Source organism: Agarivorans sp. QJM3NY_25 (assembly GCF_050870875.2).
Lineage (GTDB): Bacteria > Pseudomonadota > Gammaproteobacteria > Enterobacterales > Celerinatantimonadaceae > Agarivorans.
In genome coordinates this window covers 602,501-1,063,873 of the sequence record NZ_CP194041.2, presented here as the reverse complement: position 1 = coordinate 1,063,873, position 461,373 = coordinate 602,501, and the positions used below count along the sequence as shown (strand labels likewise).

The following is a 461,373-nucleotide window of genomic DNA, read 5'->3' as shown; positions in this document are numbered from 1 at the left end:
CACCCCATCATCAATATTCTCATCATAATAACCAAAGCCCGAATCAATCGATGCTAATAAGAAGTACCAGCCTAGCTCCGCAGGATTAGCCCCACCCGCGTAATTGTTCGCAGGATCTCCTTTCAGCGGAAACGACATCATCCAGGGATTCAATTGATTACCAGGGTAGGTCACTTGATGGTCACGTTCGGTACTTGGGCTCCAATAATTAGGGTTATTATCCAACCAAATTTGCTCAGCGGTCTTGGCATAGTTCTCCGCGGCTTGAAGCAACGCAAAATTACGTTCTAAATAATGATATCCCAATTCGAGTGAGACCATATGCTCACGCGTGGCGACAAAGTCGGTGCCATTGGCGGTATTAAAGTCCGCCATTTGCCCCTTCCAAACCCCCATTGGAATATGCCAATGATACCAAGTTGGATCTGCGGAAGAGTCTCGAGTATCAATCCACGAGCCATCTTGAACATGTACCACATCCTCGGCAGGGATCGGGTGCGCGGCCAAATATTCCTCTACCCCCATACCTCGAACCGTAGTATCCGCATAAGTCACATTCCCCGAATTCGCCCAAGTGTTTCCATCACCAGCACAGCCAGAAGAATTATCACCATCGTGCGCAATGGTAAAGAACTGAGTCCGCCCTAAGCTTGCCGCATCATCAACAAATGGTTTAATGACATCAGCGGTCACTTTACACTGATATCCTTCTTCCCAAGAGCTCGCCTGTTCAACCGGAATACCGGCAACTTTGTATTGCTCACCGCTTTCAGGATCGACATACTGCACCCAATGAGGGATCGAGGCGAAGGGAAATTTATTAATGGTGTTTTGCTGTTCATTAAACATGTGCAACTCGGTCCACGCCCCGATATTACTTTCATTTTGTAAGTCAGCTCGATTCGGTGGAGAAATTAAAGTATCGACCCCCGGATCATTTAAATAGGGATAATCACGTAGGGTTCGGGAATAATGCACATTACCCAATACCGACCATTCAATCCCCAGTTTATTTAACACTGGGATGATCCGCTCGGAAAAGCCGAGCTCAGTCGGGAAGAAACCTTTCGATGACTTAAAGGCGTCACCTAGAAAGTAATCTTGCGCTAAAGTTACATTTTGATAAATCAAATCTTTTAGAAAGTACTCATTACCCACTAAAGGCCCCATTGTATGGTGACCAGAGAAGTGAATGGTATCTAATGCATTAAAACCGCCTGAGGTTTTAGTATTCGCTTGAACCTCTCGCCAATGCGCTCCCCAACCTAGGTTATATCCGTCTAAATTAGCCAACTCGGCAAAACTTTGTACGTTATTGATCACCGCGGCCGACATGGTGACATGAGTTTGGCTCTGTGGATGATTGCCATGATTAGACTTCGCGGTATCCATTGGCCAACTCAGGTAGGCGCCTGTTTTAGCATGATGCTGATAATACGAGACCAAATCATCATGAGGCATCGGCGCCCCGGAGCTTGGAATAAAAAAACTATAATTTGCTGGTGGGTTTTGTTTTAAGTTAATCACTTGACCGTCGTAGGTATAGCGAACCGCCTCCCCGACCGCAAGATTATCGTATTCACTGACATCGTAATAAGGCCAGAAATTGGGCATGTGATTATGGTAAATATGAGTTGCAGCGATTTCTGCATGCGCAGAGACCGACGCAGCCACCATCGTGATGGCGAACATCTTTTTCATGATTTGCTTCCTTTCCCGCACCATAGCCATAGGCATAGCTATTCGATACGCTTTACTTGCTGATTAAAATGCAGAAGCCAAACATGGGTTTGTAGGCCGTTAAGCCGATTATATTTAATTGCCCTATAACGGTTGGATCCTGCGTATTTGATGCCTAAGGCATCACTTGTGAAGTAGAAGTTGAGATGGACTCTACTCCACAAGGCTTCTGTACTTCAGCTCAAAAGCGAACAGGCGAAGTGATTTAGCCATTACGCAGAGTTATCAGAAACATTCAGTATGCTAGTCGCCTTGACGCCAACACTTATTATATAAACCGGAATTCGCTTTGAGATGTAAGCGAACCTTCGACGTTACTTTATAGTTTTAGCAACACTAGCGGGTATACCTTCAATTAAGAAGCAACGAAGTCGATAAACTCGTCAAACATCAAATAAACACAAACAACTTAGTGATAAATTTGATATTTATCACGAAAGCTATCATTTATATTTGAGGAATGGTAAAGATTGCTTTTTGAGAAGAGGATTATCTTGTAAAACCTAAATTTTAACCGCCGAGGCTCTGTATTACATCCAGACTATGTTGATGTTTTTCATCGGCAAACAGCTGCGAAAAATCGGTATTACATAAGCGCCTCACCGAAGGATGTTGAATCATCCGTTCGGCAAATAACAGATGATATTCTTCTTTGAGATCATCGGTAACGCCTAGTAAACGGGTATTAGGATTGGCCAACATATCTTCAGTGTAAATTGCAGGAGCAATAAAAATACCATCGGTATATTCGCCAAATGCTTTCATTAACGCGGCATCATCAAATTCAGCCAATACCGATACCTTTAAACCCAACTGCTCAAACCAAGCCCATAATTTACGACCCAAAGCACTTCGGCGACCAGGCAATAACAAGCTACGCTGCTCTAAACAGGCTGGAAAAGGCAACAAAGGTAAGGGTTCGTTGGCGAAAAAAGCAATACTGCTTTCGCCTAATTTTTTACTGAGTACCCCCTCTTGCTTCGCATGATCTAAGCCGCAGTCGGATAAAATCACATCCAACTTATGTTCAGCGAGTTGCGACAGCAGTAATTCGTGAGTCGATTCCACGCAACGTAAACGAATATCACCATCAGGCGGCACCGTAGATAATAAGATCCGACTCGCCAAACGCTTAGATAATGCATCGGCCACTCCGACTTCAAATAACAACTTTTCTTGTTGTGAATAATTCACAATATCCAGCATTTCGTAGCTTAAACTAAACATTCGGTCAGCATATTTATAAACCAACTGACCTAGCTCGGTCCGAGTGATTTTCGGACCGCGCCGAGTGAATAATTCCCCAGCAAGACGTTGCTCAAGTTGTTTAATTTGGCCGGTAACGGTTTGTGGTGTAATAAATAAGGCTTCTGCGGCGGCCGTCACCGACCCTCGTTTGCAGGTCATCCAAAAATAGTAAAGGTGGTTATAGTTTAAATGCGACATGTATGACCTAAAAGCAATCCCCTCTCAGGGGATTGCGTTGATAATTTTAAATGACCTTTCCCCTTGCTAAATGGAGGAATTTTCCCATGATTGACCCAGCCTAGTTTGCGCAGAGTTGCGCAAACTTTTAGCTTCTTTACGAGTCGAGCCATGTAATAAGCCATAGCCAATCAATGCAGCAAGTACCGACCCACACAATATAGCTAAACGGGATAAAGCTATCAATTCACTTTGCCCGTTAAAGGCAAGTGAGGAAATGAATATTGACATGGTAAAGCCAATTCCACATAACACAGCTGTCGCAAATAACTGTTGATTATTCGCACCAGCGGGCAACTTTGCAAAACCAGCCCTGATGGCTAAACGACAACAAACGTATATGCCTAAAGGTTTACCCACCAACAAGCCCAGAATAATCCCTAAAGCAAGTGGGCTTTGAAAACTCGCCAAGCTAATGCCAGTGAGAGGGACACCTGCGTTGGCAAAAGCAAAGATAGGCACAATAATAAAACTCGAAGCTGGATGTAGGGCATGCTCAAGTGTCTTTAGCGGTGAACCACCGGTTTTCGCTTTCAAGGGGATCATAAAGCCAACAATGACCCCAGCTAAGGTCGCATGAACCCCAGATTTTAATACCGCCACCCAAAGCACAGCGCCGAGCAGTAAATAAGCGCTTAAGCCTCCGTAACCTCGACGATTCAACAATAACAAACCAGCACTTGCCGCTAACGCCCAAAGCGCCGGAATAATCGCCAATTCACTGGTATAAAATAGTGCGATGACTACAATCACGCCAAGATCATCACTGATCGCCAGAGCCAAGAGGAATACTTTTAGGCTCGCTGGAACACGTTTACCTAATAAAGCCATGACCCCTAGGGCAAAAGCAATATCGGTTGCTGCAGGGATCGCCCAACCTTTCGCCAACTCCGGATCAGTGCCATTAAATATTAAATAAATCGCCGCTGGCACCAGCATGCCACCAACCGCAGCAACCACTGGCAACAATGCTTGTTCTTTCGAAGAAAGCGCTCCTTCGATGAGTTCGCGTTTAACTTCTAAACCGATGACTAAGAAAAAAATCGCCATCAAGCCATCATTAATCCACAACAGCAAAGGTTTATTGATATCTAATTCAGCGATCCTCAGCTGCAAAGGAGTCTCGAGAAAAGAGAAATAGACAGGAGATAACCAAGCGGTATTGGCCATCACTAAAGCCAATACCGCAGCCACCATCAACAAAATACCACCAGCAGCTTCTAATCTTAAAAAACGATCAATAAATTGTTTCATAACAGCCCACTAAAAAAAGAATGGTTATTTTACCCAGCGAGCAAGTAATTGATATTCACTTCTAATGAGCCTAAGCATCGGTATTTCCGATAATAAAGAAGATAGACTGTAGTTTATACAGCAATGTTCAGCATAAAGATCTATTTTGACTGTAGATGACGAGTGAGATTTAGCTGAGCACTAGATCCGAAAGAGAAGGAAAATTAAATGCAGGAAGAGAAAAGAACTTAAAATGGCTCATAACGCTCAAATAGGTGCGAGATGGCAGGCTAAAGACTTAAAGGAGACTTGCAAAAATAGCGGCGGCCAAACTTAAGGCCGCCCCCATATAACAACCAATAGCAGTCGCTGATTACACCGAAAATGGGTAGGCGATAGGGTCATGATACTGATAGCCACTGACCTCAAAATCATCAAGAGTGACCCAAGTTTCCAAATCTTCCAATGTTTTGATCTTCGGATTAATATGCAACTTTGGAGCCGCAAAGGGCTCCCGCTTCAGTTGCACCTCTTTCATCAACGCCAGTTGGTCTTCATAAATGTGAGCGTTAACAATCTTATGGTAAGCCTTACCAGGTTTGTGACCGGTAATCTGCGCCATCAAAGCCAAGAAAGTAAAGACTTGAATTTGATTGAAATTTTGTCCTAAAGGCACATCACAAGAGCGCTGACTAGAAGTTAAGTAAAGACTATCTCCAAGCAAGGAAAAGGTATGAGTATGCATACAAGGACGCAAACAACCAAGATGAAACTCCCCTGGGTTGTAAAACGATAAGATCTCACCGCGATCATCAATCCCCTGGCTTAAGTCATCCACAATCTTACGCAGTTGATCAACCGTTCCACCATCGGGTTTAAGCCAAGAACGGCCCTGAACACCATATACTCGCCCCATATCATTTTCGCCTTTGCGAGCAGGGTTGTTTAACCATGCCCGATTTTCATTGGCATTGGCTAACCAAGTCGGCGTACCTAAGGCTTTAAACTCGGCGGCATCATTCAGACCCCGAATATAGCCGAGCAATTCAGCAATGGCCGCCTTCCAATAGCTCTTACGAGTGGTCACCAGGGGAAATTCATTATTTGCTACGTCATATTCGAGATCAGCATTAATCACCGTCAAACAACGCTTACCGGTGCGCTCATTTTCAACCCAAGTTCCCTGTTCAACAATCCGTTGACATAAGTCTAAATACTGTTTCATGCTTTGCTCTCATTAGAGTGACGTCGATAGGCCCAAGTGATAAATAATGCGCCAACAATCACCATCGGTAGAGATAACAATTGTCCCATGCTCATCCCAAAACTGAGTAAACCGAGCTGACTGTCGGGCTCACGGAAAAACTCTATAGTGAAACGAAAACAGCCATAAGTGATTAGAAATGCTCCAGAAATAGCCCCCATGGGTGGCTTACGTTTTGCGTAAATCAATAAGATGAGCAGTAGTGCAATCCCTTCAAGAGCAAACTCGTATAGTTGCGAGGGATGACGAGCGACTAATCCGCCCGAGGGAAATATCATGCCCCAAGGCATATCAGTTGGTCGTCCCCATAACTCGCCATTTAAAAAATTGCCGATCCGCCCAGTCGCTAAGCCAAACGGGATCAAAGGCGCGATAAAATCGGAGACGGTAAAGAAATGACGTTTGGTATGTCGCGCAAACCAAAACATCGCGGTAATCACGCCGAGTAAACCGCCGTGGAAAGACATTCCACCTTCCCAGATTTTAAATAGATAAAGTGGGTTGTCTAAAAATAGTGGTAACTGATAAAACATCACGTAACCAACCCGTCCGCCAAGAATCACTCCGAGAAAACCATAAAATAACAAATCACTAACTTCGGCGCGAGTCCAGCCGCTGCCAGCTTTATCAGCCATGCGATTACCTAACCACATCGCAAACATAAATCCAAGTAAGTACATTAAGCCGTACCAACGCACGTCTAATGGGCCAATACTAATAGCAATCGGATCAATCTTAGGAAACACCAAAGGAGTAGACACAATAAGTAGCTCTATTTAACGAATATAAAGAAAGGGCATTTTGCAGTGAATCACAAGATGAAACAAGCGTATCAAGCAAGCTTATCCATTAATGTTTACTTACACGAACAAACTGCGATAACTGTTGCTTATCTAAGTAGTCATAAAGTATCTGGTAAATTGCCGACCCCGTTTGACTCGCCAATACCTTTTCTTGTAACTGAGCAAAATCGGCCTGCTTCACATGACGAACAATGTATTTAATTTTAGCCAGATTAAAACTACTCATACTTAAACGACTATACCCCAGAACCAGCACCAATAAAGCGCCCACAGGGTCCCCTGCCAGTTCACCACAAAAACTCACTGGAACATCATACAAATTGGCTTGTTCAATTATGTGCTTCAGCGCTCTCACGACCGCCGGATGAAAGGTATCAAACAATTCAGCGACTCGAGTATTATTACGATCCACCGCTAATAAATACTGGGTTAGGTCATTGCTGCCCACCGACCAAAAATCAACGCGCTGCGCTAACTCTGGCAACAAAAACAACACCGAAGGGACTTCCAACATCACCCCATATTTCGGCGGTTCTGGCGGTTCCTCTAAACTAAGTTCTTCAACCACTTCTGCCCAGGCTTGTTCCAGCAAACGAGAAGACTCATCGACTTCGTTCAAACTACTGATCATGGGTAACATGATCGACAAATTACCGCATTCGATGGCAGCTCGAAACATCGCTCTCGCTTGCACCAAGAAAATTTCAGGGTGATCTAACGTCAGTCGGATACCACGCCATCCCAAAAATGGGTTTTCTTCAACAATAGGGAAATAAGGTAACTGTTTATCGCCCCCCACATCGAGGGTACGCATACAAACATTCTTACCTTGATAACTGCTTAAGATATCGCGATAACGAACAAATTGCTCTTCTTCAGAAGGAAAACGATCTTGCATCAAAAATGGCACTTCTGTGCGATATAAACCGACGCCATCGGCACCCGCATTAATTGCAATATCGCTGTCAGCACTCAAACCTGCGTTAATTAATAACTCAATGGCTAAACCATCTTGAGTGACTGCTGGTTTATCCAATTTCTGCTGAACCAGACTATTAAGCTGATCTTCTTGGGCAAGAAGCTTATTGTACTCGTCTTTTAAGAGTTGGTCTGGCTCTACAAATAATTCCGCCGAATAACCATCTAGCAATAATTCACAGTCTTGCAACTTATTCACATCGAAACTCAAACCCATTAAGGCTGGCACCCCCAAGGCTCGAGCCAGAATAGCAGCATGAGAATTCGCCGCACCGCGTTGCGACACGACGCCAGCGAGTAAATGCCGAGGCACCTGAGCAAACATTGTCGCGGTCACCTCTTCAGCAACCACAATCACGGGTTCCGAGGGTAACAAGCCAGCACTAGGTCCCATTTGCAAAGCGTGTAATAAACGTAAACCAACGTCTTTAACGTCAATTGCCCGCTCCTTCAAATAAGGGTCGTTCATCTCGGCAAATAAATTAACATAGTGTTCAACGACCAAACGCAAAGCTGATTCGACATAATAACCTTGGGTTATTTTTGCACGAATATCTCCGGCCAAGCTAGCGTCAGCCAACATCTGTTGATAAAAATCAAAAATTGACGCGACGTCTTTTGGTAACTGCTCAGACAATTTAATCGCCAGACTATGAAACTCATCCCGAGCAATATCTAAGGCACCATTAAAACGTTGTAACTCAATATCAACATCTTCACACTGCTCAATCCGTTGCTGTTCAAGCGCCCCGGTTGAACGGTTTAACCAAGCTTTAGCAATCGCAATACCACTCGAACTGGAACCAGCCTTAATCGCCTCGGCCCATTTCTTTTTCTTAGAGGGCGCATTAAGCACCGCGTGTAGATCGGAATTCGCGAGGACTCCCGCTAAATGAGTCGCCAAAGTCACCAAGAATGACTCTTCACTCTGATCAAAGCTTCGCGCCTCTGATTGCTGGACGACTAATACGCCCAGTACCTTACGCTGATGGGTAATCGGCGTGCCTAAGAAAGAAAAGAAGCCTTCTTCCGCAGTTTCAGGAAGATATTTAAAATGCGGATTAAGCCGAGCATCGGCCAAGTTGATCGGCTCTTCGCGTAAGGCCACCTGACCAACCACGCCTTCGCCAAGGGGCATTGCCGCCTTACCAATAGCGCTGGCGGCTAGGCCTTCTGTCGCTCGCAGAACTAAGCGTTTTTGTTGATGATCCATGACATATACCGAACAACAATCGGTTTGCATCGTATAACGGATCTTCGTAACTAAAATAGCCAAAGCACTGTCGAGAGTATCGGCATTGCTTACCTGTTCAACAATGGCACGTAACTCTGCTAACACTTCTTAAGCTCCTTTACGTTTCTTAAAACGTCGCCGTTTATCTTTATTTGGTACCTTATCTGGACGGTGATAAGGCATTGCCGAAATCACAAACTCTTTGAGAGCACGACGATATACTTCTCGTTTAAATGATACGACTTGCCGAACCGGGTACCAAAAACTCACCCAGCGCCAATCATCGAACTCTGGGTGTCCACAACAATCAAATTTAATACTAGATTCTTGACCCACTAGACGCAGTAAAAACCACTTTTGTTTTTGTCCGATACAAACTGGCGGACTATCCCAACGAATTAAGCGCTTCGGTAATTTATAACGCAGCCAATGTTTGGTTGTTGCCAAAATTTTTACATCTTGCGGCAGCAAGCCTACTTCTTCATGCAACTCACGATACATCGCTTGTTCAGCCGATTCCCCTTCATCAACGCCACCTTGGGGAAACTGCCATGAATGTTGACCATATCTACGTGCCCACAATACCTGACCACGCTGATTACAAATAACGATGCCGACGTTGGGGCGATAACCATCCCCATCAATCACTGAAACAACCTTCAGCTAAAAACTATAGATAAGTGATTCTTTCACAGATCGTCAAGCTCGGCAAATACGCTTATCACAAAGGAACAAAATTGTAATAACACCCGCTTAAGCAAAGTTATTCGATTTATCTGTGAGAAAAACTGTGTATAACTTGGGATAAAGCCCAAAACTAACATTTTCAAACAATAAAAGTCTAAAAAATAACATACATAAAAATACAAAATAACATTAAAAATCAATATCTTAATTTTGAATAGGAAATAATTTTTCAAGTTTATCTAGATTCGCACTGTTCATAACTTTAATTGTTTAAAAAAACAACACATCTCCATAAAACGGGTTTATTCTCATCAGATCGCCTTAATTATAGACATTCTGAGTTAAATAGAGTCTTTCTGTGCATAAAATACTAGTTAATAACAATTAACAATAGTTATCCATAGATAATGTGGATAAGGTTGTTTGTAAGTCTAAATTAGCTATGAATAACGTTTAACTATCCACCAACCGATTCAAAGAGAAAAAATAAAGCCACCAATAATCAATAAGTTACACTATAATTATGGCTGTTGGATAAGCTGCTGCATTTACTGCGCAGCTTCTATACAATAGCCTTTTACCCACAGTTAACGAAGCCATGATCAGCAAACCAAATAGTGAAGCCGAACTCTACGCTCGCGCCCAATCCTTAGCCGGACTGAGTCTTGGTGAATTAGCATTACGTGAAGGCTTTAGCATTCCCGCTAACTTTAAACGTCAAAAAGGCTGGGGGGGTCAACTGATTGAATGGTGCCTAGGGGCAAGCGCTGGCAGCAAGCCGATTCAAGACTTTCCCGAACTAGGCATCGAATTAAAAACGATCCCAATTGATGCACAAGGTAAACCTCTGGAAAGTACTTATGTATGTATTACGCCGCTCACTAATGTGGCAGGGCTGACTTGGCATCATAGCAATGTCTACAATAAGCTTTCGCGAGTATTGTGGATCCCCATATTGGCAGAACGAAGCATCCCTATCCCGCAACGGATTGTCGCAAACCCAATTTTGTGGAGCCCTTCAGCGGAGCAAAACCAGCAACTCCAAGCTGATTGGGAAGAGCAAATGGAGATGATTAGCTTTGGCCAAATTGAACAAATAACGGCACGCCAAGGACAGGTACTACAATTACGTCCTAAGGCCGCAAATAACAAGGCAAGAACTGCCGCCATAGGACCCAATGGCAGCCTAATTCAAGTACTTCCTCGAGGTTATTACCTTAAAACTGTGTTTACTCAAGAGATCCTTCGACAATACTTTCAACTTTAAAAAAACCAATCTACTATTGACCAAGCTCTCACTTTTTTGAAAGAATCACTATTGGTCACAATGTATACGGATTTATTTTATCTCTCGGAGGAGAATAGCATGCCCTTAAAAAAGCAATATCTAAAGTCAAAACCTGAAGTAAAGGTCACCTTTGAAATTGAAAAGGAAGCCACCCAAGACGCCGCGCAGATCTATTTAATTGCCGAATTTAATGAGTGGCAGCCGATAGAGCTAACCAAACTCAAAAATGGCAAATTTAAAGTCGTGGTCAATGTTCCCACGGACCAACAAGCAAGCTATCAGTTTAAATATAAACTGTGCTTAGCTGATGGGACCGAAACCTATGACAACGATTGGCTCGCAGATAGCTATCAGAACAGTGGTGTTGGTGGTGACAACTCAGTCTTAGAAATCGCCTAGACTCGCGCACAAAAAAGCCCGCATACGCGGGCTTTTTTCTCGAAGAAGTAGACTTACTTCGTCGCCAACTTTTCTTTAATACGGGCTTTCTTACCAGAAAGTTCACGTAAGTAGTAAAGTTTAGCACGACGAACGTCACCACGACGCTTAACAGTAATACTCTCAACTAGCGGGCTATGAGTTTGGAATGCACGCTCAACGCCTTCACCGTTTGAAATTTTACGAACAGTAAATGCTGAGTGTAAACCACGGTTACGCTTAGCAATTACTACGCCTTCAAACGCCTGTAGACGCTCACGATTACCTTCTTTTACCTTTACCTGTACAACTACTGTGTCACCAGGAGCGAACGCAGGTACGTCTTGCTTCAATTGCTCTTCTTCGAGCTGTTTAATAATATTGCTCATTACTATTTCCTAGAATTAACTGAATCTTTATTTATTATCCAAGGGCGTTTGCTCTTGGATGAACTCAGCAAGAATCTTCTCTTGCTTGTCAGTCAGAGCTAGATTCTCCAATAACTCCGGTCGCCTCAAATAGGTTCGCCCAAGTGCTTGTTTGTAGCGCCATTCTTCAATTTTTTTATGGTTTCCACTGAGCAGTACCGGAGGTACCGCCTGCCCATCCAAAACTTCTGGACGAGTATAATGTGGACAATCCAACAATCCATCAGAGAATGAATCCTGCTCAGCTGAAGCTTTATCCCCCAAAACTCCCGGAATTAACCGCGAGACGGCGTCTATCATATTCATTGCTGGCAGCTCACCACCACTTAACACATAATCACCAATCGACCATTCTTCATCAACTTCGGCTTGAATTAAGCGTTCATCAATGCCTTCATAGCGACCCGCAACTATAATCAGCTTTTGCTGTTGAGCTAACTCCATTACTCCATCTTGCTTCAAGGTACGCCCTTGCGGTGACATATAGATCACCTTAACCCCATCACCAGCAGCCTGTTTAGCAGCATGAATCGCATCCCGTAAGGGCTGTACCATCATTAACATACCAGGGCCACCGCCGTAAGGCCGGTCGTCCACCGTACGATGACGATCATGAGTGAAATCACGCGGATTCCAACACTCAATCTTAACTAAGCCACGTTTTACCGCACGCCCAGTCACACCGTACTCGCTTATAGCATGAAACATTTCCGGAAATAGACTCACTATTCCCACCCACAACTGTGGTGTCTGCTCAGCCATAAAGGAACCTAAAAACTAGGATCCCAATCAACAGTAATAGTTTGAGACTCGCGATCGATGTTATCAATTATCTGAGACTCTACGAACGGGATTAACCGTTCCTTTTTGCCAAAGGCATCTTTTAAATTGGCTTTCACAACCAAGACATCATTCGAACCTGTTTCCATTAAATCGGTCACATGTCCTAAGTCATAGCCACTGCGATTCACCACTTTCATGTCCATCAGGTCACGCCAGTAATATTCATCATCAGATAGCTCCGGTAGAACCTCCGGCGAAGCCGCAATATCCATCCCGGTTAAACTCTGAGCTTGTTCTCTCACATCAAAGCCCGCAAGCTTCACGATGAAAGATTTACTGTGTCGCCGCCATTCTGTCACTTCAATCGAAGTATACTCACCAGAACGACCTATCAACCAAGGTTGATAGTTAAAAACAGCTTCCGCATCTTCAGTGAACGAGTTAACTTTAAGCCACCCTTTAATACCGTAAACGGCACCTAAGCGACCTATCACGATGGGCTGTTCTTTATTGCTCATCTTAACTCCACTAAAAAAGACTGAATTATGCTGCTTTTGAATCTTTGATTAGCTTAGCTACACGGTTAGAAACCGCAGCGCCTTGGCCAACCCAGTGATCAATGCGGTCTTGTTCTAAGCGAATACGCTCTTCTTGACCACGAGCAATCGGATTGAAAAAACCTAATTTTTCAATGAAACGACCGTCACGTGAATTACGGCTATCAGTAACAACTACTTGATAGAATGGACGCTTTTTTGCGCCGCCACGTTGCAAACGAATGGTAACCATATCGTCCTCATACTAGTTAAAAAATTTAAGGTCCCTAAATGGGAGTCCCGCTAATTGAAGCCGCGGAATTGTACTCCTTTTTGGGTTAATTGCAAGTTATAAGGCCAGCTTAAACGGAGTTAAATCAGCAATGGATGCAGGTTTAAAGGCTTCGTTAAGAATCGCAGATTTTCTGGTGAAGTCGAAGCCCCTCAGCCATCAACTGAATCGCCTTGTTCTGTAAAACATTTTTGACAATATGAGTCACTTAGCCCAGCATAAGTCGCCTGTTAAGTTGTAAGGTGCGCAGAGAATGAAATACCAATGGATCCTATTTGACGCTGATGAAACGCTATTCAACTTTGATGCCTTTGCGGGGCTCAGACTGATGTTCTCGCGCTATGGGGTTAACTTTAATGAGCAAGACTATCAACACTATCAAACCGTTAATTTACCGCTTTGGGTCGACTATCAGGCCGGAAAAATATCCGCTCGCGAACTCCAGCAGCAGCGCTTTAGCCAATGGGCGGCCAAGTTAGGACTTCATCCACAACAACTAAATAGTGCCTTTTTAAATGCCATGGCCGACATTTGCAGCTTATTACCGGGAGCCAAAGAACTTCTAGATGCTTTATCGGGCAAAGTCAAAATGGGGATCATCACCAACGGGTTCACCGCCTTACAAACGATCCGTTTAGAACGCACTGGTTTAAAAAGCTATTTTTTCCCACTGGTTATTTCCGAACAAGTCGGTATCGCTAAACCGCATGTTGATATTTTTAATCATGCCTTTAAGCACATGAAGCATCCTGCAAAAGACTCTATTTTAATGGTGGGGGACAATCTGCACTCGGATATTCAAGGCGGGATTAACGCAGGTATTGATACTTGTTGGTTGAACCGACATGGTCATGCTAAACCTGAAGGGATTGCGCCTAAGCACGAAGTGAATTCACTTAAAGAACTGCAACACCTACTGATGACTGCTTAAGTAAGTTGCAAGTCAAAATGTTAAAAGGAGCATCGCCCTTCAGCTGATGCCCCTTTCTGTTATATGAACCTTTACCCTTTTTAGGCCGCTCCACTTTGCTTTTAAACAGTGGACTGGTGACTAAAGCTTTAAGCGCATTATCATTGATCTGGCCTCGGCCATGCGCATGGGCAAGCTGCTTAGCCCGTTTGTTTTTGTGACTCATGTTCACCTCATTAGTTAGTGTTACAACACCGCCCTTGGCGACGAAGTGAGCAATTATATAGCAAGTCTCATCAATTAGTACAACAATGTAATCATGTCATTCATCACCGAAGGATCGCTCAACTTGAATCCCTACTTTCCCCAAAATGTCCATAAACACTATCACGCCCACGTGTATTTCGATGCTACGAGCCTCGAATTTGCGACACAGCTATGCCAACAGGCCGCGCAAAAATGCGCGATTAAAATGGGGAGAGTGCATCAAACCTTAGTTGGCCCTCACCCACATTGGAGTTGCCAGCTTAGTTTCTCAGAACAACATTTTGAACAGCTCATTCCTTGGTTAGAAGCACAACGCCAAGACTTAAACATTTTGGTGCATGCCCAAACCGGTAATAACTTACGCGATCATACCGAGTACGCCTATTGGCTAGGAACTCCCCAATCTTTAAATTTATCGATGTTTAAAAAAGGTAGCGATGGTGAAGATGACGACAGTTAAGCAAGCCAAACCTTGACTGACACGCGATAAAGCATACTGAGTTACCGAAACGCGATGGTTTCGCCCATGTCGATTTGCGACATCAAAAAAAGCCGCTCTGTTATTTCACAGAGCGGCTTTTAAGCACAAGCTAAAACTCAAGTTAAAGAATTACTGACGCTCTAAAACAAACATCTGATTTTCAGCACCCGCCTTACAAGTATATTGGATGATATTAGCACCATCAGCCGCTGACTTAGACGCCACATCTAAACACAACTCACTATTTCGGTTAATGATTCTCCATTTACCTGAACCTGCAGCTTGGAAGCGGAACTGTTGATTCGCACCACCCCAGTAATCATAGAGTTGTACATTGGCTGCTGCACTGGTTGAAGAAGAAGCCACTTCTACCCCTTTCGTTGAAGCATTCACTGGCGAAATACGATGCCAAATACCATCCACGTTAGAGATAACAAACTTCTGGCAATCGTTAGCTAACCAACTAAATTGCTGCACATTCGTCCCATTACTGCTACCACAGTTGGCAACATCAAGCGCTTTCGCACTATGCAATGGTGAAATTTTGTAGGTGCCATTCACGGTACCATTCACCACCGAGCTTCCGCCATCGGAACCCCCACTGGTATAGCCATTATAAACTTCAAACTCGGCGATTTGCGGGCTTGCGCTCGCAGCCTGAATCACAAAGCTCAGCTTGTTCAAGTTGACGTCAGAGAAAGTAATCACATCTGGCACCGTACCGCCATTTGCCAAAGTTTCACCCGTATCATAGTTCACTAATGCCCAAGAACTAATCCGCCCCTCGGTGCCTGAAGATGGAACAATTCTTACGGCGTTGATAGTGGTATTTAGATTTTTAACGTTAATGGTACCGGTTGAGCCTGAAGGGGCCCAATAGGTAGCGGTGTCACCATCAATCACATTACCGTAACTGGTACCACTGGCTTTAGAACTACCATCTGCGGCAGCGTTTAAGGCAAGATTCTCACCATCACCAGGAACCGTAGGATCGGTCGGATCGGTTGGGTCAGTTGGATCGGTTGGGTCAGTCGGATCCGTCGGTGAACAGCTCCCGTCAGACACAGCCAGGCCTTTATTTGCCCCGGCAGCCGCTAACACCAAGGCAGGAACACAACTTGCGTCATCCATCGAGTAACTATACGGAATACTAATAGAAGTGGTTGAAACAGGGTTCGGTCCAGCGGGGTGTAACTTATCATCGTCAGACGACCAACTCACGTTGTCCCATATATTGCCACTCACCTGCCAATAACCCATATCATTGGTATAGAAAGTCCCTAAAGGATCGCTAGAATCTTTCACATAGTTATTTTCAGCACGAATTTGGCCGCCAATTCGAGGATTCATTCCCGAAGAGATTAAACCATCATAGTAATTGTTGTAAGAGTGAGCCGTTGCGTGTCTAAGCAAGGGAGTGCGAGAGTTAATATTTTGGTAATAGTTGTGATGAAAGGTCACTGGACCATTGGTGTCATCACTATCGCTAGAGCCAACCAAACCACCCCGTCCAGAATTGCGTAATATACTGTAAGATAGCGTGACATACTTGGTGGTGGCTTTCATATCAAATAAGGCATCATAGCCGTCACTTTCTCCGCCGCTGGCCTCTAATGTGACGTGATCCACCCAGACGTTATATACATTACTCTCCATACCAATGGCATCCCCACCATTAGAGGTTGGTGAGCCTGATTTTTTAACATTCCGAACGTGAACATTTTGAATAATAATGTTTGATGCCGCTCGTAGATGAATACCGAGCTCATCAAATAAAGCGCCACTACCGACCCCAATAATACTAATATTACTGACTTCTTTTAGTTCAATTTTATCTGCTGCTGTATTACAACTATCGCCAGATACTTGACTGGTATTACCGTGATTAATAGTGCCCTCAACTCTAATAATAATAGGCGTATCACTAGAGGATCGATTACATAAGGCTTCGTGAATTTGGGTACCGGTACTGGCATAAACAACCGCACCACCTTGTCCCCCAGTCGTTCCACCATTTTGAGTAGCAAAACCGCCGTTGGCTAAAGCCCCCGCTGTATACAAAGACACAGCAATCGCTGTCGCCTTCAATGTAAATAAAGAATATTTCTTCGCTTGCATTATCATCTCAAATCCTATTCAAATTCATGTAAAGGAATGACAAATCTGCATATACATCATGCTACAACTTGATAATATCATTTCTTATGATCTTATTTTAATGAACACACCCAACAGATTTAAAGCCATTATAAAAATACATAAAAAACAATTTAAAACTTATATATTTAGGATTAAATACAACCTCCCACAAGAACTAAAAACCTATCACCCACAAAAAAACACAAAACAAAATAGCGGATCTAAAAAAACAAACCGTTATTTCGATAATCAATAGTTGTATAAAGTGAGTAAGAAATCAACAGAGTAATTTGGGAATGTTGAGCTATTTCACACTAATGATTTTATAAAACATTCCTAAACAAAAAGTAACGAGCAACTCAAGGATAAAACAGGTGCCTATAAATTAATCATTAAGAGAAAAAGGTCTAAATGATTTACATCACATAATAAAAAAACAATCCTCCCCCAATTAATATAACCACAATAAAACCCCCAACATACTGATATATAATGAAATATATGAACCACTTAATTCATCAAGAAGATTCGCAATCAATGATTGACCTTGAATTTAATCATCGGTTTTTTAGGGGCCACTTTTAAACTCATCTGAAAAACGTTTAAATTTAGAAGGCGAAATAAAAGTCACAAGACTTTAAACAACAAACAAAAAACGTAAAAAAACAAAAGCAAAAACAAAAAATAAAACAAGGATAAATTAAATTTAGTCTATCAAATCAGATAAATAGCTTAGTCTTTAGTAAAGGCAGACGCAGTTCTCTTTCAGAAAATAAATAACGCCCATAAAATTTCAACATAGCAGAAGAAGCCCTTAGATTAGAATGAATAGCTGAATCGCTCCCCCCAAAGCAGATGATTAATTGGTGACAAAATGCCGTAGATGGTTTTTTAGATGAGCATATAAAATTTAAATGTACACACCTAGCATTAGGAAGTAATAACTCGTTAACCAGCAATCGAGAAGCATCCCAGCAAAGTGACAATTAGGCTTAATGAGATGCCCATATCAGGCCACTTAACTGGATAATTTATAGCCTAAACTGCTCCACTGCTCGTAAAGTTTTGAACAAAACGGATCACTAGTGGGTAAGTTAACCTCGCTGAGAGAAGTAGCTTTAATTACCAATGGGCACTAGCCTTTCAGTTAATCAGGCGCAAGTCTAAGCCTGCACCTAGAGCATCACAACGAGGACCCCAAAATGTCGAAAGATCCCCGACATATCGATAAACGCTTACCTTTGGTGATGGTCTTATTTATTGGTGTATTTTGTTACTACACCTGGTCACCTGATAGCCCGTTTCAAACCTCTCAGCTCCCCCGCTTAGAACAGGCCCTGAGCCAGACTTTTCAAGGGCTGAGTCGTGGCAATATTCGCCTACTAGCGAGTCGGAAAACATCCCCCAGCCACTACAACTTGAAGGCCATCACCACCGATGGTTCCGCTCTTGAATTACAAATCTTGGCGAACCTCCCCCAGCCACCAGCCATCGGTTCTCTCTGGCGAGTCAGCGGCAAACTCCAATGGCAAGGTGACATCGCTATTCTCGACACCCTCGTCGCTAAAGGAAGTATGACAAAACGCCACTGAGCCTCAATAAGAAGCGCCAATACCAACTGAATCGCTAACGATACCAAGCCTAAATAATAAAACAGGCTGGTAACAAAAAATCTCCAATAAACTGCGCCAACGCAAGGTTAATCGCGAGCTATGTCTGAATAATAAAATCAGCTGATGATGAAAAGGACAAAGTGATGAGTGAAACAAACTGGAAGTGGCTATTGTACATCAGTATTGGGCTTGGCTTAACGCTAGTATTGTTAGGCGTCGCGCTGGCTATGTTTACCAGCATCAGTGTTGACAGGGGCGTTCAAGGGGTACAAATTATCGCCGGGATCATCGGTGCAGGCTTATTACTAATGGTGCCCAGTAAGATCCTACTCACCCTCATGTTAATGAAAGACAAACCGAAGCGGAACCCCCACACTAAGTTATGACAGGGATCATCAGGCTTGGCTATTTACAACTGCTGTTCTATCCATTGTGACAGCGCTTGCGCGGGCAAAGCCCCGGCTTGCTGAGCCAGTAATTTACCACCTTTAAAACAAATTAAGGTCGGGATAGAGCGGATCTGATAACGCTGCGCCAAGACTGGCAATATTTCAGTGTTCACTTTCAAAAACTGAGCTCGATGCGCAAACTGCTGAGCCGCTTGCTGATAGGCCGGAGCCATACTCTTACATGGGCCACACCAAGGCGCCCAAAAGTCGACAAGCACCGGTAAGTCTCCCTTTAAATGACGAGCCAAAGCGGCTTCATCGACCTCAATGGCTTTCCCCGCAAATAAGTCCTGAGAACATTTACCACACTTCGCTTGCTCGGACATACGTGCTTGAGGAACACGATTACCCGCTTGACAGCTGGGACAAATAACTATTAACGCTGCACTCATTGTTTTCCTCTTTCTTTCATTTCAAGGCTTTCTAAACAGAGCCTATAGCGCTTGTAAATGCTCGACCAGCAACTGCAAACTACGTCGCCCACGAAATTCATTTACATCCAGTTTATAAACTAATTGCACCTGCTTCAACGCAGCATTTGGCCACACACTACGATCCACATTAAAAGCTATCGCATCAATTTCCTGTGACATTCCAGGTAATTTCACACTCATCTTCAAGTGCTTTTCCCCTACAACCCGCTGGCTGCATAGTTCGAAATGGCCATCAAATAGCGGTTCTGGGAAACCTTGTCCCCAAGGCCCAGCTTCGCGAAGCATCTCGGCAAACGACAATACCTGATATTCAGCTGGCAATTCACCATCACTCCATAGAGTATGGGTTAAACAATCCTCATCAACAAAATCGCTAGAGGTTTGCTCCAAGCAAGCTTTAAATTCGGCCAAGCGAGTCTGAGGTAAAGATAAACCAGCCGCCATTGCATGGCCGCCAAATTTACTAATCAAGCCCGGATTCTGAGTGTCAATTCGCTCCAATAAGTCACGTAAATGAACCCCTGCGACTGAGCGCCCCGAGCCTTTTACTTCGCCCTTGTCACCATCGGCAAAAGCAAATACCGGACGGTAATACTGCTCTTTAATTCGTGATGCGACTAAACCAACCACTCCTTGATGCCAGTCAGCCTGATATAAACACAGCGCCTTGGGTAAGCTCTCACTATCTAAACACAGTTGATTAACAATCACTTGTGCCTCTTGCTGCATACTTTGTTCAATGTCTTTGCGCTCACTATTAAGACTATCCATTTCACTCGCTAATTGCCGAGCATGGTGAATATCATCACTCAACAAACAATGAATACCCAAACTCATGTCGTCTAAGCGGCCCACAGCATTTAAACGCGGACCAATCGCAAAACCGAGATCGCTAGCCACCATGTTGCTCTTGTTACGCCCCGAGACTTCAATTAAGGCTTGGATCCCTGGCCTACACACTCCGGCACGGATCCGCTGTAAACCTTGATGCACCAAAATGCGATTATTGCTGTCTAGCGGCACCACATCCGCCACCGTGCCCAAGGCAACCAAGTCGAGTAAATTCGCAATATTAGGTTCTGCGATCGCTTGTTGAGTAAATAAATCAAGTTCACGCATCTTACTGCGTAAAGCCATCAACAAATAAAATGCCACCCCAACACCCGCTAAGTTTTTACTGGGAAAGGCGCACGCCGACAAATTGGGATTCACAATGGCCGCAGCCTTTGGCAAATGTTCGCCGGGTAGATGATGATCGGTGATTAAGACCGGGATCCCCAAAGCTTGCGCCTTATCCACCCCCGCGATACTTGAAATACCGTTGTCTACGGTAATGATCAGCTGCGCACCTTTAGCCGCCGCAAGCTCGACGATTTCAGGGCTTAAACCATAGCCATATTCAAAGCGATTAGGCACAATGAAATCCAGTGATTGAAAGCCAAACAACGGTAAGCCAGCCATAAGTAAGGCAGTACTAGTGGCTCCATCGGCATCAAAATCACCCACCACCAAAATTTTACGGCCATTGGCTAAGTGATCAATCAATAGCTTGACCGCTTCATTCATGCCGTTTAAGCCCTTAAACGGCAACAAGGCCTGAGCCCGGCGCTCCACATCGGCGGTGCTGCGCACCCCACGACGTAAATAAATCTGCTTCAGTAATTCAGGCCATTCGGCAGGTAAAGCCTGGTTATCTAGCTGCTCTCGACGACGTAATAACACGTAATTTTGTACTCTACATAGGGGGCAAAATAGGACTCATAAAAAAGGCTCCTAAGGAGCCTACAATACTTAGCTACGTTGTAATAATTCCAGCAGGGCTGCTGGCGGACGATAACCAGGTAGCATTCTGCCATCTTGCAATACCATCGCTGGTGTCCCACGAACACCAAAAGCCTCACCTAAGTGATATTGCTCAATCACATCTTCCTTACAGGAAACCTGCGCAATCGCCCCCCCTTGTTTAGCCGAGCTTAAGGCTGCAGCTTTGTCATCGGCACACCATACATTTTGCATAGTATGGTAAGCAGGTGACTGTAAACCACCCCGCGGGAAGGCTAAGTAACGTACCGTAATGCCTAAATCGGTATAACCCGGTAACTGCTCAATCTTATTGGTATCGGGATTTTTCTCTTGATAAGTGTATAACTCACTATGCAACTTACGACAATAACCACAGCTGGTATCAGTAAATACGGTAATCACATATTTTTCATCTTTAGCCTTAAAGGTGATCATATCATCTTCAAAATTGGCTAACTGCTTAAGTCGTACCGCAGACATACTTTGGTCAGTTAAATTGACTCGATTCACCAAATCAAACAAGCTGCCTTGCAACAAGTAGTTGCCATCTTGACTCACATAAAAAATCCCCTGACTACTGACGACTTCGTAAATTCCCGCCAAGGGGGTTTCGGCAATAGAGTCAATATTAACCCCAAGACGAGCAGCGATCAGTTGCTGGATTTTAGTCAAATCTAACTGAGCCGATACACGACTAGGCGCTTTGCTTTGCTCGCCACCACTTATTTCAGTACTGCTATTGCTCCAAGCTTGACTAACACTCAAACCAAGTAAGCTTAGCGACAATACCAGGGCCTTTGATAACTTCATTAGATCTTCTCCGAATTAGAACTTGTAGTAGCAGACCGAGTAAACTCTGCAAAACTTACCGTCTCTATTGAATAAATGCAAACTTGTTGCTCACGCTCGCGGGTGATGCTGATCATAGACCGAACGTAAACGCTCGTTAGCCACATGCGTATAAATTTGCGTGGTGGATAGGTCACTGTGCCCTAACAACATTTGAACCACCCTTAGGTCTGCACCATGGTTCAGCAAGTGAGTGGCAAAGGCATGACGCAGGGTATGTGGCGATAAACCCTCGGATATGCCAGCTAAGCCTGCGTAACGTTTAATCCGGTGCCAAAAGGTTTGCCGCGTCATCTGACAGCCTCGCGCACTAGGGAACAATACATCACTCTCAGTTTTAAGTAATAAGGGCCGTGATTGCCGTAAATAACCTTCTAAACAGTCCACCGCTTGCTCACCTAAGGGAACCAAACGCTCCTTACCGCCTTTGCCAACGACTCTCACCAAACCTTGGCGCAAGCTTACTTGCTCCATTTGCAGACCAACCAATTCAGTCACTCGTAAACCGGTGGCATACAACACTTCCAGCATGGCTAAATCTCGATGCTGGATCGGATCATCAAGCTGTGGCTGAGCCAACAAAAGGTCCACCTCGGCCTCACTGAGTGTTCCTGGCAGATGCTTAGCCAACTTTGGCTGTACCAATAGTGCGGTGGGATCATCCTCGCGTAGCTGCTGCTGTAACAAAAAACGATAAAAACGGCGCAAGGTTGACAATTGCCGAGCCGCAGAGCTAGCTTTTTGCCCTTGCTCATACCGTGCACTAATAAATGCTTGTAAATCTAAAGCCGAGGCTCGCTCTAGAAACAGGCCTTGCTTGGTCAAAAATAACGCCAGTTGCTGGAGGTCGTTACGATAAGAAAGCAGCGTATTATCAGCTAAATTATATTCAAACCATAGCTGCTCAATAAATCGGTCTAGATAAACCGTCGAACTATCAGGAATATTTTTACTTGGCATATTGCTTCACTGTGATTGCTAATCTGCAAATGAGTATATTGGTGTTGCTGAAAGCTTTTGCTACACTGCCCGCGCTGCAAACCAACGCGAAAGGACGTTTACCCATGCGTATTGGCCTCTTTTATGGCTCATCTACTTGTTATACCGAAATGGCCGCCGAAAAAATTCAAGCTGAATTTGGCGAAGACCAAGTGGATCTATTTAATGTGAAAGACTGTGATATTCAGAAAATGAGCGATTATTCGGTACTTATTCTGGGTATTTCTACTTGGGATTATGGCGAATTACAGGAAGATTGGGAAGCCGTCTGGGACAATCTTGAAACACTCGACCTGAAAAATAAAACCATCGCTCTGTTTGGCTTAGGTGATCAAGTGGGTTACTGCGAATGGTTTTTAGATGCCATGGGCATGTTGTTTGAACAACTAGCCCCTTCTGGCGCGAACTTTATCGGCTTTTGGCCAAACCAAGGCTATGAGTTCGAGGTCTCTAAAGCGCTCACAGAAGATGGAGAGTTTTTCTATGGTTTAGCTTTAGATGACGAAAATCAATATGATCTCAGCGACCAGCGCATTGCCAGCTGGTGCCAGCAATTAAGCCAAGAACTGCAACAATTAGGCATTGCTTAACCAGGCCTTACTGCACTCACATCGAGCACCGTCATGTAGGGCTAAGCAAAACTTATGAGGCTGTTGCTGCCACTTGTGATTTACTTGGCCCGATCAACAATATACTGAGGGCCAGCCATTAAATTAATGGTGGATAAGCGAGCGCTTTGGTTTGTTTAAAGAGCTGTGCGAACCGTCCTTCATTTAGTGAAATCATGTCCTCTATTGGTGCTAAAAAATACAGTTTTTACAATTCACATACATCTGGTTCAGCAGGCAGCGGTGAAGCTCCTCCTACGATTTTCCCATTATGTTCAATAAACCAGTACCCGGCTTTTTTGGAGCAGGTTGAACTGGCTACACAGGACTGGGTTGACGGGTTCAACAACAGACGGCTGCTGAGTTCGATTGGTGATATACCGCCAGCAGAGTACGAAGAAAACTACTATCGACAGTTGCCCGATGCTCGGGCAGCATAACTCAATAAACCTGCCTGCGAATTTGTCGGGGCGATTCACCTTGAGAACAGTCGCAAGCTTTGGTCCGTAAAAAGCATATTACAGATTGACTAAAGAAAGGAACATCGGCTGATTCGTTAGTTGTTTTCTAAGCGCTTTTGGTAAAAGTTTTGTCTACACCTTTCACTAAATAATCGGTATAGCGCCCTATGTCTACAAACCCAAATGACTCGTAAAATGTGGTGCCTAGAATATATAAGTATCGATGATAATATTTGGAATATCGCTGCGCTTAGCTTCGCTCTCAACTTGAGCCAATAGCAGACTAACGATGCGGTGATTTCTCAAAGTAGCAGACAACTAAAGAAACCTGATTTGAATGGAGGTGACACAATAACACCCGTTAAACCAGCAATCACTTCACTCGAGTTATCTCTAATAAATAGGGCAAATGATTGTTCTTCGAATTTTAGGATATGTTTCTGACTAAACTCACCCAAACCTTATAGATACTGACAAAGCAAAGTCAATTTCCAAGACTATCTCCGTACTTTGGTAGACCGCTAAGCAACTATTTTAATATCGTTTGAGTAACATGCATTGCAGCGGCTTGCATGGTTGCCACACAAGCACAAAGCATGACGAACGCTTGAAATTACAACCAAACTTCGGGTATCGGCCACAATCATAGTGGCCTGTTACACCAAACAGCTGTATTAGGCCGTTTCCGCAAGCCGTTCCTTTTGAGGCCCGACCAACAGGCTCACAATCACTGCTGCGAGCGTAGGCAGTAGCCATGCAAATCCTTGGCTAAATCCAGGTAGAATATTAAATGCGTCCATATTCACCCCTGTCGCTTTAATGGCGTCGAGAAGCCCAAACAATGCCGCGACCCCAACCATCAATCTCGCCGTCATTTTGGGACGCTTAAACCAAGTCACCAGCATGTTGAAAGCAATTAAAGCAACCGCCACCGGATAGATCCCAATCAAGATGGGGATCGATACCAGCAATAACTGATTGAGTCCAATATTGGCGACCAAGGCACAACAAGCCACACTCATAATTGCAATATATTTATAAGAGATCTTGGTATTATCACTCAGGTAAGTCGCGAAAGAAGACACCCCACCAATAGCCGTAGTAAAACATGCAAGACTCACCACGGCAGCCAACAACCATTGGCCTTGAGGACCAAATAATACTTTCACGTAGGCAACAATAATTTCACCGCCGTTGTTCGCACCCGGCGCCACTCCCGTCGCGGTAGCCCCTAAGTAAAACAACACCACATAAAACAGAGAGAGCCCTAAAGCAGCAATCAAGCTGGCTTTCACCAAATAGCCAAATTGCTGACGTTGATCAGTCACACCTTTGTTATTTAATGCATCGACCATCAATACCCCAAACATCAAAGCGGCAAGCGCATCCATGGTGTTATAACCATCGATAAAACCTTGACCAAATGGCATTTCGGCAAAGCCCTGCTGGGCTGGCGCTATTTCGGCAAAAGGGTGGCTAAATAGCGTAACGCCAATCACTGCAATACAAATAACCAACAGCGGAGTAATCACTTTACCAACCGAGTCAATTAACCCACCACGACGCAAAATAAAAAATAATGCAGCAATAAAATAAAACAAAGAATAAGCCATCAGCGTTAGCTGGCTAGCATTTTCAACCAGGGGGACAAAACCAAGTTCATAGGCAACCAAACAGGTACGGGGGATCCCGAACATGGGAACCAAGACTAAATAAATCGAGAGCGCGATTAAATTAGCAATTTGACTTGGCAAGTAGCGACCCAACTGCACAATTCCACCACCTGCCTTGGCTATCGCTAACAAACCTAACAAGGGAAGCCCTACAGCTGTCACTAAGAAGCCCAACATCGATAACAGCAAATTATCTCCCGCTAACATGCCGGCCATCGGCGGAAAAATTAAGTTTCCGGCCCCTAAAAAGAAAGCAAAAAGCATTAAGCCTAAACTCATCGTGTTCCATGAGCCAAGTGCTTTGGACATGTGTATCCCCCGTGTTAATCACTGCATCCTCAATTAACCGCGGAGTATATATTACGCAAATAAAACATAAAAGCAGTGAATCAAGCTGAATTAGTGAACTTTGATCTCTGGCAATAACCAAAAACTCTACATGTTTAGGTAGAAATCTCTACAAAGCGATACATATTGTGGACTATAATTTTTATCTTCTTGATAGATAAGAATTTGTTCACTATGAGCCAGAATATGAGCCTGTTTCGACAATAATAACAACATTCGGATCGGTGCCTTATGCGGCAATGAACGAACCATTGCCTTACGCTCAACCAACCAGCCTTTGGTTGCCGCACAAGTCAACCAGCGTGGTGCCTCGGTACAAGGCAAAATTAAGCCAACTCGAGTTTGCACATCAGACAATGACTGGAGCGCGCTAAAAAACTGCTCTGCGCTCAAGTCGCCATCATGCCGAGCTTGCTGACGTTTATGCTCAAACACCTGTCCAGCGGGGAAATAAGGCGGGTTCGATACAATTAACGAATAGGGCTGCGCACAACTAAACTGTTGCATACTCTGATGAAAAACTTGAATCGCTTCTGGCCAAGGACTATGGGCAACATTTTGTCGAGTCTGCTGGCAAGCAGCTGCGTCAATGTCGATAGCATCAATCTGAACATTGCCCAGCATACGTTGCGCCAACATCAAACTGATTAAGCCAGTGCCACATCCTACATCGAGCAGTCGACACTCCGCTGGCAGAGTTAGCCATGCCGCGAGTAAAATCCCATCGGTTCCCACCTTCATCGCGCAGCGATCATGAGCCACATGAAACTGCTTAAAAGTGAAACCCGAACATTGATTATGATTGATCACTTCTTGCTTGCCTTAGTTTGGCGCTATACTATGCCGCGAATGTAAATGACCCGCGCTTTTGGTTCAAGTCGATGGCGCCTCACAAACTGGTAGATTTTCCAATGACCTTTGAAGACCTCGACCTCGACCCACAAATTTTACACGCGGTTGAAGATATGGGCTTAACTAAAGCCACCACAATCCAACAACAAACCATCCCAGCGATGCTAGACGGTCGAGATGTATTAGCCAGTGCCCCCACTGGCACCGGAAAAACCTTGGCATTTTTGCTGCCGGCAATTCAGCATCTGCTGGATTATCCGCGCCGTAAAGCAGGTCCCGGTCGAGTGTTAATTTTAACTCCGACCCGAGAACTCGCAATGCAGGTGGCCGAGCAAGCTCGCCAAGCAACCGCGCATACCAGACTAAGCATCATGGATATTACCGGCGGGGTCAAATATGACGTCCACGCCGAACAGCTCAAGGGCAACATTGATATTGTGATAGCGACTCCTGGCCGTTTAATGGAATACATCACCTACAAAGTATTTGATTGCCAAGCCATTGAAGTCTTGATCCTCGATGAAGCTGATCGCATGTTAGACATGGGTTTCATTAATGACATGGAGACCATCAGCGACGCCACCAGTGAACGTAGCCAAACCGCTTTATTTTCCGCCACCTTAGAAGGTGCCGGGCTGCTACGTTTTGCTGAAAAAGTAATGAGCAATCCTCAGCAGATCGAAGTTGAGCCACCACGCAGAGAACGAGCCAAGATCCAACAGATTGTTCATTTTTGTGATGATGCTGAACACAAATACCAACTATTGCGCCACTACCTATTAAATGAAGACATCGAACGTAGCGTGGTATTTGTAAAAACCCGAGAACGTTTATACGCCTTAGCCGAGCGCCTACAAAGTGATGATATTAAAGCTTCCTATTTACGTGGTGAAATGGCACAAGATAAACGTAATCAAGCAATGCAAGCCTTTCGTGATGGCGAAGTGAAATTCCTGATTGCCACCGATGTTGCAGCACGCGGACTTGATGTCCCTGAAATTAGTCATGTATTTAACTACGACTTGCCACACACCCCAGATGTTTATGTGCACCGAATAGGACGTACAGCGCGTGCAGGCCGCAAAGGGATAGCGATCAACTTAGTCGAGGCGCATGACATGAGCGCCTTAGCCAAGGCCGAACGCTACACCGAAGAGCCGATTAAGCGTCGAGTGATCGAAGGTCTACGCCCCACTCATAAAATATCTGCGGCCCCGGCGAAAAAGAAAAAACCAAAAACCGTTGTCGATAAAAAATTGGCGAAAAAACGCGCTAAAGGGCGCGCAAAAAAACTAGCCAAAAAAGCCAAGTAACCCACGACAACAAAAAAGCCACGCAATGCGTGGCTTTTCATTGTCTCTTCGTTGCTTGTTACTTAGTGATAAACCCGAACTTCAACTCGGCGATTGTCTGCGCGACCAGCTTCAGTTGCATTACTGGCAACTGGTGCCGCAGCCCCTTTACCTTTCTCGATAGTCGTACTGGCGCTTACCCCTGAGGCTCGCAATGCATCGGCAACGTTATTTGCTCGGCGTTGACTCAAAGCCATATTGTAATCGGCATTACCGACACTGTCGGTGTAACCCACGGCATCAATCGTCAGATCGTTAGCCATAATTGTATCGGCGATACAATCCACTTTAGCTTGCTCTGCTTGGCTATACTTATCTTTATTGAAACCAAAAAGAACGTGTTTGAAGCCCATCACTTTATCGCCATCAACCATCACATATTGTTCACAGCCTTCTGGGATCAACACTGCAGCAGCCGCGACCACCGCAACTTGCTCTACAACCACAGCTTCTTCTACAACTGCTTGTTCAACGACGGCCTCTTCAACCGCAGCACAACCGCGTTCATCAACCACAGTACCGGCGGGGGTATCTGGACATTCATCTTGACTATTAATGACACCATCACCATCTTGATCTGGATTGGCGCAGAACATCGCCCCAGTAATAACGCCACCGACAGCGCCAGCACCACCACCAATCAAGGCACCAAGACCGCCACCAATGGCCGGGCAAATAATCCCAGCATCTCCTTTAGGTGCATTCGAACAACCTGACAATGTTGCAATACCCAGCAATGCCATGACCACTACAATCTTATTTTTCATACTATCTCCATATGGACTTTTTCGACTTCTCTGTCGACAACCTTGAGCAAAAATAAGTTAGCTATTACCAAAAACTGCTCTTCATGGCAGTTATATTCAATATTGGCAGGGCTTTTCCAAGATAACAAGTGAATCAATAAAAACGCCGAAACTCTCGCGATACATAAGCCCTAAGTTTAAAGCAAATTAAGCGTGATCACGTAAGAACGTTAAATGGTTAGCATCGGAACTCGCTTCATCAAAATAGTAACCATCAGCATTAAAAGCACAGAGTTGCTCGAGATTATTAGGCTTTTGTTCCAGCAGATAACGGGCCATTAAACCTCGCGCTTTTTTAGCATAAAAACTAATGATCTTGTACTGACCATTTTTCTGATCTTTAAATACAGGGGTCACCACTCGAGCATTCAGTGATTTGAGTTTTACCGCTTTGAAATACTCGTTGGAGGCTAAGTTTAGCAAAACATTATCTGCTTGCTGTTCCAAGGCTAAATTTAACTGTTCAGTAATTAGCTCTCCCCAGAACTGGTATAAGTTACTACCACGCTCATTCGCCAACTTAATCCCCATTTCCAAACGGTAGGCCATCATCAGATCGAGGGGGCGGAGGCAACCATATAGGCCAGATAAGATCCGCAGATGCTGCTGCGCATGATCAAGTTGCGACGCATCTAAACGATAAGCATCTAAACCAGTATAAACATCACCTTTAAAGGCAAAAATTGCCTGCCGAGCGAGGTCTTCCGGTAAATCAGCGGACCACTCGGCAAAGCGTGCCGCATTTAACCCCGCCAACTTATCACTAATTTTCATTAGACTAGCAATCTCCGCAGGACTCAATTGCCGAGCCACCTCAATCAACTTTGCGCTATGCGCTAACATCGCTGGGCGGGTGGCTTTAGTGCAAGGTACTGCTGAACTAAAATCTAAGGTTTTAGCTGGTGAAATAACCGCTAACATAATGCTCCTTTGTCCTAATAATCGACGGTCACACCGTCTAACATTCCGCTGTCTAAGTTATTAGATTTATCACTGCCTTGCAATTTAATCATCAACCTTAAATCATTTGGCGAATCGGCATGCGCAATCGCTTCGGCGTAACCAATTACGCCACTTTCATAGAGATCAAACAGGCTCTGATCGAAGGTCAGCATGCCCTGCTCTCGCGACCGATTCATGAGGTCTTTCAGTTTATGCATATCACCCTTGCGAATAATGTCGGCAGCTAGCGGCGTATTTAACAAGATTTCAAATACGCCACGGCGGCTACTCCCGTCTTTCACCGGAACCAGCTGCTGCGCGACAATCGCTCGCAGGTTAAAAGAAAGATCAAAACACAATTGCCGATGCCGCTCTTCTGGTACTAAATGCATGATTCTATCCAGAGCTTGGTTGGCGTTGTTGGCATGTAAGGTCGCCATACACAGATGACCGGTTTCGGAGAATTGCAGCGCAAATTCCATGGTTTCACGGGTTCGAATTTCACCGATTAAAATAACATCCGGCGCCTGACGCAAAGAGTTCTTCAAGGCCTCTTCAAAAGAAGGGGTATCGATCCCCACTTCACGCTGATTAACAATGCAGCCAGCGTGTTTGTGCATAAATTCCACCGGATCTTCAATGGTTAAAATATGTCCACTTGAATGATGATTGCGGTAATCAATCATACTGGCTTGGGTGGTCGACTTACCCGCACCAGTTGCCCCTACAAATAAGATTAAGCCTCGTTTTGACAAGCCAACTTCCTTCAGAATTGGAGGCAATTGTAGCTGTTCGAAACTGGGGATTTCAGTTTCAATCCGGCGGATCACCATGCTCGGCTGTTCACGCTGGAAAAATGCGCTCACCCGATAACGCCCCAAACCTTGACGAGCAATCGCAAAGTTAGCTTCGAGCTCCTGCAGAAATGCCTGCAGCTGCGACTCACTCCGAATGCTGGACAACATTGCCATTACCTGTTCAGGCTTCACTGGTTGTTCACTGAGCGGCTGTAAACGCCCACTAATCTTGGCGCTAGGAGGAACGCCTACCGATATATATAAATCGGAGGCCTTGCGCTCCGACATCTCTCGCAATAATTGATCAAGTAACATCGAAGCTCCTAAAAGTTATTGGGATCAGCCGCTTTCGCTTTCGCATCGTTATAAGCCACCAAACCTTGATTGACTAATTCTTTTAAATTTTGATCAAGAGTTTGCATTCCATGGGCCATACCGGTTTGGATCACCGAATACATCTGTGCCACCTTGTCTTCACGGATCAAGTTCCGAATCGCTGGAATACCAACCATAATCTCGTGGGCAGCCACTCGCCCACCGCCAAGTTTTTTCAGTAGGGTTTGCGCAATGACCGCCCTTAAAGATTCTGATAACATCGAGCGAACCATGTCTTTTTCTGCTGCAGGGAAGACATCAATCACCCGGTCAATGGTTTTCGCCGCCGAGGTGGTATGCAGCGTACCAAACACCAAATGCCCAGTTTCAGCGGCAGTCAGCGCTAAGCGAATGGTTTCTAAATCCCTTAATTCACCGACTAAAATAATGTCTGGATCTTCACGTAGGGCTGAACGTAAGGCATTAGTGAAACTATGGGTATCTCGATGTACTTCACGTTGGTTAATCAAACAATTTTTATTTTTATGGACAAATTCAATGGGGTCTTCAATGGTTAAAATGTGTTCATGACGCTGCTCATTAATATAATCAATCATCGCCGCCAAGGTGGTTGATTTACCTGAGCCAGTGGGGCCAGTCACCAGCACTAATCCACGCGGGTGTTCAGAAATTTGTCTAAAAATTGCGGGGGCAGCCAGCTGGTCTAAAGTCAGCACCTCTGAGGGAATCGTCCGAAATACCGCCGCCGAGCCTCTACTCTGTTGAAATGCATTCACCCTGAAGCGCGCAATACCGGGAACTTCAAAGGAAAAATCGATTTCCAAGTTTTCCTCATATTCTTTACGCTGCTTATCATTCATGATGTCATAAATTAGACTATGTACCTGTTTATGCTCTAAGGCGGGCAAATTAATCTTTCTGACTTCCCCATCCACTCGAATCATTGGTGGTAATTCCGCAGATAGGTGTAGATCAGACGCGTTATGTTTTACACTAAAGGCTAGTAATTCAGTAACATCCATTTATTCATTTCCCCGATGTTGAGACTATGAGCAGTATTACCCAAGCACTTCAATTTGTTAACCAAGAAATTCAGCAAGCGTTAGCTCAAGCACATCGCCCGCAAAATAGTGTAGCTTTGCTGGCGGTCAGTAAAACCAAACCGCTGAGCGACATTGCTGCAGCCTACCAAGCTGGACAACGCTTATTTGGTGAAAACTATGTCCAAGAAGGCGTCGATAAAATCGTTCAAAGTCGACAACAAACTTGGCTAAAAGATCCGATAGAGTGGCACTTTATTGGCCCCTTACAATCAAATAAGACTCGCTTGGTTGCAGAACACTTCGACTGGATGCAAACCCTAGCGCGAGACAAAATAGCCGAGCGCCTGAATGCACAACGTCCCAACAAAATGGCACCGCTTCAAGTGTGCTTACAAGTTAATATTAGTCAAGAATCGGCAAAATCGGGACTAAGCCTCACGCAAGTGGATGAGTTGGCAGCTTATGTTGCCAGCTTACCCAATTTGACTTTACGAGGCTTAATGGCCATTCCGCAGAAACTCGATAATGATCAGCGACTAGACCAACAATTTAAAGCAATGGCTGAAAAGTTTTCTCAACTACAGCAGCAATATGCTAGTGTCGATACCCTTTCCATGGGCATGAGTGGCGACATGCAAGATGCGATTAACCATGGCAGTACCATGGTACGTATAGGCAGTGCTATATTTGGCCAGCGTGGCTAAACAACAAGGAACAACAACATGACAGTTCGAATTGCGTTTATCGGTGGCGGCAACATGGCCAGTAGTTTAATTGGCGGCCTGATCGCTAATGGCACCGACGCAAGTAATATCACCGCCAGTGACCCAAACCTTGAACAACAGCAGAAGCTGCAACAAGAGTTTGCGATACCAGTGACCGACAATAATGCACAAGCCACCGCCCAAAGTGATGTAATTGTTTTAGCGGTAAAACCACAGCTCATGGCCGTCGTTTGTGAAGATCTGGCCAAACAAAGCGGCGATTTATCCAACAAACTATTTATCTCCATCGCGGCGGGTATCAGTATCGCACGTTTAAAAAACCTACTCGGTGAAAAAACCGCCATTGTAAGAACCATGCCGAATACACCAGCCTTAGTGGGCCGAGGCATGACTGGACTGTATGCTCCTAGCGATGTAAGCGCCCAACAAAGCGCAGCAGCAGAGCAACTGATGCAAGCGGTTGGAGAGACTTGCTGGGTACAACAAGAAGATCAAATTAACCACATTATTGCCGCAGCTGGTAGTGCACCTGCTTATTTTTTCTTGTTCATGGAAGCCATGCAACAACATGCCGAACACTTAGGTTTTAGTCCTGAGCAGGCGCGCCAATTGGTGCAACAATCGGCTTTAGGTAGCGCTGAACTGGTCGCGGCTAATCCAGACCTTGATTTAACGACCCTTCGGGCCAATGTTACATCTAAGGGAGGCACGACTGCCGAAGCCATTCGCGTGTTTGAAGAACAGCAATTACCGCGTATCGTCGGTCAAGCCATGGACGCCGCCATTGCGCGTGGGCGTGAAATGGAAAGTTTGTTTTAATTAATCAGAGGATCTTATGCAAGCGTTTAGTTATTTAATTGAAGTTGTATTCAACCTCTACCTGATGGTGGTATTGCTGCGAGTTTGGCTACAAATGGCTCGTGCTGATTTTTATAACCCATTGAGTCAGTTTATTGTTAAAGCCACCAACCCTATCGTGGTCCCCATCCGTCGAATTATTCCCGGATTTGCTGGTGTTGATTGGGCAGCAGTATTATTGGCAGTATTTGTTGCCGCAGTGAAATGGGCTCTTTTAATGCAAATGTCTGGCGGGATTAGCTGGCCGCAACTGCCACTAATTGCGCTACTCAATACTCTGAAAGAAGCCGGCTATATGATCTTTTGGGTGCTGCTACTCCGCGCGATTTTAAGTTGGGTAAGCCAAGGTCGTAGCCCGGTAGAATATGTACTAGGGCAACTCACAGAACCGATGCTCTCGCCCATTCGCCGGATTATTCCAGCAATCGGCGGACTCGATCTCTCGGTCTTAGTCTTGTTTGTTGCCTTGAACTTTTTAAACTTATTGATTAGTGGTTGGATCCCGCTTTGGAGCCTGCTGTAAATGCCAGCAGTGTCGATGGAAGGCGTAAACCTGCGTTTGCAGGTTTACGTGCAACCCAAAGCGAGTCGCGATGCCATCGTCGGTCTACATGGCGAAGAACTAAAAATCGCCATTACGGCCCCCCCTATCGATGGTAAAGCCAACCAGCACCTGAGTAAATTTATTGCCAAGCAATGCAAGGTGGCGAAGTCGCAAGTAAGCATTATTCGCGGTGATTTGGGCCGACACAAAACCATTGAAGTAACATCGCCACAAATTATTCCTGAAATAATTGCCAACTTAATGTAAGCAATGACCCACATTTTATTTCTATACTAAAACCAAAGTTTTTTAAAAGGTTAGCATCATGCGTAAGTATCTATTGTTTAGCTTTGTCAGTAGCCTGCTACTGTTTGCCTTTCCCAGCCAGGCTGAACAAAAAGTCTTGTTAGGTGACTATGAAGTCCACTATATGGCCCTAAACTCCACTTTTATTCCCGCCGAAGTCGCCAAGGTGTACCAACTGGAACGTAGTCGCTACAAAGGCTTAATTAACATCACAGTGTTAGATGCAAAAGCAAAAGGGAAGCCAGCTCTAGCGGTCAAAATATCGGGAACCGCGCAAAACTTAATTGGCAATCAAAATCAATTAGAATTCCAAGAAGTTCGTGAAGGCGATTCAATCTACTACCTTGCGCAACTGCGTTTTAGCAACGAGGAAACCTTTCGCTTTGAGATCTTGATTGGTGAAGGCCCTAAACAGCAGCGGCTTAAATTCAATCATAAATTTTATGTAGAATAAGCCAATATCGATCAAGCAGGCGATTAGGGCTTTTGGCAAGCAAGCCCTTCGATTACACTTAGGCTCACATCGACACAGACAAAGGTTTCCCATGCAAAAAGTTGTCTTGGCCACCGGTAACCCCGGTAAAGTTGCCGAACTTTCCGAGTTACTCAAACCCTTACAAAAACAAATTGTGGCGCAAAGTGAATTTGCCATTGTGGACGCCGAAGAAACCGGCACCACCTTTGTAGAAAATGCCATTATTAAAGCCCGCCATGCGGCAAAAATCACCGGTTTACCCGCTATTGCCGATGACTCTGGTTTAGCAGTGGATTATCTTAATGGTGCGCCGGGACTATATTCTTCACGTTATGCTGGCAGCAACGCCAGTGATCACGACAACGTACTAAAATTACTCGCAGCACTAAAAGACGTGCCCGAGTCGCAACGCGGTGCAGAGTTTCACTGCGTATTGGTGTATTTACGCCATGCCGATGACCCAGCCCCGCTGATTTGTCATGGTAAATGGCGCGGCCAAATCACCGAGCAGATCCACGGTGAAGGCGGCTTCGGTTATGATCCGGTATTTTGGGTTGCCGAACACCAGTCCACCTCCGCCCAGCTCAGCAAGGCAGAGAAAAACGCCTTAAGTCACCGAGGCCAAGCCCTTAGAGAATTATTAGCACAGCTTAATCATTGCGTATGTTAAGTCTTGCGCCGCCATTAAGTCTGTATGTTCACATCCCTTGGTGTGTTCAAAAATGCCCCTATTGTGACTTCAACTCCCATGGCTTAAAGCAAGACTTACCAGAAGCGGCATACATCAGTGCGCTTCTGGCTGACCTTGAACAAGACTTAGCACGTTTCCCCACACTACAAGGGCGCCCCTTACACAGTATCTTTATTGGTGGCGGCACACCAAGCCTGCTGTCTGCCGAAGCGATTGCGCGCTTGCTGCAGGGAATCAAGCAACATTTGCAGCTTGAGCCCGACACCGAAGTCACCATGGAGGCCAACCCGGGCACCGCCGAAGCAGACCGCTTTAAAGGCTACTTTCAAGCGGGCGTGAATCGTTTGTCGATTGGCGTACAAAGCTTTCAACAAAGCCATTTAAGCAAACTGGGACGGATCCACAGCGGCGAAGAGGCGCTGCGGGCCTTCGAATATGCGCAGCAAGCTGGCTTTAAACGGATCAACCTCGATTTAATGCATGGCCTGCCTAAGCAAAGCCTTGAGCAAGCGATGCAAGATCTACAGCAAGCCTTTGCGCTTGGCCCCAGCCACCTGTCCTGGTATCAACTCACCATTGAAGCCAATACCGCCTTTGCATCACGACCGCCCGCCTTACCCAACGAAGATCTGTTGTGGGATATTTTCGAGCAGGGACAGCAGCAATTAGCTCAGGCTGGCTATGCACAATACGAAGTGTCGGCCTATTGCCGCGATGGAGATCGCTCACAACACAACCTCAACTACTGGCGCTTTGGCGATTACTTAGGTATTGGTTGCGGAGCGCACGGCAAAATCACTGATTTGCAGACTCAGCATTTATTCAGAACCGAGAAGCTAAAACACCCGAAAGGCTACTTAGATCCGCAGCGGGAATTTCTCTATAAACAATGGCCAGTGGCAAACCAAGATTTAGCCTTTGAGTACTTCTTAAATCGGCTGCGCCTGTTTGAAGCCATCCCGAAAAGCGAGTTTGTGAACTTAACAGGCTTAAGTTTAAGCGCGTTGGAAAACGCACTCGACAGTGCCAAGCAACAAACCTTGCTGGAAGAAAATGCCACCAGCTGGCAGGTCACAAAAAAAGGCCGTTTATTTCTAAACGACCTACTGAATTGCTTTACCGATTAAATTAGGCTTTAGGCTTCGCGAGCGAAGATCAAATCCCACACCCCGTGGCCTAAACGATGGCCGCGGTTTTCAAACTTGGTTAAGGGACGCCAATCCGGACGCGGTACATAATCGTTAGTTTCAGAAGTATTGCGATAGCCTGGCGCCGCCTGCATCACTTCTAACATATGCTCGGCGTAATGCTGCCAGTCGGTCGCCATATGAAATACACCGCCAATTTTGAGTTTATTACGCAGCAATTCAACAAATTCTGGCTGAACAATGCGCCGTTTGTGATGACGTGATTTATGCCAAGGGTCGGGAAAGAACAGTTGCACCGTATCGAGGCTGTTGTCTGGAATACTATCGTTTAAAACTTCTACTGCATCGTGTTCAAAGACCCGCAGATTGTCGATCTGCGCATCCACTGCATCGGCCAAACAAGCACCCACCCCAGGGCGATGCACTTCAATGCCAATAAAATTAGTCTCAGGCGCATGCTTCGCCATCTCTACCAAAGAGGCGCCCATACCAAAACCAATTTCGAGTACAGTTTTCGCATCGCGACCAAATACCTGCGCCAGCGAATAGTTTGCGGCCTGATGATCCAGACCCAAGGTTGGCCAAAACTCGGTGAGCGCATTTTCCTGGCGCTTGGTTAAACGACCTTCTCGTTTTACAAAGCTACGAATTTTACGAAGTCGTTTGTCTTCGGCTTGCTCTTGAGGGGCCTCAGGAGCCGGGTTTTGATCTTGCTCACTCATGATAATTCCAGACTAAGAAATTGCAGGGACGTTCTAAATGTAGAACAGGGCTGGCATTATCCAAAGTTCTGGCCTTTGTGCAAGCTTTGCCCATTGAAAAACTCAAGTCGACTGAATTTTGAAAAGGCTAAATCAAGGCACCCAGTGGCATTTATCTAAGGAAGATAAAAGTATACTCAGCTCAGATTTATACCAGTGGCGTGAAAATTTCTAACTAACTGTGTCAAACGCTGGGGATCAATCGCCTTGCAAATTTGCCCCGCGGGTTGTTTAAAGGTTGGTACGTCTTCAGCAGCAACCATCGCATTAATCACCGACTCTTCGATTGCTTCGACACTGGCCAGATAAAAATCATCAAAAACCTCATCGTTTAAACAATGCATGGTGCGCATGGGCCCGGATAATTGCGGCATTTCTTGTTGATTTGCGGTGCTAAAGGCAAGAAAAATATCCCCCGAATTGTTTCCTCCCGGAGAACCATTGCGACCAATGCCAATCGCCGCCCGCTTCGCCATCCGCTTCAGCTGATGCGGTAACATCGGTGCATCGGTTGCCAAAATCACGATAATTGAGCCCTGCTCATGGTTGCTATGGATCCGATCTTCGGTCATCACTTTACCTAATGGCGCACCGAGTACATTAAACCAAGGACGAATGCCATGATTTGCCTGCACTAAAGCGGCTACCGTGTAAGTCTGCCCATCCACTTCGACCAAACGCGACGATGTTCCGGTGCCGCCTTTGAAATCATAGGCAATCATTCCGGTTCCCCCACCAACATTTCCTTCGGCAATTTTTCCAGCCGCGGCATTATTCAAAGCAGCCAGCGCATCCTGTTCGGTAATATGCAGCGCATTAATATCATTCAAAATACCATCAAAGGTTTCGGCGACAACCGGCATTGCCCATAGGTGATGCCCCTGCCACACCGCTTGATACTGCTGAATCATCCACTTCACCGCCGCATGGTGAGTCATCCCCACACCATGCGAATTGGTAATCATAATCGGACCCGTGAAGTAACCTCCATCTTGGATCCAGTGAGTCCCGGTCATTTCACCATTCCCGTTTAAGGCATACATGCCTGCCCATACAGGCCTTGGAGTATGACTTCGCCCATGTGGCAAGATAGCCGTAACCCCGGTGCATGCCGGAGAGAGGGGCTGTTCGTTTCTGATGGTTTGATAACCAACTAAAACGCCTGCAACATCGGTAATCGCATTGTTGGGGCCAGTACGTCCAGGAAAGGGAAGACCTAACTCTCTTGCTCGTCGTTTAGACATCATATTGCCCATACTCTCCTTAATCACTTGAGTTCTTAGATTTGAAATAAATACCGATCGAGGCGATGGCAACAGAAAACAACAGCATCAAAGTAGCAATGGCGTTAATTTCGGGTTTAATTCCGCGACGGATCATACCTAAGATAAATACCGGTAAAGTCGTGGAGTCCACCCCACTAATAAAATAAGTAATCACCAAATCGTCCATCGAAATAATGAAACTAAGCATGGCACCACCAATAACACCCGGTAAGATGAGAGGTAAGGTGATACGGCGAAAAGTTTGCCATTCATTTGCCCCCAGATCGGCAGAGGCCGACTCTATCTTCGGATCCATGCCAGCTAAGCGAGCGCTTACGACCACAAACACATAGCTGCTCAAGAAGGTGCAATGGCCAATAATAATCGTCGTATTACCCAGCGTGAAACCGGCACCAACGAAGAAAATCAGCAACGCAATGCCTAATACAATGTCAGGCATCACCATCGGAACAAATAACAGTAATCGGTAAAAGCCTTGTAATTTAAAACGAAAACGTGAAATGGCGATGGCTGCGCTAGTCCCCAATAGGGTCGCGATCAATGTGGCGCTACAAGCCACTTGTAAACTATTTTTCAGGGCATTCAATAATTGTGCGGTTGAATTCACATAGCTATTTGAATCCGCTAAGTGGGTCTGCGCGCCAAAAATACTGCGATACCAATCAAAGGTAAAGCCGTCCCAAATCATGATATTAATCGGATTTGAGTTAAATGAATAAATCACAATAAGCAGCACGGGGGCATACAAAAATACAAAGAAGAACGTACTATATACAGATAATAAACGGCCTAATGCAGTTTGCTTCTTCATCATCAGTTCCTAAGGTTGCTGTACTTTTTTGGCGGAGACAAACAAATAAAACGACAGAATGGCCAGCATCAAGAAGATAATCACCATCGACAAGGTCGCGCCAAAGGGCCAATTGCGAGCATATAAAAACTGTTGCTCCACCATGTTGCCAATCATCATCACCTTGGCGCCGCCCAATAAGTCAGGCACCACAAAATTACCGAGACTAGGAATAAAGACCAAGATAGAACCTGCGACAATCCCGGGAATGGTCATCGGAAGGACCACTCGTCTAAAGGTGGTAAATGGGGTCGCGCCTAAATCTTGGGATGCTTGCAACAAGCTCATGTCTAGTTTTTCAACACTGGAATAAATCGGTAAAAACATAAATGGAATAAAAATATACACCATGCCAATGATGACCGCGGTGCCTGAAAACATCAGATTTAAGGGCTCAGTAATAATGCCCGCCGCCTGTAAGAACTGATTGGCAAAACCGGAATTACGCAAAATCAGTACCCAGGCATATAACCTAACCACCATACTTGCAAAAAATGGCAAAGTAATAAGGAAGATAAAGAACGACTTCTGTTTTGCCGTTAAAGTAGCGACCCAAAAAGCAACGGGATAACAAATCACCAGGGTGCAAATCACCGTGGCACTCGCGAGCCCAATCGAACGTAATAAGATCTCAAGGTAAACCGAGTCAAACTCTTCATAAACACCATCGGCCCAGCCAAAAACCCGACCGTAATTCCAATGATAAAAATTCCACTCCACGCCCCCATACAGGCCCGGTTCCAAGAAGCTATAGAGCAACATAATACCGAGTGGGATCAGAAAAAATATCCCAAGAAACAAAGTCGTTGGAGCCAGCAAACCAGCTAACATCAGCCGCTGGCGTGCTCGAATAAACACACTCATGGCTTACTCCCAACGGCTGATTCAGGAATGGTATGCACTGCCTTGGGCTGATAATAAAGCACAACTTGATCACCTTGTGCCAAAGGAGTGGCATGTTGGCGCACTAAGGCCGATAACTGAAAGCCATTCGACAAGTGCCCATGCAATTGATAATCGCTGCCAATAAATACCACTTGATCAAGGGTCATGCTTAAACTCGCAAGCTGTTGCGAATCAAGAGGTGGCGTTAGCGACATTTGCTCGGGACGAAGCAATAAGGTCATCGGTTGGCCTAACGATGCCTCACCGTCTGTACTGTGGATTCGCAAGCCACCACAATCAATTTGAATGCCCTGCTGGTCTTGCTCGACGACTTTTCCAGTAAAGATATTACTTTCACTAATGAAGCTCGCCACAAAGTTATTTTTCGGGCGATGGTATATCTCATCTGGCGTACCAACCTGCTGAACCTTGCCACCGTTCAACACCACAATACGGTCAGACATGGTCAAGGCCTCTTCTTGGTCATGGGTGACAAAAATAAAGCAGATCCCTAATTCTGTTTGTAGATTTTTTAATTCAATTTGCATTTTTAAACGCAAGTTTTTATCTAAGGCTGACAAGGGTTCATCTAACAACAGTAACTTAGGACGGTTAATGATGGCTCGAGCTAAGGCGACTCGCTGCTGCTGGCCACCAGACAGTTGTACTGGATTACGTTTTTCGATCCCAGCTAAACCCACCATCTCCAAGGCCTCTGCCACACGTCGGTTACGCTCGGTTTTTGCCACCTTTGCGACATCCAGACCATAACCCACATTGTCTCCCACCGACAGATGAGGAAATAAAGCATAGGACTGAAACACGGTATTCACCGGCCGCTTGTGCGCAGGCTTGCCAATAATCGATTGACCATCCAGCAGAATATCGCCACTGTCGATCTCTTCGAAACCAGCCACTATTTTCAACAAGGTCGTTTTCCCACACCCAGAAGGACCAAGCAAGGTGATAAATTCACTCTGGGCAATAGACAAATCCACTGAATCCAAAGCATGTATCACTCCCCCTTCGGGCGTAATGAACTGACGATGAGCGCGACGAATTCGGACATATTCAGGGACTGGTACCGCAGTAGACATAAACAACCTCAAAAAATAAGAAAAGCGGGCAAGCCCGCATGCTGCAAACGATTAAGAAGAAGTACGGATTTTGGTCCAAGCTCTGTCATACAACTTAATGCCTTTACCTAATTCCTTAAACATTTGTAGTTTGGCTCTCACCGAAGCCGGTGGGTTAATACTCGGATTATTACGTAAATAGTCAGGCAACAATTCAATCGCATCTTTGTTCATCGTGCCGTTGGTTTGCTGCTTGGCATTTAAGGCGGCAATTTCAGGCTGGGTAAAAAATTCTAAGAATTTTTGGGCGTTCGCTTTATTCGGAGCACTTTTAAGCACACACATATTCTCTTGGTATTTGGTCGCACCTTCCTCGGGGATCACATACGCCAGCTCATCAGGATTCTCAAATACATATAACATTGCTCCGACATACCATTGAGCAGCAGCAATATCACCGGATTGCACCATCGGAATGCTGTCATAAGTAAAGGCTGAAATATTACCTTTTTGTTGAATGATATAGTCTTGCGCTACTTTTAAATCATCTCGGTCAGTACTGTTGACACTTTTACCATGAGTGATCAAACCTACACTAATAACTTCGCGCATCTCATCCAACATGGCGATATTTTTACCTTGCTTGGGTAACGCGAAGAAATCATCCCAAGAATTCAGCTCTGGAACCAACTCCTTGTTATAGAGGATCCCCACGGTACCCCAAGCGTAAGGCAAGCAGTATTCTCCTTTGGGGTCAGATTCTGCGGTAAGAAAAGCGCTATCGATATGCTTAAAACCCGAGTACTGATTAATATGAGTTTTTTCAAGTAAATGAAGCTGCGCCATAATGTCTTGCATGTGTACCGAAGGAAACACAATATCGTAGCCCGTCGCACCGGCCTGTAATTTAGCGAGCAACTCTTCATTAGAAGAATAAGTGTCTAACTTCACTTTAATTCCAGTCGATTCAGTAAAGCGGCTGAGCACCTCTGGGTTGATATATTCTCCCCAGTTGTAAAGGTTTAAGGTCTCTTCTGCCGACGCAACTTGGGAATAGCTAAAAGCAGAGCATGCGAGACTTGTCGCAAGCAAAGCCGTTTTCAGCATATGACCTCTTTTTCTAGAAATTGAACAGTTCATGAGCTCACCTTTGTTGATTGAAAAACAGTTAATTTGTTTATAAAAACACCACCCCTTCATTCTATGGTTAGGCATGATTATTTCAATATCAATATATGTTAGATTCGTAACATATTATTTTAATTTAAAAATCAATAGGTTATAAAAACCACTCTCTAGCAAGCACTGTTCAACTGTATATTTATGCACTAACTTGGATATATCGGCCTTGGTTTCGCACAGAGATGATGCAATAAATTGTTAATGACACAGGAGACAATATTTTGAAAAATACTTTTTCTTCAAAACCCGAGTTTATCGCCAACAACACCGCTCAAAAAATACAAGCTTTAATCCCTAAAGCCACCAAGTCAGAAGCGAGAGTTGCACAATTCATTCTATTAAACCTAGACCGAATCAGTTACGAGACTGGGGCTTCCATCGCCGAGAAAGCAGCCGTGAGCCAAATTACCGTGAGTCGTTTTCTAAAGCGGGCTGGCTATCAAGGGATCGCATCCCTCAAAGAAGCCTTGCAAAAAGAAGTGATCCCGATACAAGAAAGTGACAACCAACGCCTACCCGTTGACTCTTTTTACCGAGAAAATTTCAAACATGAGCTGCAAGCAATGATGCGTTTATATGAGCAATTTGAAACCGAACATTGGCAAAGCCTAGTTGCTTGCGTGAGTGCTGCCAGCAAAGTTTATGTTTCCGGGTTTCAATCTATACGCGGCGCAGCGGAAGATTTTAGTCGTCGCTTATCTTTGGCTCGCGACTCGGTGCAATACCTTTCACCTCACGATAGTATGCTGGCAGAATGGCTCGCAGAGGTGCCGCACTCCCAACAAGGCTACCATGCTTTAGTGATTTTAGATGTGGTGCCTTACGCAGCAGAAAGTCGCAAACTCTGTGAAGAAGCTCAAAGAGAAGGGATCCAAATTGTCATCATCACTGATGAGTTTTGCCATTGGGCAGTTGAATATGGAGCCCATATTATTTATTCAAAATCTAAATCTGGGTTATTTTTAGAATCCACTTGGGGAATAGTGCTCACCACCAATATGCTGGTAGATGCGGTTGCTAAGCGCTCCCCCAATAGTGAACAGCGGATCAAACGCTGGCAGGAAATCGCCAAACGTTTAGATTTTTTTTAGCCGATTGAGTGTGCGCTTGAGCACGACCTCACCCTAGAGCCCCATTAACGGCCTTCCTCAGAGCAACACAAACAACTGTTGCTGAAGATGCGGCCCGACTGGCTTAAACACAAACCTAAGACTCATCGGAGCATCAAGCACATCATATCTCTAATCTCATCCCGCGAGAGTCGGAGCTGTCCAGGCGCAAGCACTTCCACAATTTGGACAAACCTTCCGCTGACGAGCATAGACGAACAAGACAATGCTCGCAGCGAGGTCTGAATTCTAAGATATCCACTCCTTTCATTTTCGAACACGCGCTCTTAATTAAACAAAGCGCTGGTCGGAACGCTTATTAACAATCTCTTGCTCACTAGCTTGCAGCCAACCCGAGCGGCTCTGTGCTACCGCATCAAACTTGGCAATATAGGGTTTAATATCCAATAAGGGCGTGCCATCGAGGATATCGATACCCTGTACATAGATCCGATTGCCCACCACCTGACTCACCTCAAGCACCGACATACCAATGTGATTAGGTCGTAGCGGTGAGCGAGTAGAAAACACCCCGCGGGGCTGAGTATCCATGAAAGGCGTCACCCGCAACTCGGTGCGAATGGCTTTGTGAAAGTGATAAATCAGGTAAATATGCGAGAATCCTTCCAGATCGGCCAGCCCCTCGGCATATTGCGGGTCTAACACGATCTCACCTTTAACCTCACTCGCCCCCTTGGGTTGGATCGGCATATCTTCTAAACACTGGTAGGGAGAATGGATCACCCCGATGGATTGGATCTGCGGCATCAGCTGACTTCCTTTTATTCGCTAATAACTTGATAAACAATAACCATACGCTCAAGCAAGCACTTGTTCCAGCACGCCCGCCAATTGAAGCGAGGCGACATTGGCCCCGCTCTGAAAGCGATCGCTCAAGAACCCTCAGCCCCGTTTATATTAATTGCTCCTCGACCAGCAAATGCCCCCGTTGAACAAAGCCGGGATTGAAGGCTCATTTTCTCAAGCCAACAATCAATCCTGCTAAACATCAGTCACGAATAGCCTAAGCGCTTACTATCGACCGCCATTCAAGCATCCGCAAGACTGGACCAGCACATTATTTTTTGGTTTCAAGCATAAGAAAATTAAAGTATTTTTGTGCATTTATGCAGGCTGGTGTTGTAAGATTTGTCGTTCGCATATCCCATCCTGAGTGGCGCTTGATGGGCTTTGTTGCCAGCGATATGAAACAACCAGACTTGTGGCGTTAACTTTTTTGGAGGAAGGATGGACCGTCTATTAATTTCGGCAGCCAGTTTATACCAACGACTCGCTGATGATGATCTGAGGATTATCGATGTCAGCATGAAATCCGTGGTTGGGAAAGAAGCTATCGTTTATGAGACATTATCAGTCATTCCCAACAGTTACTATGTGGATTTGTCTAACGAGCTAGTCGACCATTCAAGTCCGCAGATCCACGCATTTCCATCATCCACGCAAGTATCGAAGCTGATGGAGAGTCTTGGGATCACCGCCAACACCACCATCGTAGTATATGATAACCAAGGGATCTACTCGTCGCCAAGGGCATGGTGGATCCTCAAGTCTTTTGGCCTCGCGAAGGTCTATATACTAGACGGTGGTCTCCCTGAATGGCTGAAACAAAACTACCCAAGCGCCACGGAATACCGCACGAAGGCTCACTCAGGAAGCTATCCCCCATTAAATTTTTCGACTGATGCTCTGGTTTTCAAGCAACAAGTCCTTGCTAATCTTACTCGCCAAGACTTTAGTGTGATTGATGTTCGCGCTTCTGGGCGATTTACTGGTACAGCGCAAGAACCAAGACCAGGCGTTCGAAGCGGACATATTCCCAAGTCGCTCAATCTGCCTTTCGAGCAAACCCTTGATGAGCATAAGTACAAAAGTTCAAGCGAGCTACAAGCCTTGTTCTCTGCAGTAATACAAGATGCTTCAAAGCCACTGGTGTTCTCTTGTGGCTCCGGCATTACCGCTTGTATTGGCTTAGTTGCAGCCTTATTAGCGAACTACACGCAGGTGGCACTTTATGATGGCTCTTGGTCTGAATGGGGAAGTGATCATGCTCTGCCGATAGAGCCAAGCCAACCGTAGCGCCTGTGAATAAGCAAACAAGCTGGAGCGGCGCGACTATTTTGGCTTAGTTTTTCAATCTTGGCGAAGGTCTTCAATGATTAAAAAACGTTCAAGAAAGGTCTTGGCGTTCATCGGTAATCCCTCAGGCAACGAACAGTAAGATCACCATTGCGCCTCAAATGGCTGAGCAGCAATGCTGCAAAGTTGGTGACGCATAAGTATGGCCAAACATACCGCGAGTTCGATTAACAGCTCATAGATATATAAAAGGGGGCCTATCGATGCCCCCTTTCAGCGCGATATCCGCATAAACAGCACAATGCTTCGCTCAACGCAGCTTACTTATATTTAAAACGATTCACCTGTTGTACCATTTGAACGCTCACCTCAAGCAAGTCTTCGGTGGCTTGTTGTAACTGCTTACTGTCCTGACTCAACGACGCCGTACCTTGGCTCAACGATTCCACATCCTTGGTGACCGCATTGGTCACATTGGCTTGCTCCTCACTGGCGCTGGCTATCATGTTCACCATGTCATTCACCGAACTCATTTCTTGCTTAATCTGAACCAAAGACTCACCCGTGCCCTGCGCCGACTTGATGGTTTCGCTCACCATCACCTTGCCCGCTCGCGTGGCTTGATAAGAAGTTTCGGCCTGAGTTTGCAGATTACCGATAATTTGTTCAATTTCAGTGGTTGATTGGTGGGTTTTTCTGGCAAGCGCCCTTACTTCATCGGCCACCACGGCAAAACCACGTCCCAACTCCCCTGCCCGTGCGGCCTCAATGGCCGCATTCAAGGCCAAGAGGTTGGTTTGTTCGGCAATGCCTTTAATCACATCTAATACACTACCAATATTATCACTCACTTGTTTCAGGTTACTTACATCTTCAGCAGTCTTATCTAAGTTATCAACCAGCGCTGTTACCTGAGCAATATTATCATCAATGGCCCGATGTCCTTCGATGGAAAGTTGATACGCCTGCTGCGTTTTACTGGCAGTATTTGCGGCATTCCCGGCAATGTCTTTGGTGGCAATTCCCAGTTGCTGAAGATTGCCCAAAGAGGTGCTGGTGAGCTCAGTCTGCTCGATGGTATTGGCGGTGCTTTTATCATTAATCATCCGCACATTTTCGGATACCAGCTCTAAGTGACTGGCTGCATCCGCCATATCCTGCACAATGTGTTGCACGGTTTGAATAAAACTATTAAAACTGCGACTTAGCTGGCCAATTTCATCATCACTCTGGAGTGGGATCCGGGCGGTTAAATCGCCATCACCTTCGGCAATTCCGGCCAGCATGATATTTACATCCGCTAAGGGACGGATCACTAACTGACGCAGCGATACGATCATTAATATTAGAATTAGAGCCGCCATGACAACGATGGTGAGAATCTCTTGATGTAATTTCTGGATTAAGGCGGAGTCCATGACTTGACGCGTCACTGCAACTTCAATTTGACCGGTGGCTTTGCCGTCCCACGCCATCGGTATGATTAAATTATCATCAACACTGGCTTGACGAGTCACACTTTTCGCCATCAACTTACCACGTTGATCGCTGACTTTAATGCCGACAATCATTGAATCATCACTGAAAGAATTAATAATCGCTTGAATGACATCCAAGTCATAAACAAATATCGGTTCATTTAGAATAATACTCATTTGTTTGCTTAGGGCTTGTTTTTGATGCTCGTATTGCTGAGTCAGGCTGGCATTGCTATTCCAGTACAACACGCCCACAACCAGCAGGCCCACAATCAGGATAGTCGCAACAAGTAAACTAGAGAGTTTAGCGGTAATAGTTTTCATAAATTAATTTCCAACAACGGGGTCAAACCAAAACTCTTGGGGGATGGCTCGCACTTTTTCAGTTAAGTAAGGGTTGTCTAAATCAAAGATACGGCGTTGCGCCAACTGACCTTGCTGCAAAGCATTTTTCACGTCTGGGTGATTGAGAAATAAGGCCTGATAGCTGCCGTCTTCAAACATCTGCTGTAAAATGCCGTATAAGTGCTCCGCTAAATGCTGATTGTCTTTTTTTACAAAGAACAACAGTGGCATTTTATAACGCAGCATCACATAGGGATCGACAGTTAAATTATACTGAGCTTCCCGTTGCAGCTCTCCCCAAGGTTCAAAAATTCCCCGAGGAAAATAATCACAGCGTTCCGCTTCGACCATCGCAAAGATATTCGGATAACCCAAACTTTTGGCCACCTTCACCCCATTTGCTTCCAAAATGGCGGTGTCGGCCCATAGCTTACCCTGGCACGGAATATACTCCCGCATCTCATCCCAACTGTTAACCTGACTAAAGCGCTGGCGATTTTGCTGTTTAATAATCCCTAGGCGCATCCCGATGATGCCGCGGAAAATAGGGAAATAAATCGCAGTTAATTCCTGCTCTCGCTCAGCAGAGGTGGCCGTCCATATTAAATCTAATCCCCCATCATTCAGATCGGCCACTGCCTTGGTAATGACGACATCGCCGACAGCCCCGTAAGGGTAGGCAACGCTGTCGTAAAGCTCACTCCGCTTGACGATTTCTTGAGCCAATACCGCAGGAAAGATATTGCCCGCTGATGTATCGGGAATTCTCAGTGGTTTTGCAAAGCTCGCCAGAGAGATAAAACAAAGGAAATAGATTGTTTTCAGCATAGAACCTCAATACGTTTATTTTAATTACCCACCGTAAAACAAAGGGTTTAAGACCCGAAGAAAAACTTGCCCGAACCAGGCCACGATATTATTTCACTGAATATGAAACAAGATAAAAAAGATATTAATTATAATTTTTGTGACCCTGAATTTAATAAATAATACCTATATTCAAGAATACAAAAAAGAACATTATTTCATTATCAAGTAAAGAGACACATTAAGATAAAAACATGTTAAATATAGATAAATAGTTGAGATGAATTCAAAACTTGCGCTTTAAGTTATTACTCTTAAACCAAAACATTTTAAACTAGAATTTAAATCAACCCTAAATAAAAACCAAAACCATTAATATAAATAAAGATTGAATTTGTATTGATTATCGCTTTGATGAGTATGAATATTAATAAACAAGCCCCGCCTTCAAGAACGCATCAGCGAACAAAAAAGAATGACCAGCAATAGATAGCAAAGACAGCCACATTCTCCATTAGCGAACTTTAGGCGGGTGGCACTAAATAATGGCCCTTAGTCTGAATCAGGGCGGGATCGCACTTTGTTAACAGATATGATCTAATACCTCTAAACCCTAAGCTACATAGTTATTTTGAACATAATTGAACATTTATCAGTCGTCGAGGATACTCGATCTGACATCAATCAAAAGCATGACCTTATTGACGTAATTTTCCTTGTTATCAGTGCTATCGCATCAGGATGTGAAGGCTGGCAAGACATTGAATATTATGGAGAAGAGAAGTTGGGCTGGCTGAGGAAATATAGACCATTTGAACACGGGATCCCAAGACGACACACGATAGCACGCATTTTGCGTTCTGTTGTCGCGGAGTCTTTGCTTGAGGCATTAGCTCTGTGGATTAACGAGCAGCGAACGAGTCAAAACAGAGCCATCATCGCATTTGACGGAAAAGTACTGCGTGGTTCGTACCGAAATAACAAGAAAACAGCATTACAATTGGTTACAGCCTATGATACTGAACGTGGTCTCGTTCTGAGTCAGAAACCGACAGCGAACAAGAACGGCGAGATTAGCGTTGTGCGCCAAATGCTTGATGTTATTAACGTAAAAGGCAGTGTTGTCACCGTTGATGCTCTACATTGTCAGCGCGATACACTAGAGAAAATCGCAGAAAAGAAGGCTCATGTTGTCGTTCAAGTAAAAAACAACCAACCAAAGTTGAGAGCGGCTGTTGTTGAGCAGTTTCAAGCCGTCTTTGATGCTGGTAAAGAGAAGGTCGTCACTGAAATTAAAGAAAAACACCATGGTCGTAGCGAAGAGCGATACGTCTTTCAACTAAAGGCCAAGTTGCCCGAAGAGTTAGCAAAGAAATGGCCAACGGTAAGAAGCATCATAGCAGTGGAACGTCACCGCGTGATAAATGGGACAGGCACTGTAGATACCTCGTATTACATAAGCTCAATGTCACCGAATCACAAATTGTTAGGCCACTATATTCGTCAGCATTGGCGAATTGAAAACAGCCAGCATTACGTATTAGATGTTGTTTTTAAAGAGGATAACTCTCGCATTACTTTAGACGGAGCGGTGGAAAACATAGCTCTATTTAGACGTTTTGTGATGAACATGCTCAAACAATGCGATTGTGGAGCGCCAAGTCACAAAGTGAAGTTGAAGAAAGCGGGATGGAGCGACGATTATCGGGCACGAGTCTTCTTTGGGTTATAAATCCATCAAAGTATGCTCCCGCCCTGTAGTCTGAATGGGGAAGTGATCATGCTCAGCCAAGAGAGCCAAGCCAACCGTATCGCCTGTGAATAAGCAAACAAGTCACTGGAGCGGTGGGATTATTTTGGCTTAGTTAAGCTCGCGTGCCATATAGTGGATATACCTCTCTGTTTTGCAGATCCGAAATCCTTTACGCTGGTATAAAGCAAGCGCCGGATTCGTCTCAAACACACACAACCTCAGCAATCGGACATCAGCTTTTCTAGCAAGCTCAATTGCATAACTGAGCGCTTGAGAGCCCAAACCTTGCCCCTGCCAAGTCGGCTCAATTTGAAGATCTCGAATATAATAAGCAAGCTCATCGTGGCTGATACGAAGCATACCTACAGGACATCGATTTACAGCAATCTCATAATTTTCAAACTCATGCCAATTTATATCGAAGGCTGCCTGATCCCAGAGGATCCCAAGTTGCTGGTAATAAGCTTGCATATTTTGACGAGTCAAACGCTCGGCAAAATCCTTGTTTTTAGCTACTTGAAATAAGGGTTTCATTTTAAACTTCCTAGACGCTCGGTGAGGGGGGAATGTCGTAAACGCACATTTCTGAGATGCCTCGCTTTAACGTGCCCCATCGATGAACGGTGACTTGTCACTCATTGATTGCTGATTGGCTCACCATCAGACAAACTCAAAATCCCCTGAAGATCTAAGCGAAAAACGCTGATTTCTTCAAGTTTGTGGGCACCTATATTTTTATAAAACTTTATCGCGGCATCATTTGTTTTTAAGGCCCACCATTCGAAACGAGCACACTGATTCTCGATGGCTAAATGTGACAAGTAAACCAGAACCTGTTTGCCAAATCCTTGACCTTGATAAGCGGGTTCAATATATAAATCATCCAAATGTAAACCGCGCTGTCCTGTCGTTGTCGAGAATGTATAGTAATACACTGCAAATCCACAGGGTTTATTGTTAACATAAAAAATAATGGCCTCAGCATTAGACGTTGAACTCAATAGATTATTTTCCAGGTCCTCTTGAGTCACCGTGACTTCGAAGGGAAACCCTTCGGCGATAGCCAAGGCCTTTATAAAATGAAGTATCAGTTCAGCATTTTCTTTTTTAGCAATTTTAATTTCCAATATGCAGTTTCCCCGTTAATCGCCTATCATGCCTCGTGCTTATGAACCGATGTTATTTGATCTAATTCATTTCACCAAACAAAAATCCTAAGTTCGGCTGTTACAGTGCAACTTAAAAGCTACAAACCTAAGAGCCCATAGCATCGCTCTAATACCTTTAGTCGACAAAGCATCACTCAGCATACGTGAGAGAGCACAACCTCAGAAACACTTGGAGAGATCTGGCGTTAGAAAGTTTAAACGAGTGCAATGAGCCGAGAGTATGTCACCGCTTTCAAGGTCTTCGATTCTGCTCAGCCCCAGCGAGTATTTTTAAAATCTTCGAGCAGTAGCCTTATAAATAAAAGGGTTGTTTGTTCGATAAAAGCGGGAGAAAATAGTATTTCATTTCCAATTTGCATCCATAAACGAAAAATGAAACTAGATAGTAAAGACAAGTTAATCCTCAATCTATTGCAACGGGATGTGAGCATTCCCTTAAATGAGATCGCCGAACGGGTCGGTTTATCCGCAACGCCTTGCTGGCGACGGGTACAAAAATTGGAAAATGCCGGTTTTATTCGCCATAAGGTGGCACTGCTCGACCGCCAAAAATTAAACCTTGGGGTCACGGTGTTTGTCAGTGTTCGCACCGCCCAACACGACCCTCAATGGCTGGCACTCTTTAAACAGGCCATCGAGGATATTCCAGAGATTATCGAGGCCCATCGAATGAGTGGCAGCGTCGATTATTTACTGCAAGTGGTGGTACCCAGCATCGATGATTACGATCAAGTGTATAAAAAGCTCATCGAGCGGCTGGCTTTTACCGACGTCAGTTCGGCTTTTTCCATGGAAGTGATGAAAAGTACCACCGCTCTACCGACCCACTATATGAGCTAACAGGTTTTCGCGAACATAAAACTTGGGGCTTCAATCAAGCCCGAGGCACTTTGCTCCTTAATCCTTCAGACTCCAAGCTAGCGACTGAGAAACAATGGCAATGAATAATCCCCCGCTGAATTCAGATGACTTTCAACAACGATTAATCGCTTGGCAAAAGCAGCACGGCCGTCATGATTTACCTTGGCAGCAAGATCCAAGCCCCTATCGGGTGCTGGTCTCGGAAATTATGCTGCAGCAAACCCAGGTGAAAACGGTGATCCCTTATTTTGAGCGCTGGATGCAAAGTTTCCCCAATGTGCAGACCTTAGCCGCAGCCACTGAAGATCAAGTAATGAGCCATTGGCAAGGATTGGGCTACTATTCTCGCGCTCGTAACCTGCGCAAAGCCGCCATTTATATTCAAAGCGAATGCCAGGGGAAATTCCCAGAAGATGTGAACACCTTGCAACAGATCCCCGGTGTGGGTCGTTACACCGCTGGAGCCATTGCTTCCTTTGCTTATAATCGTTACGGTCCAATTGTCGATGGCAACGTAAAACGCCTATTCTGCCGCCTATTTGGAATAGAGGGCGTCCCCGGCACCAGCAAAGTTGACCGGCAACTGTGGCAGCTTGCCGAAACTTACACCCCTCAACAACACAATCGCGCCTTTGCTCAAGGCCTGCTGGACATGGGGGCAACCCGCTGTAAACCCAAAAAACCACTTTGTGAAGACTGTGCCTTTATCGATTGCTGCGCAGCATTTCTAAGCCAACGAGTCGAACAGCTACCCACCGCAAAACCGAAAAAGGTGATCCCCACCAAACCCGGTCATTTTTTATGGGTAGAAGAGCAGGGAAAGATTTTGCTAGAGCGGCGCGGTGAAGGGGGGATTTGGGGGGCGCTGTGGTGCCTACCGCAGGTCCATCTCGACCCAGTGTTGATCGGCGCTGAATTAAAAGGAAACTTTAAACACACCTTTACCCACTATAAATTAGAGGCGCAGGTTTGGTCCGTTGATCAAATAAATGAACCACATCTGGAACAACATTGGGTCTCATTAAGTGAACTCGAAGCGCGCGGCTTACCCACCCCAATCAAAAAATTCATCTTAAAAAATATGTAAATAGAGTCAAAGCATCAAGCCTCAAAATGCCAGTACATTTCACTAAGTGCTGGTATTTTGGGCGCTTCATTCAAGCTAACTTCAATGCTTAGTGGTCGGCCTGTGATTCAGTGGCTTACCCTTTAATAGAGAACAATATTTAGCAAGCCGCCACCAATGGCTCCGCCCAATTATCTTGACTCATGACGAAATCGATATATGATTCGTATACGTTTCACAGGCGAATCATATAAAATGGGTATTGTTAAAATTTCCGAAGAACTCCATCAAGAAATCCGAAAAGCCAGTTCTGTCATGTCACGCTCGATCAATTCACAAGCTGAATTCTGGATCCGCATTGGGATGCTAGCCGAGCTTCATCCGCAACGCTCATTCAATCAAATCGTCTCAGAACTACTCAAATCAGCAGAGGTCTCTGTCGCCAAAGTCGCCATACAAGAAGCGCATACCGATGAATAATGGCGTAAAGATTAAATCGGCAAGTGAAATTGAATTAATGCGCCATGCCGGGCACCTACTGACACAGGTCTTTCAGATGTTAGACCGCTACCTTAAACCCGGCCTCTCTACCCTAGAAATAAATGACAAAGTAGAACATTTTATTGTCAATGATCTCAATGCTCGGCCAGCGAGCAAAGGCCAATATGGTTATCAATATGTTTTAAACTCTTCAATCAATGAAGTGGTATGTCATGGGGTTCCAACGCCTAGTCAGCGATTAAAAAGGACCGACATCATTAACTTAGATATTACCTTAGAGAAAAATGGTTTTATTGCAGACTCAAGCAAGATGTATCTCATGCCAGAAGCGTCACCAGCAGCTAAAAAGCTGGCCCAAGCCACCTATGAGGCAATGTGGGCTGGAATTAAACAAGTGAAGCCAGGCGCTAAACTTGGCGATATTGGCCATGCGATTCAACAATATGCGGAACGCCGTGGCTATAGTATCGTGAAAGAATACTGTGGCCACGGGATAGGGCAAGCAATGCACGAAGCACCACAAGTGCTGCATTACGGTACGCCAAACCGAGGCCTTGAGCTAAAAGAGGGCATGATTTTCACCATCGAACCGATGGTCAATCAAGGTACCGCAAAAGTTAAAACCAAAAAAGATGGCTGGACCGTCGTCACCCGTGACAAAAAACTTTCTGCACAATCGGAACACACCATCTTAGTCACCCCTGTAGGCTATGAGGTGCTCACGCTGCGGGAAGAGGAACGATAAGAGTCGTGGTGAAATCAGCGCTAAATGAGCCCCAGTAAACCTTAGATGCATAAAGTGGGTCAGTCTGCGCCATTCGTAAACTGACCCTCTAGAACTAAAACCGCACGACACAACATCACCGCTAATGATGCACCAAACCGTCACTACCCGCATCGGCCGAGCACAGTGAAAAGTAACTCATCTTTAATTTCTTCAGTGACAAAAGCATCAAATTAAAGCTAAGCTGAATTTCAGTCTAATAGTAGCCAAGCGGCTGTTTTAATTAAATTAAAACACTAACAAAAATGATCCATGATTTTATCTAGCCACGCCATTGTTCAACTGTTAACCAGCAAGCCACTCATGATAAGCCTGTGGCTCATGCTGTGCTCATTGCCCCTCACCGCAAAAACACGAAGCGCCCACAGCACAGAGAGCTACTTTTCACTGGCAGGTGGCAGTGGTATCACCTACCTAGAGGATGACGTGACCGACGAGCAAAAAAAACAGCACTTCCGTTCCTTTGATATTCGCTTCGCCCAGCACTTTGCTCAAAGTTGGCGAGTCGATTTCGTTCATGCCAACGAAGGCCACGCCTATAATCACCACCGAGATGGTTTTTCAACTCATGTCAGCTACATCTACGTTCCAACAGATAGCTTCCGCTTCGAGATCGGTGCAGGCCCTTACATGTCCTTTAATACCACCGTTGATCACTCAGGCCTTGAACTAAACGAAAAACGACTCGGTGCAATGAGCACCCTTAGCGTTATCTATCCACTTTCCTATTTAAGCCAAAGCGCCCAACTTCGTTTGCAACTTAATAGTTACTTGGTGCCAAATCGCCCGCATAGCAATTCCTTGCTGATTGGTTTGGGCTTTGATATAGATAACGCAAATCACCAAAGCAGACCAGCCTCTTCCGCGTGGCTCAACGATTTGTCGATATCTCTGGTTAACACCAAAATTAACCATGGCGGACCAACCACCACCATTGGTTACAGTATCGATATGGCAAAACACTTTAATCATCATCTTGCCTTATCCTTGGCTTATATCAATGAAGGCGGTAACAACGGGGCCAGCAGTCGACGCGGCTTTACCAGTCAGCTTTGGAAAATAGTCCCGCTCGGGAGTCATTTCGAAGGGCGAATTGGGGCGGGCGGCTACCTCGCGCAAGACAAAATAGAACACCGCAGCGCTTACGACTTGAAAGGCATAATTAGCTTTGGCGTGAACTACTTCCCTGCTTGGCATTTTTTTGATTCGGGCTACTTTGGTCTCAGCCTTAGCCGGGTGATGGATTATCAAGGCCACCAAGACGACGCAGATTTATTACGCCTAAGTATCGGCAAGCGCTTTTAGCTCAAACAATACTTAAACGCTGAAGCGAAATTCAAATCCCCTAAACCGCATAAAAATAGACAGGAAAAAACCGCCCTCTAATTACTCTGAGCAATGCATTGATTCAGTCACGCCTATTGGGTCAGTCGCAATAACAGCAACCCAGCTTAAGAGAAAATCTGCGTGAATGCTTGTAGCCCTTAAGCACTCGTTGATGATGGGGCTTTTGCTTGATTCTTCACCGCTTTCACCCAAGGTGATAACGATTCATGAAACTTATGGCTGAGTCAGCAATCAGCAGGAAGAATGAGAAGCAGCAGCGATTAACCGACCTTTTTTGTGCTAAATCGTTTTTGCCCCAAAGTGAGTTACCCCCTCCTTGGAACACCACTGTCACACGAGGCTCTTGCCATAGCAAAACTAATGGTTTTGAATCTCGACTTTACTAGTTGTTAACGAGAAAATTTTGAATTAGTTGAGCTTCCAAGGTTTGCGCACTTTTTAACTGTGTATTTGCGGCTCTTCACCGTTCTTGGTGGAAAGTCATATCAAGCCCTCCAAAGTGAAATAAAATAGCTCGCTTAAAGCGTTCTTTATTTCTAAAACCCATCGAACGTATTTTTAGGCGCTGAATGTTTCCATTTATCGCTTCCGCTAAGCCATTTGATACCTTATAACGCATCGCATTGATGATGCCCTTTAAGTGCGTTTTCACGGTTTCTGCTGCTGTCATCATCGGCCTGATTTGACTGACCTTTATGAGTGCCAACCAATCATTCCAAGCCGCTTTGGCGTTAGCTGCATCGCCATACCAAATGGCTCTTGCTTGCTCTTTGAATATCCAGCTCAAGCCAGTATTTTGCATCATTTTGGCCAGCGCATTCACTCTTTCTCTCAATGTCCCATGTAGGTGGCTGTTTCGTTTTAACCATCCATACCGTGTTTGGTGGCACTCTCTTTTTAAATGCTGGGGCAACGCCATGAGTTCGCTTTTTCTCACTTCATTCACCGCTTTAGTGAGCGCCTTTGCGATATGAAAATGGTCTATGGCTATCATTTGCTTAGCCCGCTCACCGAAGTAGTCATATGCTGCGTTTATATATGCTCTGCTCATGTCCATCGATATGGAACGTGTAACCATTGTTGACTCAGGGGGCAATGCCTTAAAGCAAGCTGATAAGCTCAGGCCTGTTCGACCGTCTTCAACCGATATCACCTGACCATCACGATTGGATAATACCGTGACATAGTCATGGCCTTTCTTAAATGCCGTTTCATCGACCAACAGGTCTTGGTAGTTGATGGTGGTTCTGGCTGTCAGACCGCGTTGAACGGCTCGTGCCATAATACGGTCGATGGCTCCCCAGCTAAGCCGATAGGTTTTACTCACCGCGTATAAGGAACTGACTTTAAGCATCTCTATAACGCGAGCCTCAAACAGCTCTGTGTAGCGACTGTTACTTGTCGCCCAAGGCACTTGAAGTGTTTGCACTCCATGCTCTGGGCAATCAGCTCGAGGGACTTCAGCCTCAATACGTGTTTCAAACTGACAGGTATCTAAATGTCGCCAAACCCGCCGCCGAGTATCGTGTCGACGAACAGCCTTACCGCAAGAGGGGCAAGCCGTTAATGAAGCTCGGTCATAGTCAACGCGTACGGTGATGGTTTGGGTTGACTCATTGAGTTCAACAGATGAAACAGCCCAAGGATGAGTTAATCCAAGAATGGATTGATAAAGCGTCGTGTCTTGCATGGTCGCGAGGTATTCATGAACGTTTACTTATTATCTCGCTCATTAATGTTTGTTGAAAGTGTTTCCACTACATTCGGTGAAGAGCCGTATTTGCACAGTGTTTCTGGTTTTGTTTGCGTCATTTGTCAAAGCAATCAATGAAAGAAATGGATCGACGATTGATTGATGCCGAGTAAAAAACTATGGTAGACAATGGGTTAATATCAAATCACTAATTGATGAGCGAATGTGATGAAGGTCATGTTTTTTGTGATAGGCCGCGCGCTCATTGAACGGGATAGGCCGCACGTGCGACCTACTTAGCGTTATGTTTCTAGGAGTAATTCATGAGCTATCCTGAGTGGGATGAATCAGTAAGTGATAAAAAAATAATTGAAGAATTCTATGAACAACTAGTCATTCGATACCCACAATTAAAAGAAGATGTCGAAGACAATGAAGGTTTGTTGCATATTGATATGGGGTACCTTCAAAGATTAGCTGAAGGTCTTTGCAAAGACAGAAAACTTGACGAAGCAAAAAGTTGCTTTAATTGGGTAAATTCATTATTTTGCCGAAGCAAGAATGAACTGCTAAATGCAATAAATGTTTCATTCCTAGAATACTTCGAGTATTACCCAGGGCGGGAGCATACTTTTATGGATTTATAACCCAAAGAAGACTCGTGCCCGATAATCGTCGCTCCATCCCGCTTTCTTCAACTTCACTTTGTGACTTGGCGCTCCACAATCGCATTGTTTGAGCATGTTCATCACAAAACGTCTAAATAGAGCTATGTTTTCCACCGCTCCGTCTAAAGTAATGCGAGAGTTATCCTCTTTAAAAACAACATCTAATACGTAATGCTGGCTGTTTTCAATTCGCCAATGCTGACGAATATAGTGGCCTAACAATTTGTGATTCGGTGACATTGAGCTTATGTAATACGAGGTATCTACAGTGCCTTTCCCATTTATCACGCGGTGGCGTTCCACTGCTATGATGCTTCTTACCGTTGGCCATTTCTTTGCTAACTCTTCGGGCAACTTGGCCTTTAGTTGAAAGACGTATCGCTCTTCGCTACGACCATGGTGTTTTTCTTTAATTTCAGTGACGACCTTCTCTTTACCAGCATCAAAGACGGCTTGAAACTGCTCAACAACAGCCGCTCTCAACTTTGGTTGGTTGTTTTTTACTTGAACGACAACATGAGCCTTCTTTTCTGCGATTTTCTCTAGTGTATCGCGCTGACAATGTAGAGCATCAACGGTGACAACACTGCCTTTTACGTTAATAACATCAAGCATTTGGCGCACAACGCTAATCTCGCCGTTCTTGTTCGCTGTCGGTTTCTGACTCAGAACGAGACCTCGTTCAGTATCATAGGCTGTAACCAATTGTAATGCTGTTTTCTTGTTATTTCGGTACGAGCCACGCAGTACTTTTCCGTCAAATGCGATGATGGCTCTGTTTTGACTCGTTCGCTGCTCGTTAATCCACAGAGCTAATGCCTCAAGCAAAGACTCCGCGACAACAGAACGCAAAATGCGTGCTATCGTGTGTCGTCGTGGGATCCCGTGTTCAAATGGTCTATATTTCCTCAGCCAACCCAACTTCTCTTCTCCATAATATTCAATGTCTTGCCAGCCTTCACATCCTGATGCGATAGCACTGATAACAAGGAAAATCACGTCAATAAGGTCATGCTTTTGATTGATGTCAGATCGAGTATCCTCGACGACTGATAAATGTTCAATTATGTTCAAAATAACTATGTATCTTAGGGTTTAGAGGTATTAGATCATATCTGTTAACAAAGTGCGATCCCGCCCTGGAGTATTACCATAGCCTGTCAGATAAAGAGTTTGAAAAAATAATGCCAGAAGAGTTGTTTCGTGGTTATCAAGAAATGATGGCATATATGGATAAAATGGCAAAAAAAATTAATGAACGTAACAAAGAAACATAATCGGGTAGCCGGAGGTATCTAACCTCCAGCCCCCACAACACCCTGCATGCGGCTCCGCACAGGGCGTTTCCTGAAAACGGTTAAAATACAACGGCCGATTAGCTCCTTTGCATTCCAATGATGGCTTCTGTTTTTGCGCCATGACTCCTCAGTCCGGTCGGATACGGAGACAATGAGCTGCACAGGCTCCTCATTGATTTTCAGGTTCAGGCCTTCACCGTGTCCCAACCATTACGATGGGCGTTGGGCTACTATGCCGTCTGCTGACTTCTACTTAATCACCAATTGAGTTGCCCCAACTAGCGCTATCGTTGTTCATCGAGTTTGCTCACTTAAGTTGATGAGGCTTAAGTGCCGGGCCTGTTGAACTAGCGGCCAAGCTAGTGAGTTAAACGATCGCCTGTTAAGCAGATCTCCCCACTCTTTGTTTATAAGAAGTAGAACATGCACTTTCTCTTTCTCTGCACTGCTGCATCATTTACGGTGGCCGTTAGATCACATGGCTTCGTTGTCTTGTGCCAACTCGCCTCCAGCCTACGCCTCATATGATGTTTTTGTTCATCAGCTCGCAGATTTGCGTCCGGCTTCCTTCAGACATTCCCTCACGGTAACGCCCTTGCCATTCGCTAGTAGTTAGCGTTTAATAATCAAAGTGTTATTAAACGGTGACCTTCCTACAGAGGACTTTCACCTCATTAGTTCATGCCCATGCTGGGCGTACACAAGCTAATCAACTGGACGTATTGCGGTTGTCATCATTTTTGCAAAAGAAAAGGCGCAAAAATAATACCAACCTACACGCCAGTTATTAGGGCGTTAGCAGTCCATGGAGTCAGAATGCTCGATAAGTTAAATTGCGTAATATCTGAGTTTGTCGAACCTTTGATTTTGAAATATCAGTGGACGTTAGATAATGAAATAGCTTCAGGAATGGGCGCAATAAAAGAATACGTAGGTAAAGAAATTTATATTCGCGTTGTTAATGATCGTGGCTTGCTGGATATTGAAATTGGGTCAAAGCACGATAAAGAACGACTTAGATGCGTATCATTTTTTAAAGACTGGAAAACCCCACCTTGGCGGGGGCAATCAAATTTATCTGTAGGTCAGCAGTGTGCATTTCTAAATGAAAATTGGTCTCAATTGAATGAACTACTTAATGAGAAAAATGCCAATCAAACGATCAAGGCTGTTGATGAGTATCTTCAATCAAGGTAGCGCATCTACTGCTAATCGGGTAGCCGGAGGTATCTAGCCTCCAGCCCCCACAACACCCTGCATGCGGCTCCGCACAGGGCGTTTCACTTAGAATGGTGAAGCTTAATCCATCCATCTCGAAGCGCAAATAGACCTTGGGATGCTAAATAAGCATTCGATAATGCTTGTTGGATCCCCGGTGTTTTCGAGCTTCTCCATGGGCCTTTACTGGTTATGCCACAGGCTACCGCGGCTTGAACATGTACTCCTCTACGCATCAGATTTCTTACTTTGGTTCTCGGTTTTCGCCACTGTCGCCAGTAGGCCATTCGCACTCTGCGCCTTATCCAGTGATCTAGATCTACGCACAGTTGATAGCAATTCGCGATCCCAAAGTAGTTTATCCATCCTCGCAAGTATTGGCTTACTTTAAATAGCTGATAGCCCATCGACACGCCCCAGTTACGGTTTGTTAGACGCCTAATTTGTTGTTTAAAACGGTGTAACGTTTTGGCGTGAATTTGCAGCCGTCCCGCTTTAAAGGTAAACCCTAAGAACTTACTCTTCGCCGTTTTAACCACCTGACTTTTGGCTGTATTAACCACAAGTTTTAAGCGCCGTTGCAAGAAGCTACTAATGCTCGTAAGCACTCGTTCACCCGCACGCTGACTTCTCAGCAAAATGGTAAAATCATCGGCGTAACGAGCAAACTTGTGCCCTCGCTTTTCCAGCTCTTTGTCCAATGGATCGAGCATGATATTGGCCAGCAAGGGCGATAATGGTCCCCCTTGCGGTACACCTTCTCGACTTTCCTGATAGCACTGGTTATGGATAAAACCCGCTCTCAGGTATTTTCCAATCAGTGTAAGTAGCCGTTTATCTTGAACTCGATTTCCCAGCTGACTCATGAGCAGATCATGGTTAACTCGGTCAAAGAATTTAGATAAGTCCACATCAACCGCAAAACGTCGGCCTTGCTTGATGATGCCTTGAACTTGCTTCACCGCTTGCTGCCCATTCTTGTTTGGCCTAAATCCAAAGCTGTTCGCTGAGAAACTAGGGTCAAAAATGGGCGTAAGCACTTGAGCTATGGCCTGTTGAATAACACGGTCTAGCACCGTTGGGATCCCCAGTTGGCGTTTACCGCCATCGGGTTTGTCAATCTCCACACGGCGAACCGGTTTAGGCTGATACTGGCCATTACGCAGCGCAGCAGCAACCTGCTTCCAGTGTAGTTTTGCCCAAGAAGGAAATGCATCAATGGACATGTTATCCACTCCAGCAGCCCCTTTATTGGCTCGAACACCTTGCCACGCGAGCTGAATATTCTGCCGCGTTAGCATATGTTCGAATAGATGTTGGCTAAAGGTTGGCTGCGAGTTATTACGCTGAATCGCATCTACGCCGGACGGCGAATGGGTGTTCAAGTTTAACAAGGCTCCTCCTTTATTCTAAGTGTTCAGGCCTTCACCGTGTCCCAACCATTACGATGGGCGTTGGGCTACTATGCCGTCTGCTGACTTCTGCTTAATCACCGTTTGAGTTACCCCAAATAGCGCTATCGTTGTTCATCGTATTTGCTCACTTAAGTTGATGAGAATTAAGTGCCAGGCCTGTTGAACTAGCGGCCAAGCTAGTGAGTTAAACGATCGCTTGTTAAGCAGATCTCCCCACTCTTTGTTTATAAAAAGTAGAACATGCACTTTCTCTTTCTCTGCACTGCTGCATCATTTACGGTGGCCGTTAGATCACATGGCTTCGTTGTCTTGTGCCAACTCGCCTCCAGCCTACGCCTCATATGATGTTCTTGTTCATCAGCTCGCCCTCTCTTTAGATAAAAAGGCGTCCGGCTTCCTTCAGACATTCCCTCGCGGCAATGCCCTTGCCATTCGCTAGTAGTTAGCGTTTAATAATCAGAATGTTATTAAACGGTGACCTTCCTACAGAGGACTTTCACCTCATTAGTTCATGCCCATGCTGGGCGTACACAATCGCAGTCTGCCGGAGCGCCTTTCCGCTCCTTCGTCGCTACAAGGCGCCCGCAGCTGCGGGCGTTAACCCATAGAAATTTTTATCCGAAACAGACGCTTTAGAGTTAAGGCTTTAACTCGGAAATGTCCAGAAGCGTGTTATAGCGAAACACGTTTTTGCTCCATAGTTTGCAAGAAGACCTTATCTTATGGATAAGTTTAGGAGCATCAATATGATTAAGATTGTTACATAAGGAGCTTTACTCTTAGCCTTCAAGCTAAGCTCGTTTAGCTCTTCTAGTTATATCAGTAGCTCTCTTTTTGTCGCGTAAACCCCTAGCAAACAAACGCATTTTACATCGTAATAAGCTCAATTTGACTTCACTTTTAAAAAGCTATTGACCAAATCACGTTAATCGATATTATGGGCGTCTAGACATCTGAATGTCTTTTGTTATTTAAATGGGATTATCATGAAAAGCTACAAAAAAATCACAACATCGCTGTTGGCATTAACACTCGTATTCGGCGTAACAGGATGTGGGCAAAAAGACGAATCGCTTATCAAAATTGGCGCAACAGTTGGCCCACATGCACAAGTTGTTGAAGCGGTCGCCAAACAAGCAGCAAAACAAGGGATCAACATTCAAGTAGTTGAGTTCTCAGACTATATCACCCCTAACGCCGCGCTAAGCGATGGAAGCATCGACCTTAATAGCTATCAACATCAGCCGTTTCTCGATAACTTTAACGACAGTCACAATAGTCACTTAGTCTCTATTGGTCGTTCCATTTTGATGCGTATGGGCGTTTACTCTAACAAGTACACAACGCTTGACGCAATCCCAGAGCATGCTCGAATTGCGATTCCAAACGATCCAACCAATGGCGGCCGTGGGCTATTACTACTCGAAGATGCAGGGTTGATTTCGCTAAAAGAAAACCTTGGCTTCAGTGCTTCGTTGCAAGATATTATCAGCAATCCAAAAAGTATTCGATTTGTCGAAGTCGATGCCGCTCAACTGCCACGCACACTTGACGATGTAGATGCTGCGGTAATTACCATGAACTACGTGATGTCTGCAGGACTAGATCCTAAGAAACAAGGTATTTACTTGGAGCCAAAAGACGCGCCTTTAGCCGTGATGGTTGTGGCCGCGCGAGATGAAGACAAAAACAAGGAAGTATTTCAAAAGATTATCTCGATTTATCACTCTCAAGAGATAAAGGACTTCTTAAACACCACCTTCAAAGGCACCATAGAAGCGGCAAATTAAAGCAAACCGCTGAGCTTAGATTTGGTGTTGCCAGTAGATTCATCGGCAACGCCAAAATTGATTCGTTTTTCGGCTCTTCTCCGTTTACATAAGTTTAATTTGTGGATAGAAATAGACTCCTCTTCTGGAATGGATGTTTGCCAAAACTTTAACTTCAAGCATTCTGTATCTCGAACTTCGCAAGCTCTCGGTCTTAGAAGACCAATTGATACATTACCAGCCTCCATACGAGCATTTATCAGCCTATGCTTTGCCTAACTACAAATACCGATGCCAAATCAAACCGAGCATGAGTCGCCGCGGAAATGGTTAGGATACTGCACTGATGGAGTATTTATTTAGAAGTTTGAAAACAGAATCGATACCAGAGCTAGGCTACCGAGCATTTTTAGAAGCCAAGCACGCAATAAAGGATTATATCGTAGGATATTTCAGCCTAGTCAGGCCACATCAGCACAACAAGATGTTGCCACCGGATCAGGCGGAAAAGTTGTACTGGAAAAACTATAAAACCGTGGCCAGTTTTACTTGAGCACTACAGTGCGATACCTTGCGCGAACTGAAGACGCTTATGTTGTGGGAGTAACAGATGCTTTTAGGCCTGAACCATATCACGCTCGCGGTGAGCGATTTAGAACAATCACTAAAGTTCTATATTGAAGTGCTCGGCTTCAAAGGACATGTAAAATGGAATGATGGCGCTTACCTTTCCCTTGGAGATCTATGGTTTTGTCTTTCATCGGATAAGCCATGCCCGAAAGATGATTACACACATCTTGCCTTTGATATCTCTTCATCAGACTTTGAGCCTTTTTGTAAACGCTTAGCATGCCATGCGGTAACACAATGGAAAGTAAACAAGAGTGAAGGCCAATCACGCTACATCCTTGACCCTGATGGGCACAAATTAGAAATTCATGTGGGCAATTTATCCAGTCGTCTTGAAGCCATCAAATCAAAACCCTATGCTGGATTAGTTTGGCTCTCAACCTAAGATGGCCCAAGCACCGTCAATCCATGCGCTGCTGCGCTGAGATGCTATTCCATCGACGGAGCACCCAAAGCAAGTCCAGCCGTTTAAAGCTCTAGTGCTTGACTGCTCACCACTTTTGCTCGTCCGGTTTGTTTCGCCTGATAAAGCGCGCGATCTGCCGCATCAATCATCTGCTGAGCGTTTAGGCTGGCATCGCTGAGGGTGGTGAAGCCAATAGACACCGAGTATTGAATCGCTCCCTGCTCGTTTGCAAAGGGCGTGCTGCGAATCGTTTCACAGATCCGCTGACAGATAGAATCGGCATCATCCTGACCAGTATTGGGAAGTAACACGACAAACTCTTCTCCACCGACCCGCGCAAAATAATCTTGCTTACGCAGCGATTGATGACAGACTTTCGCAAAGTGTTGTAAGACCTGATCACCAACGCTGTGCCCATGGCGGTCATTCACTTGCTTAAAGTGGTCGATATCGAGTACCGCCAAGGAAAAATTTTGTTGCCGCTGCGCATTATCGTACATCAAGATCTGCAACTGCGACTCCATTTTACGACGATTCATCAGCCCGGTGAGCGGATCGGTCGTCGCTTGTAAAAGTAATTGTTGTTCTTGCTGTTTTCGCTCGGAAATATCCCAACAAATACCAGCGATAGAACTATCATGTAGCGTGCTATCGGTCGATAAATTGGCGGAGATGTCTATCCAACAGTAGCTGCCATCATTCTTCATAATCTTTAGATCACAACGTAAGGTACGCCCTTGTGATCTAAAATACTCGCGTGCATCTTTCAGAAACTGCTTACGGTAAGCGGGGTGGATCCGCTTCATCCATTCCCGCGGGGTAAAATGTTGATTACGCACAACCTCGGAGCTGCTACTTAAGACCTCAGAGCTACACCATAAATAGCCACGCCGACGATCAAACTCCCAGCTACTACAAGCCATATTCTGTTTTAAGATATCCAGCTGATGTTTCTTGGCTCTAAAATTATCCCGAACCACCGCACTAGAGATAAAATAACTGGCGGTTTTAAGCAAGGTGATTTCGTTTAGAGACCAGTCGTATTCGCGCTCACAATCATCTAAACCCAAGGTTCCCCACCAGCGATTTTCAACAATGATCGGAATGGTTAACATCGATAAGACTTGCTGACTTTCGAGGTGACTTTTCAACCAAGACTCAGGCAGTAATTTAGGAAGCACCTGTTGATACTCACCCCGTTTGCGGCTTTCAACTAGCTCTGAATACTCCGGCTCTTTTAACATCGATTTAAAATAATTAAACCGAGACTGCTTAATTTGCACATACTTTTCGGCAGCAGCCCATTCAAAAACATAATCTTGCAGAATGTAATCATCTTGTAAGTCAAGCGTTTGAAATATCCATACCCGACTCACAGAAGTCACCTTTCCCAACTCTTCCAAGAGAACATTGACCTTATCGAGCCAACCTTGCCCGGTAATTAAATCTTCGGCACTATTAAGAATAGCGGCAAGGATTTCATTACTCAGGCTGGTCGATTTATGACTCAAAGCCTGACCTAAGCTGCCCGTTTTAATCGCCATCTAGATGAAATATCTCCGCGTTTCAATCATAAAGCCATTATGAGACTCCCCCCTAAAAAGTATAGGTTTTTCTATAGCTGAGTCATTTGTGTCAAAACTATGCAAGCGACTCAAAGTAAATGCCACTATCGTTCAATCATCAATAGCGGTTTTGCGCCAGCACCTGCACACTAGTCATGGCAGCCAGACGGCAACTTTGGTATAACATGCAGCAAGCACCAAAGCTTGGCGCAAACGCGATCACAAAAACGCCTCAGGGCCGCTTAAGCCGCCATGTAGCAAACAATAAGGGATAATTATGGCCAGAACTGTATTTTGCCAACGTTTAAAAAAACAAGCCGAAGGTTTAGATTTTCAATTGATCCCCGGTGAAGTTGGCAAACGAGTCTTCGACAACATCAGCAAAGAAGCCTGGACCCAGTGGCAGAAAAAGCAAACCATGCTGATCAACGAGAAAAAGTTAAATTTAATGAATCTGGATGATCGTGAGTTATTACAAGCAGAAATGGTGAAATACCTCTTTGAAGATGGCGAAGTAGATATCGAAGGCTACACGCCTCCCAGCGCATAAACGCAATTCATCAACGCACTAAGCCATGAAGTTATCAGGAAAAATCGAGAACCTGATAGCTTCATGCTTGATATCAACCTTGATTCTGCCTATCAGATTTAAGCCATCGTAGGTGCTTGCTCAACGCGATAAAACTTAAGTTTGGCGGATGATTAAACTCGGCGCCAATCGATTCATACTGCAAATCCTCTGATCACCATCCCACATTCGTTGCAATAACAGTAACACTTGCGCCACCATTTGCTCCACTGGCTGAGCAACCGTACTCAGTTGATACCCTTGCCATGCGGCTTGTGGAACATCATCACAGCCGATCACTTTAAGTTGTTTAGGTATGGTCAAGTCAGCATGCTCTCGACAACAATCCATTAAACCCATCGCTAAAGCATCTGAGGCACAAAAAACGCCCGCTAATTGCCGTAACGATGTAAGCTCGCGCGCCGCTAAGGCATAACCGGCGGCATAAGCATAACGTCCAGCTTCGAGCAATAACGGTGCTGGGATGCCATGTTCCGTTAAGGCTTCTTTAAAACCTTGATAACGCTCGAGCGATGCTTGCCCATCGGCACGCCCCGCGACAAAACCAAGCTCGGTTAAACCCTGCGACACAAAATGCTGGGCCGCTAAGCGACCCGCGGTTAAATTGTCGGTCTGAACCGAAGGGATCAAGCCCCGCTCGTCAGCACGACCTAAAGTCACCAAGGGCAGTGACAGCTTAAGACACTGGTTAAAACTAGTCGCAGGTAACGAGCCCATCACCGCGATCACACCATCAACCTGATAACCCGATAGGCGAAGAATCGCCGCATCCATATCTTCAGCCTGCTTCACATTTAACAACATCGGTTGCTTACCACTTTGCTGTAATGCGGTTGATAGTTGTTCAAACAAATACGACTGATAAGGGTTCGAAAAATCACTAATCAGGATCGCCACCAAGTTCGAGCGCTGACGCGATACAGGGGTACTGAGGGTGCGCGCAAAAAAATTAGGCTGATAACTAAGTTCTTTAGCGGCTGCTAAAATCTTCGCCCGCTTTTTCGGATGAACACTGGCCCCCGCCGTGAAGGCACGAGAAACAGCGGAGCGAGATACGCCAACATGTGCTGCAACATCCGCAGCGGTTACTTTTTTATTCATATTCAGGCCGCTCTCGGTCTGGATGAATGATGTCTTCATGGTTTAGCCAAGTCGCGAGGGGTGAGCCTTTGGGCCAAGCCCACACAGGGCCAGTCATCTGCTTGCTTAAATAGGGCGCGATTTCAAGCCCTGCTAACTCACAAATAAACTGAGCTGCCATCACATCCCAAATGTTCACCTGTCCCATATAACAAGCATCTAACTCACCACAAGCGACTTGAGTGAGCGTCCACGCTGCTGAGCCGCTGACTCGCACCTGATGCCCCTGCGCGATCACTTGTTGGCTATGCCGCAGATAACGCTCCGGGATCCCTGCCTGGTAATTAAGATTTAAACCAATCACCAACTGCTGCTGAGCTACCGCCCGACTCTGCAAAGGCAGCAGCTGGCTCGCTTTACGCTCAAAAGCCCCCTGCCCTCGCACAGCATAAAACATCCGCTGATGCACCGGCGCATAAATAATCCCAAGCACCGGCCCTTGCTGATCAACCAAGGCAATACTCACCACAAAATCAGCCTGACCATATAAAAAATTAGTGGTGCCATCAATCGGATCGACCACCCAGCAAGGCAAGCAAAACTCGCCACCACTCTCTTCACCGAGTATATGCTGCTCGGGAAAGGCAGTCTGCAAGGCTTCTCGAATATGCTGTTCCACCAATTGGTCGGCTTGTGAAACCCAATCATGATGTCCCTTACTGCTAATAATTAGTGCATCACGTTGGGCAAACCATTGCAGCGCAATCGCTCCCGCCTGTTCGGCGATGGATAAAGCGACCTTTAATTGATGGTCGAATTGTTCAGGCAACATCTATAACTCCAGATTTTTCGCTCACCAACTGTTGTCCCTCTTCGGCGAGGTCTAGGTGCGCAATATGACGCACCAAGGCCGACAACTGAGGTCGATATTGGGGGTCGATATGATACAAACGCCATTGGCTACCCGGCTTATGAGTAAGCTTTTGAATATCCAGCCAACACCCATGACTGGGGTGAGGACTGAGTGTTTCGCACTCAAGGAATACCCAATCACTCTGCGCAGCCAACTGCTGCCCCTTGTGAGACAAGCTACCATCGCCCGAATAAAACAAACGATGCCCCCACGAAGTTCGCAGCTGCAAGCTCAGGTTGGCAACCGCGTGGCGGGTCACAGACGTTTCAATTTGCCATGGACCAATCGCCAACAGCGATTCGCTATTTTGCCGTTCAATCACAAATTCGAGCGAAGGTTCTGGCCAATGGGAGAATGCCAACAATGGCTCCAGCACTGGCCATTGTTCCGCTTGGGCAATCAACAGCAATGGCCGCTTGCGTTTTTTAGCATCCATCCAATTTAATAAGCAGCTCAAGCCTAAACAGTGATCCGGATGAGTATGGGTAATATAAATCGCATCAATGGCATCAGGATCCATGTTTCGATGAAAAATCGCCGCCGGTACTGTTGGCCCACAGTCAAGCAACAGTCGAAAATCATTTTCTTCAAGCAATAGGCTAGCACTGGTTCGCTCACCGTCGTAGGCATTGCCGATACCCAAGACTTCCAATTGAAAACTATGCGGCATCGAAGGCTCCAACCGCTTGAGCGTCATTCAAGCCTGCAATTCGTTGCCCATCACTCGCGAAGCAATGCAGCACCGAATTCGCAAAGTTAAGTGGTAAATAGTCAGCTAAGCGATAATAACAATCACTTTCCACCAAAAATGGCTGACCGTTCAATTGGCCATGGTATAAGCGTGAATGCCCTAGGGGCTCGATCAGCTCGATCTGCATTTCACAGTCTGGGGCAAGCGCGTCTATCAACACCTGATTGGGTCGGAGCCCCAAGCTTGTCACCGAAGCAGACAGCGCGGTGTGAGGACTAATCCTTTGAAAATCGTCTCGTTGGATAAAGTTCATCATCGGCGACCCAATAAAAGTCGCAACAAACTTATTTGCGGGCTGATGATATAAAGTCTCCGGCGAGCCGACTTGCTCTATTCTCCCCTGATTAAGCACCACAATTTTATCCGCCAGCGTCATCGCTTCCACCTGATCATGAGTGACATAAATCATGGTCGACTGTAAGCTTTGATGGAGCTGTTTAAGATGGATCCGCATTTCACTCCGCAATTTCGCATCTAAATTGGATAGCGGTTCATCAAATAGAAACAGCTGCGGATCGCGAACGATGGCTCGGCCAATGGCGACCCGCTGGCGCTGCCCACCAGAGAGTTCTCCCGGTAAGCGATCGAGCAATGACGTCAGCTGCAATTTGTCGGCGGTGTCACTCACCCGCAGGGCGATACTGGCCTTATCCATTCCGGCCATTTTCAGCGGAAAAGCCATGTTTTTTGCTACCGACAGGTGCGGGTACAAAGCGTAAGACTGAAATACCATGGCGACTTTGCGATCGGCGGGATGCACCCCATTCAGACTTCGTCCGTTGAGGCTAATTTGCCCGTCAGTGATTGACTCCAAACCAGCGATCATCCTTAGTAAAGTCGACTTACCGCAACCCGAAGGTCCTACAAATACCACAAACTCGCCCTCATCAACCGTGAGATTGATATTGGGCAGCACCGTGTTATCGCCATAGGCCTTATTCACTTGATGTAACTCTAGTTTTTTCATGTTGTGCCTCCTATTTCAAGCCCATTGAAAAGCCACGCAATAAATAACGCTGCATATAGCTGGCTAAGGCCAGCATCGGTAACGAAGAAACAATTCCCACAGCCATCAGCGGCCCCCATGCGGTGCCGTCCTCGGTCATAAAATTGGCAATAAACAAAGGGAGCGTGAACTTGTCTGGGGTATGAATGAACAACAAGGAAAACAAGAATTCATTCCAACCTAAAATCATGGCAAATATCGCGGTTGCCACCAGACCCGGCGCACACAGCGGAAACACAATATAAGCAAGGCGTTTGAGCAAACGGGCACCGTCCATCGCGCCTGCCTCTTCAATTTCTATGGGAATATCGCGCACAAAGCCAAGCAACATCCAAATACAAAATGGCAAGGTATATACCTGATAAGCCAATACCAGCCCCAATTTGCTATTTAGCAGGCCTATCTGGTTCATCAAAGAATACAGCGGGATCGCCACCACAATCGGCGGCATCATCTTGATCACCAAAACCGCGAACAAAAACAACTTATCCAAGCTGGCAGGAAAACGATAACGCACCAGTGCATATGCGGCCGCAAAAGCCACCACCAGCGATATCACCGTGGCCGACACCGAAATCAATAAAGTATTGGCCACCAAACGCGGTAAATCCCCCTGCCAAAGCGCCGCGAAGGCCGCAAAACTCGGCTGCCTTGGCAAAATGCTGGCACTGGCGCGCAGGATCTCACCGGGTGGCTTCAACGCCGTGCCAAACATCCACAAAACCGGCATGATAAACAGCAATACGATGAACCAAACCAGCACGCCATGAAACTTTGTATTCATCACTTGCCTCCTTGCATGACTTTTCGGGCATAAAGCAAAGTCATCACTAAGGAGATGCTCAACATCACCAGCGCCGAGGCACTGGCCATCCCTAAATCAAAGAAACGAAAACCATACTTATAAACAAACATCGACAGGGTTTCGGTGGCATTGCCCGGTCCGCCGCCAGTCATCACATAAACTTTGTCGAACAATTTGAAGGTATCGATGGAGCGCAGCAAAAATGCCAGCATCAGCTGTTTTTGGATCAGCGGCAAGGTAATGTAAAACAACGAACGCCAACCTTTCGCGCCATCCACCCGCGCAGCCTCACCAATATCCTTGGGGATCGACTGTAGGCCCGCCAAAATGATCAAAAATGCCATCGGCGTCCATTGCCAGGTATCCACCAGCGCAATTGAGTACAGGGCAAGATCCGGATTGAACAACCACTCTTGAGGCGCAAGCCCAATCATCACCAGCAAATGGTTAAGTAAACCATAATCATAGTGATACCAAGAACGCCAAATGGATGAGCAAACTAAAGTCGATAACATCATCGGATAGATAATCAGTGGTAAAGCAAAGCGGCGGCCCGGAAACTGTCGATGAAATAATAAGGCTAAAAACAAGCCCAATAGCACCTGAGAAATCGAGGCCACCAGTGTAAAAACAAAGGTATTTTTAATCGCCCCAATAAAGAAAAAGTCGTCAAATAATTCAGCAAAATTTGCCAAACCCACAAAGCGGAAGCTGCCGCTGTGCGGATCGGCATGACCAAAGGCGTTCAGCAGCACCGAAGCCAGCGGATAAATGGTTAACAAGCCCAAAATAATACAGCCTGGCAATAGCAACAGAGCTAATTGCTTACGATTTTCAAATAACATACACCCGATCCAACAAGGCCTTGCCAGCACAGCTTACAAGGCCTGTATCCAACAAAATTAACCTTTAATCATTCGCTCAATGCGACGTTGCGCCTGCTTTAAGGCTTGTTCGGCCGACATTTGCCCCATCATCGCCATTTGCAAGAAATCACCGAGTACACTCTCTACTTCTGCCCAGTTTTGAATGCGTGGGCGTGCTTTACCGGTTTTCAGCGCGGCGGCTTGTTGTGGGTACCAACGATATTTAGCAACCACATCTTTATCGAAATATGCGCTGGTGCGGGTAGGCGGGATCCCGTAGTGAAGCGCCAAATCTTTCTGAATATCAGCGCTGGTGGCATACCTCAGGAAGGCTTCGGCTTGTGACTTATGCTTGGCATCGGCAGGAATCGCCAATTGCCAAATCCCCAACATCGGCGAAGGCTGACCCACCTCTGCAGGCGGTGCCATAATTTCCATCTCGCCCACCACATTCGACACGCTTGCATTGTCCAGATTTGGCACCCAGGCAGGCCACACTTCAATAGCCATGGAGACGCTGCCTTTTTGTAAAGCATCACGAACTTCATCGGCGTTATACACTTCAACACCACGCGGCGCGTATTGCTTCATGGCAAGGAAGGTTTCTAAGGCCTGTTTGGCTTGCGGCGAGTCTAAGCTTGCCTTGCCTGATGAATCGACCACATTGGCACCATAGCCCCAAAGGATCGGTAAAAAACCGGTCACAATCGGATTGCCTTTCACACCTCGGAAAACCAAGCCTTTCACGTCTGCGCTTTGACTAATCGTCTTCGCCGCCGCCAATACCTCTGACCAAGATTGAGGCTGACTCAAATGATTTTTCTCAAACAACGCACGGTTCCAGGCAAACATGGCAACATTCCCCACCATGGGTAAGGCATAGACCGAGCCCTTGGCATCTGGATAACGGCCAATATTGAACGGTGCCTGAACAAAATCCGGATCGGCGACGGCATCGGATAGCGGACTTAGCCACTGGTTTGCAAAAAACTCCGGCGCCCAGGTGTCATCCATTAGAATCACATCATAGTGACCGGTTTTTTCACGCATCGACAGCACCACACTTTCGTACAAGCCCTTACTGGGACGCTTGACCAGAGTAATGTTGGTGTCTGGGTGGGCTTTCTCATACTGGTCCACCACATACTGCATGGCGTCTCCATAACTACTATCACGAGCTGCAATCACCAGCTCATCAGCATTTACAGCCAGCGAAGCGAGCATCAGGGTGCTGGCCATTAGTGTCCGTTGGAACATTGGATTCTCCTTGTCTTGATTAATTCTAGCGATCGATGTTTTGCACTCGCGTGCAATTTCGAATTCAAGACTAGGCTGGAAAAGTGTCAGTTATATGACCGAAACATGAAGTTTATTGGGACGCTAAAGGCAAACCGAAATACTGAAGCTCATCACAGCCCATCAGCAGATGATTTAGCACAAGTGAAGCCTCGCACAGCTTGTTTATTCAGGCGAGGCTCGCCGATCAGGAGTCGACATGGACATAGGCTGAACTCAAAAAAGTAACAATCTCTAGAGTTTTCAAAAGCATCAGCGCAAGTAATTCACGATAAAGGATTGATATGACCTGCTAGGCCAGTAACAAGTAAATCTCATAGCATGAGTTGTAAATCATCAAATCAGCGAGAGTCCATCTCGGTTATTTTCAGCGTCAGCAATTGTTTTTGCCACTGCGCTTTATCAACACCTTCCAACCAGATGGTGTCACTGTTGCGAGTTTGTCCCTTACGCAAATAACTCTCGGGCAGTCTAAAGATGGCTTGCCAAACCTTTAGCTCTTGCTTACTCAGCAAATCACCCGAATCTGCAAATAGGCTCACTGCTAGTGCAACCTGCACATAATTTTTACTGCCGGTATTTACCAATTCAAAGTTTAAACCCAGGCGATCCTGAGCATCCCACTGGCTACTCAGCAAACTCACCTTCACCCCATTTTTAGCCGTAGACTTCAATAGATCGGCCTGAGCGATGGCCGCCGAACTCAAACTTACCGAGGGAGCAGAAAGCTCCGTAGCCGACCCAGCGGCTGGCTTTTCGACAGCTTCTTCAGTCGCTAAAGCAGCACTCTTTGTCGCTTGGCCACTCACCTCACTAGCAGACTTTACAAACACATACTCCCAAGTGAAATCGTCGTTGAGTTGCACTCGTGCGCCATTTTCGAGAACAAGGGTGGCGACTTTTTCCGGCTGAAGCTGGTCTGCCAAACTGGGTATCACCCAAAACAAACAACAAATTGCGCTATAAACAGAGAATTTTTTAAACATAGATAGCTACCAGTCACATAAGATGGCTCTAGCATAAACAAGCCGTCGTGAAATTAATACTGTTGTAAGTCCGCCAAAACCGTAAATAGCGGCAATATTGCCGACTGCATGACACCTCATTTGCTTAAAATAAATTTAATCGAGTCACAAAACAGTAGCTAGCAGAAAAAGCATCAGGAAAATACGCTGCCAAGTGTTCAAATAAATCAAACTTAACTGAGTCAAAGCAGAGCCGAGCTATATCACTGCAAGCGCTTGAAACTTAGGCTTGAAAGTAATAAATTGAAGATGAAATCACGCACATTTCAAGCGTCCTTACTCATCACCAACCGCACCCGCAAAGGAGCAAGATGTTTATTGTTTCACTGAACTACATCTGCGATTTAGCAGACGTAGAAACACACTTAGATGCCCATATCCAATATTTAGATCGCCACTACGCCGCCGGAGTATTTCTGGCGTCTGGTCGCAAAGTACCGCGCACCGGTGGAGTGATCCTCGCGCAAGCCGATAGCCGCACCGCCCTAGATGCGATCTTGGCCGAGGACCCTTTCAAGATCCATCAACTAGCTGAATATGAGGTGACTGAATTTATTCCAACAAAAACCTCGCCAGCCTTGGAGTTTTTGGCAAGCTAAACTGACTCTGTCGCCTTACTACAAAACATTGTTACGGCGAATCAAAGGCGAGAGTCCTCAAGCTGTCACTCTACCAAAGCTGATAAGCGCAATTTGTCTTAAACGAGATTGCGCTGCTTTGGCGCTGACAAAGTTGCCGCTAAAACATAAAAAACTGCCAAAACAAGCAATCATAGTCAGTCTCGCCAAAGGCTCCGCTTTTGTTGGTAGACAAGTGCTTACTCTTTGATTATTTTAGCGAAATAAGCACTTGCTATCACTCTCGCCTTGGCATTTAATGCAAGCATATCCTCGTGAATTTGCACATTTCTCAGCAACACTCAAGTTGAGCGAAGGTGATGATTCAATGCTTAAAAGTCATCCTGTTATTTAGGAATAATCGAATGGATCTACATCTCTGGCTGATGTTCTGTCTGGCCTATTTGATCACCACCCTGTCGCCGGGACCCAATGTATTATTAGTGCTAAAAAACAGCATTCAACGGGGGTGGCAATCGGCCTTCATCACCATTCTCGGGAATTTAAGCTGCCAAGCGATCATCGTTTATTTAGTTGCCATTGGTATTGGACAACTGATCCAAGCCCTTCCTTTTTGGTTTATGGTCATGAAGCTGCTGGGCGGTATTTACTTAATATATCTCGGGATCAAAAGCCTCAGATCCCTTAACGTTTCAAGCCATACCAGCCCAAGCCCCAAGCCACAGAGTCAACGCTCTCTCTGGGCCTTGTTTATCGAAGCCTTTAGTGTGTCCGCCAGTAACCCGAAAACCTTAATTTTTCTATCGGCCTTCCTCCCACAATTTCTGAATACCGAACAAGCCACCGAAGGGCAGTTTTATCTGATGTTTATCAGCATTTGTTGCATTGTGACCAGTGTTCACCTGAGCTACGCATACGCCATCGGCTATTTAGGCAAGCGCTTTTCTTTCCAGAACTTTGAGCGACGGGTGGCTAAAGTAACCGGCGGATTGCTGATCACCATGGGCGGCGGTATGTTGTTGAGTCAGCGCGCTTAATCAGCGCTGTCAACTCAGCACCACCGAAGAGCACAATATAGGAGAAACAATATGGATTATTGGCTATTTTTATTACTCTGTTTGGCGGCTACCTTTTCACCCGGTCCCGCAGTATTGTTGGTGGTAAAAAACGCCGCCAACTATGGTGTGAATTATTCCCTCAGTGGGATCCTGGGCAATATCACCGCGATGCTCTGCTTGGCCAGCTTATCGGCGGCGGGCCTCGGCGCAATTATCTTAGCATCCACGTTGATGTTCACGGCGATCAAAGTCGTCGGCGGGATCTACCTTATTTATCTTGGCTTAAAGTCTTGGCTTGCCAGCCGAACCCTGAGTTTAAGCAACGATGCTCCCCCCCAACTTGATACAATCAGTCGCAAAAAGCTATTTCGCGAAGCCTATATTGTTGGCGTGAGTAATCCAAAAGCCATTGCATTTTATACTGCCTTGTTTCCGCAATTCATCCACCACGATCAAGCAATGCCAGAGCAATTTTTGTTGCTTGGCGGCACCTTTGCCCTATGCTCATTCAGCGCGCTGTTGGTCTATGCACTCACCAGCAAACAGCTCAGCCCTTATTTACGAAAACAAAATGTGAGTCGTCTATTTCATCGAATCACTGGCGGGGTATTTGTCGGCTTTGGTTTATCACTGTTACTTAGCCCCCACAAAAGCTAACTACGCAAATAACCAACGAACAGAACGCCAATTCAAGGAACCATCGATGAACATTAAAGAATTTTCTCAACGCAGTGGTTTATCGGCGCATACGCTGCGCTATTACGAGAAGATAGGCTTACTCAAGGGCATTCAGCGCAATGCCAGCGGCCATCGCAACTACCGTTCGCAAGATTTGGAGTGGGCTAACTTCATCATTCGTTTAAAAGAAACCGCGATGCCACTGTGCGACATTTTGCAATATGCCCGACTACGCGAACAAGGCCCAAGCACCCATGCCAACCGCCAAGCCCTGCTCGAACAACATCAAGCCAAGCTGAGCACGCATATTCAATCCCAACAACAACACCTCGCGGCATTGGAGCAAAAAATAAATTGGTATCATCGCCAAGTAGCGCTTGACTTAGAGTGAACTCGAAGTTGTACAGTGTGGTTTCTCAATACAGAAACGGAGCTTGCCCATGGACAACACCAGATACCAAATCGGCCTGGAACAACTGAGTAAAATTGATGGCGAAGCCGGCCATCAAGTGATCGAAAGCCTGAAAGACATCTGCCCCGATTTAGCCAGATATACCATCGAGTATCCCTTTGGCGACATTTACAGCCGACCGGGGCTCGATTTGAAATCACGAGAAATTGCCACCGTTGCGGCTCTCACCGCCATGGGCAACTGCCAACCCCAGCTCAAGGTACACTTACAAGCGGCGCTCAATGTCGGTTGCAGCGAAGCAGAGCTTAAAGAGGTGATCTTACAAATGTCGGTTTATGCTGGCTTTCCAGCAGCATTAAATGGGATGTTTGCCTTAAAAGAAATATTACAAGCCGCAGATTAAGGCTTAAGCCCCCCGCCTCAATGACGCTCGACCCGAAGCGTTCCGCCAATAACCCTCCCTTTGAGCAATAGACCGAAAGGGAGCTGCGGCACTCACCGTGCCGCGCCCTTTGCTCTCGAAGCGAGCGAACGACCCCAGCCCTCGAAATTTCAATCACAAGCCAAACGTTAGGGATTCGGGATGAGCATAAGCGAAAACATGAATAATCGATAGGCAGTGACATGATTTGCCATATCAGCATCGGTTGCGCCATCGCCAAATAAACTAATGGTAATGAGTTTTGGACTGATACCAATCTAACTCATTATCGGTTGATTGTTACTCGTCTAAATCACCGCGAACTGCGTGATGTATCTTCTCATGAGAGCCACGAGTCATGAGAGCCACGAGTGACTGCACTTGATACCTCGCTATCGGCACTTGCTCATATCATGAATCAGCTTGGTATGAATTTAGGGTTCCAAAAGAGCCTAGCGCCGTTGGGTGGGATCGGGGTTGGATCCACCGGGATGTTATCACCGGAACCATCACCGCCTTTACCAGCATCGACGCTAATTTTTATAGCCACAACCTTGTTTGCCCTCTCCTTCCCCAGGGTAGGGCTTTGGCTGCTGTTTGGCCGCATGCTAAAAAAGTGCTCAGGCAAAACAAAGACCGACAATAATTTAACCATGCAATGGCCGGATGGCTCTGTACATCGGTGGATCCGGCATGCCTGAAGATTACTCAACAAATGCGAGCCCTAACTTAGGGCTCGCCGGTGCCACCTATTAACGATTTTCTAAACGGCTGTAATCGAAGATCCCGCCACTAATTGGCTCGGCCTGCAAATAGGCTTGATGCAATCTATCGCTATAGGGCCAAAACTCTGAGCTAGTTCGGCGAACCCCAAAACGCTTCATCAATTGCTGGTAAGCCAACTCGTTATTCACATGCAGCAGCTGCTGTTGCAATTGCTTTAATTCGCTTTCTTGTACTTGCCAAAAAGCAGCGGGGTAGGCCCCCACAAGGCCAGGCAACAAAGTCAGCGTATCATTATCTGGCAAACGATATTTATCTTCCAAGAACAAGCTAGAGATGTTGGCATGGGCGTTATTTCGGAGCAGCGTAAAATACTGGCTCTGTGAACTTTCTGGCTGATCCACCTGAATAAACACCACTTGCGGTAACCATTTGACCGCTCCCCCCTTCCAGGCGGCCAGCTGGGAAGCAAAATCATTCACCGCTCGCGAATAATGGATCGGATCAATTTGGTACTTCGAACTCTGTACCGCAGCAAGCTTGGTTGATAACTTATTGTACAACTGCTGCTTATAGGGCAAATCTTGGTTATAGTGAACCGAGCTTTTAAAGAAAGCTTCTTGCGGGCGCGACTCAACAAACTTAATAATTTCTTTGTCAGCATCAACATACCAACGACGTAACTCATCATAACGCGCTTGCGCTGGTAACAAAGAAGCAAAGTTAAACTCACCTTCCATACGTAAGAAATCCATATATAAACGAGTCACCAATTGATGCCCCAAGTTACCATAGGGATCGTAGCCTGCCACCAATAAATAATGGATCCGTTCAAACAGGGAATAATCGAGGATCCAAGCCGTTTTAGGTGGCTTACCCACCGAACCTCGTACCACACTGGCACTATCAAAATGACGGAAAATCGTCAGCGCAGCATTGCTGTTATAACCATCACCATCCCAGATCAAATCTAAATCTATGCGGCCAGCATCTTCCTTCAACCAGTTTTGCTGGCTCTTGATCCGCGCTTCCATATATTGGCGGTGCCGTTTCGAATACGAGATCCAAGTACTCAGTGGCAAAACGTTACTCTGCTCTACCGAGGGCATCCGCAAGTGCTCACTTTGAGCCGCTAAAAAGTCGGCCTGTAGTTTTTCATACTGATGAGCAGGCGTAACAAAATACACCCAAAAATGATCTTGAATCACATTCAAAGCCACCTGTCCTCGACAGACTGGCCCCTTCATGAAACCCATAATGAAGGTTTCCGCGTCATCCAACATAAAGCGATAGCGCGAATTAACCGGAAAATCTCGAAAGGCTACAAAAGGATTTCCTGCCACATCAGGCTGGTAAGACGGTAATTGTTCAACTTTAATATTGTCAGCCAAAAACCAAGATTTCCAGCGTTCTGCTCGCGCTTCATCAAGATGATAAGGAATGTGGGTCTTCACCACTATACTCTCACGCTCAGGCATTAAACGGTAATAAACCCGCGCCACCCCAGGGTCGTCATAAGGTCGGCGGGTTGCAATTTCATCGACCGGAAAACCGGGTGCGGTGCGCGAACGAACCAGTTTAAAAAAAGCCGGACGTTTACTTTGTGAATCGTCAAAATAAAGATGAGTGATAAACAAGTGCTCATACAGATAGCGACTCATCAATTGTTCTTTTAGTGAATCACCATTAAGCAATGCTTCCCAACGTTTAACTTGCGCTGCGAACTGTTGGTGATGCTGCAAATCGTCGGCCATTGGCGCTCCGCTCACAAGCCATGCAGTGAGGCTATCAAACTCGGCATCACTGAGCGCTGGTAAACCGTAGGGCATGCCCCACTCTGGATGAGAAGCCTGAACCTTAGAGGCATATTCCTCGATACCAACACACTGTTGAGCGCGATCTAAAGCAAAATCATAGGCATTGGGATCGAGAATATCTTGCTGACTATCAACAAAATCTCGCTTTTGCTTCAGCGCCTGATACATCAGACCACCTTCCTGGTTCGCCTGTTCGCTTTGGATCCGCTCATTCAGCACTGGGTTAAAACCTTTCTGACGCCAAGCTTGAGTAGAACGCGCATCGGTATATAAGCGACTGGTAGGGTCGGCGATCAAACGACTGGAGTTATACACCCGTGCAGTGGTCAAGCCACGGTCGATGCCCGCAGCAGAAGTTAACTTGAGCTGACAGGGCGCATCATAACAGGCATGACACATCACACAGCGTTGGTCGAGGATTGGTTTCACTTCTTCTAGGAAGTTTGCGCTAGGTGGGTAATCTTCTGAATAAATCCGAGTCTGCACCGTAGCTTGACCAAAGCGCTGGTCAAACTGCTGAATGATAATGCTGGAACAGCCAACCACTACCACCAGTAAAAGGCCTAATACTGTAAAACGTCGAAACATAATTCATCCCTGTAATGAGGCAATGGCGTTAAGTAGCGATTGCCCATCCTCATTATTTTAAACCGTTAGTGGTTCATATCAGTAAGACAAGCTAGAGAAACTCCCCCCTATCTCGCTAAATCATAGGAAACAGCACACCAATCACCAACAGGCACCCGCAGCCAAGCACTCCAGACCCGCCATCAAGTTCAGTGATCGTGACATGATTTTACTCTATAACTTCCATATCCAAAAAATAAAGCAGCACCAACTGACACAAACACAACAAAAATCGATAAAACACTTGCGCATCTAAATGATAATAATTATCATTTAGATGCGAAGTTTAATCAGCAAACGCTAATTAAGCGACCAGATCCTGATCGACGGTGCCGTCGCACTTGTTGAACCCAGTGTCCATCGCGTGGCTAATTTCTTCAATAAAAAGCTGATTTGAAACGGGTCGAGGCAGAGACGCTTGCTCTTTAACTCGCGATTTAAAGCATAGGTTCAGCCATCAGAGGAAAAGCATAATGTTAGACCAACAACGCATCGAAACAATGGATGTTCACATTTTACTGAGTATCGTGAACATGCAAATTAGAAATGACTTCGGCAGCTTCAGCGAATTGTGTCAGTTTTACGCACTAGACCAAGATAAACTCACCCAACGACTGCAACAGGCGGGTTATGAGTTACGTGCTCAACAGCAGCAATTTATCGTTAGCTAAAGTCTTGCAAATACTGCTGCTCACTGATCAGCAAAGTATCTTCGCTAACGCGATCAACGATGCATAAACCTTGCAGATGGTCATATTCATGCTGAATAATACGTGCCACAAAGCCCTGATAATGCGCCTGTTGCCATTCGCCTTGTAAATCCTGATATTCCAACCAAACTGCTTGCGAACGGGCTATTTTTGCGCGTTGTCCAGCAACACTTAAACAACCTTCCCAACCCCACTGTTGTTGTTCGCTATATTGCTTGATCTGAGGATTACACAACACAAACGGTGCTAGCTCTGGCGCATCTGGATAACGTGCATTTGGCGAACTAGCCACAATCATCAACTGCCATGCGCGCCCGACTTGCGGCGCGGCAATCCCTACCCCGTTGGCCTGTGTCATGGTAAAACGCAAACGCTCTATCCAATGAAGTTGCTCAGCACTCAGCGGAAAATGCAATGGTTCCGCAACTTGAGACAACATCGGGTTGGGATAGTTGAGTAATGTTAATGGTTCAAGCTGGCTCACTTAAGGCTCCTCTGTTACATCACTGATGCCAGAATAGGCACGATAAGCAAACACTAAAAAAAATACATCCAATAATTGCCCCAACACTTTATTGGCAAAAAACCAAAAGTTGTTGGCATGTTGCGCAACTAACCAGTGATCAATTGCCCATACTGGTAATATGCTAATACCAGAGACAATAATCACACCGGCTAACAGCGGCCATTTGATCACATCCGTTTGCCGCCAACTATCATTAAGCGATTGTAAAGGAGAGCGTTTATATAAAACACAATTCAAATCGGCAAATAACAAACGACTCGCAAAGATAAGCCCGGGAACAACAAAAAAGTTAAGACCAAGCATCACTAAACTAAAGCTGATCGATACCACCACAAATAGCCTTGGCCAGATACTAAGCGACGCTTGAAAGCATTGAGCAATACTCCAAGGCTGCTGGTTTAGCTGAGCTCGAATATACAAGATACTCGCACCTTGATAGATTGGTTGGCAGAGTAAACCCAAGCAAATAAATATCCAATATTGCAATACCGAAGGGTGTGAAACGTCATACACATAACCACTCTGTAACGCAGAAAATGGAATAGCGAAGGGTAATACCATTGCCGCAAAACTAATAATATGCTGACGATAAAACGCTAAACTATCAACCAACCAATCCCACAAACTGGCGAATCTCATACAACTCCCTGAACAATTAACAACATCATCTTTGCCTGTGCCTTCATTTAGCGCTAAATGCACTGTTTAAGCTGAGCCAGACAAGCAATTTTCCAATTCACATCCGGATAAGGCCACGCAACAACTTCAGCGCTATCGGTGCGCTGCAACCAAATGCTGCTCAAACCTGCAGCAAAGGCGGCCTGAGCATCCTTCTCTAGATGATCCCCAATATAACAGCATTGAGCCGCAGGTAAATTTGCTAAGCGCAAAGCATGCTTAAAAATATCAAGTTTAGGCTTGGCTGCCCCCGCCACTTCGGCGGTTAATACAAACTCAAAAAAATCCACTAAACCCGCAGCCTTTACCTTTCGCTGCTGCATCTCTTCGGGGCCGTTGGATATCAGTGCTAAACGCCAACCTTGTTGCTGCAACTCCTTGAGACAGGCAAGAGTATCAGGATAAAGCTGGGTTGATGCGATATATTGCTGCATGAAATACTCAAAAACCTGTTCCGCTTGCGCCGCGCTCAGTTGCGGCTGCTGTAACACTTCCCGGGCACGAGCTTGACGCATTTCTGCAGCGCTCATCTGGCCTTGTAAAAACGCCGGATAATATAATTTTAAGGCCCGTTGCCAATGCTGCAGCGCCTGAGCTTGTTGCTCTGGCCAGTAGTGTTGAAATAAAGCTTCGGCCGCCAAACTGGTAGCGACACCGTCATCGACTAAAGTATCGTCCAAATCAAATAACAACATATTCACCGCTGCTTCCCTCTCCACAAATCTTCCTTATATAGCGCTTAGCAAAACCAACCAAGCCAATCCGTTTCAATCAACAGATAAATTAGTATTTTTCATGAATGGCTGAGCTAAAGGATGTTTACTGGCATTCACCACAGAAGTCAACTCTACTGGCTTATCCAATCTAGCAGTTCAAACCCTTCCCGGCCGAAGCGCATTTACCAAAAAACCAGCCGAAGCTGGTTATTGCTAATTCGCAATGCCAAGCAATCATCACGATCATCTCACCAGCCGATTTATTTAGGCGTAGGTGCAGGATCGTTCAATTGATCGACTTCTGCTTCGGCACACATATAAGCACGACTTGAACAAAATGGTGTTAAGGGTACCCGCGGCTCTAGGTTTTGCGCCTCGAGCTGTTGCTTCGCAAGATGTTTATTGGTGACCCGAGTCACGATGTAATAAGCCATCCACAAGCCAAGCAAACCAAATACAATACTCCCCACAGCTTGGCCCGCGAGTACACCTAGAGCACCAAACCACTGCCCACCAAAATAAGCAAAAGGAATCGTCCCAAGACTCGCTTTACCAAAATTGAGCAAGGTTGAAGTACTTGGGTAACCAAGATTATTAAACGCTGCGTTGGCGACAAACATGGCCCCATTAAACACAAAGCTGAAACAAACCCAAGTACAGAAAAAATCAATCACCGAGGCTGCATCACCACTCACGCCAAAGGCCGCAATCAGCAAGTCTTTCGAGCCATACAGCAGCAAAGAAATGGCCAGTACATAAACCACGTTAAACCACAGCGCTTTACTGAGCGCCTCTTTCACTCGAGGGTAGGCATGCGCGCCAAAGTTTTGCCCAACAATTGGACCAATCGCTCCCGACAGAGAGAAAATCATGCCAAAGGCAACTGGCATGATCCGCCCAACCACCGCCCATCCAGCCACATAAGCATCACCAAAGTGAGCAATCGCGGCAGTCACATAAGCATTCCCCATTGGGGTTGCAACATTGGTCATCATCGCTGGCAATGCAACCTTTAAAATGCCGCGTAAATCGTCAATCAAGCCGCCAATACGAAAAGCAGAGATTAGCTGATGTTTACTGATCACACCGGACAGAGCCACCCCAGCTACCGCAAAGCGTGCGACAACCGAAGCGATGGCCGCGCCCGGCAAGCCCAAGCCTAAAGCAAAAATGAACAAGGGGTCGAGTAAGGCATTCACCCCACCGCCAGCGAGAGTAGACCACATCGCCCGTTTTGCATCCCCCACCGAGCGCAACGCTGCCCCCGCACTCATCGCCATGCCTAAGATAGGCAAAGAAGGTAATAAAATATGTAAATATTCTACCGCCAAGGCATGGGTACGCGACTTCGCACCAATTAGCGTTAATAATTCGGGGGTAAAGATCCACGCTAAGCCAGCCACCAAGCTACTGATCAAAAAACCCGTTGCCAGCACATTGGTCACTAACTGACGAGCGCGGCTTTTATCCTGTTGGCCAATCGCCTTAGAGACCAGAGCGGTCATAGCGATCGACAAACCAATCGTAAAAGAGGTGGTAAAAAAAGCAATCGTACCAGCGTAACCCACGGCGGCAGCAAGCTCGGCCTCCCCCAACAAGCTAATAAAAAACAGATCGGCTAAATCAACCAAAAATAAGGCCGTTAAACCGATCGCATTAGTGGAGGACATCAACACAATGTGCCGAAAAATATCACCAGAAATAAATTTTGCCTTGGGCATAGATGCTCACTACAGGGATCTTAAACCCTGAGTGTAGGTGCAAAGCCAGCCGAAGTCATTGCTCAAATACCCCCGAATAAACAAGGGTTTTAAGCGATGGCTTTAAGCAAAGCTTAAACTAAGCTGGCGCGTAACTCCTTCGTCGCCTGCACCATGTTTTGCAAAGCTAACTCAGTTTCTTTCCAATTCCGGGTTTTCAAACCACAATCGGGATTCACCCATAAACGTTGCCAAGGGATCCATTTGGCCGCCTTATCAATCAATACCTTCATGTCTGCAACACTCGGAATGTTGGGTGAGTGAATATCATAAACCCCGGGGCCGATCTCATTTGGATAGGCAAAGTGCTCGAAGGCCTGTAATAAACTCATTGCCGAGCGTGAGGTTTCGATAGTAAGCACATCTGCGTCTAAGGCAGCAACCGCCTGCATAATATCGTTGAACTCGCTGTAACACATATGGGTATGAATTTGCGTCTCCGGCTTGGCACTGGCCGCCGATAGTTTAAAAGCGGCCACCGCCCAATCTAAATAAGCAGACCATTGACTGCGTTTTAAAGGCATACCTTCACGGATCGCAGGCTCATCAATTTGAATGATCTGGATCCCCGCTTGTTGTAGGTCGGCCACTTCTTCATTTAAAGCAACAGCAATCTGTTCTGCGATTTGCGCTCTGCTCAGATCTTCACGCGCAAAGCTCCAGGTCAGCATGGTTACTGGACCCGTTAACATGCCTTTTACCGGTTTTTGCGTCAGCGATTGTGCATAGCTTGCCCACGCAACGGTTAGGGGTTTACTGCGCTTAATATCGTCAACAATAATCGCCGGCTTCACACAACGAGAACCATAACTTTGCACCCAAGCAAAACGACTCACCAAGAAGCCATCGAGTAACTCGGCAAAGTATTCCACCATATCGTTGCGTTCAGCTTCGCCATGTACCAATACATCTAAACCAAGCCTCTCTTGACGCTTGATCGCCTCCCGGATGTGCTCGGCGATGGCCGCCTGATAGTCTGTTGGACTTAGCAAACCAGCCTTAAACTCACGCCGCTGGCGACGAATTTCGGTGGTCTGAGGGAATGAGCCGATAGTAGTCGTGGGCAGCGCAGGTAAGGCTAAACTTTGCTGCTGAATAACTTGGCGCTGGGCAAAGCTTTGCCCACGCTCTCGCTGTAACAAGGAGAATTGCTGAATTTGCTGTTGTAGTTCTCCCTCAGTTGCAAGGCTTTGCGCCTGCACCGCAGCGCTATATTGCTGAGCTTTAAGCTGAGCCGCTGCATCCCCATCAATCACGGCAGCCAAGCATTGCAATTCCTCTAACTTTTGCTCGGCAAAGGCCAAGCGAGGCTTTGCTTCGGCTAACTCGGTTTCAGCATTCAAATCAATCGGACTATGCAACAGCGAACAGGAGCTGGCCAACCATAAACGCTCCCCCAATTGTTGCTTGGCCGCTGCCAAGCGCTCAGCTAAGACGGGTAAGTTGGCTCGCCATACATTACGACCATTGATCACGCCAGCCGACAATACCCAGTTCTCGGGAAAATCACTCAATATTGGTTCAAGCTGTTCAGCGCTAGCACTTAAGTCGAGATGTAAACCATCTACCGTCAGCTGCTTAATCAGCCCTGTATTACTTAAGACATCGTCAAAATAACTAGTTAATAATAAGTTACAGGGACTTAAACGGCTGTTGTAGGCCTGCAATAAAGCATCTTGCCACTGCGCTTCTAATTCTAAACCTAAGATAGGCTCGTCTAGCTGCACCCACTCAACCCCCAGCGCGGCGATACCTTGCAAGATCTGCTGATAGACCTGGATTAATTTCGGTAGCAAAGTGACCCGCTCGAATGGCTCACTGCAGGCTACATCATTGCGCCCCAAATATAGATAGGACACCGGCCCTAGTAACACAGGTTTCACTTTATGACCTAAAGCCAAGGCTTCTTTAATTTCGTCAAATAATTGTGACCATTGCAAACTAAACTCACTATTGGCAGAAAACTCCGGCACAATATAGTGATAATTGGTATTAAACCACTTACTCATGTCCGATGCGGCATGGTTGCACCCGCAACCTTGTTGACCACGGGCAATAGCAAACATCGTGTCTAAATTTAGTTCAGCAGAGCGATGGCGCTGTGGTAGATTCCCTAACAATAAGGAAGTATTCAACACTTGGTCATACCAAGCAAAATCACCAACGGTCACCCAAGCTTGACCACTGTCTCGCTGAGCTTGCCAATTTTGTTGGCGGATCTGCCGCCCCACTTCCAGTAACTGCTGTTGCGAAGATTCCCCCCGCCAATATGCCTCTAAGGCAAACTTCAACTGACGCTGTTTACCAATACGGGGGTAACCCAAAATATGTGTGATAGTCATAAACTAATCCTTTTAGCCGTCTAGATGTATACAGCTCCATACTGGCAAGCGAAGCCGCCAATTACAATTGCAAAGTATTCAAACAAAAATGAATTAAATTCAATTTAGAAAGCATAAAATGGAAGTTAGGACTACGTATACAGCCATGATTTAACATCAAGAGCATTTAAAATGAATTTAATTCAATTTAAGGAAACTAAAATCGCCGCTAACTATACAAGCAAAGTCCAAGCTCCTAAGCTTGCGACTTAATCGCTAATAGCACTGGTACTCTGTTGAACTTATGTTAGAAATTAAACACTTACGTAGCCTACAAGCCCTTGCCAGCAGCCCTTCGATGAAAAGCGCCGCAGCCAAACTATTTGTTAGTGAATCGGCTCTCTCTCATCAACTCAAGGGTTTGGAACAAAAGCTTGGCGTCCACTTACTACTTAGGAAAAGACAAGCGATACAATTAACCGAACCCGGCAAGCAAGTGCTGGCGCTCGCCGAACAGGTTTTGCCCCTTATAGGCCAGCTAGAACAAACATTAATTAGCGGCAACCAGCATTCAAGCAGGCTCAACATCAGCGTTGATTGCCATGCTTGTTTCCAATGGTTATTGCCAAGCCTGCAACAATTTAAACAAGCTTGGCCAGAGGTTGTAAGTAACCTTTGCCAAGACCTAAACTACGATGGGCTGCCGCTATTACAGCAAGGCGAAACTGATTTATTGCTGACCTCTCAAGTTTCACCGCAGGAGGACATCCACTACCAACCTCTATTCGAATATGAAATGGTCATCATTTGCCCATTAACGCATCCACTCAGCAGTAAAACTGAGCTTAGCGCCGCTGATCTCTGTCCACATACACTAATCAGTTACCCAGTAAATCCGCAACGTTTAGACATATACAACTTTGTTTTAACGCCCGAGAATCTTCAGATGAAACACCGTAAACACGCCGATAATCCAGCGATGTTAGTGCAAATGGTAGCCGCTGATATGGGCATTGCCGCGATGCCTTATTGGGCAGTTGATCACTATGTAAAACAACGGTTAATATGTGCCCTGCCATTGCAGCAAGCCTTATGGCGACCAATGTACGCAGCTTACCCATTAAGCCTGAGAAACGCCCCAGCCTTACAAGCATTTTTACAATTATTACAACAGCAAACCTGCAAATTATTACCGGGCATCAGAACGGTGAGGGTAATGTCAAAAAAATATAATCAATAATTTGACTAAAGTGACAACTTAAGTTTACAGTTAAAAGGCAGTATGGTTATTCAGTAAGGATTAACCAACAACCAAGAAGGGACCGTTAACCTGATGTTATCTCAATGGGCTCCCGCGAATTTTCCAGAAAAGAAAATAAGTCTAATGATGCACGTGGCTGGGCTGTTTCCCTGCGTGTATTTTTCTATCCATCATATTTTCTATAATAACTTTTTGTTTGGGATCATCATTCTCCCTTGCATGTCTACTCTGCTGGCATCGGTTTACTTAATGCTCACTCGGCCCAACTCCCAAGATTATAAAGTCGCCGATTTCTGGTTTCTATTATTAGCGATTCCACCAGTACTGCTGGCCTTAATTCTTCCCGAAATGCATGGTGAGTTTTTTGTTCCGCCATTAATTCTAGCTTGCTTTGTTCGCCTGCCCTTAAAACTGGCCGAGCGTCTCGTTATGGCGCTCAGTCTCGCAGCGATTGGATTAAGCTTTCAGCACTTGGGCAGCCATATCGCCCAGCGCTTTAGCCTTAGCGTAATCGTGTCACATTTTTTTGCTTGGGGTTTAGCTCGGTTACTAATGAAACAAAACACCGAATTAAAAGAACTCGCCTTTAAGGATACCCTGACTCGCTGCTATAACCGCCGCGCCCTATACGAGGAACTACTAATCGCAAAACAACACTATAAACATAACAATGTTGTCAGTAGTATCATCATGTTAGATATCGATTTCTTTAAACAAGTGAATGATCAACATGGCCATAATGTCGGGGATAAAGTTTTGGTTTGGTTTGCCACTTATTTACAAAACAATGTACGAGTCAGCGATCAAGTATTTCGCTTTGGCGGAGAAGAGTTTCTCATTCTTTTGCCAAACACAGATTTTAGCCAAGCCTACCACGTCAGTGAACAGCTGCTACAACAACTCGCCCAGCCCTCTGCTCCTCCTAATCAACAAACCATTAGTTTTAGTGCAGGCGTAGCCAGCGTGATAGCCAGCGAAAACATTGACGACTGGTTAGAACGCGCCGACCAAGCGATGTATTTGGCCAAACAAGCCGGACGCAAGCACACTTGGCCGAGGCATATAAAGACACCTAACGAAACCAAGCCATTCACCGAATGCTCGACCATTAAAACGATATAACTGTCGAAGGACAATCGCTAGTTGCGGTGGCTGTCTAGTTATCTATCTGTTTATCTAGTTATCTGGCCGCAAGATTAGGTTCCACTTAGAATGGAAGGCGTGCCAGCCCAATCAAGCATCAAGGCTAGAGTGAAGATCATCACCAAGCAATACCAAGCAATACCAAGTATTTTAGGATATCTGATATATAGAAAGATGGCCTAAGCGAATTGGCTGGTCATCACAAACAATGATCAATGGGCTATAGTGGAGAAAAGTTTGAAGAAGATGGGCGAGCAGTCGCTGGCTTATTTCGTAAGGCTTTCTTGCTCGCTCCGCCATAAGCGAGTTCCGCAAGCTAAACAGACATTTTCACGCCGATAATCCATAAGGCTATCCACGCCATACTCCCAAATTTGCTCACTATGACAATGGAAACACTGAGCACCAGTCGCTAAAGCTGTCTCTGGATGACTTGACAGATACTCATCATACGAAGGTAAATCCATCCATTCTCGCTCACTGGAACTTCGACGGAATAGAAACAAAGCCAAAGCTCCAAGAAAAATCAGCAGCAGCTCGAACACCATATTGATCTAGCCTTATCAGTCGTGGCTCTTAAACATAGAGCGTTTCATCACCGGAACACATAATTAGCAAGTAAGTCGAAAGATATTCACTTAGTTAACCCTCGAAATCAACTTGATTCGTAAAAATCATCAGACTAAAAGCAATATATGGAGCAAACCAATTTACAACTTATTTACATATTAGAGTGTAGGCTGTAGCTTAGTTAAAGTTGATTAAATTAAAATTTCATCAACGCCATTAAATCAAAGCCAAACTCCGCATGATCACGATGGCACCTTTTGTTTGTTTAAGGATGAACCGCTAACAATGAGCTTATTACTGAAGTATTTCTCAATCACCCTGTCGTTATTCAGTTTACTACTCGCCACACTCATCATGACACTCGGCTATTGGCCAGAGACGACCTTTAGTATCTCTCTTAGTTATTTATTATTATTTTCACCACGGTGGTGGCTGCTCATCCTCAGTTTATTACCACTATTCGTGCTAAAACAGTTATCCAAATGGCAATATTTGAGCTGGGCACTCTGCGCAGTAGTATTCTTTCAATTTCAAGATATTCAGCTGCATTGGCCATCCGAGCGACGCGGTGAGATGAGTATCCTCACATTAAACAGCGGCGGCGGCGCCAATGCCGCAGAGATCCACAATTTAGTCGAGCAATATCAACCCGATGTTGTGTTTATGCAAGAATCAAATTTGGCCCTGCTCGAAAAAGTATTTGATGCGCGTTGGTATCGACACTGTGATAGCTTGTGTACGGCAAGCCGAACCCCCCTTGAGCATCAGGGCAGCATATCGCGCAGCACCTTTGGCGGCTGGGGAAACTTTGCGGTATTTTACCAAACTACGATAAATGACCAAGTCGTCCACCTCGCGAACATTCATTTAGAAACACCACGTTCAACGATCACTAGCTTGCTGCATCGCAACGTGGATAAGAACGCTTTTGCTGATTTACACTTCGCCCGCAACATGGAGACTTCACTAGTGGGATCATGGGCCAAGCAACATCGCGATTTCATTATCGCTGGTGATTTTAATATGACGGTTCAAGAAAAACTTTATCAAAAATATTTATCGACTTATCAGAACGCAATCGACACCGCTGGTAGTGGCATTAATTACAGCAAATATACCACTTGGCATGGAACCCGGATCGACCACATTTTAGCCTCGGATGAATTTTCTATTCAATCCGCCAAAGCACTGGCTGCCGTTGGCGGGGATCATCATCCAATATTAGCTAGTTTTACTTATAGGCCTTAATCGATATACGACCTTGCAAACTACGCTTACCCCCATCGAAGGCCAACAACAGCAAGGCCAAAACGATCAAAATATAGGTTGGCCATTGCTCCGGCGACAGTCGCTCTCCCAATAGCCAACCAACAGCAAATACCAATAGCGGCTCTAAATACCCCATTAAACCAAACAAGCTAAGCGGCAAACGGTTAGAAGCCGCTAAAAATAGCAGCATTGGAATTGTACCCGCGATCCCCAAACCCAAATAATAAATCCATGGGTAATCGACAAATAGCGTTAAGCTGGTTTCCGCAGACCAAACCGGGGGCAGATTAAAACACAAATAAGCAATGGCCAGAGGCAACAGCAATAAGTTATCAATAGAGAAGGCAATATGACCCGGCAACGCATATTTACGACGTAACATAAAATATAGCGGATAACCAAACGCCACCAACAACATCACCCAAGACAAGCCTTCCGCGAGCAGGTAAGCATAAGCAACCCCGCCGCCAGCCAGACTCACCGCAGCCCACTGCATTGAGTTTAAGTTTTCCTGATAAACAAAACGCCCGACCAATACCAAAATTATAGGTAACGAAAAATAGCCGAGCGCAACAGCCAAGGTTTGACCGTTAGCCGGAGCCCAAATAAACACCCAGAACTGCATGCCAACAAGCAATGCAGATGCCCACAAACGAGGCCATGTTCGCCAATCGAGGAGCAGCCTCACTAAGCTTGGCAGCTGACCCGTAAAGCTGAGCAACAGCAGCATAAGACCACTACTCCATAGAATTCGTTGCGCAGCTAACCAATTTCCACTATGAGCTTCAAGTGGAAAAAAATGAATATACCAAGGCAAAAAAGCAAACAGACAGGATGCCAATGCAGAGCAGGCCAAGCCAAGATATAGTTGCGAAGAGGGGCGTCCATTCACCAGAATTACAGCTCAATAATCAAACATGGACACCGATTAAGCAGTAAATATCAGCCTACCGCAAGCATTTTAGTCAATATCAAACTATCGCTGCCTTGGCAAAGTATCGCTTAAGTTAAACGCCTTGAGACTGTACATATATACAGCTTTATTGATAGGCGCTATAATTGGCCCTCTTAAATAGTCGCTTCATGGGAGGTTACGGTGTTAAATCAAATTGAACCAGGGATCAGAGCGTTAGTCGAAGCGTTCATCCAATCAGACAAGCCAAATCCGTCAACTCTGCCGATTAGCCAGAGACGACAAGGATATATCGAAAGCACGGTATTAGCTGGCGATGGTCCAGAAATGTATCAGGAGTTTGTTGACCAGCTTGACCAAATAACCCTTAAGGTATTTAAACCCTCCAATGAGGCCTCGCTCCCCATTACACTTTACTTTCACGGGGGGTGCTTCATCAGTGGTGGTTTTAATACTCACCAGCAACAACTCCGGCAATTAGCTCAGCTCTCTAACAGTATTGTAGTGTGTGTCCAGTATCGACTAGCTCCCGAACATTGTTATCCGGCAGCTCATGATGACGCCTATCAGGCTGCACAACTCATTCGTCTGCACGCTCAAAAATACGGCGGAGATCCAAAGCGGATCGTCTTTGTTGGCGATAGTGCTGGCGCTCACTTGGTTTTAGTGACCAGCTTAAGACTAAAAACGCAGGCCGATTGGTTGCCAAGTCAGCAAATTCTTCTATATCCCATGCTTGATGCTTATGGGCAATCAGCAAGCTACCAACAATATGGAACAGACTTTGTGATTACAGCAGCCATGTTGTTGTCTGGATTTGAACTTTATTTGGGCAATTCTGGGGTCACAAAAAATCACCCTGAAATATCGCCTTTGCTACGCGAAGATCTCTCAGGTTTGCCGCCAACGTCTATTGTGACGGCAGAATTCGATCCCCTAAGAGATGAAGGGGAGCAGCTCTATAAAAAACTTGTCGCCAATGGCGTCGAAGCCTACTGCGAACGCTATTTAGGGGTCATTCACGGTTTCTTTCAACTGTCGGCTGTTAGCTCATCGGCTCGCAAATGCCTTGAAAACGTCGCCAGCCAAATCGCCCGTTAAACCGGTACAAGTTCTCGGCAAATTCGAATCAGCGCTAAGGCGCTGATATCTGTATTTTTATGTGCTTTTGATTGTCTTCAATGACGGTTTAGCATTTAATCATCAATAGACTATCGATACTGAATCGGAACGATGATGAAGATTGTACTTGCCGAAGTTAGACCTGAAGATCAGGCCGCCATTTTACAACTAGGTGAATCGGTAAACGAGGCAAATGTTGTGCCCTACTTAAATCCACAAGGGCAGCAAGCAATGCGTATTGCACGCGTCAAGGATATCACTCAAGCAAGCGATCCCAAGATTTATTGCAGCCTCAAGGCCTTAGTGGACCAGCGCTTAGTTGGCTATATTGCATGGCGACATGGCAATTACATTGCTCAGCTCTATGTGAGATCAGAATACCAAAGTTATGGAATTGGCAGACGCCTAGTGGAGGGCATGTTAGCGCGCTGTTCAGCCGAGTCAATTCAACTCAAAGCCTCGGTGAACGCTTTGGGTTTCTATGAAAAATTAGGATTTAAGCCTCTCTCCACAGAGCAAAGTCGTAATGGTATACGTTTTGTACCAATGGAATTAAAACTCAACCCAGAGACCCCCCTCCCCCATTCAAAACGAAAAGCTGACGACAGATGAACACTCTTTTCTCTTAGGCCACAGCTTATTGAATCGAACAGAAAATCGAAAATAGGACAACCATCTAAAGCACTCATTTATTTATATTCGAGTGACAGCTCAAGCCATTAATAAATAAGAACTAGGATGGATGTCCATTTGTTTTAATTTACTTTTCCTTTATTTGTGATTCAAATTGAACAGCAACTAATCATATATTGGGTGTAACGTATTAAATGCCGAAAGACAAAACTCCCCCGGATCGTTGAAACGTCGATTCTGATTAAGGGCTGATATAGCCGCCATTTCTTGCTCTGATAATTCAAAATCAAATAGCGCAATGTTTTCTTTAAGTCGTTCCAATTTGCTACTTTTAGGAATAATTGTACATCCGCGTTGAATGTTCCAACGCAATACCACTTGCGCAGGCGTTTTTCTTAAACGTTTTGCAGCAGCTTGAACCACATGTTGTTCTAATACCGTTTCATTTTCACCTGCCATACCTAATTCTAAATATGACAAAGCGCCTAAAGGGGAAAAAGCGACCACATCTATATTGTAATTTTTACACATCGAAATTAAGCGTTGCTGCGTATTATAAGGATGCGATTCAATTTGCAACACCGAGGGTTTAATCCGAGAATAGCTCATTAGGTCATGTATTAATGCCGAATTATAATTACAAACCCCAATCTCTTTGACTCGTTTCTCATCAACAAGTTTTTCCATTGCTTGCCAAGTTTGCTGAAGCGAGACAGCTGCAAGACTCATCGTTGGAGATTCATCATCGGTGTTAAATAACCATCCTGGTGGATATCGTTCAGCAAAAGGTATAAAAGTTTGTGCAATGGGGAAATGAATTAAATATAAATCAAGGTAATCCAGACCCAAATCTTCCAGCGATTTCTCTAATGCAGGTTTTACATGCTCCGGGGCATGGTAGGTATTCCATAGCTTAGAGGTAACCCATAGCTCTTCACGCGTGCATAAGCCATCTTTAAGAGCCATTGCTATACCTTGCCCAACCTCTTTTTCATTACCGTAATCACAAGCGCTATCTAAATGTCGGTAACCGGCAGCGATCGCGTCATAGACCGTTTGGGCACAATCCTTGATGGCAATTTTCCATAGTCCTAAACCAACTTTTGGCATCGTTGAAGTAAACATAACACCTCCTTAGAAATTAATTCACCATAACAAATAAGCAATACTAAGTAAAACTGAATTAAAAGCTTAAATTTACTTACAATTTAGTGTGAAAATTTGTTACCGTAAGCAATCATAAGGCATAAAAGAGAATGTAATGACTCAAGACGAACGCCTACTCGCACAACATGCATTACTGTTAAAGGCTAAAAAACTAACGACAGAACAGATCTGTCTGCACTTCAACATATCTCGAGACTCCGCTAGACGCGATTTAATCAAACTTGGTGAGTTGGCAGATGTGCAACGTATTCGAGGAGGAGCAATATTAGTTCCTGTGCAAGAAAGCACATTACCTTACCTGCAACGTGAACAATTGAGCGACCGTAAACTGGCAATTGGCGAAGCCGCCGCAAATTTAGTGAATGAAAATGATTTTATTATTGTCGATAGTGGAACAAGTTTAACGGCGATGGCGACATATTTAACCAATCCAGCAACGGTGGTCACCAATTCCATCGATTGTTTAGCCGTACTCGCGGATAAAGAAAGTATTCATGTTCAACTATTAGGTGGAAAACTAAATCACTACCACAGGGCAATTTTAGGACCCAAGGCCGTTAAACAACTATTAGAATATCAAGTTAATAAGGTATTTTTAGGGGTATGCGCACTGTCTGAATCTGGCTTATCAACCTCGAGTGAAGATGAAGCAGATATCAAAAAAGCGATGATTCAGCAGGCACAACAGTTGATCTTAGTTTGCGACAGTAAAAAATTTGAACAGCAGAATTTCCACCATATTTGTGGTTTAGATAAAGTCGATATGGTCATCACCGATCAGCCCCCCGGCCAAAACTTACTCAGCGCCTTTGAAAAACAGGGAATAGAACTTCTGGTCGTTAATCAGACAAGCAAAGGGAATAACAATGAACAATAAAATAAATACCCGTGTGATTAAAACGGCGATCGTTGGCTATGGCTTCTCGGCAAAAACCTTCCATCTTCCTTTTATCGATACTCGACCCGAATTCGAAGTCTCGGCAATTAGCAGCAGTCAACGCAATATAGTTCAACAGGAGTGGCCGCATGCGGAGCATTATTTTACCGCGGAAGAGATGTTGCAAAATAGTGAAGCCCAGTTAGTGATTATTACAGCTCCGAATGATGTGCATTTCTCACTGGCTAAAGTGGCATTGGAAAATAATAAACATGTTCTATTAGAAAAACCCTTTGTAACTAAAATCGAGGATGGTGAGACTTTGATCCGTTTAGCAGAAGAGAAAAATCTGCTATTAAGTGTTTACCACAATCGCCGTTGGGATGGTGATTTTCTGACAATAAAAAAATTGATTGCAGAAAACAAACTGGGTCATATCAAACATTTTGAATCCCACTTTGATCGTTTTAGACCAAACGTTCGCCAACGCTGGCGAGAACAAAGCCAAGACGGCGGCGGCATATTATTCGATTTAGGCCCCCATTTAATTGATCAGACTTTACAACTATTCGGCTTACCAGAAGCAGTAACAGCGCAGTGTAAAGTAATGCGAGAAGGCTCGACTAATATCGATTATTTTAACTTAACCCTACATTACCCAGACAAACTTGCGCGATTAAACGCCTCATTATTTTCTGCAGGTCCCAACTTACGTTTCAATGTTCAAGGGGATCGAGGGAATTACATTAAATTAGGTTTGGATCCACAGGAAGAGAGATTAAAAGCAGGTGTACTGCCTAATACAAGGGACTGGGGTAAGGAAAACCAAGACCAATGCGGCCGTTTATACTTTGAAGCATCATCCCAAGCAGAGGTAACCGAGTGTGGCGATTACCAACACTTTTACCAGCAACTGGCCGATGCGATTCGTAATGGAACGCCGCCTCCGGTATCCGCAGAAGATGCATTGTGGAATATTCGACTGATTGAATTGGCAATGGAAAGTAGTCGTTTAGGTAAAACAATGAAGGTTGAATGATGAGTACCGATAATATATTGCCTGATTTATTACTTCAGGAAAGCGAACTGCAATTTGAACGATTTAATAATCAAACTGCATGGCAGTTAGGTTGCAAATTGAAAGAGCTCGCTGAAGCAAAAAATGTTCTTATTGCCATTGAAGTATATGCCTTTAACCAGAATTTATTCAGTTATGCGATGCATGGCACCCAGCTGGATAATCAACATTGGATAAAACGAAAACGACAAACTGTTTTGCGATTTGGTCACAGCTCATACTATGTTGGTCAATACAACCAAGCTAAAAATAGAGCCTTTGAACAGCAGGCACATATTAATGCATATGAATATTGCGCGCATGGTGGAGCATTTCCGCTTAGGATAAAAGATTGTGGTTTGGTTGGTGCCGTAACTGTCTCTGGCCTCCCAGAAGAAGAGGATCATCAAATGGTCATTGATGCTCTCACAGGTTTAGTTAAGCCCGATTTCAGATAATAACTGCGACATTCATGGAAAGGTGTAGAAGAGGAAGCCAACTGCCGAAAGTGGTACGCTCTTCTCGCCAAAGAAACAAGCAGTACTACCATGAATTATCAGCAGTTGACCGAGGGGAGAAGATATCAGATTTCAGCCCTTTTGGAACAGGGGATTTCAGTACCAGAAATTGCCAATACAGTTAAATGCCACCGCTCAACTATTTATCGAGAGTTGAAGCGATGTGGTAAGAAGGAGCAGTATCTGCCAGATAGAGCCCATCAATTAGCGGTAGTGAAACGAAGGCAAGCTCGTAAGTATCGAATATCTCAGTCACGCATAGGTTTTGTAGAATTGTTGCTGACTATTGATTGGAGTCCAGAGCAAATATCTAATGTCTTAACCCGCGCTGGAGCTAACGTGAGTCATGAGTGGATTTACCGTTTTGTTGCTCGTAATAAGCGACAGGGTGGCAAACTCTTTCGACACTTACGCCAAGGCCACAAACGGTATCGACGAGGTAAGAAAGAGAAAGCGCCTGCTATCAAAAATGCTGTTTCGATAGATGAACGGCCAGAAGTTGTTGAGAGCCGCGAACGTTTTGGTGACTGGGAAATTGATACGGTTTTAGGTAAACACGGGACAGGAGCTGTCATCACCATTTTAGAGCGTAAAACACGTTTCTATCTGACAAAAAAAGTTCCCTCAAAGTCGGCAAAAGATGTGACGAAAGCAACCATTGATATGCTAATGCCTTACAAAGAATTCGTTCATACAATTACAGCTGACAATGGTCGCGAATTTGCTGGCCATGAAGAAATAGCAGAGGCATTGGAGGCCGAGGTTTACTTTGCTCATCCCTATAGCTCTTGGGAACGAGGAGCTAATGAAAACGCTAATGGCTTATTGAGACAATACGTTAAAAAAGGAACAGACCTAAGAACTGTCAGTGATGAGGATATTGAGAGGGCTCAGCGAAGGATAAATTATCGTCCGAAAAAATGTTTAGGATTCAAGCAACCCGCCGTCATTTTCAAAGAAATAATGGAAGCGGCTTGAGAATTAAGAATGTCGCAGTTCGGAGTTGAATTCGGGAGTAGTTAAACCCTAGGATATACGAATTTATTATAGTGATGGCAAGACTAAAAATGGAAGGATTTCTCCCATTAGCCGTATCTGAACAGCTCACCGTCGTGAATTGGCAGAGCAGACCCTGTAAATAATTCTGTGTAACTGCTTTGGGTTACAAGTAATCAGTAAGTCGGTCTTCAAACATAATCATAAAGCGATTGAGAGCCTGTCGCCAGTTTCTTATTGGCATCGACCAGCGTTTCGATGCATCCATAATTGCAAGATAGACAACTTTCCTCGCTGATTCATCCGTGGGGAATAGCTTACGCTTCTTTGTCGCTTTGCGTATCACACTGTTCAAGGACTCTATCGCATTCGTCGTGTAAATGGCTTTACGAATGTCCTGAGGGTAGCTGAACAATGTATTTAAATTATCCCAATGCGCTGTCCAAGAGCGGCTTATCTGTGGGTATTTATCATCCCACTGGTCACCAAATTGTTCGAGGGCCAGAAGCGCTTCTTCCTCGGTATTCGACTGGTAAATACCTTTGAGATCTGCCGTTACAGCCTTGTAGTCTTTCCAAGGGACATACTTCATTGAATTGCGCACCATGTGGACGATACAGAGCTGTATTTGGGTTTTTGGGAATACGGCATTAATAGCATCTGGAAAGCCCTTCAAGCCATCAACACAAGCGATAAGAATGTCGTTGATACCTCGAGTCTGGAGTTCAGTGAGAACGCTGAGCCAGAACTTCGCACCTTCCGTTTCAGATATCCACATCCCTAAAAGTTCTTTCTGACCTTCGATATTTACGCCCAGAGCCAAGTAAATCGCCTTATTGACGACCTGTTTGTTTTGGCGGATTTTCACCACGATGCAATCAAGGTAGACGATGGGATAGACTGCATCCAGTGGCCGTGATTGCCATTCAACAACCTGCTCTAGAACTGAGTCGGTAACTTTAGATATGAGGCTTGCAGAGACATCAGCATCGTACATTTCTTTGAACGTAGCGACGATTTCACGAGTTGTCATGCCTTTGGCGTAAAGGCTTAATATCTTGTCATCCATCGATTGAAATCGAGTTTGATGCTTACGAACAAGCTTCGGTTCAAACGAGGCATCTCGGTCTCGAGGTACATCCAGTTCAATCTCACCATCGTCGGTGATCAAGGTCTTGGATGAATAACCATTACGACTATTCTTATCGGGCTTTTCAGCGTGTTTCTGATAACCGAGGTGGTCATCAAGCTCAGCATTTAACGCTGTCTCAACAGTCACCTTGGTTAACATTTTACGAAAGTCATCTAGATCTGAAGGGGTCTTGATTGACTTAGCGGCTTCACGAGCAAATGCTTCGAGAGCTTTCTTATCCATGTTGCTTATCCTTAGCCTGTTCAGGCCTAATTATAAGCAATTACACAATTTAATTTACAGGCTCGCAGAGCAATCTAGTCATCTGCTGTCTCTATTTAAATTCACACGCAACGGAATATTTTTCTTATTCAAATCAGCTTTGCAAAGTGAGCCATTGGCTCAGTTAGGGCAGCCTTTCATTCATAGAGTTACGATGGGTGTCTAGCTATCTTTTTTTATGTAGCGTTTTTGTGCAATAATTGGAGCCTGCGACACATGCACAAAAACGGCGTAGTAAAATGTGTCGCTTGCAACTGCTTGTTATACGGCTTCATTACGACTTTAGTTCAAAGTAGATTATGAATAACCACTTACTCTGCATCTTCAATATAAAACCCTGCTACTTCAGAATTTATATGCGTAACCATAGAGTCTATACTAGCTTTCTCTGCTTCCGAGAATTCACCAATAACTTCAGCGGAATCTAGCCTTTTGATATGTATAAGGTGTTTAACCATATCTACATAATTAAACTCTTTTGAATTTTCACCATCGTGTAGTTCAACAGAAATTTCTAATTGCTCATTTTTACTAAATATTAATTTCATTATTCCTCCCTAAAATCTTTAAGGTTGTATTTTTTTACTCGTTTCTTAATCGAAGGTTTACCTCCATCAGTAACTTCGGCAATTAAATCAACAACATTTTTCCCATTAATAGATCCTTCTAATGGATTTGATGCTATTGAAATTTTGTTTTCATCATTGACACACATGATGATATTTTGTGCGTCACCTAGCATAGGTATTGTTGCCAGGGTGAGATCGCGAACATTATTTAACCAAGCTCATCCTATTTGACCTGCAGATCGAGTTGTGATCTTATACTCTCTTTTTCGAGAGTATCACCATGAGTATCGATGCCTTTTCTCTTCATTTCGGCGACCTAAAAGACCCACGTCAGTCAGCGAAAATCAGTTATCCATTATTTGATGTTCTATTCCTGACTATTTGTGCAGCGATAGCCGGTGCCGAGGGATGGGAAGACATTGAAGATTTTGGAGAAATCCACCTTGATTGGTTCCAAGATAAGGGCTTATTCAAAGATGGTTTACCTGTTCACGATACCATTGCTAGAATCGTCTCGCGCCTTGACTCTAGCGAGTTTCAGCAGTGTTTCATCTGCTGGATGGAAGCAGTCTCTGCTCGCTCCGAAGGCGAACTGATCGCTATTGATGGCAAAGTCTTGCGTGGCTCCTATGATCGTGAATCCCGGCAATCTACCATTCACATGGTCAGTGCATTCGCCACTAAAAATGGTGTTGTCATCGGTCAGCTAAAAACAGATGCTAAGTCGAACGAAATCACGGCTATCCCGGAGCTCATTAAGCTACTGGATATCAAAGGTTGTTTGGTATCTATTGATGCCATTGCATGCCAGAAAAATATCGCTTCAACCATCGTCGATAACGGTGGTGATTATCTGCTTGCAGTTAAAGGTAACCAAGAGACACTGGCTAAATCTGTTCAACAAGCACTGTTAGAAAGCGTAAAAGCTACGAGCTTACGGAATGATGTCACTATCGAACAGGGCCATGGACGTGTTGAAGTCCGTGAATATCATGTACTTCCTGCAGGTGAACTTATCAAACAGTTTCCAGACTGGAAAGGCTTAAAAAGTATCGGGGTTGCCATTGGTTATCGCATTGATAAAGCAGGTAAAGAATCACTCGATTATCGCTATTATATTTGTTCTGCAGAACTCAGTGTGGAACGTTTTGCAGCTGCTGTTCGTGGTCACTGGGCCATAGAAAACAGTCTACACTGGGTTTTGGATGCATCTATGAATGAAGATGCTTGCCAGATTTACCGTGGCAACGCGGCAGAGATCATGGCTTGTATGCGCCATATAGCTATAAACATGCTGCGTGCAGAAACGACAAGAAAAGCCAGCATCCGGCGCAAACAGAAAATTGCAGCTATGAGTTGTAGCTATTTGGATAAGGTGCTGCTGGCTGGTTTTAAAGGAGTGAGTAAAAAGTGAGCATTCATGCTCTCACCCTGTTTTCCACCCAGCGCTTAATTTGTCAAAGTCTCTTCCATCATTAGTCTTAATTTTGTAGGTCTTATTATTCATCTCTGAAAACCGATTATTCACATAATTTTCAAACTCTTGATAATTAACTAGCTTTGGTTCTCTTCGACGGAAACGATGTTTAAAAAGAGACTCGGGGGTGATATTTTCAAATGATGTAATTTGATGCTCTTTTTTTAAGGTTTCATTTATCACATCTAAAAATTTATTTTTTGTCAGCTCAAATTCATTGGCTATAGACAATGAATGTCCCATAGAAACAATCGGTTTTGTGGGGATATTAATGGAGAAGTCTGCAATTATTTCCAGTGAAGTATGGAACTGTTTTTCATACTTAAGGTATATTTTTAAACTATCTAATAAATTTTGAAACTCTTTTCTTCTAGATATTACTTGTTTATTTTCTTTTACTTGTTTGTCATCTAATTCAGTTTTATGGTTGTCAATAACTTCTCTTACACACCCCTCAAGCCTCGAACGGTCTACAGCATTTTTTAATTCAATCTTTAATTCTTGAGTCAGTTTTTGATTATGTTGGACAAGAGGGTTTTGAAGTAAGAATGAATCTATTTCATCTAGAACTTTGGTGTGGCGTTCATAATTAGCATCTGAGTAGGTTAATAAATCAACATCTCTATCACAAGGCTGTATCTTTCTTATGGGATTGTCTTGTATAGCTTCGGTTACTATTAGCCTAGCCAACGATGGAATTCTACTTAAAGACTCTTGTAGTAATTCAATTTCTGTTATCGACTGGACTAACTTAGTGAGAGTTGAGCTCAAATCTTGTAATGCATTAATAATTTTTTGTCTTTCCACTTCGTCTGGGGGAAAAACATTTTTCAAAATAGAAATATCATCAATTGTATTGTTTCGATCTTTTTGATCACAAATTTTCATTATGTAATTTTGATTAAAATAATGAGGTTTTTGACCTGCGGGGTTCACTACCTCAATTTCACCAATATTGAATGGAGTATCAAAATATATACTCTGATCTACCTTGTTAATGATCTTATGGTATACCGCATCAACAAATAGTGATTTACCGCTAGATGAACCGCCAATAACAACATTTAAACCTGGAGTTAGTTTTACATCGATATTCACATTATCATTTTTTAAAGAAACAGATTTTATGTACTCTGTCCATGAATCTGGCTTTTCACCATAAGCCAATCTTGAAGATTCAGATAAGGATAAACGAAGTCCATTAAATGTTGGAGAGGCAAGCATCCAAGTTGGTACAAAATCCGACGCTTCAACACCAGCCTTACCGTCTGGATATGTTTTAGGTGTATAGTTGTCTGTTGCTGTTACAAGGTTTACGAAATCTTTTATACCTAGACGTTCGAAATAGTTATGTGTTCTATCTAATCCACTTACCCCTCTTGCTGTAAAGCCATCAAAATGATTGTAATAAATACTTCGTTCTAAAGTTTTATCAAACTCTACATCTTTAGGAATCGACCGGTCAAAAGTTGAATGGTTTTGCCCACCATGAGGTAGAAGTAAGAACTCATGTTCGTCAAAGCAATTCATAATATCTTCTAAACTCGGAACGTCATGCTCGTTTGTAACGGCTTTTATTGGGTAAAGCTGGTCTAGTTTTTCATTTAATCTATCAATTATTTTTTCATCTATATCATTTATATTGAAAATAATATGGCAATGGTAAGGCTTGCAAGCCTTATAATTTCTTACGTGCAGCTCAACACCAAGTAATAAATTTTCAAATTCATGTATAGCTTTTAGGTAGGCACTTTTATTAATGAAATTATGATCTGTTAGGGAAATTAGATAAGGCGCCTCATTTCTAATTTCATCAATACCAGTTTTTAACGCTGTTAAGTCATAATCATGATTAGGAGCATCTGGATTCGAAGATGTATGTATATGAAAATCGAGATAAACCGGTTCCATTTAATTTACTTCCTTTAAAGTCGTAATACCTTTTTCCCTGAAGCGTTTGGTATGATTTCAAAAATAACCTACGGCAGCCAGCCAGTGCCGTATAACGCCTCAATCACCGGCTTGGTGAAGTTGGCGGATTTTTTGGAACAAAAAATGTGACAGCTTTAGCAAGTCCGAGTGCATTGACTTGTGTACGCCCAGCATGGGTATGAACTAATGAGGTGAAAGTCCTCTGTAGGAAGGTCACCGTTTAATAACACTTTGATTATTAAACGCTAACTACTAGCGAATGGCAAGGGCATTGCCGCGAGGGAATGTCTGAAGGAAGCCGGACGAAAATCTGCGAGCTGATGAACAAGAACATCATATGAGGCGTAGGCTGGAGGCGAGTTGGCACAAGACAACGAAGCCATGTGATCTAACGGCCACCGTAAATGATGCAGCAGTGCAGAGACAGTGCATGTTCTTATCTGGGGAGATCTGCTTAACTTGCGATCGTTTAACTCACTAGCTTGGCCGCTAGTTCAACAGGCCCGGCGCTTAAGCCTCATCAACTTAAGTGAGCAAACTCGATGAACAACGATAGCGCTAGTTGGGGCAACTCAAACGGTGATTAAGTAGAAGTCAGCAGACGGCATAGTAGCCCAACGCCCATCGTAATGGTTGGGACACGGTGAAGGCCTGAACCTGAAAATCAATGAGGAGCCTGTGCAGCTCATTGTCTCCGTATCCGACCGGACTGAGGAGTCATGGCGCAAAAACAGAAGCCATCATTGGAATGCAAAGGAGCTAATCGGCCGTTGTATTTTAACCGTTTTCAGGAAACGCCCTGTGCGGAGCCGCATGCAGGGTGTTGTGGGGGCTGGAGGTTAGATACCTCCGGCTACCCGATTATGGCTTTTCAGCCTGGTTTTATATTCGTATATACATAATAAAAAATGTAGGCCACAAATGAAATTGCAGTTAAGTAATGAAAATACCCTAACCACATAAATAACTGCGCTCTAACCCAAAGCCACAAATACGCTGGCCATTCATCCCAACTTTCAGGCTTTTGATGTAATCTTGTAAATAGATAATCGATAGGCTTATGATTTTCATATTTCTCTAATATGTCATAATACTCTTCAGCCAATTCATCGTAACTTTCGTCAGAATCAGATAACCCCCTTAATTTTCTAGCAAACCTGCCAAGTTCCACGCCATTTCTTTGCATTGATTCAGATCTAGACACAAAATTTTCTTGACCTAATAGCAATGAATATACAAGAACCATTACAGCCAAGACCGATTGAAAACTATTTAATAGCTGCGATGAAAGGGTTAATTCAACACCATAAGCTTGAAATAGTGGAATAAAGATTAACGCGCATGAAATGAAAGCAACAGTCCACTGAGATACTTTTTGGTGTCTTGCAAGTCGCTCACTTGCTCTATAGCGTGACTTTGTTGTTAACTTAGTTCGACGTAACAACTCTTTTATTTTACTACCCTCTAACTCTGCCACTATTTGAAATCCTTGTTGCCATAACAGTATATTAATATGCAAATTCCCATCTTTCACGCATGCGAAGTTACCACCTATCACGCAGCACAGAAATTCACACAGCCTTTAATATTCAATTTTATCAACAGCATATCAGTGAATCACCATTTTGACCATGCGTGAAAAATGGTAATGCATTTGCAGAAAGATGGGAACCCACTTAACTGTATACAATCGGCTCTTCACCGTTCTTGGTGGAAAGTCATATCAAGCCCTCCAAAGTGAAATAAAATAGCTCGCTTAAAGCGTTCTTTATTTCTAACAATAAACTAGACACCCATTCTAAAAACAAAAACCTTTCACACTCTCGATAGCCAAGATTACGCTTTTAAATCCCATCATCTTCGCCGAGTAGCGCAAATGAACAAGGGAGCAAAGTTGAAGTCTGTTTGAGCGTAGCGAGTTGCGCAGGTGCTTGGCACTAAGCCAGCAAGGATAAAGATAATGCAGGGCGACCTTTGTTTTGGCTTCGCTAAGCTTGGGCCGTTAAAGCGTAATAACCTCGCCGCGAGGCGAAACTCTCGAATAAGAATGGTAAGTCTGCATACGGTCCTTCGTTATATTTACCCCCTAGCAATCATCAAACAGCAATTCTAAGTATCAAAATAAAACATTAGGCAAAATAATAGCTATTTTTACCCCTTCGTTTCGCAACATACATCGATTCGTCGGCCGCTTTAATTAAGCACTCAAGGTCGTTGCCGTGCTCAGGATAAAAAGCAATGCCAATGCTTGCGCCAATCTCCGCCTGACCATTGTTTAAGGCATAAGGCTTGGCAAGTGTTTCAATTATTTTACTGGCCACCTTGGCTGCTTGTTGTTCGGTATGGCTATCCATTTGCACAATAATGAACTCATCACCGCCTAGCCGAGCGATAAAATCTGATTTACGCAAGCTCAATTTCAAGCGCTCGGCCACGGCTTTTAACACTTCATCACCTGCGTCATGACCATAGGTATCATTAACGGTTTTAAAATCATCCAGATCAATGAACATTAAAGTTAAACGCTGCTTCACTCGGGCCGCTTGATGGATCAACAACGCGACATTTTCCTGCATTAGATGTAACGACGAAAGCCCGGTCAGCGCATCGTAATGCGCCAGTTGTCGAAGCTGCTCCTGTGCTTCTTCGGCAACCGTCAATGCCAGATGCAACTCGGTAATATCGTATTCAACGACCAGTAATAAAAAATCCCCACTGAGCGGATGACGAGTGATGCGTATATCTAAAGTATGGGTGCGTTTTCCCTGGCTGGTATTCATCACATATTCCCAGCGCCCACCTTGCTCTTTTAATGCCTGCTCACGACAACCTTCACCTTCTTTGGGATCAGCAAAGCGCGCCGCGAAAGTAGACCCGTCGTTGACGATTTCACTATGATTGAGGTGTTTATAAGCTTCTGTCGCCGCGGGATTTTCGATCACCACCTCACCAGCCTGGGTAAAACTGGTGACCAGCACCGTGGTATAACGCATTGCTTCAACCAGTAGTAAGTTTTCTGGCTCAGCCCCCAGATCGACCTCTTCGTTAATAAAAGCAATAATGGCGCGATGTTTGTCCGGGCCGACTAATACCGCGCGATGCATCATATGTAAGGTTTTAGGTTTACCGTTGGGATAAGTTGTCCACGGATCAACGGTTAAGCCATTTTTTGCCGCTAATTCAAAAGTTTGGGCAGTACGTTCTCGGGCACCTTGAGTATCCCCCGACAAATCTTTGGCAATCAGTTGGCCAAGGTTTTCCAGGCCCCAAAAACGGACCGCCGCCGAGTTCCCCCACCACCAACCGTGCTTATCCAGATCAAATATCCAAACAACGTTAGGAATAAGTTCGTATAGGGGCAACTCGTCATGAGAGCGGATATGAGGTAAGTGACTATATTTTTGGTTCATCGATATTCACAATGTCCAGGTTGAGACGACTGAATAATGTTGCTTAAAACGAATGAGCTTGTGACGCCCTCATTCTAACTCGAGTTCTCTAATACGCGACTCAATACAAACTCGGTGCGGTGTTCTGTTTTATCAATAAAATACCAAATGCTTTTTAGTCGCTCAATGCTGCACTTATCGGCAATACCAACGGCAAAATATGATATCACTTGTTCAGCATTGACCGAAGCCATAAATACCCTAGAACTCCACCAACTGTGGTATGACTTAAAGCTTAGCCATTAGTGAAGAACGGGTTGCTTCGCCTGTGAAACATGATCGCGACTCAAAGGTACGTTCACCGCCATTTCTTGCCATTGTTGCTGCATCTGTTGATAAGGACTTAAGCCAGAATGACGCTGTGCAAAGTCATTTAAAATAACTCCCCAACGAAACTCTTCCATTTGCTGCTTAGGCACACCGCCTTCGCGCTGAGCCATTGCCAATACCAAACCTTTCACTTTATCAAGTTGCGGGGTGATTGGGTGATTGACCCCTTCGGTGACCATGATGTTTTGAAAATCAGCCAGCATTCGCTGTTTTAAACACGCGGCTTCATCTTCTTCCAGATCCGCCACGGCGATCGCTTCTGTTAGTAAGCGCAGCTGTAGAACCCGAGAAAAATGCAGGTAATCCGCTTGGCATAAATCAAAGAATAATATGACGTAGCCACTATTTCGCTCAATCACGGCCAAACACTCGTGGTCACCAACAGCAAAAGCATGAGCACTCCAGCGATGGCGGAAAAAAGCATGCTCTAAGGAAGGAAATGCCCGTGGTAAGCTTGCTTGCACATTTTCACTGATCTGTATTTCTATCATAATTTGCTCAATCCTGATGTTAATCATCTTGATTGAGCAAAAACAGTGCCAGCAGCTAGCGTCAAAAAATTAACGGCGATTAAGCCAGCTCGGCTAGGACCTCGCTAAGGGACAAGCGGATCTCATGATTCAATAGCTTAAGCTGCTCGCTAGGGGGGATCAGATCGGGAACTTGATACACTTGCATCCCGGCAGCCACCGCTGCACGCACGCCATTGTCTGAGTCTTCAAAGGCCAGACAATGCTGTGGATCTACCGCCAAACCCTGCGCAGCCTTAAGGAAAATCTCCGGATGAGGTTTACTATATGTGACTTCACAACCGGTTGAGATATGATCGAAAAACTGACGGATCCCCGCATGCTCCAATTTCTTTTCTGCCGTATCTCGGGCCGATGAAGTGGCCAGCGCTACCGGAATCGATTCAGATTTAAACCATTGCAACAAAGCCAGCGCCCCAGTTTTTAAGGGAACTGCTTGATGCATCACAATTGCATGATACTTAGCTATCCAACACGCCCGTAATTGGTCATAAGGGAGGTCTTGGCCGTAGCCTGCACATAAGATTTTTTTAATCTGTTGCGCATTAGTCCCAATAATTTGTAAGTAAACGGACTCTTTAAATTCGATACTCAACTCGGCGCAAGCAGCTGCGAAGGTATCGTACGACACCCGCTCACTATCGAGTAATAAGCCATCCATATCAAATACAGCGGCGCGATAAGCCATAGTTTTTTCCACTTTGATTACTCGCTAATTGATGAGGGTAAATATTGATTGGAGCAATACCATAGCAGCGATACTTAACAATCTACAGTATTAAGTATCGCCAAAATGTCAGTTCTAAAAGAATAGATGCGCCATCAACGCAATCAACGGCAAGGTGACTAGGGTACGAATTAAAAATATCGCAAACAACTGCCACAATTTCACCGGCAACTGGCTCCCCATAATTAAGGCACCCACTTCCGATAAGTAAATCAACTGCGTCACCGACACTGCGGCAATCACAAAACGGGTGATATCGGCTTCGATAGATGCGGCAAGAATCGAAGGAATAAACATATCGGCAAAGCCTACCACCAAGGTTTCTGAGGCCCGTGCGGCTTCTGGCAATTGCAACAACTCTAATAAAGGAATAAACGGCTTGCCTAAGTAAGCAAAAATAGGGGTGGTATCTGCAATCACTAAGGCGACGGTTCCCACAGCCATAATTACCGGTAATACCCCAAGAACCATGTCTAATACGTTGTGCAGCCCTTCTTTAAGCAATTGTTTTGGATGACTGGCTCGGCCCGCTTGATGCCGCGCTAAGCTATATGCCCAAGCAACGCTGCTATAGCCTTCGGGAAGCACTTCACTATTTTTCTGGCGCTGACTGCCATCGATGAACTTATCACTAAAGCCCGACAGGGGTGGCAAGCGCGGTACAATGACCGCAGCTGCAACACCAGCGACACACACGGTTAAGTAAAAGGGCGCAAACATGTGCTCCAAATTAACCTGCGCTAATACCACCAAACTAAAGGTAATCGACACCGCCGAAAAGGTTGTCGCTATCACGACGCCTTCACGCTGAGTATAGTGTTTGTCTTCATATTGTTTGTTGGTCAACAAGATCCCGACACTGCCATCACCTAACCAAGATGCCATACAATCTACGGCGCTGCGGCCCGGCAGCCCAAATACCGGACGCATCACCTTGCTCAGTAAAGTGCCCACAAACTCTAGCAAGCCAAAATTCAACAAGAGTGGTAATAACAAGCCAGCGAAAATAAATACACTGAGTAGTGTGGGTAGTAAGTCTCCTAAAATGAGTCCACCAGTATCACCCGACCAAATCGCCTCGGGGCCTATCTTGAAGGCACACAGCAATACTAATACCCAGCCCAGCATACGGATCCCATACCAAGCCTTTGAGACCTTAAACAGAGACGTTAATAAGGCATTTTTACCCAACCAACGAGGCTTGGTAAGCAAGGTATAAGTCGACATGATGGCACTAATCGTAATAAACCCCACGACCAGCCATAAGGCGCTATCGCCCAGGCCTGCTACCAAGCTTTTTGCCAAGATAGCCACCGGAATCGTGTAAGAACCGTTATAAGGCAGCGGTAGCATGAACAAAAAGATCCCCAGCAAAGACGGTAAGATAAACTTCCAAGCTGGGATTTGAGTTGAGGGGATGGTTTGATCGGAATCAGGCACGCTGAGCGCCTCCACGTCACGCATATAAAATCACTCTATTAAGCTAAATGTGTTGTTATATTCACAGGAGATGAATATATATTTTCGCGGGAGAATACCTGCAAAACACTAGCCATTCAAGATTTTTAAGCTGCTTTTTTGACTTAAAGCAAAATCATAAACTAGATATTGAACCAGACACCTCTTACTAAAACCAATTCCTCTAAAGTGGTTTTTGGCTTATATATCAAACCAATGCCATCGCAAGCAATGCTGCACACAAATCAATGATGTGGTTTTAGATAAGGCTGCAAAACTGTAGCCCCAAAACGACACAAGGCGAGCTTGAGCCATCGAGGTAGCTGCGCGCCTTAATCGATGGGATATCATGCGTACTAGAGGAAATCTTCACCACGAAAATTATGTTCAGCCAAGCGTGCTTGCCCAAGGTAGTGAGTGATAATCAATTGCCGAGAACTCGAATTGGTTTGAAAACGCAGCTTCGGACTGTCCTGCCACAGGCTATCTTCAGCACGTCGCCACAAAATTTCATCGGCTTGTAATTGGCAATAATAGCTTTGAGTTTGGCCATGTTTGCTTAGTCGCAATTGCCATAAGGGAGCTTGACTGCGATAAATACTGACTTGTTTTGGAGCCACCGAGGCCATGCTCGCGATGCCTGCTTGGCATACTTGCTCTGGCCGAAAGCCGGTTAAGTTGGGTTTTGCCGCCAAGAAAAACCAGCCGAAAATACAGAGCACTAGAATTTTGACTATTCTCATGCGAGCACGACTCGTTGAATAAAACTGGCTAATAGCGCATTACTCTCTGGCGTTTCCTGAACTCGGCTCAATACTTGCTGCAAATGCTGCTCCCCCTGCGTGTACTGATGTTTAAATTGGCTTAACCGCTCAACCAAGATACTGCGATTCACTTCAGGATGAAACTGAGTTGCCCAAAACGGTGCCAGTTTGTGCTTAAAGGCATGCAAACATTGTTCACTATAAGCCAATACTTGACAACAGTCCGGCAAACAAAGTGCACTATCTCGATGGACCGATACCGCCAAAAACGGATCTGGAAGTTCTTTAAACAGCGGGTCTTTGGCTGCGGCTCGGTGAAGATGAAGCGCCAAGGTTCCCATTTCAAAACCTTGCGACTGGTGATGAATTTCTCCTCCTAAAGCTAATACCGATAACTGAAAGCCAAAACAAGAACAAAAAGTCGGAAGCTGTCGCTCAATACAGGCGAGTAATAAACCTTGAATGGCGGATACAAAAGGATAACGCTGCGGTTGCAGCACGCTGGCTTCACTAGAGCCGCCCACTAATACCGCATCCACATCAAGTAATACTCGTTCGTCAAAATGAGCTTGCTCAAAGACATTCAGCACGCGAAATTGCGCCGCTGGTACGCCACAAAAATGGCTAAAACTAGCGAGTTCTTCGATACGTGTATTCAAATCATCGCGAATTTGAATCAACAAAATCGTTAATTGCTCTGCTGATCGATTCATCTATCACTCTAGTTATACGAACATGAGGGATCACTGTGTCTTCCCAAACCCATACGGCGTCTATTTAATCATAGTGCTTCCCCCTCATTTAAGCGACGCGGCCAAATCATGAACCTAAGGCTTGTTGAGCATTGATGAATAATTTTAGCGCCATGTCTCGCTTCTTTATACGAAGGAAGAAACGCTAACATGCAATGATGAAAATGCCCCCCTAATCACAAGCTAGAAAACAGCGACAAATACTTTGGTCTAGAAGCGGGCTAAAGCAACATCCTCTACATCAACAAATACTCACCGCATTTCAGCAGCAGATGATTTTTATCTTGATTGCTGCAAATTAGACTTATTTAAGCTAGTCTTAGGGGCAAGTTAAAGGCCATATTAGGAAGCGCTTTATGCATGAACGTCGCCAATTTTTGCGAGTATTATTTGACCGCCCAGCCTCTCTCAACCACGGAGAGCAATTTTGGTCATGTAAACTATTAGACTTATCTCTGCGTGGAGCTCTGGTTACGCTCCCCCAAGACTGGGATGAACAATTAAGTCAACTCACGCTTAGCTTTAACTTAACTGACATGGCCGTTGAAGAACTGACCATTACCATGGATGTAGAAGTAAAACATCTACGAGACAAACAGCTAGGCTTACGCTGTCTTCATCTTGACTTAGAAAGCGCCAGTCACCTTAAACGCCTGATTGAACTCAATTTAGGTGATGATGAACTGCTACACCGAGAGTTAGAACACTTAGTTGCACAACCGATAGAAGCGGATTAAACCGCTTCTAAAGCTTCAACCAGCTTAGCAACCGCTATCACCTCAAGTCCCTTAATGGCTACTTTGGGTCGATTTGCCAAAGGGATTATAGCGCGTTTAAAACCATGCTTAGCCGCTTCATTTAGCCGTTCTTGACCATTGCTCACCGGTCGAATTTCACCCGATAAGCCCACCTCACCAAAAACCACTAAATCACGAGGCAAGATTTGATTACGAAAACTCGAGACCATTGCCACCAACAGGGCTAAATCGGCACCAGTTTCGGCAACTCTCACGCCACCAACAATATTGGTAAATACATCCTGATCCGACATCTGAACCCCCGCATGGCGATGCATCACGGCCAGTAACATCGCTAAACGGTTTTGCTCAAAACCCACTGCAACCCGTCGCGGATTAGCCATTTGGCTATAGTCAACCAAGGCTTGGATCTCCACCAACAGCGGACGAGTCCCCTCCCATACCACCATCACCACCGAGCCAGGTGCGGGCTCTTGACCTCGCGATAAAAAAATTGCCGAAGGGTTGGAAACTTCCCGCATCCCCTGCTCGGTCATCGCAAACACCCCTAACTCATTAATCGCTCCAAAACGGTTTTTGTGGCCGCGCAAGGTACGAAAACGCCCATCGGCATCACCTTCTAACATAATCGAGCAATCGATGCAGTGCTCCAACACTTTAGGCCCTGCCAAAGAACCATCTTTGGTCACGTGTCCTACCATAAACATCGCTATATGGTGTTGTTTGGCAAAACGAGTCAACCAAGCGGCACTCTCTCGAACTTGACTAACGCCTCCGGGAGCCGACTGAATATCTGCCATATGCATCACCTGGATCGAATCAATAACCATCATTTTAGGTTTAACTTGTAAGGCGATTTGACCAATTTGCTCAACACTGGTTTCGGCTAACAATTGCAGTTTGTCTTTCGGTAAGCCCAAACGTTGGGCTCGCAAAGCGATTTGTTGAAGCGACTCTTCACCAGTGACATACAAGGTAGTCATATGCTGAGCCAAGCCACACATGGTCTGCAGTAACAAAGTACTCTTCCCGGCACCTGGACTGCCGCCAATCAAAGTGGCACTTCCCGGCACAACGCCACCGCCAAGAACCCTATCAAACTCAACAAATCCAGTCGAAAAACGTGGTAATTCAGCTAAATCAATACTGTCTAAGGTTTGAACCTTACCGACACTGGTCCCTCCTGCGTATCCGCTAAAGCGGTCATTACGCGCAGGCGCAGCACTTAAACGGACTTCACTAATGGTATTCCAGGCTTTACATTCACCGCATTGACCTTGCCAGCGCGGGAAGTCAGCACCACAGTCGTTACATACATAGGCCGTTTTCACTTTTGCCATTTCGCCCCCTAACCACAACTCAGTGCAAAAATATCATTAAAAAACCTTGCCTTAATCCGATCTGAAGGCACAATCTTTGCTAAGTGTAAAGACTCAGCCAAAGATTTGACAGTAAAACCAATCAGTAAGGAAAAATACCCAGACCAATGCCACATACTAAGGGCTATGCATTAATCGAACGTTTATTACCACTCATGGGCAGCAAAGATTTTAACCAAGTGTTTAATCGCGCGACTCAGGAGCTGTCAAACAATGAACGCTTCTTACTAAAAATGGAAATGCAACGCTTGTCGGCTCCTTGCCAACGATTGGTCGATTTACGAGATAAAGTAGACGGGGAATGCGGCGAATTTACTTACCAAGGTAAAACCCATTACCTAGATGAAGTCGCAATTAAAGTATTTAAACAACAACTCCAGCTTTATCAAAATCAATACACCTTAGGTATTTTTGAAAAACTGCAAAGCACCGAAAATAACTTTAAGGTGATGCAGCAAAAAAACATCAGCCCTCAGCAAGCAGCGGCTCGTAAACCTAAAATGGTGGAGGCCAGAGCAATACGTTTAGGCCACTACATTGGCCGCAGTGAAGAGCGAATGCACCTCACTGCTCCCATTAAAATGGCGACCTTAAACGGCGAACAATTTGATGCTCGAAGCTCCAATATGTCGGTCTCGGGCTTACGGGTTCAGGTTGACCCTAAGCGAGCTTATACTCTAGGCGAACACTATTTAGTTTACTTCACCGGTTTGGAAAAAGAGTTTGCCAATCGGGTTCTCAGCGCGGGAACTGAATATCGAATCGTAGGAATTGACCAGAAGGATCAGAAAAAGTGGTTACGAATGACCGTGATCGATCCCAGCGAAGAGTTTAACCACTTTTTTAGTACTTTCTTGCGCTCATACCGGGGGCGCTACCGAGTTGATGTGGATAATATCACCGCGGCGGTCATCACCAAAGGCTACGAACAATATTTGATGCCGCGACTCAGCAGTGTCCCGCTATATTTTACCGGTCAAACGCCACCGCAACTAACTTATGTTTTAGCCACGCCGAACAATTTAGAACTGTTGTCTTACTGGCGAGATGAAACCAATACCAGCCATTTATCCCAGCTATTTCATCATCCGCGAATGATGCGTTATCAGGCAATAAATCAAGGTGAAAGCCTGATTTATTGCTTTACCCATACCACCAATAACAAGTTGTTCTTTTATTCTGCCAGCAGTGAAGAACTCGCAGAACACCCGGAAATTCGCGCGCTCTACTTCGCCTTTGGCTGCCGTAAGCCAAGCTGGAAAGTGTTTAGATTTCAGTGGCAAAAAGCCCAAGCGAGCGATGCGCAAGTGAGTACTCCCTTGCCTAGAAAAGATTCTGCTATTGAACAAGAGCGGGTTGCCAATGCCCTTGAAAATTTGAGTGTGGTCGGCTTATTAAGTGATATCACCGGGGCAGATAATGGCAGCGATTATCAGCAGAACTACCCCTTAAACGATAACCCCAATAAACTGGCTTTATTCAACCAAACAAAACAATCAATTACCGCTTTTGAGCAAATTAGCTACAAGTATATGCAGCTGCGTAAAGAAAATCGCTACCAATACCGCTCTCTGGTCGAGATTGAACACCGAGGCCTTATAGAAAGTGGATGGGTGGTCGATTTCTCGCTCGGCGGAATGAAAATCCAAGTTGAAACACCTCTGGATTTCAATCCTGACGATCACTTGAACTTGGCTCTCCCTCAATTTCAAAAACTAGTGAAAAGTTTTAATTTAACCCAGCTCAACTACCAGGTGGTTAACTGTAATACCAGCCATACCATCTACAACTTAAAAGCGGTGGATACAAAAGGGAAAGTACATCAAGGTCGAGGTTTCTTTAAACAATTAATCGATCATAACTTAGATAAACTACCACTGGTGCCAGAAGGAAGAAATATTTCGGGATTATCAGATGCGCTGCGACAACTTGTTTGTGCGCCGCTCTTTTGCCGAGCCTTATATATTAATAAGATCCCTGGCAATCTGGAAGTGGGCTGCGTTGCCTATGGCACGATCCCTCAGGCTAGCGATCTGCTACTCAATATTGATAAACACAAGCAAACTGCGGATTTAAGCCAATTTCTAGCCCATGAGAACCTTGGCTCACTTATTTCTTCACGCTTAAAAGACCATCGACCGAGTGATCCACCCGAACGCTTCGAGCTGATCGTCGTGCTCTCAAAAGATGGCAAAAAACTACTCAGCCAGCGACTCAGTAGTGGCTTTAAGTCAAGCCAACAACAACGAGAATTTATTCAGCTGAGTCTAGACCGCGGTCAGGTCCATGCCTTCTCCTTATTGTTATCACGTGTGGGCCGCCCAGATACCGAGTATATACAACGTGAACTAGACTACATTAGCAATTACGCCATCCATCGAGCCAAACAATTAGAAGATGAGTTATGGAGTGTTGCAGGTCTGATTGAGTTAACAGATATCAGTGCTGAAATAATGCAGCGCTTTCGCTTGAGTCGCGATTAACACGCCCCTATAGCGGAGCGTAATCGACGCGATACTTCATATAAAAAACGACGATAAAAATCGATGTTATGGGCCCGATAGCACTCAGTTCTATCGGGCAGGCATCAATCTCGCCGCAAAGATACAGAAATATACAGGTTATCGTCTAAGCAATCAGCATCTTAGCGGCTTGTAGGATACATACCACCCCATCTAAATCGCTGTGTTTGACCGACAATTGCGCCTGCTGTTGTACCAAAGGCTTGGCATGAATCGCGACCCCAAAATCGGCAACCGCTAACATTTTCAAATCATTCGCCCCATCGCCTATCGCCATGGTTTGCTTAGCGCCATATTGCTGTTTTAGCTGCGCTAATACATCTGCTTTCACCTGCGCATCAACCACTCCACCAATCACTTCACCAGTGAGTCGTTGTTGTTCTATCGCGAGTACGTTGGCTTTCACATAGTCAAAACCTAAGTCACGCTGCAGCCGCTCAGCAAAGAAGGTGAATCCTCCTGAGGCGATGGCTACCTTCCAGCCCGCTTGCTGAACCGTTTTAATCAAGCACTCTAGACCCGGCATCAAGGGCATTTGGTCAGCCACCTGCTGTAAAATGCTTTGCGGTGCATCTTTGAGTAAGCCAACTCGACTACGCAAACTCTGCTCAAAATCTAACTCACCACGCATCGCGGCTGCAGTCACCGCACTCACCTGCTCTCCTACGCCAGCCAAGGCGGCAATCTCATCGATACATTCGATTTGAATCGTGGTGGAATCCATATCCATCAACACTAAACCGGGTTCACTTAAGTCTGGTAAATGATTTAAGACCACCACATCAAAAGCAAAGTCTTGTGCCTCTAGCTGTGTTCTACACCATTGCGCGTCGGCGTCGCTACGTAACAGAACACAAATATTTCCTGCGGCAGGCATCACTCCGCAGAGCTGCAATGCTTGCTGCGACATGAAGCTTTGACTTAAGCTAATAAAATCACTAATCAGTAACTCTTTCGCCCAAGCCAAGATGTAGCTACCAGTGAGGCCTTGGTTAGTTTCCTGCAGGCCCAACTCGGGGCAAACTTGGTAGGGAAACTGTTTTAGAGAAAGAGACCACTGAGTTAAGGACTGCGGTAAGCGGTCTAGGCTATGAGGTGATTGCAAACTGATTCCTTGTTAATTACAAATGCGGCGCATCAAGATAGCGTATTGCTTTTTAGTTTGGCAAGCACCTACAATAGCTTTGACGATAAAAAAGAGGTTCGCGTGGCCAAATCAGCAGTAAAACGCTATCGATTCATTCAATTTTTCCAATTTGTTATTGCCATTGGGTGCTGCATTTGGGTTCTTTACGGCTATTTGGACTTAAAGCATAGCGGTGAGCAATTAATTGAAAATCAAACTGAAAAACTAGCGCGCTCACTCACCTCGCTAGCAGCCTTGAACGCAGCGGCTTTTATCGGAGAAGATAATCAAGCCGAACTAAAATACTTGGTGAATGCCTTAGTCAAAGAACATTTTGTTAAAGACGCGACCATTTATGACCATCAAGGGCTCCGCTTAGCCCAATCACAACAAGCGCTGCCTTTAAGCAAGCTTCTCCCCTTAGCCGGAAGTAGCCATACACCTTTAGAGGGCCTCGGCAGACGCCCCTACATTGCTGAAATTAGAGGCCCACAGGGAGAAACTTTAGGTTATTTACGGATTACGCTAGAGCACACAACTCTATTAGCCGAAGCCAATACTTATGTGAGTGATGGTCAAGCACGAATGATGCTAATGTTTTTAATGTCGATATCCATCGGTTTTTTTCTTACCCGAGTGCTCTCAAGAAAACGTCGTTTCGCAATGTTGCTACGGATTAATAACCGAGCACAACGCAAAAACAGTAAACAAGCGAAGCAACTATTGGCAAGCATCGCCGCCAGAAGCAGCAACAAGTAAAACTTAGGCTAATCATATATCAATGGAGAGTGCTTTGAAGCGGCTCGGCGAGCTTTGTGCTCCCGATAAAGTCGCTGTCCAATAGCCGTCATTAAGGCGGTGTTCCTACCCTTCAATCATCATCGATTGAGAATAAATTGAGAGTGCTTTGAGGACGTTCGATGGAAGTTGACTTTCCACCGTTATATCACCGCCAAAGCCTCTCTCAAAACCGACTTAAAGTAACGATTCTAAAGTAAGAATAATCATCTCATTGAAGGTTGTTTGGCGCTCTTCGGCAGTGGTTTGCTCGCCGGTACGAATATGATCAGAAATGGTCACCACACATAACGCCGCCTTACCACATTCTGCAGCAACACCGTATAAACCGGCCGCTTCCATTTCCACCGCATAAACATTGTGTTTTTCTAAAACATCAAACATATCAGGCTCTGGGCTGTAGAATAGGTCGGCAGAGAAAATATTACCAACTTTCGCATCAATGCCATGAGTCTTTGCACTATCCACCGCTGCGCGTAGTAAGTCATAATTAGCGATTGCCGCAAAGTCATGTCCTTTAAAACGGCTTCGGTTAACCTTGGAGTCAGTACACGCGCCCATGGCAATCACCACATCACGCAATTTAATTTGCTCGCTAACCGCGCCAGCACTTCCCACACGAATAATGTTTTCTACACCATATTGGGTATACAGTTCATGGGCATAAATAGAACAACTGGGGATCCCCATGCCCGAGCCCATGACAGAGACTCGTTTGCCCTTGTAAGTCCCAGTAAATCCGAGCATGTTACGCACACCTGTCACTTCAACAACATCTTGTAGATAAGTTTCCGCAATATATTTCGCACGCAATGGATCGCCGGGCATCAGTACCGTTTCAGCAAAATCACCAGGCTTAGCATTGATATGAGGGGTTGCCATATATTCTCCTAATAAAAGTTATGTCGACAGCAGCAAGATAAAGCCGTATTAGCTGCTAAAAATACTTATTCTTGTAAAAAACTACGTCCATATTGTAAGGCTGGTAAACCCATATAGTCGGCGATGGTTTGGCCTATATCAGCAAAGCTATCACGCTTCCCGACATTCTTAGCGGTCAAATTATTCCCAAAGAAAATAACCGGAATGTGTTCACGCGTATGATCGGTACCTGGCCATGTTGGATCACAACCATGGTCTGCGGTAAGTACCACGATATCTTCATCACCAAGCTGCGCCAGTAGTTCAGGTAAACGCTGATCAAAATATTCTAAGGCTGCGGCATAACCTGCCACATCACGACGATGTCCATAAGAAGAATCAAAATCAACAAAATTGGTAAAAATTATGCTGTGATCCACTTGCCGAGCCATCTCGCTCAAAGTTAAGTCGAATAGCGCTTCAAGCCCTGTCGCCTTCACCTTACGGGTAATCCCCTGCTGAGCATAAATATCGGCAATTTTCCCAATACTAACCACTTCGCCACCCGCTTCAGCCATCTTATCTAATAAGGTAGGGGCCGGTGGTAAGACTGATAAATCACGGCGATTACCAGTACGAGCAAACTCAGCCGCATTAGCCCCAATAAAAGGACGAGCGATGACTCGACCAATGTTATAAGGGTCCACCAGCTCTCGAGCCAACTCGCATAACTTTAATAGACGCTCTAAACCAAAGGTTTCTTCATGCGCCGCTATTTGAAACACGCTATCCGCCGAAGTATAAAAAATCGGCTTACCGCTTGCCATGTGCTCTTCCCCTAAGCGCGTGAGGACCTCAGTACCAGAAGCATGGCAATTCCCTAAATAACCTGGCAGTTCAGCCCGTTCAACTAACTCATCCAGCAAACTTTGCGGAAAACTATTCTCTGTCTCGCTAAAATAGCCCCAGTCAAATAGTACCGGTACCCCAGCGATTTCCCAGTGCCCACTCGGGGTATCTTTGCCGCTAGACATCTCTGCGGCATAACCATAACAAGCCTCAAAATTAACCTTAGGATCTAAACCTGGTGGGTAAACACCGCCGCTGTCGGCACAAGCCTGGCCCAAACCAAGCCGATTCAAATTAGGCAATGTTAACGGCCCACTGCGGCCAATATCAGCCTTGCCTGCGGCACATTGCTCGGCAATATGTAGCATGGTATTGGCGCCTTGATCTCCAAATTTGTCAGCATCTGCACTGGCACCAATGCCAAATGAGTCCAACATTAAGATAATTGCACGTTTCATAAGATCTCCTTATTGCGGACCAATACGTTGATAAACAGGATGTTCCGCGACAACCGTTGTCGATACAGTCACGGACGACTCTATCGTGATAGCTTGCTGTAACAGCCTCGCTGCTGCTTCCCAAGAGGACTCGTCTTGCGCATGCAAGTAGAGTAAGCTTTGCCCTTGAATGATCTGAGCACCTAACTCGACTAAATCACTAATCCCAACACTATGATCGATGGCTGCACCAGCGACCGTTCTACCGCCACCTAAACTAACAACAACCATGCCTAATGCGCGGCAATCGATTTGTGTCACAATACCATCGCGTTCAGCAACAAGTGGTTTGATAAGCTTAGCCTTCGGTAAATATTGCTCACTACGTTGCACAAAATCATGCGGCCCACCAAGCGCTGCCACCATCATCGAGAAACGTTCTAAGGCAGCTCCCGACGAGAGACTTACCGCAAGTTTTTGTTCCGCTTGTTGCTGGCTACTGGCTAAGCCACTCGCTAACAACATCTCTACGGCTAAAGCCGTCGTCACTTGATGTAGACGCTGTGCCGAGCGGTCGCCTTTCAGGTAGCGTAAGGCTTCGGCCACCTCTAGCGCATTACCCGCACTGGGCGCTAAAGGCTGGTTCATATCCGTCAGCAAGGCGCAGCATTTCACCTCAGCGGCATTGGCAACCTGTACAATACTTTCGGCTAAACACTGAGATTGGGCGTAATCAGGCATGAATGCGCCACTCCCCACCTTCACATCCATGACCAAAGCATCGAGACCAGAGGCCAACTTTTTACTAAGAATAGATGCAGTAATCAACGGAATAGATTCAACGGTGGCAGTCACATCGCGGATCGCATACAAACGTTTATCGGCAGGAGCTAATTCTCCGGTTTGGCCAATAATCGCAACCCCAACCTGTTTGACGATCTGTTCAAACTGCTGAGTCGTCGGGCTAATGGAGTAACCGGGGATAGCTTCAAGTTTATCCAGAGTACCGCCGGTATGACCTAAACCGCGGCCTGAGATCATCGGTACATGCCCCCCACAAGCTGCAACCATTGGTCCTAAAATCAAGGAAGTTAAATCGCCAACCCCACCCGTTGAATGTTTATCGACCACAGGCCCAGGCAAGTCGAGATGCTGCCAACTGAGTACTTGACCAGAGTCACGCATTGCGCAGGTTAATGCAGTGGCTTCTTCAGGTTTCATCCCCTGAAAATACACCGCCATCGCAAAAGCCCCAACTTGGCTATCGCTGAGTTGACCACGACTGAGCCCATTCACCATAAATTGGATTTCTGCCAACGAGAGCGTTTTTCCATCTCGTTTACGTCGAATAATTTCTTGAGGTAGCAACATTAGCTTTCCTTAACCATCTTAGGGCTTAATAACCAGCGCCAGCTTCAGCCTTTGAGTCACCTAAAATCGTGGCTTGTAAAGCAGCTAATAAACTAGACGCGCCAAACCGAAAATGCGCTTGACTCAACCACTCATCCCCTAAGATCTGACGAGCAAGGTCAAGATAAATCTTGGCTTGTTCAGCACTTTTCACCCCACCAGCCGCTTTAAAACCACAGTTAGGATTAAATTTAGCGATGGCATTCAGCATCACTTTCGCAGCTTCTGGAGTGGCGTTCACTGCTACCTTGCCAGTTGAGGTTTTGATAAAATCGGCCCCAGCTTTTATCGCCAGCTCACTGGCTTTGGCAATCAAATCAGCTGACTTAAGTTCTCCACTTTCGATAATCACTTTCAGTTTCACCGCGCTGCCACAGGCTGCCTTACATTGAGCAACTAAGTCTGTTCCCACCTGTTGGTTCCCCGCCATTAAAGCTCGCCATGGAAAGACCACATCCACCTCATCGGCACCGTAAGCAACTGCGGCCTTAGTTTCAGCGACCGCTAAAGCGACATCATCTTCCCCCAGAGGGAAGTTAGTCACCGTCGCAATTTTTACTTCGCTGGCACCTTGTTCCGCTAATATGCGACGAGCAAAAGGAATAAATCGAGGGTAAATACATACCGCAGCAACTTGCCCTTGAGCTGAACTGGCTTGAGCACACAAAGCTGCGACACTCGCACGAGTGTCATCATCATTTAGCGTCGTAAGATCCATCAAAGATAGCGCTTGCTGCGCCACCACGGTGAGAGACTGAGACATAACTATTCCTCAAAGTTAATAAAAAGTAGACCAGCGATATAGCTTAGCTTCTCGGCGCAAGGCCAAAAAACGACAGTCGCTATAACAAACTGGTAAAAAATCCTGCCAGTGCCGCACTCATCAAATTAGCTAGTGACGCAGCAGCAACGGCTTTAAGTCCCAAACGCGCAATGTCACTGCGACGCGTCGGAGCCATACTCCCCAAACCACCGAGTAAAATTGCGATAGAAGACAGGTTAGCAAACCCACACAAAGCAAAAGTCACCACAATTTGAGTGTGTTCCGATAACGTAGCTCGTACATTCACAAAATCGACGTAAGCGACAAATTCATTCACAATAACTTTCTGACCAATAAAACTACCCGCTTGAACTGCTTCAGCCCAAGGCACCCCTATAATCCAAGCAAGTGGCGCAAAAATGTAACCGAGAATTAATTGAACCGTTAAATGCTCTAAACCAAACCAGGCGCCGATCCCACCAACCATATGATTCATTAAAGCAATTAAACCAATAAAGGCCAACAACATCGCCCCCACATTTAATGCGAGTTGCATACCATTTGAAGCACCAACGGCGGCCGCATCAATTACATTTGCCGGGCGCTCAACTTCATTAAGAGCGGCATCCATATCTTGCTCTGATGGCTTGGTTTCTGGCTTGATCATCTTCGCCATCAACAAGCCGCCGGGAGCCGCCATAAATGATGCCGCTATCAAATATTTAAGCTCGACACCGAGTCCAGCATAACCCGCTAAAACAGAACCTGCGACCGAAGCAAGCCCACCCACCATGATGGCAAATAACTCCGATTCACTCATTTTGGGAATGAAGGGCTTCACTACAATCGGCGCTTCGGTTTGACCCACAAAAATATTCGCGGTAGCCGACATCGACTCCGGCCGGCTCGTTCCAAGTATTTTTTGCAAGCCGCCACCAATCAAAAAAATCACTTTTTGCATAATACCGAGATGGTATAAAACTGCGATTAAAGACGAGAAAAATACGATGATTGGCAGTACCCGAAAAGCAAATACAAAACCGACACCATTGGCAAACATGGCGTCAGTGGCTAAACCACCGAATAGGAAATCAATTCCCGCCTGGGCACTATTAATCACCGATTGAACGCCGTTAGAGACAGTGGCAAGAACCTCCTGCCCAAAGGGAAGATAAAGCACAAAAGCGCCAAATCCAGCTTGAATCACAAACGCGCCGAATACCGTGCGTTTATTAATTCGAGATCTATTATCGGAAAGCAACAATGCTATTCCTAGTAGCGCGAATACGCCAACCAAGCTCATTACCGTACTATTCATTCGTGTCTCTCGATTAAGTTGTCTTTTAATACAATCAGCACCGTTTCATTCTTCTCAAGCGAAACAAATATCAACGAAGCATCATAACGTTTGCAGTTACATCGAGTCCCCAGCAAGGCCGTTTGCGAGCCGATATAATAACGGCGGCAATGATACCGTGGCCCTAGGCCTTAAATGAGGGACAGATCAAACCCTATAGACATATACGGCCTAACAGCCGATTAAATAACCAAATGTGTTGATAATAAAACCTGACTTGCCTAAGATGGCATAACCATGACAATCAGATTAAAAATCCAACAAAATATAACTGAGATTAAATTTTTAATAAGTAAATAAACGCGCACCAGCAAATCACCTGCTGAATTCTGCCAATGGCAATCATTCTTGCTCGCAAACCACTCAAGCGAGCTAGAGACGTTCTATTTAAAGAAGCCTTAGTGATTCACTAAGCAGAGTCGAAATTCGACGATTAAATGACTAGCGACTACAGGCTGATGAGTGTAGGACCTAAACCAACGGCAATTCGTGACTCAAGTCACGCTATTGTGGTCAATGAGAACAAAATGTGAGAGTTGTAACTGAATATGTTGATAATGAGAGTGTATTGTGAATGAGGCTCAGGCGGCAGCAAAGCTGCAAAATGCCTCCGCACATAGTTTTAGACACCAGTTTAACTGCTGCAAAAACTGCCGCTGCCCAAATTTTGGCCTGACCGAAAGTTCTGACTATCTAGCTGAAAGTCAACATTTGGGTTATCCAGCCTTGCACTGCAAAGCCTGTGGCAGTTATCCGCCATTGGTCGACAGCCACAGTGTCAATTTAATTGTTGAGGAAAAAGCCAAACAGCAGCTAACGAAATCCCCCTGTGGCTGCAGCCACTGCGAACCCGGTTTTTTCCTCGGTACGACTGTTGGGGTGAAACGCTACGGTAAGACGGGAGCCAATAGCCAGCGTTATCAATGCCGCAAGTGCCAAAACGTGTTTACCCAAGTGAACATCAAGGGGCTTGAGCCTTTATCAAGGTTATTCAGCCTGTTAAATCGAGGCCACAACCCACAACAAATAATGCAACAGCTAGAGATTGCTCCGAAGATCTATTACCAGCTATTGCAACGCCTATATCAATGTTTACGCTTTTATAGTCGGCAACAGGAGCAAAGGGTGCTGCATAGAAGCTTCTGCGCACTACATACCGAAAGCCAGATCCATGAGTTTTCTGAACAGAAACGTATCTGGACACTATGCTCAACCGAAGTCACTTCCGGTTATGTATTACTGCACACCCATAACCAAAGCCAACTGCAGTTAAACGATAGCGCTCACTATCAACAAAAAACCTCTACTCTGTTACCCCCATTATCGGATAGCCCGATCGTTGAGGCGCTAAAACGACGTTACCAACTCACCCTGAATCGCTATCACTTTGAAGATCTACATTACGGTAGCACCGCTGCCTTGCGTGGCAGCCAGCTATTGCAGCCAGCACTTACGGCTTACGCTCACTTTCAATTACTAAGCGCCTTTACCAGCCAAAACCAAAATTTCCATCACTACATCGAGCACGAAAGTAGTATCCGTGGCGCAGCCCTTATGTCGTGTGTTGAAGAGATAAAACAGCAACGAGCCGATATTTATTACGTCTATCGCCACCCCCGCAGTGAAACTGATATGGGATCGGCGGGTAACAAGGTTGGTTGGTGGAACGATCGCTGGTATCCCGCCGATTTCGGAGCTTTTTGCTCAATCACCAGTGCTCAACAAAATCCGACAAAGGTCGCCTTAGCCCAACCCTTAGCTTGCCAAAACTTTTTCCAACACCTGCAGTTAAATATGCCTAAACAACTGAAAAGTTTTAGTTCCGTTGATGCCTTATTTGAAATAAACCGAGCTTTATTTAACTATCTACTCCCAGATAAAGAGGGTCTTACCCCCGCGATGCGTTTGGGCTGTTGCGAGCAACAAATGACTGCAAGTGAACTCGTCAGCGCCGCAGTGGCGGCGGTAAACTCTGAACATATCGACAAATTTAAGCGCTGATGGCGATAAACTCGAAACCAAGGTCTATGGAAGTGACGCCGTTCCTACAAATTGCAACAGCACAATGGCGGTAGTCAAGACCGCTTATATCGACAAATTTAGGACCTGATGGCTATTTTCCCATAAGGCCTGTTGAAGCTGTTCCGCAGACTCATTGCGTAACTCTAACAAACAGTTAAAAATCGTTGGTAAATTGAGTGGACTATTATACGCCTCCTGCATCTGGTACAAAGGCATATCTGGTGCGTCGGTTTCCAATACCAAAGCCTGTAATGGTAGGCGTCGCAATGCCTTGCGCGTTTTTTCAGAGCGAGGCCAAGTAATTCCTCCGCCAATACCGAGCTTAAAACCTAAATCAACAAAACGACTGGCTTGAGTATAGCTACCACTAAAGCCATGAATAATCCCACCTTGATTAAACTGTTCCAGCTTCAATAATTGCGCAACCCGATCATGTAAACGTACCGAATGAATGAGTAACGGCAATTGCTGATGTTGTGCAGCGGCAATTTGCCGCACCAAAGCAAACTCTTGGTGAGCAAGAGTTTCTGGGAAGCGACCATCTAAGCCACATTCGCCCCAAGCAATGATTTGCTGACGATGAGCTTCGACGAACTGTTCAAGCTGTAATAAATCGGCTAAGAGTAATTCAGGCTGACCTTGTAAAGCTTGTGGATCGAAAAAGCAGGGATGATAGCCCAGCGCAACATGCAACATTGGATGGGAAGATAGATGTAACACCCGTAGCCAATTATCCGGCCCCACAGCTGGCACCAGACACTGAGCAATATTCTGCTGCTTAAACTTCATTAAGTGACTGGCAAGATCCGCATCAAAGGGAGGAAAGTCAAGATGACAGTGCGTATCAAACCAAGCCATAGTTAATCGTCCTCTGACTTGAGATGCTCCCGTGGAATACAGCTTCGGCAAGGCTTATCTAAACCAGTTTCAGCTAACCAACGATCATAACGCACTAAGCACTTTCGAAAAAATCTGACGATCTGGTTCAAAATATCCTTCCTCATTTTAGCTGTAAACTGGATTTTATCTGCATATTACCCACATAACTAGGTAATATCTCTTAATCACCCCAATGATCTAGTGAAATACTGAAGCAGCAATATTGAATTCATTTATCCTTCGCCCTACTCTATAGTTCGATCACTGCATATTTATCAGTGGTAGAAAGGCCTAACATAAGATAATTTCATGATGCAATGATAGTTATTCATCGGACAACTGTAACGCAGCGCAAGTCCGTTGATACTTACAGATGATACTGGTTATGTTTCGGCCTAAACGATAGTCCGTAGCTAACCAAGGAAATGTAAGGCAGGCTATGCGCTTAGTCACAATTGCAGCTCAGAAAATATAACAGGTCAAGCTAGGCTAGTCAGATTGCTGTAAATAATACAAACACTTCTAAAAAAACAGGGAGTTAACCGTGAAAAAATTCGCAACCAAGCTTACAGCTGCCGCTTTCGCTGTAGCATCTTTTAGCGCTTTAGCCGCTAAACCAGCAGTAGTTTACGATACCGCAGGTAAATTTGATAAGTCGTTCAACGAAGCCGTATATCGCAACGGTGTCGAAGTATTTAAAAAAGACAAAGGCGTAGATGTTCGCGAATTTGAACCGCAAAACGAAGCACAACGTGAACAGGGTTTACGTCGCTTAGCCAGTCGCGGTTTTGGACCGATTGTCGCTGTCGGATTTAACTTTGCATCTTCAGTCGAAAAAGTCGCCTCTGAGTTTCCAGATACGCAATTTACCATTATCGATATGGTCGTTGATAAACCGAATGTGCAATCTATCGTATTTAAAGAACAGGAAGGGTCATTCTTAGTCGGAGCGCTTGCGGCAAAAACCTCAAAAACCAACACCGTTGGTTTTATTGGTGGAATGGACATCCCATTAATCCGTAAATTCGCCTGTGGTTATAAACAAGGCGCGCTTTACGCCAATCCTGATATTAAAGTATTAGAAAATATGACAGGCTCAACACCTGCAGCTTTTGCCGATCCTGCAAAGGGCTCCGAATTGGCTAAATCTCAGTTCTCTAAAGGAGCTGATGTAATCTACGCTGCCGCAGGCGGTACTGGTTTAGGGGTTTACCAAGCAGCAAAAGACGCTGGTAAATTTGCGATTGGTGTTGATTCAAACCAAAACCACCTTCAACCGGGTACTATGCTGACTTCTATGGTTAAGAAAGTCGGTGTCGCAGCCTACGGAACTTGGGAAGACGGCATCAACAATTCTTGGAAACCAGGGATTAAAGCCTTAGGTTTAAAAGAAAATTCTATCGATTGGGCGCTAGATGAAAACAATGCAGCCTTAATTAGCGATGAAATGAAAGCATACGTAGATGGTCTTAAAGCTGACATTATCGCTGGTAAGATCAGCGTTCATGACTACATGTCTGATAATACCTGTAACTTCTAAACGTCGATAAAATACGCCAACCCACGGGGTTGGCGTATTTTTATTCGCTAGATATTGGAAATCTAAAGTGACACAAGCAGCTGATTTTGCCATTGAACTGGAACAAATCGACAAGCGTTTTGGTAGCGTTCACGCGAATCGAAACATCGATCTAGCAGTCCCTAAAGGCACTATTCACGGCATTATTGGTGAAAATGGTGCCGGTAAATCCACTCTGATGAGTATCATTTACGGCTTCTATCATGCCGACTCAGGCTCAATGCGAGTCAATGGTCGTCCCTACGAGCCGCATAATTCTCAAGAAGCCATTCAAGCCGGCATTGGTATGGTTCATCAACATTTTATGTTGGTCGACACCTTTACCGTCTTAGAGAATATTGTATTAGGTGCCGAAAGCGGCTGGAATTTAGAAACAAGCCTTAGTAAAGCCCGTAAAAAATTGCAACAACTTGCGACTGATTACGGCCTAGATGTCCCTTTAGATGCCCTCGTGGGAGATCTAGCGGTTGGACTACAACAGCGGGTTGAAATTCTTAAAGCACTTTACCGTGGGGCAAAAATCTTAATTTTAGATGAGCCTACCGGTGTATTAACCCCTCAAGAAGCAAACCACCTGTTTGATATCTTAGCGAAACTACGCGAACAGGGCACCACGGTGATGATTATCACCCACAAGCTGCGTGAAGTATTAGCCATTACCGATAACGTTTCGGTGATGCGACAAGGTGCAATGGTTGCACATGTGGTGACTGCCGAAACCGACCAAGAGAATCTCGCTGAACTAATGGTTGGCAGAAAAGTGTTATTACAAGTAGAGCGCGGCGAAGCAAAACCGGAAGCAGCCTTAATCGAAGTGAATCAACTCAGTTATGTTGATCCTGCAGGCGTAAAACGAGTGAAAGAAGTCTCTTTCCAAGTGCGCGCAGGAGAAATTGTGGGGATCGCGGGTGTATCAGGCAACGGTCAGTCAGAGATCCTCGGCTTGCTTAGCGGGATCTTAAAACCGAGTAGCGGTAGCGTTCGCCTTAATCAACACCAATTGAGCGCCGAACAATCCAAAGACCCACGAGAAGTGAGAGCCATGGGCGTTGGTCACATTCCAGAAGACCGCCATAAACAGGGCTTAATCAATAAGTTTTCAGCGAAGGAAGCTTATATTCTCGGCTACCATCATTTAGCAGAATACAACAAAGGGCTGTTACAAGATAAAGCCGCTATTGATAAGGCTTGTCTGGACAGCATGCAGAAATGGGATGTTCGACCCGATGATAGCAATTTAAAAACCGCTAACTTTTCTGGGGGCAATCAGCAAAAATTAGTGATTGCCCGCGAAATGGAACAAAATCCAGATATTCTCTTGGTAGGGCAACCAACCCGTGGCGTCGATATTGGTGCCATTGAGTACATTCATCAACAGATTATCCACTCCCGCGATGCCGGTAAGGCGGTACTATTGGTCTCGGTGGAACTCGACGAAATCATGAATTTGGCAGACCGTATATTAGTGGTCTTCGACGGCGCCATCGTTGGCGAAGTCAGTGCTGAACAGGCCGATGAAAAAACTTTAGGATTAATGATGGCCAACATTGTGCCTGAACATATTAAAAACTCAGCACAAGGAGGCGCACAATGAGTCAATCACCGGTACCGGCTTGGGTTAGTGTAGCCTTACTGCCTGCGATCAACGTTTTTGCCGCGTTTCTCGTGTCTGCCCTGTTGTTTATGTACATCGATATATCACCGGTAGATGCCATCAAAGTCATGTGGACTGGCGCCTTTGGTTATGCCGAAGGTTTTGGTTATACCTTATACTACACGACTGGTTTTATCTTCACGGGTTTAGCCGTAGCGGTGGCCTTCCACGCTGGACTATTTAATATTGGTGGCGAAGGTCAAGCCTACATCGGTGGTCTTGGCGTCGGTTTAGTCTGCCTAACCGTCGGTGAGTATTTACCTTGGTATCTAGTCTTTCCCCTTGCCATTATAGTTGGCGGTTTATTCGGTGCGGCGTGGGCCTTTATTCCTGCGTATTTACAGGCGAAACGCGGGTCACACATCGTAATTACCACCATCATGTTCAATTTTATCGCCGCTTCCCTAATGGCCTACTTACTGGTCGACGTTTTAAAACCAGACAGTACCATGGCCACCGAAAGTCGCGTTTTTGCAGTCTCATCTTGGCTACCGAAAGTGCACGAAATGCTGGCTTGGTTTGGTATTCAACTAGCACCGAGTCCACTCAATTTAAGCTTCGTATTTGCGTTAGCCTGCTGTGTATTTGTTTGGCTATTTATTTGGAACACTCGCTGGGGCTATGAGATCAGATCGGTGGGCGCGAATCCCAACGCCGCTGGATATGCTGGTATCAACTATCTAAAAATCGTAGTTTTAACCATGTTAATTTCCGGTATGTTATCGGGCTTCTTCGGTCTGAATGTTCTGCAAGGAGAACTGCACCAAATCAAGCTTAACTTTGTAGAAGGTTTTGGTTTTACCGGAATTGCGGTGGCCCTGATGGGACGAAACCACCCACTCGGAGTGCTACTCGCCAGCTTACTATTTGGTTTTCTTTATCAAGGCGGTGCTGAACTCAGCTTTGAATATGGGGTAGACCGTAATATTGTGGTGGTACTGCAAGGGCTGGTGATCCTTTTCTCTGGAGCCTTAGAGCACATGTTTAAGCCCTCGCTGGAGCGCGGCTATCTTAAGCTATTTGGCAAAAAACCAAACCATTCAGAAGGAGCTGCTTAAGATGTTTGAAACCATTATCTTAATGCTAGATGCAACGATTCGGGTTGCCACACCGCTAATTTTTGCATCGCTTGCGGGCATGTTCTGTGAACGTTCAGGGATCGTGAACATTGGCTTAGAAGGAAAATTACTAGCCGCGGCCTTTACTGGTGCTGCCACCGCCCATGTGACAGGGTCTGCTTGGCTAGGGCTACTGGCTGGGGTAGCTATTTCGATGCTACTCGCACTACTCCATGGTTTTGCAACCATTACTCACCGCGGAGACCATGTTGTCAGTGGTATGGCGATTAACATTTTAGCCGCCGGATTAACAATTACCTTAGGCCGACATTGGTTCCATCAAGGCGGGCAAACGCCAGCTTTAAGTGGTGCCGCACGTTTTGCGCCAATCCACCTACCCGGCGCAGATGCTCTCGCCGATACTCCGGTGATCGGCTTACTTTATTCAGAACTGATCAGTGGCCACTCTGCCTTAGTCTACTTACTGATTATCACCGTACCATTAGCTTGGTATGTGATGTTTAAAACCCGATTTGGCTTACGTCTTCGAGCTGTCGGTGAATCGCCCGCAGCGGTAGATACCGCAGGGATCTCGGTGGTAAAAATGCGCTATAGCGCAGTACTCATTTGTGGTCTGCTGGTTGGCATTGGTGGCGTATATTTATCGGTGGCACAAACGGCTCAGTTTATTCCCAACATGAGTGCGGGTAAGGGTTATATGGCCCTAGCCGCATTAATTTTTGGGAAATGGCGTCCGTTTACTGCGCTCAGCGCCTGTTTGTTGTTTGGATTTTTGGATGCCTTGGCTATTCGTCTCCAAGGGGTATCGATTGGTAACTTCGCGATTCCAGTACAAGCCATCGAAGCCATTCCGTATGTGCTCACCGTTTTCTTATTGGCTGGCTTTATTGGTAAAGCTGTGGCCCCCAAAGCGATTGGCGTGCCTTACACCAAAGAACGCGAATAAAACATAACTTCCCCCATAAAAAAAGGTCGCTTAATGCGACCTTTTTATTTATCCAAAATTGCTTAGTGTTCCCGAGTCTGGAAGAACTGCACCGCAGGATAACGTTCAATGGCTAAGTTTAAATTCACCATGGTTGGCGCGAGGTAAGTCAGGTTATCCCCGCCATCTAAAGCAAGGTTATCATGCGCTTTCTTCTTAAACTCTTCAAACTTCTTACTATCATCGCAGTCACACCAACGCGCAGTCGCGACGCTGATCCCTTCGTAGACCGCTTCCACCTTATACTCGGTACGAAGCCGGTGAACCACCACATCAAACTGCAATACCCCAACGGCACCCACGATTAAATCGTTGTTACGTAAAGGTCTAAACAATTGCACTGCACCTTCTTCAGATAACTGAATCAGGCCTTTTAACAACTGTTTTTGCTTCAAGGGATCTTTCAATCGAATTCGACGGAATAACTCCGGAGCGAAATTGGGAATACCGGTGAACTTAATCATCTCACCTTGAGTAAAAGTATCGCCAATTTGAATGGTGCCATGGTTATGCAAGCCAATAATGTCACCAGCAATTGCATTTTCTGCAGCACTACGGTCGCCAGCCATGAAGGTAACCGCATCCGAAATGCTGACATCTTTCCCTAAACGTACGTGACGCATCTTCATGCCTTTATTATATTCACCGGAAACAATCCGCATAAAGGCAATCCGATCACGGTGCTTCGGATCCATGTTGGCTTGAATTTTAAATACAAAACCAGAAAAGTTAGCGTCGCTGGCCTGCACTTCACCCACATCGGTTGCTCGAGGCTTGGGTGAAGGCGCCCATTCTGTTAGGCCTTCTAACATATGATCCACGCCAAAATTACCTAAGGCAGTACCAAAGTAAACGGGGGTAAGCTCGCCTTGTAAAAATAACTCGTGATCAAATTCGTTGGAAGCACCTAAAACCAACTCGAGCTCTTCACGCATTTGCTCCGCCAATTCGTCTCCGATTGCCGCCTCAACTTCAGGGTTATCAAGACCCTTAATGATTTGCTCATCTTGAATGGTGTGACCTTTACCTGTTTGATACAAAATCACTTCATCTCTAGGGATGTGGTACACCCCCTTAAACAACTTGCCGCAACCGATTGGCCAAGTAATTGGCGCACACATAATGTTAAGTTCGTTTTCAACCTCATCCATCACTTCCATAGGATCACGAATATCTCGATCCAATTTGTTCATGAAAGTCACAATTGGTGTATCCCGCAGGCGGGTCACTTCCATCAACTTACGGGTACGGTCTTCCACACCCTTGGCGGCATCAATTACCATCAAGCACGAATCAACCGCGGTGAGAGTTCGGTAAGTATCTTCCGAGAAATCTTCGTGGCCAGGAGTGTCTAATAAATTGACGATGCAATGGTTAAAGGGAAATTGCATCACCGAGGTAGTCACCGAGATCCCCCGTTCTTTTTCCATCTCCATCCAGTCCGACTTAGCATGCGTAGCATTGCCTCGGCCTTTTACGGTACCGGCTTTCTGAATCGCGTTGCCGAATAACAACACCTTTTCAGTAATGGTGGTTTTACCCGCATCCGGGTGAGAGATGATAGCAAAGGTTCTTCGCTTGTTGATTTGGTGAAGAGAATTGGGCTCTGTCATTAAGAATTCTTTTAGTTTATACACAGATCGACAAACCGTTTAGAAATCCCGCTCGAGGGCTTTCTCTAGTCGAATCTGTAATGTTAATCATAATTGGGCGCTATTTTCACCGATCTTGACTTTATAAACAATCAATGCTTATTCAGTCCCGCTGATTTAGGCTCAGTAAGTCGTAATGCAGGCTTAATTTTTACATGGCTTAGAGTTCTTTTAGTGTACACACAGATTGGCAAACCATTTAGAAGTCCCTCTCGAGGCTCTGCTCTGGGCGAATCTGCGATGTTAATCATAATTGGCCGCTATTTTCACCGATCTTGACTATATAAACAATCAATGCTTATTCAATCCCGCTGATTTGGTTCAATAAGCCATAATATAAACTTCACTTTTATACGCTTTCGCTAACTGCAGGCTAGCTTGTATTCGCTATCTTTTATTCTCTTGAAACTGGCTTTTAAGCCACTGGATAAATACCCGGGTTCTGGCGGAAAGATGTCGATGATTTGGATAAACAATGGATACTGGCATCTGTGGAGGCGGAAAGTCCGCTAACACCTCAACCAAAGAACCATTTGCGAGTTCATTCACCAAACGATATTTAGGCACTTGGATTAAACCTAAACCCGCGACAGCACACCCAGTGTACAAATCTGCGCCAGCCACTGAAGTTCTGCTAGCTAAATTGATAGATATATACTTGTTTTTTAACTTAAACGCCAAGCTTGAAGGTTTAGATAACTGCGCAAAAGAATAACCAACAGCAAGATGCTCTTGTAAATCATCCAGCGACTTAGGGATCCCAAAGGCTTCAAGATACGCAGGGCTTGCCACAGTGACTTGCGTCATTTCAGCTATTTTCTGAGCAATCAGCGAGGAATCTTGCAGTGGTCCAGCCCTGAGAACACAGTCGACTCCTTCATGGACGAGATCGATTAACTTATCATCTTCAGCGATGTGTAGCGTAATATCCGGGTACTGGCGAATAAAGTCAGCAATCTTGGGCATCACAAAGTACTTTGCCAAAGTGCCTTGCAGATTTACCCGCAAATGACCTTTAGGTAAAACCTCCAAAAAGGAAGATTCAATTTCCTCTAGATCTGAAAGTAGCCCAACACATTGCCGATAATAGGATTCACCTTCATGAGTCATATGCACTTGCCTGGTAGTTCGTTCTAACAGGCGGATCCCTAAGCGACTTTCAAGTCGCTTGATTATATTTGTCATCGTCGGCCTTGGAATACTCAGGTCATCCGCCGCTAAAGCAAAACTGTTACGCTCTGCAATCCTCACGAACACCTGCATCTCTTTGAATCTATCCACCCACTCACCTCGACATTATTAATTTATTTGGAACTATTAAGTTAAATAATGGGTAATTATTAAGCATTGATATAACCATATACTGGCCATAATCTTTTAACAACTCACGAGTAATGCAATATGTCTCAGTCAAAAATCGCCCTTGTTACTGGCGGCTCCAAAGGAATCGGTGCTTCAATCGTAAACAAATTAGCCGCTGAAGGTTATGCCGTCGGCGTGAATTATTCATCAAGTGCAGATGTGGCAGAAAGTCTGGTCGCAGACATTAAAGCCAGTGGAGGAAACGCTATCGCGGTACAGGGTAATGTGGGCAACTCAACAGAGGTCGCACACATGTTTAATGTTGTCGAGGAGAAATTGGGAGCGATCTCGCTATTGGTGAACAATGCTGGAATCATGAAACTTGCTCAACTCTCTCAGAGTGATGAGGAGCTGTTTGATAGCCAAGTCGCCGTGAATTTTAAAGGCACCTTTAATACCCTGCGCCTCGCTGCAGAACGAGTCACAAATGGAGGACGGATTATCAACCTGTCCACCAGCATCGTAGGACTAAAACTAGAAAGCTACGGCGTGTACGCGGCAACTAAATCAGCGGTAGAAACAATGTCTGCAATACTGGCAAAGGAGCTTCGTGGACGTTGTATTACAGTCAATACCGTGGCTCCCGGCCCTACTGCCACTAATTTGTTTTTAGACGGAAAATCACCACAATTGATTGACCGTTTGGCAAATATGAACCCATTAGAGCGCCTTGGCACCCCACAAGATATTGCCAATGTGGTGATGTTTTTGGCGAGTCCAGAAGGTGGCTGGATAAATGGTCAGGTTATTCGCGCCAATGGCGGTATGATTTAAACCAAAGTAAGAAGCAAGACCCCGAACATCATCACTAAAGCTCTCTATCGATGTCGCTCCAGGCGCCACCGTGACAAGAGGCGTTCTTTTCGATGTGCTTAGCTGAATGCCTGTTTCAGCCAATTCCAAGCTGATATGCGCAGTTGTTATATGACCGGCCGAGTGAGAGCGTGGTGCCATGGTGGTTTATGGTAAAACCACCAACGATTGCAGTGTGAGTGTTGCGCTTTGCCTACACGAACTAACGAGCAAGCAATGCGAACTTTAAGCACTCACTCATTAATCACCTCGACACATACAACGCCGATGGAACGATCAGCGATTAGCGTTGCTAAAACAGGATGGGGATATTCGAAAACCAACATATAGCTGGCCCGAACCGAGAGGAATTAATATTAATTGCCATTCAAATACCATTCATTATTTAGGGTGTTAGGAAGACTCTGAATAATCAAAAATTCGCCATTGAGCAATCACGAGCAAACACCTGCGTTCGCTGATTTTTGCTTGTTATTGTGATGAGCAAGCAATATTAAACGCTAAATCTAAACAAACTCTGCGAGCATATTTAGTCTATTTTTTTAGCCACTCTCTGGCCGCTTCAGTAATCGCAAGCACCGCAGGATTGGATAAACGTCGTTCCGCCGAAATCGCAAAAAACTGCTCGCGTACCACATCACTCGCACCAATCACTTCTGCACCATATTGCGCCGCGACCTCCGCGGCAATTGCACTCGGCACAAGAAACACCCCGACCCCGGCTTGACCAAAAGCCTTCATTAATGCGCTATCGTCAAATTCGCCCACCACTCGCGGATGAATGTGAAGTTTATCCAGCCATTGCAATAAACGCACATGCATCACACTACTCTCACTAGGGATCAATAACGGCGCACCATGTAAACTATGAGGAAAATCACCAACCAAACGCTCGGCTAAGCTAGGAATGGCGAGAAAGCTCACACCACATTCCCCCAAAGAGTGATTAAAGCCTCTAACCCCTAAACCTGGGGGAACTGGCGCATCGGCAATCACAATATCTAAGCGATGTAAGGCCAGTTCGGCCAGTAAATTATCAAGGCTACTCTCTCGACATATCATACGTACCGAGTCCGCCAAATTGAGCGCCGGTGACAATAGACGATAAGCGATGGATTTAGGCACAACTTCGGCAATCCCAACTTTCAATAACTGTGGACGCTGTGCAATTTTATTGCGCATCGTATCTTCAAGTTCATCACCCAAGGAAAAAATCTCATCGGCATAACTCAGCACCAAACGACCAATTTCGGTTAACTCTAGGTTTCGCCCCACCTTGTTAAACAAGGCTTCACCAAAATGCTGTTCCAGCAAAGTAATTTGTCCACTAATTGTCTGTGGCGTTATATGCAAGCGCTCACTGGCACGAGCTATTCCGCCTTGCTTGGCTGCGACCCAAAAATAATGCAGGTGCTTGTAATTAATCACGAATCAAATACCTCGTTTTATACGAACCATATAACAACTATATTCGAGTATACCTGCCAATGAAAGCAACATAAGCTAATCGCTCTAATCAGTTTTTATTGGTGAGGAGAAGCAGATGCAAATAGACATGCAGTCACGTCATTTACCCCTAACACCGTCTTTACAAGATTATATTCGCCGTCGGCTACATTTCGCCATGGGATCTCAATACCAACGTATTAAGCGCATTATGGTGAGACTTTCCGATACGAACGGGACGCGCGGTGGCAACGATAAACGCTGTCAAATATTAGTGAAACTGAGTGGTCAAGCAGATGTGGTGATTGAGGATACTCAATCGCAGATCAATGTTGCGGTTGATCGCGCGGCCAGCCGAGCCAGCCGCACTGTAAATCGTAAAATAGCTCGAATACGCAACAAAGCGTTACGCGCTCCGCTCATCAGCGAACCGATATAAACGACCAAGCGCACTTTGAGCATTATTTAACCACAAACAACTGAGCGATTCGCAGTCATAAGGAATACCAAAATGAACACATCACCTTTTTCAAATGCACCAAGCACCACCAACGAGAGCGTGCTGGCAAGTAATAAAGTGATCCGTAATACTTATACCTTATTGTCCATGACCCTGCTCTTTAGCGGGCTGATGGCTGCCACCTCGATGGCTCTAAACCTCCCCCACCCTGGTTTAATCCTCACTATGGTTGGCTATTTTGGACTATTGTTTGCCACGACAAAATGTCGTAACAGTGGCTGGGGTTTAGTCTGTGTATTTGCCCTAACTGGTTTCATGGGTCTCACTCTTGGGCCGATTTTAAGCAGCTACTTAAGCCTACCAAATGGTGGCCAAATTGTGATGCAAGCCATGGTAGGCACCGCCGCCATCTTCTTATCATTATCAGCTTATGCACTCACCAGCAAAAAAGACTTCAGCTTTATGGGTGGCTTTTTAATGGTTGGTATTTTGGTGGCGTTTCTAGCCGGATTAGGTGCGATGCTATTTAGTATCCCGGCCCTGTCATTAGGTGTATCGGCGATGTTTGTATTGCTGATGTCTGGACTGATCCTCTATGAAACCAGCAACATTATTCACGGTGGAGAAACCAACTACATTATGGCGACCGTCACCTTATTTGTTGCCATCTTTAACTTATTCACCAGTCTGCTGCAATTGCTTGGCTTTCTTAATGGCGATGATTAACACGCTTTAGTCCGCGTCAAAGGGCAGCACCAATGTGCTGCCCTTTCTGTTAACGCTCAACGATGCGAAGAAAGCACGAATTTGTTATCCTTACAGGCATAAATAATACCTTGAACGAGCCGTAGATGAATCGTAAAAAGAAAATTAACGAAACCCTCAAAAAGAAAGCAAAAAAGGCGAATGCTAAAAATCAAAAAACCAACAAACCTCGCTACGTCAGCAAGGCCGAACGAGCGACCTTAGCTGAACGAGACGCGGGCATCCCAAATGATCCCCCCTTAGCTGACAGCGAGTCGCCAAATCAAGCCTAAGCTCTTGAAATTGAATCATTCATCAAAATAGATGTCATTAATTACCATTTAAAACCGATCGAGAAGTAAAACATCCCGATTGAAGCAGAATAAAATCGTAAATTTGTGATAAATAAATTTAGTGCGGAGTCGGTTTAGCTGAATCGCAGACTCAAGCCACACTTTTCAAGTACTCAGTTGATTTTCTAATGTAATTCAAGCTTACTGATACAAAGCCGATATAGACTTGTAGCCACATCGTCATTGTGAAACAAGAAGAGCAGATGAGATGAACTTAGCACCGATAAAAAAAACATTTTTTAGCCTGCTACTGATTGGACTCGGTGTAGGCGCTCTAAGTTACATTTTTATTTATCATGTAAAGGATAGAGGTGTCAGCGCTAAAGATGGCTGGTTGTTTGATATCGATGGCTATTACGGTGCGATTCGCGAATCAAAGCTGAGTCAACGTCCGGTATTTCTATATCTGCGGCGTAAAGCCTGCCAACGTTGCTTAGCGTTCGAACAATACTATCTGAATAATCCCGAATTAAAACGAGTATTAGCGGATTATGTGAAGGTGCAAATCCTTACCGATACCGACCGCCGTCATCGTTTATTTGCCGAACGTTTTAAACTCAATACCTATCCATCTGCATTTATCCTTTTCGACGACGAACACCCGGTTTCGCTATATTTAGTGTTAGCGATGCAACAAATTTGGGTCGCCCAAGATAATATCAATAGTGGTAATTTTATGCCGCTCTCTGAAGCGAGCTTTCGTTTATCTCTCAGCCATGCAACAATACTGGCCCAAGAAGCTGCGCTCAGGGATAAATCTACCGTTGAATCAATTCCTTAACGTTCAAGTAGTTGCGTGTCTATTGGCAAGTCTATGCCTCACCAGTTTACCATCTCATGCCAACCCCATACTTGATGGTCCACAACAGCACGACTGGGGAATTGCATTAGGTCTGCGTCATGCGAGTATTCCCTACACTTCTAACATTAGTACCGTGTCCGATGTAGTTCCCTTATTTTATTATCGAGGAGAGCGACTGTATTTAGATGGCTTAAGCGCTGGCTATAAATTATGGAAAGAACAAGACTTTGACCTCACGCTAATGGGGCGTTACCGTTTTTTCGACATTCCGGCGAACTACCAAAACAAGATACGTGGCGATGGCATCGACTTTGGTTTAAGGACTCAATGGCGCTTTAAACCCGACTATTCGCTCAACCTAGAATTATTGAGTGACGACCTCGGTCACTTTCACAGTCAACTTGAGCTAACCTGGCAACAATTCTATCAAGCTTGGTATTTCGAACCCTATGCCTCAGCCCACTTGAAGAGTAGTAACTATAATACTCGCTACTATGGCCTTGAAATTTTTAAAACCAAAGCCGATACCGACTTAAAAATGGGCATCAATTTACGTTATCAAGTGTGGCGAGACTTTTACTTAATGGCGAAGGTTGGCGCTTCTTATCTGGGTAAGCGCACTCAAAATATCCCGATCATCGATCAACGTTTTCAATATGAAAGCTTTTTAGGGATCAGCTTCTTTAATTATCAATATTCAAATACATCCAGCAAATGGCCAAAGGGGTACTTACAACTCTCCCACGCCTGGGCAACACCATCGAATCTAGGGGACATCATCCACTTTAAAGCGGAAAAAGATGAATATAACAATCAATTAACTTCAATTTTTTATGGACATTTACTCAGTAAGACCCTACTAGGTTATCCCGTTGAAGTATATCTCACGCCCGGCTTCGCCTATCACTACAGCTCGGCGGTTCAAGATCCGATCCTAGAATACATCTTGGCATTTAAAGCCTATTACACCTTTCACTGGCCATTACGCTGGCGATTTGGTGCTGCAGAAGGTTTATCTTATACCAGCAACATAACCTACCTCGAAGCATCAGAATTAGGTGAGGAAGGAAAGGGTTACAAGCCTAGTAAGCTATTAAATTATTTGAACTTTTCTCTAGACCTTAACTTAGGTGATTTACTCAATAAGAAGCAACTAGAAAATATTTGGGTAGGTTACAACATCCACCATCGCTCGGGGATATTTGAAAACTCTTCACTATTTGGCCGTATTAAAGGTGGTAGCAACTACCAAGGGCTACATATTCAATGGACCTGGTAGCCTAGGTTACGCAATATAGTTCGAATATTGTGGTTCCGACAGTCAAACAAAAACAAGCCTAAGTATCAAAATCTCTGATAAATCAATTTATCGAATACTGGGCTCTAAGCTTTTTATTTATTGCGACTTCCTTTGTTACGGCTTCGACTCGATGAACTCCCACCACGCTTCCCACGCCCCTTCGATTTTCTTCGACCTTGAGGTGCTGGATCGGGCTCAAAATTACCATACTCCTCATCATCGGATACATCTACTGTGACCTTCTCTTTGGGGGTGGGCACAAAGCCTGGAATGAACTCCCGCTTAAATTTACCACCAATCACACGTTCAATCGCCGCTAACTGCTTGGCTTCATCTTCACTAAACAATGAAACCGCCAAACCAGAGGTACCTGCACGCCCGGTACGACCAATACGATGCACATAGTCTTCCGGTACATAAGGGAGATCAAGGTTAACCACACAAGGCAACTGATGAACTTCAATCCCCCGAGAGGCGATATCAGTGGCGACTAAAACGCTTAGTTCACCATTTCTAAAACCCTCTAAAGCAAGAGTGCGGGCGTGCTGAGTTCGATTAGCATGGATTGATGCGGCACTAATCCCAGCGTTTTGTAGCTGAGTAACCATGTTATCGGCGCCTACTTTAGTACGAGTAAAGACTAAAACTTGATGCCAATGATTACTTTTAATTAAGTGGATCAATAGCTCGCTTTTACGCGCCTTATCGACTGGATAGATAAGCTGCTTAACCATATCAACGGTACTGTTGGCAGCGGTTACTTCAATCAAAACAGGGTTATTTAACATCCCCTTCGCAAGCAACTTGATCTCTTTAGAAAATGTTGCTGAAAACATCAACGTTTGACGTTTACTCGGGAGCAAGCTTTGAATGTGACGAATATCGTCGACAAATCCTAAATCCAACATCCGATCAGCTTCATCCAAGACTAATATCTCAAGCTGTTCAAAGTTAATCGCCCCTTGATTATAAAGATCAATCAAACGACCAGGAGTCGCAACCAGCACATCCAAACCACTTTCCAACTGAGCTATCTGTGGTTCAATCCTCACGCCACCAAACACAGCCGCAGAGCGAATATTCATATGCCGGCTGTAATTTTGAACGCTCAAGACCACTTGAGCGGCAAGCTCTCGGGTTGGCGTAATCACTAAAGCCCTTACCGAATGAGTCTGTGGACAAGGGCCACCTGATAATAGCTGCACCATAGGCAGGGTAAAACCAGCCGTTTTTCCAGTGCCAGTGTGTGCCACTGCCACCACATCACGCTGACTAAGCACAACCGGAATCGCTTCAAGCTGTATTGGAGATGGTCTTACATAACCTTGCTCGGCAACGCTTTTCAACAGCTGAGCACACAAGCCTAAAGAGCCAAATGACATAGATAAATCTTCCTTTACAGCATCACGCCAAGCTCAAGCGCACAGCGTCAGTATCCAAATAAAATGCAAAATGTTGAGACAGCCATTTTATACATTGGAAAATACCGACAAATAATAGGGCGGCCATCCTAACAACAGAATCTAGCTCAGTCGACAACATCGACTCAAATCAGCTATTTTGCGCAATCTTGCAATGAAAACGCCAAGTATTGCGAATTGAGTAAGCGGTTTAGTCAATTCGAAGGCCATGATGAACCGCCAAAGCGTGAGCGCTTTGCGTGCTTTAATAACGACGATGCTAGGCTAGTATCGGGAATACGAGCGCATGAACAAAGCCAATCGCATCCTACATACACTGATGTAAATCATCAGTTAGTCTAAAGGAGTAAGAAAACAAATTGATAAATCTAAACAGTGCAACAATATTGCATAATCAGGGCATCTTCTCGGCCCAGCTTATCGCAGGGGTAATATCCTTTACGACAATCAATTTCAACAAACTGAAAACGCTGATATAGACTCTGAGCAATCACATTACTGCGACGAACTTCCAGCATAATTTGCTGCCATTGTTGCTGCTCAGCCAACGCAAACATCGCTTGCATCAGGCGCTTACCTAAACCCTGCCCTTGATGTGCTGGATCAACGGCCAAATTAATCAATTCTGCGTCTCCGGCGACCACCCGTAAGATCATATAAGCTAACAAATGATTTTTGTGCCACAGACCCAAATTACGGTACAAACCACCAAAATTACTACTGAGTAATTGGCGACTCCAAGGATGTGAATGAGCCGCCTGTTCAATATTCAACATCATCGGCACATCCATCACCGACAGATGACTTACTTCGACTTGAGGAGCTGAGTGCATATTTGCTGCCATAAAATACGTTTTGCCTGGCGATCACTGAGCAGGCGTTGCGGATCACATTCAATCAAGCAAGGGTGAATTGGTGCCGGCTGATGCGGATCTGCCCATAATACCCACGCTTGGTAAGCCGCTGGAAAATGAGCGGCGCTAACGCAATGAACATCCTGCCATTCGAGCTCCATAGCAGCAACAATAGCTTTAAATAGATCGATATGCACTTGTAACTCATCTGGCTCAATCACTATCACCAAAGGCCAAGCCAAGGGCTCAGTCATAACTTGGCTGACGAGGTTAGCACGAGTTTGCCAAACATCAATATCCATCTCAGCCAAGTAGGTCAGCGCCTGCTTATCTAACATTTCACGCCTCTATATCCATCTTCAGTTATCCACACGAACCGTTCTCAACGTGGTTTTTTCTTTAAACTCAGCGTGGTTTTGCCACTGTTTTTGGGAGCATTCTTCAGCCGATGAGTGCTCGTCGCTTGTTTGTTATGCCATACTGTTTTAGCGCCAGATTTGCTCGCTTCAACCGCCGTTTTACTCGAGTGAGCCACCGCCTGATTAATTTCAGACATTTCAGCTTCGCTTAAATTACGCCACTGCCCCGGTCGTAAATCATCTAAACGCACATTCATAATCCGGGTACGCTTGAGCTTCAGCACCTCATAGCCGAGGTATTCACACATCCGACGAATTTGTCGATTGAGTCCTTGGGTGAGAATAATAGTAAACACAAATTTGCTATTTACTTTGACCTTGCAGGGCTTGGTAACCGTATCGAGGATCGGTACGCCGCGTGACATTCGCTCCACAAAACGCTCACTCAGCGGTTTATCCACAGTCACCACATATTCTTTATCGTGGGCATTCTCAGCGCGCAAAATTTTGTTAACGATGTCGCCATCACTGGTTAGAAAAATTAAACCTTCAGAGGGCTTATCCAGTCGACCAATCGGAAAAATACGCTGTTTATGAGCAATAGCGTCGATGATATTACCTTTCACATGACGCTCGGTGGTGCTGGTGATCCCAATCGGTTTATTGTAAGCGATATAAACCCGATCAGACTTATTGCTAGCGATGGCTTTAATTAATTTGCCATCCACGGCAACCCGATCGGTAGGCTGAACCTTGGTTCCCAATTCGGGTTTGATGCCATTAATGGTGACTCGCTGCTGCTCAATGAGCTTGTCTGCTTCACGACGAGAACAAAAACCGGAGTCACTGATAAATTTATTTAGACGTTTTTCGCTTGAGGCACTCACAAAGGGCTTCCACTGGCTAGTTTACCCGCCTATTAGAACACAGGTCGCTAACACCAATCCAATAAATGCGACAACAAGCTAACTAGACATTTGCTCGGCCATTTCACGCCCCTGTCCTCTCACCTTATCGATCGATACATAGTATGACGAAGGCAGAATCAAACGCCCAGAATGGGCATGGCTAACCAAGTAATCGATTTTCGCGGCTTTACTTTCTAATGAGTCCCAGTCTCGATGCACTTTACAGGCAAAGTTCAATACCAACGCCCTGAGCGGCTCAATAGTCGCTAAATCAGGATTCATATAAAACTCAATGGTATCCACTAAACGCGGTGCAAACTTCCAGCTGCGGGCCAATTCCGCGCCCAATTTGGCAGTTGTCGTCCCCAACAAACGCCGTTGTAACTCAAGCTCATCTTCACCTTCTGCCACCCTCGCGAGAATTTCGCAGGCAATATCGGGAACCAAACTATGGATCATCAAGTCGCCAATGTTGTGCAAAATACCAGCCGTAAACATCTCGTTGGCATCGATCCCAACTTTATTTGCAATTTTACTGGCGATAATCGCAATCTCGAAGGTATCTCCCCAATATAATTTCATGTCTAAGGTTTTAAATCTTGGGAAAGCATTGGTCAACCAAGAGACCACAATCATTGTTTTTAAAGGGATAACCCCCAAACGGATCACCGCCTCGTTGACCGAAGCAATCGTTCTGCTATGACCAAAATGAGCGGAGTTAGACAAGCGCAATACCCGTGCGCTAATCACTTGGTCCATCGAGATTTTCTTGGCGAGCACCGCAAAATCGCAATCAGGGTGATTAAGCATGCTCACTAACTCTTGCACCACGCTCGAAACTTTCGGTAATTCATTAACCCGGGCAAGCAATTCTTGTTCGGTCATCCTAACCTCCCTGCCACCAATATCATTGCTGAGTGTCGGCAGACTCACTCAATATGTCGATTTAAGGACGAATTTTAACTACTAATTCAACTACTAATATAGCTGCTTTAAGCCAGTCGAGTAACTTTGAGTTGACGAATTGTTAAAATATGAAATTTATCAGTATTTGATAACACACAATAAAGATAAATCTGCGTAAGCGCAAACCAACGTTCACCCGGCCAATTAGTCAGCGACAAACTAGTGAATATTGTAAGTAAAAAAGGCACTACATCTGTAGCGCCCTACTTATAATTAAAGTTTTATGATTGATCGCTCAGACGATGAGCCAAAGAATAGATTCGCAGGCGACCGATTCAAGTGTCAGCTAAAGCATAAGCTAATGAGCCAATCGAACTAGCCAAAATGACGCCCCGCTAACCACGCGAGTTTTAGCCCTTCGAACACCGCATGGATCAGCACCGACTACAAATATTCATCAACTGTCACTTCACTGTAGCGGCAAAATATCGAGCGAGACACAAATCTGCGCTCGAGACTCAAACGGGCAATCGAATCACAGCGAAGTGGCATAAGCACTCAGCAGCAGATCCAGCTTAAGAAAATGTTTAAGATTCGCTAAACAACCCGCTTAAAAAAAGCGCGGCGCAAAGCGAGCTCAAGGCCACGGACTTCAGCAAGGCCCTTCAAACGGCCAATTGCCGAATAACCAGGGTTAGTTTTTTTATTCAAATCATCGAGCATTTGATGGCCATGATCAGGACGCATTGGGATCAGTCTTTGTTCCCCCTGCTGTTTACGGCGATGCTCTTCTGCTAACAGCGCCATGACGACCTGATACATATCGACATCACCCTCAAGATGAGCCGCCTCATGAAAACTCTTCGAATTCTCTTCACGCATAGTCGAACGCAGATGAGTAAAGTAAACACGCTCACCATGTTGCTTAATCATATTCACCAAATCGTTGTCACCACGTACCCCATAAGAGCCAGTACACATGGTAATCCCATTCATTTTACTGGGAACTTGTTCAGTGAGAAAATTAATGTCTTCAATGGTAGATACGATGCGCGGCAAACCTAGAATAGGTCGTGGTGGATCGTCCGGATGAACCGCCATTCTCAAACCATAAGCTTCGCAAACAGGCATTAACTGCTGTAAAAAATAAACCATGTGTTCACGCAAACGATCTTTAGTAATACCCGCGTAACGGTCCAACTGAGCCTGAAACTCGGTGAGCGTATAGCCCTCTTCTGCGCCCGGCAAACCTGCAATAATATTGCTGGTCAGTTTAATCACATCTTGTTCAGACATTTGCTGAAAATATGCCAGCGCCTGTTGTTGCTCATCAGCGGAATAATCTTTTTCGGCCGCTGGTCGTTTAAGAATATGTAGCTCAAACGCGGCAAAAGCGATTTGATCGAAGCGTAGCGCTTTGGAACCATCAGGCATTTCGAATGCCAAATCAGTGCGAGTCCAATCTAAAACAGGCATGAAATTATAACATACCGTATCGATGCCACACTGCGCCAAATTAGTCAGGGTTTGCTTGTAGTTTTCGATCCATTGTTGGTAATCACCGGTTTGAGTTTTGATATCTTCATGTACCGGAACACTCTCTACCACCGACCAGCTTAAACCTTTCGCTTCGATGATTTGCTTACGCTTTAGAATTTCCGGTTTACTCCATACTTCCCCATTAGGAATATGGTGCAAAGCATTCACAATTCCGGTCGCCCCCGCCTGACGAATATCGTCGAGAGACACCAGATCATTGGGACCATACCAACGCCAAGTTTGTTCCATTACAACCACCTTTTTATCTATATAATCAATTTACTTCACCATCGTAGTGCCAACGATGAAACAAACTAAAAATAGCAATTCATTGCAAAATTTAAGTCATAGCAATTTTGGAGAACCAACAGGGGCCGATCATCATTTCCCCAACGACACCACCGGATTCGAGCTAAACAAATAGCCGTCAAAACTGGGGTCGTCAATGTCTGAGAGCTCCAATAGTCGCTGTTTTACATTTTCAAGGTGTTGCCACATGGCATTTTTAGCCGCTATCGGATCTTTACGTTGCATCGCCGCCAAAATACGGGCGTGGTCAGCAAGCCACTCTTCACGATAAGCCGTATCAGTAATGTATGAATGAAGAACTTTCCACATTGGACTTTGTTCTCTGCGCTCCCAAGAATGCTTCAGCATATCCACCAAAACCGAGTTTTGCGTCGCCTCGGCAATGCTTAAATGAAACAACTCATCGCCACTGCTATTACAAGAGCCTTCGGCCAGTTCTTTGCGTTCCAGCTCTAAAGCCGCCCGCATCTTCACGATATCGCCTGGAGTTACTTGAATCGCCGCAAATTCAGCAATATTACTCTCGAGTAATTGCCGAGCTTGCAGCATTTCAAAAGGGCCTGCATCATCTTTCATCACATTTTCACGGCCATTCGATTGGTCCGGAATATTCACAACGTAAACCCCAGAACCTTTCTTGACTTCAACTAAATTTTCCAACTCCAGCATAATAATGGCTTCACGCACCACGGTGCGACTCACCTGAAGCCTTTCGGCAATCTCACGCTCAGGTTGTAGACGGTCTCCCACTTGGTAATGACCATCCATTAATTCTTGTCTCAGTATTAGACCGAGTTCCTGATACGGTCGTTTCGGTTCAAAAAGCATCATGATCTGCTTATCACTATTGTCCATTACATTATGCGTTCATCATAATGGCCCAAGCAAATTGGTCAACCTGTTTATCTAAAACTGCCGTAACACCTTGTTTTCATGTTTCAATAATCAATTGAATTAATAGCCTTCATCGGCTCAACTGCTCAACAGCTGGCTTCCCCAATCGCCCTAAAGAAATCATCAATACAGCGGCAGAGCCACGCGTTCTAGGCCGAAATACTTCAGTTGCATCGCCGTTTATTGCTGTATAGCACTCACAGCGGCCAAAGCAGAGCCAGCTTCATCGCTTTACTCTCGAGCAGTAGAAATCTCAAAGCTTGTAAGTTCGATTTGATTCAGCTTCGACGCACATATTCGCGATAAAACAACGCAATGTCAAACCAATATCCACAAATTACCGACCAATATTCATAAAAACAACATTTTGGTTAACCAATTACGTGACACCGATCACCATCTGTTTCATGGTATTTCCTTATAATCCTGACCTAAAGAAGCCCAAGACCATTTATCGTTAAAAATAACTGCTCAACCAAATTTATCACTAGTTACTTTATTCGCTCAAATGGAAAACAACTAACAATTGGTATACCAAAGTTAACAAATTCAATGAACCGAGGGCGATCTTTATCGACGACTGCTATGCGATTTCTCCACAGCTCGATGCTTAGCAAACTCACCAACAAAGCAATGAAACAACAAAGGTGCTTCTATGCAGCCTCGATTATCGCGCAATACAGTGGACTCGATTTCACAAAGCAACCTTTGCCTCCAGGGGGGAAGGGTGAGACTTGAAGACTCAATCAAAAATGAATTTTATTATCGAAAAATATTCCGCCAGTTTGACTGACGGAAAATAAGGAAAAATCATGAACAATATTGCTAATACCACTCTTAAGGCTGGAGTACTCCGCCCGAGCTACCCTCGATTAAATCTGAAAAGTCGCATTGTCCATCTTGGTTTTGGCGCCTTTCATCGTGCCCATCAAGCCTTATTCACCAACGAAGTATTAGATAAATCCAGCAGTGATTGGGGGATCTGCGAGATCAACCTATTTGGCGGAGAGGAACTAATCCGCCAACTCCGCCAACAAGATCATCTATATACGGTTAGCGAAAAAGGGGCTACCGAAACCACCGTGAAACTCATCGCTTCAGTAACCGAATCCTTGCATCCCAGCTTCGAAGGCTCGCAGGCGGTATTAGCGAAGATGGCCGAGCCACAAGTAGCAATTATCTCGATGACCATCACCGAGAAAGGTTACTGTGTCGATCCGACAAGCGGTCGTTTAGATCTCAATAATTCGTTGATAGCCACCGATCTGGCTAATCCTCGACAACCGAGTTCGGCCATCGCCTATATCGTTGAAGCCTTGAGAATGCGGCGCGATTTAGGTCGGCGCGCCTTTACGGTGATGTCTTGCGATAATGTTCAAGAAAACGGTCATGTTGCCCGCGCCGCCGTACTCGATTTTGCCCAAGCGGTTGATCAAGAGCTTGCCGCTTGGATCGAAGCAGAAGTAAGCTTTCCCTGTACCATGGTTGATCGTATCGTTCCTGCGGCAACCGCCGAAACCTTGGAAGAAATCAGCCAACAACTTGGCGTCGCCGATCCCTGTGGTATCGCCTGTGAACCCTTTAAACAATGGGTGATTGAAGATAATTTTGTTAATGGGCGTCCTGATTGGGATATCGCCGGTGCAGAATTTGTAAGCAACGTGGTTCCCTTCGAAGAAATGAAACTACGCATGTTAAACGGCAGCCATTCCTTCCTCGCTTATCTCGGCTATCTGGGAGGGTATCAACATATTTCCGATACCATGAGCAATGAGAGTTACCGCCAAGCCGCTTTCGATTTAATGATCAAAGCTCAAGCTCCGACTTTAAACATGCCAGAGGGTACCGATTTACTTGCCTACGCCAAGCAACTGATAGAACGTTTTAGTAATCCAAGTTTAAAACATCAAACTTGGCAAATCGCTATGGATGGTAGCCAAAAGATCCCACAACGTTTTGGTAGCGCCTTGCGTTATCACTTAAACCAAGGCTCAGACTACAAATGGTTAGCAATGGGCATCGCTGCTTGGATGAAATACGTCGGTGGCGAAGATGAAAACCAACAGCCCATAGAGGTTCGAGATCCGATGGCAGAGCAATTAAAAGCGATTTACCAAGCACATCCAGAACAAGCATCACGAGTCAAAGCCCTGCTAGGACTTGAATCCGTCTTCGGTAAAGAGCTTGTGAATCATCATCATTTGATTGCCGAAATCAGCAAAGCCTACCAAATCATTTGTCAAACAGGCGCTCGCGCGGCCGTGGCTTCCCTATAAACAAGCCGACTCCGAAGGTGGGGCGTCGAAGGATGCATTGCTAAACAAACCCATATCATTGCGAAGCGAATACCCGCTTCGCAATAATCGGCCATCCAAAGATGGCGAAGAATTGTTTCAAATATGGGCAACTGCAATCTTTGCGCACGGCACGGAAAACCATAAAACCGATCGCCATGGATGCTGGAGGTGTATATGCTCAGCTTAAGGAACAAGCGCTTTCACCACTGAAGAACGAGTATACTGCTTGCTTCAAGCCAAAAAGCTTCCATAATAAACCTTTATTTATCCAGTAAAATCAACCATGATCTCCAGATTCACAGGGGATGAGGCAAGACCGCATGAAACTAGCTCTGCTCTATACTCTAGAGGCCAATATCGCCCTGTTTAAACCCTACCTTGAGCAACACTTAGAGATGAACAAACTCGATATCAAGCACTATGTTCACCCCGAATTACTACAAAGAGCCATCGAGCAAGGCTTAAGTGAACAGCTGATTAAAGCTGTACAACAAGTAATACAACAAATCGCACAGGCAGGCGCAGAGCTGATTGTATGTACCTGCTCAACCATCGGAGACATTGCAGAAAATACCCCGAATGTGTCCGCCCGAGTGATCCGAGTCGACCGTCCCATGGCCAATCAAGCGGTTCAAGCCCAGCGAGTGCGAGTATTTGCCGCGCTGCAAAGCACACTCACTCCAACCCTTGAGCTAATCGCCAGCTGTGCCCAACAACAGGCGAAAAACCCCAGAGTAAACGCCGAACTAGTCCCCCAAGCCTGGTCCTATTATCTGGCGGGCGACACCGACAACTATGCACGTACAATTGCCCAACACATCAATCAACAGCGTCTCGATGATGATGTCATTGTACTTGCACAGGCTTCGATGGCCCATGCGACTCAATATATTCAACAACCAAATATAAGCATATTAAACAGCCCCGAGTTAGCCGCTCACTACTTACGCGAGCAATTGCAATTCAGTCAAATTTAAGGGAATTATCATGCCAGAATTAAACCTAGCGCAAGTTGTCGGCCTGATCGCTTTCCTAATCGGTATCAGTGCCTTTTTTACCCAAGATGGCCATGCATTTAGACGCCGACTGACCATTTTTCAAATTGTGCTGTGTGGTCACTTTATATTAATGGGGGCTTATACGGCGGTGTTTGCCAGTGCCATTAGCGCGTTAAGAACCTATGCGTCTAGCAAAACTCAGTCCAGCGGCGTCATGTGGAGTTTTATTGCCCTGTTGTGGTTAATGAGTGTGCTGGCGATGCATAATCCCTATGAACTGCTCCCCATTATTGGTACGTCCTTAGCGACTTGGGGGCTATTTAAAACGGAAGGCTTAAAACTTCGCGCCTTGCTTCTATTCAACTCCTTTTGTTGGTTAGGCAACAACCTGTTGTTGGGCTCCATTGGTGGCACGATGATGGAAACAACCTTTATCTTGGTCAATTCCTATACCATCATCAAGCTCATCAGAGCCAACAACAAGCAAGCGATTGAATAAGTATTCGAGATAAGCCAAGGGCACGGTGGCTGTAGATGGCATAAAACAATCATAAACGACTATTATTGCGACAGCTTAGGCAAAGGCTTTCACCGCTTGAATTGCTTATAATTGCAGTTAATCAATGGCGGCTAAGGCACCATTCACACAGCGCATACCTGGTACAAAAGTCAGCTTATCTGCCGACATCTTTTGACCATTGGGTAGCTTAATATGATTAACTAACCAGAGCACACAGCCATCACTTAGATTCAGTAAACAACGAACTTGAGAATACAAGTGGCCATCATCAAACACTGAAGATACCGCGAAGGCTTGACCTTGCCACGCTTTTACCGCCTTATCATGACACATCACTAAATCGAGATATAAAATTTCCGGCACCACATCTTTCACCACTTTCAAGCATAATCTAGTACTAGAATAGCTTTGTTTTTCCAGCCACAGTCGATGGCCAATCGCGGTATCGGTCCACTCGAGGATCGTCATTTCTGCGTTCATGTCATTCCTTATCTATTACAGAGGAAACAATGGTATTTTTTAACTAAGCGAGGGTCGACAATCGAATCTCCCTTATTGCTTTCTGGTCACCACATGATCAAACAGTATGGAGTAAGGCATTATACCACCGCCATGCCACCAAACGCTTTTCACACCCACAAAAATGACAGGATCTCCCTACGATAAAAATAATTGACTGAAAATTTTAGCCGTTTTATCATGCCGACGGCTAAAAAATGTATCAAAACGCGCTTTCATGGCGCCACGCTCCCCCTAGCACTTCCTTTAGAAATGCTGATTTTCTGTGGGTTCCCCATATTGATACAAGGCTCCATTCAATGAATAATTCTAACACTCGTAATTTCTGCATCATCGCCCATATCGATCACGGCAAATCAACCCTTGCCGACCGCATGATCGAATACACCCATACCCTCACAGCCCGTGAAATGAAAGATCAAATATTAGATTCGATGGATATCGAACAAGAACGAGGGATTACGGTTAAACTGCAAACCGTTCACATGCTCTGGCAAGACAAAACTGGAAAAAAGTGGCAATTCAATCTTGTTGACACCCCAGGTCATGTCGATTTTTCTTCTGAAGTATCCCGCAGCATTACTGCCTGTGAAGGTGCTATCCTACTGATTGACGCGACTCAAGGTGTACAAGCACAAACACTGGCTAACTTGCGTCTTGCTCAACAACATGGGCTCACAATATTGCCTGTCGTGAATAAAATTGACAGCCCTCAGGCTGATCTTGCGCGGGTGATGACGCAGCTATCGGCAATTGATGGCCTTGCCCTACAACATATCATGCACTTGTCAGCAAGAACCGGAGAGGGTGTTGAAGCCTTGCTTGACACGATCCCAAAACGATTCCCTAGCGCCAGGAGCAATCCCAAAAACCCTCTAAGAGCCTATATTTTTGACTCTCACTACGACTGTTACCGTGGTGCGATCCTGCATGTAAGAATAATGGATGGCAAACTATCGCCAAAGGAAACACTTAAATTCATATCGACAGGTCAGTCATTTGAAGTGATTGAGACGGGTTATTTCATGCCCCAAATGACCCCGACTCGAAGACTCAATACGGGTGATGTAGGCTATATCACTGGGGCTATAAAAGATATTCGCGCGGTGCATGTTGGAGATACAATAACATCACGCCACCAGCCGGCAACAGAGCTAGTGCAAAAGTTCACAGAAATAAAACCAATGGTTTTTTGCGGCATTTATCCCGACCTACAAGGCAATGCTGAAAACCTGAGGTATGCGATGCAAAAACTACAACTGAATGATGCCTCACTCTCCGTAGAGCCTCACGTATCAGAGTCTTTAGGCGCTGGATTTCGTTGCGGATTTCTCGGCATGCTGCATCGAGAAATAATTGAAGAACGCCTTAAAAGGGAATATCAACAACACGTAATCACCACTGCACCAACCGTGAATTACCGGTGTATTTTAAAAAATAACACGATTCTAGAAGTCGATAATCCAGCTCTGTTTCCATCTCACGATGTTCTAAACTATGCCGAAGAACCCTTAGTAAGGGTGAGCATTAGCACCCCCTCTCGTTTTTCGGGAAGAGTTCTAGAATTGTGTGACAGCAAAATGGGGGACTATATGAATATGTCCTACCTTTCCGATGATGACGTTCTCATCGAATACAGCATGCCCCTAGCAATGATGATTAATGGCTTTTTTAGTGAGCTTAAATCTGCCAGCAAAGGCTATGCAACGCTTGACTATAAACCAGATGGTTACAAACGCTCAGAGCTAGTTAGAGTTGATATTCATATCGATACCCAAGTTGTCGATGCATTAACCTTTATTAGCCTTCGCGATAGCTCATTTCAGCGCGGCACCGCGCTGGTAAACAAATTGAAATACCTCATGCCGCGTAAACTTTATCCGGTACCTGCCCAAGCAGTGGTTAACAATAAAGCGATTGCTCGCGTAGATATTCCACCATTACGTAAAAATATGCTTGCGTCTGGGTTCAATGGTAGTGTTTCAGCAAAACAGCGAATGATACGCCAGCAACGAGAGCATCGTAAAAATAGCCGAGGGGCTCTAAGGATGGAAATATCTAGGGAAATCTTTAGCGCAATACTCCTCGCTTAAAAATTATTGGTTATATAGCTAACATGAAATGACGCTCCCAAAACTGGGAGCTGATCTTTCAGCCATAATCGATGACCCGAAGCGGGACAACAGATATAAGAACGAAATATCAACTCACTCGTATCAAATGTCATAACATTCAAGCTAATTCGTAAACCTCCTGTCGACTGACAACGGTCGACAGGAGGTTTTATATCAAACCCGATATAATACCAATCTAACTAATGAACCGCGCATTTTTACTGGCCTAAATCACCGCTAACTTCGTTATAAACCTTGTAATTAGAGCCACTAGTTACAGCTATTCATGCCTCTTTATCAGCAGATTTATTCAACGCGGCTGATAATACAATGAATCAAATTGGTATAAGCAGTCGCTGAAACGGCTTAGCCGCGATTTGCTCCGGTAAGCAATACAGCGATATGACCTTGTAGCGCTTGCTCTTCGCTCATTGCAATCACGCCAGCGATAGCAACCGCACCAGAAGGCTCTAATCTCAACGAATCGGCAGTTTCGGCATCTTCCATAGCCCTCTGGATCTGCGGGTCATCAACTAAAATCACCTTGTCTACCAAACCTTGCATGTCCATCACCGCTTCCGGAATGGGGCTTCTTACGGCAAGCCCATCGGCAATCGTATTCACCGAATCACGCTCAACCGCACGAGATTGTAGCCAGCTGCAATACATTGAATCGGCACCTTTGGGAACAACACCGATAATCTGGGTACTCGGCGAGGATGCTTTTACCCAGCGCGCAACACCGTTGATCAAGGCCCCATTTCCCAGCGGAATATATACCGCATCGAAATGCTGGCCCTTGCTGAGTAACTCAACCCCAATGCTTCCAGCGCCTTCTGAAACAGCCACCTCTTTACCGTCTTCCAGAAAACAATAAGCATGCTGTTGGCTATACAGCTTGGCTTGCTCTTTGGCGCTATCAAAATCATCACCATAGTGCTGAATCTTAGCGCCTAATGCTTTGATTTTAGAAACCTTAAGCGGGTTCGCATTGCTCGGAACAAAAACCTCTAGCGGGCGTTTTCGCTGCTGACAACTCCAAGCCAGTGCAAGTCCCCAATTACCGGCACTCGCACAAACAATTGGCCGTTTATCCTCAGGACTGAATACTGTAGAGAGGTAGTGTTCAGCTCCTCGCCCCTTAAAACAAGCAATCGGATTATCGGTTTCATCTTTAAGCCAGATATTGGCCTTGCAAGCTTGGCTTAAAAAGGACGAACGGAATAACCGAGACTGGGTAAACAAGGGGTTGATATGCTGGTGTGCCCTCTGGATTTTACTTAAAGAGATCCTCGACTCCGCCACTGGTGGGCAAACCCTCGATTTGTGCGCTGACGGTAACACGTTATCTCCCTTCGCGTGGTCAATCATCAACACGCCATCGAGATGTTCATACTCATGTTGCAATAGCTCCGAATAATCGGCCGGAAGCTCATTCCAATCACGAAACTCACCGTGAATATTTTGGTATTTGAGGCTAATGCTTTGATGCCGTTGGATTTTAACGATCAGTTCTGGGGTACTTAAACAGTCATCCCAAACCGACTGCATAGCGTCACTGCGCCAAGTGATTTCCGGGTTAATCAAGGTGATTGGCGCAGCCCCCAAGTTAACCACAATAATCCTTAAAGACAGCCCCGTTTGTGGCGCAGCTAAAGCTCGACCAAATCCGAGCCTATGGCGAACATCATTTAAGGAGGCATGTAAGTTGTTGACACAAGAGCGCAGATTATCGTCAAAATCGGTCACAATTTTCGCTTTTTTTCGAAGGCTTCCCGATACATCACTATCAGGTGTCAGCACTTCCATAATCTCAGACATGATTGTATTTCCTTCACTAAAATGAGTCTTAATATGCTAAGAGAAAGAGCTAATCAATAGCGCCATTGTTTATAAAAAAGCTGCACAAATCCGGCTTAAAATCAGCAAAACACGCATATTTTCGTCATCTGAAACACCAACAACTACTCCAACAGTTGCTCGATAAAAGCTGAAGCGTCCTGTTTCGATTGGCGAATAATTAATGAAGAAGTAAAACTTCGAACATTGTCATCATCCATCAACATGTTTTGAGTAAATGAATCAAACTCAGCCACACTCTTCACTGCAATCAGCAAACAAAAATCACTTTGCCCGGTAACGTAATAACATTGCAGTACGCAAGGATGAATTCGCATCTTATTTTCGAAGCGACCAATATCGGTATTTCGCTCATCGATCAGATCCACATGAATAATAAACTGCATTTGAATTCCGAATTTCTCGGGATTCAACTCCGCGATTTCTTTATCAATCATGCCGCTACTTCGTAATTGCTTAATCCGACGTTGAACGGCAGAAGCCGACAAACCCACCATGGAACCGATATACTCAGCGCTCTTTTTAGTGTCTTTGCGATAAATTGACAGGATCTTTAAATCTAAACTATCCATTTCCACATGCTTATCTCACTTTGTTTGAACAGTAGTTTCCCTGAATCAATGAGATTTGCAAAGAACTGGATCGTTACAATATTTCGGCACACCCGAGAGACCTCAAAAAATGAGATCTGTAGCATCGTGCCACGATAAGCGAATCAGACGGTATTTTGTGAGTGATGCAAACCGATGAGAAAAAGCGATGGAGGCTGTTCAACAGAGCCTTACATTGAATAGCGCAAAGGATACCTAATCATTCGACCCAGAAACACCATAGGACTGAACCAACGCCTTATAGTCTGCGGACTGGCGTATATTACCAATGGCATTCCAAATACACTCCGTCAACGCGGTATGCTCAAAATAAAAATTCTTCGAAAACATCAAATAACCGAGCTTGGATTTGAGCGCAGGCTGTAATATTTTAATCTGACGAGCGAGTAACGGTGCAAAGGCAATCACCGATTGAACATTGCCGCCAATAGCAACAACGCCGTCGACCCGCTTAGCAACCAGCATATCCAGCATCTGCTGCTCATCATTAAACTCAAGCGGTTTTAAGCCCAAACGTTTTACAATATCGATACCAGCAGAGCCTCGTTCAACCGCGATACGGGTCCTCGAACCACTGATCTTTTTTCCATCCCACTTTAAGTCGCTTTGTTTAAGCGTAAACAATTGATAAAAGTAGCCTCTTACCGCCCGCTCTGGATCCGGTAATCCGTCTTTCATCGGATAAGCACCATAGACCGCCCGTTCGCTTTTATAGCTGGAAGAATAAGCGGCGTCTGCACCACCATACTCCACCAACAACAGCGCCCTTTTCCATGGAACTAACAAAAACTTGATTTCAACACCACAGCGCTCACCAGCCTGCAGCAACAACTCAGCACGATAACCGGGTCGGTCTGCTAAACGTTGCTTATCTAGATGATCAAAAACTGGCCCAGAGGGGCCGCCTGCGGAGGCTGTCGTGGCAATAACAATGCTGCGAGTCTCTTGTGCTGCACTTACAAACGACATAATTAACATGGCATAAGCCGCCAAGTTGATGAGAATGCCCCGAAGTCCTTTCATTGATTGCTCCTTTACTGCTGAGTAATGGGAAGGCTTAAGCGCTCAGTGCTTTTTGTAAAACTCTGTATCAGCAGCGTACAACTTAGAAATACAGCATGTTGCAGATTATACATCTCAAAAGATATCTTGTAATGGTCATCCTTTTATGAATTTCATCAATTAAATATTTAAACCTGGCATGTGGTATTCAAAAAGCCTTCTCTGCAAACCTTGCTTGACTCTCGATTTTACTAGAGGCTTAACCTACATGGCCTTTTCAAACCAATTATCGCTTATATTTAATTCGATTTCCTCGTCAAATTGACCAGGCCAAAGCCCTGATATTTGATCATTCCAAGAGAAAACAGCATACCTAGAAAGATACCTGCAGAACCGATGAACTCAGCGCTAGTCAGCGACTCACCAAGCACAATAACGCCTAATACCAAGGCAATAGGAGGCACTAGCGACGCAAATATAGCGCCTTTGGCTGCGCCCAAAATACTAATACTTTTGGCGTAGCAATAGAGCGCAACAATCGCCACCAATACGCCTTGATACAGGCCATGATTAACCAACATGTCAACCGGAAGTTGAGTCAGTGCCCCAGGATTGAAGACTAAAGATATTGGTAAACAAACAACAGCCGAAACCACAGAAACCATCGCGGTAGCGACCCAAGAGTTTAACTGCCAAAATTTACAGAGTAATGTGAAAGAAGCCCAAAGAACGCCACAGCCTACAAACATAAGATCACCCAATAAAATGTCGGCATTCAATTCCTCAAAACTACTTTTGCCAATGAAAATAACCCCCGAAAGTATCAGCGCAATCCCTAACCATCGGCTGGGCGTCAATTTATCAGCAAAACAAAACATGCTCCCAAGGGTAGAAAATACCAACATCGTGCTCGGTGCAATAGTTCCAAAGTGAGTACTCGATGACAAATTAATCCCCGAAGTTGCAAGAATCACGTAGGGTGCCCCAGCACCAACGGCTAAAATAGCACCTTTACTAAAAATCACACTTAGTTTGATCGCATGGAACAACAGTACTGGCAACAAGATAAAACCGGCAATACTGAAACGAAGGGTCGCAATATCTAAAGGTGACAAACTTTGTAGCGCAGCGACTTTTGACACCACCGGCCAACTGCCCCAAATCATCGAGGCAATTAAACCGAGACCCACCCCAACCATGGTTCGCTTATCCATCATTAACATCATCATTTTCCCTCATTATTCGTGTCTATCCAGTTTATGCCTACCCGCCTTTCAAATCGCAGCCTATAATACTGACATACGCATAAATTCGGCTGATTTTTACTTAATATGGAGAAAATCTGCACATGGATGACTTCGACCGACAACTTTTAGCGAAACTACAATTAAACAACAAAAAAACCTCTGAAGATCTTGGAAATGAAATAGGACTGTCTGCAACTGCGGTTCAAAGAAGGATCAAGAAACTGAGGGAATCGGGAACCATCGAAAAAGAAGTCGCCATATTAAATAGCCGCGCGCTAGGTAACTTCATAACTATTATTGTTGAAGTTTCCTTGGCAAAAGGTGGCACCACCGTGATTGACAACTTCAAGAAAAAAGCCAAGGCGCACTCCGAAGTACAACAGTGTTACTACATGGCGGGCGAAAAAGATTTTATACTGATGATTACCGCGTCCAGTATGCAAAGATATCAAGAAATCACCCGAGAGTTATTTCTGGATGACCAAACCATACTCAAATTCAGCTCAAATGTAGTGATGGAAAATGTAAAACAGAGCCTAGCCTATCCTTTTTAAAGCGAATCGATTTGCAAGCTCAAGAGCAAACTTAAAGTCAATCCCAGCCCTAAGCTCGGCACAATGACTTAGTCATATCACCTCAATCACGGCTTTAATCGCTTATTGAATAACAATCTCGGTTTGAAGTTGATGACTCGAGTGTCCACAAGCCATAAACTGCTAAACTCCAGTTGCGGTCTTCATCGCGATCATGTTGCAAACATTCAAAGAGGTTCGTTTGACGATTACGCTTCCCTATCAGATTCATAAAAATGACGTTTTTGACCTAAAAAAATCCGCCCAAAAAACTCTCAGAGAGATTTATACCGCAGGACCAAACGGAGCTCGGTATTGGCGTGTCACCCCCTATGATACTCAAGATATAGGCGTGGATATGCGCCTCAATTGCCTGCCAGTGCACTTGGCGATTGTTGATCAAGTGAAACAAAGAATCGCTCACTGTAAACAAACACGGATTGTGATTGGCCTGCTCGAACCAGCAGATAAAGACGCCAAAACGCTCAACACACTAAGCAAGCGAATACGTAAGGCCTTGGTAAATAACGATAACGTGAAGAACCTTTATCACACATGGATTGAACTGGACTTTGGGAATAACACCTTCGATGTTTTCGATATTACGGGGCCCTATTGGAAACACATCCCTAATGCGGATCAAGGCTGCTACTTTGATCGGCAAACCGCCAGTCAATTTGGTCTAAAATATACGCCGATATTCAAATCACAAAATAACGTTCTGGCGTTTCACGAACGAATCACTTATTTGCAATCAAGTAATGATGTGGCAGGAAAAAGCCATGCACAGCGTTATCTGAAGCAGTTTTATAGCCATCAACCGCGGGTTGAAACTCCCCCGAGTTATATCGATAGACTCAAAGAATTTTTCCGCTCTTTTATGGAAAGGATGACTTAAGCAAAACCGACTGGCTTGCTTCATCAAACTATCGGCGTGTCGCGGCTCAGCTCAAACCAGAGCGCGACTTTAAGCCCCCCTTAGTATCTAGGGTAACGTTAAGGCACTGCAAAATAGGCCAATGCCATAGGCACTGTGAGTGACGATACTTAACCCCCTCGCCAACCGAGGCGCAGCTGTTTTACTTGCCGCAAACCCAAAACCAAGACAAGGTTGGATGATACAAAAAGGAAATACCAAGGTCACAATCCCGGTGATCAACGCAGGCAGCAGTGTTGGACTTACCAGCCATACCTCTTCGAATAAAAACACATGAGCCATCGCAAAAACAATCCCAATTGCATAATGTAAGGCCCAACCGAGAAGTCTTTCGCCCTTGATCGGCGGTGTAGACACAATCGTTCGATGCAATAGTCGGCCCCTTGGGATGAAACATACCCATCGCGCAAGCAGCGCATAATCCAGCGCTGGGATCCCGAGTATTCTTTTTTGGAACAACGACCAACCATCCATGACCAGCGTCGCTCCAATACCAATCCAAACGGCTTGTAAACAAAGATTTGTAAGCATTAAATATTCCCCTTGTCGCTCTTAATTTGATAGATTCACAAACAGGGTACAACTTGAAGTCAACTTTAAGTCAATAGGAGATATGATGGATATTGCAGAGGAGGCTCGTCGCTCTGGTTTAAAACCTTCAACCTTAAGATATTATGAAAAAATCGGGCTGATCCACTCCCCCAGTCGAAAAGGGCTACGCCGACAATATTTTCCAAGTGTATTGAATAAATTAAATATTATTTCTTTGGGCCGCATGGCTGGGCTATCGCTCATTGAAATTTCAATGATGTTCGATACAAACGATGAATTGTCTATCGATAGAACATTGTTAATCCAAAAAACGACTGAGATTGATGCGCAAATTAAACAGCTACAAGCAATACGCAATAGCCTTTTCCATGTTGCAACTTGCCCACAAACTTCGCATTTAGAATGCCCCTCATTTCAGAAAATGATGAGCGCAGTGAAGCGTGATCTATCTTAGATTTATCGGGCCAAGCGCGGTGTTAGCTGACCGGAACTCGGGGAAATAGGCTTTGTCAGCAACAGCCCAATTGCCTGTGATGGCAAACTAGTAAGCTATTTATATCTATTGTTGCGCCATGAGGCCATACTGAAATGGTTACGCATTCCGTTTACAGAGCTCAATGCATCGCAATTCTCCTAAGCTTGGATCCAAACTAACTGCAGGTTTAAGTGCTTCCCCAAATAGGAAATGATCATGAGTAAAGGACAAGACAGTAAAAAAGGCTCCAAGAAGAAACCGCTGTTAAGCGCCAAAGAAAAGAAAGCAGTCAAAGCAGTCAAAGCAGTCAAAGCAGTCAAAGCAGTCAAAGCAGTCAAAGCAGTCAAAGCAGCCAAAAAATCGCCAAAGAAAGGTCTAGGACTTTAGATTCAAATTGTGACGAGTCATCGATTATTTCGATGACTTTTTGCGTTTCACAAATAACACAAAATAACCAAGTTGAATAAACGACGGCGGCCAATCCCCCCTTGTTGCAAGTAGCCAGCCTTACCGCTTGATGGCGGTACAATCATCCCAAGTTGCCAGCGCGGCAAATAAAAAGCCGCCACAACGCGCCCCCCACTGCAAACAACAACAGAATTTCATAGCGCTTGGTTTAACCACAAAGCGCTCTTATAGCAGCAGGCTATAACTCAGAACAAATTAGATTTGTTAAAATACCCAATTAGACTTCTGGACGGCTAATTAATCATTGACTTCAAGGGCACTTATCCATAGCATCCTTCTACCATTCAGTCACACCTTAGCATGTAATTCTAAGCTCTCTTGTATAGGCCTATGTAAATGATTGAAATCAGCGATGTTAATAAGGTTTTCTATCAAGGAGAGAAAGAGATTGTTGCGCTTAATGCCATCAACCTTTCTATTCCTCAAGGAACCATTTTTGGCGTGATTGGCTCATCCGGTGCAGGTAAAAGTACCTTGATCCGTTGTGTCAATATGCTGGAAGCGCCAACTTCGGGACAAATCATTGTTGATGGGGTCGATCTCACCACTCTTTCACACCCACAACTTTGCCAAGCTAGACGCAATATAGGGATGATTTTTCAGCACTTCAACTTGCTATCTTCACGTACGGTATTCAACAATATCGCGCTGCCCTTAGAGCTAGCAAACACAGATAAAACGCAGATTGATCGTAAAGTAACAGAGCTCTTGGACTTAGTCGGCCTCACCGATAAACGAGACACCTATCCAGCCAATCTTAGTGGCGGTCAGAAGCAACGAGTCGCGATTGCGCGAGCCCTAGCCTCTGATCCGAAAGTACTGTTATGTGATGAAGCCACCAGTGCCCTTGATCCCGCAACCACCCAGTCGATTCTGGAGTTGTTACGAGAGATAAACTTGCAACTTGGCATTACCATTTTACTGATCACTCATGAAATGGATGTAGTGAAGAGTATTTGTCATCAAGTCGCGATCATCGGTGGTGGTGAACTGGTAGAGAAGGGAACCGTTGGTGAAATTTTTGCGCATCCCAAAACCCAACTGGCTCATGACTTTATACGCTCAACTTTAGACCTCTCTATCCCCGAAGATTACCGAATACGGCTAAACACAAAAAGAGTCGTGGGAAGTCACCCCTTAGTGCGCTTAGAGTTTACGGGAGCAACGGTTGACGCACCTCTGATCAGTCAAATTGCTCGCCAATTTAATATCGATGTTAGTATTTTGAGTTCCGATCTTGATTACGCCGGAGGGGTAAAATTTGGCATGATGGTCGCCGAACTACTTGGCAATGAAGCAGACGATAGCGCAGCGATTGAGTTTCTGAAACAACATAAAGTCAAAGTGGAGGTACTTGGTTATGTCCAGTAACGGTTTTTCATTTCAACAAATCGTGGAGTGGCTAAACTTCAATGGTCAGTTACTACTCGGCGCTACGGGCGAAACCCTCTACATGGTGTCGGTCGCGGGCATTGTTGGTTTTGCACTTGGTATTCCCTTAGGTGTTATTTTACATATCACTAAAAAAGGTGGATTAGCTGCAAACAACAAACTAAACCGAATATTAGGTACAATCGTGAATATCGGTCGTTCGGTACCGTTTTTAGTGCTCATGGTCGCAATTATTCCACTCACCAAGCTGCTAGTAGGTACCTTTATTGGCACCACCGCCGCGATTGTGCCGCTAACGATTGGTGCAATCCCATTTGTTGCACGTTTAATCGAAGGCGCACTGCTAGAGGTTCCTTCTGGTTTAGTTGAAGCAGCGCAGTCGATGGGCGCAACGCCAAGGCAAATCATCACCAAAGTTTTACTGCCCGAAGCGCTCCCCACCATTATCAATGCCGTCACCATCACACTAGTAACCTTAGTCAGTTATTCTGCGATGGCAGGCACTGTTGGTGGAGGCGGCTTGGGTGATGTGGCTATTCGCTATGGTTTTCACCGTTATGATGTGGTGATTATGGCCGTGACTGTAGTGATGCTCATCATCTTAGTCCAGATTATTCAGTCGATTGGCGACTTGATTGTAAGACGGGTCGACCACAGATAGTGATTTTCAACGAAAAAATTTGCAAATAACGGTTTTAAAAACGACCACCAGATCGACAAAAATAGATATTAATTACAGGAAACACAGCATGAAATTTAGTCTTAAAAGTATTCTCGCAGTTAGCCTGGCGGCATCTGCTTTAGTTTTAGCGGGTTGTGGCGAGAAAGAGACCGACCTAAGCAAGATTAAAGTTGGAGTAATTGCCGGAGCAGAAGCTCAAGTAGCAGAAGTTGCAGCCAAGGTAGCCAAAGAAAAATACGGCCTAGACGTAGAGTTAGTGACCTTTACCGACTACGTCACACCAAATGCAGCATTAGATGATGGCTCTGTTGATATCAACGCCTTCCAACATAAACCATATCTGGATCAACAGATCCTCGATCGCGGCTATAAATTGGCTATCGCAGGTAACTCTTTTGTTTACCCAATCGCCGGCTACTCAAAGCAAATTAAAACTATCGCAGAACTGCCAGACGGCGCACGTATCGCGGTTCCAAATGATCCAACCAACCTTGGTCGCTCATTAATTCTTCTTGAGCAGCAAGGCCTACTCACCTTACGTGACGGCGTTGGTCTACAAGGCACCGTTCGCGATATCGTTGCTAATCCTAAAAACATTAGCATTGTTGAATTAGACGCCGCCCAATTGCCTCGTTCACTTGATGACGTTGCCCTTTCGATTATCAACACCACTTACGCTAGTAGCATCGACTTGTCACCCGAGAAAGATGGTATTTTTGTAGAGAGTAAAAAATCGCCTTACGTCAACTTAATCGTGGCTCGCGAAGACAACGTTAACGCAGCAAATGTGCAAAACTTTGTAAAAGCCTACCAAACCGATGAAGTATACCAAGCGGCTTCCACAATCTTTAAAGGCGGAGTGGTAAAAGGCTGGTAATCAAGCCACAGCCGCTAGAAAATGAGTGAGCAAAATTAAACATCGCGTTTACTTTTACGAATAAAGAGCCCGCATCACGCTCACTGAACATAGAAGATAAGCCTTTTTATCGCTGATTAATCAGCCAACAACAATGCCCGTCGAGCGATAGCAAAACGGGCATTTTAAGACTCTTTCATCAATCCCAGAAAACCAATCTTGCAGTCAACGTTTGTGGCCATAGATCCATCTCAAATTGAAGATCTAAGCATTGATTTTTTTAGAACACGATGAAGTGCTTTCTGCGCCGCTGGTGCGCAGCAACTCATTTCAGAAAGTCCCAACCATTCAGCCTTTTCAATTTCTGCGTTAGCAAATATATCCCCCGTGAAATTTGCGGTGTAACAATGCATTGTCAGCTGAGTATTGGCTAAAGCATATGCCGTATCAGTGATCGAGAATTGGTGCTGAATTGAATCGAGAGCTAATTCAATACTCAGTTCTTCGCGAATTTCACGCTGTAAGCCAACTTCATTGGTTTCTCCGCTCTCCAGCTTGCCACCTGGGATAAAAAATTTATCTTTACCTTTAGACTTCACACAGAGTAAGCGCTCTCCTTTTCTATAGAGCCACCCGACACTCACTAACTGTTCCATTTTTACCCCTCATGGATATAAAGCATGTAATGAATAGATCATTATTTTTGACGAGAGACTAAAAATCAACTGGCTTAACTCGGTCGCCATCCATACACTCTTTAACCAAGAGAATATATTCGTGAAAAATAGTAAAGTATCAGCAGGCAGCCATTTCGGTTTTTAGGTGCTTGGGCTAACAGTGAAAACCGCGGGTAAACACCACCGTTTTCAAGCCAATTCGATTAAGCATTATAAGGTGTTGTCTAACCAAATAATTGATTTAGGGGCTTATCGAGATAAGAGGCTAAAGTAAAAAATAGCATTGACAGCAAGCATAAAAAACCTTGCAAAAATGAGCCACTAGCCCCCTTGAAACGAGGCTCGAAAGTCATAAATATATTCGCGGAGAGCCCCCAGACTCTGCGACCTTTTATTTTAGGCAAGCGACCAACATGCCTAAAAGTCTATCGGGCACACCCGCTCACCAGAGCGGTACTCTTTGGCTAAACGCACCGCATTAGTCAGAAACTGCAAGGTATAAGCTGGGGGTAACTTGCCAGGGTGAGAGCGTGAATGGTTACTTTTTGCTCTCATCCCGCGAGAACCCTGCCGATAGCACCTGTTCAAGGTAAGTCGTATTCATTGCCGCGATATTTTGCTTACGTCTGATACTGGCCTTTTTACCCTTTTCCTGTCGCAGCAGGTTCAGTGCTATATGGCGGATAATCGCCAAAAGCTCAGCAGCGTTCTCTCGGTAGATTTGGCAGTCATCTTCGTTGAACGATGTATCAAGCACCCAGTGAAGGCTGTTTTCGATACCCCAATGGCCTCGCACTGCATCAGCGAATTGTTCTTTGTTCAACTCTGCCGAGCTGATGTAGTAGCGGTACTCTAGCGACTCTTTGCCGTTAGCTGCCATGCGATAACCCATTGCAACACCGAGCGTTTTCAGCCCGGGCCAATGCGCGAACTCTTTCGCCAGCTCGTTGGCAGGCAGCACCGCATAGGCTCTCGCCTCCTTGCGGCCTCGGCCTTTCTCTATACATACAATGGGGTCATCAATTACGGGGTTCAGTTGAGCTTGCACAGCGTTATAGAGTGACTCTTGATTACCTTTTACTGCCAGCAAGTAATCCGCTTTTCTGTCTGTTATGGTTTTTGCGATATTGGTTTGGCAACCCATGGCATCTATCGATACAAGCGCCCCCTTGAGCTCTAGTGCATTGAGCAGCTCTGGGATAGCGGTAATTTCGTTGGATTTAGCATCGGTTTTTACTTGCCCCATTACGACACCATTGGCGGTGGCAAACGCGCTGACCATGTGTATCGTAGACTTGCGGTCATCCCGACTGTAGGAGCTGCGGAGCACCTTGCCGTCTACTGCGATTAGCTGCCCACCGGTTTGCTCACTCACCGCTAACATCCACTTGCTGAAGCACTGCTGAAACTGCGATGGGTCAAGCCGTGAAATCAACCGAGCAATGGTATCGTGTACTGGTAGGCCTGAAGCAAACAGGCCCTTTTCACGTAACCAGTTGAAGTGGGCTTCACCAAAATCTTCGATATCCTCCCAACCTTTGGCTCCGCCAATAGTTGCACATACGGTAAGGAACATCACATCGAACAGCGGATAGCTTACTTTAGCGCTTTGGCGAGGATCTTTAATGCTGGCGAAATGCTCAAAAAATACGTCGATGGTCATGGAGGGCTCCCGAAAAAGGGAGTATAAGATCACAGCGCGAACGTCAGGTCAAATAGCTTGTGCTTGCTCAAAAAACGTTCGCGATCTCACCCTGGGTAACTTGCTGGTGCCGTTCTCTCGAGCAAAGCGCTCTGTTTCGAGTGCGTCTACATCCCCTTTTAATACACAAGAATAGTAATAAACATCATTTCTAAAAGGTTTTAACTCGTACACGCGGCTTAAATAAGCCGCCATTACCTTCGGCTTACTTTGTTCTTTGTACCACTCTTGAGCCATCACCAAGGTTTGCGGTAAATGCTCATCAAGTACTTCACCATTCTCAGGGCGAAAACGTAAATTATCAGACAATAACCAATTTAGTTCGTTATCTTCTCTAATAATGCCGACTAACTCAGCAAACCAAGAAGGGCTCGTATATACTCCCATCTCGATAGATTCTATAGGCGGGTATTTAAGCAGGCGGGGAGTTATTTTGAAAAAACCAAAGCCCCCTTCTGTTTCCACAGTAAACTTCCAGTCTCCTGCTCCAATATTCTTCGCTTCATAACGCTGCTTATAAAAAGCTAAAAATTCTCGTTTTTTCATTACTCCCCCACCTCATTTAAGCCTGCCACTCTTTCCATTTTTACTGGTATACCATCGGGATAAAAAGCATAAAAGAATAAAAGGGGTCAGAGTCACTTTAATTTAGCTAACAAGCTTTCACCAGCCTTTCCGTCTACCGCGAATGCCTTCCGTCACTCGCAAACCTGTAAGCGTTTCAATTTCCTGTTTAAACTTATCGCTACCCAATGCCAAACCTTTGTGGGTGGCTTGGCGAATGTCATCAAGGAGCTTTCCTTCAATATGATGAATGAACAACGAGCGATAAGCAGTTTGCCTCTCAATTGGTGAACCGCCTAAACCAGTATAAAGCTTATGCTCCGTTAATAAGCTACTGCGCTTACCCAAGGCATTGCATAACTAGACCAAGAGTAATCGGCTGGGTCGTTAACCATATTGGCGCGCACAGGGAATAAAAGGGGTCAGAGTCACTTTAATTTAGCTAACAAGCTTTCGCCAGCCTTTCCGTCTACCGCGAATGCCTTCCGTCACTCGCAAACCTGTAAGCGTTTCAATTTCCTGTTTAAACTTATCGCTACCCAATGCCAAACCTTTGTGGGTGGCTTGGCGAATGTCATCAAGGAGCTTTCCTTCAATATGATGAATGAACAACGAGCGATAAGCAGTTTGCCTCTCAATTGGTGAACCGCCTAAACCAGTATAAAGCTTATGCTCCGTTAATAAGCTACTGCGCTTACCCAAGGCATTGCATAACTAGACCAAGAGTAATCGGCTGGGTCGTTAACCATATTGGCGCGCACAGGGTTTAGCTCTATATATCTGCATACCTGCATAAAGTAAGCTTCATTTTCGATTAAGCAAGATTTGTAACGCCCCTCCCACAAGGTACCAGTGCGCTGGTAGCGACGATTAAAATACAACACATACATTCGCCCGAGTGACTGCATCATTTTAGAGATGCCCGTTGCTGTTGAAGGTGTACAAAGTAAATGTACATGATTGGTCATTAGCACCCATGCGTGAATAGCTACCTTATGCTGCTTGGCATATTGCTTTAACCAAGTAACATAGCCTCGCATATCTTCGTCATTGGCAAAAATAACTTGCCGATTATTACCGCGCTGAATGATGTGCTCCGCCACACCGGGGTAGGAAACACGAAGTTTTCGAGCCATTTCATCACCTAAAGCAATATGTTTACTTTAGTGTAGAAAATATAAAGTGACTCTGACCCCTTTTATTTTATCAGGGTACTTTATCTCAATTTTTTCTCCCGCCTTTAAATTCAATTTATTAGCTAATTGACCTGAAGCAATTGCATCGGGCGGTATACGATACATTGGCTCGCCCTTAGCATCTATTTCCAACGAATAAGCATGGGAATAATGGATGATAAATAATAAAAGAGGTAGTGTCTAAGGGCTCCCTTTTATTTTAGGCAAGCGACCAACATGCCTAAAAGTCTATCGGGCACACCCGCTCACCAGAGCGGTACTCTTTAGCTAAACGCACCGCATTAGTCAGAAACTGCAAAGTATATTTTGGGGGTAACTTGCTTGTGTCGTTCTCGCGAGCAAAGCGCTCTGTTTCGAGTGCGTCTACATCCCCTTTTAATACACAAGAATAGTAATAAACATCATTTCTAAAAGGTTTTAACTCGTACACGCGGCTTAAATAAGCCGCCATTACCTTCGGCTTACTTTGTTCTTTGTACCACTCTTGAGCCATCACCAAGGTTTGCGGTAAATGCTCATCAAGTACTTCACCATTCTCAGGGCGAAAACGTAAATTATCAGACAATAACCAATTTAGTTCGTTATCTTCTCTAATAATGCCGACTAACTCAGCAAACCAAGAAGGGCTCGTATATACTCCCATCTCGATAGATTGTATAGGCGGGTATTTAAGCAGGCGGGGAGTTATTTTGAAAAAACCAAAGCCCCCTTCTGTTTCCACAGTAAACTTCCAGTCTCCTGCTCCAATATTCTTCGCTTCATAACGTTGCTTATAAAAAGCTAAAAATTCTCGTTTTTTCATTACTCTCCCACCTCATTTAAGCCCGCTACCCTTTCTATTTTTACTGGTAATCCATCAGGGTACTTTATCCCAATTTTTTCTCCCGCCTTTAAATTCAATTTATCAGCTAATTGACCTGAAGCAATTGCATCTGGGGGTATACGATACATTGGCTCGCCCTTACTATCTATTCCCTCTGGCTCAAATCCAACTTGTTGTTGAGTAGATAAATCAGCCCCACCAGTTTTAACTTCAATAATTAGTACAGTTTTATCAATGTTACTTATTGAACAGATATCTGGTTTACAGTAGCCGCCTTTTCCATCTGCATGATAAATGACCATCGGTACCCAACGGTTTCTTCGTCGGTATCAAAAGGTGACTTCGCTAACGCGAACTATTTACCTGGTGCTGGGGGCAGTCGATTTATGTACTTAAGCACGAAACCAACTTGGTTCTATATGATAACGACAACGCCCGATGACCTTTCGATTGTAGATAAAAGCAGTGAGTACTATAAAAGTGGCGCTAAAACCTACTTAACACGAGAAGAATGGATGACAAATTACCCTACAATCGTACCCGAGTAGAATGCCGCCGAATAATGACTTCGCAAATGATTTGTCTACAGTGCATAGGATGAGACGGTATAGGAAGTGAGTGGTGGGGGGAGACTACACGACGGTGATTTTGAAACACAAAAAAGCCGTCACTAGGACGGCTTTTTCTAATTTGGTACCAGAGGCCGGACTTGAACCGGCACGTTATTTCTAACGGGGGATTTTGAATCCCCTATGTCTACCAATTTCATCACTCTGGCATTTTTCCCCGCCTCAGCGAGTGATTGGCATTATAAGCTGCGTTTTTAGATTGGCAAGTGCTTTTTAAGAATAAGCCGTCTAAGTGTTTAAGATTTGCTCGCGCGAGCATTTTATAAGCTTATGTTGGCAAAATTCGGCAATAGTTTGGTGGTGGTGAACTGAGTTTTGCTAGAATGAAGGCCTCACTTTTTTGGAAACATCCTATGACACAAGCAGCTTCTCTCTCAGCCCTTCCAAGCGCAGGCTTTTTCCGCCGCTTAGGTGCTTATATTTATGATGCAGTGATGGCAACCGCCATTGCGATGGTTGTAACCATGTTGAGCTTGGCCATGGTTGCCGTCAGTAGTAGTTTAGGTTTACTCACGCTCCCCGAGGGAGTGGAGCCCTCGAGTTACTTGGTGACACAAATTTGGTTTCAGGGGCTAATTTGGGGCAGCATCATCTTGTTCTATATTTGGTTTTGGCACAACCAAGGCCAAACAATCGGAATGCGAGCCTGGCGTTTGCGAGTTCAAAATAAAGATGGATCGAATATTTCCTATACCCAAGCGCTGATCCGCTTATTCACTTCAGCCCTTGGGCTAGGTAACGTAATGGTATTACTCACCAAAGACAAAACTGCTTTTCAAGATATATGGGGAAAGTGCCAAGTGGTCACCCTACCTAAAAAGTAACCCTATCTAAATCACCAGATGATAAAAATAGCCGCGCAGAAAACGCGAACAGTAGGCTGCAATCATGGCAGGAGCCCACGCGATTAATAAGCTCATCGCGAGGGCTGTTGTGATTAACTCACCACTTATGCGCGGCGATTGATCAAATACAAGGCAATCCCAAGTACCAATGCACTTGGAATGGCAGCGCTCACATAAGGGGGCACACCATAAACTAAGCTCATCGAACCTAAGACTTGATCAAGAATGTAATAGCTAAATCCCGCCACAACACCCATCATTATTTTTGCGCCCATACTGGAGCTACGCAACGGACCAAATACAAAAGACAGAGCTAATAACATCATGATGCCAGTGAGTATAGGCATCATCAATTTACGTGCTAAGGCTAACTGGTAGCGAGCGGGATCTTGATGGTTTTGTTGCAAATAACTAATGTAAGAGTACATTCCCGAGATCGACAAATCATGGGGTTTAATCGTCACTACACTCAATTTTTCTGGCGTGAGGCTGCTATTCCATCGATAACGGTCGAAGTGTTGTCGAGTCACTCCATCATCACTAAAATCGGTCACCACAGCCTGATCGATCAACCAATAATCTTTATCATAAATAGCACGTTCACCCTCTACCTGTTGATAAAGATCGGCATTCTGATTAAAGCGATAAATCGTAATATTGAATATATCTTTACTTTCTTGAACTTCGCCAATACTCACAAAGCTATCGCCATCTTTAGCCCATATCCCACGTTGTACCGCGACCAATGAGCCACCAGACATCTTGCTAGAACGTAACTGTTTAGCCGCCAAATCTGAGGAAGGGGCAACATATTCTCCTAAAAGCATCATCGCGATCATCATCGGCACAGCCGTTTTAAGCACCGCCGAAGCAATATTAAAACGAGATAAGCCGGCACTTTGCATCACCACCAATTCACTGGTACTGGCCAAAGATCCTAAGCCGATCAGGGCACCTAATAAGGCAGCCATAGGGAAAAATATTTCTAACTCGCGAGGCACACTCAGCAACACATACCATAGGGCATCCACCACTTGGTAATCCCCTTGACCAACGCTGCCCAGTTGCTCAACAAATTTTACGATCATACTCAAGCTTTGTAGGGTCACCAAGACCAACAAACTAGACATTAAAATCGTTCGGCCAATGTACCAATCAAGTATTCGAAACACAGGCCTTTCCTTTAAATTTTCCACGCACTTTCAAGTAATACTCACTACGAATAAACAAATAACTCAGGGCAATACTAAACATCAGCGCATGTACCGACCACAAACCAATGTGGGGTGGCAAAGTCCCTTCCTCAACAGCACTGCGAGCGGCACTCAATAACAAGTAGTAACTAAGGTATAACAAAATAGCTGGCAATAACTTTGCGTAACGCCCCTGCCTTGGGTTCACGGCAGCTAAGGGCACCACCATAAAAGTAAGGATCGGAATAGTTAACGGTAAAGAAATTCGCCATTGTAATTCAGCAACTTGTGCTAATTCGGTCGCCCCCCATAATTCCATGGTGGGTTGTGACCACAACCGCCGTTGTGATTGAGTACTCTCTTGCTCGCGTAAATAAACTTTATAACGCTCAAAATGTAAAATACTAAAATCTAAATCTTTAGGCGCTTGTTCATAGCGTTTGCCGTTGCTGAGTACCATCCATTGTGAACCGTCACTGCGGCGCTCTATGCCTCCTTCTTCAGCCATAACCACTGATGGGCGGGTCTCAGAACCTGCGGCAGGCGTATGCGCCACAAATACTTTCTCAAGATGTTCGCCTTTATTTTCTATTTGTTCAACGAAGGTCACCACCCCGCCGCCTAGCGATTCGAAACGGCCTTGTACCAACACCGACATACCAGCCTCGGCGTCCATTTGGTCAAACAAGCGTTGTTCCAAATAGTTAGTGTAGGGACTAACATACAAAGTATTCGCAGCAGCGACGACGGTAAACAGCAAACCCAAGACCAAGGTATCGCGCAATAACTGAGCGGTGCTGTAACCACAAGCTTGTAATACCACCATCTCGCTATCGGCGTATAAGCGCCCATGAGCCACTAACACACCGATGAACATACTAATCGGTAAGATAAGAATTAAAAAAGAAGGGACATTTAATAGCATCACCTTGGCGATGATCTCACCCGCAACATTGCCTTCGGCAGCCTGAGCTAAGATCCGAACAAACTTTTGCGAGGTGAAAATTAGCATCAAAACAGCAAGCACTGCGAGTTGTGTTTTGGCCGTTTCTTTAAATAAGTAGCGGAATATTAGCACTCAGTCATTCACTTCAAACTTGGAACTTTGCTGGTAATAGCAAAAATTTCAGATAAACTTTCTATTTTGTACAGTTTCACATAGCTAAATGTGACCGTATCACTCATATTTATTTAAACAGTCGCTAGGATCAACTGATCCATTCGAGCAGATAAACTATCTTAACCCAGTTTTGCTAATTGTAGGAGCATTCATGGAATTTAGCGTAAAAAGTGGCAGTCCTGAAAAGCAACGTAGTGCGTGTATAGTCGTCGGTGTTTACGAACCACGTCGCTTATCACCAGTTGCCGAACAACTAGATAAAATTAGTGACGGCTATATCAGTGCCCTATTACGCCGCGGTGATCTAGAAGGGAAAGCAGGACAAGTATTGCTGCTACATCATGTACCCAACGTATTGAGCGAACGCGTGCTCTTGGTGGGCTGTGGCAAAGAACGTGAATTAAACGAGCGTCAATACCGTCAAATTATCACCAAAACGATCAACACCTTAAACGATACCGGTTCTATGGAAGCGGTCTGTTTCTTACCTGAGTTACACGTCAAATCACGTAATACTTATTGGAAAGTACGCCAAGCAGTAGAAACCACTCAAGAAAGTTTATACAGCTTCGACATGCTCAAAAGCAATCGTGAGGAAACGCGTCGTCCACTGCGCAAAATTGTCTTCAATGTGCCAACACGTCGTGAACTGGCTATCGGAGAAAGCGCTGTGCAACATGGTTTGGCTGTCGCGCATGGTGTGAAACATGCCAAAGATTTAGCCAATCTGCCTCCCAATATCTGTAATCCGAGCTATTTAGCAGACCAAGCACAACAGCTTGCGAATGATTATGACAATATTAAGGTGAGCGTGCTTGCAGAAGCGCAAATGGCCGAGCTAGAAATGAACTCTTACTTAGCGGTTGGTCGTGGCTCCGATAATGAATCGATGATGAGCATCATCGAATATTGCGCTCCTGGTTGTGAAGAGCAAAAACCGCTGGTATTAATTGGCAAGGGTTTAACCTTTGACTCCGGTGGTATTTCCTTAAAACCTGGCGCAGGCATGGATGAGATGAAATATGACATGGGCGGCGCAGCTGGTGTTTATGGCGCTATGAAAGCCCTAGCCGAGTTACAATTGCCGCTCAAGGTGACCGGTATTTTAGCTGGATGTGAAAACATGCCCGGAGGCAACGCTTATCGACCCGGCGATGTAATTACGACCATGTCAGGACAAACCGTTGAGGTTCTCAATACCGATGCTGAAGGTCGTATGGTTCTATGTGATGTACTTACCTACGTAGAACGTTATGATCCAGAGTTAGTAATTGATGTCGCCACCCTTACCGGTGCCTGTGTCGTCGCTTTAGGCCATCATACTTCTGGCTTAATGACGCCACATAATCCATTGGCTCATGATTTACTCAACAGTGCCGAACAAAGTGGTGATAAAGCTTGGCGGCTACCACTCGGTGAAGAGTACCAAGAACAACTGGCGAGCAACTTTGCCGATATGGCGAACATTGGTGGTAAAACTGCAGGTTCAATTACCGCGGCCTGTTTCTTATCCCGTTTTGCCAAGAAATACAGCTGGGCTCATCTCGATATCGCAGGTACCGCTTGGAAATCAGGTGGCGAAAAAGGCGCAACTGGCAGACCCGTTCCGCTACTGACTCAATTTTTACTCAGTAAATCTGGTCAGGAAATCGAAGAATAAGCAACATTCTAAATCAACCAACAGGGAGCCTTGCTCCCTGTTTTGGTTTAAATAAGCACCACGAATATAGCCCGACAGGGCTTGGCTCGCGTATTTGGAACAAGTAGTCTCTAGCGTATGAATGCGAAATTTTATATCATGCCCGATTCGGTCATCAGTGACAGCGAGGCCCTCGATAAAATAGTGTGTCAAATCGTCGCACAATACTATCGAAATGGTGAGCGGATCGTCGTCTATTGTGCGTCAAAACAACACGCCGAGCGACTTGATGAGCTGCTATGGCAGTTTGAACCAGAACAGTTTGTACCGCACAATCTCAATGGTGAAGGCCCCCAAGGGGGAGCACCTGTCGAAATAACCTGGCAGGTACCAAGGCAACGCCGTCAATGTTTGGTGAATCTCACCAGCACTGCGGTCGATTTTGCCAGAAATTTTCAACATCTTATCGATTTTGTACCCGCGGATGAAATCGGTAAAGCAGCGGCTAGAGAACGTTATCGAGTGTATCGCCAACAGGGTCTACAACTAGACACCGTGGCCTACACAAACCCAGAAATTAAATAGAGTCAAGACATCCAATGGAAAAGACCTACAACCCCAGCGCTATTGAACAGTCGCTATATCAAGAATGGGAACAACAGGGCTATTTTAAGCCCCATGGCAACACCGCTAAAGAATCGTTTAGCATCATGATCCCGCCGCCAAACGTCACTGGCAGCTTGCATATGGGGCATGCGTTTCAAGATAGCATTATGGATACTCTGGTCCGCTATCAGCGTATGCAGGGTAAAAATACCCTGTGGCAAGTAGGGACCGACCATGCCGGTATCGCTACCCAAATGGTGGTTGAGCGTAAAATCGCCGCCGAAGAAGATAAAACCAAGCACGATTACGGTCGGAAAGCATTTATTGACAAGATCTGGGATTGGAAGGCCGAATCCGGTGGCACTATTACCAAACAATTGCGTCGTCTCGGCGCCTCGGTTGATTGGGAACGTGAGCGCTTCACCATGGACCAAGGGATGTCTAAAGCGGTTGAAGAAGCCTTCGTCCGTCTTTATGAAGATGACCTAATTTATCGTGGTAAACGTTTGGTGAACTGGGATCCAAAACTACACACGGCAATTTCTGATCTAGAAGTAGAAAACAAAGAACAAAAAGGCCACATGTGGCACCTCCGCTATCCGCTGGCTGATGGTGAAACCACCAGTGAAGGCTTTAACTACTTAGTCGTTGCCACCACCCGTCCAGAAACCATGTTGGGTGATACCGGTGTTGCCGTAAATCCCGAAGACCCGCGTTATAACAGCCTGATTGGTAAATTTATTGAACTGCCATTGGTGGGTCGTCGAATTCCGATTGTTGGCGATGAACACGCCGACATGGAAAAAGGCACCGGTTGTGTGAAAATCACCCCTGCCCACGACTTCAATGACTGCGAAGTAGGTAAACGCCACCAATTGCCGATGATCAACATTCTCACCCTGAATGCAGAGATCCGTGATGAAGCTGAAGTATTTAATAGCAAAGGTGAGCCATCAGACGCTTACGCCACCGACATTCCTGCCGAATACCAAGGCCTCGAGCGCTTTGCCGCCCGCAAAGCGATTGTGGCTAAGTTTGATGAACTCGGCTTGCTCGAAGAAGTAGCAGAACACAATAACACCGTCCCTTACGGCGACCGCGGTGGAGTGGTCATTGAACCGATGCTGACCGACCAATGGTATGTACGTGCAGCGCCCTTAGCCAAGGTCGCAACCCAAGCCGTGGAAGACGGTGAAATTGAGTTTGTACCTAAACAATATGAAAATATGTACTTCTCGTGGATGCGCGACATTCAAGATTGGTGTATTTCTCGCCAACTTTGGTGGGGGCACCGCATCCCTGCATGGTACGACGAAACAGGCAAAGTTTACGTGGGTCGTAACGAAGCCGAGGTACGCAGCAAACACGGTTTAGCCGACGATATCAGTCTGCGCCAAGACGATGACGTTCTGGATACCTGGTTCTCATCTGGACTGTGGACTTTCGCCACCCAAGGTTGGCCGGAAAAAACGCCCGATCTGGCTACCTTCCACCCCAGCAACGTATTGGTCACCGGTTTCGACATCATTTTCTTCTGGGTTGCCCGTATGATTATGATGACCATGTACTTCATCAAAGATGAAAACAACAAGCCACAAGTCCCCTTTAAGACGGTGTATGTGACCGGGCTGATCCGCGACGAAAACGGCGACAAAATGTCTAAATCGAAGGGGAACGTACTCGATCCCTTAGACATGATCGACGGCATTGATCTCGAAAGCTTGGTCAGTAAGCGTTGTGGCAACATGATGCAACCGCAGCTGGCGAAGAAAATTGAAAAAGATACTCGTAAAACCTTTGAAAGTGGCATCGAAGCCCACGGTACCGATGCGCTGCGCTTTACTCTTGCCGCTATGGCCACTACTGGCCGCGACATTAACTGGGATATGAACCGCCTCGAAGGTTATCGTAACTTCTGTAATAAGCTGTGGAACGCCAGTCGCTACGTCTTAATGAATACCGAACAGCAAGATTGCGGGCTGTCTTCACAAGAGCACGGCGGCGACATGGAATTTTCACTGGCCGATCGCTGGATCGAAGGTCAGTATCAGCAAACCATTAAGGCCTACCGCGAAGCGCTCGACAGCTATCGCTTCGATATTGCCGCACAAACGATCTATGAATTCACTTGGAATCAATTCTGTGGCTGGTATTTAGAACTCACGAAGCCGATTTTGTTCAAAGGCAGTGAAGCACAGCAACGTGGCACCCGCTATACCTTGCTAAATGTACTAGAAAGCTTACTCCGTTTGATGCATCCAATTACCCCTTACATCACCGAAACAATTTGGCGCCAAGTCGCTCCGTTGGCTGGCAAGGGCAAGGCGGATGACAGCATTATGTTACAAGCTTTCCCTGAGTTTGATGCAAGTCGTATGGATGAAGCCGCCATCGCCGATCTTGAATGGCTCAAACAATTTATTTTGGCAATTCGTAATATTCGCGGTGAAATGGACATTAGTCCCAACAAACCACTCAATGTCTTATTGAAAAATGCCTCCAGTGAAGACCAACGCCGCCTAAAGGATAACGCACCGTTCTTAGCTTCTTTAGCCAAATTGGAGAGTACAAGTTTGTTAGCCGAAGGCGAAGCGTCCCCTGCTTCTGCTACCGCCTTACTTGGTGACATGGAACTACTGATCCCCATGGCTGGTCTCATCGATAAAGAAGCCGAGCTAACGCGGATTGGCAAACAACTTGAAAAGCTCGACAAGGACTTAGCAAAAGTTGCAGGTAAACTGTCTAACCAAAAGTTTGTGGCAAACGCACCTGAGCAAGTGATTGCGAAAGAGCGTGCTAAGTTAGCCGAAATGGACAAAGCAAAAGCAAAACTAGTCGCGCAACAAACGACTATCGCTGCGTTATAAATCACGTCTAGTTAAGGGTCCTCCGCCGGGGGACCTTTTTATTTGTAGACGAGGAACCAACATGAATAAAAGTTTCATCACCAATCTGATTGCCCTCGTATTGGTCTGCGTCGGCTATTTTTTCCAACAAGCACTGATGTTTTCCATCGGTTTATTTGCTCTATCTGGTGCCGCAACTAACTGGATAGCCATTCATATGCTATTTGAAAAAGTCCCCGGATTATATGGCTCGGGGGTTATTCCAGCCCGCTTCGATGACTTTAAGCAAGGTATCAAAGAACTGATGCTAAGCCAGTTTTTTACCGCCGAAAACATCGACCGCTTTTTATCCGATGCCAGTGGCAAAGCAATTCAAGTAAACCTGAGTCCCGTCATCAACAAAACCGATTTTAGTCCGGCTTATCATGCCTTAGTGGAAACCATCGAAGGATCTTCATTTGGCGGGATGTTAGCGATGTTTGGTGGTAAGGAAGCACTCACCCCCTTAGAGCAGCCTTTTATCGATAAACTAAAAGAGGCTGTCCTTCAAATTAGTCAGGATCCACAGTTTAGTGAGGCTTTGCGCCAAGAATTAGAGCAACCAGAACACTTGGGTGACGTACAACAAAAAATCACTTTAATTATTGAACAACGCTTAGCCGAGCTCACGCCGCAATTAGTGAAGCAAATTATACAACAAATGATTAGAAAACACTTAGGCTGGTTAGTGGTTTGGGGTGGTGTTTTTGGGGGCTTGTTTGGCCTACTTAATGGCCTCGTATAAAACTCGATAGCGCGCGTTAATCGCGCTCTACCACGCCATAAGATGCGAGTATTTTAGTAATCTCGCCAGAGTCCAACATTTGTTGTAAGTGCTTTGAGATTTCTGCGGCGCGCTCGATCAACTTAGAACGTTTTGAAATGGCCAAATAAACCGAGCGGTAATTACGTTTTGTATAATTGGTATGCTCAAATATATCTGTCATGTGTCTTTGCTTTAAAAAGATATCACCTTCAATACAAGACATAATCAGCGTATCGATACGGCCACCAAGTAGTAGGCGAAATAAACTTTCATCGGTCGTTGCATAGTGTTTGAACAGTTTGAGATCTTGATCAAATTGTTCAAAATAAGCGACTTTGTTCAATACCCCTATCGTTAAGGAGTACAAATCAGAATAGCTATCGAGCTTCTGCACAGGTCTAATTTTCGCTTGATAAAAACACATGTCGTTATGACTACGGTAAGGCGGCTCAACAAAGTGCATATACTGCGCACGCTCATCGTTTTTATAGAGGCCGGTCATCACATCACTTTCGCCAAGTTCCATATACTTTAAGCAACGTTTCCAACCACAGGGCTGAGTCTTTAACTCCAGATCAAGAGCCTGACTAAGCTGCTTAAGAATATCGATCTCGATACCGCTCAAACTACCATCGGCCTTAATCACTCGCCATGGCGGCCAATTAGCGTTGGCGGTGACCATCTGCATAGCGGCAACGGGCCAAGCCAGAAAAAATAATAGAACAACAATACGCAGCGACACAGCCTATCCTAAATCCTGAGCATATAGCTCAGTGTAATAAAAAAAACGACACCTAGGCGTCGTTTTCATCGATAAATTTTAGGCTCTATGACTCGTCGTCATCCTCATCAGACTCGAAATAGGTGCCCCATCCATCATAAATGACCTTATGCTTATCGGCAATATTCGCTAATTCTTCAATACTTTGTTTGATTATTTTCGCTTCTAGCGGCACTTCAACAATCACATCAAAGCACCATACCTTAGTCCCATCTTCTAGCTCGGCTTCTTCGGCATCACTCACCTCATAACCCGCTTTAAAGACATCTACCGCCGCTTTTTCAAGCACTTTAAAATCGTTGCTGGCAAGGTGGTGTTCGATGGTATATTCGGCATCTGGATCGCTGCCATCGGCCAATAATTCTTGAATAATTAAATCAGTTTCGGCCTGCCAATCGGCAATCAATTGTTGGGTACTCATGTATTCTCTCCTACCATGGTCTCTGCTGGGCTGGCTAAATTTCGTTGATGAACATCGGCATAATCGGCAGCTTCACCGCGTGCTTCCATGGTCAGCTCATAGATCCGTTGTTCCATCTGCTGATGCAAGTCGGCAATGTGACTGCGCAGCTGTCCTTTCCATTCTGCGACTGAAAAAGCATGGCCCACTTCAACGATCACCTTACCATTGTTCCAACGGTTCAGTTTTACCTGACCATGAGTTGAAGAACAACAGATCGGTAACATAGGAACTTTCGCTTGCATGGCTAGATGAAAGGCTCCGGTTTTAAAACTCTGCAAGCCACGTCCATAACTACGAGTACCTTCAGGGAACATCCATACCGACAGATGACGTTTCTCTATCGCAGCGGCCGCCTGCTTAATGGTGTCGGCGGCTTTACTACGTCGATCCCGGTCAATTAAAATATTACCGGTAATCCAGTAAATTTGCCCAAAGAAAGGGATCAACGCGAGACTTTTCTTACCGATAGACACCACCCCCTTACGCAAGGCGAATGGCAAGGTAAACATGTCATAACTATTTTGGTGGTTGGCTATCCATACCGCCTTTTCTGGCAATTGTTGTGTAACCACTCGAACTTCAACCTCAAGGCCCACAAAGCGTCCACATTTGGCAATTAAAACGCCAATCTGATGCACTAAGTCAGGATGACGAGGTCGAACCAAACAATACAAAATGACAAACGGAAATGCCGTTAACATCACTAACGCAATAAAAATAATTCGAATTACAGCTAACATAGCACCCCCTTAAAACAGCACGCAGTATACGCGCTGAGATTTAAGTGAACAAGTGTAAGCTGAAAATCTACACTTAGGCATCTGCATTGGGCCCCTCTCCAAGCTCAGTCTCGATAGCCTCGACCTCAATGCCATCGACGCGCTGTAAGCCTCGAGGCAATTTGTTACCGCGTCGTCCTCGCTCCCCACGATAATGATCCAAATCGCTCGGTTTCAAAGTCAACTTGCGTTTGCCCGCAAATAGAGTCACCGAAGCATCGGCCGGAACAACACTCAGCAAAGTCACATATTCTTCGCGATTTTTCACTCTTGCACTAGGAATACTAATTAACTTATTCCCTTTACCTTTAGAGAGCTCTGGCAAACTGGTGAGCGGAAAGACCAACATTCTTCCCTCATTAGAGATGACCAGACAACTATCATTCTGGTAGCTGTCCACCACAATCGGTGCCACAACCTTACTGCCCGCAGGTAAACTCAAAAACGCCTTACCATTTTTATTCTTGCTTAGCATATCGCTAAACTTACCGATAAAACCATAACCGGCATCGGAGGCCACCAAGTAGCGCTGTTCGTCATTGGCCATCACGACATTGCAGAATACTTCCCCTGCCGCCAAATTAAAGCGACCCGTCAATGGCTCTCCTTGGCTACGAGCCGAGGGCAAGGTATGTGAATCGAGCGCATAACTGCGTCCTGCTGTATCTAAAAATACTGCCTGCTGATTACTGCGTCCATAAGCACTACTTAAAAAGACATCCCCCGACTTGTAACTCAAGGCTTTAGCATCAACCTCATGGCCCTTAGCCGCTCTTGCCCAACCTTTTTCTGACAAGACCACGGTAATAGCTTCGTTTGGCATCAGCTCTTTTTCACTCAGGGCTTTTGCTTCTGCACGCTCCATCAGTGGAGAACGACGTGCGTTACCATAGGTTTCGGCATCAGCAAGTATTTCCTTCTTGATCAGCGTGCTGAGTCGACGTTCGCTACCCAGTAGCTTCTCCAGCTTATCGCGCTCTTCAGCTAACTCTGCTTGTTCGGCTCGGATCTTAATTTCTTCTAACTTAGCCAACTGACGCAATTTAATTTCAAGGATCGCTTCAGCTTGTTTATTCGATAAGCCAAAACGCGCCATCAGCGCCGCTTTAGGCTCGTCTTCGGTTCGAATGATTTCAATCACTTCATCAATATTGAGGAAGGCAATCAGCAAGCCATCCAAAATATGTAAACGAGCTAATACCTTGTCTAAACGATATTGCAGTCGACGGCGCACCACATCGCGGCGAAACCGCAACCATTCACTTAAGATCTGTAACAAGCCTTTCACTTGAGGCCGATTATCAAGCCCCAACATATTAAGGTTGACTCGGTAATTTCGCTCTAAATCGGTGGATGCAAACAAGTGATTCATTAATTGGTCAACATCCACTCGATTAGAGCGCGGTATCACCACAATTCGAGTTGGGTTTTCATGATCCGATTCATCACGCAAATCCACCACCATCGGCAGCTTCTTCGCTTGCATTTGTGCCGCGATCTGTTCCAGAACTTTGGCTCCCGAGACCTGATGCGGTAAAGCCGTAATCACAATGTCACCATCTTCGGTGTGGAATACGGCTCGCATCTTCACCGAGCCACGGCCCGTTTCATAAATCTTGCGAATATCGCGTCTCGGGGTAATTATTTCCGCTTCAGTTGGATAATCGGGCGCTTGTACAAATTCGAGCAACTCACTCAATTCAGCCTTCGGATTATCCAGAAGATGAACACAAGCCTTGGCAATTTCACCCACGTTGTGCGGTGGGATATCGGTGGCCATTCCCACTGCAATCCCGGTGACCCCGTTCAGTAAAATGTGCGGCAAACGTGCGGGCAGCACTTTCGGCTCATTCATGGTGCCATCGAAATTAGGTACCCAATCACAGGTTCCTTGGCCCAGCTCGCTCAGTAAAACCTCAGAAAATTTCGACAATTTCGCTTCGGTATAACGCATCGCAGCAAAAGATTTTGGATCATCTGGCGCGCCCCAGTTTCCCTGACCATCCACTAAGGGATGGCGATAGGAGAATGGTTGAGCCATCAATACCATCGCTTCATAACAGGCAGAATCACCATGCGGATGATACTTACCCAAAACGTCCCCCACGGTACGTGCCGATTTCTTATATTTTGCGTTAGCCGATAACCCCAATTCAGACATCGCATAAATAATTCTGCGCTGTACTGGCTTTAATCCATCACCAATATGGGGCAAGGCGCGATCCATGATGACGTACATGGAATAATTTAAATACGCTTGCTCAGTAAAAGTGCTCATCGATTGACGTTCTATGCCATCTAAACTGAGTTCATTCGCACTACTCATGCTCTATAACCTTTTATGTTCCTTGCAAAGCTAGCACTGCGGATGCTTTGTCAAATTGCCAGAAATAGCGTGCGCTAGCTGGTTTACCAATGTAATAACCCTGAGAGTAATCAACTCCCAATTTAATCAGTTCGTTATTTAATGCTTCCGATTCAACAAATTCAGCAATGGTCTTGTGGCCCAATTGATTGGCAATACCAACCAAGGCCTGAATAAACACCTTATCTTGGTGTTGATTCAAAATTTCTCGAACAAAAGAGCCATCAATTTTTAAGTAATCAAAGGGTAACTGTTTCAGCGAGTGAAACGAAGAATAACCGACCCCAAAATCATCTAATGCAATCGCACAACCAAGTGCCTTCAAACGCCGTATATGCTCTTCTGCTTGCTGCATGTTTGGTAACGCTGCTGTTTCGGTGATTTCAAAAATAATCATTTCGCCAGCAATATTACGACTCACAAATTCTCGGGCAATCCGGGCTATAACCTTTTCACTGCAGAAGGAGCGTGCCGATAAGTTTATCGCCAACTTATCGGTATAACCACAACGCAGATTGGTTTCCATCTGCTGCAAGGCCTGTTGCACGACCCATAAATCGATTTTGTCGATCTGGCCATTCTTCTCTGCTGCTAAAATAAGTTGATAGGGGGAATGTAAACGATCTTGTTCATCTCGAACCCGTAATAAAACCTCGTAATGCTCAACCTTATTCAGCTTATTGTTCATGATCGGTTGATAAAACAGTTCCAAACGGTCGCGTTCGATAGCATGTTGTGCCAAGTCCAACCAAAAGTGTTTTTTAGCGAGCTCCGAATCGCTATTCTCCGCTTCAAAACTTACCACACAGTTTTTACCACGCTCTTTCGCTTGATTGTTGCAAATATCGGCTTTTGCCATCAACTCTTCAAAGCTACTGCCATGTTCAGGAAAAGCAACAATTCCGACACAAGCCGAAGTGGTATGAATGATGTTGTGTCCCGGTACTCGAACTTGGGCCAATAAGCTAATGATCCGTTGTGCCGCGACTTCAGCATAGGCTAAACCGGTATCTTCAAGATAAATCGCAAATTCATCGCCACTGATGCGCGCTAAAATACTATCGTTTGGTAGCAAGCGCTCTAAGCTAGCCGAGACTTGGCAAAGCATTTCATCACCAGCACCGTGACCACTAATATCATTCACATATTTAAAATTATCTAAATCCACCATCAACAAGCAACCAAAACGTTGCTCTTCAACCATTTGATTCAAGACTCGCTCAAACTTACGACGATTCGGCAGATCGGTGAGGTTATCATAATTAGCAACCCACTCTAGCTCTTCAGCGCGGCTCTTCAATTGTTGTTCTAATGCTTCCAATTGATAAGACAATCGAACCAAGGCGTGATTCAGTTCATCGGACTCATCAGGCAATACCCGTTTACCTGTACTTTCCAAATTACGCCGAAATAGATTATGTGATGAGCGCGCCAATAAGGGTAAGTGATCGATGGTTTGTCGGATCCGTCGCAATGAAGGACTCAAGCAGAAAATAACAATCGCACCTGCGATAACCAAGGCTGCCATGCCAAACAACATGTTGTTATAATTTGCCCGATTAAGCAGCTGAGATTGGCTATTAATGTCATTGATAATGGCGTAATAAACCGGCTTGTTACCGACGTTTCGTTTTATCGGAAAAGCATGTAATTCACTCAAACCCCATTCACTATTAAATTGCTCAAGACCATTTACAATCGAATGGCTGTCAAGCTTGGTCAACATGTTAGCGATTGACTGACGATACATCGATTCGGCATATAATAAATGCAAGGAGGCATCGTCGTTCAGCTCGAGCATAAAATGGTGGCTGCCTCGACTGGCAGGAAACAATTCCAATAACCGCAAGGCGTCGATGCTGTAAAAGGCTTGATAATCTGTCTGTTGCTCACCCACCTTAAAATGAGTAGCAACGATCACTCGGCAGCTTAACGGGCAATCTAAGATCCAAGAAAGCGGTTGATGCGCTTGTAACATCCAATCGGTCGCTTTTTGGCTATGCTCTAAATAACCGAAATCATAACGCTCTCCCAGCTCAGGCACCACAAGGGTTAAACTGCGAATGGGTAGCTCTGTATAGTTCTTTAGATCTTGCCAAAAAGAATCAAATACCATTGCTAAATCCTCGGACTTAGCTTTCTCAAAACGATATGCTTGGCTGGCATTAAAGGAATTTAAACGCGTAAATACATCGTCATAATATTTTTGTAATTGATAATTTTGATCTGCAATGACATTGGTTCGACTGTCTCTGAAGAAACTCTGCAAATTGTCATGATTAAAGCTGATGAGGCCCACCAAACTAATCAACAATACACCGCACAGCAACAACAACGCCTTCGTTGCTAAGCCAAGTCGAAGATCTCGCATTTTTTAGGCTACCCTATACCAAGTCAGAGGCCATGTTTCCCTTGGTTTCTAACCATTGCTTCCGATCACCTGCGCGCTTCTTCGCGAGCAGCATATCCATCAACTGCAAAGTTGCGTGCTCTTCATCAATAGTGAGCTGAACCAAACGTCGTGTATTAGGATCCATGGTGGTTTCGCGCAATTGTAGAGGGTTCATTTCACCCAATCCCTTAAAGCGCTGTACATTCACTTTACCGCGTTTCTTTTCGGCTTCGATACGATCTAATATGCCTTGTTTTTCATCTTCATCGAGGGCATAGAACACTTCTTTACCCACATCAATTCGATACAAAGGAGGCATCGCCACATAGATATGCCCTTGCTCGACCAATGGCCTAAAGTGCATCATAAACAATGCGCATAATAGCGTGGCAATATGTAAACCGTCGGAGTCAGCATCCGCCAAAATACAGATTTTACCGTAACGTAAGCCGCTTAAATCATGACTATCAGGATCAATACCGATGGCCACCGAGATGTCATGAACCTCTTGCGAGCCCAGAACCTCACTCCCGTCCACTTCCCAAGTGTTGAGAATTTTACCCCGTAAGGGCATCACCGCTTGGATCTCTCGTTCACGCGCCTGCTTCGCACTGCCTCCCGCCGAGTCACCTTCCACCAAAAACAGTTCCCCAGCCAGCGGATCCTGACTCGTACAATCAGTCAGTTTCCCTGGTAAGGCTGGTCCCGATGTCACTTTCTTACGAGCAATTTTTTTACTGGAACGCATTCGCCGTTGCGCATTGTTAATAAACACTTCGGCAAGCAGTTCGGCTTGATCGGTATTACTATTTAGCCACAAACTAAAGGCATCTTTGACAACCCCAGAAACAAAAGCTGCTGACTGTCGAGACGACAAACGCTCTTTAGTTTGTCCGGCAAATTGTGGATCTTGCATTTTTACCGATAACACATAGCAACAACGGTCCCAGACATCGTCCGGCGTCAATTTCAGACCTCGCGGCAAAATATTACGAAACTCACAAAACTCTCGCATCGCATCGAGTAGGCCTTGCCGTAAACCATTCACATGAGTTCCGCCTTGCGCGGTAGGAATTAAGTTCACATAACTTTCGGTGATACTTTCGCCACCTTCAGGCAACCAACTCACCGCCCAATCTACAGCCTCTACATTGCTACTAAAAGCGCCGGTAAAGGGGTCGTCTGGCAGACTAATGTAATCTTTAAAGGACTGATTTAAATAGTCTTTTAAACCATCTTCGTAATACCATTCATCCTGCTGATTACTAATTTTATCAATAAACTTAATATTTAAGCCTGGACACAATACCGCTTTAGCTCGCAACAAATGACGCAGCCGTGAAACCGAAAACTTAGGGTTATCAAAATAACTTGGGGTTGGCCAAAACCGAACTTTGGTTCCGCTATTACGTTTGCCGACACTGCCAGTAACCGCTAACTCTTGAACCTTGTTCCCATCTTCAAAGGCCATTTCATAGACCTGGCTATCACGACGAACCTGCACTTCGACCCGGGAAGATAAGGCGTTAACCACCGAAATACCAACCCCGTGTAGCCCTCCAGAAAATTGGTAATGCTCATTCGAGAATTTGCCCCCCGCATGCAAGCGAGTAAAAATCAGCTCAACACCACTCACCTTCTCTTCCGGATGAATATCGGTAGGCATGCCACGACCGTCATCGACCACTTCGATAGATTGATCTGCGTATAAGGTAACGATAATAGACCGAGCGTGACCGGCAAGCGCCTCATCCACACTGTTATCGATGACTTCTTGTGCTAAGTGATTGGGACGAGTGGTATCGGTATACATGCCAGGTCGGCGTTTTACCGGATCTAAGCCACTTAATACTTCAATAGAGTCGGAATTATATTGGTCAGCCATGATGGAAATATTTACCTAAGAGCCAAGAAGTCGAGAATAGCACCACAATGGCGTTCAAAGCCTTGAAAGCTGTGGTCTCCGCCCTCTTCAATAGTGAATTTTGCGCCTTTATACTCGGTGACCGCTAGCCTAAAGTCCAGCACTTCATCACCCGTTTGTAACAACGCCCATAACTGTTGTTGACAGCTCAAATCGCTAACTTCCAGTTGTCGTAAGTGTTGTATATGCTGCGCTTGCAAGTCATAACGTTGCTGAGTATAGGGATTAATTTGTTCCCCTAAATAGTCGTTTAATAAGATATATGGTTTTACTGCTGGATTAACCAGTACCGCAGGAGCGCCCGTTTGTTGCGCCACTTTGGTCGCCAAAAAGCCACCAAGAGAACTACCAATAACACCTAAACGAGCATCATGATTTGATTCTAATAACTGGGAAATTTGCTCCCAAGCTTGCTGTGGATAACAGGCTAACTGAGGACATAAAAACTGAATATGTGGTGCATTTTCTGCGACATAGTTCGCCATAACTTGCGCCTTCGCAGAATAAGGCGAACTATTAAAACCATGTAAATACAATAAAACTGACGCTTGCTCCACTCAATAACCTTTAGATTTTGGATCCGGAAGAAAACTTCGCTCAGATAAACGACGTAAACGAGTGGCAATTCGCCCCTCTTTAGTTAACTGCAAGTAACGCCAGCCCGGTTGTTGGTGATCAAGAGCAAAATTTGCCGACAACGGTAAAAACTGAATACAAGTACTTGGTGTTGCAATATAAGCGATGCCATCAAACTGAAACTCATAGTTTTGATGCACATGACCAAAAATAACTCCTCGCACATTTGGATAGTTGGCGATCACAGCAAAAAAAGCATCTGCATTTTTCAAATTATGCTGATCTAACCACTTACTCCCCACAGGAATACTTTGATGATGCATTGCGATGAGTACATGTTTATCAGGATACTCAGCTAAAGCCTTGGCTAAGCGATCTAACTGTGACTGACTCAATGAACCATGCGGCTCTCCCGCCACTTGAGTATCTAACATGATGATTTGCCAATGTTCACTGACTAACTGCTTGGCGGTCAAAATCCCATGCTGTTCAAGCGTGTCCATGTTTCCTTGTAGATCATGATTCCCCGGCAACCAAAAGCAAGGCTTCTCTAACTGCGCAATTTTTTCAGCGAAACGTTGATAGGAACGTTTACTGTGATCTTGAGACAAATCGCCAGTGGCCAGAATGTAATCAAAGGGAATTTGGTCTTGTTGGATGTTCGACAACACAGCACTAAAACTGTCGCAAGTATTAACGCCTAGCAACCCGGTACGTTCATCAGCGAAAAGGTGGGTATCAGTCACTTGCAACAAATGCACACTGCCATCTTCTGCTGTATTAATATTTAATTTAGTAAATGCCACAATCTTTTCTTGGAGCTTGATTATTCAAACTCTACTTTCATCCGCTGTTTTAAACAAAATGCCAACCAGTCATTAAGAAACTGATTTATTTGATGCTTTTCGTCACGATGATGCATCTTTTTATTAGGATAATCATACCTTGGTTTTAGCTTATAAATCTGCTGACTAGCACACACTTCCGCCAAGCGCGCATCGTGATACAAGCGCACAATCAGCTGAGATCGTAAATACTGATGCGCTTGGCGACCAGTTTGTCTGATCTCATACAGCGAGGTATAACGCGTACGTTCTTTACACTCGAGCTGGTAGTCTTCACCAATTTGTGGCTGTAATCGTAGTGTCTGTCCACGGCTAAGCTCAGTCGGGAATAGGCGCATCAGCAAGACATAATTAGCAGCATAAAGCTGCATCAGTTGCTCAAGATTTACGCGATAACGACCAAGTTTTTTAGCCTGCATCTGCAACGCCATTATTTTGCCATTGCAGCAACACTTTCTGCAAATTTAGCTGCAACCATTGAATCGCAATTACAGCCGCAGCATTATCAATCAGGCCCGATTGTACCCATTCGAAGGCTTGTTCGCGACTTAAAACTTTCACCAATATGTCTTCATTTTCATTTTCCAATCCATGAACACCACCCGCTTGGCTTGCATCAACTTCACCGAGGTACAAATGAATGCGCTCACTTAAGCCTCCCGCGCCCGGTAAAAAACTATTACACGAAATCACTCGCTTCACCCTTAGCCCAGCTTCTTCTTCGGCTTCACGTACCGCAACATCCAATGGTGGTTGGTTACTATCAAGCATCCCGGCCACGATTTCCAATAACCAAGGACTGGCTCCAGTTTCGACCGCACCGATCCTAAATTGCTCAACTAAAACGACTTGGTCAAGTAGCGGATCAAAAAGCAAAATTGCTGCCGCATGACCTCGGTCTAACATTTCACGCTGAAACCACTGACTCCACCCCCCTTGGTACAAACGGTGACGCAAGGTGTAACGCTTTAATTTAAAGAAACCTTTATAGACATCCTCTACCTTCTGTATTTCCATGTCTTGATGAGAAAACTGACTCAGGTTTTTCAACTTAAGCATATGAATCTAGTCCCCTTTGTTTGGCGATTTAGTATATAATTTGCCGACTCTTAATGATCCGATGACAGATTGACTACAATCTATTATGATTTTTCTTAACTAAGTCTTAATCTAAAGTTAAAGCTGAGATAGACTAACATTTATTCGCAATATGTTAGCTGTTTAAGCCATATTGTTTAACTCCTAGAATTAATTTAACTCACTCCCGATAAACTTCGCACATCCAAGGCGAATAGAGGAAAGGCGAAATGAAGCTGAAAATGAAATCATTGATATTAGCTTGTACTTTTGGCTCGATAGCTTATCAAGCTCAAGCTGACGACTTATTGCAAATTTATCAATTAGCTCAAGAAAAAGATCCCGTCATCTTGCAAAGTAAATCGCAGCGTGACATCGCCTTTGAGAAAATAACTCAAACCCGAGCATCGCTACTCCCGCAAATCGGTTTTTCAGCGGGGGCAACATATACCAATTCCGATAACAGCAGTATCGACAGTATCACCAATACCAATGCATCGGTAGGTTTAAGCCAGTCACTCTATTCCAGAACCAACTGGACCAGTTTAAGCATTTCAGAAAAAGATGCGACACGGGTCGATGCCTTGTATGCCAACGATGTGCAAAATCTGATTATTCGAGTGAGCACCGCTTACTTTAACGTATTACGCGCCATCGATAATGTTAGTTTTGTACAAGCAAACAAGGCTGCTGTCGCTCGTCAACTAGAGCAAACTAAACAACGGTTTAATGTTGGCTTAACTGCGATTACCGACGTTCATGAAGCACAAGCCGAATATGACCGAACGCTTGCCGAAGAAATTCAAGCCAGTAATACCTTATCAAATAGTTACGAAGCCTTGCGCGAGTTAACTGGTTTAGAACATCGCCAACTCAATATTTTAAATACCGAACGCTTCGATCCCGCCGAACTAAATCAAGGCGCAAAGCACTGGTTAGAGCTTGCCAGCGATAAGAACCTTCAGTTGAACGCTCAGCGGATTGCCAAAGAAGTCTCTCAAGAGCAAATTAAATTGGCTCAAAGTGGTCATGCGCCAACCTTAGATTTAACCGCAGGTATTGGTTACGACAACAATAAATACGGGAATAGTATGACCGACAACGCTCAAGGTGGCAGTGCGAATTCGGGCAATATCGGTCTTGAATTCAACTGGCCTATCTACCAAGGTGGCAGTATTGACTCTCAGGTTAAACAAGCTCAATTTAGTTACATTGCAGCGTCTCAAGCCTTGGAGCAAACCTATCGTTCAGTACAAAGCACCGTAAACTCGGTGGTCAACAATGTCAGTGCGAGTATCGGCTCGGTAAAAGCCTTCGAGCAAACTGTTGTCTCATCTCAAAGCGCTCTGGAAGCCACCGAAGCAGGTTTTGAAGTGGGTACTCGAACCATCGTTGACGTACAAGATGCAACGCGTAATTTATACTCAGCAAAAAGTGATTTATCAAATGCTCGTTACGATTACATCTTAAATATGCTGTCGCTTAAACAAGCCGTAGGCACCCTAAATGAAGAAGACGTAGTATTGGTTAATTCAGGTTTAATGGCCGCTCAATAAATCCCCCAATGTCATGCATTCAATGTTAAAAACAGAGAGAATGCATGACCACGGAGAATTATTGGTTAATAAAAAAGGCGCCAGTGGCGCCTTTTTTACACGATGATGCATACTAATCAATCTGATTCTGACGGATCGATTGAATAATCTCTGAGGTAGAGCAGCCCTCCTCAAAATTAAGCACTTTTACCTCGCCACCATTGGCAATCACTTCTTCACCACCCGCGATTTCCTCTGGTTTATAATCACCGCCTTTGACTAACAAATCCGGTAACAAACTAGCGATCAGCCGCTGTGGGGTATCTTCAGTAAAGTCAACCACCCAATCCACCGCCCCCAAACCAGCCAATACAGCCATCCGACGATCAACACTGTTCACAGGGCGTCCTTCACCTTTTAAGCGCTTCACTGAATGATCACTATTAACGGCAACGATTAAGCGATCACCTAAAGTACGAGCGTGATTAAGATAAGATACGTGACCAGCATGTAAAATATCAAAGCAGCCATTCGTCATCACAACCTTTTCACCACGACGATGGGCAGCGTCTAAAGCTTGTTTTAACTGCTGTTCATTCAACACCCCAAAACCGGTTTCCTGATGACCATATACTGCGTTGGCAAGTTCAATGGTCGACACCGTCGAGGTCCCTAACTTACCCACCACAATACCAGCGGCCACATTGGCTAAAGCGCAGGCATCTTCTAGGCTAGCACCCGCTGCAAGGGCACAGGCTAAAGTAGAAATAACCGTATCACCAGCACCCGTGACATCATAGACTTCTTGCGCTAAGGCGGCCAAATGCAAAGCATCTTGCCCCTTACGAATCAGGGTCATTCCGTGCTCACTGCGCGTCACCAGCAAGGCTTGCAAATCTAATTCATCAATTAATTGAAGACCTTTTTGAACGATCTCTACCTCATCTTTACAAGCACCAACCACTGTTTCAAATTCAGAGAAGTTAGGCGTAAGCAGCGTTGCGCCGCGATATTTATCAAAGGCACTGCCCTTAGGATCGACTAAAACCGGCACCTTCGCTTCACGCGCTAAGCCGATTAAATCACCAACCCGATTCAATGCACCTTTATTGTAATCGGATAATATCACCACTTGATGCTGGTTGATCTGTTGGGTAAAACGATCACGCAAGTCTTGACTATCTACCTTATGAAAGCTCTCTTCAAAATCCAGACGGATCAACTGCTGATGACGGCTTAATACCCGCAATTTAGTAATCGTGGGATAATCAGCAAATTTACTGAACTGACAACTCACTCCCACTGCGGCTAGCTGATTTTCTAAGGCATGGCATGCCTCATCGTCACCACTCATGCCGAGTAAAGTTGAACTGGCACCCAAAGCGACCGCGTTTAAGGCGACATTCGCTGCACCACCAGGGCGCTCTTCAATTTGCTCAACTTTCACCACTGGAACTGGTGCCTCTGGAGATATTCGTCCAGTAGGTCCTTGCCAATATCGGTCTAACATCACGTCACCAACAACTAGCACCTTAGCTTGAGAAAACTCAGGGAGGGTTATTCGCATTACTCACTCTCATCGAAAATAAATTGCGAACAGTTTATCATAGTTAAAAATCTGGTCTGCGGCATAATTACCAGAATTCGGGTAAACTTGACTCACCAACTGAAGCAAAAAGAAAAACATGGCTGAAATATCTCCCCCCACACTCAACGCTGGCTCCTTCCACCCCCGAAATTGGGGGGCTTGGTTGTTAATTAGTTTCATGCTTGGTATTAGCCTGCTGCCCCATCGCCTGCAACATTACTTAGGCTTGGCGATTGGCCGCCTAGGAAAAAGACTACTCAAATCACGAGTGCATATCGCACGTCGAAACTTGCACATTTGTTTCCCAGAAAAATCTGCGGTGCAGCGTGAGCAATTGCTTGAACAATGCTTCATACATCTCGGACACTCGGTAGTCGATACCGCGAATGCTTGGTTTTGGCCAAAATGGCGCTTTGCCAAGCATCTTCATTTTGAAGGTTTGGAACATTTAGAGCAGGTGAGACAAAAACCAGGCGGAATTCTGCTGTTAAGTGCTCACTTCTGGACTCTAGAAAGCCATGCCAGAGCCTTTGGAGTCATTGATCCTGGCGTTGGTATCTATCGTCCGAATAAAAACCAAGTCTATGAGTATTTCCAATACCATGGACGAACCAGAGCCAATAAGTACCTGGTCGACCGAACCGATGTGCGAGGCATGATAAAAGCTTTAAAAAATGGGAATGCGGTTTGGTACGCCCCCGACCATGATTACGGAACCCACGCGGCTGTATTTGTGCCTTTTTTTGCTCAGCCAAACGCTGCTACCATTACCGGAACAGCCACCCTCGCTCGAGTCAAAAACGTACAGGTACTGATGAGTTACGCACTTCGAAACACAGATGGTTCGATCACCTTGGTGATAGAACCCGCTATCGAAAATTATCCCGCTGGTGACACTAAAGCCGATGCGCGCACGATTAATCAGGCCATAGAAAAAGCCATTTTACGCGCTCCCGAGCAGTACATGTGGATCCATCGTCGCTTTAAATCGCGCCCAGAGGGCGAACCCAGCGTCTACTAATCTACCTTTGGTGCTTGAGCGGCAAATAATTGTCGCCAGGTATCACAAACAACGCTCAGATCGAGGGTGAACTGAGCCTTTTCGACCAGCCGCGGTAATTCTTGTAAGGATTGACGATGCCCCTCGTCACGGATCTCTAAATAACAACGAGTCAAGCCCTGTGCCTGCTGTTTGTCTAAGATCCCCAGCTGCGCGCAGCTTTCAAAAATCCGGACATTATCACTCCATCGACTCAGCTCAGGACAGCGATCGGTATACTGTAATACCAAATACTGCGCAATAAACTCAATATCAACCATCCCCCCAGCCGACTGCTTCAAATCGAATAAATCACTAGTTTCTCTACTCAAATGCTGGCGCATTTTATGCCGCATCTCCACCACTTGGTTGATGAGTTCTGTAGGTTCACGTTTGATCGACAAAATTTGATGGCGAACCTGTTCAAAACGTTGCCCTAAGTCACGATCACCATAAACCACTCGGGCTCGCACTAAGGCTTGGTGCTCCCAAGTCCAGGCTTCTTTCAGTTGATACTGCTCAAACGCATCGATCGCCGATACCAACAAACCCGAAGCCCCCGATGGACGCAGACGCATATCGAGCTCATACAATACGCCAGAGGCGGTGCGGGTATTAAACAAGTGCATAATGCGTTGCGCTAATTTGAGATAAAACTGCTTACTATCGATTTGCTTCGGACCAGTGGTGTAGGTAGAGCTGTCACTGTTATGTAAAAAAACCAAATCTAGATCGGAGCTATAGCCAGTTTCGATGCCACCGATCTTGCCGTAGCCCACAACCGCAAAACCGCGTTGCTGTTGCTCAAGGTGTTCCGGGTAGCCATGGCGCTCCACAATTTGCGCCCAAGCATGTTCAACCACCGCATTTACAATTACTTCTGCAACCGCTGTTAAGTGATCACTTACTTTCATCAACGGTAGCGCACCGGCGATATCCGCGGCGGTGATCCGCAACTGTTGTATTTGCTTGAACTGACGTAAGGCCTCCATTTGCTGTTCCATGTCATCGGCTGGGATCCGCAACATAAACTCGCGTAGCTGCTGGGCGTAGCTATCGGCACTGACCGGATTATATAACAACGCGGGATCAAGCAATTCATCCAGCAAGATCGGAAAGCTTGCCAACTTCTCGGCCAACATCGCGCTGCCAGCACACAAGCGCAACAGTTGATGCAAAGAGCCTGGATTTTCGGCTAATAATTCTAGATAAGCAGTACGGGACAAGATCCGCTCTAACAACACCATGACTCGGGGTAATACTAAGTTGGTTTTCGGATGCTCAAACAACTGTTGTAACAAGCTCGGCATCATCCGCTCTAAAGTTTGTCGGCCCCGTTGACCAATTTGCCGATGCTCCACTGCATGCATAAAGTGATACATAGTTTCCACGCGTTGCTGCTGCTCCGCTTCAGCGCAAACATGTTTAGCCATGAGCGAGGCAAGCGCTTCGCGATCAGCACCACAATGCCACAGATCTTCGTAATCTTGGCTAGCTTGATGCTCATCACATTGTTCATCGCCAATGGCGCTTTGGAAACAGCCATTCACCTCGGCTAATAAAGCTTGTAGTTGCTGATAAAAATCAACCCAGGATGCTTCCCCCATCACCCATGCGATCCGCTGTTGATCAAGCTCGCTATCCGGCAGAGTTTGGGTTTGTTTATCATCAATTTGCTGTAAGATATTTTCTACCTGACGCAGATACAGATAATGCTTGGTAAGCAATTGCGTCTGCTCAAGACTCAACTCGCCGTACTCACTGAGTAAGCTCAAAGCCTTGAGCAATGAGCGCGTTTGCAGGACTGGTTCTCTTCCGCCACGGATCAATTGAAAAGTTTGCGCAATAAACTCAATCTCACGGATCCCTCCTGAGCCTAGTTTGATGTTATCACGTAAGCCCTTACGTCGAATTTCCGAGTTAATCATCGCCTTCATCGAGCGCAATGCTTGGATCGCACTAAAATCTATATAACGACGATACACATAAGGTTTTAGCATGGCTTGAATGGCTTGGTCATAACGCAAATCTTGGTTAATCACCCGCGCTTTCACCATCGCATAGCGTTCCCAATCACGACCATGATGCTGATAGTAATCTTCAAAGGCGGCATAGCTTACCGCCAAGGGGCCCGACTCACCAAAAGGACGCAGCCGCATATCCACGCGAAATACAAAACCATCAACGGTCGGTTGATCGATTAGTTGAATTAGACGCTGGCCCATACGAATAAAAAATTGCTGATTAGCAATGCTTCGCCGCCCACCTTGAGTTTCGCCATTTTCTGGAAAACAAAAAATCAAATCGATATCAGAGGAGAAGTTAAGCTCGCGTCCCCCTAACTTACCCATGCCTATCACCACCAAGGCTTGAGCATTGCCAGCGCTATCCATCGGCGTCCCTGATTCAGCACAACAACGCGAATATAGCCATTGATTCGCACAGTCAACACAGCTGTCGGCCAGCGCCGATACTTGCGCAAAGCTGTCGGTAACCGCTTGGCCTTGGGTTAAATCTCGCCAGGCGATCAACACCATTTGCTGGCGACGAAACCGCCGTAATACTTTCTTGGCAGCATCATCATTTTGTTGTTCGGCTAATTGAGCAGTCAGTTGCTCACGTAGCTGCGTCTCTGTTAACACCTGGCTTAGCAGCTGCTGTTGCCAAATATCGAGCAGCAAAGAAGGCTGAGCAATACAACTATCGGCAATAAAGTCACTCACCGCGAAGGCCTGTTGCGACTGTTGCTGCTGGTACTCGCTGAGTTCAGTGTTTAGTCTGGGTTCCAAGGCGACCACTCGCTCCCATGACTGGGCAGCGAAAGATAAAAGTTGTTGTTGCAGAGGGAGAGCATTTGACATAGTTAGCAGCACCACAGCTGAGAAATTAAATGAATCTGAACATGAAAACTATTGAAGTTCAAGCATCCACTAGCCGATATTCAGGCGCCACCACTACACTCCAAATATGCCTTATTTATCACAAAACTGTTTGATATATCAGTATTTACCCCGCAATACTGAAAATCTTTAAAACTCAGGTATAGTGCTTATATATCGCTCAGTACTCGCTGCAGGATGCGCTGATGAAAACCAATATAAACGCCTTCGACTTGGTCATGATGTTACTGTCCATTATCGCCATTGGCATTGTCAGTAGTTTGTATTTTTATCCTAGTGATTCACAACTACACGCGTTGTTAGTCACTTTGGATACCTTAATCTGCTGTGTTTTCATCACCCACTTTTTTAGTCGCATGTTACGTAGCCATACACCAATGCACTACCTAAGCCACCATTGGATCGACTTATTTGCCAGTATTCCATTGATTGAACCGCTGCGTTTCCTGCGGTTTATTCATGCGGTGAAGCTAATTAAAGCCATCTCGGTACAGCAACACTTGTTTAAAAGACTCAAACATAGAAGAGTTGAAGCAACTTTAGCCGCCATATTACTGGTCCTCCTGATCATTGTGTTACTTGGTTCGATTGGCATCTTAATCGCCGAAGGGAGTGAGTCTGGCGGACAAATTCACAGCTCTGGAGAAGCTCTTTGGTGGGCAATTGTTACCATTTCTACGGTCGGTTATGGTGACTTTGTGCCAGTCACTGACGCCGGACGAGTCATCGCTAGTGTGATGATTTTAACTGGCGTCGGTTTTTTTGGTGCCATCTCCGGTTTAATGTCGGCCATGCTATTACGTGATGAAACCGCCAAAGAAACTGAGCTCGTGCGTTTTATACAACAGCATCATGCCAATCAAAAAACCATGCAGCAACAACTACAACAAATCGAGCAACAGTTACACCAGCTACAGCAAAAGCAACATCCCAAAGACTAATCGAGCAACAGTTACACCAGCTACAGCAAAAGCAACATCCCAAAGACTAATCGAGCAATGATGGTGAGCAATAACAGGGTACCAGCCAGCGATGATCTGAGTTCAAATAACTCCTTTCCAAAGCTTAATTTATTCGGAAGAACTCAAACTCACCCGAGCATGCAACCATAGATTCGCCAACGCTTCATAAATTGCAGTATCCGCCTTGGCAATATTACTGAACTTCGGGATAAAGGCTCGCCAACTGAGTGGCGCTTGCCAATTACGCACCTGATAATAACTTGGTGCGGCAGTCACTTTTAACCCTTGCTGCTGAAATAACCACATCGCTCTTGGCATATGCGCAGCTTGTGTCACCAGTACGATGTTTTTTCCACGATAGCTACCTGCCACCGTTTGCGCTTCTGCTGCCGTATTTAAGTTATGGTAGCTACGTAACAGATGTGAGTCCAGGACACCTAAGGATATCGCCAATTTGGCCAACATATCGGCATGCTCCACGCCACTGGCTTCTACATCCCCGCCCGAGAGCAATATTTGACTCTCTGGATGCTGTCTCCATAAGCGAATAGCCTCCACCAGCTTTACCGTAGCGCAGGGTAAAACTTGGCTAGAGAGTGGTTGTGTTTTATCCACGTAATGCAAACAACCCAAGACCACAATCAGGTCCGTATCGGCGGGTAATACATGCATCGCCGGATATTGAGTTTCAAAAAACCGTAGCATTTTACCGCTCAACGGACCAAGACTGAAAACCAGCGCCAACAACAAGGAAATAAAAACTAAACTTTTTGCCAGGTAAGCTCGGCCAAGTAACCAACAGATCGCCGCCAACAACAATAATAGCCATAGCAAAGTGCTAGGTATAAACAGACTGATCAATAACTTACTAAACAAAAAGCTACTCACAGAAACTACCAATAAACCGTTTGTTGCAAGGCTTGTTGGCGAGAGAACGTTAAAGCATCTAATAGCGATTGTTCTTTTCGGCTGACCCATTTTTCGATCGTTTGCTGTAACTCCGGCTCCAAATCATCAAACAGGGCCCGCAAGGGTTTATACAAACTCAACTCTTCAATCCCCGACAAAATATCCATCCATGGCAATCGAAATTCTTGTCGAGCGCTCTCATCAAATAATTCCCCAACACAGATCCCCACCAGCAAATTCCGTCTTAATTTGGTGGCTTGCTTAATGTACACATCGGCATCCACTTCAGGTAATGCGAGATCAGAGTTGCGCAAATGAGTCCAACTGGTCGCTAACAATTGTTGAGCGACTTGGCGAATATCTAAGGCTTGCACCGTTGGGCTATTTTGCCATTCTGCCAAATACAACCAACGAGTGATTTTTAACATCAAACGACAATAGCGCGGGCTGTGCATTAACTGGTGGATTTGTTCCACTTGGGGTAAGGCATTTTGTTGCTGTTGTAAGGACTTTAACAGGGAGCGCTGCTGAGGCAGCTTTTTAATTAAAACACCGCGTTCTGCGGTCAGTCTCGATAAACTATGGGCCTGATTAAGCCAGCTAAACTGTTGGCGTAACCAACGCAGCTCACTCAACCAAGGACAAGCAACCAAGTCTAACTCACTAAACATCTTACAAGCCTGAACCAACATTTGGACGCCCATCGACACCTGTTCTAAGACCTCAAGCTGGGGATTATCTAAAAACAGCTGTTCGTGATACTGCCAATGCCCTAAGGCCGTAGAAAAAATACGAGACAAACACTCGGCACCGTGGGGGGCATCACTCAACTTAACCGGAAGTAAATGTTTAAGCGTTTCGCGATGACCCGCGGCTAACCGATAACCACGCTTCGCTTTGCTTATATTAGCTAAACGTAAACCGTCAATCTCGGCGATATCACTAGCCAATTCAAATAACTGAGTCACATCACCTTTGACTAATTCCAATTCAATTTCGCAAATCGCTTCCCGTTCGGTATTAGCAATTAACCAACCTTGATCAAAGGCCACCTCAACTAAGGTATCGTTGGCCAAGTCGAGTAACCACGTTTGCCGGTCAAAAACGGTACTAAATAAGGGGACTAATTGTTGTTCGATTTGTGCTAAATCTGCATCTTGTGGCCATTCAATTTGATTAAACAACGCCAATTGCGGCTGTTTAGTCGGCACCAGCGAATTATACTCTGGTCGTTGATGTAAACCGCCAACCACCACCCCATCGGTTTTTAAGGTTTGCACATCTGCACCATCACCGCTGCGAATTCGGAGCCCCATGCCCCAACGCATTAGTTGGCGATCTGGAGTATCAAAATAGATACTGGTTAGCGGCTTTATTTCCGTTTGCAGCACACTATAATGACACAGTCGTTCGAACAACGCTGAGGCACAATGAGGTGCCGCTAACAGCTTGATTTCAATTTCATTGTTCATGGTTTATCCATGCTTGCTGACGCAGCGCCCGGCTCTCCTGTTGGGATTTTGAACAAATTTTTTTGATTTATCTCAATTAAAACGTACTAAAATTGCAGATAAAAGCTTGCAACTAAGCTAGTCTACGTTACCATGCGCCTCGCAAAAAATATATCCTTTGCATAGCTAATTGGAACAGAGATTATGTCTGGAAATACAATTCTTGGTTTGTTTGCTAAATCGCCAATTAAACCATTACAAGAACATATCAATGTAGTACATGAGTGTTGTGAAGGTTTAGTACCTTTTTTCGACGCTGTACTAAAAAAAGATTGGAAAACTGCCGCTAAGCGTCGCGTAATCATCTCTGAATTAGAGAAAGAAGCGGATCGAATGAAACGAGATATTCGATTAAATCTTACCGGTGGACTTTTCATGCCAATTGAACGTTCCGACGTTCTCGAACTGTTGACTCATCAGGACAGAATAGCCAACAAAGCAAAAGATATTTCAGGCCGTATGCTTGGGCGAAAAATGGAGTTACCACCGAAGCTGGCGGAAATGTTCATGGAGTATCTGCAACGCTGTTTAGATGCCACCGCGATGGCTAAAGCGGTGATTAATGAATTAGAAGACTTACTCGAAACCGGTTTTAAAGGCCGTGAAGTCAATGTCGTGAAAGACATGGTTGAGAAACTCGATCTCATCGAAGACGAAACCGACGGACAACAGCGCAAAATCCGTAGAAAACTACAAAAATTAGAGAAAAAACTCGATCCCATCGACGCAATGTTCCTCTACTTCATCATTGAAGCCATTGGCGAACTCGCCGATCAGGCACAACGTGTTGGCGCACGTTTAGAACTGATGATCTATCGCTAAAAAATAAGAAATCACTTAGGTAACTCCAATGGAAATTCTTGCAACTTACGGCACCACGCTGGTTATCATCGCGGCTGTCTTCGGCTTTGTGATGGCTTGGGGTATTGGCGCGAATGATGTCGCCAACGCCATGGGCACATCGGTCGGCTCTAACGCTATCACGATTAAGCAAGCAATCATCATCGCGATGATTTTCGAATTCGCCGGTGCTTATTTGGCTGGCGGCGCGGTCACCAACACGGTTCGTAAAGGGATCATTGATTCAGGAGCTTTCACCCAAACACCAGAGTTACTGGTATTTGGCATGATTGCCGCGTTATTGGCGGCAGGAACCTGGCTATTAATCGCCTCCTATAACGGATGGCCTGTTTCTACCACCCACTCTATCATTGGCGCCATCGTTGGTTTTGCCGCGGTGGGCGTAGGTACCGAGGCCGTAGAATGGGGCAAAGTATCCAGCATTGTCGGCAGCTGGATTATTACCCCTGCAATATCCGGCATAGTCGCCTATTTCATTTTTATGAGCGCACAAAAGCTCATCTTTGAGAATGAAAACCCACTGGCAGCAGCCAAACGCTACGTGCCCGGCTACATGTTCTTAGCTGGGTTTATGATGGCCTTAGTGACCATCAAGAAAGGATTAAAGCACGTCGGCTTGGAAATGAGTTCGACCGAAGGCTACCTCTGGGCAATCGCCGTTGGTTTAGTGATTGCAATCGTCGGTAAGTACATCATTACCCGTCTGAAAATCGACCCGAAGGCCGACCGTCAAATGCACTACACCAACGTAGAGAGAGTATTTGCGGTACTAATGGTTATTACGGCTTGCTGCATGGCGTTTGCCCATGGCTCAAATGATGTGGCAAATGCAATTGGACCATTGGCCGCAGTGGTGAGCGTCGTTCACAACAACGGGGAAATCACAGGCAAGGCGGCACTCGCTTGGTGGATCCTACCGCTTGGTGGCTTGGGTATTGTTGCTGGTTTAGCCTTATTTGGTCACCGCGTAATCGCGACAATTGGTAAGGGTATTACCGAGCTCACACCAAGTCGTGGTTTTGCTGCCGAACTCGCAGCAGCGACTACCGTGGTGATTGCTTCGGGTACAGGTTTGCCCATTTCAACAACCCAAACACTAGTTGGCGCGGTGTTGGGTGTCGGTATGGCGCGTGGTATTGCCGCACTTAATTTAGGCGTGGTGCGTAACATTGTCGTCTCGTGGGTGATCACCCTGCCAGCGGGCGCTTTGTTGTCCATCGTGTTCTACTATATTTTATTGGGTATTTTTGGCTAAATAACCTTAATCAAGCTAACTTTTACTCACAATAACAACGTTGTTGGTTGAGACTGACAACGTTGTTTCGTACACTAACGGCGAATACAATCAAATCCGAAGAGATATGCCGTGATCCTCAGAAACTTATCCGCAGCTTTTTTATTGCTCGCCCTCACTTCGCCAGCCATCGCTCAAACTCGTTATATATCGGATGACTTGTTCATTTTCATGCATTCCGGGCCCAGCAATCAATTTCGAATTTTAGGTAGCGTAAACGCCGGCACTAAAATTAACCAAATTGGCTACGATGCAGAACATAAATACGCCAAAGTCGTCCTCGACAATGGTCGTGAAGGTTGGGTTGACTCCAAATACCTAAACTCGAAACCTGGTCTTGCATACCAATTGGAACAAATTAAAGCGCAGCTCAAACTTAGCGAAAGCAAGTTCAAGCAGCAGCTAGAAAGCAGTGAAAGCAATTCTGCTGGACAACTTATCAAGCTCGAATCTCAGCAACAACAAATCGAGCAATTACAGTTAACCAACGACCAACTGAATGAGCAACTCAGTCAAATCAGCAAACAAAACATTAATCTTCAAGCTGAACTTGACGCCATTGACGAAGCGGTGCAAATGCAATGGTTTATGCGTGGCGCGGGCGTTGCCGGTATCGGTCTAATTTTAGGTTTATTATTGCCGATGATCCCTCGTCGCAAAAAACGAGACCAACAATGGATGTAGGTTTAACCATTAAAAAGGGCGCTTAAAGCGCCCTTTTTGATTTAAACAACTCAGTGCATTGTTATTTCACTAATTAAACTCATCGGTTTATCGATGAGCGCCGAAAACTTAGGTTTATCCGCAAACCATCGACCAAAACTTATCCCCAGTCGACCAAGGCTTTTAAACGGCAAAGATTTCCGGCCACCCGCAGTACAATGTCGTTGAGGCGGATAGCAACCAGCTCAATACGATTGGTCAGTAAATCGCCTTCAAACAACTGTTGCTCATTCAAGGTCACATGACGCCGAGCCGGATCGGATGAAAAGACATGAGATTTAAAAGTAATCGCCGGCACCAAGGCTTGTAACTCGGGTGACAGTTCCGCCAGTAGCGGCGCATCATCATAAACCGCGGTTGACTGCTGCTCTTGCCAGTTCAAGGACTCTGTCGCTTGAACCGCTTGCGCAAAGCGCTGTTCCAAACTGAGATCAGACTTTAAATTTGTCGGCTGAGCGGGCTTATGCTCGGTCGAAGCCGTTGGCGACGATTCAACAACCGGCTTAAAATCCTTATCTTCTTGAGCAATTAACCGTTTGCTAGTGTTAGCGATTAAGTCGGCATACTGCGCCTGACGCATCGCCAATAAGTCGACTCGCTCTAAATCTTTGAAATCGGGCAAGGGATTTAATTCAAAAGGCGCCAGCCGAGGCTTCTGTGGCTCCGCAAATACTGGTACTGGTACTGGTGCTGGTGCTGGTGCTGGCGCTGCCACATCCGCCACGATAGGCGGAACGCTGCCAGACCGAGGAACAACTTGTAGCTTTTGCCACCACCACAAGCCAGCAAACAGCAAAACAAGCGTCAACAAGACACAAAATAGTGCGAACCATAAGCGATTGTTGGGCGACGTTGGGACTAACGCCGCCATCGCGCCTTGTTGACTACGGCGTTGCGCCGCCAAGATACTAGACACTAATTCAACTCCTGCAAACGTGGTTGATCAACATATATCTGTTGATTCAAATGTAACAGTGTAAATACACCGGCAATGCCATCCGCGGTGAGATGATTCTGACGCTGATATTGTTTCACTTGCTGACTCAGTTGGCGATCATATTTGAAGATCTGCCGTGACCGCTTGCCTTGAATTAGCGATAGGCTCTGTTCTAACCAATGCACCGCTTCCCCCTGACTGCCCAGCTTTAATACGCCATCAAAGCCTTTCGGTTGCTGCCACAGGACCTGAAACTCACCATTCCAGCGTTGCTGCAACCAAGCTTGATCCACCATCATAGAACGCTCTCCCAACCATAATTCAAGTTGTGGCCCCCAATGTCGCAGCACAGCATAAAAAGGCTCACCTTGGTCTTCTAGCTTTAACACCGCAGGTAAATTAACTTCACGTAACATCTGCTCCCCGCCATTAAGAGACAAACAATATAAATCAACGCTTGTGATCAAGTCACAACTGGCTTGAGAGGCTGGTGCATCATAACCCCACGCGCGTAATAGCAGCTGCCATGCACGTGGCGGTAAACGGCTACTACTGCGTAGCTGTTGCCATTCGTCTGCTTGTTGCTCCGCGGCAGTGACACTGGGCGCCACAACAGCAGCGACAGGCACACTCAACTGCGGTTCAACAAGAGCCCGTTGTTGGGGAAGCGAGTCCGCGATAACAGAGCCAAGCATTGGCCAATGTTGATACACATAACCCGCCCCTAACAATACAACACCTAACATCGCACCACTGAACAAGTAAGCAAGATTTAGCTGTCGAGGCGGTTCATTTAAGGCTACTTCTTCAATCGCTTGCCTTAAAGCAGCTTTATCCACCTGTAGCTTATTGCCAGCATAGGCGGCCAACAGCGCGCGATCACAAAGCAAATTAATCACCCGAGGGATCCCTTCTGCGGCCTTAAATACCTGCTTCACCACAACATCAGAAAACAAAGGCCGCTCACAACCCGCCACTTGTAAACGATGCATGATATAGGCTTTAACTTCATTCACCGTTAATGGCAACAAGTGATAACGAGCAGTGATCCGTTGCGCCAATTGGCGTAAAATTGGCTGCTTTAATTTTTGCTGTAACTCCGGCTGACCAATCAATACCACCCGCAATAACTTACGGGTATCGGTCTCAAAGTTGGTTAATAAACGAAGCTGTTCTAATACCGCTACCGAAAGGTGCTGAGCTTCATCGATCAACAGCATGGTATTCCCACCAGCAGCATGGTTTTCTAACAAACGCTGACGGATCGCGTCCCCTAACTGTTTAACACTCATCTTATCGCTGTCGTAAGGGATGCTCAGCTCGTCACATACCGTCGCCAATAGCTCTATTTCTGTGAGTGTGGGATTGAGTACAAAAGCAACTTTGGTTGTTGCGGGTAGTTGTTTTAGTAAAGCACGCGACACCGTGGTTTTACCGGTACCAACTTCACCAGTGAGTAGCACAAATCCCCCCGTTTCGCCTAAACCAAAACTCAGATGAGCTAAGGCCTCTTTATGCCGTTCACTCATAAATAAAAATTCAGGATTTGGCGCTATCGAAAAAGGAGTCTCCTTTAAACCAAAATAATCCAAGTACATTAAATCGCTATCCTTTCACCGACCATGGCCTACCGATGTTTTCACTCGGTGGCAATCCAAGCCCAATTGAGCGTTGATAGGTGTATAATACCCTCGCGCAAGCCGTTTGTGCATAGAGAATAACAAGGAGTGATAAGTGGAAACCTATTTGGTAGGAGGAGCAGTCAGAGATAAACTACTCGGCTTGAAGGTGAAAGACCGCGACCATGTGGTTGTCGGTGCCTCTCCAGACCTAATGCTTCAACTCGGCTATACCCAAGTTGGCAAGGATTTCCCCGTATTTATTCATCCGCACTCCCGTGAAGAATATGCCTTAGCACGCACCGAACGCAAACAAGGAAAGGGTTATACTGGTTTTAGCTGCGATGCAAGCCCTACCGTCAGTTTAGAAAACGATTTATTACGTCGTGATTTAACCATTAACGCCATCGCCATGAGTGAAGACGGCAAGCTCATCGACCCCTATGGGGGTCAGGCCGATCTGCAAGCAAAGCAATTGCGTCATGTTTCTCCAGCTTTTGTTGAAGATCCACTTCGGGTACTCCGGGTCGCTCGCTTCGCCGCACGTTTACACCCCTTAGGGTTTAGCGTGGCAGAATCTACCATGACCCTAATGCGCGAAATAGCCCATTCCGGAGAGTTATCCAGTTTAACCCCAGAGCGGATCTGGAAAGAGCTCGAAAAAGCCCTCGCCTGCGAAGCGCCTCAGGTGTTCTTCGAAGTTTTAAAACAAGCCGATGCCTTAAACCTATTATTTCCAGAACTAGCAGCTTTATTCGGCGTACCAGCTCGCCCCGAGTGGCATCCAGAAATTGACTCTGGCATTCATACGCTCATGGTTCTCGAACAGAGTGCACGACTCGGATATCACAACGAAGTACGCTTTGCCTGTTTATGTCACGACTATGGTAAAGCACTCACGCCAGCAGAAACTCTACCCTCTCACCCAGGACATGGGCCGAAAGGACTAAAACTAATTAAGCAGTTTTGCCAACGCCTCAAGGTGCCCAATCACTACCGAGACCTTGCTTTTCTGGTGGCCGAATATCACATCACCATTCACAGCGCTTTAGAGTTACGCCCAGAAACAGTGCTAAAATTATTTGACCGCTGCGATGCTTGGCGCAAACCAGAACGCTTTCGACAAATATTGGAAGCGGGAGTCGCCGATATTAAAGGTCGTTTGGGTTTTGAAGACTACCCTTACCCAGCCTACGACTATCTGTTACACCAGCTCGAAACCGCCAACAGCGTCGACGTACAAGCCATCGTTCAAGCTGGCTATCAGGGCGCTGCCATTCGCGAGCAATTACAAACACAGCGAATTGCGCTGATTAAACAACAAAAACAAGCGTACTTGGACGGAGCAGCGCAATCAGACGAGAATTAATCTGCGTCTAACTGCCCTGAAACGTGCGCTTTTCGACCTAAGACAAGGCCAAGAAAGCAAACAAGCCCACGCCAAGTATCATCCGGTAAATCACGAAGGGTTTCATGCCGACCCGATTCACCCACTTAATGAAAAAGTGAATACATGAATAGGCGCTAACAAAGGCCACTAAAATCCCCAGCAACATCGCCGACCAATCAATCGCCACAGGAGTCTCGACCATGTCTTTTGCCATTAGTGTGCAAGCACCAATAATGACAGGGATCGACATCAGAAAAGAAAAACGAGCGGCGGCTTCACGGCTTAGACCTAACATTAGACCCGCAGTGATGGTAATGCCGCTACGTGAGGTACCAGGAATAATCGCAATGGCTTGAGCAACACCAACAAACAAGGCTTGTTTCCAACCGATATGGTATTCATTTTTAATTAATTTCGCCTGCGAATCGGCCCACCATAACAAAGCGCCAAAAATCAGGGTGGTACTGGCAATCACGTAAGCTGATCGTGAATACTCTTCAATCAGCGACTTAAACAGGCCGCCAAAAATAATCGCAGGAATAGTCGCTAAAATAATTAACCAAGCAAGTATCGCTTCGGGGCTACGTTTACCAGTAAAAGAAGCCAGCCAGGCGCCTAACATCGCCCAAACTTCTTTACGAAAGTAACCCAATACTGCAAACAAGCTGCCGACATGTACCGCAACATCGAAGGCGATGCCTTGATCGGCCCAGCCCAAAATTTGTGAGGGCAAAATCAAATGAGCGGAGCTAGAAATCGGTAAAAATTCTGTTAAACCCTGGATCAACGCCAACATAATGGTTTCAAAGGGACTCATTTACGCTTCCTTATCTAAAAACTAAAGGTCTAAAGTGTCAACTCGAGTCAGCACTTGACGACTATGATCAAAATCTTGCCATAGTTGTATGAAAGTTTGGTTTACCGTAGGGTGCAGCATTGAACCAGCAATATCCGCAAGAGGCTTTAATACAAAGGCACTCTTGGTTATTTCGGCTCTGGGTAGTTTACAAGGCGTGTCTACCACTAGTTGGTTATATAACAGAATATCGATATCGAGGGTTCGTGACGAGTACTTTTGTGCATCCATGGCGCGACCATGTTCAAACTCAATCCGTTTTATTGCCTCAAATACGGCCTGTAAAGACAAGGGACTAGAAAATTTTGCCACTAAATTATAAAAAGCCGGACCATTGAAACCAAGGGCTGCACTTTCATACACCGGGCTTAACTGCAACTCACCAAATCGCTCTTTTAGAGCAAGTACACCTGCACGAATATAATATTCACGCTCAATATTACTGCCTATACCCACAAAAATATTGGCCATTATTGAGCATAACCTTCTCGGCTACGCTCAATTTGCACCCCGACACTACTTGCAAAAGGCACTGCACCTGGCTTATTAATGGTGACTTTAAGCCAAGGCACTGCATATTGCTGGATCAGCAAATCGGCTACTTTTTCGGCGACGGTTTCCACCAATTCGTGGGCTTCGCCTCCCACTAAATTGCTCACAGCTTGACTCACCGATGCATAATCTAAGGCTAAGCTTAAGTCATCACCAGCCGCCGCAGGACGGTTATCCCAAGCCATTTCCAAATCAATCAGTAACTTCTGTTTAATTTGTTTTTCCCACTCATAGGCACCAATGGTTGCCAATACCGTGAGCTGTTTAATAAATACTTTATCCATTATTTTATGCTGCTGTGCTGTAAACGTGCTAATTAGCCTTAGCTAAAAAAACAGCGTATCATTTGGGTTTCAAAGAGCGCGATAATACCGCAATATGGCAATTGGTGGAATGCTTCTAAGCTAATGGGTTTAATCGGTTTATTTTTTATCACAGCAGCGTATTTACTGGGTTCTATATCCAGCGCTGTATTAATTTGTCGAATTTTTAGTCTGCCCGATCCTCGCCATCACGGTTCTAATAACCCTGGGGCCACCAATGTGTATCGCTTAGGCGGGAAAATCCCCGCTGGATTGGTACTGGTCTGCGATCTGCTAAAAGGCACCGTCCCAGTATGGTTAGGCTATTATGCGGGTCTCTCCCCGCTGGTACTCGGTTTTGTCGGCATCGCGGCTTGCTTAGGACACATGTATCCCATTTTCTTTCATTTTGAAGGCGGAAAAGGGGTTGCGACCGCCCTTGGTGGTGTTTTACCAATTGGTCTCGATCTCGCTGCCCTGTTGATCCTCACTTGGCTAATAATCCTAAAATTAAGAGGTTACTCTTCGTTAGCCGCAATTATCTCGGTGAGTTTAGCACCATTCTATACTTGGCTTATCAAGCCTGAATACACACTGCCCGTCGCGATGCTCTCTTGTCTGATTATTATTCGTCATCAAGGCAACATTCATCGTTTACGCAACCACACCGAAACCAAAGTCATCAAAAAAGACTAAGCCGCTCACCTTTGCATCACTAGAGAAGATATCGACAAAACAACGCAAGGCTTGTTCGCCAACAAACGAATAAAACAACTGACAACGGCAAGCCCATATAAGCCACAAAATGGCCTCCGCGCTCGTTCTGGAATGAGGCGATCAAAGCCACCCCATCGAACACAATAATCTATAAGGGGTTTGCTGCAGGCAACTCGTCTAAAGGCCAACGCGGCATGGCTTTCACCGATAAACCTTGCGTTTGGCCCGCTTTAAAACGCTGCATCCCCGCATAAGCGATCATCGCACCGTTATCGGTACAAAATTCAGCGCGAGGATAAAACACCTGACCACCACGTGATACCAATAATTCACCGAGCTGTTCGCGTAAAGCTTTGTTTGCGCTCACACCGCCGGCAATCACTAAACGTTTTAAGCCAGTTTGTTTCAGGGCGCGACGACACTTAATAATAAGAGTCTCAACCACGGCTTGTTGAAAAGCCAAAGCAATGTCGGCCTGAGTTTGTGGATCTTTGCCCTCGCTATCGATGGTATTTTTGGCGAACGTTTTTAATCCCGAGAAGCTCATATCTAAACCGGGACGGTCAGTCATCGGTCTTGGAAAGACAAAACGCCCGGCAGTGCCTTGTTCCGCTAAGCGGCTCAACGCTGGGCCGCCTGGATAATCAAGACCCAGTAACTTAGCGGTTTTATCGAAGGCTTCACCCGCCGCATCATCAATAGACTCGCCTAAAATTTGATACTCACCAATCCCATCGACTTCCACCAACAATGTATGCCCCCCCGACACTAATAGCGCTAAGAACGGGAATTCAGGCGGATTTTCTTCCAGCATTGGCGCAAGTAAATGACCTTCCATATGATGCACTGCCACCGCCGGTTTATCCCAGGCCATCGCAATACTACGCGCGGTGAGTGACCCCACTAACAAAGCGCCAACCAAACCGGGGCCAGCAGTATAAGCTACCGCGTCAATATCATCGGCACTACAATGGGCTGCTGCCATCGCTTCTTTAATCAGTGGAATAGTCTTACGAATATGATCGCGCGAAGCTAACTCAGGCACCACCCCTCCGTAATCGGCATGCAATTTTACCTGACTGTATAAAACATCGGCCAATAAGCCTTGCTGATCATCGTAAATAGCAATGCCGGTCTCATCACACGAAGTTTCAATACCTAATACGCGCATAGTGTTGCTTTTCCTGCTTGGTTACTGGCGTCAGTAACGTATAATCTCGCCCAAAGGCCTGCCAAAAATCGCAGCTATCTTACTTGTTCAGCGCTAATTTCACCAGTGACTTACAAATAGGCTTTACATTACCCCTCAGTTCGGCTTAAAATTCCGCACCATTTTTAAACACTCAGGCTGATATTTGTTCGGCCGTTAATAAACCGGAAGGTGATAGGCATATGCCAATCGTTAAAGTACGTGAAAACGAACCATTTGACGTAGCTCTACGTCGTTTCAAGCGCTCTTGCGAGAAAGCAGGTATTCTTTCTGAAGTTCGCCGTCGCGAGTTTTATGAAAAACCAACTACAACTCGTAAACGTGCTAAAGCGTCTGCTGTTAAACGTCACGCTAAGAAATTAGCACGTGAAAACGCACGTCGCGTTCGCTTGTACTAAGCGCAGTTAATAACCTATGTCATTAAAAGCGACGCTACAAGAAGAACAAAAAGCAGCCATGCGAGCCAAAGACAAATTACGTCTTGGCACACTTCGCATGTTGCTTGCGGCAGTTAAACAGGTAGAAATTGACGAACGCATTACCCTAGAGGACGATCAAGTATTGAGCATCCTCGTAAAACAGGTAAAACAGCGTAAAGATGCAGCTGAACAGTTTTCAGCCGCTGCTCGTCAAGATTTGGCCGACAAAGAACTCGCTGAGATTGCTATCTTGGAAACGTTCCTTCCTCAAGCGCTTAGTCCAGAAGAAATTGCCTCATTGATTGATGATGCAATCGCTAAGTCGGGCGCGGCTGGAATGCAAGATATGGGTAAAGTGATGGGGATCTTAAAACCTCAGGTGCAAGGTAAGGCAGACATGGGCGCGATTAGTGCCGCCGTCCGCAGTAAACTCGCCTAAGCCCATCTCTTAAATTACTCGAGCAAGCCGTGTACTCCATGAGTTCACGGCTTGTTTGTTTTCTAAAAACCGAAGACGAGGCTAAATGGCTGGAAGAATAGCGCAACAGTTTATTGATGACTTATTGGCTCGCACCGATATTGTTAGCCTAATCGATCAGCGTGTGCGTTTAAAAAAAGCCGGTAAAAACTATTCCGCTTGCTGCCCCTTTCATAACGAAAAATCACCCTCTTTTACGGTCAGCCAAGACAAACAGTTTTATCACTGCTTTGGTTGTGGTGCCCATGGCAACGCCATTAGTTTCCTGATGGAATACGACAAACTTGAGTTTGTTGACGCAGTGGAAGATCTCGCCAGCCAAATGGGCGTAGAAGTTCAGCGAGAAAACAGCAACGATAGTAAATTTGACCCAGCCAAAAGCCAACAGCAACGCCAGCAAAGTAAAGATTTATACGAGCTAACCGCGCAAGCCTGTCGCTTCTTCCAACAACAATTACGAGTGCATCCAAATAAACAACAAGTCATCGACTACTTAAAAGGCCGCGGCTTAAGTGGTGAAGTGGTGCAACGTTTCGCCGTTGGTTACGCATCAGATGAATGGGATGCATTAGGTAAAACTCTCGGCGGCTCGGCACAAGCCAGTCAGCAATTGGTGGATGCCGGTCTTTCTATCGAAAATGAAAAAGGTCGTCGCTATGACCGCTTTCGTGATCGGATCATGTTTCCAATTCGTGATAAACGCGGCCGTTATATTGGCTTTGGCGGTCGAGTTTTGGGAGATGGGACCCCCAAATACCTTAACTCACCAGAAACCAGCATTTTTCATAAAGGTCGCGAATTATATGGTCTGTATGAAGTTCGCCAGGCCTACAAACAAGTGCCTCAAATTTTAGTAGTGGAAGGCTATATGGATGTGGTATCGCTCGCCCAATTTGGGGTCGATTATGCGGTCGCGTCACTGGGAACCTCTACCACCCCAGAGCATTTACAGATGCTGTTCAGAGCCAGCGAAAAAATTATTTGTTGTTATGATGGTGACCGGGCCGGACGAGATGCTGCATGGCGAGCCTTAGAAAACGCCTTACCCCACCTACGCGACAATGTAGAACTTAAGTTTATGTTCTTACCCGATGGTGAAGATCCCGACACGCTGGTTCGCCAAGAAGGTAAAGATGGCTTTGAACAACGGATGAACGATGCGATGCCGCTGTCGCGTTTCTTATTTGAACGCCTCGGCCAAGACATCGACATCAGCACTGATGCCGGAAAAAGCCACCTCGCGTCGAAAGCTTATCAGTTAATCTCTCAGGTGAACGCCAGTTTTTACAAAGAAACTTTACTCACCGAGCTGGCCACCCAAAACCGAATGCTACGTAGCCAGCTGGAAAAAGAACTGGCACAGTTAAAACAAGCGGAACGCAGCCGACCCAATGCACAAAAAGCACTTAGCTTAACACCAATGCGTAAAGCCATAGCAATGCTCTTGCAGCGGCCAACTATTGCCAATGATTTACCGCCAAGCCCACAACTGAGCCAGGTCAATATTAAAGGAATGGCCTTGCTACAGCGGCTGATTACCGAGATCCATCAAAAACCAGATATTACCACCGCGCAGCTCTTAGAACGCTGGCGAGATTTACCAGAGCAAAAACACCTAAACGCCTTGGCCAGCTATAACCTGGAAATTGACGAATCAGGTTACCCCGATGAGCTACAAGATATAATCGCCAGCTTCATCGAACAACTGTTGCTACAACGTTACGACCAACTCAATATCAAATCGCTGAACGGCACACTTAGCGTAGAGGAGAAGCGAGAAATGCTACAATTAGTTGTTGAATTAAAGCCTTAACTCGGCTGTTTAAGTAATAAACAAAAAGATACTATATAAATGCCTTTAATATAGAAATTTTCACCCATACTTGATATAATTCTTCGTTTGCGCTTGCAGCGCTTACGTTTATGGTTTTGCTAGCTTAATCTACTTCGGATGACATCTATGGAACAAACCCCACAGTCTCAACTCAAACTCCTTCTCGCAAAAGGTAAAGAGCAAGGCTACCTAACTTATGCAGAAGTAAATGACCATTTACCTGCTGATATCGTAGATTCCGATCAAGTTGAAGATATCATTCAAATGATCAACGACATGGGTATTCAGGTACATGAAAACGCACCTGATGCCGATGACTTATTGTTGGCGGAAAACACGACCGACGAAGACGCAGCAGAAGCTGCGGCTCAAGCGCTCGCCACGGTAGAATCAGAATTAGGCCGAACGACTGACCCTGTACGTATGTATATGCGTGAAATGGGTACTGTTGAATTGCTAACTCGTGAAGGCGAAATCGATATTGCGAAACGTATCGAAGAAGGCATTAACGAAGTTCAGCGTAGCGTTTCTGAATACCCAGAAACCATCTCTATCTTGCTCGATATGTACGATAAGTATCAGGCAGAAGAGCTTAAAGTCAGTGACATCGTCAATAGCTTCATCGACGAAAACGAAGTCGCCGAAGCCGCGCCCACCGCGACTCACATTGGCTCAGAGCTTGAAGAAAAAGATCTTGAAGACGAAGATGAAGACGACGAAGACGAAGAAGAAGAAGACACAGGCCTAGATCCTGAACTCGTCAAAGAACGTTTCGAAACCTTGCGTGCTCAATATGACAAAACTCACGCAATGATTGCCAAACATGGCCGGACTTCTAAACAAGCGAAAGCCGAGATTTTTGAACTTAGCGAAATCTTCCACACTTTCCGTTTAGTGCCAAAATTGTTCGACAAACTGGTTGCCAGTATGCGCCGGATGATGGAGCGTGTTCGCACCCAAGAACGTCTGGTTCTTAAACTTTGTGTAGAACAAGGTAAAATGCCGAAGCAAGCCTTCGTTAAAGCCTTCTCAAAAGATGAAACCAGTGATGTATGGTTTAACGAGCATAAAACCTCTGCCAAAGATTACGCTCCGGCCTTAATGGAAGTCGACGAAGAAGTTCGCCGTTGTATCTTCAAGCTAAAATCAGTTGAACAAGAAACCGGCCTATCCATTAACAACATCAAAGACATTAACCGTCGTATGAGCATTGGTGAAGCGAAAGCTCGCCGCGCCAAGAAAGAAATGGTTGAAGCCAACTTACGTTTGGTAATCTCTATTGCGAAGAAATACACCAACCGTGGTTTGCAATTCCTCGACTTGATTCAAGAAGGTAACATCGGCTTGATGAAAGCGGTGGACAAATTTGAATACCGTCGGGGTTACAAATTCTCGACTTACGCCACCTGGTGGATCCGTCAGGCAATTACTCGTTCTATTGCCGACCAGGCGCGTACGATTCGTATCCCGGTTCATATGATCGAAACCATTAACAAACTCAACCGTATTAGCCGTCAAATGCTTCAGGAAATGGGCCGCGAACCCACTCCAGAAGAATTGGCAGAACGGATGTTAATGCCTGAAGATAAGATCCGTAAGGTGCTTAAAATTGCCAAAGAACCGATCTCCATGGAAACCCCGATTGGTGATGATGAAGATTCGCACTTAGGTGACTTTATTGAGGACACCACTCTGTCGATGCCTGTTGATGCAGCGACCGGTGAAAATCTCAAGTTTGCCACTCAAGAAGTACTGGCAGGCCTCACCCCGCGTGAAGCAAAAGTACTGCGGATGCGCTTTGGTATTGGCATGAACACCGACCATACGCTTGAAGAAGTGGGCAAACAGTTTGACGTTACACGTGAACGTATTCGTCAGATTGAAGCGAAAGCTTTACGTAAGCTTCGTCACCCTTCTCGTTCTGAGCAACTTCGCAGTTTCTTAGACGAATAGACCGCTAAACGGCGAATAAATAGGCGCTTAGATTCAAACGCATAGACAAGGCTGAGACTATTTTTTATAATCCAGCCTCGTTGCTACAGCCAAGCGCTTAGCACCACAAATTCGGCCCTTTAGCTCAGTTGGTTAGAGCACACGACTCATAATCGTTAGGTCCACAGTTCAAGTCTGTGAAGGGCCACCATATACAAAGGCGTAGAAGGTTAGTAACCACTACGCCTTTTCTATTTTTACTCTCTGTGTAGCAAATATGTAGCAGATTTCAGGCAGAAACCTGCTATCTCGCATACTTCTTAAAATTACTGAGTGAATTTACATCGGGGATAGGCTGAACAACCAATAAACGCATTCCCTGCATTCTTACCGCGCCTTGCCAATCGCTCGACCAACTCAGCCCCACATTTAGGACAAAGCTCACCAGATTGTCTCTGACGGCTTTTTTCAGCAACTAGTTTACGAACCATGTGCCTTGTGGTTAAGTGACGTTCTAAGGCCTCTTTTAAGCTTCAACTCACCAATCTTAACAACAAGCGCTGCAACTTCTTGCTCACTAAACTTACTTGTTTGAACTCTGCTGAATAGCGTGTGCCTTTGGCCATGGTTTTACCTTTTATAGTGAAGTTACATTTTTACCATAAAAAGTGTCGGGTGTTTTCAGGCCTTACCATTAAACTAGAATGAAAGGATAGAGAAATCTACAAGTTTTGTAGGCTCATAAATGTATTGCGACCAGAGTTTATCTACAAATCGCTCAATTAAAGATCAAGTAATGACTACCACAATAAACGGCGTCATACTCAATGAATAGCGGGTTATCACGGTTGAAAAAGGAAGTGAATGCTGTACATCTAACTTCTTGTACCTTATAACCTTCACTAAGCTGAATAGGCTCCCTGGAAATCTCTCTCAATTTCAATTCTGTAAATTCTGCGTCATTCTTAGAAATACAATCTAGTAGCCTGTCATAATCTACAGGTAACGATCTCAAAGATGATTGACCGTTAAACGAAAAACCAAGACTAGTTTGAGCACTACAACTAGGGAATTTAATAGAAGAAAAAACTAAGCTATTGACTGTGTAATCAAAAGAGGTGTCATTGCTCCCTGTAATGATGAATCCGCCTTTTCCATCATCGGCAGGAGATAGATATAAAGAGTTTGGGGCGATCCTTGGTTGACTAGACTTAATAATTGGCTTATTTAGTAACTCTTCCTCTGCATTTTTTAAATCTTCGTTAGACCCGCTATTTTCTAAGAAGTAATTATAGGCCCACTTCCGTACTGCCGGAATAGTTTTGTCTGCATCCGTATTAAGTATGTCAACAGCTAACTCAAAGTACTTCAATGACAGCTCTTTTTCCTTTTGTGCTGCGTTTACAGCAAGTTCTCTATCTTTCTGGGCTGTTGCATATTTATCATTGAGACAAAGCATAAAGAGCGGAATAAAAACAGCAGATAGGCCAAACTTAACCCAGCCCCCCCAGTCTCTGCCTTTATCTTCTTTGAGGTTAACATTTACATCTTGTGACAAAATCAATCCTTAATAGGGAAAACATTAATAACTTGTCGAAATAGAATATGGATTACAACAGGTGATTATCCCAATACGTTTTTGAAGTAAATTTACAGCTGTAGCTTAAGGCTTATTATCCCTAAACAACTAGTCGGCCCAAAAGACTTTAATCTTATTCGCCTAGCACCTTTACAATTAGGGATTTGGTTTCTTCTAATTCGTTAGAGAGGTTTCCCATTGGATAACCTTCTTTAACCATTTCCTCAACTTCGTGAACATTCTTGTCGAAGTAGCTTATCGCTGCTGTATATTCCACATACCTAAAATCTTGCTCTAAAGCTTCATCAATTGGATAAGCTGCTTCTAACTCTTCTAAAAATGCATCCTTGTAAACAACCACCTTAACAGGGTATTCGTGAGGTCTTGAGTCACCATGCGACTGCCACTGAAACCACTCCACACCCAATAAATGACCACTCATAGAAGGTGGCCCAAAAGCCTTGTAGGGTAATACTAGAGTCTTATCTTCTATCGAAGACTGATTGCATCCGGAGTTGAGGAGAATACTAGCAACAACAATAGGTAAGATTCGTTTCATGTTATTCCTCATGAAGCGCATTTTAGCTTGGCTAAATCAATTAACAAAAAGTCTTACCAAAACTTGATTGCTTTTGGCATCTTTAACCAATACTCCGTCTGGTAAAGCACTAGATCTAAACCTACACGCATCAAAAACATCTATAGGAGTACTAACAAATTTAGGGTTACTGGTTAGCTTTCTAATAGTATCATCTACAAAATCAGAATCCATATCTCCGTTAGTAATGAAGTATAAAAACTTACAGCCTTGCGTTATCTTTTCGACTTCTTGCTCACCGGAGATATTTATTACCGCAGTAAGCCACCAATCATTGCTAGAAGGCAAAAAGCTATCATGTTCATTTTCACGGATGATTGGCCCAGAAGTCCAATAAACCGATTCGACATCTAATCCATCGAGATTTACAAATTGCGCTAATTTCTCAACACTACGAGAGTACTCAATAAAGTTACGTTCTTTAGGTTTATCTTCATAGCAACCTGATAACCAGAAGATTCCTCCTAAGAACAGTAAACCGACCTTTAACTTAATTTAGCGCCCCAGTTTTAGGAATATACTGACCATTAGCATGTCTGAAAAACACATTGCACTCTGTTAGTTCAAAATCATTAGCTACCAGTTGAACATAAGGGTTTAGCTCAATGTATACATCAACATTACCAACTTCACTTTTTGACGTGCCTACAATCGCTTTGTAAACATTGTATTTTTCATCAATGAAATCTTCAGCAGTATCTAAGTTTGAGTTTGTCCAAGGCATTCTGAGGATCAAATCACCTTTACAGTTAGGCGCTTTTATCGGGAAAGAGTTTTGTTGAACCCTCACCTCGAATTGCCCGCCGTTCATAGCAAACTGATCTGCGCTAAACTCTTTTATTGAACTAATGCTTTGATCATTCAATGAAAGCTTCAGGTGATAATAGCTTTTGCCATTAGACGTTGAAGTAACGACATCTTCACTACTCGCGCAGCTAACGTTGCTGAGCATTACACCTGCACCAACGCATGCTATGGCTAACGTTTTTCTTATATTCATAATTATCTATCAGCTCTACATTCTATGGAGTTACAGGAGCAACGTATTTGCTCCACTTGTCTATGTACTCATGCGGAAGCCCTTTGCCTAAAGGCGTGTTGTAATATTGCTTCCAGTACCTAGCTTGGGCTTTAATATCACCAGCTTTTGGCAGTGCTGCAGGAACACGCATATAGAGAACTCTCGCCATAGCAGCAGCGTATTTATCGTTGTTTTCTAGTTCAGTGATTTTGTTCGCATTCGGAGAACTAAGAAATGAGATAACGTCTTTTGCGAGTCCTTTACGGTACTTCAAAAAATTATCCCAAATATCATCATGTGTAGCTGGCTCCATTTGAAAATAACCTTTAGCTGGACCGCCTCCAACCTGACTTCGATACATAAAGTTTAGACTTTCTTGTACCGCAGTACCCAATAGGAGCTCTTCGGCCGCCAAATTAGGACCACTTATCTTTAAAAGAACAGGCTTTATAACCTGCGTTCTAAACACTCTTGCTTTGCTCATTCTTGTAACTACTTGATAGTTTAAAGCTATATAGTAACTTAAAGACTAATGACAAAAAACACTAATAACAAATAAAGCATTAAACGTTCTACACATTTGGTTGCTATAACCACCAGCGTACATACTAGCTGTTTAAGCACTAAATCAGAGTGAATAGCTCAATAAACTAAACCATCACGATAGTATCGGCTAAAGTAATCTATTACCGACAACCCCAACAACAACAACAATCAGCGAGGCAACTAGAGGAAGCCACCAACGTATGTAGTGGCACACTAGATTTGGCCACCTGATTAGAGGTGATATCATCTCCTCAGCAGTTAACAGGTGACACAATGACAAAACGTAGCAGAAGAACATTTAGCCCCGAGTTTAAGCTTGAAGCCGCGCAGTTGGTTCTTAGTTAAAGTAGACATCCATTATAAAAAAACACAAACATTGATAGTTTAGACTGTTATCAGCATTCTTATCACGCTTTGCCAATCACTCGACCAACTGTGCCCCACGTTTAGGGCAAAGCTCACCAGATTGTCTCTGACAGCTTTTTCAGCAACTAATTCAGAGTTAAAGTGGACATCCATGATAAAAAACACAAATATTGATAGTTTAGACTGTTATCAGCATTCTTATCACGCTTTGCCAATCACTCGGCCAACTGTGCCCCACGAGCCTGTAAATTAAATTGTGTAATTGCTTATAATTAGGCCTGAACAGGCTAAGGATAAGCAACATGGATAAGAAAGCTCTCGAAGCATTTGCTCGTGAAGCCGCTAAGTCAATCAAGACCCCTTCAGATCTAGATGACTTTCGTAAAATGTTAACCAAGGTGACTGTTGAGACAGCGTTAAATGCTGAGCTTGATGACCACCTCGGTTATCAGAAACACGCTGAAAAGCCCGATAAGAATAGTCGTAATGGTTATTCATCCAAGACTGTATTGAAACTGCGAAGGCTTGAGGAGAGAATACCCTCACAACGACTTTAGATTAAGAAGAACAATATGCCTGATAATCAGCTATCGCTGGACAATCAAGTGTGTTTCGCACTTTACTCCGCTTCACTCGCAATGACACAACTTTACAAACCAATGCTGGAACCTTTGGGGCTGACATATACTCAGTATCTGATTTTGCTTACATTGTGGGAAGAAGACGGTATTGGCCTTAAAGATATTGGTTCAAAGTTAGGCCAAAAGTCAGGAGCTTTAACACCAGTGATAAAGCGAATGGAAACGGATGGCCTAGTACAGCGAGTTAGATTGCCTCATGATGAACGATCGTTAAGTGTCCGATTAACGTTAAAGGGACGTTCTTTAGAGAAAGATGCTCGAAATATCAACACATGTATTGCTGATGCTTGTGGTCTGGAATCGGAAGAACTCATTGATTTAAAAGATAAAATTATCCTTCTTAGAAAAAATATATCAAATCAAATAAAATAATAGTTGTGCGATAATAGTTATTGCGATAGCGTTAGTCCCAACGGAGCACCCATATGTGGGTTCTCTTTAACGCAAATAGTTATCGCAATAATCAATTGAGGGCAATTTAAATGAAATCAATTTATACCACACAAGCAACTTCGACTGGTGGTCGTGACGGACAATCCAAATCGGAAGATGGCAAACTGCTCGTAAAACTTAGTACGCCCCAAGAACTTGGTGGACTTGGAGGCGACGGTACCAATCCAGAACAACTCTTCGCCGCCGGCTATTCGGCTTGCTTTATCGGCGCGATGAAGTTTGTTGCGATGCAAGACAAGATCCGATTACTGAATGAGCCTACCGTGACTGCGAAAGTCGGTATAGGCGAAAATCCACAAGGTATCGGTTTTGCAATTGCTGTAGAACTTCATATTTCTCTACCTGGATTAGAGTATGAAACCGCATTGGCACTGGTCGAAAAAGCGCATCAAGTATGCCCATATTCAAATGCGACTCGTGGAAACATCCAAGTTGAACTAATTGTTGCAAATTAGAATTCATTGTTGAAAAGGCATTTAGACTAAAAGGTAAAGGAAAATGAAATTGACAAAATCTATTTTGGTAATGGCATTGTGTGCGAGTAGTTTCGGGGCTTTTGCTCATTCAGGTTCATACGGAGTTGAGCCTCATACTCAAAGCTTCTTACAAGCTTTGGAAGGAGGCCAGCCAATTGAAACGATGACACCAACAGAAGCCAGAGCAGTATTGACCGGTGCGCAAAAAGGAGCGGCTTTGGCACCTGCGTCAGTTAAAAGTTATACCATTAACGTTGATGGTCAAAAAATAGCTATTAAAGTGGTCAGACCCTTAGAAGCGGAAGGCAAACTTCCTGCTTTCATGTTTTTCCATGGAGGTGGATGGGTGCTCGGTGACTTTCCTACACACGAGAGACTGATTCGAGATCTAGTGGTTCGCTCTGGTACAGCTGCAGTATATGTTGATTACACACCGTCGCCTGAAGCGAAGTACCCAGTAGCAATCAACCAAGCTTACGAGGCAACGAAGTGGGTGGCGGAACATGGTGATCAAATCAACATTGATGGTAGTCGTTTGGCTGTAGCGGGCAACAGTGTTGGCGGGAATATGGCGGCAGTTGTTGCTCTGAAAGCCAAAGAAGCCGGAACGCCTAAACTCCGATTCCAATTGTTACTATGGCCAGTCACGAACGCCTCGTTTCAAACTTCTTCCTATGATCAATTCAGCAATGGTCATTTCTTAACGCGTGGAATGATGAAGTGGTTTTGGGATAACTACACAACGAGTCCGGTTGAGCGAAATGAGATTTACGCATCACCTTTACGTGCATCTCTTGAGCAACTTTCCGGTTTGCCGGATACATTGATTCAGACCGCAGAAAAAGATGTACTACGAGATGAAGGTGAAGCTTATGGCATCAAGCTTCAGCAAGCTGGTGTTAATGTCACTTCCGTTCGCTACAACGGTATGATTCACGACTTTGGTATGTTAAACGCGCTATCAACTATCCCCGAAGTTCAAGACTCATTGACGCAAGCTGCACAAGCTCTTGCTAACCATTTAACAAACTAAGTTCTAGACATCTTATTGATAGGTGCTTTGCGGAACCAGCAAAGCACCTCGTTTATAATTAATTTTCAATTCGCAGCACAAGTAATTTGAAAGTGCATTCATACTTACAACATCAGCAATTTCAGGTCGCCCGATAAATTGAGAGTCGATTGATCTAGTGGTCAACTAAAATTGGCCACCGTTTATAGTTTTCCCAATACAGTCGTTCAGACTCATTGGGAGAGTTAAAGTGGACATCCATGATAAAAAACACAAACATTGTTAGTTTAGACTGTTATCAGCATTCTTATCACGCTTTGCCAATCACTCGACCAACTGTGCCCCACGTTTAGGGCAAAGCTCACCAGATTGTCTCTGACAGCTTTTTCAGCAACTAATTCACGAACATTAGCTTTGTGCTTAAGTGATGTTTGAAAACCTCTTTTCAGCTTCAATACCTCAAGCTTAGCGGTGAGCGCTGTAACTTCTGGCTCACTAAATTTGCTCTCCTACTTCGAACGAATGTAACGCAGGCAACCACGTATATGCGTGACATTTTTAGGCATAGCGGTTTTGAAAGTGGCATCAACGGTAAAATGGGTAAAATGGACATCCATGATAAAAAACACAAATATTGATAGTTTAGACTGTTATCAGCATTCTTATCACGCTTTGCCAATCACTCGACCAACTGTGCCCCACATTTTGGACAAGTCTCGCCTGATTGCCTCTGACGGCTTTTTCAGCAACTAATTCACGAACATTAGTTTTGTGCTTAAGTGACGTTTGGAAACCTCTTTTAAGCTTCAATTCCTCAAGCTTAGCGGTAAGCGCTGTAACTTCTGGATCACTAAATTTGCTCTCCTGCTTCGAACAAATGTAACGCAGGCAACCACTTATATGCGTGACATTTTTAGGCATAGCGGTTTTGAAAATGGCATTGCCCACAAAGCATACTACGGAGATTTTGATGACCCAACGGATCTATCCTTAGATAACAATTTGGAACACTATGTGCCCCTCGACAATAGAAATCTGCGGCCAAGATGAACGCAGACTAGATTGTAACCATACTGTGGTTCTGTCGTGGTCATGGGAATGCTATTTCCCCCTGCCCAGTCCTCGCATGCACTATGCTTTAGTATAATCAACACTGACTAAGCAAAACGATGAACATACTGAAACGCCTCCGATTAAGCGCAATCACTTACAACCGAGGGCACCTCAACATCATGGTGAAATCCACACTGATGGCATGGCTACTTTTCGGTAGTCTGCATGCAAACAGCAATCCTGCTACATTGCGCCTGTACACCAATATATCGCCTCCCTATCAAGAAATACAAAACAACCAACTGGCAGGCAGTTCGGTTGAAATTTTAGCGTGTTTGATGGAAACACTCGATTGGCCCTATGCGGTTCAAACAGCGCCCTGGAAACGGGTTTACTCCCGGGTTAGAGCGGGTGAAGCAGATGGTTTTTTCACTTCCCTCCCTTTCCCTCAAGCCAATGACTTTGCTGCATTGTCCTCCCCGGCTGCCTTAGAGAAATGGTACTGGTTCTATACGTCTCCAGAGCTTGTGAAGGATAAGGTTGGCATTGTGCGTGGCGCCACTGTCGATCTGTGGCTGCAAGCTGCCTATCCGACGATTAAAGTGCAACGAGTGAATACCCTAGACCAGCTGGTCAAACTACTGATCAAAGGTCGGGTTAATAGCATTTTGATGGATAAGCAAACCTTTGAGAACGTGCAAAAGCAAACACTAGGAAAGGAAATTAACTCGCAATTCGAAAAATATAGTCCGTTGGGTTTCTACTTTTCTAAAGCCTACTTAGCCAATCACCCAGACTTTCTCGACGCGTTTAATCAGGCGTTGCCGAGGTGCGTCAGCTCACTGCCCACCCTGTCCAATACTGAGCGAGTCCTGATAGAGCGAATTGCCACAGAGAAAATCAGTGAATGGGTCAACAACCCGCAGGTGATCCGTGCTGTTGAGCAAAGTAATCAGCGCACATCTTCATTAACAGACGCCAACCTCGCTGACTTAAATAGCGGCCTGCAAAAGATACCAACAAGGTTACAAGCTAAAGTTGACTCAATGATCAATAGTGAGTTATCCGACTACCTCGAAGAGATCGCCGCTAACTCGGCAGGGCTTTACTTAGAGATAATCGTGTTTGACGCGCGAGGAGTGAATGTAGGGCAAAGTCAACCAACCTCCGACTATTGGCAAGGAGATGAAGCCAAATACAGCCAAACCTACTTACAGGGTAACGGTGCTATGTTTATCGATGATATTAACTATGATGCCTCCACACGCAACTTTCTGGTACAAGTTAGTCTGACCATAAGCTCCGCAGCAAATGATAATCCGATTGGCGGGGTGACTATTGGTATCGATATCGAAAAAGCGCTAATGACTTACTACTCGCCTAACGAGTAACCGATTAATGACAACTTCAAAATAGCTTAACCAAGAGTTAAAGTAGACATCCATGATAAAAACACAAAGACAGTAACAACGTTAGTGAAGTGAACACCACTGCAATCATTTAGTCCTCTGGCTGTTCTCATGCCAATTAACGGGTAAGTTTGCAAAAATGGCTCATTTCGTTGATTTTTGAAACAATACACGCCTCAGCAAAGCTGATGGTTCAGACATAGTTCGAAAGCAAGCTCGCGCTTAAGCGCGATTTAGCAAACGTTTGCTGCAACTTAAACCGGTCGTTCGTTGATGCCCCATATGCCGATGATATTGTCTGAGCAAGCGCTCTTGACCGACTGCGCCAGAAAAGTGCCGTTCAAACTCACCGCTTAAAGTCAGCCACTGTGCTTCATTTATCCCTAAGCGTTGGATGATGGAACTTTCTCCACTGTCGATGTAACCCCGTTTATCTTCTCTTACCATGCGTCCAGTCATATCGACTAACTCAAGGTAGTCTTTCAGCTCAAAGGGTAAGCCTTGGGGCATAGCCTCTCTTGGGTTACCCACAAAGGGAAACAGGTTTGTTGCCTGGGCTTGTTTTAGCTGAGCGGCTTTTGCTCGTCGTTGTACGCTGGTATGGGCCGAGTCCTCCGGAGTGCTCGCCATCTTGGCTCTGATGGGGTTTAGGTCTACGTAAGCCATACACGCCATGAGGGCGGCTTCATCCAAAAGCGCTTGGGATTTAAAGCGTCCTTCCCAAAATCGACCGGTACATTGGTCTTCTTGATTGGCGGCTCGCGCAATGTGTTCGTTTAAATGGCGCATAAACCAGCTTAAATCATACAGGCGAGTCCGATACACTTCGGCGGTGGCGCGAATGGCTTGTAGTTGCACCTCACTCAACTGCGGACGTAACTCAAGGTTGAGATACATCTGAGTCAGTAAGGTGCCCTGATGCAAGCTATGCCAGCGTTCTAACACTTCATCCATTGACCAAGCTTCTGCTTGAGCCCTATCGATATGCAATACAACATGCGAGTGGTTACTCATGACAGCATAAGCACAAACATCAATCGCGAACACCGACGCTAATTTGAGCAGATAATCTTCGACCCACTGGCGGCGGTGCTCATAGCTTTTGCCGGTTTGTTGCTCTTCGCCACACAGAAACGCCCGCCGAACACAACGCGAAACACAATGATAGTAGGGTGTATCCGATAAGCTCACCTGCGAGCGTCTTGGCCGAGGCATGATGATAACTCCCCAAACAAATAACTATTGATAGTTTAGACTATTATAAGCGTTTCGTTAGTTGGGGTGGGTGTCTTCTTGAATCGTTGGGATGGGTGTCTTCTTAAATCCCACAGATATTCTTAAATCCCACAGATATCCACATCCCTAAAAGTTCTTTCTGACCTTCGATATTTACGCCCAGAGCCAAGTAAATCGCCTTATTGACGAGCTGTTTGTTTTGGCGGATTTTCACCACGATGCAATCAAGGTAGACGATGGGATAGACTGCATCCAGTGGCCGTGATTGCCATTCAACAACCTGCTCTAGAACTGAGTCGGTAACTTTAGATATGAGGCTTGCAGAGACATCAGCATCGTACATTTCTTTGAACGTAGCGACGATTTCACGAGTTGTCATGCCTTTGGCGTAAAGGCTTAATATCTTGTCATCCATCGATTGAAATCGAGTTTGATGCTTACGAACAAGCTTCGGTTCAAACGAGGCATCTCGGTCTCGAGGTACATCCAGTTCAATCTCACCATCGTCGGTGATCAAGGTCTTGGATGAATAACCATTACGACTATTCTTATCGGGCTTTTCAGCGTGTTTCTGATAACCGAGGTGGTCATCAAGCTCAGCATTTAACGCTGTCTCAACAGTCACCTTGGTTAACATTTTACGAAAGTCATCTAGATCTGAAGGGGTCTTGATTGACTTAGCGGCTTCACGAGCAAATGCTTCGAGAACTTTCTTATCCATGTTGCTTATCCTTAGCCTGTTCAGGCCTAATTATAAGCAATTACACAATTTAATTTACAGGCTCTAAGAACACGAAAACCAGGCCCATCCCAATCTACCCTTTCAATACCTTGCTCTTTTAAACTCTTCTCTATTCTAGGCATACTTATTCGCGCAAAGCACAACCATGCCAACATAACTGAAAGCATAAATACACCACAGCCAATAAATGAAGAAACACCCAATAAGTACATCATCAGCTATAACAAAGTGCTATATGTCAGCCACTAACTCAGAGAAAAAGATGGATAAAACTAGTAATATACCTAACATTGCTATTGCAGATCCCCAAAGCCATAAAGCCAAGTACCAATCTCTTTTTGCGGCTAATTTACGTGTAGCGCTTACTGGGACAAATTGATAGTTTTGATCATTCATTCTTTCTGTTTTAAATAAAATAATCGTGGCATAACTCAGCACGCGGAATCCAAGCCCATCCCAGTCAACCCTTTCAATACCTAATTGATTAAATTCTCGTTCTATCCTTTTCATAGTCATATTTGAGAAAACTAACCACGCTATCATCATCGAAATAGCAAAAATAAAAAAAGCTAAAAGTAGCCAATCAGATACAGCTATCATTAAAGCGACCTCGGCACATAATTGAACACGCCTTCCCTATCATAAAGTTTTGAGACTCCATATTGCGCCCACTTGTCACCCTGAAGTGCCGCTAAATATGTCGCTCCAATACCTATACAGATGGCAATAACCCACCCCACAGGCGTAGCAGTTAGGCCGATAGTGATAGCTGCAGCAGTCACAGCTTTGGCAGCGGCAGCTCCTGCTAAAAATCCCATCGATAAACCCGCTGTTTGCACTACCGCAGTTTTCTGCCAATCTTTACCTTGTTCAAAATCCGCCTGCACGATTTTACCTCGTCTATATATATCGTAACCGAGAAGAAGATGACCAGCTCCTTTTAGCCCCAATGACATCCGCTTTAGGCTTTGTAGCTCTTTAACGTTTGTCACTCTAATTGGCGCATCCGTACGTGCACTTTTAGCTTTATTAATTCCACGAGTAGCATTATTAAGCACCGTTCCTTTACGCGCTTTAACAACCGATGTAGCTTTAGTTAGTTCAGTGCTAAAAACTTCATTAAGAGACTTCCATGCTGTGCGAGCACTAGACTCTAATTTCATCATCTGTATTTTAGGTAACTTAGCTTGGTGCACGGCTCTCACCGCCATTAAACTTCTTTCGTAAGCTTTTAAGCTGTTCTCTAAAGCCGCGCCTCGATTCTCTAGTAACCCAACTCCTGCACTCGCAAAATTAACCTTTTAGTCATTACACCTTCACCATTTGCAAAACAAAAGGTACTAAGTATTACTCCCACACTAATGCAGACAATTTGCAGTTTTGTCATAACAACAAGTTTCAATAAAGGAATGCCAAGATTACCATTCCTACTAATGAGCACCAAAGCCATAGTGATATGTACCAATCTTTTTTCGTAGCCAGCTTACGGGTGGCATCTACTGGAACGAAAGGATAGTTACTGTCATTAAGCAACTTGGTTTGAAACAAAATAATCGTTGCATAACTCAATACCCGAAAACCCGGTCCATCCCAGCTTCCACAACTGAAGCCCTGCTTTATCAGCTCGGGCTCTATTCGTCTCATGGTGAACTTTGCACTTAATAGCCAAGCTACCATTGACGACACAAAAGTAATCATGAAAAAAAGTGAACGCCAGTCCTCATAACTTAAAGGAGGATGCTCCATTACAATGACCTTGGTATACGGTTGAAAATACCATTTCGCTCATACAAGTTTTTAACCTCGCGTTTAAGCCGCTTCATCTGCTTTTGGGGTAGAGTAATCATAAGGTCAATAGATAAATGCTAGGAATACCATTCCTACTAATGAGCAACACAGCCATAGTGATATGTACCAGTCTTTTTTCGTCGCTAGCTTACGGGTAGCACTCACTGGAACGAAAGGATAATTACTGTCATTAAGCAATTTTGTTTGAAACAAAATAATCGTTGCATAACTCAATACCCGAAAACCCGGTCCATCCCAGCTTCCACAACTGAAGCCCTGCTTTATCAGCTCGGGCTCTATTCGTCGCATGGTGAGCTTTGCACTTAATAGCCAAGCTATCATTGCTGACACTCCAAGCATCAGAAAAAATAACTGTATCCAATCTGCGTAGATTGAAGGGGCATGCTCCATCATAAAGTCCTTGGAATACGGTTAAAGGTTCCATTTCGCTCATAAACGTCTTTAGCTAATTTTTCCTAAATCATCGCCTGCCACAGCAACAAGCGTTATTCTTAACTCAACTGCTCACTGACTATTTTTGTAGAAGTTCTGGAAAGAATACTGACAGAATAATCATACAAACCATCGCTATACCAAACGATCCCCATAGCCAAAGAGAAAGCCACCAATCAGTTTGGGTCGCTAACTGTCGAGAGGCTGTAACCGGAACAAATGGGTAATTATCATCATTAAGTCGCTTTGTTTTAAACAAAATAATTATGGTGTAGCTAAGAACACGAAAACCAGGCCCATCCCAATCTACCCTTTCAATACCTTGCTCTTTTAAACTCTTTTCAAGTCTGGGCATATTTATTCGAGCAAAACATAACCACGCTATCATTGCTGAAAACATGGACAAAGCACAACCAACAAACGACGAAACACCAACTACATACATCATAGTGAAGCAGGGATCCTATTAAAGACTGAAGTATCTCTGTCATAAATGCTTTCAGCTAAAAGTGCCTAGGCCATAAAGAAAAATGCATAAGTGAAACCTACAACCAACATCCCGATGCCGGATCCCCATAACCATAAGGCCAAGAACCAATCTTTTTTAGTCGCTAACTTTCGTGTTTCACTAACAGGAACAAATTGATAATTATCATCATTTAATCTATCTGTTTTAAACAAGATTACAGTTGCATAGCTCAGCACTCGAAAACCGAGGCCATCCCAATCGATCCTTTCAACACCTCGTAGCTCAAACTGCTCCTCGAACCTCCTCATTGAGATCCGAGAAAAACATAACCAAGCAACCATTGTTGATAGCCAAAATAAGCTGCATACAAACAAAAGCTTATCCGCAATCGTAATTGGCTCCATCATAATGCCCTTGGAATACGGTTGAACATCCCTTCTCGCTCATACACTTGTGTAGCAACTTTCTGTCCAATACCATCGAACGTTGTTGCTGCTAGGTAAGTCGCACCAATACCAATGCCTATGGCAATAACCCACCCTACAGGCGTAGAAGTTAGGCCGATAGTGATAGCTGCAGCAGTCACAGCTTTGGCAGCGGCAGCTCCTGCTAAAAATCCCATCGATAAACCCGCTGTTTGCACTACCGCAGTTTTCTGCCAATCTTTACCTTGTTCAAAATCCGCCTGCACGATTTTACCTCGTCTATATATATCGTAACCGAGAAGAAGATGACCAGCTCCTTTTAGCCCCAATGACATCCGCTTTAGGCTTTGTAGCTCTTTAACGTTTGTCACTCTAATTGGCGCATCCGTACGTGCACTTTTAGCTTTATTAATTCCACGAGTAGCATTATTAAGCACCGTTCCTTTACGCGCTTTAACAACCGATGTAGCTTTAGTTAGTTCAGTGCTAAAAACTTCATTAAGAGACTTCCATGCTGTGCGAGCACTAGACTCTAATTTCATCATCTGTATTTTAGGTAACTTAGCTTGGTGCACGGCTCTCACCGCCATTAAACTTCTTTCGTAAGCTTTTAAGCTGTTCTCTAAAGCCGCGCCTCGATTCTCTAGTAACCCAACTCCTGCACTCGCAAAATTAACCTTTTAGTCATAACAACAAGTTTCAATAAAGGAACACTAGGATTACCATTCCTACTAATGAGCACCAAAGCCACAGTGATATGTACCAGTCTTTTTTCGTCGCTAGCTTACGGGTAGCACTCACTGGAACGAAAGGATAATTACTGTCATTAAGCAATTTTGTTTGAAACAAAATAATCGTTGCATAACTCAATACCCGAAAACCCGGTCCATCCCAGCTTCCACAACTGAAGCCCTGCTTTATCAGCTCGGGCTCTATTCGTCGCATGGTGAGCTTTGCACTTAATAGCCAAGCTATCATTGCTGACACTCCAAGCATCATAAAAAATAACTGTATCCAATCTGCGTAGATTGAAGGGGCATGCTCCATCATAAAGTCCTTGGAATACGGCTATATATACCATTATGCTCATGGGCGTCTTTGGCTAAATTTGCCTAAATCATCGCCTGCCACAGCAACAATCGTTATTCTTAATTCAACTGCTCACTGACTATTTTTGTAGAAGTTCTGGAAAGAATACTCGACAACCAAGCAACCATTGACGACACAAAAGCAATCATGAAAAAAACTTAAGCATATCTATAAAAATTAGTGACTCTAACTCCATATAGACCATGTAGCTATAGATAGAAGCAAACCAATACCAGAAGACCATAACCATAAAGCCAAGTACCAATCTAGCCTTGTTGCTAACCTTCTAGTTTCTCTAACAGGAACAAACTGATAATTAGAGTCATTCATCCTTTCTGTTTTGAACAGAATAACTGTTGCGTAGCTAAGCACCCTAAAACCAGGTCCATCCCAATCTACCCTACTTATGCCTTGCGTTTTAAACTCCCGCTCAAGCCTCACCATGCACTTTCTAGAAAAAGCCAGCCAAGCTATCATTGTTGATACCCAGCAAAGCCCCCCGAACAGTTGAGCCCAATCTGCAAAAGTTAAAGCGGTATGTTCCATTACAATGACCTTGGAATACGGTTAAAGGTTCCATTTCGCTCATAAACGTCTTTGGCTAAATTTTTTCCAAAATCATCTCCGGCTACAGCCGCCAAATAAGTCGCTCCAATGCCAATACCAATTGCAATTACCCACCCTACAGGCGTAGCAGTTAAGCCGATAGTGATAGCTGCAGCAGCCACAGCCTTTGCTGTTAAAGCTCCAGCAATAAAGCTTATAGACAAGCCTGCAGTTTGAACTACCGCAGTTTTCTGCCAATCTTTACCTTGTTCAAAATCAGCCTGCACGATTTTACCTCGTCTATATATATCGTAACCGAGAAGAAGATGACCAGCTCCTTTTAGCCCCAATGACATCCGCTTTAGGCTTTGTAGCTCTTTAACGTTTGTCACTCTAATTGGCGCATCCGTACGTGCACTTTTAGCTTTATTAATTCCACGAGTAGCATTATTAAGCACCGTTCCTTTACGCGCTTTAACAACCGATGTAGCTTTAGTTAGTTCAGTGCTAAAAACTTCATTAAGAGCCTTCCATGCTGAGCGAGCACTAGACTCTAATTTCATCATCTGTATTTTAGGTAACTTAGCTTGGTGCCCGGCTCTCACCGCCATTAAACTTCTTTCGTAAACTTTCAAGCTGTTCTCTAAAGCCGCGCCTCGATTCTCTAGTAACCCTACACCTGCACTCGCAAAATTAACCTTTTCTTTATTCACCCATTGATTGAGTCTACTGGCGGCAGGAGCAATCTGCTGGTCAAATAACTCGGCCAAACCAAGTGTTATGTCGCTGCCTAGCTGAGCATTTACATTGGCTAACGAGCGACGGTGACAAGAAGGGATAGTTTGCAGTTGTCTGCATTGCTGCATTGAATTGGTAGGAGTGCTGCTTCCGCTTGAGCGAACAATATAAGGCGTTCCTGCATGAAGAAAACTACCGGATTGCAAAGAATTATCATTTAAGAATGTATTAAACTCTGCTTCACTCGCAAAATCAGCAGGCTCTAACTGACGGCTCCGAGTACTAAGATAAATCTCCGCTTGTTCACTCACAGTTTGTTCCTTTTACTGTCAAAACAAAAATGAAGGAACACGGTAAATTTAAATAACAAATAAGTCAATAGCAATCGGGAAAACTATTTTAGCAATGACTTGCTTAGAGCAGCTAGTATGGGCATCCACGGTAAAAACTACTTCGCTTAAGCAAGGTTTTTGCATTGGACGCCCCCGTTTAGCTTCATCGGCGTATATCGCACCGCAAAGTGTTTTCATACAAATGCGGATCCTCCACTTAACTGAGTAAGTCGGCAAATTCTTGATGAAGCGCTTTTCCCTTATCGGCTAAATGATCCAGTAGCGACAACATGCTGCGATTAATGATCCGCTCGGCAGGAAAGGCGTTCGCCTCTAGTAGCCCCAAGGCTTTATCGAAGCGGCCTATGTCGTAGGCGATGTGCGCATCTGAACCAATACTTAAAGGCGCATCGTGTTTTTTAGCCAGTTGAATGATCCGTTCACAATTGGCTTCGCTGCCCTTACGAGAATGAATAAACGAACTGTTATTAATTTCCAAGGCTACGTTATATTCCGCCGCCGCTTTGACAATGGCTTCAGCATCGATAGGAAAGCTGGGGTTGCCCGGGTGGGTGATGACATTCACCAGCCCATTTTTGATGGTATTAAGCATGGCTTCGGTGTTGATATAAATGGACTTCGGTTGAAACACTTCCTGATGAAAGCCACATAAAATGATGTCCAATTGAGCCCGCATGCGCTCATTACAATCAATTTCTCCCGCTGGCGATTTGATATTGGCTTCAATGCCGCGAAGAATGCCAATGCCCTGATCGACCCGGGGAAACAAGGCGCAATTAATAAAGTGCCACTCATGTGGGGCATCGGTCATGTCTGGCCCGTGGTCGCTTACCGCAAACATCTTAATGCCATTCTGTTTGGCATAATGAACATAGTCGTGCAGGGTACTATAAGCATGGGTGCTGGCGATGGTATGTAAATGCAGATCGACTTCGGGTTTGATTTTCATAACGACCTCTAAAGTATGAAAGGGGAATCAGCAAGTTTATTGTGACTAAGATCCGTTCTGCCAACAAGTGAATAAGCGCTCTAATTCCATATCAACCATGTAGCTATAGATAAGAGCAAAGCAGCACCAGCAGACCATAACTACTGTAGCTTTAGTTAGTTCAGTGCTAAAGACTTCATTAAGAGACTTCCATGCTGTACGAGCACTAGACTCTAATTTCATCATCTGTATTTTAGGTAACTAAGCTTGGTGCCAATAAAGTTTGATTTAAAAGCATTGTTTGCTCGATAAATCAGCAAAAGTCGCTGACATTTCTAGAGCAGCATAAGGTCAGTTACCACGCTGCCAGAGCTCTATAAACAATCAATGTTAGCTTGTTGTTTGTTGAAACAAGTCCCTAGCCAATGAGTGAGAATTCTCGCTGGCCCTATTCAAAAACCACGCCCTAGAGTCTCTGGTTAAACTGACTCACTACATCTACCACTTGTTGCGCGCCACTTTGAATATCTTCCATCATCTGTCCAGCTTCAGTCGATAACTCTAGTGCTTCGCTAGCCTTCAATTCGCATTGAGAAATCAAATTAACCGCGTCGCCAGTTCGTTTGAGATTTTCTGAAACCATCATCACAATTTCTTCGGTCGTGGTATTCGTTCTCGATGCTAGTTGGCGAACTTCATCTGCAACAACAGCAAACCCACGTCCCTGCTCTCCAGCGCGCGCGGCTTCAATCGCCGCATTCAGTGCCAGTAAGTTTGTTTGATCGGCGATACCACTGATACTGTTCACCAATTCACTAATTTTTTGAGAATGATCATTTAAGGCAGCAATACCTGTGTTCGCTTCACTCATGTACTCTGCAAGCTCCTGCATCCTCTGATTGGTAGCCTTAATCACTTGTTGTCCTTGAGATGTCTGATGTCCAGTTTTCTCTGACACTTCATTGGCTAATTGAGCCGCTTCGGCTGCTGATTGTTCTTGAATCACTTGATCAGTAATCACAGTGGCGAACTTTACAACCTTATAAAGTTCTCCCCTATCGTTGTGGATTGGATTATACGAGGCCTCTAACCACACGGTTTGCCCCTGGCTATCAAGCCGCTTAAAGCGCTGCGATACAAATTGGCCACTCGCCAAGCCTCTCCAAAACGATTGGTACTCTAGAGAATTTGATTCTTCAGAGCTACAAAAAATACGATGATGTTTACCCACTATTTGTGCGTTGGTATATCCCATAGTACTTAGAAAATTATCATTTGCCTTTAATATCACACCATCAATAGAAAATTCGATAACCGCAGCGGAACGATTTAAGGCATTCAGCATGTCTTCTTGTTCGCGCGACATTTGAATAGTTCGAGTTAAGGCTGAAGCAAATAAGCTATAATGAGTAAGCTTGTTACTACTATTTTTAATCGGTTCTAAAATAGCTCGCAGCCAAGCCTCTTCAGCATTGCCCTTGTTCACTTGCAGCGCGCCATCCCAATGCACCGCTTGCTCAATTGCTTGCTTCATTCGCTTGTAATGTTCAGTGTTTTTCGCTTGATCTGGCACCAGGTCGGTAATGTGCTTATTAAGAAGATCCCCTTGCCTCAAGCCAAGTTCTTGTTCAAACCTTTTATTCACCGAAGTCACACGCCCCTTTTCATCCAGTGATATTCTCAACATTCCTTCTTCAAGACCAGCACGCGCTTGTTTAAGCATCTGGAGTTCTTCAGTTAACTTCCGGTTTTCTTTCAACAGTCGCTTATTAAAAAACATATTTCCCCCCGACGATCCGTAGACTTATATTTTGCATTCAAGCAAGCTAAGCCACCTATTGATAGTCTAGACAGCTGTGAAGGGATTGCCAATCAGAGAGCTTTTACTTTTGATTAATCCAATCATAGAACAAGCAACAGCAAGAACATCAACCATTATAAGTAATACTTAAAATAGCCATGACATGAAGGCGATTGTAGAATAAATTTGAAAAGACCAGAGTAAGTTGTGAAAACATATACTTTTAGAGCCGTATACAGCCTTATTTAAGTCAATTTAGTTCATGCTTGCAGCCTCTAAGTCTTCTACTTATGCACTCCGTGAGTTTGCTTATATTTTTGATATAATAGTATTTTTCAACAGCAGACCAGCAGTTTGCTTAATTACTTATTTGTTATTGTGGCGATTAGAACATGAATCAGAAAGTTAGTGCTCCAAAAGGGCAATTATTACTCCGAACCTTAGCCATGCCTGCAGATACCAATGCCAATGGCGATATTTTCGGCGGCTGGATCATGTCTCAATTGGATTTAGCGGGTGGTATTTTAGCCAAAGAAATTTCCAATGGCCGGATAGTCACCGTGTCGGTTTCCAGTATCACCTTCGAAAAACCGGTGAAAGTGGGTGATGTGGTGTGCTGTTATGGTGAGTGCAGTAAAATAGGCCGAACCTCAATGTCTATCGATCTTGAAGTCTGGATCCGCCAAGTGAAAGAAGATGATGTTGGTGAACGCTTCCAAGTTTGCCATGCAACCTTCAATTATGTCGCCATCGACAGCAATGGTAGGCCCCGCCCAATTAAAAAATCAGATTAATAACACATCATTAGAATATCAACAGCGCTTAGAATACTTGCCTCACTAAAAATCGGTAACTTACTTGGCTTAAAAGGAATGGAGATTACACCATGGTATTGATTTCACCAAAATCACACGCCCCATGGGGGCTTGCCATTGCTTTGTTTGCGGCCTTATTAAGCACCGCTTGCCAAGCAAAAATAAGCCAGAGTGATCCCTATTTAGCTTCGCTTAAAACCGATCTACAAACCAAACCATTCGACTTTGAAAAAGGTCAATTTCGCTGGATTAAGCTTGGGGATTTACGTCCCACTCAGGCGCTAATTGGCCATGACCAAGTGAATTACAAATTGGGGCGCTACCAAGCCGAACCACAAAAGATGTATCAAGAAATTTGTGAGTCTTATGGGGCAAGCAGCAACAAAGTAAAATGGAATGCACAGTCTTCCCCTTTGCAGCCAGCTAGCTTCAGCTGCTCACAAGCATTAGTCAGCCGCTCCAGTGATATAAAAACAGCCATCGTCGCACCCGACGGCCAACTTTACCTGACCGATGGTCACCATACCTTTAGCACTTTTATGGATATGCGCAGAGGAGGTGCAAACATGCCGGTACTGGTAAAAATTCAAGAGAATTGGTCAAAGCCAAGCACCCAAACCGAAACTCCAATGGCGCAATTTTGGCAAGATCTCGCTAGTAGTAACAATAGTTGGCAGTTTAGTGTTAAGGGCGCAGCAATAGATTACCAAGACATGCCAAAACATGTGGGTCGGCAATTTTTGGCCAACCAAGCTTTTCGCTCCCTAGTCTATTTTGCCAATGGCATAGGCTGGGATAAAACACAGGCAGCTCCAATTAATTTTCTAGAATTTCATTGGGGACAAACGCTGGCAGAAGACATCTCCATTGACCCAGCTCGTTTAAGCGATAGCGACTACTATCTCGCTAAAATAGAACAAGTTGCAAGACAGATGCTGGCCTATGCACCCGATAAAGTCATCGCCCAAAGCCACTACAGCGCCCAACAACTGGGACAAAAAAAAGCTTGGAACAAACAGAGCTCTAAACGCTTTAAGCAATTACTTTGTAAAGGCAAGAAAAAACATCTGGGTAAGCTCGGCTACGCCTTAAGCTACCAACACCCCGGCTTATTAACAGAGCTTTGCCACTAAGCCATGCGACTGCTTTGCTATATCAATATCCGCTTATCATGCTGCTGTCAGCATCAACTCTTAAGCAATCAGAGCAAAACCTTTAGCCTGAATAACTCTGATGGTGTTGCACTCGGTTAATCAACCACATAGCTTGTGCAATACCGGGTTCACATTGTGCTGCACTTGTTGAATTCTTGCTGCGCGTTTACATTCAAAACCACTGACTGGATATTGCTTATTCCAGGCTTGCATTAACTGTCGTTGACTCGCGCTCATCTTATATTTGGGGTAACTCGCTTCCATATATAAGTAACTTCTGGCAATTTGTCCGCGCGCAGACTCCGGAGGCTGAACCTTGCGATTTTTGATCCGCATATCACAAGAGCCAAAACTGGAAGCATTACTGCTAAGTAGAGTGAAGTTATAATTAGAGCGACTGGCATTCACCGCACCAATCGCTGGGAACAAATTATACAGATCAGCCTGCATCAAACGGTACTCAGCATTAACCTTTTCAGCACATTTTCGCCCTTTATAGGCTTTGCCCTTTGAGTTAACACACAAAGGATGACCTTTCCGCCACGCCACAAAACTACGGCCAAAATTTTCTGCTGGCACCACGTGCTCAGTTTCGTATTTAGCCAAGCGATTTTTATATTTTGGACTTGAGAAACCTCGATCCAGCGTCAATTTGCGTTGACTATCAAACCGAGCTTCACAATACAGGGTCTTCCTGTCGGAAGGCTCAACATAGACCTTTTCAAGTAATAAGCGCTTTGCCTTACTAAATGACTCAATGGTGAGATTACCATCGGCAAACACCGAGCTAGAAACAAGTAGTAGCAGCCACCATACAAAAGGGCGAAAAAGGGCGAAATATCGATTCAAGGCTTGGTTATCTTATGGTCACGAGTTGGCGGGCTAACAATCCACTGCTATTGGCAATGATGAGCCCAAATTTAATCATTAAATGATATAAATTTTATACGGTTTATTCCACAAAATGTCGCATAAAACTAAGGCAATGAAACCACCACCCAGTTGATAAAACCAACAATAATGGCAATAACCACAACTTAATCTAAAAAATGAGACCCTTTATTAAGCTCGAACAGTCACCATTTGCGCAACTAAACATGAATAATCACCACAAAATGTGCTTAATCACGGTCTAGCTGGCAGTTTAAAGAGACTAGCGGTTTGCAGCGCTTAAACGGTGGAGTACACTAGCGAGCTATGCAAATACAACGCAAATACAATTAAAAAGGACGAATTGATGAAGCTACATGCTGCGCTTAAAACCATGCTGCTTTCCGCTGCAATGATCTGTATCCCCCTTCAAGCGAAACAGGTATATGTTGCCACCACCGCCATTGTTGAACACCCAGCCTTAGACGCCGTACGCGATGGCGTGAAAGAATACTTGGCAGAAAATGGCTACAGCGGTGATGCACTTAAATTCACCTATGAAAGCGCCCAAGGTCAACCAGCAATTGCTTCGCAAATTGCTCGTAAAATGGTAGGCGACCAACCCGATGTCATCGTGGCCATCGCCACCCCCTCAGCGCAAGCCGCAGTGAGTGCCAGTAAAAACATTCCGGTGGTATTTTCGGTAGTCACCGACCCAATTGGTGCAAAAGTTGTCCCTAGCCTAATCAAACCCGGTGGCAATGTGACTGGCCTAAGCGACATGGTTAACGTTCAACAACAGCTCGAACTAATCAAAGAATTTATGCCTAATATCAAACGCTTGGGCATTCCTTTCAATCCAGGCGAAGCGAACTCTGTGGCAATTGTAAAAGCGATGACCGAAGCCGCTGCTGCCATGGGTATCGAAGTGATCGAATCGGCTGCACCTAAATCTTCAGACGTGATGATCGCCAGCAAACAACTTGTGGGTAAAGCTGATGCCATCTACTGCTCCACCGACAACACCATTATTAGCGCCTTTGAATCGGTAGTAAAAGTAGGGATCGATGCAAAAATCCCAGTATTTGCCGCAGATACAGCTTCGGTAGAACGAGGTGCGGTTGCAGCTGTCGGTTATAACTACGCCGACTTAGGCCATCAAACTGGTGAAATTGTACTACGCATCTTGCAAGGCGAAAAACCTGGCAACATCGATGTAAAAATGGCCGAAGGCACCGATCTTTATGTGAACCCTAAAATCGCCCAACGCATGGGGATTGAGGTTCCGGCGAGTGTGCTTAAGCGCGCCAATAAGATCTTCAAATAATAAGGCCATATAATGTCAATGTTTGCATTTTTAGGCACCCTTGAAATCGGCTTTATCTTCGGGTTGGTCGCCATCGGTGTTTATTTGACTTTCCGCATTTTAGACTTTCCCGATCTCACCGTAGACGGTAGTTTTACCTTAGGTGCGGCAGTCACCGCTTCACTGATTGTGATGGGGGTAAATGCCTACCTCGCCACACTCATTGGAACCCTTGCGGCAGCTTGTGCCGGTTTAGTTACGGCATGGCTCAACTTGCGTTTTAACATTTTACACTTGCTGGCCAGTATTCTTACCATGACTGCCCTATACACCATTAATCTGAGGGTGATGGGCAAACCAAATGTCGCCTTGATTATGGAACCAACGGTGCTCACACCTTTTGAAGGTTTGGGCCTGGATAACATGTATCTCAAGGTGATTTTTGTCGCAGTATGCGCGGTACTTGCTGGCATCGCTGTCGCTTGGTTTTTAAATACCCAATATGGCCTAGCCATGCGTGCAGTCGGGGCTAATCCCCGCATGGCACAAGCCAATGGGATAGTGGTGAAAGAAAAAGTCTATGTGGGCTTGGCATTATCCAATGGCTTAGTTGGCTTAGCGGGCGGCCTATTCGCCCAAACCAACGGCTTTGCTGATTCCACCATGGGCATTGGTACCATTGTGGTGGGTTTAGCGGCAGTGATTATTGGTCAATCCTTGTTTGCCAGCCGCTCAATGTTAGTGATTATATTGAGCTGTATTGTTGGCTCGTTACTTTATCGGGTGGCGGTATCGATGGCCTTAAACGCTGATTTCCTTGGCTTCACCGCCTCCGACTTAAACCTGATTACCGCGGTGTTAGTTGGACTTGCCTTAATCTTTCCGCAGTTACGTAACGAGTGGAAAGCCAAACGCGCTAAGGAGGCCAACCAATGATCCTTTGTGAAAATTTACACGTTACCTTTAATCGCGGTTTACCCACCGAAAAACTGGCATTGAGGGGCATCGATTTAACCATTCCTCAAAGTCAATTTGTAACCGTGATTGGCTCTAACGGTGCAGGTAAGTCAACCTTGCTCAATGCCATTGCTGGAGACGTATCTTCCCACAAGGGCAAGATATTTTTCGATGAACGCAATGTGACTTCCCTACCGGCCACTGGACGCACCAAAGATATTGCCCGAGTATTTCAAGATCCCTTGGCCGGCACCTGTGGTACGCTCACGGTTGAAGAAAACATGGCTTTGGCTTACGGGAGGGGCAGTCGTGGCAAGCTGAGTACAGCGCTCAATTCATCCTTGCGCAAATTGTTTCGCGAGCAGTTGAGTCGTCTTAATCTAGGTCTAGAAAATCGCTTAGATGCCGAAATGGGTTTGTTATCGGGTGGTCAACGACAATCGGTAAGTTTGCTGATGTCGGCCTTGCAACCCAGCAGTATCCTGCTATTGGATGAACATACCGCGGCACTCGATCCAAAAACGGCGGCCTTGATCATGGATATATCTTCACAAATTATTGCCGAAAAGCAACTGACGGTGATGATGGTGACCCATTCGATGCGTCAAGCATTGGATTATGGCTCGCGCACCATCATGCTACATGAAGGCAAAATTGTGTTTGATTTATCTGGCGAGACCCGCGCTAACAGTGAAGTAAAAGACTTACTAGAACTGTTTGCCAAGGCGCGTAACGATGATACCGAGCTAGACGACGACAAGTTATTGTTAGGCAGCTAAGTTTGACGATTCATCGCGAAACTTAAACCAGCGAAGGGCCTTGGCGCTTCGCTGGCTGTTCCTCCAGCACTTATTCCCCTCCTTTTTCTATACGCTTCACCGATTAATCAACAATTGTTTCTTCACATTTGTTGAATCCTTTCTTTACACAAGTGTTCGCATGATTCAGTAGTCAATCATTATTATTGATTGTCCGTGTCTACTGATACATAGTAAAAAGCTTGATAATCAGTTAGTTGTTCGTTGTGTGACGAAGCAAGGAGGGAGAGTTTAATGAAAATATTAGGGCGACTGATATGGCTTGGTGGTGTCATTTGCCTGGCAAACTCAGTTTTAGAAATATGGCCAACAGCAATCGAAGCCGGGCATTATTTAGCCATTTCATGGTGTTCTATTGCGGCTGGGTATACTGTTTATCGTTCGACCTTAATTTATCAAACTGATCCGCACTCTTACTTTCGTTCATATAACTAGGTGGTGCTATTTATCTATCTGCTTATCATTGGCTTGCTTTCCATCCAAGGTCAATTGCGTTTCTTTTAATTATGCGGCTGTATAGCACCAATAGTTGCTAATCAATGTTCAACTAAAGATTTGCTTATTACCCATTGCTCACGCAAAAAAAGGACTGGCAAAGCCAGCCCAAGACTCAGGGAAATGAGTGTTTATGCAACTTGTTTTTGTTGTTCTTCATCACTACTAGGTGCAGTGAGTAAGTATTCAAAGGCCGCTAAAGAAGCTTTAGCACCTTCGCCCATAGCCACTACAATTTGCTTGTAAGGCACTGTAGACACATCACCACAAGCATAGATCCCGGGTACCGAGGTTTGACATTTTTCATCAATAATAATCTCACCGCGCGCCGTGGTATCGACCACCGAGCTGACAAACTGACTGTTGGGTACCAGTCCAATCTGCACAAAAATGCCCTGTAACTGCTGCTGCTGTACTTCACCACCGTCGCGTTCTTGATACTCAAGCGCGGTAACTTTACCCTTCTCTGCAAGCACCTGTTTGGTGGCAACATTACGCCGAATTTGAATATTTGCGGTAGCTTCTGCCTTATCTACCAACACTTGGTCTGCACGCAGTTCAGGCATAAATTCAAACACGGTGACCGATTTCACGATATTGGCTAAATCGAGTGCTGCTTCGATACCGGAGTTACCGCCACCAACCACTGCGACATCTTTGCCCTTAAAGAAGGGGCCATCACAGTGAGGACAGTAGGCCACGCCATTGCCGATGTTTTCTTTCTCACCCGGCACGCCCAGTTCACGCCAGCGAGCACCAGTGGCTAAAATAAGCGTTTTGGTTTCAATTTCTTCACCAGTGCTCAATAGCAACTTTTTACGATCACCTAGATCTATCACCTCTGTTACTCGAATATGTTCTTTGGTGGTGATCTCGTAATCATTCATATGTGCTTGTAAGGCACCTGCAAGCTCAGGGCCGGTGGTTTTAGACACCGAAATTAAGTTTTCAATGCCCATCGTATCTTTTACCTGACCGCCCAAACGATCGGCTATTAAGGTCACCTTTAAGCCCTTGCGAGCACTGTAAATAGCGGCACTAGCACCCGCAGGGCCACCGCCAATCACCGTGACATCTTGTAAAGGAAGCGCCTCAGCAGCGCTGCCTTTAGCTGCCTCTGGGTATAAGGCTAACAACTTGTCTACTAGCTCGGCTGCATCCACCTTACCATTGGCAAATAATTCACCATTTAGGTAGACCGAGGGCACACCTTGAATGTCGCGAGTCTTAATTAAATCGGGGTATAAACCGCCATCAATCATTTCACTGCTAATGTTCGGATTCAGCAGCGCAAATTGGTTTAATGCCTGAACCACTTCAGGACAGTTATGACAGCTTAGGCTAACAAAAACTTCAAAGTGTAATTTGTCTTTGATGTTGGCAATGGTCGACTTCAAACGCTCATCTAAGCGAATCGCCGTACCAGAACTATGTAAAATAGCCAACACCAAGGAATTAAATTCATGGCCGCCTGGAATACCTGAAAATTGAATACCAGTGGCTTCTCCATCTGCTTCAAGGGTAAAGCTAAGTGGGCTGCGAAGCTCGCCCTGGGTATCTCGCTGTTCAATGCTAAGCTGTTCGCTTACGCCACTGATCCCAGTAAGATAGTCCACTAATTCTTGTCGTTTACTATGCTGACCAGTTTGAATCACAAGATTCACGCTGTTTTGCATGGATGCCGTGTATTGTTTTAAAGCGTCTAAGATTTGTTGAGTAAGCACAATAAGTCTCCTGATGTTTGCGTCGTTAAGCCCTATTGGCTCAAGCAACAAATTCAATAATTATCAGGGCCGAACATCTGGCCCCGACTCGTCTTGATTCGCGAAGGCTGCGAATCATTACTCATTAGATTTTGCCGACTAGGTCTAAAGATGGCGCAAGCGTCGCTTCACCTTCTTTCCATTTAGCTGGACATACTTCACCTGGGTGAGCAGCCACATATTGGGCAGCTTTTACTTTGCGCAGTAAGTCTTCAGCGTTACGGCCAATCCCTTCAGCAGTGATTTCTACCGCTTGGATGATGCCATCAGGGTCAACGATGAAGGTACCACGGTCAGCTAAGCCTTGTGCTTCACGCATGACTTCAAAGTTACGTGTAATCGCGCCATTTGGGTCACCAATCATGGTGTATTGGATTTTACCAATGGTTTCTGAAGAATCGTGCCACGCTTTGTGCGTGAAGTGGGTATCGGTTGAAACCGAGTAAATTTCTACGCCACGAGATTGAAATTCGTCGTAGTAGTCAGCCACGTCGCCTAGCTCAGTTGGACAAACAAAGGTAAAGTCAGCTGGATAGAAGAAGAAGACCGCCCATTTGCCTTTTAGATCCGCGTCACTTACCTCGATGAATTCACCTTGTTTAAAAGCACTTGCGTTAAAAGGTTTGATTTCAGTGTTAATTACAGACATTTAATTTCTCCAGTCATAATGAGTTGTTATTAGTTAATTTGGTCTGCCGCCTTGGCAGTGAAGCTATAATGTCTCGGATCGAGCTTCGGTTACAGTTGGAAAAATTGAAGTTGACCTTCTGTTTTTTAGAACGCATATTGAATATTTGAAAATATAGTGAATCATCAAATCACTTGAAGGTCGCTGTATTGGTGACTCAAATTTTAAATAGAGAGCGGTATATCTATGATCTCCTTGAAGCAAATTCATTACGCGCTAGCCATTGAACAGCATTTGCATTTTAAGAATGCCGCCGATGCTTGCGCAGTCTCTCAATCGGCCTTAAGCACTGCCATCACCGATATGGAACGTAAACTTGGCTTTCAGGTATTTGAGCGAGACAACAAAAAAGTACTGGTCACCCCCTTGGGAAAACAACTACTAGAGAAAGCGCGAGCAATTTCATTGCAAATGGGCGACATCGGCAAACTAGTCGAGTCCACTCAAAACCCACTAAGCACGCCAATGTCGATTGGCGTGATCCCAACCATTGCGCCTTATCTACTCCCTTTAGTATTGCCTTCGTTGCTGGAAACCTATCCACAGTTAGAACTCACCGTAATAGAGGATCAGTCTCAGCAATTGGTCTCGGAAGTCACTAACGGTAAGCTCGATGCTGCGATTTTAGCGCTTCCCTATCCATGTCAGAACTTATTGCACTTTCCATTCTGGCAAGAGGATTTTTATTGGATCGCTCATAAAGACAATAAAATGACCACCCAAGCCACGGTCAGAGCCAAAGAAATGCAACAATCTAATTTAATGTTGCTCAAAGAAGGGCATTGTTTAAAAGATCATGTACTGTCGGCCTGTAATATCTCATCAGATGCTGGCCATAGCCTCAGTGGCACTAGCCTAAATACGCTGATCGAATTAGTGGTCAGTAAAATGGGCACCACCTTGTTGCCACAAATGGCCTTAGAAAGCTTGGTACAACATCGCCCTTCTCTGGCCTCGGTGCGCCTCGATGAAAAAGGCCCCCATCGAGAAATCGCCTTTGTGGTGCGCCCCAACTATCCTTCGGTAAATAACATCGAACGATTAGGCAGCTTTATGCATGATAAACTCACCAGTCATTTCCAACAGCATGAACGCTGTTGAATCGAGGCTCACAAATGACGTCCATCGATAAGCACAATCATTTCAACAAGGGAGAGATTGGCTACATAACGGGACAAATAATTCACTAGCAAGTGTCACACAAGCCGTAAAAACGAGAATGAAGAGAGCAGGTATACTGCAGCATACTGAAAATATGTGTTCATAACTCTTCCAATAAATGCAGTCTTAACTAACGGAATATAAAGCGTTTATGACCTATTTATTTCTATGTTTAATGTCCTTGCTGCTTGTTGTCAGCTTCGGTGCTTACCGAAAACTCAAACAGCAACAACTGCGTCAAGAAAGCATTCTCGCCAGCCTAGCTGAAGGTTTAATATTAACCAGCGAGCAGGGCCAGATCCTGTATATGAATCAACCATCTATTCATTTATTAAATATCAAGACGAAGGTCATTGGTCAGGCTATCAGCACGATTCTTCCCAACATTGAACACTTGGCAGCCAATCAAACACGTCAAAGCTATGGTTTGTTAGCCACAAATGAGCACTTAGAATTTGAACTGACACTCATCATTCAAGCCGACGGTAACCGCTTATATATACTCCACTCAGATCAATTGGGACGAGCACAACCAGAAGAAGTAGAACGTTTTAAACGTAGCCAATACTTTGCCCGTATCGGCACTTGGGACTGGGATGTAAATACCGAGCAACTGTATTGGTCGGATGCAATTTATGCCATGTTTGGGTATAAAGTCGGCGAAATACAGCCTAGTTACCAACTGTTTTGTAATAGTGTGCATCCCGAAGACCGAGAAAGAGTGAAAGCTGGTGAACAGCGCTGCATCGAAACTGGCGAAAATCACGACGAAGAGTATCGAGTGGTTTGGCCCGACAGCAGTATTCACTGGGTCCGTGAAACGGGCAATGTGGTGAACGATAAAAATGGCAAAGTAGCAAAAATGATGGGGGTGGTACGTGATATCACCGAAGAGAAGAATGCCGAAAATGAGTTAATGAAGTTAGCGCATATCGATACCTTAACCGGTTTACCGAATCGACTTGAGTTAGAAGAAAAGTTAGCCAAAGCCATCAACCAAGCCAAAGCTGAACAGAGTCGCGTTGCGCTGATTTTCATCGATTTAAATAAATTTAAAGACATTAATGATAACTATGGTCATCACCGCGGCGACCAAGTATTAACCGCAACCGCCAACAGATTGCGGCATACCTTAAGAAAAACCGACTTTATCGCTCGCATTGGTGGTGACGAATTTGTCATGATTTTACAAGGATTAGAACTCTGCACCGAGCCCCCTCAAGAAGGGGAGCTAATGGCAATCAAAGTTCTCAACAAATTATCTAAGCCCATCGAAGTTGCAGCCACATCCCACGAGATTGGCGCAAGTTTAGGTATTGCGCTATTCCCCGACCATGCTAACAACATGGATGAATTATTACACATCGCCGATCAAGCCATGTATCAAGCGAAACGTCGTGGCAAAAATAAATTTCAATTTGGCAGCAAACACGAGTCGCTGCCTTTGCAAGGTGAGAACTAATGGCTAAAGTTAGTAGAATGGAAGACGCCAATCTATTCAGAGCTCCCAAGCATGCTAGCAGCTTCCGTTCGGCTTATCCCTCAACAATCACAAACATAAATAAATGTAAGCCAGTGCTGTTCCTAGAGAGAGGGGATCCTCAAAGCTAGTCAGAGTACATAGAATACGCCATCTCCAGTATTGCTGACTGCTAAAGTCAGCCAGATATTCCACCGAGCCTAAACCAACAAGACTCCAAACCACAGTCAAAAAAACCAACAAGCAAGCATAAACTCTATATTTTTATTTACATTTTACTTACATCCCCAAGCAATGTTAGATTTTTACTTAGATAGACAGCACAACACACTATAGAAAGCTACTCACAAGGATGTTTCGTCATGTCTCAAGCTCGCTGTAATTCCTATTATTCGGCAACCATCAAACATGAAACCAACTACCCCATATTGACAGGGGAATTAAGCGTAGATATTGCAATTATTGGCGGCGGCTTTACGGGGATAGCGACAGCACTAGAGCTTGCCGAAAAAGGCTATAAAGTGGCGCTAGTTGAAGCCAATAAAATTGGCTGGGGAGCCAGCGGACGTAACGGCGGTCAAGTCACCGGCAGTCTGTCTGGGGATCAAGCCATGACCAAGCAATTGCGTCATCAGATTGGCGAAGAAGCCGAAAAATACGTCTGGAACTTACGCTGGCGAGGTCACCAAATCATTCAAGATCGGGTCGCTAAATACGGCATAGATTGCGACCTAAAATATGGCCACCTGCAAACGGCTTATAAACCCGCTCATCTCCCTGAATTGCAAGCGATGTTTCAACAGGCAGAACAACGCGGAATGGGCGACGATATGCAATTATTGAATGCCGAACAGATCCCCGACTATTTGGGCTCGTCGATTTATCACGGCGGCCTCTTAAACAAACGGAACATGCACCTACATTCACTCAATCTGTGTATCGGCGAAGCACATGCTGCTGCAAACTTAGGCGTACAGATATTCGAACACAGTAAAGTACTTGAGATTATTGAAGCAGAGCCCTGCACGGTGGTCTGTGAGCAGGGACGGATCAACGCCGACTCGGTGCTAATTGCCGGTAACGCTTATCATCACCTAGCCCGTAAACAGCTGCGAGGATTGCTGTTTCCAGCCTCCTTAGGCAATATGGCAACCGTGCCACTCGGTGACCAGTTAGCGAAGTTGATAAATCCGCATGATGTCGCCGTATACGATTGTCGTTTTGTTCTTGATTACTATCGTTTAACCGCAGATAAGCGGCTGATGTTTGGTGGTGGAACCAACTATTCTGGACGAGACTCAAAAAGTGTTGCCGCTGAGCTAAGGCCAGCCTTGGAGCATACTTTCCCCCGCTTAAAAGGCATTGATATCGAGTTTGAGTGGACTGGTACTGCGGGTATCGTGCTCAATCGAATACCACAGTTAGGCAAAGTATCACCTCATGTATTTTATTGCCAAGGCTACTCCGGACATGGGCTTGCCACCTCCCATATCATGGGTGAAATCATGGCTAACGCGATCAGTGGTCATTTAAGCGAATTTGACGCCTTTAGTGCCATGAAGCAATTTCGGATCCCACTCAACGAGTGGTTTGGCAATCAAGCTTTAGCCATCGGTATGCTGTACTACAAAATGTTGGAGCATTATCGCTAAATTACAAACTTCGCCGCAGGCGATAAATATCAAGTAACGCGACCAGCCAACATGCCCCTAAGAGCAGCGTTGCAATATTTAACATCACTGCATCGCTTCCCGTAGGAGCTTGAGTCACCAACTTGGCAATCGTAGCTGCATCCAAAGGCACACTCCCATTAAGAATTTGCTCGCTCACTTGCGTTGCTCTCTGAATTGCCTGACGGCTCAAATAATAAAAAGCAGCAAGCGCGAGCCCTAGTAATACACTGCCACTCAAATATTTTTTTAAGTAGTAATGGCCCAAACCTGGAAAAATCAAAGCCGACCACAGCAGGGCCTTTGTCGTTTTTTTCACGGTTCCTCTCACTCATGATAATGCGTATAAAAAACCAATTGCTTAGTTAGTCACTTTCCAATTCGAAACTCGCTGATAGATCATGCCACATTCCTTTAAGGCCCGGCTGATTAAACCTTGCTGACGCAGTTCCCCAAGTCCTTTTTGTAAGGCGGTAAAAACAACCTTTCCTTGAGGATGTTGTTTGGAGACCATGGGTGAGGAGACCCTTTCAGCACAACTTTTACACCTCGAACAGGAACCAATCGAATACCCACCTTTGGGAAAACCATGGTTGATCAGAAAACTCATAAAACGTTGATAATTAATGATAATCACTCTAATCACTGCGATAGAGAGCGACTCAACAAACATTCCACTCACGATGATCTGCGAACTTTCAAACCTAAGGTTTACAATTTAAACGATTCTTCCGCCTTCGCACAGGACGTATTGCTGGCAATACCTAAACAAATGACGATTGATGAATCAAATCTTACCTGGCAGATAATTAAAATCCTATCCGGATAACCAGAAGCTCATATTGCAAAAAAAATAAACGACCGACCGAAAAACAAGAGAAAACGAAAATCGTCATCACTATCTTACAGCTCAAGATGTGTCTTAGAAGGGAGCATATCAAGCGATTCGCGCTATAGTCGGTAACGCGAATCTCTGGAACTAACAAGATACTTTAGGCCGCACAACTTAGCGAACTTCAGCCTTAACAGGCTTAACTCGGCCAGTCAAAGCCCGCAACTGCCGCGGCACAACTTGTCCCAACATCAACAAACATGGAGTGAGGATCAAAGTTAATAAGGTCGCAAAAGTTAAGCCTCCAGCCACCGCAGTGGCCAACTGAGACCACCATTGTGATGACGGCGCACCAAATTGAATGCTTCGCTCAAACAGATCGATGTTCAGCTGCAACACCATCGGCATTAAACCCAAGATCGTGGTGATAGTTGTTAACATCACTGGCCGTAAACGTTGAGCACCCGTTCGCATAATCGACTCCTGCACAGGCAGCCCCTGGGCACGCAACACGTTATAGGTATCAATCAATACGATATTATTGTTTACCACAATTCCGGCAAGGGTAATCACCCCTAAGCCACTCATGATAACGCCAAAGGCTTGCCCTGCGATTAACAAGCCAAGTAATACTCCCACGGTTGAAAATAACACCGCTGAGAGGATCAAAAATGCCTGATAAAAACTATTGAACTGAGTAATCAAAATCAGCGCCATTACAAATAAGGCGACCACAAAAGCTTTCTCTAAAAACGCCATGCTTTCTTGTTGATCTTCATTCTGACCCCGCACTCGGATATCGACCAAGGGATCGAGCTGCAATTGCTTCAATTGCTTTCGTAATTTAGGCAATTCTAAACTTAAGTTCTGCCCTTCCGCCATATCCGCGCCCACGGTAAGTACTTGTCGGCCATCGACCTTATTGATCACGTCTTGCTTGGGCTTCGCTTCCAAAGACACAAAATTGGTCATCGGAACAAGACCATAGGCGGTTTTTACCCGCAACTCACTTAAACGACTAATGCTGCGATTTTCTTCAGGGAAACGTACTCTTATCTCCAGTTCATCATCGACATCATCGGGGCGGTATTCACCAATGTTCAAACCATTGGTCACAAACAGAACGGTATTGCCCAGTAGTGTCACATCGGCGCCAAACCGTGCGGCCTTAGCGCGATCCACCTTCAGCTGCCATTCAATACCTGGCTTGGTGCTAGAATCTTCGGCGTTCACCAGATGTGGATTATTATCAATCAGTGCACGGATCTTTTTCGCCATGGGGGCTAAACGTTCTGGAAAACGCGAACTCAATTCCAACTGAATATCCTTGCCTGCGGGTGGACCCGCCTTGTCTTGAGGAAATTCAATTTCTAAACCCGCCAAGGGGGCTAGGCGAGCCTGCATATCGGCAATCACCTCCTCCGCTGGCCGACGTTGATCCCAATCTTTTAGGTTCACCCGGATATTACCCAGTTGATCGCCACCAACCTTATTGTAGAGTGTATCGTAATCTTCAATATCGATGATCCGACGCTCGACTTTTTTCATGATTTCCAGCTTTTCATCGATCGAGAAATCACCATAAGAGCGAACAATAATATTAAAGCCCACGGGTTCAACCTTGGGAAAAAACTCTAAACCTTTACCGGCTCGCACATAAGTAAAGAGCACCACCCCAGCAATTACAATACTCAATAATAAAACCCGCCAAGGAGCACTTACCGCCTTGTTTAATATACGTAAATACCAGCCAGTCATGCCTGTGAGTTGCTGCCATTTCCCTAGGTCTGCATTAATCAATGCTTGCTGTTGTTGGTGACTCAAGCTACGTGGGCGACCAAAGATGTTGCCTAAAGAAGGCACAAAAATTAATGCCATCACCAATGATGCACTCAGTGTCGCAATCAAGGTCAGCGGCAAATACCCCATAAACTGTCCCATAATTCCTGGCCAAGCCAGCAAGGGGGCAAACGCCGCAAGAGTGGTTGCAGTGGAAGCAATGATCGGCCAAGCCATGCGTTGGGATGCTAAAGAATAAGCTTGATGACGAGGAACCCCTTCACTCATTTGCCGATCGGCAAACTCGGTAACCACAATGGCACCATCCACCAGCATCCCTACCGCCATAATCAGTGAAAACAGCACCACCATATTAATGGTGAGCCCACCCAGCGACAGAACCAAGATCCCAGCCAAAAAAGACCCCGGAATAGCAATCCCCACCAGCAGTGCCGAACGCAAACCCATCACCGCGATAATCACCACCACCACCAACAATACTGCCGATAAAATATTATTTTGCAGGTCCGACAACATGGTCCGAATATCTTTTGATTGATCGCCAGCATAGTCCACCACCACCGAATCAGGCCATAGCTTGCGCTCTTCGGCAATCAGGGTTTTCACTTGCTCGATGGTTTCGATCAAGTTTTCACCGGGACGTTTACTAACCTCCAAGGAGATGGTTGGTTTTCCATTGACGCGTGCATAGCTGCTCGCATCCTTAAAAGTACGCCGAGCGCTGGCAACATCGCCAAAAGTTACGATGCGATCGCCATCCACCTTAATTGGTAAATCGATCAAATCCTTCACAGTTTCGAACACCGAGGGAACTTTCACTGCAAAACGGCCACTTCCCGTATCTAAAGTCCCAGCGGTCACTAAACGATTATTCCGACTCACCAAGGAACCGATATCGGCCTGATCCAAGCCATAGGACTCCATCAGCAAAGGATCGACGATTACTTCCAAAAAATCTTCGCGGTCGCCACCAATGTTCACTTCCAGCACCTGTTTCATCGCTTCCATTCGATCTTGCAAGTCACGAGCAATGCTTAACAAGGCTCGTTGTGGCAAGTCTCCCGATAACAATACAGTGACCGCTGGCTGTTCGGTCGCAAGCGTAACTTGATGAACTTCAGGCTCTTCCCCCCCATCGGGCAGGTTCGGTTTGGCTTCGTCGACTTTCGCCCGCACATCGGCTAAAGCTTGGTCAATATCAACCCCAACCACAAACTCTAAAACGACCGAAGCGAAGCCTTCACTGGCAACTGCGGTCATTTCTTTGATACCTTCTAAACCCTGTAAAGCTTGCTCCATAGGCCGCAGTAATAAGCGCTCGGCATCTTCAGGTGAAATGCCGTCATGCGGGATAGAAACATAAATAACCGGGATCTCAACGTCGGGATCCGACTCTTTAGGAATGTTGATATAAGTGACGGTGCCACTAATAAATAAAAATACCAACAAGCAGATCACCGTACGAGTGCGTGACAGTATGGCCTCGATAAAGCGATGCATTAGTTTGCCTCCGGTTGCGCCAACGACTCAACCTGAGAGACCGCTTCTACTTTATCTCCTGCACTCACAAACCCTTGGCCCAGTACTATCACCTCATTATCACCGCTAAAACCCGATAGCCAAGCACCATCAGGATCTGAGCGAACTAGCTGAGCAGGAACAAACTGCACCACTGAGTCGCGCACCGTTTTCACCCCAAGGTTGCCCTCATCATCTAGCGCTAACACCGCTGGACTCACCTTTATCGCCTCCACTTCAAGCAAAGGAAAACGCACACTCGCACTCACCCCAGCCTTTAAAAGATGCTGCTGATTATCAATTAATACCTCAACTTTAAAAGTATGGGTATTGGGATTAGAAATACTGGCGATGAAATCGATAAGCCCTTCTACCTGTTCGCCGGTAACCAAGCTCACATGCGCCCTTTGACCAAGCTGCAACAACCCGATATCGCGCTCGGACACATCGGTGCGCACACGAAGTTGTTGGGTATCGGCTAAGCGAAGAATAGGATCGCCAATCGACAAATAGGCACCTTGCTCAACTATATTTTCATCAAAAATTCCATCATAAGGTGCCAGCAATAGAGTATTGTCGATGGCTAAGGTGAGGGTTTTCACCATCGATTGGGCATCAACCAGAGAAGCCTTCGCTTCGGCGACTCGCGCTTTCCCTTGAAAGCCCTTTTTACTTAAAGCTTTGACACCCTCGTATTCAATCCGGCGCTGTTCTAATAAGGCTTCAGCGCGTAATAACTGAGAACGGCGATCTTGAATATCGAGCCGAGCCAAGGCTTGTCCTTGTTTCACTGGTCGGCCCTCATCCACTAAAAACTCAAGCAGTCGACCCGAGATCTCTGCAGAAATAGTACTCTGACGACTAGCTTCAGTTTGTCCATATAGCAACAAGTTCCGCTCGATGCGCTGAGCTTGAAAGGTTTTAACCAAGACTCGAGTCAGTTGATGTGTCGTTTGTTCAATGGGAGGCTGCGGATTGTCGTTGCCCTGCTCCCAATTAGAGACTTGACCAGAAAACATCCATAGCGCAACGATGCCAACAATCACAATAGAAAGCCAATAAGGACGAGCGGCCAAAAAACCCTTTACGCCTGTAGACACAATCAAATACTCCCTGTCTTTGGTCTAAATAGGCTCAAAGTATACAAGTAAGTATTGACTAGGGCATTATTTGATGCACAGAGCTGACAAAATCAATACAAGCCTTGGCTTGGCTTGTAAAACAAAAAAGCCACCTAAAGGTGGCTTAATCAAAAAATAAGCAATCGGTTAAATTATTTCTAGCGAACTTAAATGCTAAATGAAGAACCACAGCCGCAAGTTGCGCTGGCATTCGGATTATTGACTAAGAAACGAGAACCTTCTAAACCCGATGTAAAATCGACAACGCCACCCACTAAGTATTGTAAACTCATCGAGTCGACAACCATAGAGACCCCTTGTTTCTCCACTAAGGTATCCCCTTCGTTGACTTTTTCATCGAAGGTAAAGCCATAGGAAAAGCCCGAGCAACCGCCGCCGGTAACATAAACGCGTAGCATCAAGGCAGGATTCTCTTCTTCCGCGACCAACTCTTTGACACGCAATGCCGCGGCATCGGTAAATTGAATTGGAAACGCGACCTGTTCAGTTACAGCTTGTTCTGACACGGTGTATTCCTTAAATATATAAGCTAAGCCAGATTATCCAATACCCGAGTAATTTATTCAAGTATTACCCAAAGATGGCCAGTTTTCTTGGTATAATATTTCCGCCGCCTTATTCCAACGATCGCCCTTCAGTTTAGCCTTTAACTCAACTCGCTCGGCTAAAAAGCCTACTGGCAGTTTAATCTCGGTATTTAGTTCCTGAAAATAACGAAACTTAAAACTTAAGGGATCGGGCGTGGTTTGTAAATCAGCTAAGCTATATTGGTTCGGCAACTGATCTTGACTACCCACCACCACCAACTCCACCTCACCACTTAACCAACGCTTATTACGCGACACCTGCATTAATAACAACTGCACTCGAAAGTAACCAGGACTTAATGTGGGTTCGATATGCAGCTGCTCAATTTTCAAGCCACCAGCTTGTTGCTCGGGTGCCATAATTTTTCGGTAAACCATCAGCTCTTGGTTTAAGTCGGAATTTTCGGCGTTGCGTTCACTTAGACTTTGTTTTAACGACGCAATTTCTGCAAGGCTAGTATCTTGCTCTAAACTCAAGAGTGCTAGGCGTTGTTGTAATATTGCTTGGCTATCTAAAGCTACACTCAACTGCTGTTGTAACTGCGCACTGAGTTGGTCCTTTTGCTCCACCACCACCGACACACCATAAACACAGGTAAGTGCTAATACACCAACCAAACTAACCACAACCAACTTAGGCTTAAGCACGAAAAACTCACTGAACAATAAAAACCGCTAGTTTACCGATAATTAAGCCTTGCAACAAACCAGAGATTTTTCCCTCCTACATTGTTTGTTATAGTGAGCGCCATTCGGTGCTTTTCAGCCCTCGTTGACGATTTTAAAGGATTACTTCATGTCTCTTTCAGAACAACTATTTACCCAAGCTCAACAAACTATTCCTGGCGGCGTAAACTCACCCGTAAGAGCATTTAATGGCGTTGGCGGCACCCCATTATTTATTGAACGAGCTGACGGAGCCCGTATTTTTGATGTCGATGGCAATAGCTATATTGACTATGTGGGCTCATGGGGACCGATGATCCTTGGTCATAACCATCCTAAAATTCACCAAGCCGTGGTTGATGCCGCAGCCAAAGGCCTAAGCTTTGGCGCGCCCACTGCCAGTGAAATTGAGATGGCGAACTTAGTATGTGAACTGGTGCCTTCGATGGATCAAGTGCGCATGGTCAATTCGGGAACCGAAGCAACCATGAGTGCCATTCGTCTCGCTCGCGGTTATACTGGACGCGACAAGATCCTCAAATTTGAAGGTTGCTACCACGGCCACGCCGACTCACTTTTAGTCAAAGCTGGCTCAGGTGCCCTTACATTAGGCCAACCCAGCTCTCCAGGGATCCCTGCCGATTTTGCCCAACATACACTCACCGCCACCTACAACGACTTAGCCTCGGTTGAAGCCTTATTTGTCGCTTACCCAGAGCAAATTGCCTGTATCATCGTCGAACCCGTTGCTGGCAACATGAACTGCATTCCACCTGTCGACGGCTTCTTACAAGGGCTACGCGCCATTTGTGATAAATATCAAAGTGTCTTCATTATTGACGAAGTAATGACTGGCTTTCGGGTCGCCTTAGGCGGTGCACAAGCACACTACGGCGTCACGCCTGATCTCAGCTGCTTAGGAAAAGTCATTGGCGGCGGCATGCCTGTGGGCGCCTTCGGTGGTAAAAAAGAAATCATGGAATACTTAGCACCTGTTGGTCCGGTCTACCAAGCAGGCACCCTCTCTGGAAACCCCATCGCGATGGCAGCAGGTTTAGCTTCTTTAAGTGCACTACGTGATCCAGTGGTCCACCAACATCTTCATGCGATAACCGAACGTTTAGCCAAGGGCCTAAAAGACGCAGCCGAGCGGCAAAACATTCCACTGAGCATCAACCAAGTTGGCGCGATGCTCGGTTTCTTCTTTACCGAAGAACCAAAAGTAACCAACTTTGCTCAGGCCTGTGCCTGTGACACCGAACGTTTCAAGCAGTTTTTCCATCTAATGCTAGCCGAAGGGATCTATTTAGCACCTTCAGCATTTGAAGCCTCATTTACCTCTTATGCGCATACTGAAGCGGATATCGATGCCACCATTGCAGCGGCCGAGCGCTGTTTCGCTCAACTCAATTAAGCAAGCCATCATCAGTCATATTGCTCACACTCAAGCAATATGGCTGATGAAACATTAAAAGCAGGAAAGATATGAAATCCGCTCTATTAATCATTGACGTACAAAGCGTTTTGTTTGATCCCGAACCCAGACCATTTGAAATAAATGAAGTCATTGAAAGAATAAATGTTCTCAGCCGATGGACGCGCTCGAAGCATCAGCCAGTGATTTATATTCAGCACGAACAAGCAAACTCAGCGATCGAATTTGCCAGTGATGGCTGGCAACTACAAGCGGGCCTAAAGACCCAAACCAACGACTATTTTATTCGAAAAACCACGCCCGATAGCTTCCTCAATACTGACCTTGGGGACTTGCTTAAAAGCCTACAAGTTGAACACCTCATCGTCTGCGGTTATGCCTCCGAGTTTTGTGTGGATACCACCATTCGCCGCGCGGCAAGTTTGGGATATTCTGTCGAACTGGTTGCCGATGCCCATACCACCCATGACAAACCTCATGCGAGCGCTGAGACCATTCGCCTACATCACAATTGCACCTTGCCTAACATCACAAGCTTCGGAGTAAAAATTGCGGCGGTCAATACTGCTGCACTGATCGCACAAGCAGCAGAATAGAACTTGATGTTAATCGGAAGGATCTCGCCTGGAAGGCCGAGTCCATAAAAAAATCATCACCGAGCATAAACAAGCAGCGGCCACCATACGACCTATCCAAGGCACCTGAAACCACAACATCAAAGCAGCGGAAATAAGCACCATGATGGTCGCACTGCACTTCGCTCGCAAGCTAACCACGCCATATTGGTGCCAATCCTCAATCAAGGGACCAAAGACCCGGTGCTGTTGCAGCCAACGCTCAAAACGGGGCGAGCTTTTAGAAAACAAAACCGCAGCCAACAGCATGAAAGGCGTGGTCGGTAATAAAGGAAGGAAAATGCCGAGGGTACCCAATAGTACTGATATCCAGCCAATGATCAGGTACAACAGTTTTAACATGCCAGTAGTACTCACCTTATCCATCTGTTCGGCTTATCTTATCTCTTTCAGCCTGCAATGTAATAACAGATTGTTATGAGATATAAGCTTTAATGCATGGACGTCTGGATGTCTATTTGCTAACTTAGCTTTGCCGCCGATTTACTCGCCAACTTGCGGGCGGACTAAAAATTCAGCTAAAGCGCCAGCATGGCGCGAACATTCAATAGGAGTTCGTTATGTTTGAAGCTATCCGTGAACAGGAATTATTAAACTTATTTCAGGCTAGCCCTGCTGCAAGTCGCCAAGCGCCAGTATCACAGTCTAAGCCCGCCTTCGCCAGCCATCGACTGCCCGAAGCGCTCTTGGAGCAATCGGCATTTAACGACCGTTATCGTCCCGGTTATCGCACCAGTTATACCTAAGCTTTAATCGCTCATCACCCAGCCTTGCAGATGCAGTAAACAAACTCTTGCAAGGCTCTGCGCAACACTAGTTTTACGATTGAATATTTTTCAATCCACCAACGATCAGCGCAAGATGAAGCGCAACCACCAGCGACGGTGAACCAATAAGCAAGCGGAATCGTCTCTTGCAACGCAACAATAGCGTAGCAAAATCAACACTCGTTTAAGCGAATGTCATTAACCGTTCAAAATCACCATGAACTCAAAGTAAATACTTCACTCTCGCTACACATGAGGTAAAGGAGTGATGTTGCAATTAGTTAACTTTGGGCTTAGTCGGCGTCTGCGCTTGTTCGTCAGCTGATTTACTTGGACAAAAACTGGCACCTGAAGCACCTCTAAAACTAGAAAAAGCCATGTTATTTACCTCTACAACTTAACAAAATATTTGGTATTCGGCGCTCTGCCTAAACCCACAAATAAATTGTTGCAATAACAAGGCCAAGGCGTGGCAAAAACCAAATTTCACAAAAATATCTAATTCAATCAACAACAAAGTCAATACACAGCAGAATATACTCTTTTTTTGCGATTTTCCTAGCATGATATAAATAAAAATTGCAAAGGTATCTACACAGCTCAATAAACTGCGCTAACTAGGCGCAAAACATGCGCCAAAATGGAACATATCTCTACTTAGAGCGGCCATAACGTTGTTGGAGGGCATGATACAAATCTTGCTGGAAAGTTGCCGCCGTTGCATCCAGTTGAGTCATCAATTCAACCAGATGCTCGTTATCTTCGCGCCCATCCCATACTTTACGGTAAGTGCCTTGTTTATAACCGTTATCTTGTCGGAAAAAATTAAGTACATTTTTACTCACATACTGTTGATACAAGGATTGCCAATCCATTTTACAATCAAGGAGCAAGGCAGAAAACAGCCCGATACTGGTGCGTTTAGCTGCCGCTAAGCCGATCAACAGCTCTAACTTTTCGAGTAAATCAAGCTCAGTGAAGACGTAACTTTGGCCATCAAACTCAAGGCTTGTTTCAGCGATATTCGCAAAAATGGAATCCTCAGCCAAAGAATGCTTTCCCGCAAACTGCAGTAGTCGCTCTGACAACACAAAATGCCATATATCTACCAGCTCCATTTGCAGTTGTTCTAAATCACAGTGCTGTTTCTTCCACCATTTCCAACCATGGTGCTCAATGGCTTCTGCCCCTTCAATCACAACTGCGCGTAAAAATGGTGAGCGCGCCTGCAACCAATCTGGATTAACTTTAGTATTCATATCGTCTTGAAGCTGCAACATCACTTGCGCTTGAATTGCTTGTAGCATGATCGGTCCTTTAGATTAGTTAAAGAGGCTTTGCAGCCACGTTTTTGCCTTGCTCGCCGTCTGCTGGATACAGCCTTTCGCCAACTCGGCTTGACTGCTTGGTGCGGGTAACAAGACTGATTCGCCGCAACCCGCAATTGTAGGTCGCCCATCGCGGCTTGCAAAATGCACCCAACTCAATTGATCGGGTTGCATGGCTCGTAACGATTGCGGATAAGAGGTTTTTAAATAGGCAGCATAAACTGGCAGTGCCGCCGATGACCCAGTAACAGCAGCCGGTTTATTATCATCGCGCCCAACCCACACAGTCACAATTTCTCGTTGGTCGATCCCCACATACCAGCTATCACGTAAATCATTGGTGGTACCAGTTTTACCCGCCAAATCTACCTTAGGGATCCGCCATTTTAGTGAACGAGCAGTCCCACTGCGAGTCACTTGACTCATTGCATATAAAATCTGATAGTTGGCCATTTCCGACCAACGGCGCTGTGGCTCACTATCCGCTTTATATAAAACATGACCTTGGCCGTCATTCACTTGATGTACCGCGTACAACGGACGATACTCACCATCACCGCCTAGCGTTTGATAAAGTTGCGCCAACTGGTAAGGTGACAAACTGAGGCTTCCCAGCAGTAAGGCCGGGTAAGGTTTTGCTTTGGTCTCTAAACCCGCTTGTTGCAAAGTTTGTAATACCGAATTCACACCAAGCTCTAAACCTAAACGCACTGTCGGCACATTCAGCGACTCGGCTAAAGCACGAACTAACATCACCGGCTCACTAAACTGCTTATCGTAGTTATTTGGTTGCCAAGTTGAGCCATCATCTAGGCGTACCGATAAGGGGCTATTTTCCAATAATTCTCCCAATTGATGGCCTTGCTCTAAAGCGGTTAAATAAACGAAGGGTTTGACCAATGAGCCAATTTGCCGACGCGCATCTAAAGCCCGATTAAAACCATGGTCATTAGGCTCCCGACTGCCAATTAGCGCTCGAATTGCTCCGGTTTGTCGCTCACTAATCACCATCGCAGTTTGTAATTGTTTTTTGTGGCTCTTATCGAGTTGATTAAGTACTGCTTGCGCGGCACTCTGAGCATGCCGTTGCGATAAAGGATCGAGCGTAGTAAACACCTTCACCCCATTATAATTGCGCCAATTACTTGCATGTTGCTGTAGCTCGCGACGAACCAAAGAGACAAAGCCAGGGGTTTTTTGGTAACCCATACTACCGCGTTTACTCAAGCCAAGAGGCTGCTGTACCGCTTGTTTGTAATGCTTAGCAGTTAAAGTTCCTGCTTCGGCAAGAATACGTAGCACCAAGTCACGGCGCTCAGTGGCGCGTTGCGTATGACGCCAAGGATCGTAATAAGAAGGCCCCTTCACGATTGCCACTAATAACGCAACTTGTTCCACCGACAAATCACTCACCGGCTGGCCAAAGTAGAAATAGCTGGCTAAACCAACACCGTGTACCGCATTACTGCCATTTTGCCCCAGATAAACTTCGTTTAAGTAACTCTCAAGGATTTCATCCTTGCTATAACGAAAATCAATCAGCAAGGCCATATACGCTTCCTGTATTTTTCGCCAAAGCGTTCGTTCGCGAGTGAGAAAGAAATTTTTGGCTAGTTGCTGAGTGATGGTGCTGCCGCCTTGTACCGTGCGACCCGCTCGCAGGTTAACCAACATGGCTCGCGCGATGGCCATCATGGAAACCCCATCATGCTGATAAAAGTGCCGATCTTCGGTGAGGATCAGTGCTTGTTTCAGATTATCGGGGATCTCAGCCAGCGGCACAAATAAGCGATCTTCTTGCTCGGTCACATTTAAACGTTCTAGCAGCACTGGATCGAGACGTGTTTGTGCGATCTCTTCTCCGCTATCACGATGTTGAATTTTGGCCAAACGAGATGGACCAAAGGTAAGTAACATCGGTAACTCTGGCTCGACACCATCGGCAAAATCAAACTGCCGACGCACCACTTCTATTTTAGTTTTAGACACGGCGTACTCACCGCCATGTTTGGCCCGCTTCACCTTACGGTAATTCAGCAAGGCCAGCTCATCTTGCAACTCTTTACGACTTAAACGTAAACCGGGATAAAGCTGTAACTCTCGACCATATACAGCTGCTGGTAACTGCCATTTGTCACCGCTAAACCGTTGCTGAATTTTACCATCTAACAATACCCCCCAAGCTGCAATCAATAGGGTCGACACTAAAGCAAGTTTCCAGCTCAAAGAAAACAAACGTTTTTTTAAAGAAATCTTTTGACTACGAGATGGTTTCGCCTTGCTGCGTGCCCTTGATTTAGGCTTTGTTCGACTATTGGCCGCTTTTTTCTTAGCAGCCGGCTTCTTCGCACTCGCTTTTTTTGGGGTAGAAAGGGACACTTTTGGACTCATACTGCCTTACTGCTTTAATTGACGTTTGGTTTTATGGGTGGCTTGTGCCAGAACCGGATCATCGGGCCATGGGTGCTTAGGATAACGCCCTTTCATTTCTTTTTTTACTTCTATATAAGCTGATTGCCAAAAACTGGCTAAATCTTGGGTTCGCTGTAATGCTTTCCCGCCAGGGGATAATAGCTCCAGTGTCAAAGCGATTTTATTCCCCAGCCGTGGCGACTGCGGTTGGCCGAACATCTCTTGCAGTTTAATCGACACCATCGGCGCTTGCCCCAACTGATATCGAATGGTCGCTCGATTTCCCGAAGGCGCTAAATAGTGGATCGGCGCATATTGTTCCAGCTGCTGTTGCTGCTGCCAAGTGAGTCGCGATTTAAGTAACGCTAACCAATCAAGGTTTTTAAGTTGCTGCCAACTACGGCACGCTTGTAGATCCAGCAATAGCCACTGTTCAACCTCGGCGAGCAAGGCCTGCTCACTGTAATCGGGCCAAGCCAATTCACTAAACCACTGCTGAGCACAACATACCCGCTGTAACCATGCTTGGGCTCGTTCACCAATCGGTAACCAGGCAAAACCCTTACTATGTATTTGTTGCAACCAGGCTTGGCTAATTTGCCTAGGCTCAAAGCGAGTTGAAGGCTGTCGATGTAATACCAGTGCCCCCAGTTGTTTACGTTGCTCCGCAACAATTCGTTTCGCCGAATCAGACCAACTGCAATACAACTGAGTACTAAAACGCTCGGCTTGTCGGCTTTCAAGCTCAGCTAAATCAAGTGGACAAGCTAGCGCCAGCCGCGCTTGAGTACGTCCTTCTGGCCAATATAAATCAACCACCACCAACGCTTGCTGTTTCAGCAAGGGGTGTTGCTCATCCAATTCTAAACCAAACCCCGCGCTACAAGTATACGCCGTTCCTTGCCGCTTTAAGGCGATCCGATCAGGAAAAGCTTGGGCCAATAGTAAACCATCCCATTTGGCATCGATGGGGTCGGAAACCGTAACCTTAAAACGCTGAGCGAGCTGGCCAAGCTGCTGTTTATATTGTTGCTTCGCGGCGCCTTGTAAGTTAAGGATGGCTTGATTCGGTTCATCGGCTTTAATGGGTAAGTTCAATTCTAACAAGGCAACCAATTGGCAAGCTCGCCATACCAAGCCGGCTTGCGAAAACTGTTGCTGCCAGCACTGAGCTTGTTCAATAAGAGCAAACATACGCGGTCCAATTCCCGCTCGGCCAAGTCGCTCAGCCGTTGGGCTTAGCTGCCCTTGTGAGGTCATCAGTCCCAACTCAATCAACAGCTGCTCAGCCTGAGCTAAGTGGGCCGCAGGCGGCGCATCCAGCCAAGTTAACTCTGCCGCATTAGCCCCCCATTGCAGCAATTCGATCTGCAAACGACTCAATTCACTGCGACAAATTTCTGGGCTATTGGCAAAGGGACGATGATTTAACTGTTCTTCACTATATAAGCGATAACAGTGGCCCGCTTGCAAGCGTCCAGCCCTCCCCGCACGTTGGATAGCCGAAGCCTTGCAGATCATCTTGGTTTGCAGGCGGCTGGTTCCACTGCTTGCATGATAACTCGCCTGCCGCTCGAATCCACAGTCAATCACGCAGCTAATCCCATCGATGGTTAAACTCGTTTCAGCAATATTGGTCGCGAGTACCAATTTGCGCTTCCCTTGCGCGGGTGGTTGGATTGCCGCTTGCTGCTCAGCCAAGGACAACTGGCCATATAGGCAGTGCAGCTCTAGCTCAGCGGGCAGCTCAGCAGACAAATATTGAGCCACCTGACGAATTTCGCCGCTACCAGGCAAAAATACCAACAGATTCCCCACCTGCTCTGATACCGCCAGCATACAGCGTTGCGCCACACGTTCGCTCCATTGCCAATCGCGTGCTATCGGATGATAACTGTAAGTAATAGGAAAGCTACGCCCTTCACTCTCAAGTAATAAGGCATCGGGAAGGATTTGCTGTAAATGCTCACTTTCTAAAGTGGCCGACATTAACATCAACTTTAATTCAGGATTAAAAGCTTGCTGCACCTCCAAACTGAGCGCTAAACCTAAATCGGCGTGGAGACTACGCTCATGAAATTCATCGAAGATAAGCAACCCGACTCCGCTCAATTCAGGATCGCTTTGGATCAAACGAGTTAATACCCCTTCGGTCACAACCAATAACTGGGTATTCACTGACTGGCGGTTATCGCCGCGCATTTGATAACCAACCCGCTGACCAAGCGCTTCACCTAATTGGCTCGCCAAGTATTGGGCGATGTTGCGAGCCGCTAAACGACGGGGTTCCAGCATAATAATTTTCCCCTTGAAAGCGGCTTGTTGCAGCAACATCAAGGGCAGAGCTGTCGACTTGCCCGCTCCTGGCGGAGCACACACAATAAAGTTTTGCCGTAAACTGAACTGCTCTAACAAGGCAGGGAAAATCTGTGCTACCGGTAACGCACTCAAAGCAGCTCCTAAACTTAAATCATTATAAAACCTGCTTAGTTTAACCAATTCGCGCGATCGACCCAAGTAACGAACAACGAAGATACCACTACGCAAGCCAGCCGTGAAAATGCTAGCATCAAATCATCTCGAATCATTTACCGACAGTCAGCCCCATGCAATTTAAGCCACCTTTACAAGCCGCGATCCTACTCAAACGATATAAGCGCTTTCTAGCCGATGTAAGACTCGCCGACGGCAGCGAAACCACGATTTATTGTGCCAACACGGGGGCAATGACTGGCTGTGCCGAGCCAGGTAGCACCGTATGGTATAGCCAATCGAGTAACCTCAAACGCAAATACGCCCTCACTTGGGAACTCTGCCAAACAGCCAATAACGACATCATCTGCGTGAATACCGCTCAAGCCAACCACTTAGTCGAAGAAGCAATAAACAATCAGCAGATTGACGAACTGAAGGCTTACCCCAATATCCAACGCGAAGTGAAATATGGAAGCGAGAACAGTCGCGTCGATTTTTTACTGAGCGCTCCTGAAAAGCCACTATGCTATCTCGAAGTCAAGTCTTGCACTTTATTACAACAAGGAAAAGGCTACTTTCCCGATGCGGTTAGCCATCGGGGGCAAAAACATTTGCGAGAGTTAATGGCGATGAAACAACAGGGACATCGTGCGGTACTATTGTTTGCGGTACTCCACAGCGGTATTAACAATGTACAGGCTGCCGCTCACATCGATCCTCAATATGCAGCTTTGCTCGAACAAGCAAAACAACAAGGCGTGGAAATTCTAGCCTACAAGGCTAGTCTCAGCCCTCAGGCCTGTCTTTTACAACACCCATTAGCAAGCTATTAAATCACCCGCATATTGCAATATACGTGTATACTTATATTCACATATTGGTAACACGAAGCTAAGTAAACTCAAGCCAGACCATTCCTTACGGACCAACTTGATCCTTAGCGGCACCACTGCTGAATTGATCAACAGTGAGTCATTCTCCCTGACAAATATAGGAGCGGTTAATAAATCGACAAACAGTCCAAAATGTTTCACTGAGCTTAGGTGGCAATAGCAAATTCGTTTCATTTTATTTGCGGTAACTAATCCTTTCTGATATAGATACCCGCCTAAATTTACATCCTCGACTATTAAACGAATAAAGTCGTACGGAATTTGGGAGAGAAGTATGCCTGAAGGCAAAAAGAAAACACTAGGTGTGCTCTCTATCGCAGGGGTTGAACCTTATCAAGCTCAGCCTGGCGAAGAGTACATGAACGATGCTCAGATTGACCACTTCCGAATCATACTTGAAGCGTGGCGTAATCAACTTCGTGAAGAAGTCGATCGCACGGTTACCCACATGAAAGACGAAGCGGCTAATTTCCCTGATCCAGTTGACCGAGCGGCTCAAGAGGAAGAGTTCAGCCTTGAACTTCGAACTCGCGATCGCGAACGCAAACTGATCAAGAAAATCGAGAAGACCTTGCTCAAGATTGATGAAGACTTCGGTTTTTGTGATGCCTGTGGTGTCGAAATCGGGATCCGTCGTTTAGAAGCAAGACCCACAGCCGATCTGTGTATCGATTGTAAAACCCTAGCTGAGATCAAAGAGAAGCAGCTGGTAGGCTAGTTTATTCAAGTTTAGGCAGAGATGAGCTCAGTTTCGTTCTGCCTAAACTTATTAGCCATCACTTAACTATGGACACTAAGCCCTACGTAGGCCGCTTTGCACCCTCCCCTTCAGGCCCCTTGCATTTAGGCTCGCTGGTTGCCGCCCTTGGCAGTTATTTACAGGCCCGAAGCCACAATGGCCAATGGCTAGTCCGTATCGAAGATATTGATCCGCCCCGAGAGCAGCCCGGTGCCAGCAGCCTGATCTTAAGACAACTAGAACAGTTTTCGCTCTACTGGGACCAAACTGTATGCTACCAAAGCCAACGCTTAGACAGCTATCAACAATTCATCGACCAATGCTTACAAGACCACAAAGCTTATTTTTGCCAGTGCTCTCGCAAACAAATTAAAGCCGATGGCGGTTACTATTTAGGCCACTGTCGCCATAAACAACCCAAGCAAGGTGATTTAGCAACTCGCTTGATGACTGACCAGCCCATTTATCAATTTCAAGACGGTCTGTATGGCAAGGTCTCGATTACGCAAGCCTTAGCCGAAGAAGACTTCATCATTCAGCGACGTGATGGTTTGTACGCCTATAATCTTGCGGTAAGTTTGGATGACTACCAACAAGGTATTACCGAGGTGGTACGCGGTGCTGATCTGATCTTCACCACCGGACGCCAACTGAGCATTTTTAAATTACTAAAACAGCCAGCGCCACGTTATCTCCACCTTCCCCTGGTTTATGACGCACAAGGCCATAAGCTGAGTAAACAGAATCACGCGCCTTCAATTTCGGGCAAGCAAGCGCAACAACTGTTGCTGCATGCGCTAGGCTTTCTAGGACAAACGGTTGAAACGGGTTGGATTGAACTCAGTTGTGAACAAATATTGACCGAGGCAGTCATCAATTGGCAGCTAAAAACAATCCCTAAAACAGCGCTCCGCTAAAGTCGCTTAGGATTTCGAAGTCAACTTGGCTTCAAGTGGATACAAGAACAGCCATTAACGCTCACCAAGCCCTACACCGATAGACCTTCCCTTTAGCCTAAGAATTAAAAGCTCAGTCGTTAAGGCATTGAATAATACCAACCCGCATCAATCAACTGACTCTAAGCTTTGTCATCGGCGCTTACAGATAGCTCCTATCACTTATTTAGTCCCAACAGCGAGCTTATTTGCTTTGCCTCACGCCAAGCCATCGTACTGTTTTGTATAAAGAAGCAGCAAAGAGTGACCGGCTGGATAGACAAAGATCGACATGCTAGAACCGTGAATTGGTTGTATTTTTGTGTAAAAAAGCTATATTAGCGCCTTATTTTCACCATGTAGATAATGCGCGCTCAAGGGGGCACCCATTTTACGCAAACTCGCCAAAGTATATAAACGGATCATGCAAACCAATAGTGCCGAGCCGGCCAAACTGGTGCAACAAGTGATCCCGCGTGCCGAACACAATATTTCCCGTCAGGATATTAGTGAAAATGCACTCAAGGTATTATACCGTTTACATAAGTCTGGTTATAAAGCCTATTTAGTAGGTGGCGGCGTAAGGGATTTACTGCTCGGCAAACAACCTAAAGACTTCGACATTGCAACCAATGCGACACCAGAACAGATCAAAGCCTTATTCCGTAATTGCCGCTTAGTGGGTCGCCGTTTCCGTTTAGCACACATTTTATTTGGGCGCGATATTATCGAGGTTGCCACCTTCCGAGGCCATCACGATAGCGATGCTGCAAACAACGAATCGAAACGCAGTGAAGAAGGCATGCTGCTAAGAGATAACGTTTACGGTAGCGTTGAAGAAGATGCCGAGCGCAGAGATTTCACGGTGAACGCCTTATATTACAATATCGCCGATTTTTCAGTGGTCGACTTTGCTGGCGGAATTACCGATATTGCCGAACGACGCTTACAACTGATCGGCGAGCCGGAAACGCGTTATCGAGAAGATCCGGTGCGGATGCTCCGCGCGGTACGTTTTGCCGTTAAGCTCGATTTTAGTATTGCGCCAGAGAGCTTAGCCCCAATTGCTCAACATGGGCATCTACTAAAAGAGATCCCTTCCGCCCGCTTGTTTGAAGAATGCCTCAAATTATTTTTAAGCGGTGAAGGAAGAGATACCTTTAAGATGTTGGCCGAAACCCAACTTCTTTACCCATTATTCCCCTTACTCAAACCCTTATTACAGCAATGGGATGAAGAATCACCAGAACTACGCTTCATGCTTATGGCGCTAGCCAGCACCGATAAACGGGTAAATGGCGAGCAAAAAGTCACGCCAGCCTTCGTTTTCGCTGCTTTACTGTGGCCTTTATTGGAAATTAAGAAAGACGAGTTATTAATCGAATTATCACTTGGTGAGCATGATGCCTCTGCCATGGCGATGAACTGGTTACTAGAACAACAATGCAAGAGCGTCGCAATACCTAAACGTTTTACCACTGGTATTCGCGAAATTTGGCAGCTACAAGCAAGACTTGATCGTCGCTTCGGCAAGCGCGCCTTCCAAACCTTTGGTCATCCTCGTTTTAGAGCCGCCTTTGACTTCTTAGAATTACGCGCCAAGGCCACTCAAGAACCCAAATTATTGGAGCTTAGTCAATGGTGGCAACAATGGCAGCGCAGTAATGAGCAAGGTCGCAATACCATGGTGCGAGAACTCAATAAAACGTCTGCCCGCACCAAGAGCCGTCGTCGGCCCCGTAAGCCGAAAAAAACTGACGATTAACCATGGCTCGTTGTTATCTTGCCCTAGGCAGTAATCTAGTCGATCCACTTCATCAGGCAATAGCAGCTAGACGCGCACTGGCTGCTCATCCACAACTGAAATTAGTGGCTAGTTCATCCTTGTATCGCAGTCGCCCGATGGGACCACAGGACCAGCCCGATTATTTAAACGCAGTATTCAGTTTAGACACTTCCTTACAACCGCTTCAGCTACTCGATCTCACTCAATCCATCGAGCAACAACAAGGTCGAGTTCGCAAAAATCAACGTTGGGGACCACGCACCTTAGATCTCGATTTATTGCTCTACGCCAATCAAATCATCGATAGTCCCCGACTAACCGTACCGCACTATGGCATGAAGCAGCGAGAGTTTGTATTATTACCACTTGCTGAAATAGCCGTAGATTTATGCTTACCTGACGGGAGTCAGCTACTAAAATTAGCAGAATCTATCGATACTAACGGCTTACAAGTTTATAAACGTCCACTCGAATGGGCGTAAACAAAAAATTCACTAACAAATTTATGCCTATCTTGGTGTAAACGGTAACCTATTATGAGCAGAATAACGGTTTCTCAATTACAACAATTTAAACAGAATAACCAGAAATTCTCCTGTATCACCGCCTATGATGCGAGCTTTGCCGCGTTATTTGACCAACTTGGCATGCATCTGCTACTCGTAGGTGATTCACTAGGGATGGTACTACAAGGCCACCAAGATACCCTTGCAGTAACTGTTGATGAGATTGCCTATCATACCCGATGTGTGGCTCGAGGGAGTGACACCAGCATGATTGTTGCCGACCTTCCTTTCATGTCTTACGCCACACCCGAACAAAGCTACCAAAATGCCGCTAAGTTAATGCAGGCAGGCGCTCAAATGGTGAAGTTAGAAGGCGGAGAATGGCTGAGCCAAACCATCACAGGCCTTGTTGAGCGGGGGGTACCGGTTTGTGGTCATCTCGGTCTCACGCCACAATCGGTGCATGTATTTGGTGGTTATAAAGTACAGGGGCGAAGTGAACAACAAGCACAGCAAATGCTCGACCACGCCAAGCGCTTGGAAGCCGCTGGTATACAATTATTAGTATTAGAGTGTGTTCCATTGGCCTTAGCCCAGCAAATTACCGCCGCATTAACTATCCCTGTCATCGGTATCGGTGCTGGTAATGTAACTGATGGGCAAATTTTGGTGATGCACGATGCTTTTGGCGTTAGCAAGGGGCATATTCCCAAATTTTCGAAAAACTTTTTAGCCGAAACGGGGGATATCGCCAGTGCTGTTAGTCGTTACATCAAGCAAGTGGCTTCCGGAGAATTTCCCGGCACAGAGCAGAGCTTCAACTAAATGATTAAAGTCATTCAGCAACCCGACGAGTTACGCTCGCAATTAGATCATGTTCGCCACCAACAATTACGAATTGGTTTTGTCCCCACGATGGGCAACCTACATGCGGGTCACATCGCACTTGTCAAACGGGCGCAGACCGAATGTGACTATGTAGTGGTGTCTATTTTCGTGAATCCGCTACAGTTTAACAACCCCAATGATTTGGCAAACTATCCGCGCACCCTTGAGCAAGACTTAACAGCCTTAACGGCAGCTGGTGCAAACTTAGCATTTGTGCCAAGCCCTGAGACCTTGTATCCAAACGGCTTAGCCGAAGAAACCAAAGTTCAAGTCCCTGGTTTATCCACCATCTTAGAAGGGGCCTTGCGGCCTGGACATTTTGATGGTGTTTCGACCATCGTTTGTAAATTATTTAACTTAGTACAGCCTTCAGTGGCAATTTTTGGCGAGAAAGATTTTCAGCAATTAGCCTTGATCCGTAAGATGACACAAGACCTCCTGTTGCCAATCCAGATTATAGGGCTGGCTACGATACGAGAAACCGATGGACTCGCGATGAGTTCGCGTAATTCTCGACTAAGCCCAGAGCAACGCCAAGTGGCACCACAACTGGCCAAACAGATGTACACATTAGCCGAGCAATTAAGCTACGGCAACCAGCAATCGCTATCCATTCAAGCCAAACAACAGCTTGAACAACATGGTTTTATTTGTGACGGGATCGATATCGTTGACGCAGATACACTCGCTCCCTTAACGCCTCACTCACAACGTGCTGTTATTCTACTAGCGGCCTTTCTCGGGGAAGTTAGACTCATCGATAATTGCGTGATTGCGCTGAAACAAATCGTCAATTAATAGAGAGAAGTCCATGCAAACAACCATGCTTAAAGGCAAGTTACATCAGGCTCGTGTAACTCATGCAGAACTGAACTATGAAGGCTCCTGCGCCATCGATCAGGACATTTTGGATTTAGCCGGCATACTGGAATACGAGAAAATAGATATCTATAACATCGAGAATGGTGAACGTTTTTCAACATACGCCATTGCAGGCGAACGCGGCTCTAAAATCATTTCAGTGAATGGTGCCGCTGCCCGACGAGCCGCCGTCGGCGATCGCGTCATTATTTGTGCCTACGTAGGCCTTGATGCCAAACAAGTGCAGCAACATAAACCTTCATTGGTATACCTCAATCAGCACAATGATGTGGTTCGTACCAGTAAGGCGATTCCAGTGCAACTTAGCTAAGCTCAGGATTGTGCATTCCTTAAAAAAACGCACTAAATTAGTGCGTTTTTTATGAGTGGCCTCTCCGCAACACCGCGCTCAACAAGCAAATTAACACCCAAGACACAACAACCACACAGTTCACTAACATTTTGCAAAAAACTAGCGATATATATGGTGAGAAAGCCTTCATTCTAGATTATGGTTTGCTTTTTGCTAAGATCCTTCTAGTTCGGTTTCTGGCACAGGAGCGCAGCGGTGCTGAGTGTATGGTTTGTGATATTGAGTTTATTCGTCGTAGCAGTCATTCCTATTCCTGCAATTATCCGTGCTCGTCGCGGTGTAGCACAGCAACAACGGGCCAAATACCAACGGCTGATCCTGTCGCTAGATCGGAATCTACGACGCCATTGGCGCCTGCAAGCACAACAACTGGCTCAATCACGACTTCCCAGTGTGGCACTCGCAAGCACCAAACAACAAATAGACGAAACCTTGGTGTTATTAAATACCAAGATAAATAACCAGTATTATGAAGAATTTAATGATCTTATGCTGCATTGGCACAAACTTAATCGGCGCCAGCAATTACCGCAACTACGCTATCACCACCAGCAAATGCTACGACTTTGCCAAGACTCTCTCAATCACGCTTTAAAATAAAATCATCAAAAAGGAATGGTCTTTGCTTTATCCGATAAACAACAGCATCAGTGTTCATCCCAGCAAGGACTATACATGCGTAGAGCAAGGGCTATTTTCTACTTATTTTTATTTAGTCATCTACTAGTCATCAGTTTGAGTCTACTGATATTACTGCAATATCATTCGCAACTCAGCCTTAGTATGGTATCCGTTAACATCGTATTCGCCATCGCCAACCTGTACTTACTTAAACTGCTGACCGCCCATGTACAACACCCCGTAGAGGAACACAGTAAAGGTTTTGCGGCATACTTCTTTCACAATACCCGTTATCAACAATTAGATCTGATGAGACAACAGCAACGCCAAGTTGCCCAACACCAAGACGCCCTTGCGGAAATTAGCCACTGCTCCAAAGAGCTCTCTCAACAAGCGCAGTCGGTCGCTCGCGGGGCACTACAACAGGCCGCCGCGAGTGAGGCCTCGGCAAGCGCAGTGATTGAAATGAGTCAAAGTATCAAAGATGTCGCTGAACAGGTAAAAAACGTGGCAAGCGCGAGTACTGAAGCAAAACACTACTCAGAGCTCGGCCAAAAGGCGGCTCTAAGCGCTCAAAAAGTCACTGAAAAAATGGTCCACAAGGGCACCACTAGCCTCAATAAGGTCACTCAACTTCATCAACAATCACATACTGTCAGTCATATTTCTAAAACCATCGAAGAGATAGCCGAGCAAACTAATTTACTTGCCTTAAATGCATCGATTGAAGCTGCGCGGGCTGGCGAACATGGGCGAGGATTTACCATTGTCGCCGATGAGGTTCGAAAATTAGCGAAGCGCAGTTACCAATCGGCGAATGAAATTAGCAGTAGTATGAAAGATGTGAAAACCAATATCGATGAATTACTAGAATCTATCACTGAACTGGCCGAACAGGCGCAGCAGATCCAGCACACCGTTGATGATTCACGCCAGCAGTTACTTGCCATTTTCGATAAGAATCAACAATTACAAACACAAATAGCCATCATCGCCAGCAATAGTGAGCAACAATATACAGCCACTATAGAACTGTCCAAAAACATTAATCAAGTGGCTGATTCCGCGCGGCAAAATACCTCTAGCGCAGAACAAAGCGCCGATATTGCACAACACCTTAGCGTGTTAAGTCAGCAAGGAGCGTAACATGAATACCAGCGCGATTATCGCCATCAGTGTCTTAAGCATCATTGCTCTGGGGCTCAGCCTCTCCTGGCTGCTAGGCAAACAACACAGCCAACAGCAATATGCTGGGCTAAATACTTTAAAACAACTCAAAAATCTGCTCGTTGCTTTACAAAAGCACCGTGGATTGAGCTCTGCGATCTTAAAAGGGAATACTCAAGCAGAAGCTGAGCTTGCCACACAACAACAGCAAATTCGCCGCTATCAAAGCACCCTCTGCGAAGATCAGTTCATCGCCGAGCAAGCTCGTTGGGACAGCTTTAGTCAACACTGGCAAAGCCTGCAACACAGTTGGCAGAATAACAATTTAGAAAATAATATCGCTCAACATAGCCTAATGATTAAAAACCTACTGTTTTTAGCCCAAGATTTAGCTGGTTTTTACAGCTTGGCCAACCTCAGTAAGCAGCATAAAAATATCGATTTTCTCTGGTTTGAACTATTGGAAACCGCTGAATCTATCGGCCAAGCAAGAGCGCTTGGCTCAGGCTTGGCCGCTGCCAATCAAAGCAGCAGCGTCGAGCGGATCCGCTTAGCATTTTTACACAACAAGATTGCCCAAATAGATGCACATTCTCTCAATCACTTTGCCGATAGTTTCATTCCACAGGATCCCAGTTATCAACCTTTACTAGAAAAACTGCTTCAGACCATTCAGCTAGAACTCATTAACAAACCTCGACCAACCATCAATGTTGCCGATTATTTTCAGCAGGCTAGCGCCGTATTAGATGGGCTATACCAGCTATTTGATGCAGGAATAGCCCATTTGGAAGCAAACCAGACGACGAAACATTAAGCCGATAACTGGCTGCGTAACTGCCATAAGCCTTGCCCACTATTTTGATATTTGCGCTCGAAAGCGGTCATCGGTGTTTCGGTTTGATAAGGGAGAATTTGACTACTGTAACCCGCTAATTGTAAGGCCATTTGAAATTCATCTAAATAGGTCTGCCAATTACTACGCAGCTCTAACTGCCCGCCAAGTTTTAGGAGGTAGGGGAACACCGCGCTCCCATGCCAGCGCCGCTGCAGATGCCGCGACTTTGGCCAAGGATTGGGATATAACAAATAGTGATGGCTTGGCTGCCAGCCAGCTTCACAAGCCAAACGCCAAAAATCGTTTAAATCGACTTGTAGCAAAATATAATTTTGCCCGGCTTGGTCAAAATGCGCTTGGTGCTTGGTTAAGCGGTGAGCCGACTTATCTAAGCCAACAACCAAGGCCTCTGGATGAAGTTGAGCAAGCGCAGCCGTACTCAGTCCGGTACCGCAACAAGAATCCAATATCAGTGGGCGGTCTGCAGCAGCAAGCTGCTTTTCTAAATTCAAGAACGCTTCTAAGGTGTGCTGTTGATAAGGCTTTTGGAAGGGCTGCTGTAAGTGGCGTCGCACCACTTTTTGCAAATTCTCGTGAATACCTTGTTGATTAGAGCTAACACTGCGAGAATTCCCCTCCATTATGACCTCAAACCATAACCACGTTTAATTAAAATAAATGCCCATGTATACAAGATAGCAATCGACGCTAATATCATCGTATACGATAGCACTAGCGAAACATCACTAATACCCAGAAAACCGAAACGGAAAGCATTCACCATATAAACAATAGGGTTCACTTGTGATAAGCCCTGCCAAAAGCTTGGCAACAAACTAATTGAATAAAAGACGCCACCTAAGTAAGTCAGTGGCGTCAAAATAAAGGTAGGAATAATACTGATATCATCGAAGCTATTGGCATAGATGGCATTAATCAACCCCCCTAAAGAAAACAAAATGGAAGTGAGTAGTACTGTGAAAATAATGGCCGCTACACTATGCAGGTGCAAAGGTACAAAAAACAGCGAGACCATGGTCACAAGGAAGCCGACACATAAACCTCGCACCACGCCACCGCCCACAAAACCTAAAATAATAATATAATTTGGTACTGGCGCGACCAATAACTCCTCAATATTACGTTGAAACTTACAGCTAAAAAATGACGACGCCACATTGGAATAGGAATTGGTAATCACCGACATCATGATCAAACCTGGCACGATGAACTGCATATAACTATAGCCGCCCATTTCACCGATTCTCGAACCAATCAAGTTACCAAAAATAACAAAATATAAACTCATGGTGATCGCTGGAGGTACTAGAGTTTGCACCCAAATTCGACCAAAACGAATGACCTCTTTGGTTAAAATACTACTCAGCGCAGTCCAATATAAGCTTAAATTCATGCTTGTCTCCCATCAGCGACTAAGTTGACAAACAATTCTTCCAAACGGTTCGCCTTATTGCGCATACTTTTCACCACAATGCCTGCTTCATCAAGCAAACGGAACACTGCATTCAGGCCCTGTTGTTTTTCAACATCCACTTCTAACGTATGAGCATCGGTTACTCGAGTGGCGAAACCATTTAATGCCACCGTTTCGATCCCATCTTCAATATCAAAAATAAAAGTTTCGATGTTTAAATTAGACAACAATTGCTTCATCGAAGTGTTTTCAACCAACTGCCCCTTATCGATGATACCAATGTTACGGCAGAGCATTTCCGCCTCTTCCAAATAGTGAGTCGTAAGAATGATCGTAATGCCTTGAGCATTGAGTCGCTGAAGAAAAGCCCACATCGAACGTCTTAACTCAATATCAACCCCAGCGGTCGGCTCATCTAAAATAAGAAGTTTAGGCTCATGCATCAATGCCCGTGCGATCATCAAGCGTCGCTTCATCCCGCCAGAGAGTTCGCGAGCACGTGCATCGCGTTTTTCCCACAAATCCAGTTGAGAAAGATAAGTTTGCGCACGCTTCATCGCCAGTGCTCGGGGAACCCCATAATAACCAGCTTGATTGACCACAATCTGTAGTACTGTTTCAAACTGATTGAAATTAAATTCTTGTGGTACTAGTCCAACAAAAGATTTAGCCGCTTCTAAGTCGTGATCGATATCGTGACCAAAAATTTTCACGCTACCGGCTGATTTATTCACCAATGAAGTAATGATGCCAATCGTGGTCGACTTCCCCGCTCCGTTAGGTCCCAAAAGTGCAAAAAAATCTCCCTGCTCTACCGATAAATCAAACCCTTTTACCGCCTGAACACCACCGGGGTACGTTTTTTGTAAACCTTGAATTGCTAATGCCTGCATAATCACTACTTAAATGAAGATAAAAGATGGGCCCCTAGGCCCGAAGATAGTTGGCTTAATCTAGCGGAATAACTTTGCCTACATAAGGTAAATTGCGATAGTACTGGTCAAAATCAAGTCCATAACCAATAACAAATTCATCGGGAATAGAAAAACCAATCCAATCAACAGGCACTTCAACTTCTCGACGTGAAGGCTTATCCAATAATGTACAAATAGCCACACTGTTTGGTTCACGCAAGGACAGCATCTCTTTAACCTTGTTCAGAGTGTTGCCCGTATCAATAATGTCTTCGACAATGATCACATCACAGCCTTTAATGTCATCATCTAAATCTTTCAATACTCGAACATCACGAGTACTGACCATGCTACTACCGTAACTCGATACAGTCATAAAATCGAAGGTTAGCTTGCGATCAATCTTACGAGCCAGATCAGAAAGAAAAATACATGAGCCGCGTAACAACCCAATAAGTACTAATTTTCGGTCAGTGGGGTAAGCGGCATTTATCTGCTCTCCAATAGCCGTTACTCGTTGTGCAATATCTTGCTCACTGATCATTTCTTCTACGCGATGTTTCATAACTCTGACCTATTAATAAACTGATTTCCATCAGTAAAAACTTGGATAAACCGGACCTAAAAAATACATAAACACACGATATTTCAATGAATTAACAAAAAAATCATTAGTTACTTATGTCAGTAACTATTAATTAGCTTGTAAATACACTATGATTTAGCTGAAGGTATTCGCATGTTCGTGTATGTTTCAGCACTGAACGCCATATTTTAGATGATTTTTGTCTGAAATGGTAAGCAACAAATGCCTCATAAAAAATAATAATTGAAACAACAAACGCGAGAACTAAAATATGCAAACTAGCACCTTAAGACGCCGTACTCGGCTGTCGCCTGAAGTACGTCGTAAACAGCTCATGCAATGCGCTGTTGAAATTTTCGCCCGCCGTGGTATCGGTCGTGCAGGTCATGCGGAAATCGCAGAACTTGCAAATGTATCGGTCGCAACGGTTTTTAATTACTTTAATACCCGCGAAGACTTAGTTGATGCCGTTTTATCGGAAGTAGAGCAAACCATGTTAGGCGTAGTTGAACAAACTTATCCTAGCGATGAAAATGCCATTACTGCCGTTCAGCACCATCTATCAGCACTTGTTGAATTGGTTTACACCAACTCGGATGTCATTCACATTTGGTTAGAGTGGAGTTCTTCGGTACGCGAAGATGTTTGGCCACGCTTCAGTAATGTAATGGCTAAAATCAATCAACAAATTGGTGAAAGTATTCAAGCTGGTTTCGACAACAATGAAATTAGCAGTGCCTTGAATGCCTTACAAGCGGCTCAAACGATTAATGCAGGTTTGTACCTAGCGGTACAAATGATTAATCGTCCAGACAGCCCAGAGCGCCAAGAAGTGGTCGACTTTCTTAACGACTTTGTATTGTCGTTATTACGCCCACCGGGTCAGTAACTAAAAACGATCAAGGGCCTCATCAGGCCCTTTTTTATTGGCTTAATAGCGCTTTTAATTTGCCATGGATCCCTTCGAAACCACCATTACTCATGACTAGTATTTGATCGCCACCACACATCACCGACTTCACTTGTTCGACTATCTGCTCAACAGTTTGAAACACTTTTGCTTGTGCTAACTGTGCTGCCGTATCACATATATATTGATTATCCTCGTTCGGTTGATAGAGGTAGACCAAGTCAGCCAGCTGTAAACTCTCGGCTAACTTTTGCTGATGGATCCCCATCTTCATGGTATTAGAGCGCGCTTCTAGGATTGCAATAATCCTTGCCTTGCCCACTTGCGCTCTTAATCCTGCAAGGGTGCTCTGAATCGCACTGGGGTGATGGGCAAAATCGTCGAATAGGCGAATATCATCCAACTTAGCAAGTAACTCTAATCGACGTTTCGGAGGCAGAAAACGCTGCAAGCTTTCAATCGCAAGCGCTGGCAATACCCCGACATGCCTTGCTGCGGCTATCGCCATTAAGGCATTTTCGGCATTGTGCTGCCCAATCAGCGACCAACTTAGGCATCCTTGTTGTTGTCCATCAAGACTAATGGTTAACTCACTACAATCATCTTTAAGCGCCTGCCACTGCCAATTTTGGCCCTCACCAGTGAGCTCCAGTTCCGACCAACATCCCATGGCAATCACGTCTTGTATCGCTTGATTCATCTTTGGCGCAATGATCCGGCCTGAGCATGGGACAATTCTCAACAAATGATGAAACTGTTTTTGTATTGCGGCTAAATCTTCAAAAATATCTGCATGATCAAATTCAAGGTTATTGAGTAACAATGTTCGAGGTTGGTAATGAACAAACTTAGAACGCTTATCAAAAAAGGCGCTATCATATTCATCCGCTTCAACCACAAAAAAAGGAGTATTTCCCAAACGAGCTGAACCGGAAAAGTTGCGAGGCACCCCTCCAATTAAATAACCAGGCGCCAGACCATTATCCTCGAGGATCCAAGCAAGCATACTGGCAGTCGTTGTTTTACCATGAGTCCCAGCCACCGCCAATACCCATCGATTAGGCAGGATGTGATTGTTTAACCACTCTGGGCCAGAGCAATACTTTAAGCCTTTGTCCAGCACATACTCGACACAAGGATTACCGCGACTCATCGCATTACCAATCACCACCAGATCGGGTGCGGGTTCAAGCTGCGAAGGATCATAACCTTGAATCAGCTCAATCCCTAAAGACTCCAATTGAGTGCTCATCGGTGGATAAACGTTCAAATCACTACCAGTGACTCGCATGCCAGACTCTCGGGCTAACATGGCTAAGCCGCCCATAAAAGTTCCACAAATACCTAGAATATGAATGTGCATAAATGTTCGTTGTTCTAAAGCAAAAATCTAAGCCTTAGAATAACATCGAAATGCCCACAACTTTACGCTATTGTTGTTTTTCCTCTCTCGAATGAGGCCTAGGTACTTCAATGAACAACTGCTGTTGCCGATATCGGTAGGGCCGATACCAAACTAAACCACATTGATAATCACCATTCTCGCCAACCACACAACCAATAGGTAACTCTCGGAGCCACTGTAAATGAGCCTCTGCGCGAAGCTGTTCTTGCCAGCGTTGCTGCTCGAGCAATTCCTTTTTTAATTCGAAAACATCAATTTTATTTGGGTCTGAGCTTTTTTGTACAATAATCTGCCCCGCCTGCGCTGCGCTTAAGCTGAAGAACAGAGCCCAAAAAAAGTAAATAGATCGACGTATCATCAGTATTTCATCTACAATAATTATCTTTTGAAAGTTTAGGCGATAGCCCATGATTAAGCACTCAACTATCTTATCTTTTGCTCTACTTTTAATGGCTTGTAGTCAAACATCAGCGCCGTTATTAAACGCTGATAACATCTGCCAAAGCCCCCGACCTGAACTCTGTAGTATGCAATATGATCCGGTATGTGCAGAAGTGGCAGGGAAGCTAAAAGAGTATGGAAATGCCTGCTCTGCTTGTGGCGATGTCGAAGTTAATTCCTATCAACAAGGCGCCTGCCCCGAGTAACAAAGCACTCACAAAACTTAGTAATTTAACCAAATACTGCTATTAACTTAAGTATACGCTCACTATATCGGGAGCTATTGATGCTTAGTTTAATGGCTTTATGGCGATTTATTTTAATGCCCGTATTACTGTTTAGTCCCCTTGCATCGGCCGCTGACTTAACGCTTAAGCCGCTAGATGAGCAAGCCTTTAACGGCGAGTGGCAATGGTCAAATCCCCAAGGTCAGCTACGACAAATGCGCCTGCATTTCTCTCAAGAACTCTTAAAACAATCGGCAATAGAACAATTTAGGATCAGTTATAGTCTGACTTATCCAACCAAAGCGATTAGTGCTTACTTAAACCCTCGCCTAGAGCACGCTTTAGTCATGATCAATCAATATGCTGAGCAGCCAACGGCGGCACCAAAAGATATTCTTAAAATATTAGCCAGTAATCCTGATACCCCTTCTTCCGAGATGCTTTGGGAAGCCTACCAACAATATACTCAAGACGCATTTCGCCACTTAGGTCTATTACCTTGTCGACATCCGCGAGGCACTCAATACCCTTGTGTTCGGCCCAATTATTCGCAGCTGTTCTACCAAAATCGGAATCGAATGCTGCCATTAATAAAAAACTTTCAGCCCTTGAAAGATCTCAACCAAACGCTAGCGGAGGCACAAGCATGGCTACTCACCATTCCAGTAAAACGAGAAATCAGTGACAGTTTTTCTCCACCGCTCCATGTACTCAAGGATAATCTGGCGGATAGCGATGAACGCGCCTTATTACTGGCGTTGATGCTCAGTGAATTAGCCCCAGACTATTCACTGTATATGGTTTATCCTGCACATAGCGTTGGTAGTGCCTCACCCGCTTGGCTAACTATAGACGCCAATAGTGGTATCGAAGGCCCAACGATTACTCTTGGACAGCATACCCTGGTGTTAATCTCTGGATCTTCAGAGCTGATAAACGAGATGCAGCTCGCAGATGTAGAACTGATTAGTGATGCCCTCTATTAACATCTGTTGCTTTTTTGTTATAAATGTTTATAACAGGTCTGACCTGCTTTAACTGTCAATAAAAAGGAACGGCACGTGAAATATCTAATATTGTTCTTCAGCCTACTACCAACTTGGGTGATGGCACTCAACCTCAGTCTGGGAGAGTCTCTGCCCAACATTTCTATAGACAAGGTGGGCGAGTTACAACTAGTTGACGAACAGATAAGCTATAGTCCATGGAATACCAAACAACTGGCAGGTAAAGTCCGCTTGGTACAGGCAATGGCTGGACGCAGCAGCGCTAAAGAGATTAATGCAGCCATGATTGAGGCGATTAAAAATGCTAACTTTGCGGCTCAAACATATCAAACAACCACTATTGTGAACCTTGATGACGCTATTTTCGGTACTTCAATGTTTGTTCAAAGCAAGCTGAAAAGCAATAAGAAAAAATTTCCACATGCTAGTTTTGTATTAGATAAAGATGGGCAACTATTTGATTTACTAGATATAAAACCTAAATCTTCAGCGATTATTTTACTCGATACGCAAGGTAAAATATTATTTGCCAAAGATGGGGCATTGAACAAACAAGAAATTAAGCAAGTGATTAAACTCATCTACTCGCATATTTAATCGTCACTCTGGCGTAAGCAGCATTACGCCTATTCAAACATCATCATCAGAACCAATAAACTAAGCACATAAGCACTCATTAACAAAGTTAAGAGTTTGTGTCGTTTCGCCCATACGGTAAGGTTTTTTAACACAATTACCCCCACACGGTTTTTAGTTAACCTAAATTTAACACCTTTAACAACAAAAGCAAACTTGCTTTATGCGCAAATCCTCAGTAAAACAGCTAAAGCGAGGGAGAGTTCAATGTCAGACAAGCCGATCATCGAAAATAAAACCAGCCAAGTAGAAAACACCAGCTTACGCCTGGTAAAAATAGCCAAACAACGCGGTTTAGATGCCTTGCTAAGAAAGCAGCAACCCAATTCAACTTGGTCGCAAAGAGCTCAGGCTCGCTCAATTGTTGAGCAAGCGGTTGAACAAAAAAACTTAGAGAACATATTTTTCCTTGCAGCACAAAAAACTAGCGAACAAGACCTTGGCAGTGAACCTGATGCCGATTGGATGAGCGAGTTTTTAAAGCTTGCCAGTAATACCCAAGTAAAATCGATGCAGTTATTGTGGGCCGATATTTTAAGCCAAGAATTAAGCATTCCCGGCAGCTTTTCGGTCAAGGCACTAAGGACTTTGAAGTTAATGACGCAAAGAGAAGCTTTATGGTTTCATACGGCTTGTGAGCTCAGTTCAACGGTCGGGGGGGAAAGCAATCACAAGATCATCACCGGAGCCGTCAGGCCAGCGAGTAACTTAGGCTTGGTAAGAGCTAGGTTGGAAAAAATAAGCTTAGGCCAGCACCGGATGCCTTATCACTATATTTTACAGCTCACCGAATTAGGTCTGCTGTTCGATCGAGAATTAGAAATTCGCCCTTCTATTCAACACAATACCGCACTAACCCACGGGACAACCCAATATCAACTACGTTCTCGCTATAAAGGAGTGAAATTGACTTATCATCGTTTTACACCGATTGGTGACGAGTTGGCGAAACTGATTGAAAAACAGCCACAGCCATCTTATCAGGAACAACTGAGCGTATTATTACAAAACTACTTCGAATTAGTTTGAGCGGAGCAACGTTTAGACTTGGGTACTCCCTGAATTAGCAGCAAAATATCGCAATCCCAAAGACTTACCTCAGCGAATGTTATAAGCGATAAACTGCGCAGAATACTTCAACAGGCATTTCTATGACTTTAAGTACCACACAAAAAGATAAGCGATAGCAGTAAATCCCCCTTTCAAGCAGGCCATAAAAGCACCAACAAAACGAGCCTGAACTTATCAGACCTACCAGCAGAATGGTTTAATAACCACCCCACCAGCATTTGAATTGTTTGGAGCTCATATGAGCTACATATTCATTAAATACCACTTCCCGCAACTTCTTCGTGGATCCCACATTCACGTTTCAAACCGTAAAAACGGGTGTCTTCCTCACTCATACCCGCCTGTAAGGGTTGTGACGTTTGCACATCCCCTACCGAAACATAACCCTGCTCCCAGAGCGGATGATAGGGTAAGGAATGCTCTTGCAAATAGTAATGCACGTCCTTATTGCTCCAATCAATAATTGGCAACAATTTGAAACTCCCATTTTGGATCTGCAGCACAGGCAGCTCTGAACGGCTCGATGATTGGCTACGACGTAAACCCGAGAACCAAGTTTGAACATTTAGTTCTTGAAAAGCCCGCTGCATCGGCTCGACCTTGTTAAGCGTATTGTACTGCTTCAAGCCCTCGACCCCCTGCTCCCAAAGCTTACCGAAGCGCGCCTCTTGCCAAGCATTAGACTGCTGAGCTCGATACACTTTTAAATTTAGGTTCAAACGGGCCGTCAGTTCATCGATAAAACGATAGGTTTCAGGAAATAAGTAGCCCGTATCAGTCAAAATCACTGGCATATCTGGCTTTACTTGAGTCAACATATGCAAGCTCACAGCCGCTTGAATACCAAAGCTCGAAGTAAGCACCGCCTGTTGTGGTAAGTGCTCTAAAGCCCACTCAATACGCTGCTGTGCAGTTTTAGCCTCTAAGGTCTGATTGACCGAGGCTAACTCTGCTTTTCTTAACTCATGCGGCAGCTTAACTAGCTGCTGCAAATCTAAGTTAGGCATGAAAATCCCTAGCGCTTACTTTAACTTCAGCGACGATACCAACACGAATAACAAAGTCACCAAAAGCTTCTTCAGATTCACGTTCTACCGACCAGCGAGCAATTAAACCGTCAAGTTCCGACAGAATTTGTTGTTCATCGATGCCCTCTAAATAGAGCTTAGGAATACGTGTTCCACTTTGGTTACCACCTAAATATAAATTGTACTTACCAGGCCCTTTACCCACTAAACCAGCTTCAGCCAACATGGCACGGCCACAGCCATTGGGGCAGCCAGTGACCCGCAAAATAATATGTTGCTCGGCCATGTTATGTTTATTTAATAGGCTTTCTACATCATCAACCAAGCTCGGCAAATAACGTTCTGCCTCGGCCATCGCTAATGGACAGGTAGGAAAAGCCACACAAGCCATGGAATTGAAGCGCTGCTGACTATGGCTATCATTCATTAAACCATGTTCACGCGCTAAGGCTTCAATCTGAGCCTTCTGCGCAGCAGGGACCCCTGCTACCACCAAATTTTGGTTGGCGGTCATGCGAAAATCACCTTGATGAATTTCGGCAATCTTAGCCAAGCCGGTTTTTAGGGGTTTGCCCGGATAATCAAGCAAGCGGCCATTCTCAATAAACAAGGTTAAGTGGTGCTTACCATCAATCCCTTCGACCCAACCGATGCGATCGCCACGCGATGTGAACTCATAAGGACGGCTCGCTTCAAACTGAATCCCCGCTCGTTTTTCAACTTCCGTTTTAAAAGTATCGATCCCCACCCGATCGAGGGTGTACTTGGTCTTGGCATTCTTACGATTAACTCGGTTCCCCCAATCACGTTGCGTGGTGACCACTGCAGCGGCAACATCGAGAGTTTTAGCTAAGGGAATAAAACCAAAGTCATCCGCTCGACGTGGATAGGTCGACTTATCACCATGAGTCATAGCCAAGCCCCCACCGACGAGAACATTGAAGCCAATCAACTGCCCTTGTTCGGCAATGGCCACGAAGTTAAGATCGTTGGCATGCACGTCAATGTCGTTATGCGGTGGGATCACCACTGTGGTTTTAAACTTACGCGGCAAATAATTTGAGCCGAGGATAGGCTCTTCGTCACCACCTTCTATTTTTTCACCGTCGAGCCAAATTTCAGCATAAGCTCGTGTCTTCGGCAGTAAGTGTTCACTAATCTTAGTGGCCCACAGGTAAGCCTGCTGATGCAATTCTGATTCAACCGGATTACTGGTACACAAGACGTTGCGGTTAACGTCGCCAGCGGTGGCAATCGAATCAATACCAATACTATCCAAAGTTTGATGCATCAACTTAATATTTGGTTTTAACACACCGTGAAACTGGAAAGTTTGACGGGTGGTTAAACGAATGCTGCCATACATAGTTTTTTCGCTGGCAAATTTGTCGATGGCCAACCATTGCTTGGGCTGAATAATTCCGCCCGGCATCCGCGCCCGCAACATCACGTTATGTAGCGGCTCTAATTTTTGCTTGGTTCGTTCCGCTCGAATATCCCGATCATCTTGCTGATACATGCCATGGAAACGAATTAGCTGAAAGTTATCGGCGCTAAAACCACCGCTGATCCGATCCTGCAGATCGGCTTCAATGGTGCCACGCAGGAAGTTACTTTCTCGTTTCAGGCGCTCGTTATCCGACAATTTGCCTTCAACAATTAAATTATCACTCATTAGTAAACATCCTTCTGATAACGCTTGGCACTACGTAACTGTTTTAAATACTCTTCCGCTTGCTCAGGGCTTTTCGCTCCCTGCTCAGCAATAATCTCGATCAGCGCTTGGTGTACATCTTTCGCCATTCGATTGGCATCCCCGCACACGTAGAAGTGAGCCCCGGATTCTAACCATTGATAAACTTCAGCGGCATTCTCTTTGAGGCGATCTTGCACATAGATTTTTTCCGCTTGATCGCGCGAGAAGGCCACATCCAACTTGGTGAGCAAACCGGATTTAAGATAGCCCTGCCACTCGGTTTGGTACAAAAAGTCCTGAGTAAAGGTTTGGTCGCCAAAAAACAACCAGTTTTTACCTTCAGCATCACTGGCATCACGCTGCTGTAAGAAGGCCCTGAATGGCGCGATGCCGGTTCCCGGACCAACCATAATCACTGGCGTATCGGGCTGGCTGGGTAAACGGAAGTTATCATTATGCTCCACAAAAACTTTGACCGCAGCGCCCTCTTCAGCGCGCGCAAAAAATCCTGAAGCTCCGCCAAAACGTTGCTGCTCACCCTGTTGGTAATTCACGACTCCCACGGTGAGATGGACTTCTTCCTCAACTTCCGCTTGGCTGGAAGCAATCGAATATAAGCGAGGGGTTAAATGACGCAATCCATCCACCAACTGCTGCGCAGTCACGTTAGCTTTTTTCTCAAGTAATACGTCGATTACCTGATGACTCGCAGCATACTCCCGCAGTTTGTTTTTATCGGCCACCAGTGCCTGTAATTTTTTGCTCTGCGACCAACTCGCCCAGGCTTCGACAAAGGCACCGCTGGTTTGAGTGATTTCTAACTTGCTAGTGAGGGCCTTTGCCAGAGCAAGCGGCTGCCCATCGATCGAGACCTCCTCATCGGCACTCAAAACTAAGCGCGTGAGAATTTGCTCCACCAACTGAGGGTCATTTTCAAACCATACTCCAAGGGCATCACCTGCCTGATATTGTAAGCCTGATTCTGCGAGATCAATTTCGACATGGCGAACATCTTTAGCCGAATCACGACCGGTAATTTTTTGGCTAACCAACAGCTCGGCTGTATAGGGGTTTTTCTTATTATATTGACGACTGCTTGGCGTACTAGCTGCCAAATTTGCTGTCGCGCTACTGGGCGCGCTTTGCAAGGTTTGCTGTACTTGCGCTAACGCTTGCTCCGCCCAAGCTTGTGCGTCTTTATCGTAGTCAACATCACAGTCGACTCGCTCACAAAGACGTTCAGCGCCTAAGGCGGCTAAGCGTTCATCAAAATCCTTACCGGTTTGGCAGAAAAACTCGTAGCTTGAATCACCTAAGGCCAATACACCGTATTTCAACTGCGCTAACTTAGGCGCTTTCTTTGAAACCAAAAACTCATGGAATTCAATCGCGTCATCGGGTGGTTCGCCTTCCCCGTTAGTGCTACTCACCAGCAACAAATGGCTTTCGGTCTTCAAACTCTTGGTTTTATAGTCGGCAACATTGACTAACTCTGCATTGATGCCCTTGGCCTGCGCCGCGCTCAACAATTCTTCCGCAACGCCCTTAGCATTCCCCGTTTGAGAGGCGTAAAGAATGGTTAACTTAGCCGCTGCGTGCGCTACCGCTTGGGGTACCAATTGTCCAGAATTCTGACCAATTCCAGCTAAATACCCACTGACCCAAGCTAACTGAGTAGCCGATAGTTCAGCCGTTGCTTGTTGTAACAAACTCACCTGTTGTTCAGACAGTGGGCTGGCCAATGACGAAAGTTCCTTTAACAGCATTTTTTCACACCCTAAATCACAATTGCTGCTAGTTTAACCACGCCAGAGTCCAGACAATAAAGAATAAAAAGGGATTCTTTATAACTTTAGGAAATATAAGATCACCGCACCGTGAAGCATGTCCACTATGTGACTAAGCAACCAGCATTGCTTACAAAAAATCAATAAACTAGCAACATTGAAACATTGACAGGGCTTGCGATGGAACAACAGCTGAGCAACAACATGACCAACAGCCAAAAACTACTATTAATTCTCGCTTGGCTGATGCTAATGCTCATCACTGGCACCGCGGCGCAATATCAAGATCAGCAGCAACGACAAGCCCAACTCTCAGGAGAGAGTTATCGTCTGCAGCTGAGTATTCAGCATGAACTGGATCGCTTTCGCAATTTTCCAAAAGTACTGGCAGTACAACAGCCGCTGTTCGCGACCTTAAATGACCAAGACAATGACGCCCAGCGCCATGCATTAAATCTGTATTTACAAAAAATTAATCAACTGCAAGGCAGCGATGTCACTTATTTACTCAACGCTTACGGCACTGCCATTGCGTCCAGTAATTGGCAAAGCAGTCGAACCTTCATCGATAGTAATTACAGTTATCGCCCTTATTTTCAAACGGCCATGCAAGGAAAGAATGCACAATACTTCGCCTTGGGTTCTCGTTCAGGATTACGCGGTTATTACTTTTCTGCGCCAGTACTCCAGCAGCAACGAGTGATTGGAGTATTGGTGGTCAAAGTTGCCTTAAATGTGATCGATAAGAGTTGGCGAGACCCTCGCTTTGAATATTTGCTTACCGATAAACACGGTGTGGTATTTTACGCATCACAGTCACATTGGCTATATAAAAGCATTAAACCTTTATCTGAAATACAACGCCAACAGTTAATCAACTCAAAGCAATATGGTGAACATTTACTGCTTAACATGGCCCCAAAAAAGCGTGACAGTGAAATAACCTTACCGAATTTCCGAGACCAAAGCCAAGACTACATCTACACCCGCCGGATCTTAGCGAACACCGGCTGGCGCCTCTATGCCCTATCGCCAGACCAAGGCTATATGCAAGCGATTGCTAAGGCTATGTTGCTCAGTTCGCTGTGTTATTTAGGCTTAGTTTTATTGTATTTCTACTGGCGACAATTACAGTCAGCGCGCCAATTACAAGACCAAATCAACCAACAACTAGAGAGTCGCGTAGCACAACGCACCGCCCAACTCACCATCAGCAACCAACAGTTACAACAAGCGCTGAATGATTACCAACGAACCGCTAGCACCTTGAAGAAGACCGAGGATGAACTCGTGCAAGCAGCCAAATTAGCCACCCTAGGAGAGTTATCCGCAGGGATCAACCATGAACTGAATCAACCCTTGACTGCATTGCAAAACTACGCCGAAAACGCACTACGCTTTCAGCAAAAGCAACAATATCAGCAAGTCACTCATAACTTGCAAGACATTCTTAAACTCTGCTTGAAGATGAGCAAGATGATCGCCAAGTTTAAAATTTTCTCTCGCAAATCTAGCGGCCAAATCGCTTGTGTTTCGAGTTCAAGTTCAATCAACGCGGCGCTCGCGATCTTAGCCAATAGAATTGTGAAACATGAGATAAAAATCGAATTCTCCGGCTTAGAGGAGCAATGGGTTAAGGCCGACGCCATTCAACTGGAACAAGTGCTGATTAACTTGATTAACAATGCCATCGACGCCTTAGAGCAACAATCCGATGCTCGCCTTGGGATCCGCCAATACCAACACGACGATTGGCAGTGCATTGCCATCTGGGATAATGGGCCGCAGCTCAGTGAAGAACAGTTGCAACGTATCTTTGAACCCTTCTTTACCACCAAGAAACAAGGTTTAGGTTTAGGCATGGCGATTTCTAAACGACTGGTGGAAACCTTCGATGGTGAGTTAGTGGTTGGTAATCATGGCGACATTGGCCCCGAATTTGAAATCCGACTCCGCTCAGCGAGTCCCCCTGTCCAAGCTATCAATAGTTAAGAGGTAACAGTGCAAACACCGGTAATCATCATCGACGACGACCCAGATATTCTACGCTCTTTGGCGCAGACCTTAGCGCTGGAGGAGATCCACTGTGAAACCTTTAGCAGTGCCGAGCAAGCGCTCAGCCAACTCAAACAGGATTGGCCCGGCGTGATTATCTCAGATATCAACATGCCGGGGATCAGCGGCTTAGAAATGATGCAACAGGCACAGCAGATCGATCCCGATCTGCCGATTATTCTACTCACTGGCCATGGTGATATTTCGATGGCAATTAAAGCCATCCGTGATGGTGCCTACGATTTTCTTGAGAAGCCTTTTTCCACCAGCCATCTACTCGAAGTTCTACAACGCGCCCAAGAGAAAAGGCAACTCACCCTAGAAAATCGAGAGCTAAAAGCGGAGCTAGACGCCCAAAGTGGCCCTGGACCACGACTACTTGGCAGTACCCTAGCAATTATGCGACTGCGCAAAATTTTAAGCCATGTTAAGGATACCCCAGCAGATGTGTTGATCAATGGGGAGACAGGAACCGGCAAAGAGCTGGTCGCTCGTTTTCTGCATGATCATAGTGTACGCGCCAACCATCCTTTTGTTGCCATCAACTGCGGCGCGGTGCCGGAAAACATGATAGAAAGTGAATTATTTGGCCACGAAGCAGGCGCGTTTACCGGCGCCCAGAAAAAACGCATCGGTAAAATTGCCTACGCCAATCATGGCACGCTATTTCTCGATGAAATCGAAAGTATGCCGATGGCTTTACAAATAAAATTACTCAGAGTTTTAGAAGAACGTAGTGTAGAACCTTTGGGCAGTAATCAAGCAGTACAACTTGATCTGCGGGTGATTGCCGCCACCAAAAGCGATTTGAAAGCACTCGGTGAACAAGGTGAATTTCGCAGTGACCTCTATTATCGACTCAACGTCGTCGAAGTGCATATTCCCCCGCTACGCGAACGCAGCGAAGACATCGCCCTACTGTTAGAGAATTTTTTACGGGTGGCTTCCGCTCGCTATCAACTCAGCAGCCCCAAGGTGAGTCCGCAGCGCCTCGCCGAACTCATGGCACAAGAATGGCCCGGCAACGTTAGAGAGCTACGTAATTTGGCCGAACGCTGGGTATTGATGGGCGAAGACGTTGCCTTTAATACCCAGTCTCAACAACGGTCTTTAAACCTAGCGGAGCAACTATACCGATTCGAGAGAACCCTCTTACAAGATGCCCTACATCGCCATCAAGGCCATTTAAAGGCGGTTCAAGAAGAGTTACAGATCGGCCGTAAAACCCTTTACGAAAAAATGAAAAAATACCAATTAGAAAAGGATGATTATAAACACGTCAATTTAGACTAAGGGGGGAAATCCCCCCATTTCATCATCAGCAAAGGGGGGGATCCCCCCCGTTCATAACCCATCCCTTTTCTTTACCGCTCATGAAAAAACCAATAAGCCATTGTAAACAAATGGTTAAATAATATAGTTCATTGTTGGCTTAAAGCTTGCTGTTAGCTATCGCGTAATCCCTACATAAGCCATTACAAGGAAGAATAATATGAAACGATTGGCAAGCACACTCACCGCCCTAAGCTTGGCGTTTGCATCAGCAATCCATGCCGCCCCGATTGAACTTAAGTTTTCTCATGTGGTTGCAGAAAACACTCCCAAAGGGCAAATGGCACTTAAATTTAAACAACTCGCTGAACAACGTTTACCCGGTAAAGTAGAAGTAAAAGTCTACCCCAACTCGCAACTTTATGGGGACGGTAAGGAGCTAGAAGCGCTGCTTTTAGGTGACATCGAATTCATTGCGCCTTCGCTATCTAAATTCAAAAAATACACGAAGAAGTTGCAAGTATTTGATCTTCCTTTCTTATTCAAAGATATGGCTGCGGTTGAGCGATTTCAAGCCAGTGATGCTGGCCAAGAGCTATTAGGTTCTCTCGAAAGCAAGGGCCTAGTCGGTCTAGGCTATCTACATAACGGTATGAAACAATTATCGGCCAATGAACCCCTGTATACACCAGCTGATGTCAAAGGTAAGAAGTTTCGCATCATGTCTTCAGACGTATTAGCCGCACAGTTTGAAGCTGTGGACGCGGTTCCCTTGAAAAAACCCTTCTCGGAAGTATTTACCCTGTTGCAAACTCGCGCCATCGATGGCCAAGAAAACACCTGGTCCAATATTTATTCGAAGAAGTTTTTTGAAGTACAAAACAGCATTACTGAATCCAACCATGGCGTATTGGATTACCTCATCGTCACCTCCGCCGATTTCTGGTACGGGCTGCCCGATGATATCCGTACTGAATTAAAAGCGGCCTTAAACGAAGCTGTCGCCATGGGAAACCAGATTGCTGCCGACAAAGCCGAACAGGATAAAGCCCATATTATCGCTTCAAAACGCTCACAAGTTATCTCTCTAACTCCTCAGCAGCGCCAACAATGGGTCGAGGCAATGAAGCCTGTATGGCGACAATTTGAAACTGAAATCGGTAAAAATATTATCGAAGCAGCGGCGGCTGCCAACCAATAAACGCTGACTTGCGCAGAGGCCCCTCACTCTGCGCAAGTCCCCAAGCGGTTTTGCTCATAAGGACATAGCATGAAATTTGTAACTTGGTTCCGGCGTTTCGAAGAAAACTTCATCGCCCTACTGTTGGTCTCCATGACGCTACTGGTATTTATCGAAGTGATCATGCGCTTTGTATTTAACTCTGGGATCCACTGGGTACAAGAGGTCACTCTCTATTGCTCCGCTTGGCTGGTCCTACTCGGTGCTAGCTGGGGAGTCAGAGAAGGCGCCCATATTGGGGTCGATGCCTTTGTCAGAATTCTTCCGCCCACCCAACGTAAACTACTCACGCTATTGGCCTTAGCTCTATGTTTATTCTATTGCAGCCTATTTATGTATGGCTCTTGGGTATACCTAAGCAAACTGCAACGGATCGGCATTGAAATGGAAGATTTACCGATTGAAAAATGGAAAACCATGAGTGTGTTATTTATCGGTTTTGTGTTGTTAGTGGTTCGATTTTTAGAGGTAGGTTGGAAGGTCATCACCAATCAACAAGATGGTTTCCACCTCGCAGACGAAGCCAAAGACAGCATGCACTTAGCTGACGAAATAGAAAAACAATAAGCATTACCGGCAAAGGATCTGACCATGACCACCTTCACTCTTTTTATCTTACTGTTTATTTGCATGATCATTGGTATGCCCATCGCGGTCGCCTTAGGTTTTGCCAGTATGACCACCATTTTACTGTTTTCCAATGACTCCTTGGCATCAGTCGCTCTAAAGCTATTTGAAGCAACCTCGGAGCACTATACGCTGCTTGCGATCCCCTTCTTCATTTTGTCATCGGCATTTCTCTCAACTGGGGGAGTGGCGCGACGGCTGATTAACTTTGCAATGGACAGTGTCGGCCATATTCGTGGTGGACTGGCCATGGCTTCGGTGTTGGCCTGTATGTTATTTGCCGCGGTATCGGGCTCCAGTCCCGCCACCGTGGCAGCGATTGGCTCCATCGTGATTGCTGGCATGGTACGCTCAGGCTATCCTGAGTCCCTCGCGGCAGGTGTTATCGCTAATGCCGGTACCTTGGGTATTTTAATCCCCCCCTCGATTGTCATGCTGGTCTATGCTGCCGCCACCGAGGTCTCGGCGTCACGCATGTTTATGGCTGGCTTCATCCCTGGGCTCATGATGGGCAGTATCTTAATGCTCGCCATATACGTAGTTGCAAGGATCAAAAATCTTCCGGCGCAGCCCTATCCCGGCTGTCGCCAATGGGGGATATCGGCGCTCAAAGCCACGGGCGGTTTAATGCTGATAGTCATCGTGCTGGGATCCATTTATGGCGGTATCGCCAGTCCCACCGAAGCGGCATCGGTCGCGGCAGTCTACGCCTTCTTAGTCTCGGTTTATGGCTATCGTGATATTGGGCCGCTCAAAGGTCAGGCCTGGCGAAACCAAGGGGAGAGCCTGTCTAAAGCGATCGCTCGCAATGTTTGGTTATTGCCAATCAGCATCTTCAAATCGGTGAACAATCAAGAGGTTCGCCACGTGCTCAAGGACGCAGCTAAAGTAAGCATCATGTTGTTATTCATCATTGCCAATGCGATGTTGTTTGCGCATGTGCTTACTACCGAGCGCATTCCGCATATGATCGCCGAATCGATCGTCGCTTATGGCTTACAACCCTGGGCATTTTTAGTGGTAGTGAACATTCTGTTACTGATCGCTGGCAACTTTATGGAACCTTCGGCCATCTTGCTAATTATGGCTCCGATCTTGTTCCCAATCGCCACTCAACTGGGGATCGACCCAATCCATCTGGGCATCATTATGGTGGTCAATATGGAAATCGGCATGCTCACGCCACCGGTAGGACTCAATCTGTTTGTCACTGCTGGAATTACCGGTAAAAGCATGGGCTGGGTGATTAAGGCCTGTCTGCCTTGGTTAAGCTTACTGCTGCTATTTTTAATGCTGATTACCTACATCCCACAGATATCGCTGTTTTTACCCGAATACTTCGATCGCATCAATGGCTATTAATCAAACAGGCCTGCAAATGCAGGCCCTATTATTACTCAGTGATTATTCCATGCGCCGCTGTCGCCGGCGTAAGGCATCGTTAAAGCGACGTTTAGCCACTTCAGTGCGTGGTTCGAGTGGCGGAACGTTAATCGAATGGCCTTTATCATCGACAGCCACCATGGTGAAGAAGCACGAATGAGTATGCCGCACGGTTTGTTCTTTCAGATTTTTGGCTATCACCTTAATCCCGATCTCCATCGAGGTTCGGCCAGTATAGTTAACAGAGGCTAAAAAAGTGACAAACTCGCCAATCTCTACCGGATTCTTAAATAACACCTGGTCCACCGACAAGGTCACTGCGTAATGTCCGCAATACTGGATCGCGGTGGTATAAGCCACTTCATCCAACTTTTTTAACATTGACCCGCCATGCATCTTTCCTGAAAAGTTAGCCATCTCAGGGGTCACCAAAATATTCATCTCTGTTTGTGAATTATCCATCATATTCCTCATCTCTTTCTGCCAAACCCTTTCGTCGGCGGTAGGGAATTACGGGCAAAATAATTCACCCGAGTTAATCTGTTTTTAAACCGTGTTTTTCAAATAAAGAATATAAGGTAGGTCGTGTCACGCCTAATAAACTAGCAGTATTTGAGACATTGCCATCACTTAAGGCCAAAGCCTTATTAATCGCCAATTTCTCTGCTGCTTCTCGAACATGGCGTAGGTTTAAAGCCAGCTTCATCTCCTCTTCATCACCCACCGATAAGGCCAAATCCTCAGCAGTAATTTGCTTGTTATCAGCCATGATCACTGCTGATTTAATTTTATTTTGCAACTCACGAATATTGCCGGGCCAGCGATGATGACTGAGAGCGGCGATGGCATCGTCACTAAAATTATTAATGTTTCGCTGCATCTGCTTGTTGTAGTTTTGCAAGAAAGCGCGCGCCAGCAGAATCACATCTTCACCGCGTTCCCGCAAAGGTGGAATATTAATGGTTATTTCGCTGATCCGATAAAACAAATCTTCACGAAACTCTTTTTGTTCTACCATTTGCGATAAGTTTTGGTGAGTCGCGCAAACGATTTTCACATCCACAGGAATTTCTTTACGCCCACCAACACGCTCAACCACTTTCTCTTGCAAAAAACGTAATATTTTCGCTTGTAGTGGATAAGGCATATCACCAATCTCGTCAAGGAATAAGGTGCCACCATTGGCACATTCAATCTTCCCTTCAGTGGTTTTATGAGCTCCAGTAAAGGCACCTTTCTCAAAACCAAATAGCTCACTTTCCAACAAGTTTTCAGGGATCGAGGCACAGTTTATCGCAATAAAGGGCTTCTCTTTACGGGGGCTTTGCTGATGAATCGCCCTAGCCAAGACCTCTTTACCAGTGCCGCTCTCCCCTAATAGCAGCGTGGTGACTTCCGTTGGCGCAATCCGTTCCACCATCCGACACACTTTTTGCACTTGAGGGGAATTACCTAAGAAGCCATTGCTATCCAGCGATGCGCCTCGCAAGGTTTCATTTTCAAGCTCAATGTTTGCCACCCACAGGGCTCGGGCAATAATCACCGACAGCGTGTCATCGTCAATCGGTTTATGATAAAAATCATGAGCCCCCATCGCGATTGCCTTTAAGGCATTGTCTTTATCTTCATTCCCTGTAATCACAATGACCTTAAGCTTAGGATTAAGCTCTAGCATTTCTTTCAAGGTTGCTAAACCTTCACTGGCATTGGCTTCATCCGGTGGCAAACCTAAATCTAAAGTGACCACTTTAGGCTCATAGCGCCTAAGTGCGGTAATGGCCTGATGACGATCACCAGCTATCACCACTTGATAATCACTAAAGCTCCACTTCAATTGCTTCTGAATACCAGGGTCATCTTCTACGACTAATAGCGTTTCCATGTCATCTCATCCATTTACTTATTAGTAAGCCCGCAGACTTAGTTAAATCTTGTGAATCGGTAAAAATAGCTTAAATAAGCTACCTTCGCCCTGTTTACTTATCACTTGGATATGTCCACCCAATTCTTCGACGAAACGTTTGGCATCGTAAGCGCCCACCCCCATACCAGCATTTCCCTTAGTTGTATCAAAGGGTTTAAACAAGCGATTGTCAATAAAATCAACACTCATACCTACGCCTTTATCTTCAACTTCGACCAAACAAGTTTGCGCTTGCAAAGATGCGCGAAGCAAGACCTGACCACTCTCATCACTGGCATCTTGGGCGTTTTGAACCAAATGTGAGAGTACGTTAATGAAGCGTTCTTGATCTCCAACCAATTCAAAATCGGATCCAATTTGATAATCCAGCTCCGGTGCTGGTAGGTTACTCACCTTAACCTTTAAAACTTGCTGCAATGCCCGAAGCAGATTAAATGGTGCAACCACAGTATCAATACGTTGTTTATTACTTAAATGCGCAACCACCTTTCTTAAGCGACTGGCAGCCGAATCGACCGTGTCAAAGGCATCGTCGATAAACTCAGGATTATGTTTATGCTTAATGGCATTTTTTGATAACAATTGCAGCTGCGCTAATACGTTCTTTAAATCATGTACCAGGTAGGCCGACATCCGGTTAAAGGTGTCGAATTGCTGACTTTCGGCCAACGCTAAGTTGGAACGATGAAGATTCAAATACACCGCTAACTGGCGGCTAATAGCACGCATTAAGTCGCGATCTTCCCAGTTTACACTATGGATCGAAGTGGGCGGAGATAACAAGATTGCCCCCTTAAATCCGGCAGCAGTACTGGTTGGAATAACATAGGCAAATTTAGTAATTTGCTGCAAATCCAGAGTCGAAACCTTAAATGGAACGACACTAGGATCGGCTTTTAATTCCGCAATATCAACGATCCATTGATGCTCGATAGCTGCCATACCAAGGTGTTCCAAACAAGCCAAAATCTGTGAATCATCTTCTCTTAGATTATAACTAGCCTTGACTATAAATCGCCCATTTTCCACGATGGCTAAGCTAGCAAAATGACAATCGAAGGGCTGGTTAATCGCTTTAAGCGCAATCGCATAGGGCGAGATACCGTCATCTTCTAACACCGCAGCAAACTTCATCCATTCTTCACGATACTCATATTTATTGGCGAAGAAGTGCTTTGTGATCTGAACCTTAAGCTGCTTACGCAACTTTTCCGATAAAAATAAACTCACCAGTACCAACACGCTTAAGGCAAAAAAACCATTCTGGGCAATACTTCCCCAGTCTCCTCCCTCATAACGGAGGTAATAGCCAACCAGCGCCATCATTAGCAGGTAAGCCCCGGCAACTAACAGTAGAGTGCTGTGATAAATCACATCTCGTGAGACATAAATTTTAGTCGACCAACGCTTGACCCGACGCGCACTTAGCAATACCAAAGGGGCGGCCAAAATTGCCACTAAGCCACGTAAGACCCAAAAATCAAAAGAAATACCTGAGGTGATTAACGCATTAGCATACAGTGAAAAATCGAAAGCAAACACGCTTCCCAAACCTAAACACATCGGTTTAATGGTTGGCCGAGCCGTGACATCGATACGTCGATACAACTGCTCAATTAGCCATAGACCCACCACTGCCTGTGACAATTGGCTAATCAGCCAAAACTGATTCAGTGGGACATGAAAAATAGCAGCCAACAACTGTAATAAGGCAATCACCAATAGACCAAGCAATACGCCTTTACGGCGCCAAGAACCTTGCAACAGATTACCAAAACTAAAGCGCGGCGCAATGGTTGCGTATAACAGCAACATCCATAGCCCGTTACGCAAGCTTTCCAAAGAATAAAAATAACCTAAGGCAAATGAAAAGCGCATTTGGGCGGCACCAAGAACAGCCCAAATAAAAGTAAAAAACACCGCTAAACTTAAAGCTTGCCGCTGAAAACCACTCTGCTTGGTCGTCAACAATAACAAGCTAAACAACAAATAAATTATTGCAGCTAAGCTATATCCGAATAGGCCTACAATTATACTCAATCTAAGTCATCCATCTTAGCCCTCAGGGCAGTTATACTGGGTGGTCATTTTAGGTTCGAGATGAAAACCTTTTAATCGCAGCGAACGCGATGTGGCATAATGGGGACAACTCATTCCGCAAAACAACGCGTCAAAAGCTTTAAGCCAAATATCTACTTAGCCATACCAGACTAAAGTGAATTGAATAATGGTTTACTCTCCATTGCGGCTTTGCAGGACTACACATCAAGCTCTGCCATTACGAGCCCTCATACTCCCTACAACATCCTGTGAGCAAATCAACGCTCACATTGGCCTTCATTTCAACGCAAGATAGAGCCTCAAAGCAAGATTGGGCCGCTCGCCAATAGCGATCCTTCATTCACAGCTAAATAGCCGACGCGAGAAGCGCCACTCCATAAAGGGAAAGTCAAATTAGCGACTTTCTCCTAACTCAACAATTTCTTTGCGTTTTTTCTCTATCATTTTGTCTAAGTAACGGATAATTTTAATCTTTCTCAGCACCACTTCTTCCAGATAACTAGACACATCTAATAGATTCGCTTTCATCTGTTGCTCACCAACGGCCATCACTGACACATCGGGAGAAGTTAAGCCATCGCTATATTGGCGACCTAGAACTTGATCAATATTCACACTTGCTTGCTGAGGTGGCGTGCCCTGAAGCGATCCAGACAATTCGCCGCCCATTTCTTCAATGACTGCAGCCACATCCTTGGAACCAATGGTATGCAAATCTTCCAAAAATGCGTATAAAAATAAGCGGTCGGCAAAAATATTGATCTTCCGAGGAATACCTTTGGTAAAGTCGGCAATCTGAACAAAAATATCGTCATCTAATTGTGGGTTTTGTTGCCAACCCACTTGTTTGAGTCGATGTAAAATATATCCCTGAGTTTGTTCGGCATCAAAGGCCTGTAAATGGCAAGAAGCAATGATCCGTTGCCGAAACTGTTCCATTTCGGGTAATTCAATAATTGGTTTTAACTCTTCTTGCCCAAGCAAAAAACTCTGAAACAAGGGTTTATCATCTAATTGAAAATTAGACAGCATCCGCAACTCTTCAACGGTTTCTGCTGGTAAGTTCTGCGCTTCATCGACTACCAATAACGCGCGCTTCCCTTGCCGATGCAAGCTCAGTAGATACTGCTCAAAGCGTTTTAAAATTTCGGCTTTATTTAAGCTTTCGACTTCAATGGAGAACTGAGCCGCGACTAAGCGGACTAACTCATCTGGACTGAGTCGGGTTGTAGCAATCTGCGCAGCGACGATCGATTCATCAACTGAGGCCAGTAAACTACGAGCAATGGTGGTTTTACCGGTACCAATCGGGCCCGTCACCACAATGAAACCCTCGCCTTGTGATAGCCCATAACGCAGATAAGAGATCGCGCGATCATGATGAGGGCTCGCAAAAAAGAATTTAGGATCAGGGCTTAGCTTAAAAGGTTTATCGCTTAAACCAAAAAAAGATTCATACATATTTAAAACTGCTTAGTAGCGTTAATTGAAACGCGATTTTCATTATAGTCACGGCCCTCAATACTAGAGCTACGACGAGTGAATTGATAACGATAAATTAGAGAAAAACCTTCGATCAGATCTTGAGTGAGCGACAAATTATAACGGCTATATTTATCGACTTGCTTACCTTTACTGATTCGCTCAAAGCGATAGTAATCATAATCAACTTTAAAAGCCGCTCGAAGCTGACGAGTTAACTTGTGATCTAAACCTAAGCCGACACCGTAAGTTTTATCCTGAATAAAATCAGTAAGCTCAGTCAAACTGGTTCGATCTTGGTGGCGAATTTCAAAATCGATGCCACTACGATGTAAGTCCAAAGCACTATTCCAGCGTAAAGTCTTATTTAATTTTTGCTCTGCAAGAATATCCCCTTCAACAAAAAACCGCCGGTCAAAACTAGTGGGTTCTTCTATGTAAGAAATATCGGTTTTAATCCGTCTGCGTTCATGCGAAAAGGTAAAGCTATAAGCATCACCATAAAACCGTTGACCATACTCAAATAGCAACTTGGTTCTGCGATTTGGCTGAAGATTCAGCGCTGCGCCGATATAGTCATCATTCTTTTCTCGCTCTAAAGAAAAATTATAGCTCACTTCGAGATAGCTTAATTGAGTTCGAAAATAACGAAGCGCGGGTCCCCAACTTTCAGACTCCCCGACCGTAGATGAGGCATTCACACCTTCGAGGTAGCTTTCGGCATAATAACGTAGAAAAGGACTAAATCCCGAGCGTGGTGGAAGACCCAGTTCGATTTTATATTTCAGAGTTTCGGTTGCAGCAGAATTAGCGCGAGCCTCACGCTTCGAATAAGCGGATTCAACAAGCCAAGTAACGTTCTTTACTTTCTGTCCATTCTTAAATAACAAAGCTCCCTCTAAATCATTGTTATTACCGCGGTCATCTTCATAACGATTAAAAGTAGAAAACACCGCCGTGTTCAAATCAATCCATTTACGAGGGTTAGATTTATATCCTAATGAAAGCTCATGTGAACTGCCTTGTATTAAATCACCAGTCACGACATCAGTTATCGCATTGTCATTAACCTTAGCAGGCATTATATACATCTTTGAGACAAGACCGACCGTAACACCAGTATTGCGGATTTTTTTTTCAGCCATAAAAATAAGATCGTGATACAGCTTATTCTTATCTGAATCGTCTGAATTGTAAATTTGCTCAGCTTGGTAGTCGAGCGTCAAACGACCATCATGACCAATAAATTCAGATTCGAGCCCCGCTGTAAATACACCGATTTGTCCTGATCGAGTCGCATCTTCAGTTAAACCAACATTGTCGGTATAAACCAGCTCAGCACTTAGCTTAGGAAGGAAGCTAAAATCTGCTGCCGACACCGACATCGATAAACCAACTATCAGCGCAACAACGATGCTAAGCGCTTTGTTCTTCCTCGTATCCATAGCCATATCCGTAGCCATAACCGTAAGTTCCTGTTTTACCGTGCACTGCTTTATTCAACACATAACCTATCGCCAATTCTTCACTAAATTGGGAAACAGCCGCCTTAATTGCGGCCAACTTCGTTTTGTCTTGTTCAACCACCACCACCGCCTGACCAATAAAATTAGACAGAACCACAGTTTCATTCACCCCAAGAATTGGTGGACTATCGAATAACACGACTCGGTCGGCATAACGACTATTTAACTCTTCAGTCAGAGCACGCATTTTATCACTTGCCAACAACTCGTTACTTAAGTGATGAGGCATTCCTGCCGGCATAATCCGTAAATTTGGGATATTGGTATGATAAATGACATCTGCAATATCATCCGTCTCGCCGAGTAAATATTCCATAAGGCCCATATGTTGGCCAATCCCTAAGGTTTTACTCACGGTGGGTTTCAATACATCCGAGTCAATCAGTAGTACTGTTTTATCTTTTTCCAAGGCTAAACTAAGTGCCAAATTAATCGAAGTAAATGTCTTCCCTTCGCCAGGGTTGGCACTGGTGACCATTATCAGATTACTTTTATTACGCGGTATCAAACTTGGATCAAATGCATTTTTCAATAACTTACGCTTAACGCCTCGATATTCATCACTAAGCATTCGAGTCTCTCGAGAACGAACATCGGATAACATCCCTAAGTTTCTTAATACACTTGAATCAATTTGCAATACAGCCTTTTCGCGAGGCCTTGCATTGGGTTCTTGATTCGGCGGATTCACATCCATGACAGAGTCTGGAGCTGCAGCATTATTCGACTGCTGATTTTGTTGGGCTTGTTTGGCCAACTTACCCATCGCTTTTTCTATGGTACTCATAAGATCCCAATGCCTCCCAAGATAGAAATAAGCTTATTGTGTAAGCCCGGAAGTAAATTAATGACCATAAACCCAACAAAACAACACAATAACAATATATTTGAAAATACAAATATACGCATTTTTTGCCTTTCGACTTTAATCAAACCAGAGCTGTCGGTGGCAGACACAACCCCGAGCACCGGAAAGCCAGTTTGCTGATATAGCTGCTGAATACTCGATACCACTGGATTAATCTGACTAAATGCCAGAGACAAACCAACACCGGCACCCAAAGCTAAAATCAGCACTCCAATAATAAGCAGTGGCCGCTTCGGTCCAGAAGGCTCTAATGGCACCCTTGGAGCGTCAATCACCCTAAACTTAATATCGTCGGTGGTCTTGCCCGCGCTCTCAGAAATCTGAGCACTTTCTCGGCGAGACAACAAGTCTTCATATTTCGACTTAGTAATCTCATAATTTCGATTCAAACCGGTGAGTTTAGCTTCCACATCAGGGACCTGGCGTAACTGGTCTTGTAGATCAGAAACATTGTCTTTATAGCGTTGTTCACGAACATTCAGCGAAGCCACTTCATTTTCCAACTGGCTCACGGTAATTTTCAGATCCTGATAAATCACCGAGTCGGAGGCAATCGCGGCAGGCGTCTGCGCAACGGTTAAAGCACTATCTTTCTGTTTCTGCAAGCCTGCAATTTGTCGCTTAACCTCGATAACATCTGGATGGTTGTCCGTATAACGCAGCAACATATCATCAAGTCGGGTTTGCATTGAGACAATTCGGTCATCGAACTCAGTTCTGACCTTAGCGGTTTGTTGAGATGCTAAACGTTCTTCACTAGCTAATTGAGCCCGAGCCGATGTTAACTTTGTCTCTGCTTCGCTTAACTGTAAACGAGTATCTTCAAGCTTCTTTTTTACCCCTTCAAGATTACTGTAATAAGTCGATTCTTTACCGGGCAAAAAAGCTGTGTACTCTTGCTTAAAAGCCGCGAGCCGTTTCTCTGCTTCAATCAGGCGCGTCTCATACTCTTCAATTTGCTGATTAATAAAAGAATTCGCCGTATCTGTATCCTGACGTTTTTCACCTAAAGTATTTTCAACAAATACATCAAGGGCAGCTTGCACTACATCACGCACATACTGTGGGGAGTCAGCTTCAAAACTAATGGTGTACAGGTTTTCTCGTTTTGTCTTATCAATGATTATTTTTTCTTTTAAATCATCGAGTAGCTCTTCATATTCAAGCTTATTGTTCACTCTTAAATCTGCGTCACTCGCGCGAACAATTTTTTCCAAATTACTTCTGCTCAACAGAGTTTTAACCATCATTTGCAATTCTTGAGCAGGGTCTGTTTGCAAGGCTAAGCCTTTCAGCAGTGGCTGTAACAAAGAGCGAGTATCCGCATATACTCTTGCTTCGGCCGTATACTGATTTGGCAACAAGGTCACAACAATCCAGCCAATAGGGCAAAGCAACCAAAGTGCAATAATAATATAACGTCGCTTCAGCCATACCCCTCTCAGGTACTGCAAAAAGTCCTCAATAAATTCCTGCATCTAAACCGCTACTCCGCCTAAAACCATGCTTCTGGGATAATAATAATGTCACCAGGCAAAATATCGACATTGGCGTCTATTTCTCCATCTTGAATCAATTTACCAACCGAAATACCGTAAGATCGTTGCTCTCCACTGACCACTCGAACCAAGCGAGCATTATCACCGTCAGCGAATTCAGTTAAACCGCCCACTTGGATCATCACATCCAGTAAGGTCATGTCTTCTCGATAATTGACCGCTTGTGGAGCAGAGGCTTCGCCGATTACCCGAACTTGTTCACTGAATGGGCCGACAAAACCTTCTACGGTCACGGTCACAATTGGATCACGGATATACTCAGCCAGTTCAGATTCGACTAAACGGGCCATCTCAGTTGTGGTTTTACCTGATACCTCAAGGTCTTCGACCAGCGGCGCTGACACTTTGCCGTCAGGGCGAACAAAAAAGGTTCCAGATATCTCGGGGTTGCGCCAAACAAAAATGTTCAGTTCATCGCCCGGACCGATCAAATATTTATATTCCGCGGGATTTTGAGTAAGAGAGGGTTTTACAGAAGCCTCTTGTAAATTAGGTAAAGAGCTTGAGCATGCAGATAGGTAAAAACCAACCACAATAAACGCAAGCGACTTGATAACGACTTTATTAAGTTTTTTCATAGCACTGTCCATTACGCTGAGTGTCCATCAAATAACATTGATTGAATAAATCCTTTTTCCCATGATAGTGCGCGAGCGCTCATCTTGTAAATCTATTGAGTTAAATAGTTTTGATATATCGATATTTATCGTGGTATTAAAACAACTGTAACGCTAAAGTAACATACTCATGAGTAACTATCTGAATTGCTATACAGGGGATTTTTGTAGCTCTACGAGCTAATCTCGGTATACTTGTTCGTCTAAAATTAATATCAATTAATTGGTTTCAAGGAAGAAGCGTGGCTGGTTCGAAGTTTCACAATCTAGATCCTGGTAGTAGAGTCATTATTATTGCCGAATTTTTAGTGCTCATCGTCATATTTGTGTTGGGCGTTGAATTATTGCGTTTTAGCGGGTTTGAGAATATCCCGCCATACGGGGAAGGCACTCTGCTGATGCATTTGCTGGCATTCACTTTCCCGATTCAACTATCGATCCTCTCGGTTGGCTTATACAACCAAAAAATACGCGAGACTTTTCGTGGCGTGATTCGCCGTTTGTTGGTGAGTATTGCTCTCGGCTATTTTATTTCCTCGGTTATTTACGTTGTAAGCCCATTAGAAGTATTACCCGGTAACTTTAGAGAGTTGCTGTATGCAGCAGTGATGATGGCACTAACGGTGGTTCGTTACTTTGCGCTTAAAATGCAATATGAACACATGGGGCGGAAGCGCATCTTGGTGCTAGGTGCCGGAGAGCGAGCCAGCATCATAGAAAAGCGAATGCGCCGCAAATCAGACCGAGTAAGCTTCGAAATGGCTGGATTTGTCCGCATGCCCGGTGACTCAGAAGATGGTATCAAGCGAGAAACAATTCTTGAGCTAGACCGCCCACTGGAGTCTTTTGTGCTGGCGAACGGCGTTGAAGAAATTGTGATTGCTGCCGACGAACGACGTGCCAATCTGCCTGTAGACAGCCTCTTCTTGTGTAAACTGCGTGGCGTAGAAATTACCGATATCATCGACTTTATTGAGCGAGAATCAGGACAAATTGCGGTGAACCTGATTTACCCATCTTGGGTGATATACAGTAATGGCTTTCACTCGACCAACTACTTACGTAGCTCTTTAGACTGGATTTGCAATACCTTCCTTGGGCTTATTGTATTGAGTCTAACCTGGCCTTTAATGCTAATTACAGTGGTAATGATAAAATTGGAAGAAGGCTTTAGAGCCCCAGTCTTATACTCACAAGAGCGGATTGGGCTCAACGGGAAGCCATTTAGTATCTATAAGTTTCGTAGTATGCGAACTGATGCCGAGAAAGATGGTGCGAAGTGGGCTGAAAAAGAAGATCCCCGAGTCACCCGAGTGGGTAACTTCATCCGAAAATATCGAGTTGATGAATTACCACAAATCTACAATGTACTTGTTGGTGACATGGGTTTTGTTGGGCCACGACCTGAGCGGCCGGCCTTTGTAAAGGAATTGGTATTATCGATCCCTTATTACAACCAACGACACAATGTTAAACCCGGGCTGACTGGTTGGGCACAACTTAAATACCCTTATGGTAGTACTGAAGCCGATGCCTTAGAGAAGTTAAAATTCGATCTATATTACATTAAGCATCGCAGCTTTCTTTTAGACCTTTTGATTCTGGTCAGAACTGCAGAGATCATTTTATTTGGTAAAGGCCGTTAATCCGGTGGCATCGCACCACAACTCGCCAGAACATTCGAAAGGTGTAGTCGAGAGTGTCGTTGTATTAGCACTTACGGTAATAGTCAGCCTCTTGTTCTGGCCTGTGATACTCGATATTTGGCGTTATAGCTTCGATGATGGAACATACTCACACGCATTTTTGATCCCCTTTGTCGCGCTTTATGTTCTATATGATATTCGAGAACAGTTGCAATTTCGCAGCAAGCCCAATGGCTTCACCCTAATCTTAGTATTTTTGTTAATGGTGGAGCTCTGTTTATATCTTGGACAAATTAGCCTGCCAGTTCGAGCCTTGCTTCCCTTGGTTTTACTAAGTGCGCTATTAAGCATTTTTGTCAGCCATAAAGGCCTCTATTTATACGCTTTAGTATTTTTATTTATTACGCCCATATGGGGACTTCTCTCCCCCCTTGCAGCAGCTATCCACCACTGCAGTCGAAACCATCATGGCATTTACTGGTATACCGAGCTACTTTGAAGGCAACATTGTCTCCATTCCTTCGGGTCAATTTGAGATAGCGAACGGGTGTAGTGGGCTTCGATATTTTATTACCTCCTTGTTTTTATGCCTACTATTTGTCTATTTTAATCTGCGTTCAGCCCGCCGGATATTGCTGTTTTTCATCATTACAATGGCCGGTGCGCTATTGGTTAACTGGATCCGAATTATCACAATCATTTTTATCGGCCATTTAACCAACATGCAAAGTTCGATTGTTGGCGATCACAATAATTTAGGCTGGTATGTGTATGCCCCTTATTTACTGATGATTTTCTATGTTGGAAATTCTCTCGCCAAGAAAGAAGCGAATACCACCGAACACCACCGATTAAGCAGCAAAAAAAATATTGCCTTAAAGCCAATATTCGCAAGTCTGTTCGCCTTAATTTTACTCTCCCCACTGAGTTTAGATTTACCAGTTTTTGATGCAGAAACGCTCAATTCAAGCAATCGAGTGAGAGCATCTGATACCCACGGTCCATTGCAGATCTCAAGGTATAGCGAGCTGCGCTATCAGCTCATTGAACAAAACGATCATCAGCTATCGTTGTGGTATTTTACATTTAGCGGCTATGGCCTAGATAATAAGGCCAGTTACTTTAACAACAGCATCATTCCGGACGGAATGAGAATAGAAACTAAAAAACGAGATGCACAAACCCATAGCATCTACTTTTTAGCCAAAAACAATCAGCCAGCGGTGTTAGTTTATGCATACTTAAGCGCCAGAGGCCTAACCAGCAGCCTTAAGCAACAAAAACAAAATCACCTACTTGCTGCGTTATCAGGCCATAGAGAATCGGCTATCTTGGTCGGATCGAGTTTATGCAACGCGACAGATTGCCGCGACACTCTCGGAACACTGCAACAAATGCTCAGCCAACAAGCAAGCACTCAATACAGAGACTGATATTTTGCAGCCACGGCAGCAATTGAAAACTGATGCTCAACGGTCGTATAGGCTTGTCTACCGACCGTAGAGAGGCAACCTGGAGAGTGAATAACCTGAGCTAATGCCTGTTGCAACTGTCGCGCATTACCGACATCAATTAGCCAACCATTCTGCTGGTCAACAATCACGGATGGTATTGCACCTACACGAGTGGATATCGCCGGGATCCCTCGCGCCATGGCTTCAATTAACACCATTGGCAGCCCTTCAGTATTTGAACTAATCACCAACAGGTCAATGTGACGGTAAATTTCATCCTGCTCTAACACTATGCCGTGAAAGTTAACCGTAACACCTTGGTCTCGAGCCAGTGTTTTTAAGTCTTCTAAACTTGGGCCATCCCCAAAAATATGTAATTCGATAGGACTTGAGTCCGTTTGATTGATAATCGCCACACTCTCAATCAGTAACTCAAAATTTTTCAGCGGGATCAAGCGCCCCACCGCACCAACTTTCAAGGGTAACTCTGGTCCAGTAGGTGCGTGCTTGCAGGTTGCTGCAAGTTGAACCCCATTTTCGATGATCCCAACCCGCCCTGTATTCACCGCAAAACGGCGATATAAAGACCTCCTAGCCGATTCAGAAACGGCAACCACATGTTTTATAAACAAACAAGCGAATAAGATAGCGGGTTTAAATAGGCGTAGCTTAGGACTCGTTTCACCATGCACGATAAAAATCGTTTTCTTAAAATAGAGCATTGGGAAAAGTGGTGCCAGCGCTCTCACAATAGGCGTCGAATGGATGTTAATCGCATCGGCCGCCAGCAATAATTTGAGTGACTGAGTGAATCGAGCAATCAGCCCTCCCCCCACCAATTGCACAGCAATACCATGTGTTTGTAGGAGCGTGTAGTAGGTGTCAGATTTAGCCCCAAAAGACACCACCGTCACTTGGTGTCCGAGCCTCTTCTGCTCAATTGACAGATTCACAACTAAACGCTCAGCACCTCCCATATTGAGGCTACTCACCACATGGACAATTTTCATTTTATACATCTTCTGTTACTGGCTTGACTGGTTAAACAGCTCAATTAGGAATCACCGCCCCTACATAGGTGGTCGATACACGTTTATTTTGATAGAAGTCCACCGCTAAACTTTCGGCCTTTGAAGTAAACTGAAAATCAGCACCCTGCGGCATATAATTTGGATAACTTAGAGTCACTTCAATAAGTTGTGTATCCGCCTCACAAGCACACCACTTCATCCACTCACTTAAATTCGATGAGCGCTGTTTCGCATGAGGTCGCATATCGGTAAAACTAGCAGGCCCAAAGGCCGAGAAATAGCGATTATTATTCGCCTTCGGCCACCCTTGTAAGGACGACAAGCCACCTAATGTGTCATCTTCAAGATAACGAACCTCCAATACGGTGCCATCACGTCGCAAGGATGAAAAAATATTGTTATAGACCGAAATATCCTTGCTAGGTGGACGTTTGGCATCTAACTCTCGGTCTTGAAAACTCAAGCCAAAATAGATCGGTGCATGGTAACGTATTGCAGAATTAAGCACCGTATTATGAGCCACCACAACTTGTTCCGCTGAATAAGCCCCAATCCCCGCACCCTGACTTCCATCAACAATATTATTAATAATACGAACCCGTCTGGCCTCATACATATTAGGATTATCAGTCATATTAAAAAACTGTGGACTGGTATCAAAACCAGCCAAAATGCCCGCTAAGCCAACGTTTCGAATCAAATTTCGCTGAATCAATACCTCATGCGAACCACCTTTTACATAAATACCAGAGGTGGCAATCCCCTTAATCAGATTATCCTGGATCCATAATTCACTGGCATTCACCGCATCAATTGCTTCGGCGTTGCTATTATCTCTTTGGCCAGAACGATAAAATTGATTCCGTTCTATCAACACTTGCCAAACATAAGGATTTATTTTGAGTAGATCTCGGCCACTACCATGGAGCAGATTTTGCGATAACAAGACCTGAGAAACTCCCGAATGAGGTCCTCCTTTCCATTTAGTATGTAAAGACACCGCATAGTAGTAACCACCGCTGATATCTAGACCAATAACTCTCGTACCTTTCGCAGTAAAATCGATACGGATCGCTTGCTGTATTTTTTTTTCGTTAAAAGGAACTTCAATTTTTGCCTGATGTAAGACACTCGATCGCAGGGTAATATTTGGTTTACGGATCCGCACTTGCTCGTGATAAACCCCCGGCTCCAACCAAATTTCATCGCCCGGTCGCGCAACTTTCAAGGCGGCAGCGATTCGATGAAAAGGCTGATCATGGCTCCCGGTTTCCGCAGATTCTGGTGCATTAATATCCACGTACCAAATCTGCCCCGCAGCAATATCGGTAGTTGCCCAAGCCGGGGCCCCTTCCCCCATAGATGCATTTTGCCAAGGCCATAGTGGTGCGGCTTGGGCCTTAAAAAAACCGGCCAATATGACGATCATTGGAACCAATAGACTTCGTTTCATTCGCATCCCCTAGCTGGTAGTCTTGACTCAGGTATTGGACGATAGCGCCATAATTTGCGCCTTCAAGGCCGCTTCATCTTTATTGCCATCCACGGAAATTCTATCAATATTAAAACGATTACTCTCACTTAAGAAATAATTAGCCTCACCATAAAATGAAAAGGCCGCTTTATAGTGAACATTTCGAGCCAAGGTTTCGGAAACACCATTAAAACTACCACTATTTCCCACCGGATAAGCCACTAAGTTTACGTCGTGAGCAGTGGCCGCAGCTATACGCTGTTTTGATACCGCCAATTGGCGCATTTGTTGCTCGTCGCTAAGGTGAGCCAAAATAGGATGGTCGATGGTATGTGAGCCAATACTCATTCCCGCATCAGACATTTCTTTCAACTGTTGCCAATTCGCGAACAGAGTCACTTCAGGGATGTCTTTCACCCCACATAACTGACGCAGCTGCGCCAATTTATCACTCATAGGCAACTGTTTATCTTCTTTAAAGGCTTTGAGCACCTTACGGATATTAAGTTTTAAGTCTGCGTTGGATAAATCCACCTTCTTGCGCCAATGTTCAAGCTTGATACTCGATAGTTTAGTATGCCGAATCAACCAAGCTATCTCATCCCACCAAGCAATCGACTTTCCTTCAGCAAAGTCTGTAACCACAAAAAATACTGCCGACAGCTGATGCTTTTTTAATATCGGAAACGCACATTGATAGGCGTCGATATAACCATCATCAAAAGTAATCAAGGCGTAAGCACGGTCCAGAGGTTGGTCATCTTCCAGTAAAGCCAATAGATTCGCCTCCGAAATCAAGGTGAAATTGGCTTTTAAAAACACCAACTGCTGCTCAAATACTTCGGCGGTACAGCTATATATGTTCGGATCGAAGTCGGTGCCAGCAGCATCACCAATACGATGATAGTTAAACACATATAAGCCATTTTGAGGAGTCTTCCAGCGCCGTCGTCGACAGTTAAAAAATCTAACTATAGACTGTTTACACAATGCCCTAAGCAAGGCTATCACCGCTGCTTGCTAAGGTCTTATAATTTGGCGCTGCAACTAAGAAATCACGATACTGATGAGGATCGCCAGTTTTACCCGCTTCCGCCGCTTTGGCAATATTATACATTTCGCGGGCCGACACATAATGCAAGACATAGTTATGGCCATCATTATATTCTTGCTCTAGGTAATCACACATCTCATCAAAAGGCTGACCAAGTAAAGTTGGCATATCGGCTTCTTGCGTACCGTGAGTATGTATTTTAATAAAGCGCCATTCCGGCCGTCCCTGAACATGAATATTCGACTTCACCCATAAATCGACTCGATCCTTGGTCGGTTTCATGCTCGTCCGAATATCTGAATTTTCAATTTGCGGAAAAATACCTTTTTTACGCACTTTCCAATTTAAATCCAAGGGGCCATTGATCAACATCAAATCGCCCCACATCTTGCCACCCACTTTCACCATTTGGCCTTTATTATGCGATTTAGCAGCATGCGGATCATCCTTAGCATAATAAATAGAATTTACCGTCGCAGGTTGCGTAGCACTCGGTGCCGAAGGAAAGGTATAGTCAACAAAACAACCGGTTTCTTTAAGGACGATTAATTCATCATCAACACCACATAAAATGCCATCGGGATGAGAATTATCCAAACACCAATTCCCATGAATAAAGGCATACTGAAGCTTTCCGCTCGCTTCACTACGCATAAATGCGCCATGCTGTTGATGCAATAATTCGGTAAATCCTTCCAGTGTTTTACGCAAATTGTCACTGGTATCATCATGGTGATGTAAATGAACTTCAATCTCACCAAAACCCCGAGCGCATAAGTCAGCTATTTTGGCTAAGTGTTCAAAACGGTATTCTTCTTCTGGATAGAAAAATGAATGTTTTGGATGACATCCGTCTGCATCCTGATGTTTACCCGCCACTTTTGGGTAATCATGAAACCAGCGGTCAACTCTGGCTCGCTCTTGTTCTAAACTGATATTTTTGCCCCATTGCGGCTCATAATGATCAACAAAGCAAAATAAAATATGAGTTGGCCCTTCAAAGTGAGCCTTAGGCTTCAATTTAAGCTTTAGGTAATGCGCTAACCACAGATGCATTTGCTTCTTACGAATGATCAACAAGACCGCCGCTACAGCAAGTAAAATGAATAACAAAATTAAAGAGATAATCACCGTGACGTCCTTTGCCAAGTTCCTTGCACATTTTTAAATAAGAAAGCATAAAAGCCTTTCAATAAAGCTGTATTCATCGCCACAAAAAAGGTCAAAAAAGCAATGCTCCCGGGCAGCTTTTTGCCTTGTTTACTGCGGCTATTTCCCCATGCCGCGACGGTATAGACGAACAGTTGCAACACTAGCAGCAACAGATAAAGTGGCTGACCAATGAGCAGTAAGTTACTCACCAAAGCAATTAACATAAAGTGCGGCGTAAACCAACGCAGTACTTTATGGCTAAAATAAGTAAAACACCGAGCCCCTCGTAAGGGATTTAAAGCCCATAAGCAACGATTAAAAGCTTGATAATTACCGGTACCAATCCGAATTCGGCGATTTTCTTCTTCCTTTAAAGAAGGCGCAACCTCTTCATAAGCCACCGCATTGGGCTCGTAAATCACCTGCTTACCAGCCTTAGAGACATTCATGACAATCATGAAGTCGTCAACAATAGTGTTCGCTGGTAAAACTTGATAGAAGCGTTTAGCCATCGCATAAATCGCCCCATTGGCTCCCAGTAAACCACCTAAACGAGATTCATGAAACTTCAGCATTTGCTCATAACGCCAATAAATCCCATCTTTGTTATCCGCAGACTCCGAATCCACTAAATGAAGTTCTCCGCATACCGCGCCGACCTCTTGCCGATCAAAATGCCTCACCAAGTTTTCAATCGCATCGACTGCAAAATCAGTATTGGCATCAGACATCACCAAAATTTCATCTTCAGATTGATCAACCAGGTCATTCAATACATTTATTTTACCGCGGTTTTGTTCAAAGATATGCGCTTGAAAATGTTCGGCTTCAACGGCTCTTAAAATAGAGTTGGTCTGATCGGTACTGCCGTCTGAACCAATATGAATCGTCAGTTTATCTTGGGGATAACTGAGCTTTAACAGATTGTCGACCCGCTGAGCGAGGCACTGCTCTTCGTTGTAAGCGGCGATAATAATCGATACCGAAGGCCATTGTTTCGGTTCGTAAGAGCGTCGCTCATGACGTCGCCAAAGATAGCGCGTGTCTCGAACAGCTTGCTTTATGCCGCTAAAAAGCAACAATAACAAGGGATACAACGTATAACCATAGACGATCAATGCGACTGCTAACCAAAATACCAGTTCCATTTATTCTACAGCCTCATTTTCGGCTTTATGGTAAACCTTCGCAGGGATCCCCAACATAGTCGCTCCCCGAGGAGCACTTTTTGTAAGGACCGCATTGGCGCCGACTTTCACCAGATCTTCAAGCTCTAAATCACCCACAATTTTAGCGCCCGCACCCACAAAAATATCATTCCCCAAGCGCGGTGACTTGCCCTTTTCATCCCCAATCACAACGCCACTTTCCAAAGTGATATTTGCACCGCCACTCACCTTAGAATTAATCACGATACCAACCGGATGCATGATCACAAAGCCAGGGCCAAACTCTGCACCACTACCAATCACACAGCCATTGAGAAACTTATTCAACCATTGAAAAAAATAAGCAAGCAAGGCTAATTGGTGGGTCGCACACCAGCGCATGGTTCGGTAAATAATATTGGCGCTAGAACCATCCGCCATCACAATGCGCAACATACTGGTTGGAGCCCCATCATCGGCAAATATTTGTTGCTTACGTCGAAAGTCTGCTTTTAAAAATTCCATCATTTCACCAAAGTCAGTAGTTGTTCAGCGTTATGCCGCCATTGTCTTTCACGCTCGATATATTGCCGCGCATTGCGCCCCACCAGGGCCTGCTCTTCGGCCTTCAGGGACAAATCTAACACCCGTTCAACACAGGCTTGACGCTGATTAGCTGGAAATAACCAACTGGTTTCACCATCGGCAACCACTTCGGCGATTGGCGTAAAGTCTGGCGCAACCATCCCTTTGCCCATGGCCATAAACTCAAATAATTTCATCGGTGAACCATAATCATTTGAATCGGGCAAAATACCATAGTCCATCGCCGACAAATAAACTGGAACCTGATCATGGGCCACTCTCCCCGGCAATATAATTTGTTGCTCCGCCCCCGCGCTGGCAATCCGCTGCTTTATCGACTCATAACAAGCGCCATCTCCAACCAGTAATAAGACGATATCAGGGTAATCTTTTAATCGTTCCGCGATCATATCAACAAACCAGTCGATACCATGCCAATGGACAAACGCACCGACGTAACCAACGACCACCTTATCTTCAATATGTAGTTGTTGGCGTAATTGTTGTGCCGCTTGCTCATCAATGACAAATTGGTCTAAATCAGCCGCATTAGGAGAGACAACCGAGGGAGCAATGTTAGGATAAGTATCAACCGCGACCTGCTGAAAACGACTGGAAATAAACACCAAACCAGTCGCATGGCTAAATATCCATTGCTCCACCCGCTTCGCCAGACTTTGAAAGAATAAATGGCGAACCCGATGCACTAAGCAGGAATCGTTAATTTCCAAAATAATCGGCAGATGGTGACGCTTCGCCCACCAAACACTCGCAAACATAAATAAGGAATAACGTTCATAGATCAGTTCAACCTTTTGTTGTTTAACGGTCTTACGTAAACGCCACCAAGCAATAACATTAAACCCCAGCTCAAATAGCTCGAATACAAACTCAGGGGTATATTTAGTCAATTCGGTGATGCGGGTAAATAGTCCGCGTTTCGGGGCGGCAGGTTGTTCCGTCGCAGAAGGCTCTGGCTCGTTGTTGGTGGGTAATTCCTCTTCGGGGTCGGCCCCAGGCAGAGAGAGGATCTTCACTTGATGACCAAGCTCACGTAAACCTTTGACCACACCCCGAATATGCACCCCTTCAGCGCCTCTTCCTCGCGTTCGGTGATGAAATAAAATGTTCATTTTTATGAAGCTCTCCCTAGCTTGCAGCAACGGATAAGTCCTTGCTGAGAATACGCTGACATTAGCAAAATTAGTCAGAAAATGTTATTAATTACAGAGAATTATTCGGTCTGTCCCCTACACCATATTTTTGCGTAAAGGCCAAACAAGCTTAGCCCTCCGCTTGGCTAAGCATGCTTAACAGCTGCTGCTGGTTTCGTTGCCAAGTAAAAGGTGCAGCACAAGTTTTTATCGCCTCTTTATCCCAACTTTGCTCCAATATCGTCTGTAAGCCTTTCGCTACAGCCTCAGTATTACGAGGCTCGACTAAACAACCGCATAAAGCAGGGTTAAATATTTCTGGGATCCCACCCACTTTAGTCGCCAACACCGGAGTACCGGAAGCCATCGCCTCAAGCACCACATTTGGCACCCCTTCGGCATAACTGGGTAAGGCCAATAATTTAGCATGACCTAACCACTGGGGGAGTTCCTCATGCGCAACCGCCCCCAAAAAAACCACCCGTTGAGTTAAACCCGCCTCTGCAGTCATTTGTTGCAATTTTGCCAGCATCCCCCCACTGCCAGCATAAACTAATTTAAGCTCAGCAAATTGCTCAGCTATCGCCGTAAAGGCCTGCAATAATTCCACCACCCCCTTATCATGCTTTAAATTACCAATATACAATAAGTAATCATCGGCCATTTTTGCTGGCAAGCACTGGTCAAACAACTGATGGTTGACGCCGTTATAAATGACTTTCACCTTTTGTTCTTCAATCCCCAAGCTCACCAGTTTTTTTGCCAAATCTTGAGATACGGATAAGATCGATATCGCTTTATCGGCCGCGGCCTTGATCTGTTTTGCTCGGCCCGGATAAGACCCTAGCTGGTTAATGTCAGAACCATGAACTTTAAAGAAAAAGGGGAGCGAAAATAACCGCGCAAGCCAACTACAAGCAACCGCATCAGGAAATGCCCAGCATGCCATGAGCTGCTGAGGTTTAAATTTGAATAACCATAAGCCACTGTGTATCAGCAGTGACAAAAACATAGTCACGCTATAAAAACGACGGCCAATTTTAGGTGTATAAAAGTATGGGCAATAGCGCAACTCGGTGCTTTGTTTAATCTGTCGACGATTTCGCCACCAATCGGTAAATGCAACCGGAACCAAGATCGCCAACTGGTAATCTTGCTGCAGTAAAGCAAACTGCTGATAGTTAAACTTGCCCCGGTTCGGTTCCCAAGGCAGTGGATACAAATTCGTTACCATAACCAGTTTCGGCTTATCTATCGTCACTTCGTTCATCCATCTTTGATTGACCCAAAATCCATTTTTTATATCCACGCTCAATGAATAAAATCGGTTGCTCGCTAGTTAGCAATACCCGCTTTTTACCCACTATTGTTAAAATAGCATAAATAACCAAAAATTCGATGAACAAACAGTAACATCGACCGCCTCATGAGTCACTCGTAGCAGGGTTAGTTTCCTCTTTAGGAATCAATCGATAACGAACATTGCACTCGCGCGCTCTTCAAAGATCAGCGGATGCGAAAGTAAAGTACTTGCATCCTTTTTCGAACCTAGATATTGTCCGGTGACAGTAAGCAGATTGACCATTATTTGAGTTCAGGAGAACAAATCAACGAAGATGCCATCGGTTAGACGCAGGGCCTGTTCGTAATATCCTAAGCACCTAGTAAACCAATGCGTTTAAGCAGTAGAAACGGACAAAGGAAAGTCGAATCGATGACGGCCGCATCAAAGCACACGAATTTAAAAAGCCAAGTTCTCACTTCATTAAAATGGGTTGTCGCAGGAAAAATAGCGACCCAAACCTTAAGATGGGTGATGACCTTCTGGGTGATTCGATTATTATCCCCCGAAGATTACGGCCTAGTGGCCATGGCCGATGTTTTATCCGGTTTTTTTGTGTTAATCCTAGGTTCGCTCTTTAGCTCCTCCTTAATTCAACATCAAGCACTCAACACCAATATCCTTAAACAGATGTTTGGTGCGATTATTGTTGTGCATCTCAGCATTTTTAGTCTGCAATATTTATTGGCAGGCCCCGTCAGCCATTATTACCAGTCGCCTGAAGTCGCAGCCATTTTAAAAGTAAATGCATGGTGTGTGCTGATCATGGCTTTTGAAATTATTCCAGCGGCACTGCTCGCCAAAGAGATGGATTTTAAAAGAGTTTCGATTATCGAAGGCATAGCCAATGCGGCGGCTGCAGTGACCACATTAATTTTGGCCTACTTAGGCTATGGCTTCTGGGCACTTATCTATGGGCAGGTCTTGTTCTATCTACTAAAAGCCAGCATGGTCATGGCTATTCGCCCGATAACTTATTGGCCTAGCTTCAGCTATTCTGAAATCAGCGGGATGCTCAAATTTGGTGGCGGACTGAGCTTACTCACCATCATGTTTTATATATTCTCACATATAGATATCGTGATCGCTGGCCGTGTGATGACGCCAGTAGAAGTCGGTTTATATGCCATCTGCTTACAAATCGCGATGATGCCGCAAAAGAAAATAATGCCTATCCTACGTCAAGTCGCCTTTCCCGCCTTCGCCAAAATTCAGGACCAACCTAAAATGATCGCCAGCTATGTGATTAAATCACAAAAGCTGTGTTTACTGATTACTTTACCTATTTTTTGGGGCTTAGCTGCCACCGTCGAACAACTCATCCCACTGGTATTGGGGGAGAAATGGTTAGATGCCGTCACGCCTGCAACACTGATTTTGCTGGTGATGCCACTCAGGTTTAGTGAAGAACTATTTAATCCTGCGCTAAAAAGCCTTAAAAAGGTGAGACACATGCTCATTAATGCGACCATATTACTGACCGTATTAGTGCCCAGCATTTATGTCGGCTCCCACCATGGGGCACATGGTCTGGCAATGGCTTGGTTATGCGCCTTCCCGGTTGCCTATTTAATCGTCGTATTACATAACAGCCGAGGGATCAATATTCCTTTACTGGACTTGTTTAAACACATTGCTGTCCCCGCTTTCGCAGGTGCACTAATGATGCTGAGTATTTATTACAGCAAACCACTACTCGCCGATTTTAGTGCGATTGTTATCTTGCTCTTCAGCATTCTGATCGGTGCTAGCGTCTACCTAACAGGGCTACTGATCATTGACCGTAAAGTATTCCAAGAAGCCAAGCAGTTACTGAAACGAGCATAAGCCTAGCCAAAATATGCACTCTCTATTGCGTGATTGCGTGGTAAATTAAGTGGCTTAATATGACTTCGGTTGATAGAGCCCCATCGAAACCAAATGGCGTTTGGTAAGAATCTTAAGTCGATGCAGGAACAGCAATGGGAAACGTCGCATGTAAAGTAGCAAAGCCGCGAAATAATGCGTCTTTTCAATGCGGAAATGATGTTGCTTGGTCCAATCAAGGATCTCTTTTAACAGCGGGTCGTCACTAATCAGCATGTCGCGAATAAACCCTGCCCGATGTTGTTGATAACGCTCGAGGTTAAAACAGTGCTGATAAAGCTCCAACTTACCTAACATATCCAACGTAAATAAGGTTCTTAAACACTTTTCACACTGTGAACAATTTTCAGCATTATCGGCCACCACACATACGTCTAATACCTTGTAAGAGGCCGGTAACTCTGCGACTCTTTTGGTTTTTTCAACACGCGTATATTCGCTGCCAACCGAATGGCAAATTAAGGACTCTGTAGATAACAAGGGTAAGCTATAGGTATCGCTATAAGCCATGTCATAACTTGGACCAACAAATAAATCAGCGTAAACATAAGCTGATGAGTACAAAAAATGCCCAATATGTTCCTGTAATAACAGCGCTACCGATGCGTTGCGAATTGTATGGGTTAGCTGAAAATTTAAGCCCTTTCCATAAAACTCATTTAAATTAGAATTAATCATAATAAAGGGTAGCGCTAATTCATCTGCAGTTTTCTTTAATCGATCATAGCGCGCATGAAATAGCTGTTCTTTATCCGCTCCATGTCCATGAGAGCCTACGTTGTTATATAAGAGGTGAGTAATTTTAAGAGCATCGGGCGTCTGCTCTGAATAATAGTCCCTCAAGCTACAGAATGAATCAACACCTGCAGAAAACCCTGTGGCGACGCCCTTTGCCTGGCTGGAACGATCACAACAGCTATCAGCGGATATATATATCTGATGCAGATAAGGGATCACCTGCCGTACCAAGGTTTGATAAGCACCATTGAGGTGAAACAGTAATTGAGCAGAAACCCTGCCACGCACATGAATATTTTCATTGGCCAACATAGCCGGAAGCAATAAAGCCAGCATGGCGGCATCGCCACTCTCACTCGGCCACAAAGCTCCAGGCAAGTTTAGCTCAAACCACAGACTGTGCGATTGCTGCTTAAGGTCGAAATCAACTTGATAAACCACCACATCTTGGCATTGCTTTATCGTAATTGGACCGATGTCCATTGTTATCTTCCTTGATAAACATGAAAGCCCATAATGTCCTTAGGCTAGTCGATCTTCACAATAAATAGTAGTTACAGTTCGACATGCGATAAAAAAATAACGACTTATTGAAAACGATATCAACGAATCAGCCCCCACAACCTGCTCACAAAATGGTCAAAAAGCTTCCAACAGCAATAAAAAATGACCTCAAAATAAAAAAACACGACTTTGATCTTCTTTTTTAAAACTGCTTTTTAATATTATTTGAACAGCGTTTCTGATACCTCAATTATAAATATAGAAACGGTGACGGGCTTTTTGCTCCAGCCACAAATTTAACTACACATAAAGGAAGAAGTTATGATTCTTGATTCATTTAATCTTGAAGGCAAGGTCGCTATTGTGACCGGATGTGATACGGGCTTAGGCCAAGGAATGGCACTTGGCCTCGCTGCCGCGGGTTGTGACATCGTTGGTGTTAACATTGTTGAGCCAACAGAAACCATTGAGAAAATGGCTGAAACTGGCCGTAAGTTCATCGATGTACGCGCTAACCTCATGAAATTAGATGATATCCCTAGCATTATTGACACTGCGCTAAGTGAGTTTGGTAAAATTGATATTTTAGTAAACAACGCTGGTATTATTCGCCGTGAAGATGCTGTCGATTTTAGTGAAAAAGACTGGGATGATGTCATGAACATTAACATCAAGTCAGTATTCTTCATGTCACAAGCGGTTGCCAAGCAATTCATTGCCCAAGGAAATGGCGGTAAAATTATCAATATCGCATCAATGTTGTCTTTCCAAGGCGGTATTCGCGTTCCGTCTTACACTGCATCAAAAAGTGCAGTGATGGGCGTCACTCGTCTGATGGCTAATGAATGGGCGAAAGAAAACATTAATGTAAACGCTATTGCCCCTGGTTATATGGCAACTAACAATACCGAAGCGTTGCGTAACGATGCAGCTCGTAGCAAAGAAATCTTAGATCGTATTCCTGCGGGTCGTTGGGGCTTACCTAGCGATGTCGCTGGTCCTTGCGTATTTTTAGCATCAGAAGCTTCTAACTACATCAGTGGTTACACCATTGCTGTCGACGGTGGCTGGTTGTCTCGCTAACGAGAAAATAAACGCAGATGCTCCTTATTCAGTGCCGCAGACGCAGATATATCAGGCTTCCCTGATATATACCGCGGATACGTTCTGCACGCTGACTGGTCATCTTCGTACTTGAGTATGACGTGCTGAACTTAAAATTTGCGTCACAAGCCCCAGCTGAGCATTAGTGGACAAATATTTGTCCAAATGCTCCGGCGAAAGGGGAAGCAGCCTTAGCAATAAAGGAGAGAGCGATGTTTGTATTTAATCAAGACATTACCTTAGAAGACTTAGGTAATGGAGTATCACGTAAGGTACTCGCCTATAGCGACAACATCATGACGGTGGAAGTACATTTTGAAAAAGGCGCTGTTGGGCCGATGCATAATCACCCACACGAGCAGTTAACCTATGTTCTTTCAGGGGCCTTCGAATTCACCATTGGCGATGAAACTAAAGTCGTGAAAGCCGGTGACACACTCTACAAAGAACCCGACGTGATGCACGGTTGTGTTTGTTTAGAGGCTGGTGTTTTACTCGATAACTTCACACCAATGCGTAAAGATTTCGTCTCATAATTATCAATAGTAGAAAGCTATTTAGCTTTCTCAAGCGGGAGTATATTTAATGAAAGTCGCCTTATTAATGGAAAACAGTCAAGCCGGAAAAAACGCTACTGTTTTAAAAGAACTAAACTACGTGGCTGACCCTCTAGGTCATTCAGTTTACAACGTAGGTATGAGTGATGAGAATGACCATCACCTGACTTACATCCACCTTGGTATTATTGCCAGCATTTTACTGAATTCAAAAGCAGTTGATTTTGTCGTCACTGGTTGTGGTACTGGCCAAGGCGCAATGATGTCTTGTAACATTCACCCTGGTGTCGTTTGTGGTTACTGCTTAGATCCTTCAGATGCCTTCTTATTCAACCAGATTAACAATGGTAATGCTCTTGCGTTGGCCTTTGCCAAAGGTTTTGGTTGGGGTGCTGAATTAAACGTTCGTTACATCTTCGAAAAAGCCTTAGTTGGCGAGCGTGGCCAAGGTTACCCTCTCGAACGTGCTGAACCACAACAACGCAATGCAGGTATCCTAAACACCGTGAAAGCGGCAGTTGTGAAAGACAACTACTTAGATACACTACGTGCGATTGACCAAGAACTAGTCAAAACTGCAGTTACTGGTGCGCGTTTCCAAGAATGTTTCTTTGCAAACTGCCAAGTACCAGAAATCGCTGATTACGTGAATTCATTAATTAAGTAATGGATTAAACCCCAGCGTTTAAACCAGCCCCCTCGGGCTGGTTTTATTCATCTCAATATTAGCGATCCAAGTATGTCCCTAATCACGACCCCCCTTCAATCGGTTCAGCAACTATTTCCCCAACAAGCAGTCTTCCGCTTATGGTCTGAGCCATCAGACAGTTCCCATCTTAAGCCAATAGTCACTGAACGAAGTCACCATCTCGCAGCGCCTAATCGAGCGCTCAGTCAAACCCAGGATCCTGAAATAATCATCTATCCCAGTAAGCAAAGTAAAGGCATTGGCGTATTGATCATACCGGGAGGAAGCTATCGTCGAGTGGTGATTGATCAAGAGGGGAGTGAAATCGCAAAGCAGCTCAATCACTTTGGTTATCACGCTTTTATACTCAATTATAGAATGCCAGGCGACGGTCACCGCTTCGCCGCAGATACTCCACTAGCCGACGCTCAACGTGCGCTTCGCTGGATCCGAGCGCATGCCCATCGCTGGCAATTACAGCACATTGGTGTACTCGGTTTCTCCGCCGGCGGTCATGTTGCAGGGCGGCTCAGTCACCAATTTAAGCAGGTCATTTATCCGCACCATGATCACATCGATAGCTTTAGTGCACGGCCTGATTTTAGCGCCTTGGTTTATCCGGTGATAAGCATGGAGCAAGCCATTGCCCATCCAGAATCTCGTCAACTATTAATTGGTACAAATCCGAGTCCTCAGCAAATTGCAGCTTATTCACTCGAACAACAAGTCAGCCCAGAGACTCCGCCTTGCTTCATCCTGCATGCCAGTGACGATCCCTCAGTAAGTGTAGAGAATAGCTTGCGACTATGGCGAGCGCTGAGTCGCCATCAAATAGCGACCCAGCTACATTTATTTGAACGTGGCGGCCATGGCTTTGGTATCAGCAAGACCGAAGGTTTGCCGCTTGCCGTGTGGCCACAACTCTTGCAGCAATGGATCAATAGCCAGTTTGCGTCTAAGTGACAATCGAGCTCTGTACGCTTATCCCGACTTAGATTGAAGATACGGATGCAACCAACGCAGATTAATCAAACGCCAGCAATATAACGCTCCTCGGAACCACCAGTCAGCAAACATTCCCAACCACACTCCGTATACGCCCAACCCCCAGACAATACCTAAGACATAACCCAGAACAATCCGGCAACCCCACATGCTGACAATCGCGGTCCACATCGTATATTTCACATCCTTCGCGCCTTTAAAGGCATTTGGTAATACGAAGGAAGCAGCCCATATTGGCGACATCAAGGCATTCATATGTATCAACTTGACTACAATCTCAATCACCTCGGGTTCACTGGTATAGAGTCGCGCCAATTGCTCGGCAAACAAAGCGCTCAAGCCAGCAAAGGAGACTATTAGTGCGGTTGCAAAGTAGAAGCATAATCGCAGTTCCCGCTGAGCCACATTCGGTTTATCTTGCCCTAAACGCCGACCGATCAACACAGTACAGGTAATCGCCAAGGCATTCCCAGGTATATTAATCAATAATGCGATAGAAAAGGCCACCACATTACCAGCCATCGCTGCGGTGCCCATCCCTGCAACCATCATCTGAGTGATCAATTTGCCAACGTTAAACATCATCGATTCAACGCTAGCAGGAATGCCAATCCCCAAGATCTCTCTTAAAATGATCCGGTTAAAGGCTGTAATATACGACTTCAACTTAAGATTAAAATGCTGATTATTGGCTAAGCAATACAGAATCATCAATGCGCCCGCCCAACGAGCAACACATATCCCAAGGCCAGCACCAATCAAGCCAAAACCTTGCCAAACATCACCACCAAGCCAATGAAATCCGTAGATCAACGGATAACTAAATACAATGTTCAGAAGGTTCATCAGAATGTTGCTCATCGCGGGTAAGCGAGAATTCCCCACCGCTCGCAATACCCCGCTGCCAGCAAACACAATCGCCAAAGCCGGAAAGCTAAAAGCAATCGTCTTCAGATAGGTGGCCGCCATCGCAATCACCTGCTCGTCAGCCCCATAAGCAATAACTTGTAACAATGGTTTGGCAAAAACAAAAATGCCAAGTCCAGCCAACAAACTGAACACAATCGCCAAGTTCACCACTTGTGGTGCGCCAGCGCCGACTTTTTGCATGTCTCGTTTGCCGAAAGCGTGGGCGATCAGCACCGAGCCCCCTAGTCCCACAGCCATCAGCACAGAAATGATGATAAAAGTAACACTATCGCTCACCCCAACGGCAGCGGTTTGTACATTTCCTAATCGGCTCACCAGAATAGTACTGACGATCCCCATTAACACCACACAAGCTAACTCAATTAAAATTGGCCACGCGAAGGGAATAATGTTACGCGCCAACAACACCCGATAGCGGTAGTAATACCGCCATTGGATTGCTGGGCTTAGTGATGATGTCAATACTTGTGGACTTTTAGATAGTATTTGTCTGCTCAATTAATTTACTGCTAACCCCTCTGGAATAAAGCTACGACCATCTAAGGTTTCGCTATACAATACGTCATAGTCGTATACGGTTTTAACTTCCCCTTTCACTAAACGTTCCCCATGTAAGTAGCCACCCTTAGAAATGGCGACAGGAATCGCAGAATAGAGACCTTTATAGGCGGCTTCTATAGCTAACAAGGCATAGGGGATCGGATCATCAAGACGCGCATAAACGTGTTCGCTACTGGCCAAAAAGTAACCGCGATGATAGTGCTGCTTCAATAGGTTTTGCCCCACTAAATCTGCCAAACTCAACAATCGACTATCTTGACTAATTTGATATAACTCTAGTAGTGCAAAGACTAAATAAGCAGAACTCAAATCAGATTGCTCAGCAATCGCTATAGGTGCCAGTGACTGTGCATCCAGCTCCCCCAAACCAAAACGAGCAAACATGCTAGCAGTTAATGCTCTTAACTCTGAATTATCACTAAGCACACTGGCTCGCACTAACGGCAGCAAATAGGATGGATCGGCAGCATGCCGTTTGATTTGTCCACCTTTAGCCCCGTAGTAACCATCTCGTGGTAATACAAACCCGGTCATATCTTGACCACTATTCCACATTGGAATGATCTCGTTACTCGCTTCATCCCAAGCATATTGAAAGTAAGCTTTAATGCCATCAACTGCCCACGCCGCCATTTGCGGGTCGTTAAGCTGTTTGGCGCACTCTAAAATAGCCAGTGGATTATCAACCACAACAGGCCAACAATCTCTAAATAACACATTGGCTTCGCGGGCAATATCACCAAATTCGGGCCCAAACTGACGTTTAGCACGATCGCCAAACCAAGAATAAGTGAGGCTATCATCTTCGGGAATAGGTTCACGCTGCAGCGGAGAAGAATATTGATAGACCGGCATGCCTGTCTCTGGGTGACGCGCTAAAACAAATTGATGGTAAAGGTGTTTCGCCCAAGTCGCCGCATCTTGGTCGCCACTATATTTATAATAATGACAAGCTGCATACACCAAATCGGTGGCCGCATTGACAAAAGTAAGACCTACCGTTTCGGGTAAGGCTGGTAGCTTGCTCGGATCAACGACTGCACTTGGCTGATGCTGCTGAAATACATCATCGGGGCAAGGCGTCAGGTATTGTCCATGGCGGCTTAAATCTAACTTATTCCAGTCGAGCACATGCGCCGACCAGAAGCCTTTTAGAAAATTTTGGGTGGTTTCGGGGGCCACTTGATATAAAAAGTCATAAAAGGGAAAGTGATGTTTGAGTTCATGCACACACTCTTTACTCGCTGGCCCTTCAATATTGCCATTGTCGCGATGAATAAAGCGGTGGCCGCCCCAATGGAATAAACCACTAGCCTGATCAACATAATGCTCTAAAAAGTAGTCCACCGTTTGCTTGGCTTGATCCGCAAAACATGCCTCTCCGGTAATCGTCGAGAGGGCCACTAAACCGCGAAAGAAATTTTGTTGGCTAGCCAAATTGCTCATTGGTACTTTGGTCCCATCAGGGTAAGTCCACTGAATCGCCGAATTGTCACGGCTATCGAGGCCATCCGCCAACAACGGAGTATCGCTTGCTTTGGCCAATGAGTATAACTTTTGATAATAGTCAGTAAGAAGCGGTAGATAAGATTGGCGAGTATCAGACATAACGATCTCCATCGAAAATATATATCCTCGTTTAAGGACATCAAGTTAACAGTTAAAACAGCGTTATCTAGGTGATTCGCTGCGTACAATGCGTCAGCTATCTAGCTTTATGCGCTAGAACACGACAGCCACGACATAATAAATTTTTAGCCACTTGTTCAGGGCTTGATTGGACTGTCATCGATGTATTGAATTTACGTTACAAAACAACAATATCGACAGGGTGCTGACGGTAGGCAAGCTTTTGAAGTGCAACTTCAAATCTTAGCAATGCAATCCACTTCAGTAAACCGCATATCTTTTACAATGAAAAAGCACCCCATCTCTGGGGTGCTTAAATTAACCGAGGTTAATCTAGATTATTTAGAAATACGCGATAATACACGATTACCTTTGCGTAAGAAGTTCTTCGCAGCTTCAGCTGGAGTCGATTGACCATAATCTAAGTGTTGCATTTCTTCTGCAAATAACTCCATTAACTGAGCGTTATCTGTATAAGGTGTTGGCAACACGTCCACGGGTAACTCTTGTGCAAGCGTATAACCTTGGAATGGCAAGCTGTTGGTATCTAAACCTGCATCTTTCAAAGTTTTAAGACCAGATTTGCTTAGTGGAACACCACGCGCATCGGCCATTGCTTTAACACCTTCAGGATCATTCAACAAGAAGTTAACTAACTTAGCAGCCGCTTCTGGGTGCTTAGTGTTACGACCAATCGAGAACATCATTGATGGGCGAGTTAACAGACCTGAATCAGTTGCACCAGGCGCCATTGGGTATGGACCTAATTCCATTGATTGTGGTGGAGCTAAGTTGTTAGCGTATTTCTTGATTGATGTATTCCACATGTACAAACCGCCAAAGTGACCATCGATCCAAGGGCGCATTTCGTTCATATTACCTTTACCGTAAGAAGCGAACTGCTTGGTAGAAGGGAATACATGATTTTCAACCATGTCGACGTAAACTTGGAAGAACTCAGTCATTTCTTTTTGGCTGAAGTCTAATAAGTTTGAATCATGATTGATGATGTCTTTACCGTATTTTTGAATGAAAATTGAACGGTTAATTGCAAATACGTCACGCGACTCTACAACCAACGGGAAGTAGTCTGCGCCCAATTTAGCTTTGAAAGCTTGACCAGCAGTTTTAAAATCTTCCCAAGTTTTAGGGTAATCAACGCCAGCTTTAGCCCAAGAGTCTTTGTTGTAGTAAAAAACACGCGAAGTAATACTAACTGGCAAACCATTAATTTTGCCATCAATAGTAGTCATATTAAGCGCAGTTTTAGGGAAATTATCTAAATGCAAAGCACCGGCTTGACCATTCATGTCGTAAAATCCGGTACCATTTTTAGAGAAGATAGGTAACCAGTTCCAGTTGGTTTGCATAACATCAGGCTCAGTATTACCAGCAACCTGGGTGGTCAAACGAGACAAGTGGCCACTCCAACCAGTGTATTCACCTTTTACCACGATATCAGGGTACTTCTCATGGAATTTTTCGATGGCTTTTAAGGTTGCCTGGTGACGACTGTTACCGCCCCACCAAGACATACGCAATTCTGTTTGTGCATATGCACTCGCAGTCATTGCTCCAAGAGTTAGCGCTGTTAGGGTCGCCAGTAGTGTTTTCTTCATCATTATTATAGCCTCCAAGCTATTTTATTTGTGTTCAGAAATGTTCACTTCAGTTTTACTCAAGATACGCGTCCACCGATGTCCGTTGTGGACGCGCGTTACGTTTTTACTTCAAATTAATGATCTAAAGAGATATTTTTTTCAGTTGTTTTATCGAAGATATGCGACTTAGCGGTTTCCACCATAAAGGTCACATCTTTCTTCAGTTCCATATTTAGAACTGCTTTCACATCATCGATAGGAACACGAGCGGTCAATTCATGGCTGCCTACTTTGAAGTAAACAAACACTTCGTGACCCATATTTTCCATACGAATAACGTCGCCTTTCAAGGTTTGTTCGCCCGCAACGTTCTCGGCAGTTAAGGCCAGAGAAATATTATCTGGACGAACCCCAAATACAGTGTCAGTAAAACCATTGGCACGAATATTCGCGACTTTTTGAGGCGGCAAGGTCAAAATCTGGCCATCAAGGTTAACGACTAATGAGTCATCTTTTTCCTCAAGTTTCACGTCGAACAAGTTCATCTCTGGTGCGCCAATAAAGCTCGCTACGAACATGTTCACAGGGTTGTTGTACAAATCTTCAGGTGTATCAACCTGCATGATTTCACCCAGTTTCATCACACAGATGCGGTCACCCATGGTCATCGCTTCAGTTTGGTCATGAGTTACATAAACCGCTGTAGCCGGACGATTCTCTGTTTTTAAGTGTTTATGCAAGTCAGAAATACGAACCCGCATTGAAGCACGCAGTTTGGCATCAAGGTTTGATAGTGGCTCATCGAATAAGAACACTTCAGGTTTCTTAACAATCGCTCGACCTACCGCAACACGTTGTGCCTGACCACCAGAAAGCTGACGAGGCAAACGGTCGAGTAAGTCTTCAATTTCTAAGACTGCTGCCGCTTCATTTACTCGTTGTTCAATCTCGGTTTTAGGTAATTTTTGTAGTTTCAAACCAAAACCTAAGTTTTCTGCCACAGTCATGTGTGGGTACAAAGCATAGTTTTGGAAAACCATCGCAATACCACGGTCTTTCGGTGCAAGGTTATTCACTACCTTCTCACCAATGGTGACTTCACCACCGGTGATGGTTTCTAAACCAGCAAGCATGCGTAGGGTTGTTGATTTTGCACAGCCTGATGGGCCCACAATTACCAAGAACTCGCCATCTCGAATGGTTAAATCGATGCCATGAACGGCCTTAAAACCATTTGAATATACTTTTTCTAACTTTTTAAATTTAACTTCTGCCATTGTCTTAACTCCGAAAACTAACCTTTAATACCACTGCTTGCAGCACCTTCAACGAAGTACTTCTGAGACATGAAGAACACTACGATTGAAGGAATAATTGCGATAGACGCCATTGCTAGGATTTCATTCCATCTAGCACCTTCGGTAACGTCGATAGACATTTTCAGAGCTAAAGCAATTGGGTACTTCTCTACGCTTGATACATAAATAAGTGGGCCGAGGAAGTCGTTCACCGACCACATGAATTGGAACAATGCTACCGAGATAATCGCAGGGCGAATCACCGGTACCACGACGTACCATAAAATTTGGAACGAATTACAACCGTCAATCATGGCTGCTTCTTCCATATCGGTTGGGATACCCCGTAAAAACTGAACCAACATGAATACGAAGAAACCTTGAGTTGCAAATGCCAACGGTAAGTAAAGTGGCAAGTAGCTATCCAATAAACCCATTTCGCGGAACATCAAGTACTGAGGGATCAGCAATACTGATTGAGGTAATAAGATGGTGGCAATCAAGGTTGCAAACCAAAAACCTTTCCAGGGGATCTCAAAACGAGCGAAGCCATAAGCAACAATCGTTGAAGAAACCACAGTAAAGAATACTTTTGGCAATACATATGCAAAGGTATTGTAGATGTAATGACCAAAGGTAAATTCGGTACCGGTTTTCCAACCGTTGATGAAACCTTCCATGCTCCACTCATGTGGCCATAGGCTCATTGAGCTAAAGATTTCATGGTTTGGTTTTAACGACGCAGAGAACATCCATAATAAAGGATAAAGCATCGCAAAACCGACAGCACCTAAGATAATGTAACGGATAGTCGCGTTAATTTTCTCACGACGAATAGTACGGTCGTTTTCTTTATTCGCCAAAGCAACTTGTGCTTTTTCGGCTGTAGACATAGAAGTAGCCATTATGCCTTACCTCCTTTATCACCTGAGTAGAATACCCAGTATTTAGATGAACGGAATGCGATTGCAGTGAAGATGGCAACAACAACAAACAGAGCCCATGCCAATGCACTACCGTAGCCCATATCAAAGAACTTAAACGCCGTCTCGTAAATATAAAGAGAGATGAGGTAAGTCGACTTCATGGGGCCGCCACCAGTCACCACATAAGGAGCGGTAAACTCTTGGAAAGCCTGAGTGGTTTGCATAATGAAGTTAAAGAAAATTACAGGTGTAATCAGTGGCACCGTCACTTTCATGAACATTTGCCATTTACTAGCACCATCAATTAAAGCGGCTTCATATTGAGACTGAGGCACGTTTTGCAATGCAGCAAGGAAGATAACCATCGCCGAACCAAACTGCCAAGCCCGTAACAAAGTAATCGAGAACAACGCAAATGCAGGTTCGCCTAACCAGTTAATTGGATCGGCACCAACCACCGCTAACAAACCGTTCAATACGCCGTCAATCGCGAACAAAGCTCGCCACAATACCGCAATTGCAATACTACTACCCAAGATAGAAGGAATGTAGTAAGCCGTACGGAAGAACCCAATACCTTTTAGTTTAAAGTTAAGAAGGAAAGCAATAAAAAGAGCAAATGCCAATTTTACTGGGATTGTCAAAAAAACGTACATAAATGTCACGCCCATTGACTTCCAAAACAAATCGTCCTCAGCGAGCATATAACGATAATTTTCAATGCCGACAAACTTAGGCGTTGTCATCAAATCATAATCGGTAAAGCTCATAAAAAACGATGATATAAATGGAAAAGCGGTAAACACTATCAACCCTATAATATAGGGGGATAGGTACGCTAAACCAAGCCTACGACTTTCATACATTTTTTCGTCCTTAATAGTTCTAGTAATCCTCTAAAAAGTGGCGGACTGTGTATAACACCACCTTTTAGCTGTTAGCTATATTAAACACGCAGAAATCCATAAGTGCCACTCAATAAAACCATAAATGTGATCAGTGATTTTATTTTTTAAAAGATATCTACAAAAAATGTGAAACATCGTTCCGTTATTTGAGTTGAATACCATCTACCCCAACAATAACGAGATCTACATCACACTTCTGTCATGACAAAAACGTCCATAAATGGCTGCATTGATGTCAGGAAAAATTTAAACTGGGGATAAAGACGATCAGGCGATTCAGCTTGGTGCTATATCCTGAAACTAGAAAAAATTATAGCGCTTAATGTTATTTTTAAGAAAGTCACCAACATTAGAATACTCTAATTTAGTGTGTTGTGTTGACTAGGCATTATTTTATAGACAAGTCTAAGTGGCAAGCATCGCGGAACCAGAAAGATCAATACCTATATCAAGTATAACAACTCTAATTTGTTAAGACATAAATAGAGCAACAGCATTTCAACATATTTGATTCGGCTAAAGTACGACTCTGCGCGTTGATTTATATCTCTAAAAGTGAGCGATAAAATAATGAGAATTTGACATACAACAAGTTTCGAATGAACGGAAATCGATGCAAGCGCCCAGCCATAGAGCTAAGCCTTAGATGGACTTCCAAAAAAACACCAAACAAGTGGCAACAATATTAACTCTTTATCATTACTGTCATAACAAACAACAAATAAACTAAAAAAATATTTAAAATCAACACTTTAAAAGCAAACCAAACGAGTAGCCAGTTGATGAGAGCTACTAACCTTCAAATATAACGGGTTGCCAGTAAGTACCAATCATAGGAGATTTTGAGAAGTCAGCGGTCCACAAGCCGATAATCGCATAAAATGAGTTTATGCATAGCTTGAATTTTAAATCTAAACGAATGAGCATTTAATAACTAAAGAGTCAACAGATGGTGATTTGTGAGCGACTGCACATGATTTAGCGATACAGCTATCGGTAATAGTCTATTCAAAGACGATACTAAATTACAGTTGATGCAACTCACGCAAATTAAAAACAACTTTCATATAAAAATTTAATTTTACAAACAACAAAACCCTAGCTCTTAAATAAAGAGGTCTATCGAAAAGCTTCTTTTGATTAATTATTCACGATATGGCGAAAACGTTACCAAAAATTGCTAAATAAAGACTATCAAATGCATCAAATATGTTCATTGGCACGGTGCTGTGTCAACCATAAATGAAGTGCTAGCACCAACATTCTCCGGAGCTAGATCACAAATATAACTGTCAATATTTATCACTATTTATATTGGATCACATTTCTCTGCTAACCCATCTTTACAAAACAAAAACAGCACTTATATTGAACTCGTGTACCCATTAAAACAAAACGGAGTTTCATAATGAGAAAAAGCACTATTGCAACCGCAGTTCTCGTTGGCTTATTCGCAAGTGCGACAGTCAGCGCGGCAACTGTAAACATGCGTCACGAATACCAACCATCTTATAAAGGTAACAATGCGAAACATAAAGACCGTATTTCGATTAGTCACCGCCTTAAAAATGGTATCGGTTTCGAAGTAGAAGCCAAATGGGCAAACAATAAAAATGATGACGCTTTCGGTGATTACACTGGTTCTGGCCAACAAGCCAACATCAGCTACCTATACAAAATCGGCAAGTCTGGCTTCTCGCTAAAACCACAATATAAGTGGGAATCTGGCTCTACTAAATTAAGTCACCAGTTCAACTTGACCCTGGGTTACAAAATTAACAAAGCTTGGGCAGTTTCTTGGCGTCATCGTTACAACTACGAAAGACAGAGTTCAACGGTTGACAAGCCAAATAACCACTACAATCGTTGGACCTTCGAAGCTGGTTATAAAGGCTTTGAAGATTGGAAACTCGGCGCGTCATTTGATTACACTTGGAACAGTGCTAACAAAGGTAACGCTTGGGAAGATAAAAAAGCTTGGTTCAGTGAGTTTAATACCAAAGCGACTTATACAGGATTCGAAGGTAACTGGTCTCCATTTATTGAAATTGGCTTAGCACCAGACAAAGATAAAGACGCCAACAATAAATATGACAATGCTTGGGGTGTAGGTTCTCCTAAAGCGGCAAAAGATATCTGGCGTCCTCGCTTCCGTATCGGTATGAAATACAAGTTCTAAGCTAGTCACATAGTTACTACTTTTTAAACCAAGGCCTATTTTGATTCTCCTTTTCAAAATAGGCTTTTTTAATATAGGTATCCCTAATGAAATTATCGACCGTTGTAGTCTGCGTTTCCTCGGCCTTCACGCTCAATGCGTTGAATGCCTATGCCGCAAGTGCGGATGATTTAGTCTGGCAAGCCATTACCTTTGGCCAATCCACCGACCTTAACTTTGGCTCCACTATTTTACCGGAAAAAGTTGGTACCAATCAGGTCACCGTGAATGGACAGCCCGTGCAACCTGGCCCAGTGGCCAATCAATTCACCATTGAAAGCCGTGGTGGAAAAATTGCCAATTCTCATGAAGGGATGACCTTCTATTACACCAAGCTGCCCACCGATGTAAATTTTAGTCTTTCAGCCACCATCACTTTAGAACAATTAGGCCCAGAAACGGGATCTAAACCCAATCGCCAAGAAGGCGCAGGCATTATGCTGCGCGATGTGATCGGTAAACCACGACTCGATCCTCAGCCTGAAGGTTTAGAAGAATTTCCGGCTGCATCCAACATGGTTGCAGCCATCTTACGAGCCAATAAAAAAGCCAACAATGGCTTAATCAATATCAACGCCACTTACCGTGAAGGCATTTACCAGCCTTGGGGAACAGGCGGAAACCGGATGAAACGCGACGAGTTCATCAAAGGTGTGCCTTACGGCCCAGCACAAACTTATCAAATCGGTTTAACCCGAACCAACACCGGTTACAGTGTTAGCTATCGCCATGGTGAACTTGAACAAATCCAAGCAGTCAAAGGGGCCAATGCCAACGTTGTTGAAATGCAAGACCCTGCCCATCAATACCTTGGCTTCTTTGCTTCACGGAATGCAAAAGTGACCGTGAGCAAGGTAAAACTCCAACTAAGCAAAGCCAACACCGCGGATGCGCCCCGTTTTGTTGCCAAAATGGAAACTCCGATTGTACAAGCGATGTCTCCTGAGGTCTCGGCGACCAATCATTACACCGTACAAGCCCAAGCCAATTACAGTGGTCAATTTAGCCTGAGCCAAGATGGACAGAGTTTGGTGGAAAACCAGCATGTGGCTGCGGGCGAAATGTTTAGCTACCCCACACAATTAGCACAAAGCAATACTAAGTTTGATCTGAGCTTCACGCCACTGGAAGGTCCAGATACCAGTGCGATTCAAACTCAGTATAAGGTGGTGAAACAAGCGCTGAAGAACCCAATGCAAATTTTGGTGAATCCACAGGGTGACAATGGTCGACTCAGCTTAGCCGACGCCATTCAACTGGTCCCCCCGGGCGGCACAATTTTACTCGAGGACGGCGATTACCCAGGTTTAGAAATCCCTATCTCTGCCAGTGGTACCCCCGACCATATGAAAACCCTAAAAGCCAAGGGCAACAAGGTTCGCATTACCGACGCCTACCTGCATGATGCGAGTTACTGGAATATATCCGGTCTTGAAGTGATTGGCGCCCGAACCAATGTTCACGGCAGTCACAATAATTTTGCTCACATGGTCACTCATCAATCCCCCGATACTGGTTTTCAGATCTCGTCTGCCAAGGGCATTGGTCGTGCGTTATGGGCCAGCTATAACGTGGTTAGCGATAGCATTAGCTTTAACAATATGGATGATTCGCAAATTAATGCCGACGGTTTTGCGGCAAAAATACGTGTCGGTGATGGTAATACTTTCATTCGTTGTATCTCTCACCACAATATTGACGACGGCTGGGATTTATTCAATAAGGTCGAAGATGGCTCTAATGGTGCGGTGACAATTATTGACTCCATTTCCTACATGAACGGTCAAACCTTAACCGTAAAAGGCAAAGGAGGCACCCGCGGCAATGGCTTTAAACTAGGCGGGGAAGGTCTGCCCGTTGCCCATGTGGTGAAAAACAGTATCGCCTTCCATAACAACATGGATGGATTTACCGACAACTTCAATCCTGGTTCATTGATACTAGAAAATAACGTCGCTATCGATAACGCTCGCTTCAATTTCTTGTTTCGCAAGAGCCCCTATTCTGACGCAGTCAAACAAGGTGACTTCACCGATAATCAATCCTATCGCTTCTTTGTTAAGAGTAAATACAGTGATGTGGTCAATGCCAGCACACTCAATGGCAACCAATTTATTATTGATGGAAAAGCCACTGACCAAAATGGCAACTTAGTGGACATAAGCCAATTAGATGAATTAAAAGCCGCGTCAAAAGTGAATACTCAAGACAAGGTTCCAGGGGACGCGCAAGCCAAAAAATTACAACAACTACTAAAATAGACGATCGGTAAGTTCATCGTTCAATGAAGGCTTATGCTCTTAGTCAATCAAGGGCTAAGCCTTTACTCATGGTGACACAAAGCGAGTCGTTAGCCGCGTCACAGAAACAAAAAAATATCATTATTGGGAACAACTTAAGTTAATAAAAGCAGATGTACTTATGATAAACAACACGCATCTTCGGTAAAATATTCTCTATAAAATTAATTTTTACGATGAAATATCAACCGACTAAACTCGAATGATTGATATTGCACATTTGGCTTTTCAAAATGATGCTGATTAAGGACTACTATGTTTGCAGCTTATAAAAATCGTAGCGTAGGCTTTCAACTTAAACTGGTGATTGTCTTCTGCCTCGTCATCGCATTTAGCGGGATCGCAACCTTAGTTTATCAAAACGCCTCAAAGCTGTTGTTAGAAACCAGCTTAAGGGAGCAGCAATCTAAACTAGATGCTGTCGCACAAACGGTAAGCGGTCAATTTAATGCCTATTTGGATTCGACTAAAGTGCTTAGCTCTACCTTTAAGAATGGTTATTTAGCTGGCTATGAAGTCGAAACCACCATTCTTGATTACGCAAACAAGAAGATCCAAAACGTTAGCCTATACGGCATGCCCTTGATCCATAACGAAGATCTAGTCGATACCTTTACCCAAGATACCGGAGCCTTTGCCACCATCTACTCCGCAATGGGCGATCAATGGTTAAGCATCGCCAGTTCTCTCAAAAATGACAGCGACCAACGTGATTTAAACCATGTTATCGATAGCCAGCATCCTGCTTATCAGGCCTTAAGCCAGGCGACTCCTTTTGCACAACAAACGGTCCGTTATGGTCATAGCTACATCGTATATTTTGATCCGATTAAAGACTCTGAAGGCAAAGTCGGTGCGGTGTTTGCGGTCTCTTTACCCGTAGAAAAAGCCACTGCTGCGATCCTCGCATCTTTAACCAACATCAAGTGGGGCAGCACTGGCACCACCATCGTCGCCGATCAGGAAGCTGAGCACCAAGGTCAATACCTACTCGGTTCAATTGGTAATAATGAAACTAACTTGCTCAAATTTAGTGATGCCGATGGGCAGCAACCTTTTGCTAACTTAAGCGATAGCCAACAAGGCATGATCCGCTTCCCTGTTGAAGTGGATGGCAAACGTTTAGAAAAATATTTGGTCTATACCCAGGTACCAGGTTGGAACTGGCGACTCATTGGGGGGACTTTGGTGAATGAGTTGACCAAAGATAGCCAAACACTACTCAAATTAATTGCTGTGATTGCACTTGCGATTGGCCTTGTCACCTACGCCGTCATGACCTTAATTATTAAGCAAACCATTCGCCCACTAAGTCGCCTGAAAGTGTTTATGGACCGTTTGGGTCAAGGCGAGGTAAGTATCTCGGTGCCAACTGGCTCTAGCCAGTCCCAGAATGAAATTGAACAGTTAACTCAAGGCGTCGCCAAAATGGCAGCCCAATTACACTCACTAGTAGGAGAAATCAATCAAACCAGTAATCAGGTTAATGAGCAGTCTTCCAATGTGGCGCGCCATGCCGATACCAACTTGACTCAATCGGATTTACAACAGCAAAAAGTAGAGTTGGTGGTGAGTGCAACCGAACAACTCGCAGCCTCTGCCCAATCGGTTGCCGAGCAAGTAGAAACCATTGCTGAAAATGTGCGTTTAGCTGATGTCGACACAAAATCGGGTTTAGAGGTGGTCGATCATGTCAGCAATAACATCGTATTATTAAACGATCAGCTCAACAGCTCCTCGCAAGCGATAGAACAAGTCGAAAAAGACAGCCAGCTTATCTATAACATCACCAAGATGATCGATGAGATTGCAGAACAAACCAACCTACTCGCCTTGAATGCTGCCATCGAAGCAGCCAGAGCCGGCGAACAAGGCCGTGGCTTTGCGGTGGTTGCCGATGAAGTTCGCACCCTCGCCCACCGAACCCAAGTCTCCGTGAAGGACGTGGTAGACATTATGGGACAACTGAAAAATTCAACGGATAATGCTGTTGGCCTTACCGAGAAAAGTCGCCAACAGGCAAATGCACTGTTATCACAATCGGAGAATGCGGGTTCTTCTCTAGAAGCGATCGCATCGCAAGTCTCAGCAATCGCCGAACAGTCACATTCCATCGCTACCATCGCCGAGCAACAAGCTCAGGTTTCTTTACAGGTTGCCAGTAATTCAAGTGAAATCCACGAACTCAATCGAGAGAGCCATTCCACCAGCCTAGAAACCGCTGAAAGTGCTCGGGCACTACAACAACAGGCTGATTCCCTCAAAGAACAGTTTAATTTCTTCCACTAAATACAGTGCGAGTCTGCCCTCATGTAGACTCGCCAATCACTGAAGACTATGCCGAATAAAACAATCCCTAATCACATCCAGCAAGTAACTGTGTCTCTGCAAGCAGACGCCGATTTTAGTTCGATCCAACAGGCGCTCGACAACGCACCAGATGATCATTCACCCTATTTAATTTATATAGCCAACGGTCGTTATCAAGAAAAGATTAAAGTGACTCGAGCGAACACCCAGCTCATCGGCGAAAGCCAAACCCACTGCATTGTCAGTGCCACTATGGCCAACGGCATGATTGACTCGCAAGGTAGGAAATTTGCCACCTTTAATAGTTACACGCTTTGTATTGACGCAGCTGACGTACAGATCCGCTCGCTAAGCATTGAAAATGGCTTTGATTTTCCAGCCAATGCGGCTAAAGCGGAAGGTGACCCAAGCAAACTAAAACATACCCAAGCAGTCGCCCTCGCCTTAGGTGACAATGCCGACCGCGTTCAGTTAATCGATCTCGATCTGCAAAGCTATCAAGATACCCTGTATTTACGTGCCGGACGTTGTTACTTGAGCCACTGCCGTATCGCTGGCACCATCGACTTCATTTTCGGAGGCGGAGTTGCCCTCATCGACAAATGCGAGATCGTAGCTCGTAATCGAGAAGCGCAACACCACGAGCAAGTCTATGGCTATATTAGTGCGCCTTGTACCGACATCAAGCAAACACATGGCTTGGTATTTCGCCATTGCCAGCTCAGCAAAGAGCCCGGTGTACCAGCTAATAGTTATGCTTTAGGACGGCCATGGCACCCAACCACACAATTTAGTGATGGTAACTATGCCGACCCTAAGGCAATTGGGCATGTCGCCTTTATCAATTGTGAACTCGACGACCACCTCTACGGATGGGATAAAATGAGCGGTCGGGATATCCAGCAAAATATTATTTGGTTCAGGCCTGAAAATTCTCGTTTTTGGGAATACAACAATAGCGGTGCGGGTGCCAAATCACGCGATAAACAACGACCTCAGCTCACAGAACAACAAATGCAGCATTATCAACTAGAGCATATTTTCGGCGATTGGCGGCCCTCGTTGTACCAAGCTAACCAAGCCGAATAAGATGATTCTGGATCAATTTCGATTCAGTCGACAAGCGTCAGGCCAATTCAAAATAGTTTGAGGCCAGCTCTTTAAAAAGCTTCGTTACCCGGCTTGTCACTGATGAGGCTGAGCCAACTTGATATGCAGCCTCAATCGATATACATCATACAAAAATTACACTCAGGTAGATAAACTGAAATATTCAGTTTATCTACGCCTGCATTTTAAAGGAAAATGTCTATCTTCATCAACCAGAGAGCTTGCCTCACCCGCTTTAGCCTCGATAAAAATACGCCTTTACCAGCCTGGCAAAAGGTCATGACCCCTTTGGCAAAAGAGCCTTCGTCAGCCGCTTTTCAAGTGTTCGTAGAGGCCACGATAGCTTCCAAGTGAAGGAACGATATGCACTCTCAAACAAGTTACGGTAATCACTTTCTGCGCGTTGCAACCGCAATATATGTTCCACCAGGACAGGGTCTAATTGGGACAAATATTGCTGATATTGTTGATAAAGTTGCTCAACCAAGTCGGGATCTCCAGCCAAAATGGCCTGATAGGTTTGCTCTGCCAATCGAGCAAGCTCGCCTTCCCGGTGAACGGCAGATGCAACATTTCTACGAAGCTTCTGCTCAATGAAACTACCACCGCCCTGAGTTATGAGGTCCAGTTCAAAACGTTCAGATATTTGCCTCCTCACCGTTTCAGGCGAAACCAATAAGTCGGCAAAGTCTACGACTAAACGAGAACTTTGATTAGTTTCACGGTAGGCCAAGAAATTGTAATTAAGCCATAACATTAAACCTTTAGCCTGAGAGAAACCATCACGCTTCGCCAATGAACCCGCCACCTCAACAGGATTACGGATCATCAATAAGTAATTAATCTGGGCAGGGCTTCGCTCCAACACTGGCCGCCATAGAGGCAATAATACGGATACCCGAGGGTCTTTCATTCCCCATACCGCTGAACCAGCATATTCCTGTTCAATCAATTGCAGTGCCCGTTGTTGCCATGCCTCAGAAAAACTGCGAGCCGGATGAAGGCAATAACAGGGGTCTTCCCAAGAACTGCCTAATTCATCAAATAACTGATCGTTGAAGTCAACTAAGTGAGCATTTTCCCAGAAACCTTTATCATTGACCCCAGCTTGCGCTTTAAATAGGTGTTTACCCATAAAAACACCAAACTGGGCAAGCTCACCCGATAAGGCTGAAGTCCCACTACGATGCATGCCAATAACGATGATGGCCTTTGCTTCCATAACAATATCCTTTGACTTTATTTGGCCGGTTTTAGCAAGCGAACCTTTGCAAACCATGATTGATAATGTTCACTCAATCATTCTCAGTTGGTCATTCTCAAAATCGTCGCTTGAGCTGCTAAGCCGCAGTTCACCATGAACTTGAACTTAAACTTAGGAGCAATTTCAATAATCTTACACCGCAGCCCAAGATCCATCATTCTCAGTTAGTCATTCTCAAAATCGTCGCTTGAGCTGCTGGGCCGCAGTTAATAGTGGACTTGGGATCAATTTCAATAAATATCCCCTCAGTCTCATGTGCAAATTAGCATGACACTGGTCAGCCAACAGTAAACTGCTACCCGCTAACTTAAATTCACCAGAGAACACATAATTTTTAGCATAACGCCGATGGATTGCTGACTTTATTTCAGCCCAGTTAATACCGGGGAACTCAGCCCCATATTCTGCTTCAATTTTACTGATACAAACCAACTCCGCTTGATGCATTTTCTGATCATTAAGAGAATAATTATTTTCGTGAATAATATGCTTTGCAAGAGGAGCAGAAACATAGTCAAATCGACAATAGCGGGATAGCTTCAGCCACAGATGCCAATCATCAACGCCCATCAGACGTCGATCATCATCGAAACCAGAGACCCTTAAAATCATATCTTTGCGAGCAATAACGGTGCAACACATGATCAGGTTTTCATTGACCAAGTCTCTTCGGATTTGTTGTTGCTGCAGAGGCTTTAGTCGAGTTTGTTTGGTCTGCTTAAACTGACAGAGCTCCACATAGGCATTACTAAAGACTAAGCCGACCTCAGGGTCATCGAATAAGGGGAGTTGAGAAGAGAGTTTGTGACTTTCCCACAAATCATCTTGATCACAAAAAGCAATAAAGGGCGCGCGCGACTGCTCTATCGCAAAGTTTCTAGCATGGGCAACGCCCCCATTGGGTTTACTAAACGCCCTTATCTTGGGATTGCTGCTGGCAAGTGATTCAATCAACGACCTTGAACCATCCGTTGAACCATCATCTACCAATATAATTTCGAAATCTGAAAAATCTTGTTGTAGTACTGAATCAACGGAGGCTTCAAGTAAACGCTCTCCGTTGTATACGGGAATAACAACGGACACCAAACACGCAGCCATTATCAACTCCCTGTTTTTTGACTAAATTAACTGCTTCCTACAAAGATTAGCTTAAGACGCGCCTTATACAACAATAAACGAGCAGCAAAACTCGGGGCTTCACTTAACGCCTGTTTAATAATCGGGATTGCGGCCTTAGGTTGGCCGCGCCAAATCAACTCGCGGGCCCAATTTAGGCGTACCTTAGCTTTAATCATCGGCGCAATAGCCTCGAGCTTACGAGCCGGTTTAGTCGTAAGAAATCGGTCAATCACTTCCAAATTATCCGCATAAGAACAGAGTTGAGAACCCAGGCTGTTCTCAACACTTTTTTTATGCACCAGCACTCGATTAACAAAGCCAATCATGCCAAGGCTGGCAATTTTATAATAAACATCGATATCTTCGGCGGTAAGTAAACGAGTATCAAATAAACCGATGCTCAGTAATAACTCACGTTTCACCAGTACCGTTGAAGTCGTCAAATAAGGGTTAATGAATATTTGTTCGATAGTTTTATCTTCAAATGTGAGTCCACTTTCGGTCTCTGTTTGGTTCAACTCACTATCGTCACTACAATCTCGAGTATAACAAGCCACCCAATGGGGGTTTTCCTGCATCGCTTCGAGTTGAATCGCCAATTTATCCGGATGCCAATAATCATCAGCATCTAAAAAGGCAATCAAATCACTGGTGGCAACGCTTATCCCTGCATTTCGCGCCGCAGAAACCCCAGCATTTTGTTGCTCGATATAAATAATACGATCCAAATATCCACTTAAAATGTCTGCAGTTGCATCGCTAGATCCGTCATTCACCACGATAATTTCGCTCGCAACAGCTGACTGAGCCAATACCGAAAGGATGGCTTTTTCGATAAAACTTTGAGCATTATAAGCTGGGATAATGACACTCACAGTTAAGTTATCTTGCATAAGTTCCAGCTTCCGCACTGCTATATTGCATTTGTTCAACAGCATCATTCAGTTGCTGTAACAAACGATTTTGTAAATTTTCATCGCTCAGATAACAACGCTTAGTGTTGGCAAGCGCAGCTAGATTGGCAATGGTTTCATCTTTACTCTTTATACTTGAGTTTCGAGCTTGTGGTGGATACCAATCTTTCCCAAAACCAAAGGATCGCACCGTACGTTTAAACTCATCTTTAAGATACTGCTTGGTACCAACATTAGCATAATGAATATACGGTCTGATCGTTGTCGGTTGGAAGTCAATATTGATGGTGTCTAACCAATCTTTCCATTTTACGGTATTCACTTTGTCCGATAATAAAACTGGATGCCAAGGGATCCGCAAAGCATCGGCGACAATCGCACCATGCATTGCTTCGCAAAGCATTAAGCGACACTGCTGCATCTCTGCAAATACTCGCTCAACCGACCATTCAGGAGAAATAAACCGGTAACCACAGCTCTCTGCGATATTTTGCCAGTCGGCACTACGACAACTTAAATAATGCGGCATAAAGCCAATATCACCACTGGCTTGATGTTCTGGCTGCATCACATTGCGTAACAACAGTGCCGAATCAGTGATCGCACAACTGGGATCTAAATTCAGTGATTTTGCTGAATAAGGCCCACGCACGGCATGCACTTTCCAAAGCTCAGTCACTTGGGGGATGTCGCCATATCCCACGCCTGAACCAACAATATGTAGAGTTTTATCACTTGGTAAATGATGATTGAGCAAGGTACCTATACCGACTAACAATTCAGAGGGATCATCATTGAAAAAGTCAGGAAGTAGCTTCGGCCATAACCAAGGATTTAAGTCATCGCCAAAGTTGCCGATGTCGTCTTTATAATAAAATAGCTGCATCAGCGATACTCTCGCCATTGATGATGAATCGTACTTTGCTGCATAGCGGTTCTCATAAACTCACTTTCAAGGTGATATAAACTGCGATAATAATCGCCCAGGCATAAAACATACAACGCCATACCATTTGTGCGGATAGCAGTTCTGCCAATACCGGGCGGATTTTCATCAAACGAAGGTGACTCGCGGTTTGCATTCCCATAAAGATAAACAACAACAATGTAAATTGTCGACTAAGGAAAAATGCAGTCACCATAAAGCCGACCATAGAATAAAATAAGGTCTTATTGAGACTGGCTTCTTCTGCGTATTGTTCCAGTTTCTCTTTTTCAAGCTCGGCGCTCAACTGGTCATCATTCTCAAGCTCTGCGTCAGAACGCTTTAAAAACATATATCCAATCAGCATATTTAGGATCAAAGTGCCGCCCCAAAAACTGTAACCCGGCACCCCGAGTTCAGCGGCGACATGAACATAAGAGTTATGTGCAACAATGCCATGGACGTCCACAAAATTGCCCATGCCAACACCAAATACCGGACTAGAGATCAACATTTGAATACCATCGTACCATGCATCAAGTCGCCCATGAGCGGATGACTCGGAAGCCGATAAGCCCCCAAACGAAGCCAACAATGTTGCGGCAATGGGGGCGCTAAACACGATAAATAACACCAGGCGAGCGCCCGCATTACTGATTAAAAAATAAATCGCTATCACTGCGATAGAACCCAACAAGGTGCCTCGCGAGCCAGTCATATAGACGCCGTAGCCTAGGGCCACAAGCGCAGCTAACATTAATAATTTAACTAATTTACCGCCACGACCATAAAAATACCCCACAAAAGGAATATTCATCACTAAAAACATACCTAAGTCATTTGGATCACTGAAGAAGCCCAGATAACTAATCCGCATCTCCTCTCGACCTACCGTAATACTGCCACCGATCCCAGAGCCAAAACGGCCATTAAACGTACTTTGCTGTACATGCCCGTTATATACCATGCCAAGGGCAGCAATAATGCAAACCACCATCAACCAACGCTGCCGACTAGGTGAGGTGATTAATACGCTGTACAAAAAGAATGGCACGATGGAACTCACAAATAAACGCTGCGCCTGAAAGATCCCGCCAGTCCCCCAGCCATTTAAAAAGGCGGACCCCATAATCAACGGCACTAAAGCTAACAACATATAATGCTGCGGGTAGAGCTTCATCGGGCGGAGCGTCAATAATGTCAATACTAAAGACGAAATCGCAAACACCTTAATGACAATATAATTCGCGGTTTCATAAGAAAACTCATGAGGACGGATCAATACCGCAATGGTGTACAGATATAAGAAAAAAAAGCCTAAAGGAGCCGTTTGCTCTTTAACCGGAAATTGTCTCCGCATCCCCTTACCCGCATTCATGTTGGAATGACTTTGTTGATTAACTTGAATAACTTTACCCTCCATGGACGTTTCGCGAGACAGAGATTAGCCATTTCTGTTTCTTCAGCAGCAAATTGCGTTTTATAGCCGCCCAACTTTCCTGCCATCATAAAATCATAAATCGTCGTTTTGCTATGCAACAGGCTCCAAACGTGTAAGGCGAAACCTGGAGAGCAATGGGCAAATTGAGCGTCATCCCAGCCAGATTGATAAAAATGTAGATGTTGTTTATCCAGCAAGAAGTAGTTTAAGGCAATCGCTTTTTGGCCAACAAACAGGCCACTCATTGCAACATGATTGGCGTATTCGCGTCGAAAATCACCATGAAACTGAATAAAACGAGCCGCAGAGAACGCCCCCAATTGTCCTTGGTTTTGCCAACGCCCCTGGTGCATGGCAACCAAATCTGGCCAATAATGCTCCATCTCCGACAAGTTTAGCCATTTAAACACTGCTGACGAGTGCGCTAGTGTTTTGCTGGCTCTACGCCACTTAGAACGCCCATTACGCGATAGCTTAGCAATTGACCATTGTTCGCAATTCACCGCATAGGATTTCGCAGGATAACACTGACAGTGTTTTACTCCAGCCAACAACTGATACAAATGACTTGAGACATGAATCGCCCGACACAGCAATAAATCAAAATCGAGATCTTGTAAATACAAAGATAACACCGGCAATGCTTGCTGTTGGTAATTCGGCATCACTAAAACATCAATATATTCCGAGGCTAACTCAGCCTCTTCTTCTTCACCTTGTGCCAACAGCGACAATTTTTTAAGACCAAAGCCTGCTTTCAAGATTTGCCGATAAAAGGGAGCAACGGCTACCAACTGACCCTCAGCGAAACCAGCATAGACGAGCAGCTGCCAATCCTCCTGCCAGTAAACCTTTAACCAGTGTTTAATCCACTTGAACTGACTGAACAACGAAGCTTGACAAGTATCCGCAAGTTGCTCCCATTGAGGCTCGAGGCGCATCAACTCATCCAGTTGAGTAATTACACGCCAATCTACCGCTGTTTGACTCATGCGCTAAACTCTTCCACAAAGCAAGGGACAACAGCATAGATATAAACGCCCCCAGCATCCTTGCCTACGGTGTGACATAGCCCACAGCCCATTGTTTCGTTCCCTGTAACATCACTCATCAGCGAAACTATAAGCTCGACTAGCGTAACCAGCTTAATTTAAGTTTGATGCTCAGAATCAGCATGCGCGATATACCAAGGCATGGCTCTGGCCAAACCTTGGCCGATATTAAATGCAGGCGCATAACCTAACAATTTCTGCGCCTTACCAATATCAGCTCGAGAATGTCGCACATCACCCGCCCTAAAATCACGATACTCAGGGACCGATTGTCGAACCACACCATGAATTGCTAAATTTTGTTGTAGCAACTCAAATAACTCGGTAAGGCTGGTTTGATCATTCAGTGCCACATTAAAGACTTCACTTTGACTTAAGCCCGCAGTTGCCGCCAAAATATTCATCTGCACCACGTTGTCGATAAAACAAAAATCGCGACTGGTTTGGCCATCGCCATTAATAAAGACTTGTTGCTCATCAATTAACGCCGCAGTCCATTTGGGAATGACCGCTGCATAAGCACCATTTGGATCTTGTCGTGGGCCAAACACATTAAAGTAGCGCAAACCAATAGATGGAAAGGCATAAGTCCGCTCAAATACCGAACTATACAATTCATTCACATACTTGGTCACCGCATAGGGTGACAAAGGATTCCCAATGACCTCTTCAACCTTAGGTAAGTCAGGATGATCGCCATAGGTAGAGCTAGATGCTGCATAAACAAAAGCTGTGACCTGTTGTTCTTTAGCAGCCACCAGCATATTCAAAAAGCCTGAAATGTTTACGCCATTGGTGGTAATTGGATCGTTGATCGAGCGAGGCACCGAGCCCAAAGCCGCTTGGTGTAAGACATAATCGGCACCTGCAACAAACTGCTTGCAGTGTTCTAGTTCTCGAATATCACCTTCTATAAATTGGAAACGCTGCCACTGCTGCTCACTCACTAAACCTTGGACTTCATCCAAATTGTGTTGATAGCCAGTGGCAAAATTATCTAAACCAATCACCCGCTGATTTAGCTTCAGTAAGGCCTCTAAGAGATTTGAGCCAATAAAACCAGCGACACCAGAAATAGCCCATACTTTGGGTTCGGCCTTTAATGTTGCGCATACCTGTTCAAAACGATTCACCATGAACTCCTATTACAAACGTAGGTCGCTGTCTTTCACTGGAAGTAAATACTTCAAATCATATAGTACATGTTTAGCTTTACCATAAGCTCGAATATCCTGCACCGACATCTCTTTAAACTGCTGATGAGCGACCGCCAGAATAATAGCCTCATAACTATCAGCCGCTGGCTGTTCAACCAAATCAATGCCGTATTCTGCATGACATTCTTGTTTATCAGCCCAAGGGTCAAAAACATCAACCTGCACCCCATATTCAGAAAACTCATGCACGATATCAATCACTTTGGTGTTTCGGATATCAGGGCAGTTTTCCTTAAAGGTCAAACCTAAAATCAATACACGACCTTGGTTTACCGAAATGTTGCGTTTCACCATTGCTTTCACGCACTGACCCACCACATAACGCCCCATATTATCGTTTATCCGACGACCCGCTAAGATAACTTCTGGACGATAACCGATTGACTCAGCTTTATGGGTTAAATAGTAAGGGTCAACACCAATACAATGTCCGCCAACTAAGCCCGGTCTGAAAGGAAGAAAGTTCCATTTGGTGCCCGCGGCTTCCAATACTGCTTCGGTATCAATATCAAGGCGATTAAAAATCAAAGCTAATTCATTGATTAATGCAATATTCACGTCACGTTGAGTATTTTCAATCACCTTGGCTGCTTCGGCGACTTTAATGCTAGAAGCCTTATGGGTCCCAACAACCACAATTTCACTGTAAAGATCGTCGACCACAGTTGCAATTTCAGGTGTGGAGCCAGAGGTAATCTTTTTAATCGTAGAAACTCGGTGAGTTTTATCGCCGGGATTGATTCGCTCTGGGCTATAGCCAACAAAAAAGTCTTGGTTAAATACCAAGCCTGAATGTTGCTCTAATACGGGCACACACTGCTCTTCGGTTGCACCAGGGTACACCGTCGATTCATAGACCACGATATCCTTAGGTTTGAGCACTTTTGCAACCGTTTCACTGGCTTTAATCAATGGAGTCAAATCAGGTTGTTTGTGTTCTGTAATTGGTGTCGGAACTGTAACAATAAAGACGTTACAGTTAGCCAATTCCTCGATCTGGCTGCTATAACTCATGTTATTGGCAACATCACTTAACTCATCGTCACTCACTTCCTGAGTCAGATCAATCCCCCGCTGTAATTCAGCGACGCGCACCTGGTTAATATCAAAGCCAATCACTTTGCGTTTCTTGGCAAATTCAATGGCTAAAGGTAAACCAACATAACCTAAACCAATTACAGCAATACTCACGTCCATGTACACACCTATGTGATAAAAATTATATAATCTGGGCTAATTAAACCGCATATTGAAGAAGAAAGTAAGAGTATAACTTGAGTTCTCAACAAAAGGCTGCTCAAAGTAGGACATCGAGCTAATTCCGTTGTATGCTCTTTATCAAATTTATCAATCCAACAAACAGGGAAAGATATGAGTAATCATCAGTTTGGAATGAAAAAATTACTAGTATTAGGTGCACTAAGTTTAAGCTTAGTCGCTTGTGGTGGCGATTCAGCCCAAGAGCATCTAACGAAGGCGACTAATTATCTGGCCGAAGGGGATAATAGTGCCGCGATTATCGAACTGAAAAATGCGATAAAGAAGGATGGTGAACTCGGACAAGCCCGACTTTCTTTAGGACGAATTTATTTGAATCGAGGCAGCTATCCAGCCGCACAAAAAGAATTGCTCAAAGCCTTAGCGCTTAACGCAGACAAAGCGCAAGTCTTACCGCTACTCGCAAGAAGCTATTTAAATCAAAATCAAGCCGACAAAATTTCTAAACTGATCCCTGATAATCGCCCCCTTGAAGCAGATGTAGAAACCGAACTGCTGGCCATTTATGCCCTCTCGCTATTTAGAGAAGGTCAAATCGATAAGGCTCGTCTCACTCTGAATCAGGCACAAGAGCTGGGCGTTGAGAATACCTACTCACGAATGGCAAGCGCCAGTATTTCTGCAGCTGATAAGCAATATGACCAAGCCAATAGTACCATCGATCAGCTGGCACAAGAGGCGCCAAATAACACCGATGTTTGGCTGCTGAAAGGCCACTTAGCAACGCTCTCCAACGATATAGAAACGGCAGTGGCGGCCTATCGTCATGCCGTTGAATTGGCCCCAGATGCGATTCAATTCACCCTATATTTGGCGCAAGCATTAGTGAAAAACAAACAGTATTCGGAGGCCGAACCCTATCTCAATAGGATCTTAAAAATGGCGCCGAACCATATACTGAGTAACCAATTAAAAGCTTATATTCAGTTTCAAAAAGAAGATTTTGATAGCGCATTTACACTGGCCACTAAAGCCTTACAAAATGGTTCAAACAATACTTCAACCCAACTAATTGCAGGCATATCCGCTTACAAACTAAACAAGTATGAGCAAGCACTCACTCAACTTGAGAAAGTGATTACCAAAGACCCGGGCAACGCCCTTGCTCAACGCCTGTATGTGACCACCCAGTTTCGTATTGGTCAATTAGACTCTGCACTAGAGCAGCTTAACCAGAGTTCGCTTACCGACGCTCAAGATAGCAATTTTTTGAGTACCGTCAGCATCCAGCTCAACCAGCTGGGGAGAACTGAAGAGGCACTACAAATTGCCGAAAAGGCTGCCGCATCTGGTAACTTATCGGCCAAGGCTAAATTGGGCTTGTTACAACTAAAACAGAATGACCCCAAAGGTTTAGAGACCCTAAATCAAGTTCTCGCAGAAAATCCAGCGCAAACCCAAGCTTTCCTGGGGATCCAAGCCTTTCATTACAAGCAGAAAAAAACCGACGAGGTCTTTGCAGCACTTGAGCAATGGCTAGGTGAACACCCTAAAGACCAAGCGGTAAAATTGTATAAAGGCGCATTATTAGAGCAACTCGGTCGTTATCAAGAAGCACTGGATGCATACCAATCAGTTCTTAAAGATAATCCGAAAGATGTACCAGCTACACTATTTAGTTCTTCTGCTTATGTACAAATCGGCAAGGCCGAAAAAGCTTACCAAATTATTTACCAACTCAAGACCGAAAATCCAGAAAACTTGCGAGTGTTTCAATTTTTAATGGGGCATGCCAGCCAACTAGATAGAATGGCAGAGGTTAAAGCCTTACTCGATCAGCAACTACTGGAACAACCCAACTCTAATCTATTGCAAGAACAATTAGGCCGCTACTTCGTCTTCAAAAAAGACTTTAAGCAAGCGATTACAAGCCTTGAACAGGTCGAGCCTTTGCTACGTAGCGACCAAATCTGGCAGTTAATTGGCGACCTATATTTACAAGATAAGCAGAACGACAATGCAATTAGCACTTATCGACGCTGGTTAGATAACTCTCCATTATCGTTAGCGGCTTATATTAAGAACATTAATGTATTAGAGGCTAATAATAAGCTAAATGAAGCTGTGGCGTTGAGCAACAGAGCAGTCAAAGTATTTAAAAATAATCAAAAAATGATTTTTTTAAATTCGGTATTGTTGCTTAAAACAGGCAATGCTGCGGCAAGCCAAGAGGCCTTAAATAGCCTCGCCCCAAACCAGTTGAAAACCTTAGCCGCGATTCAACAACAAGGTTATATTTATCTTACCCAAGAAAACTTGCCTTTAGCGATTAAGACTTTTGAAGACTTATATAGCAAGCACCCCAGCATGCAAACCGCAAATCGTTTAATTCAAACTTACAAAGACGCCAATCAACCCGAGCGTGCTGTTGCATTTGTAGAAAAAACACTGTCTGAGCATGGTGAAGCCGCACAACCATTACAGCTGCAATTAGCAGAATTACAAATGAGTTTAAACCCTCAGCAAGCTTTGCAAAGTTACCAGAAGATCATCAGTAAGGAGCCTGAAAACATCATTGCCTTGAATAACCTCGCGTGGGTATATCATGCGCAACAAGACAACCAACAAGCTTTAAAATACGCCAAACAAGTCTATCAACTCAAACCTGAACTCGCCCAGATTAAAGACACTTATGGCTATATGTTGCTTAAAGCGGGTCAAGCAGAAAAAGCCACCGAAATTCTGGCAGAAAGCTATCAACAGCAAGCCAATAACGAAATTGGCGTTCATTATGTTGAAGCGCTGATTGCGAGTAACAAACATAGTCAGGCGAGAACCTTGTTGAATAGTTTAATCGATCTCGATCCGGCCTTGCTGAATAAAAAAGCTGAGCTAGAAGCTCAGCTAAAATAACCATCTGACCAATGGTGAGAAAGCTTGCAGTTATTGCGGTAGGTACAAGCCCTTCGCAGGAGAATAAACAAAACCTTTTCTCATCATTAGGCTATTGTCTGATTTTGGTTTTGCTTTGAAGTTTGATGAATACATTTTTTTAATGTATTCATCATCATCATCATTTTTTCTGGCGGCCAGACAACCCTTGGCTACTTCTTTGTCAATATTCATCATCAGTTTTTGAAAACCAACCGGCAAGCTTCGCATCAGCATCGACGCACTAATATAGTAAGGCGCTCGCAAACCATGGTAGTCGATAGCGGCCCCCAGCTGCTCAAACTTGATCCCTAAAAAGCTCATACTGCGTGCTAAACGAGGTTCCATCATGACAAACGCATGATGTGTGCCGGAGCGTACTGCAAGCGAAGCTATCGACAAATATAAACCTATCGCCAAAAATGGAAAACAGCGTAGCTCTTCTTCTGAGTAGGTTTGTTCATTAATGGCACCCGCTGCCGCGCCTTCAAAATTATCCGCTTTACGACGACGAAACTGAGGTCGTACCGCTAAACGAGAGATCTCACATATTTCAGAGCGTTCAAATTGATCCGGATGGAATTTCGCGCCTTCAATTGCCTGCGCGCAGTATTTCTCGATAGGAAGTAATTCATCTTTATGACTTGGGGATACAATCCGCACACAACCTGCAAAATCCGCACTGGGTTTATGTTGGATCAAACAGAACCGAGAATATTCATCAAACTCATCTTGCTCCATCCCATCGTCTCGAATTGGCTCAAAGTTTAGTTCTTCACAATAAACATCATGACGGATCCTAAACGCTTCATGCACAATATCGGGACGATAAGCAACCACAGGACGCAGATACTCGGCAAAATGTTGAGCAATTAACTTTGCTTCTCGTTTCACTAGCAGTGAAATACCACTTCTCACCATCGGCCCAATCACCGGATAGCTTGCCAAATTTTTTATGTATTTATTACGAATCATAAGGCACTCTCAAAGCTTTCGATCTAAAGCAACCCACTCACTCGCCAGAGTTAAAAGCAGCTAAATAATATCAATGACAAGGACTCAAAAACAAAAAAGCGCAGTACTGGGCTGCGCTTTTAATATCAACTAATGACGCTAACTCTTAGCGACGTTTTTATTAAGCCTTAAGCACGGCGGCGCAAACCAGCCAAACCTAATAAACCTAAACCAAATATAGCTAAGGTACCAGGTTCTGTCACTTCTCTGGCTGAGATAGCAAATGCAGCTTCAAGAGTATTGGTATCATCTTCTTCAGTTAAGAAACCAATACAGGTTTTACCTTCTGGACAATCGACATTCTCAACGAATGTTAGACCTAACAAACGAGTTGTTAAGGTGTATTCATAATCGTCTAAGCCGTCTACAGGGATGGTGAAGCTATTGCTTAAGAAAATCGCATCACCTTCCTGAGTGAAAGAAACACTGTCGTCTAATACAATGGTAAATAAATCGGCACAACCAGCCTCATTGATACCAACTGCACCATCTAAAGTGTCGCCATATTCACATACGCCGCCAGTAGGGTGGTTGTAGGTTTCTTCAAATTGAATTTCAAATTGTAGCGTTGGTCCAGCCGTTGGAGGCAACACCACTGGAGATGTTGGGCCTAAAAACAAACCATCGAATAAGGTCGCCGATACCAAAGTATCACCCGTTACACCCCAGTTTTCATGGGTTAAACCAGTACCTTCAGAGAAAGCTAGAGCACCAACACCATTCACTACACTGGTGGTTACCGAGCCAGTTTTAGCATCGTCAACGATTAAAGAGCTTTGCAATTCGTTAGGGTTAACCTCTTTATAAGGTTGACCCCAAGCCAATGTTTTAGGAAGCTCACCACCAAAGAGTGTATCAAAGTCATCTAAGGTAGCACCTGAAGCGTTAATCCCTGTTGCGTCGCCAGCTTCTGAGACATAATCAGTGCCGAAACCCGCGTCGTTTAAGTAATCCCAATCCGTGATTAAAACAGCATTTGCCGAAAGGCTTGAAACACCTAAAGCTAATGCCATACCAGTCAATTTTAATTTATTCATATTGCCCGTCCATTTGGTCATCGCAGAGTTAAATACAAGTATATCAATGCAACTCAAATGCCAACTTAAAAAACGATTAGAAAACAATAATTTAAATAAAATGACATCCGTTTTCATGAGCAATATGTAAAATTTACTGACACCTCTAATCAAGCAACGACTCCCGCTATATTTCAGCGAATAGTTGCTAAGCCCTCAATTTAAAACCACTTTTTTCGCAATCTTAAACACCAACCGTTGCAAAGGGTTCCGATTGCCCATTGGCCGCCAGGTTTTTTTAAAACGATTCCGGTAAGCATCAAAATGTAAACCATGGGGAGCGGTGACTAAATCACCTCGTTTTAAAAGGATTTTTAATACATAAGTCGCCGCCACGCCTGCACACAACTTCACTGCCATCGGCGTCGACGGTCCTTTCTTCGCGTGAAAATCGGCCTTACTTGGATCGACTAAATAAGGGCGCTGCAACATTGCGGGAGACAAACCAATTAAAAACTTAATATATTGCTCATTTTCATCTTGGCAATCTTCAAAACGGAAATACTCTTCGTAATTCATACCACCAGGCATGAAACACAAAAATGCACAGCCCATACCGAGGGGGGCAGCGGTCACCAAAGGGATGTTTTTCTCTAGGCACTTCTGAAAAACTAACTTACGTGCCGATAGGGCAAAAAAATCGAGGCTATCAACATAAACATCCACCCCCTCTAAAAACTGGTCAACATTATGCTCAAATACACCCTCAGGAAAACTACAGATCTCGGCTTCGGGATTAATATCTAGGCAAACACTTTCCATCACCTTGACTTTATCTTGCCCAACGGTAGACATGAATGCGCCCGCTTGGCGGTTAAAGTTATGCACTTCATATTCATCAAAATCTGAAATATTAAATTTACCGACACCTAAACGCGCCAAGGTAACAATATGTTCGCTACCCACCCCACCGGCCCCAGCGATGGCCACCCGCTTCCCGCGTAATAGTTGCTGTTCATCGTCGGTAAGCCACCCTATGTTGCGCGAAAATGCATCTTCGTAATTGAAACTCATCATTATTCATCCCTGTTATAACGTTTTTATCACAACACTTTATTTGATGTTCTTTTCATACTAGCTTGCCCTAGCCTAGAGTAAAAATTAATATGAGGCAGCATTTCAAGGAATAACTCTATATGCGGCTCATTCCAGTCATCGTAAGTCTTATCATCTTGGCGCTATACAGTAGCACCGCATCAAGCCAACTTGCCGATACCATTGAGCAGATCAAGCCCTCGGTGGTCGGCGTGGGAACGTTCAACAAATTAAACTCACCAAGAGCCACCTTACGTGGTACCGGATTTGCCGTTAGCGGCAATGTCATCGCGACCAATGCCCATGTCATTCCCAAAACCTTAAATCAACAACAAAAAGAACGCTTAGTGGTATTTGTTGGCCAAGGTCGGTCTCCCCAACTAAGGTACGCAACCTTGCTGGCAAGTAATCAACAGCACGACCTCGCACTCCTGAAAATTGAAGGAGAACCCTTAAGGCCAATGCGCGTGTCAAACCAAACGGTAAGGGAAGGCGAGCGATATGCCTTTACCGGTTTTCCTATCGGGGCAGTACTTGGACTTTATCCTGTCACTCACCGCGGTATCATTTCCAGTATTACTCCGGTCGTGATACCTGCGCGTTCAGCTCGAGAATTAAACCCTGCTCAACTCAAAAGATTGAAAGCGCCCTATAATGTCTATCAGCTCGACGCTACTGCCTATCCAGGGAATAGCGGAAGTCCGCTATACCACCCAGATACGGGCGAAGTCATAGGCATCATCAACAAAGTATTTGTCAAAACAACTAAAGAAGCGGTATTAAGTAACCCCAGTGCAATCAGTTACGCGATACCCGTGAAATACTTGAAGCAACTATTAGCAACCGTCAAACCACAGTAAAGCAACATGCTATAGCCAGCGGGCCTTTAAAGAGCCTGATCAGAATCAGTGATGGCCTGTTCAACCATGGCCAGAAGCGCCATGCTCAAGTTAGAGATGTAAATCTCGCAGGGAAGTCGTAGCTGCTATATTCAACTTCTTACACTGAACCATGAATAATTCAGCACAAGCGAAGGCATCACTGGCGGCGGAGTGAGAAGCGTAGTCAGGTAAACCGTAGTGACGACGCAAATCATTCAGCTGAAAACTCTTATGTGCACCAGTTCTCCCCGAATAACTGAGTTTCTTTTCAATCGCTAAAGTATCAATGATATACAAAGGACAGTGTTCAATGCCAAGGTATTGTTTAAAGTAAGCATCTATAAAATTTCGTTCAATGCAAGCGCCATGCACCAATAACACCTTACCTGATAAAGCTTGAAATAACAGACTAATACCTTCTTCTAAAGGTAGCCCCCCATCAAGCATTTGCGGAGTAATCTGGTTTACTCTTGCACTATCCGCTTTTATGTATTGCCCGTGCGCAATGAACACCTCTTGCGCTTCAGCGATTTCTATCTGAGCAAGACTCATCGGCACCAGACCGATACTCAAAATTCGGTCTTCTTGAGGATCAACCCCTGTGGTTTCAAAATCTAAAGCCAAAAACTGAAGTGAGTTAAATGCAGCCGTAAGCGCGGGCAAAGGCGTCGATAAATATTGGCGGATCCCAAGTGACCACGTGGGATCTGCAAGCATCGCTAAACGTTGCGCTTCTGGGGACAGTTTTTTAGCAAAGGTTCTTTTCAGCGTCTTAAACATGGTTTTTCGCTCACGCCTTAATAAACCGCAATTTGGCTACACTTTGTAGCTCACTGATGATTTTAAAGGCCTCTTTAAGATGTTTTCGTTCGAAACTGCTAAATAAAGCAGGCGCAATATGATTATTCGGCTCTTTACCTGCCTTTATCGCGTGCATCTGGTGAATAAAACGAACTTGCGAAATAAAATGATAAGCGCCAATAATGTTGTCACAACTATCCTGAGAAAGCGTGCCTTGTTCCGCAGCATAGCGAAAACGTTCCTCGGTTCCGGTCAGCGATCCTCCCGCAGCGAGACTGAATATACGGGCTAAATCGATAATCAGGTTCAAGGCAAATTTCTTAATATTTAAAGTATTACTATGCTCTCCGCCCTTTTCCAGGACCAAATTATTGAAAATCCCTAACGGAGGTTGGGTATCAACTGCGTCTTTGACTAAGGCAGGAATAAAATTACGGCTCTGCTGAATACACTGATGTAAATACTGCTGCATTTTATCAACCAATTCATGCTCGCCATAGATCGCACGAACTTCTAAAAAGACGCTAATACTCAATAATTTGTTGTATTCTGGGCTAGCCACCCACTTTTGATAATAGGCTTTCCATCGGCTTAAGGGCTGGCACCATTGAGCGGTAGCCGCCATATACTTACCATCACACAATGGATAACCACAGGCAGCTAAACCATTGCATACCTTCATCGCAAGATGCTGAAAGTAAACTCTATCAGCGGCACTAATCTCATCGGCCAGGACAATGGCGCTATCTTGATCGGATAACATATGGACTTCATTTCTGGCATGCGAGCCTGCCACCACCCATGCGTATGCCACTGGCGGAGGACCAAGTAGTTCCTCACAGAGTTGAATTAAACGACGCGTAAAAGCATCCATAATCATCGACATCACGCGCCCTTGAATTTCGGCGCTAACCCCACTGTCAACCAAAGACTCAAAAATCGACAAGCGCTCGTCTTTTAAGGTGGCCAACGAACCCACCGAACTGGCATATTTTATTTTTTCAATTAAAAATAACGCTTGAGTACGGTGATTATGTACCAAGTGAGAGGTGGTAAGTAAACCCACCACCTTTTGACCTTTTAATACAGGCAAGCAACGAATGTGATACTGCAACATCAAAGAAATGGCTTGGATCACCTTATCATCACTCTGGATCAGCGTCGGCTGTGGCGTCATCACTTGCTGGATAGGTAAGCTGCGGTCAATCCCCGTAGCAACCACACTACGGGTCATATCGCGATCCGTCACCAAACCCACAATGTCGTCGCCCTGCTTGACCACTGCGCAAGAGCTACGCTGCTCACCGCACATGACACGAGCGACTTCTTGGATCGGGGTATCGGCGTCGACAATCGCAATGTTTTTACTCGCAACTTCTCCCACCGAACGGAAGAACAGACCATTATCCTCTTTACGGGAATAATCCACCGCCGAACTCAAACGAACTAAAGCTTGCGTGGCAAAATAATTCTCGCACTCTGGATATTCTTGACAGATCCGCTGTAGCTGCTGATGAGGAATTAAGTAAAGTAAGGAATCCTCAATGGCAACCGCACGATAACCATCTTCTGCTTTATCTAAAGGGCCTAAGAAAGTAAAACCAAACTGATCTTCTTTGCCCAAACGAGCACGTAATTCGCCGTCTTTCAGACGTTGCTCGATCGCCCCGGTGCGAATAATATATAAGTAACGTTGTTCACATTGAGCGCTAAACTGTATCTCTTCACCTTGAGTTAAGTAACTCACCTTCACTGAATTAGCTAAGCTATCCACCAGAGCCGTTGGTAGGCGATCAAAAGGATCGAGCTTCACGAGAAAATCAAAAACATTGATAGTAAGGGAGGTACCCATTTTAAACCCATTAAAAATGAAACAGCGTTTTACATACTAAGTTGGCACAAAAAAAACAGCCCGTAGGCTGCGGATTTTAGCTTGGATAATGCTGATAACCCAGTTGCTCAGAAATATTCTTGCCGGCCTTATGTAATAAGCCGACATAATAAGACATGCGCTTTTCATCGAAACGGATGGTCGGGAAAGAGATAGAAATACCTGCAATCACGTTACCAAAACGATCGAATATAGGGGCTGCAATACAACGGAGTCCAGGTTCTTGCTCTTCGTTATCTTCCGCATAGTGCTGCTGTCTAACCACTTGCAGTTCCGCCAGTAGCTGTTCTGTATTTTCTAAAGTCTTATCAGTATGTTTAATAAACTCCACACCAGTAAGAACTTCACGGACAAAGCTCTCTTCACGCCCGGCCAACAATACTTTACCAATGGCAGTACTGTATAAAGGATTACGGCGACCAATACGCGACTGCATACGTAGATTGTAACCCGAATCAATCTTGTGAATATAAATGATGGAGCTTTCGTCTAAGGCACCTAAGTGCAAAGCTTCATTAGTATGCTCGGAGATATGCCGCATTTGTTTATCGGCTAATTCAATCAGCTCAACATATTCTAATGACCGAGCGCCTAACTCGAATAACTTAAGGGTTAAAGAATATTTATCAGCTTCCCCCTCTTGAGAGACGTAGCCTAAGGTCTTCATCGTTTGTAAAAAACGATAGGTAGTTGCCTTAGACATCATGAGACGTTGTGATAGCTCAGAGACCCCAATCTCTTTTTGCTCGCCCAAGGCTTGCAGGATGTTAAACACCTTTAATACCGACGATACCGCCTCAGGCTGAGTTGCCTTTTCCATTACTTTCCCTTACTTAACTATGTTTGTTGACATTATAACCAAAGCTTTGCGAACGACCACTAATTTTGAAAACGGTTTTCAGAATTTTGAAACCGCGCATATAATTCAACGATTACTTATGCCTTCTTACCAATTTTTTTAAAACGTAATTTCAAAAATAAATGGAAAGCGGTTCTATTTGTTGGTATATTGAGCGCATTAATAGTGACACTTCAATTGAAGCTATCACTAAATTAGGTAGTTTAGAGGAAATAACATGATTCTTGATTCATTCAACTTACAAGGCAAAGTGGCCATTGTAACTGGCTGTGATACTGGTCTTGGCCAAGGCATGGCATTAGGTTTAGCTAATGCGGGTTGTGATATCGTTGGTGTAAACATTGTTGAACCCACCGAAACCATCGAAAAAATGGCGGAAACTGGCCGTAAATTTATCGACATTCGCGCCAACTTGATGAAGTTAGATGACATTCCATCAATTGTCGAAACTGCCGTGAAAGAATTTGGCCGTATCGACATTCTGGTAAACAATGCCGGTATTATTCGCCGCAACGATGCGATTGATTTCTCAGAGCAAGACTGGGACGACGTGATGAACATCAACATCAAGTCTGTATTCTTCATGTCTCAAGCAGTTGCCAAGCAATTTATCGCACAAGGTGAAGGCGGCAAAATTATCAACATCGCCTCAATGCTATCTTTCCAAGGTGGTATTCGCGTGCCTTCTTACACCGCATCTAAAAGCGGCGTGATGGGTGTAACTCGTCTTATGGCCAACGAATGGGCTGCTCACGGCGTGAACGTAAATGCGATTGCCCCTGGCTACATGGCGACAAACAACACCACTGCCTTACGTGCCGATGAAGCCCGTAATGCCGAAATTGTTGGCCGTATTCCAGCTGCTCGCTGGGGCACACCAGAAGATTTAGCAGGACCTTGTGTATTCCTTGCGTCTAAAGCGTCTGACTACATCAACGGTTATACCATTGCTGTCGACGGCGGCTGGTTATCACGCTAAACGCGACAAAAAAAGAGAGTAATTAAAATAATGGTGGTTGATTTATCTTTTGCGCAAGCATTAGGTTTTGTGAGCTTTGCTTTAGGGATATCAACCTTTTATCAGAAAAATGATAAAACCCTGAAGATTGTGATGTTAATCTTCAATCTCAACCATCTCGTACACTATTTATTGCTGGGCTCAGTCGTTTCTGCGCTCAGCGCTTTACTTTCTGCGCTACGAACCGCAACCGCGATTTATGTTTCATCGAAAAAGGTTGCGGTGGTATTTATCAGCATTAGTTTGGCCAGTGGCATTTACATGTCTGATACCCTCTGGGATCTCTGGCCGATACTAGGCACGATTATCGGAACCTACTCGGTATTTGTACTGAAAGGTATTCCGATGCGACTCGGCTTCCTCGCAGGGGCTAGTTGTTGGTTAATCAACAACATAACGGTGGGCTCCATTGGTGGAACACTCCTAGAAATTACCGTGATCCATATGAACTTGATCACCATCTACCGTTTAACCCGTGAACGTCGCCAAGCGCTGACCCTTAATCACTAACACATTAGGTGAACTATGTTTGTATTTAACGACCAAATCACTTTAGAAGACCTCGGAGCAGGCGTTTCTCGTAAAGTTCTTGCTTATAGCGATAACATCATGACGGTTGAAGTGCACTTCGAAAAAGGAGCCATTGGCCCAATGCATAGCCATCCGCATGAGCAATTAACTTACGTCATGTCGGGCGCATTCGAATTCACCATTGGTGATGAAGTAAAAGTCGTCAAAGCCGGTGACACCATGTATAAACAGCCAAATATTGAACACGGCTGTGTCTGCCTAGAAGCGGGTGTGTTGATCGACAACTTCACCCCTATGCGTAAAGACTTCGTTTAATCACACTTTAATTTATCGCAGCAAATACTGCAGGAGAATTTAATGAAAATTGCATTAATGATGGAAAATAGCCAAGCTGGCAAAAACGCAACAGTACTAGACCAACTACAAACAGTTGTTGGTGGACTAGACTACCCTGTTTACAACGTGGGTATGAGCGATGAAAACGACCATCACCTCACATACATCCACCTCGGCATTATGGCGAGTATCCTTATCAACTCTAAAGCAGTTGACTTTGTCGTTACTGGTTGTGGTACTGGCCAAGGTGCGATGATGTCACTCAACATCCACCCAGGTGTGGTATGTGGTTACTGTTTAGATCCTTCTGATGCTTTCCTATTCAACCAAATCAACAACGGTAATGCTTTAGCACTAGCGTTTGCGAAAGGTTTTGGCTGGGGTGCTGAGCTAAACGTTCGCTATATCTTCGAAAAAGCCTTCACCACTGGTGAGCGTGGTCAAGGTTACCCACTAGAGCGTGCAGAACCACAACAACGCAATGCTGGGATCCTTAACGAGGTTAAATCTGCTGTCGTTAAAGAAAACTACCTAGATACATTGAAAGCGATTGACTCAGAATTAGTGAAAACTGCAGTTTCTGGTGAGCGCTTCCAACAATGTTTCTTCGACAACTGCCAAGTGCCAGAAATCGAAGCCTATGTAAAATCAATTTTAGGCTAAACAACCTAAGATTTAACGTGAACATTAAAAATGGCTAGCCTCGATGAGGTTAGCCATTTTTTTATGATACAACTTAGACCTTCATCACAAATTAATGAAACATCGTTTTAATTTTTATTTATAGCCACCCGGAATTGTGTATAATCGCGGCAATAAATGATCAGGAGCATTCTAATGACCCAAATTTCCCGTGTAGCCATTATCGGTGAATGCATGGTCGAGCTAAGAAAAGTTGCCGGTTCTCTAGAACAAGGCTTTGGCGGTGATACTTTAAATACCGCTGTTTACTTATCTCGTTTAACCAAACCACACGGTATTACGACTTCTTACGTGACCGGACTAGGGCTTGATCCTTTTAGTTCTGAAATGCTCGCGGCTTGGAAAGAAGAAGGCATTAATACCGAGATGGTCTATCTTTCTAAAGAAAAGCTGCCTGGCATTTACGCAATTGAGACCGCCGATGACGGCGAGCGTAGTTTTTTCTATTGGCGGAATGATTCAGCAGCAAAATATTGGATCAAAGATCAGCAATTAAGTGCACTCGCAAAAGACTTATGCCAGCACCAGATGATCTATTTAAGCGGTATTAGCTTAGCGATCCTATCTGATGAAAGCCGTGAAGCCTTAATTGAAGTGCTCACGATGTGCCGTAACGAAGGGGTAAAAATTGTCTTTGATAACAATTATCGCCCAGCACTATGGAAAGAAGCCGCCGAAGCGCAGGTTTTCTATAAGCGCATACTAGCAATTACCGATATTGCCTTCCTCACCTTCGATGATGAAGTACTATTATGGGGTGATGCCAATGAACAACAAGCCATTGAACGCAGCCAACAATTGGGCGTAACCGAGATTGTTGTGAAACGTGGCGCAGAAGCCTGTTATGTCGTAGATAAAGATGGCTTAACTGAGGTCGCCGCGAATAAAATCGATAAAGTCGTAGATACCACGGCCGCTGGCGATTCATTCAGTGCTGGCTATTTAGCAAAACGACTCACTGGTGGCGATATGCAACAATCGGCTCAGGCAGGCCATGTGCTAGCAGGAAATGTAATTCAACATCGCGGCGCGGTAATATCTCGCGACGTAATGCCAACTATTTAATGGAGACAAGCATGACAACCATCAATCAACGCCTTAGCGAGATCAAAGTTGTACCCGTTATCGCAATTAACGATGCTTCTAAAGCAGTAAAATTAGCAGAAGTACTGATTGAAAACGGCCTACCTTGCGCCGAAGTAACTTTCCGTACTGCGCAAGCAGCAGACGCAATCAAAGCAATGCGTGAAGCTTACCCTGAAATGCTAATTTGTGCCGGTACCGTACTAACACCTGCACAAGTTGACCAAGCGATGGATGCAGGTGCAGATTTTGTAGTCAGCCCTGGTTTCAACCCAAGCACAGTTAAATACTGCCAGCAACGCAATGTAACTATTGTTCCTGGTGTGAATAATCCAAGTCTGGTTGAACAGGCGATGGAAATGGGTCTTGAAACGCTTAAGTTCTTCCCAGCGGAAGCATCTGGCGGCGTCGCAATGTTAAAATCATTAGCAGCAGTTTACCCCGTTAAATTTATGCCTACTGGTGGTGTAAATCCCAAAAACGTGAACGATTACTTGGCACTATCAAGCGTATTTTGCTGTGGTGGTACTTGGATGGTTCCAAACGATTTGATCGACAATGAGCAATGGGATGAACTTGCTAAACTGGTCAGCGAAGTGGCCGGGATCATCGACTAATTCCTTCATAATTCCAATACTTAACTTTGACTATCATAGTCTCTTGGCGCCTTTACTCCTCATTTAGGCGTCTTTTTTTTGCCCCAATTATCTTACCTCGTCATTCGTCACTCAGCTTCCGAATCCTCGCATATACCAAGCAACGCAGCATCCCGTTGATTTAATTGATCGTAAGCAACAATGATCGCGTTCACAAAAACATCATTCATATACAAATCAAATTGATCATATTTAAATAGACACTACACTCAATATAATTATTGAATGAGGTTCTTATGATTATTAAACACGCCAGTCATCCAAGAGATGTCAAACAATTTGACACCGCTCGCTTACGCGAGGAATTTCTAACCGAGCAACTCTTTATCGAAGATCAGATCCAAGTGGTATATAGCCACATTGATCGAATTGTCGCGATCGGTGTATCACCCATTACGCAAGTACTCAAGCTAGCAGACTTTATCGATAACCAAGCTTTCGGTACCGACTTTTTTTTGCAGCGCCGCGAGCTAGGTATTGTCAATCTCGGTGGTAAGGCCTTGGTTGAAAGTGATAACGAACAGTACACGCTGGGTCATCTAGATGCAGCTTATTTGGCCAAGGGTGAAAAAAACATTCGATTTACATCCTTAAATCCCGAAAATCCAGCTTTGTTATATTGTCTTAGCGCCCCCGCTCACCAGCAATTTAGCTCACGTAAAATATCATTAGATGACGCCATTAAAATTGAACTCGGCTCGCAAGATACCGCCAATGAACGAGTGATCAACCAGTATATCCACCCAGATGTACTAGACACCTGCCAGCTATGTATGGGGGTCACTCATCTGCAGCCCGGCAGCGTATGGAACACCATGCCAGCCCATACCCATGAACGGCGTATGGAAGCTTACTTATACTTTAATATTCAACCTTCCCAAGTCGTTTTCCATATGATGGGGGAACCCCAAGAAACTCGCCATTTGGTGGTGAATAACCGCCAACTAGTGCTTTCGCCGAGCTGGTCGATTCACTCCGGCTGCGGCACCAAAGACTATAGCTTCGTTTGGGGAATGGTGGGCGAGAATCAAACCTTTGACGACATGGATTTTGTAGAAACAAGCCAACTACGTTAGCTCAAACCAAGCTTCCAATGTGGCAAGCAGAGTGTCAAAATTGGCACTCTGCCTTCAATTACACCAGAGGATCTCTATGATCCCTCGTGAAGTATCACCTGCATAGGACCTTCCTGAACGAGCTATGAAAAATACCCCCTCTCCTGAATACCGAGCGCCAGCGCTAGAAAAAGGCTTAGAAATACTTGAGCTACTCGCCACCCAAGCCGAACCGCTGAGTAAAAAACAAATCGCCGAAAAGCTGGGGCGTAGTGTCAACGAAATATTTCGCATGTTATTGCTGCTAGAACAGAAAAACTACCTTGGTTATGACTTGGATAGTGCAACCTACTCACTAACCCTAAAAATGTTTACTCTGTCGAATCAACACCCCCCTATCGCGCTATTACTAAAACAAGCCCCAGCCTTACTTGAACAGCTTTGTGATCGGGTCAATCAATCCTGCCATCTGAGCCACTATCAACATGGTGAATTGGTGGTTATCGCTCGCCAAGAAAGTCCCTACAAGATGGGCTTTAGCCTTCGACTCGGAGCCAAGCTTAGTATCTGTAATTCTGGTTCAGGGATCATCCTACTCGCCTACAGTACCCCCCAGCAACGAAACCAGATTTTGGCCCAGCTTGAAGACACAGCAGACGAAAAAAATCAGGCTTTAGCCGTACTCGAACAAACCTTAGCACAGGGCTACTTTGTTGGCCCCAGCCCTCAAATTTCCGGCGTGACCAACATCAGCGTACCCATCTTAAATGTTCACGGCGGGTTACTGGCGGTAGCGACCATTCCGTTTCTTAGTTTAAATGAAAATACCGTACATCATCCTGTCGACGACCTAGAGCATACCCGACAGCAACTACTCAAAATGGCCAAAAAATTAAGCCACAATTTGAGCCTTGAGGCTTAAAAAATTAAAGAATATCGCCTTGGCCGAAATGTTAACCCACAACAAGCGAGAGTCTCTGCTCTAAAATGAGCCTCGCTGAATCAACCAACTACCGCAGCTTATTCGCAAACCAAATGTTTAATCACCAAGAACTGTCTCCCCCAACCCAATATCAAGCCCAAATACCAGACAAAAACACGCGCCTAAACGAGTACATTGGCCTCGCAGTATAAAAGCCTAAACAAGCTTCACACTTTGCCAAGCAAACACTTTCTATTTTTATGCATTCATATATATTGAATATGCTAATTAATATTATTGAAATACTGTTTTACACGTGAATTTATTGATGGTGCAACTCCTAAACGCTGCCACACTGATCAATATTAAAATCGCACAAATCAATCTACGTTCTGGATCAATTGCTCATTGTGGGAATGCCAAACCATTGCGTTTCTACTCAGAGAACAGCCCCAAGCGCAGTTTAGATAAGCGATACAAGCTAAATGAAAACATCACACGACGTCTGTGATGAAATAACCTAGCTGTTTTGAAATTCAACAGAGTTCCAGATCGAACTCTAAGGCAAATCCTTGGAGGACTAATTTGCAAACGAGTCCCCGCCTTCAAGGCACAACAACGCTTTGTCGGGGATAAAAGACTAAATAATGAGAGGTAAAATCGAAAATTATCGCAAGCAGGCACACAGTGATCAAGATCACATTTTAAACGTAAAACACAAATAATGAACCGATGTTTCGATTTTTATCAAATACCGTTTTCTTTTTTACCCTATAATGCCTGCAATTAATTTAGCGTTTAGGATTTAACCATGACATATGATTATTTAGTCATTGCAGGCTACTTTGCACTAATGGTTGCGATTAGCTTAATCTTCAAAAAAATGGCAAGTAACAGTACCAGCGATTACTTCCGTGGGGGCGGTAAAATGCTTTGGTGGATGGTGGGAGCAACTGCTTTCATGACTCAGTTCTCTGCTTGGACCTTTACCGGTGCTGCTGGTAAAGCCTATAACGATGGCTTCGCGGTACTGGCGGTATTTATCGGCAACATGGTCGCCTATGTTTTTGCCTACTTTTATTTTGCACGTCGCTTTCGCCAAATGCGAGTCGACACCCCAACCGAAGGCGTTAGACGTCGTTATGGTTCAACCAATGAGCAATTCTTTACCTGGGTAATCATTCCTTTGAGCGTGATTAATGCTGGCGTATGGCTGAATGGTTTAGGGGTTTTTGCTTCTGCAGTATTCCATGCCGATATCATTACCACCATTTATGTCACAGGGGCTGCGGTACTTGTGATATCCCTGCTCAGTGGTGCATGGGGGGTGGTCGCATCTGATTTCATTCAAACTTTAGTGGTCGCTGTGATTTCTATCGCCTGTGCAGGCGTTGCGCTCTATGCCGTTGGCGGCCCAGGCGAAATCATCAACGAATTCCCCGGTGGCTTCATTATGGGCCCCGATATGAACTACCCGCTGTTATTAGTGTGTACTTTCATCTTCTTCGTGGTGAAACAGCTACAAAGTATCAACAATATGCAGGAGTCTTACCGTTTTCTAAATGCTAAAGATTCTAAGAACGCCAGCAAAGCCGCTTTAATGGCACTGGTGATGATGGTTGTTGGCGCTATTATTTGGTTTATTCCACCATGGGCATCAGCCATTTTATATCCTGATGCGGCCGCGGCCTACCCAGAGTTAGGGGCGAAGGCTCGCGATGCGGTATATCTGGTATTCGCTCGAGAAACCATGCCTTTAGGTACCGTAGGTCTACTCATGGCAGGTCTATTTGCGGCGACAATGTCCTCGATGGACTCGGCGCTTAACCGTAACTCAGGTATTTTTGTACGTAGCTTCTACTCCACCATTGTTCGTAAAGGACAAGCTGACGACAAAGAGCTACTACGTGTGGGTCAAATCGCTTGTTTAGTCAACGGTGTCTTGGTTATTTTGATGGCTCAGTTCTTCAACTCATTGAAGCACTTAAGCTTATTCGACCTAATGATGCAAGTCGCCACGCTACTCCAATCACCGATCCTAGTCCCCTTATTCCTCGGTATCATTATTCGTAAAACACCGAAGTGGGCTCCTTGGGCTACGGTTGTTGTGGGTATGTTGGTCTCTTGGTCTGTGGTCGAAATCTTCACACCACAGTTTGTAGCCACTTGGTTCGGCATCGATAGCATTACCGGTCGTGAAGCAGGCGAACTACGCACTATTATTACGATTGCAGCACACTTGATCTTCACCGCCGGTTTCTTCTGCATCACAACCTTATTCTACAATGAAGCGAAAGACCCTTATATTGCGACAACTAAGGACTTCTTCGAAGATGTAGACCGGGAATGTATCGCAGAAGAAGGACAAGACATTGTTGATCGGATGCAACGTGCAAAACTGGGCAGCTTGGTAATTTATATGGCAGCTGGTCTAACCCTAATGGTATTCATTCCAAATCCATTATGGGGACGCCTACTCTTCTTGGCCTGTGCGGCAGCAATATTTGCAGTGGGCTACGCCCTGAAGAAGAGCGCGAAGTTGGATGTGAAACAACCGACTGCGGTGTCTGCAATATAATTCTATGATTTCATTTACTGGCTGCTATCGTATGAGTGCAGCCTTTACTCTATCGGAGATATATTTATGGCTAAAGGCAACGTCGTCACACTAGAGTTTGAATCTTTTCTAGATAGTGATACCCAAGTAAAAGTGACTCGATTAACTCCTAAAGATATCACCTGTCATCGTAACTACTTCTACCAGAAGTGCTTTACTCAAGATGGTAAAAAACTGTTATTTGCAGGTGATTTTGATGGTAATCGCAACTACTACTTGGCGGATCTAGAGACTCAAAAAGCAACTCAATTAACCGAAGGTGCTGGCGATAATACCTTTGGCGGCTTTGTTTCCAACGACGATAAAGCAATGTTCTATGTGAAGAACGAGCTTAACCTAATGAAGGTTGACCTTGAAACACTAGAAGAAACTGTGGTTTACACCGTTGATGATAAATGGAAAGGCTACGGCACTTGGGTTGCCAACAGCGATTGTACCAAGCTGGTGGGAATTGAGATCCTGAAAAGCTGCTGGGCTCCCCTAACTGACTGGAAAATGTTCCACGACTTCTATTTCACCAATCCAACTTGTCGCCTGATTAAAGTTGACATTACTACCGGTGATGTGAGCGTTGTTCACCAAGCCGACGCATGGTTAGGTCACCCTATCTACCGTCCGTTCGATGACTCAACGATTGGCTTCTGCCACGAAGGTCCGCACGACGTTGTTGACGCACGCATGTGGTTAGTTAATGAAGACGGCAGTAACGTTCGTAAAGTCAAAGAACACGCGGAAGGCGAGTCTTGTACCCATGAATTCTGGTATCCCGATGGCAGCGCCATGGGCTACGTGTCTTACTTCAAAGGACAAACCGACCGGGTGATCTACCAAGCGAACCCTGAGACCTTAGAAAATGAAGAAGTAATGGTGATGCCACCTTGTTCACACCTAATGAGCAACTTCGATGGCTCACTGATGGTTGGTGACGGTTGTGATGCACCAGTAGATGTTGCCGATGGCGACAGCTATGACATCGAGAACGACCCCTTCTTGTACGTGATGAACACCAAAAACAAGAGCTTTAAGAAGTTGGCCAAGCACAACTCCTCTTGGGAAGTATTAGGCGGCGACCGTCAAATCACTCACCCTCACCCATCATTTACGCCAAATGATGACGGGGTATTATTTACCAGTGATTTTGAAGGTGTTCCAGCGGTTTACATCGCAGAACTTCCAGAACAATTTAAAGCCTAATTAAGCGCTTCGCCGTTCAATTCAACAAGCCTCCGCTTCGCGGGGGCTTTTTTATGTAAACTATTTTGCATGGCAAACAAGTTACATTGCATCGCCTCGCGCTGAAAAACCAAAGCCCAGCATCGATGCTGGGCTTATCGAGGATATTCTCTCACTGAAAAATATCCCGAAGATAAATGGCTGAAGGGACAACCGCTCAGTGACACCGAATCGCGCCCGTCTGCTCTCGCATCAATGGACCTTGTGAGTGGCACTATCTTCCAGTACCACTTATCATCACTAGCGAAGCGCATTCACCAAGGTGCTTACATTATATTTCATCATCGAAATGTAACTTGCGGCGGGTTGATCTTTTGCGGATAAAGCATCCGAATACAATTCGCCACCAATCTTCACGCCAGTCTCGCGTGCGATCTGTTTGATTAAACGAGGATCTGAAATATTTTCGACAAATACCGCTTTGATATGTTGTTGACGAATTTGTTTAATAATAGCGACAACCTCAGCCGCTGAAGCTTCCGACTCGGTGCTCATGCCTTGCGGTGCAGTAAAGTGAAAGCCATAATCTCGAGCCAAATAGCCGAAAGCATCGTGTGAAGTAATCACCTGACGTTGATCTTCTGGGATCTGCGACATTTGCGCCTTAAGCTCAGTTTGCAATCGAGTCAGTTGCTTTAGATAAAGTGCAGCGTTTTGCTTAAAATAAGCCTCATGCTGCGGTGCCACGGTCACTAAAGCATGACGAATATTTTCTACATAAGTACGCACATTCACCACGCTATGCCAAGCATGGGGGTCGAAGTCTCCATGGTGATGCTCTTGGTGCTCACTGTCTCCATCTTGATGATGCTCAAGGTGAATCACATGAATGCCATCTGAAGCGGTGACTTTTAGTCCATGAAATCCTGAAGATCCAACCAAACGATCCATCCATCCCTCAAAGCCTAAACCATTCACGACCAATAAATCGGCCTCTGCAACGGCTTGCGCATCTGCAGGCGACGGTTGATAGACATGGGCATCACCGTTGGCACCCACAAGGTTCGTGAGTTGTATTTGCTCACCTCCAACTTGCTGAACAAGATCTTGCAACACGCTAAAGCTAGTCACCACCTTCACCGGGGCGGCAATACTTAAGGTCGGTATAAATATAGAAAAATAAATGAATACGGTGACAAGGTATCTCTGAATCATAACTGCATATCCTTATGTTGATGGGCAGGGGTTTGCTTGCATTGATGACGCGTCAACAAACCATTTTGTGGACTAAAAATAACCGAAAGCAAATAGCCAACGGTGAGTAAAAGAACAATGCTAGGGCTCGTGGCAAAGCCAAAATAATAGGAAAACAATAAGCCAGCCCAGCAAGCGCTGATACTCAGTGCTATCGACAGTAACAACATGGGTTCGAGCTTACGGGTCCAAAATCGCGCGATACAGGCAGGCAAAATCATTAAACCGACTGCCATTAATGTTCCAAGGGCATGAAAACCAGCGACCAGATTCGCAACCACCAAAAACATGAATGCCAAATGTGCAATTTTTCCGCTCTTGCCAAAGCCATCCAGATAGTCATGGTTTAATGATTCGAGAACCAGTGGCCGATAGATAAGAGTGAGGATGAGCAGGCTGCACAAACAGATCAGTAAAAGTAGCGTTAACGCGGTATTGTCTAATGCTAGCGCGGTGCCAAACAGCACATGCAGCAGGTCGATGCTGCTACCTTTGGCTGAAATTAACAGTACCCCTAAGGCTAACGAGCCTAAATAATAGGCGGCTAAGGTGCTGTCTTCACTGCTATTGGTTTTAAGCGCGGTTGCGCCAGCTAACATGGCCACCAGCAAACCCGCAATTAAACCGCCAATGGTCATAGCTAACACGGAAAGCCCGCACATTAAATAAGCCAAGGCAGCACCAGGCAGGATAGCATGAGCCATAGCGTCGCCAGTTAAACTCAAACGACGCAACATCAAAAATACCCCGATCGGCGCAGAGCCCAGCGATAATGTTGCACAACCTAACAGCGCTCGGCTCATAAATTGATAGTCAATAAACGGGGCAAAAAGTATCTCGCTCAACTCAAGCATACTCTGCTCCCGATAATGGTTGGTTAGGCGTAAACCCTGCTAACTCCTGCAGCGGATGATCCGCCTGCCCAGAGCAACTTGAACTGAATAATTGCAGGCTACGACCTTGCGTAATACCACCAGCATCAAACAACAAACAGTGCTCAAAGTGCTGCTTCACCAACTCAAGATCATGCACTGCAGCCACGATTGTGGCACCATTTTGCTGACAGCATTTAAGCTGATGTAGTAACACTTCAACCGTAGGTTCATCTACGCCATTAAAGGGTTCGTCGAGAAGTAACAGCTTACTGCGCTGCAATAACATGCGAGCAAATAAAGCTCGCTGCAGCTGGCCACCCGACAACTCACTTAGTAAGCTGGTGGCTAAATCTTCAATGCCCACCTGTGCCAGTGCTTGTTGCACCTGTTGCTGATAAGGCCGCATCGAACGCCACCAACCCGTTTCAGACCACAAGCCTGTACTCACAAAGGCTTTGAGGTCGATCGGAAAGCTCCGTTCTACACTTAAATGCTGCGGCAAATATGCGATGTCTTGTCGTGGATTAATCTGATAACTCAAGTGACCGCTCAAGGGCTTAATCAGCCCCAATAACGTTTTAAGCAAAGTAGACTTTCCTGCGCCATTAGAGCCAACCAATGCCAACATGCCATTGTTTGGAATAGCAGCATTTAAGTCACTCACTATCGGCTGATGTGGTTGATAACCAATGCTTAAATGATCCATAGAAATGATTGCTTGCATGCTTTAAGCGACCCAGTAAGTCAATACGCTCAGGCCAATCGCCAGCAAGACAAAAGGGAATAGCCGAGTAATAATACCGTGAAAATAAAAATGCATGACTTCACCATCTCTTTACATAATGTTACGATGTAACATATCATTCAATCAATCATAAAGTAAAGAGGATGAAGCCTTGATATTTAACTATCCCGCGTTTGCCAAAAAACCAATCATCCACATACAACCAATCACCCATGGGCTTGGCTTCCAGCATTGCCTAGATCTTGAACGGCAATCGAAAGCGGGCTTGAAACAATGAATGCGCAAATCAGCGACACGCTGACCAGTAAAGCAAACACCCCCGAGGTATTAACCGAAATCTATGACAGCAAACGCGAACTTACGGTGTGGCTGCGCGATACCGACTCAGACATTCTCGACTATGCACAAACGCTGGTTGCCAGTCACAGCATGTTTCGGGGGATCACTGCCCGCCTAAGCGTTGGCGAAGTGTCGGACTATATGAGCCAGAAGTTACCTGCGGGGCCAGGACGTGCAGCTCTGATTGAAGATCTGGTGCTCATCTGCGACATGTTCAGCTGTTTGTTCGAACTGGAGCATATCGGTTTGCGTTTGGTCAAACTTGAGCAAAGCATGTGTCCTAAATTTCATTGCGATCAGGTACCATGTCGGTTACTGGTCAGCTACCTAGGTGCAGGCACAGAATACCGTGATTTAGCAAGCCGTAACGGCTCAAGCAGTCCAACAAAAGCACCTGCGGTTCATAATATTCCTTTGTTTGCCGTTGCACTGCTAAAAGAACAAGGTTGGGAGGACGATAGCGAGCATGGTTTGTTCCACCGCTCGCCCACCTCAAATGAGCTTTATCCTCGCTTATTACTAAGTTTAGATTTTGCGAGTTAGCTTGGTTTACAGATAATTTAAGGTCACTATGACGCAACAAAAAAATGAAGCCATTGTGAGTTGTGCGATGAGCCGATGCAAAGACTCCGGTGCTCGCTTAACCGTAAAACGAGAGCAGATCCTTAGGGTATTGCTAAACGCCAACAAGCCACTGTCGGCCTACGAAATACTCGATCTGTATAACCAACAAACCGAGCAGTCTATGCTGCCCATGTCGGTATATCGGATCCTTGAATTTCTCGAGCAACATCAGTTAGTTCATAAACTAGGTTCGCAAAACAAATTTGTTGCCTGCTCGCATATTCACGACCAATGTCACCATCAAATTTCCCAGTTTCTGATCTGTCGAGAATGCCAACAGGTGAAAGAAATCACCATTCCCCAGCATCTAATCGACGAAATAGGGCTTCGCGCAAAAGATGTTGGCTACCATCTTCTTAGCCCTCAGCTCGAGCTTGAATGTATTTGCGACAATTGCAAATCGAGTCAAGTCTAGTAAGCCATATCGACCTTCAAGTTGTTTAGAAAGTGCTCCCCGATCTCGCAGAGCAGGCTAAGCTTCGGCTTGCATCATGGCTTTGTTCGCGGCCAAGCATCGCGTTAAAACCGTGGCCATAATCTTTAACCACTTTTAGCCTTATCAACATAATTCGGCAGATATCCGCTATCCATTTTTGCCCGACCCCGTGCAGCAAAGGGCTTGAAGAATGTTTCCCATAACATCGCCACTACCTTAGCTTTTTAATCGTTTTACGCTAAAAAACCAAAATGATATACAGTGTTCATGCAATTCCTTGTTTCCACCAGCTATCGCATTCTTTGGTCATGATTTAACTATCAATTTTTGCTCTATCTTGCTGAAATCACTATAAGGCAGTGATACTGTATTGAACAATAAATGGGAGAGAGAAGCGAAATTTCTTTGTTATAGCAAGGAAATTTTCCTTTTAAGAAGCTGTTAAGTGTCTAGGAGAGTAAGTGCCAAGTAACAAGCAGTTAGGATTGTATTTGGTTGTTGTAGTCACGCCATTTCTGCCAATTATTACTTGGCTGCCGTTCGCATATGGCTTCAACTTTAGATCAGCTTTTATTGCCTATAGCGTATTAGCTCTTTCTCATTCATAGGTGCAACGGCTTTACAGTTCCTAAAAAGTAGCAGACCTTTAAGCATCATCTACTTTCTTCTTGCTCTACCTTCAAGTTGGTTTTTAACAATTTTCGGTGCATGCTCTATCTACAGTGACTGTCTGTAGATAGAGCATGCACTCAATCGGGTAGTAGAAGGTGTCTATCCTCCAGCCCCCACAACACCCTACATATGGCTCTGCACAGGGCATTTTCTGAAACGTTTAAAATACAAGCCTTGGTATTCCAGTGGTGGCTTCTGATTTTGCGCCACCATTGCTAAGTCCGGTCGGATATAGAACGAGTGAGCAGCATTGAGCTCTTTATCAAATAAAACCGTCTTTTAAAGTTGCCATACGGCGAGCGACTTTTCCATCGCTCGTTCTGCGGCTTAACGCTACACTACCACAAAGCAATCAACGACAAAGCCACCGCATAGGGCGGCCATTAAACCAACGGACAAATGATGGTAGTTAAATTTCACGAATTAGATAACTCTGTAGACTTAAAATTTTCGGTAATTATTGCGAAAGATCAGCATGGTTTTGTTTATGTAAGGCATCAAAATAGGAATACTTGGGAAGCCCCCGGTGGACATATTGAAACCGGGGAAACCGCTTTTGAGGCGGCAAGCCGAGAGCTTATAGAAGAAACAGGGGCAAAAGATTTTTCTATTCTTGAAATCTGCAATTACTCCGTAAGCGTTGAAGACGCCACTACTTTTGGCGGGCTGTTTTTCGCAGAAATTCACAGTTATGGTGATTCACTAGATTTTGAAACTGCAGAAGTAAAGTCATTTAATCGTATGCCAGCTAACTTGACCTACCCAAAGATCCAACCATTTCTATTAGAAAAAGTTTTATGCCAACTAAAAGTTAAAACAGGATAGCGTATCCACCTAATCGGCTAGCCAGTGGTATCTAAGCTTACCAATACCCTACATATGGCTCTGCACAGGGCGTGTTCGGAAAAATAACCAGACAGCCATTCCAATGCTTAGTCAATACAAAGGTGACGATGGACATTTAAACTAGGGGTGTTATTTATTGCTTCGGCAGTGGCTAGGCATGCCTTAGCCAAACCGCTTGCAGTTAGCCGTTGGCTATTCGTTGATCCCCAGAACTACGATAACTTAAGCGTGTATTGGGGCTCTTCAAGTAATGAATCCTTCAACTCTGCGAAGCTAAGGCTTGCTATTGGGGGCAATGGCCCCATTGCTATATGATAAAGCCATAAAATTAAACCTTTGCTGCCTAAGCCGCAGTGTAATCTTCATTCTGTATCTGGGTCATATAAAGGCGTAGCAATGCAAACCCAAACCACCAATGCAAGCACTCAAACAGCACAGACGAACACCGCAGCAAAAGACAAAAACCTGCGTATTTTGTTTGAGTTAGTCCGATTCATTCGCCCCTACAAAGGCCGAGTAACCGCGGCACTGCTGGCGCTAATGTTTACCGCATCGCTCACCCTGTCGGTAGGATATGGGGTGCGAATTTTGATTGATGAAGGTTTTGCCCAACAATCGCTGCAAGAGCTGGGGAGCGCGATTAAATTTATTCTTGCGCTCACGGTATTTATTTCCATAGGCACATTTTTTCGGTTTTATTTGGTGTCTTCGGTGGGTGAGCGCGTGAGTGCCGATATACGGCTGGCGGTGTTTAATCATGTGATTACTTTGCACCCCAGTTATTTTGAAACCAACGGCAGTGGCGACATGATGTCTCGCATCACGACCGATACCAGCTTGCTACAAAGCATTATTGGTTCTTCATTTTCAATGGCGATGCGCAGCGCATTAATGTGTGTGGGCGCGATCATCATGCTGTTTGCCACCAACATAAAACTTACCCTTATCGTATTAGCCTCGGTGCCCTTTATTCTGGTGCCTATATTGATTTATGGACGCCGAGTTAGAGCCTTGTCACGCCAAAGCCAGGATTCTATGGCCGATGTAGGAAGCTACGCAGGCGAAGCAATAGAGCACATTAAAACCGTACAAAGTTACAGCAACGAAGCCCAAGAAAAAGCCTTGTTCGCCAACCAAGTAGAAAAGGCTTTTGAGATAGGTCGCCAGCGTGTAAAACAACGCGCCATTTTAATCTCTGGCGTGATTTTGATTGTCTTTGGTGCCATAGCAGGAATGCTTTGGGTTGGCGGCAGCGATGTAATAAACGGCGTCATGTCTGCCGGTGATTTAGCCGCGTTTGTATTCTACGCCATTATGGTCGCATCTTCCTTGGCTACTATTTCTGAGGTGTTAGGCGAGTTGCAACGCGCCGCGGGGGCAACAGAAAGGCTAATAGAAATACTCCAAGTCGACAGTCATATTGTAGCGCCGAGCCAAAATATTATCTCAACGGCGGGGCTAGCGGCCGAAGTCGCATTTCACAAGGTGTCTTTCCACTATCCTTCGCGGCCCGATCAAGCGGCCACTGTGCAACTCAGTTTAACAGCCGAACAAGGTAAAGTGGTGGCGCTAGTTGGCCCCTCTGGTGCAGGTAAAACCACCCTGTTTGAACTACTGCAACGTTTTTACGACCCTCAATCCGGTAAGGTCACGCTTGGGGGCGTAGATATTCGCCAGCTAGATCCAACAGCGCTGCGCCAACAAATGGCATTGGTGCCACAGCAGCCTGCGTTATTTAGTAGCGATGTTTTTCACAATATTCGTTACGGCAACCCGCAAGCTAGCGACCAGCAAGTGATTGAAGCCGCCAAAAAGGCGCATGCTCATGAGTTTATCATGAACTTACCCCAAGGTTATAAAAGCCACCTTGGAGAGCGGGGAGTAAGGCTTTCTGGTGGCCAACGCCAGCGTATCGCTATCGCCAGAGCCATACTAAAAGACCCCAGTATATTGCTACTTGATGAAGCCACCAGCGCATTAGACAGCGAGAGTGAGCACCATGTGCAACAAGCCTTACAAGAATTGATGCGCAACCGAACCACCTTAATTATTGCACACCGCCTTGCAACCATTCAGCATGCCGAGCAAATTGCGGTATTAGATCAAGGCCGTTTAGTCAACACCGGCGATCACTTGTCGTTAATGAAAAGCTGCGACTTATACCAACGCTTAGTCGCGCTGCAATTTAAGCATAATCAATAACCGCTTATAGGGCTTAAACTGGAAGCCAACCGTAACCGCGAGGGTATCCAAGCAGCCATCCCAATAGTTACTTAATACAAAAGGGGCCGATGAACATTTCGATTGCGTGTCTAGGTAATTGTGTTTACTGAAGTGAGCTGATGAGCATGAATAAGATTTAAGATGCCTTTATGAGGAAAATACGTCGTAAATTCAATGGCCTCATCAGAGCCGTCGCGCTTATCTGCTAAACCATCTGAGTTTTCAAGGCATCAACGATATAACTTGCTAAGACATTGCCCGCAGAACCTAAGTCCTTACGGTGTTCAAATCGTAACTGATACTCACCAAGCTTAGGCAAACCATGGCTCCCATCAACTTGAACAAAGGGCGCTCTCAGATGGCTTTGTGGCATAACCGCGATGGCGAGATCGGCTTCCATTGCGGCATACATGCCAGCACTAAAGTCGCAAGTATAAGCGATACGGTAATCAATGCTTTGCTTATCCAGAGCTTCGAGCGCCATTGCGCGCCAACAACAACCATGACTGGCAACAGCGATAGGCAAAGGGTGTTTCCCAGCAGCCAGCCCTCCACTACGGTTAGCCCAAATTAACGATTCAGTGGAAACAATTTCTCCACGAGTTGGATCCTGACCAATATTTCCAGCAGTAAACAAAGCCATATCGAGCTCTTCTCTATCTAAGCGCTGCAACAACTCGGTGCTGCTACCTGCGATGACATTTACCGCGACAGCTGGGTGAGAACGCGCGAACTGAGCTAATACCATTGGCAATATGCCAACCGCCATATCTGTTAGTGAACCAAAACAGACCGTTCCCTCAATAGGTGGGGCAATAAACTGGCTTACTGCCTGTTCATTCAATTTGAGTAAACGACGGCTATAGCTGAGTAATAACTCTCCTTCCGGAGTTAAACGAACCAGCCTCGCCTCGCGAATAAATAAGCTTTTACCCAGTGTTTCTTCAAGACGTTTAATCTGCATGCTAACAGCAGCAGGAGAACGGAAAACCTGCTTTGCCGCACGGGTAAAGCTACCACTTTCTGCTATTGCTACAAAAGATCTTAATAAATCGAACTCTAATAATGGCGGCGTGTTTGCAAGCAAAGCCATGTGACAACCCTTAAGTTTTTCTGAACGATGAGTTTAGTATTTTTAGTTTGATTAAACAATGAATGAAAATCATCATCTAATCAAGGAACGCGACTCAATCGTCTGTTGTTAACCATAAATACTGTGGGAAATTAATTGTGAGAAGAAGGGACATAACTATGCCTAAAGATGACCGTGTGATGACCAAGCAATCAGCCATTGTAACGAGACCTAGACAAGAAAAAGCTCTAGCAAAACGACATCTACTGCGATGTATTCAGACATTGAGGGATTGCTATGCAGCCTATCGGCGCAGACATGTATTATTAGCTCTGCTTAGCTGTGATGATCATATACTGGAAGATATCGGTCACACCCGTCAGCGTTTAATGTTTATGGCAAATTTGCCATTAGGTACAAAAGTTCATCAAAAGCGATGAACTTTAAACGTTCAAATGGACAACTTATACGGAGAGTTACTGGCCAGATTATTTAGATAGCCAGGCAGCTCTATATGGCTTACAGCAACCACTTTCAACAACGCCACTAATGGCCATTTAGTTCTTTGTGTAGCCACAATTTAAACGCATGGATTCGTCGCACACGTGAGGAAGAAGGATCGCTAATCACGGAATAGCAAATACCTGGATTCAATCCAATATCAAATGGCTTAACTAATAAACCTCGTTCAACAAAATCTGCGGAAATGCTTTCCGTCGCTAAACATGCACCATGGCCGCCGACAACGGCGTTGATAGCCATATCAAAAGTACTCACTTCCATCCATTGAAGTGCTTCTCTTTTAGCACTCACCTTTGCACGATGAAACCATTGATCCCAGCTGAAAGAGGCAGAATGAAAATCAATCAGCCAGCAATCGAGCAGTTGTGCTGGGTGCTCAAACTGCATTGATTTAGCAAGTTGTGGAGAACAATAAGGAAAAATCGCTTCTTCAAATAGTGTTTCTTGCTCTAAATCAAGGTGCGCAACACTCTCATTTCCCTGCCAAATTAATACATCGGTTTCGGTGTGGCGAATATCGATCGCTTTGACCGTTTGCACTCGAATTGGAACATGTGGGTACTCCATCGTAAATTTCCACAATCGAGGCATCAACCAACGTGTCGAAAATGAACGAGGAGCGCTCACATTGAGTACACCTTCCAAGGGTTCGTTTTGAATTCGATTCAGTCCGGTGATTAAATTTTTAAAACCATCGGTGACATACTTTTGAAGTATTTGTCCCTTGTCGGTTAGCTGCATTTCACGCCCACGACGAATAAACAATTTACACCCTAAGCGCTCTTCCAACTGTCGTAATTTTTGGCTGATTGCGGCTTGAGTGACAAACAATTCGTCGGCAGCTTTACTGTAACTTTTTAGTCGAGATGCCGCTTCAAAGTAGCGAAGTGCGGAAAGATAACGCAGTCGATTGTCCATAAGCTGTACTTATAGTTCCTGTCATAAATTGTTGTTCGTAATAGTCCTTTATTAGCTTGATAATAGTCATATCTAATATGGAATCAAGGTTAAATTGATGCTGGCGCGTAGGCAAACCAAGAGAATAAGTCTAATTAATCGATTGAAACTTAAGTGTTTTATTATAAGAACAAATAAAAATAGAACTCTAATCAGCCAGTTAAACGCTTATATTAAAAAAGATATAGGGCTATATACTGAAGCGGAACAAACAACACATTTTTCTAGCTTTTTATAATTTGAACTAATGGGTAATTAAGCAGAAGCATTACTGTGGCTTGGCAAGACAAACGCTTGATGATGGGCTTTGCGTCCCCACAAGGGATTTTAGCACTTAAGCGAGCCTCTACAGATGATATTGTTTGGCGTAGGTGGACTCGTTTCTGTGACTCAATTGAAAATGCTGGTAGCTTGTTTGACTCATATGAATAAGCGACGGCTTTAAGCATTAACGAAATTGCCCAAATCATAGCGATGCAAATTGTTACTTTCGCTATCTAATATGCTTCGCTATCCAATAAAAATTATACCAATGGAGTAAAAACCAAAAGATGGAAATAATCATTGACGATCTATCCGGTGGTGAGGTCATTCAGTTATTGGAAGAGCATCTTGCAGATATGTATGCCACCTCTCCCCCCGAAAGTGTCCATGCGCTTGATGTCGACGCCCTCAAAGCGCCTGAAATTACATTTTTCAGCGCTTGGTTAGGCAACGAGTTACAAGGGTGTTTGGCCATCAAACAACTTACATCTGAACATATAGAACTGAAATCGATGAGAACCGCTCATTCTGCCAGGAAGTCTGGTGTTGCCAGCAAACTCCTCACTCATGTGCTAAATGTTGCCACTGAAAATAGTTATCGGAAGGTAAGCTTAGAAACGGGTTCACAGGCGTTTTTCAAACCGGCTCGAAGCCTATACGAGAAGTTTGGATTTAGTTATTGTGGGCCTTTCTCCGACTACACAGAAGATCCCAATAGTCGCTTTATGACAAAACTGCTCGCAGACCAACCGCTATAACAATAAGCAGGGCCTTAAAGTATTTTTTCAATCGTTATATAGACCGGTTAGAGCAGCGGGTCTAACACGTTGCTATTCGTTGATGAGGCAGAACCAGCGTGTGGGGTTCACCTTTCCCGCAACTCAAGTTACGCCCGTTAAACCCCACCGTAGAAATCACCGAATACACAAACAACACCTTAGATCCCGCTTAACCAAGCAAGCACAGCGGCCGAACTATCGCCGACGAACTATCCCCGACGAATAGGCGATAAACTAGCCTCCCACGGTCGTTCACCTTGGCACCATGAAAGGCAGTGGCCGCTGGCGTTTTCCTGCAATGGCAATCAAAAGCCGCCGATGCTTCGCTTCATGGCCATGCCGGTTTGATCACGATATTAATGGCTTAGCTAGAAATCCAGCGTTGTTGAGAGCTGGAAGGTTCGCGGTGCGCCCATCGCCAAGCTGGTGAAGTTAGGCTTTGCCCAATACGCCTTGTTGGTCAAATTGGTCACCGCAGCTCGCATGGTTAGTCGACGACCCGATAGCTCGGTGACATAACGAGCGCCGAGGTCGTACACGGTACGGCCAGAAACCGATAGCGAGTTATCTGCACTAAGATACTGCTTGGAAGCCGCGTTTGCATTGGCGGTCAATGTTAGGCCTTGCATTCTTGGTATATCCCACTCCGTTCCCAGCTTCGCCTGCCATTTAGGCACGCCCGTTGCCTGTTTGCCCTCATTGGCTTGGTCAGCAGCCTTCATCACCTTTGGATCCGAGTAGGCAATCCCCCCCATCAAGCGTACGCTATCCAGCGGTGAACCGAAGAAACCCCATTCCACTCCGCGGTTACGCTGCTCCCCTCCGAAAGAAAAAACGTTGGAGACGGGGTCGGTATAGCTGCTCGGACGCTCAATTTCGTACAAACTAAGCGTGTGGGCAAATTCACCAAAGTCGAATTTAAATCCAAACTCTTTCTGCTTGGTTTTGAAGGGCGCGAACACTTCACCCGCATTTGCCGCTGTATTGGGTGCCATCGCACCTTGGCTAAGCCCCTCAATATAATTCGCATAAACAGACATTTTCTCGGTGGCTTTAACAAGAACAGCCACTGCCGGCGTGATGGCGCTTTCGTCATAAGCAAGCCCTATCCGCTGTCCGGTTGCACCGTTATAGCTGTCATTGCTCACCTGTTGACGGCGTAAGCCAAGCGTTAGTTGTAGCCGCTCATCAAAAACCGACAATGTGTCCGCTAAGCCAAAGCTGGTCAAGCGAGTATCGGTTTTGGTAATCGCAGGGATATTGCTAGGACGTTCGACTTCTGGACCCCATACTGGGTTGTAGATGTTTGTCACCCAAGCATTCGGCAAAAGGTTTCTAAAACCGTTCAACTGATAATCTTCATCGTAATAGGTACTGTTAAGCGCAAACTGATGGCCCACCGGACCCGTTCGAAGCTGACCTTTCAGTCCAATTTCTGCCGACTTTCTCTCCACTTTGTCGGACACGCCACTGAAGTTAATCCGAAAGTCTCCCGCTTCATTAAATACTTGAGCAGCGCCCATATTTGAGTCAAATTCGGTCTTGCTAATCCCCCCAGCCACATAAGCTGTGAGTTGGTCACTTAGATCGTATTCGCTGTGCAGCATGGCACCTTTATCGGTACTTTCATAGAAAGCCCAGGGCGGGTTCCACGAAACATCGGGGCTTGGTGGTGTGGGTACCGCCAAACCGGGAGCTAGAGTGATCCCCCGAGTCAAACCATTCGAGCGCTCCATACTACGATAAAGATCGACCGACAGCCGCGCCCGATCGCCGCGCCAATCCAGCCCGAGTGAAGCTAGCGAGACTTTTTTGTCTTGCGTATTCACCGCAGTATCGCCATCACGATACACACCATTAAAACGGATCCCAAATTGCTTTTTCTGGCCAAAGCGACGACCTAGATCGACATGCCCACCGAACTGCGAGTCAGACATGTAATTAAGCGTAAAGCGCGTTAATGCCTCGTTACCGGCACGCTTGGTGACCAAGTTAACTGCGCCCCCCGCAGATCCCTTCGGCGGCATCCCGTTAAGCAAAGCAGAAGGTCCTTTGAGTACTTCGACACGTTCGAACATTTCCGGCGAATTGCGATAATAGGCCGCCATGCCAGCCAAGCCGTTAATCGTCACATCACCAACGCTGGATGGCAAACCGCGGATCGAATAGCCTTCGTTACTTTCACCTGGGATGCCACTCATAAACACCGTGGGATCGGTTTTAGCGATCACCTCACTAATATCCCTAGCTTGCTGATCTGCGATAAACTGCTCTGTATAGCTAATCGTATTAAACGGTGTATCCATAAAATCTTTGTCGCCGAGCAAACCCATACGACCGCTAGTAGACACCTGTCCTCCGGCGTAGGGGGCTGCCCCAACCACCTTCAGCGGGGATAAAACGGTCACATCTTCAGCAGCACGAGACGAGGTCTGTTGCTTATTGGCATTGGTTTCCTTATCGCTGGTTTGCGCCAGTGCTGGTGATGCCACCACCGTCAAGGCACTGAGCGTGAGCCCGAGAAGCAGTTTTTTTTGGTTCAAGACAGCGGGAGAATGAGCGGCAAATATAGAATTTGCAGACGCGCTCTGCCGCACAAGGCCTTGCTTACGATGCTTATATCGACGTTTTGTCATGTCTGACTCCTTTCAAGTTTAAATTGAATTAGCTCACCGCTAGGTGATAAAAATATGCTTTCAAATGAGATTGTTACGCTTTGGGTACGCTCCGCGAGACCCGCTAAAATGACTCAGTTTTGGTAGCCAGCAACGACATCATCGATAATCAGCGCTAAAGAGCTAGGGCTGGCTGCCGTGACATACCAAGCCTCGCTATCGGCAAAAACGACGCGCCCATTTTTCCAAGCATTGGTTTGCCGCAGTAAGGGATTACCGAGCGTCTCGGCGTTCAAAGCTGATCGGTGCTCCATCACGGCGGTGCGATCCACGATGTAAATCACGTCTGGATTGGCCTGCCGGATGAACTCACTGGAAATTGGTTGACCATGTAAGCCGGTTGCGCCCTTCGGGCTGGCCGACTTTACATTCAGCGCATTAAATACAAAGCCGTAGCGGGACTGCACCCCAAAGGAACTAAAAGCGCCGTTGTTGTGTAGCACGATCAAGGCCTTTTCGGGACGACCTTGGATGATGCGCCTAGCCTCTTCAACCTTGGCTTCTAACTCAAGGGCTTTCTGCTTGGCCAGTGCTTGTTTGCCAAAGATTCGCCCCAAGCTCAGAAGGTGTTCCTTAACAACCTCGATATGCCTAACTCGGCTATCCCGATAGTCCACGTCGAAGTGGATGGTCGGGGCGATCTCGCTCAGTTCTTTATAATGCTTGGCCTGTAGTGAAGTGATCAGGATCAGATCGGGCTTGGCCGCATGTACCCGCTCCAGATTGGGCTGAACAATCGCGCCTGTATCCACCACTTGCGAAGCGCTCTTATACTTCGCAAGAAAATGTGGAACAAAATCCTTGGGCATACCTGCAACCGGAATCCCCAATTGATCGAGAAAATCAACTTCATTCATATCTAGAGCAACCACCCGCTGCGGTAACTTGTTGATCACGGTGCTGCCCAGTTGGTGCTGGATCGTAATCGCTTGATAGGCGGGTAACGAAGACTGACTAGTCGCTGCTAACTGTGCACTTTTTGCTACCGATTCTTCGGCTTGCGGCTGGCAGCCCTGTATGGCGAACGTGACGCTCATCAGCAAAGCCAAGGCCCAATGCCTTTGTCGGTGGTTGAAACTCATTTCAGTTCTCCTAATGGGTTAAAGTAGTTGCATAGGCATCCGCGCTCGCTTTGCGCGATCTCAAAATCTAGCTCGTATAGCTCACCCAACCGCGCCTCGGTCACAACCTCCGACACCGAGCCGGAGCAATGCACCGCACCGCCCTTCATCGCCACAATGTGGTCGGAGTAATTGGCTGCGAAATTGATATCGTGTACCACCAAAATGACTGTGCGCCCCTGCTCGTCACATAAACGACGCAGCGCACGCATAATTTGCACGGCATGCTTAATGTCGAGATTATTCAAGGGCTCATCCAGCAGCAGACACGGTGTCTGCTGAGCGATCGTCATGGCTAAAAAAGCCATCTGACGCTGCCCGCCACTGAGTTCGTCGAGATAAGCTTCACGGAGCGGCTCCAACGTCAAGAAGGCGATGGCCTCGTCGATCACCCGATAATCATCAGCATTCAGCGCGCCTCGGCTATACGGAAAGCGGCCAAAGCCGACCAGTTCCTCAACCGTTAGCCGCAAGTTAAAATCCGGTGACTGGCGCAAGGTAGCGACACGCTTGGCGTAGTCACCAATAGGCAGCTCCGATGCTCGACAACCTTCAATCAAAATATCGCCATGGCTTGGCTTTAGCAGCCGGGCAATCGTCATCAACAAGGTCGTTTTACCCGCGCCGTTGGGGCCGATCAGCGACGTGAGCTGCTGCGCTGGGAAGCGCAGATTTACATCGGAAAGTACGGTTCTGTCACCATAAGCTTTGGAAAGGTGATTAACGGTAATCATGTCGTTCCTCGCTTGCGCATCATCAGCGCCAGAAACCAGACGCCGCATACCAGGTTGACCAAGATGCCGACGGTAGTTCGGTAATTAAAAATGTGTTCAACTGCAAGCTGGGCCAGGATAAATATGCCAACCGCAATCGCGCAGCCAGTCGCTAAGGTGACCCGATGCTTGAAACTACCAGCCAGTGCATAGCTGGTATTGGCAACGAAGATGCCCATGAAGGCGGTAGGCCCAAGCAGACTCGTCGAAACCGCCACCAGTACGGCGATCAAAGCAAGGTAGAGCCGCACCGAGCGCTGGTAATCTACGCCAAGAGAGACCGCTTGCTCGCGCCCCAGGGAAAGCACATCCAGCGTTGGCAAGGTCTTAGATGCAACCATCCACACCGCGCCAACCAGCATCAACGCAAGCAGTAACTGCTCAGGCTCTGCCTTGCCAAAAGACGCCTGACTAAAGCCGAGCAGTACCGAGAACTCACCGGGGCTGACCTGGAATTGAACAAATAAGGTGAAGGTGCTGATCACCATCGTGAGTACCAGCCCCAACAACAACAGCAAATACACATCATGCTGACCCTCTCGGAATAGCCAGCGATGGATGACCCAGGAGTAGCCGAGCATCAAGCCGATTGATAATAAAAAGTTGCCGTTTGCCCCCAGTACCACCAGACTCTGCGTCCCTATGACGAGGATCAGCAGCGATTGAAATAGCAGATAGACCGCCTCGTAACCCATGGTCGCTGGCGTCAAGATCCGGTTGCCGGTGATGGTTTGGAACACGATCGATGACCAGGCAACACAGGCGCCACCAATCAGCATCGCCACCAATCGGGAGCAGCGCTTAGGAATCACATAATCAAAATCGAGTCCCGAGCGGAACAACAAGAAGCAGATAGCCAATCCGATGACTATCATCCACACAGCATAGCCAGAAGTGATGCGTTTCATCGCAGCCTCCTGAAGATCAACACCAGAAATAACACGCCACCCACACCGCCTGCGGTTAAGCCAATAGGCACCTCGAATGGGTAGATCAGCACCCGACCGAGAATGTCACAGGCCAGCAACAGTGATGCACCGCTCAGCGCAACCACAGGCAAGCTGTGACTGAGGTTGTCGCCATAGTGCAGTGCGACTAGGTTGGGAATAACCAGACCAACGAAGGGAATTGCCCCCACGGTAATCACTGTGGCTGACACGGTGACGGCCACCAGCATCAAGCCCAGACTCACCGTGACCGAGTAGTTCAGTCCTAGGCTTGTCGCCATGCCTTCCCCCATCCCCAGCACCGTGAAGCGTTGCGCGTACAAGTAGCTTAATACCACGATCGGGAGGATCAGGTAGATGATTTCGTAGTTACCTTGAACAATCTTAGAAAAATCACCCAGCAACCAGCCCTGCATACTTTGCAGTATGTTGTTGCGATAAGCATAGAATTCGGCGATAGCACTGAGCACACCGCTGTACATCAAGCCCATCACAGGGACCAGGATCGAGTTTTTGAATTTAATGCGACGGATAATCGCCACAAAGATCAAGCTTGCTGCGAAGCAAAAGGCCAGCGCGAACAACATCCGCCCTACAGTCCCAGTGTTCGGTGCCACGGTTAATGCCACTAAAATGCCGAGCTTGGCTGCATCCAGCCCCCCCGAGGTGGCTGGTTCGACAAACTTGTTGCGCACGATGTGCTGCAGGATCACGCCACAGACCGACAGCCCGACACCGGTTAGCACCAACGCCGCCAAGCGTGGCAGCCGACTCGCGGTCAAGGTCAGCCAAGTATCACTGGATAGCGAAAACACCTGAGACCATGCCATTTGCTGGGCTCCGAGCAGCAACGATGTACCACAAAGCAGGCAGAACACGCCAAATAGACTGGCACGCATCAGTAATCCACGCCATCTGATGCGGCAGCAATACGCCAACCTTTTGCAGCTTTGCGCTGACCGAGGAACTGCGTGTATTGTCCTTGCTGCTGGCGCAACTGCTGCGGTGTTCCTTGCTCGACAATCAGGCCCTTTTCCAGTACCACTATTTGATCAGCCATTGCCACCGTAGACAGCTGATGGGCGATCACAAGCAGCGTGCATCGTCCGCGCAGCTGTGCCAACGCCTCGGCAATCACCGCCTGATTTTCAGCATCTAGCGCAGCAGTCGCCTCATCGACCAGCAAAATTGGCGCATCTTTGAGGAGCGCACGGGCGATGGCGATGCGTTGTCGCTCGCCACCGGACAAACGCGCCCCGCCCTCACCAACCGGGGTATCCAGCCCTTGTGGTAAACGCTCAATGATCTCGACGACACCTGCCAAGCGCGCCGCCTCGAGCAGCTCGGCATCACTAGCATCGGGTTTGCCAATGCGGATATTCTCAGCAATGCTGCCTATAAATAGGTAGTTGTCCTGAAAGATTTGGCTGATTTGCGCTGTCAGTTGTGTGCTGGACATCTGTTTAACATCCACGCCACCAACCAGTACGCTGCCTTGAGTCGTGTCGAAGAAGCGCGCCACGAGCCGAGCCAGGGTCGTTTTTCCGGAGCCGGATTCACCGATCAACGCGGTCATACTGCCCGCTTCGAGACGAATGCTCACCCCGCGTAATACATCAGGCTCGCCTGGCGCATAACAGAAATGTACTGCTCGCAGTTCCACCGAGGCATCGCGCGGTGTCTGCGATATGTGAGGCTGCGGTAAGGCTTCAACCGCAAACAACTCACCAATCGTATCCAGCTGGCCACGCGCGCTTCGCAACACCTCGCTATAACTGGCCACTTCCAGCAGCGAGTCGATAAAGCGGCTGACCAGCAACAGGGCGACGATGACCGCAGCGATACTGCTGGTGGCCATGCCTCCCTCAAGGTGTCTATTCAACCACCACGATGCTGCGAGCAGTAGGCCGGCAAACACCGCCTGCACGGCCCAAGTATTAAGGACCGTTGACCCGGCCGACAGCCAGATCAATCGCGCTGCCGATTGGCGTTGCTGCTCTAGCGCTTGCTCCAGCAAGCGCATGCCACCACCTTCACCGTTAAAGGCACGTAACACAGACTGAGCTTGAGCAAATTCCACCACCCGCTGGCTCGTATCGGCAAAATGTCGATGAAAGGCATCATCGGCGCGGCGCGAGAGCTTCGCGGTGAGGGCAAGCACTCCCGTCAGTAGTGGCAAGGCCAACAACGCAATCAAGCCCAATGGCCAGTGCAGCGTAAACAAAGCGACCACCAGCACCATCGGCGTAACCACGCCAGCAATGACTGGGGTGAACACATGTGCCGGAAGCTGAGCCACGGCCATCATCCCTTGCGTAACAACGTGACTAAGTCGAGCCGTATTCTGTGGCGAGAACCAGCCGACTGGCAATTCTGCCACATGGTTACCGAGGCGATGGCGTGCCCCCCGCAAGATAGCCACCCCCACTCGAACACCAGCTTGCTCCACGTAGCGCCGCAAGACCCAGCAAATAACTAAGCCGCTCAGTAGCACGATTAACCATGGCACCATCTGCGGCACATCGCCGCCCAACAGATGGAGCAGCACCGGCACCAATGCGGTCATGGTCAACCCGCAGAGCACGCCATAAATAACCGCCATCCAAATGTAGCGCCGCAATACCAGAGCATCCTCGCCCAACAACTCAATCAATGTTTTTAACATGGCTGCGCCTCCGATACTGCTGACCCTTGGTAATCGCCTTTAGCCCATAACCGCGCATAGCATCCATCCTGCGCGAGTAGCTGCTGATGGGTGCCTTGTTCGGTAATCGCGCCGTCTTCGAGTACCAAAATCCGATCGGCGTGCATCACGGTGTCGAGCCGGTGTGCGATGACCAGTAAGCTACGGCCCTGCGCGAAGCGTGACAGCGCACTTTGGATCGCCACTTCGTTACTGGCATCAGCCGCCGCCGTTGCTTCGTCGAGCACCAACAGCGGTGGATCGAGTAGCACGGCGCGGGCAATGCTGAGCCGTTGGCGCTCCCCCCCGGAAAGCTGAGCATCCTCACCCACGACCGAGTCGTAGCCACGCGGCAAAGCGAGAATACGCTTATGGATGTTGGCGGCCCGCGCCGCGTGTTCAACTTCCTGTTGACTGGCCGCTGGCCGCCCCAGCGCAATGTTATCGCGCACGCTGGCATGGATCAGGTTCACCTCCTGTAACACAAAGCCAATGCGGCGATAGAGTTGCGAAGTCTCGATGTGCCGTAAATCCACACCGCCGAGGGTGATCCGTCCCTCGCTCGGGTCAAAAAAGCGGAGCAGTAAACGCGCCAGAGTCGATTTACCCGCGCCCGAGGGGCCAACAATCGCCGTGACAGTGCCCGGCTCCAGCTTAAAACTGAGATTCGTCAAGGCCTGAGAGTTCTCCCCATAGCAATAGCTGACTTTCTCGAAGCAAACTTGATGACTGGTCGGGAGCTGCTGCTGGTCCGGTTCCAGCGTTTCCAGCACCGGCGTTTCTAGCAATGCCAGCACCCGCTGCGCAGCCCCCGTGGCACTGCCAAGATCGTGCAGCAAGGTGTGTAATAGCAACAGCGGCGCGCAGATCCCCGGTGCCACTAAGGCAAACGGCAGCACCTCTACCGGTTCAAGCCAGCCAAGGCTCACAAACACCGCACCAAAGGCCAGCACAATGCCCAACACCGTTACTGGGGCGATCATCGCATGAGCATGAGCCATCGCTGCGACCAGCGGACGGGTGAAACGAACGAAGGCATCGGCGAAGGCATCCACAGCCTCTCGATAACCTGCGTGCGCCTTACCAGCTGCGCCGAATGCTTTCACCACAGGAATACCATTCACAAACTCGACCGTCGCGGCATTGATCCGTGCCAGTCGAGCGACGAACTGCTGCATGTTGGCACCACCGGTTTTCATGGCGAAATGCAAGAATAAGAAGAAGCCCGGAAACGGCAACAGTGCGGCGATGGCCATCCGCCAATCCAGTGCCAACAGATAGATAAGCGAAATTAAAATGGCGCCAACGGCACGCCCGACAGCAGTGAAAAAGTGTGCGCTCAAGCTATGTAGCGTAGCGATGTCGTCTTGCATCGCCTGCTTAACCTCGCCCGACGCTCGGCCTGTAAACCAGCCCAGCGGCACCCGTGTCAAGCGATCTACGGTGGCAAGACGCAAGTGATAGGTAATGCGATTGTCGGCTAGATGGGCGCAGAGCTCAGCAGCAAACAGCAGCGCCATACCGACAAACATACAGAGCACGCTAATACTAAGCGTCCACCAAATGTCGTCCTGCGCTTGTCCAGCTGCCACGAGACTCTCATCGCCAAGGACGATCTTAGCGATATTCGCGATACCAGCCAGCGGCACCAACGTCAGCATGCTGCCCACGCCAGCGAGTATCGCGGCCACGGCCAATTGTCCACGAATGGGGCTCAATACTTGGCTGATTGGACTCGCTTCTTTGGTCTTGACTACAGCTACCTTATTCGTGCTCAAGAAATAAAACTCCAATAAATAAAAACAAAACAAGCCCGTAATTCGAGCTAAAAAGACGCGCCATCAACAGGCGTTTTGTTCTAGCCAGCAAGCGGTTTTGTAACAAAAAACCTGATCTTGATCGGCACACCAACTACATACGAATGATAATTAGTTTCATTACTATAAACTAATTATAGAATTAGTTGCAACCACTAAACTAAATAGCTAAAAAATGGGTTAGAATGAGATCGTAGCTGCCGCTACGACCGAGGAGCAGAGATGAAATCACCACAACAACGTGCCACGCGGGGACGCCCACCAACCATCACACGCCAACGAATTGCCGAGGTCGGCATTGAAATAGGCCTGCCAAACATCACTTTTGTCGGTGTTGCGGCCGCCCTGGGGGTGAGTCATATGGCGCTGTACAAGCACCTTCCGAGTTTAGAAGCGCTCAAATCGCTGGTCGCCGAGGAGATATTCAGTCGCTGGCAAATCCCACAACCCGACAACAAACAGCCCGAAGAACTGAAGGACTATCTGATCGCGTTTGCCGCATCAATCCGAAAGTTCATCAAGGCATATCCTGGGCTGGCACCCTATGTGTTCCGTCGGTTGGCGGCTACTCAACCCATGATCACAAAGATCGATGAGCACCAAAACCACATCGCAGGCAGCTATGATCTTTCAAAGGAACAGGCTCGCTGGCTACTCGCCACGGTGGCATTTCACTGCATCGCGGTGTCGGACACGGTATATTCGGTCGCCGATCGAGAACCTATCGAGAATGCAGACCGCGATGCAGAAGAAAGCGAAATGGAGCAAGAACTGATTCGCGGGATGCATGCACTCATCGTCGGTGCTCTGGTGATGCTGGAGAACGGGACCGCAGTTTAAACATGCGCGACCACGGCGCTGGTCCTAAAGGCCATGACGTGCCAGGCTCTGGTCGCCCCTAAAGACTGCAATAGCAAGATTCACATGTTTTGCAGCATTAAAATCGGCAATGCTTAGTTAGTGTATTGTCGTGTCACTGGCGGTTTCACGATGAGCTTGAAAGGATGACAAAAATTGGCGCGGCATGTACTTAAGTTGGGGCACCGAGAGTGCCCCAATTGACAATGAGTGACAGATAGAACTTACCGACTTGAATTCAAAACTATCGCCCGATGCAAGTCAGCACTCACACATGAATGACTCTTCGATGCTCCCTGCTGGTGAACTAAAAGTCCTAATTCAGCAGAGCCGATGTGAAGTCGAGATGATTGAAGCGCCCGCCTAAATCACCTCGACTCTGAGCACAGCTCTTCCAGTCGTTTACAAACGCAGCACCGTATCGCAGCGCTTTTCAATCAGATAGGGGTCATGACTAACGAATAACAGCGCACAACCTTGCTCTTTCGCTAAATCAACCAATAGTTCAATCACCTCCTTGGCAATGATCGGATCAAGACGAGACGTCGGCTCATCCGCAAACAAGAATACCGGCTCGAGCAGCATTGCGCGCAAAATGGCAAAACGCTGCAGCTCTCCCCCGGAAACTTCCGTGCTGCGGCGCTCTAAAAGCTCTGGCGCTAAGTTTAATTTACTCATTAAAATCGCAACTCGCTGGCGCTCAATCTGATGAAGTTTAACCAAGTCTTCCAACAACACCCCAAGCGTGACACTGCAAGTCAATGCAGCGGGAGGATCTTGAAACAGCTTCAACCATTGATAAGGTTTAGCCTCTTCACTCAAGCGCTTGACCGAACCTTCAATCGGCTTTAGCAAGCCCAGCAAAGTATCACCTAAGGTGCTCTTGCCACAGCCACTATCACCCACCACGCCCACCACCTCTCCAGAGTGAATGGTAAAGTTGATCCCATTTGACAGCGCAAGGCCATTGCGACCGATCGCTAAACGCTTCGCTTCAAGTACTGGCTTCTTCTCAATCATCGGGTAGTCACGCGCTTTCCAATGACGAGGATCTGCCGCAATCAGTAATTGGGTGTATGCATGCTGTGGATGATTTAAGATTTGTTGCGCACTTCCCTGCTCAACCACCACCCCTTCCTTCATCACAATAATGTCCCCGCCAATCTGACGAGCAACTTCAATATCATGAGTGATGGTAAGCAAACCGCCACCTTGGGCACTGTTCATCAGGACTTGAATAATGTCATCTCGACGACTAACATCAAGCCCCTTAGTCGGCTCATCGGCCAAAACAAGTTTTGCGCCTCCCGCCGTTGCAGAGGTCACAGCTAAGCGCTGTGCCATACCACCAGAGAGTTGTCCTGGCCTTTTTAAGGCACTGCTTTTTAGGCCAACTCGCTCTAAATCTTTTAGCGCGCGATAAAATGCAGACTCTTCATCTAAATCATGTAAGCACTGGTACACCTCTGACACTTGCTGGTAAGCTGGCATTAAAGGATCGAGGGCACGCCACGGTTCTTGAGGCAGCATAATCACCTCCCTCCCCCATAAGCTTATCAGCGACTTGCGGTCGTGAGTTTGGCCGAAGACCTCAACCTGACCTTGCTGTGACAATTCACTGGGGAGTAAACCAACAATGGCTTGAGCTAATAAACTTTTACCTGAGCCAGTTTGACCCAGAATCGTCACCGGTTTGTCTTGATATAGCTTAAATGACAAGGGCTGCAGCAGCTCTAGCTGTTTTGTTTTAATCGAAAGATCAGTCAGCTGAATTAAGAGGTTCACGACTCGCTCCTGCCAATAAATGAAAACCTAGCACCAATAGAGCGACCACCAGCAGCGGTTGAGCCAATATCCACGGCGCTTCAATATAGAATGGGAATAACTCAACACTCATCAACCCCAGTTCTGCTAGTGGGGGCTGAATCCCAACAGCCACAAAACCAAGTGATGCCATCATTAAGATCGCGTTAGCTCCCCCAAAGGCCGCCATCGTCGAGACCGAAGGTGCAACTGCAGGCCAGATATGGCGATTAAACTGATACCACTTACCAAAGCCCATCATGACCGATACTTGTCTTTGTGGGCTATCCATTAAGGTTCGAGTAATGGCCCGTGTCACGCGATAGTACTCAAGCCATTGAACCAATGAGATGGCAAGGTACATCACCAAAAACGAACCCGGAGCTATCGCGGACAGCAATAACACAAGTACCAAGCCAGGTAGAGCCAGCAAGATATTCACTAAAATATCCAGGCCTTGTTCAATACGTCCCCCCGCCCAAGCGGCGCAAACCCCCAGTGTTACCCCCAAAATTGAAGCGCTAAAGACACACAGCAGCCCCAGCGTGAATGACAGACCAATCGCACTGGCTAAACGCGTCATCATGTCTCTGCCAAAATGATCGGTGCCCAACCAATGCTCAGCATTAGGATAGAGTAAACGACTGGAGAGGTTTTGTTCATCAATACTATAGGGAGATAAGCCCCCCACCAGTATCGAGAAAATAAACAAGCCCAGTAATATCATTAAGCCAATCTTTTGATTGATATTAAATTGCTTCATCATTTTTCTTGTAAGCCTCTGGGATCAATCCAATAACACAGCACATCAATCAGGCTGTTTAGTACAACAAACAGAACACCCATTGTCAGCGCACAACCTTGGATAAGCGGTATATCTCGAGCAAAGATTGCATGCGCAAGTCCATGCCCAATTCCGGGCCAAGAGAACAGAGATTCGATCATCACAATCCCTTCGATCACACTCACTAACTGAATACCGATAAAGGCAACAATTGGCAGCGCCATATTTCTCACCCCATGGCGGAAAAAGGTTTGCCCTTCGCTTAAACCCTTTACCCGAGAGAACTGATAAAAAGCCGAACCAAGCACCTGACCAACACTGCGGTGAACCACTCGATTTGATACGGCGGCCAAGCTGATCGCCAAGGTAAGACTTGGCAGAACAAGGTGTCGCCAAGTACCAAAACCAGCAACCGGTAATAAGGGCCATTCAATCGCCAACAACAGAAGCAGGATCAGGCCCAATACAAATACTGGCATCGCACGAGTGAAAGTAGAGAACCACACCACCAATAAATTCAATACACCGCGCTTTTTCGCGAATACTTCCTTGGCGGTTAAAGTGCCTAAAGGCAGCGCAATCGCCACTGATAATGCAATGCCAAAACCAGCAAGCAGTAATGAGTGACCCAATTGATGCAGTACCGTTTCACTCACAGGCAAGCCACTCACCAGTGAATTGCCTAAGTTGAACTGCATAAGGTCTGATAACCAACTGAGGTACTGACCAAACCAAGCTTGATCCAGATTCAATTCTTGGCGAACAAGTTCTGCGGCCGCTGAATCAACATTATCTTGCCCGTAACGGCTGGCCGCAATTCGATAGGCCATGTCTCCCGGTAAACTGCGCATTAAAATAAAGGTCAGTGTACCGACCCCCCAAGCAACCAAGATCAATTGATATAAGCGCTTCTTAGCTAGATCCCACAACATGACTTGCTTCCCTATTGCTCGAAGTACATCTGATTAATAAAATAATTGCGCTCAAAAGGGTCAAACTTAAAGTGCTTCACTCGTGTATTAACCGATGTATATTGGCTGTAGCTTGAAATGGGTAACACCGGTGCATCTTGATAGATTTCTTGCGCAACCTTCTGACTCAGCTCAAATGATTGCTCAGCGTCATTTGATTCAAGCAGCTTAGCAATCGCGCGGTCTACACCTGGGTTACTCCAATTCATGGTTCCCCAATCTCCCCCTCCATTGGCAAAGTCACTACTGATAATCGGTAGCGGATCGGCACTAAAACCGAAGTTACGTGCGATAAGCGCCATTGCTAAGGAGCCATCCGTATGGCCTGCGGGGATCATGCTGGAGTTGGTCACATCGACCTTAAGCGCGACCCCCAATTTGGCCCATTGCGCCTGGATCACGGTGGCAACCAAGGCTAACTCTGGGCGATCTGCGTAAGTCATCATGGTTAGTTTAAATGGCTGACCAGCACGCTCTAATAAGCCTGACTCATTCCGTTGCCAGCCCAATTTTGCCAATATCGCCTGTGCTTGCTCTAAATGGTATGGATTGTTATCAATACCTTGAATAAACCACTGTGACATCGAGCTGGGCATCAGCTGCGCAGTCTCTGAACCTTCTGCATGCAGTACATTTTTAGCAATTGCAGCTCGATCCAGCGCCATGCTCAACGCTTGGCGAGCCTTCGGATCCCGCAGGAATGGATGGCCTGCATTGAGCTTCACAAACATGGTTCGTGGGATCAGGTTATGATGAACCTTAACTTCACCACTGCCTTCAAGTTGACTAAGCATCGAAGGGTCTAAAGTGAACACAATATCGGCTTCTCCCGATTTTGCTTGCAAAATTCTGCTCTCCGCACGATGACCCGTTAAGTAGCTTACAAAACTGATCTGTGCCTTCTGCCCCCAATACCCAGCAAATTTTTTCACCATCAGTTTATGAGGTGGTGAAAAGCTCTCCATTTGATAGGGACCTGAGCCATAAAGCGCATCAATCGTCCCATCAGGCTTGTAAGATTTTTCAGATAAAATGGCATTGGAGTAGTTGGTGAGCAAAGCAGCAAAGGCGGCATAAGGCTTGGCTAAGTCAATTTTGACTTCGTTACTTTTCACTGCGCTAATATGCGTCACTTGAGCTTTATTCAAACTGCCGTGCTTCTGCTGTGCATAACGAAGAGAGCGCACCACGGCTTGCGCGTCGAGTTCGCTTCCGTCGTGAAATTTCACGCCTTTACGCAGAACAAACTGCCAGCTCAAACCATCATCACTTCTTTGCCAGTGTGTTGCCAAACCAGCTGTAAGAGTGCCTTGAGCGTCCACATTGAGCAGCGTTTCAATCACTTGCAGACGCGTTAAAATGTAGCCTTGTTTAGAAGGATCTAAGCTAGAGATCTCCCAAGGGCCACTAATCGACAAGGTATTAGTTTTATTGGCTACCATTAACTCTGCTGATTTTTCAGAGCTGGTAAATGTAGTGATGGCAATGATTGCTGCGACAATAAGCATGGCAGACAAAAGGCCAAGTTTACGTTTCTTGTGTCGTACATAAGATATTTCGGTCATAACAAGTCCTAACGTGTCTAATTTAACGCTATATAAATGAATATTTTTTAAGTGTTCTCGAGTGAGAAAAAGTTAGGCCGATGGTGGTGGGGAACGAGTTCGTGGAAGCTCTTTATAACAAACCACTGCCTCCAAGGTATTAAACCGAAGGAAACATTGGCCACTATCTAAACAAGGCTCTGAATCGATAGTGCAGCTTAAGGCATTCTGTATCGCATCATAAATTTCACACTGGTGATTTTCATGAACATCATGGTCCACCTCCATTGCATGGACAAGTGAAAGACTACTCAGCCCAATAGGGAGTAAGAGCATCACGAGTAATAGCAATTTATTGAGTTGGAACTTGCTGAAATTAAACACGATAAATACAATGGAAGAATATAAAAATGTTATACTATAACATTTTGAACTAAATCACACCTAACAGATACAATTAATGGTATGCAAAGGTAAGACAGCTAGCATTTGATACACTAAATGGCTATTTGAAAGAAGTGTCTACAGAAGAGGAGCAACCACTCTTCGATTATTTTCGCTCCACATATCCCAAATAGTAAGCTGTCTAGAAAACTCGTCCATTGAAGTTCCTGATTTACTGAATACCAATCTATATAGTCCAAATATTTTGGATAATACCAAGTGGATCAATTTTGCATGCTCGGTGACCTACGCAGAGCCCCCGCAGGCGCTGGCCCCTCGTGAGCACCAGCCAGCCCATGCTTTGAATGTTTTTGTTTCCTGTGAAGTTAAGTGCAATGAATAATAATTTTATGCGACTCCTATGAGGGTTAACGCCTCGCATAAGCTAATGTTGGAAGGCTTGGGCTTGTTCTTGAATGTTACGAATGATTCCCTCTTTTTCCATCTGTTGCAACGCGGCTGTGAGGGGAGCGACCAAGTGTTTATTCTTGACGTGAAGGTAATGAAACGATTGAATTGAAACTAACGTTGGCTCCAAAATAACCAACCCTGTCAGCCCTAATTCTTTCAGTGTCATCAATCCTGTAGCGCGTGATGTCACCACGACATCACTCCTTCCAGACTCAAGTTTCCCAAAGGCTTGCCTATATGTCTTCACTGCTTCCGATATTGTCCCTTCAACAAGGTTTACTTCAATCAACTTGATCCCACGTAAATAACCCACTCGGTAAGGGAGGAGGCTTTTCCAGCCGTCGACCAGGAATCGCTTGTCTTTTGTAATCGCCACAAAATCAGTGACCGAGATGGGAACTGGGAGCCTGAGTAGATTGGGATATAAGTGCTCTATCCCTGCCTTGCGGAACAGCTCTCCATCCACATTACCATCATTCGAGCTCCGAAGGGCTCGATCGCCGGGGAGTGGTCGTAACACCATTGTGATACCAATTCGCTTGTAGGCCTCCATCATCACTTTCTCGGCAACGATTTTAGTGGCATTTTCACCCAAGAAGGTCGAAATAACGATTTGTTGCGCGTGTGCAACTCCAGCGCTTGTCAGTAGAACACTCACCACGGCAATGACCAACAAGTGATATTTCATGCGCATATCTCTTTTTTTATTTGCATTGTTTATCGTTCGTGCTGGTACGAATTGGTATAGACACCAGCTCTTCCCTATATACTTAATAGCTCATTCCAAGCAGAAATTCCTTGTTTACTTTTTAGCGTTTAACCAATGCAACGGATGTTCCATTAAGGTCAGAAAGGTTGGGGATACTGATACTCACATTATAATCAAAGGATCCAATGGCTTGTGAAAATAAGAAATAAAAGAAACAGAATATAAACAGCCCTTGATGTCGCAGAAACGGAACAAAAATGACAATGACTAAACAAGATGCCTGTTCGCCACCCAAGCTCCGTCAAACAGGAGAACTTTCGGCCATTTTTCCATAAACCGCATGCTCTAAACTAACGCAGCTAGAGTTAATGGCATCAGCATTCATTTTTAAACTCAACGCTTAATAGATGTGTTCTACGACCAAAAGTGCCACCAGCTCCCGATGACGACAACCGATTTATTTAGATCACTAAAAACCTCAGCAATAAAAAAGCCCCTGTCGCTGGAGCTATAAAGTGACATAAGGACCTGCGTTACATCTAATGCAAATCCAAAATTTGAACCATAGTTTGACATAAAATGGAACCATAGTATGGCATAGTGCATTTCGTATGTTTGCCGCCCCCCAAACACACTTTTGGACAAAAGCTTGTTAGAGCATTCACTTGTTCGAAGGCGTTTCGGATTAGCGGAAGTATGGAACAGCTTGAGCTAACGCCTAAAACAGGGCGCAAGTTAGCGGCAAAGCCGCGCTGTTTAACTTGTCCCAATGGTTTTTCTTGTTATAAGGCTTTGCAGCCAATTTAAGCATAGTTACTGAGTAGGAACACAAGGCCACCGATCCAAATGATTGCGCCTAGTATTGTCATTAAAATGCTAGAGAAACTGTCGAAAGGATCTTCATCTAAAACCTGAGGATATTTCCCAATAGACAATATTTTTAGTACAAGCGCGCCACTGTATTGAAACAGATATTTGCACAGAACTTCGCCTACAAAGTATCCAATGCCATGAGCCAAGCCTCTGAAGAACCCACCAAATATTTCGTCCAAAAACCTAATCCTTTTCTAAGCCTTATAACGCCCTTGTTAACTTGCGCGTAGGTTGGCTTTGTTTTTGCGGTTTTTTCTTTTGCAAAAACGATGACAACCGTTATGGGTCTGGTTTACAGCCTTGTTATACGACACCAACTACATACCCCTTTCTTCAGCCCATCCCATCATAAACTTAGATACGGACTCTGATAAATTCGATGAGTCAAAGAACATATATAGATCTGGAGCATCAATATCATCCATAAAAACACGGAACTCCATTTTTGACTTTCGTCCAGAGTCCACAATATTCACTACAATAGATTTTTCCGCTTCGACGGGAACAGCTGATGAAAAGTTACCGAGCGCCTTTACATCTAGGCCAAACTTAAATTGGTCGTCAAGGTCAGTCAAAAACTGAACTACATTCTCTAGATCAAAATTCATTGATGCCTCATTTGTAAGCTCGGAGGCATGCACTCCAAAACCAGCAAACAAACTAAGTGCAAATACGATTAATTTTTTCATCGTTACTTTCTCGTATAACGCTGCAAACAGGGGCAAAGGCCAGCGGCTCGCCGCGTTGTGGCCTTTGTCCACGCGAGGAGCGAAGCGACGAGTGCTTGCTGATTTGCCTTGTGTACGCCCAGCATGGGCATGAACTAATGAGGTGAAAGTCCTTTGTAGGAAGGTCACCGTTTAATAACACTTTGATTATTAAACGCTAACTACTAGCGAATGGCAAGGGCATAACTGCGAGGGAATGTCTGAAGGAAGCCGGACGCAAACCTGCGAGCTGATGAACAAGAACATCATATGAGGCGTAGGCTGGAGGCGAGTTGGCACAAGACAACGAAGCCATGTGATCTAACGGCCACCGTAAATGATGCAGCAGTGCAGAGAAAAGAGAAAGTGCATGTTCTACTTCTTATAAACAAAGAGTGGGGAGATCTGCTTAACAAGCGATCGTTTAACTCACTCCATGGTGGTTATCAGCAGACGGCGTTTTTAGATAAAGAGCCCAATGCCGCTTTATTGTGTAATGGTTGGGACATGGTGAAGGACTGAACCTGAAAATCAATGAGGAGCCTGTGCAGCTCATTGTCTCCGTATCCGACCGGACTGAGGAGTCATGGCGCAAAAAAAAACAGAAGCCATCATTGGAATGCAAAGGAGCTAATCGGCCGTTGTATTTTAACCGTTTTCAGGAAACGCCCTGTGCGGAGCCGCATGCAGGGTGTTGTGGGGGCTGGAGGTTAGATACCTCCGGCTACCCGATTAGAACATTTACTCATCTTCAAGCGATCCAATAAACTCTTCTAAATTATTCTTTAAAAAGATAATTTTTCCATTTTCATGGTTCAAATAATAAATAGAACCATCATTTTTTCGTAATATCAAATCATCCCCAGGATCTCTTGCAATAGCTTCAAACTCAGAAGGTACATACGGATGGTTTTTAGATACTGTATTAATTTCATCTTTGTCAAAAAAATAATCGATACATGAACCTGTTATTTCCGAATCAGGGATTTCAAAAACAAAGCCGTCGTATTCTTGCAAATTTTGCATACATTACCTTTTCTACTGTGTTCTAACGCCTCATTAAGAGGCAAAAAATTGTTGGCCAAAATCAGCGAGGCACGAGCATGGCCAACTGTTTTTTGTCCTTTTAAATGACTTGTGTACGCCCAGCATGGGCATGAACTAATGAGGTGAAAGTCCTCTGTAGGAAGGTCACCGTTTAATAACACTTTGATTATTAAACGCTAACTACTAGCGAATGGCAAGGGCGTTACCGTGAGGGAATGTCTGAAGGAAGCCGGACGCCTTTTTATCTAAAGAGAGGGCGAGCTGATGAACAAAAACATCATATGAGGCGTAGGCTGGAGGCGAGTTGGCACAAGACAACGAAGCCATGTGATCTAACGGCCACCGTAAATGATGCAGCAGTGCAGAGACAGTGCATGTTCTTATCTGGGGAGGTCTGCTTAACAGGCGATCGTTAAACTCACTAGCTTGGCCGCTAGTTCAACAGGCCTGGCACTTAAATCTCATCAACTTAAGTGAGCAAATACGATGAACAACGATAGCGCTATTTGGGGTAACTCAAACGGTGATTAAGCAGAAGTCAGCAGACGGCATAGTAGCCCAACGCCCATCGTAATGGTTGGGACATGGTGAAGGCCTGAACCTGAAAATCAATGAGGAGCCTGTGCAGCTCATTGTCTCCGTATCCGACCGGACTGAGGAGTCATGGCGCAAAAAAACAGAAGCCATCATTGGAATGCAAAGGAGCTAATCGGCCGTTGTATTTTAACCGTTTTCAGGAAACGCCCTGTGCGGAGCCGCATGCAGGGTGTTGTGGGGGCTGGAGGTTAGATACCTCCGGCTACCCGATTAGGCAAATTATTCCACGATATGTTCTGGGCCTAGGCTGCGACCGCATATAAGGCATGATGGTCTCATGCTCGAAATTAAGAAGTGATTTCCATTGTAGTTGCCTTTAGAACCTAGGTTTCTCAAACTAGTTTTTGACCATTCCTTTGAGAAAGGTTGATCATTTTCACTTTCAACAATTTCTCCAATTTTCCCACATGAGCATTTTAACTTAGTGTATGTACGGAATGTCATTTTAGCTGCCCTCTTGATTAGCTGACCATATGAAAACCTTAACCATTTAGAAACTCAATTGCTTTCGTGATGTTTTGAATTAGCTCTTTGTTGTTATCCATGACAGCTTTGTGCAATAAGCCTGATAACATCGCATCGCTTGTCTCTTTAGGTATTACACAAGGACTTAATATGCCTCTTGATTGAGGATATGTTCCCCAATGAACACCTAGGCTTTTTTGCCCACCGTCATATTCATGCTTATGATCGTACCAACCAACGATCAAGACCAAACCATCATCTTCATGAATTTCTTCGATATTCTTCCAATAAGATATCATCTTCATCGCCATTGCTTCCTTATTTGCCTAACGCTCTAATAAGCCGCGCAAAAACGCGGAGCTCTCATTGTGTATAATTCGCGAAGCGAAACACAATGAAAGCGGAGTGTTTTGCGTCGGTTTTAATTAGTTTTGTGTACGCCTAGCATGGGCATGAACTAATGAGGTGAAAGTCCTCTGTAGGAAGGTCACCGTTTAATAATATTTTGATTATTAAACGCTAACTACTAGCGAATGGCAAGGGCATTGCCGCGAGGGAATGTCTGAAGGAAGCCGGACGCAAATCTGCGAGCTGATGAACAAGAACATCATATGAGGCGTAGGCTGGAGGCGAGTTGGCACAAGACAACGAAGCCATGTGATCTAACGGCCACCGTAAATGATGCAGCAGTGCAGAGACAGTGCATGTTCTTATCTGGGGAGATCTGCTTAACAGGCGATCGTTAAACTCGCTAGCTTGGCCGCTAGCTCAAACAGGCCTGGCACTTAAGTCTCATCAACTTAAGTGAGCAAATACGATGAACAACGATAGCGCTATTTGGGGTAACTCAAACGGTGATTAAGCAGAAGTCAGCAGACGGCATAGTAGCCCAACGCCCATCGTAATGGTTGGGACATGGTGAAGGCCTGAACCTGAAAATCAATGAGGAGCCTGTGCAGCTCATTGTCTCCGTATCCGACCGGACTGAGGAGTCATGGCGCAAAAACAGAAGCCATCATTGGAATGCAAAGGAGCGAATCGGCCGTTGTATTTTAACCGTTTTCAGGAAACGCCCTGTGCGGAGCCGCATGCAGGGTGTTGTGGGGGCTGGAGGTTAGATACCTCCGGCTACCCGATTATGTTTCTTTGTTACGTTCATTAATTTTTTTTGCCATTTTATCCATATATGCCATCATTTCTTGATAACCACGAAACAACTCTTCTGGCATTATTTTTTCAAACTCTTTATCTGACAGGCTATGGTAATACTCGAAGTATTCTAGGAATGAAACATTTATTGCATTTAGCAGTTCATTCTTGCTTCGGCAAAATAATGAATTTACCCAATTAAAGCAACTTTTTGCTTCGTCAAGTTTTCTGTCTTTGCAAAGACCTTCAGCTAATCTTTGAAGGTACCCCATATCAATATGCAACAAACCTTCATTGTCTTCGACATCTTCTTTTAATTGTGGGTATCGAATGACTAGTTGTTCATAGAATTCTTCAATTATTTTTTTATCACTTACTGATTCATCCCACTCAGGATAGCTCATGAATTACTCCTAGAAACATAACGCTTTAAACAGCGGAAAACGCGAGCGTAGCGAGTGGTTTTCCGATGCTTTAACTTGTTATATGCCATTAGTGCAATACACCCCAAGATTCGCATACTCCACCAAATTCAGACATTAATTTACTGACATTGTCTTGTATACCAACTACAAAATCGTAACTTAACGGCTCCGTAATTGTTAATAATACATAACCTGCGTAATTATCTTCCGGCTCATATATTTCGATAGGACCGAAAGATGCTTCTAGTTTTTCTAATGCCTCAGGTGATGGTGGCCAGGATAAGAAATCCACGTTAAAGTCGACTGACTGTGGCCTCGAAAAATCCAAACCCGATTCATCAAGCCTGCGAAGAACATCTCCATCGGCGTCTTTTGGAAAATTCACCTAACTCTCCTTGGCATATAACGCTAAGTAGGTCGCACGTGCGGCCTATCCCGTTCAATGAGCGCGCGGCCTATCACAAAAAACATGACCTTCATCACATTCGCTCATCAATTAGTGATTTGATATTAACCCATTGTCTACCATAGTTTTTTACTCGGCATCAATCAATCGTCGATCCATTTCTTTCATTGATTGCTTTGACAAATGACGCAAACAAAACCAGAAACACTGTGCAAATACGGCTCTTCACCGAATGTAGTGGAAACACTTTCAACAAACATTAATGAGCGAGATAATAAGTAAACGTTCATGAATACCTCGCGACCATGCAAGACACGACGCTTTATCAATCCATTCTTGGATTAACTCATCCTTGGGCTGTTTCATCTGTTGAACTCAATGAGTCAACCCAAACCATCACCGTACGCGTTGACTATGACCGAGCTTCATTAACGGCTTGCCCCTCTTGCGGTAAGGCTGTTCGTCGACACGATACTCGGCGGCGGGTTTGGCGACATTTAGATACCTGTCAGTTTGAAACACGTATTGAGGCTGAAGTCCCTCGAGCTGATTGCCCAGAGCATGGAGTGCAAACACTTCAAGTGCCTTGGGCGACAAGTAACAGTCGCTACACAGAGCTGTTTGAGGCTCGCGTTATAGAGATGCTTAAAGTCAGTTCCTTATACGCGGTGAGTAAAACCTATCGGCTTAGCTGGGGAGCCATCGACCGTATTATGGCACGAGCCGTTCAACGCGGTCTGACAGCCAGAACCACCATCAACTACCAAGACCTGTTGGTCGATGAAACGGCATTTAAGAAAGGCCATGACTATGTCACGGTATTATCCAATCGTGATGGTCAGGTGATATCGGTTGAAGACGGTCGAACAGGCCTGAGCTTATCAGCTTGCTTTAAGGCATTGCCCCCTGAGTCAACAATGGTTACACGTTCCATATCGATGGACATGAGCAGAGCATATATAAACGCAGCATATGACTACTTCGGTGAGCGGGCTAAGCAAATGATAGCCATAGACCATTTTCATATCGCAAAGGTGCTCACTAAAGCGGTGAATGAAGTGAGAAAAAGCGAACTCATGGCGTTGCCCCAGCATTTAAAAAGAGAGTGCCACCAAACACGGTATGGATGGTTAAAACGAAACAGCCACCTACATGGGACATTGAGAGAAAGAGTGAATGCGCTGGCCAAAATGATGCAAAATACTGGCTTGAGCTGGATATTCAAAGAGCAAGCAAGAGCCATTTGGTATGGCGATGCAGCTAACGCCAAAGCGGCTTGGAATGATTGGTTGGCACTCATAAAGGTCAGTCAAATCAGGCCGATGATGACAGCAGCAGAAACCGTGAAAACGCACTTAAAGGGCATCATCAATGCGATGCGTTATAAGGTATCAAATGGCTTAGCGGAAGCGATAAATGGAAACATTCAGCGCCTAAAAATACGTTCGATGGGTTTTAGAAATAAAGAACGCTTTAAGCGAGCTATTTTATTTCACTTTGGAGGGCTTGATATGACTTTCCACCAAGAACGGTGAAGAGCCGCAAATACACAGTTAAAAAGTGCGCAAACCTTGGAAGCTCAACTAATTCAAAATTTTCTCGTTAACAACTAGTAAAGTCGAGATTCAAAACCATTAGTTTTGCTATGGCAAGAGCCTCGTGTGACAGTGGTGTTCCAAGGAGGGGGTAACTCACTTTGGGGCAAAAGCACGTTAGTGTTGCGATAACTCGACAAAAACTATTGGTTAGTCATCATTCTTCATTAGATGCATGCTTACCCAGCACGACATATATGACCTTGCCGACCTTCACATTCTTAAAGCTTATCTTGCAGCATGTATTGTCCAAGGGCTTACAGCGGGTGAGAGATTATGGTTTTTTACGGGGTAACGCCAAACACGTATTGCGGCGCATTCAGTTAGCACGATTAACTTTGACGCTAGCAAACTTAAAGATGTTTTTATTCGGTGAGGGTTTTCGCAAGCTTCTGATGTACATAAAAATACCCATGTGCAACAAACCTTAAACCAACATACCTTATGTCAAGGTATGGGTCAAATTTGTCACACTATGGGTAAATTATGTCACAGTATGGTTCAATTATGTCACTCTATGGTTCCAGCGACAAAAGCCCCGTACAACGAGGCTTTCAGAGCTAATAACTATACAACAATTCCAGCCTAGAACGGAATATCGTCATCGAAATCCATAGGTGGCTCGTTAAACTGTGGCGCAGGCGCGGCTTGCGGTGCAGGCTTAGCCTGTGGCTGAAAACCACCTTGTTGCGGCTGAGGAGCCTGTTGCTGTGGTGCCTGTTGCTGTTGTGGTGCTGCTTGTTGGAAACCACCTTGCTGAGGGGCCGGAGCAGGCGCAGCTTGTTGTTGCTGCTGTCCACCCCAGTTATTTTGCTGCGGTGCTTGTTGCGGTGCGCCGCCCATGGATTGCCCCTGCCCACCTTGACGACCACCGAGCATTTGCATCACGCCATTAAAGCCCTGTACAACCACTTCGGTCGAATAGCGGTCTTGACCATTCTGATCTTGCCACTTACGGGTTTGTAATTGACCTTCGATATAGACTTGTGAACCTTTACGAAGATACTCGCCAGCTACTTCGGCTAACTTGCCAAATAACACCACTCGGTGCCATTCGGTACGCTCTTTCTGTTCACCGGTTTGCTTGTCTCTCCAACTCTCTGAAGTAGCAATGGTAATGTTGGCGACGGCCCCTCCGTTTGGCATAAAACGAACTTCGGGATCCTGTCCCAAGTTACCAACCAAAATTACTTTATTAATGCCCCGAGTGGCCATGTATATCGCTCCTATAATCTATCTGTTGTGGCGAGAAAAGACCCGCTATAATACTAGGCTGCACTCAGCAAATCCAATGCTCTAGCCAATTCAAATTCTTTTGTTTTTACTTTTAAGTAAACAGTGTTGTCTTGTGCGATCACCACCGCCTCTACAACCCCCGGTAAAACCTGAAGTTTTGCCAATAAATGAGCAGGTTGTTGACTTGATGATATCGCCAAGGAATAATTTTTTATACCTGCCTGCGCACGCATTCCTAAACTGACCAGTAGCCAAATCAACAATACTGCGATAGAAAACAAACTCACCGCATGCATACCACCCGCCATATATAGCGCACCAGCACTACTACCACCAATAAATGCACCCAAAAACTGGCTGGTGGAAAAAACCCCAAGCGCCGCGCCTTTGTTCCCCGGCGGTGCCAGTGTTGAAATCAAGGCGGGTAGGCTGGCCTCTAAATAATTAAAGCCAATGAAAAATATCGCCAATACCAACCCTAATAAACCAACCGATTGAAAGTCGACAAATAACAAAGCATTCGCCAACAACAATAAACAAATGGCAAAAATAAAATAACCTCGTTGCTGATTTCGCTTCGCCGAAATAATCAGTAGCGGCACCATCAGCACAAACGATACCAGTACCGCTGGTAAATAGACTTGCCAATGATGAGCTGGGGCTAAACCGGCATTCACTAAACGTAGTGGCATCACCACAAATAACGCGGTCATCACCAAGTGTAAGCTAAACACGCCCCAATCCAAACGCAATAACTGAGGGTTACGTAACAATCCTAGCATTTGCCGCAGGTTAACACTCACTTCACCGCTGGGCGCCTTCACTTCTGCGTTTGGCACTACAAACTGCACCACCAACATGGCCAACACCGCCAAACCGGCAATTAACCAAAATAAACCCGACAGGCCGAGGAAAGCAGAAATGACCGGACCTAGAACCAAAGAGGCCGCAAAAGATAAACCAATACTCACCCCTATAAAGGCCATCACTTTGGCGCGTTGCGTCTCGCGACTCAAATCAGCAGCCAAAGCCATCACGGTACTGGCAATCGCGCCCATTCCCTGCAAGGCTCGCCCAAGCGCGACACCATGAATAGATTCTGCAAGCGCTGCGACCACCGAGCCCAAGACAAACAGACTCAGACCAATAAAAATGATCGGCTTTCGACCAAAGCGATCAGATAACCAACCCATAGGGATCTGGAACAGCGCTTGGGTTAAACCATAAGCACCAATGGCAATCCCCACCCATAGCGGAGAGAAATCTGTTAACTGTTGGCCATATACGGCTAACACTGGCATCAACATAAACAAGCCAGCCATGCGTAAAGCAAATAGCAAAGCTAAGGAATATGCGCCACGTTTCTCGGTGTTATTTAAGTGTTCTTCTACAGCCATACCCATCAAATATTCACCAATAAAGAACCGGTAATGCTACCACAAGCACTCTGGGTCAAACCAGCTTAAGATTGTCACCCAGTGTGAATAATTATCCTTAGGATCTACTACGCAATTATCTCAACAATATGTAATACTGGGCGATTTAGCGCAGCATTTATCAGGTAACAATGGACAGTATCGATATTCGAGGTGCCCGCACCCATAATCTGAAAAACATTTCTCTCACTCTTCCTCGTGACAAGCTAATTGTGATTACTGGTTTATCGGGTTCGGGTAAATCTTCCCTCGCCTTTGATACGCTTTATGCCGAAGGGCAGCGACGTTATGTCGAGTCTTTATCCGCTTACGCCAGACAGTTTTTGTCACTGATGGAAAAGCCCGATGTGGATCATATCGAAGGGCTATCCCCGGCGATTTCCATTGAACAAAAATCGACCTCGCATAACCCACGCTCTACCGTGGGCACCATTACCGAAATCTACGACTACTTGCGGCTATTGTATGCGCGAGTGGGAGAGCCTCGTTGCCCTCATCATCATCAACCCTTAGCTGCGCAAACCATTAGCCAAATGGTCGATAAGGTATTTGAAGAACCCAAAGACAGTAAACTGATGTTGCTGGCGCCAATTGTGCGCGACCGTAAAGGTGAGCACCTTAAAACGCTGGAGAACCTCGCTGCACAAGGCTTTATTCGCGCCAGGATCGATGGCGAGGTCTGTGACTTAAGTGATCCCCCAGATCTGGAGCTACATAAAAAACACAATATTGAGGTGGTGATCGACCGCTTTAAAGTTCGTGTCAGTGAGGATTTAGCCCAGCGCTTAGCTGAATCCTTCGAAACTGCCTTAGAGCTTGCCGACGGCACGGCAATTTTGGTGGACATGGACAGCGGAGATACCCGCCAACTATTCTCGGCAAACTTCGCCTGCCCAGTGTGTGGCTACAGTATGACCGAATTAGAGCCGCGAATTTTTTCTTTCAATAACCCCGCTGGCGCTTGTCAGGTCTGTGATGGTTTAGGCGTTGACCAGTTCTTTGATGATAACAAAATCATCCTCAACCCCAAACTCAGCTTAGCGGGTGGCGCGATCCGTGGTTGGGACAAGCGTAATTTCTATTACTACCAAATGTTAAAGTCACTGGCTGCACATTTCGAGTTTGACTTAGAGCAGCCCTTCGACAGCCTCAGCGACAAACATAAAAAGTTAGTGCTACATGGTTCCGGTCGGACCAGCATCGAATTTAAATATATGAATGACCGAGGGGATGTCACGGTGCGCAAGCACCCCTTCGAAGGCATCATTCCAAATATGCGCCGTCGCTATAAAGAAACCGAGTCAAATGCGGTTCGCGAAGAGTTAGCTAAGTTTATCAGTAACCAAGAATGTCCTGGCTGTGGCGGCAGTCGACTCCGCGAAGAAGCGCGTAACGTGTTTATTGGTAGCACCAACCTGCCCGAAGTTAGCCGCAAATCAATTGGTGAAGCGATGACGTTTTTCGGCTCACTGGAACTGGTGGGGCAACGCGCGCAAATCGCCGACAAGATCCTTAAGGAAATATGCGAGCGTTTAAATTTTTTAGTCAATGTGGGGCTTGATTATCTTTCCCTCGAGCGCAGTGCCGACACCCTATCAGGGGGAGAAGCTCAGCGAATTCGCCTCGCCAGTCAAATCGGAGCAGGTTTAGTCGGCGTAATGTATGTACTCGACGAGCCCTCTATCGGCTTACACCAGCGTGATAATGAGCGCTTACTTGCTACCCTGAATCATCTGCGGGATCTGGGCAATACCGTGATTGTAGTGGAACACGATGAAGACGCGATCCGCGCCGCCGACTACATCGTCGATATCGGCCCAGGGGCGGGAGTGCATGGCGGTGAAGTGGTGGCGCAAGGTTCGATACAGCAGATCCTCGACACTCCCGACTCTCTCACCGGTCAATATCTGAGTGGTGTCAAATCAATTGCAATTCCTAAGCTCCGCCACCCAGCAGGAGAAGACTGGTTGAAACTCAACGGAGCCAGCGGCAATAACCTAAAAACCGTCGACTTAGCGATCCCTCTGGGCTTGTTAACTTGCATCACAGGGGTATCCGGCAGCGGCAAATCAACCTTGGTGAACGATACACTCTATAAAATCGCCCAAAAAGAACTCAATGGCGCAGCGGGTGAAGACATCGCCCCCTACCAAAACATTGAAGGCCTCGACAAACTGGATAAAGTGGTGGATATCGATCAAAGCCCGATTGGTCGTACACCTCGTTCGAACCCCGCCACTTACACCGGTATTTTCACCCCGATTCGCGAACTATTTGCGGCGACTCAAGAGTCTCGCTCTCGGGGTTATAAGCCTGGACGGTTTAGCTTTAACGTAAAAGGAGGCCGTTGTGAGGCCTGTCAGGGCGATGGCGTCATTAAAGTAGAAATGCACTTTTTACCTGATGTCTACGTTCCTTGTGATGTTTGCAAAAGCAAACGCTATAACCGTGAGACCTTGGAAATCAAATACAAGGGTAAAAACATCCACCAGATCCTCGATATGACGATAGAGGAAGCCCGGCCATTTTTTGATGCCGTCCCAGTCATCGCCAGAAAGCTACAAACGCTAATTGATGTCGGGCTGACCTACGTCAAACTAGGGCAATCGGCAACCACTCTATCAGGCGGTGAAGCTCAGCGAGTTAAATTAGCCCGAGAATTAAGCAAACGTGATACCGGACAAACCCTTTATATCTTGGACGAACCAACCACTGGCCTACATTTCCATGATATTCAATTACTGCTGGACGTGATCCATCGTTTACGCGACCACGGCAATACGATTGTGGTGATTGAACACAATTTAGATGTGATCAAAACCGCCGATTGGATCGTCGACCTTGGCCCAGAGGGAGGCAAAGGGGGAGGAGAAATTCTTGTTGCAGGCACACCGGAAAAAGTGGCCCAAGAGGCTCGCTCACATACCGCTCGATTCTTAAAACCGATGCTCGCAGGGCATTAAGCCAGAGGGTGGCAACACCCTCCATTTTCAAGGAAGCAAAATGTCGTCTAAGTGGACTCTCGAAGCTTGTTTTAGCTATGTGTTTGCCGTGTTGATGTTCATTGGCATGCACTACTTTCAGCACAATCAAGGTGGCAGTGGCTTAGAGCTTCCTTTTAACTTAGTGGTATGGTGCTTCGCCAGTCTGCTAATTGGCTTGGGTTTACTCAAAGTCAGTCATTCACAGCGTTTACGCTATAACCGCAGCTTGCTAGTGATGCTGTTCAGCACAATATTGTTATGGCTCCCCTTACTCTATCCTAATGCTGAATTTGGCGAGTTTGCAATAGACCGACTCCTCGGCTTAAGCGCTGGCATACTGATTATCTTTTCGATAATGCAACTGGAACTGAGTCGCCAGCACTGGCACCACATTCTCTATTTTATACTCGCAGGCGTACTCATCGAAAGTATCTATGCACTGGTTCAGCTCTACCTACTGACCCAAGGTAACTGGGTCGGTTTTAATGTGAATGCCACCAGAGCAGCCGGAATATTCCAACAGCCCAATGTATTAGGAACCTTTGTTCTATTTGGTTTGTTAGCCTCGGCTTGGCTAATTTCAGAAAAGGCTGTGCGTAGCAAACTACAACAAATTATCGTGTTTGGCTGTTGCTTTTTTGCCGCGTGGGCAGCCATTGTGAGTGGCTCAAGAACGGTGTTGATAGCGCTATTCGCGCTGTTACCTCTATTGTTTCCTTACCTCAAAAATTCCGCAGAACCGCATTTATTACGAGGCTGGTTAATCTGCATCGCCCTCGGTTGTTTAGCACCGGCGCTACCAGAATTGTTGAATGATGGTGTCGCGCGCGACGCTATTGGTGGAGAAACCACCGCTTACCGAGTCACGATGCTTAAGGTGAGCTGGGAACTATTTAAACAACAGCCGTTCATGGGTTGGGGTTACGGTGCTTATGATGGCATTTATCATAATGCGCAAGCGGCATTTAACGCGCAAGGTCTTATCAAGGGCTACCACTTCAATGTTGCTCATCCACATAATGAAATTGCTTATTGGGCCGTAGAAGGCGGATTACTACCACTACTCACCTTGCTATTTCTGGCTGGCTACTTTATCTATAGCATCTTTAAGCAAACATGGACCAAAGCATGCTTTCATCTCGGACTGCTCTTTCCTTGCCTATTACATACCATGACCGAACTGCCCTTCTATCATTCTGCAATCGTTTGGCTACTCTTCTGCTTTTTTGTAAGTAAAATCGCGACCGAAGCAGAAGGCCTTTGCACAAAGCCTTTCCCTGCCAAATTTGCGCCAAAGGTATTTGCTGGATTAATTCCGCTGTTTACCATCTTATTCATGCTCACCGGCTTACAAACCATTCACCACATCAGTACTTTCGAACGAACTGGCTCAAGTGATGTCAGCTTACTTGAGGGGATCATTAATCCTCTGCCCATGCTTAGTCGTTACGAATTTGATGCGATGACCTTCCGACTCAATGCTGCCAGTAAATTGCATTTAAGCGATGAGCTTAAAAATTATTTAAGCTGGTCAGACTCGTTAATGAGACGAAAAACTCGAACCGAAAACTACTACAACAGGATCCAAGCGTTTAAAGCACTAGGCCTCACCAAACAGGCCGAGCAAACATACCAACAAGCCCTATTTATTTATCCAGATACAGAGCGGGTTTCTTTTCGCTACATCTTTGCGATGAGAACCGGAGAAAAAGCGCTACAAGCATATTTAATCTGGAATAAACAACAGCTGAAAGACAAGCCAGATGCAGCGTTGTATATCCATCAAATTAATGGATTAGTGCTTTTAGGACGGATCGATGAAGCACTTCGAGTGCAACAACAAGCAAGCCAACGACTACCAAACGAATTGAAGCTGCGAAACATTCCAAGCCTAAAGCCTTATACCAAGCCAATGGGTTCATCATGACCGCCGCTCAGGGTTGATGGTTACGCTCATAAAAAGCATGTCTGCTGGCGTTGTTAACCGCAAGTGAGTGGAAAAGTCATTTTGTGAAATATGCGCAAGCGGGAAAATGGGAACCTAGATGCAAGATAAAAAAACTCAGACCTATCAGAAAAGCAGGTCTGAGTTTATGTTCAGCTCAGCCTTTGATGAGGCTGAACCAATGGCGTAAAATACTAGTTAAAGTAGTACTTGGCCGCTTCAAAACCTTCTTTACCCCAAATTTGCTCAACAAACTCAGGATGATCGATGAAAGGATTACGGTTCCCTTGGAACTCAAACACTTTCTCGTTACGGTCTTTCTCTCTTTGACTAACCGGATCTTGTTGATGCCAGCGCATCATCATTTCCACAAACCAACGACGATAAACCTGGTCAGAGCTATTTTGCTCAAACACCGCGTAGGTCTCATCGCTTTGCTCGTACCAGTCATCACTCTGGTTGGCGACGTTGATCACATCTTCATAACGAGTCGCCATATAAAAATAAACTCGCGCAATATCCCCTTTAAATTCATCAATGGGTTCAAACACCGCTTGAGTATAACCCAGCTCATCATGCCCCATACCGCGCTTCGAACCATTTTCAGAAGTGAAATTCACGGTAGACGGATCCACTTCACCGTAAGGTAGGTTGCCACGTATCCCATTAACGTAACCATCGGTTGCATACAAATTATTTACATCGGAATACATCGGATAACCGTCATCAAACCAGCTTTTGGGCATCACATGCTCACGGTTATAACAATCGCCTTCACCTTTATAATTACCACACTGATCGTCACCAATGGTGTAATTGTATGGATCAGCGCCATTTGGCACCTCTGAATAGATATCTAGAATTGAAGCATCTTGCTCATAATACTTATCTTCTGAGCCACCTAGCGCAAAAAAGTCCCAGACGCCGCTATAACTCTGCTGGTTGTAGCCTTGTTTGATAATGCGATGCAAGGCGGTTTTGAGTAAGTAACCATCGAGCAAATCGGCATCGGCATAGTAGCCACTGAGTTCTTGCTGATAAGTATTTTGGTAATCGCCTGCTACAAAGGTTTGACTCAAGAGGTCGGTAAACTCACCAAAGTCGCCGTTATCACTAAGAATAAGCTGATTAGCCACATAGAGTTCAATATTACCTTCACCGTAGGAACAACAAAGCCCATCGTTCCCGGCATCTTTAAAATCGATTCGGTAACCACCGGGGTCAAAACCAAGGTCGATGTCATAATGGGTACTATTCTCGTAACCACTACCAGAGGCCACCACTTCTAGACGACTGTTGGTAATCGTCCAACTCAACTCCGATGCATTGCGATCGGTATTGATGACCAAACGAGCATCAATTTTACTTTCTTGGTCGTTAGACCCGCAGCCTGCGAGTAATAGCGGTGCTGCAACTAAAGCTATTTTAAAAATATTCATAATCATCCTTTCCAGCAGTAAACAGCAGAACTGTTTACTGCATTATTCCTTATGATTGGAGCGAAGCGGTTCTGCGTCGAAAAAGCAGTAAACTCAACATGCTTAGCAATACCCATGGGCCACTAGAGCCTGCACTGGAACGTTCACCAAAACTACCCGTTTCGGTGACCGTTGAATGTTGTTCTGTGACCTGTGCATCGCCGTAATAACTCTCTGCCACAAAATCACCGACAACCACCGCTTGGAAGGTATGAGCAAGCCAACCTTGAGTAATCTGTTGCTCCGTCAGTTTGATATGCGCGACTTGTGATTGCGTCACCACACCATTGCTGTTCATATCGGAAACCACTAAGGAAACTTCATCACCAACGGCAATAGAACCAACTGCCAGCTTGGTTAAGTCCATCACCGCTTGATAACCTTCACTCGCGATTGGTGTTGCTGCAGCAGGCATGTTGAGTGGCGACTCAGGTAAAGCAATCATCGCCCCCTGAGCAAGCGCAACCACTTCGCCATCCCCGTCAATAATATCTAGACTGAGCAGCGCCGGATCATGGTCAGAAGAACGATACGGATCGGCAAATTTTGGCAGGCTTCCTGTATACTGGCCTTCATACTGGAACAACGTTGACTCTGCTGAGTTAATGTTCCAGTCGGCGGCATCCTTCACATAGGCCCGCAGGTCTGGCGAGATCAGAATATGATCGAGGGTACCAACGGTTTCGTTATAGGAATAACTAATGGTTTCGGGATGTAGCTCTGGCACAATATTGATGTAGCCATAGCTGTGATCAATGACTTCACCTGCGTTACCGGTAAGTTCCTCACTCCCCACCTTCACATTACGTCCAGCCTCAACAGCGTAACCCGCAGGGGCGCTATTACGATTAGTGAGTACTAACAACGGGTCTTCTTTGGCATAGGCATTTAAGTCACCAATAATCACCTTGTAACCATCATAGTTCTCTAACTGACGACCTAAATAGTCTGCCGCTGCCGTACGGAAGTGCTCACAGTTGCCCTGCAGATCATCATCTTCTACGGCGTACACCGTATGGCCATTTTCATCCACCGACTTAGCCTGCAAATCTTCCCAGCAAGTACTGCCTTTCGATTTGAAATGGTTGACCGCAACCGACAAAGTTTTTTCCCTTGGACCATTAATTTGGAAGGTTGGGATCAAGCTGTCACGCATATACTTGGTGGTTGGACGGAAGTCTTCAAAATCGCCATCAAAATACACAGGATAATCTTCAGCTGGAACAGCCTGACGAGGCATATTCAAAATGTCGATCTTATCTAGACCCACTTTCGCTTTGCGATAAATAACCATGCTGGTAATCGCATCGGTACCGACATATTTAGCACCTTCAGGCTTGGCTATCACGTATTGTTTCGCTGCCGGTAGCTTCTCATTCAGTGCTTTTACCAAATCAACCACCGCCGAGTCGCTGTCAAAACCGTTGTTTTCGATTTCCATCAAACCAACGATATCCGCATCTAAACCTAGAATTGCAGCCACAATCTTAGCGCGTTGAACTTCAAACTCCTCTAGCTCGGTTGCACCACGATTATCTTTCAAGGGATTTTCGTCACCACCGAACGGCGAGTTGAAGTAGTTGAGCACGTTCATGGTGGCAATGCTTAAGTCACCGCGTTCCACATCGGGAGCCGGTGTTCGGTCAGGAATATGGCTATAGGTAAAGTTGCTGTTATCAAGCTGATTGGTGACAAAGAAGCGATAAGCGCTATAAGAATAGGTAATGACTCCCTCAAAACCATCTAGATTAGCTCCAATTCGTAGATAGCTGTCACTGGTACCAGTGCCATCATCGCGACCAAAATTGGGGAACCAAGGCACCACGCCATTCGGCGCGCTCTGAAAACTTTCGATATACAATTGGCGCTGCGCATTACTCTTTACTTCCGCCTCTGCGTCCGCACTTCCTGGCGTATATTTCTGGGTTGGCTGGAACAGCAACCCACTATGCGCGGCAATCATATTGTTACGATAGGAGTCGTAGTCAAAACCGAAGGTTCGTGCCACAACAATATCTGACTCTTGGTCAAGCTTGGTCAACATCCCTTCGTAACGCTCGTAAGTATCCTGTACCGACACATCACTATCCAGCATTCGCAAAGGCGTCGCTGCAATCTCACCTGTAGCACCAGTGACAAAGCTCAGATCGTAGCCTTCAGACTGCTCGGGAAGCAGCATAGTCCAACCATAAGACTCGGTGACTTTGGCGTATACTTCGACTTCGTCACCCACACTCAGATCCTGACTCTCAGCACTACCACTATTAATTAAGGCCGAAACGGAACCTTTCACAAAAATACCGTCAGAGCTTAGAGGATCACCGTCTCCGCTCTCATCTTGAATGAAATACCCCTTCGGTAAGTCATTCCCCAAGGCTCCAACCTGAACAGCGGTCACAACTCCTTTGACTAGATACACATCTTGTGAGGTAAAACTCCCGTCTTCAATCATGGGCGAACGGCTACCCGTCCCTTGCAAGGCCATAATTGTACTAGCGGTAAAGTCACCTGCAGCTGGTGCTGTCGGTGCTGGCGGCGCGACACAGCTATCGTCGGCCGCATTAAATTGGCCAATATTACTAATATCGTCTTTTGCTAAGACCTTCCACTGCCAATCGACATAAGTCGCGCTCGGCGTAAGATCACAGCGTTGTAGGGTGACGTCTTTGTTATATGCTAAATCGTACAGATCGCCCACAACATCGATGGCAACATCGTTATGCAGCAGTGCAACACCATCATCACCGTTATATTTCACTAAGTATGAAGTCGATGTTACGTCAGCTAAGCTGAGCAAAGCATCACCGGCATCTTTATTCGCAATTACCCAGACTGCATTCGGCTGTAGGGTAACACCACTTAAGTCGTAGCGATTTTGCCATTTATTTTGGAACTCGCTGGCTAACTCATAACCGGTAAGTGTGACAGCACTGGTTCCGCTGTTAGCAATTTCAATGGCCTTATTGTTACTCGAGCCTTCTACCACTTCAGATATATAAATATCGGCGTGGGATAGCATGGGTAACAAAGCCGCCATCATTGCAGGATAATAAAACTTCTTCATGTTTCTCTCCGCAAGAGATATGACTTAAAGAATGCTTAACTTATGACGCATCCTTCCTCAACTAACGTCCTGCTGCCTGATACAAGCAGGGACAAGTGACAGACTAGAACCAGTAATACACTTTGCCGTAGCCGTAGCTACCTTGCTCGCCACCAGTCACAAACTCGGTTTTCAGCACGATATTGCGGCGGTACTTATAATTCAGACTGATCGCAACCCAAGAGTCATCAACCCAGGTACGAAAGCCGTCATCGCCCATATCTCTGTTCTCGGTATCAACATCAACGATGGAGTAAACCAGATTGGTTTCAATTTTATCGGTGATGTCATAACCAATTGATGCAACATAAGTAAGCGCATCTTTCGAATCATAACCTTGCTCTTCTTCACGGTCGGATAAAGATACCAAACCACCGAGTCGAACTGGACCAACCCAGCCTCTTGCGTGTACTGAATAGATCTCACCACGTTGGTCAACGGTTTCTGCGCCAAGCAATACGTCAACCGAGTCATTAAAGTAACCGAGGTAACCATTAATCACTTCGCCTTCGCGAGAGTCTGTTTTGTAGTTATCCCAGCCTTGAGTTGAATAAGAAATACCGTATTTAAAGTTATTAATACTGCCGCGGTATTTAGCGGTACTGTCCTGATCACCGGCTTCGCGAACTTCTGCGGCACCATCCACTGAGAAATCACCCATTTGATCGTAATGGTCATAGGCAGTATCAGTGCGGCCAAGTTCTATTTTATCGCCGTTTTCAAACTCCCAGCCAACATAGGCCTTATCTAACACCTGCTGGAATTCGTTTTTGGTCGTCCAAGGCGTACGCTCATAATCGAAATCAATATGAGCGAAAATCTGCCCGGTTTTAACCACGAAGCCAAAAGACATAAACGTATCATCGGAATAAAAGCTATCGTAGTCCCACTTTTCACCGTTATCGTTGTAGTCCTTCCCTAAGTAGCCGCCGACTTCAAAGCTGCCAATAAGATCAATGGAATCACCATCTTCTCCCTGATAAATGGTGGCCGCATTTAAGCTGCCCGCCGCAAATAGTGAGCAAATAAGTAAAGATAGATTTGAACGTTTCATAGTAACTTCCTGTTATAAAGTTGTCCTTTGAATGGACGAGCAAGCCCGACTACCTTGAGTAAACAAGGAAGCGCGAGTATGAATAAAAGACTGATTTGAGGGCGGGAGTTAAACCGCCCAAGCTAAATGTAAAGAGGCTTTAGTTAACGCTGAGACACTTGCCGGAGTCACGAGCGGGAAACACAGTATTGAGAGTGGTGTTTAACTGTTCCCAGTCTGCAGCCATTTTGTCGGCCTGAGCTTGGGTAAGTACGCTGCCGAATTGTTGTTCACGTAGATGTTCAACACGGGTGTAATGAAATAAACTCACGTCAACGTCTTTGCTGTCTTTATAGGCAGCATCAACATTTTTTATGTTTTTCGCGGAGTCATCAATAAATATAATCTTATCGAAGCTGCGGCCTGTCTTTTTGAGGATGTATTCAAGCATGGTGCCTTTGTTCATCCCAGTGGTCATCATCACACCCTTGGCATAACTCAGTTCACGCTTAGTGACTTCTCGATAGACCGGAGACGTTTGCCCTGCTGGTGCTAAGGCGGTCACATTGAAGTCAATTCCCTTATTGAGTAATTCGCGCTCGGTGGCCGCACGATACTTTGGTGAGCGAGAAGTCAAAGCCATCATGGTATAACCGTCTTTTTGCCACTGACTAATAAGACTAGGGACAGACTCTTCGGTCAACACCTGAGGGTTCAATTCATATAACAGACCAATGGTGTCTTCAAAAAGACAAGCCACCTTTTGCTCTGCCGCAGGTTTGACCGCTAATTTACCACGCTGCCATTGATACCAAATATCGCCACCGAGATCGACACTACTGGTTAAAATCGTGTTATCGATATCCATCACGATAAGCGTCTTGTCGACCGGGTACTGCTTTAGTTCGCTTGCAACTTTAGAAGTGATATCTGCATAACTATTTAAATCGATAACTTCAGTGGCTGCGACTGTCACTCCTGAAGAAAATAACAATGCCGCACCAATTAAACACAATTTGCTGTTCATTTGTTCGATTTCCCTAAAATTTTGGAGTGATTGTTTAGTCAAACACCCGTACATCCATTACTAACCAAATGCATAAAAACTCAAGTCAATATTATGTTTAGAGCTTTTATACAACTATCCTATATCTCCTTCTTGTTAATGAAAAGTAAGCAATACCACCCATTAACGTGATACAGATCACACTTCTAACATTAAGCTGAGCTTACGTATATTTTGATATAGAGCATCTTAATCACCAGATACAGCAAGCAAAAAATGTAAAGCGATTTAATATAAAAATTAAGCTCACGGTCAAATTTACAACCAATCATCACCAATAATGTTGATATTGAATTATATTCGTTTTATTCCCTTATGAACGATATAAGTCCATAAAAATAAAAGTTGCTGCTTAGCTGAACTAGCGGCTGAATCAAGATTTTCTTTTCAGGCGTAATTTCTAAGCAGCCCAGCCCTACAAAATATTCAACTTACTTTAGAGTCAAAGCATTTCAAAAATCATTCAGGATCTAAATACCCAATCCTCAAGATCAGAATCCTCGGTGAAATTTGATGCACAATTTAGTCAAATTCACTTGGCGATATGACTAACAAAATAGGCTCACTCATCGATGTGGTTTGTCTGTTATAAGAACGCCATAACGAAACGCATAAATAAGCCTATCCGTGAGGATAGGCTTTCTCTCAATAGGCACCTGACAATATCGAACCGACTTTCACATAGGCAATTTCAGGCATAAAAAAAGCCTACCCGTAAAGATAGGCTTTCTCTCAATAGGCACCTGACAATATCAAACCGACTTTCACATAGGCAATTTTAGGCATAAAAAAAGCCTATCCGTAAGGATAGGCTTTCTCTCAATCGGTGTCTGGCAATATCCAGCCGACTTTCACATGGCTTGTTCATGAACATCGGTTCGCCTTGGCTGCCCTTGCTAAATGAACCTATCTAAGATAAGTAACCATTGAAACTGCTATAAATGCGGGAGGATCCGAAAACGGGCGGGAAAATTAGGTTCCAAATGTTAAAGCTCGTTTCACTATGTGAAAATAACATGTATTTTCATGGAGCCAATCCTTTCACTCTATTTAGCTTCCATGTTAATGTCTAATACATCAACTAAGTTACAGAGTAACCATACCTGTATACCCATCGTATGGTATACATTCCAAATCAAGCATGAGTAATTATTGATGATCATAAAAATTGAAAAAAATGCTGATATTGTTACCTATCAGTATGATGATAGTGTCCAAGGAAATATCCCAGATATAACAAGTGATACAACGACAGCCGCCAGTGTTGCAAATAGTTTATTTGCGGGAATTCCGACTACTGGCATTTGCACCGATACAGCTCCTCTAGATTACACTCTATACATCAATTTAAATGCAATATCAGAAATAAGAGTCTTAGATAATTTCGATAATATGTATGCACTCTCAAACGCCTTAACTGAAGGCTGTACCAAAGTTATCGTATTTGGCCGCGGATTGCAGAGTACGATAATAGCTTTTAATAAAAACTCCGAGCATGAATATCTAAGGTTAAAGCAGGAAATAGATAAGGCCTATTCAACAGCCAAAGAATAATCGGCATGGTGAAACTAAGTAGCAAACTCTGCTTGAAAAAACAGAAAATAATTGATGATGTGCAAAGGAACGGTTCTCAACATACCAAATATGATATCAAAATGCTGCAAGCCACCGGACGAAGTAAAGTTCTGTCAGTGAAATTGAATCGCCAATATCGTATATTATTTATACGCGGCGCTACAAACTGGACTCACTTTAAGACTGTCGACAGAAAAGATTTAAAGCATGAAGCACGCAACATCTGAGAACATGCTTTTTACTACCCCCCAAACAACCCTAGCTGCATTTTGTCTTTGATGCGCTTTTGCATTTGTTTGGTTACGGAGTAGATCCATTGTTCGGATACACCGTATTTTTTGGCTAAAAATTTGTGATTCTTGCCATTAAACTCGCGGAAGATGGAATGGTGAAGTAAGGCCGTTTCGAGTTCTTTACCTTTGGGGATGTAGAGCGTTTCGCCGCCGTAAGCTTTGCGAATATGGTCAACCACGCTGTTGGCCAGTTCCGAAGCTTGTTCTTCACTGAGCGTGGTCATTTGCGTCAAGCCTTCACAAAGGTGCGCTTGTATATCCAACAAAAAGGTGGCGGTGCGCTCTTTTAAGTCTTCGGCTATCAGCTTATCGATGTTCATCCTTGAACACCTTCCTTATGTATAGAAAGGATTTTGCTCAAACTCTGGTAAGCGCGTTCCAAATCCGCTTGGTTCACCTTGCTCAAGTTCTCCAACACTTCTCGTTCTATCCGCTCAATTTCGCAAAGTTCTTCCTTTATATAGGCAGCATCCGGTAATTCCTTCATTAATACAGGTACAACCTTAAGCAATTCACGGCGATGCCACTGCTTTAGCTGCTCAATCAACTGATGAACCACACCACTTGGCAACCAATCCAGCTTATCAATCGGCTGAGGCAGCAAGGGCTTGGCAGCAGTCAGCGCCCAGGCTTCAAAAGCCGCATCACTGCGATCACGTAAAGTATTCAGCTGCGCCAGGCTTACCCATACTTGCTTCAACTTTTGCAGTTGGTTAGTCGGCATGGGCTTAGTCTGCTTGGTTTTTGCTTGCAGCTTAAAACCATGTTGTTTCATAAACTCCAACACCTTCACCAAATCGGCAATGCCCATATCTTTCAGCGAATCCTTCCCCGTTAGTTCGCTTAAATTACTGCGATAACTCGACTCGTCCATTTTCAGCTGAGTCTTAGCCAGGTTGATCACCTTTATATACCAGTGTCGAGGGCGATAACTTTGCTTCATCATGCCCCCTACAGCTTACTAATATCTAAAGAGAGTTGTTTGAACTTATCGTTCGTCCCCATTTCGTACAAACGTAAATAGCTACTGGTGCCAGTAATTTGGATAGAATCAGCCAAGGCCTCCATCGCCAGCTGCCATTGGTCATCATCAATATTTAACTGGCGCAGCCCAAGCACCTCATTTACATCAATATGGCCCTGCTTATTCACTCGAAACGCATGCTCAACCAAGGCGCGAATATTGTCATTGGCCCCCTCGGCGCACCAACGTTCAATACACTGGTCCAACAAAGCCTTAGCCGCTTGAATGCGTTCATCAAATACTCGATGTTCACCAATCGCGCGCACCAGCTTATGTTTACCATCAAAACTTAGTAGCGTTACATTGCCTTTGGTTCCACCAAACTGCACCCCGTATTCATTGGCGCTTAAGTCTACAAAATCAGCAATGGCCGCCATGTATTTGGCTTTAAAACTCGCCATTTGTTGCTGCAATAATTTCGCCTCACGAACCACTTCTTGCACCAGCTCATCACGCAAGCTATCAATCGGTCTTATTTGAGCTTCCGCCACCAAATGACCAGCGGCATTAAAGCGATAACCCTCTGGAATTGTTGCTACATCATTCATATTCAGCCTCACAATTGAGTTGTTTAAGCTCTGCCACACAACTAGGGCAGCTCACGGTATTGTCTTGGTCATCGGTTAATACTCTGCGCCAGCCGCGCAGATGTAACACTTGCATCGCGCCATGTTCTGAAACCACATTCATCCCGCTCACTTGCTCTTCGCGTCCACAGCAAACACATGCCGCGCTTAAGCTCAGCTCTAAGCGAATATCCGATAAATCAGCGGTCAATCTCTGTATTTGAATCGCCATCCCTAAGCGCTCCATTCCACTAAACAACCTTTATATACGGCCGCTAAAATCCGTTGAGGATCGCCCCCCAGGCAACGGGGCGTAATCGCCTCCGCACCTTTAGGGGCCAAGTGTTGTGGTGGGCGTTCTATTTGAATGCGTGGCCGAGCATTGCCCAGTTGCATATCATTTATTTTTAAACCCAGAGCATCCAAGCCTTTCACCGCGTTCAAAGCCTTACTCAAGCGCTCACTAATCACCTCATTGCTTCTCGTCATCTCACACCTCCTGCAGCATCAGCTGCTCCGTCACTTTGCTTTCGTGAATGGCAGCCGCGATGTTCAGCGCGCGGATCACCACACTGTTTACTTTAAGCGGATAAGAACGATCTTCCATTTCGTCGCCCTGAGCCGAATTAATCCCCAGCTTGCGCAATAACAAACACTTACCACGAATGGCTTTCAGTGCGTCCTCCTCAAAAATACTGCTCACATCCATGCCCACACGCTTAAACTTATGTTGCACATAGGCCGGAATATCAAAAGCCAGAGGCGCAACATGGTATTGAGCACAACGCAGTGAAAATTCACGCACGTAATCACCCCCCAACTTATGGCGTAGCTCCGGTTGGCCAATCAACACCACACCCATCACCCGCTGAAAACCGCTGGTCAATTCCCACACCCGCTTAATAAGCTTGATCACATCGCGCGGCAAATCATGCGCTTCATCAATAATCAAAACATGGCGATGGCCGTTTTCAGCACTCTCAATCAGAGCATCTTCAATTTTGGCGTCGCGTTCTTCACCATTCATCCCCGCACAATTAAGCTGCAGCTTGCGGCAAATCGCGCTGCTTAGGCCCTCGGCGGTAATCTTCTTACGGTCGATACGGCGAGGCTCAATCACTACCAAATCGGGATTGTTCTGTGCCATGCGGTGCAAAAACAAATGTTTCAGAATGGTTTTACCGCTGCCACATTCACCAATCACCGCCAACATGCTGCCCGCACTGGCGGCGGTGGTAATTTCTTCCAGCAACTGGCGATTTTGCCGGTTTAAAAACACATCCCCCTCAGCACTGATCTCATTCTGAAACGGGTCACGACTAAACTTAAAAAACTGTTTGGCTTGCTCACTTAACATTTCTGGCTCCCAATATTCTTCTTCATCCCTTGGCACCGCATCATCAGTAACCACCGGCTTCCATATTCCTTTCAACTGGGCCTTGGTTGCCCCTGCATCACTCAGCGCTTGCTCAGCCTTACTTTTTAATTGCTTGGCATCAGCTCTTACTGGCCACTGTTGATAGTTAATAATTTTGCTTAAACCGGCTGGACTAATCCCCATCGCTCTGGCAACACAAGCCTGGCTCACCGGTAACATCGCTAACAATTGGCCCAAGGCCAAACATCTACTCACGTACAAACTCCTTATTTAATTGCGCGTAAGGGGTGAACGGCGGCCAAAATCCCTTGTGCCACTTGTTCAACAATCGAAGCAAGCTCGCTCTCGGCCACACTTCCCAAGGCTTTTAAATGGCTGGCCTCAGCAGGCTCAAGCGGTCGATGCAAAGCGGCACTCACTTGCTTGCGCAGGTTTAAGTTATCCAGCATCACCACATCTTCTTCTGGCTTGGTGAATTCAGGCACTTCCACCTGCTCACCCTGCGGCTTCATCGCTACGGGTTGGTTGATGTCTTTCAAATGAGAATGGGCATTCAAACTGCCATGAAAGGGCGCAAGCTTTTTCTGCTTGGCTTTCTTGATCTCGTCATCGCTCATGTCTGGGTAAGCTGCGCGCTCTGCCGCCTTGCGCGCGCTATCGGTCACGCTATCTGCCTTCGCTTTATGCGCTTCACCAATCACTGGCGCATCTAACCTAAAGCCAGCGTCATCCATCATCAGCGCCTGCACCTCATGCCACATCAAACCTTCGGGCTGTTTAATACCAACCAAAATAGCCGCGCTATCACCCACCAGCAGCGGTGAAACTTGCACCTTCAACCCCACATAAATACCTTTTAAATCGCCCACGTCATAAGGTAATGAACGGCCAGCCACCGGATGGTCAATCGTCACCGTTAGGTTGGGTTTCACCACGCGGGTTTGCGACTCTTTGCGTAACAAATAACTACACACCTCTGCGGGTGGCAATCGCCGATAATACTGCTGATTTTCAGGCCGCAAAATTTGCTGCCACACACTTAAGCGAGCTTTTTTATGGCGGGTATGTAACGAGTTATAACCGGGGATCAAATTGGCGTTATAAGCATCTTGCCAAGCCTCTACACTGGCATTAAGTTCAGCAACACTATTCACAGGCTCAAGCAAAATGCGGCTTTCAAAGGCCTTTTCAACAATGTTATTGGCCACTTCCACCGCCCCTTTGGCGCGGGCATTTTTAGCCTCGTGGGTAATCAACGCCACCTTTAAGCTTTGGGTAAAGTTAATAATCCCCTGGCCTTGGTTAGCGCTGCCTTTATCGGTATAAAGTAGTTGGCACAGGCCTATTTGTTCCCAAGCCCACAACAAAAACTGGTAATTCAAGGCCTGGCTCTCGCCTGCCGCCTCAAAGTAGCGGGTTTTAATCAAACCGCTGTAGTGGTCCACTAGCACATAACGCCACACCCGCAGGTTTTTAATCTTGTCCAAATTGGCGGGTTTGTTTTTATAGAAGTCGTCATAGTCGGCAAACTTCTGGCGCTTGCCTTTGCCACCAGGCGGGTAATACAACACGCATAACGAAGGATCCAGTAAATGCACATGGTTCGGGTGCAAACTACGCAAGGGCGTATGAGCGTTTACCGTGCGCAGGCTGGCAACATTTAAGTGTCGCTCTTTTAATACCCGCCGCAACGAACTTGCGCTTAAACATTGGTGCCCATTCGCCACCAATACGCTACGTGCGGTCGTAGTATCCATAATTTGTTTACCGTTCGCCCTCGCACCAGTCGCTAACATCGCCCCAGCCATGGCAATGGTATCTTCATCCATCGCCGTGCGACCGGCATCGTTACGTTGCTTGCGGCCACTTTGCCAACCTAACTTATGTAACTCTCGGTAGAGGGTGTCGCGGCTTACCCCAAACTCATTTAAAGCCGCTTGAATAATCGCCCCTTTTTGGCCGTGGCCAGCCTTATTTAGGCGCTGCGCGTAGTCATGCAATAATTGCTTATTCATGCTCTCCCCCTAACCGCGCGGCGTCGTCCACTTGCTCTAAGGCCTTACTTAAAACCGTCTCGCGCGCCACCGCAAAGTCTTGCTCCAAGCGTATGTTCTCGCCCATCGCCAAGCTTGCCAGCTCCAACACAGCCTCGGCTAAACGTTCGCTGGCAAGGTCTCGGGCGCGCTCATCTATTTCGCCCATGCTTAACAAGTTGTCGCCCAATTCACGCAGCTGCGCGACCCCTTGCGCCGCTAAAGATCTCGCCCCAGCAATGGCCACGGTGAGGTCTTCCAACTCCTGCTCCCAAGGCTTAAGCTTGAATTTGCGCTGCTTCAAGGCGTCAATTTCTTGCTGTTTATCGGCATTCAGTTCACGAGCCGCATTCAAGTCGGCCTGGGCATCGTTTAATTGCTGGCTCAGCTGTTGCTTTTCGGCATCCGCCTGCTCGCTCAAATCGGCAATCAGCGCTTTAATTTCGGTTTTATCGGCCCCAGCTAAGGTTTTATCAATCAAGGCTTCACGTTCAGGATCGGGTAGTTTGCGTAACTGGCGTAAATCGTTGCGGCCAATGCCCACTTTCTTCGACGCTTGATAAAACGCCTCACCAAAGCATTCCAGGTTTTGCAACTTTTCATCTAAGGCCCGCTTCGCCACACCAATCTTAAACTGGCAACACTCTTCCCAGGTTTGCACAGTTTGTATCTCGCCACTGTCATCGCTATAGGGCAACCCCAAGTAGCCTTTATTTTCTTTTAGTTGTTGAGCAATTCGCAGCATCGCCAGCTCATTCATCTTCATATTAAAATTGAAGGCTTCTAATTGGCCCAACGACGTGAGTACTTCACCTTTTTCTATTAATAAGCGTTCGGCTTTGTATATTTCTTGCTGCTGCGCCTTGCTTACGGTTAATGCTTGATCGGCCACGGGCTTACCTCATAATTGAATAATTGTGAACGTCTTGTGCTAGCCGCTGTTGCTCGCGGCCAAGGCCATCCCGCACCGTATTTGCCAGCTGCACCGGTTTATGCGCCAAGCGCCAACGTTTCGGGTTCGCGGGGCAAGTCTCTATCCAGCCCGCATGCTCTAAGTTCGCTAACATGCGGGTCACGTTGGCCGAGCTCAGTTGTAAATTAATGGCCAATACGCCTGGGCTAAGGCCCTCTATTTCATGGCCTGCTAAAGCTTCAATCATCACTAAACAGCGCTGTACCTGGTCTGAAATATAAGTACTCATCGAATCACCTCCTCGCCATTGCGCATGGCAAAATCACCTAAATCCGGTTGCTGTTGGTGGCTCACCTCTTCACGCTGAAAAGCCAGCTCTTCAATCAGCTTCATCAGGCGATCACGGGTTTGCTCTACCGCTTGCCGCCCCTCATAACACAGCGCCAAATTCACCAAGGCTTCATTGGCAAAAATATTCAGTTCGCTCAATTCCATTTGTTCCGCCTTACGGCCCGTCGGCATTGGCACCAACAAATAGCCCTGCGAATGCGCTAAATACTGGGTCACAATCGGCGCACCACAAATTGATTCAAAGGCAATCAACTGATTCACCGGCATCGAAGCATCACTCAAATATTTGTAAAGTGAATCGCTGGTCTTTCCTAATTGGTCGGCAATCCGCTCTACGCTTAAGCGGCGCTGCTTGCCATATTCCTTCGTCAGTTGCAGCGCATGGCGTAAATTGTGTGGGTATTGCTTTTTCCAATTGATCCTTGGCATTAGAAATCCTCTCTTAGCTCCAGTTTCCAAAACAAACACTGGCTTGGAAGGCAGCAACGGTACTAGCCTTAAAACCAGTCAATAAGCGGCGGAGCATCATCATGTTCAACATCATTAACTGGCTAAGCGTTGTTGTAGCTCTTCTAACTTGGCGTCGCGGGCATTGCCTCTGGCGGGGCGAGCGTAACCATCGGTGTACTCGGGCATATCGGGGAAAACTTCGGCGATTGGGCGTTCTAGCGCTTTGGCAATTACGCCAGCAACATTGCGGCTTTTATCGCGACGATTAATCACATTGGTGAAACCGGTCCGGCATAAGCCACTGGCATCGGCTAAAAGGCGAAGGGTGTAACCTTTTTGATAAAGTTCGTTTTTAATTTCTTCTGAAGTCATGGTAAGTTACTCCATAGTTGGTTTGTAATCGTGTTGGCGCACGGTTCATTTAATGTACAGGTTTAGATTATACGCAGAATTCTGCGTAGTCAATATAAAATATGCAGAATAATTCATATTCATTTCGAATACGTGAAGAACGTGAGCGTTTAGGTTTCTCTCAAACCGAGTTTGCTGCCATGGGTGGCGCATCCTTGCGCTCGCAACAAAGCTGGGAAAAAGAAAGCGCATTTCCCAATATAAAAATGTTACAAGCCTGGGCAGATCAAGGGGCCGATATTCTCTATATCGTTACGGGGCAACATTTAAGCAAAGCAGAGCAAGTCGAAGAGCAGGTTCATCAGGCCTACCAGTGGGTATTTAAATTTGCCGACAAGCTCAATGCGCGTGAACACTTAACTGCAGACTTAGCCAAAGAGCTGGCCAAAGAAATTTACGAGTTCTTACAAGATGACGAGATGAGCGCTAGCAACATCCTCGATTTTGTCGGGCGTTTTGAACAAAAATTACGGGCCGCTTAGCTTACAAGGATAAGGATCGAGATCTTGGGTTTTGGACTACGACTACGCAATAAAAGAACCCGTTTAGGCCTAACCCAAGAGCAATTCGGAGCCTTCGCAGGGGTAAAAAAGAACGCCCAATCCCATGACGAAATCGAAAAACGCTACCCCAACATTCGCTACCAACAAGCCATTCACGCCCATGGTATCGATGTTTTGTATGTTATATCAGGTGAACAAACACCAAACAATGAGCGCCTCGCGCCACAAACAAAAACTTAACATACTGATTATTAAATAATATTTTTTTGCTGTAGGCGCAGCTGCGCCCATTAATGAGGGATGATGTATGGATAAAAACCCGAAAACTCAACTAATGGAACAAGCCTTAGAACAAGTAGGTGAAAAGCTGCTTGCTAACAAACCTGCAGCAACAAAAACCACCAACCAAGTGGTCAACAATTACGGCACGGTGAATCAGTTTGAAGCGGGCAGTATCCCCTCAGGCACCATCCTTAATTTTGGCCCAAGCATTCCGCTTAAAAAGTAGCAAGGCGTATCACTGGTGAAGGAGTTGTAATGAACACCGTGAATAGAAACTTTGGCGTGGTAAATCAAGCAGAAAATATCACCGTGATTAGCTGTGATCCAAGAATAGAAGCGCCCAAAATATCGGCATCCCAGGGGCAAGAGCTTAAAGAGTTAGTTAATCGCATTCTGGCGCTACAACCGCACCATAGCCCAGTGCCAAGTTACAAAGTATGGGATAAGCTCAACGACCACTGTAACGCCGTACCGTTAGCCAACGGCGCACGTTACAAGAATATTCTCGCCGATGATTTTTATAAGGCGAAAGCTTTTTTGCTGGAATGGCAGCTCGACCAACAAAGCCAACGCAAACACAAATTACCCAAGCTAAAAAAGTGGTGGTTTTGGTAACGCAGGCTCAAACAAGGTCAAGGAGAGACAATGAGTGATCCTAAGCAAGCGTTTAGTATGTTATCCAGTTGCATTATCCTGCTACTGGCAACGTTGCTCAGCCCTGGCGATGCCAAAGCCACCATTTATCAATGTGGCGACAACAGCTTTCAGCAAACGCCGTGCGCGTCGGGGCATAGTCAAACCATTGAAGTAGACCCGCCTCAGGCTTCGAGTACTCCAAACGCCGCCGCTAAAAATCGAGGCGATCTTGCGCTGCAGTACAAGTATCGAACCGCGATGATCCAACATAAAATCATGCCAGGCATGACCAAGAAGCAAGTGCTTCGGTCTTGGGGAACGCCCACCAAAAAGAACGATAGCTTTTTACAAGGCGTCAGTCGCTCACAATGGGTATACGAGCGAGGGAAAAATGGGTCCCAGAATGTTTACTTTAAGGGAGAACGCGTCACGGGCTGGAATTAATCAAGCGGATAAATAACAAAAATTAAATTATTTTGATATTAGAGGATCTGGTATGAGAGAAGATAACAACAGTTGGCCAACGAAAGACTTCAATTCCAGCCCTCAAGCGATTAATTTCAAAAATCACGAAATAGTTTGTTTTTCCAAAGCCACACATAGGACATTCGCTAGGTGGTATTCCTTATTCCACCCTTTTAAATCTGCTCATTTGCGCCATGACTTATCTTTTGAGAGACTCGCGACTCATGCGTTTGATAGTTACTACGTATCCGACATTTATAATCGTAATACAGAGATATTTACTTCAATTATTACCAAAACCTATGAAATATTCTCTAACCAATACAAATATTCTGATTTAGCCCAAGATTTATTAGCAAACAACATTCAAAGATACATTTTAGAGAACCAGGACATAGAGCCAATTGACTTTCGACAAAACAGCAGGGTTAAAGAGAAGCTGAAATCTGATTTATCACCATTAAAAGATAAAATGACTATTAACAATGATGAAATCAACGACTTGATGTTAGCAATATGGAATGCATATTTAAAATTCAGAATTATGGGTAAGCATACAGAGGTTAGTCACCAAATATATAGCATTGAGTTTTCAGAGCAGCTAACTCTTATTCCATTTATTCCGAAAAAAACTGATGTCTGGTAGAGTGGAGTTTATTAGTTCCTTACAAACACTGCTTTCGAGAACATGAAGTTGGGGGCGGTATTAAACTTGTACATCAAAACAAGTAATCATTATTTAAAAGTAAGTTATTTTAAATTCTCTAAACCCCTTTAAAATCTAACTTCCCCCCAATCCGACACAATGCCTTTGAACCTCATTTCAAAGGCATTGCGACATGGAAAAACCCTACAAGTTAGTCCGCCAATACTTCGAGCATGGCACCTTTGGCCAGCTGTTTAGCCCTTGCGATACTAAGCTAACCGTCAGCATCGAACGCCCCTGGCTCAACAACCAAGCCTCGATTAGCTGCATCCCCGAGGGCACCTATAAAATCATCCGCCTCAACTCACCTAAGTTTGGTGACTGCTTGGGCTTAAGTGCGCCAACTTTAGGCGTGAGCCATGACCACAGCGGCATTCTACGCACCCATATTCTGATCCATCCTGCCAATCTAGTCAGCCAGTTAGAGGGCTGCATCGCCCTTGGTGAACGCTTTGGCGTACTCAATGGCCAATGGGCGGCACTCAACAGCAAACACGCCTGCGCCTTGTTTAGCGCCTATATCGACCAACAACAACCATGGTTGGAGATAAGCCGATGACCCCAACTCACGGTTTAATTCATCCCGTCCCTGCGGGTTTTGTTGGCTCAAAAAAGCACTATCTGCAAGGGGTGGAAGACCGGCTCAACGCCGAGTTAAAACAGCTCCGAGGCTTAGCCCAGGTAACTCGCCCCAAGCAGTGCCCACTGCATGATATGAGCCACCGCCAGGGCTGGCTCAGCGTCAGCACCTTGGATATTGATGTACTCAAAGCCCGCGAGCTGCGCCTTACCGCCGCCCAATGTTGTCGGGCCATTCGCCATACCCTTCACCGCCAAACCAAACCCACAGGAGGCATCGCATGCCCGCACTCTTAGCCCCGCTACTCGGTGGCCTTAAGTTTTTTGTCACCAAATTGTTGTTCTCAAGCCTGCTTGAGGTTGGCAAAGCCATGCTCCTAAAAATACGTTGGAAGGTGGTGTTAGAGCGCTTCTTAACCCGCTGCACTGTGGCGGGACTTAAGTGGCTTAAAACCCTCGACACCAATGGCCTCACCCATGATGCCCTCGATCAAATATTTAACGACTTGCAAGCCAAGGGTTTGCCCGAAGCTAAGCATTAGGAGCTCGCGTGGATATTTGCGACAAGGCCAAGCTACTCGAACAACAGCAGCGCAACATCGCCTTAGCGAGGGCCTTGCAGCGTCCACCTCAGGTACAGCAATCAATCAACGATGAAGCTGTCTGCGAAGACTGCTTCGCCCCCATTCCAGCGGCGCGTTTGGCGGTATTACCTCGGGCCAATCGCTGTATCGACTGCCAAAGCATCAAGGAGCGGCATGAACAAGGTTAATTGGAACGAATGGATGTTTTATCTAAACCTCGCCCAAGCGGTGGCCACCGTGGTGCTGTTTATTTGGGTGTATCTTACCCGTGGCCAAAAGCATAACAGTGAAGAGCTCAACGGCATTAAGCAGCGCCTAGGCAACGTAGAACAGCGCCAGGTATTACTCGAAAACAACATGACCCACTTGCCTAATAAGGACGAGGTTCATCAGCTCGATAGAAGGCTGGCCGACCTCTCCGCAGGCTTAAGCGCGGCCACCGAGCAAATGCGACGTTTAGAAAAGAAAACCGACCTGCTACTGGAAAACGAACTCAGGGGAGAAAGTTAAATGGCTATCCATGAAGTGCTCAACGAGCACGAACGCATCGCAATTTTAAAAGCCTTAGCCGCCATGGCCGGTTACAGCTCGAACGATTCGATTATTCAATCGGTGTGCAGCGAATTTGGGAACGACATGAGCCGCGACAAAGTGAAGGTGCAATTAGCTTGGCTCGCCGAACAAGGCGCGGTCACAAACCAAAAAGTGGGCGCATACACCATTGCCACACTCACCGCGCGCGGCCAAGACATTGCCATTGGGCGCGCTTTTGTGCCCGGCATTAAACGCCCCAGCGCCTAAGGATCCCTCATGTTCCTACTTAAACTGTTACTGGTTGCTGCGCTTGGTTTCGGTGCTTGGTTCTACGTTTTGAAAATCGTCCACCAGCATAGCCCACAAAGCTTGTTATTTAGCATGATTTACAGCCTCTACCTCGCGACATTTTTAGCCTGGGCGCTATGCCTCAAATACAAGGCGGGCAAACACCATGGCTGAGCGTAGAACTCGCGGTAAACCCAGCAAGGTAGACAGCTTGCCCGACCATATAAAAACCTACCTGCACGAGCTTTTACGTGGCGGCCATACCCAGTCGGAAATCCTCAATCTGGTCAACCATGCCATCGAGCAAGCAGGCTTAGAAGAACACGACAAGCTTAGCCGCAGCGGTCTTAATCGCTACGCCTCACGCATGGAAACCATTGGTGGCGAAATTCGTGAAATGCGCGAAATGACCGAAGTATGGGTCGCCAAACTTGGCTCTAAGCCCACCGGCGAAGCCACCCAATTACTGTTGGAAATACTCAAAAGCGCCCACTTTAAGCTGCTCATGAAAACCGCCGAAGATCCCGACGAAGTGCTCGATCCCAAAACCTTAGGTAACCTAGCGCTAAGCATTGGCCGTCTGGAAAAAGCCGCCATGCTCAGCACCCAGCGCGAACAAGAGCTACGCAAAGCCTTCGCCGAAGATGCGGCCAACGCGGCGGAGAAAGTGGCAAAATCGGCGGGCCTCACCAAGGAAGCCGTGGGACAACTCAAACGCGAAATCTTGGGGATCGCCTAATGCTTCCCCTCGCCAAGCCAAGCTTCAACCCAGCGTTAGCGGCTGCCAGCCTTAAGCAATTTAACCCCAGCGAGGTATTACTCGCCTATCAAAAAAACTGGATCGCCGATGAATCCCCGCTAAAAATTGCCGAGAAGTCACGCCGCACCGGTTTAACCTGGGCCGAAGCCGCCGACGCAGCCTTATGCGCTGGCACCGCCCGTGGTCAAGGCGGCTGTAATCACTTTTATGTGGGTTCCAATAAAGAAATGGCGCGCGAATTTATTGATGCTTGCGCCATGTGGGCCAAGATATTCGATAAAGCCGCCGGCGAAATTCAACAAGAAATCTTCATCGACGAGGGGCAAAACGGCAAAGAGATCTTAACCTTCGCCATTTACTTTGCCTCAGGATTTAAAGTTCAGGCGCTTAGCTCTAATCCCTCCAATCTGCGTGGCATGCAAGGCAACGTCACCATCGACGAAGCCGCCTTTCACGAGCGCCTAGCCGAAGTACTCAAGGCAGCCTTAGCGCTCACCATGTGGGGAGCCAAAATACGCCTCATCTCAACCCACAACGGCATCGAGAATTTATTCAACGAGTTAATCGACGATTCACGCGCCGGTAAAAAAGATTACGCCATTCATCGCATCACCTTAGACGATGCCTGCACCCAAGGCTTATACCAACGGATCTGCCAAATTAGAAACATCACCTGGAGCCAAGCCGCAGAAGAACAATGGAAAGCCGGTTTACTAAAAGCCACCGCCACCGAACAAGACGCGCTGGAAGAATACGGCTGTGTCCCCAAAAGCGGTGGCGGGAGTTACCTAAACCGCGCCCTTATCGAAGCTCGTATGGCCAGCATCGAACAGAGTGGCCCAGTGATCCGCCTCGCCAAAACTGACGACTTTGGCCAATGGCCAGAGCATTTGCGGGCCGCCGAAATCCAGCACTGGTGCCAGCAATACTTACAACCGGTATTAGCCAAACTCGACCCATCTCGGCCACATGTATTTGGCGAAGACTTCGCCCGCAGCGGCGATTTAACGGTGATCGACGTCGCCGAGTTAGCCCAAGACTTACACCTCACCGTGAAACTCCAGGTCGAACTGAAAAACATCCCCTTTCGCCAGCAGGAACAGATCTTGTTTTACATCGTTGATCGGCTGCCTCGGCTGCGGGGCGGCGGCATGGACGCGCGCGGCAATGGCCAAGCCTTAGCCGAATACGCCCAAGACAAATACGGTACCGAAGTGATCGCCTGTGTGATGCTGTCTGAAAGCTTTTATCGCGAGCAAATGCCGCGCTTTAAAAGCCACTTTGAAGATGGCCTGCTCACCATTCCGCGCGACGACGATACCAGTAGCGATCTACGCGCCTTAAGCATTAACCGCCGTGGTACGCCCTGTTTGCCCGACGTGCGCACCGGACAAGAAAAGCAACGCCATGGCGATGCCGCCATTAGCCTGTTTTTAATGGTGTATGCCGCAACACTCGACGGCGCGCCCATCGAGTTTACCCCCATCCCTAACAGCCAACATCACAGCCCTTTGGCCCAGCCACAAGAGGATGATGCCCATTCAAACCAACGAGGTTGCTGGTAATGAAACAACGCCTTTCCCCAATTCTTGACGCCAGCGGACGCCCGTTTAAGCAGCGAGAAGCCAAAGCCTTGCAAACCGACGATGTGCGTTTAATCGGATTACAACGCACCTTTAGCCAACATCCCAGCAGCGGTCTAAGCCCTGCGCGCGCCGCCGAAATACTGCAAGCTGCCGAGCAAGGCGACTTAATTGCTCAGTGTGAATTAGCCGAAGATCTCGAAGAGAAAGATGGCCATTTATACGCCGAACTCGATAAGCGTAAGCGCGCCTTACTGGGGGTCGACTACTACCTATCGCCGCCACGTAACCCCAATGCCCAAGAAAAGGCCGACACCGAATACCTGCAACAAATGCTCGAAGAAGGCAATTGGGTAAAAACCTTAATTAAATCGATGGCCGACGCCATTTTAAAAGGCTTTTCGATGCACGAATTAGCCTGGACACGCGAGCTGGGTGAATGGTTTATCGAGGAGCCCGTTTATCGCGACCCGTCCTGGTTTCAAACCCATCCCGAGCAACGTAACCAACTGCGCCTGCGCAATGCCAGCCATTGCGGTGCCGAGCTTTGGCCCTTTGGCTGGATCCAACACCTGCATGCCGCCAAATCGGGGTATTTAAGCCGTGGCGGTTTGGTGCGCCAATTGGTATGGCCATTTATTTTTAAAAATTACAGCGTGCGTGATTTAGCCGAGTTTTTAGAAATTTACGGCTTACCTCTGCGTATCGGCCAATACCCCGCAGGCGCAAGCCCCGAAGAAAAAAGCGCCTTATTACAGGCGGTCATGAGTATTGGTCACAACGCCGGTGGCATTATGCCCAAAGGCATGGTGATGGATTTTCACAGTGCCGCCACGGGCCAAGCCGATCCCTTCGAGCTCATGTTCACCTGGGCCGAAAAAACCATGAGCAAGGTGATACTTGGCGGCACCCTCACCAGCCAGGCCGACGGCAAAAGCTCAACCAATGCCCTCGGAAATGTGCATAACGAAGTACGCCAAGAACTACGCGACGCCGATTTAGCGCAAATTAGTGAAACCCTCACTCGTGATTTAATCGCGCCCTTGTATGCCCTAAATTGTAAAAGTTATAGCAGCCCACGCCGCCACCCTCGGCTTATTTTTGATACCAGCGATGCCGAAGACCTAAGCGAATTGGCCGAGCCTCTCAAGGTACTGGTCGACATGGGCATGCAAGTGCCGCAAAGCTGGCTGCACGATAAAACCCGAATTCCGAAACCTGCCAATAACGAGCCGGTATTAGTCAGCGAAGCCAATGCCACCACCAAGCTCCCGCCCAGCCAGGCCAAGCTCACCGCCTTAAGCGCCCAGCCGCAGGCCAAGGCCCCCCAAGACGATGCCGAAGCCTTTCAGCAACAGCTCAGCATCAAGGCTGCGCCCTTGCTTGAGGGTTTAATCGAGCCGGTGCGGGAGCTGGTTGCCTCGGCAAGCTCCTTAGAGCAGATCCGAGATGGCATTTTGGAGTTAGCCGGTGAGTTAGACGTAGCAGAACTCGGCCAGCAAATGGCGCAAGCCTTTGCCGCCGCCGAACTACTCGGCCAGCTCGAAGTGGCGCAAGGCCGCTAATGACCGTACGCTATGGCTCGCAGCCCTTCCAAGAAGCCATCCGCTTTTTTCGACAAAAGCTAAATGTCTCCACCGAGCATTGGAACGAGGTGTGGACAAACACCCACAACCACGCCTTTATGGTGGCAGGGGCGATGAAAACCGACCTACTGGCCGACTTACGCCAAGCGGTAGATCATGCCATTGCCAGCGGCACCTCACTCGGCCAGTTTCAAGGTGACTTTAGCGCCATTGTTGCCAAGCATGGTTGGAGCCATACTGGCAACGCCAATTGGCGCAGCCAAATCATTTACCAAACCAACCTGCGCCAGGCTTATAACGCGGGGCGTGAACAGCAAATGCAAGCCCTCAAGGGGCGTCGCCCCTATGGTTTGTACAAACACGGCGATAGCCAAAACCCGCGCATAATGCACCTTAAGTGGAACAACCTGGTGCTACCGCTCGACCATCCGTGGTGGCAAACTCACACCCCACAAAATGGCTGGGGCTGCCACTGTAAAAAATTCAGTTTAAGCGAACAAGATCTCAAACGTTTAGGGCTGCAAGTTAGCCAAGTCCCCGATGATGGCAGCTTCGAATGGATGGATAAAATTACCGGCGAACAGCACCAGATTCCGCGTGGTATCGACCCCGGTTTTCACTATCGACCACTGCCACCAAAACAGCGCGTACAGCAAGCCAAACAACAAATAGCCAGTAAACCACCTCTGGCCGAACGACTAACACCACGCATGGTGCCCAGCGCCTTTAGCACCGCCAAGGGCGTGAATGCGCAAGGCTTAGACCAGCTGCTTCGCCAGTTGCCCGAGCAAGCGCAAAGCCAACTGCAAGACTTCCTGCAGGCCCATCCCGTAAAAACCTTATTTATTAAGCAAAGCGAAATGGGCAAAGGTAAAGCGGCCATCAACTTAGCCCCTAAAGTGGCAGAATATTTAGAGGTGAACCAATACGGTGCGCGCCGCTACTTTACCACTCGCAATGCGCGCCAAACCGGTGGTTTTACCTCGGTAGGCTTCGATCATGTGGTGGTAAAGGTAAAAGCCGACAGCAAACTCAGCAAAGCCGAGGTGAACCAAGCCCAAACGGCAGCGGCCAAAGTGCTTCACGATGCCCAAAACAATGCGGGGCCAATGGCCTATCGGCTGCCAAACAGCGACAACCTCAAGCGCCACTGGACCTTTTCAGGCGCGGTTGAGCAACAAGCCAACCCGCACACCGCCTTGCTCAGTACCTGGTTACACGAGCTTGGCCATCAAGTGCATTACTACGCCAATGCACCAGATATTCCGGTTCAACCCGAACAACTGATAACCGCCTATGGCAGCACCAGCAAACATGAGTTTTTTGCCGAAGGTTTCGCCGCCTTGATGTTAAACCGAGCTACACTAGAGCAGTGGCAACCTGAGTTGGTAAGTTGGTTTGACAAACACATTACCACTGCCACCAACAGCAGTACCAAACGGAGATAAGCAATGGAATTATTTCAACAAGCACAAGCCCTATTTGCCGATACCGACAGCATAAACCTTGAAACGGCTCGCCAATTACAGCGCTTAGAAGACCAAGCAACCGGTGAAGAACAGCGCTTAATCGCCGCCCTCTGGGAAGCCTTCATTGCCGCCGCCGATGAAGAAACCTTTCATCAAGCCTGGGACGAGGAACTGATCTAATGGCTGGCATCCAAATACAGCTCGGCGACACCCAAAGCATTCGCCAAGTCTTAAACCAGCTGCTCAAACAAACCGAGCAACTGCGTCCCGCCTTCGAAGACATTGGCGAACATTTGCAACTGAGCCACCGCCAGCACTTCGACCAGCAACAAAGCCCACAGGGCGAAGCATGGCAAGCCCTAAGCCCAAGCACCCAAGCCTTAAAGCCAAAACTGCAAGACCAAATCTTACGGCTTAACGATATTCTGCGCGACCACCTCAGCTACCAAGCCAATGATGAACAACTGCTATTTGGTTCCAACCAAGTCTATGCCGCGATGATGCAGTTTGGTGGCACCACCAGCCCCAATAGCATGATCCCCAATGTAGAAATCCCCGCGCGACCGTTTTTAGGTATCAATCAAGATGATGAGCAGGCCATTTTCGAGATCTTAAACCAACATCTCTCAGCGGCCTTGTAAGCCCTTTCTTCCCTTTCTGTGCGATAACGCTATAGACAAAGCTGTAAATGACGGCAAAATAGGCTTAGAAACGTTTATGAACGGTTTGTTTACTTGGTACGCAAGGACGGAAATACATGAAAGGATTGATAGCAATTGTTCTCGGCATTTTGAGTACGGGATGTGCAGCACCTGTCAGTCATACCAATATCCCCCTTTCGACCTACGATAAAGATACAGAATACGGTATCGAGAAACGCGAAGATGGTTTCGGCATTACGGTTTTTTACTCCCGCTTTCAATTCCTCCCAGAGAGCGATGCTGTAGCGACAGCTTGTAAAAGCCAACTTACGGCCATTGCGTGGGAGCATTCAGATAAGGTTGGAAAAGAAATTAAGCCAATCAATGAGCAGCGCATTCGTATATCGATGGGGCGCAATGAGTTTTCTGGAATCACGTCTTGTCAGGCCAATGCGATAGCTAAATGGAAGTAGGTCCTTTAGCCAGACTTTTTGCCGTTAACAAAGACTGTAATCTTTACAGACGTGAAATCCTAACTGTTATTCAGCTGCGAGCCAAGGTGAGCGATTGCGACTCTCTTTTGCCCCATTCCAAGCTAGACAGGGAGCATTGACAACTCTCTCTCACTAGTTCTTGACCTACTTTTTCTTATAGCAGATTATGAGTCTAGTTGTGCATTTTGCCTTATCCAGACATGATCTGTAACTTGTCGGGTTCAGAATGAGTGAACTCTGTGGTGATAGTGTGTTGCATGACAGGAGTCGGTATTTTCTATAAATCTTGTAAAGACAATGTCTGCTGAAACAACATATTAAGTAGCACATCAATATCGTGGGGTTATGATGGATTTATTTACACCTATAGCAGAGGATGAAAAGTTACATCCAATATTTAAAATGATGCTTCAAAAACAATATGGACCTGAACGAGAAGTTTTAAACTCATGGGCTAAAGGATTTGAGGATAGAGATGGAAAGTTTGTGTATGAATTCCAGACTACTTTCGAATCGTCTATGTGGGAATTATATCTTAATGCATTTTTAAATGAACTTGGCGCTAATACAGACTTTTCTAAGCATGCTCCAGATTTTATAACTGAATTAAACAGGCCTATTGTACTAGAAGCAACAATTGCAGCCCCCCCTCAAGGCGGAGAAGCACCTGCTGGACATTCTCAAAATTTTGCGCCAACGGATTTTGCTGCTTTCAATCAACAATCAGCAATTAGAATATCCAATAGCCTTTCATCCAAAATAAAAAAATACCGAACTAGTTACTCCAAACTGGAACATGTAAAAGATAAACCCTATGTTATTGGTTTGGCATCCTTTGATCGTCCTTATTCACACTATGCTGTAAATAGAGCAATTGTCGCAGTCTTATATGGGCTATATGTTGATGAAGAAACAACGATTGCAACTGGTGCGAATGAATTAATTAAATATCCAGTTGATGCTGTGATAAAAAATGAAAATGCCACAATACCATTAGGTCTTTTCACTACGGATGAATTCAAAGATGTTAGCGCTGTAATTTATAGTTCTTTAGCTACTTGGGGTAAAATTCGTGCTTTGGCAGATAATCCAAGTGCTCAAACTGTCTATCATACTAGTCATTTACCTGTTGATGACAGTATCTTCCCAGAGATGCGTAATTCTATGAAAGCCGATTATATAGAAGATATTGCAGATGGATTACATATCTTACACAACCCATTTGCAGAGCACCCTTTGGATGTAAATACTTTTAATCATGGACGAGTAGCTCAATACTTTGTGGTTCCTGAAACAGGAATGATGGATGTCATTGCACCGGACGATTTTCTTTTATTGAGACAATTAATGAGTGCAGTCGTACATGGCGATGTTTAACAAGTAAGCAGACAGAAAATTAATCACTTAGGCTCTTAATTTACCGCGGTTGCAAGCTGTAAGTAGCTAGGTAATTTGGTAGGAAAAATGAATTTTAACCAAAGATTTGAATGTACAACTTGTGAAAGTTTGGTTGATTGTAGAATAGGTATGTCTAACAGAGATGTTCAACCAATAAGATTTTGTTGCCCAAGTTGTGGCGAGGCGATCCATATAGATATTGAAGATGGAAAAGGAGTAAAAGTAAAAGGGGCTAAGGCAGTTGAGTTTGACGGACCTTTTACTAACGAGTATCCATTTGTCGATCTACACCTAGATTTTCCTGTTACTTTTGGTGAGTACAAAATGGGGCATACACCATTTTTAAAGGCTGTGGGTCGAATTGGTCATGAAAATTTTGGCATTCACAATACCAGATTGAATGGCTTGAACATATTGCATTCGAAAACTAAAGAATTAGAGCGTATTCTACGTTTGTACTCAAAAAACGTGAATCTATTTGGACGGTTATGTGAAAAAGAGTTTGGAGAAACTCTAAGGTCCGAAAAGCCTCAAGATGTAAATTTAGCCCTATACTGCGTGATAGCGAAAGTGTTTGCTCCTTTTTCAATGCCATCCGAGAATGCAGAGTCTGTTGCTATTCATATGAAAGGTATTAAGGATGCATTATCTTCCGACGCTGAGGCATTTGATGCCTTTTTTGAAGAGATTATCGGAACCGATTTTTTAAAGAATACACAGCAAGATTGTTTAGAAATTTACCCGCAAATTTTGGCAGGCGAGTTAGCATTTAGACCTGCATTATTTCTGGACTTTGACACCGATTACGATAAAGAGCTGGTTGCTTTTAGGGTGTCTACAGATGACTTTCAAAAGTACAAAGATCTATACAAAGATATCTCTGAAATTCTGTCTCGTCAGCTCGTTCTGGTCGCAGGAATTAACAACATTATTCATCGTAAAGATCATAATAAGTTTAAAGATGTTGGAAAGGCAACGCCGAAGTCGCTCAACCAATTTGCAGACCTACCATATGGATTTAAAGTCACTCATTTAGACGAGTGTTGGTACCAAATTGGTGACAATGCAATTAATAATCAGCTCCGCAACTCAATTGCGCACGTCAAAGCGGAATATGATGATACTTCTCAAGTTATCACTTACTACCCTAAGAAAGAAGGTATAAAACAAGAGAAAGCAGAGTCAATGTACTTCATTGATTTTATGAGAAAAATACTCATATCATACCGTGAAATGCATCGACTACATCAGTTAATTAAATGCATGTTTAACTATGAGTAGTTGATGCGTAAAAAAGCTGCTTAACAAACATTCAAGGAATCAACATACTTTTCATAATCTGGAAGTATTCTTTTAGATCATCAAGTCTAACAAGGTTCTGTCCAAAAACAATTTAGAACACTCTTCAGATCATGTCATTGAGTCGTGCGACAAGCCCCTAATCTCTAAACCCCTTTAAAATCCTTCCTTCATGCAGCCAGTTACTCTGGCTGCATGAAAACCTTTCAGCTTGCGGCCTTAAACGCACTTACCCCTTGCAGCCTCGCGGTTCTTAGCGCCGAGCTTAGTACTAGCGATGATGGCTGGGTGCAGCTTCTGCCACATGGCAAATTTAAAGCCGTAGACGGCCGCCCAACCGATACTGCCGATGGCCACTGGCATTTAGATGCTGCCAGCGCCCAGGCTATGTTAGCGGCGACGCCTCACCAAAGCGGCGATTTGGTGATCGACTACGAACACCAAACCCTACGCGCCGCCGAGAACGGCCAAGCCAACCCCGCCAGTGGCTTTTTTAGCATCCGCGACAGCCAATACCGCGCAGGCCAAGGGCTATTTATTAAGCCGCGCTGGACCGACAAAGCTCGCGCCATGCTCGACGCCGGTGAATACAAATATCTCAGTGCGGTGTTTGCCTATGGCCCCGATGGAAAACCCCAGTTTTTGCACAGCGCCGCACTCACCAATCGCCCTGGCGTCGATGGGATGCAACCTTTAGTTGATCTCGCCGCCCAACACTTACCCCAGCCCCAAGGAGACACCACCATGCCACAGTGGTTAGTAGATTTGTGCGCCAAGCTAGGCATTACCATTGATGCCAATGCCGCCGCACTCAGCGCCGAACAAGGCCAGCAGGTACTTGCCGCCTTAACCGCCCTCAACCAACAAGCCGAACAAGTCGAAGGCTTACAAAGCCAACTGGCCGCTTTAAGTGCCGAGCCACCTAAAGGCGAAAATGTAGATTTAAGCCAATATGTGCCGGTGACCACTTACCAACAAGTCTGCAGCCAACTCGCCAGCCTAAGCGCCGAAAACGGCAAACTCACCATCGAGCAAACCGTAAAAACCGCGCTGGATGAAGGCCGCGTATTGGCCTGTGAGCAAGACTACCTAACCGCCCTGGGCAAGCAACAAGGCATCGCTGCCTTAAGCGCGCATTTAGCGGCCCGTAACCCGATTCACGCTTTAACCAAGCCACAAACCAGCACCGTTGAGCCCCCCAACACCGATAGCTCACTGGCGGCCTTATCGGTCGACGAACAACAGCTGGCCGACGCCTGGGGCTTGTGTCACGAAGACTATGCAAAAGCCAAAGCCGCCGACTCGGCGAGCCAATAAGCCGCGGCTAACCCCGCTTGATTAACCCTTGCCAAAAGCATTTGGCACGACCAAGGAGTTCTACATGGCCGCGATTAATTCTGCCACCTTACAAGCCCTGCGAACCATGGTGCGCATGGAATTTCAAAACGCCTTATCCAACGTTGAGCCGCAATATTTGCAGGTGGCCAGCGTGGTGCCCAGTAACACCAAAAGCAATACCTATGCTTGGCTTGGCGCGATGCCAGCCTTTCGGGAATGGATTGGCGAACGGGTGATTAACTCGATTAAAGAACATGGCTACTCAATTACCAACCGCACCTTTGAAAATACCATAGGCATTGGCAGAGAAGATGTTGAAGACGACACCATCGGCACCTACAAACCCATGGTGCAAATGCTGGCGCAAGAGGGCCAGGAGTTTCCCGACGATTTGGTCTTTCAACTGCTGGCCGACGGTTTTACCACCGCCTGTTACGACGGCCAAAACTTCTTTGATACCGAGCATCCCGTAAATGCCAAGAATGATGGCAGTGGCGCAGATACATCCGTCGCCAATATGGCGATTAACGAAGTATATAGCGGTAAGCCCTGGTTCTTGCTCGACACCAGCCGCCCACTAAAACCGCTGATTTTTCAAGAGCGGCGCAAGCTCGATTTAAACACTCTGTTTAACCCAAGCGACCCCGCTGTATGGACCAAAAACGAGTATCAATTTGGCTGTGATATGCGCTGCGAAGCAGGCTTTGGCTTTTGGCAAATGGCCTTTGCCAATCAACGGGATTTAAACGCCAGCAACCTCTGGGACAGCTATGAAAAAATGACCGCCTTTAAGCGCGATGGCGGCAAAACCCTCAAGATCCGCCCCGGCTTACTGGTGGTGCCCGCCAGCCTGGAACAGGCCGCGCGCAAAATTTTAGAGCGCGACTTAATTGATGAAAACGGCACCACCGTGCAAAACGAACTCAAGGGAAAATTTAGCCTATTGGTGGTGCCGCAACTATAGCGCCCCAAAACCACGCGATTCATACGCGGGATTTACCCGCGCCAACCACACCACTCGGAGCAGCTATGTTATGCAGACGATTACGATTAAAAATACCCGCCATTCTGGTTACCGCCGTGGTGGGCTGGTGTTCCAGTCCGGCGACAATATCTTACCGCTTGACCAACTTAAGCCTGAGCAGTTGGCCGCGATTAAAGCGGATGCGGTATTGCTTATTAAGCAAGCGCCCACAACTACTGCATCCCACCCGCAAGGGGCCATGGTTCAGGACCGCGTGGATAGCGCTATAACGATCACCGAGGCGTTCGACCTGCTCGAAACAGCCAACACCGAGCACTTCACCAGCAAAGGCCTGCCGCAAATTGATGCCCTGGAACAGCTGCTTGGCCGAAAAATCACCGCAGCAGAGCGCCATAGCGCCTGGCAAAGCTATTGCGCCGAGCAGGAGCAAGCCCTGTGAGTTACGCCAGCTCTGCGCAAATGCTTGGCCGTTTTGGTGAGCAAGAGTTAATTTTGCTCAGCAACCACGATGGCCGTAGCGACAGCGTAAATGAGCCCGCTTTGGCGCAGGCGCTCAGTGATGCCAGCGCCGAAATTGATGGCTACTTAGCGGGCCGCTACCCCTTACCGCTGAGTAAAACCCCAGCGGTATTAGAAAGCCTTTGCTGTGATATGGCGCGCTATAAGCTCAGCAATGAACATGCCCCCGAGCCCATCGAAAAACGCTATCAAGCCGCGCTAAAGTTTCTGCACAGCGTTGGCAAAGGCGAACTGAGCCTTGGTGTTGATCCCGAAGGCGCAGTGGCCACCAGCGCCAACCTGCCAGAGATTAGCAGCGCCGGTACAGTGTTTAGTCGCGCCCAAAGCAAGGGCTTTATCTGATGAACTACCTCGCCGCCGAGGCCGCCTTAGCCGAGCGCTTACAACAGCTCACCACGCTGCGTAAGGTTTACCTAAGCACCAATATGGATGCCTTAAACGAGCGCAATCAGGCCGCCCCCTGCGCCCATGTGTTGTACGCCGGTGACCAACTGCCCAACAACGCCCAAGGCGGTCAGTTAAGTAAGGTAAAACAAACTTGGTTAGTGGTGGTTGCGGTACGGCTTGGCCCCGACAGCCAACAAACCGGCCAACTAATTGACCAGGTGCTGAAAAAAATTATGGGTCATAAGGCCGATGGCTTTAGTCCCTTTGTTCGCTGTAACACCAATGCCAAGCCTCGCGTAAATGCAGGCTTTGCTTACTACCCCTTAGCCTTTACCACCACCTTTACTCACCAAGGAGAACAAGCATGAGCAACGGCTTATTACTGGCAGGCAATGTATTCATTAACCGCTTTGACGACACTGGCGCTAAAACCGGTTTTATCGGCCCGATTAACGTGACCAAGCTGGCGGTGAATACCCCCAGCGAAGAAAAAACCCGCATCAGCAAACAAAAACAAAGTCGCGGCCAAGCCCTAGACACGGTGGTCACTGCCAAACCGACTGAGCTAGAGATTGCCATGGATGATGCCCCCGCAGACATTCTCGCCATGGCCTTACTGGGCGAAGTGAGCACCGTGAACATCGGCAGCGGCAATAGCAGCGATGAGACCGTGAATTTACCCGCCCATGGCCGTTGGGTGAAGCTGCTAAAAAGTAACTTAGGCGCAGAAGGCTTAAGTGCCAAGCTGGCCAGTGATGACAGTGTGATTGATGTAGTGGCCGACATAGAAGTGAACTATGCCGCGGGTCTGGTGCGAGCAACACCAAGCGGCACCTTGGCTGCAGGTGCAAGCATCAAGCTCAGTTACGACTTTAATGCCACCGCTGCCAATTTAATGCGGGGCGGCCTGAAACCACAGGTGGTGTGTGAGATTTTGCTAGAAGGCACCAACCTCACCAATGGCAAAGCCGCGACTCTAAGCATTCCCAAGGCCAGCTTAGCGCCTAGTGCTGCGGTGGACTTTATGGCCGATGAGTTTGTGAGTACCGCCCTAAAAGGCACCGCCGTATTGGCAGCCGGTGAAACAGCTCCCTTTAGCTATAGCGAACACAGCGCTTAAGTTTTGCCTTTGGCAGCGGTGGAGAACCACGCCCCGCTGTCTTTTTTGCCCTAAGGACTCATCGATCCATGAACAAGCTGTTAGAGCTCGCGTTAAAAATCAAGGCTTCGGTCACCGGTAAGCAGGCGATTAGCGATTTATCGGAGCAAGTCGATGCGTTTGGTCATCAGTCGGAAAACGCCGATCCGAAAGCGCAGGCCCTCGCCGCAGAAATAAGCAAATTGGGTCAGCAAGAACAGGCGATTACTGCGTTTAAACAGCAAAAAAACGCCACCCATGAAGCCGAAAAACAATGGCAGCAGGCACAGCAGCAAGTTGCAGCCTTGGCCAAAACCATTCGCCAGGCGCAAACACCGAACAAACAGCTCACCAAGCAATTTGAACAAAGCAAAATAGCCGCGACCAAGGCTAAAACGGCCTATCAACAGCAGAACCAAAGTTTACAGAAAAGCCGCAGCAGCTTAAGTGATGCTGGCATCGCCAGTAAGCAGCTTAGCCAGGCGCAACGCGACTTGAACACCCGCGCCCAGCAACTTAAAAATCAATTGGAACAACTCAACAACAGCGCCACCGCCAACACCGCAAAAACCCGTAGTAATACCCAAGCGACCCAAAAAAATGCCGCCCAGCAAGCTCAGTTTGGAGAGCGAATTCGCACCACCACCTCGCGCTTGCTCGCCATGGCGAGCGCCTACTTAGGGATAAATGTTCTCAAACAAAAGCTTATCGAACTGTTTACCACTGGCGATAAGTTCGAGCGTTTAGATACCCAGCTGCAAGCCGTGATGGGGAGTATCGAAGGCGGAAAACAGGCCAGTGCCTGGATTAAAGATTTCACTAAAAATACCCCGCTGCAATTAGAAGAAGTGACCCGTGTTTTTGTCAAACTCAAAGCCTTTGGTCTCGATCCCATGGATGGGTCAATGCAGAGCATTATTGACCAAACCTACAAACTAGGCGGCAGTTTTCAAGAAGCGCAAGGGATCTCGCTTGCCCTCGGCCAGGCCTGGGCCAAACAAAAGCTACAGGGTGAAGAGATCCTGCAACTAATTGAGCGCGGCGTACCGGTGTGGGAGCTGTTAGAAAAAGCGACCGGCAAAAACACCGCTGAGCTACAAAAACTAAGCACTGCAGGGCTGCTTGGTCGCGATAGCATTCAGGCACTAATGGACGAGATGGCCAGTGGGAGCCAAGGCGCAGCGGCAAACAATATGAGCCTACTCAGCGGACTCATTTCTAATACGCGTGACAACTTAGCCAAATTTTACAAAATGGTTAGCGACAACGGTGCGCTGGATTGGCTAAAGGCTCAGATCAAATATGTGAATGATGAGTTTGATCGCATGGCCGCCAATGGTGAATTACAAGCCTGGGCCAAGCGCGTTTCAAACGGCATCATTCAAGTTGGCGAAGCAATTAAAAGCAGCGTGAGCCAGGTGCTTGCCTGGCGCGGTGAATTGCTGCTACTTGGCAAAGCCTGGGCGGGTTTAAAGTTACTGTCTTGGGTGGGGCAACTCAAAACACTGGTGGTACAACTTCAGGCAAGCGCGCTCGCAAGCACCGCCACGGCAACAAAATTCAACTTATTTGGCAGCGCCATCAGTGCCGCTAGCATCAAAGCCAAGGCATTTGCCGGGGTCTTAAAAGGCGTTTTGGCGGTGGCGGTGCTTGAATCCATCGGCAAAATCATTGAACTCGGCCAAGTCACTTATGCTTTGGTGGCAGCTAAAAAAGCTTTAAGTGAGTCAGAGGCGACCACCACCGAAGCAATTGCTCAAACTAAAGCGGCCTATGCTGCACTGTCAGAATCGTTAGGAATAGTGATCCGCGATACCGAGCATTTTCAACAGTTGATTGACCAAGGGATTATCCACTTTAACCAAGCCACTCAAAGCTGGCAAAAAGGCGCTGCGCCTTTAAGCCAAATCGCGACTAAGGCGAAATCGGCGGCCGAATATCTCGATGAAATTAATGCGGCAGCAAAGCGCAGCACAACCACCGCCAATACCGAATTAGGCCCTGCATTTAAAGCCTTAGGCTTAGACTTTGAAGCTCTCGAAGGCCGTGCCAGCGAGAGCTTTCAAGGCATCGAGCAAGGCCTAGATACCCTGATTGCTGCCAGCCAAGTCTCTGGTGATGCGGTATATGCTTACCTCAATAAAGCCTTTGATTCAGCCAGGAATCAATATGAACTCGACCAACTCAGCGAGGCGCTAGAAACACTCGGCGCGCAGAGCAAGCTCAGCGAGCAACAGTTACAAACTTTACAACAACGCGGCATTAACTTGGGAAAAGAGCTCGCAAGTGCCGCAAGCTTGGCCACTCACGCCTACCAGCAATTAGGGATTACCAGCGCGGCGGCGCTCAACCAAGCAGCCAATGCCAACCGCATCGCCATCGACCAGCTAATTGCCAGTCACGCGCCCATCGAAGATCTAAAAGCCGGTTGGCTTGCCTATGCCGAGTCGGCCATTGCAGCCGCGAAAGCCAGTGGCCAAGTGCCACCCAGCTTGCTGCAATCAGAAGCGGCCGCCTTAGGCTTGAGCAAACAACTCCAAGCCTTGGCTGAAAGTTATGGCCGAGTAAAGACGGCAGCAAGCAATCAGGCAAAAGCGAACGATACTGCTAAAAACAGCACCGATGACTTAAGCAATTCAATCGACCAACTCACTGAATCAATCAAAGAAAATAACGACGAGACGGTGCTTAGTGTGAGCAGTAAATGGGCCTCAAAAGATGCCACCGATGCAGTGAGTTTAAGCATCCGTGATTTACGAAGCCATGTTGATGAACTCACCGACCGGATGAGTTTTAATAGCAAAGTCACTCGCACCGGCTATATGGGGGTAATGGCACTGCAGCAAATTGCTTATGATAAAACCAGCCTTGCAATTGCCAAGCAGGTGCTATTACTTCGCCAATGGGAAGTTCGGGTTGCCAATACGCAAGCGCCTTCGCAAGCGCTGATCAATAAAGCCGAACAAGCCCTTGGTGCAATGGATAAGTTAGACAGCGCCACGCTTTCTAACTTGCGCAGCCAAATCGATAGTGCCCGCAGCGCTATGGCGTCGTTGCGCGACAATGCTCAAGATGCGCTGCGCGCTGCCCAAGATGCCAACGACCGCTACCTGGGCAATGCCGTCGCCCTTGAAAACCGCGACTACCAGCAAACCATTGGCCAACTAGAAGCGCAACTCAAGCAAGCTAAACAAACGGGTGATAACAGCGCCACCAGTGATTTGAAGCAAGCGATTCAGCTGCAAAGCCAACTGCACCAAAACAAACTAAACGACTTAAAAGCCGAACAAGCAGTAGAACAGGCCAGCGCGAAATCAAGCAGCACCGTGATTGCACCCTCGACCAGCCCAAGTGTCACAAGCGAAACCGTGGAAGTGTTATTACGCTATGGCGATAGCAGCGTGAGTGTCACCACCGATGCTAGCGGCAAAGCCGACTTACTCGACATACTCAGCCAAGCAGGACTTTCCAGCACATGATAACGCTTGATTCTCTGACCTTACCCGAAGGCCTGTATTGGTACGATTTTGATTATTGTGCCATCCAGCAAACTCGCCAAGATTCACTCACCGGACGGGTGATTTTACAACGCGGCCAGATGCAGGAAGGTCGGCCCATCACCTTGCTTGGCAGTACCGAGAGTTGCTGGCTGAGTCGCACTGCAGCAGCGCAAATCGCCAGCCTGCGAGACCAAGCCGAAGCGATGCATTTAAACATTGCTGGTCGAAGTTTTACGGTACGTTTCGATTTAAGCCAAAGCGAGCATTTGTTACTGCGGCCACTGCATAGTGACAGCATGAGCCATGCGGCCAACGACGCTTACACCCTCACTAAACTGGCATTAATAGAGGTACTTGAATGAGTATTTACAGCGCCGACATCAAGCTTATGAAAGCCCAGCGTATGACCGATACCGAAGACGGTGGCGGACGTATCACCGGCAAACAAATTCTCGATGGTGAACACAATAGTATTTTTAGTGATATCTCCGATCTCGACCGCGCCTATGGCTCCGTGGACATTAAAAAGACCTTCTTGCATGTTACCAGCAGTGCCGCCGAACAATACCTTGGGGCCAACGTAGCACTATTAAGCCCACCACAAGATGAGTCGGTGTCCATCACAATTATGAGTACTGGCGATCACTATGATGAGCGCAGCGAGGCTCGAGATCGAATTGAGCGCTATTTGGCGCGGTCCATTCGTTTCGACGGTTTATTGCTTGGCGATCAATTACAGGGACAACGTGCAATTGTGTTGCAGCTCTCGCTTAGTGCAGAGCAGCCAGCCGTAAACGAAACCTTAAGCTTGCTGCAAACTAACGACGCTGAAGAACAAGAGCAATATGTTCGAATCGTGCGTGTTGACAGTGATATTCGCAGCTTTACTGTACTTCGAAATAATCAAAATTATACCTTCAAGCGCCGCGTGGTGACCTGTGAAATTAGCGAGCCGCTACGTTATACCTTTCAAGGGAATGAGGCCACTGACTTAGCAGCGGCCAACGATAAAACCACGATACACACAACGATAGTAGCCAATGCCAGTAAGTATTATGGCATTTGCGCCTTAAAACAAAGTGCCAACTTTGGGGATATGACCCTGCACACAGAAGGTATTTTTAGCCAGCTGGTGCCTTCGGCGCGCTCAGAAACCCCCTTAATCGATTTAAATGTCGCGGGACAACTGGCCACATTAATCGCAACAGGCAATGGCCAAACCGTACAGATGAATAGCAGCAACATTGCACCCAATCAGCCTTTATATATAGGCACCAGTGTATTGCCAGGAACTCTGAATATTAACATTGGCAGTGCCTCGATTGCTGATGCGAATGGCACCCTAAAACTGGGGGAATTGGCGGTTGGTAGCATTGATTATGTACAAGGCTTACTCAACTTTAGCAGTAGTTGCCCGGACTACAGTGGGCAAGTCGCCGCGTTACAGTTTGAGCCTGCCGCCGCACCAGAGAACTATAGTTTTTCCGACAGTATTGCGATTACCAGCGAAACCCGTGGTTATGCTTATACCTACGCCTTTGAAAAGCCGCCAGCCCCCGCTAGCTTAAGCTTAAGTTATATGGCCCAAGGGAAATGGTATCGCCTCACCGATGGCGGTAACGGCATTTTACAGGGCGTAGATAGCAGCATCGGCACCGGTTCTCTGAACGCCACGACAGGTTCCTTGATCATCACCCTAGGCGCTTTACCCGATGTAGGGAGTTATTTGATTTTACAGTGGTCGGTAAATTCGAGCGATGTCGACCGAAGTAATGATTTTGATACCAACCAAGCTTGGTTTGTGTATCAAGCAGAAAACCGAAAAGCAATGAGTCCTGCGAGTGTGCTCATTGAATGGGACGACAAACAGCTCAGCTTAGCCGATCTCAGCCACGGTCAATTAGAAATTCTCAGCCCTCAAAAGCTGCGCTGGCAGCCGTTGTTCCTCCCCGCGTCAAACACGACTTACCGACTGAGTTATAACGAAGTGGGCGACGAAATAAAACAACTACTCACGCTTGATAGTTTATTGGTTCAGTTAGGTGAGGCGCTTACCCCTGGCTCATTGCGTTTTTCTTTAAAGGGCGAAAATCTAGATTTCGATGCCTATAACCAGAGCAAAGCCCAATGGCCCGAATTAATCGTTGAAGACACCATTCGTGATGATGGCAATGGTCATTTAGTGAATCCCTTGGGCGATGTGCTTGGTCAGGTCGACTATGCCAGCGGTGAACTAAATATAAACGCTACATTTACCGCCAGTAAAGTATTACAGCAACAATGGTATACCCTGACGGATCGCATCTATGCGCGCCGCTATGTACCCAAAGCCGTAACGACCGTGACTCCGCAAGAACAAACCATGACCTATATTGTGGCCCGCGAAACGCAGTCAATCCAAATGAATTTGACGCCCAATTTAAGCTTACAATTTGGGCTGCAAGATAGAGAACAGATAACCAGCGGCTCACTACGTTTCACGCTCAACGGGGAAACCTATTTAGAGCAAAGTAATAAACTCTACTATCAATTTTCTACCGCTACAGGTTTAGGTATTGAAGCAGGTTCTATCGATCGCTTTAATGGCGAGATCACCATTAAGCAATGGCTAGCGGGGCCTTATAGCTGTCATTTACAAAGCTTCACCACCACCATTGTGAGCGAACCTTTTGACTCCAAAGTTGTTTTTAGAACCCCTGGCGCACCCATTGCTTCACAATCCCTATATATTGATATCCCCAACTTAGGAAGTGCTGCAGCAAATGAGCAAGGTGACATTGTTGGCAACAGCATTCATGGGCATATTGATTATCAAACAGGGGTGATCCACCTCAACACTTTGGTCCCTTTTGATGCGTCAACCGTGCGTTATAACTGTGTTGTACATAACTATTTACCACTAAATTCCGAGCTGATTGGCCTTGACCCTGTGCGCTTACCCACCGATGGCCGCGTGCCAATTTATACCGTTGGGGATGTGGTTGTGGTTCATCAAAGCGAGCAACGCAAGATTGCCGCACTGCATGCCAACCAAACTGAAGATTGCCAGCACAGTCGCTGCGCGGAAATCAGCTTACTCGACAGTCACGGCGAGATGCTAAGCGATGCGCTGTTTAGTATTGACCTAGACGCAGGAACGCTCACCACGGCGGCTGATTTTCCTACTCAAGATGTCACTCTTTCGTGGCGCTGGGAAGATTTACTGTTACTCAGAGATGTTGATATTAGCGGCGAACTAAGCTGCGCGAAACCAATAAGTCATGACTATGATGCGGGAACTGCTTATGTCTCAAGTGTGTGCATTGCTGGTGACTTATGGGCGCGCTATTCAAGCCTGTTTGACCAACAAACTTGGACGGGCGAATGGTCTGACAGCGTGATTGGCAATGTGACCAACGCCGCCTTTAATGATGCTGATTTTGCACTAACTCTCACCAATGAAGGTGCAATTACCGAACGCTGGGCGCTGATTTTTACCTCAAACATTGCGTTTAAGATCATCGGCGAGCACGTTGGCCAAATTGCAGTGGGGAATATAAACACCGATTGCAGCCCCATTAATCCCAATTCAGCCACCCCTTATTTCACTATTCCAGCCAATGGCTGGGGCAGCGGCTGGGCAGCCGGTTATGTGCTGCGCTTTAACAGCCACGGCGCTATTTTTCCGTTCTGGAATATCCGCACCATCTTACAAAGTGACAGTAGTGTGAGTGACGATGATTTTTCGCTGCAGCTACGCGGCAACATCAATAAACAACAGCAATAGGAGCGACAATGAGCAATCATCCAGTGAAATGGTTTAACTCCAATTTTGAGGGTGCCCCCACGGTTGATGATACCTGGGACAATATTAACGGCAACTTTGTGGCGATGCTTAAAGCCTGTCTGGTCACGGGCTTTGGCGATAAACTTATTGCCAACTTAACTTATGATGAGACAAGCAGCGAAGCGGTGGCCAATTTCGATAACGGCCATCAGTATAAACTCGACAGCATCATCGAAATTTACGATGCCAGTGATGCGGCCTACAACGGCGAACATCGGGTCACTAACGTCACCACCAACGAAGTACGCGTTAAGCTGAATTCAGGCCCTGCGGGCGCTGTAACGGGGGCGAGTATGAAGGTAGCCTCTGCTGGCTGGTCGGTGTTTAGCGAAAGCCCCGATGGCAAAGTGGTGGTATTTGATACTGGTAGCGACTACGGCAATGTGATGATTCGAGTGGCAAATAATGATACCGAGCAATATGAGGGGAAAAACCTGTTTGGGAATAGCTCTACTTTATGTCTCGTCGCCAAAATATCTCTCGTTTCCAACGTCAGTGATTACAACAACTATGACGTGGAAACTGAAGCAATTTGGCCAGCCTCACACACTGGTGGTAGCTCTATCTATCAACGTAAACTATGGAACTTAGTTGCCGATGATGGCATGTTTTACCTGTTTTTTTCTACCGGCTATAACGGCCACATTTCACCCCATTACGCTGGTTATATAAATAGCTTAAAGTCTAACGATCTCTATCACTGCGTGGTGAACTCTATGGGTTACGAATATTATCCAGAGTTAAACAGTACAATGTATGATTTTGGCTACTACAACCAGCAAGCCTCTCAGACTGCCTTTCACCACAACCCTTTATGTAGTGCAAACCACACAGATTATCGTTACTTAGCACGCGCTTATACTCAGCTAAAGTCGCCTAGCAAATTTCTCACTCGAGGAATATTTATATGTTCAGGTACCGGCATGCAAAGCGGAAATGCGCCCGATGGAGGCGTTTATATAAGCCAAGGTGAAATCCCTGTATTTGAATATAAAAATAAAAGCGCTAGCCGTGACTCTGACAAAGGAATGAGCCTACGAGGAACAATGCCGGGGTCCTTTGAGCCCTACTATTCACTGTATGATGAATCAGGTGGTACAAATATTAGTCACCTCGAGCCGCGCATAGAAGAAACTGAACGCTTGGTAAGATTCGTCACCTATTTTGGCATAGAGAGTATCGCCGCTAATGAAGTCGGAAAACAGCGAGTCGCTGGTGAATTCAAATATGAGAAGTCTATCGGCTTAGATATTGGTGATAAAGGCTGGCGTTTATGAGCAATATTCTCACCCTTGGCGGCTTTGCATGGGGCATGGCTCAAAGTCGTGAACAAGCCGCTGGCTATGCCTTAGCGGTCACGCTTCAGCCACAACTATGTCGCCCAAAGAATTTCATATATTCAAATAAGGCCCCTCATCGAGGCTTAGGCTATATCGCAAGCACTGTTACCATGAACACTTTTCCAGCTGCCGACCGTAGAGTGATTTGTTATACCCAGCGCGGCGACAAGGTAGCGGAAACCCGCAGCGATGCCAATGGTAACTATCGCTTCGATGGGCTGCGTTTAACTTGGCGTTACATGCTCATCGCCCAAGATAAACCCGAATATGGTGAAGCGGAATATAACGCGGTCGCTGCCGATTATCAGCAAGCAACCGCCTACGAGACTTAATTATGCTGGCCTTATCTACAGACTTAAATAACGCCCGTTTGCAGCTAATTGGGGAAGCGGTAAATGGCGGACATATTCAGTTCTATAGTGGTGAGCGCCCTTTGGATTTAGCCGAAGTCACCAAGCAAACGCTATTGTTGAGCTTAGCGCTACCAAGCCCCTGTTATCAGCAAATTGCCGATGGCGTCATGACCATGCAAAACTTGGATGAGGCCATGTTGCTTGCGACAGGCCAACTAAGTTGGGCGCGATTACTCAAACCCACTGGTGAGATTGCAGGTGACTTAGATGTGAGTGGCGTAAATGGTAATGGTGATTTAAAACTGCCAATTGAATCGACCCAGGTCTATCAAGGGGCTTATTTGCGCTTAAGCGATTGGGCCATCGTTTAAATGGAGTTTCGAGCAAGTCGTCAAACTCAAGCAACGCTAAGTTTTAGCAACGACGCTGGCGAGCAAAATTATCGGCAAGAAGATGCCCGTTTAAATTTTACAACCGAGTACACGAGTAACGGAAGCCTTGAGTTTTCGATGGGGAGCGGCGCTCCAAAAATATTAGAGCTTAGTGGCACCATTAAAGCCAAACCACTAAGTGTATCGGGGCTTGTCTCAAGCCTTGTAAAGTTAAACGGTGTAATCACGACGGACCAGGTAAATATTCAAGGCAGCTTGAGCTATGACATTAATGTTAATCGCGCACCACGAGCGCGCTTAAATGCGGGAACTTGGACAACTAAGGCGGCGCAGTTAAGGCGCAAGCATGGCTTTCACTTTTCAGATGCTGATTTAGTGAAAGGCACGAACCAAACTCTTTACCATCAAGCCCACCCTCATCAACAAACCACATCAAGCAAGCATGCCAATAGCCCCAAACTCGCCCAAGCCAAACGGGATCTTTGGGAACAGTCCTGCAAAAACCAAATGTCCTTAACCACATACTGGTTTAACCCCTTTCGTGTTGCTCAAAGCTATACAGCAGCAATGGAATATGGATTGCCAACCTTTGCCGCAACTCAAGGCGACTGGTTAAATCCAGATGCGGCTTATCAAGCCAGCCAACAATCATTTGGTCATGCACTCGCAATTTATCTTAAGCGGCACAGCTTCGCAGGCCATGGTGCGAGCAACCATAAACATTGGCGCGCCTATTTTGAGCAGGCCGAAGGTCCCTTACATGGAACAAGACCGATAACACAACCACCGACTGAACCAGTACCAGAGCCTGAATACTTCCCTCTCAACTTCATACAATTGCGCCTAGCCCAAGCGCAATTAGAGTTTCACCCCATTGAACTGGATGCTTATATCATCATGAATCAGATCAGTTGTTACGCAGAATTAAGCGACGATAGCTTGGTGGCACTGCACCCAAGCAATGTGGCCATTAGCTTAGACATTGATGGCTTCTCTTGGGAACTCAGTGGTAACTTACAGGGGGATGCCGTAGTGCCATACTTACGCCAAAGTTCCGCTACACCGGCGCAGCTAATATTAGAAATCAACGGCTGGCAATGGCGCTTTATCGTGCGAGACTTTAGACGTGTTCGCAGTCAAACGGGTAACCAATATCAATTTAAAGCCAACAGCTTAAGCCAGTACCTTGGCTCACCCTATGCGCAGACAAGTAGTGGTAGCGTAACTACTGCCATTAATGCCTGGCAGCTTGCCGAACAACAACTCAACCCTTTAGGCTTTGGTTTAAGCCGAGACGAGTTAAGCCCTGATTGGTTACTTGCAACCGCAAGCTATCAATGGCGGGATAAACTCCCCATCGAAGTACTCGCCGAAATAGCCAAGGCCAGTGGCGCGATCTTCTGCCCCGATCCCATGACTAAAATAATAGCGGTACAACCGCGCTATCGGGTATCCCCTTGGTTATGGGGCGAACTGGCCGATGAAGAATGTGATCATGTTATCGATGAGGATTTGCTGGTCACCGAAAGTGCCGAGAATCAAACCAGCCAACAGATCAATACCGTAATTATCGCAGGCACTAACTATGGGGTCGTGACCGAAGTAGTGAAAGCTGGCTCTGCTGGCGACGTAAGCGCTGGCGAAGTCTCGGATCCTCTAGCGCAAAGTCATCAGGTGAATGCCGAGCGCGCCCGCAACTTAATGGCGGATAGCGGTGAGATAGAGCTACTGGGGCTCAAGCTCCCCCTCAGTCAACCCGAGCAGTTCAGTGAACTCATTAAGCCTGGACAACTCTGCCGTATTAAATCAGCCAATGGCCAACAAACTGGCCTGTGTATTCACAACAAGATCAGTGCGGAGTCCATCACTCAAGTTTGGCAAAGTCCAACATTGGAGATCCACTACTATGGCAACCATTAACCCTTGGCAGAAGTTTCAAAGACTGTTACCCAAAAGCAGCTACTATCGAGCAACCGTAACTAATGTGATTGGTGATGGCTTAGTCGAAGTTCAAACTCAAGACTCACAATACAAAGTCAGCAGCAATATTAGCGTGACAGTAAATGCTCTCGTCCTGGTGAAAGATGATGTGATTGTCCAAATTCTTCCCGAACTTCCCTACGCAAGAGTCGAAGTCTAGAAAGCAAAAAAGCCTTTCATATCCTGAAAGGCTTCTTCATATAGTGAAAACTGCATTTATCTGATTTATCGCAGGATCAGACTTCAATTTTCGCAGCCCGCATCAGCTAAATCTCAGACATAAAAAAAGCCTATCCGTAAGGATAGGCTTTCTCTAAATAGGTGTCTGGCAATATCCAGCCTACTTTCACATGGCAATTTCAGACATAAAAAAACCCAGCACATAGCTGGGTTTTTAAAATAGGCGCCTGGCAGTGACCTACTTTCACATGGGGAGACCCCACACTATCATCGGCGCAGTTGCGTTTCACTTCTGAGTTCGGCATGGGTTCAGGTGGTTCCACAACGCTATTGCCACCAGGCAAAAACTTGTTGTCTTTAACATTCGAAAAAACTGATATATCCCACGAGCATAACAAGCACTCTTGGTTTCTAAAATAAAGTATCTATAAGCAACACCCTTTAGGTGTTGTATGGTTAAGCCTCACGGGTAATTAGTACAAGTTAGCTCAATGCCTCACAGCACTTACACACCTTGCCTATCAACGTTGTAGTCTCCAACGGCCCTTCAGAGGACTTAAAGTCCTAGTGAGAATTAATCTCAAGGCCTGCTTCCCGCTTAGATGCTTTCAGCGGTTATCAGTTCCGAACGTAGCTACTGGGCAATGCTATTGGCATAACAACCCAAACACCAGCGGTTCGTCCACTCCGGTCCTCTCGTACTAGGAGCAGCTCCCTTCAATTCTCAAACGCCCACGGCAGATAGGGACCGAACTGTCTCACGACGTTCTAAACCCAGCTCGCGTACCACTTTAAATGGCGAACAGCCATACCCTTGGGACCGACTTCAGCCCCAGGATGTGATGAGCCGACATCGAGGTGCCAAACACCGCCGTCGATATGAACTCTTGGGCGGTATCAGCCTGTTATCCCCGGAGTACCTTTTATCCGTTGAGCGATGGCCCTTCCATACAGAACCACCGGATCACTATGACCTACTTTCGTACCTGCTCGACGTGTCTGTCTCGCAGTTAAGCTGGCTTATGCCATTGCACTAACCGTACGATGTCCGACCGTACTTAGCCAACCTTCGTGCTCCTCCGTTACTCTTTGGGAGGAGACCGCCCCAGTCAAACTACCCACCAGACACTGTCCGCATCCCGGATAACGGGACAACGTTAGAACATCAACACTACAAGGGTGGTATTTCAAGGTCGGCTCCACATCATCTAGCGACAACGCTTCAAAGCCTCCCACCTATCCTACACATGTAGGGTCAATGTTCAGTGTCAAGCTGTAGTAAAGGTTCACGGGGTCTTTCCGTCTAGCCGCGGGTACACCGCATCTTCACGGCAATTTCAATTTCACTGAGTCTCGGGTGGAGACAGCTTGGCCATCATTACGCCATTCGTGCAGGTCGGAACTTACCCGACAAGGAATTTCGCTACCTTAGGACCGTTATAGTTACGGCCGCCGTTTACCGGGGCTTCGATCAATAGCTTCGCTTGCGCTAACCACATCAATTAACCTTCCGGCACCGGGCAGGCGTCACACCGTATACGTCATCTTTCGATTTAGCACAGTGCTGTGTTTTTAAT

431 protein-coding genes, 2 tRNA genes, 2 rRNA genes and 6 pseudogenes (2 of these 441 only partly in view) are annotated in these 461,373 nt (G+C 45.5%); 196 read left to right on the top strand and 245 right to left on the bottom strand.

All coding sequences use genetic code 11. The annotated features are described in order from the left end of the window. The 7 genes from ACRRSW_RS04915 to rppH form a co-directional block, all read right to left on the bottom strand. Window positions 1–1,701: the start of a PKD domain-containing protein gene (locus tag ACRRSW_RS04915; RefSeq protein WP_432461041.1), read on the bottom strand. Its footprint begins 2,556 nt before the window's first position; 1,701 of the gene's 4,257 nt are visible here — the first part of the coding sequence; the start codon lies at window positions 1,699–1,701; its stop codon lies beyond the left edge, outside the window. Window positions 1,702–2,250: 549 nt separating this feature from the next. Then, window positions 2,251–3,186, bottom strand: coding sequence for a transcriptional activator NhaR (gene nhaR, locus ACRRSW_RS04910; RefSeq protein WP_432461040.1), 936 nt, complete (start codon window positions 3,184–3,186; stop codon window positions 2,251–2,253). A gap of 66 nt (window positions 3,187–3,252) precedes the next feature. Continuing rightward, on the bottom strand, window positions 3,253–4,479 hold the full coding sequence (gene nhaA / locus ACRRSW_RS04905; protein WP_432454312.1) for a Na+/H+ antiporter NhaA: 1,227 nt from the start codon (window positions 4,477–4,479) through the stop codon (window positions 3,253–3,255). 352 nt (window positions 4,480–4,831) lie between these two features. Next, complete coding sequence (locus ACRRSW_RS04900; protein ID WP_432461039.1) at window positions 4,832–5,683, bottom strand: thymidylate synthase; 852 nt, start codon at window positions 5,681–5,683, stop codon at window positions 4,832–4,834. Continuing rightward, window positions 5,680–6,486, bottom strand: coding sequence for a prolipoprotein diacylglyceryl transferase (gene lgt / locus ACRRSW_RS04895; RefSeq protein ID WP_432461094.1), 807 nt, complete (start codon window positions 6,484–6,486; stop codon window positions 5,680–5,682). The genes ACRRSW_RS04900 and lgt overlap by 4 nt, the downstream gene beginning before the upstream one ends. 85 nt (window positions 6,487–6,571) lie before the next feature. Further along, entirely contained in the window at window positions 6,572–8,842 is a 2,271-nt protein-coding gene (gene ptsP / locus ACRRSW_RS04890; protein ID WP_432454315.1) for a phosphoenolpyruvate--protein phosphotransferase, read from the bottom strand. A 3-nt stretch (window positions 8,843–8,845) separates the two neighbouring features. Further along, on the bottom strand, window positions 8,846–9,385 hold the full coding sequence (gene rppH / locus ACRRSW_RS04885) for an RNA pyrophosphohydrolase (protein WP_432461038.1): 540 nt from the start codon (window positions 9,383–9,385) through the stop codon (window positions 8,846–8,848). Window positions 9,386–10,022: 637 nt separating this feature from the next. Between rppH and mutH the strand changes: the two genes are divergently transcribed. Next, window positions 10,023–10,691, top strand: coding sequence for a DNA mismatch repair endonuclease MutH (gene mutH, locus ACRRSW_RS04880; RefSeq protein ID WP_432454318.1), 669 nt, complete (start codon window positions 10,023–10,025; stop codon window positions 10,689–10,691). Between the two features lie 99 nt (window positions 10,692–10,790). After that, entirely contained in the window at window positions 10,791–11,111 is a 321-nt protein-coding gene (locus ACRRSW_RS04875; protein WP_432454320.1) for an isoamylase early set domain-containing protein, read from the top strand. Between the two features lie 53 nt (window positions 11,112–11,164). Here ACRRSW_RS04875 and rplS read toward each other — a convergent pair whose 3' ends face one another. The 4 genes from rplS to rpsP are packed head-to-tail and all read right to left on the bottom strand — an operon-like array spanning window position 11,165 to window position 13,129. Then, window positions 11,165–11,518: a 50S ribosomal protein L19 gene (rplS, locus tag ACRRSW_RS04870; RefSeq protein WP_432454322.1), complete on the bottom strand. Its 354-nt coding sequence runs from the start codon at window positions 11,516–11,518 to the stop codon at window positions 11,165–11,167. 27 nt (window positions 11,519–11,545) lie between these two features. After that, window positions 11,546–12,319 carry a tRNA (guanosine(37)-N1)-methyltransferase TrmD gene (gene trmD / locus ACRRSW_RS04865; RefSeq protein ID WP_432454323.1) on the bottom strand — a complete coding sequence of 258 codons (774 nt, stop codon included), beginning with the start codon at window positions 12,317–12,319 and terminating at the stop codon, window positions 11,546–11,548. 8 nt (window positions 12,320–12,327) lie between these two features. Then, window positions 12,328–12,858 carry a ribosome maturation factor RimM gene (gene rimM / locus ACRRSW_RS04860; protein WP_432461037.1) on the bottom strand — a complete coding sequence of 177 codons (531 nt, stop codon included), beginning with the start codon at window positions 12,856–12,858 and terminating at the stop codon, window positions 12,328–12,330. Between the two features lie 25 nt (window positions 12,859–12,883). Then, window positions 12,884–13,129 carry a 30S ribosomal protein S16 gene (gene rpsP, locus ACRRSW_RS04855; protein WP_432454327.1) on the bottom strand — a complete coding sequence of 82 codons (246 nt, stop codon included), beginning with the start codon at window positions 13,127–13,129 and terminating at the stop codon, window positions 12,884–12,886. Between the two features lie 292 nt (window positions 13,130–13,421). On the opposite strand from rpsP, the gene yjjG reads away from it, so the two are divergent. Further along, complete coding sequence (yjjG, locus tag ACRRSW_RS04850) at window positions 13,422–14,099, top strand: pyrimidine 5'-nucleotidase (protein ID WP_432454328.1); 678 nt, start codon at window positions 13,422–13,424, stop codon at window positions 14,097–14,099. On the opposite strand, the gene ACRRSW_RS04845 is transcribed toward yjjG, so the two are convergent. Beyond that, on the bottom strand, window positions 14,065–14,304 hold the full coding sequence (locus tag ACRRSW_RS04845; protein ID WP_432454329.1) for an alternative ribosome-rescue factor A: 240 nt from the start codon (window positions 14,302–14,304) through the stop codon (window positions 14,065–14,067). The two genes, yjjG and ACRRSW_RS04845, sit on opposite strands and share 35 nt — an antisense overlap. A 123-nt stretch (window positions 14,305–14,427) precedes the next feature. Between ACRRSW_RS04845 and ACRRSW_RS04840 the strand changes: the two genes are divergently transcribed. Further along, window positions 14,428–14,805 carry a DOPA 4,5-dioxygenase family protein gene (locus ACRRSW_RS04840; protein WP_432454330.1) on the top strand — a complete coding sequence of 126 codons (378 nt, stop codon included), beginning with the start codon at window positions 14,428–14,430 and terminating at the stop codon, window positions 14,803–14,805. Between the two features lie 150 nt (window positions 14,806–14,955). Here ACRRSW_RS04840 and ACRRSW_RS04835 read toward each other — a convergent pair whose 3' ends face one another. Beyond that, window positions 14,956–16,950 (bottom strand): pectate lyase family protein, encoded by a 1,995-nt coding sequence (locus ACRRSW_RS04835; RefSeq protein WP_432461036.1) that lies wholly within the window; start codon window positions 16,948–16,950, stop codon window positions 14,956–14,958. Between the two features lie 1,217 nt (window positions 16,951–18,167). Here ACRRSW_RS04835 and ACRRSW_RS04830 point away from each other — a divergent pair. Next, the gene (locus ACRRSW_RS04830; protein ID WP_432454332.1) at window positions 18,168–18,557 is read left to right on the top strand and encodes a hypothetical protein; all 390 of its coding nucleotides are present in this window, start codon (window positions 18,168–18,170) and stop codon (window positions 18,555–18,557) included. A 164-nt stretch (window positions 18,558–18,721) separates the two neighbouring features. Further along, window positions 18,722–18,964, top strand: coding sequence for a hypothetical protein (locus tag ACRRSW_RS04825; protein ID WP_432454333.1), 243 nt, complete (start codon window positions 18,722–18,724; stop codon window positions 18,962–18,964). Window positions 18,965–18,987: 23 nt separating this feature from the next. Here the strand turns inward: ACRRSW_RS04825 and trxC are convergent, their stop codons facing one another. The 4 genes from trxC to xerD all read right to left on the bottom strand — a co-directional run bounded on the left by trxC (window position 18,988) and on the right by xerD (window position 23,073). Next, window positions 18,988–19,419, bottom strand: a complete 432-nt coding sequence (trxC, locus tag ACRRSW_RS04820) for a thioredoxin TrxC (RefSeq protein ID WP_432454334.1) — start codon at window positions 19,417–19,419, stop codon at window positions 18,988–18,990. 42 nt (window positions 19,420–19,461) lie between these two features. Further along, the gene (recJ, locus tag ACRRSW_RS04815; protein WP_432461035.1) at window positions 19,462–21,183 is read right to left on the bottom strand and encodes a single-stranded-DNA-specific exonuclease RecJ; all 1,722 of its coding nucleotides are present in this window, start codon (window positions 21,181–21,183) and stop codon (window positions 19,462–19,464) included. 69 nt (window positions 21,184–21,252) lie between these two features. Beyond that, complete coding sequence (locus ACRRSW_RS04810; RefSeq protein ID WP_432454337.1) at window positions 21,253–22,074, bottom strand: thioredoxin fold domain-containing protein; 822 nt, start codon at window positions 22,072–22,074, stop codon at window positions 21,253–21,255. Between the two features lie 90 nt (window positions 22,075–22,164). Beyond that, the gene (gene xerD, locus ACRRSW_RS04805; protein ID WP_432461034.1) at window positions 22,165–23,073 is read right to left on the bottom strand and encodes a site-specific tyrosine recombinase XerD; all 909 of its coding nucleotides are present in this window, start codon (window positions 23,071–23,073) and stop codon (window positions 22,165–22,167) included. A gap of 104 nt (window positions 23,074–23,177) precedes the next feature. On the opposite strand from xerD, the gene fldB reads away from it, so the two are divergent. Both fldB and ACRRSW_RS04795 read left to right on the top strand, forming a co-directional pair. Beyond that, window positions 23,178–23,702 (top strand): flavodoxin FldB, encoded by a 525-nt coding sequence (fldB, locus tag ACRRSW_RS04800; protein ID WP_432456096.1) that lies wholly within the window; start codon window positions 23,178–23,180, stop codon window positions 23,700–23,702. 320 nt (window positions 23,703–24,022) lie between these two features. Next, window positions 24,023–24,160: pseudogene (locus tag ACRRSW_RS04795) on the top strand (IS3 family transposase); the annotation flags it as partial. 695 nt (window positions 24,161–24,855) lie between these two features. On the opposite strand, the gene brnQ reads toward ACRRSW_RS04795, so the two are convergent. Together brnQ and ACRRSW_RS04785 are read right to left on the bottom strand one after the other, a co-directional pair. Continuing rightward, window positions 24,856–26,163, bottom strand: a complete 1,308-nt coding sequence (gene brnQ / locus ACRRSW_RS04790; protein WP_432461033.1) for a branched-chain amino acid transport system II carrier protein — start codon at window positions 26,161–26,163, stop codon at window positions 24,856–24,858. 126 nt (window positions 26,164–26,289) lie between these two features. Continuing rightward, a complete protein-coding gene (locus ACRRSW_RS04785; protein ID WP_432461032.1) occupies window positions 26,290–27,012 on the bottom strand; it encodes a tRNA1(Val) (adenine(37)-N6)-methyltransferase in 723 nt (240 codons plus the stop codon). A gap of 101 nt (window positions 27,013–27,113) precedes the next feature. On the opposite strand from ACRRSW_RS04785, the gene srmB reads away from it, so the two are divergent. Beyond that, the gene (gene srmB, locus ACRRSW_RS04780; protein ID WP_432456097.1) at window positions 27,114–28,367 is read left to right on the top strand and encodes an ATP-dependent RNA helicase SrmB; all 1,254 of its coding nucleotides are present in this window, start codon (window positions 27,114–27,116) and stop codon (window positions 28,365–28,367) included. A 62-nt stretch (window positions 28,368–28,429) separates the two neighbouring features. On the opposite strand, the gene ACRRSW_RS04775 is transcribed toward srmB, so the two are convergent. The 4 genes from ACRRSW_RS04775 to ACRRSW_RS04760 all read right to left on the bottom strand — a co-directional run bounded on the left by ACRRSW_RS04775 (window position 28,430) and on the right by ACRRSW_RS04760 (window position 32,309). Then, the gene (locus tag ACRRSW_RS04775) at window positions 28,430–29,173 is read right to left on the bottom strand and encodes an OmpA family protein (RefSeq protein WP_432461031.1); all 744 of its coding nucleotides are present in this window, start codon (window positions 29,171–29,173) and stop codon (window positions 28,430–28,432) included. Between the two features lie 186 nt (window positions 29,174–29,359). Next, on the bottom strand, window positions 29,360–30,133 hold the full coding sequence (yaaA, locus tag ACRRSW_RS04770; RefSeq protein ID WP_432454344.1) for a peroxide stress protein YaaA: 774 nt from the start codon (window positions 30,131–30,133) through the stop codon (window positions 29,360–29,362). 14 nt (window positions 30,134–30,147) lie between these two features. Beyond that, a complete protein-coding gene (locus ACRRSW_RS04765) occupies window positions 30,148–31,266 on the bottom strand; it encodes a PilT/PilU family type 4a pilus ATPase (protein ID WP_432454345.1) in 1,119 nt (372 codons plus the stop codon). A gap of 8 nt (window positions 31,267–31,274) precedes the next feature. Continuing rightward, window positions 31,275–32,309 carry a type IV pilus twitching motility protein PilT gene (locus ACRRSW_RS04760; protein WP_432454346.1) on the bottom strand — a complete coding sequence of 345 codons (1,035 nt, stop codon included), beginning with the start codon at window positions 32,307–32,309 and terminating at the stop codon, window positions 31,275–31,277. 26 nt (window positions 32,310–32,335) lie between these two features. Between ACRRSW_RS04760 and ACRRSW_RS04755 the strand changes: the two genes are divergently transcribed. From ACRRSW_RS04755 to hemW, 7 genes are all read left to right on the top strand, one after another. After that, window positions 32,336–33,034 carry a YggS family pyridoxal phosphate-dependent enzyme gene (locus tag ACRRSW_RS04755; protein ID WP_432461030.1) on the top strand — a complete coding sequence of 233 codons (699 nt, stop codon included), beginning with the start codon at window positions 32,336–32,338 and terminating at the stop codon, window positions 33,032–33,034. Between the two features lie 18 nt (window positions 33,035–33,052). Next, entirely contained in the window at window positions 33,053–33,874 is an 822-nt protein-coding gene (proC, locus tag ACRRSW_RS04750) for a pyrroline-5-carboxylate reductase (protein WP_432461029.1), read from the top strand. A 16-nt stretch (window positions 33,875–33,890) separates the two neighbouring features. Next, window positions 33,891–34,436, top strand: coding sequence for a YggT family protein (locus tag ACRRSW_RS04745; RefSeq protein WP_432454351.1), 546 nt, complete (start codon window positions 33,891–33,893; stop codon window positions 34,434–34,436). Then, window positions 34,437–34,724 carry a DUF167 family protein YggU gene (yggU, locus tag ACRRSW_RS04740; RefSeq protein WP_432454352.1) on the top strand — a complete coding sequence of 96 codons (288 nt, stop codon included), beginning with the start codon at window positions 34,437–34,439 and terminating at the stop codon, window positions 34,722–34,724. It abuts the gene before it with no gap. A 58-nt stretch (window positions 34,725–34,782) separates the two neighbouring features. Beyond that, the gene (locus ACRRSW_RS04735; protein ID WP_432461028.1) at window positions 34,783–35,217 is read left to right on the top strand and encodes a DUF4426 domain-containing protein; all 435 of its coding nucleotides are present in this window, start codon (window positions 34,783–34,785) and stop codon (window positions 35,215–35,217) included. Window positions 35,218–35,308: 91 nt separating this feature from the next. Next, window positions 35,309–35,908, top strand: a complete 600-nt coding sequence (rdgB, locus tag ACRRSW_RS04730; protein WP_432454355.1) for an RdgB/HAM1 family non-canonical purine NTP pyrophosphatase — start codon at window positions 35,309–35,311, stop codon at window positions 35,906–35,908. Beyond that, window positions 35,902–37,056 carry a radical SAM family heme chaperone HemW gene (gene hemW / locus ACRRSW_RS04725; RefSeq protein WP_432461027.1) on the top strand — a complete coding sequence of 385 codons (1,155 nt, stop codon included), beginning with the start codon at window positions 35,902–35,904 and terminating at the stop codon, window positions 37,054–37,056. The genes rdgB and hemW overlap by 7 nt, the downstream gene beginning before the upstream one ends. Window positions 37,057–37,064: 8 nt before the next feature. On the opposite strand, the gene trmB (ACRRSW_RS04720) is transcribed toward hemW, so the two are convergent. The 6 genes from trmB (ACRRSW_RS04720) to ACRRSW_RS04695 form a co-directional block, all read right to left on the bottom strand. Continuing rightward, the gene (gene trmB, locus ACRRSW_RS04720) at window positions 37,065–37,799 is read right to left on the bottom strand and encodes a tRNA (guanosine(46)-N7)-methyltransferase TrmB (protein WP_432454358.1); all 735 of its coding nucleotides are present in this window, start codon (window positions 37,797–37,799) and stop codon (window positions 37,065–37,067) included. A gap of 176 nt (window positions 37,800–37,975) precedes the next feature. Next, on the bottom strand, window positions 37,976–39,085 hold the full coding sequence (locus tag ACRRSW_RS04715) for a P1 family peptidase (RefSeq protein WP_432461026.1): 1,110 nt from the start codon (window positions 39,083–39,085) through the stop codon (window positions 37,976–37,978). 16 nt (window positions 39,086–39,101) lie between these two features. Next, on the bottom strand, window positions 39,102–39,938 hold the full coding sequence (locus ACRRSW_RS04710) for an ABC transporter permease (protein WP_432461025.1): 837 nt from the start codon (window positions 39,936–39,938) through the stop codon (window positions 39,102–39,104). A 6-nt stretch (window positions 39,939–39,944) separates the two neighbouring features. After that, complete coding sequence (locus tag ACRRSW_RS04705; RefSeq protein WP_432454361.1) at window positions 39,945–40,838, bottom strand: ABC transporter permease; 894 nt, start codon at window positions 40,836–40,838, stop codon at window positions 39,945–39,947. Continuing rightward, entirely contained in the window at window positions 40,835–41,956 is a 1,122-nt protein-coding gene (locus ACRRSW_RS04700) for an ABC transporter ATP-binding protein (RefSeq protein WP_432461024.1), read from the bottom strand. Before ACRRSW_RS04700 ends, ACRRSW_RS04705 begins: the two co-directional genes overlap by 4 nt. A 51-nt stretch (window positions 41,957–42,007) precedes the next feature. Next, the gene (locus ACRRSW_RS04695; RefSeq protein WP_432461023.1) at window positions 42,008–43,075 is read right to left on the bottom strand and encodes a polyamine ABC transporter substrate-binding protein; all 1,068 of its coding nucleotides are present in this window, start codon (window positions 43,073–43,075) and stop codon (window positions 42,008–42,010) included. Window positions 43,076–43,338: 263 nt separating this feature from the next. Between ACRRSW_RS04695 and ACRRSW_RS04690 the strand changes: the two genes are divergently transcribed. Next, window positions 43,339–44,208 carry a MurR/RpiR family transcriptional regulator gene (locus ACRRSW_RS04690; RefSeq protein ID WP_432454364.1) on the top strand — a complete coding sequence of 290 codons (870 nt, stop codon included), beginning with the start codon at window positions 43,339–43,341 and terminating at the stop codon, window positions 44,206–44,208. Window positions 44,209–44,517: 309 nt separating this feature from the next. On the opposite strand, the gene tsaA is transcribed toward ACRRSW_RS04690, so the two are convergent. Beyond that, window positions 44,518–44,994: a tRNA (N6-threonylcarbamoyladenosine(37)-N6)-methyltransferase TrmO gene (gene tsaA, locus ACRRSW_RS04685; RefSeq protein ID WP_432454365.1), complete on the bottom strand. Its 477-nt coding sequence runs from the start codon at window positions 44,992–44,994 to the stop codon at window positions 44,518–44,520. Between the two features lie 480 nt (window positions 44,995–45,474). On the opposite strand from tsaA, the gene ACRRSW_RS04680 reads away from it, so the two are divergent. Continuing rightward, entirely contained in the window at window positions 45,475–46,323 is an 849-nt protein-coding gene (locus ACRRSW_RS04680) for a sulfurtransferase (RefSeq protein ID WP_432461022.1), read from the top strand. 320 nt (window positions 46,324–46,643) lie between these two features. Here ACRRSW_RS04680 and ACRRSW_RS04675 read toward each other — a convergent pair whose 3' ends face one another. Both ACRRSW_RS04675 and ACRRSW_RS04670 read right to left on the bottom strand, forming a co-directional pair. Then, the gene (locus ACRRSW_RS04675) at window positions 46,644–48,125 is read right to left on the bottom strand and encodes a methyl-accepting chemotaxis protein (RefSeq protein WP_432454367.1); all 1,482 of its coding nucleotides are present in this window, start codon (window positions 48,123–48,125) and stop codon (window positions 46,644–46,646) included. 3 nt (window positions 48,126–48,128) lie between these two features. Continuing rightward, window positions 48,129–48,974, bottom strand: a complete 846-nt coding sequence (locus ACRRSW_RS04670) for a hypothetical protein (RefSeq protein WP_432454368.1) — start codon at window positions 48,972–48,974, stop codon at window positions 48,129–48,131. Between the two features lie 610 nt (window positions 48,975–49,584). Between ACRRSW_RS04670 and ACRRSW_RS04665 the strand changes: the two genes are divergently transcribed. Further along, window positions 49,585–50,685 (top strand): ISAs1 family transposase, encoded by a 1,101-nt coding sequence (locus tag ACRRSW_RS04665; protein WP_432455729.1) that lies wholly within the window; start codon window positions 49,585–49,587, stop codon window positions 50,683–50,685. A gap of 129 nt (window positions 50,686–50,814) precedes the next feature. Here the strand turns inward: ACRRSW_RS04665 and ACRRSW_RS04660 are convergent, their stop codons facing one another. Beyond that, complete coding sequence (locus tag ACRRSW_RS04660) at window positions 50,815–51,240, bottom strand: GNAT family N-acetyltransferase (RefSeq protein ID WP_432454369.1); 426 nt, start codon at window positions 51,238–51,240, stop codon at window positions 50,815–50,817. A gap of 101 nt (window positions 51,241–51,341) precedes the next feature. After that, window positions 51,342–51,833, bottom strand: a complete 492-nt coding sequence (locus tag ACRRSW_RS04655; protein WP_432461021.1) for a GNAT family N-acetyltransferase — start codon at window positions 51,831–51,833, stop codon at window positions 51,342–51,344. Window positions 51,834–52,247: 414 nt separating this feature from the next. Between ACRRSW_RS04655 and ACRRSW_RS04650 the strand changes: the two genes are divergently transcribed. From ACRRSW_RS04650 to ACRRSW_RS04630, 5 genes are all read left to right on the top strand, one after another. Then, entirely contained in the window at window positions 52,248–52,715 is a 468-nt protein-coding gene (locus tag ACRRSW_RS04650) for an Lrp/AsnC family transcriptional regulator (protein WP_432454371.1), read from the top strand. 100 nt (window positions 52,716–52,815) lie between these two features. After that, window positions 52,816–53,823, top strand: coding sequence for an A/G-specific adenine glycosylase (mutY, locus tag ACRRSW_RS04645; protein ID WP_432461020.1), 1,008 nt, complete (start codon window positions 52,816–52,818; stop codon window positions 53,821–53,823). A 234-nt stretch (window positions 53,824–54,057) separates the two neighbouring features. Beyond that, window positions 54,058–54,282, top strand: coding sequence for a ParD-like family protein (locus ACRRSW_RS04640; RefSeq protein ID WP_432454373.1), 225 nt, complete (start codon window positions 54,058–54,060; stop codon window positions 54,280–54,282). Next, entirely contained in the window at window positions 54,275–55,048 is a 774-nt protein-coding gene (gene map, locus ACRRSW_RS04635; protein WP_432461019.1) for a type I methionyl aminopeptidase, read from the top strand. The genes ACRRSW_RS04640 and map overlap by 8 nt, the downstream gene beginning before the upstream one ends. Before the next feature lie 291 nt (window positions 55,049–55,339). Continuing rightward, window positions 55,340–56,392, top strand: a complete 1,053-nt coding sequence (locus tag ACRRSW_RS04630; RefSeq protein ID WP_432461018.1) for a hypothetical protein — start codon at window positions 55,340–55,342, stop codon at window positions 56,390–56,392. A 502-nt stretch (window positions 56,393–56,894) separates the two neighbouring features. Here ACRRSW_RS04630 and ACRRSW_RS04625 read toward each other — a convergent pair. Beyond that, entirely contained in the window at window positions 56,895–58,124 is a 1,230-nt protein-coding gene (locus tag ACRRSW_RS04625; RefSeq protein ID WP_432459650.1) for an ISL3 family transposase, read from the bottom strand. A gap of 326 nt (window positions 58,125–58,450) precedes the next feature. On the opposite strand from ACRRSW_RS04625, the gene ACRRSW_RS04620 reads away from it, so the two are divergent. Further along, window positions 58,451–58,774 (top strand): DUF7674 family protein, encoded by a 324-nt coding sequence (locus ACRRSW_RS04620; protein WP_432461017.1) that lies wholly within the window; start codon window positions 58,451–58,453, stop codon window positions 58,772–58,774. Here the strand turns inward: ACRRSW_RS04620 and ACRRSW_RS04615 are convergent. Then, window positions 58,769–59,869: an ISAs1 family transposase gene (locus tag ACRRSW_RS04615; RefSeq protein ID WP_432452595.1), complete on the bottom strand. Its 1,101-nt coding sequence runs from the start codon at window positions 59,867–59,869 to the stop codon at window positions 58,769–58,771. The two genes, ACRRSW_RS04620 and ACRRSW_RS04615, sit on opposite strands and share 6 nt — an antisense overlap. A 1,040-nt stretch (window positions 59,870–60,909) precedes the next feature. On the opposite strand from ACRRSW_RS04615, the gene ACRRSW_RS04610 reads away from it, so the two are divergent. Continuing rightward, window positions 60,910–61,290, top strand: coding sequence for a hypothetical protein (locus ACRRSW_RS04610; RefSeq protein ID WP_432461016.1), 381 nt, complete (start codon window positions 60,910–60,912; stop codon window positions 61,288–61,290). An 83-nt stretch (window positions 61,291–61,373) separates the two neighbouring features. Here ACRRSW_RS04610 and ltrA read toward each other — a convergent pair whose 3' ends face one another. Further along, window positions 61,374–62,705 carry a group II intron reverse transcriptase/maturase gene (ltrA, locus tag ACRRSW_RS04605; RefSeq protein WP_432461015.1) on the bottom strand — a complete coding sequence of 444 codons (1,332 nt, stop codon included), beginning with the start codon at window positions 62,703–62,705 and terminating at the stop codon, window positions 61,374–61,376. A gap of 1,007 nt (window positions 62,706–63,712) precedes the next feature. Here ltrA and ACRRSW_RS04600 point away from each other — a divergent pair. Beyond that, the gene (locus ACRRSW_RS04600; RefSeq protein ID WP_432454388.1) at window positions 63,713–64,516 is read left to right on the top strand and encodes a MetQ/NlpA family ABC transporter substrate-binding protein; all 804 of its coding nucleotides are present in this window, start codon (window positions 63,713–63,715) and stop codon (window positions 64,514–64,516) included. An 84-nt stretch (window positions 64,517–64,600) separates the two neighbouring features. Here the strand turns inward: ACRRSW_RS04600 and ACRRSW_RS04595 are convergent. After that, window positions 64,601–64,770: pseudogene (locus ACRRSW_RS04595) on the bottom strand (ISL3 family transposase); the annotation flags it as partial. Between the two features lie 335 nt (window positions 64,771–65,105). Between ACRRSW_RS04595 and fos the strand changes: the two are divergent. Then, a complete protein-coding gene (gene fos, locus ACRRSW_RS04590) occupies window positions 65,106–65,510 on the top strand; it encodes a fosfomycin resistance glutathione transferase (RefSeq protein WP_432454389.1) in 405 nt (134 codons plus the stop codon). Between the two features lie 83 nt (window positions 65,511–65,593). On the opposite strand, the gene ACRRSW_RS04585 is transcribed toward fos, so the two are convergent. Beyond that, window positions 65,594–67,075 (bottom strand): diguanylate cyclase, encoded by a 1,482-nt coding sequence (locus ACRRSW_RS04585; protein ID WP_432461014.1) that lies wholly within the window; start codon window positions 67,073–67,075, stop codon window positions 65,594–65,596. A 298-nt stretch (window positions 67,076–67,373) separates the two neighbouring features. Here ACRRSW_RS04585 and ACRRSW_RS04580 point away from each other — a divergent pair, with 298 nt between their 5' ends. Further along, window positions 67,374–67,646, top strand: a complete 273-nt coding sequence (locus tag ACRRSW_RS04580; RefSeq protein ID WP_432454391.1) for an oxidative damage protection protein — start codon at window positions 67,374–67,376, stop codon at window positions 67,644–67,646. Window positions 67,647–67,781: 135 nt separating this feature from the next. On the opposite strand, the gene ACRRSW_RS04575 is transcribed toward ACRRSW_RS04580, so the two are convergent. From ACRRSW_RS04575 to ACRRSW_RS04540, 8 genes are all read right to left on the bottom strand, one after another. After that, window positions 67,782–68,786: a LacI family DNA-binding transcriptional regulator gene (locus ACRRSW_RS04575; RefSeq protein ID WP_432461013.1), complete on the bottom strand. Its 1,005-nt coding sequence runs from the start codon at window positions 68,784–68,786 to the stop codon at window positions 67,782–67,784. Then, window positions 68,779–69,597: an inositol monophosphatase family protein gene (locus tag ACRRSW_RS04570; RefSeq protein WP_432461012.1), complete on the bottom strand. Its 819-nt coding sequence runs from the start codon at window positions 69,595–69,597 to the stop codon at window positions 68,779–68,781. Before ACRRSW_RS04570 ends, ACRRSW_RS04575 begins: the two co-directional genes overlap by 8 nt. Beyond that, window positions 69,587–70,348: an MBL fold metallo-hydrolase gene (locus ACRRSW_RS04565; RefSeq protein WP_432461011.1), complete on the bottom strand. Its 762-nt coding sequence runs from the start codon at window positions 70,346–70,348 to the stop codon at window positions 69,587–69,589. Before ACRRSW_RS04565 ends, ACRRSW_RS04570 begins: the two co-directional genes overlap by 11 nt. Then, window positions 70,338–71,396 carry an ABC transporter ATP-binding protein gene (locus ACRRSW_RS04560; protein ID WP_432461010.1) on the bottom strand — a complete coding sequence of 353 codons (1,059 nt, stop codon included), beginning with the start codon at window positions 71,394–71,396 and terminating at the stop codon, window positions 70,338–70,340. Before ACRRSW_RS04560 ends, ACRRSW_RS04565 begins: the two co-directional genes overlap by 11 nt. A 10-nt stretch (window positions 71,397–71,406) precedes the next feature. Continuing rightward, entirely contained in the window at window positions 71,407–72,219 is an 813-nt protein-coding gene (locus ACRRSW_RS04555) for a carbohydrate ABC transporter permease (protein ID WP_432461009.1), read from the bottom strand. Continuing rightward, a complete protein-coding gene (locus tag ACRRSW_RS04550; protein ID WP_432461008.1) occupies window positions 72,219–73,085 on the bottom strand; it encodes a carbohydrate ABC transporter permease in 867 nt (288 codons plus the stop codon). The genes ACRRSW_RS04555 and ACRRSW_RS04550 overlap by 1 nt, the downstream gene beginning before the upstream one ends. A 57-nt stretch (window positions 73,086–73,142) precedes the next feature. Next, window positions 73,143–74,363, bottom strand: coding sequence for an ABC transporter substrate-binding protein (locus tag ACRRSW_RS04545; protein ID WP_432461007.1), 1,221 nt, complete (start codon window positions 74,361–74,363; stop codon window positions 73,143–73,145). Window positions 74,364–74,743: 380 nt separating this feature from the next. Then, a complete protein-coding gene (locus tag ACRRSW_RS04540; RefSeq protein WP_432461006.1) occupies window positions 74,744–75,388 on the bottom strand; it encodes a DUF3157 family protein in 645 nt (214 codons plus the stop codon). 350 nt (window positions 75,389–75,738) lie between these two features. On the opposite strand from ACRRSW_RS04540, the gene ACRRSW_RS04535 reads away from it, so the two are divergent. From ACRRSW_RS04535 to ACRRSW_RS04515, 5 genes are all read left to right on the top strand, one after another. Continuing rightward, window positions 75,739–76,026, top strand: coding sequence for a YciI family protein (locus ACRRSW_RS04535; protein WP_432454403.1), 288 nt, complete (start codon window positions 75,739–75,741; stop codon window positions 76,024–76,026). Window positions 76,027–76,409: 383 nt separating this feature from the next. Further along, the gene (locus ACRRSW_RS04530; RefSeq protein WP_432454405.1) at window positions 76,410–77,042 is read left to right on the top strand and encodes a LysE family translocator; all 633 of its coding nucleotides are present in this window, start codon (window positions 76,410–76,412) and stop codon (window positions 77,040–77,042) included. Between the two features lie 51 nt (window positions 77,043–77,093). Further along, a complete protein-coding gene (locus ACRRSW_RS04525) occupies window positions 77,094–77,720 on the top strand; it encodes a LysE family translocator (protein WP_432461005.1) in 627 nt (208 codons plus the stop codon). Window positions 77,721–77,766: 46 nt separating this feature from the next. Beyond that, window positions 77,767–78,132: a MerR family transcriptional regulator gene (locus ACRRSW_RS04520; protein ID WP_432461004.1), complete on the top strand. Its 366-nt coding sequence runs from the start codon at window positions 77,767–77,769 to the stop codon at window positions 78,130–78,132. Between the two features lie 49 nt (window positions 78,133–78,181). After that, on the top strand, window positions 78,182–78,556 hold the full coding sequence (locus tag ACRRSW_RS04515) for a carboxymuconolactone decarboxylase family protein (RefSeq protein WP_432454409.1): 375 nt from the start codon (window positions 78,182–78,184) through the stop codon (window positions 78,554–78,556). Between the two features lie 770 nt (window positions 78,557–79,326). On the opposite strand, the gene ACRRSW_RS04510 is transcribed toward ACRRSW_RS04515, so the two are convergent. Then, the gene (locus ACRRSW_RS04510; RefSeq protein ID WP_432461003.1) at window positions 79,327–81,702 is read right to left on the bottom strand and encodes a fatty acid cis/trans isomerase; all 2,376 of its coding nucleotides are present in this window, start codon (window positions 81,700–81,702) and stop codon (window positions 79,327–79,329) included. 512 nt (window positions 81,703–82,214) lie between these two features. Between ACRRSW_RS04510 and ACRRSW_RS04505 the strand changes: the two genes are divergently transcribed. Then, window positions 82,215–82,412: a DUF4250 domain-containing protein gene (locus tag ACRRSW_RS04505; protein WP_432454413.1), complete on the top strand. Its 198-nt coding sequence runs from the start codon at window positions 82,215–82,217 to the stop codon at window positions 82,410–82,412. Here ACRRSW_RS04505 and def read toward each other — a convergent pair. The 5 genes from def to metE form a co-directional block, all read right to left on the bottom strand. Beyond that, complete coding sequence (gene def, locus ACRRSW_RS04500) at window positions 82,405–82,935, bottom strand: peptide deformylase (protein ID WP_432461002.1); 531 nt, start codon at window positions 82,933–82,935, stop codon at window positions 82,405–82,407. The genes ACRRSW_RS04505 and def overlap by 8 nt on opposite strands. Then, window positions 82,936–83,616, bottom strand: coding sequence for a hypothetical protein (locus ACRRSW_RS04495; protein WP_432461001.1), 681 nt, complete (start codon window positions 83,614–83,616; stop codon window positions 82,936–82,938). A gap of 53 nt (window positions 83,617–83,669) precedes the next feature. Next, window positions 83,670–84,374 (bottom strand): HAD family hydrolase, encoded by a 705-nt coding sequence (locus ACRRSW_RS04490; RefSeq protein WP_432461000.1) that lies wholly within the window; start codon window positions 84,372–84,374, stop codon window positions 83,670–83,672. A gap of 257 nt (window positions 84,375–84,631) precedes the next feature. Beyond that, window positions 84,632–86,092 carry an MATE family efflux transporter gene (locus ACRRSW_RS04485; protein WP_432460999.1) on the bottom strand — a complete coding sequence of 487 codons (1,461 nt, stop codon included), beginning with the start codon at window positions 86,090–86,092 and terminating at the stop codon, window positions 84,632–84,634. Between the two features lie 113 nt (window positions 86,093–86,205). Then, window positions 86,206–88,473 (bottom strand): 5-methyltetrahydropteroyltriglutamate--homocysteine S-methyltransferase, encoded by a 2,268-nt coding sequence (metE, locus tag ACRRSW_RS04480; protein WP_432460998.1) that lies wholly within the window; start codon window positions 88,471–88,473, stop codon window positions 86,206–86,208. 283 nt (window positions 88,474–88,756) lie between these two features. Here metE and ACRRSW_RS04475 point away from each other — a divergent pair, with 283 nt between their 5' ends. Both ACRRSW_RS04475 and ACRRSW_RS04470 read left to right on the top strand, forming a co-directional pair. Further along, on the top strand, window positions 88,757–89,692 hold the full coding sequence (locus ACRRSW_RS04475) for a LysR substrate-binding domain-containing protein (RefSeq protein ID WP_432454420.1): 936 nt from the start codon (window positions 88,757–88,759) through the stop codon (window positions 89,690–89,692). 93 nt (window positions 89,693–89,785) lie between these two features. Next, the gene (locus tag ACRRSW_RS04470) at window positions 89,786–90,835 is read left to right on the top strand and encodes a GGDEF domain-containing protein (protein ID WP_432460997.1); all 1,050 of its coding nucleotides are present in this window, start codon (window positions 89,786–89,788) and stop codon (window positions 90,833–90,835) included. A gap of 287 nt (window positions 90,836–91,122) precedes the next feature. On the opposite strand, the gene ACRRSW_RS04465 is transcribed toward ACRRSW_RS04470, so the two are convergent. Next, window positions 91,123–91,404 (bottom strand): hypothetical protein, encoded by a 282-nt coding sequence (locus ACRRSW_RS04465; RefSeq protein WP_432460996.1) that lies wholly within the window; start codon window positions 91,402–91,404, stop codon window positions 91,123–91,125. Window positions 91,405–91,711: 307 nt separating this feature from the next. On the opposite strand from ACRRSW_RS04465, the gene ACRRSW_RS04460 reads away from it, so the two are divergent. Then, a complete protein-coding gene (locus tag ACRRSW_RS04460; RefSeq protein ID WP_432460995.1) occupies window positions 91,712–92,674 on the top strand; it encodes an endonuclease/exonuclease/phosphatase family protein in 963 nt (320 codons plus the stop codon). On the opposite strand, the gene rarD is transcribed toward ACRRSW_RS04460, so the two are convergent. Next, window positions 92,658–93,587, bottom strand: a complete 930-nt coding sequence (gene rarD / locus ACRRSW_RS04455) for an EamA family transporter RarD (RefSeq protein ID WP_432460994.1) — start codon at window positions 93,585–93,587, stop codon at window positions 92,658–92,660. The genes ACRRSW_RS04460 and rarD overlap by 17 nt on opposite strands. 204 nt (window positions 93,588–93,791) lie before the next feature. On the opposite strand from rarD, the gene ACRRSW_RS04450 reads away from it, so the two are divergent. Together ACRRSW_RS04450 and ACRRSW_RS04445 are read left to right on the top strand one after the other, a co-directional pair. Then, window positions 93,792–94,709, top strand: coding sequence for an alpha/beta hydrolase (locus ACRRSW_RS04450; RefSeq protein WP_432460993.1), 918 nt, complete (start codon window positions 93,792–93,794; stop codon window positions 94,707–94,709). Window positions 94,710–94,841: 132 nt separating this feature from the next. Then, window positions 94,842–95,342 carry a GNAT family N-acetyltransferase gene (locus ACRRSW_RS04445; RefSeq protein WP_432460992.1) on the top strand — a complete coding sequence of 167 codons (501 nt, stop codon included), beginning with the start codon at window positions 94,842–94,844 and terminating at the stop codon, window positions 95,340–95,342. A 186-nt stretch (window positions 95,343–95,528) separates the two neighbouring features. On the opposite strand, the gene ACRRSW_RS04440 is transcribed toward ACRRSW_RS04445, so the two are convergent. Beyond that, on the bottom strand, window positions 95,529–96,488 hold the full coding sequence (locus ACRRSW_RS04440; protein ID WP_432460991.1) for an aldo/keto reductase: 960 nt from the start codon (window positions 96,486–96,488) through the stop codon (window positions 95,529–95,531). Window positions 96,489–96,624: 136 nt separating this feature from the next. On the opposite strand from ACRRSW_RS04440, the gene ACRRSW_RS04435 reads away from it, so the two are divergent. From ACRRSW_RS04435 to ACRRSW_RS04420, 4 genes are all read left to right on the top strand, one after another. Further along, window positions 96,625–97,407 (top strand): DeoR/GlpR family DNA-binding transcription regulator, encoded by a 783-nt coding sequence (locus ACRRSW_RS04435; protein ID WP_432460990.1) that lies wholly within the window; start codon window positions 96,625–96,627, stop codon window positions 97,405–97,407. After that, window positions 97,397–98,446 (top strand): oxidoreductase, encoded by a 1,050-nt coding sequence (locus ACRRSW_RS04430; protein WP_432460989.1) that lies wholly within the window; start codon window positions 97,397–97,399, stop codon window positions 98,444–98,446. The genes ACRRSW_RS04435 and ACRRSW_RS04430 overlap by 11 nt, the downstream gene beginning before the upstream one ends. Next, the gene (locus tag ACRRSW_RS04425; RefSeq protein WP_432460988.1) at window positions 98,443–98,922 is read left to right on the top strand and encodes a heme-degrading domain-containing protein; all 480 of its coding nucleotides are present in this window, start codon (window positions 98,443–98,445) and stop codon (window positions 98,920–98,922) included. The genes ACRRSW_RS04430 and ACRRSW_RS04425 overlap by 4 nt, the downstream gene beginning before the upstream one ends. A 90-nt stretch (window positions 98,923–99,012) precedes the next feature. Further along, a complete protein-coding gene (locus ACRRSW_RS04420) occupies window positions 99,013–99,960 on the top strand; it encodes an IS30 family transposase (protein ID WP_432458936.1) in 948 nt (315 codons plus the stop codon). A gap of 184 nt (window positions 99,961–100,144) precedes the next feature. On the opposite strand, the gene ACRRSW_RS04415 is transcribed toward ACRRSW_RS04420, so the two are convergent. The 3 genes from ACRRSW_RS04415 to ACRRSW_RS04405 all read right to left on the bottom strand — a co-directional run bounded on the left by ACRRSW_RS04415 (window position 100,145) and on the right by ACRRSW_RS04405 (window position 102,134). Beyond that, window positions 100,145–101,353 carry an IS256 family transposase gene (locus ACRRSW_RS04415; protein WP_432460987.1) on the bottom strand — a complete coding sequence of 403 codons (1,209 nt, stop codon included), beginning with the start codon at window positions 101,351–101,353 and terminating at the stop codon, window positions 100,145–100,147. Between the two features lie 350 nt (window positions 101,354–101,703). Continuing rightward, a complete protein-coding gene (locus ACRRSW_RS04410) occupies window positions 101,704–101,940 on the bottom strand; it encodes a hypothetical protein (protein ID WP_432460986.1) in 237 nt (78 codons plus the stop codon). Continuing rightward, a complete protein-coding gene (locus tag ACRRSW_RS04405; RefSeq protein WP_432460985.1) occupies window positions 101,940–102,134 on the bottom strand; it encodes a hypothetical protein in 195 nt (64 codons plus the stop codon). The genes ACRRSW_RS04410 and ACRRSW_RS04405 overlap by 1 nt, the downstream gene beginning before the upstream one ends. Before the next feature lie 107 nt (window positions 102,135–102,241). Between ACRRSW_RS04405 and ACRRSW_RS04400 the strand changes: the two genes are divergently transcribed. Next, window positions 102,242–103,375: an ISAs1 family transposase gene (locus ACRRSW_RS04400; RefSeq protein ID WP_432460984.1), complete on the top strand. Its 1,134-nt coding sequence runs from the start codon at window positions 102,242–102,244 to the stop codon at window positions 103,373–103,375. Window positions 103,376–103,387: 12 nt separating this feature from the next. Here ACRRSW_RS04400 and ACRRSW_RS04395 read toward each other — a convergent pair whose 3' ends face one another. The 9 genes from ACRRSW_RS04395 to ACRRSW_RS04355 all read right to left on the bottom strand — a co-directional run bounded on the left by ACRRSW_RS04395 (window position 103,388) and on the right by ACRRSW_RS04355 (window position 113,341). Then, window positions 103,388–105,349, bottom strand: a complete 1,962-nt coding sequence (locus tag ACRRSW_RS04395) for a hypothetical protein (protein ID WP_432460983.1) — start codon at window positions 105,347–105,349, stop codon at window positions 103,388–103,390. Window positions 105,350–106,241: 892 nt separating this feature from the next. Beyond that, a complete protein-coding gene (locus ACRRSW_RS04390) occupies window positions 106,242–106,847 on the bottom strand; it encodes an SLATT domain-containing protein (protein WP_432460982.1) in 606 nt (201 codons plus the stop codon). Between the two features lie 652 nt (window positions 106,848–107,499). Continuing rightward, window positions 107,500–108,780 carry a diguanylate cyclase domain-containing protein gene (locus ACRRSW_RS04385; protein ID WP_432460981.1) on the bottom strand — a complete coding sequence of 427 codons (1,281 nt, stop codon included), beginning with the start codon at window positions 108,778–108,780 and terminating at the stop codon, window positions 107,500–107,502. 74 nt (window positions 108,781–108,854) lie between these two features. Next, window positions 108,855–109,013 carry a hypothetical protein gene (locus ACRRSW_RS04380; protein ID WP_432460980.1) on the bottom strand — a complete coding sequence of 53 codons (159 nt, stop codon included), beginning with the start codon at window positions 109,011–109,013 and terminating at the stop codon, window positions 108,855–108,857. Window positions 109,014–109,061: 48 nt separating this feature from the next. Next, complete coding sequence (locus ACRRSW_RS04375; RefSeq protein WP_432454437.1) at window positions 109,062–109,640, bottom strand: hypothetical protein; 579 nt, start codon at window positions 109,638–109,640, stop codon at window positions 109,062–109,064. A 79-nt stretch (window positions 109,641–109,719) separates the two neighbouring features. Further along, window positions 109,720–110,367 carry an HAD family hydrolase gene (locus ACRRSW_RS04370; RefSeq protein WP_432454439.1) on the bottom strand — a complete coding sequence of 216 codons (648 nt, stop codon included), beginning with the start codon at window positions 110,365–110,367 and terminating at the stop codon, window positions 109,720–109,722. A 114-nt stretch (window positions 110,368–110,481) separates the two neighbouring features. Next, window positions 110,482–111,870, bottom strand: coding sequence for a YjiH family protein (locus ACRRSW_RS04365; RefSeq protein ID WP_432454440.1), 1,389 nt, complete (start codon window positions 111,868–111,870; stop codon window positions 110,482–110,484). Window positions 111,871–112,220: 350 nt separating this feature from the next. Then, window positions 112,221–112,607: a hypothetical protein gene (locus ACRRSW_RS04360; protein WP_432460979.1), complete on the bottom strand. Its 387-nt coding sequence runs from the start codon at window positions 112,605–112,607 to the stop codon at window positions 112,221–112,223. Then, on the bottom strand, window positions 112,604–113,341 hold the full coding sequence (locus tag ACRRSW_RS04355; RefSeq protein WP_432454442.1) for a type 1 glutamine amidotransferase: 738 nt from the start codon (window positions 113,339–113,341) through the stop codon (window positions 112,604–112,606). The genes ACRRSW_RS04360 and ACRRSW_RS04355 overlap by 4 nt, the downstream gene beginning before the upstream one ends. 395 nt (window positions 113,342–113,736) lie before the next feature. Here ACRRSW_RS04355 and ACRRSW_RS04350 point away from each other — a divergent pair, with 395 nt between their 5' ends. Next, entirely contained in the window at window positions 113,737–114,117 is a 381-nt protein-coding gene (locus tag ACRRSW_RS04350) for a PilZ domain-containing protein (protein ID WP_432454443.1), read from the top strand. On the opposite strand, the gene radA is transcribed toward ACRRSW_RS04350, so the two are convergent. Continuing rightward, the gene (radA, locus tag ACRRSW_RS04345) at window positions 114,114–115,478 is read right to left on the bottom strand and encodes a DNA repair protein RadA (RefSeq protein ID WP_432454444.1); all 1,365 of its coding nucleotides are present in this window, start codon (window positions 115,476–115,478) and stop codon (window positions 114,114–114,116) included. The two genes, ACRRSW_RS04350 and radA, sit on opposite strands and share 4 nt — an antisense overlap. A 146-nt stretch (window positions 115,479–115,624) precedes the next feature. On the opposite strand from radA, the gene ACRRSW_RS04340 reads away from it, so the two are divergent. Continuing rightward, window positions 115,625–118,000: a PilZ domain-containing protein gene (locus ACRRSW_RS04340; RefSeq protein ID WP_432460978.1), complete on the top strand. Its 2,376-nt coding sequence runs from the start codon at window positions 115,625–115,627 to the stop codon at window positions 117,998–118,000. Window positions 118,001–118,145: 145 nt separating this feature from the next. Here ACRRSW_RS04340 and serB read toward each other — a convergent pair whose 3' ends face one another. After that, window positions 118,146–119,144 (bottom strand): phosphoserine phosphatase SerB, encoded by a 999-nt coding sequence (gene serB, locus ACRRSW_RS04335; protein WP_432460977.1) that lies wholly within the window; start codon window positions 119,142–119,144, stop codon window positions 118,146–118,148. Here serB and ACRRSW_RS04330 point away from each other — a divergent pair. Continuing rightward, window positions 119,139–119,924, top strand: a complete 786-nt coding sequence (locus ACRRSW_RS04330; protein ID WP_432460976.1) for a YtjB family periplasmic protein — start codon at window positions 119,139–119,141, stop codon at window positions 119,922–119,924. The two genes, serB and ACRRSW_RS04330, sit on opposite strands and share 6 nt — an antisense overlap. 216 nt (window positions 119,925–120,140) lie before the next feature. On the opposite strand, the gene deoD is transcribed toward ACRRSW_RS04330, so the two are convergent. From deoD to ACRRSW_RS04305, 5 genes are all read right to left on the bottom strand, one after another. Next, on the bottom strand, window positions 120,141–120,845 hold the full coding sequence (deoD, locus tag ACRRSW_RS04325) for a purine-nucleoside phosphorylase (protein WP_432454449.1): 705 nt from the start codon (window positions 120,843–120,845) through the stop codon (window positions 120,141–120,143). Between the two features lie 65 nt (window positions 120,846–120,910). Next, the gene (locus tag ACRRSW_RS04320; protein ID WP_432454450.1) at window positions 120,911–122,131 is read right to left on the bottom strand and encodes a phosphopentomutase; all 1,221 of its coding nucleotides are present in this window, start codon (window positions 122,129–122,131) and stop codon (window positions 120,911–120,913) included. Between the two features lie 9 nt (window positions 122,132–122,140). Further along, on the bottom strand, window positions 122,141–123,481 hold the full coding sequence (gene deoA, locus ACRRSW_RS04315) for a thymidine phosphorylase (RefSeq protein WP_432454451.1): 1,341 nt from the start codon (window positions 123,479–123,481) through the stop codon (window positions 122,141–122,143). 25 nt (window positions 123,482–123,506) lie between these two features. After that, on the bottom strand, window positions 123,507–124,283 hold the full coding sequence (gene deoC / locus ACRRSW_RS04310; protein ID WP_432454452.1) for a deoxyribose-phosphate aldolase: 777 nt from the start codon (window positions 124,281–124,283) through the stop codon (window positions 123,507–123,509). Between the two features lie 79 nt (window positions 124,284–124,362). Next, complete coding sequence (locus tag ACRRSW_RS04305; RefSeq protein ID WP_432460975.1) at window positions 124,363–125,601, bottom strand: NupC/NupG family nucleoside CNT transporter; 1,239 nt, start codon at window positions 125,599–125,601, stop codon at window positions 124,363–124,365. 609 nt (window positions 125,602–126,210) lie between these two features. On the opposite strand from ACRRSW_RS04305, the gene ACRRSW_RS04300 reads away from it, so the two are divergent. Next, window positions 126,211–127,641 (top strand): hypothetical protein, encoded by a 1,431-nt coding sequence (locus ACRRSW_RS04300; RefSeq protein ID WP_432454454.1) that lies wholly within the window; start codon window positions 126,211–126,213, stop codon window positions 127,639–127,641. Between the two features lie 84 nt (window positions 127,642–127,725). Here ACRRSW_RS04300 and ACRRSW_RS04295 read toward each other — a convergent pair whose 3' ends face one another. Further along, a complete protein-coding gene (locus ACRRSW_RS04295; protein ID WP_432460974.1) occupies window positions 127,726–128,520 on the bottom strand; it encodes a TatD family hydrolase in 795 nt (264 codons plus the stop codon). Between the two features lie 2 nt (window positions 128,521–128,522). After that, window positions 128,523–128,666: a DUF5363 family protein gene (locus ACRRSW_RS04290; RefSeq protein WP_432454456.1), complete on the bottom strand. Its 144-nt coding sequence runs from the start codon at window positions 128,664–128,666 to the stop codon at window positions 128,523–128,525. Between the two features lie 419 nt (window positions 128,667–129,085). Here ACRRSW_RS04290 and ACRRSW_RS04285 point away from each other — a divergent pair, with 419 nt between their 5' ends. From ACRRSW_RS04285 to ACRRSW_RS04270, 4 genes are all read left to right on the top strand, one after another. Continuing rightward, entirely contained in the window at window positions 129,086–130,081 is a 996-nt protein-coding gene (locus ACRRSW_RS04285) for a BMP family lipoprotein (RefSeq protein ID WP_432460973.1), read from the top strand. 67 nt (window positions 130,082–130,148) lie between these two features. Continuing rightward, complete coding sequence (locus ACRRSW_RS04280) at window positions 130,149–131,714, top strand: ABC transporter ATP-binding protein (protein WP_432454458.1); 1,566 nt, start codon at window positions 130,149–130,151, stop codon at window positions 131,712–131,714. Further along, a complete protein-coding gene (locus ACRRSW_RS04275; RefSeq protein WP_432454459.1) occupies window positions 131,711–132,832 on the top strand; it encodes an ABC transporter permease in 1,122 nt (373 codons plus the stop codon). Before ACRRSW_RS04280 ends, ACRRSW_RS04275 begins: the two co-directional genes overlap by 4 nt. Window position 132,833: 1 nt before the next feature. After that, window positions 132,834–133,799, top strand: a complete 966-nt coding sequence (locus ACRRSW_RS04270; protein ID WP_432454460.1) for an ABC transporter permease — start codon at window positions 132,834–132,836, stop codon at window positions 133,797–133,799. A gap of 62 nt (window positions 133,800–133,861) precedes the next feature. On the opposite strand, the gene prfC is transcribed toward ACRRSW_RS04270, so the two are convergent. Both prfC and ACRRSW_RS04260 read right to left on the bottom strand, forming a co-directional pair. Further along, window positions 133,862–135,451, bottom strand: coding sequence for a peptide chain release factor 3 (gene prfC / locus ACRRSW_RS04265; RefSeq protein ID WP_432454461.1), 1,590 nt, complete (start codon window positions 135,449–135,451; stop codon window positions 133,862–133,864). Between the two features lie 426 nt (window positions 135,452–135,877). Further along, complete coding sequence (locus ACRRSW_RS04260) at window positions 135,878–136,771, bottom strand: LysR substrate-binding domain-containing protein (RefSeq protein WP_432460972.1); 894 nt, start codon at window positions 136,769–136,771, stop codon at window positions 135,878–135,880. Between the two features lie 120 nt (window positions 136,772–136,891). Here ACRRSW_RS04260 and ACRRSW_RS04255 point away from each other — a divergent pair, with 120 nt between their 5' ends. After that, complete coding sequence (locus tag ACRRSW_RS04255; protein ID WP_432454463.1) at window positions 136,892–137,626, top strand: SDR family oxidoreductase; 735 nt, start codon at window positions 136,892–136,894, stop codon at window positions 137,624–137,626. A gap of 573 nt (window positions 137,627–138,199) precedes the next feature. Here ACRRSW_RS04255 and nhaR (ACRRSW_RS04250) read toward each other — a convergent pair. Then, a complete protein-coding gene (gene nhaR / locus ACRRSW_RS04250; protein ID WP_432454464.1) occupies window positions 138,200–139,093 on the bottom strand; it encodes a transcriptional activator NhaR in 894 nt (297 codons plus the stop codon). 115 nt (window positions 139,094–139,208) lie between these two features. Here nhaR (ACRRSW_RS04250) and ACRRSW_RS04245 point away from each other — a divergent pair, with 115 nt between their 5' ends. From ACRRSW_RS04245 to ACRRSW_RS04225, 5 genes are all read left to right on the top strand, one after another. Further along, window positions 139,209–139,550 carry an HPF/RaiA family ribosome-associated protein gene (locus ACRRSW_RS04245; RefSeq protein ID WP_432460971.1) on the top strand — a complete coding sequence of 114 codons (342 nt, stop codon included), beginning with the start codon at window positions 139,209–139,211 and terminating at the stop codon, window positions 139,548–139,550. A gap of 72 nt (window positions 139,551–139,622) precedes the next feature. Then, window positions 139,623–140,297, top strand: coding sequence for a Bax inhibitor-1/YccA family protein (locus tag ACRRSW_RS04240; RefSeq protein WP_432454466.1), 675 nt, complete (start codon window positions 139,623–139,625; stop codon window positions 140,295–140,297). Between the two features lie 125 nt (window positions 140,298–140,422). Next, window positions 140,423–140,608: a DUF2986 domain-containing protein gene (locus ACRRSW_RS04235; RefSeq protein ID WP_432454467.1), complete on the top strand. Its 186-nt coding sequence runs from the start codon at window positions 140,423–140,425 to the stop codon at window positions 140,606–140,608. 268 nt (window positions 140,609–140,876) lie between these two features. Next, complete coding sequence (locus tag ACRRSW_RS04230) at window positions 140,877–141,449, top strand: thioredoxin family protein (protein ID WP_432454468.1); 573 nt, start codon at window positions 140,877–140,879, stop codon at window positions 141,447–141,449. Window positions 141,450–141,471: 22 nt separating this feature from the next. Beyond that, window positions 141,472–142,749, top strand: coding sequence for a MipA/OmpV family protein (locus tag ACRRSW_RS04225; RefSeq protein ID WP_432460970.1), 1,278 nt, complete (start codon window positions 141,472–141,474; stop codon window positions 142,747–142,749). 113 nt (window positions 142,750–142,862) lie between these two features. Here the strand turns inward: ACRRSW_RS04225 and ACRRSW_RS04220 are convergent, their stop codons facing one another. The 7 genes from ACRRSW_RS04220 to ACRRSW_RS04190 all read right to left on the bottom strand — a co-directional run bounded on the left by ACRRSW_RS04220 (window position 142,863) and on the right by ACRRSW_RS04190 (window position 149,921). Then, window positions 142,863–144,152 carry a DEAD/DEAH box helicase gene (locus tag ACRRSW_RS04220; protein WP_432460969.1) on the bottom strand — a complete coding sequence of 430 codons (1,290 nt, stop codon included), beginning with the start codon at window positions 144,150–144,152 and terminating at the stop codon, window positions 142,863–142,865. A 407-nt stretch (window positions 144,153–144,559) separates the two neighbouring features. Further along, the gene (gene rimI, locus ACRRSW_RS04215; RefSeq protein WP_432460968.1) at window positions 144,560–145,024 is read right to left on the bottom strand and encodes a ribosomal protein S18-alanine N-acetyltransferase; all 465 of its coding nucleotides are present in this window, start codon (window positions 145,022–145,024) and stop codon (window positions 144,560–144,562) included. Continuing rightward, window positions 144,997–145,383: a DNA polymerase III subunit psi gene (locus ACRRSW_RS04210; protein WP_432454472.1), complete on the bottom strand. Its 387-nt coding sequence runs from the start codon at window positions 145,381–145,383 to the stop codon at window positions 144,997–144,999. The genes rimI and ACRRSW_RS04210 overlap by 28 nt, the downstream gene beginning before the upstream one ends. A gap of 44 nt (window positions 145,384–145,427) precedes the next feature. Beyond that, entirely contained in the window at window positions 145,428–146,291 is an 864-nt protein-coding gene (gene rluF, locus ACRRSW_RS04205; protein ID WP_432460967.1) for a 23S rRNA pseudouridine(2604) synthase RluF, read from the bottom strand. Between the two features lie 78 nt (window positions 146,292–146,369). After that, window positions 146,370–147,197: an HDOD domain-containing protein gene (locus ACRRSW_RS04200; RefSeq protein ID WP_432454474.1), complete on the bottom strand. Its 828-nt coding sequence runs from the start codon at window positions 147,195–147,197 to the stop codon at window positions 146,370–146,372. A 618-nt stretch (window positions 147,198–147,815) separates the two neighbouring features. Continuing rightward, window positions 147,816–149,006 (bottom strand): mannonate dehydratase, encoded by a 1,191-nt coding sequence (gene uxuA, locus ACRRSW_RS04195; RefSeq protein WP_432460966.1) that lies wholly within the window; start codon window positions 149,004–149,006, stop codon window positions 147,816–147,818. 132 nt (window positions 149,007–149,138) lie between these two features. Continuing rightward, complete coding sequence (locus tag ACRRSW_RS04190) at window positions 149,139–149,921, bottom strand: FCD domain-containing protein (protein WP_432460965.1); 783 nt, start codon at window positions 149,919–149,921, stop codon at window positions 149,139–149,141. Window positions 149,922–150,772: 851 nt separating this feature from the next. On the opposite strand from ACRRSW_RS04190, the gene ACRRSW_RS04185 reads away from it, so the two are divergent. The 3 genes from ACRRSW_RS04185 to ACRRSW_RS04175 all read left to right on the top strand — a co-directional run bounded on the left by ACRRSW_RS04185 (window position 150,773) and on the right by ACRRSW_RS04175 (window position 153,754). Continuing rightward, on the top strand, window positions 150,773–152,236 hold the full coding sequence (locus ACRRSW_RS04185) for a fructuronate reductase (protein ID WP_432460964.1): 1,464 nt from the start codon (window positions 150,773–150,775) through the stop codon (window positions 152,234–152,236). A gap of 341 nt (window positions 152,237–152,577) precedes the next feature. Further along, window positions 152,578–153,234 carry a hypothetical protein gene (locus ACRRSW_RS04180; protein WP_432460963.1) on the top strand — a complete coding sequence of 219 codons (657 nt, stop codon included), beginning with the start codon at window positions 152,578–152,580 and terminating at the stop codon, window positions 153,232–153,234. Window positions 153,235–153,244: 10 nt separating this feature from the next. Further along, the gene (locus tag ACRRSW_RS04175) at window positions 153,245–153,754 is read left to right on the top strand and encodes a YgjV family protein (protein ID WP_432460962.1); all 510 of its coding nucleotides are present in this window, start codon (window positions 153,245–153,247) and stop codon (window positions 153,752–153,754) included. 117 nt (window positions 153,755–153,871) lie between these two features. On the opposite strand, the gene ACRRSW_RS04170 is transcribed toward ACRRSW_RS04175, so the two are convergent. Next, window positions 153,872–154,255: a hypothetical protein gene (locus ACRRSW_RS04170; RefSeq protein WP_432454480.1), complete on the bottom strand. Its 384-nt coding sequence runs from the start codon at window positions 154,253–154,255 to the stop codon at window positions 153,872–153,874. Window positions 154,256–154,593: 338 nt separating this feature from the next. Between ACRRSW_RS04170 and lepA the strand changes: the two genes are divergently transcribed. Then, entirely contained in the window at window positions 154,594–156,387 is a 1,794-nt protein-coding gene (gene lepA / locus ACRRSW_RS04165) for a translation elongation factor 4 (RefSeq protein ID WP_432460961.1), read from the top strand. A gap of 387 nt (window positions 156,388–156,774) precedes the next feature. On the opposite strand, the gene ACRRSW_RS04160 is transcribed toward lepA, so the two are convergent. The 4 genes from ACRRSW_RS04160 to ACRRSW_RS04145 form a co-directional block, all read right to left on the bottom strand. Further along, entirely contained in the window at window positions 156,775–158,229 is a 1,455-nt protein-coding gene (locus ACRRSW_RS04160; RefSeq protein WP_432460960.1) for a pyridoxal-phosphate dependent enzyme, read from the bottom strand. A gap of 143 nt (window positions 158,230–158,372) precedes the next feature. Next, window positions 158,373–158,840 (bottom strand): Lrp/AsnC family transcriptional regulator, encoded by a 468-nt coding sequence (locus ACRRSW_RS04155; RefSeq protein WP_432460959.1) that lies wholly within the window; start codon window positions 158,838–158,840, stop codon window positions 158,373–158,375. A gap of 234 nt (window positions 158,841–159,074) precedes the next feature. Beyond that, on the bottom strand, window positions 159,075–159,902 hold the full coding sequence (locus ACRRSW_RS04150; RefSeq protein ID WP_432460958.1) for a substrate-binding periplasmic protein: 828 nt from the start codon (window positions 159,900–159,902) through the stop codon (window positions 159,075–159,077). 278 nt (window positions 159,903–160,180) lie between these two features. Continuing rightward, window positions 160,181–161,110, bottom strand: a complete 930-nt coding sequence (locus tag ACRRSW_RS04145) for a DMT family transporter (protein ID WP_432460957.1) — start codon at window positions 161,108–161,110, stop codon at window positions 160,181–160,183. Between the two features lie 119 nt (window positions 161,111–161,229). Between ACRRSW_RS04145 and ACRRSW_RS04140 the strand changes: the two genes are divergently transcribed. Both ACRRSW_RS04140 and ACRRSW_RS04135 read left to right on the top strand, forming a co-directional pair. Then, window positions 161,230–161,682 (top strand): Lrp/AsnC family transcriptional regulator, encoded by a 453-nt coding sequence (locus tag ACRRSW_RS04140; RefSeq protein ID WP_432460956.1) that lies wholly within the window; start codon window positions 161,230–161,232, stop codon window positions 161,680–161,682. Between the two features lie 193 nt (window positions 161,683–161,875). After that, entirely contained in the window at window positions 161,876–162,598 is a 723-nt protein-coding gene (locus tag ACRRSW_RS04135; RefSeq protein WP_432460955.1) for a hypothetical protein, read from the top strand. Between the two features lie 87 nt (window positions 162,599–162,685). Here ACRRSW_RS04135 and ACRRSW_RS04130 read toward each other — a convergent pair whose 3' ends face one another. Continuing rightward, window positions 162,686–163,168, bottom strand: a complete 483-nt coding sequence (locus ACRRSW_RS04130) for a DUF2938 domain-containing protein (RefSeq protein WP_432460954.1) — start codon at window positions 163,166–163,168, stop codon at window positions 162,686–162,688. Between the two features lie 82 nt (window positions 163,169–163,250). On the opposite strand from ACRRSW_RS04130, the gene ACRRSW_RS04125 reads away from it, so the two are divergent. Both ACRRSW_RS04125 and ACRRSW_RS04120 read left to right on the top strand, forming a co-directional pair. Next, window positions 163,251–163,643: a helix-turn-helix domain-containing protein gene (locus tag ACRRSW_RS04125; RefSeq protein WP_432460953.1), complete on the top strand. Its 393-nt coding sequence runs from the start codon at window positions 163,251–163,253 to the stop codon at window positions 163,641–163,643. 237 nt (window positions 163,644–163,880) lie between these two features. Then, window positions 163,881–164,051 (top strand): hypothetical protein, encoded by a 171-nt coding sequence (locus tag ACRRSW_RS04120; RefSeq protein WP_432460952.1) that lies wholly within the window; start codon window positions 163,881–163,883, stop codon window positions 164,049–164,051. Between the two features lie 47 nt (window positions 164,052–164,098). Here the strand turns inward: ACRRSW_RS04120 and ACRRSW_RS04115 are convergent, their stop codons facing one another. Next, complete coding sequence (locus ACRRSW_RS04115) at window positions 164,099–164,233, bottom strand: hypothetical protein (RefSeq protein ID WP_432454491.1); 135 nt, start codon at window positions 164,231–164,233, stop codon at window positions 164,099–164,101. 235 nt (window positions 164,234–164,468) lie between these two features. On the opposite strand from ACRRSW_RS04115, the gene metN reads away from it, so the two are divergent. The 3 genes from metN to ACRRSW_RS04100 all read left to right on the top strand — a co-directional run bounded on the left by metN (window position 164,469) and on the right by ACRRSW_RS04100 (window position 167,083). Continuing rightward, complete coding sequence (gene metN / locus ACRRSW_RS04110; protein WP_432460951.1) at window positions 164,469–165,503, top strand: methionine ABC transporter ATP-binding protein MetN; 1,035 nt, start codon at window positions 164,469–164,471, stop codon at window positions 165,501–165,503. Continuing rightward, entirely contained in the window at window positions 165,493–166,185 is a 693-nt protein-coding gene (locus tag ACRRSW_RS04105; protein WP_432460950.1) for a methionine ABC transporter permease, read from the top strand. The genes metN and ACRRSW_RS04105 overlap by 11 nt, the downstream gene beginning before the upstream one ends. Before the next feature lie 88 nt (window positions 166,186–166,273). Beyond that, window positions 166,274–167,083 (top strand): MetQ/NlpA family lipoprotein, encoded by an 810-nt coding sequence (locus tag ACRRSW_RS04100; protein WP_432454494.1) that lies wholly within the window; start codon window positions 166,274–166,276, stop codon window positions 167,081–167,083. 230 nt (window positions 167,084–167,313) lie between these two features. Here ACRRSW_RS04100 and ACRRSW_RS04095 read toward each other — a convergent pair whose 3' ends face one another. From ACRRSW_RS04095 to ACRRSW_RS04060, 8 genes are all read right to left on the bottom strand, one after another. Then, the gene (locus tag ACRRSW_RS04095; protein WP_432460949.1) at window positions 167,314–167,718 is read right to left on the bottom strand and encodes an NUDIX hydrolase; all 405 of its coding nucleotides are present in this window, start codon (window positions 167,716–167,718) and stop codon (window positions 167,314–167,316) included. A 559-nt stretch (window positions 167,719–168,277) separates the two neighbouring features. Next, the gene (locus ACRRSW_RS04090; RefSeq protein ID WP_432459228.1) at window positions 168,278–169,402 is read right to left on the bottom strand and encodes an ISAs1 family transposase; all 1,125 of its coding nucleotides are present in this window, start codon (window positions 169,400–169,402) and stop codon (window positions 168,278–168,280) included. Between the two features lie 48 nt (window positions 169,403–169,450). After that, window positions 169,451–169,987, bottom strand: a complete 537-nt coding sequence (locus ACRRSW_RS04085; RefSeq protein ID WP_432460948.1) for a hypothetical protein — start codon at window positions 169,985–169,987, stop codon at window positions 169,451–169,453. Between the two features lie 117 nt (window positions 169,988–170,104). Then, window positions 170,105–170,353 carry a transposase gene (locus tag ACRRSW_RS04080; RefSeq protein ID WP_432460947.1) on the bottom strand — a complete coding sequence of 83 codons (249 nt, stop codon included), beginning with the start codon at window positions 170,351–170,353 and terminating at the stop codon, window positions 170,105–170,107. A 329-nt stretch (window positions 170,354–170,682) separates the two neighbouring features. Further along, a complete protein-coding gene (locus ACRRSW_RS04075) occupies window positions 170,683–171,141 on the bottom strand; it encodes an REP-associated tyrosine transposase (RefSeq protein WP_432460946.1) in 459 nt (152 codons plus the stop codon). A 280-nt stretch (window positions 171,142–171,421) separates the two neighbouring features. Then, a complete protein-coding gene (locus ACRRSW_RS04070) occupies window positions 171,422–172,003 on the bottom strand; it encodes a hypothetical protein (protein ID WP_432460945.1) in 582 nt (193 codons plus the stop codon). After that, window positions 172,003–172,326 (bottom strand): hypothetical protein, encoded by a 324-nt coding sequence (locus ACRRSW_RS04065; RefSeq protein ID WP_432454497.1) that lies wholly within the window; start codon window positions 172,324–172,326, stop codon window positions 172,003–172,005. The genes ACRRSW_RS04070 and ACRRSW_RS04065 overlap by 1 nt, the downstream gene beginning before the upstream one ends. 389 nt (window positions 172,327–172,715) lie before the next feature. Continuing rightward, window positions 172,716–172,802, bottom strand: a tRNA-Leu gene (locus tag ACRRSW_RS04060). A 204-nt stretch (window positions 172,803–173,006) separates the two neighbouring features. On the opposite strand from ACRRSW_RS04060, the gene ACRRSW_RS04055 reads away from it, so the two are divergent. Further along, window positions 173,007–173,477 carry an RDD family protein gene (locus ACRRSW_RS04055; RefSeq protein ID WP_432454498.1) on the top strand — a complete coding sequence of 157 codons (471 nt, stop codon included), beginning with the start codon at window positions 173,007–173,009 and terminating at the stop codon, window positions 173,475–173,477. Window positions 173,478–173,602: 125 nt separating this feature from the next. Here the strand turns inward: ACRRSW_RS04055 and lptG are convergent, their stop codons facing one another. Beyond that, a complete protein-coding gene (gene lptG, locus ACRRSW_RS04050) occupies window positions 173,603–174,670 on the bottom strand; it encodes an LPS export ABC transporter permease LptG (protein WP_432460944.1) in 1,068 nt (355 codons plus the stop codon). Continuing rightward, a complete protein-coding gene (gene lptF, locus ACRRSW_RS04045; RefSeq protein ID WP_432460943.1) occupies window positions 174,654–175,769 on the bottom strand; it encodes an LPS export ABC transporter permease LptF in 1,116 nt (371 codons plus the stop codon). The genes lptG and lptF overlap by 17 nt, the downstream gene beginning before the upstream one ends. Before the next feature lie 193 nt (window positions 175,770–175,962). Here lptF and pepA point away from each other — a divergent pair, with 193 nt between their 5' ends. The 4 genes from pepA (at window position 175,963) to ACRRSW_RS04025 (ending at window position 181,686) form a co-directional block, all read left to right on the top strand. Beyond that, complete coding sequence (pepA, locus tag ACRRSW_RS04040) at window positions 175,963–177,471, top strand: leucyl aminopeptidase (RefSeq protein ID WP_432460942.1); 1,509 nt, start codon at window positions 175,963–175,965, stop codon at window positions 177,469–177,471. Between the two features lie 117 nt (window positions 177,472–177,588). Further along, window positions 177,589–178,035: a DNA polymerase III subunit chi gene (locus ACRRSW_RS04035; RefSeq protein ID WP_432460941.1), complete on the top strand. Its 447-nt coding sequence runs from the start codon at window positions 177,589–177,591 to the stop codon at window positions 178,033–178,035. 14 nt (window positions 178,036–178,049) lie between these two features. Further along, window positions 178,050–180,923 carry a valine--tRNA ligase gene (locus ACRRSW_RS04030; protein WP_432460940.1) on the top strand — a complete coding sequence of 958 codons (2,874 nt, stop codon included), beginning with the start codon at window positions 178,050–178,052 and terminating at the stop codon, window positions 180,921–180,923. 61 nt (window positions 180,924–180,984) lie between these two features. Further along, window positions 180,985–181,686, top strand: a complete 702-nt coding sequence (locus ACRRSW_RS04025; RefSeq protein WP_432454503.1) for a DUF445 domain-containing protein — start codon at window positions 180,985–180,987, stop codon at window positions 181,684–181,686. A gap of 16 nt (window positions 181,687–181,702) precedes the next feature. Here ACRRSW_RS04025 and ACRRSW_RS04020 read toward each other — a convergent pair whose 3' ends face one another. The 10 genes from ACRRSW_RS04020 to nudF form a co-directional block, all read right to left on the bottom strand. Further along, window positions 181,703–182,449 (bottom strand): substrate-binding periplasmic protein, encoded by a 747-nt coding sequence (locus ACRRSW_RS04020; RefSeq protein ID WP_432460939.1) that lies wholly within the window; start codon window positions 182,447–182,449, stop codon window positions 181,703–181,705. Between the two features lie 85 nt (window positions 182,450–182,534). After that, window positions 182,535–182,909, bottom strand: coding sequence for a ribonuclease E inhibitor RraB (rraB, locus tag ACRRSW_RS04015; RefSeq protein ID WP_432454505.1), 375 nt, complete (start codon window positions 182,907–182,909; stop codon window positions 182,535–182,537). After that, a complete protein-coding gene (locus ACRRSW_RS04010; protein WP_432454506.1) occupies window positions 182,906–183,691 on the bottom strand; it encodes a 1-acylglycerol-3-phosphate O-acyltransferase in 786 nt (261 codons plus the stop codon). The genes rraB and ACRRSW_RS04010 overlap by 4 nt, the downstream gene beginning before the upstream one ends. A gap of 73 nt (window positions 183,692–183,764) precedes the next feature. Further along, window positions 183,765–186,056: a DNA topoisomerase IV subunit A gene (gene parC, locus ACRRSW_RS04005; RefSeq protein ID WP_432460938.1), complete on the bottom strand. Its 2,292-nt coding sequence runs from the start codon at window positions 186,054–186,056 to the stop codon at window positions 183,765–183,767. 13 nt (window positions 186,057–186,069) lie between these two features. Next, the gene (locus tag ACRRSW_RS04000; RefSeq protein ID WP_432460937.1) at window positions 186,070–188,466 is read right to left on the bottom strand and encodes a putative bifunctional diguanylate cyclase/phosphodiesterase; all 2,397 of its coding nucleotides are present in this window, start codon (window positions 188,464–188,466) and stop codon (window positions 186,070–186,072) included. A 13-nt stretch (window positions 188,467–188,479) separates the two neighbouring features. Beyond that, a complete protein-coding gene (gene parE / locus ACRRSW_RS03995) occupies window positions 188,480–190,372 on the bottom strand; it encodes a DNA topoisomerase IV subunit B (RefSeq protein WP_432460936.1) in 1,893 nt (630 codons plus the stop codon). Between the two features lie 11 nt (window positions 190,373–190,383). After that, window positions 190,384–190,896 (bottom strand): YqiA/YcfP family alpha/beta fold hydrolase, encoded by a 513-nt coding sequence (locus ACRRSW_RS03990; RefSeq protein ID WP_432454510.1) that lies wholly within the window; start codon window positions 190,894–190,896, stop codon window positions 190,384–190,386. Between the two features lie 72 nt (window positions 190,897–190,968). After that, window positions 190,969–191,793 carry a 3',5'-cyclic-AMP phosphodiesterase gene (gene cpdA, locus ACRRSW_RS03985; RefSeq protein WP_432454511.1) on the bottom strand — a complete coding sequence of 275 codons (825 nt, stop codon included), beginning with the start codon at window positions 191,791–191,793 and terminating at the stop codon, window positions 190,969–190,971. A 20-nt stretch (window positions 191,794–191,813) separates the two neighbouring features. After that, the gene (locus ACRRSW_RS03980) at window positions 191,814–192,251 is read right to left on the bottom strand and encodes a DUF1249 domain-containing protein (RefSeq protein WP_432454512.1); all 438 of its coding nucleotides are present in this window, start codon (window positions 192,249–192,251) and stop codon (window positions 191,814–191,816) included. Further along, window positions 192,241–192,891 carry an ADP-ribose diphosphatase gene (gene nudF, locus ACRRSW_RS03975; RefSeq protein WP_432460934.1) on the bottom strand — a complete coding sequence of 217 codons (651 nt, stop codon included), beginning with the start codon at window positions 192,889–192,891 and terminating at the stop codon, window positions 192,241–192,243. Before nudF ends, ACRRSW_RS03980 begins: the two co-directional genes overlap by 11 nt. 248 nt (window positions 192,892–193,139) lie before the next feature. Between nudF and tolC the strand changes: the two genes are divergently transcribed. Continuing rightward, the gene (tolC, locus tag ACRRSW_RS03970; protein ID WP_432460933.1) at window positions 193,140–194,465 is read left to right on the top strand and encodes an outer membrane channel protein TolC; all 1,326 of its coding nucleotides are present in this window, start codon (window positions 193,140–193,142) and stop codon (window positions 194,463–194,465) included. Between the two features lie 112 nt (window positions 194,466–194,577). Here tolC and hldE read toward each other — a convergent pair whose 3' ends face one another. Next, window positions 194,578–196,011, bottom strand: a complete 1,434-nt coding sequence (gene hldE, locus ACRRSW_RS03965) for a bifunctional D-glycero-beta-D-manno-heptose-7-phosphate kinase/D-glycero-beta-D-manno-heptose 1-phosphate adenylyltransferase HldE (RefSeq protein WP_432460932.1) — start codon at window positions 196,009–196,011, stop codon at window positions 194,578–194,580. 118 nt (window positions 196,012–196,129) lie between these two features. Here hldE and lpxL point away from each other — a divergent pair, with 118 nt between their 5' ends. Beyond that, window positions 196,130–197,053, top strand: coding sequence for an LpxL/LpxP family Kdo(2)-lipid IV(A) lauroyl/palmitoleoyl acyltransferase (gene lpxL, locus ACRRSW_RS03960; protein ID WP_432460931.1), 924 nt, complete (start codon window positions 196,130–196,132; stop codon window positions 197,051–197,053). Here lpxL and glnE read toward each other — a convergent pair. Next, on the bottom strand, window positions 197,050–199,932 hold the full coding sequence (gene glnE / locus ACRRSW_RS03955; RefSeq protein ID WP_432460930.1) for a bifunctional [glutamate--ammonia ligase]-adenylyl-L-tyrosine phosphorylase/[glutamate--ammonia-ligase] adenylyltransferase: 2,883 nt from the start codon (window positions 199,930–199,932) through the stop codon (window positions 197,050–197,052). The two genes, lpxL and glnE, sit on opposite strands and share 4 nt — an antisense overlap. Window positions 199,933–200,156: 224 nt before the next feature. On the opposite strand from glnE, the gene ACRRSW_RS03950 reads away from it, so the two are divergent. Next, on the top strand, window positions 200,157–200,912 hold the full coding sequence (locus ACRRSW_RS03950) for a potassium channel family protein (RefSeq protein ID WP_432460929.1): 756 nt from the start codon (window positions 200,157–200,159) through the stop codon (window positions 200,910–200,912). Window positions 200,913–201,041: 129 nt separating this feature from the next. Here the strand turns inward: ACRRSW_RS03950 and ACRRSW_RS03945 are convergent, their stop codons facing one another. After that, entirely contained in the window at window positions 201,042–201,821 is a 780-nt protein-coding gene (locus ACRRSW_RS03945) for a YdcF family protein (RefSeq protein WP_432460928.1), read from the bottom strand. Between the two features lie 5 nt (window positions 201,822–201,826). Further along, window positions 201,827–203,314, bottom strand: coding sequence for a CYTH domain-containing protein (locus tag ACRRSW_RS03940; protein ID WP_432460927.1), 1,488 nt, complete (start codon window positions 203,312–203,314; stop codon window positions 201,827–201,829). 183 nt (window positions 203,315–203,497) lie between these two features. On the opposite strand from ACRRSW_RS03940, the gene ACRRSW_RS03935 reads away from it, so the two are divergent. From ACRRSW_RS03935 to ACRRSW_RS03925, 3 genes are all read left to right on the top strand, one after another. Further along, complete coding sequence (locus tag ACRRSW_RS03935; RefSeq protein WP_432454521.1) at window positions 203,498–204,175, top strand: TIGR00153 family protein; 678 nt, start codon at window positions 203,498–203,500, stop codon at window positions 204,173–204,175. Between the two features lie 28 nt (window positions 204,176–204,203). Continuing rightward, on the top strand, window positions 204,204–205,469 hold the full coding sequence (locus ACRRSW_RS03930) for an inorganic phosphate transporter (RefSeq protein ID WP_432460926.1): 1,266 nt from the start codon (window positions 204,204–204,206) through the stop codon (window positions 205,467–205,469). Between the two features lie 111 nt (window positions 205,470–205,580). Continuing rightward, entirely contained in the window at window positions 205,581–206,192 is a 612-nt protein-coding gene (locus ACRRSW_RS03925) for a TIGR04211 family SH3 domain-containing protein (RefSeq protein WP_432454523.1), read from the top strand. 139 nt (window positions 206,193–206,331) lie between these two features. Here the strand turns inward: ACRRSW_RS03925 and ACRRSW_RS03920 are convergent, their stop codons facing one another. Both ACRRSW_RS03920 and ACRRSW_RS03915 read right to left on the bottom strand, forming a co-directional pair. Then, on the bottom strand, window positions 206,332–207,147 hold the full coding sequence (locus ACRRSW_RS03920) for a general secretion pathway protein GspB (RefSeq protein ID WP_432460925.1): 816 nt from the start codon (window positions 207,145–207,147) through the stop codon (window positions 206,332–206,334). Next, the gene (locus ACRRSW_RS03915) at window positions 207,147–208,766 is read right to left on the bottom strand and encodes an AAA family ATPase (protein WP_432454525.1); all 1,620 of its coding nucleotides are present in this window, start codon (window positions 208,764–208,766) and stop codon (window positions 207,147–207,149) included. The genes ACRRSW_RS03920 and ACRRSW_RS03915 overlap by 1 nt, the downstream gene beginning before the upstream one ends. A gap of 136 nt (window positions 208,767–208,902) precedes the next feature. Between ACRRSW_RS03915 and ACRRSW_RS03910 the strand changes: the two genes are divergently transcribed. Next, entirely contained in the window at window positions 208,903–210,156 is a 1,254-nt protein-coding gene (locus ACRRSW_RS03910) for a multifunctional CCA addition/repair protein (protein WP_432460924.1), read from the top strand. 37 nt (window positions 210,157–210,193) lie between these two features. On the opposite strand, the gene ACRRSW_RS03905 is transcribed toward ACRRSW_RS03910, so the two are convergent. Genes ACRRSW_RS03905 through folB form a run of 3 tightly spaced genes read right to left on the bottom strand, consistent with a single transcriptional unit; the run spans window position 210,194 to window position 211,869 of the window. Continuing rightward, window positions 210,194–210,994, bottom strand: coding sequence for an undecaprenyl-diphosphate phosphatase (locus ACRRSW_RS03905; protein WP_432460923.1), 801 nt, complete (start codon window positions 210,992–210,994; stop codon window positions 210,194–210,196). A 21-nt stretch (window positions 210,995–211,015) separates the two neighbouring features. Further along, window positions 211,016–211,504, bottom strand: coding sequence for a 2-amino-4-hydroxy-6-hydroxymethyldihydropteridine diphosphokinase (folK, locus tag ACRRSW_RS03900; protein WP_432454528.1), 489 nt, complete (start codon window positions 211,502–211,504; stop codon window positions 211,016–211,018). Next, window positions 211,504–211,869 (bottom strand): dihydroneopterin aldolase, encoded by a 366-nt coding sequence (gene folB / locus ACRRSW_RS03895; RefSeq protein WP_432454529.1) that lies wholly within the window; start codon window positions 211,867–211,869, stop codon window positions 211,504–211,506. The genes folK (ACRRSW_RS03900) and folB overlap by 1 nt, the downstream gene beginning before the upstream one ends. Window positions 211,870–211,992: 123 nt before the next feature. On the opposite strand from folB, the gene plsY reads away from it, so the two are divergent. Beyond that, window positions 211,993–212,583, top strand: coding sequence for a glycerol-3-phosphate 1-O-acyltransferase PlsY (gene plsY, locus ACRRSW_RS03890; RefSeq protein ID WP_432454530.1), 591 nt, complete (start codon window positions 211,993–211,995; stop codon window positions 212,581–212,583). Between the two features lie 169 nt (window positions 212,584–212,752). On the opposite strand, the gene tsaD is transcribed toward plsY, so the two are convergent. Then, on the bottom strand, window positions 212,753–213,775 hold the full coding sequence (gene tsaD, locus ACRRSW_RS03885) for a tRNA (adenosine(37)-N6)-threonylcarbamoyltransferase complex transferase subunit TsaD (protein ID WP_432460922.1): 1,023 nt from the start codon (window positions 213,773–213,775) through the stop codon (window positions 212,753–212,755). A gap of 221 nt (window positions 213,776–213,996) precedes the next feature. On the opposite strand from tsaD, the gene rpsU reads away from it, so the two are divergent. The 5 genes from rpsU (at window position 213,997) to ACRRSW_RS03860 (ending at window position 218,688) form a co-directional block, all read left to right on the top strand. Beyond that, window positions 213,997–214,212 carry a 30S ribosomal protein S21 gene (gene rpsU, locus ACRRSW_RS03880; protein WP_432454532.1) on the top strand — a complete coding sequence of 72 codons (216 nt, stop codon included), beginning with the start codon at window positions 213,997–213,999 and terminating at the stop codon, window positions 214,210–214,212. 16 nt (window positions 214,213–214,228) lie between these two features. After that, window positions 214,229–214,672: a GatB/YqeY domain-containing protein gene (locus ACRRSW_RS03875; protein ID WP_432454533.1), complete on the top strand. Its 444-nt coding sequence runs from the start codon at window positions 214,229–214,231 to the stop codon at window positions 214,670–214,672. 85 nt (window positions 214,673–214,757) lie between these two features. Continuing rightward, a complete protein-coding gene (gene dnaG / locus ACRRSW_RS03870; RefSeq protein WP_432460921.1) occupies window positions 214,758–216,524 on the top strand; it encodes a DNA primase in 1,767 nt (588 codons plus the stop codon). 147 nt (window positions 216,525–216,671) lie between these two features. Further along, window positions 216,672–218,498, top strand: a complete 1,827-nt coding sequence (gene rpoD / locus ACRRSW_RS03865) for an RNA polymerase sigma factor RpoD (protein ID WP_432454535.1) — start codon at window positions 216,672–216,674, stop codon at window positions 218,496–218,498. Window positions 218,499–218,611: 113 nt separating this feature from the next. Beyond that, window positions 218,612–218,688, top strand: a tRNA-Ile gene (locus ACRRSW_RS03860). Between the two features lie 115 nt (window positions 218,689–218,803). Here ACRRSW_RS03860 and ACRRSW_RS03855 read toward each other — a convergent pair. The 6 genes from ACRRSW_RS03855 to ACRRSW_RS03830 all read right to left on the bottom strand — a co-directional run bounded on the left by ACRRSW_RS03855 (window position 218,804) and on the right by ACRRSW_RS03830 (window position 222,159). Next, the gene (locus ACRRSW_RS03855; RefSeq protein WP_432460920.1) at window positions 218,804–218,968 is read right to left on the bottom strand and encodes a topoisomerase DNA-binding C4 zinc finger domain-containing protein; all 165 of its coding nucleotides are present in this window, start codon (window positions 218,966–218,968) and stop codon (window positions 218,804–218,806) included. A 287-nt stretch (window positions 218,969–219,255) separates the two neighbouring features. Beyond that, window positions 219,256–220,035, bottom strand: a complete 780-nt coding sequence (locus ACRRSW_RS03850; RefSeq protein ID WP_432460919.1) for a hypothetical protein — start codon at window positions 220,033–220,035, stop codon at window positions 219,256–219,258. A gap of 154 nt (window positions 220,036–220,189) precedes the next feature. After that, complete coding sequence (locus tag ACRRSW_RS03845) at window positions 220,190–220,615, bottom strand: hypothetical protein (protein WP_432460918.1); 426 nt, start codon at window positions 220,613–220,615, stop codon at window positions 220,190–220,192. A 36-nt stretch (window positions 220,616–220,651) separates the two neighbouring features. Then, window positions 220,652–220,942 (bottom strand): hypothetical protein, encoded by a 291-nt coding sequence (locus ACRRSW_RS03840; protein WP_432460917.1) that lies wholly within the window; start codon window positions 220,940–220,942, stop codon window positions 220,652–220,654. A gap of 202 nt (window positions 220,943–221,144) precedes the next feature. Beyond that, complete coding sequence (locus tag ACRRSW_RS03835; protein ID WP_432460916.1) at window positions 221,145–221,654, bottom strand: hypothetical protein; 510 nt, start codon at window positions 221,652–221,654, stop codon at window positions 221,145–221,147. A gap of 22 nt (window positions 221,655–221,676) precedes the next feature. Further along, window positions 221,677–222,159: a hypothetical protein gene (locus ACRRSW_RS03830; protein WP_432460915.1), complete on the bottom strand. Its 483-nt coding sequence runs from the start codon at window positions 222,157–222,159 to the stop codon at window positions 221,677–221,679. Between the two features lie 730 nt (window positions 222,160–222,889). On the opposite strand from ACRRSW_RS03830, the pseudogene ACRRSW_RS03825 reads away from it, so the two are divergent. From ACRRSW_RS03825 to ACRRSW_RS03810, 4 genes and pseudogenes are all read left to right on the top strand, one after another. Then, a pseudogene (locus ACRRSW_RS03825) lies at window positions 222,890–223,099 on the top strand (transposase); the annotation flags it as partial. A gap of 60 nt (window positions 223,100–223,159) precedes the next feature. After that, the gene (locus tag ACRRSW_RS03820) at window positions 223,160–223,600 is read left to right on the top strand and encodes a MarR family winged helix-turn-helix transcriptional regulator (protein ID WP_112404523.1); all 441 of its coding nucleotides are present in this window, start codon (window positions 223,160–223,162) and stop codon (window positions 223,598–223,600) included. Window positions 223,601–223,710: 110 nt separating this feature from the next. Then, complete coding sequence (locus ACRRSW_RS03815; RefSeq protein ID WP_432454538.1) at window positions 223,711–224,136, top strand: organic hydroperoxide resistance protein; 426 nt, start codon at window positions 223,711–223,713, stop codon at window positions 224,134–224,136. 43 nt (window positions 224,137–224,179) lie between these two features. Continuing rightward, window positions 224,180–225,190: an alpha/beta hydrolase gene (locus ACRRSW_RS03810; RefSeq protein WP_432460913.1), complete on the top strand. Its 1,011-nt coding sequence runs from the start codon at window positions 224,180–224,182 to the stop codon at window positions 225,188–225,190. 621 nt (window positions 225,191–225,811) lie between these two features. Here ACRRSW_RS03810 and ACRRSW_RS03805 read toward each other — a convergent pair. After that, a complete protein-coding gene (locus tag ACRRSW_RS03805) occupies window positions 225,812–226,117 on the bottom strand; it encodes a hypothetical protein (protein ID WP_432460912.1) in 306 nt (101 codons plus the stop codon). 221 nt (window positions 226,118–226,338) lie between these two features. Here ACRRSW_RS03805 and ACRRSW_RS03800 point away from each other — a divergent pair, with 221 nt between their 5' ends. After that, on the top strand, window positions 226,339–227,613 hold the full coding sequence (locus tag ACRRSW_RS03800; protein ID WP_432460911.1) for a substrate-binding periplasmic protein: 1,275 nt from the start codon (window positions 226,339–226,341) through the stop codon (window positions 227,611–227,613). A 240-nt stretch (window positions 227,614–227,853) separates the two neighbouring features. On the opposite strand, the gene ACRRSW_RS03795 is transcribed toward ACRRSW_RS03800, so the two are convergent. From ACRRSW_RS03795 to ACRRSW_RS03735, 13 genes and pseudogenes are all read right to left on the bottom strand, one after another. Beyond that, complete coding sequence (locus ACRRSW_RS03795) at window positions 227,854–228,846, bottom strand: transposase (protein ID WP_432460910.1); 993 nt, start codon at window positions 228,844–228,846, stop codon at window positions 227,854–227,856. A 133-nt stretch (window positions 228,847–228,979) separates the two neighbouring features. Continuing rightward, window positions 228,980–229,588 (bottom strand): annotated as a pseudogene (locus ACRRSW_RS03790) (IS256 family transposase); the annotation flags it as partial. Window positions 229,589–229,840: 252 nt separating this feature from the next. Continuing rightward, window positions 229,841–230,209, bottom strand: coding sequence for a hypothetical protein (locus ACRRSW_RS03785; RefSeq protein ID WP_432454545.1), 369 nt, complete (start codon window positions 230,207–230,209; stop codon window positions 229,841–229,843). Beyond that, a complete protein-coding gene (locus ACRRSW_RS03780) occupies window positions 230,209–230,820 on the bottom strand; it encodes a hypothetical protein (protein WP_432460909.1) in 612 nt (203 codons plus the stop codon). Before ACRRSW_RS03780 ends, ACRRSW_RS03785 begins: the two co-directional genes overlap by 1 nt. A gap of 640 nt (window positions 230,821–231,460) precedes the next feature. Beyond that, a complete protein-coding gene (locus ACRRSW_RS03775; RefSeq protein WP_432460908.1) occupies window positions 231,461–231,739 on the bottom strand; it encodes a hypothetical protein in 279 nt (92 codons plus the stop codon). Window positions 231,740–231,929: 190 nt separating this feature from the next. After that, window positions 231,930–232,298 (bottom strand): hypothetical protein, encoded by a 369-nt coding sequence (locus ACRRSW_RS03770; RefSeq protein ID WP_432460907.1) that lies wholly within the window; start codon window positions 232,296–232,298, stop codon window positions 231,930–231,932. Window positions 232,299–232,363: 65 nt separating this feature from the next. Then, the gene (locus ACRRSW_RS03765; protein WP_432460906.1) at window positions 232,364–232,627 is read right to left on the bottom strand and encodes a hypothetical protein; all 264 of its coding nucleotides are present in this window, start codon (window positions 232,625–232,627) and stop codon (window positions 232,364–232,366) included. A gap of 95 nt (window positions 232,628–232,722) precedes the next feature. Further along, entirely contained in the window at window positions 232,723–233,319 is a 597-nt protein-coding gene (locus ACRRSW_RS03760) for a hypothetical protein (protein WP_432460905.1), read from the bottom strand. Window positions 233,320–234,019: 700 nt separating this feature from the next. Further along, window positions 234,020–234,379, bottom strand: coding sequence for a hypothetical protein (locus ACRRSW_RS03755; RefSeq protein ID WP_432454547.1), 360 nt, complete (start codon window positions 234,377–234,379; stop codon window positions 234,020–234,022). Then, window positions 234,379–235,428, bottom strand: a complete 1,050-nt coding sequence (locus tag ACRRSW_RS03750; RefSeq protein WP_432460904.1) for a hypothetical protein — start codon at window positions 235,426–235,428, stop codon at window positions 234,379–234,381. Before ACRRSW_RS03750 ends, ACRRSW_RS03755 begins: the two co-directional genes overlap by 1 nt. Before the next feature lie 48 nt (window positions 235,429–235,476). Beyond that, window positions 235,477–235,647 carry a hypothetical protein gene (locus tag ACRRSW_RS03745; RefSeq protein WP_432460903.1) on the bottom strand — a complete coding sequence of 57 codons (171 nt, stop codon included), beginning with the start codon at window positions 235,645–235,647 and terminating at the stop codon, window positions 235,477–235,479. 19 nt (window positions 235,648–235,666) lie between these two features. Further along, entirely contained in the window at window positions 235,667–236,413 is a 747-nt protein-coding gene (locus ACRRSW_RS03740; protein WP_432456102.1) for a phosphatase, read from the bottom strand. 451 nt (window positions 236,414–236,864) lie between these two features. Then, window positions 236,865–238,178 carry a methyl-accepting chemotaxis protein gene (locus tag ACRRSW_RS03735; RefSeq protein ID WP_432460902.1) on the bottom strand — a complete coding sequence of 438 codons (1,314 nt, stop codon included), beginning with the start codon at window positions 238,176–238,178 and terminating at the stop codon, window positions 236,865–236,867. Between the two features lie 413 nt (window positions 238,179–238,591). Between ACRRSW_RS03735 and yciA the strand changes: the two genes are divergently transcribed. Both yciA and ACRRSW_RS03725 read left to right on the top strand, forming a co-directional pair. Then, complete coding sequence (gene yciA, locus ACRRSW_RS03730) at window positions 238,592–238,993, top strand: acyl-CoA thioester hydrolase YciA (protein ID WP_432454550.1); 402 nt, start codon at window positions 238,592–238,594, stop codon at window positions 238,991–238,993. A gap of 92 nt (window positions 238,994–239,085) precedes the next feature. Then, complete coding sequence (locus tag ACRRSW_RS03725) at window positions 239,086–240,147, top strand: ParB/Srx family N-terminal domain-containing protein (protein WP_432460901.1); 1,062 nt, start codon at window positions 239,086–239,088, stop codon at window positions 240,145–240,147. Window positions 240,148–240,267: 120 nt separating this feature from the next. Here ACRRSW_RS03725 and ACRRSW_RS03720 read toward each other — a convergent pair whose 3' ends face one another. Then, window positions 240,268–241,017 carry an endonuclease gene (locus ACRRSW_RS03720; RefSeq protein ID WP_432460900.1) on the bottom strand — a complete coding sequence of 250 codons (750 nt, stop codon included), beginning with the start codon at window positions 241,015–241,017 and terminating at the stop codon, window positions 240,268–240,270. A 388-nt stretch (window positions 241,018–241,405) separates the two neighbouring features. Here ACRRSW_RS03720 and ACRRSW_RS03715 point away from each other — a divergent pair, with 388 nt between their 5' ends. The 4 genes from ACRRSW_RS03715 to ACRRSW_RS03700 all read left to right on the top strand — a co-directional run bounded on the left by ACRRSW_RS03715 (window position 241,406) and on the right by ACRRSW_RS03700 (window position 244,554). Continuing rightward, window positions 241,406–242,365 carry an ABC transporter substrate-binding protein gene (locus ACRRSW_RS03715; RefSeq protein WP_432460899.1) on the top strand — a complete coding sequence of 320 codons (960 nt, stop codon included), beginning with the start codon at window positions 241,406–241,408 and terminating at the stop codon, window positions 242,363–242,365. A 12-nt stretch (window positions 242,366–242,377) separates the two neighbouring features. Next, the gene (locus tag ACRRSW_RS03710; RefSeq protein ID WP_432460898.1) at window positions 242,378–243,280 is read left to right on the top strand and encodes an ABC transporter permease; all 903 of its coding nucleotides are present in this window, start codon (window positions 242,378–242,380) and stop codon (window positions 243,278–243,280) included. After that, the gene (locus ACRRSW_RS03705) at window positions 243,277–244,080 is read left to right on the top strand and encodes an ABC transporter ATP-binding protein (protein WP_432454555.1); all 804 of its coding nucleotides are present in this window, start codon (window positions 243,277–243,279) and stop codon (window positions 244,078–244,080) included. Before ACRRSW_RS03710 ends, ACRRSW_RS03705 begins: the two co-directional genes overlap by 4 nt. 273 nt (window positions 244,081–244,353) lie before the next feature. Beyond that, the gene (locus ACRRSW_RS03700; RefSeq protein ID WP_432460897.1) at window positions 244,354–244,554 is read left to right on the top strand and encodes a hypothetical protein; all 201 of its coding nucleotides are present in this window, start codon (window positions 244,354–244,356) and stop codon (window positions 244,552–244,554) included. 191 nt (window positions 244,555–244,745) lie between these two features. Here the strand turns inward: ACRRSW_RS03700 and ahpF are convergent, their stop codons facing one another. Both ahpF and ahpC read right to left on the bottom strand, forming a co-directional pair. Further along, window positions 244,746–246,338 carry an alkyl hydroperoxide reductase subunit F gene (gene ahpF, locus ACRRSW_RS03695; RefSeq protein ID WP_432460896.1) on the bottom strand — a complete coding sequence of 531 codons (1,593 nt, stop codon included), beginning with the start codon at window positions 246,336–246,338 and terminating at the stop codon, window positions 244,746–244,748. Between the two features lie 124 nt (window positions 246,339–246,462). Further along, complete coding sequence (ahpC, locus tag ACRRSW_RS03690; protein ID WP_432454558.1) at window positions 246,463–247,026, bottom strand: alkyl hydroperoxide reductase subunit C; 564 nt, start codon at window positions 247,024–247,026, stop codon at window positions 246,463–246,465. Between the two features lie 225 nt (window positions 247,027–247,251). Between ahpC and ACRRSW_RS03685 the strand changes: the two genes are divergently transcribed. The 3 genes from ACRRSW_RS03685 to ACRRSW_RS03675 all read left to right on the top strand — a co-directional run bounded on the left by ACRRSW_RS03685 (window position 247,252) and on the right by ACRRSW_RS03675 (window position 251,358). After that, the gene (locus ACRRSW_RS03685) at window positions 247,252–248,166 is read left to right on the top strand and encodes a hydrogen peroxide-inducible genes activator (protein ID WP_432454559.1); all 915 of its coding nucleotides are present in this window, start codon (window positions 247,252–247,254) and stop codon (window positions 248,164–248,166) included. Between the two features lie 211 nt (window positions 248,167–248,377). Then, window positions 248,378–249,688, top strand: a complete 1,311-nt coding sequence (locus ACRRSW_RS03680; protein ID WP_432460895.1) for a diguanylate cyclase domain-containing protein — start codon at window positions 248,378–248,380, stop codon at window positions 249,686–249,688. Window positions 249,689–250,068: 380 nt separating this feature from the next. Continuing rightward, a complete protein-coding gene (locus tag ACRRSW_RS03675; RefSeq protein ID WP_432460894.1) occupies window positions 250,069–251,358 on the top strand; it encodes an NAD(P)/FAD-dependent oxidoreductase in 1,290 nt (429 codons plus the stop codon). Window position 251,359: 1 nt separating this feature from the next. On the opposite strand, the gene ACRRSW_RS03670 is transcribed toward ACRRSW_RS03675, so the two are convergent. From ACRRSW_RS03670 to ACRRSW_RS03645, 6 genes are all read right to left on the bottom strand, one after another. Continuing rightward, complete coding sequence (locus tag ACRRSW_RS03670) at window positions 251,360–251,695, bottom strand: hypothetical protein (protein WP_432454562.1); 336 nt, start codon at window positions 251,693–251,695, stop codon at window positions 251,360–251,362. 42 nt (window positions 251,696–251,737) lie between these two features. Further along, entirely contained in the window at window positions 251,738–252,058 is a 321-nt protein-coding gene (locus ACRRSW_RS03665; protein ID WP_432454563.1) for a hypothetical protein, read from the bottom strand. A gap of 324 nt (window positions 252,059–252,382) precedes the next feature. Beyond that, window positions 252,383–255,508 (bottom strand): efflux RND transporter permease subunit, encoded by a 3,126-nt coding sequence (locus ACRRSW_RS03660; RefSeq protein ID WP_432460893.1) that lies wholly within the window; start codon window positions 255,506–255,508, stop codon window positions 252,383–252,385. Next, window positions 255,508–256,626, bottom strand: a complete 1,119-nt coding sequence (locus ACRRSW_RS03655) for an efflux RND transporter periplasmic adaptor subunit (RefSeq protein WP_432460892.1) — start codon at window positions 256,624–256,626, stop codon at window positions 255,508–255,510. Before ACRRSW_RS03655 ends, ACRRSW_RS03660 begins: the two co-directional genes overlap by 1 nt. A gap of 188 nt (window positions 256,627–256,814) precedes the next feature. After that, complete coding sequence (gene erpA / locus ACRRSW_RS03650; protein ID WP_432454566.1) at window positions 256,815–257,174, bottom strand: iron-sulfur cluster insertion protein ErpA; 360 nt, start codon at window positions 257,172–257,174, stop codon at window positions 256,815–256,817. 57 nt (window positions 257,175–257,231) lie between these two features. After that, window positions 257,232–257,903 carry a DUF6776 family protein gene (locus ACRRSW_RS03645; protein WP_432454567.1) on the bottom strand — a complete coding sequence of 224 codons (672 nt, stop codon included), beginning with the start codon at window positions 257,901–257,903 and terminating at the stop codon, window positions 257,232–257,234. A gap of 148 nt (window positions 257,904–258,051) precedes the next feature. On the opposite strand from ACRRSW_RS03645, the gene hemL reads away from it, so the two are divergent. Then, window positions 258,052–259,335, top strand: a complete 1,284-nt coding sequence (hemL, locus tag ACRRSW_RS03640; protein WP_432454568.1) for a glutamate-1-semialdehyde 2,1-aminomutase — start codon at window positions 258,052–258,054, stop codon at window positions 259,333–259,335. Between the two features lie 71 nt (window positions 259,336–259,406). After that, entirely contained in the window at window positions 259,407–259,952 is a 546-nt protein-coding gene (locus tag ACRRSW_RS03635; RefSeq protein WP_432454569.1) for a cysteine hydrolase family protein, read from the top strand. 9 nt (window positions 259,953–259,961) lie between these two features. On the opposite strand, the gene ACRRSW_RS03630 is transcribed toward ACRRSW_RS03635, so the two are convergent. Then, window positions 259,962–260,333 (bottom strand): YbaN family protein, encoded by a 372-nt coding sequence (locus ACRRSW_RS03630; RefSeq protein ID WP_432454570.1) that lies wholly within the window; start codon window positions 260,331–260,333, stop codon window positions 259,962–259,964. A 218-nt stretch (window positions 260,334–260,551) separates the two neighbouring features. Between ACRRSW_RS03630 and ACRRSW_RS03625 the strand changes: the two genes are divergently transcribed. Then, window positions 260,552–260,737: a hypothetical protein gene (locus ACRRSW_RS03625; RefSeq protein ID WP_432454571.1), complete on the top strand. Its 186-nt coding sequence runs from the start codon at window positions 260,552–260,554 to the stop codon at window positions 260,735–260,737. Between the two features lie 674 nt (window positions 260,738–261,411). Here the strand turns inward: ACRRSW_RS03625 and ACRRSW_RS03620 are convergent. From ACRRSW_RS03620 to hrpB, 3 genes are read right to left on the bottom strand one after another with little or no spacing between them, the layout of a single operon-like run. After that, window positions 261,412–262,065: a dUTP diphosphatase gene (locus ACRRSW_RS03620; protein WP_432454572.1), complete on the bottom strand. Its 654-nt coding sequence runs from the start codon at window positions 262,063–262,065 to the stop codon at window positions 261,412–261,414. A gap of 15 nt (window positions 262,066–262,080) precedes the next feature. Further along, window positions 262,081–264,477 carry a penicillin-binding protein 1B gene (mrcB, locus tag ACRRSW_RS03615; protein ID WP_432454573.1) on the bottom strand — a complete coding sequence of 799 codons (2,397 nt, stop codon included), beginning with the start codon at window positions 264,475–264,477 and terminating at the stop codon, window positions 262,081–262,083. Window positions 264,478–264,483: 6 nt separating this feature from the next. Further along, window positions 264,484–266,949: an ATP-dependent helicase HrpB gene (gene hrpB, locus ACRRSW_RS03610; RefSeq protein WP_432460891.1), complete on the bottom strand. Its 2,466-nt coding sequence runs from the start codon at window positions 266,947–266,949 to the stop codon at window positions 264,484–264,486. A gap of 155 nt (window positions 266,950–267,104) precedes the next feature. Here hrpB and sfsA point away from each other — a divergent pair, with 155 nt between their 5' ends. The 11 genes from sfsA to ACRRSW_RS03555 all read left to right on the top strand — a co-directional run bounded on the left by sfsA (window position 267,105) and on the right by ACRRSW_RS03555 (window position 276,559). Further along, window positions 267,105–267,806, top strand: a complete 702-nt coding sequence (sfsA, locus tag ACRRSW_RS03605) for a DNA/RNA nuclease SfsA (protein ID WP_432454575.1) — start codon at window positions 267,105–267,107, stop codon at window positions 267,804–267,806. A 334-nt stretch (window positions 267,807–268,140) separates the two neighbouring features. Continuing rightward, window positions 268,141–268,584, top strand: a complete 444-nt coding sequence (gene dksA / locus ACRRSW_RS03600; RefSeq protein WP_432454576.1) for an RNA polymerase-binding protein DksA — start codon at window positions 268,141–268,143, stop codon at window positions 268,582–268,584. A gap of 68 nt (window positions 268,585–268,652) precedes the next feature. After that, a complete protein-coding gene (gluQRS, locus tag ACRRSW_RS03595; RefSeq protein ID WP_432460890.1) occupies window positions 268,653–269,522 on the top strand; it encodes a tRNA glutamyl-Q(34) synthetase GluQRS in 870 nt (289 codons plus the stop codon). 442 nt (window positions 269,523–269,964) lie between these two features. Continuing rightward, window positions 269,965–271,305, top strand: a complete 1,341-nt coding sequence (pcnB, locus tag ACRRSW_RS03590; RefSeq protein ID WP_432454578.1) for a polynucleotide adenylyltransferase PcnB — start codon at window positions 269,965–269,967, stop codon at window positions 271,303–271,305. A gap of 2 nt (window positions 271,306–271,307) precedes the next feature. Next, complete coding sequence (folK, locus tag ACRRSW_RS03585; protein WP_432454579.1) at window positions 271,308–271,808, top strand: 2-amino-4-hydroxy-6-hydroxymethyldihydropteridine diphosphokinase; 501 nt, start codon at window positions 271,308–271,310, stop codon at window positions 271,806–271,808. A gap of 54 nt (window positions 271,809–271,862) precedes the next feature. Continuing rightward, window positions 271,863–272,657, top strand: a complete 795-nt coding sequence (gene panB, locus ACRRSW_RS03580; protein ID WP_432454580.1) for a 3-methyl-2-oxobutanoate hydroxymethyltransferase — start codon at window positions 271,863–271,865, stop codon at window positions 272,655–272,657. Next, window positions 272,658–273,518, top strand: coding sequence for a pantoate--beta-alanine ligase (panC, locus tag ACRRSW_RS03575; RefSeq protein WP_432454581.1), 861 nt, complete (start codon window positions 272,658–272,660; stop codon window positions 273,516–273,518). Window positions 273,519–273,531: 13 nt separating this feature from the next. Beyond that, entirely contained in the window at window positions 273,532–273,912 is a 381-nt protein-coding gene (gene panD, locus ACRRSW_RS03570) for an aspartate 1-decarboxylase (RefSeq protein ID WP_432454582.1), read from the top strand. A 237-nt stretch (window positions 273,913–274,149) separates the two neighbouring features. Then, window positions 274,150–274,554, top strand: a complete 405-nt coding sequence (locus tag ACRRSW_RS03565) for a hypothetical protein (RefSeq protein ID WP_432454583.1) — start codon at window positions 274,150–274,152, stop codon at window positions 274,552–274,554. 75 nt (window positions 274,555–274,629) lie between these two features. Further along, window positions 274,630–275,721, top strand: a complete 1,092-nt coding sequence (locus ACRRSW_RS03560; protein ID WP_432454584.1) for a methyl-accepting chemotaxis protein — start codon at window positions 274,630–274,632, stop codon at window positions 275,719–275,721. A 1-nt stretch (window position 275,722) separates the two neighbouring features. Further along, window positions 275,723–276,559, top strand: coding sequence for a nitrate- and nitrite sensing domain-containing protein (locus ACRRSW_RS03555; protein WP_432454585.1), 837 nt, complete (start codon window positions 275,723–275,725; stop codon window positions 276,557–276,559). Here the strand turns inward: ACRRSW_RS03555 and trmB (ACRRSW_RS03550) are convergent. Genes trmB (ACRRSW_RS03550) through hpt form a run of 4 tightly spaced genes read right to left on the bottom strand, consistent with a single transcriptional unit; the run spans window position 276,556 to window position 279,494 of the window. Further along, complete coding sequence (trmB, locus tag ACRRSW_RS03550; RefSeq protein ID WP_432461093.1) at window positions 276,556–277,224, bottom strand: tRNA (guanine(46)-N(7))-methyltransferase TrmB; 669 nt, start codon at window positions 277,222–277,224, stop codon at window positions 276,556–276,558. The two genes, ACRRSW_RS03555 and trmB (ACRRSW_RS03550), sit on opposite strands and share 4 nt — an antisense overlap. Next, the gene (locus ACRRSW_RS03545; RefSeq protein WP_432454586.1) at window positions 277,221–277,994 is read right to left on the bottom strand and encodes an ABC transporter permease; all 774 of its coding nucleotides are present in this window, start codon (window positions 277,992–277,994) and stop codon (window positions 277,221–277,223) included. The genes trmB (ACRRSW_RS03550) and ACRRSW_RS03545 overlap by 4 nt, the downstream gene beginning before the upstream one ends. Further along, window positions 277,991–278,908, bottom strand: a complete 918-nt coding sequence (locus tag ACRRSW_RS03540; RefSeq protein WP_432454587.1) for an ABC transporter ATP-binding protein — start codon at window positions 278,906–278,908, stop codon at window positions 277,991–277,993. The genes ACRRSW_RS03545 and ACRRSW_RS03540 overlap by 4 nt, the downstream gene beginning before the upstream one ends. A 55-nt stretch (window positions 278,909–278,963) precedes the next feature. Further along, entirely contained in the window at window positions 278,964–279,494 is a 531-nt protein-coding gene (gene hpt, locus ACRRSW_RS03535) for a hypoxanthine phosphoribosyltransferase (RefSeq protein ID WP_432454588.1), read from the bottom strand. A gap of 292 nt (window positions 279,495–279,786) precedes the next feature. On the opposite strand from hpt, the gene ACRRSW_RS03530 reads away from it, so the two are divergent. Next, entirely contained in the window at window positions 279,787–280,404 is a 618-nt protein-coding gene (locus ACRRSW_RS03530) for a TetR/AcrR family transcriptional regulator (RefSeq protein ID WP_432454589.1), read from the top strand. A gap of 34 nt (window positions 280,405–280,438) precedes the next feature. On the opposite strand, the gene mpl is transcribed toward ACRRSW_RS03530, so the two are convergent. Together mpl and ACRRSW_RS03520 are read right to left on the bottom strand one after the other, a co-directional pair. Continuing rightward, entirely contained in the window at window positions 280,439–281,788 is a 1,350-nt protein-coding gene (mpl, locus tag ACRRSW_RS03525) for a UDP-N-acetylmuramate:L-alanyl-gamma-D-glutamyl-meso-diaminopimelate ligase (protein WP_432454590.1), read from the bottom strand. A gap of 67 nt (window positions 281,789–281,855) precedes the next feature. Further along, window positions 281,856–282,188: a hypothetical protein gene (locus ACRRSW_RS03520; protein WP_432460889.1), complete on the bottom strand. Its 333-nt coding sequence runs from the start codon at window positions 282,186–282,188 to the stop codon at window positions 281,856–281,858. Window positions 282,189–282,237: 49 nt separating this feature from the next. Between ACRRSW_RS03520 and ACRRSW_RS03515 the strand changes: the two genes are divergently transcribed. The 4 genes from ACRRSW_RS03515 to ACRRSW_RS03500 all read left to right on the top strand — a co-directional run bounded on the left by ACRRSW_RS03515 (window position 282,238) and on the right by ACRRSW_RS03500 (window position 285,170). Further along, window positions 282,238–282,477: a hypothetical protein gene (locus ACRRSW_RS03515; protein WP_432454592.1), complete on the top strand. Its 240-nt coding sequence runs from the start codon at window positions 282,238–282,240 to the stop codon at window positions 282,475–282,477. Between the two features lie 80 nt (window positions 282,478–282,557). After that, window positions 282,558–283,484, top strand: a complete 927-nt coding sequence (locus tag ACRRSW_RS03510) for a hypothetical protein (RefSeq protein WP_432454593.1) — start codon at window positions 282,558–282,560, stop codon at window positions 283,482–283,484. A 75-nt stretch (window positions 283,485–283,559) separates the two neighbouring features. Next, window positions 283,560–284,102 carry a YtfJ family protein gene (locus ACRRSW_RS03505; RefSeq protein WP_432454594.1) on the top strand — a complete coding sequence of 181 codons (543 nt, stop codon included), beginning with the start codon at window positions 283,560–283,562 and terminating at the stop codon, window positions 284,100–284,102. Window positions 284,103–284,348: 246 nt separating this feature from the next. Further along, on the top strand, window positions 284,349–285,170 hold the full coding sequence (locus ACRRSW_RS03500) for a TIGR03899 family protein (RefSeq protein ID WP_432460888.1): 822 nt from the start codon (window positions 284,349–284,351) through the stop codon (window positions 285,168–285,170). Window positions 285,171–285,466: 296 nt separating this feature from the next. Here ACRRSW_RS03500 and ACRRSW_RS03495 read toward each other — a convergent pair whose 3' ends face one another. Genes ACRRSW_RS03495 through ACRRSW_RS03485 form a run of 3 tightly spaced genes read right to left on the bottom strand, consistent with a single transcriptional unit; the run spans window position 285,467 to window position 289,702 of the window. Next, window positions 285,467–286,219 (bottom strand): phosphoadenylyl-sulfate reductase, encoded by a 753-nt coding sequence (locus ACRRSW_RS03495; protein ID WP_432454596.1) that lies wholly within the window; start codon window positions 286,217–286,219, stop codon window positions 285,467–285,469. Next, entirely contained in the window at window positions 286,212–287,915 is a 1,704-nt protein-coding gene (gene cysI / locus ACRRSW_RS03490) for an assimilatory sulfite reductase (NADPH) hemoprotein subunit (RefSeq protein ID WP_432460887.1), read from the bottom strand. Before cysI ends, ACRRSW_RS03495 begins: the two co-directional genes overlap by 8 nt. Further along, window positions 287,915–289,702, bottom strand: coding sequence for an assimilatory sulfite reductase (NADPH) flavoprotein subunit (locus ACRRSW_RS03485; RefSeq protein WP_432460886.1), 1,788 nt, complete (start codon window positions 289,700–289,702; stop codon window positions 287,915–287,917). Before ACRRSW_RS03485 ends, cysI begins: the two co-directional genes overlap by 1 nt. Window positions 289,703–289,903: 201 nt before the next feature. On the opposite strand from ACRRSW_RS03485, the gene ACRRSW_RS03480 reads away from it, so the two are divergent. The 5 genes from ACRRSW_RS03480 (at window position 289,904) to ACRRSW_RS03460 (ending at window position 296,279) form a co-directional block, all read left to right on the top strand. After that, the gene (locus ACRRSW_RS03480) at window positions 289,904–291,715 is read left to right on the top strand and encodes a sensor histidine kinase (protein ID WP_432460885.1); all 1,812 of its coding nucleotides are present in this window, start codon (window positions 289,904–289,906) and stop codon (window positions 291,713–291,715) included. A 9-nt stretch (window positions 291,716–291,724) separates the two neighbouring features. Then, window positions 291,725–293,071, top strand: coding sequence for a sigma-54-dependent transcriptional regulator (locus tag ACRRSW_RS03475; RefSeq protein ID WP_432460884.1), 1,347 nt, complete (start codon window positions 291,725–291,727; stop codon window positions 293,069–293,071). A gap of 199 nt (window positions 293,072–293,270) precedes the next feature. Continuing rightward, the gene (locus ACRRSW_RS03470) at window positions 293,271–294,251 is read left to right on the top strand and encodes a TRAP transporter substrate-binding protein (protein ID WP_432454601.1); all 981 of its coding nucleotides are present in this window, start codon (window positions 293,271–293,273) and stop codon (window positions 294,249–294,251) included. Window positions 294,252–294,320: 69 nt separating this feature from the next. Next, on the top strand, window positions 294,321–294,857 hold the full coding sequence (locus ACRRSW_RS03465; RefSeq protein ID WP_432454602.1) for a TRAP transporter small permease: 537 nt from the start codon (window positions 294,321–294,323) through the stop codon (window positions 294,855–294,857). A 24-nt stretch (window positions 294,858–294,881) separates the two neighbouring features. Then, the gene (locus ACRRSW_RS03460; RefSeq protein WP_432454603.1) at window positions 294,882–296,279 is read left to right on the top strand and encodes a TRAP transporter large permease; all 1,398 of its coding nucleotides are present in this window, start codon (window positions 294,882–294,884) and stop codon (window positions 296,277–296,279) included. A 42-nt stretch (window positions 296,280–296,321) separates the two neighbouring features. Here ACRRSW_RS03460 and ACRRSW_RS03455 read toward each other — a convergent pair whose 3' ends face one another. From ACRRSW_RS03455 to ACRRSW_RS03420, 8 genes are all read right to left on the bottom strand, one after another. Continuing rightward, window positions 296,322–296,765 (bottom strand): acyl-CoA thioesterase, encoded by a 444-nt coding sequence (locus tag ACRRSW_RS03455; RefSeq protein ID WP_432454604.1) that lies wholly within the window; start codon window positions 296,763–296,765, stop codon window positions 296,322–296,324. Between the two features lie 70 nt (window positions 296,766–296,835). Next, window positions 296,836–298,182 (bottom strand): PEP-CTERM-box response regulator transcription factor, encoded by a 1,347-nt coding sequence (gene prsR / locus ACRRSW_RS03450; protein ID WP_432454605.1) that lies wholly within the window; start codon window positions 298,180–298,182, stop codon window positions 296,836–296,838. A gap of 42 nt (window positions 298,183–298,224) precedes the next feature. Next, a complete protein-coding gene (prsK, locus tag ACRRSW_RS03445; RefSeq protein WP_432460883.1) occupies window positions 298,225–300,264 on the bottom strand; it encodes an XrtA/PEP-CTERM system histidine kinase PrsK in 2,040 nt (679 codons plus the stop codon). A gap of 414 nt (window positions 300,265–300,678) precedes the next feature. Then, on the bottom strand, window positions 300,679–301,746 hold the full coding sequence (locus tag ACRRSW_RS03440) for an XrtA/PEP-CTERM system-associated ATPase (protein ID WP_432454607.1): 1,068 nt from the start codon (window positions 301,744–301,746) through the stop codon (window positions 300,679–300,681). 2 nt (window positions 301,747–301,748) lie between these two features. Then, complete coding sequence (locus ACRRSW_RS03435; RefSeq protein ID WP_432460882.1) at window positions 301,749–303,230, bottom strand: hypothetical protein; 1,482 nt, start codon at window positions 303,228–303,230, stop codon at window positions 301,749–301,751. Continuing rightward, window positions 303,184–304,080 (bottom strand): XrtA-associated tyrosine autokinase, encoded by an 897-nt coding sequence (locus ACRRSW_RS03430; RefSeq protein ID WP_432460881.1) that lies wholly within the window; start codon window positions 304,078–304,080, stop codon window positions 303,184–303,186. Before ACRRSW_RS03430 ends, ACRRSW_RS03435 begins: the two co-directional genes overlap by 47 nt. Continuing rightward, complete coding sequence (locus ACRRSW_RS03425) at window positions 304,077–305,639, bottom strand: XrtA system polysaccharide chain length determinant (protein WP_432460880.1); 1,563 nt, start codon at window positions 305,637–305,639, stop codon at window positions 304,077–304,079. The genes ACRRSW_RS03430 and ACRRSW_RS03425 overlap by 4 nt, the downstream gene beginning before the upstream one ends. Before the next feature lie 17 nt (window positions 305,640–305,656). Then, a complete protein-coding gene (locus ACRRSW_RS03420; RefSeq protein ID WP_432454611.1) occupies window positions 305,657–306,298 on the bottom strand; it encodes an XrtA/PEP-CTERM system exopolysaccharide export protein in 642 nt (213 codons plus the stop codon). A 281-nt stretch (window positions 306,299–306,579) separates the two neighbouring features. Here ACRRSW_RS03420 and ACRRSW_RS03415 point away from each other — a divergent pair, with 281 nt between their 5' ends. After that, window positions 306,580–307,983, top strand: a complete 1,404-nt coding sequence (locus ACRRSW_RS03415; protein ID WP_432454612.1) for a TIGR03013 family XrtA/PEP-CTERM system glycosyltransferase — start codon at window positions 306,580–306,582, stop codon at window positions 307,981–307,983. Window positions 307,984–307,987: 4 nt separating this feature from the next. After that, a pseudogene (gene xrt / locus ACRRSW_RS03410) lies at window positions 307,988–309,416 on the top strand (exosortase). On the opposite strand, the gene ACRRSW_RS03405 reads toward xrt, so the two are convergent. The 8 genes from ACRRSW_RS03405 to ACRRSW_RS03370 form a co-directional block, all read right to left on the bottom strand. Further along, on the bottom strand, window positions 309,401–310,447 hold the full coding sequence (locus ACRRSW_RS03405; protein WP_432454614.1) for a glycosyltransferase family 4 protein: 1,047 nt from the start codon (window positions 310,445–310,447) through the stop codon (window positions 309,401–309,403). The pseudogene xrt and the gene ACRRSW_RS03405 sit on opposite strands and share 16 nt — an antisense overlap. Before the next feature lie 40 nt (window positions 310,448–310,487). Next, a complete protein-coding gene (locus ACRRSW_RS03400) occupies window positions 310,488–311,921 on the bottom strand; it encodes a right-handed parallel beta-helix repeat-containing protein (RefSeq protein WP_432454615.1) in 1,434 nt (477 codons plus the stop codon). Between the two features lie 27 nt (window positions 311,922–311,948). Continuing rightward, window positions 311,949–312,857 carry a polysaccharide deacetylase family protein gene (locus ACRRSW_RS03395; RefSeq protein ID WP_432454616.1) on the bottom strand — a complete coding sequence of 303 codons (909 nt, stop codon included), beginning with the start codon at window positions 312,855–312,857 and terminating at the stop codon, window positions 311,949–311,951. 79 nt (window positions 312,858–312,936) lie between these two features. Further along, the gene (locus tag ACRRSW_RS03390) at window positions 312,937–314,127 is read right to left on the bottom strand and encodes a hypothetical protein (RefSeq protein ID WP_432454617.1); all 1,191 of its coding nucleotides are present in this window, start codon (window positions 314,125–314,127) and stop codon (window positions 312,937–312,939) included. Then, window positions 314,124–315,296, bottom strand: a complete 1,173-nt coding sequence (locus ACRRSW_RS03385) for a glycosyltransferase family 2 protein (RefSeq protein ID WP_432460879.1) — start codon at window positions 315,294–315,296, stop codon at window positions 314,124–314,126. Before ACRRSW_RS03385 ends, ACRRSW_RS03390 begins: the two co-directional genes overlap by 4 nt. Continuing rightward, the gene (locus ACRRSW_RS03380) at window positions 315,297–315,824 is read right to left on the bottom strand and encodes a serine O-acetyltransferase (RefSeq protein ID WP_432454619.1); all 528 of its coding nucleotides are present in this window, start codon (window positions 315,822–315,824) and stop codon (window positions 315,297–315,299) included. Continuing rightward, complete coding sequence (locus tag ACRRSW_RS03375) at window positions 315,821–317,014, bottom strand: glycosyltransferase family 4 protein (protein ID WP_432454620.1); 1,194 nt, start codon at window positions 317,012–317,014, stop codon at window positions 315,821–315,823. The genes ACRRSW_RS03380 and ACRRSW_RS03375 overlap by 4 nt, the downstream gene beginning before the upstream one ends. Before the next feature lie 151 nt (window positions 317,015–317,165). Then, on the bottom strand, window positions 317,166–318,305 hold the full coding sequence (locus tag ACRRSW_RS03370) for a glycosyltransferase (protein WP_432460878.1): 1,140 nt from the start codon (window positions 318,303–318,305) through the stop codon (window positions 317,166–317,168). 444 nt (window positions 318,306–318,749) lie between these two features. On the opposite strand from ACRRSW_RS03370, the gene ACRRSW_RS03365 reads away from it, so the two are divergent. Then, on the top strand, window positions 318,750–320,204 hold the full coding sequence (locus tag ACRRSW_RS03365; protein ID WP_432454622.1) for a lipopolysaccharide biosynthesis protein: 1,455 nt from the start codon (window positions 318,750–318,752) through the stop codon (window positions 320,202–320,204). Window positions 320,205–320,258: 54 nt separating this feature from the next. Here ACRRSW_RS03365 and ACRRSW_RS03360 read toward each other — a convergent pair whose 3' ends face one another. Continuing rightward, on the bottom strand, window positions 320,259–321,464 hold the full coding sequence (locus tag ACRRSW_RS03360) for a hypothetical protein (RefSeq protein ID WP_432460877.1): 1,206 nt from the start codon (window positions 321,462–321,464) through the stop codon (window positions 320,259–320,261). A gap of 342 nt (window positions 321,465–321,806) precedes the next feature. Between ACRRSW_RS03360 and kduD (ACRRSW_RS03355) the strand changes: the two genes are divergently transcribed. The 4 genes from kduD (ACRRSW_RS03355) (at window position 321,807) to ACRRSW_RS03340 (ending at window position 324,797) form a co-directional block, all read left to right on the top strand. Continuing rightward, window positions 321,807–322,568: a 2-dehydro-3-deoxy-D-gluconate 5-dehydrogenase KduD gene (gene kduD / locus ACRRSW_RS03355; RefSeq protein WP_432454624.1), complete on the top strand. Its 762-nt coding sequence runs from the start codon at window positions 321,807–321,809 to the stop codon at window positions 322,566–322,568. Between the two features lie 233 nt (window positions 322,569–322,801). Then, on the top strand, window positions 322,802–323,125 hold the full coding sequence (locus ACRRSW_RS03350) for a cupin domain-containing protein (RefSeq protein WP_432454625.1): 324 nt from the start codon (window positions 322,802–322,804) through the stop codon (window positions 323,123–323,125). 49 nt (window positions 323,126–323,174) lie between these two features. Next, a complete protein-coding gene (locus ACRRSW_RS03345) occupies window positions 323,175–323,813 on the top strand; it encodes an RpiB/LacA/LacB family sugar-phosphate isomerase (RefSeq protein ID WP_432454626.1) in 639 nt (212 codons plus the stop codon). Window positions 323,814–323,885: 72 nt separating this feature from the next. After that, a complete protein-coding gene (locus tag ACRRSW_RS03340) occupies window positions 323,886–324,797 on the top strand; it encodes an alpha/beta hydrolase (protein WP_432454627.1) in 912 nt (303 codons plus the stop codon). An 18-nt stretch (window positions 324,798–324,815) separates the two neighbouring features. Here the strand turns inward: ACRRSW_RS03340 and ACRRSW_RS03335 are convergent, their stop codons facing one another. The 6 genes from ACRRSW_RS03335 to ACRRSW_RS03310 all read right to left on the bottom strand — a co-directional run bounded on the left by ACRRSW_RS03335 (window position 324,816) and on the right by ACRRSW_RS03310 (window position 332,650). After that, complete coding sequence (locus ACRRSW_RS03335) at window positions 324,816–326,267, bottom strand: EmmdR/YeeO family multidrug/toxin efflux MATE transporter (protein ID WP_432454628.1); 1,452 nt, start codon at window positions 326,265–326,267, stop codon at window positions 324,816–324,818. Beyond that, on the bottom strand, window positions 326,268–327,938 hold the full coding sequence (locus ACRRSW_RS03330) for a hypothetical protein (protein WP_432454629.1): 1,671 nt from the start codon (window positions 327,936–327,938) through the stop codon (window positions 326,268–326,270). Between the two features lie 359 nt (window positions 327,939–328,297). Then, the gene (locus tag ACRRSW_RS03325; RefSeq protein WP_432454630.1) at window positions 328,298–329,581 is read right to left on the bottom strand and encodes an ABC transporter substrate-binding protein; all 1,284 of its coding nucleotides are present in this window, start codon (window positions 329,579–329,581) and stop codon (window positions 328,298–328,300) included. 113 nt (window positions 329,582–329,694) lie between these two features. Further along, complete coding sequence (locus tag ACRRSW_RS03320) at window positions 329,695–330,837, bottom strand: ABC transporter ATP-binding protein (protein ID WP_432454631.1); 1,143 nt, start codon at window positions 330,835–330,837, stop codon at window positions 329,695–329,697. Between the two features lie 17 nt (window positions 330,838–330,854). After that, window positions 330,855–331,763 (bottom strand): carbohydrate ABC transporter permease, encoded by a 909-nt coding sequence (locus tag ACRRSW_RS03315; RefSeq protein WP_432454632.1) that lies wholly within the window; start codon window positions 331,761–331,763, stop codon window positions 330,855–330,857. Then, on the bottom strand, window positions 331,763–332,650 hold the full coding sequence (locus tag ACRRSW_RS03310) for a carbohydrate ABC transporter permease (protein WP_432454633.1): 888 nt from the start codon (window positions 332,648–332,650) through the stop codon (window positions 331,763–331,765). Before ACRRSW_RS03310 ends, ACRRSW_RS03315 begins: the two co-directional genes overlap by 1 nt. 1,450 nt (window positions 332,651–334,100) lie before the next feature. Here ACRRSW_RS03310 and ACRRSW_RS03305 point away from each other — a divergent pair. The 4 genes from ACRRSW_RS03305 (at window position 334,101) to ACRRSW_RS03290 (ending at window position 340,609) form a co-directional block, all read left to right on the top strand. Continuing rightward, on the top strand, window positions 334,101–334,871 hold the full coding sequence (locus ACRRSW_RS03305) for an oligogalacturonate-specific porin KdgM family protein (RefSeq protein WP_432454634.1): 771 nt from the start codon (window positions 334,101–334,103) through the stop codon (window positions 334,869–334,871). 86 nt (window positions 334,872–334,957) lie between these two features. After that, window positions 334,958–337,171, top strand: coding sequence for a right-handed parallel beta-helix repeat-containing protein (locus ACRRSW_RS03300; protein WP_432460876.1), 2,214 nt, complete (start codon window positions 334,958–334,960; stop codon window positions 337,169–337,171). A gap of 294 nt (window positions 337,172–337,465) precedes the next feature. Continuing rightward, complete coding sequence (locus tag ACRRSW_RS03295) at window positions 337,466–339,499, top strand: methyl-accepting chemotaxis protein (protein ID WP_432454636.1); 2,034 nt, start codon at window positions 337,466–337,468, stop codon at window positions 339,497–339,499. Between the two features lie 48 nt (window positions 339,500–339,547). Next, the gene (locus ACRRSW_RS03290; protein ID WP_432454637.1) at window positions 339,548–340,609 is read left to right on the top strand and encodes a pectinesterase family protein; all 1,062 of its coding nucleotides are present in this window, start codon (window positions 339,548–339,550) and stop codon (window positions 340,607–340,609) included. A gap of 298 nt (window positions 340,610–340,907) precedes the next feature. Here the strand turns inward: ACRRSW_RS03290 and ACRRSW_RS03285 are convergent, their stop codons facing one another. The 8 genes from ACRRSW_RS03285 to tviB form a co-directional block, all read right to left on the bottom strand. Beyond that, the gene (locus tag ACRRSW_RS03285) at window positions 340,908–341,852 is read right to left on the bottom strand and encodes a sulfotransferase family protein (protein WP_432460875.1); all 945 of its coding nucleotides are present in this window, start codon (window positions 341,850–341,852) and stop codon (window positions 340,908–340,910) included. A 216-nt stretch (window positions 341,853–342,068) separates the two neighbouring features. Next, on the bottom strand, window positions 342,069–342,995 hold the full coding sequence (locus ACRRSW_RS03280) for a glycosyltransferase family 2 protein (RefSeq protein WP_432460874.1): 927 nt from the start codon (window positions 342,993–342,995) through the stop codon (window positions 342,069–342,071). Between the two features lie 26 nt (window positions 342,996–343,021). Next, complete coding sequence (locus ACRRSW_RS03275; RefSeq protein ID WP_432454640.1) at window positions 343,022–343,909, bottom strand: glycosyltransferase family 2 protein; 888 nt, start codon at window positions 343,907–343,909, stop codon at window positions 343,022–343,024. Continuing rightward, complete coding sequence (locus ACRRSW_RS03270; protein WP_432460873.1) at window positions 343,899–344,816, bottom strand: polysaccharide pyruvyl transferase family protein; 918 nt, start codon at window positions 344,814–344,816, stop codon at window positions 343,899–343,901. The genes ACRRSW_RS03275 and ACRRSW_RS03270 overlap by 11 nt, the downstream gene beginning before the upstream one ends. 52 nt (window positions 344,817–344,868) lie before the next feature. Beyond that, window positions 344,869–346,278 (bottom strand): O-antigen ligase family protein, encoded by a 1,410-nt coding sequence (locus ACRRSW_RS03265; protein ID WP_432454642.1) that lies wholly within the window; start codon window positions 346,276–346,278, stop codon window positions 344,869–344,871. Then, the gene (locus ACRRSW_RS03260) at window positions 346,230–347,288 is read right to left on the bottom strand and encodes a GNAT family N-acetyltransferase (RefSeq protein WP_432460872.1); all 1,059 of its coding nucleotides are present in this window, start codon (window positions 347,286–347,288) and stop codon (window positions 346,230–346,232) included. The genes ACRRSW_RS03265 and ACRRSW_RS03260 overlap by 49 nt, the downstream gene beginning before the upstream one ends. A gap of 158 nt (window positions 347,289–347,446) precedes the next feature. Further along, window positions 347,447–348,481, bottom strand: a complete 1,035-nt coding sequence (locus ACRRSW_RS03255) for an NAD-dependent epimerase/dehydratase family protein (RefSeq protein WP_432456105.1) — start codon at window positions 348,479–348,481, stop codon at window positions 347,447–347,449. A 12-nt stretch (window positions 348,482–348,493) separates the two neighbouring features. Then, a complete protein-coding gene (gene tviB, locus ACRRSW_RS03250; RefSeq protein ID WP_432454644.1) occupies window positions 348,494–349,762 on the bottom strand; it encodes a Vi polysaccharide biosynthesis UDP-N-acetylglucosamine C-6 dehydrogenase TviB in 1,269 nt (422 codons plus the stop codon). A gap of 174 nt (window positions 349,763–349,936) precedes the next feature. On the opposite strand from tviB, the gene prsT reads away from it, so the two are divergent. Continuing rightward, entirely contained in the window at window positions 349,937–352,696 is a 2,760-nt protein-coding gene (gene prsT / locus ACRRSW_RS03245; protein ID WP_432454645.1) for an XrtA/PEP-CTERM system TPR-repeat protein PrsT, read from the top strand. 30 nt (window positions 352,697–352,726) lie between these two features. On the opposite strand, the gene ACRRSW_RS03240 is transcribed toward prsT, so the two are convergent. The 3 genes from ACRRSW_RS03240 to ACRRSW_RS03230 all read right to left on the bottom strand — a co-directional run bounded on the left by ACRRSW_RS03240 (window position 352,727) and on the right by ACRRSW_RS03230 (window position 355,821). Beyond that, the gene (locus ACRRSW_RS03240) at window positions 352,727–353,689 is read right to left on the bottom strand and encodes a PEP-CTERM/exosortase system-associated acyltransferase (protein ID WP_432460871.1); all 963 of its coding nucleotides are present in this window, start codon (window positions 353,687–353,689) and stop codon (window positions 352,727–352,729) included. A gap of 167 nt (window positions 353,690–353,856) precedes the next feature. After that, window positions 353,857–354,765, bottom strand: coding sequence for a THxN family PEP-CTERM protein (locus ACRRSW_RS03235; RefSeq protein WP_432460870.1), 909 nt, complete (start codon window positions 354,763–354,765; stop codon window positions 353,857–353,859). A gap of 195 nt (window positions 354,766–354,960) precedes the next feature. Next, window positions 354,961–355,821, bottom strand: a complete 861-nt coding sequence (locus tag ACRRSW_RS03230) for a ThiF family adenylyltransferase (RefSeq protein WP_432454648.1) — start codon at window positions 355,819–355,821, stop codon at window positions 354,961–354,963. A gap of 119 nt (window positions 355,822–355,940) precedes the next feature. Between ACRRSW_RS03230 and ACRRSW_RS03225 the strand changes: the two genes are divergently transcribed. After that, window positions 355,941–356,699, top strand: a complete 759-nt coding sequence (locus ACRRSW_RS03225; RefSeq protein ID WP_432454649.1) for a S1 family peptidase — start codon at window positions 355,941–355,943, stop codon at window positions 356,697–356,699. Window positions 356,700–356,789: 90 nt separating this feature from the next. Here ACRRSW_RS03225 and ACRRSW_RS03220 read toward each other — a convergent pair whose 3' ends face one another. The 3 genes from ACRRSW_RS03220 to kdgR form a co-directional block, all read right to left on the bottom strand. After that, on the bottom strand, window positions 356,790–357,500 hold the full coding sequence (locus tag ACRRSW_RS03220; RefSeq protein WP_432460869.1) for an exonuclease domain-containing protein: 711 nt from the start codon (window positions 357,498–357,500) through the stop codon (window positions 356,790–356,792). 10 nt (window positions 357,501–357,510) lie between these two features. Beyond that, window positions 357,511–359,373 carry a DUF294 nucleotidyltransferase-like domain-containing protein gene (locus tag ACRRSW_RS03215; RefSeq protein WP_432454651.1) on the bottom strand — a complete coding sequence of 621 codons (1,863 nt, stop codon included), beginning with the start codon at window positions 359,371–359,373 and terminating at the stop codon, window positions 357,511–357,513. 76 nt (window positions 359,374–359,449) lie between these two features. Further along, window positions 359,450–360,232: a DNA-binding transcriptional regulator KdgR gene (gene kdgR, locus ACRRSW_RS03210; RefSeq protein WP_432454652.1), complete on the bottom strand. Its 783-nt coding sequence runs from the start codon at window positions 360,230–360,232 to the stop codon at window positions 359,450–359,452. A 256-nt stretch (window positions 360,233–360,488) separates the two neighbouring features. Here kdgR and kduD (ACRRSW_RS03205) point away from each other — a divergent pair, with 256 nt between their 5' ends. The 10 genes from kduD (ACRRSW_RS03205) to ACRRSW_RS03160 all read left to right on the top strand — a co-directional run bounded on the left by kduD (ACRRSW_RS03205) (window position 360,489) and on the right by ACRRSW_RS03160 (window position 370,385). Continuing rightward, a complete protein-coding gene (gene kduD, locus ACRRSW_RS03205) occupies window positions 360,489–361,250 on the top strand; it encodes a 2-dehydro-3-deoxy-D-gluconate 5-dehydrogenase KduD (protein ID WP_432454653.1) in 762 nt (253 codons plus the stop codon). 30 nt (window positions 361,251–361,280) lie between these two features. Continuing rightward, window positions 361,281–361,799: a YgjV family protein gene (locus tag ACRRSW_RS03200; RefSeq protein WP_432460868.1), complete on the top strand. Its 519-nt coding sequence runs from the start codon at window positions 361,281–361,283 to the stop codon at window positions 361,797–361,799. 15 nt (window positions 361,800–361,814) lie between these two features. Further along, entirely contained in the window at window positions 361,815–362,135 is a 321-nt protein-coding gene (locus ACRRSW_RS03195; RefSeq protein WP_432454655.1) for a cupin domain-containing protein, read from the top strand. Window positions 362,136–362,177: 42 nt separating this feature from the next. Continuing rightward, window positions 362,178–362,819: an RpiB/LacA/LacB family sugar-phosphate isomerase gene (locus tag ACRRSW_RS03190; RefSeq protein WP_432454656.1), complete on the top strand. Its 642-nt coding sequence runs from the start codon at window positions 362,178–362,180 to the stop codon at window positions 362,817–362,819. 174 nt (window positions 362,820–362,993) lie between these two features. Beyond that, the gene (locus tag ACRRSW_RS03185; protein ID WP_432454657.1) at window positions 362,994–363,923 is read left to right on the top strand and encodes a sugar kinase; all 930 of its coding nucleotides are present in this window, start codon (window positions 362,994–362,996) and stop codon (window positions 363,921–363,923) included. Window positions 363,924–363,934: 11 nt separating this feature from the next. Further along, window positions 363,935–364,558 (top strand): bifunctional 4-hydroxy-2-oxoglutarate aldolase/2-dehydro-3-deoxy-phosphogluconate aldolase, encoded by a 624-nt coding sequence (locus ACRRSW_RS03180; protein WP_432454658.1) that lies wholly within the window; start codon window positions 363,935–363,937, stop codon window positions 364,556–364,558. 275 nt (window positions 364,559–364,833) lie between these two features. After that, a complete protein-coding gene (gene kduI, locus ACRRSW_RS03175; protein ID WP_432454659.1) occupies window positions 364,834–365,673 on the top strand; it encodes a 5-dehydro-4-deoxy-D-glucuronate isomerase in 840 nt (279 codons plus the stop codon). 124 nt (window positions 365,674–365,797) lie between these two features. Further along, window positions 365,798–366,574 (top strand): IclR family transcriptional regulator, encoded by a 777-nt coding sequence (locus tag ACRRSW_RS03170; RefSeq protein WP_432460867.1) that lies wholly within the window; start codon window positions 365,798–365,800, stop codon window positions 366,572–366,574. Window positions 366,575–367,385: 811 nt separating this feature from the next. Next, complete coding sequence (locus ACRRSW_RS03165; RefSeq protein ID WP_432454661.1) at window positions 367,386–369,152, top strand: sodium:solute symporter family protein; 1,767 nt, start codon at window positions 367,386–367,388, stop codon at window positions 369,150–369,152. Window positions 369,153–369,218: 66 nt separating this feature from the next. Further along, window positions 369,219–370,385, top strand: a complete 1,167-nt coding sequence (locus ACRRSW_RS03160; protein WP_432454662.1) for an oligogalacturonate lyase family protein — start codon at window positions 369,219–369,221, stop codon at window positions 370,383–370,385. 279 nt (window positions 370,386–370,664) lie between these two features. On the opposite strand, the gene ACRRSW_RS03155 is transcribed toward ACRRSW_RS03160, so the two are convergent. The 3 genes from ACRRSW_RS03155 to ACRRSW_RS03145 are packed head-to-tail and all read right to left on the bottom strand — an operon-like array spanning window position 370,665 to window position 373,217. Next, window positions 370,665–371,579 carry a metal ABC transporter substrate-binding protein gene (locus ACRRSW_RS03155; RefSeq protein WP_432460866.1) on the bottom strand — a complete coding sequence of 305 codons (915 nt, stop codon included), beginning with the start codon at window positions 371,577–371,579 and terminating at the stop codon, window positions 370,665–370,667. Beyond that, complete coding sequence (locus tag ACRRSW_RS03150; protein WP_432460865.1) at window positions 371,576–372,472, bottom strand: metal ABC transporter permease; 897 nt, start codon at window positions 372,470–372,472, stop codon at window positions 371,576–371,578. The genes ACRRSW_RS03155 and ACRRSW_RS03150 overlap by 4 nt, the downstream gene beginning before the upstream one ends. Continuing rightward, complete coding sequence (locus ACRRSW_RS03145) at window positions 372,465–373,217, bottom strand: metal ABC transporter ATP-binding protein (protein WP_432468446.1); 753 nt, start codon at window positions 373,215–373,217, stop codon at window positions 372,465–372,467. The genes ACRRSW_RS03150 and ACRRSW_RS03145 overlap by 8 nt, the downstream gene beginning before the upstream one ends. A 294-nt stretch (window positions 373,218–373,511) precedes the next feature. Here ACRRSW_RS03145 and ACRRSW_RS03140 point away from each other — a divergent pair, with 294 nt between their 5' ends. The 4 genes from ACRRSW_RS03140 to ACRRSW_RS03125 all read left to right on the top strand — a co-directional run bounded on the left by ACRRSW_RS03140 (window position 373,512) and on the right by ACRRSW_RS03125 (window position 378,357). After that, entirely contained in the window at window positions 373,512–374,120 is a 609-nt protein-coding gene (locus tag ACRRSW_RS03140; protein WP_432460863.1) for a DUF1826 domain-containing protein, read from the top strand. Between the two features lie 28 nt (window positions 374,121–374,148). After that, complete coding sequence (locus ACRRSW_RS03135) at window positions 374,149–374,616, top strand: Fur family transcriptional regulator (RefSeq protein WP_432460862.1); 468 nt, start codon at window positions 374,149–374,151, stop codon at window positions 374,614–374,616. A gap of 1,092 nt (window positions 374,617–375,708) precedes the next feature. Further along, entirely contained in the window at window positions 375,709–376,134 is a 426-nt protein-coding gene (locus ACRRSW_RS03130) for an NUDIX hydrolase (protein ID WP_432454673.1), read from the top strand. A gap of 417 nt (window positions 376,135–376,551) precedes the next feature. Then, entirely contained in the window at window positions 376,552–378,357 is a 1,806-nt protein-coding gene (locus tag ACRRSW_RS03125; protein ID WP_432460861.1) for an ABC transporter ATP-binding protein/permease, read from the top strand. A 226-nt stretch (window positions 378,358–378,583) separates the two neighbouring features. Here the strand turns inward: ACRRSW_RS03125 and ACRRSW_RS03120 are convergent, their stop codons facing one another. Both ACRRSW_RS03120 and ACRRSW_RS03115 read right to left on the bottom strand, forming a co-directional pair. Further along, complete coding sequence (locus ACRRSW_RS03120; RefSeq protein ID WP_432454675.1) at window positions 378,584–379,471, bottom strand: LysR family transcriptional regulator; 888 nt, start codon at window positions 379,469–379,471, stop codon at window positions 378,584–378,586. Between the two features lie 525 nt (window positions 379,472–379,996). Next, entirely contained in the window at window positions 379,997–380,890 is an 894-nt protein-coding gene (locus tag ACRRSW_RS03115) for a LysR substrate-binding domain-containing protein (protein ID WP_432454676.1), read from the bottom strand. A gap of 590 nt (window positions 380,891–381,480) precedes the next feature. Here ACRRSW_RS03115 and ACRRSW_RS03110 point away from each other — a divergent pair. After that, entirely contained in the window at window positions 381,481–381,951 is a 471-nt protein-coding gene (locus tag ACRRSW_RS03110) for a GNAT family N-acetyltransferase (protein ID WP_432460860.1), read from the top strand. A 389-nt stretch (window positions 381,952–382,340) separates the two neighbouring features. Here ACRRSW_RS03110 and ACRRSW_RS03105 read toward each other — a convergent pair whose 3' ends face one another. From ACRRSW_RS03105 to ACRRSW_RS03075, 7 genes are all read right to left on the bottom strand, one after another. Next, on the bottom strand, window positions 382,341–384,608 hold the full coding sequence (locus tag ACRRSW_RS03105; RefSeq protein ID WP_432460859.1) for a TonB-dependent receptor: 2,268 nt from the start codon (window positions 384,606–384,608) through the stop codon (window positions 382,341–382,343). 113 nt (window positions 384,609–384,721) lie between these two features. Further along, window positions 384,722–385,729, bottom strand: coding sequence for a siderophore ABC transporter substrate-binding protein (locus ACRRSW_RS03100; protein WP_432454679.1), 1,008 nt, complete (start codon window positions 385,727–385,729; stop codon window positions 384,722–384,724). Further along, the gene (locus ACRRSW_RS03095; RefSeq protein ID WP_432460858.1) at window positions 385,726–386,502 is read right to left on the bottom strand and encodes an iron ABC transporter ATP-binding protein; all 777 of its coding nucleotides are present in this window, start codon (window positions 386,500–386,502) and stop codon (window positions 385,726–385,728) included. Before ACRRSW_RS03095 ends, ACRRSW_RS03100 begins: the two co-directional genes overlap by 4 nt. Then, window positions 386,499–387,449 (bottom strand): iron chelate uptake ABC transporter family permease subunit, encoded by a 951-nt coding sequence (locus ACRRSW_RS03090; protein WP_432460857.1) that lies wholly within the window; start codon window positions 387,447–387,449, stop codon window positions 386,499–386,501. Before ACRRSW_RS03090 ends, ACRRSW_RS03095 begins: the two co-directional genes overlap by 4 nt. Beyond that, complete coding sequence (locus tag ACRRSW_RS03085) at window positions 387,446–388,387, bottom strand: ABC transporter permease (protein ID WP_432460856.1); 942 nt, start codon at window positions 388,385–388,387, stop codon at window positions 387,446–387,448. Before ACRRSW_RS03085 ends, ACRRSW_RS03090 begins: the two co-directional genes overlap by 4 nt. Further along, window positions 388,387–390,000: an ABC transporter ATP-binding protein gene (locus ACRRSW_RS03080; protein ID WP_432461092.1), complete on the bottom strand. Its 1,614-nt coding sequence runs from the start codon at window positions 389,998–390,000 to the stop codon at window positions 388,387–388,389. Before ACRRSW_RS03080 ends, ACRRSW_RS03085 begins: the two co-directional genes overlap by 1 nt. Before the next feature lie 146 nt (window positions 390,001–390,146). Beyond that, entirely contained in the window at window positions 390,147–391,949 is a 1,803-nt protein-coding gene (locus ACRRSW_RS03075) for an ABC transporter ATP-binding protein (RefSeq protein WP_432460855.1), read from the bottom strand. 261 nt (window positions 391,950–392,210) lie between these two features. On the opposite strand from ACRRSW_RS03075, the gene ACRRSW_RS03070 reads away from it, so the two are divergent. Further along, window positions 392,211–392,828, top strand: coding sequence for a TetR/AcrR family transcriptional regulator (locus ACRRSW_RS03070; RefSeq protein ID WP_432454685.1), 618 nt, complete (start codon window positions 392,211–392,213; stop codon window positions 392,826–392,828). A 420-nt stretch (window positions 392,829–393,248) separates the two neighbouring features. On the opposite strand, the gene ACRRSW_RS03065 is transcribed toward ACRRSW_RS03070, so the two are convergent. From ACRRSW_RS03065 to ACRRSW_RS03015, 11 genes are all read right to left on the bottom strand, one after another. Beyond that, the gene (locus tag ACRRSW_RS03065) at window positions 393,249–394,631 is read right to left on the bottom strand and encodes an ABC transporter ATP-binding protein (RefSeq protein WP_432460854.1); all 1,383 of its coding nucleotides are present in this window, start codon (window positions 394,629–394,631) and stop codon (window positions 393,249–393,251) included. After that, complete coding sequence (locus ACRRSW_RS03060; protein WP_432460853.1) at window positions 394,606–395,415, bottom strand: ABC transporter permease; 810 nt, start codon at window positions 395,413–395,415, stop codon at window positions 394,606–394,608. The genes ACRRSW_RS03065 and ACRRSW_RS03060 overlap by 26 nt, the downstream gene beginning before the upstream one ends. After that, window positions 395,412–396,365: an ABC transporter permease gene (locus ACRRSW_RS03055; protein ID WP_432454688.1), complete on the bottom strand. Its 954-nt coding sequence runs from the start codon at window positions 396,363–396,365 to the stop codon at window positions 395,412–395,414. The genes ACRRSW_RS03060 and ACRRSW_RS03055 overlap by 4 nt, the downstream gene beginning before the upstream one ends. Before the next feature lie 11 nt (window positions 396,366–396,376). Beyond that, complete coding sequence (locus ACRRSW_RS03050) at window positions 396,377–397,969, bottom strand: ABC transporter substrate-binding protein (RefSeq protein WP_432460852.1); 1,593 nt, start codon at window positions 397,967–397,969, stop codon at window positions 396,377–396,379. A gap of 808 nt (window positions 397,970–398,777) precedes the next feature. Then, window positions 398,778–399,491 carry a substrate-binding periplasmic protein gene (locus ACRRSW_RS03045; RefSeq protein WP_432460851.1) on the bottom strand — a complete coding sequence of 238 codons (714 nt, stop codon included), beginning with the start codon at window positions 399,489–399,491 and terminating at the stop codon, window positions 398,778–398,780. A gap of 824 nt (window positions 399,492–400,315) precedes the next feature. After that, window positions 400,316–400,564 carry a hypothetical protein gene (locus tag ACRRSW_RS03040; protein WP_432460850.1) on the bottom strand — a complete coding sequence of 83 codons (249 nt, stop codon included), beginning with the start codon at window positions 400,562–400,564 and terminating at the stop codon, window positions 400,316–400,318. Between the two features lie 138 nt (window positions 400,565–400,702). Continuing rightward, on the bottom strand, window positions 400,703–401,242 hold the full coding sequence (locus tag ACRRSW_RS03035) for a hypothetical protein (protein WP_432460849.1): 540 nt from the start codon (window positions 401,240–401,242) through the stop codon (window positions 400,703–400,705). A gap of 591 nt (window positions 401,243–401,833) precedes the next feature. After that, complete coding sequence (locus ACRRSW_RS03030) at window positions 401,834–402,118, bottom strand: hypothetical protein (RefSeq protein ID WP_432460848.1); 285 nt, start codon at window positions 402,116–402,118, stop codon at window positions 401,834–401,836. Between the two features lie 1,100 nt (window positions 402,119–403,218). Continuing rightward, window positions 403,219–403,506, bottom strand: coding sequence for a hypothetical protein (locus ACRRSW_RS03025; RefSeq protein ID WP_241907348.1), 288 nt, complete (start codon window positions 403,504–403,506; stop codon window positions 403,219–403,221). A gap of 831 nt (window positions 403,507–404,337) precedes the next feature. Beyond that, complete coding sequence (locus ACRRSW_RS03020) at window positions 404,338–404,754, bottom strand: DUF7674 family protein (RefSeq protein ID WP_432460847.1); 417 nt, start codon at window positions 404,752–404,754, stop codon at window positions 404,338–404,340. 88 nt (window positions 404,755–404,842) lie between these two features. Further along, complete coding sequence (locus tag ACRRSW_RS03015; RefSeq protein ID WP_432460845.1) at window positions 404,843–405,160, bottom strand: ribonuclease E inhibitor RraB; 318 nt, start codon at window positions 405,158–405,160, stop codon at window positions 404,843–404,845. Between the two features lie 326 nt (window positions 405,161–405,486). Between ACRRSW_RS03015 and ACRRSW_RS03010 the strand changes: the two genes are divergently transcribed. After that, complete coding sequence (locus tag ACRRSW_RS03010; protein ID WP_432458952.1) at window positions 405,487–406,716, top strand: ISL3 family transposase; 1,230 nt, start codon at window positions 405,487–405,489, stop codon at window positions 406,714–406,716. Between the two features lie 260 nt (window positions 406,717–406,976). After that, window positions 406,977–407,117, top strand: a pseudogene (locus ACRRSW_RS03005) (transposase); the annotation flags it as partial. A gap of 244 nt (window positions 407,118–407,361) precedes the next feature. Here ACRRSW_RS03005 and ACRRSW_RS03000 read toward each other — a convergent pair. Further along, on the bottom strand, window positions 407,362–407,991 hold the full coding sequence (locus ACRRSW_RS03000; RefSeq protein ID WP_432454698.1) for a single-stranded DNA-binding protein: 630 nt from the start codon (window positions 407,989–407,991) through the stop codon (window positions 407,362–407,364). 53 nt (window positions 407,992–408,044) lie between these two features. After that, a complete protein-coding gene (locus ACRRSW_RS02995) occupies window positions 408,045–409,409 on the bottom strand; it encodes an MFS transporter (RefSeq protein ID WP_432461091.1) in 1,365 nt (454 codons plus the stop codon). 170 nt (window positions 409,410–409,579) lie between these two features. On the opposite strand from ACRRSW_RS02995, the gene uvrA reads away from it, so the two are divergent. Both uvrA and ACRRSW_RS02985 read left to right on the top strand, forming a co-directional pair. Further along, window positions 409,580–412,411, top strand: a complete 2,832-nt coding sequence (gene uvrA / locus ACRRSW_RS02990) for an excinuclease ABC subunit UvrA (RefSeq protein WP_432460844.1) — start codon at window positions 409,580–409,582, stop codon at window positions 412,409–412,411. A gap of 40 nt (window positions 412,412–412,451) precedes the next feature. Further along, window positions 412,452–414,359, top strand: coding sequence for a Wzy polymerase domain-containing protein (locus ACRRSW_RS02985; RefSeq protein WP_432460843.1), 1,908 nt, complete (start codon window positions 412,452–412,454; stop codon window positions 414,357–414,359). Between the two features lie 212 nt (window positions 414,360–414,571). Here ACRRSW_RS02985 and ACRRSW_RS02980 read toward each other — a convergent pair whose 3' ends face one another. The 4 genes from ACRRSW_RS02980 to ACRRSW_RS02965 form a co-directional block, all read right to left on the bottom strand. Beyond that, a complete protein-coding gene (locus tag ACRRSW_RS02980) occupies window positions 414,572–415,816 on the bottom strand; it encodes an endonuclease (protein ID WP_432460842.1) in 1,245 nt (414 codons plus the stop codon). A 49-nt stretch (window positions 415,817–415,865) separates the two neighbouring features. Continuing rightward, entirely contained in the window at window positions 415,866–418,919 is a 3,054-nt protein-coding gene (locus ACRRSW_RS02975; protein ID WP_432460840.1) for an ExeM/NucH family extracellular endonuclease, read from the bottom strand. 103 nt (window positions 418,920–419,022) lie between these two features. Further along, entirely contained in the window at window positions 419,023–420,012 is a 990-nt protein-coding gene (locus ACRRSW_RS02970) for a hypothetical protein (protein ID WP_432460839.1), read from the bottom strand. Window positions 420,013–420,151: 139 nt separating this feature from the next. After that, window positions 420,152–421,018: a DUF2608 domain-containing protein gene (locus ACRRSW_RS02965; protein ID WP_432454704.1), complete on the bottom strand. Its 867-nt coding sequence runs from the start codon at window positions 421,016–421,018 to the stop codon at window positions 420,152–420,154. 1,194 nt (window positions 421,019–422,212) lie between these two features. Between ACRRSW_RS02965 and ACRRSW_RS02960 the strand changes: the two genes are divergently transcribed. Then, window positions 422,213–422,611 carry a hypothetical protein gene (locus ACRRSW_RS02960; RefSeq protein WP_432460838.1) on the top strand — a complete coding sequence of 133 codons (399 nt, stop codon included), beginning with the start codon at window positions 422,213–422,215 and terminating at the stop codon, window positions 422,609–422,611. Window positions 422,612–422,873: 262 nt separating this feature from the next. On the opposite strand, the gene ACRRSW_RS02955 is transcribed toward ACRRSW_RS02960, so the two are convergent. The 11 genes from ACRRSW_RS02955 to ACRRSW_RS02905 all read right to left on the bottom strand — a co-directional run bounded on the left by ACRRSW_RS02955 (window position 422,874) and on the right by ACRRSW_RS02905 (window position 430,012). Beyond that, the gene (locus ACRRSW_RS02955) at window positions 422,874–423,245 is read right to left on the bottom strand and encodes a Mor transcription activator family protein (protein ID WP_432460837.1); all 372 of its coding nucleotides are present in this window, start codon (window positions 423,243–423,245) and stop codon (window positions 422,874–422,876) included. Further along, window positions 423,242–423,871: a gp16 family protein gene (locus tag ACRRSW_RS02950; RefSeq protein ID WP_432460836.1), complete on the bottom strand. Its 630-nt coding sequence runs from the start codon at window positions 423,869–423,871 to the stop codon at window positions 423,242–423,244. Before ACRRSW_RS02950 ends, ACRRSW_RS02955 begins: the two co-directional genes overlap by 4 nt. 5 nt (window positions 423,872–423,876) lie before the next feature. After that, window positions 423,877–424,497: a DUF3164 family protein gene (locus tag ACRRSW_RS02945; protein WP_432460834.1), complete on the bottom strand. Its 621-nt coding sequence runs from the start codon at window positions 424,495–424,497 to the stop codon at window positions 423,877–423,879. Then, entirely contained in the window at window positions 424,490–424,747 is a 258-nt protein-coding gene (locus tag ACRRSW_RS02940) for a hypothetical protein (protein WP_432460833.1), read from the bottom strand. The genes ACRRSW_RS02945 and ACRRSW_RS02940 overlap by 8 nt, the downstream gene beginning before the upstream one ends. A gap of 2 nt (window positions 424,748–424,749) precedes the next feature. Next, on the bottom strand, window positions 424,750–425,004 hold the full coding sequence (locus ACRRSW_RS02935; RefSeq protein WP_432460832.1) for a hypothetical protein: 255 nt from the start codon (window positions 425,002–425,004) through the stop codon (window positions 424,750–424,752). 1 nt (window position 425,005) lies between these two features. Next, window positions 425,006–426,148, bottom strand: coding sequence for an ExeA family protein (locus ACRRSW_RS02930; protein ID WP_432460831.1), 1,143 nt, complete (start codon window positions 426,146–426,148; stop codon window positions 425,006–425,008). Between the two features lie 11 nt (window positions 426,149–426,159). Next, window positions 426,160–427,908 (bottom strand): hypothetical protein, encoded by a 1,749-nt coding sequence (locus tag ACRRSW_RS02925; protein ID WP_432460830.1) that lies wholly within the window; start codon window positions 427,906–427,908, stop codon window positions 426,160–426,162. Further along, window positions 427,901–428,818 (bottom strand): hypothetical protein, encoded by a 918-nt coding sequence (locus ACRRSW_RS02920; protein WP_432460829.1) that lies wholly within the window; start codon window positions 428,816–428,818, stop codon window positions 427,901–427,903. Before ACRRSW_RS02920 ends, ACRRSW_RS02925 begins: the two co-directional genes overlap by 8 nt. Window positions 428,819–428,822: 4 nt before the next feature. Next, window positions 428,823–429,128 (bottom strand): MarR family transcriptional regulator, encoded by a 306-nt coding sequence (locus tag ACRRSW_RS02915; protein ID WP_432460828.1) that lies wholly within the window; start codon window positions 429,126–429,128, stop codon window positions 428,823–428,825. Beyond that, complete coding sequence (locus ACRRSW_RS02910) at window positions 429,125–429,619, bottom strand: hypothetical protein (RefSeq protein ID WP_432460827.1); 495 nt, start codon at window positions 429,617–429,619, stop codon at window positions 429,125–429,127. Before ACRRSW_RS02910 ends, ACRRSW_RS02915 begins: the two co-directional genes overlap by 4 nt. 114 nt (window positions 429,620–429,733) lie before the next feature. Then, window positions 429,734–430,012 carry a helix-turn-helix domain-containing protein gene (locus tag ACRRSW_RS02905; protein WP_432460826.1) on the bottom strand — a complete coding sequence of 93 codons (279 nt, stop codon included), beginning with the start codon at window positions 430,010–430,012 and terminating at the stop codon, window positions 429,734–429,736. Window positions 430,013–430,113: 101 nt separating this feature from the next. Here ACRRSW_RS02905 and ACRRSW_RS02900 point away from each other — a divergent pair, with 101 nt between their 5' ends. The 36 genes from ACRRSW_RS02900 to ACRRSW_RS02725 all read left to right on the top strand — a co-directional run bounded on the left by ACRRSW_RS02900 (window position 430,114) and on the right by ACRRSW_RS02725 (window position 459,776). Next, window positions 430,114–430,533, top strand: coding sequence for a hypothetical protein (locus ACRRSW_RS02900; RefSeq protein ID WP_432460825.1), 420 nt, complete (start codon window positions 430,114–430,116; stop codon window positions 430,531–430,533). Between the two features lie 24 nt (window positions 430,534–430,557). Beyond that, window positions 430,558–430,794 carry a helix-turn-helix domain-containing protein gene (locus ACRRSW_RS02895; protein WP_432460823.1) on the top strand — a complete coding sequence of 79 codons (237 nt, stop codon included), beginning with the start codon at window positions 430,558–430,560 and terminating at the stop codon, window positions 430,792–430,794. 67 nt (window positions 430,795–430,861) lie between these two features. Further along, on the top strand, window positions 430,862–431,062 hold the full coding sequence (locus tag ACRRSW_RS02890) for a hypothetical protein (RefSeq protein ID WP_432460821.1): 201 nt from the start codon (window positions 430,862–430,864) through the stop codon (window positions 431,060–431,062). Between the two features lie 29 nt (window positions 431,063–431,091). After that, window positions 431,092–431,451: a hypothetical protein gene (locus ACRRSW_RS02885; protein WP_432460820.1), complete on the top strand. Its 360-nt coding sequence runs from the start codon at window positions 431,092–431,094 to the stop codon at window positions 431,449–431,451. Between the two features lie 30 nt (window positions 431,452–431,481). Then, the gene (locus ACRRSW_RS02880; RefSeq protein ID WP_432460819.1) at window positions 431,482–431,916 is read left to right on the top strand and encodes a hypothetical protein; all 435 of its coding nucleotides are present in this window, start codon (window positions 431,482–431,484) and stop codon (window positions 431,914–431,916) included. Window positions 431,917–431,968: 52 nt separating this feature from the next. Beyond that, window positions 431,969–432,583 (top strand): hypothetical protein, encoded by a 615-nt coding sequence (locus ACRRSW_RS02875; RefSeq protein WP_432460818.1) that lies wholly within the window; start codon window positions 431,969–431,971, stop codon window positions 432,581–432,583. Between the two features lie 193 nt (window positions 432,584–432,776). Beyond that, entirely contained in the window at window positions 432,777–433,202 is a 426-nt protein-coding gene (locus ACRRSW_RS02870) for a DUF5675 family protein (RefSeq protein ID WP_432460817.1), read from the top strand. Next, the gene (locus tag ACRRSW_RS02865; protein ID WP_432460816.1) at window positions 433,199–433,519 is read left to right on the top strand and encodes a hypothetical protein; all 321 of its coding nucleotides are present in this window, start codon (window positions 433,199–433,201) and stop codon (window positions 433,517–433,519) included. Before ACRRSW_RS02870 ends, ACRRSW_RS02865 begins: the two co-directional genes overlap by 4 nt. Beyond that, window positions 433,504–433,764 (top strand): hypothetical protein, encoded by a 261-nt coding sequence (locus tag ACRRSW_RS02860; RefSeq protein ID WP_432460815.1) that lies wholly within the window; start codon window positions 433,504–433,506, stop codon window positions 433,762–433,764. Before ACRRSW_RS02865 ends, ACRRSW_RS02860 begins: the two co-directional genes overlap by 16 nt. Window positions 433,765–433,772: 8 nt before the next feature. Continuing rightward, complete coding sequence (locus ACRRSW_RS02855; RefSeq protein ID WP_432460814.1) at window positions 433,773–433,994, top strand: TraR/DksA C4-type zinc finger protein; 222 nt, start codon at window positions 433,773–433,775, stop codon at window positions 433,992–433,994. After that, complete coding sequence (locus ACRRSW_RS02850) at window positions 433,981–434,316, top strand: DUF2730 family protein (protein ID WP_432460813.1); 336 nt, start codon at window positions 433,981–433,983, stop codon at window positions 434,314–434,316. Before ACRRSW_RS02855 ends, ACRRSW_RS02850 begins: the two co-directional genes overlap by 14 nt. Continuing rightward, window positions 434,317–434,607: a VpaChn25_0724 family phage protein gene (locus tag ACRRSW_RS02845; RefSeq protein ID WP_432460812.1), complete on the top strand. Its 291-nt coding sequence runs from the start codon at window positions 434,317–434,319 to the stop codon at window positions 434,605–434,607. A 9-nt stretch (window positions 434,608–434,616) separates the two neighbouring features. After that, entirely contained in the window at window positions 434,617–434,802 is a 186-nt protein-coding gene (locus tag ACRRSW_RS02840; RefSeq protein ID WP_432460811.1) for a hypothetical protein, read from the top strand. Then, a complete protein-coding gene (locus tag ACRRSW_RS02835; protein WP_432460810.1) occupies window positions 434,795–435,367 on the top strand; it encodes a DUF3486 family protein in 573 nt (190 codons plus the stop codon). The genes ACRRSW_RS02840 and ACRRSW_RS02835 overlap by 8 nt, the downstream gene beginning before the upstream one ends. Continuing rightward, window positions 435,367–436,953 carry a hypothetical protein gene (locus ACRRSW_RS02830; RefSeq protein WP_432460809.1) on the top strand — a complete coding sequence of 529 codons (1,587 nt, stop codon included), beginning with the start codon at window positions 435,367–435,369 and terminating at the stop codon, window positions 436,951–436,953. Before ACRRSW_RS02835 ends, ACRRSW_RS02830 begins: the two co-directional genes overlap by 1 nt. After that, window positions 436,953–438,536 (top strand): DUF935 domain-containing protein, encoded by a 1,584-nt coding sequence (locus tag ACRRSW_RS02825; RefSeq protein ID WP_432460808.1) that lies wholly within the window; start codon window positions 436,953–436,955, stop codon window positions 438,534–438,536. The genes ACRRSW_RS02830 and ACRRSW_RS02825 overlap by 1 nt, the downstream gene beginning before the upstream one ends. Next, window positions 438,536–440,005: a phage minor head protein gene (locus tag ACRRSW_RS02820; protein WP_432460807.1), complete on the top strand. Its 1,470-nt coding sequence runs from the start codon at window positions 438,536–438,538 to the stop codon at window positions 440,003–440,005. The genes ACRRSW_RS02825 and ACRRSW_RS02820 overlap by 1 nt, the downstream gene beginning before the upstream one ends. A 3-nt stretch (window positions 440,006–440,008) precedes the next feature. Next, complete coding sequence (locus ACRRSW_RS02815) at window positions 440,009–440,206, top strand: hypothetical protein (RefSeq protein ID WP_432460806.1); 198 nt, start codon at window positions 440,009–440,011, stop codon at window positions 440,204–440,206. Further along, window positions 440,206–440,667, top strand: coding sequence for a phage virion morphogenesis protein (locus ACRRSW_RS02810; RefSeq protein WP_432460805.1), 462 nt, complete (start codon window positions 440,206–440,208; stop codon window positions 440,665–440,667). The genes ACRRSW_RS02815 and ACRRSW_RS02810 overlap by 1 nt, the downstream gene beginning before the upstream one ends. 116 nt (window positions 440,668–440,783) lie before the next feature. Further along, window positions 440,784–441,140: a hypothetical protein gene (locus ACRRSW_RS02805; RefSeq protein ID WP_432460804.1), complete on the top strand. Its 357-nt coding sequence runs from the start codon at window positions 440,784–440,786 to the stop codon at window positions 441,138–441,140. Between the two features lie 366 nt (window positions 441,141–441,506). Continuing rightward, a complete protein-coding gene (locus ACRRSW_RS02800; RefSeq protein ID WP_432460803.1) occupies window positions 441,507–442,538 on the top strand; it encodes a glycosaminoglycan attachment site in 1,032 nt (343 codons plus the stop codon). 150 nt (window positions 442,539–442,688) lie between these two features. After that, window positions 442,689–443,840: a hypothetical protein gene (locus ACRRSW_RS02795; protein ID WP_432460802.1), complete on the top strand. Its 1,152-nt coding sequence runs from the start codon at window positions 442,689–442,691 to the stop codon at window positions 443,838–443,840. 213 nt (window positions 443,841–444,053) lie between these two features. Then, entirely contained in the window at window positions 444,054–445,175 is a 1,122-nt protein-coding gene (locus ACRRSW_RS02790; protein WP_432460801.1) for a phage protease, read from the top strand. A gap of 64 nt (window positions 445,176–445,239) precedes the next feature. Next, window positions 445,240–446,160, top strand: a complete 921-nt coding sequence (locus ACRRSW_RS02785; protein ID WP_432460800.1) for a Mu-like prophage major head subunit gpT family protein — start codon at window positions 445,240–445,242, stop codon at window positions 446,158–446,160. A 70-nt stretch (window positions 446,161–446,230) separates the two neighbouring features. Then, a complete protein-coding gene (locus ACRRSW_RS02780; protein ID WP_432460799.1) occupies window positions 446,231–446,620 on the top strand; it encodes an HI1506-related protein in 390 nt (129 codons plus the stop codon). After that, a complete protein-coding gene (locus ACRRSW_RS02775; protein ID WP_432460798.1) occupies window positions 446,617–447,042 on the top strand; it encodes a gp436 family protein in 426 nt (141 codons plus the stop codon). The genes ACRRSW_RS02780 and ACRRSW_RS02775 overlap by 4 nt, the downstream gene beginning before the upstream one ends. Beyond that, entirely contained in the window at window positions 447,042–447,455 is a 414-nt protein-coding gene (locus tag ACRRSW_RS02770) for a phage tail terminator protein (protein ID WP_432460797.1), read from the top strand. The genes ACRRSW_RS02775 and ACRRSW_RS02770 overlap by 1 nt, the downstream gene beginning before the upstream one ends. Then, the gene (locus tag ACRRSW_RS02765) at window positions 447,452–448,207 is read left to right on the top strand and encodes a hypothetical protein (RefSeq protein ID WP_432460796.1); all 756 of its coding nucleotides are present in this window, start codon (window positions 447,452–447,454) and stop codon (window positions 448,205–448,207) included. The genes ACRRSW_RS02770 and ACRRSW_RS02765 overlap by 4 nt, the downstream gene beginning before the upstream one ends. A 68-nt stretch (window positions 448,208–448,275) precedes the next feature. Continuing rightward, window positions 448,276–451,704: a tape measure protein gene (locus ACRRSW_RS02760; protein WP_432460795.1), complete on the top strand. Its 3,429-nt coding sequence runs from the start codon at window positions 448,276–448,278 to the stop codon at window positions 451,702–451,704. Beyond that, window positions 451,701–452,087, top strand: coding sequence for a hypothetical protein (locus ACRRSW_RS02755; protein ID WP_432460794.1), 387 nt, complete (start codon window positions 451,701–451,703; stop codon window positions 452,085–452,087). Before ACRRSW_RS02760 ends, ACRRSW_RS02755 begins: the two co-directional genes overlap by 4 nt. Then, window positions 452,084–455,491 carry a hypothetical protein gene (locus ACRRSW_RS02750; protein WP_432460793.1) on the top strand — a complete coding sequence of 1,136 codons (3,408 nt, stop codon included), beginning with the start codon at window positions 452,084–452,086 and terminating at the stop codon, window positions 455,489–455,491. Before ACRRSW_RS02755 ends, ACRRSW_RS02750 begins: the two co-directional genes overlap by 4 nt. A gap of 8 nt (window positions 455,492–455,499) precedes the next feature. Further along, a complete protein-coding gene (locus ACRRSW_RS02745) occupies window positions 455,500–456,828 on the top strand; it encodes a hypothetical protein (protein ID WP_432460792.1) in 1,329 nt (442 codons plus the stop codon). Further along, complete coding sequence (locus tag ACRRSW_RS02740; RefSeq protein ID WP_432460791.1) at window positions 456,825–457,223, top strand: hypothetical protein; 399 nt, start codon at window positions 456,825–456,827, stop codon at window positions 457,221–457,223. Before ACRRSW_RS02745 ends, ACRRSW_RS02740 begins: the two co-directional genes overlap by 4 nt. A 2-nt stretch (window positions 457,224–457,225) precedes the next feature. Then, window positions 457,226–457,615: a hypothetical protein gene (locus tag ACRRSW_RS02735; RefSeq protein ID WP_432460790.1), complete on the top strand. Its 390-nt coding sequence runs from the start codon at window positions 457,226–457,228 to the stop codon at window positions 457,613–457,615. Further along, window positions 457,616–459,556 (top strand): hypothetical protein, encoded by a 1,941-nt coding sequence (locus tag ACRRSW_RS02730; RefSeq protein ID WP_432460789.1) that lies wholly within the window; start codon window positions 457,616–457,618, stop codon window positions 459,554–459,556. Continuing rightward, entirely contained in the window at window positions 459,543–459,776 is a 234-nt protein-coding gene (locus tag ACRRSW_RS02725) for a hypothetical protein (protein WP_432460788.1), read from the top strand. Before ACRRSW_RS02730 ends, ACRRSW_RS02725 begins: the two co-directional genes overlap by 14 nt. Window positions 459,777–460,021: 245 nt before the next feature. Here the strand turns inward: ACRRSW_RS02725 and rrf are convergent. After that, window positions 460,022–460,137 (bottom strand): 5S ribosomal RNA (rrf, locus tag ACRRSW_RS02720). A 111-nt stretch (window positions 460,138–460,248) separates the two neighbouring features. Next, window positions 460,249–461,373: ribosomal RNA gene (locus ACRRSW_RS02715) — 23S ribosomal RNA — on the bottom strand; it runs 1,763 nt beyond the window's last position.

Excerpts from the sequence above, each read along its gene's own strand:
- ACRRSW_RS04095 (WP_432460949.1), bottom strand. The coding sequence starts at position 167,718 with ATGGAACAGTTAGTGAGTGTCGGGTGGCTCTATAGAAAAGGAGAGCGC.
- mrcB (WP_432454573.1), bottom strand. The coding sequence starts at position 264,477 with ATGAGTCCAAAAGTGTCCCTTTCTACCCCAAAAAAAGCGAGTGCGAAG.
- ACRRSW_RS03715 (WP_432460899.1), top strand. The coding sequence starts at position 241,406 with ATGAAGCTACATGCTGCGCTTAAAACCATGCTGCTTTCCGCTGCAATG.
- ACRRSW_RS02740 (WP_432460791.1), top strand. The coding sequence starts at position 456,825 with ATGAGCAATATTCTCACCCTTGGCGGCTTTGCATGGGGCATGGCTCAA.
- ACRRSW_RS03220 (WP_432460869.1), bottom strand. The coding sequence starts at position 357,500 with ATGTTTAAGACGCTGAAAAGAACCTTTGCTAAAAAACTGTCCCCAGAA.
- rpsU (WP_432454532.1), top strand. The coding sequence starts at position 213,997 with ATGCCAATCGTTAAAGTACGTGAAAACGAACCATTTGACGTAGCTCTA.
- ACRRSW_RS03130 (WP_432454673.1), top strand. The coding sequence starts at position 375,709 with ATGATGGTAGTTAAATTTCACGAATTAGATAACTCTGTAGACTTAAAA.
- ACRRSW_RS02925 (WP_432460830.1), bottom strand. The coding sequence starts at position 427,908 with ATGAATAAGCAATTATTGCATGACTACGCGCAGCGCCTAAATAAGGCT.
- ACRRSW_RS04515 (WP_432454409.1), top strand. The coding sequence starts at position 78,182 with ATGGACAACACCAGATACCAAATCGGCCTGGAACAACTGAGTAAAATT.
- ACRRSW_RS04465 (WP_432460996.1), bottom strand. The coding sequence starts at position 91,404 with ATGGTGTTCGAGCTGCTGCTGATTTTTCTTGGAGCTTTGGCTTTGTTT.
- ACRRSW_RS03520 (WP_432460889.1), bottom strand. The coding sequence starts at position 282,188 with ATGATACGTCGATCTATTTACTTTTTTTGGGCTCTGTTCTTCAGCTTA.
- ACRRSW_RS03020 (WP_432460847.1), bottom strand. The coding sequence starts at position 404,754 with ATGAGCTATCCTGAGTGGGATGAATCAGTAAGTGATAAAAAAATAATT.
- gluQRS (WP_432460890.1), top strand. The coding sequence starts at position 268,653 with ATGGACACTAAGCCCTACGTAGGCCGCTTTGCACCCTCCCCTTCAGGC.
- ACRRSW_RS04290 (WP_432454456.1), bottom strand. The coding sequence starts at position 128,666 with ATGAGGAAGGATATTTTGAACCAGATCGTCAGATTTTTTCGAAAGTGC.
- ACRRSW_RS04710 (WP_432461025.1), bottom strand. The coding sequence starts at position 39,938 with ATGATGAAGAAGCAAACTGCATTAGGCCGTTTATTATCTGTATATAGT.
- ACRRSW_RS02915 (WP_432460828.1), bottom strand. The coding sequence starts at position 429,128 with ATGAGTACTTATATTTCAGACCAGGTACAGCGCTGTTTAGTGATGATT.
- ACRRSW_RS03710 (WP_432460898.1), top strand. The coding sequence starts at position 242,378 with ATGTCAATGTTTGCATTTTTAGGCACCCTTGAAATCGGCTTTATCTTC.
- ACRRSW_RS03800 (WP_432460911.1), top strand. The coding sequence starts at position 226,339 with ATGAACATACTGAAACGCCTCCGATTAAGCGCAATCACTTACAACCGA.
- ACRRSW_RS03915 (WP_432454525.1), bottom strand. The coding sequence starts at position 208,766 with ATGTACTTGGATTATTTTGGTTTAAAGGAGACTCCTTTTTCGATAGCG.
- tolC (WP_432460933.1), top strand. The coding sequence starts at position 193,140 with ATGAAGCTGAAAATGAAATCATTGATATTAGCTTGTACTTTTGGCTCG.
- ACRRSW_RS04545 (WP_432461007.1), bottom strand. The coding sequence starts at position 74,363 with ATGTTCCAACGGACACTAATGGCCAGCACCCTGATGCTCGCTTCGCTG.
- ACRRSW_RS02750 (WP_432460793.1), top strand. The coding sequence starts at position 452,084 with ATGAGTATTTACAGCGCCGACATCAAGCTTATGAAAGCCCAGCGTATG.
- ACRRSW_RS04900 (WP_432461039.1), bottom strand. The coding sequence starts at position 5,683 with ATGAAACAGTATTTAGACTTATGTCAACGGATTGTTGAACAGGGAACT.
- ACRRSW_RS04520 (WP_432461004.1), top strand. The coding sequence starts at position 77,767 with ATGAACATTAAAGAATTTTCTCAACGCAGTGGTTTATCGGCGCATACG.
- ACRRSW_RS03135 (WP_432460862.1), top strand. The coding sequence starts at position 374,149 with ATGACGCAACAAAAAAATGAAGCCATTGTGAGTTGTGCGATGAGCCGA.
- ACRRSW_RS02870 (WP_432460817.1), top strand. The coding sequence starts at position 432,777 with ATGGAAAAACCCTACAAGTTAGTCCGCCAATACTTCGAGCATGGCACC.
- ACRRSW_RS02730 (WP_432460789.1), top strand. The coding sequence starts at position 457,616 with ATGGAGTTTCGAGCAAGTCGTCAAACTCAAGCAACGCTAAGTTTTAGC.
- ACRRSW_RS03845 (WP_432460918.1), bottom strand. The coding sequence starts at position 220,615 with ATGAAACGAATCTTACCTATTGTTGTTGCTAGTATTCTCCTCAACTCC.
- ACRRSW_RS04185 (WP_432460964.1), top strand. The coding sequence starts at position 150,773 with ATGAACAATATTGCTAATACCACTCTTAAGGCTGGAGTACTCCGCCCG.
- ACRRSW_RS02770 (WP_432460797.1), top strand. The coding sequence starts at position 447,042 with ATGAACTACCTCGCCGCCGAGGCCGCCTTAGCCGAGCGCTTACAACAG.
- ACRRSW_RS03340 (WP_432454627.1), top strand. The coding sequence starts at position 323,886 with ATGTCCCTAATCACGACCCCCCTTCAATCGGTTCAGCAACTATTTCCC.
- ACRRSW_RS04630 (WP_432461018.1), top strand. The coding sequence starts at position 55,340 with ATGATTTTATCTAGCCACGCCATTGTTCAACTGTTAACCAGCAAGCCA.
- ACRRSW_RS03830 (WP_432460915.1), bottom strand. The coding sequence starts at position 222,159 with ATGAGCAAAGCAAGAGTGTTTAGAACGCAGGTTATAAAGCCTGTTCTT.
- ACRRSW_RS04000 (WP_432460937.1), bottom strand. The coding sequence starts at position 188,466 with ATGCGAGATCTTCGACTTGGCTTAGCAACGAAGGCGTTGTTGTTGCTG.
- ACRRSW_RS04085 (WP_432460948.1), bottom strand. The coding sequence starts at position 169,987 with ATGAAAAAACGAGAATTTTTAGCTTTTTATAAGCAGCGTTATGAAGCG.
- ACRRSW_RS03260 (WP_432460872.1), bottom strand. The coding sequence starts at position 347,288 with ATGAGTCAAACAGCGGTAGATTGGCGTGTAATTACTCAACTGGATGAG.
- ACRRSW_RS04470 (WP_432460997.1), top strand. The coding sequence starts at position 89,786 with ATGTTATCTCAATGGGCTCCCGCGAATTTTCCAGAAAAGAAAATAAGT.
- ACRRSW_RS03620 (WP_432454572.1), bottom strand. The coding sequence starts at position 262,065 with ATGCTACAAGCAATTCAAGCGCAAGTGATGTTGCAGCTTCAAGACGAT.
- ACRRSW_RS03835 (WP_432460916.1), bottom strand. The coding sequence starts at position 221,654 with ATGAATATAAGAAAAACGTTAGCCATAGCATGCGTTGGTGCAGGTGTA.
- ACRRSW_RS03700 (WP_432460897.1), top strand. The coding sequence starts at position 244,354 with ATGAAAATATTAGGGCGACTGATATGGCTTGGTGGTGTCATTTGCCTG.
- ACRRSW_RS04675 (WP_432454367.1), bottom strand. The coding sequence starts at position 48,125 with ATGAAAACTATTACCGCTAAACTCTCTAGTTTACTTGTTGCGACTATC.
- ACRRSW_RS04255 (WP_432454463.1), top strand. The coding sequence starts at position 136,892 with ATGTCTCAGTCAAAAATCGCCCTTGTTACTGGCGGCTCCAAAGGAATC.
- proC (WP_432461029.1), top strand. The coding sequence starts at position 33,053 with ATGACAGTTCGAATTGCGTTTATCGGTGGCGGCAACATGGCCAGTAGT.
- ACRRSW_RS04575 (WP_432461013.1), bottom strand. The coding sequence starts at position 68,786 with ATGAATAAAAAAGTAACCGCTGCGGATGTTGCAGCACATGTTGGCGTA.
- ACRRSW_RS04295 (WP_432460974.1), bottom strand. The coding sequence starts at position 128,520 with ATGGCTTGGTTTGATACGCACTGTCATCTTGACTTTCCTCCCTTTGAT.
- trmB (WP_432454358.1), bottom strand. The coding sequence starts at position 37,799 with ATGAGTGAGCAAGATCAAAACCCGGCTCCTGAGGCCCCTCAAGAGCAA.
- ACRRSW_RS03180 (WP_432454658.1), top strand. The coding sequence starts at position 363,935 with ATGACAACCATCAATCAACGCCTTAGCGAGATCAAAGTTGTACCCGTT.
- ACRRSW_RS03405 (WP_432454614.1), bottom strand. The coding sequence starts at position 310,447 with ATGAAAATTGTCCATGTGGTGAGTAGCCTCAATATGGGAGGTGCTGAG.
- ACRRSW_RS04155 (WP_432460959.1), bottom strand. The coding sequence starts at position 158,840 with ATGGATAGTTTAGATTTAAAGATCCTGTCAATTTATCGCAAAGACACT.
- ACRRSW_RS03495 (WP_432454596.1), bottom strand. The coding sequence starts at position 286,219 with ATGCCTAACTTAGATTTGCAGCAGCTAGTTAAGCTGCCGCATGAGTTA.
- ACRRSW_RS03735 (WP_432460902.1), bottom strand. The coding sequence starts at position 238,178 with ATGTTTTTTAATAAGCGACTGTTGAAAGAAAACCGGAAGTTAACTGAA.
- xerD (WP_432461034.1), bottom strand. The coding sequence starts at position 23,073 with ATGCCAAGTAAAAATATTCCTGATAGTTCGACGGTTTATCTAGACCGA.
- ACRRSW_RS04135 (WP_432460955.1), top strand. The coding sequence starts at position 161,876 with ATGTTGCAAACATTCAAAGAGGTTCGTTTGACGATTACGCTTCCCTAT.
- ACRRSW_RS03770 (WP_432460907.1), bottom strand. The coding sequence starts at position 232,298 with ATGATGTATGTAGTTGGTGTTTCGTCGTTTGTTGGTTGTGCTTTGTCC.
- ACRRSW_RS04475 (WP_432454420.1), top strand. The coding sequence starts at position 88,757 with ATGTTAGAAATTAAACACTTACGTAGCCTACAAGCCCTTGCCAGCAGC.
- ACRRSW_RS02810 (WP_432460805.1), top strand. The coding sequence starts at position 440,206 with ATGGCTGGCATCCAAATACAGCTCGGCGACACCCAAAGCATTCGCCAA.
- ACRRSW_RS04090 (WP_432459228.1), bottom strand. The coding sequence starts at position 169,402 with ATGACCATCGACGTATTTTTTGAGCATTTCGCCAGCATTAAAGATCCT.
- ACRRSW_RS04170 (WP_432454480.1), bottom strand. The coding sequence starts at position 154,255 with ATGAACGCAGAAATGACGATCCTCGAGTGGACCGATACCGCGATTGGC.
- metN (WP_432460951.1), top strand. The coding sequence starts at position 164,469 with ATGATTGAAATCAGCGATGTTAATAAGGTTTTCTATCAAGGAGAGAAA.
- ACRRSW_RS04775 (WP_432461031.1), bottom strand. The coding sequence starts at position 29,173 with ATGAAAAATAAGATTGTAGTGGTCATGGCATTGCTGGGTATTGCAACA.
- ACRRSW_RS03055 (WP_432454688.1), bottom strand. The coding sequence starts at position 396,365 with ATGTTGTGGGATCTAGCTAAGAAGCGCTTATATCAATTGATCTTGGTT.
- ACRRSW_RS04765 (WP_432454345.1), bottom strand. The coding sequence starts at position 31,266 with ATGTTACTTGATCAATTATTGCGAGAGATGTCGGAGCGCAAGGCCTCC.
- ACRRSW_RS03285 (WP_432460875.1), bottom strand. The coding sequence starts at position 341,852 with ATGGAAGCAAAGGCCATCATCGTTATTGGCATGCATCGTAGTGGGACT.
- ACRRSW_RS04625 (WP_432459650.1), bottom strand. The coding sequence starts at position 58,124 with ATGCAAGACACGACGCTTTATCAATCCATTCTTGGATTAACTCATCCT.
- folK (WP_432454528.1), bottom strand. The coding sequence starts at position 211,504 with ATGGCCAATATTTTTGTGGGTATAGGCAGTAATATTGAGCGTGAATAT.
- ACRRSW_RS03500 (WP_432460888.1), top strand. The coding sequence starts at position 284,349 with ATGTCAGACAAGCCGATCATCGAAAATAAAACCAGCCAAGTAGAAAAC.
- ACRRSW_RS03430 (WP_432460881.1), bottom strand. The coding sequence starts at position 304,080 with ATGAGTACCATAGAAAAAGCGATGGGTAAGTTGGCCAAACAAGCCCAA.
- ACRRSW_RS04365 (WP_432454440.1), bottom strand. The coding sequence starts at position 111,870 with ATGCGTGACGTGGAGGCGCTCAGCGTGCCTGATTCCGATCAAACCATC.
- ACRRSW_RS04670 (WP_432454368.1), bottom strand. The coding sequence starts at position 48,974 with ATGCTGAAAACAATCTATTTCCTTTGTTTTATCTCTCTGGCGAGCTTT.
- ACRRSW_RS02860 (WP_432460815.1), top strand. The coding sequence starts at position 433,504 with ATGCCCGCACTCTTAGCCCCGCTACTCGGTGGCCTTAAGTTTTTTGTC.
- ACRRSW_RS04030 (WP_432460940.1), top strand. The coding sequence starts at position 178,050 with ATGGAAAAGACCTACAACCCCAGCGCTATTGAACAGTCGCTATATCAA.
- ACRRSW_RS03365 (WP_432454622.1), top strand. The coding sequence starts at position 318,750 with ATGACGGCCGCATCAAAGCACACGAATTTAAAAAGCCAAGTTCTCACT.
- rimM (WP_432461037.1), bottom strand. The coding sequence starts at position 12,858 with ATGAGCAATAAAGAACAGCCCATCGTGATAGGTCGCTTAGGTGCCGTT.
- rraB (WP_432454505.1), bottom strand. The coding sequence starts at position 182,909 with ATGAGTACCCAACAATTGATTGCCGATTGGCAGGCCGAAACTGATTTA.
- trmD (WP_432454323.1), bottom strand. The coding sequence starts at position 12,319 with ATGGCTGAGCAGACACCACAGTTGTGGGTGGGAATAGTGAGTCTATTT.
- ACRRSW_RS04360 (WP_432460979.1), bottom strand. The coding sequence starts at position 112,607 with ATGAGAATAGTCAAAATTCTAGTGCTCTGTATTTTCGGCTGGTTTTTC.
- ACRRSW_RS03125 (WP_432460861.1), top strand. The coding sequence starts at position 376,552 with ATGCAAACCCAAACCACCAATGCAAGCACTCAAACAGCACAGACGAAC.
- folB (WP_432454529.1), bottom strand. The coding sequence starts at position 211,869 with ATGGATAAAGTATTTATTAAACAGCTCACGGTATTGGCAACCATTGGT.
- ACRRSW_RS03315 (WP_432454632.1), bottom strand. The coding sequence starts at position 331,763 with ATGGCTACTTCTATGTCTACAGCCGAAAAAGCACAAGTTGCTTTGGCG.
- ACRRSW_RS02880 (WP_432460819.1), top strand. The coding sequence starts at position 431,482 with ATGAGTGATCCTAAGCAAGCGTTTAGTATGTTATCCAGTTGCATTATC.
- ACRRSW_RS03765 (WP_432460906.1), bottom strand. The coding sequence starts at position 232,627 with ATGAGGAGGTTCGAGGAGCAGTTTGAGCTACGAGGTGTTGAAAGGATC.
- ACRRSW_RS04240 (WP_432454466.1), top strand. The coding sequence starts at position 139,623 with ATGAACACATCACCTTTTTCAAATGCACCAAGCACCACCAACGAGAGC.
- ACRRSW_RS03510 (WP_432454593.1), top strand. The coding sequence starts at position 282,558 with ATGCTTAGTTTAATGGCTTTATGGCGATTTATTTTAATGCCCGTATTA.
- ACRRSW_RS03195 (WP_432454655.1), top strand. The coding sequence starts at position 361,815 with ATGTTTGTATTTAACGACCAAATCACTTTAGAAGACCTCGGAGCAGGC.
- tviB (WP_432454644.1), bottom strand. The coding sequence starts at position 349,762 with ATGGACGTGAGTATTGCTGTAATTGGTTTAGGTTATGTTGGTTTACCT.
- hpt (WP_432454588.1), bottom strand. The coding sequence starts at position 279,494 with ATGAAACATCGCGTAGAAGAAATGATCAGTGAGCAAGATATTGCACAA.
- ACRRSW_RS04150 (WP_432460958.1), bottom strand. The coding sequence starts at position 159,902 with ATGAAAGGACTTCGGGGCATTCTCATCAACTTGGCGGCTTATGCCATG.
- ACRRSW_RS04680 (WP_432461022.1), top strand. The coding sequence starts at position 45,475 with ATGGACCGTCTATTAATTTCGGCAGCCAGTTTATACCAACGACTCGCT.
- ACRRSW_RS04440 (WP_432460991.1), bottom strand. The coding sequence starts at position 96,488 with ATGTTTACTTCAACGATGCCAAAAGTTGGTTTAGGACTATGGAAAATT.
- ACRRSW_RS03080 (WP_432461092.1), bottom strand. The coding sequence starts at position 390,000 with ATGGTGCCATGGTTAATCGTGCTACTGAGCGGCTTAGTTATTTGCTGG.
- ACRRSW_RS04160 (WP_432460960.1), bottom strand. The coding sequence starts at position 158,229 with ATGTCTGAGATTATGGAAGTGCTGACACCTGATAGTGATGTATCGGGA.
- ACRRSW_RS04650 (WP_432454371.1), top strand. The coding sequence starts at position 52,248 with ATGAAACTAGATAGTAAAGACAAGTTAATCCTCAATCTATTGCAACGG.
- ACRRSW_RS04585 (WP_432461014.1), bottom strand. The coding sequence starts at position 67,075 with ATGGCGATTAAAACGGGCAGCTTAGGTCAGGCTTTGAGTCATAAATCG.
- uvrA (WP_432460844.1), top strand. The coding sequence starts at position 409,580 with ATGGACAGTATCGATATTCGAGGTGCCCGCACCCATAATCTGAAAAAC.
- nudF (WP_432460934.1), bottom strand. The coding sequence starts at position 192,891 with ATGCTTAAGTTGAAAAACCTGAGTCAGTTTTCTCATCAAGACATGGAA.
- ACRRSW_RS04405 (WP_432460985.1), bottom strand. The coding sequence starts at position 102,134 with ATGCTAGGTGACGCACAAAATATCATCATGTGTGTCAATGATGAAAAC.
- ACRRSW_RS03470 (WP_432454601.1), top strand. The coding sequence starts at position 293,271 with ATGAAACGATTGGCAAGCACACTCACCGCCCTAAGCTTGGCGTTTGCA.
- ACRRSW_RS04140 (WP_432460956.1), top strand. The coding sequence starts at position 161,230 with ATGGATGACTTCGACCGACAACTTTTAGCGAAACTACAATTAAACAAC.
- ACRRSW_RS03680 (WP_432460895.1), top strand. The coding sequence starts at position 248,378 with ATGACCTATTTATTTCTATGTTTAATGTCCTTGCTGCTTGTTGTCAGC.
- ACRRSW_RS04755 (WP_432461030.1), top strand. The coding sequence starts at position 32,336 with ATGAGCAGTATTACCCAAGCACTTCAATTTGTTAACCAAGAAATTCAG.
- ACRRSW_RS03050 (WP_432460852.1), bottom strand. The coding sequence starts at position 397,969 with ATGACCGAAATATCTTATGTACGACACAAGAAACGTAAACTTGGCCTT.
- ACRRSW_RS03105 (WP_432460859.1), bottom strand. The coding sequence starts at position 384,608 with ATGACAAAACGTCGATATAAGCATCGTAAGCAAGGCCTTGTGCGGCAG.
- ACRRSW_RS03270 (WP_432460873.1), bottom strand. The coding sequence starts at position 344,816 with ATGCAGCTATTTTATTATAAAGACGACATCGGCAACTTTGGCGATGAC.
- ACRRSW_RS03485 (WP_432460886.1), bottom strand. The coding sequence starts at position 289,702 with ATGCTGTTAAAGGAACTTTCGTCATTGGCCAGCCCACTGTCTGAACAA.
- ACRRSW_RS03160 (WP_432454662.1), top strand. The coding sequence starts at position 369,219 with ATGGCTAAAGGCAACGTCGTCACACTAGAGTTTGAATCTTTTCTAGAT.
- ACRRSW_RS02790 (WP_432460801.1), top strand. The coding sequence starts at position 444,054 with ATGAAAACCTTTCAGCTTGCGGCCTTAAACGCACTTACCCCTTGCAGC.
- ACRRSW_RS03555 (WP_432454585.1), top strand. The coding sequence starts at position 275,723 with ATGAATACCAGCGCGATTATCGCCATCAGTGTCTTAAGCATCATTGCT.
- ACRRSW_RS04540 (WP_432461006.1), bottom strand. The coding sequence starts at position 75,388 with ATGTTTAAAAAATTCTCTGTTTATAGCGCAATTTGTTGTTTGTTTTGG.
- ACRRSW_RS04100 (WP_432454494.1), top strand. The coding sequence starts at position 166,274 with ATGAAATTTAGTCTTAAAAGTATTCTCGCAGTTAGCCTGGCGGCATCT.
- ACRRSW_RS02960 (WP_432460838.1), top strand. The coding sequence starts at position 422,213 with ATGATCATAAAAATTGAAAAAAATGCTGATATTGTTACCTATCAGTAT.
- ACRRSW_RS04120 (WP_432460952.1), top strand. The coding sequence starts at position 163,881 with ATGAGTAAAGGACAAGACAGTAAAAAAGGCTCCAAGAAGAAACCGCTG.
- ACRRSW_RS03935 (WP_432454521.1), top strand. The coding sequence starts at position 203,498 with ATGTCTGGAAATACAATTCTTGGTTTGTTTGCTAAATCGCCAATTAAA.
- ACRRSW_RS03435 (WP_432460882.1), bottom strand. The coding sequence starts at position 303,230 with ATGGCTACGGATATGGCTATGGATACGAGGAAGAACAAAGCGCTTAGC.
- rpsP (WP_432454327.1), bottom strand. The coding sequence starts at position 13,129 with ATGGTTACCATTCGTTTGCAACGTGGCGGCGCAAAAAAGCGTCCATTC.
- ACRRSW_RS03400 (WP_432454615.1), bottom strand. The coding sequence starts at position 311,921 with ATGAAACGAAGTCTATTGGTTCCAATGATCGTCATATTGGCCGGTTTT.
- ACRRSW_RS02940 (WP_432460833.1), bottom strand. The coding sequence starts at position 424,747 with ATGGCGATTCAAATACAGAGATTGACCGCTGATTTATCGGATATTCGC.
- tsaD (WP_432460922.1), bottom strand. The coding sequence starts at position 213,775 with ATGCGCGTATTAGGTATTGAAACTTCGTGTGATGAGACCGGCATTGCT.
- ACRRSW_RS04580 (WP_432454391.1), top strand. The coding sequence starts at position 67,374 with ATGGCCAGAACTGTATTTTGCCAACGTTTAAAAAAACAAGCCGAAGGT.
- ACRRSW_RS04125 (WP_432460953.1), top strand. The coding sequence starts at position 163,251 with ATGATGGATATTGCAGAGGAGGCTCGTCGCTCTGGTTTAAAACCTTCA.
- ACRRSW_RS02970 (WP_432460839.1), bottom strand. The coding sequence starts at position 420,012 with ATGAAACGTTCAAATCTATCTTTACTTATTTGCTCACTATTTGCGGCG.
- ACRRSW_RS03085 (WP_432460856.1), bottom strand. The coding sequence starts at position 388,387 with ATGCGTGCCAGTCTATTTGGCGTGTTCTGCCTGCTTTGTGGTACATCG.
- ACRRSW_RS02900 (WP_432460825.1), top strand. The coding sequence starts at position 430,114 with ATGCAGAATAATTCATATTCATTTCGAATACGTGAAGAACGTGAGCGT.
- trxC (WP_432454334.1), bottom strand. The coding sequence starts at position 19,419 with ATGAGTGCAGCGTTAATAGTTATTTGTCCCAGCTGTCAAGCGGGTAAT.
- ACRRSW_RS03360 (WP_432460877.1), bottom strand. The coding sequence starts at position 321,464 with ATGGACATCGGTCCAATTACGATAAAGCAATGCCAAGATGTGGTGGTT.
- rimI (WP_432460968.1), bottom strand. The coding sequence starts at position 145,024 with ATGCACTCAGCTCCTCAAGTCGAAGTAAGTCATCTGTCGGTGATGGAT.
- ACRRSW_RS04380 (WP_432460980.1), bottom strand. The coding sequence starts at position 109,013 with ATGGCTTCGGTCAATGCTGAACAAGTGATATCATATTTTGCCGTTGGT.
- ACRRSW_RS03625 (WP_432454571.1), top strand. The coding sequence starts at position 260,552 with ATGTTTGAAGCTATCCGTGAACAGGAATTATTAAACTTATTTCAGGCT.
- ACRRSW_RS03785 (WP_432454545.1), bottom strand. The coding sequence starts at position 230,209 with ATGATAGCTGTATCTGATTGGCTACTTTTAGCTTTTTTTATTTTTGCT.
- tsaA (WP_432454365.1), bottom strand. The coding sequence starts at position 44,994 with ATGCCGCAGATCCAATCCATCGGGGTGATCCATTCTCCCTACCAGTGT.
- ACRRSW_RS04565 (WP_432461011.1), bottom strand. The coding sequence starts at position 70,348 with ATGCCGCATAGTTTTCAATTGGAAGTCTTGGGTATCGGCAATGCCTAC.
- ACRRSW_RS03030 (WP_432460848.1), bottom strand. The coding sequence starts at position 402,118 with ATGCAAAATTTGCAAGAATACGACGGCTTTGTTTTTGAAATCCCTGAT.
- ACRRSW_RS02910 (WP_432460827.1), bottom strand. The coding sequence starts at position 429,619 with ATGCCAAGGATCAATTGGAAAAAGCAATACCCACACAATTTACGCCAT.
- panB (WP_432454580.1), top strand. The coding sequence starts at position 271,863 with ATGAGCAGAATAACGGTTTCTCAATTACAACAATTTAAACAGAATAAC.
- ACRRSW_RS02995 (WP_432461091.1), bottom strand. The coding sequence starts at position 409,409 with ATGGCTGTAGAAGAACACTTAAATAACACCGAGAAACGTGGCGCATAT.
- ACRRSW_RS04220 (WP_432460969.1), bottom strand. The coding sequence starts at position 144,152 with ATGTCATTTGGCTCTTTAGGCTTGTGTGCTCAGCTGTTGAAAAGCGTT.
- ACRRSW_RS02825 (WP_432460808.1), top strand. The coding sequence starts at position 436,953 with ATGAAACAACGCCTTTCCCCAATTCTTGACGCCAGCGGACGCCCGTTT.
- ACRRSW_RS04745 (WP_432454351.1), top strand. The coding sequence starts at position 33,891 with ATGCAAGCGTTTAGTTATTTAATTGAAGTTGTATTCAACCTCTACCTG.
- ACRRSW_RS02890 (WP_432460821.1), top strand. The coding sequence starts at position 430,862 with ATGGATAAAAACCCGAAAACTCAACTAATGGAACAAGCCTTAGAACAA.
- parC (WP_432460938.1), bottom strand. The coding sequence starts at position 186,056 with ATGAGTAGTGCGAATGAACTCAGTTTAGATGGCATAGAACGTCAATCG.
- deoA (WP_432454451.1), bottom strand. The coding sequence starts at position 123,481 with ATGTTGCTACCTCAAGAAATTATTCGACGTAAACGAGATGGAAAAACG.
- nhaR (WP_432461040.1), bottom strand. The coding sequence starts at position 3,186 with ATGTCGCATTTAAACTATAACCACCTTTACTATTTTTGGATGACCTGC.
- ACRRSW_RS04640 (WP_432454373.1), top strand. The coding sequence starts at position 54,058 with ATGGGTATTGTTAAAATTTCCGAAGAACTCCATCAAGAAATCCGAAAA.
- ACRRSW_RS03425 (WP_432460880.1), bottom strand. The coding sequence starts at position 305,639 with ATGCAGGAATTTATTGAGGACTTTTTGCAGTACCTGAGAGGGGTATGG.
- ACRRSW_RS03745 (WP_432460903.1), bottom strand. The coding sequence starts at position 235,647 with ATGAAAACACTTTGCGGTGCGATATACGCCGATGAAGCTAAACGGGGG.
- ACRRSW_RS03225 (WP_432454649.1), top strand. The coding sequence starts at position 355,941 with ATGCGGCTCATTCCAGTCATCGTAAGTCTTATCATCTTGGCGCTATAC.
- ACRRSW_RS03235 (WP_432460870.1), bottom strand. The coding sequence starts at position 354,765 with ATGAATAAATTAAAATTGACTGGTATGGCATTAGCTTTAGGTGTTTCA.
- ACRRSW_RS03675 (WP_432460894.1), top strand. The coding sequence starts at position 250,069 with ATGTCTCAAGCTCGCTGTAATTCCTATTATTCGGCAACCATCAAACAT.
- ACRRSW_RS04835 (WP_432461036.1), bottom strand. The coding sequence starts at position 16,950 with ATGATAATGCAAGCGAAGAAATATTCTTTATTTACATTGAAGGCGACA.
- ACRRSW_RS02885 (WP_432460820.1), top strand. The coding sequence starts at position 431,092 with ATGAACACCGTGAATAGAAACTTTGGCGTGGTAAATCAAGCAGAAAAT.
- ACRRSW_RS03380 (WP_432454619.1), bottom strand. The coding sequence starts at position 315,824 with ATGATGGAATTTTTAAAAGCAGACTTTCGACGTAAGCAACAAATATTT.
- ACRRSW_RS04370 (WP_432454439.1), bottom strand. The coding sequence starts at position 110,367 with ATGGCTTATCGCGCCGCTGTATTTGATATGGATGGCTTATTACTCGAT.
- ACRRSW_RS04410 (WP_432460986.1), bottom strand. The coding sequence starts at position 101,940 with ATGAAATTAATATTTAGTAAAAATGAGCAATTAGAAATTTCTGTTGAA.
- ACRRSW_RS04535 (WP_432454403.1), top strand. The coding sequence starts at position 75,739 with ATGTTTATTGTTTCACTGAACTACATCTGCGATTTAGCAGACGTAGAA.
- ACRRSW_RS04320 (WP_432454450.1), bottom strand. The coding sequence starts at position 122,131 with ATGAAACGTGCAATTATCTTAATGTTGGACTCATTTGGCATTGGTGCC.
- ACRRSW_RS03100 (WP_432454679.1), bottom strand. The coding sequence starts at position 385,729 with ATGAGTTTCAACCACCGACAAAGGCATTGGGCCTTGGCTTTGCTGATG.
- ACRRSW_RS03375 (WP_432454620.1), bottom strand. The coding sequence starts at position 317,014 with ATGAACATTTTATTTCATCACCGAACGCGAGGAAGAGGCGCTGAAGGG.
- prfC (WP_432454461.1), bottom strand. The coding sequence starts at position 135,451 with ATGACAGAGCCCAATTCTCTTCACCAAATCAACAAGCGAAGAACCTTT.
- ACRRSW_RS03165 (WP_432454661.1), top strand. The coding sequence starts at position 367,386 with ATGACATATGATTATTTAGTCATTGCAGGCTACTTTGCACTAATGGTT.
- ACRRSW_RS02950 (WP_432460836.1), bottom strand. The coding sequence starts at position 423,871 with ATGATGAAGCAAAGTTATCGCCCTCGACACTGGTATATAAAGGTGATC.
- ACRRSW_RS03325 (WP_432454630.1), bottom strand. The coding sequence starts at position 329,581 with ATGATGAAGAAAACACTACTGGCGACCCTAACAGCGCTAACTCTTGGA.
- ACRRSW_RS03010 (WP_432458952.1), top strand. The coding sequence starts at position 405,487 with ATGCAAGACACGACGCTTTATCAATCCATTCTTGGATTAACTCATCCT.
- ACRRSW_RS03280 (WP_432460874.1), bottom strand. The coding sequence starts at position 342,995 with ATGGCTGCGTGTTTGGTGTCCGTTGTTATTCCCGTATACAACGGAGAG.
- ACRRSW_RS04180 (WP_432460963.1), top strand. The coding sequence starts at position 152,578 with ATGAAACTAGCTCTGCTCTATACTCTAGAGGCCAATATCGCCCTGTTT.
- ACRRSW_RS04305 (WP_432460975.1), bottom strand. The coding sequence starts at position 125,601 with ATGAATAGTACGGTAATGAGCTTGGTTGGCGTATTCGCGCTACTAGGA.
- ACRRSW_RS03000 (WP_432454698.1), bottom strand. The coding sequence starts at position 407,991 with ATGGCCACTCGGGGCATTAATAAAGTAATTTTGGTTGGTAACTTGGGA.
- ACRRSW_RS04190 (WP_432460965.1), bottom strand. The coding sequence starts at position 149,921 with ATGGACAATAGTGATAAGCAGATCATGATGCTTTTTGAACCGAAACGA.
- ACRRSW_RS02965 (WP_432454704.1), bottom strand. The coding sequence starts at position 421,018 with ATGAACAGCAAATTGTGTTTAATTGGTGCGGCATTGTTATTTTCTTCA.
- ACRRSW_RS04430 (WP_432460989.1), top strand. The coding sequence starts at position 97,397 with ATGAACAATAAAATAAATACCCGTGTGATTAAAACGGCGATCGTTGGC.
- ACRRSW_RS04505 (WP_432454413.1), top strand. The coding sequence starts at position 82,215 with ATGTTAGACCAACAACGCATCGAAACAATGGATGTTCACATTTTACTG.
- ACRRSW_RS03465 (WP_432454602.1), top strand. The coding sequence starts at position 294,321 with ATGAAATTTGTAACTTGGTTCCGGCGTTTCGAAGAAAACTTCATCGCC.
- ACRRSW_RS03560 (WP_432454584.1), top strand. The coding sequence starts at position 274,630 with ATGCGTAGAGCAAGGGCTATTTTCTACTTATTTTTATTTAGTCATCTA.
- ACRRSW_RS04340 (WP_432460978.1), top strand. The coding sequence starts at position 115,625 with ATGCCACATACTAAGGGCTATGCATTAATCGAACGTTTATTACCACTC.
- ACRRSW_RS03345 (WP_432454626.1), top strand. The coding sequence starts at position 323,175 with ATGAAAGTCGCCTTATTAATGGAAAACAGTCAAGCCGGAAAAAACGCT.
- brnQ (WP_432461033.1), bottom strand. The coding sequence starts at position 26,163 with ATGTCCAAAGCACTTGGCTCATGGAACACGATGAGTTTAGGCTTAATG.
- ACRRSW_RS02830 (WP_432460809.1), top strand. The coding sequence starts at position 435,367 with ATGCTTCCCCTCGCCAAGCCAAGCTTCAACCCAGCGTTAGCGGCTGCC.
- yggU (WP_432454352.1), top strand. The coding sequence starts at position 34,437 with ATGCCAGCAGTGTCGATGGAAGGCGTAAACCTGCGTTTGCAGGTTTAC.
- ACRRSW_RS03230 (WP_432454648.1), bottom strand. The coding sequence starts at position 355,821 with ATGATGAGTTTCAATTACGAAGATGCATTTTCGCGCAACATAGGGTGG.
- ACRRSW_RS04525 (WP_432461005.1), top strand. The coding sequence starts at position 77,094 with ATGGATTATTGGCTATTTTTATTACTCTGTTTGGCGGCTACCTTTTCA.
- ACRRSW_RS02985 (WP_432460843.1), top strand. The coding sequence starts at position 412,452 with ATGTCGTCTAAGTGGACTCTCGAAGCTTGTTTTAGCTATGTGTTTGCC.
- yaaA (WP_432454344.1), bottom strand. The coding sequence starts at position 30,133 with ATGTTAGCGGTTATTTCACCAGCTAAAACCTTAGATTTTAGTTCAGCA.
- metE (WP_432460998.1), bottom strand. The coding sequence starts at position 88,473 with ATGACTATCACACATATTTTGGGTTACCCCCGTATTGGTAAACAGCGT.
- plsY (WP_432454530.1), top strand. The coding sequence starts at position 211,993 with ATGGGTTTAATCGGTTTATTTTTTATCACAGCAGCGTATTTACTGGGT.
- ACRRSW_RS04385 (WP_432460981.1), bottom strand. The coding sequence starts at position 108,780 with ATGAACCAAAAATATAGTCACTTACCTCATATCCGCTCTCATGACGAG.
- ACRRSW_RS03070 (WP_432454685.1), top strand. The coding sequence starts at position 392,211 with ATGAAATCACCACAACAACGTGCCACGCGGGGACGCCCACCAACCATC.
- ACRRSW_RS03660 (WP_432460893.1), bottom strand. The coding sequence starts at position 255,508 with ATGCATCGCTTTATCGAGGCCATACTGTCACGCACTCGTACGGTGATC.
- ACRRSW_RS04485 (WP_432460999.1), bottom strand. The coding sequence starts at position 86,092 with ATGCCCAAGGCAAAATTTATTTCTGGTGATATTTTTCGGCACATTGTG.
- dksA (WP_432454576.1), top strand. The coding sequence starts at position 268,141 with ATGCCTGAAGGCAAAAAGAAAACACTAGGTGTGCTCTCTATCGCAGGG.
- ACRRSW_RS04035 (WP_432460941.1), top strand. The coding sequence starts at position 177,589 with ATGAATGCGAAATTTTATATCATGCCCGATTCGGTCATCAGTGACAGC.
- ACRRSW_RS02745 (WP_432460792.1), top strand. The coding sequence starts at position 455,500 with ATGAGCAATCATCCAGTGAAATGGTTTAACTCCAATTTTGAGGGTGCC.
- ACRRSW_RS04560 (WP_432461010.1), bottom strand. The coding sequence starts at position 71,396 with ATGAAAAAACTAGAGTTACATCAAGTGAATAAGGCCTATGGCGATAAC.
- ACRRSW_RS04065 (WP_432454497.1), bottom strand. The coding sequence starts at position 172,326 with ATGGTCATTTATCATGCAGATGGAAAAGGCGGCTACTGTAAACCAGAT.
- panC (WP_432454581.1), top strand. The coding sequence starts at position 272,658 with ATGATTAAAGTCATTCAGCAACCCGACGAGTTACGCTCGCAATTAGAT.
- ACRRSW_RS03820 (WP_112404523.1), top strand. The coding sequence starts at position 223,160 with ATGCCTGATAATCAGCTATCGCTGGACAATCAAGTGTGTTTCGCACTT.
- lepA (WP_432460961.1), top strand. The coding sequence starts at position 154,594 with ATGAATAATTCTAACACTCGTAATTTCTGCATCATCGCCCATATCGAT.
- ACRRSW_RS03025 (WP_241907348.1), bottom strand. The coding sequence starts at position 403,506 with ATGAAGATGATATCTTATTGGAAGAATATCGAAGAAATTCATGAAGAT.
- ACRRSW_RS03090 (WP_432460857.1), bottom strand. The coding sequence starts at position 387,449 with ATGAAACGCATCACTTCTGGCTATGCTGTGTGGATGATAGTCATCGGA.
- ACRRSW_RS04275 (WP_432454459.1), top strand. The coding sequence starts at position 131,711 with ATGAGTCAATCACCGGTACCGGCTTGGGTTAGTGTAGCCTTACTGCCT.
- ACRRSW_RS03530 (WP_432454589.1), top strand. The coding sequence starts at position 279,787 with ATGCAAACTAGCACCTTAAGACGCCGTACTCGGCTGTCGCCTGAAGTA.
- ACRRSW_RS03635 (WP_432454569.1), top strand. The coding sequence starts at position 259,407 with ATGAAATCCGCTCTATTAATCATTGACGTACAAAGCGTTTTGTTTGAT.
- ACRRSW_RS04845 (WP_432454329.1), bottom strand. The coding sequence starts at position 14,304 with ATGAGTCACAAAAACAAACGGGCTAAGCAGCTTGCCCATGCGCATGGC.
- ACRRSW_RS03240 (WP_432460871.1), bottom strand. The coding sequence starts at position 353,689 with ATGATTCGTAATAAATACATAAAAAATTTGGCAAGCTATCCGGTGATT.
- ACRRSW_RS04600 (WP_432454388.1), top strand. The coding sequence starts at position 63,713 with ATGAAAAGCTACAAAAAAATCACAACATCGCTGTTGGCATTAACACTC.
- cysI (WP_432460887.1), bottom strand. The coding sequence starts at position 287,915 with ATGAGTGATAATTTAATTGTTGAAGGCAAATTGTCGGATAACGAGCGC.
- ACRRSW_RS04270 (WP_432454460.1), top strand. The coding sequence starts at position 132,834 with ATGTTTGAAACCATTATCTTAATGCTAGATGCAACGATTCGGGTTGCC.
- ACRRSW_RS04355 (WP_432454442.1), bottom strand. The coding sequence starts at position 113,341 with ATGAATCGATCAGCAGAGCAATTAACGATTTTGTTGATTCAAATTCGC.
- ACRRSW_RS03320 (WP_432454631.1), bottom strand. The coding sequence starts at position 330,837 with ATGGCAGAAGTTAAATTTAAAAAGTTAGAAAAAGTATATTCAAATGGT.
- ACRRSW_RS03170 (WP_432460867.1), top strand. The coding sequence starts at position 365,798 with ATGAAAAATACCCCCTCTCCTGAATACCGAGCGCCAGCGCTAGAAAAA.
- ACRRSW_RS03455 (WP_432454604.1), bottom strand. The coding sequence starts at position 296,765 with ATGATGGATAATTCACAAACAGAGATGAATATTTTGGTGACCCCTGAG.
- ACRRSW_RS04420 (WP_432458936.1), top strand. The coding sequence starts at position 99,013 with ATGAATTATCAGCAGTTGACCGAGGGGAGAAGATATCAGATTTCAGCC.
- rplS (WP_432454322.1), bottom strand. The coding sequence starts at position 11,518 with ATGAGCAATATTATTAAACAGCTCGAAGAAGAGCAATTGAAGCAAGAC.
- ACRRSW_RS03110 (WP_432460860.1), top strand. The coding sequence starts at position 381,481 with ATGGAAATAATCATTGACGATCTATCCGGTGGTGAGGTCATTCAGTTA.
- ACRRSW_RS03350 (WP_432454625.1), top strand. The coding sequence starts at position 322,802 with ATGTTTGTATTTAATCAAGACATTACCTTAGAAGACTTAGGTAATGGA.
- uxuA (WP_432460966.1), bottom strand. The coding sequence starts at position 149,006 with ATGGAACAAACTTGGCGTTGGTATGGTCCCAATGATCTGGTGTCTCTC.
- ACRRSW_RS03300 (WP_432460876.1), top strand. The coding sequence starts at position 334,958 with ATGAAATTATCGACCGTTGTAGTCTGCGTTTCCTCGGCCTTCACGCTC.
- ACRRSW_RS04760 (WP_432454346.1), bottom strand. The coding sequence starts at position 32,309 with ATGGATGTTACTGAATTACTAGCCTTTAGTGTAAAACATAACGCGTCT.
- ACRRSW_RS02955 (WP_432460837.1), bottom strand. The coding sequence starts at position 423,245 with ATGAACATCGATAAGCTGATAGCCGAAGACTTAAAAGAGCGCACCGCC.
- ACRRSW_RS04145 (WP_432460957.1), bottom strand. The coding sequence starts at position 161,110 with ATGATGATGTTAATGATGGATAAGCGAACCATGGTTGGGGTGGGTCTC.
- mpl (WP_432454590.1), bottom strand. The coding sequence starts at position 281,788 with ATGCACATTCATATTCTAGGTATTTGTGGAACTTTTATGGGCGGCTTA.
- ACRRSW_RS02820 (WP_432460807.1), top strand. The coding sequence starts at position 438,536 with ATGACCGTACGCTATGGCTCGCAGCCCTTCCAAGAAGCCATCCGCTTT.
- deoD (WP_432454449.1), bottom strand. The coding sequence starts at position 120,845 with ATGGCAACCCCTCATATCAATGCTAAGCCTGGTGATTTTGCTGAAACG.
- ACRRSW_RS03875 (WP_432454533.1), top strand. The coding sequence starts at position 214,229 with ATGTCATTAAAAGCGACGCTACAAGAAGAACAAAAAGCAGCCATGCGA.
- ACRRSW_RS04550 (WP_432461008.1), bottom strand. The coding sequence starts at position 73,085 with ATGTTATTTGAAAATCGTAAGCAATTAGCTCTGTTGCTATTGCCAGGC.
- ACRRSW_RS04610 (WP_432461016.1), top strand. The coding sequence starts at position 60,910 with ATGCTCGATAAGTTAAATTGCGTAATATCTGAGTTTGTCGAACCTTTG.
- pepA (WP_432460942.1), top strand. The coding sequence starts at position 175,963 with ATGGAATTTAGCGTAAAAAGTGGCAGTCCTGAAAAGCAACGTAGTGCG.
- ACRRSW_RS03795 (WP_432460910.1), bottom strand. The coding sequence starts at position 228,846 with ATGCCTCGGCCAAGACGCTCGCAGGTGAGCTTATCGGATACACCCTAC.
- ACRRSW_RS03190 (WP_432454656.1), top strand. The coding sequence starts at position 362,178 with ATGAAAATTGCATTAATGATGGAAAATAGCCAAGCTGGCAAAAACGCA.
- ACRRSW_RS03305 (WP_432454634.1), top strand. The coding sequence starts at position 334,101 with ATGAGAAAAAGCACTATTGCAACCGCAGTTCTCGTTGGCTTATTCGCA.
- ACRRSW_RS04660 (WP_432454369.1), bottom strand. The coding sequence starts at position 51,240 with ATGAAACCCTTATTTCAAGTAGCTAAAAACAAGGATTTTGCCGAGCGT.
- ACRRSW_RS03385 (WP_432460879.1), bottom strand. The coding sequence starts at position 315,296 with ATGGAACTGGTATTTTGGTTAGCAGTCGCATTGATCGTCTATGGTTAT.
- ACRRSW_RS02865 (WP_432460816.1), top strand. The coding sequence starts at position 433,199 with ATGACCCCAACTCACGGTTTAATTCATCCCGTCCCTGCGGGTTTTGTT.
- ACRRSW_RS03990 (WP_432454510.1), bottom strand. The coding sequence starts at position 190,896 with ATGGCGAACTATGTCGCAGAAAATGCACCACATATTCAGTTTTTATGT.
- ACRRSW_RS04075 (WP_432460946.1), bottom strand. The coding sequence starts at position 171,141 with ATGGCTCGAAAACTTCGTGTTTCCTACCCCGGTGTGGCGGAGCACATC.
- srmB (WP_432456097.1), top strand. The coding sequence starts at position 27,114 with ATGACCTTTGAAGACCTCGACCTCGACCCACAAATTTTACACGCGGTT.
- ACRRSW_RS03275 (WP_432454640.1), bottom strand. The coding sequence starts at position 343,909 with ATGCAAGATAACTTAACTGTGAGTGTCATTATCCCAGCTTATAATGCT.
- prsR (WP_432454605.1), bottom strand. The coding sequence starts at position 298,182 with ATGGAAACGCTATTAGTCGTAGAAGATGACCCTGGTATTCAGAAGCAA.
- mutH (WP_432454318.1), top strand. The coding sequence starts at position 10,023 with ATGATCAGCAAACCAAATAGTGAAGCCGAACTCTACGCTCGCGCCCAA.
- ACRRSW_RS04435 (WP_432460990.1), top strand. The coding sequence starts at position 96,625 with ATGACTCAAGACGAACGCCTACTCGCACAACATGCATTACTGTTAAAG.
- ACRRSW_RS03905 (WP_432460923.1), bottom strand. The coding sequence starts at position 210,994 with ATGAGTCCCTTTGAAACCATTATGTTGGCGTTGATCCAGGGTTTAACA.
- ACRRSW_RS02795 (WP_432460802.1), top strand. The coding sequence starts at position 442,689 with ATGTCTAACAGAGATGTTCAACCAATAAGATTTTGTTGCCCAAGTTGT.
- ACRRSW_RS03155 (WP_432460866.1), bottom strand. The coding sequence starts at position 371,579 with ATGATTCAGAGATACCTTGTCACCGTATTCATTTATTTTTCTATATTT.
- ACRRSW_RS02980 (WP_432460842.1), bottom strand. The coding sequence starts at position 415,816 with ATGAATATTTTTAAAATAGCTTTAGTTGCAGCACCGCTATTACTCGCA.
- ACRRSW_RS03370 (WP_432460878.1), bottom strand. The coding sequence starts at position 318,305 with ATGAACGAAGTGACGATAGATAAGCCGAAACTGGTTATGGTAACGAAT.
- ACRRSW_RS03810 (WP_432460913.1), top strand. The coding sequence starts at position 224,180 with ATGAAATTGACAAAATCTATTTTGGTAATGGCATTGTGTGCGAGTAGT.
- ACRRSW_RS04200 (WP_432454474.1), bottom strand. The coding sequence starts at position 147,197 with ATGACCGAACAAGAATTGCTTGCCCGGGTTAATGAATTACCGAAAGTT.
- ACRRSW_RS02850 (WP_432460813.1), top strand. The coding sequence starts at position 433,981 with ATGAACAAGGTTAATTGGAACGAATGGATGTTTTATCTAAACCTCGCC.
- ACRRSW_RS04055 (WP_432454498.1), top strand. The coding sequence starts at position 173,007 with ATGACACAAGCAGCTTCTCTCTCAGCCCTTCCAAGCGCAGGCTTTTTC.
- ACRRSW_RS04210 (WP_432454472.1), bottom strand. The coding sequence starts at position 145,383 with ATGTTAGATAAGCAGGCGCTGACCTACTTGGCTGAGATGGATATTGAT.
- ACRRSW_RS04495 (WP_432461001.1), bottom strand. The coding sequence starts at position 83,616 with ATGAGATTCGCCAGTTTGTGGGATTGGTTGGTTGATAGTTTAGCGTTT.
- ACRRSW_RS02835 (WP_432460810.1), top strand. The coding sequence starts at position 434,795 with ATGGCTGAGCGTAGAACTCGCGGTAAACCCAGCAAGGTAGACAGCTTG.
- ACRRSW_RS03685 (WP_432454559.1), top strand. The coding sequence starts at position 247,252 with ATGATCTCCTTGAAGCAAATTCATTACGCGCTAGCCATTGAACAGCAT.
- ACRRSW_RS04350 (WP_432454443.1), top strand. The coding sequence starts at position 113,737 with ATGCATGAACGTCGCCAATTTTTGCGAGTATTATTTGACCGCCCAGCC.
- ACRRSW_RS03265 (WP_432454642.1), bottom strand. The coding sequence starts at position 346,278 with ATGGAGGGTAAAGTTATTCAAGTTAATCAACAAAGTCATTCCAACATG.
- ACRRSW_RS04695 (WP_432461023.1), bottom strand. The coding sequence starts at position 43,075 with ATGAACTGTTCAATTTCTAGAAAAAGAGGTCATATGCTGAAAACGGCT.
- ACRRSW_RS04010 (WP_432454506.1), bottom strand. The coding sequence starts at position 183,691 with ATGTTAGCTGTAATTCGAATTATTTTTATTGCGTTAGTGATGTTAACG.
- ACRRSW_RS03310 (WP_432454633.1), bottom strand. The coding sequence starts at position 332,650 with ATGTATGAAAGTCGTAGGCTTGGTTTAGCGTACCTATCCCCCTATATT.
- ACRRSW_RS04395 (WP_432460983.1), bottom strand. The coding sequence starts at position 105,349 with ATGGAACCGGTTTATCTCGATTTTCATATACATACATCTTCGAATCCA.
- ACRRSW_RS03145 (WP_432468446.1), bottom strand. The coding sequence starts at position 373,217 with ATGCAAGCAATCATTTCTATGGATCATTTAAGCATTGGTTATCAACCA.
- mutY (WP_432461020.1), top strand. The coding sequence starts at position 52,816 with ATGAATAATCCCCCGCTGAATTCAGATGACTTTCAACAACGATTAATC.
- lpxL (WP_432460931.1), top strand. The coding sequence starts at position 196,130 with ATGGCTGAAATATCTCCCCCCACACTCAACGCTGGCTCCTTCCACCCC.
- ACRRSW_RS04070 (WP_432460945.1), bottom strand. The coding sequence starts at position 172,003 with ATGAAAAAACGAGAATTTTTAGCTTTTTATAAGCAACGTTATGAAGCG.
- ACRRSW_RS04715 (WP_432461026.1), bottom strand. The coding sequence starts at position 39,085 with ATGATGTCTAAACGACGAGCAAGAGAGTTAGGTCTTCCCTTTCCTGGA.
- map (WP_432461019.1), top strand. The coding sequence starts at position 54,275 with ATGAATAATGGCGTAAAGATTAAATCGGCAAGTGAAATTGAATTAATG.
- ACRRSW_RS04875 (WP_432454320.1), top strand. The coding sequence starts at position 10,791 with ATGCCCTTAAAAAAGCAATATCTAAAGTCAAAACCTGAAGTAAAGGTC.
- ACRRSW_RS04810 (WP_432454337.1), bottom strand. The coding sequence starts at position 22,074 with ATGAAGTTATCAAAGGCCCTGGTATTGTCGCTAAGCTTACTTGGTTTG.
- ACRRSW_RS02815 (WP_432460806.1), top strand. The coding sequence starts at position 440,009 with ATGGAATTATTTCAACAAGCACAAGCCCTATTTGCCGATACCGACAGC.
- ACRRSW_RS02725 (WP_432460788.1), top strand. The coding sequence starts at position 459,543 with ATGGCAACCATTAACCCTTGGCAGAAGTTTCAAAGACTGTTACCCAAA.
- ACRRSW_RS02800 (WP_432460803.1), top strand. The coding sequence starts at position 441,507 with ATGATGGATTTATTTACACCTATAGCAGAGGATGAAAAGTTACATCCA.
- ACRRSW_RS03330 (WP_432454629.1), bottom strand. The coding sequence starts at position 327,938 with ATGTCTGATACTCGCCAATCTTATCTACCGCTTCTTACTGACTATTAT.
- sfsA (WP_432454575.1), top strand. The coding sequence starts at position 267,105 with ATGCAATTTAAGCCACCTTTACAAGCCGCGATCCTACTCAAACGATAT.
- parE (WP_432460936.1), bottom strand. The coding sequence starts at position 190,372 with ATGGCTGACCAATATAATTCCGACTCTATTGAAGTATTAAGTGGCTTA.
- ACRRSW_RS04105 (WP_432460950.1), top strand. The coding sequence starts at position 165,493 with ATGTCCAGTAACGGTTTTTCATTTCAACAAATCGTGGAGTGGCTAAAC.
- ACRRSW_RS02975 (WP_432460840.1), bottom strand. The coding sequence starts at position 418,919 with ATGAAGAAGTTTTATTATCCTGCAATGATGGCGGCTTTGTTACCCATG.
- ACRRSW_RS03215 (WP_432454651.1), bottom strand. The coding sequence starts at position 359,373 with ATGGGTACCTCCCTTACTATCAATGTTTTTGATTTTCTCGTGAAGCTC.
- prsT (WP_432454645.1), top strand. The coding sequence starts at position 349,937 with ATGAGTAATCATCAGTTTGGAATGAAAAAATTACTAGTATTAGGTGCA.
- ahpC (WP_432454558.1), bottom strand. The coding sequence starts at position 247,026 with ATGTCTGTAATTAACACTGAAATCAAACCTTTTAACGCAAGTGCTTTT.
- ACRRSW_RS03775 (WP_432460908.1), bottom strand. The coding sequence starts at position 231,739 with ATGATAGCTTGGCTATTAAGTGCAAAGCTCACCATGCGACGAATAGAG.
- glnE (WP_432460930.1), bottom strand. The coding sequence starts at position 199,932 with ATGTCAAATGCTCTCCCTCTGCAACAACAACTTTTATCTTTCGCTGCC.
- ACRRSW_RS04555 (WP_432461009.1), bottom strand. The coding sequence starts at position 72,219 with ATGAATACAAAGTTTCATGGCGTGCTGGTTTGGTTCATCGTATTGCTG.
- deoC (WP_432454452.1), bottom strand. The coding sequence starts at position 124,283 with ATGTCTCAGTCTCTCACCGTGGTGGCGCAGCAAGCGCTATCTTTGATG.
- ACRRSW_RS03815 (WP_432454538.1), top strand. The coding sequence starts at position 223,711 with ATGAAATCAATTTATACCACACAAGCAACTTCGACTGGTGGTCGTGAC.
- ACRRSW_RS03930 (WP_432460926.1), top strand. The coding sequence starts at position 204,204 with ATGGAAATTCTTGCAACTTACGGCACCACGCTGGTTATCATCGCGGCT.
- ACRRSW_RS03200 (WP_432460868.1), top strand. The coding sequence starts at position 361,281 with ATGGTGGTTGATTTATCTTTTGCGCAAGCATTAGGTTTTGTGAGCTTT.
- ACRRSW_RS03515 (WP_432454592.1), top strand. The coding sequence starts at position 282,238 with ATGATTAAGCACTCAACTATCTTATCTTTTGCTCTACTTTTAATGGCT.
- ACRRSW_RS04375 (WP_432454437.1), bottom strand. The coding sequence starts at position 109,640 with ATGATAGAAATACAGATCAGTGAAAATGTGCAAGCAAGCTTACCACGG.
- ACRRSW_RS04735 (WP_432461028.1), top strand. The coding sequence starts at position 34,783 with ATGCGTAAGTATCTATTGTTTAGCTTTGTCAGTAGCCTGCTACTGTTT.
- ACRRSW_RS03480 (WP_432460885.1), top strand. The coding sequence starts at position 289,904 with ATGGAACAACAGCTGAGCAACAACATGACCAACAGCCAAAAACTACTA.
- fldB (WP_432456096.1), top strand. The coding sequence starts at position 23,178 with ATGCGTATTGGCCTCTTTTATGGCTCATCTACTTGTTATACCGAAATG.
- kduD (WP_432454624.1), top strand. The coding sequence starts at position 321,807 with ATGATTCTTGATTCATTTAATCTTGAAGGCAAGGTCGCTATTGTGACC.
- ACRRSW_RS04830 (WP_432454332.1), top strand. The coding sequence starts at position 18,168 with ATGTCGAAAGATCCCCGACATATCGATAAACGCTTACCTTTGGTGATG.
- ACRRSW_RS02780 (WP_432460799.1), top strand. The coding sequence starts at position 446,231 with ATGCAGACGATTACGATTAAAAATACCCGCCATTCTGGTTACCGCCGT.
- hemW (WP_432461027.1), top strand. The coding sequence starts at position 35,902 with ATGTTAAGTCTTGCGCCGCCATTAAGTCTGTATGTTCACATCCCTTGG.
- ACRRSW_RS04235 (WP_432454467.1), top strand. The coding sequence starts at position 140,423 with ATGAATCGTAAAAAGAAAATTAACGAAACCCTCAAAAAGAAAGCAAAA.
- ACRRSW_RS04570 (WP_432461012.1), bottom strand. The coding sequence starts at position 69,597 with ATGTTGCCTGAACAATTCGACCATCAATTAAAGGTCGCTTTATCCATC.
- ACRRSW_RS04530 (WP_432454405.1), top strand. The coding sequence starts at position 76,410 with ATGGATCTACATCTCTGGCTGATGTTCTGTCTGGCCTATTTGATCACC.
- pcnB (WP_432454578.1), top strand. The coding sequence starts at position 269,965 with ATGCAAACCAATAGTGCCGAGCCGGCCAAACTGGTGCAACAAGTGATC.
- ACRRSW_RS02840 (WP_432460811.1), top strand. The coding sequence starts at position 434,617 with ATGTTCCTACTTAAACTGTTACTGGTTGCTGCGCTTGGTTTCGGTGCT.
- ACRRSW_RS04400 (WP_432460984.1), top strand. The coding sequence starts at position 102,242 with ATGAGTATCGATGCCTTTTCTCTTCATTTCGGCGACCTAAAAGACCCA.
- ACRRSW_RS04415 (WP_432460987.1), bottom strand. The coding sequence starts at position 101,353 with ATGGATAAGAAAGCTCTCGAAGCATTTGCTCGTGAAGCCGCTAAGTCA.
- folK (WP_432454579.1), top strand. The coding sequence starts at position 271,308 with ATGGCTCGTTGTTATCTTGCCCTAGGCAGTAATCTAGTCGATCCACTT.
- ACRRSW_RS02755 (WP_432460794.1), top strand. The coding sequence starts at position 451,701 with ATGATAACGCTTGATTCTCTGACCTTACCCGAAGGCCTGTATTGGTAC.
- ACRRSW_RS04230 (WP_432454468.1), top strand. The coding sequence starts at position 140,877 with ATGAACTTAGCACCGATAAAAAAAACATTTTTTAGCCTGCTACTGATT.
- ACRRSW_RS03540 (WP_432454587.1), bottom strand. The coding sequence starts at position 278,908 with ATGCAGGCATTAGCAATTCAAGGTTTACAAAAAACGTACCCCGGTGGT.
- ACRRSW_RS04245 (WP_432460971.1), top strand. The coding sequence starts at position 139,209 with ATGCAAATAGACATGCAGTCACGTCATTTACCCCTAACACCGTCTTTA.
- fos (WP_432454389.1), top strand. The coding sequence starts at position 65,106 with ATGCTTTTAGGCCTGAACCATATCACGCTCGCGGTGAGCGATTTAGAA.
- ACRRSW_RS03545 (WP_432454586.1), bottom strand. The coding sequence starts at position 277,994 with ATGAATTTAAGCTTATATTGGACTGCGCTGAGTAGTATTTTAACCAAA.
- ACRRSW_RS02945 (WP_432460834.1), bottom strand. The coding sequence starts at position 424,497 with ATGAATGATGTAGCAACAATTCCAGAGGGTTATCGCTTTAATGCCGCT.
- yjjG (WP_432454328.1), top strand. The coding sequence starts at position 13,422 with ATGAAATACCAATGGATCCTATTTGACGCTGATGAAACGCTATTCAAC.
- ACRRSW_RS03185 (WP_432454657.1), top strand. The coding sequence starts at position 362,994 with ATGACCCAAATTTCCCGTGTAGCCATTATCGGTGAATGCATGGTCGAG.
- ACRRSW_RS03290 (WP_432454637.1), top strand. The coding sequence starts at position 339,548 with ATGCCGAATAAAACAATCCCTAATCACATCCAGCAAGTAACTGTGTCT.
- ACRRSW_RS03045 (WP_432460851.1), bottom strand. The coding sequence starts at position 399,491 with ATGAAATATCACTTGTTGGTCATTGCCGTGGTGAGTGTTCTACTGACA.
- ACRRSW_RS04175 (WP_432460962.1), top strand. The coding sequence starts at position 153,245 with ATGCCAGAATTAAACCTAGCGCAAGTTGTCGGCCTGATCGCTTTCCTA.
- ACRRSW_RS02905 (WP_432460826.1), bottom strand. The coding sequence starts at position 430,012 with ATGACTTCAGAAGAAATTAAAAACGAACTTTATCAAAAAGGTTACACC.
- ACRRSW_RS03725 (WP_432460901.1), top strand. The coding sequence starts at position 239,086 with ATGGTATTGATTTCACCAAAATCACACGCCCCATGGGGGCTTGCCATT.
- ACRRSW_RS04460 (WP_432460995.1), top strand. The coding sequence starts at position 91,712 with ATGAGCTTATTACTGAAGTATTTCTCAATCACCCTGTCGTTATTCAGT.
- ACRRSW_RS04510 (WP_432461003.1), bottom strand. The coding sequence starts at position 81,702 with ATGTTTCGACGTTTTACAGTATTAGGCCTTTTACTGGTGGTAGTGGTT.
- ACRRSW_RS02845 (WP_432460812.1), top strand. The coding sequence starts at position 434,317 with ATGGCTATCCATGAAGTGCTCAACGAGCACGAACGCATCGCAATTTTA.
- ACRRSW_RS02875 (WP_432460818.1), top strand. The coding sequence starts at position 431,969 with ATGAGAGAAGATAACAACAGTTGGCCAACGAAAGACTTCAATTCCAGC.
- ACRRSW_RS04025 (WP_432454503.1), top strand. The coding sequence starts at position 180,985 with ATGAATAAAAGTTTCATCACCAATCTGATTGCCCTCGTATTGGTCTGC.
- ACRRSW_RS02785 (WP_432460800.1), top strand. The coding sequence starts at position 445,240 with ATGGCCGCGATTAATTCTGCCACCTTACAAGCCCTGCGAACCATGGTG.
- ACRRSW_RS03095 (WP_432460858.1), bottom strand. The coding sequence starts at position 386,502 with ATGATTACCGTTAATCACCTTTCCAAAGCTTATGGTGACAGAACCGTA.
- panD (WP_432454582.1), top strand. The coding sequence starts at position 273,532 with ATGCAAACAACCATGCTTAAAGGCAAGTTACATCAGGCTCGTGTAACT.
- ACRRSW_RS04825 (WP_432454333.1), top strand. The coding sequence starts at position 18,722 with ATGAGTGAAACAAACTGGAAGTGGCTATTGTACATCAGTATTGGGCTT.
- ACRRSW_RS03940 (WP_432460927.1), bottom strand. The coding sequence starts at position 203,314 with ATGAACAATGAAATTGAAATCAAGCTGTTAGCGGCACCTCATTGTGCC.
- nhaA (WP_432454312.1), bottom strand. The coding sequence starts at position 4,479 with ATGAAACAATTTATTGATCGTTTTTTAAGATTAGAAGCTGCTGGTGGT.
- ACRRSW_RS03705 (WP_432454555.1), top strand. The coding sequence starts at position 243,277 with ATGATCCTTTGTGAAAATTTACACGTTACCTTTAATCGCGGTTTACCC.
- kduI (WP_432454659.1), top strand. The coding sequence starts at position 364,834 with ATGATTATTAAACACGCCAGTCATCCAAGAGATGTCAAACAATTTGAC.
- ACRRSW_RS03980 (WP_432454512.1), bottom strand. The coding sequence starts at position 192,251 with ATGCAGGCTAAAAAACTTGGTCGTTATCGCGTAAATCTTGAGCAACTG.
- rdgB (WP_432454355.1), top strand. The coding sequence starts at position 35,309 with ATGCAAAAAGTTGTCTTGGCCACCGGTAACCCCGGTAAAGTTGCCGAA.
- radA (WP_432454444.1), bottom strand. The coding sequence starts at position 115,478 with ATGGCAAAAGTGAAAACGGCCTATGTATGTAACGACTGTGGTGCTGAC.
- ACRRSW_RS03950 (WP_432460929.1), top strand. The coding sequence starts at position 200,157 with ATGAAAACCAATATAAACGCCTTCGACTTGGTCATGATGTTACTGTCC.
- ACRRSW_RS02805 (WP_432460804.1), top strand. The coding sequence starts at position 440,784 with ATGAAAGGATTGATAGCAATTGTTCTCGGCATTTTGAGTACGGGATGT.
- ACRRSW_RS03630 (WP_432454570.1), bottom strand. The coding sequence starts at position 260,333 with ATGTTAAAACTGTTGTACCTGATCATTGGCTGGATATCAGTACTATTG.
- ACRRSW_RS03460 (WP_432454603.1), top strand. The coding sequence starts at position 294,882 with ATGACCACCTTCACTCTTTTTATCTTACTGTTTATTTGCATGATCATT.
- hldE (WP_432460932.1), bottom strand. The coding sequence starts at position 196,011 with ATGCGAATAACCCTCCCTGAGTTTTCTCAAGCTAAGGTGCTAGTTGTT.
- yciA (WP_432454550.1), top strand. The coding sequence starts at position 238,592 with ATGAATCAGAAAGTTAGTGCTCCAAAAGGGCAATTATTACTCCGAACC.
- ACRRSW_RS03855 (WP_432460920.1), bottom strand. The coding sequence starts at position 218,968 with ATGGTTCGTAAACTAGTTGCTGAAAAAAGCCGTCAGAGACAATCTGGT.
- kdgR (WP_432454652.1), bottom strand. The coding sequence starts at position 360,232 with ATGGAAAAGGCAACTCAGCCTGAGGCGGTATCGTCGGTATTAAAGGTG.
- ACRRSW_RS04445 (WP_432460992.1), top strand. The coding sequence starts at position 94,842 with ATGATGAAGATTGTACTTGCCGAAGTTAGACCTGAAGATCAGGCCGCC.
- ACRRSW_RS03440 (WP_432454607.1), bottom strand. The coding sequence starts at position 301,746 with ATGTATGAATCTTTTTTTGGTTTAAGCGATAAACCTTTTAAGCTAAGC.
- hemL (WP_432454568.1), top strand. The coding sequence starts at position 258,052 with ATGTCTCTTTCAGAACAACTATTTACCCAAGCTCAACAAACTATTCCT.
- ACRRSW_RS03115 (WP_432454676.1), bottom strand. The coding sequence starts at position 380,890 with ATGGACAATCGACTGCGTTATCTTTCCGCACTTCGCTACTTTGAAGCG.
- ACRRSW_RS03120 (WP_432454675.1), bottom strand. The coding sequence starts at position 379,471 with ATGGCTTTGCTTGCAAACACGCCGCCATTATTAGAGTTCGATTTATTA.
- ACRRSW_RS02765 (WP_432460796.1), top strand. The coding sequence starts at position 447,452 with ATGAGCAACGGCTTATTACTGGCAGGCAATGTATTCATTAACCGCTTT.
- ACRRSW_RS03060 (WP_432460853.1), bottom strand. The coding sequence starts at position 395,415 with ATGATGAAGCAATTTAATATCAATCAAAAGATTGGCTTAATGATATTA.
- ACRRSW_RS04425 (WP_432460988.1), top strand. The coding sequence starts at position 98,443 with ATGATGAGTACCGATAATATATTGCCTGATTTATTACTTCAGGAAAGC.
- ACRRSW_RS02760 (WP_432460795.1), top strand. The coding sequence starts at position 448,276 with ATGAACAAGCTGTTAGAGCTCGCGTTAAAAATCAAGGCTTCGGTCACC.
- ACRRSW_RS03140 (WP_432460863.1), top strand. The coding sequence starts at position 373,512 with ATGAATGCGCAAATCAGCGACACGCTGACCAGTAAAGCAAACACCCCC.
- ACRRSW_RS04620 (WP_432461017.1), top strand. The coding sequence starts at position 58,451 with ATGAGCTATCCTGAGTGGGATGAATCAGTAAGTGATAAAAAAATAATT.
- dnaG (WP_432460921.1), top strand. The coding sequence starts at position 214,758 with ATGGCTGGAAGAATAGCGCAACAGTTTATTGATGACTTATTGGCTCGC.
- ACRRSW_RS04705 (WP_432454361.1), bottom strand. The coding sequence starts at position 40,838 with ATGAGTGTGTTTATTCGAGCACGCCAGCGGCTGATGTTAGCTGGTTTG.
- ACRRSW_RS03420 (WP_432454611.1), bottom strand. The coding sequence starts at position 306,298 with ATGAAAAAACTTAATAAAGTCGTTATCAAGTCGCTTGCGTTTATTGTG.
- kduD (WP_432454653.1), top strand. The coding sequence starts at position 360,489 with ATGATTCTTGATTCATTCAACTTACAAGGCAAAGTGGCCATTGTAACT.
- ACRRSW_RS03150 (WP_432460865.1), bottom strand. The coding sequence starts at position 372,472 with ATGCTTGAGTTGAGCGAGATACTTTTTGCCCCGTTTATTGACTATCAA.
- ACRRSW_RS03755 (WP_432454547.1), bottom strand. The coding sequence starts at position 234,379 with ATGGAACATACCGCTTTAACTTTTGCAGATTGGGCTCAACTGTTCGGG.
- rpoD (WP_432454535.1), top strand. The coding sequence starts at position 216,672 with ATGGAACAAACCCCACAGTCTCAACTCAAACTCCTTCTCGCAAAAGGT.
- ACRRSW_RS02735 (WP_432460790.1), top strand. The coding sequence starts at position 457,226 with ATGCTGGCCTTATCTACAGACTTAAATAACGCCCGTTTGCAGCTAATT.
- ACRRSW_RS04700 (WP_432461024.1), bottom strand. The coding sequence starts at position 41,956 with ATGTCTACTGCGGTACCAGTCCCTGAATATGTCCGAATTCGTCGCGCT.
- ACRRSW_RS03295 (WP_432454636.1), top strand. The coding sequence starts at position 337,466 with ATGTTTGCAGCTTATAAAAATCGTAGCGTAGGCTTTCAACTTAAACTG.
- ACRRSW_RS02935 (WP_432460832.1), bottom strand. The coding sequence starts at position 425,004 with ATGACGAGAAGCAATGAGGTGATTAGTGAGCGCTTGAGTAAGGCTTTG.
- ACRRSW_RS03780 (WP_432460909.1), bottom strand. The coding sequence starts at position 230,820 with ATGGCGGTGAGAGCCGTGCACCAAGCTAAGTTACCTAAAATACAGATG.
- ACRRSW_RS04130 (WP_432460954.1), bottom strand. The coding sequence starts at position 163,168 with ATGCTTACAAATCTTTGTTTACAAGCCGTTTGGATTGGTATTGGAGCG.